The following is a 461373-nucleotide window of genomic DNA, read 5'->3' on the forward strand; positions in this document are numbered from 1 at the left end:
CAGAAACCATTGTTGATGCGGCTGCAGAGCATGGCGCTAAAATTATTGGACTTTCTGCCTTGATGACGACGACAATGGTTCGTATGGAAGACACTGTTTCACTGCTGAAAGAACGTGGCATGGATGATGTAAAGGTAATGATTGGCGGGGCGGTTGTAACTGCTGCTTTTGCTGATACTATCGGCGCTCATGGCTACTCTGAAGATGCAGTGTCTGCTGTGCGAGTTGCTCAATCTTTCATAGAGGAGAAGTAGTCAGCATGAAATCTATTAAATCCATAATGCGTATCGCGTTCTTGTGCACGGCATTTGCCGTTGTTCTTGGAGTACAGTCTGCTGTGGCAGAACCTCTAAAAAAAGCGGATACCGCAGAAGTTATTAAGCTCATAAACAGCGGCAAGGGCAAAGTTACCGTTGTGAATTTTTGGGCTTCATGGTGTCCGCCATGCCGTGAAGAACTGCCGGATTTAAAAAAGACTCGTGCTGCATTTTCCGGTGACGACTTGTTGTTGCTCGGCGTTTCTGTGGATGAAAACGCTGCGGCTGCTGAAAAGGCTGTAAAAGAATTCGGGCTGAATTACCCTGTGGTTCTTGCCGAATCTGATGTTTATGAGACGTTTGGAATTAAGTCTATTCCACGCCTTCTTATATACAATACAAAGGGAAAGCTTCTTGTTGATCACGTAGGTCCTGTTAGCTTCAAGGATTTAAAAGTGCTCATCGATCAAGTCTTAAAGGGAAAACAGAAATAATGTCTGAGCCGTTTATTCGCAAAGCACAGATGCGGGACGTGAAGGTGATTCATAACCTGCTGTTAACGTGCTCTAGTCAAGGTGTCCTTCTTCCTCGCTCATTAACTCAATTGTACAATTGCCTGCGAGAATTTAATGTCTTAGATCCTGGTGACGGGGGAGATATTATCGGGTGTTGTGCTCTTTCTATTGTTTGGGAAGGGTTAGCAGAAATCCGTTCCCTTATTGTAGACGAAAAAGCGCGTCGTGGTGGGTACGGTCGTGAGCTTGTAGATGAGTGTATAGACGAAGCTCGCAGATTAGGTATTTACAAAATCTTCACTCTCACCTATCAAGATGCCTTTTTTCAGAAGCTAGGCTTTGTTGAAGTGTCGAAGGAAGTACTGCCTCAAAAGATTTGGGCAGATTGTGTTAATTGTCCTAAATTCCCAGAGTGTGACGAAATCGCCATGCTCTTAGAGATACAACCAGAGAATTCTGGAGAGAGTTAATGGAAATCAAGGAACTTACAGTAGTTTATAGCGAAGAACAGATTCAGGAACGTGTAAAAGAGCTTGCAGAGCAGATCAATAATGACTTCGAGGGAAAAGACCTTGTTGTCGTTTGTGTGCTTAAAGGTGCTTTCATGTTTTTCTCTGATTTATTAAAGCATCTCACCGTTAAGCCCGAAATAGACTTTGTGCGTTGCGCAAGCTATGGCAACAGCACAAACAGTTCTAAAACAGTTTCTTTCACTAAAGACCTCGAAGTTTCTATTAAGGGAAAACATGTTCTCATCGTGGAAGACATTGTTGACACTGGTCATACTATTGCCTTCCTCATGTCTCAGCTTAAAGCTCGTGGTGCAGATTCTCTTAAACTTGCTTCTATTGTAGAAAAAGTTGAGCGTCGCGAAATTGATGTCGTTGTTGATTACCCGGGTTTTACTCTGGAAAAAGGGTTTATTGTCGGGTATGGAATGGACTACGCTGAAAAATATCGTGAGTTGGGAGCTATTTACGAAGCTACTGTAATCGAATAACGGTTTTTGAAAACGTAATTGGGAAGCGTTATGCACATTACCTGTCCAAATTGTTCTACCAAGTTTAGTCTTCCAGATGAAATGTTCAAAGACGGAGCACAAGCTCGTTGCACAGTGTGCGATGAAGTCTTTCCTCTTATTCAACCTGCTGAACATAATGTTGAAGTAGAATCTCAAGAAGAAATATCTTTCTCTGAATCGCCAGAAATGGAAGAAACCATTGCTCCAGATGGCAACATGGATGCACTTATTGGAGAGGAAGGTACATTTGGGCTTGGCGAACCTAAGAAAAAGAAAAAATCCGGTAAGGGTTGTCTTGTCTTTTTCTTGATTCTTCTTCTACTGGGTGGAGCTTGTGCTGGTGCGTGGTATTTTGCACCAGAACTTGTTAACCGGTTCCTGCCTATGAAGGAAAAAGCCCAGAGTGGCCCTGTAACCGTTGCGAATGATGTTTCCCGCATTTCACTCAAAAACATTAGCCAATACTACATTACAAATGAGAAAATTGGTCAGATTTTTGTTATCGAAGGTGATGCAGAAAACCGTTTTGGTGTTCCTAAGGAACTCATTAAGGTGGAGGCAACATTGTACGATGCAAATAATGTAGCGATTGTCGCTAAGCAACAGCTTGCTGGTTCCAGTGTTTCTTTGTTCCAGCTTCAGGTTTTAGCTAAAGAAGAGCTTGCTGATGCGCTGAATAACAAAGTTGAGATCTTGACTAACAACACCAACGTGATGCCTACAAAATCTGTTCATTTTATGGTGGTTTTTTATGATCCGCCTAAGGGTGTTGCAGAGTTTGGGGTGAAGGTTGTTGAAGCTAAGAATCCTCCTGTTCAGTAGTATACAGTGAAGACTCGCGAAATATATATTTGCTCCGCTTGTGGTGCTTCTTCAGCACAATGGCGTGGGCAATGTCCGAAATGTAAGGAGTGGAACACTCTTGAGGCCCGCACTGTTTCGAAAGAGCAGGCCAAAAGGCGTGGTTCCACTCCTTTAGTCTCTTCAGGGTCTGCCATTATTCCTCTTCGTGATGTGAAAGAAGATGACCATACCCCTTTTGGGACGGGCATGGCTGAGCTGGATCGCATCCTCGGTTCCGGTCTTGTGCCGGGAGCGGCTTTGTTGATCGGTGGCGAGCCGGGAATTGGTAAATCAACGTTGCTGCTGCAAGTGGCTGGGGGTGTTGCTGAGTCCGGTAAACAGGTGTTGTATGTTTCCGGTGAAGAGTCATTGGGGCAACTTCGCGCCCGTGCAGCCCGCCTTGACGCTCTGGACGAAAATCTTACCGCGATTTCTACTTCTAAGTTAGATGATGTTCTACCAGTGCTGGAATCATCGAACCCGCCGGACTTGCTGATTGTTGATTCAGTCCAGACTATTTCATCGCTTCGGGTGGAAGGACTGCCCGGTAGTGTAACGCAGGTTCGTGCGGTATCGATTGAACTTATTGAAACATGCAAGCGGGTAGGCATTTCTTTGTTGCTTGTGGGACATGTTACAAAAGATGGGCAGCTTGCGGGGCCAAAACTCCTTGAGCATATGGTAGATACTGTAATCTCCATTGAGGGTGATCGCAGGCAGATGTACCGCATGATGCGTGTCATAAAAAACCGTTTTGGTCCTAATCAGGAACTTATTGTTTTTGAAATGGTGCAGGACGGTATGCAGATTGTGGATGACCCTTCAACTTATTTTCTTGGTGCGCGCGACCCGCAGCTATCCGGCACAGCTGTTGTTATGGCTGTTGACGGGCAGCGTCCATTTGCCGTTGAAGTTCAGGCTCTGGTGAGTCGCAGCTATCTTTCTATCCCACGCCGTACTGGACTCGGTTTTGATGTGAATAGACTGCATCTGTTGCTTGCGGTGCTGGAGAAACGTCTGCGTCTAAATTTTGCAGAGGTCGATATATATGCGAAAGTTGGCGGCGGGATGAAGCTGCAAGACCCGGGGATGGATCTTGCTTTGATTGCTGCTGTGCTTTCTTCTTTTTATGATCTTCCACTTCCTTCTAAGTCGGTATTATGGGGTGAGGTAGATTTGAACGGTCAGGTACGTCCTGTGGCGTCACATGATATCAGACAGCGTCAGGCCGCTAGACTTGGGTACCGTCCTATATTATGTCCTGAATCAGAGCCGGAAACAGGACTGCGCACGATTGTTCAGTTGCAGGAAGCTCTTTTTAGTAAAAATGGGTAGCAGCGTACTCGTATACGTTGTCGTGTAGGGACGTTAAAAAGCAGCAGTACACCAAAATTTCCTTGTGGGTTTTGGTGTTTTTTTGCCGCCTTTTTTTCGTGGGTATGAGTGTGAAAAGCGTATTGTGTTACTTCTCTTAGAGAATAAAGGCAAAATGTAATGTTAGATGACACATGTGTGCAGCGTGGCAGCGTTGCTGATTACCAAAATCATTCAGGGCCGGCTCTTCATTCAGCTCAGGCCTCTTTTGATGCTCAACTGTACACAATGTCTTATGTGCGACTTAGATTGCAATCTGATCTTGCAAGTGAAACTCCGGCTTCTATTTTTGCCGCACAGGAAGAACAGGGAACAGTTTTTTATCTGCCAGAATTAACATTTCTGCCTACGCTCGATGAGTATACAGTCGGTGAGCGCTACCTGCAGTACCATGTTTTAGTAATTTCGCCGTTAGCATGCAGCGCTGAACCTAGCGGTTCAGTATTTGATTCTCTTGGCTCTGCTGAATTTGCCAAGCTGGGCACTACAGGGGATGATTGCTGCAAAAATGTTACGGATGTCTTTTCTCAATATTTTTTATCTGCAATAGGCCGTGGCCAGGCCGATTTCGCTGAAATATCAGAGGAGTTGCGAGAACTGTTGCAGCCTTTGTTTGTTGCACAGGATGTTTTGCAATCTTTCGATGTGCTTCCCAATTCGTCCTGTCAGTCTGAAGACGTTTATCGATCTGATGGTACCGTCCTACTACCGGTAGATGATGCTTCTGAGAAGGTTCCCGTTTCAACCGGCATGCGGGAAGAGGCTTTGGGCGTCGTTTCTGAACCGGAGGAGCATAACTCCGCGGTACCTATGTCCGATTTAGAATGTTCTAATGCACCTCGGGTTACGGACACCATGGACGTGGTTCCTTCCAGCATCTTGAACGAAAGTCGCTCCGGCTATCTTGCGAGTGTTTGCGACCAACGTATGCCTTTTGTGGAAAGTGGGTCTCTTCGTGATTCGGATCCTTCTTTATTTGCTGCGGGCAGTAAAAAGTCTTTCGAAGATAGCGCAGTGTTGTCAGCCTGCAGTTCAGTAAAACCTTTTTCATGTAGAAAAAGGTCCTGCCTTACCCCTCTGCAATCAACCCAGGATGAAGATAAGCTGGATCGATTAATCTCCCATGTAAGCGAATTGTCTCGGATACAGTCAAACTTATACGACTATGCGCTTGCGCATGACGATGATCGTTTGCGTAGTATGGCAGACGAATTTGACCGGCTATACTCAGTACTGCGTGACTCAGCGTTAGAGTTACGTATGGTTTCTCTGAATCCGCTGCTTTTCTCTGTTAAGGATTGGGTCGAGGACTTTGTTCAATCTATGGATAAGCAGTTATTATTCACGTTAGAGGGGGGGGATGTACAAGTTGATGCTGTTATTGCAGAACAAGTAACTGATGCGCTTGCTACATATTTTTCTACAGCTATCCTGCCTTTCTTTGATGATGAAATTCTTTCTATTTCGCTTTCAGTTGAGTATTCTGGCACAGATATTCTGTTAGTTATGGAACATTCTGAATGCGCAATTCAGGGTTCAGAAGAAAACGTGATTATTTCAGAAGCATTACTTCGGTTACAGGCAGAAATCTTAGCGCTTCATGGAGGACTGGCTGTTGAGTGCGGTGATCAGAGCCTTCGTATCATAAAAGTTTGTTTCCCTGTGACGCAGGCAATGATTGAGGGGCTGGTCGTACAGTGCGGCGAAGAGCAATACATTGTTCCTATGAATCAGGTTGCTGAGTGCATTGATTGCAGTCCACGCATGGGGGTTGAAATTAAAGAGGATAAGGTCGTACTTGGTGGTGAGACTGTTCCTTATGTTCGTCTTCGTGAGTATGTAGATATTGATGGTAAGACAGAGCACGAGCAGTGTGTTGTGATTCAGTCTCTTTCAGGCACGTTCGGTTTAATTGTCGATGGTGTCGTGGGGGAACTGCAGGCGGCCATAAAGCCCGTAGGTGCTCTCTATAAGCATGTCGAAATGATTTCAGGCGTATCGGTGAAGTCAGATGGTATTCCGTGCCTTGTGTTGAACCTTCAACATCTGCAAATGGTTGCGGATTGTTTGGTTATAACTTGAGAAAATATATAATTGAGCAATCAAACAACTTTGTAAAAAATTATTTTTTCATTTAATTTGGTGAAATTGTTTAAAAAGACAAATAGTTATCTATTTGTCTTTTTGTTTTATCTAAGAATGTTAAAGTGATGTTTACATAGTGATGTGCTAACTTATTAAAAGATAAGTATATTTTATGTACTTAATCTAAGTGTTAATCGCTTAACCAAGCACAAAGTTTAGTAAGCATGGACAGGAGCGCAGCTGTAGTGTAAAAATCCACAAAATTAAAAGCAAAAGTTCTTTTAAAGCACACCCATAATTATATTATAATAAAAATAACTATTAAGAAGGGCATGATATGACTACTCCAGATGGTGCAATTTTACAGCGCGACAAAAAAACTTATGCAATCGTTCCACGTACCCCGGCAGGTATGCTTACTCCAGATGTTCTTGAGACTATCGCATACGTTTGTCGTAAGTACGAAGTGCCAATTATCAAAATTACTTCCGGCCAGCGCATGGCCCTTGTCGGCATGAAAGAAGAGCAGGTTGAACCAATTTGGGAAGAGCTTAAATGGAAAGTGGGCCGTGCCACTGAACTTTGTGTTCATTACGTTCAGGCCTGCCCTGGTACCGCAGTATGTAAACTCGGCGTGCAAGATTCTCTTGGTTTCGGTCTTGAAATTGAAGAAGCTATGTACGGCAAGCCGTTTCCAGCAAAAGTTAAGTTCGGTATTTCCGGCTGTCCAATGTGCTGTGGCGAAAGTCGTGTTCGTGACATTGGTCTTATTGGCACGAAAAAAGGTTGGGAAGTTATTGTAGGCGGTAACTCTGGTCCTCGTCCTCGTATAGGTGACACTCTTGCAAAAGACCTTACTCAGGAAGAAGCTCAGGCTCTTGTTGAAAAATTCCTCGACTACTATCGTGAAAACTCAGGTAAACGAGTACGTATATCTAAGTTTGTAGAAAAAGAGGGCATTGATGCAATTAAAGAAGCTATTTTATAGTTTTTAGTAAAAATAAAAAGCTCAAAGATATGCAAGTGTTGCATGTCTTTGAGCTTTTTTTTATTCAGATTTTGACGCAGGTAATATTACTGTTACGTCTTCTTGTAAAATGAGTGCATCAGCAGCGAATTGTGCTAATTTAGGAATAAAGCTTTGAATGTTCTCTTTTGTGTCGATAATTTGTATAAGAAGAGGAAGGTCTTCAGAAATACGCAACACACCCATAGAGTGTATTTTTTTGTCTCTGCCATAGCTGTACAAACCTCGGAAAACAGAAACACCTGCAAGGTCTGAATTTTTTGCTTGTTCTATAATAACTTCGTAAAGACTTTGACCATTGAACTGATCTTTTTCACTAATATAAATACTTAGTCGCTGTGTGGGGCCTTGTAAGTTATGCATTGTATTCTCCTACAAAAGTCTACCAAGAGTGAGTCCGAATTTAAGAAGGATAACTCCAGTGATAATTTGTCCCGCAACATTTAAGAGAAAGTACGGCCATTGTGCAGAGTCTAGCAGGGCTGCTGATTCAAAAATGAATGTTGAGAAGGTAGTAAAGGCACCCATGAAGCCAGTAAGCACTATGACACGAAAGTCTGGAGAAAGGGAGAGTCTGTCTTGTGCGTATGCCCAGATAAGACCGAACAGGAAGCACCCGAAAATGTTGACTAGATATGTGCCTATAGGGAAGCTAATGTTTATTGCGCGTTGAAATACCCCTGAAAGTAAATAACGGCTCAAACTGCCCAGCCCGCCGGCACAAAACAGTAGGATGATTTTTGTCATGCTGTTTCCTTGGTTATTATAACAAAAAATCTGGAAGTTTCTATATGGCGTTCGAAATTGAACTGAAATTTATACATATTAACCCCTCATTGCTGCGCGAAAAACTATCAGCACTCGGTGGTTTGTGTAAAGGAAGACATCTGGAGCGCAACGTTGTTTTCGACTTGCCTGAACGGGATATGAAAGAAGCAGGCAAGCTTTTACGCTTACGGACAAAACAGTGGAAAGATCGACATGAGACGGTTCTAACATTGAAACTTCCGCCAAAAGGTGACATGCCTGTAGATGTAAAGATATACGATGAGCGTGAAACTAAAGTTGAGAGCTTTGACGGAACGTATGCTATCCTTGAAGGGCTTGGGTATGATGGAGCCTTTCGGTATGATAAGATGCGTGAAGAATGGGCACTTGATAATGTTGAGATTTGTCTTGATGAACTTTCATTTGATACGGTTGTTGAGTTGGAAGGCGAGCGGGATGATATTTTTGCGGTAGCGGACAAGCTTTGTCTACCGCGTGAAAATGCATCTACTGCCACCTATCATGAATTACACAGCTCCTACCGTGAAAGGGAAAATCTTGCTCCGCAGGATAGTTTTTATTTTACCGATGATGAATGCCAGAGGTTGCTGGAAAAATTGTAGATACGGCAGCAAAGGAGCGATTAATCCTGTGCGTAGGTTGTCACTACCTTAATCTGGCATTAACAATATTACATGTAATGGATTCATTATGGCTGAACATCATAGACCTGACTTTGATTCTGACATTCTGCTTGAAGAAGACCTGAAAGAGCCTCGCAAGTTTCGAGTGCTCATGCATAATGATGACTATACCACAATGGATTTTGTCATTTTAATTCTTGTTGAAGTGTTTCGAAAAACTACGCAGCAGGCAACACAGATTATGCTGAGTATTCATGAAAAAGGTGCCGGAGAATGCGGAGTGTACACCGCAGAAGTTGCAGAAACGAAAATTGCAATAGTCCGTGCCCGCGCAAAAGAAGCTGGCTATCCTCTCAAATGTTCAATGGAAGAGGTATAATATGCTGAGTATACATTTAGAACAAGCGATTGCTAACGCTGTTCACGAAGTACAGGAACGAAATCATGAATTTTTAACCCTTGAGCATCTTCTTTACGGTATCGCTCAGGATGACCAAGGGTACTATATTCTAGAGCAGGCCGGTGCAGATGTGCCGTCTCTGTTAAAACGTGTAGAGGTATTTTTTGCCTCGCATCTTGAACCGTTACCGGAAGATGTACCTACAGAGATTATCCGGACTATTAGTGTCCAGAGAGTGTTGCAGCGCGCGGCCATGCAGATGCAGTCATCCGGTCGTGATGTTGTAGAAATTGGTGATGTGCTCGCAGCTATCTTTGAAGAAGAAGATTCCTATGCCCTTTATTTCCTGCGTCATATGGAAGTCACTCGTTTAGATATTCTGGAAGTCGTTTCTCATGAGATGGACGGAAGTGAGTGGGTAATGATGGATGAAGCGGGCATGAACGAATCCCGTACAGACTCGCTTACCGAATTCTGCGTTAATCTTACCGAGAAAGCTAAGCAAGGTGGAATTGATCCGCTTATTGGCCGGAAGACAGAGCTTGAACGTACTATTCAGGTTCTTGCCCGCCGCCGCAAGAACAATCCGTTGTTTGTAGGTGAACCTGGGGTAGGTAAAACTGCGCTTGCTGAAGGGCTTGCTGTCCGTATTGTTGACGGTAATGTTCCTGAAAGTTTCCATGATGCACATATTTATGCATTGGACATGGGGCTGTTGCTTGCCGGCACTAAGTATCGCGGTGATTTTGAGTCTCGCCTTAAAGGGGTGATTCAGGATCTTAAAAAGATAGATGGTGCAATTCTCTTTATTGATGAAATCCATACTATTGTAGGCGCGGGTGCGACAACAGGCGGCTCAATGGATGCTTCCAATATCCTTAAACCTGTTCTTGCCAGTGGTGATATTAAATGTATTGGGTCAACGACCTATGAAGAGTACAAAAACCATTTTGAAAAAGACCGTGCCTTGTCCCGTCGTTTCCAGAAAATTGATGTTCCGGAACCTACTATTGAAGAGTGCATGTCTATTTTGAAAGGTCTTAAGCCATATTATGAAGAGCATCATGGTGTGCGTTATAGCCAGCCTGCAATTAAAGCATCGGTTGAGCTTTCCGCACGGTATATAACTGAGCGTTTTCTTCCTGATAAAGCTATTGATGTAATCGATGAAGCCGGTGCAGCATATCGCCTGCATGGTACACACCGTAAGAGTAATACTATTACGGCAAACGATATAGAGCGTGTTGTAGCAAAGATGGCGCGTATTCCAGAACAGCGCGTCTCTACAGGTGACAAGCAGAAGTTGTCCGGTTTGGTTGATGATTTAAAAGCACAGGTTTATGGGCAGGATAAGGCTGTTGATATCGTAGGAAAAGCCATTCTACGCAGTCGTGCAGGTTTGGGTAGAGATGATCGCCCCACTGGCTCATTCCTTTTTTATGGTCCTACAGGTGTGGGTAAAACAGAGCTTGCCCGTCAGCTCGCAACACAGCTTGGTGTGCAGTTCCTTAGATACGACATGAGTGAGTACATGGAGAAGCACGCGGTTTCCCGTCTTATCGGGGCACCTCCGGGCTATGTTGGTTTTGATCAGGGTGGGCAGCTCACAGATGCTGTTCGTAAACATCCGCACGCTGTAGTTCTGCTTGATGAAATTGAAAAAGCGCATCCAGATATCTTTAATATTCTTTTGCAGGTTATGGATTATGCGACCTTGACAGATAACTCCGGTCGTAAAGCAGACTTCCGCAATATTATTCTTATCATGACTTCCAACGCCGGTGCCCGTGAAATGGTAGCAAAATCCATTGGGTTTGGCACACAGGGGAAAGTTGATGTGGCGCAGCGCGGCTTGAAAGCTGTAGAACGTACTTTTAGTCCGGAATTTAGAAACCGCCTTGATGCAATGGTTCCATTCCACGGCCTTGGTGAGTCCATTATGGAACGCATTGTAGATAAGTTTGTGGCGGAACTGGAAGACATGCTTAAATCTAAGCGGGTGCAGATTGAATTAACAGAGGCAGCGCGGAAACGTCTTGCAGCTAAAGGCTATGATGATGCTTTTGGTGCACGACCAATGCGTAGAGTAGTCAGAACAGGGCTTGAAGATGCCATCGCACATGAAGTTCTTTTTGGTGACTTGCAAAAAGGCGGTATAGCTACTGTTGATGTTAAGGATGTAAAAGCACCACAGGATGCAGAAGATCTTGGCTTGAGTCTGACATTCCTGCCGTTGAGTTCTAAAAAGAAAAAGTAACTGCGGTTGTGTGAGGCTTAGGCAACGTTTTAAAATAGCAATTATGACAGTTTATTTACTTTCAGATGATGATGTCGCCTTCCCCAACCCTGCATTAGCAGATGGGGAAGGACTTCTTGCCGTTGGCGGTGATTTATGTATGGAGCGTCTTATCAATGGATATGCCAACGGTATTTTTCCTTGGTATGATGATGACTCTCCTATCCTTTGGTGGTCTCCGGATCCACGTTTTGTCCTTTATCCTAAAGAATTGCATATTCCACGCAGTTTACGTCGAGTTATAAATTCGCGTAAATTTACTATCAAAATTGATACTGCCTTTGAAAAAGTTATTCGGAATTGTGCTACGTCACAGCGCCCTGATGAAGAAGGCACATGGATTGTAGAAGAGATGATACAAGCTTACTGCGAGTTGAACGATGCAGGGTTAGCACACTCTATCGAAACATGGCGTGATGATGAACTTGTAGGTGGACTTTATGGAGTCTCTTTGGGGAAGGTCTTTTATGGTGAGTCCATGTTTTTCAAGGAGTCAGACGCGTCAAAAGTTGCTCTTGTATGGCTCGCCCGATTGCTTGTTGCGGCGGGGTTTGAGATGATAGACTGTCAACAGGTGACAGACAATCTTGAACGTTTTGGTGCAGTCGCTATCTCACGCGAAGAGTTCTTGAAGAAGCTTCATAACGCACTGGAAGCACAGACTATTCAAGGGCAATGGATGTTTCCTGAAGAGTTTTTTCCGTTATAATTTAAAAAATCCCTGTTCGTTAGAACAGGGATTTTTTAACATACACGGAAGCTTGATGTTTAAGGCTAAATGACATTCGGCTCATGCTGGTCCAGATCGTAGAACCCTCTAAAATTAAACGGTAAAGGGTATTCATGCACTTTATCGAACTTAATGAAGCCCATGCTTTTTCCTTCAGGTATGGAGGCAAGAGGCATGGTGCCTTGCGGAACAGGAAAAGAGAGTGGAGCTGCGAAAATACCTTCAAGTCTGGTCTGGTATCGCTCTTCAAGATAACTAATAATCATATCCCGTTCTTCTTTGGTAAAACTTTCGAGTATCATCTCTTTGGTGTCCTCAAGTGTACCGGTAAGGTCGGGGCTAAGTTTCTGTTTTTCATAATCTGTATCTATGCAGCGAAGTAGATTTGTGTCTTGTCGTTCTTCTTCAGGAATGTCAGAACGGAACAGATGTACTTCTACATGCTTGCGTCCCTTGAAGCTACGTATGACTATTGTCATGGCGTAGATTCTATCAATGGGGGTGTTACCGGGGGCAGAGACAATTTCTTTCTGCATATGGTTCCCTCCGCGGAAACTGATATTATCTATATTTCTGCATGTTATGTGATTGTTCACGTAGCTGCAACAGAGTGATTAATTTTTTGTTTTACTATAGTTCCGGTAGTGTTAAGTCGAAAGCTATGTGAGCATCCGTCTACCATTTCGTGATATTGTCGTTGAATATAATAAGAGGAAGTAATGCAGGATACGCTGTTTACATTAGAAACTTCATTCACCCCGCAAGGTGATCAGCCACAAGCTATTGAAGAGCTGACAACGAACTTGGAGCAAGGTGTGCAGGATCAGATCCTGCTCGGAGTTACCGGTTCCGGTAAAACCTTTTCAGTTGCACAGACCATTGCCCGTGTTCAACGTCCTGCGCTTATTCTTGCGCCAAACAAGACATTGGCGGCGCAGCTGTATAATGAATTTAAAGAATTATTCCCGCATAATGCGGTTGAATATTTTGTAAGTTATTATGACTATTATCAGCCGGAAGCCTATGTTCCGTCGTCTGATACGTATATTGAAAAAGATTCATCTATCAACGATAACATCGATAAATTACGCCATGCTGCGACGCATGCGTTGCTTACTCGTCGTGACGTAATCATTATTGCATCGGTGTCCTGCATTTATGGTCTTGGCTCTCCAGAATACTATGCAAAGTTGGTTATTCCTGTAGAGGTGGGGCAGGCTCTCTCTATGGATGAGATCATTACACGTCTTGTGGAAGTTCAGTATGAGCGCAATGACTATGACTTCCACCGCGGTACGTTCAGAGTGCGTGGGGATGTGTTGGAAATAATTCCGGCGTACCACCATGAAAAGGCGTTACGGATAGAATTTTTTGGTGATGATATCGATGCAATGCATGAGATTGATCCTATTACAGGTAATATTCTCGGAAGTATCGGAAAAACTGTCATTTATCCTGCAAGTCACTATGTATCAGACAAGGACAATTTAAAGCGTGCTGTTTCTGATATCCGTGAAGAGTTACAAGTTCGACTTGCAGAGTTCAAGGCTCAGAATAAACTTGTGGAAGCGCAGCGGTTGGAACAACGTACGATGCTTGATCTCGAAATGATCGAAGAAATGGGCTATTGTACAGGTATTGAAAATTACTCTCGCCATCTGGATTGCCGTAAAGAAGGTGATCCTCCAGCGTGTTTGCTTGATTACTTTCCTAAAGATTTTTTATTATTTATTGATGAAAGCCATATTACGGTTTCTCAGGTCGGGGCAATGTACAAAGGGGACCGCTCCCGTAAAAGTACTCTTGTTGACTTTGGTTTCCGTCTTCCTTCTGCTTTGGATAACCGTCCACTTGAATTTAATGAATTTCTGGAACGGATAGGGCAGACGGTATACGTTTCTGCAACTCCCGGTAAATGGGAGCTTGAGCGAACTCAGGGGCTTGTTGTCGAACAGATTATTCGTCCTACAGGGCTTGTTGATCCACAGCTTGAAGTTCGTCCAACAAAAGGTCAGATGGAGGATTTGTTAGGGGAGTGTAAGCAGCGTATTGCTAAGAATGAACGTGTACTTGTTACAACTCTTACAAAACGTATGGCTGAAGACCTAACCGAGTACTTTAAGAGTATGGGCGTGAGTACCCGTTATCTGCACTCTGACATTGATACTATGGAACGTATGGCAATTATTCAGGCATTGCGTAGAAAAGAGTGCGATGTGTTAGTTGGAATTAACTTGTTGCGAGAAGGTCTTGATATACCGGAAGTTTCTTTGGTAGCAATACTCGATGCGGACAAGGAAGGTTTCTTGCGTTCTGTAGGTTCACTTATTCAGACTTTTGGTCGTGCTGCACGTAATGCCAGTGGTAGGGTTATCATGTATGCTGATACTATTACCAAGAGTATGAAAGCGGCAATGGGTGAAACGGAACGCAGACGTGAAAAGCAGGAGGCTTTTAACATAGAGCACGGTATTGTTCCGCAAACAATTATGAAACGTATTGATACGCCGTTTGATTCAATTGCTCCTAATGCTGCTGAGGCAGATAAAGGCAAGAAAGGTAAAAAGGGCGTGGCTATTGCGCCGGAGATTGAACAGGATCCTAAAAAACTGGCTAAGATGATAGCTAAGCTTGAACGTGAAATGCGTGAAGCGGCAAAAGAGCTTGAGTTTGAAAAAGCTGCAGAATTAAGAGATCAAATTCATATCCTTCGGGAACGTCTGCTTGAAACTGGTTAATCTGGGGAAATGCATGAAGTTGTTTTCCAAGTCTTTTGTTGGCCGTCTTGTTCGTCTACGAAATCAGTTGGGAGTCTTCTGGCCTCTGATGGTCAGTCAGATTTCTATACTCGGTGTCGTTGCATTAGCTGTGTACGGCTATATGGAGCTTGAGGGATGGTCCATGGCTGACGCTGTCTACATGGTGGTCATTACGCTTTCCACAGTAGGCTTTGGTGAGGTTCAGCCTCTGTCCCCTGCAGGACGTATTTTAACTTCTTTCCTCATTCTGGCTGGTGTTGGTAACTTTGCTTTTATTCTGGGTGCATTTTCCCAATTATTGGTTGAAGGGAAGTTTTTTCACATTATCGGGAGCCGCAGGGTGCTTAAAACAATCAGCAAACTTAAAGATCATTGTGTCGTCTGTGGCTATGGCCGCATAGGCTCGGTTGTGGTGAAGGAAATTATCGCAGAGGGGCAAGACGTAGTTGTTATTGAAAACGATCCGGAAATGGTACAGCATCTTCAAGAAGAAGGTACGTTATACATAGATGGAGATGCCACCTCTGATGACGTGCTTGTCCAGTCCGGTATTGCGAATGCAAAAAGTCTTATTACTGCATTATCCGAAGATGCCGCGAATGTTTATGTTGTGCTGAGTGCGCGGGAGATGAATCAGGAACTGTATATTGTTTCAAGAGCCAGTTCTCATGAACGTGTAAGCAAGCTGAAGCAGGCAGGTGCAGATTCTGTAATTCTTCCAAACCATATCGGTGGGTTACGACTTGCGCAGTCTGTGCTTCGTCCGACTGTGACGAGCTTTATGGAACTGGCAAATAGAAGAAGCACAATAGATATCCAGATGGAAGAGCTTACTATACGCGAAGGCTCGTCCCTTGTAGGTAAAGATCTTATTGAATCGGAGCTTCGCCCTAAATTTAACCTCATTGTTATCGCCATTAAGAAACAGGGGCAGGATATGATTTTTAACCCTGATGGTAAAACCGTGTTGGACGCAGGGAATACAATTGTTGCTGTTGGTGCAAAGGAAAAACTAGATGAATTTGCACAGCTTTTATAAAAAGTATTGAGCATCAGTTGATAACGGGCTGAGATGTGCTGAAAATTTTGTGTGTTTATAAATATAAACACAGTGAGAGTTTAGTACCGTCGCGGACATATGTTTTTGATAATCCGTAATTATGAGTGTAGAAGATTGTGGTGTCTCACTGTATTCTGCACTCATTTTTTGTATGTAAAAAAGCGTCAAATCTGAGAGAATTCCCATTTGAACGGGGACAATACACTGGACAATAAAGAGTAAGAAAAGTATCCAGCGGTTCTAAAAAAAACTCAACGCAAGGGCCGTTATGTTGTACAAATGTACAGCACTTACTTAGCCTGAGTTTCTAAGATTTTGTAAATAAAGCTGCAAGTCTCCTTGCACAGATAAAATAAGGTGTCGCATGTCCGATTCTACCACGTTGTCTTTCAATGAAGCTCAAGAGAGAGTTTTCCACCTTCGTAAGGAACTCGAGCACCATAGCTATTTGTATTACGTTCAGGATGCTCCTGAAATAACAGATGCTGAATATGATGTTCTTTTTCTGGAACTGAAAGGGCTTGAAGAAGCATATCCCGAACTGCTTACTTCTGACTCTCCCACTATGAAGGTTGGTGGAGAAGTTCTTCCAAGTTTACAGTCTCAAGAACACACCTTACGCATGTATAGTCTTGATAACGCGTTCAGCGGGGAAGAATTTTTTGCGTTTGTGGACCGTATTAAACGCCAACAGGCTGATGCAGACCTGTCTTTTTGGATTGATCCTAAAATGGACGGACTCGCTATGGAGATCATTTATGAGAATGGCTCCTTTACCGCGGCACTGACTCGAGGCGATGGAACTGTCGGTGAAGTTGTAACCCACACGGTCCGTACCATTAAAAACGTTCCCTTGCGACTGCGTGGCGAGAATCCTCCGACCCGGCTGGAAGTTCGTGGTGAAGTCGTTATCAGACGCGATGCCTTTGCTAAGCTGAATGAGACTCAGCGCAAGTATGGTAAGAAGGTTTTTGCTAACCCGCGTAACGCTGCGGCGGGGTCTGTTCGTCAGCTGGATTCTTCGGTAGCGGCTGAACGTCCACTTATGTTTCTTGCTTACGGTGTAGGTGTGGTAGAGTGGGAGAATGAGGGACAGGAGTGGACTACCCAGAAAGCGATTATTAATGGCTTGTCCGACTTAGGTTTTACGGTACCACCGGAAGCACAGCTTTGCGGGAGTCCCGAGGACGTAAATGCCTTATTCGAACAGTTGCGAGAAAAGCGTGATACATTGCCGTTTGAAATTGACGGCATGGTAGCAAAACTGAACGATCTGGAGTTGCAAAGATCGCTCGGCTTTACTGCCAGATTTCCCCGCTGGGCAATTGCCTTCAAATTTCCTGCTCAGCAAGCAGTGACTAGGTTAGAAGAAATTACTATTCAGGTTGGCCGCACAGGAGTGTTAACACCGGTAGCCATTCTTGAGCCTGTAGAAGTCGGCGGTGTTGTTGTGTCCCGTGCAACTCTGCATAACGAAGACGAAATTCAGGCAAAAGGGCTTATGGAAGGGGATATGGTCATCGTTCAGCGCGCTGGAGATGTTATCCCTGAGGTTGTTCGTGCGTTGGTAGAAAAGCGTACCGGATCAGAAAGAGCGTTTACGTTTCCTAGAAAATGTCCTGTCTGTAATTCTGACGCCGTACGGGAAGAGGGTGAGGCTGCATGGCGTTGTATTAACGTAACTTGTCCCGCAGTTGTTAAACGTTCTATTGTGCACTTTGTATCTAAGGCTGGACTGGATATTCAAGGCGTCGGTAAAAGTTGGGTAGAGAAGCTTGTAGATAAAGGCATGGTTAACGATCCAGTTGACTTGTTTGAAGTGAAGCGGCTTGATTTAATGCAGTTTGAAGGAATGGGGCCTGTTTCTGCACAAAAATTTGTTACCGCACTTGCAGATGTTAAAAAGACAGCGCCTTTGTCCCGTTTTATCTGTGCATTAGGAATTCGCCATGTAGGTGAACAGACTGGCAAGGTTTTGGCAAAAACGTATAAAGATTTAGACGCGCTTGCTCATGCGAATGTTACAGAGCTTCAGGAGCTTCCAGACGTAGGTGCAGAGATTGCTGAATCTATAGTCGACTTTTTCGATAACGAAGCTAACAAGGCGATGCTGGAGCGTTTTAAAGCTATCGGGTTAGACCCTAAGCAGGAAGAATCTGTAGTCATCGATGAAGATCATCCTTTTGCAGGTAAGACAGTTGTTTTTACCGGCTCACTGACAACAAAGCGTGCTGATGCTAAGGAAATGGCAGAAAGTGTAGGCGCAAAGGTTGTGGGAAGTGTTTCTAAAAAACTCGATTACCTTATAGTTGGTGAAAACGCAGGGAGCAAGCTTGCAAAAGCAGAGCAACTCGGGATAACAATTTTAACGGAAGATGAGTTCTTAGCAATGTATAAGGGTAATTCTTCAACACAAAATGTGGACTCTGAAGCTGTGGCGGCAGCAGACGAAACGTCTTCAGGTATCGAAGAATTATTACAGGAAACTGCGGATATTTCTGTTACAAAAAATGAAGAGAGAAAAGATGTTGCGGCGGAGTCTGCTGCGCTAGATGACGCATCTATTGTAACGGAACAGAATATCGTAAAAGAGTCAGTGAAGGACGAATCTTCTCAAGAGATTAAAGATACTGAAAAAGAAAAAACTGCAAAAAAACAAAAGGTAAAGACGAGGAAGAATGAATCTCCTATCACTTTACCTGGTATTAAATAACGTACTCTCTTTTATCGGGATCAAGGGGGGAACCTCCCTTGCGGGTGCAGTGCAGAGCCTGCCCGCCGGAGGCAAAAAATTATCGGAGAAATAACATGAGTGTATCTATAGTTGTAATGGGTGCTAATGGTCGTATGGGTGCAACCATTGCGCGCATGGCGCAGGATAGCGATAAATATGAGCTTGCCGCAGTTGTAGGAAGAAAGGAACACGAAGAGCGTCTTAATATTTGGGGCTGCGAGGTTTCAAATGATCTTGATGTTGTTCTTGATAAAATTGACAATGCTGTTGTTATCGATTTTACCGTTCCTGCTGCAAGCTTGGCTAATGCTAAGATCGCGGCAAAACATAATACTCCGATTGTAATGGGAACCACTGGTTTTACTATTGAAGAGCGAGCACAGCTTGAAGAGTTGGCTAAAACATCTCCTATGTTTTGGGCACCAAACACAAGTGTAGGTATTTCTGCTCTTACCCAAATTTTGCCTGAACTTATTAAGATCCTCGGTGAAGATTACGATCTCGAAATGGTAGAATTGCACCATAACAAAAAGAAAGATTCTCCAAGCGGCACGGCAATGCGTCTTGCAGAATGCCTTGCGGAAGCTAAAAAATGGGATCTTGATAAAGTCGCCAACTATCATCGTGAAGGTATAATTGGCGAACGTCCTAAAGAAGAAATCGGTATACAGACTATTCGTGGTGGTGACGTTGTGGGTGTTCATACTGTATATGCAATGGGGCCGGGTGAGCGCATTGAAGTAACGCACCATGCGCATTCCCGTGAAACGTTTGCGGCTGGCGCCCTTCGGGCTGCATACTGGCTTGCAGGACGTGATGCAGGAAAACTTTATTCTATGTCGGATATTATCTAATGAAAGTAGCGCTTCTTCAGCTGAATCCTGTTGTGGGTGATGTTTCTGGCAATATCATTAAGATTGTCGAAGCAGTTAAAAAAGCTGCAAAAGACGGGGCACAACTGTGTGTGACTCCGGAATTGTCTGTGTGCGGATATCCTCCACGTGATTTGTTATTGCGTCAGGATTTTATTGATGGCTGTCAGAGCTCTCTCAAGGCATTGGCTGTAGAACTGAAAGATATGCCTCCCACCTTAGTTGGTGTGCCGATCAATAATTTGTCTAGCGTAGGTAAACCTGTGTTTAACGCTGCAGCCTTGGTGGCAAATGGAACCTATTCCATTGTAGCGCATAAAACACTGCTTCCTACCTATGATGTATTTGACGAAAACAGATATTTTGAACAAGGAAAATTACGTGGGCTTGTGACAATTAATGGACGCAAGGTCGGTGTAACCATTTGTGAAGATATTTGGAACGACAAGGCATACTGGAAGGATCGCAGGCAGTACGCGCAAAATCCGCTCGCGGCTCTTGTTGAAGATGGCGCAGAGCTCATTATCAACCTTTCAGCATCTCCCTTTACGCTTGGCAAGCAGTTTGTACGTGAGCAGATGCTTTCGTCAATGGTACATTCTTACGAACTTCCGTTCTTATATGCTAACCAGATAGGTGGAAACGACGACCTTATTTTTGCAGGTAAAAGCCTCGCTTATGCTGCAGACGGTACGCTGATAGGTAAAGGAAAATCCTTTGAAGAAGATGTACTGGTTGTAGATCTGGAAACAAAGGCTGGACGAGTTGAGCAGGAAGATGCCAGCGACGAAGCACAGGCATGGAATGCGCTGGTTCTTGGAACACGTGACTATGTGAGAAAATGTGGCTTTACAAAGGTGGTCCTCGGCCTTTCCGGCGGGGTTGATTCAGCCTTGACAGCTGCTGTTGCGGTGGAAGCTCTTGGTTCTGATAATGTAATCGGTGTGCTTATGCCGTCGCCTTACTCCAGTCAGGGTAGTGTTGACGACTCTCTTGATCTTGCAGATCGTCTTGGTATCCATACTGAGACAATTGAAATTGAGCCAATGCTTACAGCCTTCCTCAGCTCTCTTCATCCTGTCTTCAATGGTGAGGGCACAGATGTAACAGAAGAAAATCTTCAGGCGCGTATCCGTGGTAATCTGCTTATGGCAATGTCAAATAAATTTGGTGCATTGCTTTTAACCACAGGTAATAAATCCGAGTTGGCAGTAGGATATTGCACTATCTATGGTGACATGGCTGGCGGCTTGGCTGTTATTTCTGATGTGCCGAAAACTCTTGTTTGGAACGTTTGTCGTTGGGCAAACGAGCATTGCGGAAATAAAATTCCTATGGAGATTATCGAAAAAGCTCCGTCCGCAGAATTACGCCCTGATCAGAAAGATACTGACTCGTTACCGGAATACGAAGAGCTTGATGCTATTCTGCGAAAATATATTGACGAGCGGTTGAGTAAAGAAGCAATCATCTCACAGGGGCACGCTCCTGAAGATGTAGAACAAATACTAAAGCTTGTGAAGATTTCTGAGTTTAAACGCAGACAGGCTGCACCGGGACTGCGCATCACAGACAGAGCCTTTGGCACTGGTTGGAGAATGCCGGTTGCAAGTAGTGTACGTTTGCCTTAGCTATCATATTGAAAAACAATAAAAAAAGCGTGAGCCGTACAGCTCACGCTTTTTTTTATTGTTCAATGGGTTCTAACCGTACCCGCTGGCTGTAATAAGCTGCGTTCCAACCAATGTCGGTGACATGTGCTTCAATAATCGTGTTGGGGCATCGGTTGAACATCATCCAGCCTCCACGGCGCACAATGACGGCTTCAGGATGCACAGAGGTATCCGCTACGACCTGTACTTGTATTTTGCCGATTGGGGATACAATATATGCTTGGACATCTGGTTCGATGTTGCTTTGTGTAAGAGTCGCAGGGTATACGTATGCTTTTAGTTGCTCTTGTTGTTTGTCCGCAGGAATCTGGGAGTGCTCAAAATCTTTGTTGATGAGTGACAGTAGTGAGAGTGGAAAGTCTACGGCTGCTTTTAGCTCATCATGTAATATTGGGTCGGGGAAGCGATATTTACCATCTGGATGTTTGAACTGCATATCCTTGAACGCAACAGTTGGCCAGTCTGTAGGCAGAAAGCCTTGTCGGCGGATTTTTTCAAGCGGATTTTTTGTAAGATTTGTGATTGGCTTTGTATTAAGTGCAGTTGTTAAGATTTCATCTCGTTCGGGAAAGGGAATAGACAGACGGTTCGCAAGATCTTTTATGATGTCATAGTCAGCGCGTGCTTCGCCTCTGGGGGCAAAGACTTTTGCACTGTGTTGGATATAGTTGTGGAAATATGACCCGAGAATGTCTTCTCGCTCATAGATAAGCGCGCATGGTAGAATTATGTCTGCGCGTTTGGCTGTGTCATTCATAAAGGCATCTACTACGACAACCATATCGATTGTATTGAATGCCTTTGCCATCTTATTAGCTTCAGGTGTCTGGTTAACGGCGTTTGTTCCGTCACACCAGAGAAATTCAATGTCACCGGCATCAAGAATTTCGTCAGCAAGTTTTGGCGTTAATAATTTTCGGGCAGTTTTGCCTCCGGAGCGCCAAGTAGAGTCAAAGTTTCTACCAGTGCTGACACCGCCGTAACTCCCCGCTCCTTTTTTGCCTATATTGCCGGAAAGCATACTCAGGGCATTAATATAGCGGACATTCTCTCCACCATAGGTGTAGCGTTGTAATCCCCACCCAAGGATGCTGGAAACCGCACAATTTTCTTTGCCATAAATTTCAACAAGTGTGTTGAGTTCTTCAGAACGTATGCCACATGTATCCAACAGCTTTTTTTCATCAAGTTCTTTGATGAATGCGAGAAATTCTGAACCATTTGATGTGCGGTTTAGAATGGTGTCGGATATTCCTGCTTCGGAAAGACGTCTTATAATTGCAGCTGCAAGAAATCGATCTGTACCCGGCCTGATTTGGATGTGTGTGTCACTGACGTGAATCCGCATCCCTTCTTTAGGTGACACTGGTGAAATACTGATGAGTTGACAGCCGTTATTCTGTGCGTCTTTTAGCAGGGCAGCTGTATGAATAGAAGAACGAAGAACATCGCGGCCCCAGTTTACAATGCAGTCAGCATTAAGAAGCTCTGTATAGCTGTTTTGGTCAAGCTCACCGAAGTCAAGAATGCAGGAATCGATAATTGCATTGTTACACAGTGCGCCATGGGTACTGGAAGCTTCAAGTTGTCCAAAAAGATAACGGCTTGTATCTGCAAGCACACCGTGAAAACCGAAACCACGAACATGAAGCATGCGTTCGGGGGTAGTTCGCAATGTAGAAATTTTATTCGCAATGGTATTAAGAGCTTTTTCCCATGAGACAGGGACAAATGTCGTTCCGTCACGCATAAGCGGGGTTGTTATGCGGTCTGGTGCGTTGATTCGCGCGAGGGCGTGTTTCCCTTTTTTGCAGGTGTATCCTTGTGTGACGGGATGCGTAGGGTTGCCTTTTATCGACGTATTACCATGTTCATCAATTTTTACAATTGTTGAGCAACCGTCTGGACAGTCTAACGTACATGCAGAAATACGTTCCATTTGTGTTCTCCTAGGGGAGATCCCCTCTATGCGATACTTGTATTCCGCATTGTCCTTGTGCCTGCGGAAACAGGTATGTTTTGCCGTAAAATTTTTCCATTGGCATCTAATTTTTAGTCAATGTTATAGAAGGCAGACTTCACAGAGATACAAGGTGCACTATGAAAACAAAAGAAGCCGGAAAGATCCGGCTTCTTTTATCTGCTGCGATAACTAGTTATTGAGCGTGTAATTTTGTGCCCGGGATAATCGGAATGTTATTCTCAGATAAAACGTCTACGGCTTGATCTGTTTTGTCGAAACGGAAAATCAACGTAGCATTTGTGCTGCCGGGCATAACAAAAGCGTACATGTATTCAACGTTGATCCCATTGTTACCAAGCGTATCGAGAATATGGTTCAAGCCGCCCGGCTTATCTTCTACTTCCACTGCAACAACATTTGTTTTGCCGACCGTGAAGCCCTTATCTTTCAATACGGATTTTGCCTTTTCACTATTATCTACGATAAGGCGCAAAATTCCAAAGTCCGTTGTGTCTGCGAGGGAAAGGGCGCGAATGTTTATGCCATTCGCTGCCAGTGTATTAGTTACTTCTGCAAGGCGCCCAGCCTTGTTTTCTAGAAAAACGGATATTTGTTCTACTTTCATGAGGAGTGCCCCTTATTGTCTTCAGATACATAGAAATATACCCTATTTCTAGCATTTGAACCTTTGGTGGGCAATACGTAATACAACTTTGTTAAAAATTAGTATCGATATCAAACTTTTTAAAAGACAGCTTAGTTGTAAGGCATACTGGTTGTGCCTATTTTCACACAATTTCGTGCTTGCCAGCACACTACTGTGATGTATATTAAAGAATTCGTGAAGCAGGTTGAGTGTTCAATGAGTTATTGTGGCAGTTACTCCTTTGAATGAATTTAAGAATAGGGGTGTGTTAGTGTCTTCATCTTTACACGCTGGTATAATGAATTTCGGTTTCTTACAGACCCAAAATACACACGCAGTAAATAGAAGTGTTGGAATTATTGGCGCAGGCCCTTCTGGCCTTGCTGCTGCTGGGCTTTTAGCAAGTCGGGGCTACGAAGTGCATGTCTACGATAAGCTACCAAAGCCGGGTGGGCTTATGGTCTTTGGTATTCCAAGTCATAGAATACCTGTGGATCGTATTAACCGCGGGGTGCGTGACTTAGAACGCCGTCTTGGCGTCACCTTTAGAACAAATACAAAAATTTGCTGCAGTGCGCCTATGCACGAAGAAGAGGGTGACCATTTTGCGGCCGATGTTTTAGGTCTTTCTGACTTGACGGATAACCATGATGCCGTGGTTGTATGTTCCGGATCGTGGAAGTCTCGTAAATTGACTATTGAGGGAAGCACACTGGACGGCGTGTATTCCAGTCTGCAATTTTTATTTCCTATCCGTGCCATTAAGTATGCCCACAGCAACGTTTCAATGCCGGATGTTAACGGAAAAAAAATTATAGTTATTGGTGCAGGGCACTCTGCTGTCGATGTGGTTGACTCAGCCAGAAAGCTCGGTGCAGCAGAAATTACTCTTGTATATAGACGCACTGTAGCAGAGGCTCCGTGCGGCAAGTTCGAGATTGATCGTATTCAAGAAATGGGTGTTACATGGCTTGAGAAACGCTCTCCTGAGGCTATACGAGGCAATGAGCATGTTGAAACGCTTATAGTGCGTAATAGTGCAACTGATGAGCTGGAAGAATTGGACGCCGATATTATTGTAAGCGCAATTGGGGAAATTCCTACTCCTCCGTTTCAAAAAGAGCTTGGCTTGGAGAACGTACGCAAAGGTGATGTCCGCTGGTTGAATATGACAGCAATAGATAACGTTTTTGTTGCTGGTGATGTGCTTACAGGGCCAAGTAAGATTGGCAAAGCTGTCTACAGTGGTTTGCGTGCGGCCCGTTCATTGACAAACTGGCTTGATTTGAAAGCGCAGTCTCGTGAAGCAGAATATAATTTTGAAGCCGATAAAATTTCGCGGTAAGTGGCGGGAGCAAAAGTGAATAGTATGCAAGAACAGAAAACACTGTTTGTTGATTACTCCAAATGCATTGGCTGTGAAACTTGTGAAGCAGTATGCAGGTTTCTTTACGACACTCCGCGGATAGCAATGTCGCGCACTATTGAAGGTGAGATTGTTCCTTTATATTGTCAGCATTGTGAAAAGGCTGCATGCCAGCGCGTTTGTAAACGCGGGGCAATTTCTCGGGACGCTCAAGGAGCTGTATTGCATGATTCGATGAAATGTCGAGGATGTGAAACAAAGGATTGTCTGATTGCCTGCCCGTATGCTGCGTTTTTTGCAACCTGCAAAAGTGTGGCTGTGGCAAAGTGCGATTTATGTAAGAAACGTAGGGCAGAGGATATGCTTCCTGCTTGTGTAGAAATGTGTCCGTGCGATGCTATTAAATATGTCGATCGGGAAGAGATTGAATCGCTGAGAACTCCTGCATCTGAAGAGGCTTTTAAGCGTGTAATGTCACATATTCGTCCTAAAAAATTCGTTGATTAACGTGAGTTATTATAGGGCAGAGTAAGCTGTGCCCAAACGATGTAACTTACTAAAAGGTGGAGTGAATTGCTCCACCTTTTTTTATGCATGAGTATTAAGGTTTTCAAGCTTGGCTGTTCCGTACTTTTAATTTTGCTGCCTACTTGCTCTGTGTTCTTACATAAATTTTCCCCATAAACTTTTTTTTCTTCGTACCCCAACGCGTTGTGCAGCTTTATGTTTTTCAAATAGTTGTTTGTAGGCCCTTCTGAATTAAAAAAATTACAAGTTAACATAATGATGTAGGTCGGCTAGTTACCCAAATGTAATAATAGGATAATGAAAATATTTTACATCCCAAAAGAAAAGCGGAGTTGCGTACTTATAGTTAAAGGGAGTGCTGTTAGATGCCGTTTTTCAGCAGAAGGTGAAAAAAAAGCCCGTGTGAAATACTCACACGGGCTTTTTGAATATAATAGTATTTAGTCAAAATTAAGTTTGTCAGTAATGTTATATTGAATCCATCGAGGGTCGAACCATTCGATAGGTGTGACTGGAATACCTGATACAATGACACCAAAGTGGAGGTGGTCACCACCCGACATACCAGTAGAACCAGAACTTCCTATAATATCTCCCTGATTAACAACAGAACCTACGGTCGTTTTGATTTCTGTCATATGTGCGTACAGCGTCTGCAGACCAAGACCATGGTCTATTATAACGACGTTTCCGTAGATGCCGAGGTTGCCGCAAAATACAACAGTTCCTTTGTTTGCCGCTGGAATAGGGGAGCGCTTGCGGGAAGCAAGGTCAAGTCCAAGGTGGGTCTGTTCGTCGATGACTTTTCCATCGTACATGTAGCTTCTACGGTCGCCAAAACCTGCGCGAGTGGCTGAGTTAGGAAACCGAAGGAACTTACTTTTCCATAAAATAGACGATGATGTCTGCCGACCTATTTCTAGGAGTTTCGCACGGTTTGCTGCACGAATTTTCTGATTTACAATAAGAAAACGTTCCAGGTTTGTTTTTGCCTGAGGTGTATCTTTAGTAAAGGCAGGCATTTTACTATTTAAAAAGTGGTCGCTTAAATTAATTTTATCATGTCTGAATCTACGGGCAAGAGCATTAATGGAAAAAGGCTGGTTGTATATATTGCCCGCTATATCCATTGCAAACGCTGTAGGATTGAAATCCTTTTTGTCAATGTTCTGCGGGAAAGCAAAGAAGCTGATATAGCTACCGTCGGCTTGCTTGTACCCCGGAAAGAACATTTTCTTTACTTTTACGCCTGAAGTTTCAACAGGCTCTGAGACGGTGTATGCAATAACACCGGTGCCTCCCTGCCAGATGTTTGGCGGCAATGACTTGATGGTAATGCTTGGTGGAGTGTTGTCCATCCGCATGATAACAACTTTACGGGTAGTGTTCCCTTTACCAAATGCCGCGAGAGAGGTGTCTGTCGCAGTGATGATCATTTCGAATGAACCATCTGAAATGTTCGCACTTGCAAGAGGAATGCTAAGTGTGATCGATTTTTTTCCTGGTTCAAAAGCCGTTGAATACAACGGGATGGTTTTTGAGTTTTTGCGAACGGCAATAGAAAGATTTTTTAGCTCAGATGTTACATCGTGTAGTGAAAGAGTCGCTACGCTGCTTTTGTTAACTCGGGCGTTTTCTTTATCAATAGCAACGATCGGACCTTGCTGGTCTTTGAATAAAAGCCAGCCTGCAATCGCACCGCCGCAAATAAGAGATAGAAATATAATAAAGAAGAAAGTTTTTTTAAGGCTCGCCATGGGCAGTCCCTTGTACAACGTTAGTGTGATGGAATAGGGTAATATTTTGATATTACCTAAGACAGATGGTTGTTTGGTGCAATTACAGCTTTATAAGTATGAAAGCGTGCGCCGACATTACGATTATAGGTAACCATAGCGTAAAAAATCGATTATTTCATAATGGTTGTGATTATGCCGGTGGGTGCTGAGTGATAAAAGCACTCAGTGTTCCATAAAGTGAAAAGCACAGCAGCCGATGAGACTCTACCTAGATACATCGAATCTAACAAGTCTAAGTATCAGCTGCTATGCATATTGTAAGGTTTGACTTATGTATCTAATGCATCCATTAAATCAATTGTCAGACGCAAAAAGTCCGCTTCGGTGAGAATTCCTACAAGAATGTCTTTTTCTACAACGGGTAAGCAACCGTATTTGTGGTTGAGAAGAAGTTCAGCTGCATCCCTTAAGCTCGCATGGGGGGCGACAGCAAAGACATCGCTTCGCATTATTTCTGATACTGGAATAGATGCTTCAATCTCCTCCTGCACAGCGCGGTCTACATCTGCTAGTTTTGAAAGAGTAGCAGATAGAATGTCTCTGTGTGTTATAAGGCCGACAAAAATATTTCCATTTTCAACGACCGGGATGTGACGAATGCGGGCTAGTTCCATCAGCGATTTTGCAGCCATCAATGAGTCAGATTTTTTGAGCGTGAATAAATTGGTGGACATCAGATCTTGTACATGCAGCATAATTGTCTCCATTATTTCTAATTTACACAATGTTCATATGGTGTTGCAGAGTGTTAAACTAAGGGTTGTAGTTGACTTGTGCGAAAAAATCTGCTTCTCAAGCCATGCAGAGAATGTGTCGAGTGTAACTCTTGGTTGTTTTTCTGACTATGACTATTTCACATTAAAGGAATCTTATTTTGCCGTACGATTTGAAGCGTAATAGAGAGAGAATGGTCCGTGACCAGCTTGAAAGGCGGAATATCTCTGATCCGAACGTACTACGGGCAATGCGCGCCGTTCCTCGACATAAGTTTGTGCAGGATGCCATGAGGCTGAGTGCGTATGAAGATAATGCATTGCCCATAGGATACGGACAAACGATTTCTCAGCCGTATATTGTTGGGCTTATGTCGGAAGCGCTTGAAGCAACCGAGGGCATGAGTGTGCTTGAAATTGGCACAGGTTCCGGCTATCAAGCAGCAGTACTCTATGCAATGGGCTTGAAGGTCTATTCTGTGGAGCGGATTCAGGAACTGCACGTTGCTGCAGTAAAACTCTTTGCAGAGCTTGGTTATGTTTCTCCTCAATTCAAATTGGATGACGGGACTCTTGGTTGGCCGGAGAAAGCGCCGTTTGATCGAATTTTGGTTACTGCGGGAGGGCCTGAGATTCCTGAACCTCTAGTGGAACAATTGTCCGATCCCGGAGTTCTTGTTTTGCCTGTCGGACGCGCAAAACGTACGCAACAACTTGTGCGAATACGAAAAAATAATGGTGACATCACGATAGAAAAGCTGGCAAACGTTGCTTTTGTAGATCTGGTGGGTGCACACGGATGGTAATTTTATGAGGCTGATATCTCGGCTGATGGACTGGGTTTCCAGATCGGCACTTTCTTCAAAAGCGAAATGGATTCTGGCAATTGTTGCCTTTACGGAATCCATAATTTTTCCTCTTCCACCTGACTTACTTTTGATTCCGATGGCACTTACTCAGCGAAAAAAGGCATTTTATTTTGCCACGATTTGTACTGTCGGATCTGTACTGGGCGGAATGATTGGATACTATATCGGATATAATTTTATGGATTATGTAGGTATGCCTATTGTCCGTTTTTATAATCTGACAAACGAATATGTTGCCATCAAAGAATGGTACGACACCTATAATGCATGGGCTGTTGCTGTTGCTGGGCTTACACCTGTTCCGTATAAGTTATGCACACTTTCTGCCGGTGCTTTTAAAGTAAATTTTGGTATTTTCCTTTTTGCTTCAGTCGCAAGTCGTAGCCTACGTTTTTTTGCCATTGCAGGTCTTATCTATGTTTTTGGCGAACGGGCACGATACTTTTTGGAGAAGCGATTTGATCTGGTGCTAATTGGTGCGCTAGTGCTTGGCGTTGCCGGATTTTTAGCATTAAAATTTCTCTAATGACTATATTTGTCCGCCTGATAGCTTGACGGATTGGGCAGACTGCTTATGTAGCCATTAAATATAAGGAGTTGCATATATGTCTTCTTGCAGCGGTTGCTCCTCTTCCAAGGAAATTACTCCGGGGAAAGAGATTAAAGCGAGCCCAAAAAAGAATATTCAGGACGAAATGATTAACTGTACGTTGGACAAAATCCGTCACAAGTTATTCATTATGAGCGGTAAAGGTGGAGTCGGCAAAAGTTCTGTCACCGTTAATACCGCAGCAGCACTTGCTGCTAAAGGTTTTAAAGTGGGTATTCTGGATGTAGATATACATGGTCCAAGTATCCCAGGTCTTCTCGGCGTAAAAGACTCCGGTCTGGAAGCTGATCGCGGAGGGTTATTAACCCCTGCAAAGGTTAATGATAATTTATATATCGTTTCAATGGATTCTTTGTTGAAAGACAAAGATACTGCTGTATTGTGGCGAGGCCCTAAAAAAACAGCAGCAATCCGTCAGTTTGTTTCGGATGTAAATTGGGGAGAGCTTGATTTTCTGCTTATCGATTCCCCTCCGGGAACCGGTGATGAACATATGACAGTTCTTAAAACTATTCCGGACGCAACCTCCGTTGTTGTGACTACTCCGCAGGAAGTTTCTCTTGCAGACGTACGTAAGGCTGTGAACTTTCTTCAGTACGCAAAAGCGAATGTACTCGGTGTGGTTGAAAACATGAGCGGCCTTTCTTGTCCGCACTGTGGTGAGGAGATCGAGTTGTTTAAGAAAGGCGGCGGCAAAGAGCTTGCTGAAAAATACGGCCTTGAGTTTCTTGGCGCTATTCCGCTCGATCCTGCAACCGTAGTGGCTGCGGACAGAGGTATTCCAGTAGTTATGCTTGAAGAAGAAACTGCTGCAAAGCGTGGTTTCTTGAATCTGGCAGACAGTATTGTAAAAGCACTTAACTGCAGCCTTGAGTCTGTTTCTTCAGACAATTCTTAGGTTCTGAATCTAAAAAGAGGCGCACAGGGCAGTTGGTCTTGTGCCGTGTACAGAAAAACCATGGCGGCTTTCGTCATGGTTTTTCTGTGAAAATATAAAAAAATACTTCAAATAACTCTAGATGGTATCAATATATTATAATTTGGTGTCCTAGCAGTCTTTGCACCTTGTATGAACTGTGGTACACAGCGTTATCTTGAATAAACCAGCTAGAGGTAGAGCACACATGTTTAATTTGGCGAACAAGATTACCATGTTCAGAGTTTTATTGGTTCCATTTGTAGTTGTATTGTTATACTTCCCAAGTGAAACTACATGCTTACTTGCATTTTTTCTCTTTTTCCTTGCATCTCTTTCAGATCTTGTGGACGGCTTTGTTGCCCGTCGTGAAGGCATGGTGACAAGTTTTGGCAAATTCCTTGATCCGCTTGCAGACAAGCTTCTGATTTGTTCAGTACTTATTATGCTTGTCGAGCTTGGTTGGGCACCAGCTTGGGTTGTAATTACAATTATTTGTCGGGAACTTATTGTGACAGGGCTACGTGCAATGGCTGCTGATGAAGGGATTGTTATTGCAGCAGATAAATACGGAAAGATGAAAACTGTATTACAAATGTTTGCTCTTTCTCCTATGATTATTCATTATCCATTGTTTGGGTATGATGTCGCCGTTATTGGTGAAATACTTCTTTACATTGCGTTGATCCTGACGGTATTTTCTGGCGGCAACTACCTTTTCGGGTTTTACAAAAACTGGTTACAGCAGGACGAGCCCAAATAAGTTTTCTGCTGAGAGCTTCTTACGGAAGGTACATCCCTTTTATGTTAGACTCGCAAGGAAAATACATGAAAGAACTTAAAGAATTGAAAAGTAGGTTGCGCAATTGCCTGCATACAATTCTTGAGCTGGAACCTGATCTTGATGACATTGAGTTAAGTCATGATTTGCGGGATGAGTTTGGCATGTTAAAAATGCTAATTGAGCGAATCAATGAGATGGAGCTGGTTGAAGCGGATGTTGCACGTATTGAATCTGCAACAGCAAACTTCTTGGAAGAGCTGCAGCTTCCGATGTCACATGTTAAGTTTACAGCTGAAAAGCGACGTTTCTTACAATAATAATGTTAGTAAAAAAAATTTTGCTGGCTTTATCTGTTCTGCTTAACCTTACCCTTATTGCTTATTTACTAATGAGTGATAAAGGCGTGAGTAATTATCAGACACTTAAAGCTGATACGCATGCTTTTACTGAACAACAGGACGTGCTTGATGAAAAAGCGTATTTGCTGAGTCATGAAATACGACTTTTGCAAAACGACTCTGAATACGTAGAAAAAATTATAAGAAAACGTCTTGGGTTTGTTAAGTGTGGAGAAATATTGTATATTTTTCCAGATAGTAAAATAAAGGTCCCTGTTGGAGCTCGTGAATGATTCAAGCAAAGATTAAGTGGTATAAGGAAGTTTTGGAGCTCGATCCTGGTTCTAAGGTGTTCTTTCCACTTGCGCGACTTCTTGTAAAAGAGAACGATCTTATCGAAGCGGTTTCCGTTTTAAAGACAGGACTGGAAAGGCATCCTGAGCATTTTGAAGCTCGTTTGCTACTGCTTAATTGTCTTGAACGCGTAGAGGATTTTGATCAGATTGATGCAGAACTTGGGGCGCTTGGAGATATTTTGAAGCGCTATCCCAAATTTTGGAAAATCTGGGCAGGATTGCTTGCTGCTGAACCGGGCTCTCAAGATGCCGCTCTTGCGATGACATTTCTCGCGGCAGCTTTTGAAGAGACCCCTATCACTTGGCGTGATGTAATTGATAGAGGGCTTCAGGCTTGTCTGGAAGAGAGCGTAGATAAATTTCTTATAACTCGTCAGGCACCAGCACCTGTTTCAGAACCATTGCCGACTAGCGATAATGTGGGGTTGGTAAAAGATGTTCATGAAATTCTAGTGCCGACGACCTCGCCGAAAGATATTTCTCAGTTAAAAAGTTTGGCAGAACTAGAGGGTGAAATTCCGCTTATACGTAAACAGGAAGCTGTTTTTGGCGAAGCCATGGAAGGGGGAGAGTCCATTTCAGAACGTACGTTATCTATGGCGCAAATTCTTGCTGACCAAGGTGATCTGAAAGGTGCTCTCGAGATCTGTGATGAACTCACAGAGCAAGTAACAAGCAGGGAAGAGCTTGAGAATATTACTGAACTTCGAACAAAAATTCTGGCCAATAGAAATAGTTCTGTGCTGGATCAGGTTGAAGTTGTTACAAGTAAGGACAGGATTGTCCATACGCTTGAAGCACTTGCAGAACGTTTAGAAGCCAGAGCCTCGTAGGTCTTTCCTTTATATTTTCAGGAGATTGCATTGCATTATTCATTGAGATGTGGTGTTGCGTTATGCGCACTGCTAGTCTTATTAACTGGTTGTAAGCAGAGCGTTAACAACACATGGCGTGAGACTAAGGGGTACTACAATACGTATTTGAATACCCCTGCAGAACTTGAATTTGCTGAAGTTGATGTTGAGGCGGCTGAAGATAACTTAGCTGCTATGTATACCCCGATCGGGGAAGAGTTAGAAAAATTTGTTCGCGTTATTGATGCAAAAGATGTTTTTCCGGATTTAGCGTGGGTCGACGCTACGATGAAGCGCTTTCCTTGGCTTTCCGGCATCGCCGTTGTTAACCTTGAGGGTAACGTTTTAATGCAGCGTCCTTCGGTAAGTATGAAACCTTTGAATTTTGCTCCTCTTCTGGACGAAAATAAAGATTATGGTTTCCGTGCGTTGCGTGGGTATGTTGATGAAACACCGCTTGGTAACGAAGCATATGTAGCCATGCCGTTTTTTGTTGATAACGAAATGAAAGGGCTGGTTGTTGCGCATTTTGATGCCCGTAACCTTGTTGAGCTTTCCCCAAATCCTGAAGAGCTTGTTGTGCTTTCAGGAAAGAAGATGTTGTGGAGCGGAAAGTACAACTTTGAGAGTACGCCATTTGCACAGATCAACTGGGAAGAAATGCTTAGCGAAGAAAGTCATGGTGTTTTTGAAGAAAGTGGTAATTCTTACACGTGGCTTGTTCGGTATGTTGGAAATATCCCAATGATCTTTGGCACTGCTATAGTCGAAGCGTCTGCAAGCTAGTTTACATTAGCGCCATATTTTTATGTCTTTAAATAAACTGTTTGACTCTATAGGGCGTTATGCATAGAGCAAGCTTTCATCCTGTTTAACAATACGAAGGGTACCTGAATTGACGCTATCAATCAGGTACCCGTTTTGTGTCAGGAGAATCTTTGTCTCCCCCCTCATCTCGATGTAACGTAATCGAATTGTATTATTTTTTTCGGGTAATTGACAAATCCCAGTCCCATTGTAGTATGAATAAATTAATTTTTATTCATAGATAGTTAGGAGTAAACTCATGCGCCAAGTAACCGTCACTGAACATCTCTTATTGCATCAAACACAGACTCCCGATGCTTCAGGTAAATTTACTGCACTCTTTTATGATCTTATTTTGGCTGCTAAAACCATCTCGAAGACAATGAATAAAGCTGGTTTGCTTGATATTTTAGGAGCAACCGGTGAGATTAATGTTCAGGGCGAACAGGTTCAAAAGTTAGATGCATACGCCAACCGCGTACTTATTCATCGTATGGAGCGTACAGGCGTTTTGTGCGCGATTGCGTCTGAAGAGAATGCTGATTTTATTCGTATTCCAGAGCAGCTCCAGAAGGGCGAGTATATTCTCATTTTTGATCCTCTCGATGGTTCCTCCAATGTTGACGTGAATGTAAATGTTGGTACAATTTTCTCTATTTTGCGCCGTAAGTCTCCTTCAAATAATGATGTTACGTTGGGTGATATTCTACAAAGTGGTGTGGAGCAGGTCGCAGCCGGGTACTTCCTTTATGGCCCTTCAACCATGCTTGTGTACTCTACTGGTGACGGAGTTCACGGATTTACACTCGATCCGAGTGTTGGTGAATTTTTATTGTCCCATCCGGATCTTCGGATTCCTGAACAGGGAAAAGTTTATTCGGTAAATGAAGGTTACTATAAGTATTGGGATGATGCGACTCGAGAAGCCGTAGCGTACTTTAAAGGTGACGAAAACCCGTTGGGTAAGCCGTACTCTGCGCGCTATATAGGGTCTCTTGTGGCGGACTTTCATAGGGGCCTTCTTAACGGCGGCATCTATATGTATCCTGCAGATTGTCGTAATCCTGGTAAGGCTAAAGGTAAGCTACGCTATTTGTGTGAAGCATCTCCACTTGCATACCTTGCAGAACAGGCTGGTGGTGCTGCAACTGAAGGTACAACCCGTATTCTTGAGTTGCAGCCGGAAGAGTTGCATGAACGCGTCCCACTTTTCATCGGTTCAAAGAATGATGTAGAAGCTGTGGCAACTATTTATAAAAAACATCGTAAGACAGCTGAGTAGCTGTTGATGGAACCGACGTCGGAATATTTGTATGCTCACTTTAGGTATTGAATCTTCGTGTGATGAGACTGCTTTTGCTCTTGTTAAGGACGGGAAACTGCTAGATAGTGTAATTTCTACACAAATTGACATTCATGCATTGTTTGGCGGTGTTGTTCCTGAAATTGCATCCCGAGAACATTATCGGCTTATTGGATATTTATATGATTCTTTACTTGCAAAATCGGGTATCGATGCAGCACAAATTGAGAACGTCGCTGTATCTCGCGGGCCTGGCTTATTAGGAAGTTTGTTAGTAGGGGTCGGTTTTGCAAAAGGTCTTGTTGCTGGAACCAATAAGAAGCTTATAGGTGTTAACCACCTGCATGCCCATCTTCTTGCCGCGGGGCTGGAACAAGATATCAAACTTCCAGCTTTAGGTTTGCTTGTTTCCGGTGGACATACCCAGATTTTTCTTATTCGCGCGGCAGATGATTTTGTTGAATTGGGTAAAACCTTGGATGATGCCGCAGGTGAAGCTTTTGATAAGGTCGCTAAAATGTTGAATATGCCATATCCCGGTGGCAAATTCATTGATCAGTTAGGAAAGCTTGCTGCACCGGATAAAAAAAGATTTACAAGACCGTATCTTGACAATACAAATTTAAACTTTAGTTTCAGTGGGTTAAAAACTGCATTAAGCTTGTATATTGAAGCGCATCCGCATTTAAAGCTCCCTAGCCTTAATGATGTTGATGAACTCTTCAACGGTACACGTGAAGTTGCTGAACTTGCAGAGCTTTGTGCATCTTTTAACTTTACTGTTGCAGACACGTTACGTGTGAAAATGCAACGCGCTGTTGACCAGCGAAAAGAGCAGGGCGACGCTATCAATAGTATTATTGTAGCGGGTGGCGTTGCTGCTAACAGTGTGATCCGTGACACAATGGCAGAAGTTGCTAAGAACAATAAACTTACGCTTACACTGCCATCGTTAAGTTTGTGCACCGATAATGCATCTATGGTTGCATATATGGGAGAACAGCTTGTTCTCAAAGGCTACTCACACGGTTTGGATTTGGATGCAATTCCGCGTGGTAGAAAGATTCCGCAGGACTATCTGCATAGTTTGTGTTAAAAATTGAAAGGTGAGGGGAGAAAGCTTGCCTCACTCTTGACACTGTCTTACAGGCTTACTATTTGTAGTTTTCAGTAAATATAACCTCCTGTAGATATTTGCTGAGTTCAGAACACAATGGTCAATTGGCCAAGTTTTTAATGTTTAGTAAAAAAGGAGCGAACAATGGCTGCTCAAGTAACAGATAGCAATTTTGAAGCTGAAATTCTCGAATCTAAGATTCCTGCTCTGGTAGATTTTTGGGCACCCTGGTGTGGCCCGTGCCGTGCTATGGGGCCTGTAATCGACGAGCTTGCTGCTGAGTATGAAGGCCAGGTTCGTATCGTAAAAATGAATGTTGACGAAAACCCAGGTACTCCGAGTAAGTACGGTATCCGTGCTATTCCTACCATCATTCTTTTTAAAGATGGTGAAGTGCTCGAGCAAGTTACTGGCGCAGTTTCTAAGAGCAGCATTCAAGATATGATTACCAAGAAGGCTCTTGGCTAATGAAAAAATACGATTGCTTTGTAATCGGGGGCGGTCCGGCTGGAATGACGGCCGCCCTTTATCTTCTTAGGTCGGGGGTGACAGTGGCGATGGCCGAAAAGCTGACGCCTGGCGGACAAGTTCTGCAGACCGAGGAAGTAGAGAACTACCCAGGTTACCCAAAAGGTATAAAAGGGTACGAGCTCGCAGATGTCTTTGCAGAGCATCTTGAGGCGTATAACCTAGATCGTTATTCGGAACCGGTAACTTCTCTTCAGCATGCGTATGGTGCTAATAAACTTAAAGTGGGTGATCAAGAAATTATTGCTCGCTCCGTTATTATTTGTACCGGCGCACGTTACAAGAAACTTGGTCTCCCTAATGAGGAATTTTTGACAGGCAAGGGCGTATCTTATTGCGCCTTGTGTGACGGTAATTTTTTTAGAAACCAAACTGTCGCTGTAGTCGGTGGTGGTAACTCTGCTCTAGAAGAGTCTCTCTATCTGGCTAAGTTGGTAAAAAAACTGTATCTCATCCATCGTCGGGAAGGCTTCCGTGCTGCAAGGTACTATCAGGATAAGATAAAAGCCTCTCCAGTTATCGAAGTTGTAAAAAGCACCATTGTCAAAGAACTGCATGGTGAGAACGGCTTGACCGGGGTACTCATTAAGAACTTGAAAACAGAAGAAGAGCAAGTGCTGCCAGTAGATGGCCTGTTTATTTTTGTTGGTTATGAGCCAAACAAAGAATTGCTACCAGAGGGGTTGCAGACAGACGAAACAGGCTTCATTTTAACTGACATTGAAATGCGCACTAATTTGCCGGGGATTTTTGCTTCCGGCGATTGCAGGGCTAAACAATGTCGTCAGGTAACTACTGCGGTTGGTGATGGTGCAACTGCAGCAAACTCTGCTTTCCTTTACTTGGAACAACTCAATGCGTAGAACGCTGCTTCGCTTTTTAGCTATTCTCCCACTGTTAAGTGTTTTATCCGGTTGTGGTATTATTGACTATTTTTATCTGCCGCCTCCTGAAGATACCGCTCAGGAAATTTTTGAAGCAGGTAATGATGCTATGCGTGACCAAAACTACGCAAAGGCAAAAGAGTACTTCAACACCCTTAAAGATAAATATCCTTTTAGTCCGTACGCTGTGGAATCCGAACTTTCGCTGGCAGATGCGTACTTCCTTGATTCCGACTACTTGTTAGCAGTTGATTCATACAAGGAATTTGAGTCATTGCATCCACGCCATAAAGCTATTCCGTATGTTTTATTCCAGATTGGTAATGCAAACTTGGAAAGCTTTGTTTCGATTGACCGTCCTCAAGATAATATTGCGGAAGGTTACGAATACTTGATGCGTTTAAGAGAGTCTTATCCTGGTAGTGAATATGCAGAAAAGGCAAAACCTTTAATGCAGCGTGCCCGTAAGTTGATGGCAGCACATGAAGTATTTGTTGCTGACTTTTATTGGCGACGTGAAAATTATGGATCTGCATACGAACGCTATAAGTTCGTGATGGAGAACTTCCAAGATGTTCCAGACTATCAGGAATACGTAAAAGAGCGTGCCCGACTTTCTTATCTTAAGAAGACTGAGCAAGAAGCTGAACTTCTTCGCGAAAAAGATAACGGCTCTTGGAAAGATTATTTTGAGTGGTTGTAATTACACTCTTTGATTGTATAAAGCTCCTGCATGACATTTGTTATGCAGGAGCTTTTTTTATTACTATAATCCCATTTCAGCACATTCTTCGAGCATAATTCGGTTAAGAATATGTACAGTGCGTCCCTCTATCGCAATCATTCCTTTCTCACTCATTCGTTTTAATGTTCTGGAGAGAGCTTCGGGGGTTGCTCCGATAACTTTTGCTAACTCCTTATGCGAGATAGGCAAATGGACGGTGTGATCTTCTTTTTGTGAAGTAGCCGGAGAGTCAAGTTTTGCAATAAAGGTTGCAATGCGTTGTGGTAGTTCCTGTAATGAAAGAGTTCCTGCAAGTTCCATAGCATCTCTTAAGCGTTCTGAGACTTTTAGGAGCATTGAGAACAAGAAAGCGTTATCTTTCTCCGCCGCGGCGAAAAAGCTTTGCTTTGAAATAGAAACGACTTTACATGGTGTTAGAGCAGTGGCTGTAACGGGAAATGGTTTCTTGCGGAAGGTGGAACAAAGGCAGAACGGTTCACCATCTGTTAGAACAAAAAGTGTCTGTTCTTTCCCATCTAGAGAGCTTTTGTAGAGCTTTGCCGTACCACTGAGCAAAATATAGAGCCCTGAAGGGAGTTCTCCTTCGCCAATTATAATTTCCTTTGCCTTAAATGTCATTTCAACGGCGCCGTCCAGCAGTATAGGAAAAACTTCTGCAGGAACTTCAGTTAATAGCGGCAATTTTTGAAACGCTTGTTGCAATGTATCCATTCTTTATGACCTTTTGTTGTATAACGATACGCAATGAAATTATTAAGTATAGTATGATGGGTAAGTTTTTTAAAAGAGATTTCTCATCTATGGCTATATCAGTTAACACAGTTTGTTAGTTAGTATCTTTTGGCTGTGTTGCATAGAGTTCTATAACTGATATTGCAGGGTGCTAATGTCAACGGCAGGTAAAAACTGACAGCGTTGCCTTCTTTCAAAATCGCAATAATCTGAGGTTCAGTGAATCGTGATTTTTTATAGATATCTTCTGACTACGTTATGTCAGAAAAATTTATTTTTGACTTGTGTCTTTTTAAGTGAAGGTTGCAAGTTTGTTAGGTGTAAACTTGTTTCAGGACGAGATACAAAGACAAAAAAAGCCGCCGGTAAAACCGGCGGCTTTTTTTGTCTTGAATAACTCAAGATAAGATGTCTGTTGGCTGGGACGGCAGGACTTGAACCCGCGGATGTCGGGACCAAAACCCGATGCCTTACCAACTTGGCTACGTCCCAGCAGCAGCAACAAGAGCGTGTATAGTGAGGAGTTCAGTTTTCGTCAAGTAAAAAAGTAATTTTTTATATATTTGACGTACGTTAGACGAATATAAGCTTAACCTACGCAAAGTGATTTCAAGGTATTTTACTGTAATATCTTAAAATCACTATAGTTGTTTTTCTTTGGTGGTGCACTACTTATTTTAATTGAACATAGCGACTCTTCACTGATATTTTTAATAGCTTGGAAGGACTGCTTATTTTTCTAACGCAGTGCGTCTATGTGCAGCGGCTTATGACAATGTGGGCAAACAATATGTGGGCTGTACTTTGTCGCATCAAGTAACGTATATGTCCAATTTCCAGATTGTTTCACATAATCTACCAGAAGAACAAAACCACAAGTGCAGAATCTTTTTTGCATGACAACCTCATTGTTTATAAAAGTTAACAAGTGGTGTTAAATAAAAGCCAGCTAGACTGGCTTTAGAGTTACGATAAACCTGCATGGCGTTGCGTGCTGAAAAAAGCGAAGCTTTTTTTTGCGTAATAGCACTCTCTACTTCGTGATGCTTGATGGTTTGCTAACGAAGAAAATGTACACCACACAGGTTTTTCGTAATCTGAACAAATAAAAACAAAGTCACAACCGAGCTAAAAAAAGAATTAATAGTCCCTTGCAGACCATACCACTCGACCAATAACTCGGAAGGAAAGTAGCTCATCTCCCTGAATACTTATTGGAGAGTACGCTGGGTTATCGCTTAGAAGCGTAATTTTGTTGTGTTCCGCAGTAACGCGTTTTACCATAATCGAATCATCAACGCCTACGGCATAAATAATGTCTGCACGAAGAGTAGTCTGGGCTTGATCAACAAGTACGGTGTCACCTTGACAGATACATGGCTCCATACTGTCACCGATGACATCCATGAGCACCATCGCAGATGGTGTACCCTTTTGTGCCAGCCATGACTCTTTGAATATATGTTCCTCAATAGGGGTTGCTTCTACTTCGAAAGAGCCGTCACCAGCACAAAGCCGTGCAAACACTTTGGGGACAGCAAAGGTCGTAGTGCTTTCAAGTAGCGCGGGGTCGAGCAGTGCATCTGGTTTACCCACTCCGAATTCAAGCCAGTCAATCGAGAGCTGAAACGAGCGGGATAATGCTAATATCCATTTTTGAGGGATGGAATTTCTGCGTTTTGCCTGTGTAATGGCAGAGCGATTTACTCCAAGCGCTTTAGCAAGATCTTGCTGCGTAGATATGGAGGTGGCTTTTTGAACGCGTGTAAAAAAAGTATGGAAATCAATCATAGCTCTCTCAAAAGTCGTTTCGACATATAAATTGAATCATTAGTGGGCTTGTGTTAATATATATAAACATAGAGTGTTTTATTTGCAATTAGAAAAAAGTACAACGATGAAATGTGACAAAAAAGCTCCCCCGTTTTTCAACGGGGGAGCTTTTTGGGGTCACTTGGTAAATGTCGTCCTCAGTGATTTTTATTGGTGGAATGTACTGATAAGACTAGCACCATGACTGAGGGCGATACATTTAAACAGAGTTAAGGCATCTCAATAAAATGCTCTTTGCTTACTGCATTCGGCATACCGAAGTACCTGCTCTTAGCCGTTACTTTCATTCGGTAGAGTGTTGAAATTTGTGTCGGACAGATTGTGGTAGTAAATTGCCCATTATTGCTTAACAGGCCGAGTTCTCTCGGGGTTAAGGCAAAACTTTCGTCAGCTTTGAACGGACAACCCGGGCAATCAGCGTTGTCACCGGCCTTTTGTAGCTCAAAGAGAACTTCTTCAACATTGGATACATTGCCCGAAAGGTCGCCTGCGATATTAATACATGGACTTTGAACAGATGTCTTAATGGAATCCCATTCAAAAAGATCAGCAGAACTGGTTGGTGACGGGTCGCTTTTGAATCCACAACCTGTAGCAGTGATTATAAGTATACAGGCTGCCATCATAAATACAAGGCGCTTAGTTGGCGTCATTTCGTTCTCCCCACAAGAGCTTCCACTCTGTAAGTTGTTTTAATGCATCCATCGGAGTGATGTTGTCGGTATCCAAGTCTTTCAATGCGGTCACAAGAGGGTGGTTTACCGGCTCCGTATTCACAGGTGGTGTTTTAGCCGCTTTGGTTTTAGTTGGTGCTTCTGGTATCCCGGGTAGTACCCCGGACATAGTTGTAGTTGTTTGTACCTGATTTGACTTTTGTGAATTACTTTCGAGTGATGCAAGAATTTCTTTCGCTCTTTTTACAACATTTGCAGGTACTCCTGCAAGGTTGGCTACTTCAATACCGTAGCTTCTATCTGAAGGTCCCGGTACCAGTCTGCGTAAGAAAACAATTTCGCCTCCCCATTCTTTAATGGCGATGTTCATGTTGTGAACGCCAGCGATTTTGCCTTCAAGTGCTGTTAACTCATGGTAGTGTGTAGCAAATAGCGTGCGGATTCCGTTAGATTTTCTGCAAAGCTCTTCTACGACAGCCCAGGCGAGGGATAACCCGTCAAAGGTTGATGTTCCACGTCCAATTTCATCAAGAATGATCAGGCTGCGCTTTGTTGCTTGCCGCAGTATTCGCGCTGTTTCCATCATTTCAACCATAAAGGTTGATTGTCCCTGAGCAAGGTTGTCCGACGCTCCTACGCGAGAAAAGATTCTGTCTGCAACACCAATATTTGCTTCACGTGCCGGTACGTAGGAACCCATCTGAGCAAGAATACAAATGATTGCCATTTGTCTCAGCACCGTAGATTTACCAGCCATGTTTGGACCGGTAATAAGGAGTAGCTTTCGTTTGTTGTCTACACGCAGGTCGTTAGGAATAAAATTAGAACTTCCTTGAACCGCCTCTACAACGGGATGACGCCCATCTTTGATGGAAATATGTGCTTCATTATGTAGTGCAGGGCGAGCCCAGTTCCATTTGCGTGCAGCTTCTGCAAGGCTTTGCCAATAGTCCAGACCTGCAAGCAAATCTGCCATAAACAGCAGGCGGGAACGTGCTTCGGTCATGGTTTCACGCATTTTTTGGAACAGCTTGTATTCGAGACTCTTACGCTTATCCGTGGCTACAAGGAGCTTTTCTTCAAGATCTTTCAGCCTTGGTGTCGAGTAGCGTTCTGAATTGGCAAGAGTCTGGCGTCGTACAAAGTAGTCCGGTACGTCAGCCACAGAACCTTTTGGCACATCAAAGAAATAGCCGAATACGCGGTTGTACTTCAGTTTCATCTTTTGAATGCCGGTAGCTGCTTGTTCTTCCTGAAGCAATTCATCGAGCTTGGATTCTCCATGTTCGCTTAACTCAATAAGTTCATTAAGTTCGTCGTGGAATCCGTGTTTGAATAATCCACCCTCGGTAATGAGGTTTGGTGGATTGTCGACAAAAGCTTTATCTAGAAGCGTGTGGTAGTCAGCAAGGTCGTCCCAGTGCTTGAGCAGATTGGTGAGCCATTGTGGAAGCGTGAGCTTTTGCTCGTCATCCATAGTGGTGTATTGTTGAGTACCTGTTTGAACTTTTTCCAGCACGCTTCGTACAGTAGGTAAGGTGCTGATACTCTGGCGTAACGCGACAAAATCTTTTGGAGCGGCGCGGTTAAGCTGAATACGGGTGCTTAGACGTTCAAGGTCATACACAAGATCAAGAGCTGTGCGGATATCGTTTCGAAGAGTGTCGTTAGTAAAAAAGTACTCAACGGCATTTTGGGTTTCGATGATTGGAGCAATGTCTCGCCATGGGTGTCGCATGCGTTCTGCAAGCAGACGCCCGCCCATAGGGGTGAGTGTGTGATCTAAAACTTGCCAGAGAGTGCCGAGTCCTTTTCGGCCATCTAACGTTTTAAAAAGTTCAAGGTTGCGCTCTGTGATATCATCCAAGATGAGATGTTTCGAAAGATTCAGCGGCTTGAATCGGGAAAGATGTGTGAGCTCACTTTTCTGGGTTTGTTTCAGATAGGAGAGTAGGGCCCCGCATGACCTCACCAGCTCATTACTTTTTTCTAATCCAAGAGCCCCGAGCTCAACAATATTTTGAGATTCTAAAATTTTTTCTGTACTGCGTTTAAGATCAAAGAAGGCCTTTGTTGGCTTTTTGAGAACAATTGTCTCAGAAAGAGCAAACGATGGTGGCGGAGTAAGCTCATCGGGGATGATAAGTTCTCTTGGGCTCATTTTTTGTGCCCATTGCCATAGGTCAGCCTGCTTCTTCAATTGCATGCCGGACCAGTCTCCAGTTGAGTAGTCTACCCATGCAAGGCCGCCGCTGTTGCTTTTTGCATCCCAGCAGAGAGCCCCGAGAAAGTTGTGCCCCTTGGCTACAAGATTAACATCTTCGACAACAGTGCCCGGAGTCAAAATTCGTTTCACTTCGCGTTTAACAAGCCCTTTTGCTTCCCGTGGGTCTTCTACTTGTTCACAAATAGCGACGTTATGTCCTTTTGCAAGGAGTTTTGGAAGATAGGTCTCTACTGCATGGTATGGGACACCACACATCGGAATTTTGAATTCAGAATTCGCGCTGCTTCTGCTGGTAAGTGTAATTTGAAGGTCGCGTGCGGCAACTTCAGCATCTTCAAAGAACAGTTCATAAAAGTCTCCCATGCGGTAGAAAAGAAGACATTGCGGGTTCTGGTCTTTGATGTGGAGGTACTGCTCCATCATTGGAGTCAGTTTAGTGGGGCGGTTTGCAGTCATTTATATATTCGGATGTCAAATTGTTTTGTCTAAGAAAGTAACAAGATGCCGCTTTCTTAACTATATTGCCTGAAGGTAAAAAATGGCGCTGCCCAGAGACAACGCCATTTTCTGAAACAACGTACAAATCAGCTGACAGAATTAGTCTTGAAGATGAATTCTGAATGCCGCAGTGTGCCAGTTTCGGCATTTAGGACAAATGTAGAATGTTTCAAGGCGTCTGATGCCGCAATGGCTGCATACGAAGCGCTTAACATTACTAATTTGGTTTACAAAGAAACCAAGCTGATTTTTGAAAACAGGTGAAAGAGGTTGCTCGTTCATAGCAAGACCGAGCAGTTCCATACGCGCAGCCCAGAAGTTCGGATTAAGCACCATGGTCTTCGCAAGCCATGCGTTCGCTTCTTCAATGTTCCCATCATAAATATGGAAGCGAGCGCAGTAATACTGAATAATAATATCCGGTTCCTGCGTACCAAGAGCTTCTACCACAATTTTACATAGCTTTGTGGCAAAATCATTGCCGCATGAGTCAACATATCCATCAAGAGAAGTATAAATATGCTCAAGCATTAAGAAGCGCATGCTTGGAGTAATGTTCGTCAATCCATCTTTCAGGATAGAGTTACATTTGCGGAGGTCACACTTTTGTACAGCAAGCGCGAATTTGGCAATCCAAGCTTCAACAGAACCTTTGTAAATACGCAGTGCTTTGTTGAAATATTTTTTAGCATCGCCTTCGTTGCCTAAAGATAGAAGCTCTTCACCGTGGAGAACCATATAGTGAGATTGACCGATTCTGTGGCCGAGCTTTCCATATAGTTTGGATGCATCGAGGAAATTACCTACTTCTGCGTATAAAACAGCAAGTGACTGAAGGATTTCATCTGTATCCCCGGCAATTTTTCGTGCACGTTCAAAGGCTTGTAGTGCCCTGTCCATGAAGCCGCCACGACGGTAGTCGTAACCAAGTTCAAGAAAAGCTCGAACTCGGAATTTTTCATCAAGACCGGGACGTGCAATTAAATTTTTACGCAATTGCACGGCTCGTTCGATATCACCCTGAGCGCGGTAAAGGTTGCCAAGGGCAATATAAATTTCAACGGCATCAGGATCGTTGCGAACAGCTCGAGACAGTTCTGCAATGGTTTCCTTGGTGTCTCGCTCACTATGCGGTGTTTCAATCGTAGTTGGAACAGATTTCCGCTTACCAGAAATCAATCGACTCAGCATGGACATTGGCTGTCCTCCGTAAGTTGCGCTTACGCCTCAGTATCTTTTTCCGGAGTACCTTCAGATTCAGGCTCAATCTCAGGCAGTTTTGCTTTTTCATCAAGAGGGTTAGTACGAAGGGCAGTTACTTCTTTTTCAAGTTTTTTCAACTGCTTGCGTTCTTTGCGTATGGCGGAGCCAAGGCGAACGCGTTCGAGCAAGAAGAAAAAAGTAACAGCAAAGGCACCAAAAACAAAAGCACCGAGAATAAGAAAATAAATTGGAAGTGGAATGGTTTCCCAGGATTGGAACAGCAGGTCTACTTTCAGCGTGATAGTCTGAGAAAGTTCTGCTGTATTCTGCTGGAAGAACACCATACAGAGAAAAAATACAACAACAAGCAAAAGCACCTTAATAAAACGCATAGACTACTCCTTATTACACCCTATGGGAGGGCATCAAAGTTGAGTTTCAATTTGGCATAAGTACTCTGAAGATGCTCAGAGATTAGTCGGACATCGGCACACGTTGCTATAAAAGAAGAATCACCTTCCCATCGTGGAACGATGTGATAGTGAAGATGCTCATGTATGCCGGCCCCTGCGGAAGTGCCAAGATTGAGACCAATATTGATCCCAGAAGGGTTAAATGTTTTTTTAATGATCGTGGTGGATAGTTGCAGTAAGTCCATCAATTCGTGAGTCACATCAGCAGCAAGCTTTGTAATGCAGTCCGTATGTTCGTACGGCATTACCATAATGTGTCCCACGTTATATGGATATTTATTCATGATGATGAAGTTTTTTTTGCCTCTGTAAAGAATGAGGCGTTCTTCATCTTCGTCTGTATGGTCAGGAATGCAAAATACGCATGTATCAGGTTTGGGGCCAAGAATATAGTCAATGCGCCAAGGCGCCCACATATGTTGCATGATATGTCCTAATTTCTTTCTGAATGAAGCTGGAAAAGTTGTCCGGCTCTTTATGAAAATTTAATAACGCCGTACAAACCTGTCATTATTATCCCTTGCCGATTTACACGGGAAGCGCAGGAAGGGCAAGATTTAGGTTGCAAAAAGAGCATGCAGATTGCTGTGTTCGTTGCACAGAATCATAAGTTTTTAACAATAACTGTCTATTATTCCCTAGCTTTTAGCATGTGATATGCAAAGTCAAGCTGTTCTTGTCTTGTCTTTATTCTTTCATCGAGTTTAGCAAAAAGTGTGTGTTGGAGTACTTCTCCATAGGCAGGTCCGGGAGGAAACCCAAGTAATTGTAAATCTGCACCTGTTATATCGAGGGTTATGTTGCGTAGGTATGCAAGGAAATGCGAAATTTGCTTTTTTACTGTTTCTGATTTTGTTCGTGCCATCATATATAACACACCTTCAAGAGGTATCGGCACAAGCAGCTTGTACAGTTGACTGTAGGCATCTGGGCGGATTTGGCCGATGAGATGGATTACGGAGTTTACGGTTTCCCGTAATGTCATAAAGTCTGAATGTTGTTTAGGAGAAAAATGCAGTCGCTCCAGAATTTCTTCTACTGCGCCAGTCTTAGCTGCAGAGGCAAGTCCAAGCATGTAGATAATCCAAGGTTCCGGGGATGGCGTTGTGTATAGCATGCGATACCATTCAACTACTTTTTCAATTTCTTTGAGTACAGCTTTTGGGGGAGGAGTCAGCTTGAGCGCAGGGTGAATTGCTTCTAATACTGCAAATTCGTGCAATCTGTTAAGAGACTGATACGGGCTTACTTCGTTAAAAATAGATTGCAGTTCATGAAAAACTCGTGACCCGCTAAGCTTGGTAATCAGCTTAAGTTGCAACGCGTTTTTAATTAATTTCGTTGTCTGTGGCCCGATGGTAAAATCAAAACGGGTCTCAAATCTGATTGCACGCAAGATACGGGTCGGGTCTTCTACAAAACTTAAAGAATGAAGTACGCGGATAACTTTATCGCGAATATCTTTTTGAGCGCCAAAAAAGTCGATGAGCTTGCCGAATTTGTCGTGACTTAACTGAATGGCCAGCGCATTGATGGTAAAGTCCCTGCGGTATAAGTCCATTTTTATGGAGGAGAGCTCTACCGTCGGCAAAGAAGCTGGCTGCTCATAATATTCAAGGCGCGCTGTTGCCACATCTAGTCGTTCTTCTTCTCCTGCTGCATTAGTATATATAATGATAGCGGTCTTGAATTTTGTATGCTGCCGTACACGTCCACCAAGTTTGCTAGCAAGTTTTTTTGCAAAAGAAATGCCGTCACCTTCGACAACTAAGTCGAGATCAAGGTTCTTGCGTCCGAGTAGCAGGTCGCGCACAAAACCACCCACAACATATACTGAAACATTCAGAAGATTACCTAATTCTCCTGCCATGGTCAGTAATTCAAAGTGGTGTTTTGGCAGACGTTCTTTTAGCAGCGGAAGTACGTTGCGTTCTTTTGTTTTGTCCGTGAAGAGTTTGTCTGGCACTCGGGATGGTTCTTCAACAAGAGTGTTAATAAGGTCTGTTCGGGTAATAACTCCCATAAGACGTGTATCAATAACAACGGGGACCAGTCGCTGGCGTTTTCCAACAATAATTTCCATTACAGGATATAAGTCGTCATCCGGCTTCACTGTTTGGAATTTTCTGTTCATATAGGTACTGGCAGGGGCGTTCCCAAGCCCATGAGAGCAGGCGCGGACAGCCGTTTGGTATTCTAGGTAGCCGCTGACAATGGGGTTGCTGGTACTTTCGAGTAAAGGGATGGCCTTAAGTCCGAAACGGTTCATGATAGATTCTGCGTTGCGCATGGATATCGTTTCGTATTCATAGATAGCGGGAGCAGTCATGTGCTCACGTACGGTCTTCTCATGATGAATAGAAGAGTAGAGAAGTCCGAAAAGTTCATCCTTTACTTCAGATAATGGTTTGCTTTTTATAGAGGCCGATGCCGCAAAGTAGTGACCTCCACCTCCCATAGAATGACAAATTTGACCGACATTTACAGAATGAATTTTGCTTCTGGCGACAACCTGCACTCGGTCGTTCATCCGACATAAGGCAAAAAGAACTTTTATTTCCTGCATCTCAATCATTTTGTGTGCGAGTAACGCAAAGTCCCGCACATAATTGGATGTGGATGTTTCCGCAATAACAACCGGAATCCCATTGATATCGTGTGTTGTTGCAGATTCCAGCAGACTGTTAAGAATGGAAATTTGTTCAACAGTCAGTTCTCGGGTGGTAAGTTCTGAAATGGTATTAATATCCATTCCTTTTGATCTTAGCCAACCTCCTGCTTTAAAGTCCTGCTCTGTTGTAGAGTTGAAGGAAAAAGATCCGGTGTCCTCATAGATGCCAAGTCCTAGCAGGGTGGCTTCTTCTGGAGTGATAGAGAGTCCCTTTTCTTTGATCATCAGAGTGATAATTGTTGTGGTAGATCCCCAGGGTTTGACTATAGAGAGGGTTGCCGGAAGGTCGTCCTCTGAATCTGGGTGATGATCGTATAGATGAATTTCCAAGCCGGCATTCTCCAGTGCCGGGAGAACATGAGTGATGCGGCTGTGCTGTCTGGTGTCTACAACTACGAGAGTTTTTACCGTGGAAAAGTCAATTTCCTTGGCGTCCTTAAAGTTGAAGAGGTAGGTTGCACTTTCAATAAAAAAATTACGGAGATTTGCTTCTTGTGATCCCGGGAAAACTAAAACTGAATCCTCGTAGAGCTTGCTTGCGGCTACAATTGCCGCAAGGCAATCAAAGTCTGCATTCGCGTGACCAGTAATCAGAACGGGAGCCGGAATAAGGGGCTTAGATGTAGAATTCACGCTTACATCCTTGAACGTGGGTGGAACTGTTTATGGATTTGTCTGAGTCTGTCTGCCTGAACATGGGTGTATATTTCTGTGGCAGAAATATCCGTGTGACCAAGCAGCAACTGAACTGTGCGTAAATCGGCACCGCCGTCCAGTAAGTGGGTTGCAAACGAATGCCTAAAGGTGTGTGGAGATACATTTTTATGTACGTTCGCTTGTAGTACATAACGCTGTACCAGTTTCCAAATTGCCTGTCGGGTTAAACCCTTACCGGACCGATTAAGGAAAACAAAATTTTCAATAGGAGCAAAAAGTGGTCGCCAGTCCCGCATGTACAGTTGTAAAATTTGTATGGCTGCATTATGCATCGGAACGATTCGATCTTTGGAACCTTTGCCATGTACTCGTAACAAACCGCTTTGCAAATCAAGATCAATAGGTTTCAGCGTTACGCATTCTGTCACACGTAGACCGGAAGCATAGAGCAGTTCGAGAATTGCGCGGTCACGGAAGCCGAGCTTCTTCTTCATATCTGGTTGTTCAAGTATTACTTTAACTTCTTCTACTGATAATACATCTGGAAGAGTTTTGGGAAGTTTGGGGTTTTCGAGATATTGTACTGGATTGGCATTCAGATAATTTTCATCAAAACAGTACCGGAAAAATCCGCGAAGCGCGGATAAGTGGCGGGCGAGGCTGCGGCTGTTCAATCCTCCACGACGCAAATGCATAATGTAAAGAAAGATGGATTGATCTGTAACATCTTTAATGTCGTAGCTCTTTTCATCGAGAAACAGGAGAAACCCGCGCAGATCTGTTTCATATGAAGTAAGCGTATTTTCAGACAGTCCTCGCGTGACAAGTAAAAATTGTAGGTAGCTATCAACAAAAGGGTGAGAGACCTGAAGTGTTTCATGAGATTGCGTATTCATTGTGCTTGCCTGTAATTAAAAGAAATATTCAACAATATATTTGCCCGCTGTGAACAGAATAAATGTTGTGAGAATTAATTTAAGAATATTTGCAGAAACATATTTTTGACATAACGCGCCGAAGTACATTCCTCCCACACCGCCAATTCCGAAGAGTATGCCTAAAAGGTAATCTGGAGCAATTACTTGCGATGGATAGATATACGAAAGAGTTTGGTATATTCCAACACCGGCAATAGATGTTACAAATGTTCCCATAAGGCATGCTCCGGCAACGGTGTAAACAGGCAGCCCGAAGAACGTAATAAAGAACGGAGCAATAATAGCTCCTCCGCCTATACCGTAGATTCCACCTATAATTCCTACCATAAAGGTAAGAGAAAAAATACCGATAGTGGGGGCGGTGTACGTTTCGCCTTCAAAAGAATAAGAAATGCGTTTTAGAGAAAACTCAAGGGTCGTTGTGTTTCCCATTGCATGGGGTGAGACTTTTGGTTTTAATGGTCTTCTTTTTTTATGCTGGATCGATTTCAGGAGACGATAGCCTATGTAGAGTAATACTCCACCTACAAATAATTTAAAATCTGCTGCATTTGGGAGATACGCGATGCGAATTATAGCACCGATTATAACTCCCGGAAGAGTGCCGGCAATAACTGCCCACGTAAGTGGCCAGACCATTCTTCTTTCACGCACGTAGCGCAATACTCCGCTGGGAATAGCAACAATATTAAAAAGTTGGTTTGTTGCACTTACAGAGGGTGTGGTGTAGCCAAGGACTGACATTTGAAAGGGAAGCAGTAAAAAAGCTCCTGAAAGTCCACTCATAGACGTAAAAAACGAGATGACAAAAGCAACTGCTGGAGGAACCAGTGGGTGAATTTCAATGCCGGCAACAGGAAACAGCATATGTTCTCCGCTGTTATATAATAAGGTCGTAGACGTGGGTGAGCTTGTAAAGAATTTACACTATTCTCCGATAAGAGTGCAACCTGTAGCATCTGAGATAACGGTAAGCGTATTTGTATTATGGCGCAATCTGTGTCGAATGCAGCAGAAATGGATACATGTGTTATTCCAATGATGAAGTTATATGCAGATACTTTTCTGTATTAGTAATATTTTCAGTAATATGTGACTTGGCATCAGTTTTTAGTAAGGAAGAAATTGTATGTGGAATTTTAAAAAGATTCAATGTCTTGCAATGGGTGGGGTTCTAGTCCAATTTATATCCTGTCTTGTAGTGTATAATACAAGTGGTACAATTCCACTTTTCTTTCTTATCGCTACTCTGATGGCGGTTGCGTTATTTTTAGCAATGTATATTGCTGTGTCACACCTGCGATCTGATAATAAGAAATTACAAGAATATATTTCAGAAATCTTGAAAGATAATTTTGATGCTCCATATCCTAAAAGAACCTCACAGGATGAGATTTGTGGATTAGTAAAACAGCTCATTGACGAACTCAAACGCGAAAAAGGCGTACTTCTTGGCGTCATTAAGGGGTTGCCAGTTCCGTACCTTCTTGTTGATGTAGACGAAAAGGCGCTTTTTACTAACCAAGAATGCTTAGATATGCTTGAAATAGATGGAGCTCCAGAAGCCCAGTATGGGAATACTCTTGGTGAAATCTTCTATAATGACAGAACTCGCGAGACCGCTGTTGGTCAGTCTATCAAAAACGGAAAAGTTTTTAAAAACCTTGAAGTGACAATTAATGGGCATAAGGGGGGGCAGTGTCATGTTCTCGCAAACGTATACCCATTGTATAATATTGATGGAAGTTGCGTTGGTGGACTTTGTTTATACCTTGATATGACGCAGCTTAAAAAACATGAAGAAAGTTTGATGGCGCAGCATAAACTTATTGCTTCTTCAGCTGAAAAAATCTCCGTTATTACGGAAAGGCTTACTGCCTCTTGCTCTGAAATTTCTTCACAAGTTGATGAGTCCCTTAAGCTTTCTGTAACACAACAGAATGGAACGACCGATGTGGCGGCAGCTATGGAGCAAATGAATGCCTCGGTTGTGGATGTGGCTCGAAGCGCTAACGAAGCATCTGAATTGGCAGAGTCTACTCGGGGAAGTGCTACTCAGGGCGTCGAAGTTGTCCAGCAGTCTCGCAAGGTTATCACTCGAGTGCATGAACATGCCGTTGAACTGAAAAGTGATATGCACGAACTGGGGGGCCATGCTGAATCAATTGGGGATATTATCAGCGTTATTAATGACATTGCCGACCAAACCAACTTGTTGGCATTAAATGCTGCTATTGAAGCCGCCCGTGCTGGTGAAGCCGGTAGGGGCTTTGCTGTTGTTGCTGATGAAGTACGTAAACTTGCAGAAAAAACCATGCAGGCAACTACGGAAGTTAGCAGGACGGTCGATGCTATTCAAGTTAGTGCAGAAAAATCAATTGCTTCAACAGATGCTGCATCTGACGCGATTGATGAGAATACAAAACTTTCTGCCGATTCTGCGGAAGTTCTCGATACAATTGTTACCATGGCGAATACTACCGCGGACAGAGTTCGAGACATTGCTGCAGCGGCCGGAGAACAGTCTGCTGCAAGTGATCAGATTTCATCTGCCGCAACGCATATTAATGACCTTGCCAATGAAAATACCGCAGCCATGAACGAATCCGCAATAGCCGTAAACGATGTGGCGCGTCTTGCATCTGAATTAACAGTGCTTGTGGCTGAATTGCGCGACATTCGTTAGAAAGAATGAATTTCACTACAGGTCAGGACTTGTAGAGTATGGATAAATCGTGGCTTGAGTGGATTCTCATGTACTGGTTTGTTGACCGATAATGATTCTCAAGGTATACACACAGTAGCTTAAAAGCTATTTTATACGACATGTAAGGAACAGAGCTTATGGCAGAGCTCTTTTTTTCCCGACCGGTAACGGGATATATACCCTAAGGAGAATGCAAAGCTATGGCTGAGTTCAAGCTTGCTGACCGTTTGGCCGCAGTGCCACCGTATCTGTTCGCACAGATCGATAAAGTTAAGGCTGAAGTAGCCGCTCGTGGTGTTGATATTATTAGTCTCGGAATTGGCGATCCGGATACACCTACACCACAGTTTGTTCTTGATGCCATGCGCACAGCGCTGGATGACGCGGCAAACCACCAGTACCCATCATACGTTGGCATGAGAGAGTATCGTACCGCAGTTTCAGACTGGTACAAAACTCGTTTCAATGTTGACCTTGATCCGGATAATGAAGTGGTAAGCCTTATTGGCTCTAAAGAAGGTATTGCACATTTCCCGCTTGCTTTCGTTAACCCGGGCGATCTCGTCCTCGTATGTACTCCTAACTATCCGGTATATGGAATTGCAACCGAGTTTGCAGGTGGTCAGGTTCAGTATGTACCGCTTTTGGAAGACAATTCCTTCCTTCCGGATCTCGATGCTATTGATGAAGCCACTTGGGAAAAAGCCAAGGCAATCTTCATTAACTATCCGAATAACCCAACTGCAGCCACTGCAGATGAAGCGTTCTATAGAAAGCTGATTGATCTGGCGAAAGCATATAATGTCATTGTTATTGCTGACGCAGCGTACACTGAGATTTACTTCGATGAGAGCAAGAAGCCTCTTTCTATTCTTGAAGTAGAGGGTGGTAGAGATGTTGCGATTGAGTTTAACTCCTTGTCCAAACCATACAACATGACCGGTTGGCGTGTTGGTATGGCCTGCGGTAACGAACAGCTTGTTCGTGGCCTTGGTAAAATTAAAGAAAATGTGGACTCCGGTATTTTTCAGGCTGTACAGATTGCAGGTATTGCCGCACTGCGTCAGGGGGAGCCTTTTGTTGCAGGTCTTCGTGACATGTACAAAGGTCGCCGTGATATCGTGGTCAATGCGCTTCATAAAGCAGGCATTAAGTGCAAAGTACCGGATGCAACCTTTTATGTTTGGTCTCATGTGCCAGACGGGTATACCTCATCTGAATTTGTTACCAAAGTTCTGGAAGAGACCGGCGTTGTTCTTACACCGGGTAATGGCTTCGGTGCTCCTGGCGAAGGGTACTTCCGTATTTCTCTTACAGTAAATGATGAGCGTCTCGAGGAGGCGGTATCACGCATTCAGAAACTGTAGTTGCATTCGTCTGCCTTGGCTCAAACATGGGCGATACAGATGCAAACCTTGCAAACGCCATTGCTGCTATTGATTCGCTTGAAGGTGTTTCAGTATCGGAAACTTCTTCAATTTTTCGTACTGAACCGCAGGAGAAAAAAGATCAGTCATGGTTTGCAAATCAGGTTGTCTCTGTTATCTGTTCAGAGTATGTAACTGCGTATAATCTTTTGAATAACCTGCTGAAAATTGAAAATACACTTGGCAGAGTACGTGATGAACGTTTCGGCCCGCGTGTAATTGATTTGGACGTACTGTTATTCGGCAATAACGTAATTGAATCGGAAGACCTTATTGTGCCGCATCCGCGAATGACGGAAAGGGCCTTTGTGCTTGTTCCGTTACAAGAGATCGCACCACAGTTACAGTTTCCAGATGGTAGAGGGCTTGAAGACGTTCTTGCTAATCTGGAGTACAGGGTAGACGCTGATCAGATCTGGCAATAATTTATCGTAAGGGAGAGCTCGTGTGATTAAATGGGTAGTTCTTTTAGTTTGTGGCTGGCTGCTTTTTAAACTTGTTACGAATGACAGCAAGAAAAAATCAGATAAGAAACAGAAAGACATGGAAAAGAAAGTTGCAACTGGTGACATGGTAAAAGATCCAGTTTGTGGCGCATTTGTTTCGCTTGATCAGGATATTCGTATCCGTGACGGAGAAACTATCCATCGTTTTTGCAGCTACGAATGTAGAGACAAGTTTTTGGCCCGCCTTGAAGAATCAGGTCGAGCTATTTCTAAAGAACGTAAAGAAGAGCCAGCTGATTAGTTAGCTATAGAAATAAGAAAATGGAACGGAAGCCTTACTTAGAGGCTTCCGTTTTTTTTGTGGGTTAGCGAAGTGAGATGAGTAATTCGGATGATGGGCTGAAGAGCATAGCATTTTGAAAAATTAGATGAGAGATCAAAAACACGAATACATGTGAGACAGTTTTTAGGCAGAAAATGAATATACGGGGAGCGACGAAAAAGATTGCGTAAAATATTGGAGCGAAATGTTCGGGCAAGACGTTGTTATAAGGGAGGCTGGCATTGAGTCTTTTCACACCTTTTTTTATGTCTCATAATGTATATTATGTTAACTTTAATAAAAAAAGAAACAATTATTATAGAATGTTAGCTCTCTGTGGATAATTGTGAAACAATCGATAAATGCCCTTTTTAAAAAATGTCGCACAATGCCCTTTTTAAGGCTTGTTTATGAAAAATAGGGACATGGCTACGTCATTAAAAAAAAGACGCGTCTGACTGTGTTGCTGTGCTATTTTTTATCTCGAATAGAAAAAGGAACTCCTTGAATTGTTAGTTCAAGGAGTTCCTTTCTGTTGGTTGCTTACCCCCTGCAAATCTATTGTTTGTTGGGGAGCAGCGTTAGCATGAGGTCGGTGAGCTCGAAAACAAGGTGCTGTTATTGAGCACTGCTATCATTTCTTGGGAGGATAAAATCACCAGCCTTCGGCTGGGTTTTCCAGCGCTTATGCATCCAGAACCACTGCTCTGGGTATTTGCGCACGATTCGCTCTACAGCATCTGTGTAGAATCTCGTAATTTGCTGGATTTTTTCTTCACGTGTTCCTTGAAGGCTTTCTGTATCGAGAGGTTTTTCTAAAATAAATGTATATCCACCCTGTTCATTTCTGACGAGAAATGCTGGTAGAACAATGGCTTTTCCTCTAAGGGCTAAAAAAGCTGGGCCGGAGTTTACAGCAGCTGTTTCACCTAAGAAGTCTGTAAAGAGTGCTTCCTTTCGTTTGGTGTTATGATCGACCAAAAAGGCTGCGATTCCCTTTCTTTTGAGAGCTCTAAGTACTCCAAAGACTGCATTTCGGTGAGAAAGGACTACTGCCCCGCGTCCACCCCGGAGTTTGAAAATGAGCTCGTTAATGTTTTTGTTTTTATTGGTGCGAACGACAACTAATGGCTGCGCCCTGTGGGCTACAGAACCAATTTCACCTAAAAGACCTGCCATAATTTCCCAGGCGCCCATGTGGGCTGTGACAGCAATCATAGGAGAATTTGTTGCTACGCAGGTTGAAAATGCATTCTCTGGGTCTTGAACAACCAGTTCATTAATAAATTTCTGGTTTACCTTGGGAACAAGAAATAACTCTAAGAAAGACCGGCAGTTATGCATAAAACTTTTTTTGGCAATAACAACTGCTTCTTCATATTCAACATTTAAATGGCGTTGAATAGCTGTTATCGCAAGTTTTCTTCGTTTTGGTATGCTGTTCCACATTAGAGTGCCAAGGGCACACCCAAGCACCTTAGAACTGTGGACAGTCATTTTTGTACCCAAGGTATATATAGCTGAATATATTGGATTCACAATCTATCCTTAAAGTAAAGCTTTAAGTTTGTCTTCTAGGCGCTTACGCTCTTTCTCGAGATATTCATCGTTAAGGCTTCCTGCTTCTAGATCGTAAGGTTCACCAAAAATGATTTTTACCTTGGAAAAGGGTAATGGCACTTGAAATTGATCCCATGCTTTTTTGAAGATATACGTTTTGGACATGGCTATCCGTACAGGAACAATCTTAGCGTTGCTTCTGTGAGCAATAAAAACGGCACCTTCTTTAGCTACATGGCGTGGACCTCGTGGGCCATCGATCGTAATACAGCCTATATGACCGGATGTTTTCATGGTTCTAGCTACTCGCAGCAATGCTTTTACCCCGCCACGCGAACTGGATCCTCTGCTGGTAAGAAGGCCAAGTTTTTCTAAAACTTGTGCAAGAATTTCTCCGTCTGAACTCTGACTTACAACAGCAATGATTTCAAGCTGTCTTCGTGCATGCATAAGCGGAAATAATTCATCATGCCACAGGCAGGTAACCATTGGTGTCTTTGTATCCCAGAGCTCGTCCAGTCTTTCACGCCCTACTTCTTCATAACGAAGTGTTTTGCACCAGATCTTGTACAGATGAAAAAGCGTTGAAGAGATAAAGGGAATTGGTAAAGGAATCTTCACTAAGCGATCTCCTCATGCCTTTCAAATTGTAATGTGTAGAGTCGTTGATATAAAAGGCTATTAGCTAGCAAGGATTCGTGAGTTCCCTCGTCTACGACCTGACCGTTTTTCATGACCAGTATTCTATCCGCAGAGATGATGGTGGAAAGACGGTGTGCAATGACAAGGCTGGTTCGGTCTTTCATTAAGTTTTCCAGTGCTTGCTGGACTACTTTTTCGGACTCAGAATCAAGGGCGCTTGTTGCTTCATCAAGTATCAGCAACGGTGCATTCTTTAACAGAGCACGAGCGATGGTGAGGCGCTGTTTTTGTCCACCGGAAAGGCGAACTCCTCGTTCGCCGACAACGGTGTCGTACCCATCAGGAAATTCAGTAATAAATTCGTGCGCAAATGCGGCACGAGCTGCCTCTTCAATAGCTTCTCTTGAACTTCCTTCTGAAGAATATGCAATGTTATCAGCGATTGAGGTGTCAAACAGAAACGCATCTTGAGAAACAATTGCAACATTTTTTCGTAATGACTTGAGTGTCAGAGTTCGGGAATCAATACCGTTAATAAGAATGCGCCCTTCCTGCTGCTCATAAAAACGCGGCACAAGGTTTACAAACGTCGTTTTACCGGCACCACTTGGGCCAACGATTGCAACTTTTTCGCCTTCTTTTATGTTAATATTAATATTTTTGAGCGCAGGCTGACCGTTTTCGTCATAGCTGAAAGTTACATTCTCAAAGGAAACTTCATGTACTCCTTCAAGTATTTGAGTGCCATCCTGCTCTACCGTAATATCTGGAGAATCAAGAATTTCAAAAACGCGTTCAGCGCCTGCAAGTGCTTTCTGTAATGAATTGTTCGCCGAAGTGAGCTCTTTTACCGGATCATACAGCATGACAAGTGCTGCAACGAAGGAGAAAAATGTGCCTGCGGTCTGTTCGCCTGTAATTACCTGTGAACCACCGTACCAGATAACTAAACCTATACCGAGTGCACCAATTAGTTCCATAATCGGCGAAGACATTTGACCGACGATTGTCTGTTTAAGGGCAAGCTTAGCAATACGGCTGTTTTCAATACGGAAACCGGCTTTTTCACCCTCTTCATTTGCAAAGGCTTTAACTACACGAATCCCGCTAAACTTTTCTTGAAGGAATGTAGTCATGGCGGAGATAAGAACTTGGTTTTTCTTTCCGAGCTTACGGAGTTTTTTACCGAAATGGATAAACGGGAATAAGGCAAGCGGTAAAACAAGTACTGCCCAAGTTGCTAGGTAGGCATCCTGATAGAAAACAACAAAAAGCAAACCAACCATAGTCAAAAATTGACGTATTCCTTTTACAACAGCTGGAAGGCTGCCGCGAATTTCAGCCACGTCGTTAACAACGCGTGACATAAGCATGCCTACTTGTTGTTCTTCATAAAATTTGAGTGGAAGGCAGATAATTTTATCGAATAATTCGTTGCGTAGTTGTTCAAGCACCTTAAGGCCGCAGTAGGTCATAAAGTAATTCTGAGAATACCGCCCTGCCCCTTTTGCGAGGACAAGAAGGAAGTACAAAAAAGGAATAAGTAACAAATACTCACTGTTTTTATTGATAAAAATGTCATCAAGTGCTGGTTTGATAAGGTATGCGGATGCCCCAGTTGTCGCGGCCACTACTGCCATTGCAATAAGAGAGATAACTATTGATGCTTTGTAAGGAGCAAAGTATCGCAGTGTACGTTTAAGAAGTTTTGCGCTGTTTTTAGGCAGTTTTTTAAATTTTGCCATGGGTTAGTTTTCTCCACAAAAGGCTAGTATTTAAATATTCGATAGTTTTTTGAAACTATATTACTTTTTTCGATTTGACGGCTTGCATGACTGCGTATCTATTAGTAAGAGGAGGCTCGCAATGAGTAATACTGAATTAAATTGTCTTTCTTTGTCCTGCCCGCAGCCTGTCATCCAGTGCAAAAATTTGATTGAACAAGAAGCTCCGTCTGTATTTACTGTATTAGTAGATAATGATGCAGCAAAAGATAACGTGGTACGGTTCCTTTCTTCAAAGGGATACTCTGCTAAATCCGACCAAATTGAAGGTGGTTGGCGAATTTTGGCCACAGCTTCAAATGTTGAAGCATGTGAAGTTCTCACTGACGACGAACTGGCTTCGGTCGACAGTAGTATATGCGTTTTTATTTCTTCTGCCACTATTGGCAGAGGTGATGATGAACTTGGTGCTAAGTTGATGAAGAACTTCTTAGCTACGTTGCCAGAACTTGGCAAGTCTTTGTGGCGTATTGTAATGGTCAATGGTGCTGTTACCCTTGCGACTAAGGATAGTCATGTTTTGGAAGAATTAAAAGCCCTTGAAGCAGCTGGAGTAGATCTACTGGTTTGTGGAACATGTCTTGAACATTTTTCCATGCTGGATAAAAAAGCTGTGGGCGAAACCACAAATATGCTGGATATCGTAACCAGCATGCAGGTAGCTGCAAAAGTCATACGACCATAATATATGTCAGAACAAAATAGAAAATTTTCGTCTCAAGAGACTGAAGACCGACGCGGACGTCGGACTGGCTTTGGTGATCGTTCCGAACGTAACCAATCAGGCAACAACGCAGATCGTCGTGACGACGAGCGCACTCCCAAAAAGCGTAACGAACGCTCTTACTTCGATAGCAAAGGCAAATATCAGGGCCGGCCTATCGATGATGGTGAGGGTGAAGGTAGACGTAATACCTATAACGACTTGCCGGGGCGTGCTCCATCTGGTGGAGGAAACCCTCGCCATGATGACAGCCGTGGTAGTCGCAATAATCGTGGACAGTTTGAATCTCGTGGCCGTGGTGATAACCGTGGACGTAACGAGTCTGGAAGTCGTAATGCCCGTGACGAACAGTCCGGTTCAGAGCGACGTCCACAGCGAGGCGGATATAAAGGCCATCCGGTAGAACGTGACGCAAGTTCGCGTAACGATTTTAGTCGCCCAGAGCGCTCTGACTCCCGCCGTACAGGCGGCGGAGATCGCCAGCGTGATAACCGTCGTGAAGATTCCCGTGGTGGCCGCGATAATCGTGGTCGTTTTGAATCTCGTGAACGTGTTGAGAAACGTGGTCGCAGTGAGTCCTGGAACCATAATGATCGTGGCGAACAGGCCGGTTCAGAGCGTCGTCCTCAGCGTGATGGCTTTAAGGGGCGTCCAGTTGAACGTGACGAGAATCGCCGTACTGGCTTTACTCGTTCCGATCGTTCTGATTCCCGTCGTCCAGACCGTGATTTTCGTGGCGGAGACCGCCAGCGTGATAACCGTCATGAAGATTCTCGTGGTGGTCGTGACAACCGTGGCCGTTTTGAATCTTCTGATCGCCGAGGTCCCAGTCGTCCTTTATCTGATAGACATGACCGACGTGATTCTGCCAAGCGTGGCTTTGAAAATCGTGGGCGAAGTGACCGTCCTAGCCGACCTCAGGAAGGTAAGCGTGATGGAAGCGAAGCTTTTGGCAAGCGCCCTATGCGTTATGACGCAAGTTCAGAAGGCACTCCTCGCAACAACCGGACAGAGTCTCCGGTTAAAAAGGCAGAGACTCGACCTCCACGGCCTGCGAAAAAGCCGTTTGTACCTGCAAAGCCAAGCGTACCCAATTTGAATGAGCCTTTGCGTATAAATAAAGCTTTAGCTTTTGCCGGCATTTGTTCACGTCGCGCTGCTGACGACTTGATTACTCAGGGCGTAGTGTTTGTTAACGGCGTAAAAGTTGAAGAGCCGGGATTGAAAATTATCCCAACTTCAGATGTGCTGGAAGTAAACGCAGAACGTGTTATTTTTGATACCGAAAAAGTTGAACCTTTGTACGTTCTTCTTCATAAGCCAGTGCAGACTGTATGTACGGCGAATGATCCAGAAGGCCGCCCTACTGTTCTGGATATCCTTCCAGAAGAGTTTAAAGAAAAGCGTATCTTCCCAGTGGGCCGACTCGACTTCTTTTCTACCGGCTTATTGTTATTGACCAATGATGGTGAGTTAACTCATAGACTCACACATCCTAAGTGGCACCAGAATAAAGTATACCGTGTACGTGTGCGTGGCGATGTTCCGGAACAGGTTCTTGAAAAATTCCGTAGCGGTATGATACTGGAAGAAGGTGATAAGCTTGCTCCGGTTGAATGCAAAGTTCTTGCGCATGATGAAGGGAATACCCGTGTAGAGATGGTGCTAACTCAGGGGATTAATCGTCAGATTCGCCGCATGTTCCGTGATGTCGGGTTGACTATTCTTAACCTGCACCGCGTGAAGATTGGGCCAATTCAGATTGGTGAACTTGAAAAAGGCGAAAGCCGCGAGTTGACCCAAGAAGAACTTGCTCAATTGTATGAGGCGACTGGTCTTAGCAAATAGTTTAACTTAGTTAGTAAATGAAAAAGCGAGTGGAATTTCCACTCGCTTTTTTTTATTTTTTTGTATTGTCTTCAAGATCAACGCCGTTAGGCGGAGTAAAGTTGAAGACTAGATTATTAACGGGAGCATTTAATGTAACGTTTTTAAACGTGATGTCATTTATGTTTCCATAAAAATCGATAATGCGAAGTCGTGTTATGATACCAGATGATTCATCGACCCAAATTTTTGCTTCGGTGAGGTTGGCTGTCGGTTCTTTAGGAAAAAGAAGATAATTACCTTTTTCTTCGCCATCTTCTACATAAAAGTCGTTGTCGACTTTCGCATCTCCAAGCAAAAAACGTAATGCGTTTTGGCTTTCATCTGCAAGTTCTCGTGGATACTTGTACACGACCTCTTCATCTTTCAGATAATTCCAAACGGCATCTTTGTTTACGATAAGTAGTTCACTAAACGGTTTGTCTGTTACCCAGCGTACAAGTTGGGGGCGTTTGATAACAAAATTTCCAGTTCGAACGTCTTTTTCACCGCTGTCCTTATGAATAAGGGTTTGTACAAAGTCGGCCGCAACTGTTTGTGCTTTTCCGTAAGACTTTGTGAGACATTCGAGCCCCGCGTTTGCAATTCCTGCGGTGGTAAAAAAAAGACAAAAACTTAGCACAAATGTTATGAGACTACGATTCATATAGCGTCCTATTTCTATCCTGTTGGTTGCTCTTTTTTGGCAAGCACTGTTCGTGGCTTGCTCCCGTCAGCTGGTCCAACGATCCCGTCTTGCTCCATTTGTTCAACAAAACGGGCTGCTTTATTAAAGCCAATTCTGAATCGACGTTGGATAAGAGAAATAGATGCTTTGCCATTTTCAATAACAAAAGCAACACATTCTCCGTATAATGGGTCATCCGCTGTACTGTTGTTACCGTTTTCCACACCATTCATTGAACCGGATGTATTACCGGTTCCTGCTGTTGCCCATTCTACAAAATCAACCTTGTATGAAGGTGGAAGCTGTTTTTTCCAATGGGCAACAACTGAGATTACGTCATCATCACTTACAAATGCTCCATGCATTCGGGTGAGTCTTCCCCCGCCAGGTTTGAATAGCATGTCACCTTTGCCCAGCAAGTGCTCCGCACCGACTGTATCAAGAATCGTCCGCGAGTCATGTTTGCCTGTAACTTGAAAAGATATTCGACATGGGAAGTTAGCTTTAATCAGACCCGTCACAACATCAACACTTGGACGCTGCGTTGCAAGGATAAGGTGAATACCTGCTGCTCGGGCAAGCTGAGCAAGTCGAACAATACTGGTTTCAACTTCTTTTGCTGCGGTTAGCATAAGGTCTGCAAGTTCATCGATGATGATAACTAAGTATGGTATTGGCTGTAGGTCTATCAGATTTTCCGGTCTGTCATCACCCAATTGCTTTAATTTAGCATTATAACTCAAAACGTTACGAACACCCATGCGGGACATGGCTTCGTAACGTTTGTCCATTTCATGTACTGCCCAGTCCAGCGCATTCTTAGCCTGAGACATATCAGTCACAACAGGGTGCACTAAGTGCGGTAAATCCGCATAAACTGCAAGCTCAATACGTTTTGGGTCAATAAGCAGCAATTGAAGTGAGTCTGGTGTGGTTTTAAACAGTAAACTCATCAGCACTGAGTTGATAAAAACACTTTTACCCTGACCGGTTGCACCCGCAACAAGCAAGTGAGGCATTTTTGCCAAGTCTGATGTAAAGGGTATGCCGGAAATATCTTTACCGATAGCCAAAGTAAGCGGATCTTTTGAGTTGATAAACGTTTCTGACGCAAAAAGTTCTCGTAAAGAAACCAACTCTCTGATTTCATTTGGTATTTCGATACCGACTGTATCCTTTCCCGGAATCGGAGCTTGGATTCGTACAGAAACGGCACTCAATGCCATTGCTATATCGTTAGATAAATTTGCAATTTTGCTTACTTTAACTCCTGGTGCCGGTTTAACTTCAAACATGGTGACAACTGGGCCGGGAGTAATGCGTTGCAGTTCGCCTTGCACGTTGAAGTCTTCAAGGCACTCCATAACAAGACGCCCTTTCGTCTCCAATACTTCACGCGGAGTTTTTTCAATATCGTCATTACTGTTGGTGAAGAGGTCAAGCACGGGCAACGAAACTTTTTTGCTTTTCTTGGTAGTTCCCCTTTTTGCTTCGGGGAAATCAAGACCATCCTCAAAAGGATTACCCTCTCCAATTAATGATGTTTCTTCTTCGGTTGATTTTACAGGTTCATCAATAATGACGGAGCTGAATTCATTGGAGATTGCGCCCGTTGAAGCTATTTCATCCCAAATTTCTGGTTCATTGTTTTTCGATGGGACACAAATAGATGACGAGGCTGCATCAGGGGCTTCAGTTTTTTTGCCAAAGAGAGAGCGCCGAGCTTTTTTCTCATTGCTAACTTCAGATGTTTTTTTAATCTTTGTTTTCTTTTTGGTTGTAATCGTTTTTTTGAGTGATGGCTTTTTAATATTACCACTAAGTTTTGTGAGCCATGCAAACAGGCCAGCCCACGTGCCACCCATGATGAGTTGCACTGCACATAGTGTTATAAAAATCCAAAGTAATGTGCTGCCGATTGGCCGTAAATAATACCATGTAACACCAAACAGCACGTCACCCAGTAAACCTCCGCCTAGGATTTCTCCAATATTTAATGGTGCGGCAGAACTTAGTGAGCAAACACTGAGGCTGAATAAAAATAAGCCGAACCACCTCCACCACTCAATGCAAATTTTTGCAAAAAAACAGCGAATGCCGGATGCAAGAAATCCCAGAGCTAAAAGGTACGAGGTCAGCCCGAGCATATCGACCAGAAGTCCTGAAAGATATGCTCCAAAAAGACCAGCAGCGTTATGAATAGTTTTAGGCGAACTTACGATATGATTGAGGCTTGGGTCAGCCTGACTAAATGTCACGAGGCTGATAGTAAGTAAAATGCCCCAGAATGTGATGAATAAAGAAAAAAGTTCGCGAGTTATACGTTGCGTATTCGTAATACCATCCTCCAGTAGGAGTGCTACCAATTAATAACAGAAAATAATCAGATACAAATAGAAATGCTAACCAGTTAGTTCGCCACGAATCTGATAACCTTGGTGTACTGTAGTCATATTACGGAATGCAATCAACAGCATATTTTTCAATGTGTTTATATGAACAATATTTTGCATTTGTAAAATAGCATAAAAAAAACGCGTTTAAAATAAAACGCGTTTTTTTATACAGTTCGGGTGCGTAAACTTATGAGTTTTCGCGACCAAGGTACTCACGAGTACGAGTATCAATTTTGATTTTATCACCAATGTTGATGAACAGAGGAACGTTTACTTCCAGACCTGTTTCAATGGTAGCTGGTTTTGTAACGTTGGAAACCGTGTCACCTTTTGCACCTGGTTCGGTGTGGGTTACTTCGAATACAAGAGCTGCAGGAAGTTCCAGAATAAGTGGTTCACCATTGTAGAGCATTACTTTTACTTCCTGACCGTCTTTAAGGAAGTTTTCTGCACCATCAGATTTTTCGGTGCTCATGTAGTGCTGTTCGTAAGAACCGAGGTCCATCAGAACAAGGTTGTCACCTTCCATGTAGAGGTACTGCATTGCAGCATGTTCAATATCCGGACGACCAACTTTTTCACCGGAACGGAAGGTGTTATCAACTACGCGGCCTGTAAGAAGGTTGCGCAGCTTTGTGCGGATCATAGCACCGCCTTTGCCCGGTTTAAAGTGCTGAAATTCTACAATTTCGTATGGGGTGCCGTCTAAAAGGATTTTAAGACCACGTTTAAAATCAGTGGTTGAGAACATGTATTCCTCCAAGTAGTTCCGATGGGTAACCGGAAAATTAAATTCTAATTTTCAAGGTGCTGAAACAGTGCCTGCACGGCAAGTGCGTAACTCATCATGCCGAAACCTGCAATAACACCAATGACATGTCGACCAATAAAACTTTTTTGCCGCGTTGGTTCGGAGCGAGCAAGTACATTGCTTAAATGTACCTCCACCACGGGCAATTCAATCCAGGCAAGACAATCTGCTAAAGCAAGGCTAGTGTGGGTGTAGGCACCAGCATTAAGCACTATGCCGTCAATCCCTTCTTCTCTTGCTTGTTCAATGCGATCAATCAGTTTGCCTTCTGAATTATTTTGATAAAATTCAAGGGAAACGCGTTGGCTATTTTTTCCAAGCACCTGCAATACCAGTTCGGGTAAAATATCCATGGTGCTGCTACCATAGATTTCCGGCTGGCGTTTTCCTAGTGCTCCTAAGTTAGGACCATTAAGAACCAATATGTTGTAACCGGGCATGCGTACTCCCTTTGTCTTTACACATTGCTGTTATACCATTAGGAATGGTGGAAACAAACGGGTAATATTTTCCAAAGCGCTGCTTGTTGTCAAGCTTGGCGTTGCCTTTATTAACTATTACCAAAGGCCCCTCATGCAACCAAATCTTATTTTAGAAGACACAATATATACGCTCGAACAACTTCAAGAAATTGAGGTTCCGCAAATTGCTCTTGCAGGACGCTCCAATGTTGGTAAGTCTTCTCTTATCAATGCGTTAGCAGGACGAAAAAATCTCGCCCGCATTAGTTCTACACCTGGCAAAACCCAATCAATCAACTTTTATAAAGTTGAACCTTGGCAATACTATCTTGTAGATCTTCCAGGCTACGGTTACGCGAAGGTTTCTAAAGCAGATCGCCAGAAATGGGCTGAGCTTATTAATCAGTACCTCATTTCCACTCCGGGACTCAAAGCTCTCGCAGTTCTTATCGACAGTCGCGTTCCGCCACAGCAAATTGATATCGAGCTGACTAGCTATGCCCGGCAGATTGATCTGCCACTTATCCCAATTCTCACGAAATGTGATAAGTGTAAGCAGCGTGAGCGCGATGCAAAACAAAATGAATGGGCAAAACTCCTTGGCGGAATTAGACCCATTATGTCTTCAGCTTCATCCGGATTAGGCCTCGACAAGATCTGGCATGCATTTGCAGAACATGCGATGGATCCAGAAGAGTTTGCCCGAATTGATGCGGAAGTGAAAAAAGCCAGAGCTGAGAAAAAAGCACAACGCGTTGCTCGTGCTGAAAAACGTGAGAACGCTAGCCCTAAGGCAAAAACAAAAAAAGCTACTCCTTCTAATAAGAAAAAGAAGAAAAAGTAGCGGCTGTAAAGGCTTTTCTTTAATTTTGGTACGTTGCTTTCCCTCGGAATGCAAGAAATATTCAAGTGAGTTCGCATATTGCGGGCTCACTTTTTTTATGACCGTATGGTGAGATTGCGGTTAGATAGAGCTTTTATCAGAACAGAGATAGTAAAGGGGACATATGCTGTTGCATATGCCCCCCACTACACTTTAGTTAACCAATTGTTACTCTACCATTTTTTCTTGCGCTGTGCTTCAAGAGCAACAGCTTGCTCTTCAAAGCTAGCGAAGCCGGCTTGGTGGAGAGCGTCAAGAACCGTCTGTTCCCAGTTCCAGCCTGCATAAATTACAGGTTTGTGGAACTTCGCACGGAATTGTTCCAGTTCCTGACGGTAGAATTTTTCTTTAGGAGTTTCGATAGATTCGCGAAGCTGCTCATGTAAACGAGCAATTTCACCTTCATACCAATCGAGGATGTCCTGAGCGTTTTTGTACTTCTTGAGAATATGTCCGTATCCATTTTCATTTAACAGAACACGAATTTTCTGAAGGTACTTGTCACCAAGCCACTGACCGAGCTGTTCGGTTTTAATGTTCTCCTGCTCTATCTCAGCCATGTCCATTTTTGTCTGGAAGTATGTGTCTGGTACTACTGACGCAGATACAATTCCAGCAATGGCAACAAGACCACGAAGCACGGTGCTGTTTGAAACACCCTGACCGCAGAAGCCAACTTTTTTACCGTATTTCTGACCAGTGAAGATGGTACAAAGAATTGCCCAGATAACAGCAGGATCTTCTTCATCGTAGATGTGGGAAAGACTTGCATTATCTCGGTCAGTTGCCAGAACCATCTGAGTCATATCGTTGGAGCCGATGGAGAATCCGTCGAATTCCTGAATAAACTGTTTTGCAAGAATAGCGTTACTTGGGATCTCAGACATGAGGATGATTTTGAGACCATCTTCGCCACGCTTGAGTTTGTGCACCTGCTCGAGGTAGCGGCGCATTGCTCTACCTTCTTCAAGTGTACGGACAAATGGAAGCATAATCTGCAGATTGGTTCCGCCGTACACGCCACGAGCAAGTTTGAAAGCTTCGATTTCCCAATCGTGGATGTTACGGGAAACACCACGGTAGCCAAGCATTGGGTTATCTTCGAAGTGTTCAAACAAAGAACCGCCAAGCAAGTTGCGGTACTCATTGGATTTGAAGTCGGTGGTTCTGTAGATAATGTCTTTTCCATAGAATGCCATTGCGAACAGTGCGAGTCCCTGTGAGAGGGTCTGTACGTAATGTTCTTTACCAGAACGGTATCCGCGTGATTTAATAATGGTGCGGATATTTTCTGGAATACTGCGCATGTCACGGATTTCTTTTTCTAAGCCGGAAGTGAGAGCAACCTCTACACGAACCTGCTGTACTTTTTGGATTACGTCCATAACTACAGGATCTGTGGCTGCCTTGGCTGTAAGCGCTTTCACTGATGCATCAATTTCAGCCTTGCGTCGAGTGCTTTCCGGATCTGTTCCGGTGAGCTTCATCAGTTCATCAGAGAAGCCCATAACAGCAGAAATGTGGTCTTCAAGGTTTTCAGAAGTCTTGAGGACATCAAATCGACGTGTTGCCGTTTCCATGTATGCATCAAGCTTATGATCAAGTTCACGCATGCGACGGTGTACTGCAAGTACTTCGTCGGTGCCGCGTGGCTGTTCATTTTCGGTAAGCTTTTCAATTTCTTCGGAAAGACCGGTTAGGTGACCTACGTACTCACGAAGGTTGAAGTCTACACCAACAATACCCAGAGCAAGCTGTTCACGAAGCACTTTTGTAAGCTGACTTTCCAACTCGTGCACTTTGCTAGCAACTACTCGTTCTAGTTCTCCGGAATCGTAAGCTTCAAGTGCTTTCGGGTGGATGGATATGTTGCCGAGCATGAACTCTGCACGGAGCAGACCAACCTCGAAATCGGTTACATTTCTAAGTCTGGAAAGGAAAAGAGATTGACCTACGTCGGCGAGAATAAGGCCAACTTTGGTCTTGGTTTCAGGCAGCTTTGCAAGATTCATTTCGCCGCCAACCTCTTTTAGAGGAAGTAGACCGCGATATACTTTGCCACGAGTACCATCAACTGTAATCTCTTCGCCATCAAGGTTGCGAAGAACTTCAAGACGCTGGATACCAATGATTGCCGGAATACCAAGTTCTCGAGAGGTGATAGCAGCGTGACTGGTGTCACCACCGACGTCTGCAAGAATAGAAGAAGCAATACGCATGCCCGGAACCATGTCAGGGTCGGTACGTTCTGCTGCCAGAATATCACCTTTAATAATTTTGTTCAGTTCAAGTGCTGAACGGAGATATTTTACACGTCCTTGTCCTGCACCGCGAGATGCACCGTTACCTTCTAAGATAACTTCTGCATTTGCTGCTGCTTTTTCATCCACCTCAAGACGGCGCATGAAAATAGTATCTGGATGAAGTTCAAATTCTTCATTCCAGCGGGTTTCTGGACGAGCCTGAACAAACCAGAGTCTATCAGCGTCATCAATACAAAATTCTGTATCCATGATCATGCCGCCGTAAGCAATTGAAATGCCACGAACGCCACGCGCTACTTCTTCTGCCTGTGCAAGTGAAAGTGACCAACGGAATGCTTCGAGGTCAGGAACATCCACCATTTTGGTGCCACCCTTTGCTTCGTAGACAATTTTTTTGTCTTTGCAACCCATCTGACGAATAACAACTTCTTGTTTATCGTCGCGCTGGAACACGTAGAATTTATCAGGGGTTACCATACCGCCAACTACTGCCTCGCCGAGACCGTAACTAGCATCAATGGAAACAAGGTCTTTTCTGTCTGTGCCGCGACAACCTGTTGCAGTATCTGCGGAGAATGCAGTACCGGATATAACAGGGTTAATCATGCGCATAATACAAACAGAAAGTGATGTATTTTCAATGGCCCATTCTTCTTTTGCTTTAATCGCAATCGAATTGTCGCCGGTTGCTTCTGCACGCGCCATTGCATCCAGAATGGCTTCACGACGGTAGGTCATTGAGCGAAGGTTATACGCAGACGCGCAATCCCAATGGTACGCTTCAACACATCTGTTTTCGCTAACGATGTTCAGGTACGTATCCTGAAGACCTGCAAATGCTTTTTTGCGAGAATCTTCGCCAGCCGCGGATGATCGGACTGCTACAGGAACGTCTTCAAGCCCCGCTTCTTTGCAGATTGCGTTGTACGCATCTCGTACGCAACCGGTTACACTGTCAGGCAACACTACAGAGAGGATGCCGGCCTGAACCAGTACTGAACGTTTGCGAAGCTGGTCAATTCCTTCTGGAGAAGTAGCAAAACCCTCAACAACGTTGTTTACAAAGGTTCTAGTCTTAAGGGTGTTCTGAGTGCCTTCAGCTTCAGCTTCAGCGCGAATTTCTTTAGCGATGTTTCGTACAAACTTCTGCAAGAACTCAGGGTCTTTGTTAATTTCAGGGTCATTCCAGTCAATTCGGTTGTACTCTTTGTCAACCATGGAGCGAACAAGTGAAGCGTTCACTTTCGTTTCATCCATGAGCTGGTGGAAGGCTATGGAAGAGATTGCACGAAATTGCGGAGCCCGAATACCGTCAACCTGACTAATAATAGCGGTGTTGTAGTTTTTACCACCAACAAGAAGCTCTGCTTCTTCGCCAATGGCTACAATATCTGCACCTGTAAGAACTAATTTTTTTTGAAGTTCTACAATCTTAGTCGCTTGTGCTTTAACACTCTTGGAATCGTCAGCCTTTTTCTTGGCCATCAGTCTTTCCTCCTGGAAGGACTTATCACTTTAAAAAACCGGAAACTATAACTTATAGAGTAAATACTCTACGCCCATCGTTAGAATTAGATTTTGATAAACAACTTTTTTTATAGGCAATACCTACACGGTGGTTATTTAATGGAGAGTCCCACTCGGGACTCTCCATATTCTCTAATCCTTACTCATGCCGAAACATGAGACCCATCTACGCTTCCAGTTTTTCACCACAGAAGGGGCAGAATGCCATGCCTTCCATGGAGAGAGGCTTCTGGCAAGCCTCGTTGCTGCATCGGCGTGGGATTGGACCAAGCTCAATAAGCAGGTCGCCCTCTTTAACCGGAACCATCATTTTGGTATCTTTGTAGTCAGCAGTTTTGAGTACACGTTTAACCATAGCATCTGCTGGGCTTACGACTGCTTTTTCCTGTTTCATAATGGAAACGTTGAAGAGTTCTTCACCCTTTTTAACTACATCACCCGGATTAACATACATTATCCAGAGATCGCCATTTGATGGCGCAGCTATATGAAGAGGATTGTTTGGATCAGCTTTTTCGCTTCCAGCATGTTCCTCTTCTTGTGGTGTTGCCACCTGAACGTCGTAACTCATAATATCCGAGTCAAGAACATACCGCACAACGCACTTTCCGTTGTTAGCTGGTGCAGAAATGTGCAGAATGGTCATTGAATGCGGCTTTGCGTTATCATCAACAAAGTGCAGTTCTCTACCGGTTTCAAGCCCTTCAAACCAGACATCAAGCGGAATGTTGTTCGGGTTGCCAAAGTCTCGTTTAAATCGGACAGTCTTGAGAGCGTCAGCCGGATGGTTGAGGAACATAATAAATTCCTCGTCTGTTGGCTTACGACGGATCTGACTAATGAAATCTGTTTCCTCAGCCGCAAGGTTAAGGTCTTCCAACGTTGTTAATGGAGACGCTTCAGTGCGGGTTGCAATGGCATGTTTCCACTCTGCTGATCCAAAAGCACTCTGGTATACCCAGTCTGCAGGGAAGCCTAGTGGTAGTTTACCAAATTTACCAAGGAGCAGATCCCGGAATGCATCATTACTATCTTGATAGATAGCAAGACGCGCTTCTTTCATTTCGTCACTCAATTCACGTTCTTCGAACTTGGTAACGTATTCAAGCACTTCTAACAAGTAGCGAACTTCTTCTTCGCCACCGCGTTTATATGCGTTGGTTACAGCAAGGAAAGCGGTGTTCCATGTAATTTGGGAACCAGGTGTTACATCATGGTAACGTACAACTTTCCGGGTTCCGGCAAGGAATTTAAGCATGTAGGGAAGAAGGTGAATATATCCCTGCTTTAATGCGCCTTCCTGTGAAGAGGAAGTTGCACCACCAGGCATCGCATGATGTACAACATCATGATCAATTCCCTGAAAGAATGGTGCAGTATATTTGTCGTAATATGGCATGATCTGTTTGAGTGCGAAATTACACTCACGGATCATATCTTTATTAAGATTGGTCTTGAGTCCAAGCTCTTCCTCAATGTATGCCGCAGTGGAAAGCACTTCGCCCTGTCCATACCAGCGAACTGCAGCACCAATGCCAGTATCGACAATATGTGCGCCAGCTTTAGCAGCTGCGCCCACAGTCGGCACGAAAAGGCCGTCAGTGCAGTGTCTGTGGTAATGGGTAACAAGGGAAGGCCATTGCTTACGAATTGCAGTAATAAGCTCAGTCACAAAGCGTGGTGGGCATACACCCGCCATATCTTTAAGGCCGAGGATAATCATTTCGGAAGCTCTTCGTATGCTAACACCCGCTACGTCTGCAACCATTGAAAGAATTGCTTCTGTTACCAACAGGTAGTGCTTAACATCAAAGCCTTTCGCCCATGAAAGAGATATAGCTGGTTCAAAGACTACTTCGTTACGATTCAAAGCTACTTCTGCAAACGGACGCATGTTTTCTACATGGTTCAGGAAGTCGAAGCAGCGAATAACATCGTAATGATCACAAATCATCTCACCGGTTGCCCGCATAAGGTTCTGTGGCTGTGGTTTGTAGCCAAGAACGTTTGTTGAGCGGATAAGGATTTGTTTAAGAGTCTTAGGAGCAAACTGGTTCCACTCTTTTGCTTCGGTGAACGGGTACGTCATGTTGGCAAGCATTGCTACATGGAAATGTGCCCCACCACCGTTTTCGATAGAGAAGAATCCACAGTTATCAAGGTATGGGCCAATAATTCTGTCCTCTGCAAGACGGAATCGGTTGCCACTGTTAGACTGCGTGATATCGCGCGGAGTAGTGTCGCAGAAATGTACGTAGTCTGAGTCTCGTACAAAATCTAACAACGCGGTGCGGTCACCGCGAGGATAAGCAGGCGCAGCCTTTAATACAGGGAGCTTAATTTTTGGTAATACAGGTTTGAACTCACCGATACGTGGTGTATCCTTCGAACGGTATTCACCAAGCTGCACATGAGGGTTAAAACCCTTTGCAGAAATTCCTGCAATCAGTTTGGAGAGGCGTTCAGCTTCAGGAGCCAGATCTGTGTAACAGAGCAGTTCAGGTGTGTTACCAATAAAGTTGGTAGTAAAATCACCCTCTCTAAATTTAGGATGACGAATCACCTGCTTAAAGAACGGGATGGTTGTTTTAACACCACCAATGGAGTACTCGTTAAGAGCACGTTCCATAGTTCCCAGAACTTTTTTCCAACCACGGCCATGAGAGATGAGCAGTGCACCCGCAGAGTCGTAGTTAGACGGGAAGTCGTAGCCGGCAGATAAGTTGGAATCAATACGGATGCCAGGTCCACCAGGAGAAATGTATCGAGATATCACACCACAGTTAGGTGCAAAATCATCCTGAGGATCTTCGCAGTTGATACGTAATTGCATCGCCATCTGGGACGGTGGGAATTCTTCTTCATTAAGACGGAGTTCAGCACCGAATGCAACCGCAATTTGCTCTTCTACAAGGTCGATTCCGTAACGCACTTCAGTAATACCATGTTCAACCTGCAGACGAGTGTTGACCTCAATAAGATACGGTTCGCCGTTAGGAGTTACAAGGAATTCAACTGTAGCAAGAGAATCGTATCCAACAGCCTTAATAAGACTGCGTGAATATTCTTTGAGTCGAGCACGTAGTTCTGGAGTAATAAGTTCAGAAGGAGATGGAGTAATCTCTACCAGCTTCTGGTGGTTACGTTGAATACTGCAATCACGTTCGTCAAATGCAAATACGTTTCCGTGTTTGTCGCTGATTACCTGAATTTCGATATGGCGCGCGGATGCAAGGAATTTTTCGATATACAGACGTGGGTTACCGAAAGATGCTTGCGCCATTGTAGACGCTTTAACAAAAGCACTTTCAAGTTCATCTTGAGTCTGAATTAAGAAAATACCACGGCCTCCACCGCCACCTTCTGCTTTGAGCATAATCGGGAAGCCGATTTCATCGCAGAATTTACGTGCGGTTGGAATATCCACAGAACCTTCGGAACCCGGTACAACAGGTACACCAAGTTTTTGTGCAAGAGAACGAACCTGTACTTTGTTACCAAGCAGGTTCATTGACTCCGCTGTGGAACCAATAAAGATGATGCCTTCTTCGGCACATCTTGTCGGGAATTTGTGATCTTCAGAGGCAAAGCCCCAACCCGGGTGAATAGCAACTACGCCGCGTTTTTTTGCCAGACTAATAATTCTGTCAATATCAAGGTACGCTCGAGGGTCAGAACCAAGTAAAAGAAGTTCTTGAGCGGCTGATGCGGCAGGAGACGTTTTATCAATATCTGTAGCCGTCATTATAGCTACAGCATCAAAACGCTCGCGAATTGAGCGACAAATACGACGGGCAGGAATGCCCCTGTTAGCAACCAAAATTGGTTTGCCTTTCACTTCTTCCAAAATCTGTTTAAACGTCTTAATCGCCATTCAATCCTCGTTATGCAGCGTCGGTGACATTTTGCAAATAAATAACCCATCGGGTGAACTAATCACGGGTGGAGGGAAATACTACCGGAATGGATGATCTTCTCGCCGTTTTTTTGACGGATCCGAAGACCACCATCTTGAGAAATACCCATTATCCTGCCCGACCGATTGATTAGATCACTTCCATGGATCCATACATTTCGCCCCAGCCAAGCAAGTTGTTTTTCAACACTCGAAATTAATTTCGCGGTAGTATACTGAACAACCAGTGAGTTGTAGCAAAAATGCATGTAGTCTACAAGTGTCTGCCACAGCTGTAATACCGGCACTGGTTGTTCTTTTTTGCACAAACAGTCTGCAGGAACAGCCCATTCGTTCCGCAAACGTTCTGTTGGAGGGTGTGAATGGACGTTCAGCCCAATCCCGGCCACTAATACACCTGACCTCTCTTCCAACAGAATACCGCCAATTTTTTTATCATCTACTAAAATATCATTAGGCCACTTTATATGTGCATTATAATCTAATTTTTGCAATGCACTTGCTAACAGCAATCCAATAACCAATGAACCAAGCTCATTAGCGAAAAAACCTGTCGCGGGTAGCCGCATTGCAGCATAAATATTACCTTCCGGTGAATCCCACGCGCGCCGCAATTGTCCACGGCCACTCTGCTGCCGTAGTGCTAAAACGGAATCCCATTCTTCAAGTAGCTCTTTTTCATGTAAAATACGTGCCACATCTAATGCTGAACTGCATTCTCCACATAAATATATGTTTGCTGGGAAATATGGCAAGATGGAGCTGTGCATGGACAGGTTGCCAAAGCAAGATTTTTCCCACGATTGTTTTTTTAAGGACTCCCAGCAGATATGGGAATTCGCCATTTCTTCGGGGGTGATTCCGGAAACAACATCAGGAATTTCATTATGTAAAACAAAGCAGGTGTGCATAGATTGTCCGTACGTTCAATAACCGGATAGGTTTTTCTTGGAAACTTTCTTTGCATGCAGTATGACAAAGAGATGAAATTTTATTTAGTTGGTGGCGCTGTGCGAGATATGTTGCTTGGTATCTCTCCTAAAGAATATGACTTTGTATTCTCAGGAACCGTTAATGATTTTATAAGCTGCAATCCCACAGCGCGCAAGGCTGGAAATGATTTTGGCATCTGCATTCTTCACGGTATCGAGTACGCCCCCATACGAGGTAAAACAATTGAAGAAGATCTTACCTTTCGAGATCTTACGATCAATGCCTTAGCGTTGGATGATGCTGCGCGCCTCTACTCTTTGCCACAAACGTTGCATGATCTTGAAAAAAAAATACTTCGCCATGCATCAGAAACTGCATTTATTCAAGATCCGCTTCGTGTTTTTCGTGTAGCGCGCTTTGCAGCAGATTTACCAGATTTTACTGTGCACCCCGGTACTCTTGCACGGATGAGGTATGTGGCTGAACTGGGATTGTTAGAGCATTTAACTCCGGAACGTGTAGGTGCAGAACTTTTAAAAGCTCTGTCTTCCATTCAACCGGGGAGATTTTTACACATTTTGGATGAAGCAAAATGTCTAACTCCATGGTTTTCAGAGTTGAGCTGTATGTCTTCAGTACCTGCCGGACCTATACCCTACCATCATGGCGACTGCCTTGCACATATTGTGAACACCGTTAATTATTGCAAAAATGATGTAACTGCACGTTATATGGCGCTTTGTCATGATTTAGGAAAACAGGAAACTAAAAAAGAAATTCTTCCACGTCACATTGGCCATGAAAAAAGTGGTGAACAACTGGCGGTATGTTTAGGAAAACGTCTTAAGCTTTCGGCGCATCTAATTAGAGCAGGTGCAGTAGCGGCACGACAGCACATGAAGGGAGCTCGGTATTCCGTACTTCGGCCTGGTACGAAGGTTGACCTACTTTATTCGCTTCATAACCAGCGTATTTTTAAATCATTTTTTATGATGGTTGAGGCCGACTCTGGTGTAAATTACCTGCCTCAAGCACAGGAAGAGCTCAAAGTTTTACTTTCAGTTTCTTTACCTCCTGAACAGCAGAATTTAGGAGCCGAGTCTGGCAGGCGTTTGCGAGAGCTCCGGTGCATGGCATTGAGTTCAATGCAGCCTTAAATGTTTTTCCTTACTTCTAGGTTTATTCAAATAAAAAGCCCCGAAGAGTTACTCTTCGGGGCTTTGAAATCAAGGAAAGTTACCTACTATTTGAAAGCTTTTTCAAAGTTAGGAACAACCTGTTTTTTACGGCTCATTACGCCGTCAAGCCATACGGATTCGCTACCAGCTACACCGAAAGCTTTTTCAACTACGGAAGCATCATCAGAGCAGATGAGCATTTCGGAGCCTTCTTTCATGATGTCTGTGAGAAGAAGGAATACGGAATGACGACCGTCTGCTTTAACTTTAGCAATTTCTTCTTTAAGACCAGCTTTTACGCTGTCGAGAAGAGAAAGATCAACAACTTCGAGCTGGCCGATGCCAACTTTGTTGCCGTTCATGTCAAAGTCTTTGTAATCACGGAAAACAAGTTCTTCCATGGTTGCGCCATCTACTGCAGACTTAACTTTGAACATTTCCATACCGAGAGCTGTTGTGTCGGCAACGCCAGCCATTTTAGCGAGAGCTTCTACAGCCACTTTATCAGCTTCGGTGCAAGTTACAGACTTGAACATTACAGTATCAGAAAGAATAGCGCAAAGCATGCCGCCTGCAATGCCAGCAGGGATTTCAAGGCCGTAGTGGTCGTAGAAACCTTTGATTGCGGTACAACCACAACCTACAGGCCATACCCACATTTCAAGTGGATTTGAGGTGGTGATGTCACCCAGTTTGTGGTGATCAATTACGCCACAGATTTCTGCTTCGTCGATATCTGCTGGAAGCTGCGCTTTATCAGAGGTATCTACGAGCCATACTTGCTGACCTGCAACAGAAGTTACAACTTCTGGAGCGGTAAGGCCAAATTTTTCTAAAACAAAAGCAGATTCAGGGGTAACTTCGCCCTGCGCTACTGCTTTAGCTTCGATGCCACGTTTATTGAGTGCATCCGCAACAGCGATTGCAGAAATAATAGAGTCGGTGTCCGGGTTCATATGTCCCATTACGAGTACTGCCATGGTAATTTCCTCCAGAAATTGTTGTAACGCGTTGTTCACGCTTATTTCCAAACTGAGTTTGTGACAGATAGCACAAAGCAAATCCGCTGCCAAGTAGTACTGTGTGACTTAGTGCATTTTTTTTCTTACGTGGAATCTTACAAATTGGTAATAACTACCACGCTAAAGAGGAAAAAAAAGAAGGAATAATAGGCGCGCCGAACTCTGAGAGAAAGTACCCCACCAAGAGTTGCAAAGAACCATAAATAGCTCCATGAAAGACCTGAACATTCAATGATGGAGCCGTGGACGTCGTATGCGACGGAGATCGTGCCAATTAGCACAAGCAGGTAGATAAAGAAGAAAACAAAATTGATACTGACCGTTTGAAGCAAGGCTTTGCTTATAATTTTATGCAAAAAAAGTTCTTCATCAACGTCGAATTCTGTTTTTTTAAGTGCAAGCAGCTTATTATGATGCTTATTATGTCGTTGGCGAAGAGCCTGATCCAGATGTGGGCTGATCAAGGCGGCTGGCATGGACAGTACCATGGGAATTACGAGCTGAGATGGGAATTGCAAAGAAAAAAAGCTGGCTGTGGCTAGGGTTGCAACTAGTGATGCAGTTCCATTAGGTGGGATATATGTTCCAACTGGAAAAAGATCGAGCCAAAAAAGCTCGAAGAAAATAGCTGCAGGGAGCGCTAACTCCCATTCTCCTGTTATGATCGCCCAGAAAAAGCCGATAGCTAACGGGCGCTCAACAAAACCTAAATTAACATTGGTTCGCAGCAGAGCCAGAATGGCAAAAAAAAAGCGTAGCCACTAAGCCAAGGAATTGAGGAAGATTGAATAACAGGAAAAACAACATCCATTACTATAACCCCTTAATCTGTAATGGTTGGTTTGGCACGCAGCGAAAATCGAGAATAATCTCGTGATTAGCAAAAAATTTCAGACACTCTTGGTCGTGATCTGAAACTGCTATGTGGTCGCAGAGTTGTTTTTTACCCGGCGCATAGTGCAAATTTCCTATGTTAATTGAGTCAAAGGAAAAACCTTGATCATGGATACGCTTTGCATCGTCACAATCTGCGACGATGATAAGTGTGTCCTGAAGGTTGTTGCTTTGAGCGTAGCCCATAATTTCTGTAATATGGATGAAATCTACAGAAATTCGATCTGGAATCGCGAGTGTTGCAATTTGTTGACGCAATGCATCATCTGCAAAGTCATCGTTCACGACAAGCAGATTTTTGGCATTGGTATATGGAATCCAAGTTTCAATTACCTGCCCATGGATCAAACGGTTATCAATGCGAATCCAAGCCATAATTTACTCGTTAACCTTGCTTCGCAGGATTTCTCCGGCCATGACAATACCTTTACCACCAGCATCTTTTGCTTCAATAGCAAGACGGTCAAGAGCCATGCTCCGACAACCAAATACCTTGAGCAGCATAGGTAGGTTTACACCCGTCAGTACTTCTAAATGTCTGGTTCCGAGTAGTGACAGACTCAAGTTTGTCGGGGTTCCACCAAACATGTCTGTAAGAATGAGCACTCCGCGTCCTTGGTCTACGCTTTCAACCATTGCTTTAATAGTTGTGACAGTTTCTGAAACATCTTTTTCGCTATCAACGCTTACGGTTTCGCAGGAAGGTTGTTTGCCCATAATAACTTCAGCCGCACTTAACAGTGCCGCGCCGTAGTTTGTGTGGGTAACAATAACTACACCAATATTTGTTTCTTCAGGAAATGTGGTAGACATGAGATTATATGTATTGATTGTTATCTTAGGTGTTATGCCAAGTTGATATGACGATGCTCTTTTGAAACAGCAAAGTCAGATTTTTTCAAAAATTCGAATATGGCCTCAGTTACCGCAACAGAGCGATGTCGTCCACCAGTACAGCCGAAGCCAATGGTGATGCGGTAGCGCCCTTCTTTTTCCATTTGCAGAAGCGTGAAGTGTAATAAGTCTTCAAGCTTTCGTAAATAGGTCTGTCCCACACTGTTCTTAAGCACGTAGGAAACAACGGGGGCATCCTGTCCGCTGTATGGGCGTAGCTCTGGATCATGATGTGGATTTGGTAAAAAACGTAAGTCAAAAATCATGTCTGCTTCAGAAGGGGTATTATGCTTAAACCCAAAGCTCATAAGGTGAACTTTAAGGCCCTTCATATCATTTTCTTCTGACTGCCATCTGCGTTGCAGTACACGACGCAAATCATGAATAGAATACTCTGAAGTGTCAAAAATAAAATCTGCTTCTGCTCGTGCTGGTGCCATCAGAGCACGTTCGTTTGTCATTGCCTGTTCAAGGCCAATACCATTACCCTCGAAAGGATGCGGACGCCTGGTCTCTTTATAACGTCGAAGAATAACATCGGCGCGTGATTCGAGAAAAATGACAGTTGGTGAATATCCGTCTGCAACTAATTTATTAATTGCTGTTGTCCATTCACTTTTGAATGAGCATTGCCGGACATCTACTCCGAGAACAATCCCCTTATAGCTTTCAAGGCCACATTCTGTAAGAACATCCATGAATTCTGATGTCATGGACATCGGGAGTCCATCAATTGTGTAGTATGCCATGTCTTCAAAGACTTTTAGCGCACTACTTTTTCCGGCTCCAGAGAGTCCCGCGATGATGATTACAGGGATCACGTGTTGAGATGCAGAAATCATTGGATACTCATTTTACGCAGCAGCTAAAAGGTTCCATAAAGCGTCCTGAGTGTCAGATTCCATAAAGAGTTTTTTGAAATCCTCGTCTTTCAGGAGTCGTGAAATTTGAGCTAGGATGCGTAAATGTGTTCCTGCAACGTTTTCGGGTGCAAGTACCATAAAGAAAATTTTACATGGTTTTTGATCGAGAGCATCAAAGTCCAGACCGTCTAAGCTTCGCCCTGCAACTACGACTATTTTATCGAGTGAGGGGAGTTTTCCATGAGGAATGGCAATGCCATTACCAATGCCTGTGGTTCCGAGACTTTCTCGTTCCATAAGCACGTTAAAAATTTCTTCAGCATCAAGAGATGGATTTTTCTCAACAACAGGAGCCAAGAGCTCCGCCAGCGCCTCTTGCTTGGTGCTGGCGGTAAGCTCCGGCAGTACAAGTTCTTTTTCTAGGTATTCACCCAGCTTCATTACATTTCCTAGTAAACGGGATCGATCAAACCGAAGTTTTCATCTTTACGGCGGTAGATCACATTAACCCGTTCGGTTTCAGCATTAAGAAAAACAAGAAAATCATAATCCAGTGCATCAAGCTGCATAGCGGCTTCGTCAAGATCCATAGGTTTTGGTACAAAGTTGTCCATACCAATAATGGTTCGTTCAGAATCTACTACTTCTTCCGGAGGCAAAGTACCTTCGAGTACAAACTTTTCTGCACCCTTGCGTTTCGTTTGTAGTTTTTCCGTACGACGTATGATCTGTGCTTTGAGTTTATCACGAACAAGATCAACGGTTGCATACATGTCTTCAGATTCTTCTGTAGCGGATAGAGTTAAGTTGTCCGATACAAGTGAAATTTCTGCTTTGTGGCGGAAATTGTCAACAGAAAGTGAGACTTGCATTTCCAAGTGTTCAGGGTTCGGCAAGAATCTGCCAAGCTTGTTAAAGCGTCGTTTGGCATATGCTTTTAGGTGATTGGAAGGCTCAAAATTCTTGAATGTGAAAGCGATGTTCATGGTGCCTCCTAATTGGATACTTTTGAAACCCTGTGGGAGTTGGTTTCGCTTCTAGAATACCACCTTTCTCTTGGATGATGAAGGGATATTCATTGCGGTACGGTATTTAGCCACAGTCCTTCGTGCAATGTTAACCTGAAGTTTTTCCTTTAAAATCTCTCCGATTTTCTCATCACTTAACGGTTTCTTTGTATTTTCTTCACTAATAAGTTTTTTAATGAGAGCCTTTACGCTCTCAGACCCGACCATACTACCATCATCAAGGCCAATCGCACTGTTGAAGAAAAATTTTAATTCAAAAATGCCATGCGGGGTCGAAATATACTTATTTGTGGTGATACGGCTTACCGTTGATTCGTGCATGTCGATATCATCAGCAATATCTTTCAAAATAAGTGGCTTTAACGATGTGACACCGTTAATAAAGAATTCTTTTTGATATTTAACAATACTCTCAACTACTTTATACAAAGTTCGTTGTCGTTGGTACAGACTTTTAATGAGCCAGGATGCAGATCGCATCTTCTCCTGATAATAGTCTTTTTCTTTGGCATTAGATGTTTTCGGGAGTTGTTCTGTTAATTCGCTTAGCTGTAATTGTGGCAAACCGTCTTCATTAAGGACGATGATGAAGTCCCCTTCGTATTCATAGATGTAAACGTCTGGAGAAACATAGTGTGCTTCCCCACCGCTAAACCGTGCCCCCGGCATTGGGTCAAGGCTTTGAATGACATCAAGGTACTCTCTGAGATCTTCAAGAGAAATTTTATATTTGCGGGCAAGTGGTTTGTAGCGACGCTTTTCCAGGTCCTCAAGATGATTAGTAACAATATCTACAAGAATTGGATCCCGGTCATAGTTAAGGGCTTTAATTTGAACAAGCAGGCATTCCTGTGGCGTGCGTGCTGCAACCCCTATAGGATCAAATTGTTGAATAAGGGTAATCACCTGTTCGACAGTTTCTATGTCGCTTTGAGCAACTTCGGCAAGTTCTTCTGAAGATACGTGCAAATATCCATTAGAACTGATGCTGCCAATAATAATTTCTCCGACACGAATTTGTTCTTCGGTAAGTGGAGAAAGCATGAGTTGCCAGTTTAGGTGTCCATCGAGAGTTGGAGCCGGAGCAAGACGAGCCTCGAAAGAGCTCATTTCTTCTAGTGCTTCAGATTCCCGCATTGAAACCTGTTTGGTGGTGCTTGAAAAGTCACCCAGATAGTCTTCCCAGTCAGCGTTGTTGGAAAGCTCTTTATCATAAGCTTCCTGGTCATCTTTTCGTTGATCTGCGGTAGACGGTTTGTCTGGATTAGCACTTTCTTCCAAAGACTCTTCCAAGAAAGGGTTCTCCAGCAGTTCTTGTTGAACTGTTTCAGCAAGTTCCACGCGAGAAAGTTGCAGCAGTTTGATTGCCTGCTGCAATTGTGGTGTCATTACAAGCTGCTGGGTAAGCTTTAATTGTTGGCGAAGTTCAAGAGCCATATATAAGAATGTCCTATGTGGTTCGACTAGCTAAAAAGCTGAAATATAATGTGTGAATACTGCCTATCAAAAAACATTCCAAATTCGATAACTGAACTCTTTTTTGCCACATAGAAAAGTTATATGCAACCAAGAAAAAAGCCCGTAGAACGGGCTTTTTTTTATTACACATTTGCAGATTATATTTTTTTATCGATGTGCTAGAGGCTAAAATCTTCTCCAAGGTAGACACTGCGCGCCTTAGGGTTGTCTACAATTTCTTGCGGTGTGCCGGAAAGAATGATCTGCCCTTCATAAACAAGATTTGCTCTGTCACAAATTTTTAATGTTTCTCTAACATTATGGTCGGAAATGAGCACTCCCATTCCTTTATCACGCAATTTACGGATGATGTCCTGAATGTCGTCTACAGCAAGTGGATCGATGCCTGCAAATGGCTCATCAAGAAGGATAAATTTTGGATCCCGGATTAATGCGCGGGCTATCTCGAGACGGCGACGTTCACCACCAGAAATGTGCATAGCGTGAGTGTCTCGAATGTGTGCGATACCAAATTCTTCCATTAACTCTTCAGCCCGTTTTTTCTGGTCATTACGGGAGAGTTCTGTTTGTTCCAGAATAATCTGTAAGTTTTGCAAGACAGTTAATTTCTTGAAAACTGAACTTTCTTGTGGAAGATAGCTTAAACCTATTCGCGCACGTTCATGCAAGGGCCAGTCTGTCACTTCCATGTCATCTACACGCACGACGCCTGCATTGGGTTTGATAATGCCAATGAGCATGTAGAACGTGGTTGTTTTACCGGCACCATTCGGCCCGAGAAGTCCAACAATTTCCCCCTGCTCCATTCGCAGGTTAATATCACGAACAACCTCGCGCTTACCGTAAATCTTGCAAAGCCCTTCAGCTTGAATAACTGACATCTATTTTTTCGCCTTGCTTGGTGCTGAGAAAATTGCTTCAACAGGTTGGTTTGTAGAGCCGAGTACTTCGCTGCGGTTCTCTTTTACCCAAAATTTAATAATATTGCCGGCGATAGTATTTTTGCCTTCACTTAACTTTGGAGACCCAGTCATAACAAGCAGCTCATCATTAAGCGTGTATGTCGCTGTATCACAGGTGCCTCGTCTGCCCTTTTCCATTTTAATACGGACATTACCTTGGGCAACAATTCTTTCAATTTTACCTGGATTCATGCCTCCAACATTTTCAGACTTTGGAGCATTTTTATCATCCTGCAAATATACGGTAACTTTGTTGGCCCAGATATCTGCTTGCGGGTGTTTTACCACAACGTTCTTAATAAATACGACTGTTTGACCATCCGCACTGTATGTCATTTTTTCAGAAGTAACTTTTACGTCATCTTTAGCTGGGGCTGCAATAGCAACCGTACCAATTAACGTAATGAGACAAGAAGATAACACAAGAATTCGAAAAAGCGCTTTCATTATTTTTCTCCACCAGTCGCGTCGTCCAGCTTTTCAGCACGGAAGTTAACAACCACATTGCCGGTTGCTGTAATTAAATTGTCTTTTAAATTCCAATTTGCATTGTCGGAAGAACCATTAAAGCCATCGCCTGTAAAAATAACATTACCTGTCATAATGAGCAGTTTCTTTTTATCTTCAAAAGTAAGTTCACTGCTTGTTATGGTGCCCTTCTGATTAACTACTGTCACATCACCCCATAAACGGGCAACGCCCGTATTCTGGTTGATGGTACCGTTAGGCGCAACAATATGCACTTTATCACGGTTCGGTTGGACAAAATACATAATGTCCGGCTCAGCAAGATCAATAATGCTCTCATCTTTTTGATACCAACCGTTAGTAGCTTTCAGCGTCCACAGCTCTTTACCGGCTTCACCCTGCTTCAGCTCTATTCCTTTTAAAGAAAGGTCCACATTTGTTTTAGCATTATTGCCAATGGCTTCACTTACTTTGTCTGCAATCTGTTCTTCTACTGAACTGTGCAAGTAGTATATTCCACCACCGAGTAAAGCTAACAATGCTCCCCAAATCAGCCACTTTCTCATTTAACCACCTATGGAGTTAATTATACCCTCAAGTTTACCTTGAGCGTTTATAATAAAATTGAGCGCCTCGCGGACAGCACCGTTTCCACCAGTTGCTTCTGTCTGTAAAATTGCAACTTCTTTAACTTCCGGCACTGCGTTTGCTACCGCAATAGGCAACCCTACTTTGCGCATTGGTGCCAAATCAACCCAGTCATCACCGACAAAGGCAATTTGGTGCCATTCAAGATCATATTTCTGTCTGATTTCATCAATACAGGCCATTTTTTTTAAATGTCCTGCATAGTAGTCAGTAATACCAAGATCATTCATACGGGTTGCAACGGATTTTGCATCAAGACCCGTAATGACACCGATTATAAGGTCGCAAGCCTGAGCTGCTTTGATACCAAGACCATCCTGTACATTGAATCGTTTGATCACATTGCCTTCATTGTCATAGTATAGCCCACCATCTGTAAGCACGCCATCACAATCAAGGATGATGACTTTTATATCCTTGGCAAGATTCTCAGCTTTCATATTTCATGCTCCAGAGCGCAGAAAGGTCACGAAGAAGGTGCGGAAGTTTGGCAAGAGGCCAGCTGTTAGGACCGTCGCAAAGTGCGTTATCCGGATCTGGGTGTGTTTCAATGAACACGCCGTTAACGCCAGCGGCTACAGCAGCACGGGAAAGACGCGGTACGAATGAACGGTCACCGCCAGATGTTCCACCCTGCCCGCCTGGGAGTTGCACGGAGTGGGTTGCATCAAAAACTACGGGAACACCATAAGACTGCATTATAGGGAATGAACGAAAATCGACTACAAGATTGTTATATCCAAAAGATGCGCCGCGTTCTGTAAGCAAGATGTTTTTATTGCCAGTAGAGAATAATTTGTCCAGCGCAGGCTTCATATCCCATGGTGCGACAAATTGCCCTTTCTTGACGTTAATAACGCGGCCGGTAGCAGCCGCGGCAAGCAAAAGACTTGTCTGGCGGCATAAGAATGCCGGAATTTGCATGACATCAGCAACTTCAGCAACCGGTGCTGCCTGCTCCGGCTCGTGGATATCCGTTACAACAGGTAATCCTGTCTCTTCTTTAATGCGGGCGAGCCATTCAATACCCTTAGAAAGGCCAGGCCCTCTGAAGCTGGAAAGCGATGTGCGGTTTGCTTTGTCGTATGAACTTTTGAAGATTGCTTTCAGTCCAACGGCTTCTGCTGCTTCTTTTACTGCGTATGCTGTTTCCAAAGCCAACTCAAAACTTTCAAGTGCGCAAGGACCTGCAAATACAAAAGGTTTTGTTGTCAGTTCTGCGTATAATGCAGAACCGTTTTTGATATGTTTCATTTCGGTAATCCTGTTTGGGAATGTAAAGCGTAAAATTACTCGAATAAATGGGGGATTGAAAGAGAAAATCGGAACATGCTGTCGCATGCTCCGATTTTAAATCAATATAAACCCGCATATTGCGGTGCAAAGGTGAAAAATCCAACCACCATTATACATAGAGAGTTTGATTTTTCTGCGCGATACAATGCTGCGAACGTTATTTTTTATTCGTTATTGATGCTTTGATAAATTCGCGGAAAAGAGGATGCGGATTCATCGGGGTGGATTTGAACTCTGGATGGAATTGACAAGCGAGGAACCATGGATGTTCTTTTACTTCTACAATTTCAACGAGGGTTTCATCCGGAGAAACCCCGGAGAAGCTCATTCCTGCTTCTTCAAGGCGTGTATAGTACGCATTGTTAAATTCGTAACGATGACGGTGACGTTCAGAGATCATTTCCTCGCCATAGGCAACCTGAGCTTTGGTTTTAGGGCGAATTTTGCATGGATATGCGCCAAGACGGAGAGTGCCGCCCTTGTCCGTGTCTTCGTTACGCTTTTCAACGGCTTCTTTACGGAAATCGTACCATTCAGTCATGAGATAGATGATAGGCTCTTTTGCATTCTCATCAAATTCAACGGAAGTTGCTTCTTTGATGCCAACTACGTTGCGGGCGTATTCGATAACAGCAAGTTGCATACCGAGACAGATACCGAAGAAAGGTACTTTCTTTTCACGCGCATAGTGAATGGCAAGCATTTTGCCTTCAACACCTCGGTGTCCAAAGCCACCCGGAACAAGAATGCCATCCAGACCCTTGAGCTTGGAAGCTACGTTTTTAGCGTTAACTTCTTCGGAGTTAACGTATACGAAATCAACGGTAACACGGTTAGCAAGGCCGCCGTGCACCAATGCTTCATGAAGGCTTTTGTATGCTTCCTTAAGGTCAACGTATTTACCGACAATACCGATCGTCACGCTGCCTTTAGGGTTATTCATGTTATGAATCAGGTTTTGCCAAGGGGCAAGGTCTGCGTTTTTCGCTGGGAGGCGAAGCATAATTGCAATTTTCTGATCGAGCCCTTCGTCATAAAATGCGAGAGGAACTTCGTAAATATTTTTAACGTCTGCGCAAGAAAATACTGCGTCACGGTCTACGTTACAGAAAAGGGCAATTTTGTGTTTGAGGTGATCATCGATTGGTTTTTCACAACGACAGATGATCATATCTGGCTGGATACCGATAGAACGGAGTTCTTTAACGCTGTGCTGTGTTGGCTTGGTTTTATGTTCGCCAGCAGCTTTAAGATACGGAACCAGCGTCAGGTGGATGTACATGCATTGTTCACGACCAAGGTCTGTGCGCAGCTGGCGGATAGCTTCAAGGAAAGGAAGACCTTCAATATCGCCAACGGTACCGCCGATTTCGATGATTGCAACATCAAGATCATCACTGGCAAGGCTGAGAACGCATTTTTTAATTTCATCAGTAATATGCGGAATAACCTGTACGGTACCACCAAGGTAGTCTCCACGGCGTTCTTTTGTGATTACTGTATTGTAAATAGAACCGGAGGTGTAGTTGTTTTTCTGAGAAAGAGGAACGTTGAGGTAACGCTCGTAATGACCAAGGTCGAGGTCAGTTTCAGCACCGTCATCCGTTACATACACCTCACCATGCTGAAACGGGTTCATGGTGCCCGGATCAACGTTGATATAAGGGTCGAGTTTCTGAATGGTTACATTTAAACCTCTAGCTTTAAGAAGGACTCCAATGGATGCAGCTGAAAGGCCCTTCCCTAAAGAAGATAAAACCCCACCAGTAACGAATATAAACTTAGTTTTCATTCTTTCTCGCCTACAACAAGTTATTAAAAATTAGTTAATGACCAAAGTTACGTATATTTGTTTCGAACGTATCTCGTCCGTATACACTTTTTTTGAAGTTACGTCAGCCGTTGACTGTTATCTCCGACGCAACTATAACTATCAGTCCCGAATTATTAAAACGGTGACTTTTTTTGCTTTCAAAAACCGTGAGTCACTACCCGAACTGATCGGGTAAGTAAAGCGACTTTTTGTAAAGCCCCGTGTTAATCTTTTTTTAGGAGAAACTTGAGCAATGACCCAGGTTAATACTCTGGTAATTACCGGCTATGGGACGAACTGCGAGGTTGAATGCGCGCACGCTGCAAAGATTTCTGGAGCTGATCGTGTTGAAATTAAGCATTTTTCAGACCTCATTTCCGGTGACACTAGCTTAACAGATTTCAATTTTTTGATTCTGCCGGGTGGTTTTCTTGATGGCGACGATCTGGGTGCTGCTCAAGCTGCCGCAAACCGCTGGCGGCATGCAAAGACAGAGCAAGGCGAACCCCTTCTCGATCAACTTAAAACATTTTTTACCAATGGCGGCATTATATTCGGTATTTGTAACGGCTTCCAGCTGCTTGTAAAGCTTGGATTACTCCCTGCAATTGACGGATTATACTTTGAACGTCAGGTTTCCTTATCACATAACGATTCTGCCCGATATGAAGATAGATGGGTGCATCTTGCAGCTAATGCAAATAGCCCGTGTGTTTTTACAAAGGGTGTAAAAACGTTGTATATTCCTGTGCGTCACGGCGAAGGAAAAATTATCGCTAAAGATGAAGCAACTCTTACAGCTCTGCAAGAAAATAATTTGATAGCCTTGCAATATATTGATCCAGAATCTGGTGAAGTTACGCAGGAATACCCAATGAACCCGAATGGTTCTCCTCTGGGTATTGCAGGCTTGACCGACCCTTCCGGACGTATTTTAGGCATGATGCCGCATCCGGAAGCATACAACCACCCTACTAACCATCCGGGCTGGACTGCTGGTAAAACGGCGGAGCTCGGTACCGTGTTAATCAAAAACGGCATAGACTACTTAAAGAGTCTCTAGCAGCTTTGTGATATAATATCAGTTGGCTCCGACTCTGGTCGGAGCCACTATTTTATTTTTCAGGAGTGGAAATGATTCCTTGTTTTATTTGTAAAAAAGATTCTATTGGGGGCTTTACATATGGCCTCCCTACCACTCCTTTAACACAGCATGTCGGGTTATGCCCTGAACATAACACGCTGGAAAATAAAAAAGCAGCACTGCTACATTGGATTGAAACAACGCAAGCCAGTGTCAATGCATTTAATGAAGCTAACTTTGCGCGGTATGCAGATCCTGTAGAGTACGCCTTGACCGTATATTATCTTGCCGGTGGATCTGCCTCGTTCCGGTGCACGAAATGGAATGTTCCTGACAAAGCTACATTACAAATTTTGGGCATCGATGGGCGTAGTACATTTATTCCTCTCACCCATATTGAGCTTTTTGAAGTTGTTCCTGTTAACGATCCAAACAAATTTACTCCAACGACCTCTGCGAACGAGCGATACTCAATCGAAGACGGAGTGCCTACCTTACAACGGTAATCATATTTGTGTGGTAGTATACGATAGCAGACGATTACGAAGTACAAGGAACGCTCATTGATGCAGATATATTTTCCTAAGAAATTAATCACAATTGTTAACTGCATTCCTTCGGAATGTTAGCTTCTATTGAGATCGTATATTCTCCAGTTATTGAAATTGGAGAACATCACCGGTTGTAATTCGTTTGTTATTTGGCAGCCAAAGTTTTCCCCATTTCCCTGTACAGTGACAGGCATAGGATTCCTGTATTCCGACGCGTTGGAAAAAATTTCGAACTTCATACACATGGCCGATACTTGCGGCTCTCAGGTGTAGTCCGCCAACAATTGCAGCAATTTTTTTTTCGCCTGTAACGTCTTGTGCTCTTTCGACAATGTTACATATTCCTGAATGACTGCAGCCTGTTATGATTACCAGCCCCTCCTTACCTTTCCACACAATTCCTGTATCGTCGTAAAGGAAATCGTCGATATAGTTTTCACCCTGTTTGACTATACCGAATGCTCCGCCACCCTTGAATGATGGCTTTCTTGGGATTTCACCTAAGAATAGAAATTTTGAGCCAATATGTTGTGGTTCTTTGGAGTCACACATTACAAAATTAGCGCGTACGGTTGCTTCATCCAGTCCCGCATCGAGCTTTTTTATTAGAACAGGACGCCCACCAGTGAGCTTTCCAGAATAACGTTCAATAAAGCAGTCCGGATGGCAGGTGAGTGTCGGGCGTTGAGCACTGTTAGCAAACAAATCACAAAGCGCCGGAATACCCCCTGCATGGTCAAAATGGCCGTGTGAGAGTGCTACATGCTCAATATTTTCAAGCGGGATACCCAGTGTTTCGGCATTTTTCAAAAATGCCCCATCAGTTCCGGTATCAAAGAGTACCCTCTCGTCACCGTCTTCCAAAAGAATAGAAAGTCCTTTTGTAGAAAGTAGATCATCTCTATATGATGTATTTTCAATAAGGATAGTTAATGTAAGCATGTGTATTGTCCTTTAGATACGCAGATCCTAACGGGCGCTTTGAGGATTCTAAATATTATTGCTAGCTGCTGTATCTTTCATTTTGTAGCTAGAAGTTTTCTTGATAATAAAAAACTAAGAATAACAAAAGCCCTGCCTAATTTTTTTTGTTTCAGAGGTATCGCTGCACATTCGTAAACTTCCCTTGCAGGAAATGAACTTCTTCTGTATCCCATAGAAGAAATTAATATTTTTCACACAGGGGAAGTTTTTGTATGAAGGGTAATAGAATATACCTTATTTTTACTGCAGCCTGTATTGCAGGTGGCGTATATATGTTCCACCCAGAGTTTATAAGAAAATATTTAGATACAGTCGTAGTTGTTTTTGCTGCTCTGATGTATTTTTTATTTGTTCGTCCTTGGCTTAAGCAAAAGTTGGCAGTGAATAAAAAAGATGACGCGACTGAAGATAAAAAAAGCGAGTAGTGCTTCAGCACTACTCGCTTTTTTTATCTGACTGAGATTAGAAGGTAAATGCTACTTCGCTTGCCCGGTCACATCTTTATATTCTGGTTTTGAATTCCACATCGGGATAGTCAAAATTTGTTTCCCGTCATGTGGTAGTTTATCTAAATGTACTACGCGTACATCTTGATTGTCGTATGTCTTAAAATAGCATCTGCGACGTGTTAGATCGTATACTGCCGTCCATTGTGTATAATCAATGGACGGTTTTTTATCGTGCTGAATTGTTTTTACCAGACCTTTTGCAATGGATATATTACTGATAAGCATGAAGCTTTGATTTATGGCTTCGTCTGCAGTGCTTACAGGATCTGTTGCATTACTCAGTAAGGCAGCACGTACAAATCGCGAAGGTGGCGTAAAGTCACCTGGGAGGCCTAGCATACCAGATCCTTGACCAATTGATGTTGCTGTATAGCTATGAATTTTTTTTGGTTTGCAACTATTTGATGTCAGATTCATATAGTTTGATAGATTTTGCAGGTGCCATGAAAATTGTGGCGCATTTGTGAAAACACCTACTGGGTTTTCTGTAATGACAATCTCTCCGCTAATAGGCTCAATAACAAGGGCTTTTCCTGATTTGTCCATTGCATACCAGTGCAAAGGAGGTACCATGCCAAGTTTTGTATTGATAACACCGACAAGTTTTATTTGTGCAATTTTATTTCGCACATCATCCAGCGTGGCACATGTGCCAAGAAGTAACGCAGTGAATATACTTGGGGCAACAACCTTTGTTATTTCATCTTTGGTTGCTTCCTGATATTTAGCTAGTTTTGGGAACCAAAACGCTCCAATATATAGTCCTTTTTCATTTATTCCACCAAGAAGTAGCGGTTCATTCAATCCGTTTGGTCCAAGGAATGCATACTTGTTTTCCCATGTCATTCCTTTTTTTCCGTCAGGTGTCGGACTTGTCCATTGTTGTCTTCGAGGCGTAAAGAGTAGATTCGATTTAAGCGAGGTCGTAAATTCTAATGTTCGGGCAAATGTTACTGCTCCGTCTGTTGATTGAACTCTTACTCCTGTGCAAGCTTGCGCTATTGCAGTGTTTAGCAAGCAGATGGCACAACAGGTTACTATGAAAAAATGTGTAATCTTTTGCATATGTTCTCACCTTTATTATTCTGGAATTGAATATGGTGAAGGGAGCATAGCATAAAGCGTAGTTTAGACCGATGAGTAACAAAAAAGGCAGCACAAAGTGCTGCCTTGAGTGAGTAACAACTTAAATTTTTTTATGATGCTATGGCGTCTGCTGTGTGAATTTGTCTTTTTAGTCCATAGCACAGCATGTATACAATTGGAGTATCAATAACTGCAATTGCCAGTTTTACCAGCCATTGACCAAGAATGACTTCACCAACAGGTAAAATTCCCCAGAAGGCTATGGTCACAAATATTGTGGAATCAATGAGCTGGGAAATTACAGTTGATGCGTTATTACGCAACCACAGATGTTTTCCGTTCGTTCTTTTTTTTAGTAAATGGAAAAGCCAGATATCGTGTTTTTGACTGACAAGATAGGCAACCAGTGAGGCTGCAACAATACGCGGGGTGCTGCCGATAACAGCTGAAAAGCTCTCCTGCCCGTTCCAGAATGGTGCTGCAGGCCATGCAACAGCAATCCATGCAAGTGCTGATGTCATAACAAGTGTGATGAAGCCGCACTGTACAATGTCGTTTGCGCAGTCTTTTCCCCATACTTCACTTACAACGTCTGAAACGATAAAGGTCAGAGAATATGCCAGCACTCCGGCTGGTACTGCAAAACCAGCGACCATAATAATTTTGCTTGCAATAAGCGCTGCAACAACAAGCCCGCCAATAAACAGGCTGAACAGCAAAGCAAATGCCTTGCGATTAAAAGAATCCATACATTAACTCCATGGGATCAACAGTCCTAAGATGGGCATAACGCCCTTCGCGGTCGGGAAAACAGTCCCGGGCGAATAATTTATTAGCCATCCCTTGCCATTTGTGTTTTAGGAAGTCAAACTAACGTTGGTTACGTATATTACAAGGAGAATTTACTATGACTACAACTAAAAGTCAGGATAAAACTGACCACCTCCAAGCCCTCGGCAAAGGTGGTGAGACTACATATCAGTTAGAAGGTCCTCATTCCGGAATTCTTGAAACATTTCCGAACAACTATCCTAATCGTCCATATATTGTAAGCGTGGAGTTTCCCGAATACACTTCTCTTTGCCCAATGACTGGACAGCCAGATTTTGGAGTTATTGTTGTGGAGTACATTCCTAAGGAACGTATTGTAGAGTCCAAAAGTATCAAGTTGTACTTCTTTGCATATCGTAATCATCAGTCTTTTATGGAAACCATTGCGAACACAATGCTTGAAGATTTTGTAGAAGCGCTTGACCCTCTCTGGTGTCGTGTGAAGGGGCTTTTCAGCCCGCGTGGTGCTACTACTCTACACGTTTTTGCAGAACATTTTGATACTGAAGCTGAAAATATCGAAGAAGTTAAAACTATTGTTTCTGAATGGAAACAAGAAGCCAGCCGTCATTCTTCATAACTAATTTGCATGGGGTAAATCATTACCAGCGCGGCATTCTATGATTCTGTTATTGGTAACGCTTGTAACGTGCCTGTAAGTTTTGTGAGTGCTATCGTTAATTCAGGCAAAGCGACTTCATAATTCTTTGTCCGGAACAAGTCGTGTGTGTTATCTTGCTTTGATAACTGATGATTGAAATTCAGCAAGTGGTGAACGGAATTTATTCAGTGCTGCCTGCGGATAATGCATAGTTAGATGCAATGACATGAATTTATTGTTATAAATTTGCTTATAGCAATAGATATGGTGGCAAACAGAAATACATTTCTTCAACTTGTACCATTGCTCTATGGTTATGTTTATTTCCTAAAAAAGCTCTTGCATAATATGCTGGAGCTTTTTTTATTTGTAATAGTAGAATTTTTACCTACGTAAAAATATGTATACTCTGTGTTAACAATATATTTCTTTTTTAAACAACATTAAATAGTGTACGAAACAAAAGACCCTTTCTCCTGTTATGAATACAGGATGTTTTGTTTACTTTTCTTAGAAAACCCATTCGAGATCTTTACATTATCGCTACTTTTTCATAGACAATTCCTGCTAGTTTTTTGGGAGTTCAATAATGTTTCCAGTAAAAAATAGAATCTTACATCTATAGTGAGCATTTTTGTATTACCTTTTTATTCGAATTGTTATGATGTTATATGCGGAAAATTTGGCGAAAGCTAAACGTGGATTGCTATGATTCTTGCTTTAGCTTTTTTCTTACTGAATTTTCGTTGTCTTTTGCTGAGGATGGTTAGCGGTATTTGGTTTCGCGTCTCCTCACGTTATTTCAGCTTTAAAAGACCCAATCTAGACTTTCTGGAAGAACCTATTTGGTCGACACAGATTTCTTTCGATACAAAAACAACGCCGTATCTATTAGGTAGACGCACTTTTTTTATATTTAAATAGCTATAGTATAGCCTGCAATGTCGCAGGCTATACTCATCTTTTTAGTTTTTTCGGAGGGCAGGAAAGAATATGAGTAGTCCACGATTATCTGCGCTTATTACCGGAGCCAGTAAAGGCATTGGAGCTGCAATTGCGGTACAGCTCGCACAGGATGGATTTGATATTTTTCTTAACTACCGAAGTGACCATACTCAGGCAAAAAAAGTTGCTGAGCAGATAGAAGCTGCGGGCGTATCTTGTACGTTGCTTCCTTTTGACGTTGCTGATGGTGATGCGGTTGAAAAGCAACTTGCCCTCCTCCTTGATGCTCCTCCGTTTGTTCTTGTTAATAATGCAGGCTTTGCTGCGGATTCCCTGTTCGGTATGATGGATGATAATAGCTGGAAAAGTGTTATTGATGTTCATTTAAACGGATTTTTTAATGTTACTCGCACCCTTCTCCCCCGCATGATGCGCAAAAGAAAAGGTCGCATTGTTAACATTGCCTCCACAGCCGGGCAAACTGGTAACCCCGGGCAGGCTAATTACTCAGCCGCAAAGGCGGGGCTTATTGGTGCAACCCGATCATTGGCTGTTGAAGTGGCGAAGCGTAATATTCTTGTAAACGCCGTGGCTCCCGGTTTTATCGAAACAGAAATGCTCGATGGACTTCCTGTTGATGAAATTAAAAAACGAGTTCCACTTGGCAGATTTGGACGTCCCGAAGAAGTTGCCTACATGGTCTCTTTCCTATGCTCCGATAAAGCGCAGTATATTACCGGTCAGACGTTCTCTGTGAACGGAGGAATCTACGCGTCATGATGCATAGAGTTGCAATTACCGGCATCGGCATTGTGTCTTGTCTGGGTCTTGATTCGGACAGTGTGCAGGAGAGCTTACGTCTTGGTATAAGTGGTATCCAAGTCGTACCTAAGCGGGAAGAAATGGGATTTTTTAGTCCACTTTCCGGTGTTATTGAAGGCTTTGATTATGCAGGGTGCGGCCTTACGCGCCGTCAGCGTAAAACAATGCCTAATTTTACCATTCAAGCTTACTCTGCTGTGACTCAGGCTCTCGAAAAAGCCGGTTTGCAGTCTGACGATATTCAAAATGCCCGTACCGGGCTTATTTTCGGGAATGATTCAACTGCCAGAGCGCAAGCTGAACAGGCTAAGCTTACAGAGCAGGATGGTTCAACTGCTGGAATTAGTTCGGGCTACTGTTTTAAGGCAATGAACTCCACTATTACGCTTAACCTGAATGTACTGCTGGGGGTTCGCGGTGCTTCGTGGAGTATCAGTTCAGCATGTTCAAGCGGTGGCCATGCCATTGGTCAGGCTGCGGACTTAATCGCGTACGGTCGGCAAGATCGAGTCATTTGTGGTGGCGCTCAGGAAATTAACTGGGAATCATTATGCAGCTTTGATGCTCTTGAAGCATTTTCCCGTCGGGTCGACTCTCCGGCACAGGCCAGTCGTCCATTTGATGCAAAACGCGATGGATTGGTTCCATCCGGCGGTGCGGCAGCAGTTGTTCTTGAAAGGTATGACCTTGCTGTTGCACGAGGTGCAACGATTCTCGGTGAGATAGAAGCATACGGATTTTCTTCTGACGGGCACGATTTGTGCCGCCCAAATGGTTTAGGTTTACAGGCTGCGATGGAAGATGCATTGCAGCGAGCTAATCTTGCTCCGAAGGACATCGATTTAGTTAGTGCACATGCAACGTCTACCCCTGTGGGAGATAATGCTGAAGCCTTTGCCATCGGTAATTTATTTGGTGACAATCAAGTGCGTGTTACGGCTTTAAAGTCTATGACAGGACATGAATTGTGGATGTCCGGTGCGTCACAGGTCGTATATACTCTTTTGCAGGCACAGGGCGGTTTTACTGCACGGACAATAAATTTTGAAACTGCTGATGAAATGAGCTCCAAATTACGCATTGTTCTTGATAATAACTCTACCCCTCCGGGGCGTGTCATGCTTAACTCTGCTGGTTTTGGAGGTACAAACGCCTGCCTGATCGTGAATACGGTAGAACCTTAGTATGCAGTGTGTAATTATCGGATCGGGCTGCGCTGGATTGACATGCGCTCTTATTATGGCAAGACATGGTTACAACGTAACTGTTGTTGAAAAGAGTGTACGCCCTGCCCCGCTGCTGCAAGGTTTTGAGCGCAAAGGGTTCTATTTTGATACTGGAGTCCACTGTCTGAGCGGTATGGATGAAGGTGGTCCGTTACGGTCCTTGCTTGAGTACCTTAATGTATATCCTTTGCTTACGTACATGCCTTTCGAAAAGGACAACAGTTTTACCGTATATTTTCCTAACGGACTCGTTTGGCAGATGCCTCAAGGGTATGAGGCATTGGAGGCTTCTCTGATTGCTCTTTTTCCTATGGAAGAAAAAGGTATTCAGGGGTTTTTGAGCGAAGTTCGTGCCATAAGTCATGCCTTCCAGTATAACGCGGATTTTCAGGTGATTGAGACACATCCTCTGGCAAATAAGTCGTTTCAAGAGGTCATCGATCAGTATATTTTTGAACCACAGGCGAAAATTTGTCTCGGATTTTTGAGTAACCTGTTTTGCGGACTGCTTGCTTCTGAGATCTCTTTTCCTTTTTTCGCCAGTAGTGTTGGAACATATTTCCAAAGTAGTGGCACCCTCAAAGGTGGAGGCAAAGCTCTGTTCGAGGCCATGCAGACCGAACTTTCAAATTTTGGTGGGCGGATTATTTATAACAATGGTGTCGCTGAAGTGAACGTCAATGAGAATCGACAAGCAACAGGGGTTGTTTTGGAAGATGGATCATTCTTGCCAAGCGATAAACTAATTGCAACATGTCATCCTTCCTGCTTGACGGACATTGTTTCAGGAAAATCTCTGCGGAAAACCCGAAAAGCATACTATCGCGAGTTAGAGTCCACCACATCGCTCATTGGTGTTTATGGGTATATCACAAAGCCTATCGAAAAACTTTTGCAAAGCAATGCCGTAATTGTTTCTGATAGCTCTTGCACTGATAGCACTGTAAGCGCTGATATCCCGCTAGCCAAGCGCCAGATGCTTATTACAAGCAGCCACGCTGCGGAACATGGCACCAGTGTTTCTTTGCTTGTCCCTGCTACGTATGCAGAGTGGGAGCGATTTGTAGGGAAGAAACCACACCAGCGAATTAAAGGATATGTTGAGGAAAAGCATGCAGCTGCTAAAGAAGTTATTGCGGCTGCAATGAAATTTCTTCCTGAATTGGAAGATAACTTTTCCATGGTCAGCGTAAGCACTCCTCTTACTCTTAAAGATTATTGCTACGCTCCTCGTGGCACGGCCTATGGCGTGAAACGTTCTTTAAAACAGCTTACACCTACGGCGGCTCTTCCAATAAAAAATATGCTGTTATCAGGACAGGCAGTTGTTGGTCCCGGGATTTTGGGTGCTATGACTGCGGGGTTTGTAACCTGCGGAGAAATTTTAGGTCATACCCATCTTCAAAGTGAGATGAAAAAATGCAGTTGAATAGAGTTGTTGTTACCGGAATGGGTGCAGTCTCACCCTTTGGCGAAGGGGTCGACTCTTTGCATGCGGGCATTGCTGAAATGCGCAGTGCGATTACACATATGGAGCGGGCACAGGAAGTGCAGGATATGCGCTCTCATGTGGCCGGACTTGTTCCAGAGCTTGATATGAAGGCGATTCCCCGTAAAGATCGACGCACTATGACTGACATGGGAGTGTTTGCGCTTTTGTCTGCCAAAGAAGCCCTTTCAATGGCAGGAATTACAGAAGACCAGCTGACTTCCGGACGTTTAGGCATGGCTTTATCCTGCACAACAAACTGTGGAGAACTTATTGAAGAGTTCTTTACCCATTACCTTCCAGAAAAGACGCTCGATCATTGCAAGTCAACGACATTTTTCAAATTTATGGGACATGCTGCGGTTTCTTCTGTAGCCCAGACGCTCGGTGTTACAGGCCGCATTCTTGCTCCGGCAGCCGCATGCGCTACAAGCACCCAGTCGATCGGGCTTGGGTATGAGGCTATTTTGTTGGGGCAGCAAGATATGATGATTTGTGGTGGTACCGAGGAAATTCATCCCTTAAGTATCGCTTCATTTGATTTTATCAACGCAGCATCTACAAAATTTAACAATGCCCCTCAGGATACTCCACGTCCGTTTGATGTGGAACGTGATGGTGTTGTCTGTGCAGAGGGTGCAGGGCTGCTGCTTTTGGAATCGTATGATCACGCAATAAAACGCGGTGCAAAAATTCTTGCTGAAATTGTCGGGTTTTCAACGCTCTCTTCCCCTAAAAACCCTGCAAACCCAGATAGCCATGCGATTAAGCTTTGCATGGAAGAAGCTCTGCGGCAAGCAGGCCTTCTTCCCGAAGATATTGATTATTTGAACGCACATGCCACAGGTACGAGTGCAGGTGACATCGCAGAGTCAAAAGCCATCGAAGAACTTTTTGATACAAATTTACCGGTTTCCAGTTTTAAAGGCCACCTTGGGCATACTCTTGCAGCAAGTGGCGCACTGGAAACTATTGCTACTATTTCAGGACTACAGAACGATATGTTGTATCCGACAAGGAATTTAGAACAGATTGATCCCGAATGCGGTTCAATTAATCTGCTCACAAAAACTTGTAAGGCTTCTGTGACCTATTTTTTGAAAAATAGTTTTGCCCTTGGCGGCATAAATGCTTCTCTCATTTTAAGGAGATTATAACTGTGACTCTCGCCACTATGACTAAAGAAGAAATTATTGAGATCACCAATAACGCTATCAGTGATGAATTTGAATTTGATCTGGAGCAGATGGTTCCAACTGCGCACTTATATAAAGATCTTGGTCTGGATAGTCTTGATGCTGTCGACCTTGTGTTGTTACTGGAAAAATCTTTTGGTGTAAAATTACGTAACCAGCCGGAAGTAAAAGAAGTGCGTACGCTTGAAGATATTTACAAGCTGATTATGCAATTGCAGCAGGATGCTGCATAATAATAGTGACTATGAGCACAAGTAGAAAAAAGTCATCGCCGAAATTGTATACAGTGCTGTTGCTTTGCTTTTTATTGCTGCACACACTGGTGACCTCTCTGGCTGCGTTTATTGCCTCGCCCTACTATCTTTTTGTTAAGAAGATGCCGCTCGATAAAATGATTCGTTATTTTATCTGGCTGTATGGGAAGGGGTATGTGCGATGTACTCGCTTTTTCATACCTGCATCACTTAGTTGGGAAGGCGAAAATCCCTTTCCTTTGCAGGCACCGTCGATTGTTGTCATGAACCACTACTCTATCCTGGATTTGTATTACCTTGGGGTACTACTCCATGATGGTGATATTGTTTTTGTGACACAGCGAAGACCCTTTTTAATAAAGCTCTACGCTCCGTTCATGTCTATGGCGAAATATATTGATATGCGCACTGGAGATTTTTCTAGCTGTCTTGAGCAATGCAGAGAGCATCTCAATAATGGAAGCAAAATTCTCTTTTTTCCAGAGGCGGGGCGTAGTCGGGATGGTACGTTGCAGCCATTTAAAAGTGCCCCTTTTCTGGTTGCCACAGAATGCAATGTTCCTGTTATTCCGTTTTGCATTTCCGGTACAGAAATATTGCTCCCTGCCGGAGCAAAATACATTACACCTACAAATATTTCTTTACGTATATTGCAGCCGCTATATCCAGAACAGTATTCAGGCGACTTTCCGCACAGGGTGCTTAAAAAAATGGTGCACAAGCAAATGAAACGCGCCTTGGAAACACAAAAAAGAGTTTTAAGAGAGGCACAGTAATGAGAGAACCGGCGTCACTCTATGTTCCGCATTCTGGCTCTATGTTATTAGTTGATACGATCATCGATCATCATGACGACAACGGCGTCGTTGAAACTACTTTTACTGCCGGAAGTATGTTTGCTGATAGTAATGGTATTTTGCAGCCATTAGTATTTATTGAACTGCTTGCTCAAGGGTTTGCCTCATTGAATGGATACACTAACCATTTGAAAGATGCAGAAAAGCAAAAAGGCTTTCTTGTCGGTGTCAAGAATATACGATTTTACGATACTACTGCAGTTACAGTTGGCATGACCCTGACGGCAAAATTACAAGTAGATATTCGCTTTGATGATTTTACCATGGTTCATGGCTCTCTTTTGCACGAGAGTACGCTGCTTATGGATGGGACACTAAAACTATTTATTCCGGAAACAACGTAATGCGTACAATTTTTATGAGTTTTTTAATGCTGGTATGCTTAGCAGTACCTGCTACTTCTTTTAGTAAAGAGGCATCTCTTTTTGACCGTATTAAACTGGCCAACGCGAATGTTTCAGTTGTTAAAGCAGCCTTTGAGCAATCGTCCAAGTTGGCATTGTTTAACGATCCCTTAGTGGTTACGGGCGAGCTTGTTTTGCAAAAACCTCAAAATTTGCGATGGGAATACACTTCCCCCTCTGCATCAGGTTTTATTTTAAATAAAAATGGTGGGCTACAGTGGTGTAGCACAGGCAAGAACTGCTCTGTTGTTCGCTCTGAGTTGTCCCCTTCGTTGCGCGTAATGGCCAATCAAATGTTGTTGTGGGTAAATATTGATGAGGAAACTCTTACTGAAGATTTTCATATAAAGATTACTGAATCAAAAAATCCGACAATTTTGTTACAGCCTAAGGATGAAGATATGGCAAAGTTTATTAGAAGCATTGCTATTGAGCTACCTGAGTCCTTGCGTGGAGTTAAAGATATAACGGTAACAGAAGCAAATGACAGCGTAATTACGTTGAAATTTGGAAAGACACTCATCAACCCTGAGATTGCGCCTACTACTTTCAAAATGCCATGATCCGTTTCGTCTCAAATGCGTATATCTATCTTGCCCAGCGCAAGTGGCTTCTCCTGCTCGTCATGGGTGGCATGATGCTTTGCTGCGTCCTGTCTCTTTCCTCTATGAAGCTGGAAGAACGTATTTCGTATTTGTTGCCGGACGATAAAAGTGTCCTCAGTAATGACTTAGATCTTATACAGTCAGCTCCGTTGCAGCATCGGATTCTTATTACACTGCATGCTGTTAATGATGATCTGGTGGGTGCCCCCCTTGCAAAGCTGACAGATCAGCTTACACGAACTATGCAGTCCAGTTTTTTTACAAAAGTTGCATGCAAACCGGACTCACTTAACCCCAACTTTTTTATCGGGCTTCGGGACTTGGTTCCCAGTTTGTTTTCTAATGGTGTGCAAAACGCAGTGTCTCAGGCAATAACAGCTGACAATATTGCAAAGGCACTTACATCACAAAAACATACACTTGGGACTATGGAAGGTGTTCTCAAAGCCTCCACGATTGCTGCTGATCCGCTTAATCTGCATCGAACAGCATTGCAAAAGATTGCCTCTCTTGCATACATGAAAAATCTTCGCATATTGCATGGCGTGTATATGACTGAGGACGGCAAACATAGCTTGATTATGGCGACAACTCCGGTGATGACCACAGATTCAAGGGCTTCCGTCGCTCTTGAACAAGAGTTGGAAAGAATTTCAAATACGTTGCCGAAAGGTGTCACTTGGACAGTGCTTGGGGCCCAGCGCTATACTGCCGCCAACGCGTTGACCATTAAAAATGACATTAAAACCACCTCAGTTATTGCTTGCATCGCCTTACTTGGTATCGTGGTCTGCTTTTTGCGCACGAAGCAGGTATTTTTTTTATTACTGCTTCCACTGTTGTCCTATTGTGCGGGAGCAGCGGCTGTTGCTATAGGGTGGAAGCCCGCCTCGGCTATGACGTTCGGATTCGGTCCTATACTAGTTGGTATGACTATCGATTTCGGGCTGCATCTTTACTATGTACTTGGTTCCAACACTGCTCCTAAACGTGATTTGCTTCAAAAAGCGTCAGTGCCAATCGTCATTAGCGGTTTGACTACAATTGCCGCATTTGCACTGCTAATGTTTTCTCCGGTTCCAGGGCTGCGACAACTTTCTGTATTTATTACTATAGGTCTTTTGACGGCGGTAGTTCTAACGCTGTTCATTTTACCGCATGTCATTTCCGGGCATACGGGACATATCGCATCAAAACCTTTGCCGCAATTTTCTCACAATCATCGGGCAGCTGTATTAACGGTTACGGCTGTTGTTTTTATCCTCGGGTGTGTCGGCAGCAGCCAATTACATTTTCAAGATCATATTAGAGCTATGGGTGTACGCCCCGCAGCGTTGCTTCAGGCCGAAAAGGATATTCGTAACATATGGGGAATTAAGGGAGAAGAGGCTTTGCTTTTTGCTTCCGGCACATCAATTGATGAGATCGTACGCAACACTTCTGATAGCATTGCCTTGCTTAGTCCTGAAGATAAAAAGTCTGTTGTCAGCCTGACTCCACTTCTTCCTTCTCGACAGAGACAACAGGAGAACTGGCAGCATTGGAGAAAATTTTGGGAGGCTCATCCGTCTGTTGCTTCTACCGTTCAAGCAAAAGGTGTAGCTCTTGGCTTTTCTAAGCATGCTTTCACGCCGTTCTATGATTTTATCCACGCGTCACCTCAGGCTGTTACTGTAGGAAGTTTGCGCAATCTAGGTATTGGCTCATTGCTTGACTCTCTACTTGTTGAGCGTTCTGTGTCTCCGCAGACTGAAATTGATGTCGAAGGCACGTCCGGCCTACCCATGGCTGCCACCTCAACCGTAGGGTATTCAAATTTTTCTGGTGTGTTGGATACCTCTAATTTTTACACATTGATTTCGTATCTTCCTGATACCCACACGATCAATTCGGTATTTACGCCGGAAATTGAAAAAAAGTATGACGTGCGGCTTATCTCCGGTTCACGATTGGGTAAAGAGCTCGCGTCTGTGCTTACAGGCACTTTTGTTCGTTTTATAGCGTATGCTTTCGCTATTATTGTGGTTATCATTTTGCTTGTGCATCGTGTGGTGAAGCAGTGCATATGCGCCCTGCTTCCTGCTTGTTTTGGTTTATTAATGATGGGGGGGGTACTGGGATTGCTTAATAAACCATTAAGTATTTTCAGTGTTGCCGGAGCATTACTGGTTCTTGGCCATGGTGTGGATTATGGTGTTTATGCAACCCATGCCATTAAGAAAAATAGTCTTGGCACATCGCAGGCTATTTTCGTTTCCGGCTTGACCAGTCTTGCAGGTTTCGGCTCGCTTCTTTTTGCTGACCATCCGGCTTTGTTTGATATGGGACTGAGCGTGTTTTCAGGGTTGCTTGCTGCAATGCCTTGCGCGCTTCTTGTACTTCCAGCCCTCTTTTCAAAGGATACAATTAGCTCATGAAACATTTTTTGTGCATACTCATTATTCTGTTAACAGGATGTGCTAAACAACTCCCTCCGCCGATGCCCGTACTGCCAGACATGCAAGCAGAATTGCTTCAGCAGAACTGGCCTGTAGAAGAGGCTGCGTTTCGAGTAAGCGGGTCGTTATGTCTTTACTCCATCACTATTCCTGTTCAGGGTATAGTTTCCATGGAAAAAGGTGGAAATGTTGTTTCAATCGCATTCTTAACACAGATGGGGACTTCCATTTTTGAAGCCAGACTTACTCAGGACAGCTACAAAATGTTTACAGTATCCCCAATGATAAAAGAGCATCCGCAACTGGAGCCTATCCTTATCCGCATGGCGCGAGCTCTTTATCTTCCAGAGCCGGTATCTACTCTGTGCACATCCGAAGGAAAAGCCCATATAGCGCAGCTTCGTTGTCCTGAACAAAATATTTTGTACAGTTACTCTGTAGTGCCCCAGCGTTCGGATGTAATTCAACTTCGTCGTCGTATCAATGTTGAAAATGAAACTACTGTATATTTGAAAAATTGGCAGGATGACCATGGGACGTCCTACCCGACACGTCTTTTTTATAAAGATGACGGGTGCGGGTTTATTGGTAGGCTGACACAAAAGCCGTTGTCCTGTCCTCATAGTATTACAGCTGAGAAAGCCTCATGACCCCTATTGAACAAAGTCTAATGAATGCGCTTGTAGGAACTATTACCTGCACCGGTGAAAGCGCTGAAGCTTGCTATCATTTGCCTGAAGATTTTGAAGGCTTTAACGGGCACTTCCCCGGTCATCCTATCCTTCCTGCTATTTTGCAGTTTATGCTTGGCAGGCTGGTATGCAGCGCCCTTGCCGGAGAGTCGTTACGTGTTACTTCCATAAGCCGTGCAAAGTTCTCACATGAAATTCAGCCTGAAGTGGATATTTATGTGCAGGCAGTACGCAAAGATATATCTGCTGAAAATATCCATCGGTTTTCTGTGACATTAACAGTTGGCACTGCGCAAGCTTCTACCTTCTCACTTTTCTGTGTTGCAGAGCAGGAACATGCGTAAAGAATATTTTAAAATTGACCCAGGTGCTCCTGCGCCGTTGACTGTTGAAGTAAAGCGTGATGTGCGCTTTCAGGAAGTAGATCTGCTTGGCATTGTATGGCACGGGCATTATGCAAGTTATTTTGAAGATGCTAGAATGGCTTTAAGCCAAAAGTACGGAATATCTTATGACGATTTTTATCGTGAAAATATTTCTGCTCCGATTCGTAAATTGCATGCTGACTATTTTCGTCCGCTATCTTTAGGTAATGAATACAGCATTAAAGCTCGATTGCATTACGCTGATGCGGCAAAGATTAATTATGACTTCTTTATTTATGACAATGCAGGAGAACTTTGTACCTCCGGTTACTCTGTTCAGATGTTTGTGTGCACAGAAAGCCATGAGTTATTACTTGCCCCACCTCCTTTTTTTCAAGATTTTCTTGATAACTGGCGTGATGGGAACCTGTTAAAATGACAACGATGCTGTAGTTCTTTAAACGCATTTTTATGGTTGCCTGTGTTGTAAAGCCCGACTACCAATGTTCTGCGCCTGTTGAAGGCATAAAACTTAAAGTATTACTTTAGGTTTGTTCCGTAGAAGAAATAACACAATTTTTCCGCATCATAAGTTGAGAAATGAATAAGACACCTCGTAGCATAGGACATCCTGAATTCTTTGAGGCTAAGCTGTTCGCAATTTTTAAAGGGTGTCAGGAATGTTTTTATGTCGATAGAGGTTGTGATGTCTAATTTCGTCCGTCCACTTATTGTTATTCCTGTCTTCAATCACCGGGAAGAGCTCTCCCGCGTTGCTATAGAGGCACTTGAACATGGGGACGTTCTGATTGTTGATGATGGTTCAACTGATGGCGTAAGCGCAGATATTGCCTCCCTTGCTGTACAGTGTATCCGGCATAGTAAGAACAGGGGCAAAGGCGCTGCTATTCTTACAGCAGCAGCTTATGCAAGAGAGCACGGCTACACGCATATTGTAACTATTGATGCAGACGGTCAGCACCTTACTGCTGACCTTCCAAAATTTTTTGTGGCTATAGAGGCAAATCCAGACTCTGTTGCTGTTGGTGTACGCGATTTTTCAAATGCAAAAAATCGTAATATCCCCGGTTCTGCTACTTTTGGGCGGGCATTTTCAAATTTTTGGTTCCGCGTGCAAACCGGTGAAAAAGGTTTAGACACTCAAAGTGGCTTTAGAGCGTATCCGGTTGGGCTATTGCAGGAACTTTCTTTTAGTGAATCCCGTTACTCATTCGAGATAGAAGTGCTTGTAAAAGCAGTTTGGGCAGGATTGTCCATCCAATGGCTTCCTATCCATGTTCATTATCCAGAACCGGAAAAGCGTGTGAGTCATTTGCATCGGGTGAAAGATAATATTTTGATCTCATGGTTGAATACGCGCCTTACCATGCGCGCTGTGTTGCCTATTCCGCATCGCAAACTTGTTCGTGTGGAACAAAGTGTTGAAAACGCTTCAGAGCAATTTTATCTTACGCGTCCTGTAGATTCATTGCGTGATATGGTGCGGCAAGGTGCAAGTCCGGAGTATGTTGGATTTTCTGCTGGTCTTGGTGTGTTACTTGGTACATGGCCGCTTTTTGGTATTCACACTGTTGCGACACTGTTCGCTGCAAGTTTTTTACGACTGTCAAAAGTAATTTCCGTAGGAACCAGTCAATTCTGTATGCCTCCATTTGTGCCAGCCCTATGTATTGAAGTTGGCTATTTTATCCGGAACGGTGAATGGCTTACAGACGTTTCGTGGCAGACTCTTGGTGTAGAGTTTTTAGACAGGGCTTGGGAATGGATTCTGGGATCGTTAGTCTTAGCACCGATTTTGGCCGGTGTAACAGGACTCGTTTTCTACTTGGTGACCCGTTCAATTTATAAATTGAGACAAGAGATATGACCCGAAAGTCAAAATGTAACAGGTCGGAAAAATCTTGGAGCGGTAAAAGCCTTGCAGGCCGTTGGCAGCACGAATTTTTTTTCATACTTATTAAATATTGCGGTCGATGGCCTGCGTATATTTTTTCATGTTTTGTTGTTTTCTTTTATGTCCTTTTTGTGCCGGAAGTTCATAAGCGTTCTTCTTTTTACATTGCAAAACGTTTTCCGAAGGCTTCGAAATGTGCACGTTGGTATCATACTTGGCGTCTTTGCCAGAACCTTGCGTTTTCTCTCATAGATAAAGCGGCGGTCGGTATCAGAGGCACACAAGAATTTTCATATTCCCGGAATGGCATTGAACAGTTGCAGGAACTGCAAGAGCAAGGCAATGGTCTTATTTTGCTTACAGTCCATGTAGGTCCTTGGCAGGCGATGTTAGGCCCCCTTGATGAATTGAATACACCTGTGCATCTTATGGTGTACCGTGATTCCGGTGATGTAGATTTACAGTATTTTGACTTCAATCACTGTAAAAATATTAAGTTAGTGCATGCAGAGGACACAATGGGAAGTGTTATTGCAATGACTGCGGCACTGCGAAAAAATGAAATTATATCCATCATGGGGGACAGAATTGTTCCATCTACATCATATACTGCAAGTGTTGATTTTTTAGGTGGAAAAGCTTTGTTTCCTACCTCTGTGTACAAATTTGCTAAAGGCACGCAATCTCCTGTTGCTCTGCTCGTGACACGTAAAGTGGGTATTTCGCATATGGAACTTTCTGTAGCACATGTTCTCACTGTTCCTAAAGCAACGGGTAATGACTTTACGCCTTTTGCACAGGAGATAGCGTTCGCGCTGGAAAAATACGTACAAGAAACTCCGTATCAATTTTATAACTTCTTCGATCTCTGGAGAACAACGAATGAGTAATATGCATCAAAAATTAAAAGAACTCTTCATTGCAGAATTAAACCTTGAAGATATTTCTCTTGAAGAGTGGGAAAATGATATGCCGCTTTTCGGAGATGGACTTGGTCTTGATTCTCTCGATGCAGTTGAAATCGTAGTTTTTATTGAAAAGCATTACGGTGTTGTCATCGCGAATTTTGATGAAGACAAAAAAGCTATGCGTTCTATCAACACTCTTGTTGAATTTATTAAGGAAAAACAGGCTAATGACTAGCGTTTTCATTACCGGAACAGGTTGTATTACTGGTTCCGGTAGCACCCCGCAAAGTACGCTTGCCGCCATGTACGAAGGTACTGCGGATCCTTCCCCTTTTGTACGCCATAGGATGGACTGGGGCAAAGAGGCTCTGGTGTTTGCCGTTGATGATGCGCTGTTAGAAAGAGCATCGGGACGAACGGAACAGTACGGACTTACGGCCAGGCTAGGCCTTGGCGCAGCGTTTCAGGCCTTGGAAGATGCCGGAATTTCTCCTGCTGACTTGAAAGGTAAGCGTGTAGGCGTTGTGATGGGGACAACTGTAGGTTGCTCCATGAACCATATCGTTTTTTATGGTGAGTACCGAGATCCTGACATTGCGTTGCCATCTATGGAGCATATCCGATGTGTTTTGCGGAGTAATCCAGCAGAAGCCATTGCCCGGGAACTTGCGGTAGTCGGCCCTGCTCAGACTGTCGTCACCGCATGTGCTTCCGGCACAGATGCTATTGGAGTCGGGTTACAGTGGATTCAGTCCGGTATGTGCGACATGGTTATTGCGGGCGGCTGTGATGGTCTTTCTAGAGTGACCCTTAATGGATTTCATTCACTTATGGTGATGGACAGTGAACGTAGTAAGCCGTTTGATGTGGATCGCAAGGGCTTAAATCTTGGGGAAGGTTCCGGTGTACTGGTTCTTGAGTCTGAGCAGTCTGTGACACAACGTAACGTAACGCCGAAAGCACGCCTTGCCGGTTACGCAACTGCGTGTGATGCGTATCATCTCACGGCACCGCATCCGCAAGGGCGTGGACTCATTCGCGCTATAAAGCAACTTTTTGCCCACATAGAGTGCACTCCTGCAGACATCAGCTTTGTGAATGTCCATGGTACTGGTACCAAGGATAATGACAATGTTGAAGGGTATGTAATGAACGAGTTGTTGCCCCATGTTCCATTTTTTTCTTCCAAGGGCGCTACAGGGCATACTCTTGGCGCTGCGGGTGGTATTGAGGCTGCCTTATGCGTGCATTGTCTGAATCAGGGACGCATTCCACCCACAACAGGCTTAACAACGCCTGACCCGACTATTCCAGCTTCTCCGGTGCTTGAAGCTACTAACGTAACTGGCACAATTGCACTTTCGACCTCATTGGCCTTTGGTGGAATAGCCTCTGTGCTTGCTGTTTCTCACATTTAAGACACACAACAGGCAACGCTAATGGATTGTAACAAAAACTCTTTTTCAAAGCCGGATGTTATTCCTGTGCTCGATTTTGAGCTTTCGGAAATTATGCAGGCTCGTGATAAGGGTAATATTTTATCGCTTGATTTAGAAATTACCGAGGCATGCAACTGTGCATGTGTATACTGCTACCGGTATGAGAGTGAAGGAGCACAGCCCCCTGCTGCTGACGAACTCACAGCACAGGAGATTATTGAGCTTCTGACTGAAGCGAAAGAAAAGCATGATTTGCGCCGTATTTGCATCCTTGGTGGCGAGCCACTTATCCCTGTAATTCGTGAGAAGTACATCGCAACACTTGAATGTTGTAACAGACTTGGCATTGAGCATGTAACTTTTTCCAACGGTGTGGCGCTGGATAAAGAAACCGCGCAATTACTGTACGATTTAAATGCCTCTGTCTGTCTTAAATTAAATGGGATGAATGCGCAGACTCATGATGCTCTGGTCGCACGGGCAGGTGCTTTCGACAAAAGCATGTCCGCGTTTAATCATCTCATTGAATTAGGGTTTGGGAACAAGCGAAGCCTTTCATTTGAAACAGTTGTTACCAAAACTAACTACAATCAAATTACTGACATGTGGCGATGGGCGCGTGAGCGCAATATTGTGCCGTATGTAGAGACATTGACAGTGCAGGGGCGGAGTCAAGCTCATCCCAATGATCTTGTTGTTTCCAACGAAAAACTACATGCCCTATTTGTCCGGCTGAATGAAATTGATCATGCGGAATACGGTCTGGAATGGGAAATTTTACCGCCGATTGCTGGCGGTCATCGCTGCCTGCGCTACTACATGAGCATGTATGTCCGTGCTAACGGCATAGTTTGCCCATGTGTTGGCGTCGACCTTCAAATGGGATCACTGCGGACAGACTCGATTAAAGAGATTCTTAGTTCTGAAGTTGCTTGTCAAACACGCTACATTAATGAGCATATTACTGGAAAATGTAAAACCTGTGATCTTGCTAAGTCGTGTTACGGGTGCCGAGGTGCCGCGTATCAGCAAGGCGATCTTTTTGGTGAAGACCCTGTTTGCTGGCGTGAACAGAGTAACAGGTGACATTTGTATGCAGCCTATTCTTTCTATAGATGATATCAGCAGAATTCTCCTGAGTATCTGCCGCTCGGCAGTGCAGGAACATACTTCTATGCCTTTGCATAAACTTGAAGAGGATTCGAGCCGGTCTATTGTTTCCCTACTGGAAGGCACTACTATTTTACCGATGGCTATCGCAGCGCATGTTTCAACCATGTTTCAATGCCCTGCTCTTGCCGAAGTCCTTTGCGGTGATGACAGTATTGAGCATTGGGCGGGTGCTATTTATCACGAATGGTCACAGGATCCTGCTATAATTACATTTATAACATCAGGGTCAACAGGAAAGCCAACACAGCAGAAACTTGAATCTGTGTTATTATGGCAGGAGGCGCAGGAACTGCAACGCACCCTTCTTCATGAAAGAAAGCGCATTGTATCAACCGTTCCATGTCACCATGTCTATGGATTTTTATTCACCGTACTACTCCCCAAAGTTGCGGAAATTCCGTGTCTAATACCGGTTCCATTCCCTTCACGAGCTTTTATTGAAGAGTTGAAGGAAGGAGACTTTATAGTTTCTTTCCCACTCTTTTGGAACGGGTTGATTAAGCTCGGCATACCATTTCCTGCAAACATTCATGGTTCCACTTCTACTGCGCCGTGCTCACCTGAGACAATGCACCAACTGCTTTCTTTAGGGCTTGCACGCATCAGCAATATTTATGGCAGTTCTGAAACGGGTGGACTTGGTTTTCAGCACCACCCTGATGCACCGCTGACGTTATTTAATTTTTGGCAACGCGTTCGTTGCGATGATATTGAAAATTCGTGGATTGAACGTGTTCATCCTCTTGATATCCCTCAACCCCCTGTTGCTATCCCTGACTTTGTTGAATGGTTCTCTCACGAGTTATTTGCAGTGAGGGGACGTAAAGATAAAATCGTTCAGGTTGGTGGTATTAACGTTTCTTTACTGAAAACAGCTGCCTGTATAAAACAACACCCTGATGTTTTGGACTGTGCTGTGCGTTTAATGCGACCGGATGAAGGAAATCGTTTGAAGGCATTTATTCTCCCAAGAAGTTTTGAGCCGGATACGATCGCGTTGCGAGCAGAGTTATATCAGTGGTGCCGTAATCGTTTACGGCCTGCTGAACGTCCAAAAAAAATTACATTTGGAAATCAATTCCCAGTCAATGCAATGGGTAAAGCCAAGGATTGGAACTAGTCATGTCACAACATCGCGAAATATATATTCTTGGTACAGGAATAGTGACACCGCATGGTGAGCAGCAGAATGCTCTGCCTGTGGATTTGGTCGCTTCCAGTATTACTGATTCCAGCCAGCGGACTGATACTTCCGGATTGACAAAGTTTATTCCCAAACGTGCCCTTAGACGTATTGATCATTTTTCCCGTCTGGCACTTTATGCTTCTTTTCTTGCTCTTGAAGATGCCGGTTTGTTAGAAACGGACCATGAAAATATGGGAGTGGCATTAGCCAGTGGCTATGGTGCTGCGCAGACTTCATTTAGTTTTCTTGACTCTTTTTTTAATGACGGAGACAGGCTTGCGTCCCCTACCTACTTCTCAAGCGGGTTACATAATGCGGCATCCGCATACATTGCTATGCAGACTAAAGCCCAAGGACCAAACATTTGTACAAGTAATATCGGGCTTGGTCCTGCGTACTCACTCGCCACTGCCGTGCATTGGTTAAAAACCGGTATAGTGGATTACGTCCTTGTTGGTGGAGTGGATGAACATTGTCAGGTATTGGAACATTGCGTTAACCGTTTTCAGTCTGCTGAAGAAGGGGCATGCTTGCTTCCGGATGTCGTTGCAGGAGAAGGCGCCGCTTTTCTTGTTTTAGGAACCAAACCTGAAAGAACAACTTCCTGTGTACTTACAGACATCAAGATTGAACCATACTCTAAACAGACGCTTCAACACATGTGTCCGGTGTTTGTTGCTCCGCTGGGGTTAACTGATCAGCAGAGTATTGTTGCACGTATTACCGCCGGAGAGAACGTCACAAATATTTTGCCTGTGTTAGGAAGCCACCCTTCTGCGTTAGCTTTTTCCTCTGTGCAGGCAGTACAGAGTATCCTTTCCGGTGCCGTATCAGAAGCTCAGGCCTTTGCTTTAGACGGAGCAAGGAACAGCGCGGTTATTTCGTTCAGCAAGTAGCTTACCGAAATATTTTTTAGTTAAAGCAAAAGCGCGATGCCATCACATAAATGGTATCGCGCTTTTTTTATACTACCCTGCAATATAAGGAATAATAACAAAAAAACGTAATATATCCTCAGTATACTCTATTAATTGCAGTACGTTCATAGAGCATCCGCATTAAGGAGAGCTTATGGTACGCAGGATATGTTATGTTTTCGGTATGCTGTTCTGGATTACGCAAATCACATCGTGCAGCAGCTTTGTTCCCATTCAGCGATATTTGGCACAACCCGTAGAATGCACACCAATAGTACATGATAGTTCAGATGGATTGTTGCTGGATAATAGCCTGATGTGTTCATCTGCATCAATTCCATGTGCTTTTCCTGTTACAACCCGTTCTATTCCTAACTTAGAATACCCATTGTTTACCGTTGAACGTAGAAATATCGGTTTAGACAACCCAGTCTCTTTCTGGCGTAGCGGTTGTGCGGGGCTGTATCAAGTTTCATCCGCACCAGCAAAACTCGTTGTTGTGTATATCAACGGGTACAATGGTAGGCCAACGGGGTGGAAACCAATTTATAATGAGTTGCAGGGACTCCCTGTTACGCATATTTTTTTCAACTACCCCACGGGAGATTCGCTAGAAACCACGGCGATGGTGCTTTCAAGCCTGTTGTGCAGTAATGTCCGGCAACTGCGAGACAAGTATATTGTCCTTCTCGGTCACTCTCAAGGTGGCTTTATCGCAGTGCGTACTGCCCAGATACTGAGCCAACATTCTTTTTCTCCTGCGATACGCCAGATTGTTACCCTTGTTACACCTTGGGATGGTTGCAAATTGGCCAGATATGCAAAACTGGTAAATCCTGTCAGTCCTAAGGTCTTTGATGATATCGATACGGACAGTAAGTTTATCCATACAGTAAAATCATCTCCCCTTCCTCCTGAAACGGCTTATACCTTAATTTACGGTGCAACAGCAGAATCCAGTAAGACTGCTAATCCCAATGATGAGCTTTTTACTACGGAAAATCAGCTTGCTACTGGAAAAAACATCAAACCGACATCGACACATAATGTTCTAACTAGCCATGCTGAATCGTTACGGGACAACGAAGTGGTTATGTTGATCAAAGGATGCGTGGAGCAATGTCTGATGAATTTTAAAACTTCTTCATATACAAATCAGAGGTAAGCAGGCACTGGGTATAGAACTCTAATATTTACCAAGCCAATAGGTTGTTCTTGTTTGTATTATTTTTTTCAATTTGATTTTATCTTGTATAATTAGATAGTATTATATTTTATTATTATGATTCCTAACAACAAGGATTGCCGGATGAAAATCAGTCACAAATTTTTTGCACTTCTATTCATAGCAACGTTCTGTTTTTACACTCCTGCTTACGCCTCTGGTTTGGATGCTTTTGCAAACAAGTCTGGCACAATTGCCATTGCAGGAGGCACAGCGCATATACCTGTTATGAAAGCCGCTGCAAAACGTATTATGATGAAGAACCCTGATATTCGCATTACCATCGCAGGTGGTGGTTCCGGTGTGGGTATCCAGAAAGTCGGCGAAGGGCTCGTCGATATTGGTAATGCAGGTCGCGCTACCAGTGAAAAAGAAAAAGCCAAATATAATCTCACCTCCTTTCCATTTGCTATTGATGGTGTAGCCACCGTTCTTTCTGCTCAAAATCCTGTAAATGCGCTTACTACAAAGCAGATTCAGGATGTTTTTGCCGGAAAGATTACAAACTGGAAAGAATTAGGTGGTGCGGATGCCGCTATCCACATCTACACTCGTGATGAAGCAAGTGGAACCAGAAGCGTTTACTGGAAAAAGTTGCTTAAAAAGGGAAAAATTGTTGATTCCGCAAATGTTGTAGCATCTAATGGCGCGATGAAAGTAGCTATCGCTCAGGATCCTGACGGAATCGGCTTTATTGGCATCGGTACACTGGATAGTACTGTAAAAGCCCCTACTCTGGATGGCGTTAGTGTATCACAGGAAACAGCTAAGAATGGTACATACAAAATCGTTCGTAAGCTCTACATGAATACGAACGGTACACCTTCCGGTATTGTAAAATCATTTATTGACTATATTCTTTCAAATGAATGCACGGATATTATCGTTTCCAGTGGATATTTACCATTAGACTAGGGACGTGCCTTGCATAACGTCAGAACAAGTCGTTTAATAACTAGCGTTCTTTTTGTAGCAACCACTGCCTCTTGTATTGCAGTGGTTGCTATTTTCTGTTTCCTTCTCTACTTTTCCTTCCCTCTTTTTTCATTAACTAAACTACAGCATGTTTTTGCATGGTCATGGCAACCGTTTGAAGGTAATTTCGGCATATTGCCTATGGTTATGGGGAGTCTCCTGTTGTCGCTATTCGCCTTAGCGTTGAGCTATCCCCTAAGCTTAGGCCTCTGTTGCTATATTCACGGTTCCAGCCATTCTACACTGCGTAAGGCTATGCTGGTACTGGTGCAGTTTATGACGAGCATTCCGACGGTCATTTATGGTTTTGTCGCAGTGTTCTTGCTGGTGCCGTTTTTGCGTTCTTTTTTCCAACATGGCACAGGATTTTCCATACTCGCGGCTGGACTCATTTTGAGTCTGCTCATTTTACCGACTATCGTACTCATTTTGCATAGCCAGTTTTCACAGATTGAACCAAAAATTCGTCTGACAGCTAAAGCGTTAGGCATGTCAGAAGCTCAAAAATTTATATACATTGTGTTTCCGAATGCAAAGACAAGTTTACTGACAGCAGCTGTTCTCGGGTTTGGCCGAGCCGTTGGAGATACTCTTATTCCACTGATGCTTGCAGGGAATGCAGTAAGCCAGCCGGAATCTATTCTGGACTCTATCCGGACTCTAACGTCGCACATTGCTCTTGTCGTGGCGACGGATAGTCAGAGTGATGCGTACCTGTCGCTTTTCGCATGTGGTATGGTGCTGTTTTCTTCTACGGTAGCTGTTAATATCGCGCTTCGATGGATCGCTGGTAAATCTGAGGAAGGAAAGGCATGAGTAAGGTAAAAGAGCTTCTACTCTGCATAGTTACGTATACAGCTCCCATTATGACTGTTGGCGCTATCGTGCTTTTACTGGGATTTTTGTGTATCAAGGGCATCCCTGCACTTTCCTTATCTCTTCTTTTTGGCGATTCCTCTCCTGTAGATGTACTTTTTCATGGAATGCCTGTGTTTGATGGAATATGGCCGGCATGCGTAGGGACGTTATATCTCGTATTGTTATCATGCAGCATGTCCATTCCTATTGGGATAATGACAGGTATCTATCTGGCAGAATTTGCACCGGAAAATTTCAAGCGCCCTGTCACTTTTTTAACAGATTTGCTTGCCGGTATTCCATCAATTATTATGGGGCTTTTTGGTTTTGCACTTATCCTGCTTGCGCGGAACACTTTTTTCCCACACGCTGTTACCGGACTTTGGCTTTCAGCCTTATGTATTGCGGTACTTGTGCTGCCTTATTGTATTAATACTACAGTCATTGCCCTTTCCAGCTTGCCTGAGGAATTAAAGCTGACGGGCCCCTCTTTAGGGTTTAGCCCTGTACAAAGTACCTTTTACATACGCATTCCGTTAGCCCTGCGCGGCATTATGAGTGGTATTATTTTATCTATAGGTCGAGCGTCAGAAGATACTGCGGTTATTTTGCTCACCGGCGTCGTTGCAAATGCTGGGGTACCTCGAAACCTTTTTGATAAATATGAAGCATTGCCGTTTAAAGTGTACTACCTTGCTGCACAATTTCAGAGTCAGGCAGAGCTTACCCAAGGATTTGGAACAGCGTTAATTTTACTTTTACAAACAACGTGTCTCTTTTTAGTTGCTCACTATTTAAGACGAACAATGGAACGAAAATGGTTCTAACAGAAACTTTACCTCCTGCTATCCAAACAGAAGACGTAACCATTTCTTTTAACGGGCTGCCTATTGTTAAAAATCTGTCCGTTTCATTTCCTAAAAACAAACTCTCAGTTCTTATTGGACGTTCCGGTTCTGGAAAGACAACCTTGTTGCGCAGCTTCAACCGATTGAATGAGTGTCTTGAAGGAAGCAGCACTACAGGGAGAATCCTTGTTACGTTGAATAATTCTCAGCATGACATTTATTCCGGCACAATTTCTTGTGAGGAACTCCGGCGTCGTGTGGGTATGGTTTTTCAAACCCCAAACGTTCTGCCAAATTCTATACGGAACAATCTTATTATTCCGTTAAAGCTTGCGCTGCACATTCACGGTAGCGAAGCTGAAGCCCGTATGGAGCATGCGTTAAAACAAGCAGCTTTGTGGCGGGAGGTAAAAGACAGATTAAACAGACCTGCTACGCATCTTTCTGGAGGACAACAGCAACGCTTATGTATAGCCCGAGCTCTGGTGTTGCAGCCGGAAATCCTTTTATTAGACGAACCAAGTGCTTCCTTGGATTTTCATGCGACACGAACCATAGAAGAGTTGCTAGGCTCCCTTTCTTCAGATTACACGACCATTGTTGTTTCCCATAGTCTGGCGCAGGCGCAGCGCCTTGCTGATAGCCTTTATGTACTTTCTTCTGGTGAATTGGTTCAAACGCTTTCTAAAGAAGAAGTTCGAGATAGTGCTGTTATGCAGCAGACTATAGAAAACATACTGTAAACATTGAGTGTTTCACTTCTTTATAGAGTCTAGTGGCTAGTGAACGTTCTATCTGTGAGTATATGTCTTGCGTATTCTAACAACATTGTAATCAAATTTTTTGTGCCATACGGATAGGATTCGTGTATAGCCGACAACAGCATCCTTCCCTTTTTGTTTACAAAAAAAACATAGGGAAAGCACATATAGTAGCCGACAGGTGTATGTGCTTATCGTGTATACGATGTGTGAATGAAGCTATAAAACAGGGAAATATTGTATGACCAGCAATGCCACTAAACTCCTTTTAGTTGAGGATCAGGAAACAGCAGCTACCTATATTGCCAAGGGACTAAGAGAAGAAGGATTTGTTGTAGATGTTGCTTACAACGGTCCTGACGGTTTGCACTACTTACTGACAGAAGAATATTCATTGGCAATTCTTGATATCATGTTGCCGGGCATTGATGGGTTGACCATTCTTGAAACAGCAAAAAAGGCTGACAGAACCCCTGCTGTACTGTTCCTTACTGCCCGCGACGGTGTTGAAGATAGAGTGCGCGGATTAGAACTCGGCGCAGATGATTATCTTGTGAAACCATTTGCCTTTGCAGAACTGCTGGCGCGAATCAGGGCCTTATTACGGCGCTGCTCCCCTATTATTAGCGCTGAGACAGATTTAACCGTAGGCGATTTAACGCTCAACCTCTTAACGCATCAAGCTACAAGAGCTGACAAAGTTATTGACCTCACGCCTAAAGAGTTCGCCCTGCTCCAACTTTTTATGCGTCGGAAAGGCGAAGTACTCACCCGCACAGTGCTTGCTGAACAGCTATGGGGTATTAATTTTGACTGTGATACGAACGTCGTTGATGTAGCTGTAAGCAGATTACGTATTAAAATAGATGCTGACGCAACGCATAAGCTTATTCATACACAGCGGGGAGTCGGATATGTTCTCAAAGCCGAAGAATAAATTTGGCGTATTACGCACATGCTCCTTACAAGCACGTCTCGCTGTGGCATTTGCAGTTATAACAACACTTATTGTTTGTGCGACGTCATTTTCGATCTATTCTGGTCTAAAGACTCAGCTTCGAACGGAAGATAAACAGGAATTTATTGAAGCTGCAACGTTTATCCGTGATGCAGTTGAGACCCTTTCTATTACTACCGATTCTAAAAGCTGGCAGCTTATATGGGAATATGCTGTTAATGCACATGGCCGGTTGGGTGTACGCGTCTTTTCTACGAATAACGAGCTATATCTCTCCACGCCCAATATGAATATCCCTTCAGAAGTTTTTTCACTTTCAAACCCTCCTAAGTATGGGGTCTGGACTGATCCTAAGTCTAATATTGAATACCGAACCACTTCTTTTTTAATAAGCACAGCACCGGGACAGACATGGCGGGTTGATGCTTCTTATGACTTGAGTCCCACAAGTGAATTACTAAGCACGTATCGATGGAATCTTATGATTTTGCTTCTTGCCGGAATCTTGCTTTCCGTTGCCATAAGTTGGTTTGTCAGCGGGTATGGCCTGCGTCCATTACGGCATGTGACAACATCCATACAAGGAATTTCTTCGGAGCATCTCTCTGAACGCATTGGCGAACAACCTTGGCCTGAAGAGCTTGCAGGGCTCGCGAAGTCTTTTGATGCCATGCTTGAACGTCTGGAAGAGGCCTTTACGGAACTAAGTCAGTTTTCAGCGGATATCGCCCATGAAATGCGCACTCCAGTAAATAACATGCTTTCAGCTGCCAGTGTCATGCTTAACAGGAACAGAGATGTTGCAGAGTATAAACAGACTCTTGAGACAATCGAATTAGAAGCAACACACCTTTCCAGACTTATTGAAAACATGCTTTTTCTTACAAGAACTGAGCATATGCAGGCTCCTTTGAGCATTGAAGAATGCTCAATTCAGGAAGAATTTCAATTTCAGTATGCCTTATTGGAAGCCCTTGCAGAAGAAAAGCAGGTTGAGCTTAGGTTGCAAGGAGAAGGCGTTGTGACTGCAAACAAAGACTTATTGAGACGGGCACTGCTTAACCTAGTAGGAAATGCTTTACGATTTACTCCTACGGGCGGGCTTATACAGCTAGCTTCTGAGCATCTGGATGGCTTTGTGAAAATTACAGTATCCGATACCGGCTCTGGAATTGAAGCGCACCACCTCCCGCATATTTTTACGCGGTTTTACCGTGCTGACATAGCCCGTGCAGATCGTTCAAATACGGGGCTTGGTCTTGCCTTTGTGCAGACCATCATGGCAGCGCATGGAGGGAGTGTTTCTGTGGATACAGAGGTTGGGAAAGGGACCACGTTTACCCTGCTGTTTCCTGATAACTAACAAGACTGTAACGTTTCTGTTTGAGATTTGTGGAGTGCTTTTTTGTAAGGTGTTTCCATTGCATAAGCTGACTTGTTGAAAGGACCTTTTAGGTGCGTAACAGCGTCAGCTTTAGTTAAAAAGCTATGGAGAAACGTAATGAAAATAGCCTCCCAACTTTTAATAGTTGCTGTCTTTTGGGGTCTCAGCATAAGCGTTGTGTCGACTGCTTTTGCCAATGATAATGCTAAGTGGCCAGTAATAAACGGTCAGGTCGTTGCTGTTGATACTGAGCAATCTGTCGTTATTGTCAAAAATGATGCGGAACAACAGATGACATTTCAGGTGGTACCGACTTCTGAAATTACAATAAAAAGCAAGGGACTATTGAAATTCAATCGTAATGCAACCTTGAAAGATCTTACCGCTGGACAACGGGTTTTAGTAACATACTATGGTTCAGGCGAACTGAAGGTTGCTAGAGACATAAAGAGTTTTTTCGGCGAAAGGGCCGTGAATACTTCCCCTTAATGGTAGTACTCATGGCTCGAGCAAAGTTAGCATCTCATAGAAAATAAATGGTATTCAAAAAAGCCAGCAGGTATTCCTGCTGGTTTTTTTTGCTCCCTCTGCTTGGCTGACAACTTTGTCATGTTTCTGTTTGTTCTTTGATATGTGCCAATCGGTATATGTTCTTTTTATATGTGCTTATAGCAATAAGCCTGCGTACAATCCTATTGCGATATAACCGTTATGCAGGAACACCATTTTTTTGTTGGATAATCCCGAATGAGTATGCAAAAAATCTGTACATTTTTTGAAGAAAAGCTGTGCCATAAGTATGTCCCTTTATTTTTACTTGGACTGCTGATTGTAATTACGACAACTGCGTATTTAAATCAGCTTGATCCGGAGATAATGGAAGGACGTAACTTTATTACTGCAAGTGAAATTATTAAAACTGGGAACTGGGTTGTGCCAAGCCTTTTTGGAGAGCTGCGCATTGCTAAACCACCACTACCGACATGGATGACTTCGGCTGTAATGATGTTAGCAGGGACTGATACAAATCTGGTTGTAAACAGAATCCCTTCAGCTTTTGCCGGATTATTTTTGTCGCTGGCTTTTTTTGGTCTTACAAAATCTTTGACGAGGTCAACACGTATTTCCGTGATAAGCACAGCCGTGCTCGGAACCAGTTACCTATACATATTTATGGTACGTAGAGGCACGTGGGATATACACGCTATTGCCTATATGACAGCGATGATATGGGCGCTTGATGTGTTGCTCAAATCCAAAAAGTTTCGCCCTTGGGTGTGCTTGTCTGCAGGTCTATTCTTTGGTCTATCGTTTCTTAGTAAGGGACCGGTAGCTTTTTATGCCCTTCTGTTACCATTTCTTTTTTCAGAAATAGTCGTAAATGGCGCAAAAAAAATGACCAGCCAGTGGAAAAAGCTTCTGTTGGTTGGGGCATTGGGGCTGCTTATCTCCGTCAGCTGGTACGTTGTTATTATGATAATGCACCCGGAGGCAATGGCCGCAATGTTTTCTAAGGAAACAGCAGCATGGGCTGGGCGACATGTCCGGGGGTGGTGGTATTATCTGCCGCAGGTTCCTGCAATGCTGGGGCTTTGGGCCATCCCTGCCGCACTTGTCTGTATTCCGCAATATGCGCGTTCGCGTTTACAAGATACTATTCCATATAAGCAATTGCTACTTTGGACTGTGGGAATAGTTGTCCTTCTTTCAATTATTCCCGAAAAGAAAGTTCGCTATCTGCTTCCGGTCATTGTTCCGTTATCTATACTTGTCGGTGGGTATCTGGATTACTGTTTAAAACAAGGATTTTCTTTTTACGGAACGAAACGCGGATTCCAGCTGTATGCTGTCTTAGGTGTTATAATCCTTCTGGCAATCGTTGGTGTCATGTGGATTGCTGGAGAAATTTCCTCAACGCCTTTTTATACTGATCCATGGCAAGTCTTTGCGGCGTTATGCAGCCTACTGCTTGCAGCACTGCTTTGGACTACTGCTATGTACCATAAGCCCCAATTACTTCTCGGATGTTTGTTCAGCACAATGGCACTCTTACTGGTAACAATTCCGCCGCACATAAAAACCTTAATGCCCAACAGAGGCGCTCTTCCCATTCAGACTATTCGTAGTTTTGTAGGGAATGTTGAAGAGCAGGTGCATTCGCTCGCTTCATTAAAATTGCAGACCCAGTGGATCTTAGGCAAGCCGGCAATACGTATTGCAAAAGAGGATCTGATGACCCTTTCGCCGGGGGAACATATTGTTATCGCTTCATATCCAACTGATTTTCCTAATAATATTGTGGTAGAAAAAGAGTACCTTGCCAGATATGTTAAGCATAACCCATTGCTTATATATCGAGTCAATGTACAGAACTAGTTGGATGAACGTGGTAAAGCTCTCACAGCATATTGTGAGAGCTTTTTTTATGTTTTAAGCGCATACAAGCTTGGTGCGCCCCTTTTTTCCTTCTAGCTTCAAAGACAAAGAAAACACAAATATAATGCAACAAATAGTAACAAAATACTGCACACCTATCGTATCTATCAAGAACAGTGACGTGCTTTTTCACCCCACCCAATAGGTATAAAGTGGCTGTTCAGCCTATTTCAGGTTAATATTCACTCTGGTCTATTGTTATTGATGATTGATCTTTCTTCATGAACCAATTACGAATGCCATTTTCGTCCATTGTAATTGGAACTGGGCGTAACTATGAAGAAAAACCTCTTGGCTCTTCTTTTTGGTTTCTTCACGGTGAATCCTGCATTTGTATTAAGAGGCTACAATGAATTTGAAATTTTTCTTTGCCACGAAAGCGCGTAAAATTACGACAATTACGGTTGGAACCCTGCTTTCCATTTTTCTTCTATATGTACTTGTGGGATTTCTTGTTATTGCGCCTGTAGCCAAATGGCAGCTGGAAGAACAATTACCGCCATTACTCCAACGTAATGTTTCTATTGGAAACGTCAGTCTTAATCCACTTACGCTACATGTTGAGTTCAATGATATTGCCATTAAAAAGAAAGATGGAAATGGAGACCTATTTTCTGTTGCAACATTTGAAGCACAGTTATCGGTAAAATCCGTCCTCGCTCTGGCGCCGATTGTTGAGCATGTCCGAATTGTTAAGCCCAAGATTAACATTACACGGTACAAAAATGATAGCCTCTCCATTGATGACATTCTTGAACATCAGGCAAAATTAGCGGAAGAAGCCGTTGAAGAGCCTCATGAAAAAAAGAAAGACGAACGGATTTTCCCCTTTAAGATTCTAAATCTGATTCTGGAAGACGGCGATATTGTGTTTAATGATGAGAAAGTAAACGCAGTTCAGCATGTTAGCAAACTATCCCTTGCCGTTCCGCTCACGTCTTCATTTGAAAACGATCTTGAGCAAGCGGTTAAACCAAAGCTATCTATGCTTATTAACGGTACTCCGTTTAATCTTGATGGCTCAACTTTTCCGTTTTCAAACAGCTACTTAACCAAGTTTTCTTTTGTGGCGGATAATATTTCTCTTGCCAGATATTGGAGATACTTTCCTATAAAATCTCCTGTTGCTTTGACTTCCGGTACGATGAATGTAGCCATGAATCTTGGCTTCAGTCGTCCTGCTGGTCAGCCATTGAAATTGGATATAGACGGTACTGTGAAATTTAAAGACCTCGGTTTAACTAAAGAAGATAAAACTGAGGTGCTCGCTATCCCACAGCTTGTGGTGAATCTTAAAGATTTTTCTTTGACCGAAAAAAAACTCATTTTTCAAAACATTGAGATTGACTCACCGTATGTTGAAGTTCACAGGCAAAAGGACAATTTGATTAACTGGACAACATACTTTGTTCCCAAAAATGATAGCACTGTAACGCCAGATACCAAAAACAATGTGGTTTCGGACGTAAAAAAAGAAGCAAAGAAAGCAACTCCAGAGAAGAAGGACACTGCGGAAAAGAAATCTGTTCAAGACACAGCAAATGCACTTTCTGCAGAGCAAAAAAACAAACGTCCATTTACAATGGTTGTGGAATCGTTCTCGATAAAAAAAGGAAAAGTTCTTTTTAAAGACAGCACTGTTCCCGGGGAATTTGCAATAACGCTCACTCCAGTCGATATAGCTGTAAAAAACTTGAGTACAGAGCCGGCGAGCTCTGCTGATGTAATGATTACGGTTGGAGATAAGAAGCTGATTGAAATTGCGGGAGGAGTTGGGATTTCTCCTGTTACAGCTAAGTTAAAAGCAGATATCAACAAGCTGTCACTTTCTCAATTTATGCCATACCTTGCCGCAGCAACACCTGCCCAAATTAGCAGTGGTGCTCTTAATGCGACTGCTAATATTCAGGTAGCTACCGGTGCGTCTTCTCAGGTGCAGGTACGTATTGCTAACGGCAACATTCAGTTGCAGAATCTGGCTCTTACCGGAAAAAACTTTAAGAAAGCCCCTATTGCTCTACAAACACTTACGGTGGACGGAGCAACGATTGATTTGCAAAAACAGTCTGTGGAGATCGGAAATATCGGATTTATTGGGCCTGATATTACAATAACTAGAAATAAAGAGGGAATAGATATTATCTCCCTTCTGGTTGCCGAGCCAGTTGCCTCAAAGCCGAAAGCGCCTTTAGCTGCCTCAAAATCATCATCTTCCGCGAGCCCATGGAAACTGCTCATTCAGGGGGTAGCTGTTAAAAATGGAAAAATTACTCTCCATGACACCGCCCTTAAAAAGACTGTTATAACTAGCTTGAAAGACGTTGCCATAACAGCAAGCGACATTACGCTAGATAACAAGCCGTCTGCTTTTTCTGTTTCCACTGGAGTAAACAAAAAAAGTACTATTAGTGCAAAAGGTACCTTTGCTCACTCCCCTCTTGCTGTTGATGGTAATATAAATGTTAAAGACGTTAATCTTCCTGATTTTGCAGAGTATGTTAAAGAATATACAGAAGTTGCCATCACAAAAGGAACCGTCTCTGCCACTGCAAAAGCTAACGTTTCTGTTCCTAAAAATGGTGATCCCAAAATTAATGTAGCAGCGGATATCACCGTCAATAACCTCTCAGCTGATGGCAAAACAGCAAAGGAACACCTTGGCTCTGTAAAGCAGATTTCTGTCAAAAAGGCTGCGTTTGATTCCACAAAAAACAGTGCTGCAATTGAGTCGGTAACGATCGACAGGCCAGAGACTGAAGTCATTTTAGAAAGAAACGGTTCGGTGAACCTTGCTCGTGCAGTTCAAGGGAAGCCTGAAGGTACAAAAGCTCAACGTGCGTCTAAGCAAAGCAAACGCGCAGCTATTCAAGCTACAACTAAGCCGTTTGGTATCACCATAGGCAACATTACACTTAAAAACGGGGCAATTACATTTCAGGATGCCTCTATTACTCCTAAAGTTGTGCTTGATTTTGAAGATATTGCAGCATCATATAAACAATTTAGTTTGTCAGCTTCAAAACCATCTCCGGTTAATTTCTCTGCGACTCTACAGGGACGGAGGATTTCTGCTTCCGGTACTGTGAGCCCTATGGCCTCCCCGATTGCGCTTAATATGACGATGAAACTTGATGATATCGTACTGGATAAATTTAGTCCTTACACGGTAAAGTACATTGCTTATCCAGTTAAAACAGGGTCACTTGATGCTGATGTGAAATTGAAAATTTATCAAAATAAGCTCAATGCTGAGAACCAGCTCCTATTCGAAGATTTTACACTTGGAGAACGAAACTCACAGTCTAAGGCACCATCCGTGCCTATTAAGCTGGGTCTCTCTCTTATGCGACAACCGAACGGGGATATTCCATTAAATCTGCCTATTACAGGTAATCTGAACGATCCGAACTTCCACATTAATCAGATTATTGCAACGACTCTGGTAAACGTAGTTGTGAAGGCTGCTATTTCGCCTTTTACTTTACTGGGGTCACTACTTGGCGATGTTTCTCCTGAACAGGCCCAGTTTATTACTTTTAAGCCCGGTTCTGCTCAGTTACCTAAGACAGACCTTCAAATGCTCACCAAGCTGGCATCAGTTTTGAAAACTAAACCTACTATTACTCTTGAATGTCTTGGATACTACAATACAGATATTGATGTGAAAGGGTTGAAAGATCGTGCTCTTAGCATGGCAGTTAAGCAACAATGGTATGATAGTCTCTCAAGTGCTACACAAAAAAACATTGATCTGGAGGCAGCAGCTATACCTAAGTATAACTATGAAAAGTACTTGAAAGAAGCCTATGAGAGTTTTCCTGAACAAAAAGATGACCCTCGCCCTAGTGGATTATTTGGATACGAAGAACAGACGCAGGAACAGATGGAAGAATTTCTTAGAAATTCAGTAGACACCACTCACGAAGCGCTGCGCAAACTCGCTGTTGACAGAGCTAATGCTGTCCGTGACGTGATCATCAGTAAATATCCGGAGCTTAAAGACCGTGTGAAGGCTATCCAGGCTGGTTCAAGTAAAAAGGATTCACACGCAACGTCGGTACAGTTAAAACTAAAACAGTAGATACCGACAATGTCGGTCTGACTTTCTGTTAACAAAAGAACTGCACATATTCACTCTGCTATAACGCAGTAAGAATGTGTGCAGTTCTTTTGGCTTTGAGCATAAACTAGATAATATCATTCACTAAACAATAAAGGACACCTCCTTGCGAACGGGATAATTTTAAAGACAAGATCGTTACGTCTTGCCCTTAATTTACCTTTTAAGGAAGTGTATGAATTTGACAGAAGCTAACAGACTAATAGCAACTCTGAAAGAACAACTGGAAATCGAACAAGCTCTCAACAATGTAGCCTTTGAGGCAATAGGGCTATTCGATGAGAACCTGAAGTGCGTTGCGGCAAATGCTGAGGCTCTTAAAACTATGGGGTATACATTAGAAGAGCTTCCTACTCTTTCTGCTTTTGACTTCCTTGCTGAAGAATCGCTGGCTATTGCCCGAAAAAATGTTGAGAAAGGATTTGCAGAGCCATATTTTGCAACCTGTAAACGAAAAGATGGCACAACATTTCCTGCCGAAGTTAGAGGCAAGGCAGTAACTCTTCATGGCCATAGATATCGTGCCACAGCCATGCGTGATCTCACGTTTACTCGTGCTATTGAAATTGATTTAGCAGACACCATGTATGAACTGGAACTTATTTTCAATAACTGCAAAGTTGGCCTCATGCTCTTAAAGGGCGGAAGGTATTTAAAGCGAGCAAACCAAGCTTTTGCAGATATTTTAGGGTATGACTCTCCCGATGAGATGCTAGGTATCAGCATGAGGCAACTCCATCTCTCTGAAAAAGACTACAATGAATTCGGTGAAACTACGTATACTAGGCTCAAATCCGGTGAACCATTGAAGGTTGAATATCAGGCACGAAGAAAAGACGGTAATGCAATTTGGTGCCTATTTACAGGGCAGGCTGTAGATAGAAATGCTCCTGCCAATCTGTACAAAGGTGTTTTGTGGGTTGTTGATGATATTACGAAAAGAAAGGCTAAGGAAGAGTATTTATTGCAGATGGCCACCACGGATGACCTTACAGGAGCGCTGCATCGAAAAGAGTTTTTCCGTCGAATAAAGTTTCTTACAGATGGAGTAGGTCAGGACGCTCAGAGGTGTTCTGTTTTAATGATTGATTTTGATAACTTTAAAAAGATCAATGATACATTCGGGCACGAAGCCGGAGACGCTGTTTTGCGCGATTTTTCCATTCTGTGTAAAGAACATCTTAGAGATAACGACTTGTTTGCAAGAATCGGTGGAGAAGAATTTGTTGTTTTTTTACCGAAAACAACGAGGTATAAAGCTGTTCAAGTTGCAGAACGGTTGCGCAAAAATTTTGCAGAGAAGGATACTATCTGTTGTGGTAATATTATCCCCTGTACAATCAGTATTGGAGTTGCCGGAGCGACTTCAAAATACATAGCGACAGAAGAATTACTTCGCAGTGCTGACTCGCGTTTGTATAAAGCCAAGAATAGCGGACGAAATAGGGTCGTTTTTTTTGATGAATAAGAAGTAAGATAGATCAAGTGTGGATAGTTTTAACGAGAACGTTTTTCTACAGTTAATAAAAAAGGGCATTGTTCCAAACTGGATACAATCCCCTTTTTATTAGAGCTTAGGTCTTTGGTGTATCATAAAAAGAAAGGGCTATTTCTTACCGCCGCCTTTGCCGCCGCCTTTACCGCCGCCCTTGCCATTTCCACCACCTTTTCCATTTCCGTTGCTGCCGCTTTTACCGCCGCCTGCACTATTTCCACCGTTCCCACCGCCTTTGCCGGAATTACCGGAACTGGCACCGCGAGCACTGCTTTTAGATTGGCCAAGACCTACAGCTTTGCTTCCACCAGCCTTGCCGGCTTTTGCACCCGGAGCAGTGGAGTAGCCTTTTTTAACGTTACGGGCTGTCGCAACACTTCTATTTTTTTTCTGTCCACCAAATCCAGCATTCTTGCTTCTTTTCGTTTTGCCCAGAGCTTTACCGTTGAGAGCTCCTAAAACACTTGGGTGAACTCCAAGCTCGTGTGCAATTTGTCCCCAGCCCATCTCTGCTTCGCGCATATTTGCTATATCAGCAGTAGTAACAGAGGTCATGGATGCCATTGCGTCATCTGCTTCAGCTTGAGCGGCAGCCAAACTTGCTTCGGCAGCTGCTACAGCCTCTGCAGCAGCTGCAAGCGCTGCGTCATCTGCTTCAGCCGCGGCCAAGGCTGCTTCAGCTTCTTGAGCCGTTGCTACAGCTGCTTCGGCTTCGGCAACAGAAGCTAATGCAGCATCCACTTCTGCATCAGGTTGTGCGGCAACAGCCGCAGCTAGCGCATCCGCTTTGGCTGCTTGAGCTGGATTCGCAAAAGAAGGAGCTTCGTCAGTACCGGCCTCTGCTGCCGCATCGGCCCCTTCTTCTGTACCAGTATCTGTTGTGGCATCTGTACCTTCTTCTGCACCTGCTTCTGTTGCAGTATCTGTACTGGGAGCCGCGTCTGTTTCAACTCCCGTGCTGGTGGTTGCATCGGTTTCTGCAAAAGAAACAGCTGCAAAAGAACAAACCATCAGGCAGCATATTATGCCTAAGACTGCATATATCTTATTTACTTTCATCTAATCCTCCTCCTAGTTCACTTTTGTAATAAATCGTACAGATTCAGGCAGCTTCTGTGTTTTATTGCTTGAACCAACAATTTCTGACTGTCCGAACCAGCTAATAGGTAGCTGGTTTCTTTCAACATCAGGAACATAACCAGTTATATAATTTTTGATGGCAACAGCTCGTGATTTTGCAAGAGATTTATTCCCTTTTACATAAACAACAACATTGACAGAAAGATTAGGTGCATTTTTGAGCATTGCTCCTAACAATTTTAAAGATGCTGTTGTTTCTGTTTTTATTTCTGCTGTTTCTTTTTCAAATTTTACAGTCTCAAAGCTTACTTTTCGCTTACCAATATAAAAATTACGCCAAGAATAATCACCAAGCTTGTTAAGACTGGCAACTGCATTCAAAGCAAGGTGACCATCTGGGTAGTATTTAAGGTATCTTAATAATGCCTTATGCTCTCGCTTATAACGCTTCATCCCATGCAAAGCAGAAGCAGTGTTAAATAGCGCTTCAGGGTCATACTCGTCTTTTCGTAATACTATCTGATATTGGTCGTACGCTTTTTGCCACTCTCGTTTATCCAGATAATTGTGCCCAAGATACAAATGAGCATATGTTGAATCGGGATTAAGCTGTAATGCGCGTAGATATGCCTTGCGCTCATTTTTATAATCCATGACAGACCAGTAGTTAATTCCAAGCCAGAACTGGTAGTCATCGTCATTAGGTTCAAGTGCTACAGCCTTTTTTAGGTGCTTAAGCGCTGCTTCCGGCTTATCTTGTGCTAGGAGCATACGTCCAAGGAAGTAATGAGACATTGCGTCATCTGGATTTTCAGCTACAGCTTGTTCAAAATCTTTTTGACCTTGGCTATATTTTTCCATCCCAAGATAATATTGCCCTTTTACTCCGGTACAGCCGGCCACCATCACAACGAATATTCCAATCAAAGCAACTCGGGACACTATGTTAGATATGCTCATCTACTACTCTCAAAGTCTTTAACGTTGAACAGATATAAAACATCCAAGACATCTATTTTATTTTTCTTCTGAAACACCTAACAGGCGGGGGCGTAAAGAAAGTTCACGCGCAAACTTATGAGGAGAAGTTCCCTTTTTTACAGCCTGCGTTGCCTTCTCCATAAAATCATCCGGAGCCACACCACCTCTCGTAACAATTGCAAAAAGTTGCGGAAGTTCTTTCCATCGACTCATTACAGCATCATCTTTCATGACGAGAGTAATAAATTCATTCAACTGTGAGGAAGAAACACCAGACTGTTTCAACAGCGAATACAGGCTGAATGCTGCCAGTGCTGTCTTAATCTTTTTGCTGTGATGAGAAGAAAGAAACGCCTCAGCCTGAGCGTGTGTAGCTCCTTGTGAGAAGGCTTCGTGCATAGTTCGTATCTCTGATTCACTAGGAGTTTTATTTGTATACTGAGCTAACAGCTGTTTTGAAAACTCCATTTCTTTAAACAGGCTTTTCAATGCCATACAAATACGTTCACCTTGAATCCTTTTGGCACTCCCCTCACGGATTTTTTCTTCGAAGACAGATGCAGGTAACTTTGAGTTTTTGGCTGCAAGTGCAATATTGAGAATGCAGACAGCACTTTCTCCATCTAATTTTTTATCAAGAACTTCCTGAGTGACTAAAAGTAATACGTCTTGCTGTATGCCAGCTTCTTTAGCCATTTCAATCCGCTCTGAAAGCCTAGTTTGAACGGAGGCTATAGGGACGTCGCTCCCGTTTGCTATTATCGGAAAGCACAGCAAGCATATTGTGATGCAAACAATAAATTTTACATCCTTAACTTTTATGACTTCCCTTTCGGCACCTTTTGGTAACACGGTATTAGAGATCATGCAGAACTCCACCGACTTGAAGCAACGCGTTTTTATTTCCGAAGCTGTCGTGAACATAAAAAGCAGCCCTTGGGTCAGGCAACGGGGCATCACCATTAACGAGAAAAACGTACTCATAGTCCCCAGGGGGAAGCTCGTGTTCAAGTACCCATGCTTCCTTTTCTTCATTATAGCTCATTTCAAACCCCTGACTCTGCCATTTATTAAATGAACCGATAACTACTGCGGAAGAAAACTTTCGATCCGGATCTGGCAAGGCAAAAGAAACAGCTTTAAGCTGTAAAGCTACAGGCGTGGTTTGAACTGCATTAACCAATCTGCCCTGTTTTCTATACGGAGTATCGTACAAAAAGGAGATGCAACAAAAAATCAACGCGAAGCTGGCTGCAAGCTGTAAAGGGGATATATTTACAGTTATCGGGTTGGAAAATATCGACCAACAATTACGTATTCCTCTAGAAAACCTGTCGAAAGGAGACAATGTTGTTGGCACTTTATTCGGAAGATTTCCCATAACATTTTCTAGAAAGTTATCCGGAGGTTCTACATCAAGAAAGCCATCTTCATGGAAAAGCTTACGCAACCGTTCTTCTGTAGTTACAGTTTTATTCTTTTTCATTTGTCCCCTCCACTCTAGCTGAAACAATCTCTATTCCTCGTTTCAAACGCATTTTAGCTGCACTTGTTCCAATCCCCAGAGAGTCAGCCACTTCTTGTATTGACAAATCATCACGAAAACGCAGTAACAAGGCTTCACGATAGAGAACCGGAAGCTGCTGAATAACCTGCATAATGCTGCCATTTAAAACTTGCTCTTCAATCGTTGCATCAAAAGACTCATAATCCGTATCCAGTTCGTCAGTAAAAGAAGATTTCCGTCCATCCTTGCGCCAGTAATCCCGTAACGTGTTAATTGCGATGGCGTTTATCCAGGACGAAAAGCTTTTTTCAAAAGAAAATTGCGCTAATTTTTCAAAGGCTTTCAAAAAAACATCTTGGGCCAATTCTGCTGCTACGGCTTGAGAGCGGATAGAACGAGCAAAAATACTATAAATTTTAGCCTGATATTTTTTTACCAGAAAAGCATAAGCATTTGTGTCTCCGTTTAGAACAGAGACAACAATATCCCTGTCTGGAATAGTGCATTCCTTCTGGTAATTAGTGTTGTTCATCACTGTATACTACGTTCTTGAATAAGGTTTGGTCACAAAAAAAAATATTTCATATGTTTTTCATATGAAAACAGACGATAATGTATCGAAACAAAAAAAAGCAGCAGGTGTCTCTGCCGCTTTTTTATCTATTGACCGCTTAGTCTGCCAGCTTTTATTTCTCACTTTTACCTCGTTTCCTCGTCAGTACAAGACGAAAAACACAAATATAGTAAGTAATACAATAGATACCTCAGCAAACAATACTCTGTAATAATTGTGTACCACCACCTCAAGAATTTATAAGAATTCTTTACGGAAGTTTTAGCGTCTGCAACGCGTTCATATCTTGATGAAGATTTTTTATTAAAAACAAATGCAAAATGTTGAAGGCAGATGTTCACTCAGCTGACCTTATTATTTTATAAAGTCACAATGAATTCTTGCTGTAGCTACTCAGTTTTATATAGACATCATTATCGAAAAAGCATACATCTCCTTAGCTTTAAAAAATGCCTCTTGTTTTCATGTAAAAAACCTATAAGAACAATATGTTAGAAAAAGAAACACTTGGTTGGAAGGAATGGGTTTCTCTTCCGGATTTTGGTATTTCGTGCATTCTCTCCAAAGTGGATACCGGAGCCAGAACGTCTTCGCTTCATACAATAAATGAAGAAGCATTCATCAAGGACAATTCAGAGTGGGTTCGCTTTACCATTGCACTTGATTCTCGAGAAAATAGAACGATTACAGCTGAAGCTCCGATATCGGCAAGGCGCATCGTTACAAATTCCGGTGGGCAGACTGAAGAACGATTTGTTATTGAAACTCAGCTTTGCATTGGTAACTGGCGCAGTTTGGCTGAAGTTACCTTAACCCGCCGTAAGGGTATGAAGTGCCGTATGCTCATTGGCCGCACGGCTATGTCTGGAACAGCAATTGTTGATCCAGAACATGCTTTTTTACATCAAACTCCATTATGTGATTAAATTAATGAAGATAGCTATCCTTTCCAGAAAGGCTGAACTGTACTCCACCAATCGGCTTGTAGAAGCAGCGGAAGTACGTGGCCATGAGGTTGAAGTAATCAACCCGTTACGCTGTTACATGAACATTACTGCTCATAATCCTGCGGTATATTACCGGGGTGAAGAGTTGAAAAATATTGACGCAATCATCCCTCGTATTGGCGCTTCCATAACATTTTATGGAACAGCCGTTGTACGGCAATTTGAAATGATGGGGGTATATAGCGTAAACGAATCCGTTGCGATTACCCGCTCCAGAGATAAGTTACGCAGCTTGCAGCTCCTTGCAAGAAAAGGGATCGGGCTTCCGGTCACAGGCTTTGCCAATTCTACTGCTTACACACAGGATCTTATCGATCTGGTCGGAGGAGCACCGCTTGTTGTAAAGCTTCTTGAGGGTACACAAGGTGTGGGCGTTGTACTGGCAGAAACTCATTCTGCTGCCGAAAGCGTGATTGAAGCTTTTCGGGGGCTTAAAGCTAACTTTATTGTCCAAGAATATATTAAGGAAGCAAAAGGTAGCGATATCCGGTGCATTGTTGTCGGAGGAAAGGTCGTGGCTTCGATGATGCGCAAAGGGAAGGAAGGAGAATTCCGTTCTAACCTACACCGAGGTGGTTCTGCTTCTGTTGTTCGTATTACTCCTGAAGAACGCTCTACTGCCGTCAGGGCTGCAAAGATTATGGGACTGGGAGTAGCCGGCGTAGATTTATTACGTTCAAATCATGGCCCTGTTGTCATGGAAGTCAACTCTTCGCCGGGTTTGGAAGGAGTCGAGGGAGCCACGGGAAAAGATATTGCCGGTATAATCATCGATCATATCGCTAAGAACGCCTGCCCAGGAAATACCAGAACAAAAGGCAAAGGTTAGCCTTTTAAAAAATAAATCTGCAAATGCAAAAAGAGGAGCTCTTGGAACTCCTCTTTTTTTGGGTACTGAACCCATGTGTCTGGATACGTATTGGGCATAACCAACTGTCCGACTAGTAGTCCTTTTCCCGCATTCTACGCGGCTCTTTGCGGCCGGATGACCAGTCGGCATCAAATTCATCTTGCCACAAGTCGTCTTCAGTTACAGAGGCGGAACGAATAACGAGATAATCTAACTGACCGTCTCTACGAATGTAGCCTGAGACATCAAGCCACTCACCAATGTATGAAAGTAAATTTAAACCACTACGATTTTCTTCTACTACATATCCATCATTAGTTGTTGTAACTAACATTAAACCTTCAGGCTCGTCGCAATTCTTGATCCAAGGTTGTAATGTTCCGCTTAGTTGAACTGTTTTCTGTTCACGACTCATAACGTTCTCCAAACTTATGATCCTGACAAACAGGGTCCCTGCACCTCCAAACAACATGAAGAGAACTTCAGCTATTAGGCATGGGGCTTTTGGGATGTTAATTTGTTAGGGTGCCCCGACAAATTGCCGGAGCACCATCCAGTGCGGCACGCTGCTAATGTACATCCACAGCTGATAAAGTGTTGTATGTTTCAGTATAAATAAGTGTTAGCTCCCGAAGGATATGAGCAATATCGAGTGCTACAGATATTAGTTATTCGACCTACAACTAACTATAAAAGACTCTTTACACGTTGCTTCAAAGATATCTAAAGAGTTTGAGGAAATACATTTAACAGAAGATAGTTAGGATCCTTCTTTGCCGTCAGATTCGGTATCTACCTCTGACGGAAGATCTCCACCTTCATAAACATCTATACTGGTGACTTTGAATGCCGGTTTTTTATTTACGGTGACATAGTCACCGAACACTTCAACCTGCATACCTTCGAGCGAGATATCCTCAAAATTTAAAAGCAAAAATTCATACTCACCGTCATCGAGATAGAAATTTTGGCCCTTAACAGTGATGCTACCTGCAATGACTGCATTCGGTTCAACAACTTCATATTGTTCCGCCCTGCATTCGCCAATTACCAGCAGTGCCATAACTATGCTTAAGCATAGAGAAATCATTTTTCTCATATTGTGTTCCGACTGTTAAAAAAATCTGATTTAACAAAAGGAATTACTTTTTTTACGTTGATAGTCTCTGTTGTCCCATCACTGCTAATAAAACCCTTCAGCAACACCGGTTCTCGTAATAACTCCAACAGATTTGCGTGCTGTGAAAGATTTTCAATAACAATTTCACGCTCACCAGCGCAGGCAATTGAAACTTTCAATATATTAAATTGATCATCCCTTTCGTAAGGAACCAAAACACCAAGAACGTCTTGAAGTGTGCCACATTTTTTTTGTTTCAAGGTATCCATTTTGACACCTCACTGTGTTTACTTTGCTAAAGCATAGAAAGTGCCAAAGCGTTAAGTATCTGTTTTTATTTGTTTTCACTTTGTTTGTTTACAAAAAAAAGAACCACCAGTTCTTATTTCTAAAACGTGGTGATTCTTTTTTTGAATGAAGTTATCTTTTTTTATCTAATTAGCTAAGATTAAAGACTAATTGATAAATTAAAAAACGGAACTATAGATTCTTATTGTGTCAAAACAAGAACTTACAGTTCCTACTTAAAGTCATCTTTTGTTAACTCATGCTTTTGCATTAGCTTATGAATTTGACGTGTTGTAATGCCTGCCTGTTTTGCTGCTTTATTAATTTTCCCCTTAGTAGCCTGTAGCAACTCCGAAAGATATATATATTCGAATTGGTTAACAACGTTTTGCCGAGCTTCACCAAGTGGGACTGATATATCTGCCTGCGTATCAAGTGTAGCACTCGAAAGCGCTGAAATTTCGTTAGGTATGTTTTCCAACCGAATAAACTTGTCAGTTTCAAGGATGCAAGCACGCTCGATAATATTTTCCAATTCCCGCACGTTTCCCGGCCATGAATAACGTTTAAAGGCAGCCAGGACTTTAGGATGAAGGCCAACAATATCTTTACCAAGCATATGGTTGCAGTCCTGAATAAAAGTTTTGGCAAAAGAGGCAATATCTTCTTTTCGCTCCCTAAGGGATGGGATGCGGATAGGGAATACATTCAATCTATAGTACAAGTCCTTACGAAATGTCCCGAGTTCACACTGCCGCCACAAGTCATCATTAGTCGCCGCGATAATACGTACATCAACAAAATGCTCCTTATCGCTTCCCACACGTTGAATGGTACGTTCTTGAAGGACATGGAGAAGCTTTATCTGCATTGAGGGAGTAATTGTTCCGATTTCATCCAGAAAAAGCGTCCCTCCTTCAGCCGCACCAAACTTACCGATAGTGTCTTTTAAAGCTCCTGTAAAAGCTCCTCGAGTATGTCCGAACAGTTCACTTTCGATCAGAGAATCCGGTATAGCTCCGCAATGCAGGCTAACAAACGGTTTATCTCTTCTTGTACTATGAGAATGAATGAGCTTTGCAAGAACACTTTTTCCGATACCAGTCTCACCAGTTAAAAGAACCGTTGTTTTGGTTGCAGCCATCTGCCTGACCATGGAAAAAACTTCACGCATCAACGGGCTATTTGTTTTCACAAGCTGTAGCGCCTTCTCATTCCAGAAATCATCTTGGAGATAGCTCAGCTCATGTTTACGTGCTAGATCACGATCTAACCGCGAAAGTACCAGAGTTACCTCTGAATGCATAAGCGGGTATGCCAGATAATCCACTGCACCGGCATTAATGCCCTCAATTGCATATCTGATCTCAGTTGAATTGACCAAAATAACAACATCCGCACTAGAAGCTTCCTTCCATATATAATTCAGCCCCTCAGAAATATCGACTTTGTCCCCGAGCAGTAAGCTGTGGTCAACAAAAAAAACATCTATGTGGCTGTTTGTTGTGGCACTGACTAACTCACAGGCAGTATTGACTTTGATATCAGGTTGTATCGCAAGGATACTGCGCTTGAGCATTTCACTGGCTTCAACATGTGGGGTAACAATTTGGTATTGTAACATTGTAAATTCCTATTAATGAAATTTACGAAGTTACATATATCTTGGCAATAAAAAATAGTCTTATTCCCCTCCTCTCTTTCCTCGTGGTGACCAATTTAGTTTATATATTTAGCTGCCTCAGCCTATAAAAACATTTCCTTTTAGCCACATTGCAATTCGCTACTCAAAAAGATGCTTTGAACTAACATTCACTGTTATACCTACGAAAAGTTGTTAATTTGCCAAGATATACTGGTGAAATATCGATCAAAATATATAATTAGATAAGTACAGAAGAGGTCTCTACAGAACATGCATCGGTCGTGTGGTGGGACTAATCTATTTCTAACCCATCTCCTCAAAGCTAGATGCAGTATCATAATTGTTCATCTGCTCGTAACCAATGGAGAGATAAATGCGCGAATATATCCTTAAGCTTTCACCTGTTATTGTTGCCATAGGTATGGCTTTGTTTCCTGCTCCGGAGGGACTATCAATTGAAGGCTGGTACTTTCTGAGTATTTTTATTGGCGTTATTGTCGGGCTCATAATTGAGCCGGTCCCTGCGGCACTTGTGGGCTTTGTCGGGGTGTCGATAGTCGCCACATTAGGCTTGATCGGCAATCCTACCGCCAGTCGAAACTGGGCTCTCTCAGGCTTTTCCAATGGCGTTATATGGCTCGTTTTTTCTGCATTTATGTTTGCATTAGGGTATAAAAAGACAGGACTTGGGAGACGTATCAGTTTAGTCCTGATACGGTTCCTAGGTAAAAATACGCTTGGACTTGGTTATGCAATTGCTTTTTCTGACGCGATACTGGCTCCATTTATGCCTTCAAATACAGCAAGAAGCGCAGGCACAATTTATCCGATTGTGAGTAATATTCCACCGATGTTCAACTCTACTCCGGATCATGAACCACGCAAGATAGGTTCGTATTTAACGTGGGTTGGTATTGCCTCAACATGTGTCACCAGCTCTATGTTCTTAACAGCATTAGCTCCAAACTTACTGGCCATCGATATCATCGCCCAGACAACAAAAGTTCAGATCACCTGGGGACAATGGGCAAAAATAATGATTCCTGCCATGCTCCCTCTTTTTATCCTCACACCTTGGCTTGCTTATATAATTTACCCTCCAACTCAAAAAAGATCACCGGAGGCCCCTGCCTGGGCTGCAGAAGAACTTAATAAACTTGGAGCAATAAGCCGAAAAGAGCTTATGATGCTGGGTTATGCTATATTGGCACTCATTTTATGGATTTTTGGCAAAGAGCTTGGCATAAACAGTACCGTCGCAGCTATACTGGTTCTTTCTTTTATGGTTCTGAGCAATATACTCACGTGGGATGACGTCATAAGTAATAAAAGCGCATGGAACGTTCTGGTCTGGTTCGCAACTCTTGTTGCAATGGCCTCCGGATTAAAGAAAACTGGCGTGCTTCTTTGGATCGGCAAACTTGCTGCAAGTCATCTGCATGGCTTGCCTCCATCTTCCGTGGCGTTATTCCTCGTTCTCATGTTTTTCGTCCTTCATTACTTCTTTGCCAGCACTACGGCGCATACAACAGCCCTTATGCCCTTATTTATGGTAACCGCAGTCTCTCTTTTACCACCTGAAATGCTTCCACGAATTGCCCTTATGCTCGCAGCAAGCCTTGGTCTCATGGGTATTATTACACCATACGCAACTGGCCCATCTCCAATTTGGTATGGTTCCGGATTCATTAGTCAAGCTCGCTGGTGGTTTCTAGGCATCATTTTTGGCGGCCTTTATGTCGCTACAATGCTATTGCTTACCACCTTGTACGTATAGATAGACATAAAAAAGGACTTGCTGATATCAGCAAGTCCTTTTTTATGTCTTGTTCCCAGATGTCGTTTTTTATTAATATATTTAGAAGGTTATCTTTTTTTATTAATAACTATAAAAGGTAAGCAAAAAAGCAACAGCTTTCCTCCATAGAGACATAACCAGTCGCTTCTCAGACTATTCCAGCAGCAAATAGAAACAAAAAAAGAAATACTAGTATATCTAACATATTATCGTGGAATATACGTAGAGGGATAGTAAGTTGCAACGATATAAGCCAGCATTAATGAGACTAATGAAAGGATTACCTTATGCGTTTTTTGAAAAAATTCGGCTTGCGAGGAAAAATCTACCTCTCCTTTCTACTCATTGTCTTTATTATGCTTGCCTCGATCGCTTTAACCCTACCTCCGATTAAAAAAAGCTTTGAAAAAACCATAAAAAAAGAAATCCAAACGAACACATTGCTTGTTGGAAATATGGCAGGAAAACTCCTTAATGAATCTATTAAACAGTATCTTAAAGGAGTCACAGACGCGGATATGCGCATTGTTGAAAAAATTTACAACAAATACAGAAACAAAGAGTTGACATTAGAACAAGCGCAAAATTTTTCAAAATCTTTTATAAATGCGCAACAAATTGGAGAAGCAGGATTTACGTTTATTATTACTCCCGAAAACCGAATTACAAAAAGTTTAACAATGCAAATGGAACAATGTGCAAAAGAATTTTCTCCAGCATTTATTAACAAATTGTTAACTCAAAAAGAAGGATACCTGCGTTTAGCAAAAAGCAAAGAAAGCTTGTCAAAAGATGATATTGCTTACTTAAGCTATTTTGCGCCATGGAAATGGACTGTATGCGCTATTTCAAATCAAATAGGAATACACTCCATTATCGATTTGGCGAATTTTAGAAAAATAATTACAGATGCAGACCTTAGTCCGTCAGCAGGAAGCTATGTTGCAATTTTTGAATTAGATGGCCGTCTGCTACGTCATCCGTTTCTTACAAATGAAAACACGCTGGACTTACAAGATCCTAAAACAAAAAGATTCTTCCTTCGAGAAGTCGTTGACTCCATAAAAGCTAAGGGGCTTCAGCATCTACAATCAGGTTGGATTGAATATAATTTTACAATACGCGAAAATCCAGACACGTATGGTGCAAAAACTCTCTACTACGTGTATCAGCCTGAAAATAAATGGTGCGTTGTTACAGTTATTAATAAAAAGGATCTGCTACGACCATATACTAAGCTCTTTCTCGATTTAAGAATAGTTGTTGCCGTTATGCTGTTCTCAGTGATTTTACTCGCCTTCCTTTCATCTAATTCTCTGGTTAAACGTATTTTTGCGCTGAAAAATGCCGCTCGGAAGCTTTCAGAAAACGATTTTGATATTAGCCTTAAAAAGCATGCTAATGATGAGATTGGGGAACTTGAAGAGGCTTTTAGTGACGCCAGTGAAAAAATATCATCACTTACGTTAAGCCAGAAAAAACTAAATGAGAATCTTGAAAGGATTGTTGAAGAGCGAACAGATGCTTTGCACCTTGCGTTACAAAAAGCAGAGTCTGCAACTAAGGCTAAATCAGAATTTCTTGCAAATATGAGTCATGAGATACGCACCCCTATTAATGCCATAACAGGGTTAACGTATCTTATGCAGCAGCAGGATACTCCCCCAAAGCAAAAACGATACATCACCAAAATTGAAATAGCGACACAGTCTCTTTCAGGAATTATTGATGACATTTTAGACTATTCCAAAATCGAAGCAGGAAAACTTGATTTGGAAAACACGACATTTTACCTGCACGATGTAATGGAAAAAGTGTCAACGATTGTGGGGATGAAAGCAGCAGATAAGGAACTTGATTTCATAGTAAGCTATGAACCGGACGTGCCTATGGCCTATTCAGGAGACCCGCTTCGCCTTGCTCAAATCATAACCAACTTAACGAACAATGCCATAAAGTTTACTGAAAAAGGGGAAGTTGGAGTCTATATTACACGAGTGCAAAAAGATCACATACGTTTTGAAGTTAGAGACACAGGAATTGGACTGACAAAGGAAGAAGCGTCCAGACTTTTTAGGTCTTTTTCTCAAGCAGATACAAGTACGACTCGCAAATATGGCGGAACAGGACTTGGTCTTGCCATTTCAAAACAACTTGTCCAACTAATGGGTGGGTATATATGGGTTCAAAGTGAAAAAGATAAAGGCACTTCATTCTTTTTCACTGTAAGACTTAAAGAAATTTCATCCCGAAATAATGATCAAACAATGTTTACTAATAAACGAGTTTTGATAGTGGATGACAGTCCTTCCTGGCAGACTTCGCTTACAAATTTACTGTCCGTATATAATTTCGATATTGAAGTTGTCAGCAGCGGAGAAGAAGCTCTACAAAATATCAAAGAAAATCCACCGTATGATCTTATTTTAATGGACTGGAACATGCCAGGATTGAATGGCATTGAAACTACGGAAAAACTTAACGCAACATTGCCGTCGCCTGCGCACCCAATTATTATGATTTCTGGGTATGATGAAGAGTATTACAAAGAAGAAGCTGCTCGGCATGGAATTACTACATTTTTACACAAACCGGTTAATCCTTCAGAGCTGTACAATATAATCATTTCTTACTTTGGGTCAGAAGTAAAAGAAGATATTAGCACTAAGGTAAAAAAAGTAAGTTTGAAAGAAGAGCTCGTCACAAGGAAAGGCAGCCACATTCTATTAGTTGAAGACAATAATCTTAATCGAGAGATCATTAAAGACATACTCGTTCACTCTGGTATCATAATTGACGAAGCTCATGATGGTTTGGAGGCTGTCGAAAAGTTAGCACAGCATCCGGATCGGTACGAATTAATTTTTATGGATATTCAGATGCCTGTAATGGACGGATATACTGCTACAGCAAAAATACGAGCTACAGGCTCCAAAATTCCCATTGTAGCTCTTACTGCTAACGCGATGGCATCTGATGTAGCGCGATCAAAAGAGGCTGGGATGGATAGTCATCTTAATAAACCGATCGATGTCGAAAAGTTTTTTGCAACATTATTACGCTACTTATCTCCGAAAATTGATTTGAAAGAAGACGTATCAGATTATGTTGAGCCACAGGAGCAAGTTACGTTTAAATTTACCGCAATAGATGCTGAAACCGGTCTAAAATATATGAATGGCAATCTGGCTCTTTATTATAAAATTTTGCGTAACTTCCAATCTAATTACGAAGACGCGCATAATTCTCTCAAAAAGCTTCTTACAGAAAACAAAAAAGAAGCAAAAAGGTTACTGCATACTCTTAAAGGGGTAAGTGCAAGTATAGGTGCAAATGATCTTCACTCAGTGACCAAAAAGTTAGAAGCAAGTTTCGATAGCTCTCTTTTAAGTACCTTTGATCAGGAACTTGGAAAAGTACTCAAAGATATCTCAAACTGTCCGGAGCTTCAGCAAGAAGAAGTGCCTCATTCAGATCTCCCTTTGCTAGGTGGAAATATTCGTAAAAAATTATGGTTATCACTATATGAAGCTGTAAATAGCAAACGACCTAAAAATATTAAAAGAGTTTTAACTAAATTCACCCTCTACTCTCTCCAGCACGAAGATGAGCAACGTCTAAAAGAAATCCGGGCACTTTTGGATAAGTATAAGTACAATGATGCTCTGAACCTTTTAGGGGAAAGCAATGAATAACGAGATACAACAATCAACAATTCTTGTTGTCGATGATTCAGAGTCAAACATAGAGATTGTTCTTGCTATTTTAGACAATTATGATGTCATACCGGCCACATCAGGTAAGGATGCGCTAGAATTGTTAGCCAGTGAGAATGTCGACCTCATTTTGTTGGATATTTTAATGCCGGAGATGAGTGGTTTTGAAGTTTGTGAGGCACTTAAAAAATCCGAAGAGACAAAAAACATTCCCGTCATATTTTTAACGGCACAAAAGGATGAGGACAGCATAGAAGCTGCCTACCTTATTGGAGGTGTTGACTATGTGACAAAGCCCTTTAAACCGGTTGAATTACTTGCCAGAGTAAAGGTACATCTTGAATTGCAACATCTTATTCAAAAACTAGAATATCTTGCAACGAGAGATGGCTTAACTGGTATTTATAATCGAAGAAAATTTTTTGAATTAGCTGAAAAAATGTTTAACGAGTATGATGAACAGTTCTACGCAATAATGCTGGATATAGATTTTTTCAAAAAAATTAATGATCAATACGGTCATCATGCTGGTGACATTGTTTTAAAGAAAACAACTGATATTATTTCAAGCCTGTTACCGCCCGACTCTATATTTGGTCGCATAGGGGGAGAAGAATTTGCTGTTGTTCTAACAGCAAATTCAGACAAAGTGGTTATAAACTTGCTGAACAGCATTGTTTCAACATACTCTAAAACAAGTATTGCAATTAACCCGACACAAAAAGTAACGTGTACATTAAGTTGTGGAATGGCGCCCAAACATCAATTCACTACATCAATTGATGTACTACTCAGGGAGGCAGATGAAGCACTCTACGAAGCAAAACAAACAGGAAGAAACAAGAGTGTTGTTCGTGATGTAGTAAGGTGACAAGCAAGGTTAATGAACCAGTGTTTTATTCTCGCACACTCTATACATCTTACCATCGGATAGACTTCTCTGTGCGGTTATGCAGTAAAGGCACCTGAAATTGCACTGTTCAATTGGAATGTTGTGTAAATCTCTCGATGAGTAAAGAGAACTACTTGAATTAATTTCAAGTGCCTATTACTATTATCTTATTTCAATGTTAATTATGACATCGTCCTTGGTTGAAGCTCCTTGTTGTTTTTCATCCATAGCCTTTTGAACTTGCTGCGCAACATGTTTATTTATAATAACAACCTGCCCGCCATTAATTGTGATGTCTCCTCGCGTTACGCTTAGTCTTTCACTAGACATAATAACCTCCATTTACGTAGTAACTTATCTCTCACACATATGATTCAGAGTGTTTAGTATACCAAATTTTACAGACATAATGCCAATACAGAGGTTAATCTATAACATCATCACGCTGTAAATCGCCCTCTCCTACTTACAACAAGTGTTGCATCTTAGGATTACATAAAAATAACAAGAGTTAGGGAGATACCATATGCAATTACCGCTGTTCCAAGTTGATGCTTTTACAGATAGCGTTTTTGGAGGCAACCCTGCGGCCGTCTGTAAGCTTGAATATTGGCTACCCGATGAAGTTATGCAAAATATAGCGAAAGAAAACTCTGTTTCTGAAACGGCGTTTTTCATTACTGTAGATGATGGTTTCGAAATCCGATGGTTTACACCGGAACTTGAAATCGACCTATGCGGTCATGCTACACTTGCAACGGCACATGTTATTGCAAGACACCTTCAGCCTTCTTTAAATTCACTGAAATTTCATTCAAAAAGCGGAATCCTGACGGTTGCTGTTGAAGAAGATTTGCTGACATTAAATTTTCCGTCCCGAAAACCCATACCCAGTTCCGCTCCTCAAATAATTCTGGATTCATTTAAGGAAAAACCTATAGAAGTACTGAAATCTCGGGACTATGTTCTTGTGTTTGACAACGAAGAGACGGTTAAAAACATGGTTCCTAATCAAGAGCTTCTTAATCAAATCAATCTCGACATCGGCGGTATTGTCGTAACCGCCCGAGGTGATGTGGTAGATTTTGTTTCACGTTTCTTTACGCCTCAGTCCAGCATTTTTGAAGATCCAGTGACCGGTTCTGCCCATTGTTCATTAATCCCCTACTGGAGCGAAAAGCTTTCAAAAGAAGTGATGCTCGCTTTACAGTTATCACCAAGAGGTGGAACGCTTTTCTGCGAAAATCTGGACGAACGGGTTTTGATCTCGGGCAAAGCGGTAACGTATTTAGAGGGGCATATCACAATTTGATTACCCTCGGCATATAACTTGTCTGACCATGTTATCCACGCGGACATTGTTAATGTTGGTTGATATGATTTAGTAGAAGGTTATTTTACGTTTGTTATTTGTAACGTAATTTTAAACAGCAAAAAAAGCCCCGGATTTTCCGGGGCTTTTTACGTTGCCTAATCTTTTTCTATGCTAATCTTTTTGGATTCTGTGATTGCTTCAGCTTTTCGAGGTAGAGTAATCGTAATTACTCCATTGCTATATTGTGCTTTTATGTTTTCAGCATCAGCATCCTTTGGGACAGTCAATACACGTTGAAATGATCCATAATTTCGTTCCACGCGATAATAACCTTCGTCCTCAGATTTTTTTTCCTGCCGCTTCTCACCTTTTAAAATCAAGGAATCCCCTTTTAATTCAATGGAGATATCTTCTTCTGTCATGCCTGGAAGTTCTGCTGTAATTGTATACTCTTTTTCCGTTCCCGAAATATCAACATCAGGCTTCAAGATCCCTAACTGAGGGAAAGCATGTTTGTGAAAAAAAGGTGTTTTAAAATCAATACCCTGAAAAGTTTTATCGAAAAGTCTGTCAATTTCATCATGCAAGTTAAGCAAAGGACTACGATCTCGTCGGTGCCATCGACATAAATCATGCTGCTTTACTGGCAGGATTTTTTCCTCTTCATCTTCTTTTTTAAGCCAGTTCCAAGGATTTAATTTGGTAGTATCCATAATATCCTCCAAGAACCAAATGTAACAGATTTCTAAATTGGATTTTTGAATGCAAATTTTGATAGTATGAATAATAAGCGGATTCATTTTAGTGTCAATGCTAACTAGATGTATTATAACACCTACTCTAGCCAACTATTAATCCTAATAAAATAAACAGGAACATTGTAAAACAATTGTAATAAAATATAATTAGAATGAAAAATAAAATATCCATAGAGGATATAGATAATACTTTTTATGAAATGTACAGCCCGTGTTACGTACTGTCTCTCTTCCAACAAAGAGGCATCGGCTGGAACAGACCAGTTTTGCAAATGAGATTTAAATTACCAGCTATAAAAGAGGAACAATGGAAATAATCAACGGATGATCTCAAGCACTATTGGGACAATTTTAGTTAATGCCTTGCTTATATCTATCAGGAGATGGCACATGCGTTTGTCGAGCAAAGTAAACATACTGGTTGTATTGGCTTTCGTCGCCTCAGGCCTGCTTTGTCTTGGCATCCAATGGGTATTTATTATGCCGAGTTTTATCTCTTTGGAAAAAGAAACGGCAATCAAGAATGCAGAACGTGTCCTTGAGACTATTAACAATGAGCTTAACCAAGTTGCCCCATCAGCTTCAGATTGGGCCTTTTGGACAGATACCTACAACTATATGACAGGTAAAAATCAGAACTTTGTTAAAGAAAATCTTGAAGGAACCAGCGTTCTTGAAGCGTTAAAGGCTAATTACATGGGTTTTTATGATACGGAAGGTAATGCAGCCTGGAATCTCGCTATTGACTTGCCAACCAATGAGTTACTTCATCTCGGATGGCTTTCAGAAGCAAAGCTCCCACCAGATCATCCGCTACTACAGATTAAGACATTAACGGACGAGGTTCGTGGGATAATCGATACTCCCTATGCCCCTATGCTGGTAGTAGCCAAGCCTATTTTAACTAACTTGCGTAAGGGACCGATTGCCGGAACTTTTATCTTAGGACGCTTTTTGGATAATTCTACAATCAGCCACATAAGTAAATTGACCAAGCTTTCCATTATTCCGTCCCTCCCCAAAAAACAACAGATTGTCCCTTCGCATTTGTTACAGATAGGTCACCGGCATAAAGGAATAACGTATTCAGCGTTGCGGAAAGTTGAAACACAGACTAGTTGGCAAATTTATACTACGTTAGTTGACCTTACTCAAAAACCAGTTTTGGCGTTACAAATAGACACGTCCCGAGATATTTCTGATCAAGGTGCAAAGGCTGTAATGCAATCCTTATGGTCATTAGCTGCAACTGGGCTGTTAATGATGTTTGTATTTTGGAAGCTGCTCCGAATTACCGTTTTGGAGCCCCTGACAGAATTAACTGAACATGCCAAAAAAATCGGCAAGGCTGGTAACTTGCAGGAGCACATACAAATCAAACGAGATGATGAAATTGGCTTTTTGAGCAAAACGTTCAACCAAATGGTAGATCACCTTGAAGAAAGCAGACAAAAAGTTGTCGATCAATCATACCGATCCGGTGTTGCCGAAATGGCGGGCGGGGTTCTCCATAACATTAGAAATGCCATAACACCCTTGAATGTCAGGCTGTCAACATTGCAACAGAGTCTCCGGACTGCGCCACTTGAAGAAATTAAACAGGCGTCGGCTGAGTTAGCAAATTCCAATACGTTATCAGAGCGCCGTGCAGACCTACTACAATTCGTAGAGTTGGCTGCAGAAGAGCTGAGTAAGTTGGTAACAAAAAGTTATGAAGACGTGACACTTTCTATCCAGCAGATAGCTCAAATAGAAGGACTTTTAGCAGACCAACGACGACTAACCCGCTCTGAAAGGGTAATAGAGGCTGTCGATATGGTAAAAATTATAAATGATGTTGCGGCTGGATTACGGTCTGTATTCAAAGATGTAATGGAAGTTAAAATTACTGACAGTGTGGTTAGTTGTGGTAATGTTGTCGGAGCGCGAGCCGCCTTGCAACAAGTCGTAGCAAACGTGTTAATCAATGCTGCGGAATCGATTATAGAAGCTGGAGAGCATACTGGTTGCATTACAATTTCAGCAAGTAAAGAAAAGCTTATGGGGAGGGAAATGGTTGATTACCATTTTGATGACAACGGAATAGGAGTGGATCCTGAACATCTTGAGCACTTATTTGAACGGGACTTTTCAACAAAGCACAGAGAAGGTTCCGGTTACGGTCTCCATTGGAGTGCGATTACAATACAGTCTCTTGGTGGCAAAATGTTTGTAGAAAGCGCCGGATTAGGTCACGGAGCATCTATCCGCATACTATTACCGGTTGCCTGAACAGCGGTACACTTTAACTTCCAAAAAGGAGAACGCTGTGGACGCGGCAAACAATCCAGTTAGAATCTTAGTTGCAGATGATGAACGAGCAATTCTTGAATCTTATCGTATGATCCTTGAAGGAAACACTCAGTACTCCAATGCTGCTATCAATAATCTAAAAAGCAAACTGTTTGGCGACAAACGTGCTTCTGATGGCCGTTCTGCACCTCCGGAATTTGATGTCTTATACACTATGGGGGCTAACGAAGCAGTACAAGCAATAAAAGAGAGTCTGGAAAATAACAATCGGTTTGCGATGATATTTCTTGACATGCGCATGCCTCCAGGACCGGACGGTGCGTGGGCTGCGGCAGAGATTCGCGCCCTTGATCCAGATATTGAAATCGTTATTTCAACTGCTTATTCGGACGTTGAGCCAGGCGAGCTATCTTTACGAGTCCCGCCTGCGGGAAAGATGTTTTATATCCAAAAGCCATTTCATCCTCACGAAGTGCGTCAGCTTGCCGTTGCCTTAGGACAAAAATGGCAAGCTGAAAAAAAAATGCTTCAAATGGCTTATTATGATAGTTTAACAGGGCTGCCCAATCGTGCTTATTTTATAAACAGAATAAAGCAAGAGATCGTTTTTTCAGAAAAAAATGAACAATCTTTAGCTGTCTTGTTTATCGATCTTGACAACTTTAAACGAGTTAATGACGCACTGGGCCATAAAGTTGGCGACGACTTGTTACGTACTGTTGCTAAACGAATTAAACACAGCCTGCGTAGTAGTGATGCAGTTTCAAGATATCTGTTAAGCGACAATTCCAACATGCAAATAGCCAGGCTTGGAGGGGATGAATTTACGGTGTTACTTACAGACCTCCAGCAGCCGGATGATGCGTTAACCGTGGCGAAGCGAATTCAAGAAGAACTTTCAAAGCCGATAGAATTAAACGCACATAAGCTCATTGTTACGCCGAGTATTGGAATAAGTCTTTACCCAAACGATGGGGAAGATGATGTCGAGTTACTGAAAAGTGCGGATCTGGCTATGTATTTTGCAAAACGTAATGGGCGCAACAATGTTCAGTTTTATGACAAATCTATGAACGAACAAGCTCTGTTACGCATAAATCTTGAGAATGAACTGCGCCACGCCATTGAACGAAATGAAATGTCGCTTCACTATCAACCACAAGTTAATCTATCTACAGGAGCTGTGACCGGCCTTGAGGCATTGCTTAGATGGAATAATGTCAGTTTAGGTAATGTTGCCCCATATGATTTTATTCCTATAGCTGAGGAAAGTGGCCTTATCGCTCCAATTGGAGAATGGGTACTGCGTACTGCGTGTCAGCAAGCTAAATATTGGCAGGATGCCGGTCTAAATATAACACGCATGGCAGTTAATGTCGCAGCAATGCAGTTCTCAAGCTCTGATTTCCCAGACACTGTTGCTAGAGTACTTAAGGAAACAAATCTTGAGCCTTCGGTTCTGGAGTTAGAAATTGGTGAGTCTATTTTGGTGAAAAATGCGAATAGCGCGATTAATACATTTCTCAAGCTCAAAGAACTTGGTGTGAAACTTGCGATTAATGACTTTGGTACCGGATACTCAATCCTCGTTTATCTGGAACATTTTCCTATTGATCGACTCAAGATTGATAGCACCTTTATTAAGGCGATCACCACCGACATTGATGATATGGCAATAGCAAGCGCAATTATCGCCATGGGAGATAGCATGAAAGTAGACGTTCTTGCTAAGGGTGTCGAAACAGATGACCAATTGCAACTTTTGAAACACGAAAATTGTACAGAAGCACAAGGTTTTTATTTCTATCACCCTATGGATGTAAAAGACACAGAAGAATTTCTGCTGAAACAAGGAAAGGATAATAAATGATACCTGCTGGCCACGCATCACTATTAAACTGTAGCCACATCTTACCCCGACAATAAAAAGCTGGAATTCCTGTTACGCTACAATATCAGATTACTCATTACGATATTACATGAAAACCAACGGTTACTCTTATGGCATCGTCTTAAAGTGTAACATGTCCAGCAATTACATAACGACATAGCGAAACTGGACATTTTTTATAATAAACAAGCCCCTGTAAAACAAGGGCTTGTAAGTAAGACTACTAATACATTGATAAGCCATGTAACCTGAACTTGCCGTGCTTGGTTTTTTCCTAAACATGCTCACTTAATTACGACAGTTCTAGGTCAAAAAGCTTCTTACAGTCCGAGAGGTTGCACTACCCTATCCAACACTCCATGAACTTTCGAGATTGCAACTCCGTAGTTGGTGATTGGAACTTCACGGCGAGTGCATTCACGTATACGGCGCAACATTTCTGTTCTATTGCTCATACAACCGCCACAGTGCACGGCGAGAGCAAAGCATTCGAGGTCCTCTGGAAAATCGTGACCGGCGTATATGACAAACTCCAGTTCTTTACCAGTGTATTGAGTTATCCATTTCGGGAGCTTTACTCGGCCGATATCGTCCTCAACAGCATGATGTGAACACGCCTCACACATAAGTACCTTGTCGCCGTCCTTCAAGGAGTCTATGGCACGTGCGCCCTCGACCAGTGTTGGTAAGTCGCCTTTATAACGTGCAAATAAGGTAGAGAAGGTCGTAAGTGGCACGTTCTTCGGCACATCTGCCACGACTTCTGCGATAGCCTGCGAATCTGTTATTACTAACGCGGGGTCGTGTCGCAATGCTCCGAGCGCCTCTGGTAACTCATGTTCTTTAACCACTATTCCTAACGCATCGTTGTCCAACACATCACGCAGTACCTGAACCTGCGGTAGAATGATCCTCCCCTTCGGAGCAGCGCGATCAATAGGGACAACGCACAACACGGTCTCCCCATGTGAAATAAGGTCACTGACAAGAACAGGGTCTTCCACAAACTCTTTAGGCGCAGTAGCAATTAACGTTTTTTTGACGTCATTTACTCCTTGGCCGGATGCTGTGCAAACTGTCAGATGAGGGAGTCCGTTGTTCGCACAAAATGCGATATCGTCAGGCTTAGGAGTGGCAATGTCTGCTTTGTTGAACACAACGATAGTCGCGATATTCATCTTTTGCAGTGTATTTAAGATTTCGTGTTCTGCATCACCCATACCCTCTTCGCTCACCACAAGAATTGCCGTATCAGTGCGATAAAGCACCCTCTGAGCTGCCTTAATGCGAAGTTCGCCGAGGGTCCCGGTGTCATCGAGCCCTGCCGTATCGTAGAACGTTACAGGCCCCAATGGTAATAACTCATAGTGCTTTGCAACTGGGTCGGTGGTTGTGCCGGGGTGATCAGATACTATCGCGATATCTTGTCCGGCAAGCGCATTGATAAGTGAAGATTTTCCGGCATTGCGTCGACCAACAAGAGTAATGACCATGCGAATGCCTCTGGGAGCTTTTTCAGACATCATAAATCTCCTATGCTGTTTTCCGATATGCGGGTGATGCGCCGCGTGCGGATGATGGTTTATAGCCTGCGTTACAAAGGCGTTGTTGCAGTCTTTCAATAAGTTCCTGCACCGGTTCCGATGCATTGTTCTTTCCGGGATAAATATTATATCGGGCACGAACAAACTCTGGCGTGACGGAGGGCATGACGACGTTTGCACCAGCATGCAACCCCTTTTCTCGGCCATTAACATCCAGCGCATCCAGAGCGCTGGTTGCGGGTATGTTCGCCTTAGGGTTCATTATTCGTAACAATGCAGTAACACGCAGTGCTTCTTCCATTGATCCTGCAGAATAAGGGGCAAGCGGTGTATCCGGATGCGGGACGAACGGCCCTACGGCGATCATATCAAGAGACATATCAGACAACTTCAACAAATCATCAGCAAGCATTTCCTGCGTCATGTATGGTAGACCGGAAATAATGCCTGATCCTGTTTCAAAGCCAAGTCTGCATAACATGTTTACCCTTCTAAGCCGTTCTTTCATTGTTTGACCGGGGCGCATACGGGCATGCAGAGTTTCATCGAACGTTTCCATCTTCAAAAGATACCTATCAGCACCGCAGTCAAGCCAATATCTGTAGGTGTCCTCATCATGATCACCCAACGAGAGGGTGACGGATACGTCGCTAAGATTCTTTATCTTTTCAATTATTTTACCGACACGTCGGATATCCAGTTGTTCCTCGCCTGATTGAAGAACGACAGTGCCCATACCTGCTTCTATAGCGCAATGCGCTGCGGCAATGATTTCCTCGGTGCTTAATCTGAATCGCTTGAGAGCTACATTCGCGGCACGTAGTCCGCAATACTGACAGTTTTTTCGGCAATGGGTTGAAAATTCAACCACCCCTCGCTGAAAGACCTCCTGCCCAAAAGTGTCGTTACGGGTACGATAAGCAGTTTCGAACAATGAGCTTGCATCGGACGCGCGCAACGCGTCTAAGATCTCGTTCTTCTGCATAATTAATACTCCTGCATCGCTGAAATTGCGGAACCAGTCTTCACTTTGGCAATGGCACAGATGATCGTAAAGTACTGACCATAGCTGTACCAAAAACAACTAGCAAAAGAGTGAATGACTTAGTATCTTATGGGAAGTTATGCGCTGCGTGTTCCATGCAAAAAACATGTAGATATCCCCTGAGAGGGGTAGAAACTAAAGGAACCGGGTGGATGAACCCGGCCCTCCAGTTTTCTGCGGGTTTACTAATAGATATAAACCCGGTCTCGGCAGAGATATTTTTGAATAGCGGGACTACAGGTATAAGTCTCGTTCTCCCTCTTCAATGCGATGTAGCCGTGTTTCAACCAAATCACGGCGCTTTGCAGGGAAGTTATCCACCTCATTTTGAATCAGAGGAATACCGATAGAGCGCGTAGCTTCACCGGCGTAGTCATGCAAGTATTCTTTAAATGTAAACAGTGAGTTAGGATGGCAGAACTCTTGAATGAAGCCTTTTTTAGCTAACTCCATAAAGTGCTCACCGGTTCTACCCAGACGATAGCATGCAGTGCACCATGACGGAATATATCCGTTTTGTACGATTTCCTGAATAACGTCTTCAAGACTACGGTTATCACCTATACAGAACTGCTGGACATCAGGTCGGTCATAGTTCGGGTCAGTATAAGCTCCAGGATAAGTGCGTGAACCTGCACTTATCTGCGATACACCAAGATCAAGCAACTCACGTCGCATAATCCGGTCTTCTCGAGTACTGAGGATAAGACCTGTATATGGTACAGAAAGACGTAGTACAGCCACTAAACGTTTGAACTGCATATCTGAGATAGGGTACGGTGGATTGAATGCAATATCAGCATTAAGTGCAGGTTCCAAACGTGGGAAAGAAATTGTGTGTGGGCCTACGCCAAAACGTTTTTCCAGTTCCGCAGCATGTGCAAGACAACTGAGGATATCAAAACGATAGTCGTACAGACCAAGTAATGGTCCCATACCCACATCTTCGATCCCCGCCTCCATAGCTCTATGCAATGCATGCAGGCGCCACAAAAAGTGCTTTTTATGTCCGGTTGGGTGCAAAGCAGCATATGTTTTTGTATGGTAAGTTTCTTGGAAACACTGATAGGTTCCTATGCCCACGTCACTTAGCTTACGGAAACCTTCCACATCCAGCGGTGCACAGTTAATATTCACGCGCCGGATTTCACCGCTTTTTTCAGCGACTGTGTCATACACTGTTTGAACTGTTTCAGCGATCCAGTCCGCACCAAATTTTGGATGTTCTCCGTAAACAAGTAATAGACGCTTATGCCCCATATCTTCCAGGACTCTAACTTCACGCTGGAGTTCTTCAGGAGAGAGCGTGCGGCGATCTAATTCCGTGTTATCTGCCTTAAAACCACAATAAGTACAGTTATTCCCACATTCGTTAGTAACATAGAGAGGTGCAAAGAGAACTAACCGATTTCCGTAAATGGCCCGCTTAACAGCACGAGCAGTTTCAAATATCATTTCGTTTAATTCTGGGTCCTCCGCTTGTAGCAGGCAAGCGGTTTCCTCTAAGGTAAGGCCTTTAGCTTCGCGAGCTTTATCCAGAATATCGCGAACACGAGCTGATTCCGGCTGTGTTGTAGTGCGTATAATTTCATGAATAGCATTCTCGTCTATAAAATTTTCTAATCCTTCTGTATCTACTAACATATCCGCCTCCGTGGCTATACAAGTGAAGATTTAACTTTTACGCTAGAAAGGTTGCCAAGTTGACCGGTGAATGCACCAACCTCGTTCGTGGTTGCCTCAATGATAAGGGCAATGACACTAAGTCCCCTATCACGACACGGCAGGCCCATGCGGGCAAGAACGATGTTACTATGTTTGGTTATGATGTCATTCACACTGCCAGCCTCACGCTTTCTATCGCCAACAATGATACTTACAACGCCCATGCGCTTTTCCATGATCACATGCTCTCTTGTGTAGAACGTCGAAATTTGATCCATACGGGCAGGTCGGTTACGCGTTGAGTTCATTGCTCTTTTAGCCGACGGAAAAAAGGGCGGCCCTGAGGTTCAGACTATTCCTTCCCGCAGGCTGCCCGTAGGACTACGGTACTATTACAGTGCCAGTTTTACGCCTTTGGCTTTCAAAGCCTTAACGCCTGCACTTCGATCATTGTAGTGAGTGTGGAGTAAATGATGAGATTTATGCCCGCATGGACCTTCATGTAGAAAGCCATCCTTCGCATAAAGCTTCTTAATCATTGGGTTGTCCTGAGACTTGCGGATGGAATAAATCTTGCTGTCTGCATTGTACACGGACTGCTGACGCAAACCGACGAATTCCAAGGTCGCTGCGAACGCTTCACGGGTAACGTTAAAACCAAGAACTGAGTACCCGCAGGCGATACCAGCAACCTTGATGAAACCACGTCTGCTCATTAATCCTATTTTTTTCATAGTAATCTCCTAGCCTACACGTCGCTGATTGAAGCGGCGGTTGATCTTAGCAACAGTGCTATGGAAAAGCGAAGATTGGAGCATTTCAGGCTCAAGAGGTTGTCCGCCACCATTTACGCAACCACCGGGACAAGTCATGACTTCGATGAAGTGGTACGGTGATTTACCAGCGCGTACTTCGTCGCAGAGTTTTGCCGCATTTTGTAGGCCACTTACAACAGCAACCTTCACAGTACCGAAATTAGGTACAGGAATATCAGCTGTCTTGATGCCTTCATGGGCGCGGACTACTTTGATGTCCGGATTGGCAAGGGTGTTACCGGAAAGCACTTCGTAAGCAAGACGTAGTGCGGCTTCCATAACACCGCCACTGGTGCCGAAGATAGTCGCAGCACCTGTAGACATACCAAGAGCAGGATCCGGCTGTTCTTCAGGGAGCGAGGCAAAATCAATACCAGCCTGTTTGATCATCCATGCCAGTTCACGAGTATTGATGGTAGCATCAATATCACGGGAGCCACTTGCGTTCATTTCAGGACGGAGTCCCTCAAACTTTTTGGCAACACAAGGCATGATGGACACAGTGTACATCTTTTTGCTCTTAATGCCGGATTGTTCAGAACCATAGGTCTTAGCTAAAGGACCGAGCATACCAATAGGAGACCTACAGGTGGAAAGGTGAGCATTAAGATCTGGGTAAAAAGTTTCCGCAAACTTTACCCAGCCCGGGCAACATGAGGTGAATTGCGGCAATGGCTTATCACCTTTCTTAACCCTTTCGAGCAGCTCAGTGCCCTCTTCCATGATGGTAACGTCCGCAGTCCATTCGTTATCCCATACAAGGCCAAAGCCCAGACGGCGCAATGCTGCATGCATTTTGCCGCCGACGTACGTGCCTGTAGGCATACCAAAGCATTCGCCAAGGCCATAACGTACAGCCGGAGCAGGCATGGAAACAACAATGGTATCAGGGTCTTTGAGTTTTTCGAATATCTCACCAACATATGAGACCTGTTCACTGATTGCGCCAAAAGGACAGTTGGCAAGACACTGTCCACAGTTGACACATGCCGCAGGATCTACTACCCCGCGTTCACCATCCGGATGCATTTCCTGAATGGCTCCGGTAGGACAGTGGGTTTCACATTCGCCACATGCCTGACACTTGTCCTTGTCAACCTGAACAAAGAAGAGTGTGGAAGGATCAACACCCTGAGGGGCGGCAATTTTGTAGTTTACCCCCTCCATCTCCACATTGCTTCCCGTCGCCGGTAGCTTCAGGTTCGCTAAGTAGGCTGGCTTGGCAGTAGCCTGCTTTTCTTTTGCTCCAGACATAGACAACTCCTTTACTTTGTTACAATTATCCATTCCGGAATAACAACACTCCGTACGTGTTACGAAAATTAAAAAAATATTACAAGCAGAATAAAAAAATATTTTGCTTGCTACCTATCAATAGTGCTACTCGATTCACACTAACACGAGAGTGGTTCTAACTATCAAGATATATTGCTTTATTAAGAAAACATAAAAGCACAGAGTAACAGCGCTGTGGTTGAACAGAAATGTGATCGCAGAAGGACTGAAAAACAAACGCAGATATTGCAACAAAAAAGGGAGCCAAATGGCTCCCTTTTTTTACTGGTTCTAACATCTTTCAATCATTCATAATAAGAATTATAAGCTGTTAAACGTATTTTAAACATTGTGCTGGCGAACCGGACGGTTCGTCAGCACAAAACAATCAGTTGCCGATAACGGATATCGTAAGTAGCGCACAAGAAAAAAGAAGCTGTACGGCAAGTCTAAGGAGTTCTTTGGTTTATTTAATATGTCCGGTTTCAATTATCTCGTATGCACTGCTAAAAAGCGGTGAAGAGATAAGAAAATCCGCAGAGGACCGGTTACTTGCTGTGGGAATGTTGTAAAGGACAGCCAGACGAAGCAGCGCCTTAACATCGACATCATGAGGCTGAGGTTCCATTGGATCCCAGAAAAAAATAAGCACATCTATTTTTCCATCCGCTATTAACCCACCCAGCTGCTGGTCACCTCCAAGCGGGCCGGATTTCATTTTACTTACACCAGAGAACTGCTCCATTTCTGTGGCACTAGCCTTCTCCTGCAACAATTTCTCAACCATACTTCCTGTTGTCCCTGTCGCGAACAGATGATGATGGATTAATATGTCAAAGTTACAATCAACAAACTCCAACATAGTTTTTTTGCAGTTATCATGAGCGACAATAGCAATATTTTTTGTGAGTTCCATGAGCTTTCAATCCTATTAGTTAGTATGATTGTGAAACAAGTATCTGTTTTGGATGGTAGCATGGGTTGTTTTCGACAACAATATACTATGCGAAGCCTGTTACGTTTTTGTTAACAACCAATGTCAATGCAGTATAATACTGATTTCTGATTACCTCCATCCACGCTTGCATTATCTTTTCGTACGAATCTTCCTCAGATCAGTGCGCTCTCCATCTATTTTTGATATAGCTAATTGTGGTGCAAAATTCATAGTTGCTTCATTTTATCGTCTACATGTTGCGAGGACGTCATGACGGAACAACATAAGAGCGTTGATCAAGTTTTCTCAGAGCTATCATCATCAATGAACGGCCTGACCTCAGAAGAAGTCGAAAAACGGCTGGAAAAATACGGACAAAACGCTTTAATTGAAAAAAAGGCTAACCCGTTACTTAAACTTTTAGGTTTCTTCTGGGGGCCTATTCCATGGATGATCGAAGTAGCTGCCCTGCTATCCGCAATCGTGGGACGCTGGGCAGACTTTGTAATTATTGTAGTGCTGCTACTGTTTAATGCTGCTATCGGATTTTTTGAAGAGCATAAGGCATCCAATGCGCTGGATGCTTTGAAAAGTCAGCTGGCTCTCAAAGCTCGTGCATTGCGGGACAACACATGGGGAGAAGTTGAAGCAAATAATCTGGTACCCGGCGATATTGTACGCCTACGTCTGGGAGACGTCATTCCAGCAGATGTTGTTCTTGTAAATGGAGATTATATCAGCGTAGACCAAGCCGCCCTTACTGGAGAATCCCTGCCCGTCACAAAAGGGGTGGGTGACACAGCATATTCCGGTTCAGTTGCAAAACAGGGAGAAATGATTGCAGTGGTCTCCGGAACCGGATCCAACACCTTTTTTGGACGCACCGCAAAATTGGTAGAATCTGCAGGTGCAGTCTCACACTTCCAGAAGGCTGTACTCTCCATAGGTAATTACCTAATCTACCTGACTCTTGCTATGGTGGCCGTACTAATTCTTGTAGGTCTTGATCGTGGAGAACGCCCTCTTGAGCTTGTTCAATTTGCACTGATTTTAACTGTAGCCGCTATTCCTGTAGCTATGCCAGCAGTTCTTTCAGTAACTATGGCTGTAGGTGGTCTTGCTCTGTCTAAGATGGACGCCATTGTTTCCCGTCTGGAAGCTATTGAAGAAATGGCCGGAATGAATATTTTATGTTCGGATAAAACAGGCACTCTGACTCAGAACAAACTCACACTAGGAGACTCGGTTCTCTTTGGAGCCAAAAACGTCGAAGAGTTACTTCTAATAGGTTCTCTAGCCAGCAAAAGTGAAGATGGAGATTCTATTGATTTGGCGATCATGGCAAAACTTGAAAATCCAGATGCCCTTCAGCAATTTAACCAACTCAAATTTATCCCGTTTGACCCAGTCCATAAACGAACAGAAGCCGAAATCAAAGGGCCTGAGGAAACAACATTCAGAGTCACTAAAGGAGCCCCACAGACAATAATCAACTTAAGTGACTTGTCCGAAGCAGACAGAGCTAAGGCGTTAAAAGACGTGGATGATTTTGCAGCAAAAGGCTTCCGGACATTAGGTGTAGCTCGCTCCAGAAATAACAGTTCGTGGGAATATCTAGGCACGTTGTCTCTGTTTGATCCTCCTCGAGAGGACTCAATTGAAACTATATCGCAGGCCAATAAACACGGCATCGCAGTAAAGATGGTTACCGGAGACAATATAGCTATAGCCCGAGAGACAGCTAAAAAGTTAGGACTTAGTACTAACATAATTGAGGCTGAAGCTTTTTTTGATAAGGACGAGGATATACAAAGTCTTAGCTCAGATATTGAACGGCGCATTGAGAAAGCCGACGGATTTGCTCAAGTCTTTCCCGAGCACAAGTACGGTATTGTTAAGGCTTTTCAAGATCTAGGGCACCTTACAGCTATGACCGGTGACGGTGTTAATGACGCCCCTGCCTTAAAACAGGCTGACGTGGGGGTTGCCGTCTCTGGAGCCACTGACGCGGCTCGAGCTGCAGCGGATCTGGTTCTCACGGCACCCGGTCTATCCGTTATCATTCGCGCCGTTGAACATGCGCGTATGATCTTTGAACGCATGAATTCCTACGCCATCTACCGCATAACCGAAACCATCCGTATTATGCTCTTCGTGGTCATAGCCATTCTGGTATACAACTTCTATCCTATTACAGCCATAATGATCATCTTGCTGGCACTACTTAATGACATTCCTATCATGACCATAGCCTACGACAACACATGGCTGGATCCCAAACCTGTGCAATGGGATATGAAGCGTGTCTTGACCGTATCCACAGTGCTGGGGGTTATCGGAGTAGTAGAAACTTTCGGTCTACTAATTATTGCGAAAACCTGGCTTGGTCTGGACATAGCTCAGATTCAGTCCTTCATTTTCCTCAAACTTTCCGTGGCCGGACATCTTACCCTCTTTGTAGCTCGTTCCCGCAAACCTTTCTGGTGCAGGCCGTTTCCTGCCCCTTCCATGATCTGGTCCGCTCTGGCTACTAAGCTTCTTGCTACTCTCATAGTAGGAATGGGTTGGTTTATGGCTGCTGTTCCTTGGGAATACATCGGCCTTATCTGGGGCTATTGTATTCTTTGGATATTTATCGAGGATTGGACAAAACTGATCATTTACGACCACTTAAAATTGGAAAGTCCGCGTCACAAATGTTTCCTCAAGTGTCTGAATAAGTCCGTGCATCATCATACGCACTACGGAGTCAAATAGCCCTTTTTAGATATATATTTTCAAGCATCTTTGCTCGTGGCTGGTCTTATTCAATCCGGAGATTGTCAACGTATTAGCATAGCTTGTTTTAGCACATTACCAGTTTGACGGCGGTTAGCTGGCAGTCTCAAAAAAGGTTGGTTCACACTGGACTACTTCTTTATACGAGGCGTATTGGCGGATAGTACCATCACCCGTAATATGGATAATTGATTCAAAATGCTGAAGTAAACTCATATTGTGCACAATCATCAGGACGGTTTTTTCTTTAAGGGTAGTATGGAGCAGATCCAGCAATCTGTTTTCAGACTCTGTATCCATGTTGGATGTGGCTTCATCAAACAGGTACCAGCTGGTATTGCGTAGTAATGCTCGTGCCAGAAGAATTTTTTGACGTTGCCCACCGGACAACTGCTTGCCGTTTTCCCCCACTGAAGATGCCATCTGTAGCTCTTGTAGCCCACACTCTTTTATTCTCTCAATCAAATTGTTTTCAGAATATGAGACAGACATACAAAGATTATCGAGAACGGATCGATTGAACAAAAAACTGTCTTGCCCGATAGCAGAAAAAGATGCGCGATATTTTTGCAAGTCATACTCGCTGATATCTTTTCCATTTAGAGTAATTATGCCCTGATTCGGCTTAAAGAAACGTTCGATCAAAGAAAATACTGTGGATTTACCTGCACCATTTTGTCCGATGATGGCAATTTTCTCACCTTGTCCTACCGTTAAATTCGCATCTTTCAAAACATACTTATCACCATAGGCAAATGAGACATTCTTGAAAGCCAGCTCACAAAATTCAGGAACGGACTCACTGCCTCCCTGCTCACAATGTTCAGAACTGTGATCGAGTAAAAGAAAATAGCGCTCTGCGGAAGGGATAATGCCAGAAAGTAAAAATTTAATATTAAGAACGGCAGAAATGGGGTCAAGCACTTGTATGCTGTAGCTGATAAATGCAAACAAGCTCCCCATAGTAAGAGAATTATCCAAGATAAAATATGCACCTGTCAGCAGTAAAATTGCTTCCAAGCTGTGTATAAAAAAAACTTCAGAGCATAAATTCATGCTTTGCAGAATGGTTACCTTGCGTTGAGCATTAGCTACAGAAAAAACCTGCTTTGCAGCTTCATCCTGCATCTTATTTTGGATACCGAACAAACGGATATCCTTGATGCCATTCAAACTGTCTCCAAACCAATGTCCGAAGGACGTGATAAAATTTAATAGAACGTTAAACTGTTTTTTTTGTCTGTTGGAAAAGTAATGAACGCACAAGTATTTGACTGGAATAAAAAGAAAAACAAGCATAGCGAGTCGTTGGTCAATTACAAACAATCCGACAATTCCGCCACAAAAAGTAAGCAATTGTGTTACCACAAAAAAAACTGAGTTGTCGCAAATCTTATTAAGGTTACCAATGTCCGTAGTTAAATCATTGAGCATTTCCGCACTGTTTTTCTTTGTGAAATACGCGATATCTACGCGTAAGAAACTATCAAATGCATCTTTAACTAGTTTCTGATGTATTCCGGAGGCGATGTCCGCCCGCAAAAATTCCTTAAGCATCTCAGCCAGTGAACTGAGTATGATCGTGCCCAACATCATTGCAACAATGATACATACTGTCGTGAAATCTTGTTTTAGTACGCCGTCATCAATAAGCATTTTGTTCAAAAGCGGATATGCTATGGAAGCTGCGGTAAAAACTACAAGGCACAACAAAATCAACGCCAGTTTTCTTTTATAAAAAGAAAAAAGTGTAATGATGCGTGAAATAATCTGTTTATTTTGATTGAATGGCATTGGTCAGCAATCCAGTGTTGATAAAATGGTTTTGTATACCATGCTAATAAAGTTTTTTTCCGTGCAACCAGTGCTACTTGTTGCTGGAATATGATGTGATGATTGCCATTGATGTCGACCTTCGTCCAAGTTGCTATTCCAGCATATTGTCGCCCCATCAGTACTGCTGCAATAAATTGCGATATCAGCAAGTTTGTCCATATGGGACGCTGTCTGCTTATCAAACGCACCTTCTAAAAGCTGGACTCCACAAATATGCACATCTGCTTGTGCAGTTTCTTCCATTGCTCGAAAAAAGGAGTCATCTTGTAGTGTTTCGTACTGAATATAGTAAAAACGTTGCAGAGTTCCCGCAGGTACATTGGTCGCTATGCAAGCATGATATCCGTCCGTGGAGAAACTCTGTGCTAATTGTGCGCAAGTTCGCAACAATGTCTTTGAAGTGTGATCATAGACTATGATGAATGGAGCCTCTAAAGACTGCTGTTTCGGGAGAGGAAAATGCGGCAGACGCTTCTGTGAGCTCCAAAACTTATGTTGGAAACCTGCAGGGGGAAGTACAGAGAAGCTGTCAACAATCGCGACATGTTTTTCCATACTGCATACGTGGCGTATCATTTTTTGTTTCTCAGCCCGTGTCATAGTGTCATCAAAAGCCAAAACTATGGTGTCAAACTCACTACACCGTGTTGATGATGCACTATTACGCAATATACCATACTGGTTCAGAGGCACTTCCATGACCACATGAAAAAAGAAGAACTCTGTTAAGCCGCTCACATCGCCAATAACGAATGCATTAACAATCCAGTCAGGAAAACAAGGCGCATGCCTGAACAGTGGCATTTGAATATATGAAGCTAATGCTTCCAGTGTCTGTACAGGATGAAACCTGTACCCTTCATATAACATGGAGCATATACAGGCCGTTACATACGGTGCAGCAAAGCTATTCCCTGTGCCTGTTGAAATTCTTTCTAAGGTCTTGCATTGTAATGTATGATTGCCCCGTGCGGAGACCTCAATACCGTTAAAAGGACGATCGCAGAGTTTTAATTTCTGTTCGTCGGGCAATTCAGCTTCCTGCACACCGATAACATTCGAAAAAGATGCAGGATACGTCATATAGCCGATATTTGATTGAGCACAGACAACTATGGAACGCTTACTCAGCATGGAAATCAATGGTTGTAAGACATCAGCATCAGCAAAATTAACAGATCCAGCGCAAATTGTGACAATGTCAACAGAGTGATTAACGCACCATAAAAGGGCAGCACATAGAGCTTGAATATCGCCCTTTCCATTATGGTTATTGAGAACTTTTAAGCTACTGCACCGAAATAAATGGCAATATTTTTTTAAGATTGCCGCACACGTTGTTCCATGCGTCAGTTCTTTTACATCATGAACTGCACGTGGAACAAAGGTGTTTGTATCCGACGCAAATTCAAGATCATAACATAACGGTATATCGAAAATACTCCCGTTAATCCCGTCATCAATAAAAACAACATGTGCAGCAGCCATATGTGCTCCCGCAATGGGAGATATGTTCATGGGTTATTCCACTAGCCTATTTCCAATGATTTCAGTCAAACCATCAAGAGTATAGAAGCTAGGATCCTGAACATCTTTTTCTAAAGAAATAGAGAACTTTTTTTCCACTTCGAAAAAAACATATACCAAATCGCATGCATATATTTTTATGCGCTTCCCAAAAAAATTCTCCTTCCCTAAGCCTTTTTCAAGTAAATTGATATCAAACTTGTCCACAAAGAGTGCGTTCACAAATGCGCGTATCGTCTGAGTTTGAGCATTCACGTGAGTGTTCCTTTCGTTAAAACTGTTGCTAAGAGTGGCTAACACACTTCGACCTCAGCATTTGCAGCGAGCTGGTCAATGATCTTCATAAAAAAATGTTCCCGTTTCTGTCGGATTTCAATGGTGGTAGTCATATCCGTAAAGGGCTTGGAAGAAAGAACCTCAGGTTCAAGCATCAAAAGCGGAAAATGATCATCCTGTTCGTAGCCAGAAAACGTAGTCGTAATATTATCGAGAAGGAAACCGGAAACATCGATGCTGAATCTGTTCTCTAATAATTGAGTTAAGTTACTAAAATATTCTTTTGGATATTCATTATAAAGAGTGCAGATAATGGAAGCATCCGGCGAGATTCCCTGCGTCATCTCAAACGCAGTAATACCGAATCTGTTTGTAATTTTGGATGTTGCTGGGAGTAAACCTCCAGGTACGCCGATGATAATGACGTCAGGAGACTCAGTGACTTCGATATACTTTACGTAGTTACTGAAGAGAAGAATCTTCTCTTCCTCTGTAAAATCTTTGCTGAACATAAATCCGGGCACAGGGTTTCCTCCAACCAATTCTCCATATCCCCGGGAAGTAACCAGAGACACTTTGTAGCCTTGAGTTGTAAGAAAATCTTCCAGTGCAAGTTGTGTTTCAAATTTACTAACTTGTTCAATAAGTCCAAAGACCATTATAACAGGAGCATGGATGTCTTGCGCAATAATTTCATTACGCAATGCCTGCTTTGCTGTTTGGATGTGCTCAATGTTTTTATTGATATACTGAAATGTTACGCCATATTCAGAACATTTTTGTACAAGCCTATCACGTTCGGTTTCTGTCAGGTCAACTGTACAGGCAATGTTTTTCTTTCGTTCTATAGCAAGGTGCATACGTGGAATCAGACATTCATCCTTGCTCACGTGATTGTCAGATTGTGTGAAGAGAACTGTTTCACATTGTTCTAAGGCTTGTTCAAAATCATTTGTGACTGTCATTCCGAGGGGAGAACCTTTGTCGGCTACACCTGCATCCAGCCCGCACACTCCCCAACCGGAAGGAGAAACCAGCGCGGTAAAATCGAATTGTTTCACTTTGTCTGCATAGCGCAGTATTGGAAGAAACTGTCTGTCAAAAGGATATACAAGAGTTTTCTGTGCCATGCGCTTTTATCCCCATGCCTGTAATGTTGTTTTTTCATTTTCGAAAACATAGCCATGTTCAAGTAGCGTGCAGTAGTCGCGTAAAATTTCATGGGTTAAATATTTAACGCTGCTACATTCCTCAAGTCTCTTTTGTTTTGACAACGAATCAATATCATCCGCAACCGCAACACACTGATAGCAATGAATAAATGCCCAACATTTTTTGCATACATCTTCTGTAAGACGAGCAATGTTCAAAATTTTAGAAACTTGCTGCATATCAAAACCAGTGTCGATATGCCCGATACACGTGTTCTTTGATGTTTCACTTACCCGTTCACAGGGATAGAGTTCACCATCCACATTCATAAAAAGCTTTGTCGCTCCGGGAACGCATGGCCCACCCGGATGGCATTTCTCTGGTAACGATGAATAATGTTGACGCACTAAATACATTCGAGTCTGAATTTGTTGAAATTTTTCAGCCATGATTGCTGAAATGTACTTCCCATCGACCCGTTGTAATTTGTGAAGTAACAGTTTGAATTTATCTATTTCTTCATCAATAAAAAAGCTGTCTGGAACAATGACTTCATCTTTCTTATACTGCATTGAAACAAGGCTGGCTGTTACTTGTGCGCCTTCGAGTTCCTTGCTGGTTATAAAAAAGTTGTTTGTACACGCTTTACCTAGTGTCGGATCGATAACTGCATTAAAGATAATACGTTTATAAAATTCAGGGAAATGTGTTTTAATATGTTGAAGATTATGCATGATGGCATCGAACGTCCCCTTACCGGAGGCCGCAAAAACACGGTTTTTATCGTGTACTTCCTTTGAACCATCAAGACTGATCATAACTGAAAAGGCATTTTCGGATAAAAACCTAATATTTTCATCGGTAAAGAGTGTGCCGTTTGTCGTAACGTTAAAGAAAACCTTTTTACCTTCCGCACTTTTTTTTGCGTACGCGACTACCTTCTTCATTAAATCAAAAGCAAGCAGAGGCTCCCCGCCATAGAAATTGATTGCTACTGTCGGAATATCAACCGAACGCTGCAGAACAAAATCAATGCCTTTCTTTGCCATTTCAAAGGACATTTTTTTTCCGCTATGTTCCCTACTCTTATAACTTCCTGAGTAGATGCAGTATTTGCATCGCAGATTGCATTGCTGAGTAACCTGAAGTGTAATGCCTTCAACTCTTCGGCATAAAATTTCATTTAGAATTTGTTCGTATTGATGTTCAATTTGACAAACAGGGGAAGGATGAAGGTAACCTTCTCCGTACAATTTTTTTAAAAAAAGAGTATCGTCATTAGATAACTGCGTTTCTGTTTTTTTATCAAAAAGTGCATGAATATTCTTTGGAACTTTTATCACAGCATTTTTGTTGCCGTCGAAGAGGTAGTAATTACGTGGAGTGCAAAAAGGGTGCACTAGAGCTTTCGATAGTTCTTGCATATGAATCTGCTCATCTGTAAATGTTATACGCGTTTAAAAAATAGCCTTTACAATATGAGTATAGCTAAGACGTTATTACACCTTAGCTATACTCTGAATGCGTTACATACTAGTGAACAGAGTTGCTTCTTTTTATAGAATAAGTAATGCTGTAGCGGGTGTTACGTATGTAACAAGAGCAGTAAGAGCAGTAGCAAGAGCTGAATGCAGAAACTGTGTTAGTTGTATTTTGGTTTTTTTTAGCAAGTTTTTTCATTGTAATTTCCTTTTTTAGTAGTTTGTGAATCAGAAATCGATTTCTTCTTACAGGTTTCCCTATATCGAAATTAGATTATACTCTATTTTTTTATTTATAACAGTATTGCAGCAAAAAAATATATTAGTACTCAGTACATAGTACAAAAAAAGCCCCTACCATACGGTAAAAATTGAAAGTTACCATAATGCCCAATTATGAGTTAAAAAATAAGCCCCATAGGAACTACCTATGGAGCTTATTCTTACTTTTCAGTCAGATCGTTTTTGCTTACGTAAATTTCTATTTTCGGCTCCTAGAGCCGGAAGAATCTCATTTTTTACGTTTCACGGTTTGTTTATAATAGTCTCCCACGGCCTCATGCAAGGCGTTGGCTGCTAACCAAGCGCAATGCTGGTCATCAACAGGCAGACAGTCAGCCCCTCCCAAACCTTCAAGAACAGTCTCTCCCGTGATTGCAGCAAGGTCGTCACAAGGCTTGCCCACGGCCAGCTCCGCAGCCATGGACCCGCTGATCATGCTGGAACCGCAGCCGTCAGTAGCGAACCCGGCATCACAGACTCTGTCGTCGTCAATATACAGGAATATTCGTATAGTCTCACCGCACCCCCCAGTGGATGCGCCCTCATAGTTAGCCTTGGCGGGTTTTCCCCGATGCGGCGGGTTGCGCCAACGCTCAAACCCCGCCTGCCCAAAGGCCTCAATGGTTTCGTTATTAATTTTACCCTGAAGTTCATTCACAATTTCATCAAAACTGGGCACTTTCTCGTCCGTTTGTTAAAATGTTACACTCTGCCTCAAATTGAGTTCCTTGGCGAACTTTTAACACCCTGAGCTTTATTCTTCAATAACAATTGGTTATCAGGTTATAAAGTATACTATGACCGGAGGAAATGTCTGATCCTACAACAAAAATGTCGACACCAAGTTAAGCCACAAGGTCATACTGTTCATTGCGATACTTAAAGGTGGCAGGGAAAAGCCAGTCATTACTCGAATGTTGCCGCCTTAGATTATAGTACGCCTCGATATAGTTAAATAGAGCCAATTCGGCTTCATGCTTGGTTTTAAATCTCCTGTGACGGATCAGCTGATTTTTGATTGTTTGAAAAAAAGACTCTGCTACTGCGTTGTCCCGGAAGTTCCCTTTCCGGCTCATGCTCTGAATGTAGCCGTGCTTTTTCAAGCACCTGCGGAAATCCTTGCTTGCATACTGTACGCCTCGGTCACTGTGGATCAGAATACCGGAAGAGGGTTTCCGTCGTGCCACAGTCTTCTTTAAAGCATGGATAACGGAATGCCGTTCTAACGAATCACTAAAATCCCACCCAACTACCATTCGGGAATACAGGTCGATGAGCACGGTCAGATAATGCCACTTTCGTCCAACCTTGATGTACGTAATATCAGTAACCCAAGCCATATCGGGAGCTGACGTAGTAAAATTGCGATCGAGCAGATTAGGAGCAACAGGCTCCGTATATGCAGAATCTGTTGTAGGGATAAATTTCTTCGCATACTTACAGCGTAGTCTCAATGCTCGCATATGCTTGGCAACACGAGCCTGACTAACACTCTGGAATAAAGGCTCATCACGCAATTCAGAGGTGAGCATAGGGCTTCCGATCATCCCATTATGTTCGTTGTATATTGCTATGGTCCGCTTGCGAAGTAGCGCATTTACCTGTTTTCGTTGTGACTCTGGACGCTTACATCACGCATAATATCCGCTCATGGAAATTTGTAGGGTCTGGCACATCTTCTTCATCGGAAACGTAGAGCGTTTTGACTTGACGAATTTGAATCTCATTTCGATGTTCTGCTGAAGATGCCCAAAGCTTTTTTAAAATATCACGCTCCATTTCAGCATCTTGGAGCCGTTTTCGAAGCTCTTTTATCTCTCGTTGCTCTTCTGTTAAAGCCCTCTTTTCCACGATCTGGAAATGCGATTTCTTTGTGTGCTGTCAGCTCCCTACGCCAACGATAGAGCAGACCCTTAGGAATCTCCAAACTCTCTGCTACACCTGCGACAGTTCGACCTTCTTCATCACAGAGCAGAACAGTATTCTTTTTGAACTCAGCATCATATGATCTACGCATTCGGACACTCATCTCCATCTCCTCTTTAATTCAGGATAATGGCTTAACTATGTGTCCACAAGTTTGTAACAGGATCAGGCAGTACTCATAACGGCTCATTGTGCCGGCTATCGGCTCAACCTCACTCGTTCAGAACCCTTAGGCTTGTACAAAATAGTTTCTGAAGCACCTAGTCGCGGGGATTTAGCAAGCTTCTGCTTCTCTCCGGAGAATGAATACAAAGATCTTACAGCTGACCGTAATTACCTTGGCACAAGTCTACTTTGCCCTTCCGGCCAGAAGCCTCTTTTAAAGGAAGTTGTTGGCGTGGACGGCGATTCACTCACAGTCAAATTCAGCTCGATGAAGGTGAACGACACCATTTTCATACTGACGAGCCGGGCTCACGACAGCAACGGGCGCAAACTGCCACACGAATTACGCTCAGGCACCATTCCTGGAAGCAAAGCACTCCTACTTTCTACACATCACAAAAACAGTTTTGACAGCAGATATTTTGGACTTGTGGATGTAATGGCGCTCCGCAAAGTCATCCCCGTTTTCACCTTTAACTAACAGGAGTCAATCATGACCATTACCACCAAAGAGTACTTACAAGAAGCCGCGCTACAAGCCGACGCAGACGCAACTGAACTTGCTGAATTCAATGAAGGTGTTCCGGTTGATCCGGATGTAGCCGACCACATGAGTGCATTTGAAGAAGTCGCTTTGCGTTTCAAGGATCTTGATAAGCCGCTTAATCGCGAGTTGCTGGAAAAAACCCTCAAAGAAATGAGGTAAACACGTATGAAAGCCCAAAGGAAACCATTTCATCAGGAATTTGCAGAACAGATTATCGACGACTTGAAAAACGGCACAGCGCCTTGGCAAAAGCCGTGGAAGGCAGGCGAATTCCACCCACCGTTCAATCCAATCTCTGGCACCATCTACAGTGGCGTTAACTTCGTATCACTTGCTCGCGAGGGCATGGATGATCCGCGATTCGTTACCTTCAACCAAGCCAAAAAGGAAGATTGGCGTATCAAAAAAGGTTCTAAGTCCCGACCTGTGGTCTTCTGGCAGTTTACTAAAGAAGAAAATGTCCTCGATGACAACGGCAAGCCTGTTTTAGGCGACGACGGCAAACCTAAAAAAGAGGAACTCCGACTTGAGCGCCCTATTCTGCGCTTTGCCAGCGTATTCCACGCGACACAAGTTGAAGGAATGCCAGAATGGAAGGGACGGGATGTTAGCTGGAATCCACACGAACGCAGTGAAGCGATTCTCGAAGGCTCCGGCGCATCTATTACCCACGATCAGCGCGACCGCGCATTCTTTTCTTACACTTGGGATCAAATCAAACTCCCACCTAAAGACAAGTTCGAAGATCAGAACAAATACTACGCGACCGCGCTCCATGAACTTGGCCATTGGACCGGTCATGAAAAGCGTTGGAACGGCAACGAGCGCACCTTCGGCCCGAAAGGAACGCAGGAATACGCACGAGAAGAATTGAACGCCGAAATCGGAAGCTGGATGACCGCTATGGAACTCGGCCTCGAGTACGATCGTGGCCAACACCTCTCCTACGTAGACAGCTGGATTCAGGCCCTTGAGAAAGATCCATACGAGATTATGCGTGCTTGCCAGACCGCTGAGCGCATCAAAGGCCACATGCTCGGCTTTGAAAAAGGTATCAAGATGGAAGATCAGAAAGAAGAAAAGATAGCTAAGGAGAGGTCCAAAGGGGAGCGTGAGCACGATCGAACTCCAGCGCAGCCAGCTATAAATAAAACGTTCCTTGCCGTTCCATTTTCACAAAAAGACGCTGCCAAAAAACTCGGTGCAAAATGGGATGGTCGTAAGAAGAGTTGGTACGCTCCGGAAGGTGCTGACATGTCCGGCCTGAATCAATGGCTGCCGAAAGAAAACCATCAAGAGAGCAAGCCGCACATGGCTCCAGAGCAAGAGTTTGCTCAAGCACTGCGTGAGGCTGGCCTGATCGTGGAAGGCTTGCCCATTATGGACGGAAAGCTCCAACGTGTTCGAGTTGAAGGCGGCCGTCAGAACGCCAAGGACGGCACTTACACTGGCTATTTAGATGGTCGCCCTGCCGGATTTATCGAGAATCATAAAACAGGTTTTCGAACTAACTGGAAGGCTAACGGGCACAAGCTTTCTCCTGAAGCAATGGCCGAAATTAAAGCAAATGCTGCAATCCGGCATGAAGCTCGCGAGCTGGAACGAAAAGAAGAACAAGATCGTGCTGCTAGACGCGCCTATGTTAAATGGAAAAATGCCAAGGGTTGGGCACCGGATGATCAGCAATACCTTCAGAAAAAAGGTGTGAAGAGCCACGGAACCAAGATTGATATGCATGGAAATTTGCTTATCCCGGGACGCGACTCCGGCGGCCGCATACAAACCATGCAGACCATTACAACGGATGGAAAATTGTTCGAGTCCGGAGCCAAGAAACAAGGCGCGTTTCACCTCATTTCGCACTATTCAAGCACAAACTTGAAACAGCCAATTCTTATTGCTGAAGGCTACGCAACGGCTGCGAGCATTCATGAGGCAACACATAAGCCTGTAGCGGTCGCATTTGATGCTGGAAACCTTGAACCGGTGGCAAAAGAGCTGAAAAAAGTGTTTCCAGATGCTCCGTTTGTTTTTGTTGCTGACGATGATCACACCCAGAAAAACAATCCTGGCATCACAAAGGCCCACGCAGCAGCACGAGCCGTTGATGGCGCTGTCCTTGAGCCAAAGCTTACTGAGGCTGAAAAAGCAAAGGGGCTAACGGATTACAACGACATTCATCAAGAGCGCGGACTTGACGCACTCAAAGTTGAACTGAACGTCGGCATTCGCAAAGCGCTTAGCAAAAAACAAAGCCACGAGCTGGTTCCTCAGTAATAAACATGCGTCTCGTCTGCTTAGGCGGGACGCCCTTCCCACCAGCATCTTCCCATCAAATTTCATAGGACAAACATATGCGACTATTCATAGCTGAAAAACCGTCTTTAGGCCGCGCTATTGCAGAAGGACTCGGCAATGGCAAAAAGTACGAAGGCTACATCACGTGCGGAAACGACACCGTAACTTGGTGCTTTGGACATTTGCTCGAGCTGGCTAATCCAGACCACTACGACCCAGCTTTAAAGAAATGGGATGCTAAAGCGCTCCCGATCATTCCTGATGAATGGAAGCTCCTCCCCCGTAAGGGCGTTGCAAAACAGCTCAATGCCATCAAAAAACTGTTGAAGAAAGCTGACGTTGTAGTCAACGCCGGTGATCCGGATCGCGAAGGTCAGCTACTCGTTGATGAAGTGCTTAAACACTTTAATTACTCTGGCGACACGCAGCGCATATGGCTTGCATCCCTTGATGAAAAATCTGTTGCAACGGCGCTCAGCTCTCTGAAGAACAACAAAGACTATGCCACACTCTCACAAGCAGCACTTGCCCGTTCCAGAGCCGACTGGCTGACAGGAATCAACGCAACTCGTGCAATGACTTTGCTTGGCCGATCTAAAGGAATGCAAGGCGTGTTGTCTCTTGGCCGAGTGCAAACTCCGACGCTAAACTTAATCGTCACACGCGACAGAACGATCGCTAGTTTTAAGCCGCAAAAATACGCAGTCGTGCAAGCTGCGCTGAATCATGAAAAGGGATCTTTTAAAGCGCAACTCCAGCCCTCAGAAGACATGACAGGCCTAGATGAAGAAGGCCGTCTCATTGATACCGCAAAAGCTGAGGCAATTACAAAAGAGGCGACGAACCAGACAGGAACGATTGTTGAAGCTACTTCACAGAAAAAGACCATTCATCCCCCTCTGCCTCATTGCCTATCCTCTCTGCAGAAGGCAGCTTCGGCAAAGTTCGGCATGTCGGCCAAAGAAGTCTTAGACATCGCGCAGCGTCTCTACGAGAAAAAGCTGACAACTTACCCACGCTCAGATTGCCGTTACCTTCCGGAAGAACAATTCGACGATGCTACACGCATCCTAAAGGCGCTCTCTTCAACTCCAGTATTTAAAGCAGCAAATCCAGAGTTAAAATCAAAAGCCTGGAACACAAAAAAGATCACAGCCCACCACGGCATTATCCCGACTGGACAAACGCCAGCGAACCTTCCTGCAGAAGAAGCAAAGCTGTTCGAGCTGATCAGCACGACCTACGCCCTCCAGTTCCATCTGCCACGTACATATGAGGCAAAAAAGATTGTTTCCGAGATTGCTGGTTATCTCTGGTCAACAACCGGCCAAACAACACTTGAGACTGGCTGGATGAAGTTCGACAAGCAACCTGAAGAACAACCGTTGCCGGCCGTGGAAAAAGACGATGCTGTCTCCTGCGTTGAGTCAAAAGTGGAGCTTAAACAAACAAAGCCCCCTGCAAAATTCACAGAGGGCACACTGATCATGGCGATGGCCAGTATTCACCGTTTCATTGATGACGCTGAAGCAAAAAAAACTCTGAAAGAAAACGAAGGGATCGGCACCGAAGCCACACGCGCCGGCATCATCGAGACTCTAAAACAGCGTGGCTACATCAAAGCAGATAAGAAAAATCTTGTTTCGACCGAACTCGGCCAGAACATCATCGCCCTAACTCCGGAACAATTGAAGGACCCGATTACAACAGCGCTATGGGAATCTCGCCTAAGCGCGATCGCAGCCGGCACTGAACAGTTCGACACATTTATGTCCGATCAAGTGCACTTACTGCCAACCCTCATAACCCCAATCACTGAATCAGCCGGCACTGGCCTACAAGGTCACTCCTGCCCAGAATGCGGCAAAGCTCTGCGCCGACTTCCTTCAAAAAAGGATAAAGACAAATTCTTCTGGGCCTGCTTCGAACACGACAAACCTGTCTTTCTTCCAGACGTAAAAAGAAAGCCTGGAACAAAACAGCCAAAGCAACAACTACCTCAAGCCCCCTGCCCCGAAGAAGGCTGCGACAAAATGATGCGCCGTTTTGAATCAAAGAAACACAAAGGCAAGTTCTTCTGGGTCTGCGAAAACAAAGAGCACCCGCTAAGAAGCGACGATGGGGGAAGACCTGGTATGGATTTTAGGAGGTAGTTATGAAAAAGAATGAATATGTCATGGTTGAAGAATGGGATGCCAAAAATCAATCTCTTACCGAAGCATTTCAACAGTATTCACAAGAAATTGGTTTGATCAACACGAAATACATAATCAGCTCTCATCGAGCCGAAGATAAAAACCATATAGTTATTTATGGAAAATGCGATTCCAAACAGCCAGAAGGCACAGTCCACCTTTTTCTTTCAACAGCATTTACAGATGACGACGCCCCACCGGTTTTAGCGGATCTAGGGAAAAGTGGAATTGAACATGTTACGCTAAAAGAAGAAAGTGCAAAGAAATTTCATAGTGACCCGTTAGGGGTGGTGCAGGAACTTCAAAAAAACATAATTTCCCCCATCACGGAAGAATTTATTGCTTTTTGCAAACCTCTATTTAAAACAGTCTCTTTACGTTACACCAAGGGTGGTACTCACGACCTTCTGTTGTGGTCAAATGACTCAATAGACGAACCCACAGGATGCATAACTTTTGAAGAAAGTACACCAGAATGGAATTTTATCTGGTTTGAAGAAGATATTACACCATTAAATCGTGACTTAAATCTTGCTCAGAAAGTCATCTTGAATGGCCTAAAAAAGAGAGCACAAAACCGAAAAAAAGTGATTTCTTTTCTCACAAGATGTGCTGCTGAATGCTTTTATGAAGAAAGTCAGGGACAGTTCCTCGGACATAAGCAAAAATACCCAGATAACGCTTATGTCTTTAAAAATCCCAAAAAAGAAGCAGCAATTTTTTTAAATTTAGCTGTTGGTGTTCTTAGAAGGCACGGAACCAAGTCAACCATTAGATTTAAAAAAGACCCTAAAGACTTTCGTGAACTACTTAAGAGAGTTGAAGAAATTAATACTGCTGCGGAAAATCTTTATAAAAAGCAATGGTAACGACTATGAGAATTGAAATGATAGAACTTTCATGCGTTGGATTTCTCATATAGTTTCTCGAAGACCATCCAGATAATCATACTATAGAATTAGATGGTTCTGAGTCAGAAGGAGTTACACTAGAGGATCTCTTTTGCCTTGGTGTGGTAATAAAGCGAAAAAACTGTTATTTGCATTGGATCCATTCATTCTTAAGAGGCGTTATGGACCACATGATCAACAAGGGATACCGCAAGAGCTCGAATACTTGCGGTATCCATTCGGACATGCCAGTTAGTCTGTCCAATCGGTCCATCTTTTAGCTCAAACCCTTCAATATCATTTTGAGTCCCGTATGCTTCTATGTTGCAATGTGAAATTGCATTTCTAAACCGACGAAGAAATTGCCGGAGTGTTGCATTTGAGCCTTCCTCATCTTGCAGTGTATCAAAGGCAATATCTACATTGAAATCTTCTATTGTTCCCGAAGGAGCATGGCGCCCCTCTTTGATGAAGACAACCATACCAAGGCATGAATTAATGAGCTGAGTTACATTAAAGACACTGTCCTCCCCTCTACCCCTAGCAGCATCAATGAAAACAAGGTTAGCTTTCGTTCGTAGTGCAAAATCTCGATGAAGTTCGTTATAAAGTCCCATCTAATTCTCCCGAATCTGCTCGTAAGCATCTCAGTTATATCCTTCACATTAGCCAGCAACTTATTAACATCAAAAGATCACTCAAAAAAGGGATAGATTGTTGCTAATATGAATACAAATTAACCAACACCTGTGAACTTCATTTTTGCTACAAACACAATGTCCCTACCAATATTCGGAAGGGACATTGTGTTTAGTTCAATTTAATCAATTTCAACTAATATAGCTTCTTTCCAATACCTTTTGGAATTACTATCTAACCCAACTTTCTCAAATAAAAATTCAATAGCCTGCTGTACGGTATCGGGTGAAGAGCTCAACATATTGAAAATATTTTCAGTAAAACCTGCTTGAACATCCAATGTTATCAGTGCAGCTGATGAAGGATCTTGGTTTGCATTTTCTAGCAACTCTTCACCATTAATTACCTGCCACACACCACTACTTCTTAATCTCCAGAAGGGATATTCAGGATGATGAGCCTTGCGCTCTGGTCCTAATTTCTCCAAGAGCTTGGTTAAAGGAGCTTGAACAGCCTCAAACGCCATTAAACGCTCTTTACCAGCACGTATACGAAATAAAGTATACAATAGGACAAGGGGTTTATGAATTGCTTTTTCTTCGCCTTTTTTCCAAACAACTAAAGAAGATAAAGCTTTTTGGAGCTCTTTTGCGCCCATAAGTTGCCAAAAAGCCTTATCCAACATGTGACGCACGCTTACCCCGCCACCAACGAATAAGCTCTGATGTTTTTGAAGCGTTGCAACTTGCATTGCCAAGTCAGATTGAATATTCTTTTCTGAAGCACTAAATATCAAGCTTGCATGATTTTTTTCTACTTTTGCAATACGATGAATAATCCAGGTCGCCATATATTCAGCATAGTCATTATCTTTTGTCTTGAAATGGGCAAGACTTTGCGTTGACAAAATAGTTCCAACACCAAACTCCCGCCCCTCTTTCAAAACTTTACGAAATGACGGAAAATTCTGAGCCATAAAATTATCAGCCTCATCAACTAAAATAACTTTGGTCAATTGGCGATGTTCTCCTTGAATTTCTGGCTTACCCGCTTTTTGCATTTGAAGATAAAATAAGTCTAAAGTCAGCGCAACAATCAAGCTCTGAATATTACTCGGGTAATTGATTAGATTTAAAACAGTCACCCCTGAAAGAACTTCATAAAGAGAATTAACTTTTGTCGCATCTCTCTCAAAGATATCAAAAGAATCCAACCGGTACAGTGCCGCATAAAGCGAGTCCTCTACAGGATTTTCCTCTAAAAAAAGTTTATACACATCGTGTATGGTTGGAGCTGGTGCTGTCAAATCATCCAACACACCTGCACGGCGATAAGCTTCCATTATCAAGCGATGTAATTTCATCGTTTGTTTAACCCCAAACCCAAAAACACGTGTGATAGTATCAACAAGTCCTTCAGCTATCAGCATTGGATCTGCATCGCCATACAGGCTTAATGGATTATAAGGGAGCTTTTTAGGCTTAAGAACGGTTGCATTGGTTGCTGAAGCAAATTCTTCTCCTACGTAATCAGCTTTGTAATCAAAAATTAAAAATCCAACTTGTTGGCCATTAACATTGCAAGCCCTCTGCTGTACTAACTGGGTAATAAGAGACTTAGTAAATTGTGTTTTACCCGATCCCATAGTCCCAATAATACCGGTATTGGGATTCAAGAATTTTGATGTATTGGTTGGCTCCCAATAAACTGGTGATGCTGTTACACTTTCATGGCCACAAAGTACTTTAATGCACTCAAGTTTGTCTATTTTATCAAAAGCTACTGTTTCCTTTGAGCTAGTCTCTGGTTGGTCATCATCGATAATAGATGACACCTCATTACTGGCAACATTAACTTCAATACTCATACTGTGCTCATTGCTAACTACCTGCGACGAGGAAAAAAGCTCATCAACAACAGATGACTCCGCTTTCTCTAAACTAGTTTCATCCCCTTCTACAGACAGTGCATTCTGCCTCAGCTCTTCTTCTTTGGAAACAGAATTGACATTCTCAGAAGAAGCTAAATCTAACTTCCCTGGCTCAACTTTCGCACTATCACTTTGAGATGGATGGACCGAATTAAGGTAACTTTGGAGAGACATTGATGCTAAAGAGCATAACGTGAATTCACTCGGTATGCCAAAATGTTCTACCAAGCTTAATCTTGCCTTTCGCCCAATCAGATCACCATTCACCAAATACTCTAGTGAAGCCATTGGGAGCGTTATTTTCAAGACATTACTCTCAACTTGATACATTGGTCCTGAAAGTTTTTTTGAATTAGAGTGGGCTACTACAATTCCTTCAAAAAAATCATTCAATTGTTCAAGTTGATAGTCACCTCTAAGCCATTCTTCTCGTTGATCTAAAATTGGCTTGAAGTAATCTTCTTCAAAAATTCCATATAATTGATAATTTTCTATTTGCATGAAGACCTGACGTACAAACAGCGCTCGATACAGCTTGTGTGCAAGGATTTCTTTTCCCAACAAATCATCACCCATATATAGTAAAAGAGAGCGTGCCTGAGTAACAGCTTTGTCATAATTGGGTGGCGCTCCTGTTTTCACTTCAACAGGCAGTAAATACATTTTATTATCTTTAAACCCTACAAATAAAATGTCATCTGAAATTGCCCCATTTTTTACGCCATGCAACGCCCTAGCCAAATCTCCTTCTAATATGGACAAACCAATATTCCCTGACACACGAATCATTTCGGCAATCGAAATCGGTACCCAAGTAATTGAAGAATCAGAAAGCATAGCAGCAACAAATTTATACGCACCGATAATACCAACACGCTCACGTTGTATATTAGGCTTTGCGGTCAACATTCCTAACAACCACGTACCATTAAAGGCATTAAACTGACTAATGTCACCACCATCAATCGTAGCTAGAATATTGGAGAATAAGTTAGTTTGCTTGGTAACAGTAATTGCATCGTAATTGGTTGAAGGAGTATATTGATCTGAATAATGAATAAGCATCAAATCCCGTTCAGATCTAAAAAAATCTAAAGTAACTTTAGGATCAATAATTGTTGTCCAAATTGAACTATCATAGCAGTGCTGCAATGAGTTCCTAAAACTACCATCAACTGCTAAGGCCACCGCAGAAGAATTAGTATATTGTTCATTGGAACCGATAGCGGGTTTAATAAGTAAACCGTATAGGTTAGCCAACGGCAAAGCTGTCGAGACTGAACTGTCAACATTTCTTAAACCAAACGCTGTGAAATATGAGTCTTCTTTGCATTCAGAAGCATCGCCACAAAGTAAGCCATCGCAAGTGACGCCGCTCAAGTCATTTACAATCGTAGTTGGTTTCACTTGCGGCTTATTATTATTTCTAAAAAAAGAGACATGCGAATAGGCATGACAACCATCAGCCTCTTTATGGGTAAACTTGCTATGAGTAACACTCTTACGCATCATTTCTATTACAGAAGTTAGTAGCTCTTTTTCTGATTTTTTAAAGCGCCCTTCTTTGCTGATAAACTCTTCTGCTTTTCCGATGCTTTCTAAGCGTTTAAATTCATCAAATGAGTTTAAAACAGCATTATCATCATAGAAACTAATATGAATTGGGTTAGATACGCCTTTCCTTTTTTTCATAAAACGAACAATCCCCCAAAATAGTTCCGCTGCTGAGTGCATATTTACAGCGGTCACTAATAGCGGGCTCTCTGGACGTTCAAATAACGATTTATACCCAACCTGAAATTCTTCAAGCTTATCTGCGACTAATTTTCGAACAAAATTACGGCAACTGTCGTGCTGCGGAACAACCTTTAACCAAAATATATTTTCAGAAACAGGAGTCAATGAAGCATATTCTTCATCAGTGTGGAAAATATATGGCAACAGGCCACTTGGTGTTAATCTTTCCTTAGTAATTGCTGGAATTAATTTAAAGCTACCACTAGAGTCACTTGTCACCCTATCAAACAAATCCCAATAATACGCCAAAACTAAAGGGTGAAAACTCGAATAGTAAGTCTCACCATTTATCTCAGTCACCCCCAACGACAATATCTTTTTATGCTCTAATGTAAGCATTGCCCCCTGAGTTATCTCACGTAAGTAAGCAGTTGTGGAAGTCACCAAGTCATGAACAATAGTCCGATAAGACTCTCCCCAAGAGGTTAATGAAGGCGTTGTATTATTTGAGCGCAAGTATTCAAAGAGCCTTTTGTAAGCAGAAAAAACTGGGCCTGAAATTCCCTTAAGCTCTTCCAGAGTAATTTCGTTACCGTTATAAACGCCTAGCTTTTCACCATGCAACATTTCGCATTCGTGATTTAAAAGTACCCCACGAACACCAACAACTTTAGACTCACGATTATCTAAACTATATCTATCGCTATCTGTCAGGACAGTAGCGTGGTAAGAATCATCAAACAATCTTTCAAACCGCTGCTTACTAAAGGCTAGCGGAACATCAAGAGAATCAGTTGCAGGCACTCCTTCTAGAGCAACTTTCAGTTTCCCTTTTACACCTTTCAAAACAAACTCAAGAGAATCAGTATCATTCCAAGATGTTGAAACATCAATCTTTGAAAAAATAGAAACATCAACTTCAGGGGTGTTATCCAAGAGTACAAAAGTTTGGCCGGGTGCATTTGAAATAGGTAAAATGCATTTATCAGTTTCTACTCTCAAAATTTCTTTAGTGACATTTAATAAAAAATGATCCTTGATGTTACCTACTGAAATTATCCCTGCCGGAATTACTAAACAACAAAACTTATAGCTTTCTGACGTTTTTTCTCGCTTCACTTTTATTGTGAAAAAAGCAGGACTCACAGGAACTGGCGCAATAAAACTCACCAAACTGCGCCCAGAAGGACCTAACCGACAATCTGGTTTTATATTTTTTAATGACTGACATTTTGTTTTTAGACTAACCTCAGATTTTTCTAACGCAGCTCCATCAAATGTAATTTTAAATTTCATCTCTGATGCATCATCATTAGGAACAGCAATTAGGTGTAATTCCCGTTGCCCTGCCTTAGTTAAGCTCTTAGGTCGATCCCAAAGTAGTCCCCCTTCAAATTCTACCCGTTGAAAAACAACTCCCTGTTCCTTATTGCGTTCGATTTCTTCTCTATATTTGTCATAGCTAATTTGATTCCAAGTTGTTGGGTCATCAGCTATTTTTTTTCTAAATCTTCGACCTAAATCATAATTTTTCAAACGATCAGAAAGTCTATCAGGATAATTCTCTACCTCAAACCCTATATCCTCATATAGCGTTCTATTCTCTTCTATTCTTTTCTGGATTTGAGAAATATCGCTGCTCATAGTTAATATGTATGGATCATTAAACAAACCTAACTCAGAAAACTCTAATCTCCCATCATCTAATGCATCAAAAAGAGGCTTAAATCCAAACATTGTAGAGTTTTCATTTTGGATAACATCACATTGATATCCTAACAAACAGCGTGAGAGGTCTTTAAAGCGACCTTGCTCTTCAATTTTTTCTTTTAACGACTCACTTACACTTTCAACACTCCAGACATTCCCTTTTGAGCCAAGGTTAAGTGCAGAGTTTGTTATCGTATCAAGAGAACTATTATGGATCATTAACAGTGCAGCACCCTTAAATTTTCCACTTTGTCCAGCAACTTCGTCACGCAATTTGGAAATATAGCTATCGGTAAAGCCATTCCCCCCATTTGTTTTATGAAGTACGGGAATAAGATAACAATCTGCAATAGATATCGCCGGCAATGCAGTTTTGCCATCATTTATATACGGTTCCGCTCGTTCTAAAAATGCATTAAAAAGACGTTCACTATTATCTGTGCTAGGAGACTTAAACTGACAGCGGAAACCAGGACTAATAGATTCCTTTGCCCAACTAACAAACCTATCAACCTGAAACAACTCAAATTGTTTTTCCAACATATACAGCATCTCCACTATCACTTAAACGTTCCGAATTACCAATTCGCTCATAGAATTCAATTAACTCTTGCTGACTTTGCGTATCTAAGAACACTCCACGATCGTTAAGACCTTGAAGCAGATCACTAAATCGTAACTTTTCACTTTTCCCAACAATTAAATTAGTCAACAGCAGGATCATATCTTGCGATAAGACTAAAACCTTTCCTGCTCGCCCTCTTGTGGCAGTGAAGGACTTGGCAAAGTAATTTTCAGCACTCCTGCAATATTTATTGAGTGCGGCACTTCGAGTTCCTTCGAACTGAAGGATGAACAAAGAAGACAAATAATTAACCGCCTCTTCAACATCATTAAAATCTTCAACTTCTCCAGCGAGCTCTCTCTTGATCATAAAAGGGCTTAAAAAAGCTCTTAAAACCCTCAAAGCTTCTGTCTCATATAACTCTAACTCATTAATGAATTTCCAAAACGGCTTAACACTTTTGGATTTATACTGAAAACATTCGCACATAGCTAAGATAGGGAAAACTTGACGTAAATGTTCCTCAAATAATTTATATCCATATCTATGAATATACTTTCTTTCAAAACTTGCTTTTTCATTTTCTAATAAAAAGTATAAAGGCTTAACCCTAGGCTCTTCTTTTGAGTGCCAGCTAAGAATTGATAGACTAAGTTGCGAAGTATACAGAAAGCCATATAGGGTTAAAAAATTTTCTATTTCTCGAACAAACAACTGAGGATTATCTACTAAGAATTGAAAATCTTTTCTGAAATACTCAGAAATCATAGGAAAATATGGTTCTCTTTTGGGAACACGCGGCTCTGTATCTTGAAGGCTGTTGCGCAATAAATCTGATAGCTTTTGCTCGATAAAAGTTAATTTATCAAAACAAAAGTCTGGATGCTCAGCACTCAACAAATCAGCAAAGAAATCAGCAACTCGCCTCTCTGGTGATTTGGAATCTACTTCACTGCCATGAAAAACTAAAAATTCTGGAGCGACAGAATAAAGTTCATTATTACGAAAATATGTTTGCTCAAGAAGTTCCCATCCCTTCCCTTCTTTAATCCCTACGCTTTCAAACTCTTTTTTGGCATCTTCGCAAAAATGCTCAACAGAATATCGACTAACATCTTTTGCTAAAACAATTTCCAAAAAGGCACCCACGACTTTATTCCAGTCGATAGGAGTATCATGAGTTATGAATGGTAAAAATAATCCAGGCTTATTCTTAGCCTCTGCACGTTGTACAATCTGTTCGTCTGTCCAAGTTACAAATTCTATAGGATGCATATTACCCCTCCTGGACCCCAATATATTTGTCATGGTGTTTTTTAAACGTCGTGCACTCACCATTACGCCAAAAGACTAATGATGACTGTTTTCTTGCAACAGAAAGAATAAGCTCTACTACTTCGTCCAACAACAAAATTACTTCGTTATCATATCTTGTTGGTTGATATCCTTTAAGAACATCAAGAAGCAACTCAAGCATATTTAATGTAACTTCGATAACACCTATTTGTTCTCCCTCAGCAAGCAAGTACGCCTGAAAACACATCGTCTTCTTTTCTTTTCCCTTGCTAATACGTTCAAAATCAGGAGTAATATTTAGCTTTGCAGCTACAATGGTTTCGCCATATTCAGAAATCACAAACTCATCACTGGGCAACTGTGGTGCAGACCTATTAATATAGGTGTGAAGACTTGGAATTAATTTTTCAAAATAAAAATCAAATAAGTAATTTTCAGATAAACCTTCTCCAGTTATCCCGCTGTGCAGTAACCAAAGGCGTGCGAAAGTTCTAACGAGATCATCGTCACTTTTCTGAAAGAATGTTCTATGATAATTTGATGAAAATTCAATTCGATGAAGAAGATAGAATAACCGAACATGAGAATAGGCTGAGTCAACACGAATTACACCAAACTCATCTTCCAGCTCATCAGTAAAAGTCTTAAAATCTAAAACAGTAGCGTCTGTACTTTGTTCAACAATAAATTGATCAAGCTCTTTTGAGCGGACTAAAGCCGGATCATAACTTTGAAGATTGTCAAGCAGTTCATTATCCCCTCCCTCGAATAATGTATCAAATAAATACCCTTTCGAGCATAGCAGTTGATATAAAAAATCCAGTAAGGCTCGGGCAGTCATAAATTGATTTTTTGCTAGGCGTGCACAAAGTAAAAGTTCAATTAAAAGCTGTTGCACTTCCTTTCTTGCTAGCAACTTAAAATTAACGGCCAAATATGATGAAGTATCTCGATGAATTTCACTTTGGAGTAAACTGTAAAATGGATTCTCATCACTCAACTTTGTTAACTTTTTCATTATGCTTTGAGCAAATTCTGAATCAACACCTTCGCTGGAAAAAGAAAAACGCTGAAAATCTTCAAAACACAAAAATCTATAATCTGAGCTAGTTGTATCACTATCTACCGCTAAAAACTCTTTGATTATAGACTTAATATCATCGTGCTCAACGGCTCCCTCTTCAGCAAAGTTACCAAGCATTCCTACATTGATCCCTACCACTAGTGGTCGCTTACTCTGCTTGTATTTAGTAAACCGCTCATTAAGTGCTTCAACTGCGGTTTCTTGAGGAGAATTGCTATGTGTTCCATCTAAATGAAAATCGATTAACTGCTGATAAGAATTCTTATACCGTGTTAATATTTCAGACTTTCCATCACCACTACTCCCACACAAAAAGAGTATTCCCGCATTCTTATCTGCAAGCTTATTCAACTTGAGAGCAAACTGCTCTTCTATTTCACTTGGAACATACAAGTAGTCTTTTATTTGTCTTAACTCGTCCGTTCTTTCCACGTCAGTGCTCACAGCAAATGGTGATGACTTGGAAAGTACACTCAAAGCATCATACAACCTCATCACATTCTCCCTATTATTCCAGTGGTGAAGACAAATATTAGCTATATGATATTGAATGATTTAAATCCATACTGTTATTCGGAAGTCAATTAAGTTGACTTCCACTTCATATTTTGCAAATCACTACTTATGAAAAATACTTCCACAGAATTTAGTTATTCGTTTCCAGTAATTCGGGGGATACAAGCTGGTCGTGAATACTACACAACAATGTGTCCGCTGAAGCTTGTTCCACGACTTTTTAAGTTTGTTGAGGACGATCTTCCTGCCGATCTTCGCGCACAACGCACTCTCAACAAACAACGCATTCCTTCCCTTGCTCGGTATATTATCGATAACAAAAAAAGCTATGCATTTTCTGCTCTCACGGTATCTATTGATGGTGAAGTTTATTTTGAAGCAGCCAGTAACGACCCTATAGGAAAGAAGCTAGGTGTACTTTCAATCCCAATGGAAGCTCGATTTCTTATTAATGACGGGCAACACCGTAGGGCAGCAATTGAAGAAGCGTTACAAGCATGTCCTGAATTAGCTGATGAAACGATTTCTGTAGTATTTTTCGTTGATTCTGGTCTAAAACGCAGCCAGCAAATGTTTGCTGATTTAAATAGATATGCAGTCCGCACCACTCGTTCCCTTGGAATCCTCTATGACCACAGGGATCCACTCGCAGAACTTGCTAGAATGTTGGCAGATACAGTTCCAGTTTTTATCGGGATGACAGAAAAAGAAAAAACGACTATTTCCAACCGTTCTAGAAAACTGTTCACACTCAGTAGCATCTACCAAGCCACAAAGCAGCTTCTGCAAAAGGGCAAAAATACCAAATTTTCTAAGCAGGAAGAAAAATTGGCGATCGAATTTTGGACAGAAATTTCCAACAATATTCCAGATTGGCTTCTCTGTAAGCAAAAGAAAGTATCTGCATATGAATTACGTGCAGATTATGTTCATGCGCATGGCATTGCCCTTTCTGCACTTGCAACAGCAGGTTCTACTTTAATCACTACTCATCCAGAAGGTTGGAAAAAACACTTAGCAGCTTTAAAAGATCTTGATTGGAGTAGACACAACAGGGAAATATGGGAAGGTCGTGCGCTAATTGGTGGCAGGTTAAGTAAAGCAAAAACCAACGTCACACTTACTTCAAATTTATTAAAACAGACACTTTCACTTCCTTTAGAGCCAAGTGAAGAAGAAATAGAGACACACTATGCCCCAGGCAAAAAGTAACGTTACTGCTAAAAAGCTGGATGAACTCATCAACATAATTCAGCAAACATATCTTGCTGACGATCGCCCTTGGATCGTTGGTTACAGTGGTGGTAAAGATTCCACATGCACTCTGCAAATTGTATGGGAAGCTTTAGCGAGACTACCGAAAGAAAAACGCACAAAGAAAATTTACAGTATTTCTTCTGACACTTATGTAGAAATGCCTTTAATTGAACAATATCTTCTAGGGCAAATATCTACACTTAATCATGGCGCGACAGAGCAAGACTTACCAATAGAAGCATACACGGTTGAACCAGATGTTGATGAGACATTCTGGGTAAACATGATTGGGCGCGGCTACCCAGCGCCATACAGGAATTTCCGTTGGTGTACAGACCGCATGAAGATCAAGCCGACCAGTCGATTTATTAAAGACAAGATTGCAACACATGGTGAAGTGGTTATAGTTCTTGGCGTTCGCTATTCAGAAAGCTCAGCTCGCGCTGGAAGCATGCAAAGTGAACGCACAACTGAAAGCGGTAAAAAAGTTGGTCGCAAGATTCTTTCAAAATACCTTTCCCAACACAAAGACCTTGCTGGCGCTTTAATCTTCTCTCCTATTGAAGATTGGAGCACCGAAGATGTCTGGGAATACTTACGTGGCTACTGCCCACCGTGGGGCGGCGACCATAAAGAATTAGAGCGCCTTTACAGCAACGCTCAAAAAGCAGACGACGATGGTGAAGATGAGTTGGCATTAAAAACTTTTGGCAACAGCCGATTCGGCTGTTGGACCTGCACTGTTGTGCAGCGTGACCTTTCAATGGAAGCTTTCATTGAAAAAGGCGAAGAATGGTTGAAGCCGTTGCTAAAATTTCGCAACGATCTCATGCGTACATTCGAACAAGAGTTCAAATTTAAACACCGCAAGTATCGTAGACGTACAGGTCGTATCGAAACAAAAGATACAAACGATGGGCAGAAAAAACTCATTTGGGGGCCATTTACCCTCGAATATCGCCAACACTTGCTACGCAAACTGTTAAAAACACAGCTTGAAGTCTGTGAGCTCAAACAAGATCCTTCCATTGAATTAATTCGCAAGAATGAGCTCTACAGGATTAGACAACTGTGGTGTAACGATGAAGGCGACTGGGCTGATTCATTGCCTAAAATCTATGAAGAAATTTTAGGTGAAAAATTAGAAGTTCCACGTGATGACTGGTCAGGCATGGGAAAAGCTGAACACGAAATCCTTCAGGAAGTTTGTGCTCAAAACAATATTCCTAAAGGACTAGTTACAGAACTTTTCGATCTCGAACGCCGTCACCACGGCATGAGTAGACGTTCGAAAATTTTTGACAAAATTGATTCTATTTTTAAAAAAGACTGGCGTACTCGCGAAGAAGTCTTTGCTGAAATAGGATATGAAATGTCAATAGAAGATGATGGCGTTGGGGGTATCCATAATGTTCTTGAAAAAAATAACTCTCGATAACTATGGGCTGTATAGAGGGCAGGTTACTTTCAACCTATCACCCGAAACAGCTCCTGAAGACCAACCTATCGTACTTTTTGGTGGCCAAAATGGTGCTGGCAAAACAACGCTATTCGATGCAATCCGTCTCGCTTTCTACGGCAAGACAGCAATTGGGTCACGTTTAACTGACAACGAATACAAAACTTTTCTTGCAAGTAAAATCCACAGATCCACTTCTGCAGTCTTACATGCTAACTATGCGGCTATCTCAATAGAATTTCAGCACGTAATTCTAGGTGAACGTTCTGAGTATAAAATTTGTCGTTCTTGGGAATCATCTGAATCTGAAAAAATTACGGAAAAACTTTCCATATGGAAAGATGGCGAAACTCTAACTGGCGTTAACCAAGATTACTGGGCTGGTTTTATCGAAGAAGTTATTCCCGAAAGGTTATCTAGCCTTTTTTTCTTCGATGGTGAAAAGATCAAAAGCATTGCTGATGACACAAATGGCAATGCCGCTATGGCAGAATCTATTAGAACCCTTCTGGGACTGGACATCGTTGAAAAGCTCAAGTCTGACCTTGCAATATACCGCACCAAGCAAGCTAAACAACAGTCTAACAGCGATTATGCCTCACAAATCAACAGCCTTGAACTCGAAGTTGAAGAATTAGACGCTAACTTGTTGGCCTTAAAAGAAGAACTTGCCTCTAATAAGACTGGCATAGATGGAATCCAAAATACCATCAACAAAGTTGAGGGAAAACTTCGCAACGAAGGCTCAGTATTTGCGAACCAGCGTGACACTTTTATTGAGAGACGGGCACAAATCGAAACTTCAATCGAAGAGCAATCTAAAATAATTCACCACCAGTGCGAAACCATGTTTCCTTTCTCATTGTGTCCAACCCTGTGTGACAAGTTAACAAAACAACTTGCTGCAGAGGATGAGGGCACTAAAGCTCGGGTTGTAGTTAATGAACTAAATGGAATTCTTTCTGAGATTCAAAGTAAGCTATCTAGCGACGCCAACCTTGCTGATAAAATCTCAAAAGGCATTAACAACAGGCTAAACAAGTATAATGCTGCCTTAGATTTTACTTCATTACTCAAGCTATCGCCAAAAGAAGCGCTGACAATTTTAGGTTGGATTGAACACTCCGCAAATTCATCAAAGCCATCGGTAAACAGCGCACGTGATGAACGCGAAAACCTTACACTTCAGCTTCGCAAAGTTGAACAGGACATCCAAAAAGCTCCCGAAAGCACTGTGCTTGAACCAATCATTGAAGAACTTAACTCTCACAATCAACGATTAGGCGAATTGCAACAACAGCGTGTAGAATTGGAAGAAAAGCTTCGTAAAAATGAAAATATATTAGCAGATGCACAAAGACGCTTACATAAAGCAACCATTGCGGAAGTTAGTGACAAAGCTTGCGGAAAGCGCATTGAATTGACAACGAGAATTGATGATGCCCTTGAAGAGTATGCAGCAAAGCTTACCCAGAAGAAAATTGAAGGACTACGAATTACTGTTACAAAATGTTTCAACAGGTTAAGCCGCAAAGGCAATTTGATTAAAGACATCCAGATCGACCCAGATAACTTTTCAGTTACTCTCTTCGATCGATATGGACATATGTTGCCGAAAGAGGAACTAAGCGCTGGTGAGAAACAACTGTTTGCGGTTGCTCTACTTTGGGGACTTTCAATTACATCAGGCCGCCCACTACCTGTAATCATCGATACTCCGCTTGGTCGTTTGGATAATGCACACAGAAAAACGCTTATCCACAACTACTTTCCTAAAGCAGCCGCTCAGGTCATCATTCTATCAACGGATACTGAAATTGACGAACAATGGCATGCAGAACTAAAACCTTATGTGTCCAAATCGTTCATGCTTGCCCATGACACCGTCGAGAACTGCACTTCAGTAAAAGAAGAATACTTCTGGAGCTAACAATGAACGAACTTACTCTACAGCGCGTTCCTTTTACTAAAGACGCAGACAATAAGCTTAGGTCATTAAAGGCAAAGACAGGACTTACCCCAAATATCCTATGCCGCCTTGCCTTCTGCCTTTCAGTGGAACACAGCACGACACCACCTGAAGTTGACATGACAGAACGTGGGCGTGAAATTAACCGCTACACACTGTTTGGTGAATATGAAACATTGTTCACGTCTCTTTTAAAAGTGTGGCACCATGAACACTCGTCACCTCTTGAAATAAATGATCTTTGTATTCGCCACATCCACCGTGGGATATCATTGATCAATCCCAACAAGTTATAAAAAGAGCAGCCGAATGGCTGCTTCATATTGCTGACAAACCCCAGTTTCAAATCGAAGCTGGGGTTTTCTATACGTAAGCTTACGCCCCCATCCTGAGATTTGAAACCTTACAAACAACATAAAAGAAGTAAGCTCTCTACTAATAAATAAGCTTACTTCTATTTATTAAAATTATCTAAAACCATGTGTTATGGTGTGTTATTAGTCATGTTGAGACCTAATCTTGATTGCTTCCTCAACAGCGTTGGTAAGATGCTTCTTAATCCATGCATATTTTTCTTTACTAGTCGCCCCGACTGGATTGTAACATTTAACCAACGTTGATAATTTCTTTTTAGACGGGCTATGTATCACGTGATCAAAAGGGTTCCCCCCCATACGAGACGTCTTTCCGTCTAAATCCTTTAAGCCGTGAATTTTAATCCCAACGACCCCCATCCCCTTATCCCAAGCTTTTACGATTTCGTGAGTAATCCATTTACGACCTCCTGTATTCTCACCAACAAGAACAACTGCGCAGGACTTACCTTTCATTTGCCCCTCAATCCACTCCTTAATTGCTTTCTCCCCCCCCTTCTTTACCTTCTCCCAATCATTATCAGTAGCAGGACGACTTCCCTCTAGAACCCCAATGTTACGAACTTGTGAGGCTCGGCTAGCGTCAGGCTTATAATGAAAACTATAGAAAACTCTTCGTTTAGGCATATTTTAACCTCTCCATCTTGCATGTATGTTGAATTGCTTCAAGAAGTAATTCATTTAACTCTTTAATGTCACTTACTTTGTCTAACTGAATAAGGTAGTTCTTAAAGTCATTAGGTAACTCCTCCTTATCCAAGTATTCTTCAAGCAGTTCCTTTGTGATATAACCAGTTGCCCCAACTAAAATAATTGGAATTCCATGCTGAAGGCAAATTTCAAATTCTTCACTCATGCCATCCGACATAGCCAAGGTGCCATCCTTTAACTTCTTATTACCAAAAAGGAATACTGCTATTCCAGCATGCGAGATCATATCGCTGCGATATTGGGTATAGCATTGTTTAAGATTATCACTTTTAACCTCTTGGTATGGGAATGGTCTCAATATAAGCTGCTCTGCGGAATGCGAAGCCCCTCTCAAATATATTTCTTCCAATGCCCCTGAAATAATAGAACTCCCAACACCAAGCCCAAAACCTGAAACTATTTTAAAATTTTTTTTAATAAGATCTGAACTTAAGTTATTCAAAAAAAACAAAGCGTCTTCTTCTGACCAATCATTATACTCGTGGGCTGCTCCAGATATAAATACAGTTTTTCTTTTATATCGAGATTCAATTTCGCGTAATAGTTCTGTTATTTCAAAATATTCTTCAACCTTGATGGCCTTTATTCCAAATCTTTTTAGATCGTTTATAAATAATTCTTGCTTTCGCATGTTGTATTCATAATCAGCATTACTATTACATTCATATTCCTTCACAGACCTTACAAAACAATAATGCTGCCTCTGATTTTTTTCATAGGCAACTCTAACACGGCTTAAAATATAATCTAAATTCGGGTCAGTAAAACTAAAGCCTATAAAAATGAACGTCTTGGATATCAAATCACCTTTCAGTGCCGACAGATAATGTTCCATTTTTAAATGATACTGTTCATAGTCATCTTTTGTTAGAATTGCATTATTGGGATGGTCAACATCACCATGCATTTTATATACAACGGCATCGCGACCTCTTTTAGTAAGAGTCAGATGCTCGTTTGTATGTTTCACATCAACACACTTTCCACGTTCAGCTAGAGCTAATTCGATTAGTTTATCATAATTAGTTGTCCAATAAGTCGATATTGGCAATGAGCTCAACACAGAATGTGTTGGAGTCGTATCTTTTTTCTGTGAAAATTTATTTAGTATTATATCGTTTATTTTGCTTCTATTATCGCAATTTTCATTACAATGGTATTGAGCTAACGCAACTAAGTCAGTTACTTTAGAAATATCTAATGATAAATCTTCAGCAAGTGGTTCTAACAGCGTTTTCCAATCAACAAATCCAGCCCCTGCCGATAGTCCTGCCCCTGCAAAAATAGCTAAATTGTCATCTTCAAGCTCTGTTAAAATGGCTTTGACAAACACTTCTTTCTCACGACTCATCATATTACAACTCTAATCAGCTAAAATTATACTAACAAAATAAATTTGATCACCGGACATGCCACGTACAACTCTTTTTTTAAACCCATGCTCGAATGCTACTTCCTGTAGAACCTTAAAAAATCAAATTGAGAGCAATTCATTTTTTTACATAAATCAATTTTCAGACTGCGTTGGCTCAGTGTTGCTAAAATCCCCTTTAGCAACACTTAATGGTTCAAAACGAAAAGTTTCATCATCAACTATTCGTTTCAAAACTACATCTATAAGCATCGTTTGATTTGGCTTTAAAATGTCATGAACAGCATAGCCATTTGACCGAAATTCGATTGGAACATAACGGCAAAAGCCAACATCTGGTCTTGCGTTAATTCTAATTCCAAAATGGCTTTCCTCTCCCATCTGACTGTGATTTATATAATACACAAGCGCCCCAGACTGCTTATTATACTGTCGATCTTGAAAAAAGCCCTGAGGTAGCATGTCAGGGCGATAAGATTCTCCAGCAAGCAATAACATATCAAAATCTTCGATAATGTTGCCTCGGTCATCCCGTATGCGAAAAATTAACATCGAAAATTTATCTGTTGTTTCTTGATTCAACTGTAATTGCGCATTAAAATCATGTGTTATATTTTCATAGTCCTGACGAGAGGCTACTTTCAAGCAATCCAAAATACGTGAAACAACAGGTTCATTACGCTTAACATTACGCATAATACCAAAAGCTGTTCCAGAATGACTCGCCTCAGGAATAATGGCTAAAGGAGTTGAAGGACTTTGAACTATGCCACGAACGGGGCTAAGCAACGCAATTTTTTTTCCATCAAAACCAATCAGTTCAGGATCATTGTTTTGAATAAGCTCAACATACTGGTAATTCATATTCGCACTACAAATCCGAATAACACCATCTGACCCTGGCTCAACTAAATAGCTATTAATAAAATCATAAAAGCTATTATCAATTGTTTCCCCAGTCAGAACAAAAGAATAACAATCGCTGTTTTCTGGGGAATAATCTAACCAGGCCATATTTAACTCACGTTGTTCATTACTTCCAAGCTGAAGCCAACGTAACAGTTGAATGCCTTGCTCAACACCTTTAAATAACTCTTTTGCAAACCTAACTAATCTTTTTTTCCCTAAGGCAGCCAACGCGGAACCATGGTTAGCCGGTGCTAACATTACTAAGTGTTTTAAGGGACAATTAGAAAAACCATTACTTCCGTAATACAAATGCATCCATAAACGAATTACCGGCCCACCGGTAGAATGGGTAATACAAGAAAACTCTTCTTTCCCAACAACATCTAATCGAGCCTTGTTGAAAGCCCGAGCTACATCTTCTAAAGTTATTTCATCATCAAAGTTAATATACCGGCCTAAGAAAAGATCTTCTGTTTCAATAGATAGCTCAGGAGGGGCTGAGATCTTTAAGGCATCTGGAAGCTCACCATAGCTATCAAAACTCGTAACATTCCAACCATGAACAAATAGTAACTTCACTTTCATTCTCTCAAAAAGTAGTTGATTAAAAAATCTTAATAATCTTCAATCGATTCTCTTGCCCCTTCCCCTCCACACACAAAGAAATCATATGCACAAAGCAAGAATTTATAGTTGGTACTCTTGAGCTTGCCAGAATATTGCAACAAGTAACCTTTTAAATCCTCTGAACTAATATTTTCTTTGTAGTAATTCCAAAGTATTACTACTTCCTTTTGGCTTGCAGTAATCGCATCAGACTCAAAAATGTCACTTATTGAATGAAACTCCATTTGATGTCGCCTAGGTATACTATTAATTTTTGACTTTAATTTATTTTGTTGTTGTAACTGCAACTCATCTAATCTTTCAATTTCATGGCATATTTCACCAAAGGCATATATCGGGAAATATTGATTAGAATTAATACGTTGTTTATTGATTACCCTCAGCAGGGCTCGATTATCTTCTTCAATAATTTCAAAATAATTTGCCATCATTTCTGCTAAATTTTGATATTCATACGATATGGTCTTTTCCGAACCAACAGCCAACACTAAGTCCCCATTTTGCAAGGAATCTATGTCTTCTGTAATTTTTACAGAAATTGAACCACCTGTGACTATTTTTTTCCATACCTTTTGAACTTTTCTAATATCCATTGCTGACACTGGTAGCTCAAGGCTGGATACCGCATCATATACTGCGACATAGTTATCTGTTTTGATCTTATTGATCCTAACCGTAACATTTTCGTTTATCACGATATCATGGTCGACAATCTCAGTTGAGTCACTTCCTGTTTGATACTCAATAAGCAAAAACTGACTCCGAATAACCTCAGCTTGTTCAGAGTTATAATCAACGTAGTTGAAAATAGTTTGAAGCAACTCCTTAATATTTTGATCTCCCACACTATAACCAATAAAAATTATTGGATTATGAATAAAAAGGGATAGTAACTGCGCTCGAATAAGCTCATATTTCGCCTTAAAGTGCTCATAGTCATTTTCTGTTATGATAATATTAGTGGGATCTGTCACACAGCCATGAATTTTATATACAGAGCCATATTGATTACTAAGCAATAAATTATTACCCACAATGGGGGTAAACTGGAATAAATCTTCAATTAACAGATCATAATTAGTTGTAATTATGGAACCGATATTTTTGCGCATTCTTCTAAAAGCAGTTAATTCTTCTTGAATACCGTCTCTGTATTCAATATTTCGTAACACTTCAGATAAATAGATCTTTAACCTACTTAAAAAAATGTCTTTTTCAGCATTTTCATAAAATATATCATTTACATATTTAAACTTACCGTTACGCTCTGAAGTCGCAACTACCTCAAATTTATCGCTCAGCATGGTGGCAAGTTTATCAAACCTAGCACTCCCTTCCTCTCGACATTCCAATTTAAGGTCTAAGTAATCTTCATTATTACCTGTAAGCTCAAAAGCGATATGCTTAAGCAAACCGTCCCATGAATAGGACGATTCTAGATATCTCAAACTAACGCCAGTACCAATAAAGAGCACAGGATGATTACGATAATTGCTAACAAATTCAGAAATATTCATTATAGCATCCATAATTAAGCAAAATTAAAATAATATTTTCTTAAATGACAACCTGTTATGAAATATAATTAAAATTTACAATTGTAAACCTAACAACCTATTTCAACCGCTTTATTCATGTAAAAAAGGATGTTACATTTGCAACATCCTTTAAAAATAACACATCGTTCACTATCAATTCGATAGATCTATATTAATTATTTCGCTTGCGCATTGGGCGAGACATGTCATATTCACACTTCCCCTTATCATCGAAGGTTTTATTTATAAGAAATCGTAGTTTCTCTGGATCAGTACACACCATGTTCCAATCCGTAACAGAAATATGAACGTTCTCTTTAAGCAAATTATCGATTATACGCTCAGGAACATCTGGATATAGTTTATGATACTCTTCACGTTTACTGAATTTTTTCCATGAGTCCAAGTTTGGATATATAAACTCTTGTTCCCCTTCATGTGCAACCGTGCATCCATTACATTCTGCATCAGGCAAATGAATTACCACTATCCCAGATTGTTTATTTTTTACCCCATTATACATGCTTGAATAAAGTTCCCAATCAATGTGTTTTCGATTCTTTGTTTCTGTACCAACAAGTAAAATCGTTACAGTAGTATCCTTAAGATAGTTATCTCGTATTATCGTACGTATCTTTTCCGGTGGAAGATTATCTTTTACATTTCCAGTATCAACGGATCGATCGATAAAGATCTCATCTTTCTTATTCATATCAAGAAGCTTTTGCTTGTAATCTTGATCATTCTCGTGATGGTAACTAATAAAAACCTTATGCATATCTACCTCGCAATTTTTTCTAAAAATATAATTTACATTTTATATATTCCATTAGAAATTTTTTTGTACAATGCGCAACGAACTGCATTATCCATACAAAGGAACTACTAAAAATGGTAGATCTGGGTGCTATTAGAGCGCCACTGCTTATGCATTCAAATATTGTCATTGAGCTTCCTTATATTTTTCTCGAAACGATTCGTTCGACTGTTTACAAATTAAAAAACGGTCGTAACATTTTCGCCCGCCCTGACAATAGAAAAAAACTATTAGAACAGACCATTAAAACCCAGCACAGAGAACTTACACGCTGGAGTTTTTAAAAATACCAACAAAATCAATACAAAAAGAGCTCGCAACCAATCAGGCTGCGAGCTCTTTTTGAATACAATACCGTAAGGGATGGAGTCTCATTGGGGTACATAAAAATTCAAAATTGAAAATCCATTTCCCCACCATATTATAATGAAACTCATCGAAAAAACTGGAGTTTTGTTTCCAGTCATTTTTGCCAAGCTACCTCCAAAATAATGATACAACGTCAAAGACTACGAAGATTTTGTGTAAATTTACCTTCTGCAAAAAACATCCCCCATCCTCCAATAAATTTTTTTACCATTTCCAGACCTGAGTTGCTAAATAAAAAAATTAAGCTTAGCAATGCGTTACACACCCTAGAAGGAGTTATCATGCCAACTTGTTTTCTATCTCACAGTAGTAAAGACAAAGCTCATTTTGTATCTCTAGTTTCTGACAGGCTAAAAAGTCACTTCCATGTAGTGGATGAAAAGTCTTTTGAAGAAGGCGAAAAGTCTATTGACGAAATCATCAAGAATTTAGATCGAACTGACATTTTTGTTTTATTCATTTCAAATGATTCCCTTGAGTCAACATGGGTGCTTACAGAAATCACTGAAGCAAAAGACAGGTTGGATAAACACGAGCTTAAAAAATTCTATCCAATAATTATCGACACAAATGTAACCTACTATGACAAAAGGCTCCCAGACTGGCTACGGGAGTATAACTTAAAGCCTGTCTTAAAAGTTGCCGCTGTAGTACGCAGAATCGAAAAAAAAATTCGTGAAGTATCTTGGGAACAACATCCACAACTTAAAGCGCGAAAAAAAATTTTTATTGGCAGAAACGAACATATTCAAAAATTTGAAGAAAGATATGCTGATTATGATCAAGGTACCCCGATCTGCTTTATAGCTTCAGGAATAAAAAAAATTGGTAGAAAATCTTTTCTCACCCATTGTTTTGAAAAAGTGAGTTTCTTTGATGAAAGTTACAAGCCAGCACTAATCGAACTGCAACAAGATGAAAGCATAGAAGATTTTATTCTTAAAATTTATGACCTTGGTTTCACAGAGCACATTGAAACCAGAAATTTAATGAAAACCCCCATCGAAAAGAAAGTAAATATTGCATTTTCTCTTATGAAAGATGTCCAAAGAATAAAAGAAGTCGTTATGATTAACGACAATGGCTGCTTGGTTACTAGAGAAGGTCGTTTCACGGACTGGTTCGACTCCTTATTAACAAAACTCTCACAGCATACTGATCGGGCTACATTTATTATTGCCTCAAGAACTACAGTGAAAAATTTCTTCTATAGGACACGTGGTGAAATCTTTTCAATTTTTATCCCCGAACTTGAGCAAAAAGAACGTGCAGGTCTATTTAGACGTTATCTAGATTTATATAATTTGGAGCTCACTAGAGAAGATTTTAACTTATTTAGTTCACTACAAAAAGGCTACCCAGATCAAGTAGCCTTTACTGTAGACTTAATACGTGAATTAGGAGTCCCAAATCTTAAGCGTGATACAAAAAAAATTGTAGATTACAACTCAGAGCTAGTTAACATAACCATCCAGGAATATAATGAAAACAAGAAGGCAATAGGCTTATTAGCTTTCTTTTCTAAATTTGATTTTGTTAGCTACAAGCTTGCTGATGACATTATTGGTAAGGATGAAGAATCTTATCTGCTACTCAATGAGTTTACAAACACAGGTGCATGTGTCCAGATGGGTGTTAATGGGGAATTTTTTAGAATTAACGATATGCTTCGTGATTATGTTCAAAGAACAAGATACGAAATTCCTTCTCAATTTGAAAAAGCAATGAAGCAACACGTTGAAAACTCTTTGGCGAACTATGAAGATGACTTCGACCTTTCCGATCATTTAAGCACAATAAAAGAAGGGTTGATTCAAAAAAAGATTGCACCATCCGATAGCCGGATCATTCCTTCAATTTTAATTAAAACGATGCGAGACTTATATCATCACTCAAAAGCATACGGCGATGTTATTTCTTTCGCTAACAAGTTCTTAGAGAATGAACAGTATTTAGATCGAAATATCGTATATGAAGCAAAGTTTTTCTTATGCCTTTCATACTCCCGAACTAGAAATGATAAGGCACTAAAGATTGCACATCAGTTCCCTGCACCAGAATTAAACTTTCTTAAAGGCTTTTACTATAGAAATGCTGAAAGATACGCTGACGCACTAGAACAATATAAGAAAGCACTCGCAATTACCCCTTCATTTTCAAGAGCTCAAAGAGAACTTGTAAACGTTTATATTAAGCTTGAAGACTATGACCTTGCATTAAACTTAGCGAAACAAGGTTACAACAACAACAAAAAGAATATATACCTAGCACAAGCATATTTTAACTGCTTAGTTCGTAATTTAAATCCCACTCATCTGGCTAATAAAAAAGAGATCTTACTTGAAATAATTAGTTCCCTTGAGTCCAATGTTTCAGAAAAAGCAAAAGAAATGTCATATAGCGCGAGAGCATTATATAGCTTCTACATAGAGCAGGACTATACAAGGGCACTAAATACAGTAGCAGAGGCTATGATCCTTCTACCGCATAATATTTATCCTATAATGACAAAATTTGATCTTGCCGAAAAAAGTTCAGACCTTTCCACAATGGAAAAAGCTCTCAAGGAGCTTCAGTCGATAATAACGTCATCAAGTAGATTTGTTGCTCCTATCGCAAAGATGGAAGCTAGTATTGCTTATAAGAAAGGAGATTCTGAACTCGCACTTCATATTTTAAGTAAAAAACTCGGAAACTATCCTGCCGATAGTCTTGAAAGGATAAAACGTAGGCTTATGAATGGAACATTGTCTGGAGACAATGTGGGGCCAAAATAGATTTCGAAAATAAAAAAAGCCTTTACACGAAAACATTTTTTTCAAGTAAAGGCTTTTTTTATTCGGCACCCGGATCAGAAATTGAACCGGCACGGCCGTCAGGCCGAGAGATTTTAAGTGTAAGAGTTTCGACTTGATCTGACAGATGATCGGTCAAAAGGGCTATGTGTCAGATCAAGTATGAACCACTACATTTTAAGTTCATCGTAATTATTCACTCTCTTTTTCGTCCAAACCGTCTTGCTCTCAGCTTTTCAGCAAACTTGATAGCTTCAACATCATTGCTCACATAAATGTCCTTAAGGCAATCCCGCACCACACCGCCATTCTTAAGTTTATAGGAAATATTCCCCTCATTATCGACAGTGTAGGTCATACCTTCCAGCAGCTTCACCGCAGCATGTTCTTTAAAGGCAGTCTTCTCTTTCGGCTTTGCTGACTGAAGCACGGCCAGCGCTGCCGTGTTACCAGCTTCGGCCTGTTGACGAAGGAATTCGTTCCAGTTGCCGTATGGAATCTCTTCTTTGATCTTGGTACGCTGCTCTGCGTACTTTTTATTCAGCAGTTCTTCATGGCGTAGTTGTTCGGCCTTGGCCGCATTGACCAAGTATCGCTTTTCTTTCCAGCTCAAGGTGCTATCAATTTGATACTTTTTAATCTTAATCTTCCATTTAAGCTTCTGGTCTCGGGTCTCTTGTTCCCTTCGCTCCTTTTGTTCGTTGAACAAGCACTTACGCCTTTCAATACCGACTTTATATTTCTGATACAGCTCGCCACGCTCCGGATCACGGTGAAGAGGCTTGCTACTGTAGTGACGTTTCGGCTTAACCTGTCGCCCTCCTTCAAGTTTTTTAAACATGCCGAACTTTGCTTCTAACTTAGCCTTTGAGTACTCTCGCCCAAGGCTGCTAAGTTTAGCATGAGGCTGATTCTTGCCCCTAACAGTAAGGTCAGCAATTACTGCGCCCCTACCACGTTCTTTGAGTGTAACGTTCAGCTCGTCCTGTAGAGTATTCTGGAAGCTTTTCCACGAAAGCGCTGAATCACGCGCAGCGTCGATAACCCCTTTGTGCCGTTTCAGGTAGCCATCAAAGCTTTCTTGGCCAGTGTAGGCTTCCAGCGCTTCCGCTTTTTCGTTATTCTCCGACTTCGCTTGAGAACTCGGCTCGAAGGCTTCCATCGTTTGGTAGAAATTTTTCTTCGTCTCGAATGCGCCCAGACGCTCTTCTAAGGCTGTTTTACTCAGCGAGGTGTGAATCTCTACGCCAGCAACTCTGCATCCTCTACCAACCCCTTCAAAGGGAGTGAGCTGAACATCTTCCTTGCAAGTCATCTGCAAACCAAACAGAGCCATTGTTGCGTGAACATGCTCCCATGATTGAGCCGCGTTAACTGCCGGCAAAATCCTCTCTTTTCTATCTGTGAGGTAGCAATGCAGCTCCTTGCGTTGCTTCCTTCCCGGGTCGATGGCTATGTCATATTCTTTCTCAAGCTTCCGGCACAACTCATCGCGCTTCCAGTAGTCATAATACGGGGCATGGCGAGTTTTCTTTTCTGGGTGAATCATATTGTATGCAACGTGCATATGGGGGGTAGCTGTATTGTTATGTATCCCGCAATGGCGCTGGTGATCTTCAAACCCAAGCACTTCAGCAAAGCGCTCTTCAATCTCTTTGAAATCTTTCTCAGTAAGCTTTGCTTCGTCTTCCGGCCGGAAAGAAACAATGAGGTGGTAGGTCTTTTCTTTCTTCGTACGCGTATTGCAATCCTGGGTCGCCAACACTTCAGATATGCCTAATTGAAAATCATCCCCAGCCATGCAGCCGGCGCTCCACGCCATAAGGCACTTCTCACCTTCATGCGAAGCATCGGCAATGTAGTTGGCCAGACGTGCGTAGTTGTCGTTCCTCGGCTTAGGAGAAGGCTGTTTCGTTGATATCATCGCCTTCTCTCAGAGTCCCGCTTCAGCACGACGCGTTCAGTTGTACTGATGAGCTGTCGCAGCTCCTCTTGCCTATCCTCAATCTGATGTAAGATTCGGCGCACTTCCTTATGGCTCGCTATCTTGTTCACACCATCAGTTAACGCCAACTTAAAAAGACCGCCAAGACGACCTAGGTCAGCATTGACCTTCAGCAGATTCAGGAATGCTTCTTTATCCACCTTGGAGTTAACTTCCTGCCCCAACACAACACGGCGCATGAACTCAGATACAGAAAGACCGCATTGCTCGGCCAAGGCAACAATGCGGTCACGTTCTGATTCTGTCATGTATGATTTCATGCAGACCTTACGTTTCTTTTCTGGAGATTTTTGATTCATAGAACTGGCTCGCTATGCCACCTCTTTTAAGGCCAGTGCCGCGCTTAGCTTACCCCAAACAATAAGCAACACTTTGAGCACATCTTTTTCTGGAATAAACTCAGGCGAGCCAATTCCAGTCGTTCTTTCAAACTCTTTCATTACTTCTTCATAAGAGCGAGTCTCCGCATGATACACCCATAAATCCAGTGCGCCACGTAGCATGGAATAACTCTCATCTGAGCATAGCGTCTCTGTCTGAACATTTGGAATATGCGGCCGCTCTATTCCCATCCAGACGTACTCAAGGGCTATCTCATAGGATTCAAGCCCCAAGTCTTCCAGTCTTGCCAGTTTAAAATACGCGCACAACTCTGCGGAAGTTTCATCATAGGTCCTATTTTCTATGGCGGCATAAATTCGTAATGCACCTTTTAAGGCAAGCATTCTCCTGGCATCGATGCAGGGTTTAATCACGCGAGGCGTAACCTGCTTAACTGTATTCGTCGTGGCAACCAGCGGACGACATAACGCAAACTCTTCAGCAACATGGAGCATAAAATCTTTAACTCGCTTTCCAGAATAATGCTGCATCATCAGATTAAATCCGGCCTGTGTCATTGCCACGATAGAAATCCGCTCTCTTCCTTCAACAACTGCTTCACCAATGCGAAAATTATGCTCCATTACTTCGAGAGACTGCTCAAGAGCCCAAATATTAGCTACCACATAGCTGTGTTCAACTTGCAATTCCTCAGCAACTGTCAATGAAGTTATGACATCAAGTTCCAAATATTTTTGCAAATACCTTCTGCCCAGAGAAGAACTCTCGACCACTGGGGCTACCTCGCGGTTAAAGTAGGCATCTTCTAGCTTCTCGAAAACATCCCATGCAGCGTCAGTTTCAAGCATTTTTGCGTGACGAGCTGCGCCGCGTTCTGTCCAAAGAAGCACGGTTGGGGTTTGGGTAGAAATTTCCACTTGGCCTCTTTGAGAGGCTAAGCGCTTTATCTCTCGAAGTGCTTCTCCTTCTAGCTTGAAGTAGTGCTTCCCTTCGACAAACCGTGCCTCATTTCTTTTATAATTCTGCTTAATATTTTTTACGTTACATCCGTAAAATTGCGCTAGTAACTGCGTAGGAACGACCGGCATTTTTCTATAAACCAAGGGCTCACCAAGCTCGAACTCAACGGGAGCTGGTAGTTGAACAAGATGTTCTTCTTCGCCCTGCTTCTTCTGTTCTACCGGATCAATCCCACGCGCTATCAGTTCTTCTGCTGCCATACGCATACCGCGCGCGTCTTTTAGCCCCACATCTGGATAAGAACCAAATGACATTCTGTTGCTATGCCCGTTCAACTGGTACCTATAACGCCAATGTTTCCTTCCTTCGGGAGTAATTTCCAATTGCAGTCCATCTCCATCGGGCAATGCATATGTTTTTTCAGCCGGCTTTGCGTGTTTGATCTTTAGTGTATTCAATTTCATTGCAGGTTTCTCCCTGTGCATGTCTTCAGACTGTATTGTGTGTTTTCTTACGTTGAGCCGGTAGGCGAATAAGTTCTTCTCCACCTTTAGGTGGCAGGCTGTGATGTGGCACCATTCGAAGAATGGGACCACATCACATGTCCTGCCTACGGACTCCGAAAGAGGAAAACATACGAAGCAAGATTAATCGAGAAATTTTGGAATGTTATTGGTTCGGCTCGAATCGGCTTGAATCGACTCGATTGTTCTCGATTATTCTTGAATCCGCTCGACTCTGCTTGCATAAAATCGGCTGTAACCTATTGAAATTTATTTCGCTTATACGGTTGACCGCATAAACTTTTGCATATAATTATCAATGTACGTTACAGCTTCTCTTCCTTGCTGAGGAGCCAGATGGGCATAACGCATAGTCATTTTTATATCGCTGTGCCCCAAAAGGTGACTCACAACAGCAATAGGAGTTCCACCTTGTACAAGCCATGAGGCAAAGGTGTGACGTAACGTATGAAAAACAACGCGCTGGCGACGGTCTCGCATACCGTTGTTTAAGCCGCAGGAATTAACAACTCCTCGATAGAGCTTTCCAGCAAACTGAATTTTATTTCCGTGAATGGTAGTAAATAGATATGTTCCCGTATTACGGGCAAGGTAGGTTTTAGCAATCGCTTGTGCTGCATCATTGAGCGGCACAACCCTGTTATCTGACTTTGTATCTACGACAGCAACAGTCTTTGCTAAAAGATTGATATGTTCAGGAAGTAAATTGAAGATTTCTCCGGAGCGTAAACCGGTAGAAAGTGCGAAGAGAGTTATGTCATGCCATAACTCGGAACGCCGCTTCAGTTCATTAAGTAAGATCGCAGCTTCTTCTAATGTAAGAAACCGTGTTCTATCATTCTGAACCTTGGGCATTTCAAATATTGGCAGTGGTCCCTGATATAATTCCCACTGGACGGCCTTTCGAAGAATTCGGCGAAGTAAGCCTAAGACGTGGTGCACAGATTGTGGACTAAGTTGTTTTGCTTCGATTTGAGATCGAAGGCGGAGAACGTCGATACTTCTAACGGCATCCAATTCTTTGGCACCTAAGTAGGGAGCAATATGCATTTCCCACACTCGAATGTCAGTTTTTGGTTTGCGTACAGAAGGTAATTTTAATTCTTTATACAGGTCCCACGCGGATTCAACAGTAGGTCTCATAGTTTTTTCCCCCTCGTTTAAAGTTTTTACTTGAAACAAGCGGAAGCAAGAACTATGACTAGTACAGTTTTCATTAAACATAAAAAAAGTCCTTAAAGAATAAGAACTTTTGAACTCTTCAGATAAGAGATGGTGCGCCTGACAGGAGTCGAACCTGTGGCCTGCCGCTTAGGAGGCGGCCGCTCTATCCATCTGAGCTACAGGCGCGTTTGAGATGCGACTTTTACTCTCATTATTGGGTAAAGGTCAAGGAAAAGTCTGTAATGATTACTCTTACCTTTTTGCCTCTTGTATCTTTAAGAAATTATCTTTTAATTCCTTAAAGATAACCTATCAAAACACCCTGCCTTTATATCTCTTTAGTCTTTTTTCTTAATTTATTTCGTAACGTTTTTGTCCCATCCAGATTTTTTTGCCGCACCTTGTACAATTAGCTCTTATCACTATACGTAACTCCAGCATGTTGTACTCAATTGCACCTATCATTCTTATCTATTTTTTGTCTGTCTGCAGTCTTAGATTGTATTCTCTACTCTTTCCTGCTACTGCGCGATTTCAACTATCATATTTTTTTGATAGATGCTGGTGATTACTATTTACTTTTTCGAAGAACTCTATCGCACCGTGTTTGTATTCGCTACCTAGTTTAAATTTATACTAAATTTTACTCACTAAACTGCGAGTCACAGGCTGAGTGCGATATTTTTTCCTTCTATTTAATGTATTGTACAAATAACGAGTGTACCAATGCCTAGTTCTAATACGTCTTCAGCTCTACTGAGTGTTTTCGCAGGTGCCATTTGCATCAGCTTTTCAGCTATATTTGCAAAACTCGCCAGCACTAGCCCTGATGTCTCTGCTTTTTATCGCACATTCATTGGCGGATCGTGCCTACTTATTCTATCACTTTTTCAATGTCGTGAAGCCATCTTTATTTTACTGAAAAAGCATTTCGGCATGCTATGTCTGGGTGGAGTCCTTCTCACACTGGATTTAACAGCCTGGCACCGCTCAATCAACATCTTAGGCCCCGGAGTCGGGACAATCCTCGTTAATTTTCAGGTATTCTTCCTTGCTGTTGCCGGTTGGATTTTCTTTAAAGAACGCATCACAGTCCGTTTTGCCTTAGCCGTCCCTCTGGCGCTTGCAGGACTTTGCATGCTTATCGGCATCACACTCGACAACCTCCTAACAAGTGAATTCTCAGGCATTGGACTTGGACTTGCCGCAGCACTGTGGCTTGCATTTTACACCCTCATAGTACGCCATATTCAAGTACGTAGCCCGAAGATTTCACCAATCGCAGTAGTAGCGCTCGTATCACTTGCGTCTGCTGCCAGCATGGGCATTTTCTTTATATGGAACTCCACTTCAATAGTTATTCCAACTGCAACAGACGGCATATGGCTGTTCCTCTACGGACTTGTAAGTCAGGCCACAGGCTGGCTGCTCATTTCTCGCGGGCTGCCAAATATCTCAACCTCGCAGGCAGGATTAACAATTCTCATCATGCCTACACTCTCCTTCATCTGGGATATTCTCTTTTTTGCCCGACCAGCAGGTATTATGGAGCTTGCAGGTGGCATTCTCGCATTAACCGCTATCTGGCTCGGAACCTCTTCACAGGCAGGAGCTAAAGAATAAGGCTATTAACGCCCCGCGAAAATCGCCCCTGAAAGTTTTAGAAGGCAAATCAAAACTACTGCGTTCTGTGCCGAAACATAACAGCGGCGGCGGGCATAGTTACGGCAGAGATTATAAGCAACGGCCATATATAATGCCATATTGTGGATAGCTCCGCTCCCATGAGAAAGATATCTCGCAAAGCCTGCACTACGTATCTGAGAGGATTAACAAGCGTACCATTTTGCAACCACTGCGGCATGTTACTTATAGGTGTAGTAAACCCGCCAAGTAATACTGATGGCATAATAAAGACAAACGCACCGAGTAAACCTTGCTGCATTGTCACGGATATGGATGAAATAAACAGCCCCACTCCAACAACTGCTATCAAAAATGCTAAAAGTACGATGACAAGCGCAACAATTGAACCCCTGAACGGCACATCAAACCAGTAGGCTGCTGCGAGAGACAGTATTGTTGCGTCCATCAGTCCAAAAAATACACATGGCACGGCTTTACCAATTAAGATTTCTGCTGGTTGAAACGGTGAGACGAGAAGTTGATCAAATGTGCCAAACTCTCGCTCCCGTGCCACAGAAAGCGCAGACAAAAGCATAACAATAACCATGCTTATTATCCCACCCAAAGACGAAACAATATACCAACGCGTTTCCATATTTCTATTGAACCATGAACGCTGAATAAGCGAAATACGGGGGCTGGTGGAGACAAACCTGGCCTGTAGAGACTCGCCATACTGTTCTGTTATCTCTTGCACATAGCCAAGGGCAACAGACGCAACGTTGGAATTGCGTCCGTCAGCTATGACCTGTAGGACTGCCGGTTCATGATTACGAACCCTGTCTGCAAAATCAGTGGGAATATGAAGCACGAGCCGCACTGCTCTATTATTAATCAATTCTGGGACCTGTGCTGTTGTGTCCAGCATACCCACCAGTGAAAAATGTGGCGACCCGCTGAATCTACTCAATAATGAACGAGAGAGCACAGTATTCGACTCATCCAACACAGCATACTCCACATTTTGCAGATCAAACGTTGCAGAATAGCTGAAGACAAAAAACTGTATTAACGGCGGTACGATGATTACAAAACGACTTTTGGGATCAATCAGAATCAGTAAGAACTCTTTCACGATAAGTGTAGCAATCCGCTGGAGTATTTCGATCATTGCGGCAACCTTCGTCCTAATTTTTTACGGGCGGCTACGAGCAAAACAATACTCATTATAACCAGTACAAAGCTAGCGGGGAGCAGCACAGACCACACATTACCTGCCAAAAACAACGTTTGCGTAATGGTAACAAAGTACTTAGCGGGGATAATAGTACTTATATACTGAACAATCACAGGTGTGCTTTTTAAATCAAACATTAGTCCAGACAAAAAGAAAGCCGGAAGAAACGCAGACAAAACCGATCCCATTGCTGATACAAACTGAATTCTGGCGGCAGAGGAAATAAACAGCCCGAAACCCAGTGACGCGAGCAAAAAAACACTGCCCAGACAAATAAGAACAAACAACGACCCGCGAAGCGGTACATGGAATAAAAAAACACCAAGTGTAATGGAAAACCCCATACCGATCATACCAAGCGCATAGTACGGTAACAATTTACCTAAAAGAATCTCGTTCGCCGAAATCGGCGTACTCAGCAAAGCTTCCATAGTTCCACGTTCCCACTCCCGAGCTATGACAAGTGCGGTAAGCTGCGTGCCGATAAGGGTCATTATTAACGTCAACAAACCAGGGATAAGAGAATATGTACTATTTGCTGCGGCATTGAACCATATACGTGACTCTAGGATAATGGGAGGAGAGTTGTAACTTCTGCCGGACTGATTTGCGGCATGCTGCGCCCATAATCCGACGGTATTCCGAACATACCCTTCAACAATACGCGCCCTGTTTGCATCGATACCGTTAAGAATAAGTTGAATTGGTGCTTCTACCCCCGATTCCAGTAACGAAGAAAAATTAGAACGAACATGCACAATGCCGTCAACTTCGTCTGCTTGCATACGCTGAACGGCCTCCGCCATTGAACGCACTGTCACCGGAGAAAAATAACGGGATAATTGAAACCGCGCCTTTAACTCTTGCGTGACGGGAGTCTGTTCATCAACCACAAGCGCAATCGGTACATTCGTCGGTTCCAACGAGACGCCATAGCCAAAAATAAGCAACAACAAAACAGGCATCACAAGCCCCAACAACAAACTGCTTGGATCACGTTTTATTTGCAGCATTTCCTTACGGATAAAACCGCGAAGCCGTATATATGATATCCCTGTCATATGAGTTCCTTCCGGCGCTGTACTAACTTTCAGCAAGCTGTATAAAGGCATCCTCAATTGTTGGCTCCGGCGTTTTCTCGCTCACTGCATACTCTCTGATTTGTGCCGGTGTTCCCGCTGCAAGCTGCTGCCCTTGCGCCATAATCAACAAATGATCACAGTATTCTGCCTCTTCCATAAAATGCGTAGTAACAATGACCGTTACTCCCTCACGGGCAAATTTGTTTATCCGAGCCCAAAACTCACGACGCGCAAGCGGGTCAGCACCTGATGTGGGTTCATCCAGAAACAAAATCTCCGGCTCATGCAGCATGGCTGCCGCCATTGCCAGCCGCTGCTTGAATCCCGCAGGTAAGCTTTGCGTTATAACATCTTTCCGGTCTTCCATATCAAATTCGCGCAATGCCCAGTCTAACCGTTGTTGTAACTGCGCCCGATGCAATCCGTAGGCTTTGCCATAAAAACGCAAGTTCTGCTTCACTGTGAACTGCTGGTATAATGAAAATTTTTGCGCCATATACCCAATTCGCGAACGAGTTTTAGACGGCGTTTTACGCATATCATTTCCGGCAACGTGAATTTCGCCACCGGATGCTTTCAGCAACCCGCAAAGCATACGAAACGTTGTTGTTTTACCTGCCCCGTTCGCACCTAATAAACCAAAGATCTCACCACGATGAACAGTAAAAGAAATATCGCGTACAGCGGTGAACGTTCCAAATTGCTTTAACAGACTTGAAACAACAATAGCGGGAGCATTCTTCATTGCAACAGGTCTTGTTTGCTTAACGGTATCCTCATCTGGCGCAGCTAGAAGCGGTTTTTCTATGACAGTGCCGTCCTGCTGAAGCATATCCACAAAAACATCTTCAAACCTTGGGGTAACAGGAACAAGTGAATCTTTAGGAATTGTTCGAAGCGTCTTTTTCTCGGACTCCCCTTCGATAGGGCTACTGTGGGTTTCAGCTACATCATTTGTTAATACGGGGCTATTTTTCGAAAACACAGTGCGAACCATGCCGGATTGGATGGAAGCATCGACAACATCGCTTCTCTGAAGCACCTCTCCATGCAACATACGGGCTGTCTGAGGCGGCTGAGGCGCAACAACAAAGACACGCCCTGATACTCTGCTATAAAAACTTTTTGGCGTTCCTTCAGCCAGCTTCGAACCGTTGTGCATTACCACCACATTATTACAGCGTTCCGCTTCATCCAAATAGGCTGTGGACACAACTACGCCCAAACCTTTTTCATCAACAAGCTGATACACTATCCGCCAGATATCGCGCCGCGAAACCGGATCTACTCCTACAGTCGGTTCGTCCAAAATAAGCAACTCAGGCACTTTTACCAGACAGCATGCTAGCCCTAACTTCTGCTTCATCCCACCGGAAAGCTGGCCGGAGCGTCTATCGGTGAACTTTTCAAGATCCGTCATATCAAGTAGACGAGCAAACTGATCTTTACGTAACGCCATTGGAACGCCTTGCAAGTCTGCGTACAAATTTAGGTTCTCCTGCACGGTCAAATCTTCATACAGTCCAAATTGCTGTGGCATATAGCCGACTCTTGGACGTATGAGGTCTGCCTCGTGCACAACGTCATGTCCAAGCACATGCATACTGCCAGACTGTGGGACAAGCAGCCCTGCCGCAAGGCGCAGGCAAGTTGTTTTACCCGCACCGTCCGGCCCCACAAGCCCAGTGACGCTTCTGGCCTCAACGCGCAGATTTAAGTTGTTCAACGCAACAACCGGATGGTCACTCTTGGGTTTGAACACAACACGCAAATCCACAGCCTGCAACAACGGCCGCCCTTCCTGATCTTCATGCATCGTCATACAGTTACTGCTTCCGTAAGTCGCTGCTTAAGTTCGCGAACCTATCTTTTTCTATATTTAATTCCGAAATATTTTCTAAATCAGAATTGATGTTCTTACTAGCCACTGTATCCAGTTTAACAGTCACGGGCATCCCCAATTTGAGCTTGTTATCAGGATCATCCACCCATACCCGCACCTCATATACAAGCTGGGTCCGCAACTCTGTGGTTTCAACCCGCTTCGGTGTAAATTCTGCCTGAGGGGAAATAAACCCCACCCAGCCTTCAAACGGTTCAGCAAATGAGTCAGAATACACAGCTGCAATCATACCTTCTGAAACACATCCAAGCTCCGGCTCCGGCAAGTATGCGCGCACCCATTTAGGCTCCGTAACAGCGAGGGTAAATGCCACACGAGCTGGCGATGCCAGCTCACCTGCTTCTGCAATCCGGTTTTGAATAATGCCGTCAACAGGCGCAGTCAGTTGCAGTTCTCCCATACGAACCTGTAATAACTCTACAGCAGCCTGAAGCCCTTTTAGCGTTGCCTCAGATTCTGCAATATTTTCTTTGCGGTACCCTTCCTCTGCGAGGCTCAATCCATTTTTTTCAATAGCCAGTTCCGCCCGAGCTAAGTCAACCGCCGTTACAGCATCATCAAGGCTTTTTCGGGTGCTTGCGCCGGATGGCGTTGTTGTCTTCACACGACGTAACAGCGAATTAGCATTTTTCAATCGAATCTGCGCTGCATTAACCTTTGCCCGTGCCTGCGATACTTCCTCCGGGCGCAGCCCTGTTGTCAGTCGCTGTACCACTTTTCTCTGAGCATCCACGCGGGCGACAGCCTCCTTATACTGCGCCGCAAGCCGATCTTTTTTGAGCACAGCCAGCACCTGTCCACTCTGAACCACATCCCCCTCATCCACATACATTTCTTCAATGTACTCCTGCTCACTGAACGTTAATTGCACAGTTCGCAGATCAATCTGACCGTACAACGTTATTTCGCTGGTATCCTCCATTATTCTCGAAGGAGAAAAGTACCACCAGAACACAAGTCCTACACAGAAGATAAGTAGAATTAACAGCATCTTTCTTTTATTCATGCCCCAGCTCCTTGCCGACACTCCTAACTGTGTCCATATCTGCTTTCCCTGTAGTAGATGTGCCATTTCTCCTATCAGTCACGGTTTTCCCTGCATGTTCTGCCACACTCCAACCACCGCCCAAGGCCCGGTACAGGTGGATAACTTCACCCAGTTCCTGCTGATGTGCGATTACAAGAGAATCTTCCAAATCCACTTGTTCCAACTCTCTCTGAACAACTGTATCCTTATTCGCAAGTCCACTTGCAAACAATTGCTCTGCAAGAACAGTCGCCTGTGACAATTTTTGCAGGGCCCATGCAACATCTTGAACTTGCCGACCTTTTTCTACTACCCCGACTGCACTATCTTCAATCTCTGCCACAGCCTCAACTACGGTCTGCTGCAACTGAAACTTGCGTTGTTCTGCCTGCGAGGCCTGCACTGCAATCTGGGCATCAATACGTCCTCCGGTAAACACCGGAACCAAAAGTCCGCTACCGAACGTATAGACAAGAGTGTCTGCATGAAACAGCTTATCCACATCAGTTGATTGAAAACTCAGCATGCCGCCCAAAACAATTTTAGGATAACGCTCCCCTTCTGCTGCCCCCACCAGCGCCACAGCCCCTGCATATTCCTGCTCTGCTTTGCGGACATCCGGTCTGCGTGAAATCAAACTTGCAGGAACACTTATCCCCATCACAGCAGGAACCGTAAGCTGACAACCTCTGGCACACGAAAATTCACTGGGTGGAATCCCTAACAGTACGGCAATACTGTTTTCTGCAACAGCCTTTGCCTGACTCAGCACCCGCTGCTGTGCCTTTTCATTTCGAACCATCGCTTGCGACTGTAAGTATTCCTGCCGTGTTCCTGTCCCCGCGTTCAGCCGCGCACACGTAAGTCTAGCCCGCTGCTCTAATAACAACAGTTTTCGTTCTGAAATCCGAATGCGTGATTCCACAGCCCGCAAATCAACATAGGCAAGTGCCAACTCTGCCACCAGTGAAACAGCCACATCACCGTACGCAGCACGGTTTGCCTCTATGGTACTGTCAGCCGCTTCTACAAGCCGTTGCACACGTCCCCATAAATCCAGTTCCCACCCCGCAAGAGCTGCACCTGCAAAAAGATTGGTCTGTACTCCTCCCGGCACACCCACAATTCCTTGTGCATCATCAGCGGCACGAGTGTGTGCACCATATCCACCAAGATACGCCCGTGGTAGCAAGTCTGCCCGCGTAACGCCGCGTTGTGATCGGGCCTCAACTATCCGTTCGCGCGCTATCTTCAACGATAAATTCTGCATAAATAGCGTTTCGACCAGTCTGTTCAGTTCATTGTCGTTAAACTGCGTCCACCAAAGTGCAGCAACACTCTCATGCTGTAACATTGGGGCGCGCACCTTCCATTCTTTGCCATGGAACTCCGTAAGATCTGGTGCAACATAGTCTGCACCAACTTTCCAACAGCCGCACAACGCAGCAACAGTAAACAACAAACTGGTGACCAGCCCAACAATCTTATGCTTTTTCATGCACGACCTAACCATGCTGCAGATTATAAAAAATAATTCTTATATTCAGCCATACCTTGTTTTTTATTTTTTATTAACTAGTTAGATACTTTTTTCTTTAAAAAGAGGTCATGACAAATCTGCAACGCTTTTCCCTTTGCCCTCAGCCCCCGCGTAAAGCTTCTATTAGCGGGGTGCTGACATGATTTCTAGAATCGTACACAACTTCATACCTCACTGACGTAAACAAACAAAAAAGGCTGCCCTAACTAAATAGGACAGCCTGAAAAATTTTCAGAAAAAGTAGGTGATGAATATAAGCCGTAAGGTTCTGAGAAAAGTAGCTTAGAACAACTCCTTAAATTACAGTTGCTGCATACAGATGCTAAGGTTCTGTTTGCAAGCTTTAGCTAATTCAGAATCATCCTGACCTATTCGTTCACAACACTTGATAGCTTCTTCAAGGCTGTTCTTTGCTTCTTGGAACTGCTGAAGAAGCATGTATGCGAGCCCCTTGTTCATAATTGAGAAGGCAGTCTGCTCGTGATCACCGAACACCTGCTTTTTAATCTCGATTGCCTGCTGATGCAGTTCTAAAGCTTCTTCCGGTTTGCCTTGTTCTTCACGCAGCCGTCCTAAATTGCTGAGACAGTCTGCGACTTCTGCACAGTCGTGACCTTTTTCATGAGTCCAGATAGTAATAGATTCCATAAGGACAAGTGCTGCGTTGTCGAAGTCTTCCTTCGCATAAAGAATAGAAGAAAGATTGAGAAACGCCTGCGCCATATCGTCTGCGGTAGTGCCCTGCGCGGTTTGCATAATGGCAATACCTTCGTTAGCAATGGCTTCTGCTTGTTCCATGTCTCCACTATATAATAAAATACGGCTTGCATTCTGAATGAGCTTTGCTTTCAAAAGCATATTCTCAGGTGCAACTTCTTCCTGTAATCCAATACAGACCATTGCCGCCTCTAATGCTTCTTCCATCATGCCAGATTCAGCAAATTCAACGGCGCGTTGCTGCAGCTGAGCAATCTGTAGCAAGCCATCATGTTCAGTAGTTGTTTCTGTGTTAGTCATAACATTCTCCTGAATCAGAAGTTGCAAAAATCACGCCACAGCTTTGTACTTTTTACGTATGAGTTTTCAGAATTTTTTAGATGAAAGCACCTATTTTATCTGACTTTTTTGTTTTTCAGTTCATTATTGAATGCAGCTTTGTTGCAGCAAGGCAACACAAAGAATTGCACAGCTGCAACATATAACAACTAATCACTGGTAGCACGTATCCTTCATTTTTTATGAGACTAGAAATAAACGTCGAGAGCTCATTCATAACACATCAAAGAAGTACATTTTCACCTGAGGTTCTAACAACCGACCTTTTTAACTGATACTCTTCACTGTTGCGTAAGCTTTTATTCTCAAGCACAAACAAGCTGTCAGCAAGTTCCTCTATCGCCACTAAGAGTGACGCCATAAAACACTCACAACATGCAGCACAATACACATGTATTTGCTTCATCTTACTCATTCAAAAACCGTCACATTTCTGCTTGTACTGGACAAATTTGTAAATTTCGGTACAAATGTCTTCCACATTTTTCACTAGCGTATGCAAAGAGCCACATTCTCTGCAAACGGCGTCATTCGCCATTCCCGCAATCTTTGAGCGGCCTTTTAATACGCTGCAATCTTGTATAATAGTAAGTCCTGTGTAATGACTAAACAAACGTAAGTTTACACTGTTTGTGATTAGCAGACACTTTCATATAATTATGTTGCCGTGTTGGACCTTTTTCTTTGCTGCCGTAAGGAAAGTGCACCACACAGCACAATTCTTTATTTCAATTACGAGCGAGTAAACCATGAATGCTATGAAGAAGTTATGTACTGAGGAAAATGGACACAAAACAGTCCTGCAGGGGAACATTGCCTTTGCTGCTGGATGCGTACGCAATGGCATCCATGCAGTCGACGGTTACCCTGGTACTCCAAGTTCTGAAGTTATCGACAAAGGGTTGTCGCAGGTTCAGGAGATGATCACTGTTGGCTGGTCCGTTAGCGAATCGGTTGCACTCGGCGTTGGACACGGGCACACACTTGCCGGTCGCGACTGTGTTGTAACCATGAAGATTCCGGGATTATTTCAGGCAGGTGACGTGTTTACCAGTCTTGCGACTTTTTCCGTTCCTCGCGGTGGTCTTGTTCTTTATGTAGCAACAGACTTTACCCCAAGTTCTACTCAGCACGTAATTGATCCACACCTTTTATACAAAAGCACCTTTGTGCCTGTTTTTGAACCTCGTAGCCATCAGGAACTATACGAGGCCTCCAAAATTGCAGCAGACCTCGCGCGCAAATTCAACACCGCAGTTGTTATTCAGCCAAGCGGAGTACTCTGCCACAGTGAAGGTTTGGTAACACTGACAGAAACAACAACACGTGAGCTTGCTGAAGTTGCACCAATGAAGCAGCTTAACGCTCTGCCAAACCTTGCACGCATGAACTACGATCGCGTTATGGACGAAAGAATGCCTGCGCTCACCAAATACATCGAAGAAAGTCCTCTCAACATACATATCAAAGGTAACGGCAAACGCGGCGTTATAGCATACGGTGTAAATGCTCTGTACATGGAAGAATACAAGGATCTGTACGATAATGATATTGACGTACTGTCCCTCGGGTTCACTAACCCGCTTCCAATACAGAAAATCAAAGATTTCTGTGCATCTATCGAAGGCGACGTATACGTTTTGGACGATGGCTACCGCTACTTGCAGGACGAATGTGCAGCAGCCGGCCTTACAGTTATCGGCAAACCTGATTTCAGCAAGGTAACCGAATGGACACCGGCAAGCATTGCTGCTTTCCTCGGCGAAGAAATCACCGTCAAGACTGTTGCAGCACAACCTGTACCGCGTCCGCCAATGATCTGTGCGGGCTGTCCTTACCGTCTCTTCGCACAGGTTGCATCACGTATGAAAAAGAGCGGCCAACTTGAGGCCATCTTCGGCGACATCGGCTGCAACACTCTGCTCTACTTTATGAACGCACTGGATACCGGCCTTGCCATGGGTGCAAGTGAGAGCAAACGCACAGGCTATGTTCTCTCCAAACCAGAATCTGCAAGTAAGTGTATCAGCCTCATCGGTGACGGAACTGAATGCCACAGCGGCATGGACGCAACCCGTAACGCTGTGTTCAGGCACGTTGCCGGTGTAAAAGTCGTTCTCGATAACGAATGGACTGCAATGACCGGCGGCCAGCCAAGCCCAAGTTCCCCTGTTAACCTTGCTGGAGACGAAAACCGCTTTGTAATGACAGAAGCACTTCGCTCACAGGGAACCGACGTGGTTGAAGTAGATGCCTACAACTACAAAGACATCAGAAAAAGTTTGCGCAAAGCACTTGCAGATGCAGATGAAGGCAAATTCACCACTCTCGTTGTTCAAGGCACATGTATCCGTAAGGTACCGAAATCGGCATACGGTCAAAAACTCGCCGTTGACCACGAAAAATGTATCAGCTGTGGAGCTTGTAATATCTGCTCCGGCCTAAGCCTTGACGAAAATGGTCAGCCAGTATGGAACAACATCTGTTCCGGTTGCGTATCTCAGACTCCGGCATGTATGCAGATGTGTCCCAAAGGCGCTATCTCCGTTATTGGTCCAAGCGATATAAAAATTGAAAAATCCTCCGTGGTGCTTCCAGAGCCTCCACAGGAAATTACAGTACCGACACTGTCCGATGAAGAACGTCCGGAACGTCTATCTCTCTCCATCCGTGGTGTCGGAGGTCAGGGCAACCTATTCTTCGGTAAAGTTCTCGCACAGCTTGCATTTGCAGCAGGCTACGGTGATAAAAATATCATTAAAGGTGAAACACACGGAATGGCCCAAATGGGCGGGCCAGTTGTCTCAACCTTTGCATGCGGCAATGTTCGCAGCCCGCAAATTATTCCGGGAACCGCTGACTCGCTTATCGTAATGGAAAAAAGTGAACTCCTGCGTCCCGGCTTCCTCGGAATGCTTAAAGACGGCGGCACAATTCTCTTTGCCGACACTGCAATTATCCCACAAGGATTTGATGCAGAACAGTACCCTTCTGACGAAGTCATTGCCGAGCTTGTTGACGGCTATAACGTAATTAAACTCGACATCCTCAGCGAAGCAATCAAGCTTGGTGATACAACAGGCCGTTGTGCTAACGTCGTAATGCTCGGGGCTCTCAGCACCGTGGCACCGTTCAATGCACTGCCAGAAGAATGCTGGTTAAGCGCTCTTAAAAACGTTACTCCAGCCAAAATGTGGGCTGGGAACTACGCCGCCTTCATGGCCGGTAAAAATCTTATGAAGTAGAAAAATAGCTGAAAGGCTATTTTCAAACTGAGTGGAACTCCCCATCGTCATCATGACGCTGGGGAGTTTTTTATATGGATATAAAATTCGGGATACCTTTTTGACTTCGACAAACAAGGAGATCGCCCATAATACGCCCACGAGAAAAAATTCTCTGGCCTGCAAGGATTGGGAAGTCTTTTAGAACAATGCAGATTAATTTACTCAAAAACAAAAATCCTACATTTACCCCGCCTCTAGGAATCAACGTCAGTAACATGCTGTTACAATATGTTATGTTCACGGTCTCGTTCAGCCTATATGATTATGTCAACTTGTAAATAATCAGAAACCATTCTACTGCTGCCTTTCTTTTGAATTATTAATTGCCCGACCAAGTGCTTTGCCGTACGGTTAACAATGATCAGGAATCCAAAACATTTCATCTTGTACTAAAAATATAGGTAGTTAGTTTGGCACATAACTGTTCAACATAACCGCAGACACCTGTCCGCAGGTAATCTGTATTATGGAGGGAATACAATGTACTACGAAATCACACCTGACGGCGCGGGATTTCTCCCTGCCGAAACGGCTAGAATGGATGTCGACGGACTATACATTCGAACTCTTGCTATTGCCTATCATCTTACAGGCAGTGCCGGTCATCTGCTTATAAATGGTACAGCAGCCCTTTCACCGTTAAGTATTCTCAAACAAGCTCCTCTTCTCGGAACGCCGCAAACGCTACACATCATCCAGCGACATGAAGAAGAAACTATCGCAGGCGAAACCGTAAAGGCGCTATTTGAACGCGACTTTCCTTCTATAAAGATAACCTATGAAAGCTCGGCAGCCGATGCTCTTCTACTTTTGGCAAATGGTACAACCACAACTGATCCAAACCAGATAGTGCAAGCTGAATTTTCTATAATTACCCCTCCGAATCGAGAAAAACGAATCGCTATAAACTGTCTTAACAATTTATTTCTGCCGCTGAAACTGTACGATGTACATGTAGATCTTCAATTCAATGGAGAAATATATTTAGGAATACCAGCCCTTCAGCTTTCACAGGAAGAAATGAAGGCATTGGCAAAGGCACAACCACGTCCGGAACCATACAAAACAGCATTAGATCTGGGGCTGTGTGTAGGACTTTTTGATATTGCACCGCGTTTTTCAAATCTTACATCCGAACCAGCCAAGTAAAGAACAGGCATAAAAGACTTACCCACGTGAAACGTAGAACAGCTCATGTCACAACTGAGGATCCTATGGAAATATTAAAAAAATTATGGCGTGGCGAGTTGCCGCTATATATCACTTTTTGGTTTTTCGGCATGGTCATAGGCACGTTTGTCAGCTTTTTTGTAAACAAATACGCACTGCAAGTGCAGAAATTATCAGACGCATCGCGCGTCAGCTGTCTCATGGCAGCCCTGTTTTATACAGGATTTTTGTGTGTTGCCCTGTGGCGTAGCGCAGAGAACTATCAGGGTGCTCCTCTATGGTCCATAGGAGCCCGTTTCTACTCAGCAATTTTACTCATGTCGTTTGTCAGTTTTGCTGTGGAAATAGTCAAAATCACCTACAATACCTAACTTTTCATTCTTACCAAAACCAAGCATCTTCTGTATCCACTACTGACTATTCATTTTTTTTGTAAAAAATGAATATTTTTCTTGCCAAATATTGCTTCCATCCGTAAATAGATCCCCGTTGTCAAAAATACTTATTTAGACAACAAACATAACAGGTGGGGTTCCCGAGTGGCCAAAGGGAACAGACTGTAAATCTGTCGGCGTACGCCTTCGGAGGTTCAAATCCTCCCCCCACCACCACGTTGCTAACTAGCACGCTGTAAGAGAAGCGGGAATAGCTCAATTGGTAGAGCATCAGCCTTCCAAGCTGAGGGTTGCGAGTTCGAGTCTCGTTTCCCGCTCCAACAGTCAAGATGAAGCCAGTTGCAACCACTATACTCAAAGTGAAGAAAATTTATTCGTAAAAAGGAGCCTCAGGTGACAATCTGAAGCTCCTTTTTTTTTAATTTGTAGACCTAGAAATGCCGCTTCCTGTCGTAATAATAGTATAATGAGACGCCCAATTCATCATGCCATCAGCACGTTGGCATACAAAATGTCATTTTTTTATTTTTTTGCTTGCCAAATTTTTTAGATATCTATAAACAATTTTCTCGCTGCTGGCGTAGCTCAATTGGTAGAGCAGCTGATTTGTAATCAGCAGGTTGCGGGTTCAAGTCCCATCGCCAGCTCCAGCAAAGGTGGGGTTCCCGAGTGGCCAAAGGGAACAGACTGTAAATCTGTCGGCGTACGCCTTCGGAGGTTCAAATCCTCCCCCCACCACCACGCAATTAAAGCCAGTCATATGACTGGCTTTTTTTATGTCCAAATGTAAGCTGACACCCAAAATGAGAATTTTGTACTCTCAAAATGAGAAAAGTACCGCACACAAAAAGGAGCTTCAGAGAAATCTGAAGCTCCTTTTTCTTTATGTTATATTGCTCAACATTTTTCTTGTTAGAGATGGTTCCCATGTAGCGAAAATTTCATCTTGTTTTTTCGCTTCAAATTGACCTGTTGAAGCTAATTTCTGAACAACACTCGTTAACAGGTGAACACCCATTGGAGCTAAGGCTCTACGCCAAAGAAGTTGAGGAGTATCATTCGCAGCAACGTGACACCAATCTTGAATTATGATCCCGCCTGTATCTGCGCCATCATCCATTTTGTATACAGTTCCACCTGCAATGGGATCTTTCATTGCGAGTGTCCAGTGAATTGCATCTCTACCTCGATGCCGAGGAAGTAATGACGGATGGTAGGCAAGCACACCATGCGTTGCTTTACTCCGTATAGCCTTTGATACAAAGCAGTGACAATGTGCGGCTAAAACCACGTCACATTCTGGTAGTTCTTCCAGTGCTGCGACTACCATCACACCGAGTTCATTTGCTAATTTCTCAAAATGATCATTTCTCTTTTCAGGTGAAATCGCAATGACCTGCACGCCATCAAGCTTATTAACCTTCTTTAGAACTTCTGCAGCAAGCCAACCTTGGCCTATGATTATTACTCGCATGAGGTATCCCCCATATAACGAAAACCTTGCACCGCTCGGAAATGGCCACCGTAGCCCGACATTGCTGTTTTCTTTTTCCCGCGCCTTTCTGCACTCTGTGCCAAACTCTTCGCGCAACGCACTTTGTTAGCGCCATAAAGTTTAGTACTTACCTGACACCATTTAGGTTGTCGTCTGAGTGCTGCAGCCAGCCCAGGATGTGATGTATGGAAGAGTACGGGCATCGGTCTTTCATATCTATTCTCCCCTCTCCGCCACAAATCACAAACAGCATTCAAGAACCGGAGTCCCACACCTGCGCCCTGCCATTCTGGCATCACAACAAGTCTACACGCCCTTGCCTCGTTTCTTGAACGGGTGCTTACAGCCAAATGTGCTACTGGCTCCCCATTCACGAATCCAACATAACAGGTGGCAGCGATCATGTGCGGAAGCTTTAAATAATGATGCGGCGCAAAGTACTCCCACCATTCCCAGCCTGTCTGTCTGATTTCCAATTCAATTGGTGGTCGTTGAAGACACCTCCGAGAAAGTTTACCTGTAGCAGTATCAAACACCCAGTCTGGTTGTAACCACTCTACAATGTCATAATGGCAAGAAAGCAACACGGCCTTGCCTGATGTCCTGCGCCACGCCTTAGCAAAAGCGTGTGCTCCGACTTTAGCAATCTGACGGTCTACCACGGAAGTAAATTCATCAATTACTATTCGCTCAGGCTTTTCACTTACAATTCGTGCAAGCTCTGCTCTGAATTTTTCACCTGTTGAGAGCACCCTGTATGGGCGAAGCCATGAGGGGACATCACCAAGCCCCACAGCAGACAACGCCCTGTTACCGCCTGCCAATCACCATCTGGTGCAATAACATCTATAATAGGTGCGCTATCTGGCCATGCTCGTTCCTGATGCATCGTGAAACCTTCTGCAGCAAGCGCATTGCCTATTGAAGACTTACCGGAACCTGATGGACCGATAACAAGACCGACTCGCCATCCATCTTCCTCAATTGGCAGGTCTGCTTTAAGTGAAAAGCTATTCCCTGCATCTACATTAAATAGGGATTTCACACAGGCAGCTCGGTATGAAGAATAGTCCGGGCATGAATGAGTAATGTCTATTCTCATGTCCGCACCGCCCTGCATTTGTAGCCTTTTGAATACAAGCGTTCATACACTTGCTTGTGCTCTGCTTCTGTTTTGCAAATCACAATTACCCCAAACTGTTCTTTGTACCGGGTATCTTTTGGCCTTCCCGGAGCCTCTGGCGCTAACGCTGGAAGCTCTGTTTTATTTTCCATGTAATGTCCTTACGGACGGTCACGCCGTTCCTGTCCGGTGCTCTTGTCACTCACATGGTTATATGTCCCACAACGAGGACATTTTATTTCAAGTATTGTTGCTGTGCCTTTAGCCAACAGACGGTTACAGTTACCGCATCGAATTTCTTTTCTCATTTTGAGTTGCCAAATGGTAAGCCCTTTAGATACAAGGCTACTTAGTCTGATCAGACGACTGGAGCAGCGGTGTATCTTCACGAATGGCTATCACCAATCATGAGGCCGTGATGCAGTGTGCTACCACTGCATTGGTGGGGGCAGGTTACGCCCTCGCCTGTTCCTCTCAAAACTAAGAGGAGAATTTATGTACTATTCTTACACCTTTAATAATGGTCCAACTTTTGAAATTCATCCTGAACTTAATAGGTTCTGGGGAATTTATGGTAATGACCAACACATCATCAACTGCAATGACACCTATACGTGCATAGAAATGGTTGCTCGGCACAATGCCATTCCCGACGACTTTCCTGAAGAAATACACCAATACGGTCAGCACCTTCCTCCATTAGGACAATGGGAAACAGTAACAGACTAATCTATCGTAATTATTTCACGCCTCACACTAGACAGTGAGGCTTTCTTTTTCTTCCCTATCAATTGTCAAAAAAAACTTTAGTCAGTCAGTAGCGCGGCTAGTTCTGTACGTAGTTTCTGCGCTTGTTCTTCTAGCTCGTTAAGCCGTAACTCATCTACTTCCTTTGCTGTTCCCGCGGTCTTTGCCCGTAATGGACGTACAGAGGCAAGATCATTACTAACAAGTTCTTGTTGAATTTCCGCAATACGTTTCTGTGCCTTCTCTGCTTCTGTAGGCTCCGGTGGCACAATCGCTTCAAGCCGCACTTTTTCCGCCTTCCACGCTTCCAGATATGGCTGCACTTCTAATTCAGAAACTGGCGCAGTAGTTACACCTCCGTCCGGTGTTTCAAATTCAATATGCCCTTTCTGTCCATCAAATTGGATAGCGTGAAGAGTTTCATCAAAATCAAAGTTAGGTAACTCAAGAGCGTTGCCATCAACTAGAACCAATTTATCTGGAGCTATAACTGTTACGTGCATAAACTCTCCTACAAATATTTAATATAGAACACGCCTATATATGGTGGACGGTTTTCATGTGCCTGAGAGCCACCCGTATGCCTTGTTCCATCGTCATAATCACCTGTATTACGGCTGTTGAAGTTGTGATAAGTAGAACCCGACAAATCATTACCCGTTTCATACGCAATTACGTGATGATGTGACGCAGTCGTGCTTATAGTCGGAGATACTTTATCAGCACCACCTTTACTTCCAACAGAATATTTTCCGCCTGCACCAACGGTAAATCGGTCTCTCATATTGGGCGTGCTTACATTTCTGCCATCTGGAGATGCATATGTGCGACCATCACACACGCCGTATCGCAAATCAGGCTGTCCTGTTTTTTCATCAATAGGTCGTCCAGAGCTATTTACAGAACCACTAAACAATTCAATACCACCATGAATTTTAGAGTCTGCAATACGCGATCTGACTTCGCTTTCTGTGTAATAACGTGAATCATGATTGTGATTCGATGCAGCTTTGGTATTTGCGGCATTTAATGCCTGCGTTGCTCTATCGTATGCAGTCTTAGTGGCCTTGCTAGTCGACAGAGCATTTTCACTAGTTGACGAAACACTACTACTTTTAGAGTTAGGCAGGTTGCCAAGTCCCACCTGTGCAGGCGTATGCGTATGTGTTTTGGTAGCATATACGCTATTATGATTATGATTAGATGCTGCCTTTTGACCAGCCAGATCAAGAGCTTGTTTTCCTTTATCGTAAGCGACTTTTACGGCCTTACTCGTGGCAAGGCTGTTGCCACTGGTGGACGTTACGCTATCACTTTTTGCATTAGGTAAATTACCTAAACCTACCTGACTAGGTGTGTGCGTATGTCCAGCTGGTGGAAAAACTGAAGGCTTGCCAGTAATGACACTCCACGCATGGGTATGCTCGTTTAACAATTTTTTTAGATGCGGATGGGCACCTTGTGAGCCATTATGCTCTGCTAGCTGCTCATTCACGAACTCCTGACTCGCAAGAACCACCGTCGGATCAACAATCAGCGAAACAGCACCAGTATTACCGAACGTCACAGGAGCTTTAATTACATGCTCCATCTTTGTCGGTTCTTCTGGCGCAGGCTTCCACATAACTGGATGTGTGCCGATTGCTAGCAGGACATCTCCTGCATACAAAGCGGCTTCTCTGATATACCAGCCGCCCGCGTTGATAGGCACATGTGCTTCAAATACAACTTGCTTACCTGCGTCACTATCCCCCTGTTCATTAATAGTGATAGACTGCAATGCACCACGCCATACTTCATTAATGAGGGACGACGAACTCGTTGTGTGTTCCGGCACTGAGCCGTTACCATCGCCCAAGGCCATGTGGGTTGCCTGTAGCTTTGTGCCGCTTTCTTCAGCTTCAACTAATGCGGCAAGCCCTGCTTTTGTGAGAATGAGTGCCATAATGTTATCCAAGACTTGTTGTTGTGATTGTATGCAGGCCGCAGCCTGAAGAAATAGTCACGGTCAAAAGAGCTTCTTTCGGCTTTTCTGGCTCCAAGGTAACAACAGAGCAAAGAAGTAATGTGCCTGAAGCATTTGCTGCGCCCTGCACTGCTGAATGCGTCTGCAAGGCAGCAAGCTTTGAACGGGCAGGCTTTGTTTCCTGAACTGCCCAAGTGACCAGCGAGTAGTCATTAACCTCAAGCCCGTGTTTCGGGACAGGGATTTGCACTTTAAACTCTGCCCAGCGCACTGCATCGTCATTTCGGCAATTGTGGAATGTACAGCCGTCGTATCCATAATGCTGCAATATCTGCGGCATCCCTTCGGCCTTACCGCCTTGACGATGCCACGCATACGCTTTCACGACACGTTTTCTATACTGGTCAGTTGATTCCAGCGGGTATTGAAGTATTCCACGAGTTGCGCCGTGTGTTGGAAGATATTGTTCCTCACAAGTCAGCGGGTTGAGCTGATCCCGAAGCCAGAAAATATCTTCTCGGATATCATCAAAAACCAGAGCAACACCTTTCGCGATGACTGAAATAAGACCCGGTGAATGGATAAGTGCCCACCCAAGTACATCCTTAAAGAATTTCCAGAAGGTACTTTTCACGCTGCTAGCTTTCCGACGCGGCTGTTGCCGTTAGGATTATGCTGGATAATACAGCAAGTCCGTCTTGCATGACGGGAAAATCTGCCGTTCCATTCCAAGTAATTTTTTTAATACCGGGTACTGCCATAATAGCGGCAACTAGCCTGTCTTTTGTGAGGTCTTCCCCAATCTGTAACGGAGTGATCCCGACAACCTTAGTCGGGTCTGTAAACAATGCCCGAACACGTTCCTCAACTTTGACCTTAGCCTCTTCCCGCTGTGTACCGGGATGACACTGAAGCGCTGCATTCAATGTAACGAGCACGTGTTGTGGAGCACGTACTTCCCAGTCGTCATTTACAGGATAGTTTCCAGTGATGGATTTACGCACTGCCTGAAGCAGCTCATCCGTAGGTATTCCGGCAGTGCCTTTGATAATGACGTCGACCGTACCCTGCCCCCGTGGGTGCTGATCAAGAATACGACAGGCAACCACGCCAGTAATTTGCATTGCCCAACGTTCATAAGCGTGTTTGGTAACTCCATTATTACCAAGCCATGCAAGAGGAATACGCGGTGCAAGCTTATGATCAGCTTCAATATCCGCGCCTTCCTGCGTAAGCCAATTTGCCTTTACCGTGATGCTACTAATGCCAGAGACAGGCGTCACAAGCTCAAGGTACTGTCCTGCGGTCAAGTTGCTTGCGCATCCATACTCTTCGGCTTCGACCGGAATCAGCACGTTACTTGCTCCATCTGGTAGAACCACATCGCTCATTGTCACATAACGGTATACCTGCCCTGCCCCGTCTGGTTTTGTCCGCAAAATACGGCCATTCGGAATAACAATATTGCCTTGGCGACCTTCCCGACCGAACTCTATATTGCCTTTCGCTTTAGTTGCCTGCTTACGTGACTGCTCCACCTGATCCGCATGAAGGTCAAGCCACGATGCGTCCGCATGTTTCGCAAACCCCTGCCGGACTGTTGCCTCTACTAGCTGATAAAGTTGGTAGAGACCCCAAGCAAACAACTCTATAAGACCACGCACCACGCCCTTGTTTAAATTCAATCTGCGAGGGAGCCAGCCTTTAGACTGATACTCTTCCTGCACTTCCTCAATTCGGGTAAAAAGCATCTGGCGGCAGTCGTCCAGCGATTTAGAAAGACGCGGTATTGGCATCGGGTTTGGCATCAGCAAGTACCTGCTTCATTTTTCCGGTTTCATTTACAGCAAATGTAAGATTGTATTCGTGATCTTCATCAATAAACTGCCATGCGGCCTCTGCGGTAATACCCGCCTCATCCCAAGCAACCACCTTGCAACGTTCCGAGCCGATAACCACGCGAGGGTCTGTACGAATGGTGCGTTGCACTTCCAATGCAAACGCTAACCTGCTAGAAGAATTCGACTCTTCTTTTATCCAGTCCGGCACAAGAGAACCGAACTCTTTGTGATAAAACAGGGTGCCAAGGTATGTGCGCAGTGCAAGCCAGATGTCTTGAATTCCGGTGTCCACACCGTCAGTCAAAACTAGCGTTCCGTCTGCCGCCACCTTGGCCTGTAAGGTATCGTCTAAGGCTATGTCTTGGGAAAAAATATTCAACAACTTAGCAGACTCCATAGGAAATCATGATGAGTAAAATAAATAAGGCATTCCAAAAAGACATCTTAACGACCTGCTGCAACTTTTCGAGAATTGCTGTAGCTGAGCACGTGTATCGTCCTATATACGATGAGTACTTCCCTTCCCAAAAACAAACTATCGATCAGGTGGTAACTGAACTCTACGAAGATAAACTTTTTTTTAACCTTAATGACCTTGAGCAGCGTGACCTGATTGAATTTATAAATTTTGACAAGAATCAAATAGCTAACCTCGGCTATTCTTGCCCCTTGCCTAAAATTCAAATCACCTCAAAAGGTCGCGACTATCTTCAAGCTCAACGACTTATTAACAAAATAAGAAATCTACTTTTTCCATCAAAAAGGTTTGCGGACTTCCTGTGGGGCGTCTTCACAGGGGCTGGTGCTGCCATGTTAGGACAATACCTTATTAACTGTTTGAAACTAGCCCCTAAATAGCCGCTATACAGATCCACCACTCCGGCTCCCCGCGTGGCAGTTGCCGCCAACATCTACGTTTCCTGCTACGCTGAGGGAAGAACACTGCACATGCCCTAAAACTGTTAGGCTGCCTTCCTGCTCTGTATGGGCTTTAACTGTTGTTGTGCCTATTCCACCGTCTGTGCCTGTTGCCTGCACATTGCCCTCTTGAATTATCTTGGGGGCTTTAATCGTCCAAACACCGCCGATAGTTTCATCTTTGTTGCCACCGATCTCTGTGCTGGCGTTGGCGGGTGTTACTTCAATTAAATTTTTCTCAGCATCAATTTTTATATACGTTGAAGGGTCAGCCTGAATGATGAACGCTCCTACCTCGCAAGCAGGTGCACCGTTATTCTGCCAACGGAAATTACTAATACGTGGGTAGTTCGGGTCTCCATCGTAGTAGCTCAAGTCACACAGCGTCCCCACCATTGGCGGGCACACAACGCCTCTGTCTTTTCCGCCCCATAGAATGGGGATTTCTACTTTCGACACGACAGGTTCGTTTGTATCTTCTGATTCATCGTTCTTCAAAGGTTGCACGTCAGCCCAATAGCGCCCGTCGCTGGCGTAGGTTTGTACAACTTTCGCTTTGCGTGTGATGCGGTAGTAGACACGAAGGTTAGGCATTGCTATTTCTATAGCTCTTTTAATCAACTGAATTAGATCAATATTTCTCACAACAAATAACCTTCTGGACTACTTTATGCTTTACGAAAAAATAATTTTTAACGGCGATGAAATCAAAGTTATGGACTACTGTTTGTTCGAAACCTTTTTTAAAAACTCATTTGATAGTTCAAAAGACTCTACAAACAAACATCTCTCTTTAATTACGGACAATAAGAATTGGTTTGACACGTTAACGAAAGGAGATGCCTATTCCATCGGGTATCAAAACATTACACGGGAGTGGGTATTAAAAGAAAAACACGAAGAAAAAAAATTAGAACTGGAATTCAGTGAAATTACGCCCTCCAGCTAAATACACTCCTAATCCTATTCGGCTCAACGCTATGCGTTACCCGTAACGCCCTAAAGGTTCCTGCAATTCCCTTGCGGGAATCTTTTAGCGTGAACCGCATTCCCGCCCGCATTGTCGGCAGTAGAAAGGTTTCAACCTCGCTGTGCCCGTATACTGTTTTTGCTGGAGTGTACCGGATAAGTCCTGCGCCTGTTGCAATGACTGGCGTTGTCTCCTGCCAATGATCACAAGGGGCAAAATGAACAAGCTTTGCTTCGCCCACCCACAAAGCATGGTCTTTCATATTACAGCCGTGCCCCTGTTGCAGTGTGTTTGAAAGCTGCTGTATGGCCTGCCAAACTGGCACGGTTGCCAAAGTCATACGCGGGATAATTTCTTGCGGCACATCCACAACACCTACGGTCAAACCGCTTGCTTCCAGAATACGTTTTGCAATGGCTGGTGCGGCTTCATTCACCCACATTTCGCATATAGTCTTTTGCGCTAATGGCAATTCAACACCTGCAGCATAAATAACGAGCTGGTCACGTTTCTTGCCTTGGCCTTGCTTCCAGCCATCAACCGTGCCCTTCCATTTGTGCGGCTTTTGGTTACGATAGCCTACTGCAATAGAAACTTCCGGAAACTGGGATAAGCTAGACAACATATTTTTCGCCGCACCAAAAACATGGTTAGGAATATGAATTTCTGCACGGCTTAATACCGTATGGCGGTCATAGGTGATGATGCAACGCGGCGCACGATGAATAAGGTAATTTCCAATCTGAATTGAAAGCTCTATGCCGTAAATGTGAGACATCATCGGCCACCTAAAATGTGATCAGATAGCCCGGGGTCTACGTTTGCTGTTGTGTCAGGTGTAGTGCTTGATACTGAGCGCTTCTCTACAAGCTGGATAGGCGGGTTGTGTTCCACGAAACGTAGATTCACCGTAATAGAATCAGACTGATTGTTTTCTGAGCTGTTCAGACCATCAAAGACAATTTCATCAATATTCCGTGCTGCAAGATGTGCGTTTGTCGTGCGGTACACCATAGGGTTACCGCCAGAGTCATGTCCCTTGTAGAGACGTGAAAGGGAGATAAGCTTGTCGTAGCAGGTAGAGCCTTCATCAGTCAGCAACTCCATCGTTACAGAGACCGCCGCGTCCTCCCACCCCATAGGCACTTTGACCTTGCCGGAAAGGCCATCCTGTTCTGCCTCATCAAAACGCACTTTTCCATCTACTGACAGGCGGGAGAGTACGCCGGGGACAAGCGTGTCCCCTAGCCGCAACTCACCGTGCTCAAATGTAATATAGCCATCCATTAAAACGCTCCCTGAGGCGTCTGGCCGTCAAACTCTGATACTAGTTGCTGAAGGGCTGAAACAAAGTCCTGCGCATTACTTACGTCCGGCAAGGAAACAGTTAAATTCTGAATTACCACACCACCGGAAGAGCGCTCCTGTGGTCTTGGAGGCTGTTGCTTCTTAGCCTGCTTCGGTCTACCCAGTTCAGGCTGCTGGACTGGAACCACCACCTCTTGAGCTAATTTTGTCTCTGGAAAAGTTGGAATTTCCGGTAAAGTCACGCCTCCGCCTACAGGCTGCTCTACCACATTGGATATTGTTTCGATGGTAGTATTTTTACTGACTTCAACAGCTGCCAAATCAGGCACAGCCTGTTGCATAATGCCTGCGTCTGATTCCTGCTGAAGGACAGGAAGCTTTACACCTTCTTCAAGAACTTCTGGTACTACTTCTGCCACAGTAGACATGACTAAATCTGGAGTTTCAATACCCGCCAGTGCGTTGTTAACAACGCCATGAAGGTCTGGCGCGGCCTTGGTCACACCTTCGCCAATGGTATCCATAACTTTTTGCCCGTTAAGGGTAAGAGCAGAAAGAGGACCTTCCTTAGCGTCTGAAAACGGCAGCAAATTACGGACACTGGTTAAAGCCGACTTTACAGCATCAAACGGCGCTGTTGCCATCGACTTCACACCTTCCACGAGGCTGCCTAAAATTCTTTTGCCAGCCTCAAACAACGAGATATCACCCTGCAGAAAATCAAAAATATGACCTACTGATGAAACCAAAACTCGAAGTGGCGTAAACATAAGCTTTATCCCATCAACAAAGCTTGTAAGAAGCTTTCGGCCAGAATCTGACAAGTCAATATCAAATAGTCCCAAGACCGCTTCAACAACCCCTGTCAGGCCATCCATATGGAATGCACCGGCAATACGGTTCCATGCGTATTCCACCTCATCCGCAAAAGCGGTCACCGGCTCCCATAACGAAACAAAGAAATTCTTAATATCATCCCAGTACGTCATAATGAGAATAGCACCCGCAACCAAAGCAGCAGCCACAAGAACAATAGGGTTAGCAAGAATCATAAGGTTCATAGCACCAACCGCAGCGGTTGCCGCCCATGACGCTGCTGAAAACAACGTAACGGCAAGCGTAACCGCGGCTACGCCACCTACTAAGGCTAAAATAGCCTTTCCAACAGGATGGGACGCAAGCGCATTCAGCCACCCCACAACTCCTGTCACAGCATCCACCAAGACCTTAAGCGCTGGTGTGAATACGCTACCAACTGAAATAGAAAGGCCCTCAACACCTGAATCTAAAATAGTAAGGGAGCCTTTCAAATTATCGAGTTGTTTTCCAGCCATTGCCGAGGCCGTTCCGGTGCTGTTAGAAAGCGTGTCGTGATATTCACGCAAAGAATTAACGCCCTGCCCAAGCAAAGCCGTAACCGACCCAACGGCCTCCTCACCAAAGACACGCTTTAAGAGTTCTGCCTGTTCAGCTGTACCCTTGCCTTGCATGGCGGTTTCCAAGCTGCCCATAATATCCAAAAACGGCAGCATGTTTCCCTGAGCATCACGGGTCACGATACCAAGACCACTTAACGCCTTTGCTGCGTCTCCAGTAGGAGCTGCCAAACGGTTAAACATAATCTTAGTTGCGGTACCAGCAACAGATGCGTTGATGTTTGCATCCGCTAGCTTGCCCGTAATGGCTGCAAGGAGCGCAAAATCACCACCTACACCAGCCACAACTGCGCCAGCGTTTTGCAATGCCATACCTAAGCCGTCCACGTCCGTTGCGCTTGTTGTGGAAGCCGCCGCGATAATATCCGCAACCTCCGCGGCCTGCGCTGCTTCCATATGGAACGAGTTAAGCGCACCAGAAGTAACACCCGCGGCATTAGCAAGGCTTGTTTGTGCCGCAGCAGCCAAATCAAGCAAACCCGGCATGGAGCCAACAACCTGATTTGCAGTAAATCCTTTCTTTGCAAGTTCTGTCTGTGCTTCAACAACCTGTGCGGCACTAAAAGCGGTGCTTGCCCCAAGGTCTAACGCTGATTGCTCCATGACATTCATATCCGCAGCGCTGGCGTTACTAATAGCCCCAAGACCGGACAACGCAGCCTCAAATTCCATCGCGACGCCAATCGTTGGCGCAAAGGCACCAAGCACAATCCCCGCAGCCAGCGCTAGAGGCAGAAGCCTTTTAGTAAGGCCGCCCATCATGCTTGATAGGCGGCCTCCTTCAACGTCTGTAGAGCGGAATGACTGGCGAATCCTGTTCAGGGGACCAGAAAGGTTGTCGAGCAAACTGAATGTTGCGAAAACTTCAAATAGTTCCATTGACTTCACCCTTACAGTGTCTATCTATGCTTCAGATAAGGAGAATATTAATTTGACAAAGAAAGAAATTAAAACATTACTGGTTACTTTACTCAAAAATAAAAAAAGCCAGACTGTAACGAACCTAGAGCTTAACAGTTACCTTTCAGCCGATGATGCAGACATTCTATCTGAATGCGTCGTAGAGTTATCTGAAGAAAAAATCATACGGGTAAATCCCGGTTCGCTCTGCAAAGGTCATAACTTTGCTTCGTTCTCCTAACAAACCTTTCACACCGTGTTGTTGATACTGCTTATGACAGCCGCAGCTTGCTGCTGCATAAACCGCTCTTCCATCACCATTGCTCTGGCGACTTCCTCTCCGAACTCGTCCATATCTTCGGAAGGCTCTATGCGCAGCCAGTAGCGGACTAAATCTGCATAAACCAGAACGGCGTTGTTTTTCACCGCCGTTCTGGCTTTTTCTAGTTTCCCGCTTCAACCACTCCTGAGCCGCATTTTTTAAAAACAGTATCCACAAAGCTCATGGCAAGCACAGGCTCATTTTTGATGATGTCTTTCATCTGCACAGCATCGTCGGGATGGGCAATCTGCGTAATGATGTTGCACATCACATCAAACTGTTTTGCTTTGGAAGCCTTAGCAATGGTGGTCAATTCCTTTCTCCCCGGACGACGAAAACGAATGGTATACTTACGCTCTTTACCATCAAAGTCTTCATAGTCAGCAGTGAATGGAGAGTACATTACGTCTTTTTTAACTTCTGTCTGTTCAGCCATTTATTCTGTCCTTACTTGTTTTCGTAATCAGCCTTACCATCACGAGTGATCATAAGTGCTGTACCAGATAGTTTTACGGTTGCTTCTTCATCACCCTGTTTTGCTGATTCATCCAGATCATCAACCATGATCTGCTTGATAACGACTTCGTGCTTTGTTGCGCCTTCCGGCTCAAAGACCACAGCAACATCAAACGGCGTACGGTAAATGCCTTTAGCTAAGGCTTTCGCCAAATCCTGATATTCGCTTACAAGCAGCGTCATACTGGTTGTTGCTTCATAATTACCGCGAGTTGCACCAATGCTGGTTGCCCCCTTACCGTAAACACGCTTTTTCTTTTGGCTGGATTTCCAGTTTACTTCTGAAATCCCGATAAACACACCCTGTGGACCTGTGATGGTGACACTTTCCCAGTCATGAGTTTTGCCGTTAATTGTTACACTGTCAGCCATATTGCCACCTACCCTTGTAATCGCGGATCAAACTTGCTGCCCGCATAAATGTACGAAGAATACAGATTAATTTTGTCGATGATTGGGATACCGATCAGCTTGGTTTCTACCGCCACACCGTTGTTCACGAAGTCCTGATCAAGTGGAATCACAATGGCGTATCCCGCTAGTTCTTTCGGCTTGGCTTTAACCATCGTATCCAACGCGTTTTCAAGATTTGAACGAAGGTAGGCAAGACCGCTTGCATCTGCACCTTGTACTGGATCACCGAGCTCATCTTTCAATGCCTTCAGAGCTTGCAGGCGCATCAATCGAATAGCCTTGAACGTAGTACGGATAACTTCCAGTCGCTGATAGTCACTTGTGGTATCAGCCATTGTTCTGGCTGTTCCCCAGTAAGTTCCGCGAAGGCCAGCGTAACGTGTCAGCGTAATGTATCCGGCATCTTCTAAAGCAAGCTGCATGGATTCTGTATATTCATCAGAAACCGTAATTCCTGTGATGGACTGATCACGCACACGCCCGATATCGCGCTGCACTGGAATGCTAAGAATACGCCCGCTAAGCAGGCCGCCAGCATTTCGCACCTTACGTTGACCTGTTCGATCGGCAATTTCTCCGAATCCACAACAGACACTCACAAAGCGATGTGCAAAGGTTGCCCGTTCTTCCTTAAGCGCACTCACCCAGTCGTCTAAATCTTCACCTGCTGAAGGGAGACGCGATTCACAAAGAAAGAATGTAGGACGGTGCTTATTCCATAAATCGTCTGCCAGTGCGCCAAGAGACGCCCACGCTACGGAATCGGACGCACCGACAACATAAACATACTCTGGATCAACAATTTCAAGCGGCTTTTTAAGTGCTGCGATAACGGCTGATACGGTAGGAACTGGTGCAAGCAAACTACATGAATATGTAGTACCCAAGGTAAACTCATCATCAGGGCAAACAATGGTTGTTCCTGTATCAGCGGCGGAAATCCGCCCATCTACCGGAATGGTTCGGTACCCGCTAAAGTTATCGCCACCGTCAACACTAAGACGGTATTGCCCAACATTGCGTCCACCGGATTTGACGACCTGCAACGCAAGCTGCGCACCTACTTTAACTGCGCCCTCAACTGAAACAGAGGCACCCTTGCCCGTCTGCTGAATAGCCCCAATGGCACCACGGACAATATAACTATACGTGTCACCTACAACCAGATTACCCGACTCCAAAACCAAAGTTGTTCCAGAGCCCCCAATTGCAATTTGTCCATTTGCAGCAACAGCTGAGGCCGAACCAAAACTAGCACCGGCATCCGTACTTACTTTCGCTGTAGCTGTTCCCAAAGAGCCACCATTCACGATCTCAACAAGTACATCCGCATTGGCCGCAGGAAGTCCAGAAACAGAAGCAGAAACGCCTGTGCCTACATGCTTTACCCGACTAATTGTACCTGAAGGATTACCGGAAACTGGTACAGCAAGCACGGTGGCATCCTGCCCTGCAGCAGCAAATATATCGTTCAAACGATCCACAAGAGGACCTGCCCCAAGCAGCTTGGTTAAATCGCTGCGTTTACCAAGATAGTAGACTTTGCCCACTTCACCTTGGCTGCAAACACCGACAACCAGCGCTTTGCCTGTAACGTCACCCGGAACGAGACCGCTGACGCCATCAACAATGTGTTCAAATACGTCCTTACGCCCCATTACTGACCTCCAAGGCCGATTGCTCTGTTCTGGAAGCGGGTATAGGCTGCGTTAAAATCGGCTTCTGTCACGGCCTTATCTTCTGTCCAACCTTCAGCACGCACCAAACCAGCCAGCTCCCATTTTTCCAACTTTTGTGCTGCAGCAAGCTCGTGCACCGAAATTTGTGGTTTGTTATCTGTTTTTTTATCCTTAACCACGGCTATTCTCCTGCCTGCTTACGCTTGGTGAAACGTCCTTCATCCAAGGATGCGCTACCTCTTTGGTAAGGAGGCTTGTAAAAGTTATGTGGTATGCCTTTGACCAAGTTTTCAAAACTTCCACTAATTCGGAACTGAACCCGCCCCATTCTGCCTGATGCACTTTGCTGGTTACTAAATTCCCTTGTGGATCTGAACTTGTCTTAGGTAGAGCAAGAAGAAATTGCTTACTCATTTCATCCAACGAATCTTTGTCATCAGTAATAATCGAAACGGTAGCGGCCTGTTCAGCACTATAAATTGCGGCCTTAACCCTGCGGTTTTCTGAATCACCGTTCACGGCTATCTTTTTGCCTATGCGAGTGTTTTTCTCCTTTAGCCAGGTAACATCAATACGAGGCAAAGGAAGCGCCAAGTCGGACGGGTCTTCAGGATTAATAAGAACTGTAGAAAGCCCTGCTGCAAAAGCAGCTTTTTCTATTCTCGACTGGTAGAAATTTCTCATTTTGACTGTCCTACTGCGGTCTGCATGTAACTTTTAATAAGCTCTGCGGCCTCTTCTTTATCCTCGTCGCTAATTCCCAAAAATTCCCGCTGTGGCACTGTCACTTTGTCCACTTGTACAAACTGTCCATTGGGTAGCCGAAACTTAAGCTTTCCCTTTTTGCCTTTGATTTCTCCACCGAGCTGGTGAATTGCAGCATAGACTTTATTTGAACCGACGCTAACGCCCTCTGAACTAGCCATGTAGCCAATAGAGTTCTTCAGTTCACTTGTGCTTGTCAGGGTTACCCCGCCCATCTCTTTAGCGCGCATGGATGGTTTCCAACTTGAACCGTCTGGTGCTTTCTGATCTTCAAATCTCTGTTGTGTACGGCTGACCAGCATTTCACCGATATCTATTGCAAGCCGTCTTTGCTGCTGCTCCCCGGTTATTTCTTTGTCAGCCCAGCTCAGCACCTTGCACATGTCCATTTTGAAAGATGCACCAGCCATATTTACCAGCCCTTAAAATCAAAACGACGCTTGCGACTCACAACAGCCATGCCACCAGTGGGTGTATCCACCACGGCCTCACCCGAAAATACTAATTTCATTTTCCACGATCGGATTGCCGCTAGGTCTGCCCGTGCCTGCTTATAAAGGTCTTGCAGCACAAGAAGCTTGTTGTCGTTTCCGCCCTCTTTCTTGACTGCCGTAATACCGCCAACCGCCTCATACGCCGCCATGACAATCGCCATCTGCTTAATAGTTTCGGGCACGTCCTGAAGCGGAAGCACATAATGTTGGCGCAGCGTGTCATCAATGACTCGGCTCACACTCCCCATCTTTCTTTCCACAATTCCCGGCGTAACCTTGTCTGCCGCGTCAAGATAGCCCTTCGGGATAACGTCGTATAAGTCGGCTAATTCACAGTATGGCATCACGGTTTCTCGCGTTTTGAACTAGTTTTAAACTAGTGTTTATGCATTAGTACGCCCAACGCTTCGACAGGCTTGGTAAAGCCCGCCGAGAAGCGATATGGGCTTTACGTCAACACGGTAGCTTTAATTGTAGCTTTAGGAGCGACAGCGGGGAGGGGTTTGGATTCACCGATAAGCATATACTTGCTTGGGTTATCCATTTTAAGCGGTTTCACAAACATCGGCATAGCTTGCAGATTAGAATCTAGATCATCAATAGGACCGTAGAATAAGGCGGTATTGCCCGTTGCAATCATGCGAATTTCTTTAGGCGCAAGCTTGGCCTTTACGGTATCGTTTTCTGGATCAGGATATGTTTCTGCCATCTTTTTAATTTTGTGGCCGCCCAAGTTGATAGAGCCATCATCCATAATTTTCACAGGAATTTTCGGCTTATCTGTAGCTTCAATGAGCGTGAGAATAGTGGTAAATGCAAGCACACCAGCAAACGTAATTTTTTCTCCACCATGCCCGGCCTTGTCGAGCTTGCTACTCATTTCTTCCAAAGTCTTGTAGATAGACATCATGCTTGCATCAGCATGGTTCCATTTTTCCTGTGCGGTAGTGTTGTACGTAAGCACATCACCATATTGCACCGTATAGGTTGCATAACTTCCGTTAGATTCAAGCAATGGGTAGCTAATACTTCCATCAAACACAGCTTGTGCACAAAGCACCGCAGCAGTAAGGCGTGCAGTTCTACGAAGAGCAAGCTGCTTACGTTCTGCCCACTGTTCCAACGTGGTAGAGTTGGCCAGCTTTAAATTGTTAAGCGTCACGCCATCAATATCGTCATGAATACGGACGGGAAGCGGTTCTACGTAGGTATTAAGCGTAACATCACCACGTAGCGGAATAGAGGCCGCGCCGCGATGTACTACCGGAACAGCTCCGACAACCTGCTGGATATCTGACACCGGAATTACTGGGGACTCTACAGTCTGCCGTACTTCTGGCGGAAAGAGCGTATCCATGACTACGTCTTTAATTATTGGCGCATTCTGGAAACGCTTAGCGATTCGTACCGCTGTAAAATATGGTTTTAAATCAAACATAATTGTCCTTCTTACTTAGTGCTGCTTACTCGCAGTAAATATGACGTTCTTCGAGCTTCACTGTAATTGCAGCATCAAGGGCAGCATTATCTTTAACCGTAACCAACTCACGCTTAACGCCACCCAAAACACAAAGGGTGACACTTATGTCGTCTGCGGCTGCAGGCTTTATTGCAATGCCTTTCACAGCTAAATCGCCTGACGGGTCAAATTCAATTGCCTCGGCACTGTTCATTGCAGCAATGCCGCCAAAAGGAATCACTACCCCTGCCTTTTTAGGATAAGTGCGCACCACATGCGGTCCGCTGCCAGAAATTACAATTTCTACAGTGTATGAATGCTGTACTGATGCATTATGCTTTCCCATAACAGCCTCCTAAAACTTTCCGGCAAGACCGCTTAGGTCTGCGGTTTCGCCACCCTGCTGTGGATTGGTATCAGCTGCAGAGAACTCAAAAAGACCATGCTCTTTGCGGCCTTCAACCCATGACCAAAAATGATCGGCCAGCGGCTTTTTACCTTCACCTGCGCTAAAACTGATTTCCTCACCACCTTCCAAAGCCTTGGCGAACTCAGCTATCTGCTCTTTTTCTGCGGGCAACACTTTGCCTTCGGTAATCAGCTTTTCCACTTTGGCGGTACGAGATGCAGAAGCCTGTTCTTCAGCTGTCTTTGCAAGCTTCCCTTCTGCTTCAGCTCGGGCTTGGGTTTCCTTTTCCCGTGCGGATTCAGCCGCTGTCTTCGCGTCCTGCTCCGCTTTAAGTTTTGCTTCAAGATCAGCAATCTTTTTGTCTTTTTCGTCCATTGTTGCCTGTTCCTCAGTTTGAAAATTTGCAAACATGAGCGCCCCGTCTTCGCCCTCTGAAAGTTGAATGCCTCCAAGGCCGTCTATGGCTGGTGCAGCAGCACCAAGCAGCCCTACGTGTTTAAGCTTCCAAGGCTCTCCAGATTTAGGAGGAAAAACGGAAATACTCTTGCTCAAGTAGCGTCCACTATAGACCTCATTTTTCAACTCGTCGGGAACTGAGGCATATAGGGCAAACAAAATGTCACCTTCCCGTTTAAGCTCTGCAACATGCCCAAACGCTGGGTCTTCCACTTTAGGATGGCCTTTAACCACAGGGGGTTTGTAGGTTTCCGGGACAAAGCTTTTAACCAGCTCGTCCAGTTTTGATTTTGTGATCGTCACCTGCTTTCCGGACATGGCGGTAAACGTGCCAGTGCGTGCAATCTTGTCCCATTTCTTCATAAGTACTCCTCAAGTATTATCTCGTAGTAAAAGAAATGCGCGCCAACACACCGTGTTAACGCGCTTAAAATCATGACTCACGATAAAGCAGTATCCCTTCTCGCTGCCTCTCTAGCGATTCCAGCATTATCGTTTTGTTTCCGATATTCGGCGTAAAAGAAGCTACACCTGACCACTTGCGCCCATTTACCAGATTAAAAATAGCGAATCCGCCAGCTTTGCCATCTTCCCCGGCAAACACACGTAGCATCCGCAATACATGCGCAGGCTTTCCTGCAAGCATTGACGGCACTTTCCAGACTTCAAACGGCCTTTTGATGGTTCTGGCCAATAGCTTCAGGTACTGCTCGTGCCCGAAGCCTTTTACTTTCCACTTACCTGTCTTTTTATCGAGAAACAGGTGCTTGCTGATAACAAGAGGATGCCCACACGGAAGTGTATGCAGGATTGAACCATCAACATCGGGCAAGCCAAATTCGTTTAGGAATGCTTTTGCGTATTGCTCTGAAGCTAGCCCTTCGGAAAGTATATCAGCATCTACCACGGGCAAAACATGACGGTCACCAAGCTCATGTAATGGCAATTTACACGCGTCTCCTTTATGCACAGTAAACTCAACAGGAGTGCGGCACATTGTTGTTCGCACTCCTGTTGATACCAACTGAGATTCATCTTTAAGCTCAGAAGCTGTAAGCCCTGCGTGCCATTCCTTTCCTACATTGGTTGAAAACCCTGCATCCGGCTTTGGTCGTACTGGAGGAAGTGGCTCACCTGTAGTCGGATGGGTGGCGTGTACAATGTCCGGCATATCCTTTTCTACTTTCAGACCACGCTTACGCATCTGGAACTCGGACAAAGTCTGCACTGAACAACGACAAGCGAAGCCATTAGGCGGATAAAATGTATTCCAAAATTCATGGTCATGCGGATAGACTTTTCCGTGTAACGCCAAATGATCAAGACGACTGCGCTCGTCACCCACGGCAACATATCGCCAATACGGGCGACTAGTAGCTGCTCGTTTCATCTGAGAATAGCGACCTGACATATAAGCGCTCTGAATATTGGTGCGGTAAATGTTTGCAAGTTGCCACGGGCGCAGCGTTGCTTCTTTGGCTACATCCGCAACACGTTTTTTGAAGTCATTAAAGGTCTCGCCATCTTCAATGGCCTTGCCTATCGCGGCCTGCATAGTTGCCACCTGATCAGCACGTGCAAGACTACTCACTGCGAAGGCACGAGAACGAGCTTCATCACCCATCCGTTTAAATTCACCACTTGAAACAGGAACTTTAGTTTTCCAATAAGTAATGGCCTCGGCAGGAGCTAGTGCAACTGGTTTAATCATCGCTATTACCTGCTGCATATTGCCCAAACATAGCAGCACCATTTAGCACTTTGGACATAAACGCGGCCTGCTCGTCCTCCGTCATGTCTTGCGGAACAAGCTCTTCCAACAGGAGCTGCATATCTTCCCATGACTCCGCGTTTTCAGCTGCCGCCTGAACTTGCCGCATAAATTTCTCATTTTGGGTGACAACATCTGGCAGCACACTTTCAACAAATGTATCTATCTGCTGCTGAATTGCGTCCGGTTTTTCTTCTTCAGGAGCTGCAAAATTTTCTTCTTTCTCTTCAGGTTGCTTTTCATTGTCTGACGTACCTTTTTTCTTGTTCTCGCCGTGAAGGTTGCCCGCCCCGGAGTCCTCTTCTCCTTTCAGCGTAAACTCTTCTTCGGCCAACGCGTACTTTTGTACAAAATGCTGCTTTTTAAACGTCACTCCAAGTGAGGACAGCCCCTTATCCAGTTCAACACGTTCCTTGTAATCTTCCGGTTCTATGTAGCTAAATATAGGGCTAAATGCGGAACGAAGTCGTTTGTTCACGGCGTCAGGCGTATTGACCTTAGTGTACGTCCACGCGATGTTGTTCATTGCAGTTACAACTAGTTGCGCGTCAGCCGCCGCGTAGTCTTCCAGAACGCCATAGTGTGTTTGAGCTGCTGCATTTGAATGCCCGCTGCCCATATCACTAGTGAGCGTCTGCCCCTTGAGGACTTTATTTATTGCCTTGTCCCAATGCTGTACGTAGCTGCTGTGTGCTTCGCCCTTTCCTGAAAACTGAAGCGCCTCAACCTTTGCACCACTTGGAACAACCGCCACGGCATCCTGCACCATTGATGCAAGGTTAGCCGCCATCGTATTCATTTCTGCCTGAGTTGCATTTTGCCCGGCTGTTCCCAGCATCCAAGGTTGTCCAAACTTCTCACAGAACCGAGTCCAGAATTCTATCCCGCCACGTTTAAACGCCACAGGCCACAAGCAGCGCGACAACAAGCGTAGGCCATACGGGTTCTTGTATGTAGAGAAATGTCGTACCAGTACAAACTTATATGGATGAACTGGCGCAGGATTAGAGAAGAATTCACCACGAAATTGTAGTTGATTGGTATCGTTAAAAGTGAACCACTCCACGGGCTTTGGTTCTACTTGCACCAACTTCAGACGACCACCATCCGGCGCAAAGGTAAGTTCTATTGGCGTCATACCGTAATACGGCGCATCAAGAATGCCGCTGAACAACACATCCATATCGATATCTTCAAAATCACGAACAAGGCTGTCGCACAGCTTCACGGCCTCTGCTTCAGGCTCTGCTCCTGCAGGTGCACCCGGAACAAACTGATACTGCCGTTTGTTCAGCGTCATGAGCTTACGTCCCTGCACGGCCTGTGTAACTTCATCGTCTGCCATCAGGTCATCAAGCACAGCAACACCGTCACCGCGCTTGCGTAAAACCAGATCAGGGTCAGGAAGGCTGCCTAACGCCATAGCGGGAGAGTAGCCGCCCGCCCGTTGGCGAGTAGCAAGTTCTGCCGTTAGTGCTCCACGCTCATTAGATTTTGAAAACTCGACAAATTCTCCGGAGGAGAGATATAGACCGTTCATAATTAACCTTGGAGATGTTATGAGATATTACAAAAGCATATGGCATCGTATAGAAATGTTTTTTTGCGACCTGCTTCCAGAAAAATTTTGGTATTGGTGGGCATTCATAGGTAAACATAAGACTGTCACTGTTCTAAGCACCATCGCTATTTTTCTAGGCATCTTCTGCTATGACATAGGAAAAGAAGTAATTAGTACGCTCTTAATTGATTATATTAAAAACTAGTCATCATCCGTCTAGCAGCTCCACCACCTGCTGTGGCGAAACGCCATTCCACATCCACCTCAATGGTATTACGGGCAAACAATGCCAATGCGATTGATACAGCGCTATCGCAGTGACGTTGCCCGTCTTTACCTTTAGTGCTGGACTCTGGTGGCTTGGGAATGCCTTTCTGCATTTTGATACCACGTAAGTCTTCCAGCACGGCACTTGTCTTCGGGATCAGTAAGGTGCGATCTTCAAATTGCGCTTTGAGTGGTGGCATCTGTTCGCGGTACCACGTTTGAGAAAGCATCACTTCTGCGATAAAATCTGCGCCGTATCTCTGGCGTGCAAACTCAGCCAGTGACTGACCGTTACCGCGTGCATCAAGTGCCCCACCTGAAAAGTTAGGGAGTCTATCCACCATATAGGCCAGAATCTGCTCTTGTGTTCTGAACGGCGCGTTGCGTAGCTCAACGAGAAACGGGGTTACTAACGACAAGTCGTCATTTTCAATCAAAGGAGTGAATACGGACAAGTCACCAGTACGCCCAAAGTCTTCACCAAAATAGTGGCGACAGCCTTGCGACAAACGCATAAGAAGCGGCGCAAGTTCTGCCTCGCACCAGTCCTCAACCTCGCTGTGAGCTATATCCAAAGGCCAATCTACAAAATCAACCGCAGGCGGTTCCCACGTAATGACCGGAAGTTCTGGCGACATACACGATTCAATAAGATTACGAGTAAGCCATGCGCCACCAGACTTTGACGGGACACAAAACAACTCTTCGCTTGCTCCATCGCCATAACGAGCAATTGTTTTCTCTCGCCACGCAGATTCAGCAGCCTGTTCCCACGCATCTCCTTTCACACCACAAATGGCTTTGAACAATCCGGCATGAAGGGCTTCGTCAAAATCAGTACGGTGCAAGGTGTAATCAAGCTTTCCAGCTCGAATATCTTGTATGTATTGGTTGAACTCTGACTCTTCGCCATTATGCGTGGAGATTACGGCCACATCGCCACCCCACATAGTGAGCGCCAATGCGGCCTTAAGGAGTTCGCCCAAGTCTTCAACGAACGCGGCCTCGTCAATTCGCACTCGCCCTTGCTTTGAACGTAAGTTGGAAGGATTAGAAGAAAGCCCCTGCACCACAAAGCCGGAAGCAAAACGTACCTGATAAATAGTCACATCTCTTTCAGCATCAGCCAAAACGATCTCTTCCACTTCACCAGCAACAAGGTTGTATTTCTTTGCCCAGTCTGCGGTATCCGCCACATACTGCTTGGTCATATCCTTGTTGTACGAAAGGTAATACGTGGACATACCGCCCTCTTCCTTACTGAGAGCCGCCACAAGAGCGCTGTCCGCTGCATCTGCCCATGAGGCACCGATACGACGAGACTTTTCCCAGAACTTCACAGGCGATTTGTCTTCTATCCATTCTTTCTGATATGGAAGCAGCCTTGCCATTACATCAGCTCCCGAATCTTCGCCGCAAGATCAGCAGTCATGCCTTTATTCGGCGCATCTTCTTGATTCACGTTGTGTGCTGCTTCCATCTCTGCAAGCAGCTTCAGTGCTTTTTGAATGTCCGCAATGGCTTTAAAGTTTACATCGTCAGGACTGGCCAGCAGTAAGCCCAACTTTTTCTCTACAGCTTCACGCAAGGCCAAAACCGCATCTTTGACAGAGCCTATCGGGCGTTTCTCATATTGAGTGGCAACATCAGCGATAATGCCTGCCCGTTGAAATTCAGCCTGTTTTATTGCCAAGTTTTCCAACGATGCCACAGCAAATCCAGTTTGAGCGTCCTTGCTTTTCATCAAAGATTTGATCATCTCCGATCGCGCAAGAACCAGATCAGCTCGAATGTCACATTCGGCACGAGCGATTCGCTCCCGCTTGTCGCGCCATTCATGCTTGACCGCCCAGCGCTTCACCGTAGACTCTGCAACACCTGACTGTTTCGCGACTTCACGAAACGTCAGACGCGCCACACAATATAGTTCCTGCGCCTTCCAAACCGTTTCTGGTGCGTGTTCTCTGCCTTTACGTTTCATAGGTACGCCTAGTGTAAACTTGGGCGCTTAACGCCCGGAACAATAGTCCGGCACTTTGCCACGTCTTCACCACGAACAGTCAGTCCAGCCACAAGACATGAGTCACCCTTTAATTCCACTAGTCCTTGTTCTTTGAGCCAAAATAGTTCTGTACGCACCTTGTCACGGCTTGGCGCAAAGCCATACTCACCTACGGCATCAATAAGCACGCTTTCGTTAGATTTCATGCTGGGGGATTCATCAAGTAATCGAAGAATTGTAATTCGTAGATGTTCAGTTACGTAATCGGCATAGCTCATTTGGCAGCTCCATTCAGCAAGAACTCTTCCTGTCGGTTCGTCATGGTTTCTAATTTTTCAACGGCTGCCTGCATTCCTTTAAGATCGCCCTGAAGGTCTTTCATTGTCAGGGCTAGATCATGCAATTCTGTTTTACTTGGCAGCTCTCTAATTGATGACTCAACGGCTGTCTGGCGGCTCTGCATTTCCATAACTGCACCCTCCAGATGTTTACGGCACTTTTTGCATTCCTCTGTGCTTACGAATCGTTTTGAAAGCGACCAAAGCCCCCATGCAAACAAGCCCTGAACGATACATAGCGCCAACGGGATAAGGCGCAGAATGGTATCAAATTCTTTCACCTACTTTCTCCCGAGCAATGCTAACGGATTAGGTATTTTCGCCCCCTTCTTATCCAACGCGGAACGACTGATGAAGTAGTAGCCAAAGGTCCACGTACAAAGCTCAGTTAAGAACTTGTACTTATCTGGTGGGACATATGCGACAGGAACAAAGGTAGCGACAAAAACCGCCAAAGTGACACCAATCAGCACCAAGGGGCGTACGTTTTTAGAAAGCCATGAATCAGACTTCATGTCTGCCTCATGGCGCTTGGTAAGTTCTTTTTCCAAGCCGAGCTCGTAGCTCTGCCATGCCTGTTGAAACTGGAGGGCAAGCTCTGGATTCTGCTGCAAAGCGGCAAGCGCCGCATCGTCGGAATCCGCCCCTGTAATTGCCTTTGCCATGCCCACAACCTGCGTTGTGACTTTTTCCGCGCTGTCGCCACCAATCCATTTGGCAATAGTCGGGGCAAAGGCACACAAACCGGAGATGATAGATAGTATCGCCATATGCTACGCCTGCACCACGTTATGCAATCCGGCCTTAACGCAACGCTGCTCGCCATTGTGCGAAAACGTAAGCGCTTGCCGTAGCGGCTCCTCTCCGACCGGAGGGACTGCTACGTGCGTCCACGAACCATATTCATTGATTACTTGTTGGAATGGCAGGTTCAGCCGCTCAATAGCTTGAGCTACCTGTAAAGGCGGGATGCCCGGTACAACGAGATCAGCAGCCAGTCCAAACAAATGATGGCTCGTCTGGCTACCGCCGATATGATCATTCAGCCACTTAGGACGATAACCACTCGTAATGGTGATGCTAACACCAAGCTCGTCACGCAAAGGCTGCAATACCGTAACGCACAACTGCTTCAGATTCTGAATAATCTCTGAGGCCTGATCTACGATAATGGGACGCCCTAACCGCTCCGCCGTTTGACTGCGGCAAAATTCGTCTAAATAGAAGTTAGGAGATAATAAAAAACGCTGCATACCAACCTTCCTTTATTGAAGTATTGGTATGCAGCGTACTGCGTATTATGTGGGATGTCGGGAAATTAGGGGTGTTGGGGCAGAGAAAGCAATAACATGAAGTTATTGACCTAACTCACTACCCTTTTTACAAATGGAAACACAAATCGATCATATTTTACAATCACATATACGTTAAGGGGTACACCATGAATTCTCGCGGCTCCGAATGGCATAAATGGGATCTCCATGTTCACACGCCAGCCTCAACAATCTGTTATGAAAATAAAAATGTTACCAACGAGGACATTATTACCAGCATGATTGAACATGGTATTTCAGTCTTTGCTGTTACAGACCATCATGTAATTGACATTGAACGTTACAGGGAACTTTCAAAACTCGGAAAAGCAAAAGGAATAACAGTGCTTCCCGGAATCGAATTTCTATCTGATTCGAGAGGTAAAGAACCTATCCACTTTATTGGAATATTTTCCGAAACTGATGACCTCGAATACATTTGGGGAGAAATAAAACATAATACTGCAATAAAGCAAATTGATGGTCCCCAGAAAAAAAAGCCTGATGAAGTATATTGCGATCTAGTTAACACCATAAAACTTGTAAAAAAACTGCAGGGGGTCGTAACTATTCATGCGGGAGGCAAGTCACACAGTGTCGAAAACATCTCCCACTCATTCCCCCATCTAGCAGCCCAAAAAATTGATATTGGAAACAATATAGACATCTTTGAATTTGGACAAAATTCACACAAAAAAGACCAACTAGCGTATAATAAATTTGTTTTCAAAGAAATGAAGCGCTCTGTCCCAATGATTATATGCTCTGACAATCATAATGCTCTTGATTATACGGTAGAACAATACTGCTGGATTAAAGGAAGTCTTGATTTCGAAGGATTAAAATATGCTCTAAACGAACCTGAAGAAAGGTTCTACATAGGCGCTCAACCTGATATCCTTTCGAGACTCAAAACTGATTCCACAAAATTTCTTAATGAGATCGTCATCGAACGGATTGGAAGCGATGATCAACAACATCGCTGGTTCGAACAAGTTAGAATCCCCCTAAATCCAGAACTTATTACTATTATTGGTAATAAAGGAAGCGGGAAAAGTGCACTCGCTGATATAATTGGACTATGCACTGATGGAGAGCATTCACCTGATTACACTTTTCTCAATAAAGATCGTTTCAAGCAAAACGGTTTAGCCGAACGCTTTGCAGCCGAAGTCACTTTTCAAAGCAATATAAAGACAGAACGCCGCAAGCTGAGTCATGAAATTGACCCTTCAGATGTCTCACGAGCACACTACTTACCACAGCGCTATTTTGAAAAAGTTTGCAACGAGATAGGTGAAATTAATAAATTCAGAGCAGAAATTGAAAAGGTCGTATTTCAATATATCCCTGAACACGAACGACTAGAGACAAGCTCGTTTTCAGAATTGGTTAAAATCAAAAAACAATCTGTTGAAAGCGAACTTAAAACCCTCAGGGATAGCCTTACCAAGCTCAATGAAAAAATCATTACCTATGAAAACTCCTTAACACCCTCTTATCAAAAGAAAGTTCAAAACCTCTTAGAACTTAAAAAAGAAGAGAGGATCGCGCATATAAAGAAGCGTCCAAAAGAGGTCCTTATTCCCAATACAAACAACACCAAATATGAACAAGAACAATTAGATCATTGGGATAATCAAAAAAAAGAGCTTATTGAACAAAAAGAGCAAGTTATTCGCGACGTCACACAAAAAAAAATATGGAAAGAAGAACTCATAACCTATAAAAAGACCATTCAGGACCACCTAAAATCTATAGAAAAAATCAATACTCAATATAGCTCAATTCTTGAAGCGACTCAAATTAACCCAACTGATCTTCTTTCAATAACATTTATTAGTTCTCAGATTGACACACGAATTAACGAATTGGGAATGGAAATTACGACATATGAAAAAGAACTTACTGCGACTAGGCCCGACTCAGAGAGAAATAAGGACTATGCAGGTCGAACTATTGTAGAAAAAATTGCATACTGCGATCAAAAAATTACGCAATATGCATCAGCCCTTGGAACTTTAGAAAAATTAAACAGAACTTTCCAAAAAGAACTACTTGAATGGGAACTAAAGAAAACTAGAATAACACAAGAAAGTAAAACGCAATCAGAACACGTTGAAGAAATAAAAAACAATTTTCCCAAAAAATTAAGTACACTAAGGCAAGAGCGGTTAGACCTTGCCCACAAAATTTATCAAAAATTAGAAGAAGTAAAATCTATTTATGATCAAGTTAAACTATCTATTGATAACCAATTAAAAAAAACAAACAACACTGGAAATCATCCCATTGATCTTACTATTTCTAGTGAATTTTCAACAACAACAAACTTTTCCAAAATCTTATTAGAGCATATTTATAGAAATAAGTCTGGCTCATTCCATGGTAAAAGGGACAGTGAAAAAACTTTAAACGAAAAAATACTAAATTCGACCGACTGGAATAAAAAGGAAAGTATTAAGACTTTTCTTTCAGCTACCATAAATGCCCTAGAAGTTAATATTAATTCTGCCAAGGGTGATATGGATCAAAGGACTTGCATCACAGAGCTTGTAAAAGACAGAAAAACTTTTTACAATTTTCTTTTTGGACTAGACTATCTTAATCTTCACTACGAGTTACGACAAAATGAAAAAGAGCTAGCACAACTATCTCCTGGAGAAAAAGGGGCTTTACTTCTTGTCTTCTATCTTGTTCTAGACAAAGAAGATATCCCTCTCATTATTGATCAGCCCGAAGACAACTTAGACAATAAGAGCGTTGCTGAGGTCTTAGTACCATTCATAAAAGAAGCCAAAAAGCGACGTCAGATAATTATGGTGACCCACAACCCAAACCTAGCGGTTGTAGCGGACTCTGAACAAGTTATAAGAGTCTCAATCGAAAAAGAAAATGGGAATAAATTTTCGCATGTTTCGGGGGGGATTGAAAAGCGCATAATTAATGATGCGGTAGTTGACGTTCTGGAGGGAACCCTTCCTGCCTTCACTAAACGCAAAGATAAATATAGTTCGGTTATTACAAGATAACCCCTTGTGGTATTTAAGCTAAAAAAAACTGCATACCATCTTCCTTTATTAAAGTAATGGTATGCAGCTTTTTTTATACTGTATGTCAGGAAGCTTTAAGGATTTGCGAGAAAAAGACTAGTTACCACCACAACATTTTTTATATTTTTTGCCACTGCCGCATGGACATGGTTGGTTTCGTCCTATCTTTTTTGAGGAGCGCTGGACTGTGGAAAAATTCATCTTTTTCCTACCCGTTGAAAGAACTCCTGTTGCCTCCTCGAACTTCTCATCATATTTCCATTTCCCCTTAAACTCGACTCCACCTTCAACCTGAAGAGAAATAGGGTTAAGCGATATTCCAAGCCACTGCTCAGCCTTTTCCTTATATTTCCGTAGGGCGCAATGTCCTTCCAACTTCTTGGCTGCAGACTCATCAAATCTGAAATTACAATGTACTGTAAACCCAGTAGAAGCTTCACTTACTCCAGCTGTAAAATCATGAGAACTACTATCTGATTTAGATAATTTTATTGCATTAGCAACTCCCACATTAATTGCAGAAATTGTTTCCTCATTCAAAAGCATCAACATGCGGCTTAAATTAACTGCAAAAGGTTCTTCAGACTTTTGAAGTTGCTCAATTATTACACCATATATCGTACCATCAAATTTAGTTAATATTCCTTCAGGTGTTTTTATCCCCGGCACCCCCTCCCTTCTAGCCATCATTGCTAAATCTAAGTCAGCTGTAATATCATCCTCAAACATCATCAGGTTGTACTGAGGGTCAAGCCATAAGTTGGATTTCAAATGATAAGAAAGTAGCGTCAATTCATGTTGAGCCATCGTAGATTCAGTGTAACCAACTCGACGATGAAGATAATTTAAAAAATATAGCGGGGAATCTAACATTTCTGTTAATGCATCAAGGAAAAATACATCCATTACAAACGGCGACAATATTTTCTCATTACTTTCATACGTAAGAAAATTACGAGCCTGAAAACTTAATGCTGGATAATGATCAGCAACTATACATATTGGAAAAATTTCTGATATGTCTCGATTCACTTCTAGTTTTTGACCATCTGCTAATACTAAGTCATATTTCGAATCTGACAAAACAGCAGCACATGAATATGCCTGATTGTATGACTCTTGAATTGCCCCCTGAAAATCTTTCTTAAGGCATTTATCGCTTCCTTTTCGTGCTTCAATTGTTAATTTTTTTGACTTCGCCTGTAAAACGATTGCTCTATCAGCATATATAGCCAAGACATCTATCTCTCCATATTTATCTCCTCGTGCATTTTTTATGTCTACATTTTGATAGACATTACTACCCCCCAAAACTTTTCCTAAAAACTCTGCTGCAATTTCTTCAGTGTAAGCTCCACGATTTTTACTTGCGGTCTCCTTATAGTCGGCATCTGCTAAGAACCAATAAAACGGTGACTCATAAATAGATTCTGAAAAACTATAGCTTAAAAATAATAAATAACTGTCATTTTCTGTTTTTATAAAAGGGCAAGCATTAGATATGTTAAAATCATTCAAACATGTAAAACCAGAGTTCTGCGCCTTAGGTAATACAGAAAATTCTTCTAAAATATTTTTTATTATATCTACATCAAGATCTACATACTGAGTCAGCTCACTAACTTTGAATTCAAAAGCTGGTAAACAACTCCAATCTTCTATTTCTATTTTTTTATCTTTAAACGATAAGAAATAATCTGTTAATTTTTCATTTTGAAATGTAGAAATTGATTTATGGAGTTTAGCCGCATCTGCAATCGAAAACCCTTTGTTTTTTAGTATCCAAGCGCTATCTTTTTCATACCGAATAGGGGCAAGATCTCTATATTGAAAGTTATATGCCGTCTCACCACCATAGAAAATTGGTTCACGCATTACACTTGCTCGCCTAAAAGGATTTTCCTTTTCTTCAATTGCCCCTTTCAAAGCTGTTGGTGGCAACATCATTGCATAATGTAGCTCATGCAAAAGTCTTTCTGTTTCCGCTCCCATTTTACTGAAGGCATCATAGCTTGGCTTTGTAAAATCAATATTTTCCTTTAACATTAAACCTAACAAGACAGATTGCTCATTCCTAATCAAACGACTTTGAGAAAACTGATCTAGAATATCTTCTGCTGACACTTCTTTATCAAAACCAATCACATTATCCCGTACGCAAAGGTAAGCAAACACATGAATAAAACCAGATTGCGTACAAACCGTAGCCAGATCTTTAAAAATATCTTCTTCGGCTCGAGTCTCTTTAACAACTTCTTGTAAAGATTCTAATGAATTCTCAGCGCTCATATTGACCTACCTGTTTTCTTTTAACAAACGATAATGCCCCTGCTATACTTAGCAGAGGCATTAAGTGCTTTTACTGACTTTCCATCATAAATTTTCAAATATCCACAAAGCATTACATAACAAAGCAAGGTTACGCCTCATTAAAAAAAAAGAAAAGGTTAGCCAATATGCAAAGTTCAAATATGACAATTAAATATTCTACCAATCAACCCTTTCCATCTCCTCCTGCACACTCTCTGCGGTTATTCGAATAGGCAATCGCAGATGCCGAACAAGCACACCGTCATCTACTAGCTTACGAACAGTGCGCTCTGAGATGTTTAAGCAGTAGGCGGCTTCATCTACTCTAAGAAATTTTTTGGCTTGTAGCATTTCTTCAGGAAGCATGGAGAACTTACTTTGTGTCTGCGATGCCGGGAACTGCATGGGCACTTGAAAGCCTTCTGTATTCTTTGGGGTACAGCGCTTATTACAACCAAGGCAGTGCAAGATAGGCCAGCGATGTAGCCAATAGGCACGAGAGGCGTCTTTGCAGCCAAACTTTGAATAGACGTCCTCAGCTATTTCCCCTCCGAAGGGGCGAAAGCCTTCAATCATCATTTGCGCCATTACGCGGCATAGCTTGCTATTCATACCACCTCCAACACGGCCTTAGCCTGTGCCGTAAAAAGCTTATCGCATCTCTTGCAATGCATTGATGTAACAGAGCAGCGGCTACACGCGACTTGCTTGATTGCTGTAAAAATTTGCTCTTCTGGCCTACGCTCATTCAATGCGTTTTCTATACGCTCAACTTGCCGCGCTGAGTTTCCAGCGTAAACGCCGCGCAGCACCATGTAGACGGTGGAACGGTTCAGCTGGAATTCATGCAGCTTGCAAAAGTTATGGATAGTGCCAAACCGTTCTTGTATTTGCGCTGCAAGCTCTGCATGTTCGGGACTGATCTGCATCTAGTCGGTGTCGATTCCGCGAGCTTGGCAACGGCTCACTAAATCCTTAGTAATAGTCTGCAATGCGGCCTGATCGTTAAGCCAGATGAAGCTTTCAACACCGAACTGCTTTTTCATACGAGTATCTACTCCGCTCATCTTCCAGCCAAGCTTCTTCCATAACGCAAGTATGTAGCGCTTCTGCTGAACATGCGGTGCATTATCAGGAATGACATAGAAATCTTCTGTGGGCTTGGCAGTTGGCTTGCTCTTGGTGGCGAACACTGCCCCACGTTCTTCCATGTGACGCATCAACCTATATCGTTGCTTAAAATTAAGCTTTGCGGCAGTGGCTACGCCAAACATGTCGTCCAGCATGGCGCGATATGTTTCATCATCAAGGCCAAGCTGTTTCTTGCCCATATGAATTTTGGCTAGTTCTGCATTTCTACTCATATCAATTCTCTCTGGCTGCTCATCAGGTTGAAGCCGCCACGCTTCAACGACTGTCCGCTGGTTGCTTCGGACAGTTTCGCACTGTTACAACGCTGCGATATCCAGCGGAATAGCCGCCATCTTTCCGTTTGCGTTGCGTTCGTAGATTCGGAAGTATGCCTTTGTGCCTGTCACACGGATAGAATCTGAAATAGCTTCCATTGCACGCTTCCAGCGTTCGTCCATAATCTGAAGGCGGCGCAAGCCAAGAATACGACCTACATTAATCTTGCCTTCCTTATCCACTTGAAACGCATCATTCACCACGGCACGCAATTCACCGGGACTGCCTTCTGTCCAATCCTTCAAGCATTCATCAACAAGAGATTTTGCGGCCTGAAGGCGTTCATCAAAGTCAAGGTGCTCGCTGATCTGACGCTTAATCTGATATTGCCCATCGTAAGAAACAAGAGACACATTACCCTTTTGGCCACCAATCTTCACACCGTATTGTTCAGCAGAAAGAGAAACGAAGGTTTCAACATCATTCATGATTTCGCCTTTCAACGCCGCGAGCTCATCCTGCATGGCCTTGGCCTTATCAACCTTCTCCATAACCAGCTCATGCCGCGCTAAATCGACAGGCTTAATCTGTTCCACTGGAACGAGATGTCCCTGTGCATTCTCCATGTATCCGTCCATACTATCTCCCTAGCTTGTTACTGTTGCGTATTTTTCGAGTTCTGCCACACGTTCTACTTCTGCCAATGCACCTTTGTATGCGATATTTGCCGCCTCAAACTCTTCACCGGGTAACGCCTGCATCTGAGCTGCAAGCTCAATCAAGTAGCTCTGCAACGCGCCGGAAATCGGACCGTATGATTTCGAACTTCCTTGTGCATATTCCATATCTTCTCCTACTGTTTCGCAGTTGTTGCAGGTGCGGTTCGTTCAAACTCAGCCTGCGCGGTCACCTCATCAAGCAACTTCATTGCAACATTATATACTGAGGGCTGTAGATTCTTAGGCAATGCTTCAATCACCTCCGCTAGCTCTGCCAACAGGCCATATAGCTTTTCAGAGGGATAACTCATCCGTGCTTCGTTACTCATTTCGCACTCGCTCCCGCAGTTTCTTAGCGCTTATTGTTTTTCTAAAACCACAGCCGAACACATCAACTTGAAACGCATTGCGGCTTGTCTGGCGTATGGCCTTTACCATCACATCCTTTAATTGATACTGCCCACCGATTTTCACCCACAGCAGGTACCTATTGTTCACTGCAATTGTTTGCAGATCAGGACATTTTAGAGCATACAATTCTAAATCAGCAGACATCTGCGTTCTGCTCTTCAAAGCGATTCAGGATAGTTTTGCACTGCTCAACTACCTGCTGCTTAACCCTAGGTTGGTGCAAGTCATGCTGCATGAACAGCCCGACCAGTTCGTGCAGGCAAGCCTTTTCCTTTTGAAACGGATCAATAAAAAGACTTGGTGGCTGGAAGGCGTGATGTTGTTCACGCACTTTATTTGTAATCTGGTACAAGGCTGTTTGCTTTTGCTGCCCACAGCGACGCACATAACCGCCCTCTTCTAATGCCCTAAGATACTTTAAAGCGTATGAATAACCCGCGCCTGATACGCGTGCCAGCTCTTGCACTGTAAACCCCGGCTTTGAGGTTTTGAGAGTACGCCACATACGGGTTACAACTGCTGCATTTTCCGCAGGAGCTGCTCTTAGATTGTATGAGTACTGCCCACGAGAGACACGCACGAACTCGCCCGTCTCAACCAGTTTATTTGCGCGTCTGCGTATCCGATCCTGCTCATTTTTCCCACTCGCATGTAAGGCTAGATAAAGCATTTTGTTAGAAAAAATGCGCCCGTCCTTCCCTAGCACTTGTGCGGCCTCGCGTAGCAACGGCATCTTACGTTCACTCATTATCGCCTCCAGCTTGCCACTTGCTTGGCAACTTTTGCCACAAGCGGGGTATCTACTTCTTGTGTTTCATGCGCCTTTGCCGCCTGCTCAAGGTGGCTAATAAAACTCCATACAAGTCGAAAATCACCATCAGCTTGTCGTACTATCTGTGCACATGCGTCTGGGGTAATATCCAGCCCTGCTGCTTCATCTCCAAGAATCGCCACATCTTCCTCAGAAACCGAACCAAACTCGACCACCTGCTTTACGCGGCTCCAGATACGACGACGAGCACCAAGCAGCCCACGTAACTCCAGCTCTCCAATCAGGACAATTGGCGACCCAGTAATGTCGAATATGTCGCGTAAATCTTCGATTCGATCGACGTGTAAGCGGTCTGCCTCATCCACAAAAATCGTCTGCGGCAATGCCTCCAACGCCTCGATAATCTTATTTTTACAGGCAGCAACACCATGAGGACGCAAACCACAAACATGATAACAAAGCTCCTGTAAAAAGGCGTACTGCGTCCAACCTTGCATGACACGTAAGAATATTCCGCCAGTCATCGCATGATAGTTACGGGTAGTTTCTGTTTTGCCGCGTCCCGCTTGCCCAAAAATCAGGGCAAAGCCCGGCTCTCCATGCTGATCATCTTCCAATGCGCGCACCTTCTGACGGAACTCAAGCACATTACGAGTTTCAATAAATACATCACGTCTCATAGCAGTTTCCTTCTAGTTCGCCTGCGCCACGCACTGGCGGGTTTTTCCGTAGTATTTCCGAAGCCGCTCGTAGCGCGGTGCGGCATCCTGAACATATTCTTCTGTGCTTTCATACTGTTCCATCCACTCGCTATCCGGCTCCCGCAGAACAACACCGTCCTTTACGGACAGGCCAAACAGGTAGTCATACTTATCCAGCTCAGTAACAATCTCAGGCTTCTGTACTGGGGGAACATAAGATGGGGCTTTGCTGCGCTGTGTTTGCGCCTTCTTCTTAGCTGATTCAATGCTGAGAACCTTTGATTGCGAAAGCGGCGTATCTGCGACCTTCTTCGGTTCAATTTTCTCATTTTGAATGGCAACCATTCGATCACGCTGTGCGGCAAGTGAATCTTCAAGAACCTGTCGCGCAATGCTTGATGCGTCACGCTCCTGATCTTTCTTCAAAGTAATTGCTTGCTGAAGTTCTTCACGGTGTTGATCCGTTCCGAGCAAACTCGCAGCAGGGTGAATTGCATTCTGGCGCTGCGCCTTGCAAATGAACTCGCTACCGTCTTCACTGAACACCAAAATTGAAGAACGATCGTGTAAGTCATACTTAATTTGAACTGCATGTGTTCTGCCGTGCATCAGGCCGTCGTAGTAGCGTTCACCAAGAAAGCGGATACCTTCTCGACGTATCTGACGTACTGCTTTTGCCATCATAAGGTGGCGCAATTTGCTTTCATCAACGCCAGCACCTCGCCCTTGCATAAATACTTCTGCAGGAGTTTTGCCGTTCAGATGCCCACGCTGTGGTCGCTGGATATATTCATCTATCCACTGAGCCACTACGTAATGAGTTTCCTCAAGGGTCAAGGGGCGGCCTCCAGCAGCATCATATGCTTTGCGATGCAATGGCTCACCACGATTTAAACGTGCTGGCTTTGCAGCAATGTTATTGCCCACGTATGACGGCACCCACTGCTCTAGCTCGTGCAACGTTCCAAAAAATCGTTCGATTGTTTTTGACTGACCATGATACGGCCATGCAAAAATTGTATGAATACCAAGATCTTGAAACAACCCTGCTATTCCTGTCTGGCGGAAGTCTACCCCGTTAAAATACTTGGAGCGAAACGCCCTGCCGTTATCGAGGTAGGCAATAAGAGGGAACTTACCGAGTGTCATAACAGCACGCCGGAAGGCTGCGGCAATGCCCTGCGTATTTTCTGTGGGCATGATCTCCCAACCCATTGGGCAGTTAGACTTCATGTCATACCACATAATAAGTTCCATGCGCTGCGGTTTGCCCGTCCAAGGATTAAGCGTTTCAAAGTTCAAAACGTGTCCATCAGCAACAAGGATGTCACCAACTTCAATCAGATTGTAGTCACGCTCAATGTAGAATGCGGCTTTATCATTCCACGCTTTCTTACCTTCACGCGTATAGACCCACGTTCCAAAATTTGTTTCTTTCCAAATAGAAAGGAAACGACGCATTGTGCGCTCTGCGGGGATTGGTAACTTCTGAGCAGTCATTGCAGAAGTTGCCATGCGAATGGCGGTACTAATAGTTGGGTGGTTAGGTTGAAGCACTGCATTAAGAAGTAACTTTGCATGCTCTTCTGTCATCTTTGCGCGCTGCTCGTTTCCTGCACCGCGTCTATCAACCAACGCCACAACCGTTCCATTCTTACGAAGCTCCAGCTTCCAACGTTCAATGGATTTCCACGAAGCCTTTACGCCAAGAGTTTCCAATAAATGAGGCCATGCTCCACCCTTGTAAGCTTGAATAAAGGAATCGCGCGCCACGGCTTTGCTGCCGAATTCGGCCTTAGCAATCCATTCCGAATACAGCACAACAAGATCCGCACGGGCTAGCGCTTTCTTACGTTTTGCATCACTTACACCAGCAGTTGCTAACGTAGGCACTGTCGGCTGCACAGCCTGTTGATCTACAAGTCTAGCTTCAGCAGAGACAAGAGCTGTGCGGGTTGCTTCAGGCATAGTCGAAACCAGCCACTCATTGCCACCGCCACGTCCAACACGAGGGCGTGCTTGCCATGATTCACGGTTTGCTCTTACAAGCACCCCTTTAGGCTGCGAAAAACCTAAAATACTTGCTAGCTCTCTGGTTGTGTAAGCTTCTTTCAACATAAGCGTCCTACGTATCGTTTTTTAAAGCGGCGCAGGCCAGCCAAGCCTGCGCCTAACGCATTATCCAGTGCCATCACCATGTATCTACTAAATTTGGCAATTTATTATTGAGTCACACGGCCTGTTTCATTTTCATTGAGTCCGGCAGACTCAAAAACTTTTGCGGGCACCCCAAATCAACCAAGGCCGTCAAGACTCTTTGGCTATCGTCGTCCCCAATAATGGTTTTTCTAACCTGAACTGCTGACACACCGATTTTTTTTGCAACTGATGCCATCGTATGTCCCTGCCCATGTAAATATTCGCGTATTGCCCACGGCTTCCTGTTCCTCCCTGCAATTGTGGCCATTACAACTGTGCCTCCAACTGTTTCTTACGCTTCTTTGCATCCCGCTCTGATAAGACCGCCTGAGCGTAGTCACGTAATTTTTTATCTTCCTCACTCATTATCTCGCACCCTACGGCCTGAAGAATCGGCAATAGGGGCGAGATGTCTCCTGTGGCCATGCAGAACGCAACAACCGCAAGAATAGGTGGGGGATGTTCCCGTGCTGCTGGTTGCAACCATTTATCCAACATAGCTCTAGAAACACACTTGGCATTTCTAGTACTAAGTAGAATCCCAGCAGCACGAGAAATTTCAGTCAGTTCATCTGCTAGCTGATCACGGGAAAGATTTGGCCGCTCTTTCATAACGCTATTCATGTTGGCGCGAACCTGCGGCATAACACCAGCCAGCTTCGCCACCTGTTCGTCTTGTGTTGCGTATTGAAAGAGTTTGATTTGCTGCATCTATTTTACCGTCCAATCTAAGCAAGCTTTTCGTCCAAACTGAATTGTTGACCTCTGGTTGGGGGCAGGTTAAAAATTGAATTAAGAAAAGAATTAATTTTTTAACCTGCCCATGCCTAGTTTTTAGGCTAAAATTCTGTCCGTTTCAAGCAGAATTTTGGGTAAAACTTAAATTTCTGCCCATACAGATTTATTTTCTTACTTTTCAGCCGGTTACGTAATTGCACCTGTGTAAAAGTTAAAGTAAATCTTTGGTAGATGGACTTTTACCTATGAATACGCTTGGTTCTAGGATTAAAATAGCGCGAGGAAAACTATCTCAAGATGCTTTTTCTAAGCAAATTGGAGTTAGCAAAGGGTCTTTAGGCTTCTACGAACGGGATGAAAATCTGCCCAATACTGAAGTTGCACTAAAAATCTGTTCAGAGACAGGAGTTAGCATTGCATGGCTTCTGTCTGGTGAAGAATCAGAGGAACCTGCAAGTACTTTAGATAACGCGGATCAAATGACATATTCCCAGTGTCCAAAGTGTGACAAGATAGAGGCTGATTTACGCAAAGAGCGTGAAGAGGTTCGCGAGCTCACAAAAGAATTGCGCGAAATAAACGCAGAAAACAGGACATTATTGAAAGAGAACGGAGATCTTAGAACTCGTTTGGCTACTCTTGAAGCAAGAGCTGCCCCTACAGATAAGTCTCCTACAGATAGCCCAGCAGACGCCGCCAGCTCGCGCAAGCATGCATAAAAAAGAAAGCGGGAAGAGTGATACCACTCTTCCCGCTTTTCCTATAATCTAACACTACGCACATAAAATATATTGTCAATAATGGCAGTATACTAGTTTATAACACCGTCACTCTATCTTGACTTGTCGAATATAATAGCCCATTGGACGACAAAACGCATTCTTGCGCCATGGAAATTCTCATTTTGAAAGTCAAAACACACTTAAAGTTTAAACTTTTCTCATTTAGAGTTTCTCTCTAAAAAAACATTTTACGCTAAGCATACGCCCGCATCAGTCCTACCTTTAGCCCATATTCGTACTATGTTATCTAGGCTATCCGGTATTTCTCAAGTCGGGTGTCCCCCTACACCAAAAGTTCTCAAAAAACACACCCCAAACAGTACTCACCCAAGTCCTGTCACACTTTTAGATGCCGCATAAAAAAGTGCCCCTAGCAACTAGATTAAGGACACTTTCTCCATCTACTTCAAATAGAACTTGATTGTCGAAACTACACGTATTGTTTTGTAGCGAGCAAATTTTTCCAGATACATTTCATCTGAATGTCTTGGAAGCATTTGAAACACGCCCTGATTGGCTTGCTTGATCGCTCCTACTTCTGCTCCTGAATCTTTTGCGAATTGCTCGGCGCTGCTTCGGGCATTGATAGTTGCGGCATGAATCATCTCAGGCTTAATTTCATTTAACCGCGTAAAGATATAAATAGGATTACCCGAGCCCTCCTGCCCCTCTTTGACAATGCTCACACCTTTTTTAATCAGTTCGCCTACATCCTGATAAGCACCCTCTACAGCATCAAGTTTATCTGTTTGCACTGTAATTGTCTCAGAAACAATATACCTTTGGTCTACAGGAGCTTCTTGGCCATAGGTAAGAGCAAAACGATCCTGCACATCAACCGTTTTAAAAAACTTTGTATCCTTAGGTACACCGTGATTTAGCAAAAATTGCTCAATTAAGCCCGAATTCGCTTCAATAGTAACCTGCAACGCTGAAAGATCGTTACCAGTAACAACATGCTTTATGGACCACGAGGCGATGTTAGCTTCAACATCTTTCATTGCAAGGCCCTTAACAGTTACATAGCGCTCTGATCCCCTAAAATTTACAAGCCCCTGCATAATAACAGCAGCAGCCGCGACAATTCCTACTGCCAAAATACATGCACTTATAGGTGAAAGAACTTTTATGTTTTTTTTATTTTCGCTTATCATTTTTACACCGGTCCTTTTATTCCCGATTATGGAGAACTAGACTATATACTTATTTATATATCATTATATAATGTCCTGCGCACATTTTTTTGTCATGCCTAATGCTACTCCACCAGCTAAGCGAATCCAAGCACTAAGGGCTCCGTAATTTTTTGAAAAACTACGCGTTCCACGCCATACCTATCGGAAAAATCGTCTCACAAATTCTTACCCCCGGAGACAAGAGAACGCTCCACACCAACCGTCCTATCTATCAGGTCTCAGTATGTAACGAACTGCGCTTGAATACGAGAAAGCACACGAGCCCTGGCAACTCATTCGTTCAATCCGTAACGATATGGTTCTCCGTTGCGCGCCCAGCTCCTTCAGTTATTAAAGATGCTCTCTTACCAGCTAGTACAATTCCTTAATCAAAGCTGTTCCAATGCCCGCAATTTTCACAAGAGAAAGAAGATAAAATATACGTATCGCCTTCCTTAGTAACATCTACTTGATTAAGATGCCCACAATTTTCACACGGAATTAAGGCTACAGATCTCTCAGGATCAAAATCAAAAATTTCCCCTTCAATAGTGATGCTGTCACTAAACTGATCCATATTCATCATCAACTCCTTACACTACATATTTTTTAGAGTATCAGTTTCAATATATCGCATGTAACCATGCACAGCAACGGTAAGAGAAAACTCAATACCAATATCGAAAAATCGAGAAATTTCCCCTCCAAACAATCCATATCTACTTCAACGTACCAAAAAATTAAAAAATATATTTTTTCGCTTGCCAAACTCAACTGACATGCGTAGAACCCGTTTCCGTTGTCAGGGAATTTATTCTACAGACAACGCACACAATCAGGTGGGGTTCCCGAGTGGCCAAAGGGAACAGACTGTAAATCTGTCGGCGTACGCCTTCGGAGGTTCAAATCCTCCCCCCACCACCACGTCATTAAAGTCAGTCGTAAGACTGACTTTTTTGCGTTTAAGGCATACTGGACTGGACAACCGGCATAGGTTGCGAAACTAGAACTATTCCACGACAGCAACAAGATATTTTCTACACAGAATTAATAGTAAAAAAGCCAGTCATAAGACTGGCTTTTTTTGTGTGATCTCGTAACTCTCATGTCTGAATTCTCACAAAGTTAAGCTAGATGCATTCCTTCTCCCCAAAGTCGGAAATGCCTTAACTGTTGTACTCATACCCTAGCGCTTCTCTGAACTGATGTTCGAGCCTTTCAGTCCGTATTAGATTAGCTCAGGAACCTTGAAGGTAATTCAAGCCGTTTCAAAAGCACTTATAGCGACGTTTGCGGCCAATCTCCCATCTCAAACAAGTTTAACTGATTGATTTTCATAAAAAAAAGTTTGTTACCAATCTTCTACCACTATTGCGGGCGTTGCGTGGCAGGAACTGAACGTTCAAATTTGGCCTGACTATAAACTTCACTTAACAGTTGATCCGCCACGCCGTTTAATCGTTTCTGTAAACCAGATGGCAGTGCTTCAATCTCTTCTGCAAGCTCAGCCATCAGGCTAAATAAATTATCTGAAAAATATCTGCTTTTTGGGTCGGTCTTGGGTGCTGCTTTAGGCATTTTCCCCTCCGTAGATTGCGTTTTCTCCCATCGTTCCACTTTCAATTTAAAAAACATGCGTAGGGTCTGTTTCAAAAAGAATTGGCGCATTCAATTTGATGCATGGTTACCATTAGGAAACGATAGAAGTGTGTTGCTTATTTATAGTACGTCTAGTCTCTATTTTAATTGATCTAAATCACATAATGAAAAAATCTAACGTGTTGGCTAAAGTTTCTTGACAGAATTTGCAAACATTATTTTGCTTTTTGACCATTTTTTTGTTGTAGTTATTGATTAACTTTAGAAAAAACGCCCCAAAAACGTGACTTTTAGCTTGCCAAAATCATTTAGTCTGCGTAGAACCCTTTTCGTTGTCAAGGAACACGGATTCCTAGCAAAACCATATATGGTGGGGTTCCCGAGTGGCCAAAGGGAACAGACTGTAAATCTGTCGGCGTACGCCTTCGGAGGTTCAAATCCTCCCCCCACCACCATGGAACACGTTTGCGGTTAGTTTTTTTAAACTAACCGCTTTTTTTTGGGCCTTCATACTTTTCTTTAACTCGTCGCATACTGTGTGCCTGAAAAATAAAAAAAATCTCGAATAACATAGCACCATTTCTATACATTATAATAAAAAAAATGTTACAGTTGTGGCATATGCAACAATTGGAGATTTTTTATGCAACAACCCACACGCTCACCGGAAGCAGCTAAAAAGCTTGTTTGCCCATTTCAGCTAGGGAATGCCGACTTTGCGTTTCGTTTTAAGGACGAAAACTCAGACCACGGAAAATGCATGGCAGAAAAATGCATGGCGTGGAGCGACGGCCGCTGCTTGCTGATTCCCTCCTCCCCCAAATAAAGCACCAAACCATGTTACCAGACTCAGGATCGCATCAGGCATGATGCATACCTGAGTTTTTTCTGTCCTGTCTCCATTTCTCCACACCACACTTGTCCCCAACGCACACTAACCTACCGTAACTTAAAATCTTATTTTTATACAATTGCAGTAGATATTAGTTAGTTCATTTCAAGTGCTTTTTACTCATATTTTATTGCAGTAATCAGTTTAACGACTGTAGTTAATTATGAAGAATCGAAGTACGATACAGTGCTATTCTATACTTTTCTTGTAGAGTTTATATTTCACCATTTACTCAAAATATTACGTAGCTATTACATAATATTTTGTAATGAATGTGCATTATGTTTTATAAATCAAAATTCTTTTAGCCCATATTTAATACCATACTACTCTACTTTATTTATTTACTTTCAAAAAAAGATGTAGATCGAATTATGGTTATAGTTACCTACCTGAACAGTATAGTTATAATAACAATCATATATTGTGTAACACCCTGTTTTAAAGAATATTATAAAGCATGGTTCATAGAAAATAGATTTCCGACCACGCTTGTTATGTATTAATTTAATTTTTTTATGCCCGTTTTTTATATGTCTGTGCTACATTCTTAAAGAAATAGGAAAATATGGTATGCAACTATATTTTTCCCTTTTGCCGTATGTGTTGGCAAAAGGAACGTCTGTTAACTCTTGGATGGCCAGGGAGGCCAGCATGTATAAAACGGAAACGTGGGATTGGGAGACCGGTCAACGCACCATTGCTGACATGACACCCGACAATGACCACAAATGGCAGGAAGAAATTTTTATTTCTCCTGATGGGGAGAAGGCTTCTGCTGTTGTATGTCTAGATGATGCTGAGTTCTCAATACGGACGAATGACAATGTTTCTGAGAACACATTCGAAAAATTGTGGGAACTTACGTATGCTACCAATGGTAATCTCTGCTGCTATGCAATGCAGGATGAAGAGTGGACCATGATGGTAGATAACAAACCGTGGGAAGAAACCTACGGTTTTGTCTGGTCCCCATTGCTCAGTGCTGATGGCAAGAACGTTGCTACGGCAGTTCAGCAGGACATGGAATACGGCATGTCCGTAAACGGAACAATCTGGGAAAACCTTTTTGAAAACGCAAACAACTTTGCGTTTAGTCCTGACGGCTCGAAATCAGCTGCAGTTGTTCAGGTTAAATCTATGGGGCAAGCCGATCTAAAAACATTCCGCAGCGGTATTTTCTCCATCGCAGTAGATGGCGTTGCATGGGATAACAATCTCATGAACGCATGGACACCTGTGTTTGATAACAATGCATACCGCGTTGCTGCACAGGTACGGCTCACACTCTACGATTACACTATTATTGCTGACAACATCCTTTGGGATAATACGTATCAGGGTGTGTGGAACCCAAGTTTTACACCGGATGGCAAGCATGTTGTTGCGCCTGTTCGTCAAGGTGGAAAATGGGGAATGGCTAAGGATGGACAACTGATATGGCAGGCTACCTACGCTAACTGTTGGCACCAGCAGTTCAGTGAAGATGGTGAAAATCTCTACGCAATTGTTGCTCCTGAATTCGGGAAGTTTACTGTTGCAGCTAATGACAAGCCCTGGAAGATGCGTTCTCCGGTTGTGACAGATCTTGCTGTTTCCCCTGACGGCAAGAATGCTGCTGCGTTGGCAAACACACTAAATAAAAATTGGCGTGTTTGTGTAAACGGTTCCGTTTGGGATGGCTCATACGATATGGCGTGGAAACCTGTGTTCTGTCCGAACAGCGATGCGGTTGCTGCTAAAGTACGCAAAAAGGGAAAATACACAGTACTTGTTAACGGAAAAACCGTTGGCGGTGAGTTTGATATGTGCTTCGACCCTATTTTTAATACAGATGGCAGTAAAATTCTTGTCCGTGGCCTACACGATGGAAAAGCTCTACGTGTTGTTGCTAATGTGCCTAAATAACTGACCGGAGATTTTGCTATGAACAGTCTCTACAATTTTGCTGTAGGACCGTTAGCATGGGCAGCCTTTATCATTCTGGCTGTAACCGCAGTATGGCGCCTGTGGTCCATGCACTCCCTTGCTAAACAAAAAGACGCGTCATCAGTAGCCTATATGAGCTGGAAATTCAGCCTCCGCTCAATTTTTAACTGGCTTATTCCTTACAAATCACTCGGCTGGAAAGCGAATCCAGTTCTTACTGCAGTTACTTATGTGTTCCATATTTGTTTTATTGTCCTAGTTATTTTTGTAACTCCTCATCAGATTCTTTTGGAAAATGCGTTTGGTATTACCTACCCGACGCTCTCTTCCGATGCTGCTGATGTGCTTACTCTTATTGTCATTGCCTGTTGCTGTTACTTTGTGTACCGCCGCGTTACCAACGTCACTGTCCGCTATGTTACCCGTACTAACGACTGGGTCAGCCTTGGTCTTGTTGCTGTTCCTTTTCTTACGGCAATACTCGGTTCATGGAGCGTAGGCGGAGAAATCATGCCGCTGCTGCACGTACTCACAGCAGAAGCTCTTATTGTGGCCATCCCGTTCACCCGTCTTGCTCATATCCTGTTCGCTCTGTTCACCAGAGCCTATATGGGATCTGAATTCGGCGGCGTTCGCCACTGTAAAGACTGGTAACGGGACTGGAGGAAATAATGAGTATTCAAGACAGAAAAATTGAGGATGAAGGTCTCTCATACGGTGTAAGTAAACTTACGACTGATAAGATCCAGCAGACATTCAAAGCTCTCATTGATAATGAAACCGGTGCCAAGCTAAAAGCCTTCTCCGAAAGCTGTGTGCGTTGCGGAATGTGCGCGGAGGCTTGCCACTTCTTCGTGTCTCACGGCAACGATCCTTCCTACTCCCCTGTGGGTAAAGTCTCCCAGACTATGACCAAGCTCCTTGCAAACGACGGCAAGGTGACTCCTGACGATATCTACGGAATGGCACAGGTCGCATATACTGAATGTAATTTGTGCCGCCGTTGTGTTCACTACTGTCCTATCGGTATTGACGTGGCCTACATTATGACCACTATTCGCCGTTTCTGTCACAAGCTTGGCGTAACACCACAGTATATTCAGGACACCGCGCACTCCCACTCCGCCACCATGAACCAGATGTGGGTAAAGGATGACGAGTGGATAGACAGCTTGTTCTGGCAGGAAGACGAAGCGCGGGAAGAGTTCCCGACTCTTCGAATCCCAATGGATAAAGAAGGCGCGGACTTCTACTACTCCGTTATTGCACCGGAACCAAAGTTCCGGACTCAGCTTATTTATCAAGCTGCCGCAATCATGAATCAAGCTGGTTGTGACTGGACTATGCCGTCCATGCCGGGCTGGGATAACAGCGATATGTGCATGTATTCCGGTGACTTTGAAATGATGGGACGATTAAAACGCCAACACTTCGAACTGGCGCAAAAGCTAAAAGTAAGCCGAATTGTCATGGGTGAATGTGGTCACGCATTCCGTTCCATTTACGACAATGGTAACCGCTGGCTTGGCTGGAAAGATTATCCAGTACCAGTAGTGCACTCCATTGAGTTCTTTGCAGAGCTTTTTGAGCAAGGACGCATCAAGCTCACCCACAAGATTCAAGAACCGGTAACCATCCATGACCCTTGTAACATCGTACGCGGCTACGGTCTTATGGATAAACTACGCTACGTAGCTCACCAGCTATGTGACAATATAGTTGAAATGTATCCTAACCGCGAACATAACTTCTGCTGTTCCGCAGGTGGCGGTGTTATCAACTGTGGTCCTCCATTCAAAAAAGTACGTGTAGAAGGCAACCTTGCTAAAGCCAACCAGCTTAAAGCAACCGGCGCTAAAATATGCATTGCGCCGTGCCATAACTGCCACGGCGGTCTTGAGGATGTTATCCACCATTACGACCTTGGAATCGAACTTAAATTCCTTGGCGACCTCATTTATGAGTTAATGGAAAAACCGGAATAACTGGAGAGCATCATGAACAAAGTATTAACTTCGATACTGATGGTCTTTGCCTTCATGCTCACCGTTCCGGTAGCATCCGCAGTTGCTGAAGGCATGCCTGAAGGACAAATGGACGTACCGGAGCTTGCTCCGTTTAAATACGCACCAGCCTCTTTCGACCACGATCCGCATAACGAAAAAGCAGGGTTGGAAGACGACTGCACCGCCTGTCACCACGGTAGCCAAGACGGCATGAAGGTTCAGGAATATGATGAAGAACTTCCATGTGCAGACTGTCACACCGTAAAAAAGAAAAAAGGCGTAACGCCATTGCGCAGAGCATTCCACCTGCAGTGCATTACATGCCATGAAAAACAGAACAAAGGCCCAGTGCAGTGTAAATCCTGCCACCAACCTGAAAAATAGCATGTTAACAGGAGAAGCAGCATGGAAGGACTCATCCTCGCACATGATGGAACACTCCGGCTAAACGATACCGCCGCTGCGGACGTAATCAGCTGCCTTAGACATAAGGTTGTGTTTGAGGATGGAGTAACACTGCGCTCAGTTTTTTCCTTGTTTTCTACGTATCCAGAGACACTTCGCCTGAATCCATTTTTGCAGGGAGCCTGCGATGATGCAGCTGCCTGCAAAAATTCAGGATGCACGACAGAGGAATTCACGCATTTGGAACTCTATAGACAACTGGAGATGACAGGTGCTCCCGGTACGCCGGAAATGAACATCCATACTCTGGTACGCGGCATAAACGACACAGGTAGGCATGAGTTGCGGTTTTTCCGTCTCGACACCCTGTTAGACATGCCTTTATTGCTCGGCCAAATGCGTCATGTACTATTCGGAGATAGAACAAGTGAGCTTTACTGCAACACAACGTTCTCTCTCTTTGAAGTAATCGAAGGGATTGCCTGGGAACTAAGTTTCCAAGGAGGATCCCTTACATGCAGCCTTAGGAGGTAGCATATGTTTAAGAAAATTCTGTTCGCTACATCAGCTTCTCCCGCTTGTGACAACGCAGCCAAAGTTTCTTTTGACCTCGCACAAAAAAACAATGCTAAACTGTATGCCCTGCATGTTCTAGGAGTTCCATCCCGGGGCTTCAGTACTACAGTGACAGACCTTCGCACTGGCGAAGAAGAAACCGTAGACGCTGATTACCGAGACTGGGTAATGGAAGAATTAACCACAACCTATGCAACTCAACTGACTGAATACAAAGACACAGCACTGGAACTTGCCGTTGGCGTTCCTGCTACAGAAATCCTGCGCTTTGCACGCAAGGAAGGGGTTGATCTTATTGTTATGGGTGCAAACACTCGTGATGATGACCCAGAATCTGCCCGTTCCCGCTCTATTGTTGGTCGCACCATGGAAAAAGTAGCGCGTCTTGCCAAGTGTCCTGTGCTCATTGTGAACAGACCATGCACAACCTGCTGGAAACTTTTCTCTAACATCGTGTACTGCACGGACTTCTCCCCTGCAGCAGACAACGCATTCGAGTTTGCCCACGCAACAGCTAAAGAGATTGGTGCAAAGCTCAATATCTTCCACGCATTCGATATTACCAGTTCAAAAATGGGCCTTTTCCCATCTCAGAACGATATTGAACGCCAGCTAGAATTGGCGCAGAAGAAAATTGACGAACGCTATGTTTCCAAACTGAAAGACTATGACAACTATGATGTAGAAATTTGGGAAGGCACCCCGTACGTTGAAATTCTTAAATTTGCACGGGAAAAACAAGCCGACCTAATCATCATGGCACACCATACTGCTGAAGTTCCAGCAGAAGACGCAGAACTTGGCAGCACGGTTGAACAGGTTGTTGTCCGTTCCGCCTGCCCTGTCGCCAGTGTGTCGCGTGCATAAAGACACATGCTGGTTAGAGGTGAAACATGAATACACCGCGCGTACTTGTAGTAGATGACGAACTCAGTTTCAGGCTGTTCTTAAAAACGCTGTTCGAAACAAGTGGCATGCGGGTAGAAAGTGCCCGTAACGGCAATGAAGGTTACGATAAAGCGCGCGCTAATAAGCCTTCTTTAATCGTACTTGATGTGATGATGCCCGAATGGGGCGGAATCAATATGTATCGGAAAATTAGAACAACGCCGGAACTGGCAGATATACCGGTAGTAATGCTTTCTGCGGTGGCTCCGGAGGGTTTTACCCATGCTCTTAACATGATAGGCATATCAGAAAAGGAACTTCCTCCACCTGAAGCCTATGTGGAAAAACCCCCGAGTCCTGAAAAATTACTTACAACGGTTCGTAGTCTGCTAAAAAAGAGTGTTTCCGAATAACCTGCTACTACCAAGGAGTGACGATAATGCCACATAAAGTCCTTGTAATTGATGACGATCCATATATTGTTAAATACCTCATCGATATTTTAACTGACAATGGCTATGCAACATGCTCAGCTTCAAACGGTGCCGAAGGTATCGAAGTGCTGAAACGCGAAAAGCCGGATCTCGTGACACTTGATCTGGAAATGCCGGAGGAATGGGGGCCTCGCTTTTATCGCAAAATGGTAAAAGAACCGGGCTTCGAAAAAACTCCGGTTATTGTAATCAGCGGCCTTCCTGGTATCCATCTGGCTATCAAAAATGCTGTTGCTTCACTGAAAAAACCTTTTGACCCCAACGCACTCCTTGAAATTATCAAGGATGCTTTGGCTAAATAAACAAAAGCTTAGTTATACATTTACACCTCCGGCGGTTAGAAAAAGTTATTTCTATCCGAGATCAAGAAGGCGTCCCCCTTACGGGTGCAGGGCAAAGACCTTGCCCCCTCGGAGAGCCGCCGGAGGCATTAAAAAACAAAGAAACGCCGAAAGCAAAAAAAGTCCTCGTAGAACCGCTGGAGGAATAATGTTGCACACGATTCTGCTTGTGGATGATGAGGAAGGCATTCGAAAAATCTTAGGTTTGTCGCTGCGGGACCTAGGATATACTGTATATACAGCTGCCAGCGGCGAAGAAGGTATTGAGCTGTTTAACAAGTACGAACCGGAAATTGTGCTTACGGACATTAAAATGCCCGGCATTACCGGCCTTGACCTGCTCGAAAAATTCAAATTTCAGGCTCCGGATACAGAAGTTATCATGATTACCGGTCATGGCGATATGAACTTAGCTATCCAGAGCATCAAACGCAACGCTACCGATTTTATCACCAAGCCTATCAACGAAGATGCTCTGGAAATTGCACTCAAACGTGCACACGAACGCATAGACATGCGTCGTCAACTCAACCAGTACACCTGCGACCTTGAACGCCTTGTTGACGAACAGGCAACCCAGATTGTAGAACAAGAACGGCAGCTTGCTGCACTGCAAATTGCAGAAGGCTTTGCAGATGGGTTGCGCACTATCGTAAATCTTATCGATGGTGGAGCCTCCATGTTCAACCAACTGCCATGCTTTGTTTCTGTACACAACGCTAACAGCGAAATCATTTCCACCAATCCGCTCTTCACCGAACGCATAGGCCCTTCCACGGGCAAACCCAGCTGGTGGGCATACAAAGGTGATACCATTCGACGGCCTGACAGTTCTCCTGTTGAGCGCGTTCTTCTTTCTGGGGATGCTCAATCCTCACAGGAAATTATTACAGATAAAAAAGGCAACAAACTTCCGGTACAGGTGAACGCGGTACCTATTCTAGCCAATGATGGCACTATTGAACTAGTGTTGGAACTAGCCGCAGATATGACGGAAATACAAAGCATGCAGGAAGAGTTGCGTATCACCCGCCATCGTTACCAACAGCTTTTTGAAGAATCTCCCTGCTACATCAGCGTACAAAACCGAGAGCTTAAGATTATCGCGAATAACAGACGGTTCCGTGAAGACTTCGGCAGCTCTCTCGGCAAAAGTTGTCATAAACTGTACGCCCATAGGGACACGCCCTGCAACCAGTGCCCAGTGATGAAAACATTTGAAGATGGCAAAACACATCAATACGAAACGGTTATCACCACTCAAGCAGGTGAACAACGCAATGTTCTGATCTGGACAGCCCCCATCTGTGATGTCGAAGGAAATATTGCCGAGGTGATGGAGATGTCTACAGACATCACCCAGCTTCGCGCCTTACAGGACAGACTCTCAACCCTTGGTCTACTGCTAGGTTCCACAGCACATGGCATTAAAGGTCTGCTCACAGCACTTGATGGCGGCATCTACCGTCTTGGTTCAGGCATTAAAATGGGCAAACAGGAACGTATTGAAGACAGCTACAATGATCTTTCCCACCTTATCTACCGTTTACGCAATATGGTTCTGGATATTTTGCACTATGCCAAAGAACGCTCGTTAAACTGGGAAGTAATTCTCCTACCGAACTTTGTTCATGAAATCGAAAATATTATCCGTCCTAAAGCCGAGGCCAAAGGGGTAAGTTTTAAGTGCGTCGCGCCGGAAGAAGGCACTATTGAGGCAGACTACGGAGGTCTTTCCTCCGCTATAGTAAATATTTTGGAAAATGCTGTTGATTCCTGCGAAGCTGCACATTCCACAGCCGAGTATTGTGTTGTGTTCACAGTCTGTACGGATGGCAAAGCTGTTGATTTTACCATCACCGACAATGGTTCAGGCATGTCTCAAGAAACACGGGAAAAATTGTTTACACTGTTTTTCTCTTCCAAGGGCTCTGCCGGAACCGGTATTGGACTATTTGTAGCAAACCAAACCGTACAACAGCATGGCGGAACAATTTCCGTTTCGTCAGAGCAGGGAGAAGGCAGCAGCTTCGCTATACGTATGCACACAGAACTTCCCCAGCATCTTAAAAAAGAACTTTCAGAAAAGCATAGCTAAGGGTCATTTTTAAAGAAGCCACGTAAAAGACATTCAGTATTTTGCGCATGACTCCTTTAGAAATAGCCCATAGCCCACACACTCTGCAAAACAGAGAGCCTGCTTGAGGCGGTGTGAAGCCCGCGCCGCCTCATCTGAAACACTCTGTCACCCTACCTTCAAGTAAAAAACATCTGCCCATTCTTACTTTTTGCCTTAGCAATGCCCTTTTTCATCAGCAATGCCCTTTTTTACCTTTGTTTATATATATAAACAACAATGAAAACAAAACTTTCACAGTCCGGTCTTAAACGACTCACTCTCAAAAGCAGTAGTTTTGACAAAAATTCAATCAAAAAGCCCCGTTATCAATTCCGGTTACAACTGGAATCGATAACGGAGCTTTGTAAAAGGGACATGTCAAATGCATGGCAGATAATTTATTAAGAAAGGTTAGACAGTAACACTTCTTAATAAAGGACTTTCATTCAACAAAGCTGAAGAAAGGTAACGTCCAAAACCACCAGCATTCTACACTGTTACACGGATGCTCGATTGCGCAGTTGAAGCAACCGCGCGGGAACTCATGGGTTTGTATCCCACAGCCCCCGAAGTACGGGGAACAGCTTGTACAGTCGACACAGACTGAACACTCTGTACAGTTTGTACATCAAGCGCTGCTTGCGGAGTTGTAACACCCATCTGTGCAGCTATAGCTGCATGTTTCGCTGCTCCAGCCTGCTGATCGCCACGGAAGAATGCCTCATTGGATGCGCGGGACATCCTGCGCATTATGATTTCCTTCACATCCTCCACTGTTGGAGAATCAGGCATCGCGTTCATACGCGCTTCAGCATAACTATTGCTTACGTCAACATAGGTGGGCTTTGCTCCGGCAGTACTCATGATTCCCGCATGCTTGTTTGCATCAAACTGCACACCGACAACTTCTCCCGTCATCAACGCCTGATATTCATCAGACAACTCGACAGAATCAACCATTTCCGGCTGAAACATCTCGTTACGTTGCGCAGAGGAAATTGGCAGTTGCTCATCCTGCCTCGAAACCAATTGCGCGTTAACCTGCGCCAAAGGCTTCGCCAGTTGATTTTCTGCATTCAGTGCTGCGGTAATCATAGTGAACCTCACATGTATCACGTCTTGTCCTATCCAACTGATCGGCAAGAGGCACAAATAATTTATAGAAAAAAACGATACATGCAACAAATAACTATGTAGAAAAGCAAATAGTTACGTACGAAAATGCGCTAACCCTCATCCACCTAAAGGAATTTTAAACGCACTCTTCGAAATTATTTTTTTAACAATTCATAAAAAAGTTAAAGTTTTTTCAATTTCAACCTGTGATAACGATACTCTTTTAACTAAAATCAACACCAAAATAAAAAAGAGCGGCACACCCCCGTGCCGCTCTTTCATATTCTGTACAAATTTTCCTAACCTGAGGTATATCCTTACAGCTGAAACTTTCCCCCTCATTCAACAGAAACCTTATTCCGGTGATACAAACGGAAGAAGAATAACAGCACGCACACCGCCCTCTATTCCATGTTCCAAAATAAGTTCACCGCCCATTTCACGCACAGCTTTACGGGTTGCCATAAGGCCGAAACCCGAACCACGATCTTTGGTAGTAACAAGTCCTTCTTCAATCTGCTCGAACAATTCTGATGAAAGGCCGCGTCCGTTGTCTTCAACGAGATATCGTACATGCTGGGCATCACATTCCGTATGCAACATAACCTTACCGTCGCCAAATTCTTTACGCCCCGATTGAATGGCCTCTTCTACAGCCTCTACTGCATTTGTCGCAAGATTCATCAAACAGGTATGAATGGCCTGTTCGTCCAGCAAAGCGGATTTTAGGGGGACACAGGAGTGGATAATCTTCCCCCCTGCTTCGTGCATTCGTGCTGTAAGCAACTCTGCAATTTCACACATGGGCGCCCCTGGGTCGATACTTCTGGGACGTAATGACAATGGACGCGAAAGCTGCAACAGGTTCATTGTTAAGTCTCGAACCCGCGTCACATCGCGTTTAACCATGCCCCAGCCCTGTTCCAAGTAATCTTTGCGGTCAAGCTCCAACCCTTTTTCTAAAACAAACAATGCCCCTTCAAGACCGCCTGCAATATTCTTAATAGCATGCGCCAATCCGGCGACAGTTTCCCCCATAACGGCAAAACGCTCAGCGCGAACCAAGTCCCGAGTCCGCTGCTCAACAAGTGATTCCAAATTCATAGTGTATTCAACGAGCTGCCTGCGCATAATTACACGCTCCACAGCCCTCCGCAACGCAAACTCTAATAATTCCATATTAACCGGCTTGGTAATGAAATCCGCAGCTCCAAGCCGCAAGCAGTCCACCGCAACAGAAAGATCTGCATGCCCCGTTGTAATAATTACTGCGGTCTCCGGCCACTGTTTCTTAACCGCCTTCAACAACGCAACACCATCCATACCCGGCATACGCACATCCGTGACGACCACCTCATACGCCTTTTGATTCAGCTTCTCCAAAGCTTCATCACCACTGTGTGCAGTTTCGACCACGTATCCCAAGTCTGTAATGTATGCTCCCAGTACAACGGTGATGCCTTTCTCGTCGTCTACTAACAATACTGATGATCTTGATGCTATGCTCATATAACGCTTGCCTCCGGCGGATCTCCGAGGGGCAAAGGCCTGCCCACCTGAAGTAAAAAGTATAAAAACAAAGCTCCCTAGCTGCTGCTTCTAGGAAACATAAGCGTAAACCGCGCGCCGCCTTCTTTTTTATTCTTAACACGGATAGTTCCGCCAAAGTCTTTTATCAAACCATAGGTGATAGAAAGTCCAAGCCCTGTTCCCTTACCCACTTTTTTGGTTGTAAAAAACGGCTCGAAAATTTTATCTGCCAGCCCCGGAGGAACACCTGTGCCAGTGTCTTCCACAACCGCAACAACGGCCCGTGGAGTGGAATATGTACGCAGGCTAATAATTTTATCTTCACTTTTCCCCTCAGCTTCAGCCTCTTCAATAGCATCACGAGCATTAAGAAGTAGATTAATAAAAACCTGCTCCAAACGATTTGCAACGCCCAGAATTTCCGGCAAGTTCTCTTTAAACTTCTTGTCAACAGTAATGCCCCGGAGCGTAAGCTGGGAGATAAACATTCCTACCGAACTCTCGATAACTGAATTCAGGTTTACCCGTTCAAGTACAAGGTCGGACTGCCTGCCAAATGCGCGCATGTGATCAATGATCTGACTAGCCCTGTCCACATGTGAATCAATTTCTTCCGCCATTGTCTTCAGAATATCAGGCTCAATCGGCTGCGAACGGCTAATTTTACGTATCATGAATCCGCTCGCTGCCTTAATCACGGTTAAAGGCTGATTAAGTTCGTGCGCTACACCGGTTGCCATTTCACCCAGCGTCGCCATTTTACCGGTCTGAATCAGCTTCTGTTCTGTTTCAAGTCTGTCCGTCACGTCTGTTGCGGAAACCAACAGCACGTTACGATCATTATAGACAGCAGGTGAAAGCCTAAAATCTACATAAAAAGTCGTCGCATCTTTTCGCTTCTGTCGCACACGGTTGAGTGCAGTAAAGGCTTTTACATATGATCTGGCCTTTTCTTGTTCTTCTTCAGGGAACAGACTAATGAACGATGTGTTATACATTTCACCTGATTCATAACCATAGCTACGCTCCGCCATGCCATTACAGTCAATAATAGTATAATCTTCCACATCCAACACAAATACAGCGTTAGGAATATGGTTAAAAATGGCATGATACTTAGCCTCGGAAGTGAGAAGCCGCTCTTCCACACGCTTACGGCCGGAAATGTCTATCCCCATCTCCATTGCCGCTACTACTTCCCCTTTGTCATCAAACACAGGAGTAACATGTACAAGCCAATGCGCCTTGCTCCCGTCAGGGTTTGTCCGGCTTTCTTCTGAACAGTACGGGCGCCCCGTTTGAAATGTTTTATCCAACGGACAGTTTGGGCACTTGTCCGTTAATCCCTTATACGCTTCATAACAAAAAGCACCGGGCTTTGGAGAAAACCGCTCTGCAAATTCCTTATTATATTTCAGGATACGCATATTCGCATCCTGAACGGTAATACTGCATGGGACCTGCTCAAATAGATCCTGATATTCCTTACGCTTTCTATCCAGCTCATCTTGTTTCTTAGCTATAGACTGTTCCATAGCCATTACTGAATCCACAAGGTGTCCCAGCTCACCAGTACAAAGAATTGCTTCTAACTCTGACGGCTTTCCTTCGCTTATACGTTTTGTAGAATGAATAACTTTTTTAATTGGACTTGTGATATACCGCCGCAACCCGAATACCAGAAGAGATACAGCCAGAACATAAATTATTACTGTAAGCGCAAGCAGCTTCCTCTGCACAGCAGCAAGCCCCAGCACGGCCTGATTTGTATGCAAAGTAAGCTCCAGTTCACCTAACACTGTATTGCCAGCATTATGCGCGTGACAACTCGCCTTGGAGCAACTTGTCTCGTTCATTATCGGAGTAATAGTTCCAAGCAGGATGGAATCGTCCACCGAAAAGGTTCGGGTTCGTTCTTGAAGTGTTAACGTTACCTTCGGCGGCTCTGTAATATGGCAGACGGAACAGGAGGGAGTATCCATAGAAACCTGCGTTCCTACTTCATCCTGATAATTAGAAAAACGGATAACCCCCTGTTTGTCATAAATTCTAACAGAGGCGATATCCGGATGTTTTGCTATATCAGAAACAATCTGATTTATCTCACTACGGGCATTTGCCATCATGGCATAGCGGGCAGAAAGCAATATTGTCTTACTGAGCCTGTCTGCTTCAATAGAAAGCTTCGATGCAGTATGTTTGCTTAAAAAGTGCATCGTACCCCATGAATGCAAACCAAGACAAAGAGTAAGTACAACAGCGATAAGCAGAAGGACTTTAACAGCCAACGAATTACGGAAACGGGAAAGCCAAAACGCCATGCGCACCCCCCACTCAGGCTGGTATACTCGAAACAAATTCTACGACATAACAATTAAGACGATCAATGTATTCACGACATATATACGCTAACTATACATAAGATGCATGGTACAAACTGACGCACTCTTTAAGCGTTACTCCAGCTGGCTCCTGTCTATCACGCATGTATCTTGAACGCCCAAAAAGGAAGTGCGCTATACGATTTGACTGCAACGGACTAAAACGAGTCTTCAAGACCAGTCAGTGAGTACTCACGTAGTAAGTTGAGCCGTTTTTGCTCATCATCCATTGGAGCAGTGTTTGCATTTTGTACAGTACGAACGCAGTAGTCTCCAAATTTAACACCTTTTTCAACATAGCCGACGAGCTCAGCAAAGGTAAATTTGTCCAAATGAGAATACATGGCATTGCTTGCCTCTTTCCACAACAGCCTTGTAAGGCACCCCGGCGCATCACAACATGTTGCAGCATCCTGTCCACACCCGACTATGTCAGTTCCACCTTCTAATACTCGGACAACCTCACCCACGGTAATTGAAGCCGGATCAACCGCAAGCCTATGCCCGCCACTAGGGCCACGTCGCGTTTTTAAATATCCACCAGAACGCAATTGTCTGGCAATTTTCTCAAGATACTTCTGAGAAATGCCAAGCCGTGCAGCTGACTCTTTCATGAGTACCGGCTTTTCTTGACCATGGGTTGCAATATCGAGCAATAATCTCGTTCCGTATCTACTATTGGTTAATAGTCGCATAGCAAACTCCTTATGGTAATACCCTATAAAAAATATAGATACACATTACTATATCCGACAATATCAATCGGCTAAGTAACTTCATTGCTATCTATACCCTACCGGAGAATTTCTAACAACTAATGAATTTTTCATACTATTTTAATCAACAATAAATTTTTTCAACGTTCCTTTTCAGTTAAACTGTGAGCCGGTTGAGTAAATATATTTTCTAATTTTTCACCTTGAGAATTCGCTTATACCTGCTACGTTAATAAGTGGTAACTTGTTCTCGGAGGAATAATGGCACTTTCAGACAGCAACGATTGTAACTGTTGTGTATATCATAGAGGCATTTGCACACTAGGCATTACAACAACGTCACGAAAAAGTTGTAGTAACTACCTCCCTCTCTGTGTTTCATGCCCGTATCCTGATTCATTTTGCCCGACATGCCGTCTGCGACCGTTCAAGGATTTAAAAAGTGAGATCTATCAGGACAAAGAATTGGGAAATCATATGTACGGGTGTATGTGGCATGAACCTTAGCCTCATGCACTCGCGTTCATACCAATAGTTACATACAAGTCATCCACAAAAAAAGAGCTGCCCACATATGTAGACGGCTCTTTTTTTAAGCTCTAAAAAGCTTGCAGATAAGGACATACTCCCTGCGGTTACCTGTTTATCCATTCCTCCACGTTAGTAAAAAGAATAAACCAGACCGAGCAAATATACCTTACCTGCACTTACTGTTCTACAAGCTTATCAAGATGCTGCACAAGTCCCTCAAGCATTTTCTTCAGACACTCTTTCTGTTCTCCAGAAACCTTTGTCCATGCTTCTGCATAGTTCATTGTACATTGCTTGCCGGATTCAACGTCAATGTAAAGTAAACCATGTTTGTCTACATTTACCTCTATTCGCTCTCCGCAAGATTTTTTTAACACTATTTCTACGCAATTAACTTCATCAACAACTTTGCCACTGTTGCCCATAACTCACTCGCTCCGTTTGATGTGCCCGAATTCATCCGGTTGGTAAGTAACTCTTGAAATTTGATGTATTCTTTATCTAATGGCACAACAACAAGACTCTTTGCAAAACAAAAAAATACTTTGTACATTCAACCAGTTTCATACCATCATCTTGAAATAAAAAAAATACTAATATTTAAACGCATTAACACAGCAACCCACCACAACTCATAAAAAAAGATGTCATCCTTAATTTAGCATGACATCTTTTTGTAGGACTGTTTTTTTTAATTCATGGTCTCTGACAAGCGTTACCACACAAAACTTATAGCGCTATCAATCACAAAGAGAACCAAACAGGTAGATACCTATCGTTAAGCACTCCTGCCAGTTCAGGAACAAAACTAGTCTTCATCATTTTCCGACTGCTGATCCTCGTTGGCATTGTTGTTACTTTTGCCAAAGTCACGCAAACCTTCAGCAAGAGATACAAGACGTGCATCCACAAGGCCATATAACGTATTTTCAGGATATTTTCCGTCAGTACCTCGTACACCGGCAGACATTCCGGTTAAAACTTCAATACCGTCATGGACATTCTTTACAGCCCATATAGAGAAGTTGCCCTCTTTTACAGCGTCAACCACTTCCTGTTTCAGCATCAGATCTTTTACGTTGGCATGAGGAATCATAACCCCCTGATCACCTGTAAGCCCTTTTGCCTTACAAACAGTAAAGAAGCCTTCTATTTTTTCGTTTACGCCACCGATTGGCTGCACTTCGCCATTCTGGTTCACAGAGCCAGTAACAGCGATAGATTGCTTAATAGGCACCTCTGACAAACTGGACAAAAGAGCATACAGCTCAGTTGAGGATGCAGAATCACCATCTACGCCGCCGTAGGACTGTTCAAAGGCAATTGAGGCCGCAAGCGAAAGCGGTTTATTCTGTGCAAAGTTCTTACGCAGGTACCCACTTAGAATAAGCATGCCTTTGTTATGAGTAGGCCCGGACATCTTTGCATCGCGTTCAATATTAATTATGCCCTCTTTCCCCATTGCCGTAGTACAGGTAATTCGTGTCGGCTTACCAAACAGCATATCGCCTGTAGAGTAGACAGCAAGGCCATTGATCTGCCCAGTAACGTCACCTTCCGTATCAATAAAAATACTACCACGGTCGATCATTTCCTGAATTTTCTCTTCCACAAGGCCGTCACGGTATATTCTCGAATCCAGAGCTTGTTGTACATGTTCCAGATCAACAAGTTCAGACTTGGCACTCTTAGCAAAGTAGTCTGCTTCTGCCATAATATCACCGAGGACAGGGAAAGCGGTACTTAGTTTTTCCTGCCTACCACTTTTACGGACACTATGCTCAAGTAAAGCTGCCACAGCTCCATTGCTGAACGGCTTCAGTTCTCGTTTTTGAGCATACGTGGCAACAAGGCGGCAGACCTCTTTTACACCTTCTTCAGTGTTGTTCATGCTGGAATCAAAATCTGCACGAACTTTAAAAATCATCTCTACTTCCGGATCATAAAATTTAAGCAGGTGATACAGTTGCGTACTTGCCAATACAACAACCTTTACATCCATGGAAATGGATTCCGGCTTAATACCGGTTGTAGCCATAAATGAGTAAGGATCAAAAGTCTGGATTTCAAGCTCAGACGTTTTCAGAGCGCGTTTCAGTGTCTGCCAAACACCAGGCTCTGCTATAGCGTCCAAAAGGTTAAGTACAAGAAACCCGCCATTAGCTTTAATGAATGAACCGGCAGTGATCTTTTTGAAGTCCGTCCGCCATAGACCGGATCTATCCATAGCACGTTCAATGGAGCCGAACAGGTTACGATAGTTTGGAAAAGATTCTACAATTACCGGAGGACCATCGCTTTCTGCATTATCGACCAGTAAATTTACGCCATATGGATGCAATACAGCTTCTGTATTAACAGCAGGAAGGTGCATACCGGGCATTGGCCCTGTTTGTGGCTGACCAATCAATCTAATTATATCAAGATGCTCAGCCATGTTGGTCAGCATGTCATTAATATGCTTGGCTGCTTTTTCGTGCTCTTTCCAGGTGTTAATCAAGTTTAAGGCAAGCTCACGGGCAGTGTTCATAAACATCAAGCGGTCAACTTCTTCGCTTTTTGTTTTCACATCCTTCTGCAACCGCCGAACATCCATAAAGATGGTATCAATTTCCTCTTTAAGTTCCTTGTACTTTGCCTGAAGCGTAATAAATTCGTCTTTAGGGAAACGACCTTTTTCTACAAGTTCTTCCAACTTGAGAAGGTGAGTAGGTTCCCCATCCACAACCGGAACAATATCCGGACGCTGCACTTGTCCCATCTGCATATTAACAAGCACAAATCCTGCCTCTTTAACACGTTCTTCAAGCCCCTTAAAGAAGTCGCGGGTCTTTTTGTCATGCTCTTCCAGCAAAGCGTTCTTGCTGTTTATGTATTCCTGACTTTCAAAAAGTTGCGGTATTTCACGTTTGATGTCTTCTAAAAAAGTTTCAATCTCTTTCTTAAACAGCTGGCCCTTACCTGCGTCAAAGGTAAGTAGAATAGGCTCTTCCGGTGTTTTAAAGTTATTTACGTAACACAGATCGTTAGGGGTACACTGCTTATGCGAAGATTTTTCAAGCAATTGCCGCACCATACCCAGTTTTCCGACATCAGCCTCACCGGTTACAAAAATATTGTACCCTTTAGCATCAATACCCACACCAAAGCGGAAAGCTTCCACACCGCGTCGCTGACCGATAATATCATCAAGCTGTTCCAAATCTGTAGTGTTGGAAAACGGGAGCGCTGTCGGGTCAAATTTCCACCGCAGCTTATCAATAGGAACCAAATTGCGTTCTACAACATCTGCCATGTGAGCCTCCTATTCTTTTTTATCGCCGCGGGTAATTGGAATGGTACGTCTCTGTGGAATATTGCAGCTTGGCAAATTAATGATCAGTTTTCCATCTTCCAAACTGGCGTCCACATCCTCAAGCCTCACTTTGCAAGGCAGACGCAACTGGCTTTCAAAAGAACCACTGGACTCTGTCCCTTCGCATTTTTCAGAATACACACATCGCAATGTTAAGTATGCACCATCAATACTTAATTCGAGATTCTCTTCTGTTACACCGGGAAGCTCTGCCTCGAGACGATATCCTTCATCTGTTTCAATCAGCCGCAATTCAGTATCCATAAGTGGTTGGCACACAGAAGGTAGGCCGAATTCAGAGCAAATTTGATTGAACATACGATCGCTATCGAGTTTGAGCCGTTGCAGTTGCTGATTTCTCCATGATTTTAGATTGGGCATAGACAGACCTCCTGCGCGTACGCGCTTTCATCAATTACTAGTCGCTCCTTTTCTTTGTATCGTAACAGCCATCATCTTGATATGATTCTAGTTTGTTATATGACATAATAAACGCAAAATTACTAACTCATTCTTTTAAAAGCTTGTTATGTCACACCATGCATAAAGGATATGCCAAGAGGTATTGGCATATCCTTTATTGATTAGCAGAGTTGCTTAGCCATATGCAAAATGGATGATAAACGAACAGCTAAATTTCAGCCCTCTTAAATCCGCTCGTATTCTGTTTTGAATACTCCCGCACAACTAGTCTCCCGAAATATTCCCATCAAAAAGCCCCGTCTTGTTGCAGCAACAAAACGGGGCCCAAATTCACAAGATAATCTCAATAAGATATCCTGCTTCGTGTGATGCAGCGAGCATCACTTGCTTTTTTAATAACAGCGACTAATCCTGGCGTTCAGTAACTTCCACAAGATGGTAGCCAAACTGAGTCTGAACTGGACCATGAACAACACCTACAGCTTCGTTGAAGCATACGGTGTCAAATTCTGGAACCATTTGGCCAGGGAAGAATTCTCCGAGTTCTCCGCCACGGCGACCGGATGGGCACTTTGAGTACTCTTTTGCGATCGCGGCAAAATCTTCTCCGCCAATGATACGTGCCTTAAGTTCGTTACAAGTATCCTCAGAATCAACGAGGATATGACGTGCTTTAGCTTTTGCCATGGTAAAACTCCTAATGTATGATATAAGAAGACATATAATGCCAGATGATACAAAATGAATCAACTTAGTAAATACACACTGTCAAAATGTGCAGTACCACATAAAAAAATTTTGGGGTTATGCGGACTTGCCGATATTTGTTTTGTCCGCATAAAATGAATGTTTTCAGCATAAAAACGATGTGCGTTTTTTTTTGGAGGTCTTATTTAAGTGGCGCTCTTTACGTTTTCGCACTTGTATATAAAACAAATGAACGATATAGCGCCCAAAGCGTATTGTGCATCAACCATCTAACCCCCTCTTTCAAGGAGAACTGGATGACCGGTTCCGAAGATAGCCGTCAGAACGGCACAATGGAAAATTTTGAAGAAATGCTGGAAGCCTACACAGGTGCTGACAAAGCTCTGTCTGTTGGCGATAAAGTTTCCGGCCCAATCATCGGCATGTCCGGTGATAACCTTTTTGTCGACGTTGGAGCCAAAATCGACGGCATTGCTGATCGTGCTGAGTTCCTCGGCGAAGAAGGTGAACTTACCGTTGCTGAAGGTGATACCGTAGAACTCTACGTTACTGCTGTTAAAGCTGACGCAATCCATCTTTCTAAAGCTATCAGCGGCCCTGCTGGCGCAGCTATGCTCGAAGAAGCATTCAACGCAAAACTTCCTGTTGAAGGTAAAGTACTTGCTACCCGTAAGGGCGGCTTTGATGTTGAGGTTTCTAAACGTCGCGTATTCTGTCCAGTTAGCCAGATCGACACCAAATTTGTTGAAAATGCTGAAGAGTATGTTGGCAAAACATTCTCCTTCGCTATTATCAAATTTGAGCAGCGCGGTCGTAACATTGTTGTTTCCCGTCGAGCACTGCTCGAAGAGGAACAGCAGGCTGCTCGTGATGAGTTCCTCAAAAACGTTAAAGAAGGCGATCTCATTGATGTTACCATCACCCGCCTTACTAACTTTGGCGCATTTGCAGAACTCGCAACTGGCGTTGAAGGTCTCATTCACGTTTCTGAACTGTCCTGGACTCGCATTGCTCAGGCTGACGAAGCCGTCTCCGTTGGTGACAAACTGCGCGTTAAACTGCTTGGCGTAGACACCGACAAAAAAGGCCAGCTCCGCATTTCCCTTTCTGCTAAACAGGTTCAGGAAAACCCTTGGAACCGCGTTGAGTCAGAACTTACCGCTGGTGAAGTACGCGAAGGCAAAGTTGTTCGCCTCACTCCATTCGGTGCATTTGTTGAAGTGCTTCCTGGCATTGACGGTTTGGTGCACATTTCTGAAATGTCCTACACTAAACGCGTTCACAAAGCAGAAGATGTTGTCTCTGTTGGCGACATTATTTCTGTTAAAGTTAAGTCCATAGACTTAGCATCCCGTCGTATTTCCCTCAGCATGCGTGATGCTGAAGGCGATCCTTGGGCAGACATTGAAGAACGTTTCCCAGCCGGCGCTGAAGTTGAAGGCACCGTAGAGTCTTCCTCTGATTTCGGTCTGTTTATTAACATTGCTCCGGGCATTACCGGTCTTATGCCGAAGTCTCTGATGGCTAAAGCTGACAAAGCAGCAAACCTTGATGCTCTCAAATCAGGCGACAAGGTTGAAGTAACCATTTCACAGCTCCGCGCAGCAGAGCGTAAAGTTACTCTTGCTCCTAAAGGCGTTACAGCCTCTGAAGACAATTCCTGGAAAGCGCATCGTAAAACACAGACTGCTAAAGCAGAACCACAGAGCAACTTCGGTTCCTTAGGTTCCCTGCTGCAGGACGCGCTCAACAAGAAAAAATAATCTGTTGATGCACATGCGAATTAAAAGGATCAGTTTTAACTGATCCTTTTTTTTGCCCTGATTTTGTCGGGCTCAAGGTCTTCCACTATAAAAAATAACAATCTCTTCTACTTTTTTTCGTTTACAATGGCGAAATAAATATTATTTATATGGTCGGTATGACCTAATCATACCACACGGATAGAGTGCCCACCTGAGCATTTAGGAGATTTTGAATAATGACTTTTCGTAACAGACTATTTTTACTTCCTATTTTTGTACTAGTTTTTACACTAACCACTCTCCCTGCTATGGCGGATTTACCTAACTTTACCAAGTTAGCAAAAGAAGCAGGTCCCGCAGTTGTTAACATCAGCACCCAAAAAACAATTACAGTCCCCCGGAAAAACCAACCGGAGATACCAAATTTTTTCGAAAATGATCCACGCTCCCCGCTGAATGACTTCTTTAAACAATTTGAACGTTACTTCCGCAATGGTCGTCCTCGTCCCGAAACAGAGCGCTCACTCGGCTCTGGATTTATCATCTCTTCAGACGGTTTCATCGCAACTAACAACCATGTTGTAGAAGGTGCTGATGAAATCAAAGTCAATATTCTTGATGAAAACGGAGACTATGAATCATACGATGCTAAAGTCATCGGCACAGACAAATTAACCGACCTTGCCCTCTTAAAAATTGATGCTAAGCGGGAACTCCCTACGCTTAAGCTTGCTGACTTTTCTGAAGTTGAAGTCGGGCAATGGGTGCTGGCAATCGGCAACCCGTTCGGGTTAGACCATACCGTCACCAGCGGTATTGTCAGTGCTCTTGGTCGTAACATCAGCAACAATCCGTACGATAACTTCCTCCAGACCGATGCCTCCATTAACCCCGGCAACTCCGGCGGCCCGCTTCTTAACCTCAAGGGGGAAGTAATCGCCATCAACACCGCCATCATCGCCCGTGGTCAGGGTATCGGTTTTGCCATCCCGAGCTCTATTGTTAAGGACATCATCAACAAGCTGAAAACCGACAAAAAAATCCGTCGCGGCTGGCTTGGTGTTTCCATCACTAATGTAGACCCTAACATGGCGCAGGCACTTGGACTTGACGAATCAGAAGGCGCATTCATTGCACAGGTCGTACAGGGACAGCCCGCCGCAGCGGCAGGCCTGCTCGAAGGCGATATCATTTTAAAAGTAAACGGTGACAAGGTTGCAGACGCGTCAGAACTTATCCGCATTGTATCCTCCCTTACACCGGGCAGTACTGCCAAATTTACAGTGTACCGCAAAGACAAGACCATTACAGTGAAGGTGAAGCTTGGCGAACGCGACTCTGAAGATCAGCAGCAAGCTCCACAAAAGGGTTCAAAACCAACAAATAGTGACATCAAAGAACTGGGGCTCACTTTAGCTCCTCTTGATGTAAAGACCGCACAAGCTCTCGGAATTAAAGACATTAAAGGTCTGTTAATTACCGATATTGCACAAGATAGCGTTGCAGCACGCGCAGAACTGCGCGCTGGTGATGTAATTCTTGAAGCAAACCTGACTCCGGTGAATTCCGTCAAAGAGTTCCTGAACATTCTCAAAACACAAGGCGAAAAACGCGGAGCTATGCTCCTCAAAGTTGTCCGCCAACAGCAAGTCATGTTTAGAACTATGACTCTGGAAAAATAATTCCCTTACAGAAAAGGGCACCTTCCGGTGCCCTTTTCTGCTTTATTTATCTGTAAGCTTTTCCCCCTTCCCATGTTCAGAGATAGTATGCTGCATACTCACCAGAAACAAAACAAACAGCTTCCAATTTGATATTGGCAATCAAACAGCGGCTTGGTAATATAGGCCGTTATTGTACACATACTTATCAGGAGATTATAAACGTGCTTACACCACGTGAAATTGTATCCGAACTGGATAAATACATTATCGGACAGAATGGTGCTAAACGCATGGTCGCAGTTGCCATGCGCAACCGCTGGCGTCGTCAGCAAATTGATCCGTCTTTACGTGACGAGATCGCACCTAAAAATATTATCATGATGGGCCCTACCGGCGTCGGAAAAACAGAAATCGCCCGCCGTCTTGCCAAACTTTCTGCTTCTCCGTTTGTAAAAGTAGAAGCCACTAAGTTCACAGAAGTCGGGTATGTTGGACGTGACGTTGAGTCTATGGTTCGAGACCTGATGGAACTGAGTGTTGCCCTTGTTCGTGACGAGGAAGCAACCCGCGTTCGTGCACAGGCAGAAACCAACGCAGAAGAACGCCTTCTCGACCTGCTTCTTCCGGGTTCTGCTCCAAAGCCAATGCAGGAGCCGATTACCACATTTGATACACCTGCTGCTGAAACAGATAAAGCAAGCTCAACCCGTGAGAAGATGCGGAAAATGTTCCGCGATGGTAAGCTTGACGACCGTGAAGTGGAAATGGAACTTGAAATAGCTCCTCAGGGCATTGAAGTAATGGCTATGCCGGGTATGGAAGATATGGGCGGCCAATTTAAGGATCTTTTCAGCAAAGCGTTTCCTTCCAAGAAGAAGAAAAAACGCATGAGAATTGGTGATGCATTGCCTATTCTGGTTGAAGAAGAGGCAGCCCGCCTTATAGATGAAGAAAAAGTCACAGAACTGGCAAAAGAACGTGTTGAACAATCCGGTATTATCTTCATCGACGAAATAGACAAAGTCGCCAGCTCACAACATGGGGGCAAGGCTGCGGATATTTCCCGCGAAGGCGTACAACGAGATCTGCTTCCGATTGTTGAAGGTAGCGTTGTTAACACTAAATACGGTATGATCAAAACAGACCATATTCTGTTTATTGCCGCGGGTGCATTCCATCACTCCAAACCGGCAGATCTTATTCCGGAACTACAGGGCCGTTTCCCGCTGCGTGCGGAATTGACTGCTCTGGGCAAAGACGAGTTCTTGCGCATTCTTAAAGAGCCTCGCAACGCCCTTACAGTTCAATACATGGCACTTCTTGCAACAGAAGGTGTAACCATCACATTTGCAGAAGACGGTCTGGACGAAATTGCAGCCTTTGCAGAAATGACCAATCAGGAAACTGAAAATATCGGCGCACGTCGTCTTTACACTATAATGGAAAAGATTCTGAGCGATATCTCTTTTGAAGCGCCAGATCGTTCCGGTGAAGAAATTGTTATCGACCGTGCATTTGTAGAACAGCATTTAGAAGATGTTCGCGAGGATAGAGACTTAAGTCGCTACATCCTCTAATATACCCGCGGGGCGCCACTCCGCAGCACAGGAACTACGTACATGAAAGACTACGCTAAAGCACAGCTTACATCACGCATTCTAATTGAATCTCTTCCGTACATTAAAAAGTTTCATGGTGAAATTGTGGTCATCAAATATGGTGGTCACGCAATGAAAGACGAAGAGCTTGGTCGTGCATTTGCCCAGAACATTGCTCTTTTAAAATACGTGGGATTGAAACCGGTAATCGTACACGGCGGCGGTCCTCAAATTGGCAAAATGCTTGACGCTCTCAACATCACCAGCCAGTTCCGCGAAGGACACCGAGTTACTGACGACGAGACCATGGACGTTGTAGAAATGGTGCTCGTTGGCAAAGTAAACAAAGAGATTGTAAACAAACTGAACCTCGCTGACTGCAAAGCTGTCGGGCTTTCCGGCAAAGACGGTACTCTTCTTCGCGCCCGCAAATACAAAATGCAAGTAAACAGCCACAACAAGACACCTGAGATCATTGATCTTGGCAAAGTGGGTGAAGTAATCGGTGTAGAAGCAGGACTGTTAACCGGTCTGCTTTCAGAAGGGTACACACCGGTTATCGCGCCAGTGGGTGTAGATACAGAAGGTAATACTTACAACATCAACGCAGACTCCGTAGCAGGTGCGGTTGCAGGCGCATTGCGCGCGAAAAGACTTCTGCTGCTTACTGACGTTGCAGGTATCCTCGATGCAGATAAAAAACTTCTCGAAGAATTGACCATTAAAGAAACTCTCGAGCTCTTCGATGATGGAACTCTTCAGGGCGGCATGATTCCGAAAGTTAAGTGTTGCCTTGACGCCATTGGGAATGGCGTGGGACGAGCGACTATCCTTGATGGCCGTGTAGAAAACTCCGTGCTGCTGGAGCTCTTTACAAACAGCGGCATCGGTACACAGATTCTCGGAAACAACTAAAAAACAGTCCTTTACAAGTACGCAAACAGATGGAGTTCGGCCAATAGAGACCGAACCTCTATCAGGTAATCTCAGCCGGCTAAGGGCATCCCTTGCATCTTCGCAAGACAGCTTCCCTTTTCCAGCAATTACCGAGATTGCCATGCGCTCTAAAAATAGGTTTCGAACAACCTAACTATTTATTACTAAACAAAAAGCGTGGACTAACAAGCCCACGCTTTTTGTTTTTGAATCCCTCTGTAATTCTATACTACAGCGATGTTACTCGCTCATATTACATTTTCCTTTTTTCTCAACCAGTTCACGGGCTTTTTCAAGAATATCCCGCGTACCTTTTTCACTTTCAAAATTAAATTGAAGACTGCTTACCTTCCAGCCGTCCGCAGTATAGCGGCAACCGAAGATATAGCGTCCTTTTCCTTCCCAGATATGCTCATGCAAAAAATATGTTGCCGTAGCATCGGCTTTTACAGTGGCGTCCTGTCCTTTCAACTCCACCATAATATTCTCCAGTTTATGCCGAGTTGCGTCAAACCCGCACAACGATTCTTTCCAGTGATGAATAAGCTCCTTAGGCGTTGCATCATACGGCTCCCCGCCAAGCAGTGATGTGTAATCCACTGCTACTTTCTCCGTAAAAAGCGTCTCAAGCGAACTGAATAATCTCAAATCCGGCAGCACTCCCATACTTTCTACAAGAGTCTCAATGAGTGCTTTATCCGTCTTTTCCCTGCGCTCTATATACGTAAGCATACGCACCTTTCCTTACTTTATGTACTATGACTGTTCAGCATTTGAATAAAGGTCACGTCCAGTATAGCCAAAATGAAACCGGAAAGGATGGATATCTTAGCCGCAATAACGACCTTATGCCCCCTCATAAAAGCTTCACACAATAAAATAGCTGCCTATCCAGTACGGAGGGCAGCTATTTTATTATCAGAATTATGAACATCCCGCAGCAATCGCGGAGGGATAGACTTAGGAGTATTTTTTTACGACCGACTCGAATGCGGCACTGTCAACTTCCCCTGTACCGATCGGGTACACAAGTTTTTTCGCCAGATGACCACCGTAGGCTGGACGGTTATTGGTATACAGCACTCCTATAGGGATCTGTTCATCAAGCTCATTGGCTTTTTGAATTGCAGCATTCCAGTTTGTGGAATCATAATCTTCACCAAGTTCGTAACAACGCTTTTTGTACCAACCGAACGTGTTCACCTTATTAAAAGAAACACACGGCTGGAACACATCTACAAGGGCAAACCCCGGATGCGCAATGGCAGCTTTCAGTGTTTCTACAAGATGCGGAACATTGCCGGAGAAAGAACGGGCTACAAAGTTTGCACGCATGGCAATGGCAACTTCTACCGGATTAAACGGCGCATTTGTTACACCGAAAGGTTGTGCCTTTGTAATTTGGCCTTCCTTCGTTGTCGGGCTTGCCTGCCCTTTTGTGAGCCCGTACACCTGATTATCATGAACGAGGGCTACCATGTCCACGTTTCGCCTGATAGCAGCAAGGAAATGATTACCACCCTCACCATATGTACATCCGTCACCGCTCGTTGCAATGACTGTCAACTCCGGATTAATAATCTTTATCGCCTGCGCCGAAGATAAAGCCCTACCGTGCAGCCCGTTAAATCCGTTGGCAGTTATGTAGTGCGGCACCTTTGCAGCCTGACCTATTCCAGATACAATTGCAGCCTGATACGGTGCAATATCCAGTTCAGCCAAAGTCTGTTTCAAGGCTTTTAAAATATCAAAATTGCCACAGCCGGGACACCATGCTTCGCTATACTGACCATATTCATTAATATCGCGCATAATGCCTTACTCCTCGTACATCTTATGGACAATATAGCCAGCGGTTAAAGGTCGCCCGTCGTACCGGCTGATATTTTTTTCAATAGGGATGCATGTAAGACCTTTTAACAGCCATGCAAACTGACCAAATGCGTTACCTTCAATACACACGCGTTCTTTGGCGTTCTCCAAATAATGTATAAACTGTGTCACATCCAGCGGGTATACTTGCGAGAAACAAAGCACTGCGACATTTTCACCGTGTTCTATTCTGCTCTCTGCCGCTTCACGCACTGCCCCTTCAGAAGACCCCCAGCATATAAGTAATTTATCCGGCTTGCTGTTTCCATAATAACGAGGCGGAATAACGTCCTTACGGATGCTGGATTCTTTCAGCAACATTTTTTTAACCATCGAATTACGCAGAGCCTTATCTTCTGTAATATTGCCACGTTCGTTGTGCGCGTGGCTGTCTGCCAGAACAGTTGTTTTACCAATTCCCGGAATTCGCCGTGGAGAAATACCGTCAGGAGTTAACGCGTACCGCTGATACGATGCGGGTTCTGTGTCTGAGTAATCAGGTCTATGTACCTGCCCCAAACTATGTAAGTCGTATGTCTCCAAACTCTGCAACGCATCTGCAAGGAACTGATCCGTTAAGAGAATCACTGGAGTCTGATACCGTTCTGCAAAACTGACAGCGCGGTGCCCCATTTCAAAACATTCTTCAATAGTGCTTGGAGCCAAAACTATACGCGGAAACTCTCCATGCCCGCCGAACATAGAAAATAACAAGTCTCCCTGTTCAGTACGGGTAGGCAGACCCGTTGCAGGCCCGGGACGCTGAGCCAGAACAATCACAACGGGCTGTTCCATAACACCTGCAAGACTTATAGCTTCCGTCATAAGAGCGAACCCGCCGCCCGATGTTGGAACCAGAGAGGCTGCCCCCGCATACGACGCACCGAGTGCCATATTAATTGCGGCGATTTCATCTTCAACCTGTTCAACAACCACACCCATTTCTTCTGAATGATTAATAAGAGTCTGGGCTACGGATGAACCCGGGGTCATTGGATAAAATGCACAAAATTTAACTCCGGCGGCCATTGCACCCAGCGCAATACTGTTATTGCCGTTAACAAGAATGCGTTCCGGATGTGCATACATTTTAGGCAATTGTGAACACTTGTCAGAGTGCGCCACACTCCATTCATATGCACTAGTAAGCACTGCAATGTTCTCTTGAACAATTTCCTCACCTTTTGACGCAAAACGCTCGGACAACAGCTGTTCAGGTAATGCCCGTTCCAACCCAAGCAAAGAACATAATACGCCTAAGGCAACTATATTTTCATATCGAGGGTTAGAAGAAAGTTTGTCGAAAGGAATCCTCACACACTGCTTGTGCACAGCATCCAGCTTATCACTTAAAATAATGGTTCCACCCTCATGCAGCATATCGGAATGCAGGGTGGTGGCATCCTGATCAAATGCAAACAAAATATCATAATTATCTGCAGACGCATAACGGGGCAGATCACTTATGCGAAGCCTGAAGGAATTATGACCGCCACGAATACGGGACATATAATGCTGTGTTGCAAATATTTCATATCCCGCACGGGTTAAAATTTTACTCAGCAACTCGCCAACAGTCACCAGCCCTTGACCAGCTGCCCCAGCGATTATTATCGTTCTATCTAATGTGGGCACAGAACCTCCAATACAGAAACAAACTGAGATTGTAGAGAATGTAAATTACACGATAACAGAGAACTCTATTTGTTAAAAGATACATTTTCTTTAATCACTTAGTTCAGGCATAAAAAAATCCCCGCATATCAGAAGTGATATGCGGGGATCATATATTATTGTTCACTTATTTTGCTACAGGCGGAGTAAACACGCGCTGGCCAAGCTCAGCATCAAGCATAAGCATCCCCTGTCCTTCACCGCCGATCATTTTGAGTTTGCCGAGAACATCATTAACGGTATCTTCTTCTTCAACCTGCTCAGAAACAAACCACTGCAAGAAAATGTTGGTAGCGTGGTCCCGTTCATCGATAGCAAGGTTAACAAGATCGTTAATACGGGATGTAACATGCTGTTCGTGTTTAAGAGTTTCTTCAAACACATTGATGGTATTAGCCCAATCATGTTCCGGGGCTTCAATTGGCTGAAGAACTACACGACCGCCACGTTCGTTGATGTAATCATAAAATTTGGTAGCATGAAAAAGTTCTTCCTGAGCCTGTGCACGCATCCACTGTGCAAAACCACCCATGCCTTTATCTGCAAAGTATGCGGACATGGAGAGGTACAGGTAGCTGGAGAACATTTCCCATTTCACTTGATCATTTAAAGCTTGATTCATTTTTTCAGACAACATCAGAATTCTCCTTATCGTAACTGGAAGTACAGAATATCATGTTTTGATGAATCAGTCTTGTTGTGCAATGCAGATCTGTCATCAAAATTATTAAAAGAACTAGTTGGCATGTTGCGTTACAAAAAGCAACAAACGAAGCATATTGTAGTTACATTCACAATAAGCCACCACATAAGTCAATTGCAGTTGAAAAAATTATGCGTTATCAGCGTGGTTCGCAAACAACAATTAATTATTCAGACTAAGGTACACCTTGAGTCTGATAAGGAGTAAATATGTGGGGTTCTAGCTGGAAGCGAAGTGCAGAGACAACTATTCCATGCAAAAAATGCAAAAAGCCGCTTACCGTAAAACGCAGCTGCCAGCATGTATACATGGAATGCCCCCATTGTGGCGAAAAAAGCGACATTGCAGCCTACCTGCGGGAAATGGATGACGCTTTAGAAGCTTTTATGGAAGGCGTATACTGCGATAGGATCTAAAAATATCCAAGGCTTCGCAACAGTTCCATTTTAGCCTCTTTTTCACCATCCCGTCCGGCACGTTCACCAGCCTGACTGCCAAGCCCGCTACACGGTTTGGTACACGGCACACAACCCAAAGAACGGTAGCCGGAATCGTACAGCGGACAGTACGGCAAATTGTACTGCATGGTGTACGCCCAGATATCCATTTCGCTAAAATCCAAGACTGGATGCATCATAAGGCAGTTGGGCCGTTCTCTTTGCTCCCGCATTGGTCGGTCCCTGTCAGGATGCTCATCTTTACGGATACCCGTCAGCAACACTTCGATGTCCTGTTCTTTCACACCCCGACTTAACGGTTCGACTTTCAGCTCAGCACAACAGCTAATTTTGTCCTGCGCTACCGGATATTGTGAGATATCCACTTCCGGACGTACGATGGTGAGATCAATTCCCCAATGCAGCGCGAGCGTATCGCGCTGGTGCAATACTTCCGGAAACTTACAGCCAGTGTCGATATTCAACGCTGTCACGCGCTCCACACCCATTTCAGCTAAAATGTCCTTCCACATATGCAAGGCAACGGTAGAATCCTTACCGCCAGTCCATGCTACGGAAATATTATCTGCGCCGTATTCAGCAACAATTTGCCTAAGCTCGTTTCGAGCTGCTTCTATTTTTCTCTCGAGCATAATATTCTCTAGTTCAAACTCATAATGATTAAATACCGCGCTACACTGTAACACAAGAGATCATATAATCAATATGAGATGTCTGATTGATAATAAGCCGACTTTACCAAACGGGCTATCTCGCTAGATGCACCAATACAGATAGTGCGGAATGCGTAGTATGCATTTAAGTATGCACCCTATAGTCAGCTGTGTTTTACGCATTGAGAAAATACCCGATTGAAAGGCCGCTGGTCTGGAAAACACAGCAAACGCAAAGCTCCCCTACCCACTTCTGACGCAGTAGGCAATAGACAAAAAACGCAAAAAGAGAACTGCACATACAAAAATAGAATACCCTTTCTTCAACCCTTCAGTTTTTTATCATTATATGTTCCCATTGATGTCACCCACCATTCAGAGAACATTTATTTTTTTTAAATTTCGTCTTGACTGGTTGCACGATGCTGCATATAACCCTCCTCACGTTGTTAGCAACGCACCATTGCGGGGATGTAGCTCAGTTGGATAGAGTAGCTGGCTACGAACCAGTTGGTCGGGAGTTCGAATCTTCCCATCCCCGCCACTTGTTTATAATGCCTGTCAGCTTATTCTGACAGGCGTTTTTCTTCCAAAAAAACAAGTACAGCTAACACCCAGAGGCAGCCATCTTTTTTAATTTTTTTTTAAAAGAGCTTGACCTCGCTGAGGGTTGAACATATACACCCTCTCGCTGTGACGAAAGTCACTTCACAAATTTTAGTTTGAGTCTAATTCAGTCATTAGGTAATGAAGGGATTAGGTATCAACACCTTGCGGGGATGTAGCTCAGTTGGATAGAGTAGCTGGCTACGAACCAGTTGGTCGGGAGTTCGAATCTTCCCATCCCCGCCATTAAGAATATATACGGCTGCCTATGCAGACGTTTTATATCGAGGGTTATCACCCTCACCAAGTGATGAAATTCATCACACATATATATATGATTCTAGTTGGTTCGCGCAGTGCAACGTAGAAAAGATGTCAACTTTGATGTTTTTTGATGTAGCATACGCTAATGACTATGAATCGATGCGGGGATGTAGCTCAGTTGGATAGAGTAGCTGGCTACGAACCAGTTGGTCGGGAGTTCGAATCTTCCCATCCCCGCCATTAAGAATATACGCGACTGTTTATGCAGACGTTTTATATTGAGGGTTATCACCCTCACCAAGTGATGAAATTCATCACACATATATATTAGATTCTTGTTGGTTCGCGCAGTGCAACGTATAAAAGATGTCAGTTTTGATGTTTTTTTTGATGCAGCAATCGCGAAAAACGATGAATCGATGCGGGGATGTAGCTCAGTTGGATAGAGTAGCTGGCTACGAACCAGTTGGTCGGGAGTTCGAATCTTCCCATCCCCGCCATTAAGTATATACGCGACTGCCTATGCAGACGTTTCATATTGAGGGTTATCACCCTCCCCAAGTGATGAAATTCATCACACATATATATTAGATTCTAGTTGGTTCGCGCAATGCAACGTATAAAAGATGTCAGTTTTGATGTTTTTTCATGTAGCAATCGCGAAGAACGACGAATCGATGCGGGGATGTAGCTCAGTTGGATAGAGTAGCTGGCTACGAACCAGTTGGTCGGGAGTTCGAATCTTCCCATCCCCGCCATTGAGAATATAAGCTGCTAACTTTTGGTTAGCAGCTTTTTTTTATACCTGAACGTTTCTAGAGAACAGACGGCCTTCTGCCTCCTCATGATCGCTCACGCTACATATCTTTCAGACTAGCGACGTAAGGTACCCCACTCCAAATGATAAAACTCTCCTTCACAGAAAAACACTACTCTCTCCTGCTCATACAACTTTGCCTCTCTTTATTCTACGCACAACTCAGCATGCTGTGACTTTTAAGAAACCTTATTGCTAACCAACACGGTTTCAAAAATAAGTTCCACTTTTTTGCACTGGTTGCATATCAATTTTAAGCAAATAAAAAAAATAAATAGTCATCTAGCCTGCGTTTAATGACTTTTCTCATTACATACGTTGTTATTAAGCGTAAAATACAAATTGAGATTTTACGCCAAAAATGCTGGCTAATCAGCTCCACCTAACTTCAACGCTCCGACCCAATACAGCATGCCACCATCACTGCCTACTTGCTGATTACAATTTCCCAACGCCCTGAGACCAAAAAAAGCTTCAATGCGCTTTGAACTGCATTCAAATGGCTCCCCCTCCAAAAAACTGAAGGACGCATTGAGAATGCAAAAAAACTAGATATCATTCCCTGCCGCAACAACCAGATGATGCTTGAACCTTCTTAACAAAATTAAAGGATCCTCTACCGGCAAACAGGTAATCATTAAGGAATTACGAGCACCACGGCGTACTTTATGGTGAAGCCGCCTAACATAAAGAAACTGTCTGCTTTTTTCATAAAGAGCTTGACGATTTCAGCTTACAGACATATATATCTTTCCGCGCTGAGGAGATCAGCGCAACACTGCGGGGATGTAGCTCAGTTGGATAGAGTAGCTGGCTACGAACCAGTTGGTCGGGAGTTCGAATCTTCCCATCCCCGCCATTGAGTATACAGGCTGCTAACTTCTCGTTAGCAGCCTTTTTTTTATAGCTTTTCATTTCCTTCATGCCACTTGTCACCACACCAGCGCCCCCGCCCCCACTTTTTCAACGTATCTGCCTGCACACAACAAAGCCTATTATGGAGAATCCATAATAGGCTTTGATCATATACCAAACTTGTTCAGGTAAAGGTAGACGACGTGCGTACCCCCTTGCCCATTTAATTGTGACAGAACCTTGCTCATGCCGACCAGTTGCATCCAGCAGATTATCTCTGGTTCCTCAGCAAAATTTAAATTACACCGAAAGCTTTTTTTGCTCAAAATAACTCATGGCTTGCAAAAGGAATGTTGCCACAACTGAAAGAAAAATGCCGAACAAAATAGTATTGGAAAGCATGCGCCCGTTAACAGCATAGTCAAGCACGGCAACACATGCCGGACTCAAATAAATATACGCAGTAACGTTGTTCGGGGTCAGTGTAACTGAAGCTTTCTGGAAAAGGTACGATGTTACCAACGTAGTACCTATTGCGAGATACAACATACTTGCATAGTCGCCAGTCGTCAGTAAATCCCACTGGAGCGGAATTCCAAATATCAACATCGCGATTGCCATCCAAATGGTTCCTCCCACCAACGTACAACATGTCAGCACTGTTACGCTGTCCTGCCGGTATAAGAGCTTCAAAGCAAGTGTATACCCGCACATGGAAAGGATGCCCAACATAAAGAGCAAGTCACCAGAATTAAAAGAAAGACTTTGGATGGCGTCAATATTTCCTTTGAACACGACCCACAAAGTTCCCACCGCCCCGAGCATATATACCAAAGTACGCTTGACACCGATAGCATGTTTCAACAACACAGCACTCAACAGGGCTGTTATAAACGGGGTAAGAGTATACAACGTGCCAGTGTTAAGCACTGTTGTAGTTAACAACGCTGCAAACAGACAGACAAAATAACCGCAGTAAAAAAAGCTGATTATAAATGACCTCGGAAACACCGAAGGTATTTGCCTGCGGTATTGCTTATTCAAAAGCACAGTAGGCAAAGAACATACGCTGGCTATCACAAAGCGAAGCAAATTTAATGAGACAGGATGTACCTGCCCTGTAACATTCGCAGATGCGATAAATGACCCTGCAATCAAAAAAGTGGCAAGCAGAATCAGACCATGAGCCTTTAAAATCTCCATTATATAGAGTCCTTCAGCGGGAGCGTAGTGTAGGTTGATCAAGATCTAACAGCCAACGGAAGCATTTAAATTCTATCCGCACCGTCAGACACTTCCTCGAATAAGGAATCAATGCATTCCCCCTGCTGATACTTATAAATTGTGCTTAGGTAAACCACAGTTATCAGGGTAAAAAGCACAAAAAAAAGGCTGCCCATTCGAGCAGCCTTTACAAAAAACTACAGAACTATAAGCCTTCTGGACGGAAGCGATCCCAGTTATGGATGCTTTCAAGATAACGGATGGATCCACTATGGCCCTTAATAACCATGGAATGGGTAACAGCACCGTTACCGGTGTACTGGACACCGCGAAGGAACGTCCCACCAGAAATACCGGTTGCAGCAAAGTATACTTCGTCACTACGAACGAGAGAATTTACGGTATGAATTTCGCGAAGGTCGATACCTGCTTCGAGGATCGCTTCTTTTTCTACGTAAGACTGTGGATCGAGGCGAGCAAAAATCTGACCACCTACACCTTTGATTGCGCATGCAGCGATAACGCCTTCAGGAGTACCGCCTGTACCCATCATTACGTCAACTTCGCTGCGCGGATCAACTGCCATAAGTGCGCCTGCAACGTCACCGTCGGTATGTAGCTGAATACGCGCGCCAGCTTCACGGATTTTAGAAATAAGCTGCTCGTGACGTGGCTTATCAAGAACAAACACAACAAGGTCATCGACATCTTTGCCGAGAGCTTTTGCGATTTTAATCAGATTTTCTTTAACAGGAGCATCAATGTCTACAACATCTTTTGCTGCTGGCGGCACAACAAGCTTTTGCATGTAGTAGCTTGGGCCCGGGTTGTACATAGTGCCTGCCGGAGCAGTGCCTACTACAGAAATAGCGTTAGGACGACCATATGCAAGAAGATTAGTGCCTTCAACAGGGTCAACCGCAACATCAACCTGCGGTCCTTTACCCATGCCAAGCTTTTCACCATTGAAGAGCATAGGCGCGTCATCTTTTTCACCTTCACCGATAATTACTTTGCCGGAAAGGTACAGATTATTAAAGGCGTAACGCATTGCATCAACGGCTGCACCGTCGCCCTCGTTCTTCTTCCCCTTGCCGAGCCAGCGGCCGGATGCCAATGCTGCTGCCTCTGTAACGCGAACAAGGTCTAAAGCAAGGTTTTTATGGGCGGCTTCCATCAGGTCTCCTCCAAATATAAGTTGCGGATACACATCATAAATATGTGTGGCGGATTATTAGCTAAGCCTGTGAAACATCACAGAACTCCAAACTGCAAAAAAGTACAAACCAACGCAGCGTGCCTGCAACCAATGGTCTGTCAGCGGTTTCTTTACCCTAGGTAGCACGCTCCATCAAGCTTTTACCGCTGGAACAAAAAAGGGAGACCGCTTTATTGCGATCTCCCAGTCGTATACTATTAACCTACTGTAAATACCAGTACGGTTTTAGCCTAATATTGTTACTTTTTTGCATCCTTTACGTCAGGAGCATCGACGGGTGCAGCTTCTTGCTTTTCTTCCGTCTGCTTTGTAACTTCCTGTTTCATTTCGTCAGCCTGTTCTTGAGGCTTCATTTCATCAGTGCCCGCAGCAGACTCCGGTGCCACCTGTTCATTAGCAGTATTCTTCTCTACAGCTGTTGCAACCGGAGATTCAAATGTAACAGTTTCTTTATTCATAATAGCCACAACAGCAGCGGTTGCATCAGCAGACTTATCGTAGCTTAGAGCCTGTTCAATCGGGATAACCACGGCGACACCGTTTTCTTTGCGGTATTGTTCCAGCACCTTTTGAAACAGATCATTCAGCTTGGTAACAACCATCTGCTGCTCAGCAGATACGCGCGCCTGAATCTTGGACACCTGCGCCTGAATATCTGTTACAGTTTCAGCGTTCTGGCCTTTTTTCTTTGCAGCTTCTTCTTGCAACGCTTTAAACTGCTGCTGCACTTCGACGCTTACTTTTTCCAAATATGCCATACCGTCTTTACCGGGCTGACAATCTTGGAAAACTTTTGCAGGATCTACGACAGCGACTTTAGGGGAAGATCCCGCATTCATGTCCTGATTACATCCCACAAGCGCTAAACAAAAAATAGCAACACACAGCAAAACTAACTTTTTCATTGATATCTCCGAATGTTATTGAAGCCACATTTTTTCGCGAGGAACACACCAAGCACCACCTTCTTCGGCGATGCGGTAAAAATAGTGCAACTTTAATTTTTTCCCAAGGATTAATTTCATTATGGCGGTTAGTTAGCGAAAAAATAATGCGACAACGGTTTTTCGACGTTTTTTACTCTGCAAAAATAAACGTACCAAGTTTCTTTAAATATTCCTCAACGGTATATTTCCGGATATTTTTTAACTGCTCTTCTCCCATATCACACCTAACCAATGACTTTCCAAAGGTCTTACGAAGATATTCGTAGGGAACAGCATCCATTTTTTCTAACTGCCTACCGTCCATTGAGACGGTGTAATGCAGATCGAAATCTGCTGAAATCTTATTGTGCCCGTCTTCCTGTATAATGGTAATTATTGGTATTTCCCGCCAAAAAACTCCATCATCTGTGACACGTAAATCAGAACGCTTTGCCGGTATGTGCTGACGCAGCATCTGTTGAACATATTTCTTATCAAGCGCCGTTACGATTTCTGCATGATACTTTTCCACTCTCTTGAACCGCACACTTCTATTAAAAAAGTATCGGGACTCCCTATCAAAAAGGGACAGCACTTTTTCATCCTGCTCTTTACCGGAAGGAGGCCACAACCACGTATCATGGTGCCGATCAAAAACCTGCTCAGGTTCTTTGGTTGCAGATTCCACAACCATATCGTTTACAATACAGCGCACTTCATACAGGCTTTTTTCGATGTTATGTGTATAGTCTAATGTAAAAAAGTATGTTGTTTTTAGTGAATCTATCACTTTATCATTTTTATATAGCGATTGAATAAGACTTATTGCCGCACTGGTGTCACCAGCCCATGTCACTTTCATCTCTTTAAATATTGAATAGTCTTTATAATGAACAACACCAAGACCATTTTTGTACTTCCATGCCATCATTTCTGCAAAAGCATGTTTAAGATGTTCCTTTGTAACAGGAGATTTATCTTTATATGCATCTACTGACAAAAAAGTTGTAGCGAGAGGATTACTATATAATTTTCTGTAATATGTTAAATCCTTTTGAGTCGGTGCCGCATTAGCGACTGACTGCATAACAAGATTGCAACAAATTGCAAGGAAAAGCAGAATGAGTATATTTTTCTTCATAGTTATTCCCATTTACTATTAATGTAAAAAAGAGCTGCAATCACTACAGAGCGTCTACATATTTTTTTGTCAAAACAAGAATAGTCCATTCTGCAACATGCTCACTACGTTTCACTTCTGTGAGTCCCACTTCTTCCTGCAACGCTATATCCCACATAAAAGTCACACCATCGACTGAGTCGACAATCTGTACAAGCTGTTTGTCCGCAAAAAATACACCGTCTTTATTCACAACAGCACCTTCCCTTTCATCTGCCAGGTATGCGGCAAATTTTTCACGAATAAAGTGCGGATTCCCTGAAACATGTTTATTGTACGAACTGTTAGCAAGGCGTGGATAATAAACACCATTTTTATTTTCATCCACAAAGTCCTGCAATGTTCCTTTAAGCGCAGTTGCAACAGCGACATCGTATTTTCCCCACGGGGCAGGAAAAACGTTAGTCAAGTTACATTTGGAAGGTACGTACTCATCATCCGGCATGTACTGGTAATATTCCGGAGAAGCTGTCTCACAAACAATGCGATTCGGAGTAATGCGTACCTCGTATTTTTTATCTTTCATATCATGATGAAGCTGAACATCAGCAGTGTATGTACGCACCAACCACTGAACTTCCTGTCCATTTTCACGCAGCGATTTTTTCACTTCAATCTGCAGGGTATTATTATCTTTCCAGTGCACACCGGCATGGGTGAACACGTACCAGTCATCCATGTCATCGACTCTGCTCAATGGATTAATTTTAATCGCCAAACTACGGATGATTGCATCGTTAATAAGCTGTTCTGTCACGGGGGTCTTATCACAGAACACATCTGCGAACCGCACCACATATGTTTTAGAAGCTTCTTCAGAAACCCGAGTTGTTTCGAAAAGTGTCGGTGTTGTTGTCTTATGTACTGCGCTACACCCCGTCCCTAAAAACAAGAGTATAACAAAAAATAGAGTAGTAAATTTGCGCATACATTCCTCTATGAATAGATAGTTAACGTTGTATAAATCAGTTTCCCACCACAAAAAGACATGAGCGTCAACATATTTACAATAACTACATGTTATTACATTGCATAACAAAATGAACACAGCACAAAAAAAGGATGAAGTTACACACTTCACCCTTTTTACGATTGCATTACAAGTAGTCTCCAGATGTTGACGCACTCCCCTAATGTCCCCATACGAGATCAAGGATCGGTACCCCTTGTAGGGCACGGGACACAACCCCCGTCGGCGGAGGCAACCTTTATTCAGCTAAAAAACGGGAAACTTCACGGTTCATAGTTTCAAAATCTTTTGGCTTCACCCAAATAATTTCTTTATCTTTTCTGAACCATGTGAGCTGGCGTTTTGCATAAGCACGGGTGTTTTTCAACCACAAGGCCTTGCAATCATCCAGCGACATTGCTCCGGTGATGTACTGGTATAGTTCTGCACAGCCGATGCCGGACCATCCAGTGGAGTTCGGATTATCGTTATGTTTCAACGCCTCGCGGGCTTCTTCAATGGCTCCGGCTTCAATCATGAGATCGATACGTTTGCCAAGCAGCGGAGTCAGCTCATCGAGTGTTACATCAATGCCAAGACGCACACCGCGAAATGGTGTCGGTGTCATTGGCTGGGCATGCCACCATGAGAAGGTCTTACCGGTGGCTCTATACACAGCAAGCGCACGACAGATTCGCTGGCTATCGTTGAAGTGAATCTTAGCAGCGTAATCCGGATCAATTTTAGTCAGGTCTTCATGCATAGGCGCAGAGCCGCGCTCTGCCATTTCTGCTTCTGCCACATCCGTATACGACTGGTCGATACGCGGGATCTGTGCCAAGCCTTCCAGCAAGGCTTTTAAGTAGAAGCCGGTTCCACCAACAAGCAAAGGCAACAAGCCTTCCTCGCGAGTTTGATGGATTGCCGCTGTTGCCATATCCATAAATTTGCCCACATCTATTTTGTCTTCAGTTTTCAAAAAACCATAGAGCTTATGCGGACACACCTGCTGTTCTTCTGCTGTCGGCTGCGCGGTGATTATAGGAAAATCACGAAACACTTGACGGGAGTCCAGATTAATCACACCACCGTTAAAAGTGCGACACAGGTTGAAAGACGCAGCAGTCTTACCCGCTCCGGTAGGGCCGACCAGACAGACAATAGGAATTTTTTTAGACATATATTTTAGTTCAGCGGGTACGGATACCCGTATTTTTCGCGAAGCTTACGGTAGACGTTATCCGGAACAAGCCCTTTGATATCACCACCCAGTTTGCCTGCCGCTTTAATGATGGTCGAACTGATATACAGCCATTGGTAATCCGTCATTAAAAAGACAGTCTGAATATGCTTTTTAAGCTTACGGTTCATCAATGCAAGCTGGAACTCGTATTCAAAGTCAGAGACTGCTCGTAACCCACGCAAAATCACATGCGCACCACGACGTTCCGCATATTCCACAAGTAGACCGGAAAAAGGCTCTACAGTTACCTGCGGGACATCCTTGAAGACTTCTTCTGCCATTGCCACGCGCTCTGTAATTGAAAACAGCGGCGACTTCGGGGTGTCGTTGGCCACCGCAACAATCACACGATCAAAAATTTCGCAGCCGCGTTTAATAAGACTCACATGCCCCATTGTCATAGGGTCAAATGTGCCGGGATAAACGGCTACTCGCTCTCCTCTGTTGTCCATAGCAGAATCCTTGTCTGGCCATACGCTCTGTTGGCAATGAGTTCGAGATCAGAATGGTCAGCTTCAGGCGGTAAGGCGAGTTTAGATTCAACCTCAGCACAAATAATGCCGCCTTCTGCAAGCCAACCATTTTTAAGCACCGCTTTCATGGCAGGGGTTAAAAAGTTTTTTCCATAGGGCGGATCAATAAAAATTACATCAAACGGCTCTGCTGCACGGCGTGAGATAATTTTAAACAAATCTTCTGCCATCACACTGTAACGCTTAGATGAAATACCAATCTTCTGCGCGTTTTCAGTAATCAACTTAGCAGCTGTTTTGTTCATTTCAACCAACCATGCTTCTTCTGCGCCACGGCTCAATGCTTCAAACGCTAAAGAACCGCTGCCGGCAAATAAGTCCAGAATACGACATTCAGGCCAGTACACTCCGCGTGCTTCAAGCATAGAAAATATTGCCTGACGCACTTTTGAAGTTGCTGGACGGTATCCCGGAGCACTTGTGGTTTTGAGTACTCGACCTCGGTACTCACCTGCGATAATGCGCATAACTATATAATATCCTTACAATACCCTAAATTTTAAGCAGAAGGGTATATTTACTTTATCTTTCTTGCCATACTATAAACAACAAATACGAACCGATACAGAACCGGTTGCGCGTATTCACATAGACTACACGTTGCGAAAACAATTTCCAAGTCTGACGAATAGACATTCCCCAGACCTACTACGGAGCTACAATGAGCACAGCAAAACAATATGTAATTGATTCTCTATCTACGCAAGAGTCATGGCGACTTTTTCGCATCATGTCTGAGATTGTGGACGGAATCGAAAACTTAAACGACATACCAGCCAGCGTGTCTATCTTCGGATCTGCACGTACCCCGTCAGATCACCCTATGTATCAGGAAGCCGAAGAAATTGCACGACTCCTTTGCGAAGCGGGTTTCGGTGTCATCACCGGCGGCGGGCCCGGCATTATGGAAGCAGGTAACAAAGGCGCGCAAGAAGCGGGCGGCACTTCCGTCGGTTTATGCATCCACCTGCCAATGGAGCAGGGTTCCAATCCATTTATAGATGTTAAGTGTAATTTCAAGTACTTTTTTGTCCGCAAACTCATGTTTATTAAATATGCCATGGCATACGTTGTAATGCCGGGCGGATTCGGTACTCTGGATGAACTTTCAGAAGCCTTTGTCCTGCGCCAGACAAACAAAATCAAGCCGTTCCCTATTATTCTGTACAAGAGCACATTTTGGAATGGTCTGTTAGACTGGACGCGCGAACAGATGGTCTCCGCAGGATATATTGGCGAGGATGAACTGGACGCCATGGTCGTGTTGGATACCCCTGAAGAGGTCGTTCAGTACATCATGAGTCATTCACCGAACCTATAAGGGAAAATATGACGACCAGACGTGAACTTGAGCATTGTTACAACGCCCTGACCGCCCTGCCCGAAGGCTGGAACAGTTGGGACGATTTAATGCGTATAGCGATGGAGGAAGCACGCAAAGCCGAAGCCATTGAGGAAGTACCTGTTGGAGCACTGCTGGTCGCGCCGGACGGAACCATTGTTGCCAAGGCATACAATCGAACCATCACCAACAATGATCCCACAGCGCACGCGGAAATTCTGGCCCTACGGAAGGCAGGCGAACAATTACAGAATTACCGCACAGAAGATTTAGTACTGGTGGTAACACTTGAGCCCTGCCTCATGTGCAGCGGAGCAATGGTTCATGCGCGCATCAGAGGCGTAGTATACGGCGCACCGGATCATAAAACTGGCGCGATAGATTCTCAGCTGAACAGCTTTGAACTACCATTGCACAACCACGCTATCTGGCACACTTCCGGAGTTCTGCTGGAAGAATGCAGCAGCATGCTTTCTACCTTCTTCAAAAAACGCAGAAATCAAATAAAAGCCGCCAAGGCAGGCCAAAAAGTATAAAGAATATCGCAATATTCGTATTTCTACGGGCAACAACTTGCAATGCTGTATAAAATTGCATAAACAATCCCCAACGGAGAGGTAGCGAAGTCCGGCCGTAACGCACACGACTCGAAATCGTGCTTAGGCTTAACAGTCTAACGAGGGTTCGAATCCCTCCCTCTCCGCCATATAACACCATGAATAAAGGGCTTTATCCGATTGGATGAAGCCCTTGTTTTTTGTACGCCGTTTACGATGTGTGAATTTTGTGCGATTTTTTGAAAAATGTACTTTTTATTTGAAAGCTTTTTTTCTTATGGATCGTCAAAGTCATTTACGATGTCTCTATCCGTTCCAGTTTGTGCAGATATGTTTAGTTCATGCCGAAGCTGCCTAACCCAAAAATCCCCCTATCATAAGGTAGGGGGATTTTCTTTTAATTCTATGGCTATTAATTAACCCGTCATTCCATTCCGGCGAAGAGGATGGAATAACGTAGAGATTCATTACATAACCCACTTGAGATGTTGCCTGACTAGACTGTCATTCTCCGCTCTACCGTGTTGGCGAGTTGAATGAGCTTGTCTGCAATACCAGCCAACGCAAGACTATTTTCTTTTGTCGAAGTGTCTCTACGGATCTTTTGCAGCATTGCAGCTGCGTTACGCAACTCATCCATACTTGGAAGCATTCCGGTTGGAGTAGTTTTTGTCTGTTTCATAAAGCCCCCCTTATTCATTAGACAACGAATCTTTCCAATAAGATAATCGTACGTTGTATTATATCCCTTAGAGCTAACGCTATTTCTTTACAAACATCCACGTTTAACTCGAAGGAAAAAACTTCACGACTAATTCCGTCTAAAAACTATCAACATTCAAGCATTATTACAAATAAAGAATAGTACACTCAAAATAAAAGTTCCCACTAGACAGAAAGTTTATCATTACGCGAAAGATTGAAGCCTGCTTCTATGGCACAGAGTTAAGCCCCCCCTGCTCGGACGGAAAACAGGAATGACTCAAGACGTTGCACATTTGATTTGAAATTCAACCGGAAGGGATTTTTACTAAATAAAAGCTCCCGACCGTGTAAGGTTTTAAGCTGGAGATCAACGGTCGTCACTCTTCCACGAACCGAACTTGGAAAGATCAAAGGATACCCCCATGGATAGAATGTCGCTTAGAGAGCTAGCGGTTCCAATTATCAAGGCTATCGATAGCTTTAACTATTTGCTGAAATCGCATCATAGGCGAACTGCCGTAGCAGCGTACCATATCGCTAACAAAATGGGATTAGGCAATGAGGACATGTTCGAACTTGTTGTTGCGGCCGGGATTCATGACATCGGGGCATTATCTATTCAGGAACGAGATATGCTTGTACAAGTGGATGTAGCCAACCCTGCGCCGCATTGCACCATGGGGCACCGCATGTTGGCGTCCTTCTACCCCTTTAAAAATATAGCACAAATTATTAAACACCATCATATAAGCTATCAAGATTCGCTGCATTTGAACGCTGGAGAAGTGCTGTTCCAAAGTCATATAATCCATCTTGCAGATAGAGTGGATGTGCTTATCAACCCAGATAGTTTTATTCTTAACCAAAAAAAGCAAGTAGTTGAAACAATCAATGCAAAGACGGGAATGACCTTTCATCCCAAAGTTGTCGAAGCTTTTAATGAAGTTTCCAAAGCAGATATTTTTTGGATTGAAATCAACAATCTGGATATTGACCAACTGTTTCGCAGGCTTGACGTTTCCGTAGATTTTGAGCTGACGATAGACAACATTATTGATTTTGCCTTGACCCTATCCAGAATAATTGATTTCAGAAGTCGCTTTACCGCCTCGCACTCTTACACTGTTGCGCATTTATCCAGCCTATTTGGAGAGTATTTTGGATTCTCCGAAGAAAAATGTAAAAAACTGTTAGTTAGTGGCTATCTGCATGATATTGGGAAGATAGGAATTGATCCCGGCTTAATAGAAAAAAAAGAGCCACTTTCTAATGAAGAGTATAACCTTATCAAATTGCATGCATATTACACTGGACAAATTCTCAAAGAGCTTAGCCTGTCTCCTTGGTTTGGTGAAATTGTGGAATGGGCGGAAAAGCATCATGAGAAGATTGATGGAATGGGGTATCCATATGCGTTGAAAGAACTCGACATTGATAATGGCTCAAAGATAATCGCTTTTTCAGATGTTATCTCCGCTTTATTGGAAGAGCGTCCTTATCGAAAGGCTATGCCTATTGATGTGGCATTTAATATAATCCGGGAAAAAATAGCCCCATCAATTTCTTGCTCTATGTTTCAAGTAATCGAGCAGCATAAAAAAGAAATAAATAATCTAGTTAAGCAATGCCACAATCATACTTTTGAAGAATATCGGCTAGATAATGAGCTTGGTACAAACTTGTGGGCTCCTAGCTAAGCCTATGAGTAATGGCTGACTTTCCCCTGCTTTTTTTGAGTATCACAATAAACAACAATACCTTATGGTATAACTTGAACTCTGCGTCGTTGTTGTGACTCCACAAACGCTTCGTTTTCCATTGTGAGATATTTTCTGCAATTTATGTACGCTACATATTCGCATCCCCCTCCACACTTAGTGTTTCTACATTGAGCGCCCTTAGTTTATCCGTCTATTTATATAGAAGGATTTCTTTTTATCTCCCTTACTGGTAACTTTTAGTAATCTACCCATTAATTGCATTTAAACCAGTTAGGAGAAGTCATTATGCCAAGTACCGATTCTGAATCCATTCGACTCTGCATGAAAAATCTTAGTCTGGAATTTAAGCTAGCTTACTATCTGACTCTTTCAGAAGCTAAAGCAGGTACTCCAGCCAGCAACACTGACCCTGATTATATCAGTCTTGCGTTTGAGAAAAATTATGAAAAGATTAAGGAACTTATAAAAAGAGATCGTAAAACAGATTAACAGGTTACTAAAGACAGCCGAACAAACTTCGTCCTCAGAAACACCACACTTTCTGAGGACGTTCGCGATCCTTCGTACCAAAGGGCTGCGGTGAATTGTACATTCTGGCCTGTAGTCAATTGCTATAACACCCTAACTACAAATGTTAAGTTACGTTAAGTTTCTCTAAAAACTTGACGAAATAAGTAAAGACTTATTAAAGACTGCAAGCCCTAATTGGTAGGGTTTATACCCAGAATGAGGGAGAAGGAATTAAGAGACTTTTTCTACGCCGAAAAACTCTTGTTTCCCCTCCCTATTACTCATACTCCACGACCATTTCACGACCTACATAGTATTGTGAAGAGAAACACTGCCCGCCAAGCTACTCCAGAGCAACACAGTACTTACCGCCCCCTTTTGTGCCCATCGCTTTATGCCTGTAAAAAATTATGCTCTCAATCTTGCGAGCCTGTTACTTCAGAATATCTAAAGCACGAGATGACGTGGTCATTTACCATCCCTACGGCTTGCATATATGCATAGCAAATGGTTGGGCCAACAAATTTAAATCCTTTTTTCTTCAAACTCTTACTCATTGCGTCCGACTCGGGTGAACTGGCAGGAATGTCGGATAGTGTTTCCCACTTATTGATGATCGGCTTGCCACCCACAAAAGACCAAATATAATGATCAAAGCTCCCGTATTTTTTTTGAATCTCTAGAAAGCATTTTGCATTTACGACCGTTGCGTTAATTTTGAGCTTATGCCGGACAATTCCCGAATTTGTTAGTAATTGTTCTATTTTTGTATCTGAATATTGTACAATTTTCTCAGCATTAAAATTATCAAATGCTTCCCGATAGGCTTCCCGCTTTTTAAGAATCGTTGTCCAACTTAAACCGGCCTGTGCTCCTTCGAGGATTAGCATTTCAAAAAGAAGGCGGTCGTCATGAACAGGAACGCCCCATTCCTCGTCATGATACTTCATGTCTAACGAACCTATATTCGCCCATTCACATCGATTCATAATATGTGCTCCCTTAATATGACCCCATGCTCCACAATACGTTCCTGCTACCCATTACAAAACAAATAAAATTTGTACATAGCCGATTCTACAACATAGAGAAATGCACAAAAAACTCCCCCAAACCTATCGAAGGATCGGGGGAGTTTTTTTATTCTGCCAAACTAGCAAACAACTTTTTTCTATGCTGACTCACACGCATCAAGAATTTCTTCTATTCTTTCAGCGACTAAAGCTATTACCTCTTCAGGATCAACTTCATACTCATCAGATTCTGCTTCTACAGCAGCCTTAAGAATCGCCTTTGCTACTTCCTCAGGTTTTTTCCCGGCCTCCAATGCTTCGCTTTTTGCTCTATCTTTGGCCAGTTCAACTGCATCTTCCCTTTCAACCTCAATTTCTTCCTCAATAATCGTCTCTTCATAAGCTTGGATTATAAAAGATAAAACAGTTTCAGCAACCCGGCTGGTAGTTACGAGCCAATCATCTATCTTAACTGCATAGGATACATTATTTTCTTCAGGTAAAATGCTGATTGAATGTTCCTCAAACGAACCTTCAAGCGCTCGCCCTGAACGCATAAAACAGTCCATTCTCTCAATCCATTCATTATGACTAGGAGCATAATCAAACATTGCTTTATCCTTTGTAATTAGTTGATGAATGCTCGCCTTCGCTAAGGACGAGAACCACCTACCATGTATAAAAAAGCATAACAACAACGAATAAATAGTTCGACATTTAAACTACAAATAGTTGTATTGAGATAGCTGAGTCAAAAGCAAACAGTGTTTACTATATTTTTAACAGTTTTTTTCAATTCAATATTAATTATCTAGCCACCTTCTCCGATAGTTCTTTATAGAGAGACTAATAACAATGTATCTAAGCTGAGAAGAGTCTCAGCTTAGTCCATACAACAGACAGGAAACATAAGCTTACCCTAACATTATCCTCGGGTACTGTGTAACACATATTCTCCCTTCGCTTTTGATACAGTTTACGTATTTTTTAATTATAAAACCGTATTCCATTACCTGCTTAATCCTAATGGGATAAAAATCTCATGCAACAAAGTGAAATTTTTTTGCACTTCAGATTCCACAACTAGGGGCCTGTATTTAACCATTAAGGAAAGGGGGTACGTAGATGTCTTTTAAATCCATTAAGACAAAAATTGTTATCATGTCAGCATGCTGTATTATAGTGACAGCCGTTGCATTAATCTTTTTGCAAATCAGAGAGCAAAATAAAACACAACACTTCGTAACAGATGAAGTAGATAAACTGATTAAAGATTCAACAACGCAAGGCTTGGCAGGCATAGCAAAAGCTGAGGCCGGAATAATTCGGGTTGAGCTAGAAAGAAATATTGATACTGCACGTACAATTGCCAGTGCTTTTAAGACAATTAGATCGAATAATGAATATTCTGCCACTATAAGGGAGATGTTCAATGGCATACTTCTCACTGTTTTAAAAGATAACGAAGATTTTTTGGGCGCCTATAGTGCATGGGAACCTAATGCCATAGATGGAAATGATGATTTTTATCGCAATAAAACCGATCAGGGATACGACGCAAGTGGCCGGTTTGTTTCCTACTGGAACAGAGACATCAATGGAAAGATAGCACGGCAGGCTCTTGTGGGATACGAAGATGCAAGCCTCCACCCGAATGGCGTTCGAAAAGGTGGCTGGTACCTTTCACCAAAAGAAACAGGGCGAGAAAATATTCTTGATCCATTTCCGTATATTGTTCAAGGCAAACAGGAATGGCTTACGACCATGTCCGTACCGGTTAAGCTTCAAGGACAATTTCTTGGGGTCGCCGGAACAGACTTACGGCTTAAATTTGTTCAAAAACTAAGCGAAAAAGTTTCTGCCGATATTTATGACGGCAAGAGCACTGTTAAAGTTATCAGTAATCTCGGAATAATCGTTGCGGACAGTTCCAATTCTAACAATGTCGGCAAGCCTCTTGACCGGGTAAGCCCCAAAGATTCCAATAAAATCAAGCAGAACGTAAAAGATGGAAAGCCATATATTAATCTAGGCGAACAAGATGGTACCGTTCAGGTTATGGCACCAATAACACTCGCTAAAACAGGAACCCCATGGGCTGTATTGATCGAAGTTGACAGAGCTATTGTTTTTGCCAAGGCCATACAGCTAGAAAACGTCATGGCTGAAAACTCCAACACGAGTTCTTTTGTTGCAATGCTAACAGGAGCTGGTGTTACGGTTCTAGCCTGCATCATACTTTGGTTATTAATCAGTAACATTGTGGCTCCTATAAAAAAATCAGTTGCTTATGCTGAATGTGTTGCCGATGGCGACTTCGATCAAGACTTGGATATTGATCAGGTTGATGAAATCGGTGTCTTAGCAGATGCGTTAAAAAAGATGGTCGAAAATCTTAAAAAGATGATTCAAGAGGCTGAAGAGAAAAGCCAACAAGCTGCGGAAGAAGCCGCTCGAGCAAACATTGCTGTTGAAGAAGCTAATAAGGCTAAAGAACAAGCCTCACGTGCTGAAAGGGAAGGTAAAATCCAAGCAGCGCAAGAGCTTGAAGATATCGTTAATATTGTAACCTCGGCTTCCGAAGAGTTGGCTGCCCAAATCGAACAGTCCCGCCGAGGAGCAGACGATCAGTCAATGCAAGTAACGGAAACCGCAACGGCTATGGAAGAAATGAATCTTACAGTGCTTGAAGTTGCGAAAAATGCCTCAAACTCTTCTGAAACGGCAAGCATGGCTAAAGATAAGGCTCAAGCAGGTTCAGAGATTGTGTCTGAAGTTCTGCGCAGCATGGAAGAGCTTCAGTCCGTCGCATTACAACTTAAAGACAATGTCACAGTACTTGGCTCAAATGCAGAAGGAATCGGGCAGGTGATGGATGTCATATCTGACATTGCTGACCAAACAAACCTTCTCGCACTGAATGCTGCTATTGAAGCAGCTAGAGCCGGTGAAGCCGGCAGAGGGTTTGCTGTTGTAGCTGACGAAGTACGAAAACTGGCTGAAAAAACCATGACTGCGACAATGGAAGTTGGAAAAGCTATCACTGACATTCAGCAAGGCACAAAGATAAATATTGAAAATGTCGACCGAGCCGTTGAAAAAATAAATGATACTACAAAACTCTCCGGAGAATCCGGTGCAGCCCTTGATTCAATAGTTAGTTTTGTCGATGAAACTTCAAATCAGGTTCAAAACATTGCAACTGCAGCAGAACAGCAATCTGCAGCAAGTGAAGAGATTAATCAGTCACTTACCAAAGTTTCAGAGATTTCGAATGAAACCGCCACAGCAATGGGTGAATCAGCCACAGCTATTGAAGAAGTTGCAAGACAAACACAGGTTCTACAGAAACTTATTAACCATATGAAAGCATAGTAATTTTATCATAAACCCAAAAGCAACCGCGGCAGACTGTTACCCAAATGACACCTGCCCGTAAAGAAAAGGCTGGAACGATGAGTAGTTAACCCTATGAACGTTTCAGCCTTTTTGCATGAGACAACGATCATGCCTGCAACGGACCCTACCGCGCAAATTTTAGTGAGTATTCGGGCTTCATATCTATAGTTTAAATCTATAACAAAGCCACCTTTATATTGATAAAGCCTATTTCTCCGCGCGTTATAATTGTGATAATTGTCGGTGCACTTTGTTTTGTTCTCTTAACAGGATGCACTTATGAACACCTCTTCTTTGTCTTCAGCATGTTCCTTCAGCGGAGTTGCTTTGGATAGCTGCGGCACACAGCACGCGCCACACTGCACAGCTCCTCCGGCGCAAAAAGCTGGATCTGCCCAACTCCCTTTTCACCCATGTTTTAATGAAAAAGCACATGGGCGGATCGCCCGCATCCATGTACCAATTGCTCCACGCTGTAACTTGGCCTGTGGATACTGCGAACGTGTAATTTCACCTTCTCCAGATCTGACCGGCCCGGGGTCTGCGTCTGAAGTGCTCTCCCCTGAACAAGGCATTGAAAGAACAATGAAGTTCCTCCAGCAATACGGAGACAAATCTATTGTCGGCATTGCAGGCCCGGGAGACCCGCTGGCGAATCCGGAAACAATGACATTTCTGGAACAAATGCAAGAAGAAGCTCCCCACATTGCAACCTGCCTGTGCACCAACGGGTTAGCACTGCCTCAATACGCAGAAAAACTTATCGAACTGAGAATCAACACGCTAACCGTCACTGTTAACGGCGTTACGCCTTCTGTTATTGCACAAATGCAGCCTCGTGTTCTTGATTCCGGCACTTGGCTCACCGGGGAAGAAGCCGGTCATCTACTTATTTCACGCCAGATGGAAGGGTTACGAAAAGTTGCCGGTCATATGACACTCAAAATCAACATGGTTATCGCTCCTGAAATTAATATGAGCGAGGTAGAAGCTGTCATGCAGCTCGCCGTAGACTCCAAGGTGCAGGTATTTAACCCTATGCCTCTGATTCCACGACATGCTCTGCGATTTACACGCAAGCCAACCCACGATGAGATAAAACACATTTACTCACTCTGCCCCCCTTCGCTTTCACTCTTCACAAAATGCAAACAATGCCGCGCTGATGCGGCAGGAATTCACGGTAAGGAGCACTCCAAATGTCCGACGATCGTTTAGTAGTAAATCGCCGAAAATTTTTAACCGCTGGCGGCACAGCTCTGGCTGCGACTATGGTACCTCGCATCGCAGATGCCGCCGCAACGGTTGCAACCACCTCTCCTTACGAGGGACAGTCTCTTCAAGTATGGTCATGTGGTGGACTGGCAGAAGCCTTTATGCCTGCAAATGCCATGTATGAACAGCAAAGCAAAGCAAGTATCAGCTACACAGGCGCCTTTGCAGGTGCACTTGGTAAATCGCTTCTTGGCAGCGCACAGACAGAAGTATTTGCACCGCGCGTTCTCGGTCTTGCAAAAAAGCTCAAAGCACAAGGCAAAATGCTTGCTTTTCAGCCACTGTGCTTCACTAAGTATGTGCTCATCACACCAAAAGGAAACCCTGCAGGAATTGAATCGATTCAGGATTTGAAGCGGGATGGCATTAAAACGCTCTGCTCGCCGGAATCATCTCCTCCGGGCGGTAAAGCTGCCATGGGCGTTCTCAAAAAAAGCGGTGTACTACAAGAGGCAAAAGAAAAATCCATCTACATGGGTTCCTGTGTACAGCATGATGTTGCCGATATTGCAGCAGGAAAGGCCGATGCGGCAGTTGTGGAACTTCGCATTACTCGTCTTCCACGTTATAAAGATAAATTCGACATCATTGAAATTCCGGAAAAGTACTTCCCTGCACCTCCTATCCCATTCAGCATTGGGGTTATGAAGTGGGCGAAAGATCGAGATTTTGCACATAATTTTGTATCGTTCATCACATCTGAGGCCGGGCAAGCACACTTTGCGGCTGCCGGATTCATCCCTGCTCTTTCTGAAGAAGGCGAAAGACTGGCCGCAAAATATGGAGTAGTCGATGCCTAATTCCAGCTCATCAACACTCAGTCGTTTATGGCCTCGAAGAGTAATACAGGCTGTATCATTCTTCATGCTGGCAGAATTTTCATACTACGGCATTTTTAGATGCCCCTTTGCAGTGCCGTACGTAAGCTGTGCAAACTGTCCTGTTGTGCAATGTCCGGGGAAAAAACTCTGGTATATTGTTCTTGGGGGCATTGCAGTCTCAGCGCTATTTTTTGGTAGAGCTTTTTGCGGGTACGCCTGTCCTGTGGGAACGATTTCCGATCTCTTCAGTTCCGTTGCGCTTATGAAACGGAAAATTTCTCCAGCTATCAAGACCGTTCTCCAAAAGGGAAAATATATTGTTGCTATCGGTGCCGCATACCTTTTCTTTGCTATGCAAAACCCACGCTGGGCTGTCCCGATTCGCACCGGTGAATTCATAAATTCCACCATGCTTACGTTTGAACATGCAAGCTGGCTCTGGCTTTCCAGAACGATAATAGTCGCTGGAGCCATCGCGCTCGGTCTTGTTATCCCTTACTTCTTTTGCCGGTTCATATGCCCGACAGGTGGAGTGCTTGAATTATTCAGCCGCTTCTCATTTTTCAAGTATACCATGACATCATCATGTTTTGATTGCGGAAAATGTGACAAAGCCTGCAAGCAGGATACACGTCCCGCGCAAGCAAACTGTACAAACTGCGGAGCCTGCAAAGACACCTGCCCCGTAGATGCAATTTCAATAACGCATCCGTTCGATAAAAAAGATTAACCCCTGCTTCTAAAAAACTTCAAAGGCTTTTGCGATTCTTCGCAAAAGCCTTTTTTAATAAACAACTATCTATTTCCATTAGATTTGATTTTGATTATAGAAACTCCCAGCTTATATTACAGACTATCAGGAGAACACATGGGATTTTTTGACGCTATATTAGGCAATGCATCAGAAGTTAATGCAGACCAATTGCAAGAGGAATTATCTCCGATTATGTTCGAAGGTGAAATGATCGAGCGCGCATTTAAAGTAATTCGGGACATGTATGTATTTACAAGTGCCCGCCTTATTTTAATTGATAAGCAAGGGGTAACCGGTAAGAAAATTGACTACCTTACCATCCCCTACAAAGCCATCAGCACCTTTTCCGTTGAAACAGCGGGACATTTTGATATGGATTCAGAGCTAACACTTTGGGTTTCCGGACGACATGAGCCGATCAAAAAAGAGCTTAAAAAAGGCAGCGACGTTGTCGGCATTCAAAAGCTTCTTGCAACTAAGCTATTAGCCTAAAAGATAGAAAAACCCCGTTGTTAGCGGGGTTTTTCTATCTTTCATAAATAAACGCTTTAGGCAAAGCCAATAGCTAGAATGTCAATGCACACTTAACCATGGCTCCGCGATACGTGCTGTGTTCAGAAATATTTCCATTCAAATCAAGCATAAACGTCACAGGCCCTTTTTCAACGGCCATTCCGACCTGCAGATTTCCTGTCACAGGATCTGCTATATCTGTTGTAAGTGATATATCATTACTAAAAGACGAATCAACCAGTTTGGCATCTGTTCTAAGGTCGGTTTCACCAAAGGCAAACGTCACACCTGCATCAATATTCGCATTAAACCGCCAGCCGGAATCCGTATCGAACTTTTTGGTCAAGGTCATACCTAACGGGAGTAGGCAAGTAGACATGTCTGCACTGTCGACTTTAAAGAGCTTACCATCTGAATTGCTGGAGCTATAGCTGTCTTGTCTGTAGTAGGCATAGTCTAAGCCCATATACGGGGTAAGAATGACAGATTTGTATTCAATCGGTCGGGAACACTCCAGTCCCACGGAATAGACACTACCGTCAGCATCGCCAGAAAAATCTTGAGAACTGATATCTGACTCCAGATTTACATAGATCAACTCACCTTTAAGCTGAAAATCTTCTGGCAAAATATAGGCTCCATAGACAAGAACGCTGACATAATCATTATTAGTAAAAAAACCTGAGCTGGCTTTACTGCCGTCTGTATCTGCTTTACCAAAATTGACAGCAGCGCCGAGCAAATATTCTTCACTGGCAGTTTCCGCGCCAATGGCAAGACCATAGATGTTTGTTGAAAAACTATTTGAAAAGTGCCCTGTTTTTATGCTTTTCACTCTGGAATATTGGTAAAGCGGGGTAACATAAATATCATTCTGCTGTTCCTTCAAATCTTTTGCCCGATAAAGCAACGATGAACCGGATGCGGGGATGCGTCGGGAAGTAAGACTTCTACTCGTCTTTGTTATGTCATACGCGATGTGGCCAACGCCACCAAATCCGGCAAGGTTGGCAGCTTTTTCTACATTATATGCGGCATCAGAATCAGCACTGGTTAACAAAGAGTCCATAAAACGCTCACTGGCAGAGGTCAGACTCCCCGTCATTCCAGCGATTGTATAGTCGTCAAGGAATTTCGCTGTTGAGCCTTCTGCACCAAACACTGCAGCTGAGCCATATAGTCCTAACGTTACCGTAAAGGAATGCAATAAACTGCTACTTTCTGGATAAAGAAGAACATTGCGCATATAAATATTACTCAAAGACCAACCACTGGTAAGATTTGGAGCAAATTCAGCAACCTTAATGGTACCGGGAGCTGCCCGTAAAATTTGTAAATAAGCACCGGGATCGACTGTAAGTCTGGCTGTAGAGGTGGATGTTATTGCAGCTCCCCCCTCCGGGATTGTTTTTGCATTAATAATAAGTAATGAGTTCGCACCAAAAGTTGCATCTGGATTTGTCGGAGTAGCTGGAGTTGAAGTTAGAGTCCCATCAACATGTAAACTCGACCCGGCTGTAAGAGTATATGGTTTGCCAATATACAATACCGCTGAAGCCCCACTTGCTCCCCACAGTCCCGTATCATTTATTGCTGTAATAGCATCCTGAGAGCTGGAAGTTCCCAAGCTGAGAATGGCATTTTTTCCTGCTACAAGATGTCCATCAATTTGGTTAGAAGTGGCAAAGGAAGCGATATTAACAATATTTGCATCTTCAGGATGTTCTGCAACTGTTGAAGATGGTAAAGGGCTGCGCAACAGAGGACTACTTAAATTCATATTTATTGTAGATCCATGCAAACTCAATTTTCCTATTGCCAGCTGACTGCCACTATCTGTATTTTTGTCATTTCTTACTGTAATAATACTATCATTCTGTGCATTCAGTTCGGAAAGAGTCCACTTGCCATTGCTTACGCGCAAGGTTCCGTTATCCAACTCGACATCGCCAGAAATACTATTTGTAGATGAGCCAGACAAAACAAACTCGCCTCCCGAGTCGACGTTACACGCTGTTGCTCCATTACTGGTAATAATTGAGCCGCTATGCGTGGCAACTCCACCATGAACCCAAATAGCGGTAGAACTTGCACCATCTGCTTTAATTGTTCCAGTATTTGTCAATGTGGAGCCCGAATCTTTGACATAGACCCCGACGGCATTTTTCCCAGTTACTATAATGGTACCGTCATTTGTCACATCACCATTTACCCATGTTCCCAACGTATATGAAAGCGCAGAATTACCTGTATTTGTAAGTGTTGCTCCTTTCTCCAATCGCAACGAGCTAGAGTCCCCCATTAAAACGACTTGCCCTGTTGTCTTAGATCCATTTAAAAGCGTTACATCCCCAACATTTCCAGCAAAAATTGCGTACGCCTTTGAGGATCGTGGAGCTATGGCCTCTATAACGCCACTTGACGTTAACGTTAAATTACCTTTTGTTGGTGTAGCACTTTCGTCGTAAGCATCTATTGCATATACAGTTGTTGTTGAATCTTCAGCAAACACTGTATCGCCAATGGCTCTAACTGTTCCTGACATGTTTAAAATCGTTAAGTCACCTTCCCGGGCGCATATCCCTTTTACAGTAGCAACGGTGCTCGTATTCGATCTGGCACTCGTATTAATTGTTCCATCCAGCTGGTTAATGTTAATATCCCCGTGCCATGTTTCAAGGCCATAAGAAGTAAGATTTCTAAAGGACGTGGAGCCCTCAAGGGAATTCAGAGTATCTGAATATGCTGTTGCTGTGATAGTTGAAGACGCATCCAAGGTCTCAATGCTAATTCCAGTTGCTCCATATATACCAAATGCTGCTATAGCCTCTGATGCAACCCCTGCTGCGTTATGACTTTGTGCAATGGATGTTATATCGCCGAAAATTGTTCCAAAGGTACCTGTAGTTCTACAATCAATTGCAGAAACATTTGCATCTTTATTTTCCGATGTAGCCCGGGCCTCAATATCCCCTACAAGATTGGTTAGCTCTACTATCCCGCTCCTAAGTCCTTTTGCATATGCAGCTTCGTTCCCATTGGATGTTGCGTAAACATTTATATTGAATGAGCTACCAATCAACTTGCTGGTATAATCCCTTCTCTTCCCCCCAAAGCCCTGCACATAAGTTTGATCAGTACCAGCAGTTTTAGTTCCTGTTGCTGTTACAGTTCCAGTTGCAGTACCGTCTACTCGAATGGTCACACCGGCAGTGTTATTAAGAATACCACATGCGTTACCATCTGTATTCGTGGCAGTTATGGTGCCGACATTTTCAAATCGCACCTCTCCTGTCGCAGAATCAACAACAACTGCTACAGGAGAGGTTACACCTTCAAATAAATAACTGTCCTCTTCAGCAGTAATGGATCCTAAGTCATCAAGATGATTACCGGCACCAAGCGTAAAATTTGCAATCGTTCCCGCAGTAACAGTAGCGGTCTCCCCCTCCGCTATATCAATATCTGTACCTGCAACAAGAACAAACGGGCAAAATAAAAGGCTCACACAAAACAAACTGGCACTGGCAAGAAAAAGACCGGCATAGTTTCTCATGGGTTACTTCCCCTAATAAAATACAGCTCCCCCCATAGGACCATGTGAAAACTATGCATAAATTTTTTAACATTTCTTTTATAATCAACACGCATTACGTGCTACTTTTTTAAAAAAAGTATGATATTTTTTTAGTTTATCCAAAATTTGCCACACTACAAGGCAAGTTCCAAAGATACATCAACACTATGGTATAATTGAAAAAAATCACCAGAATACTCAATCTACACCGCAAGTATTCATGCTGACGAATGCCTACCAAAATTCAATAAGATGTTTGTTCAACAGGTATGCTGTAACACCACGCATAAAAAAAGACTGCAACATATAGTCACAGTCCTCTCATCATTCAATTTCCCGAATAACTTCTGGTCACTCATTTTTTATAACTGTATTATTCAACTCTCATCTATAACTACTCCCTGCCTCTGTATCTCGTACCAGATGAAAGGGGCATAGCGTGCAATCTGTGCATTTGTGAGAGCATCTTCGCGGGTTCTGTCTTTGTATCGTGCATAGTACTCCGCACGTTCTGCGTCATAGACTTCTTTATCCAACCCAAGTGCATCCAGAATTTCATAGGCTTTCTCTTCCTGCTCCGGAGTCAGGTCTTCGGAAACGGCAATCATTCCGGTTTCCAGCATTAGCTCAAAAGGATAGAAATCCAAATCGTACGGACACGTCAGCGGTTCCTGTCCTCTGGTAGAGTTTACGCGCCTGTCAGCAAGAAGATAATTCTTCCACTCGTACGCCATCCATGCATCCTGTGCTTTGGGAATAAAATGCTCCACACTGCCTTCACGGTTTCCTGTTCCATCAATATCCGGATCGAGGTACACAGCAAGGTACGCGCAAATGTCATTATAGCTTTTATGAAGCATCGGTAATGCCCTGCTCCAATATCTTCTCCAAGCAAAATTTGCAGGCGGCGGATCCCCCTGTTTCACATGATGACGCTTTAAAAATCTTCTGCCCGGCTGTCGTACTTTTTTATTGAACTTGGAAGGCTCCGGAGCACGAGTCACTGGAATCATAAATTCCAGCCCCGTTTTTCTGCACGGGTACGCCAGAATGACCAGAACGGATCGGCCTGATGCAGCGCAGCGACCAATTTTTTATGAATAACTTGTGCTTCTGCTTCACTCACACGATTACGCACAGCAAGCTTGGCTTCTTTTATCGCCTCTTCACGCTGCTCTGAAGAGTCCGTTTCCAACCCGAATACCGGGCTTGTGAGCCATGCTGCAGAAGACCCGCGCCTTACCCACTCTTCTTTTTTAAGTTCAACGTCAGACGTTTCTTTGTTCAGATCAAATGTGTATAGCACGTCTCGGGTTTCATCAAAAATGGGATCCAACGACGCCAGAACCAACGGAGAATGTGTAGTGCAAATAAGCTGTGTGGAAACATCGTGCCCTGTAAGCAGACTGCCCATTACTGACTCAAGCGATTTCAAAATACTGCGCTGCCACTGAGGATGCAGGTGTGCCTCTACTTCATCAACCATAAGAATAATTTTCGAAGCAGCTCCCATTTTAAATTTATCGCATAACTCAATATGTTCATGCCATGCCCATGTCAGAGCATACAAAAGAGAGAGAATCTTGCGAATGCCTGCAGAAGCGTAAATAAGAGGCGTTTCTTTGCCATACTCTGTTTTAATAGTAGGGAATTTACGGCTGTCGTCTGCCTTAACCCTACGCAATCTGCCTATGGAAAAAGCCTCACCCTTTGGGGATAAATGATGCACTCCCCTTTTCAAACAGGCGTAGGCAAAGCTATCCTCCCGCTGCCAGTCGCCCCAGTCTGAAATAAGACCGTTAAATTCTTGCCGGTGGCGCTTTTGAACACCATCCCACAGCTCAGTCTGAGAATAGATGCGGGTAGTCTGATGTCGCATTGAACTTGTTACATGATCATAGTGATGCGCCCGTTCGTGAATAAATGCGCGTGCAAATTCATCTGCCTGCGCCTTAACAGGATCATACATAGCCACGGTTCCATCACATTTCATGTACAGCACAATAGAATCACTTGGGGAATTGGCTTCAATAATTCTCTCCTCACTCTGAGAATTACAGTTCCATACCTGTCCCAACCGCTGAAAAACATACTGTTGAATTGAATCCATTCTATTTATGGAATCAAGTCGACCTCGGATAACCGAATCCGGCTGTTCCCTGCCTTCATACGCATTTGTAATAAAAGATTCGGGCATGGCCATCTCGCCTGCCCACTCTTTTGTAAGCATCCACCATGCAACATCAAGAACAAAACTCTTTCCAAGGCCGTTGTCACCCGTGAAAACGGTGAGTCTATCCCCGAACTCTATTTCAAGATGTTCAGAGGGCCCCACGTTATTAAGCTCAAGAGTTTTGATCATTATCTTCTCCGGAAGAATATTTACGGCGCAATGCGCTAATAAACTAATTTGATATGACTAATATAGTCCACTTCGCTATTTTGTCTAGTCAACTCACCCCATACCTGCATTACAGATAACGCCTGTATCCTGTCGGTCGTCACAATTTCACACAAAACCACCCCGAGCTCCAACACTTGAGTTTGTTTTCCATTTGTTCATCTTATCGGAAAAACAAAACACACCCTCTAAGGACCCACCAGGGAGCATTATATATTGTTTCTTATCATCTGGCTTATGAAGCTTACCTTTCTACCGTCTCAAGAATTCAATTTAAAGCGTCTGAAAGCGTTCCTTGCACCTATTGTTACAAAAGTTGCGGGAAATAAAAGTATTGCCGCTGTTATCCTCCCCCTTAAATACAGGTTCTCCAAAACAACAAAGCCCCCGAAGAATTTTCTTCAGGGGCTCTCATTCGTTATCTCAACGACATAACAACCGAATTATGCACAACGAGATATTAACCGCCGACCCTTTCGATTTGCCTTGGTAGACCTGCACGGTCGCCACGGTTGCTAATTACAGAAATCGCCTTTTCATAGCGGGCATGATATCCGATATCAAAATGGAACCACGACATACCGCCGAAAGCTTCAATGCGCTGCATATACTCGAACTGCGGTGCTCTAGCGTCCGCGAGCATCTCATCCCATATTTCATCCGGTGTTGTTTTACTGAACTTGCAATCCATGGCGCGAAACAGCTTATGTTCAGACAAAGCCGCTCCCTCACCGCAATCCACTGGTCTCCAACCGGAAAAACGAAACATCTCAGCAGCCCCGTTTTTCCATTCTGTTTCAGAAAACCAATGCCAATTGTTCACTAAACACGGGCCATATCGATCGCGCAGCCTATCCAACGTTAACAGAATACGATAATCGAACAGGCGGAACAATGCAGATTTATCTTTACAATATGCAGCCTTGAACGGCGCAGGAAGCAACACAGGCGGTGGCAACAGCTCTTCAATGCTGAAATGTTGCGGAATATAACTACTACTCATCAACGGCCTCCACTGCGAATTTCTTACCAATACAGCCTGCCGGCACAGCAATCAGGGTCACTTGTTTTTTTTACTCCGCCTAAGGACATTATCTGTGTTTTTTTCGGGTTACCTATCAGCGCACCGTTTCCTCTCATCCCTTGATTTCCACCCGCCCAAAAAATTTTTGATGCTCCAGTACAAAATATCGTTCCCACCATGCCAGATTTTTCCTTTCTAAACCAGTGTTCCATACAGATTTTCTAGAACTTCCGTTGAAGTGTTATTTCTCTGCACTGCGACATATGGGTTACGTACTCCGTATGCTACCAATACATAGCCCAATCGAATGACAGTCTGAAATAACATCCTTTCAAGCAACGAGATATACACTAACGGAAGGTATTAGGTAAGGTGCGCCACACAATGCTGGTACCACTGTATCATCATCTTCTGGCTATCCCCAAAGCTAGGTACACTGTATTAACGTCATCGAACCAACATACCGTTTATGTCTGCCGCGATCAGACATAATATTTAATTCTTTTTAATCTGATATTGAATTTTTGCGCATGAATCATTAAAGTCGCATGCGAGGTGAACATGCTAAATAGATTTTTATTACTGCTCAGCAACTATGTCCTGTCGTTTACTCTTTTTATAACAATGCTATTTTTCTTAAGTTCTTCCCTATATATGCGATAAAAGCACCACAATGCTAACCCTGTATATAAGTTGCATAAGTACCGCTGCCGTCTACTCATAGACATGGAAGTGGTGCTCTTTTCTTATGTTTAATAATAAAAAGCCGCTTCTATCTGGTAGAAGCGGCTTTTTATTACCCATATGCAAGATCTATTAATCGCAGCCAATAAGCATCCCTTAGGAACATACTATAATCTTTGTAAAATTTGCTATGCCGTCCCAACCATAAATGTTGTACACCTGTTGGGAAATGACTTCCCGCTGGAGCTTAGTCATGGAATTTTTCAGCCGGACAACTCACGCGTATGCGCCATCATAAACTGATACAAACAAAAGTAACTAGTTGTAATGCAAGCGCAACCCGCAGACGGTCTCCATCAGTTCATCCAGTGGAATAACCTTATACATCGGCAACTTCAGGTGTGATGCCAACGTCGTAATATCTATCGCCCGTTCTTCCTTACTGCTTCTGTCCAGCCCTTGCAGGTACACATTACCGCTTCCATCCTGAATAACTGATTTCAATGTAAACTTAATATTTTCTGCATTCTCACGCTTGCGTGTGTAGGAAAAATCCATGGGAAATCCTTCATCCGTTGTCCACAATACGTTTACTTCAGAATCCCAGTCCCGGTTATTTGCATATTTTTTACGCTTACGCGCTGCAACATACACGTCCTTAACTGCGCCGGAACGTTTTTCAACAATCTCTGCAATCAATTCTCTATAGTTACGTGCAATACTCCGACGCCACCAGCTATTTACCCCCAACGCAACAACCGCAATAAGCCCAATGAACCAATACATGCAACACTCCTGTATCATACGATAATGCAGTAACGTTTTGCTTAACATTAAATGAATTCAGAAAAATAGGAAACAAGAGTAGTTACCCTCGCGGAAATACTACGTGCCGCACCGGTAATTCACCCCCCGTAAAAAAAAGCGCCGCAGGAATTAGCTCCCGAAGCGCTAAAATTTTAGCTTCCAATTGGCTTAACCCACATACGTGTTTGCAGGTTGTAAATACCATATAACATTATTCCGCTTGAAGAGGTCTGCTTCCCGACTTTCAGCAACCCATCATCGTTAAGCGTAAACAGTGTATATTCACAGGGTAAAATTGTATTTCCTGAAAAATCCAATACTCCGACCCCATTATCATCAGTTACCACATAACCAAACGTATCAACATACAAGCTGCAATACTTAGGTGGTACAACGACAGTTCCGTCAGCCAACAAAACACCGCCCTCCCCGTTATTATTCCAGACAATATAGGCATTTTTAACACCGTAGTTGTTGATGCTGTATGCCTTTATAAATGTATCTGAGGGAGCGCAGTGTTGCGGATTCAATGTTCGAAGCAATGAATAAGCATGCAGAATTTCTTTGATACCACCTGCTCGAACTTGTCCCCGACGACATCTGCTATGGACGGTTACAGATGTACTGCTGGCGGACGCAATCATTGAAGCTGAATCTGGGGGCATATCTGGCTCAGTAGAGAGACCCGAACCGACACTTGTGATTTTCTGAGAGTTCATGCGCCCCGACGAAATGGCCTTGTTACTACCTTTGACAATGCCTTCTTTCCCATGGGGATCTAAAGCACATTTTTTTGTAAAACCTTCTACGTATCCGTCTGAGGTTCGAACAGATGAATTACGCTCCGCGCATGTAATACCGGAAACTATCGATTTCCCCACAAGATGCACACCTGTTATCGCTTTGTACTGATGATACACGGCGACAAGGGTGTTCTCATTAGAATCATAGTATATTACGCCATTCGGCTCACGGAAAAGAACATCTTCGGGAGACCGTACTGAAGTGGTCAAAAAATGCTCCCACTGAACAGCGTCCTGACTGCCGGGAATAACGGCCACTACAGCAGCACCCTGATCTACGTCATAAAACGATACGCCAGCACTTTTGCTTGTGACCTTCAACCCATCAAATTGCAACCCGCAAGGAGTGTGAACAAAAGGAACAATAGTGTCACCCAACGGGAGTTTGATGGTAAATTCTTTATAGGAATGCAACGCGCCCGCAAAACTCTGCAAGCCGAGAGTTGCAATCTTGTTGCGCAGCCGAACAAGGCGTGCCTTGTCGCCTGTGAGTTGTTTTTGTAAAGAGGAAACAAAACCTGTGGAAATATCACATTCACCCTGTAGAGCATCACTCGCACAAGCTCCCTGAGCTACCGCGACCAGTAGAAGCAGGTACAATAAAGTAATTCTCAATACAGTAGGCAACGTTAAAAACACCATTAAACACCTTTTTTTATCATTATAAACGATGCAAAAGTATTCCCCAAATCATTTTGCATAGAGATCCTTAATATATCGTAAAATAACACATAAATAGTGCTGATATCTTTTGTCCCCGCACAAAAAATAACACATACCCACCAACAGAAATATTTACAGCAAGTCAAGCAAAAAATGTATATAGGGGATAAGATTGATTATCAAATATACCAAAATTACATTTTTTTTATAATAGCCGAATACTACAACGTAAAGTGACGCAAGCGACATCAATGTTAAGAAGAAAAAAAGAGCTGTGACAAACAGCTCTTTTCAACCTCTACACATATACACATAGCCTAGTTATAACGGGACAATTTGTTACTTATACAGAGCTTCGCCTTGTTCCTTTTGCACTAGAAAGTTAAACCCTTTTCGCATTGACGATAAATATACCTCTATAGATACTTCTTTGTGTCCGCATTGCTTACAAACACGTTGACGCACAATACAATTGTCATCAGACACGTTCGATCGCGGAACATGCGTCTTTGCTCCGCAAACAGGACATAACAACATCCTTAATCTCCTATGGGATAGGCTACCATCTGTGTTCAAAGCACGTCACTATCCGCATCTAGTGCAGCAACCTGACCACAACTCCACGTTTCACAAAAAAAGACGTGGAATTTCCCCTCTTACAGATCGTTTTTTCTCATGAAAGCCTCAGTTCAAACGCGACACAACAACAAAACAAATGCCAAGGCGACATTTACTTTTATTTTATAAATAACAATAGAACTATAAAACTAAATTCAAATACACATTAAAACTGCTATGTAATATATATTCTTTACTTTTATACAACTAATGCATACTTTTTTATGTAAAAGTTATATTTTTAATATTATTATAAAGTAATTACTTATGTTAATTAAAATTTTAAACAAAAAAATACATGAACATGCTTTCACAAAGCATTTTGACACAGCTCTTTGCAGTGTGATATCAATTCTCACTAGCAACTATTAATACAAGTCCGCTAGATAACCGCTCAACTACATTGTCACACACCAATGATGTGTCAGCACAACAAAAAAAGTCAAGCCCTATGCTCAGACAACACAACAAAAATCGCGTACTCCCTACCACCGCAGCCAAACATGACCCAGAAAATGCTCAGGCATGGGCGGTCATTATGACTAAAATTCTTGCCTTACGAGCACAAGGCAAAACTATGCAGCAAATCGGAGACATGTTCGGTGTCGGACGAGACACCGTCTCTCGCTGGATCAGTAAAGAATTTGGCGGAGAAAAAACAACTTTCGGAGATATGCTCCGGTATGCAAAAGCGTTGAATATTCCATTTGAAGAGCTTGTCGAAAAAGACCACCCCGCATACATTTCTAAATACAACCGGATCGTTGGTGAGATTTTACAGGAGTTTACACAAGACAGCGCAATGTCCATCACTGACATTGCGTCTGCATCCAACCTTTCGAAAACCGAAATCTGTGCTGTATTCTCAGGTCAAGCTGCCGCTACCCCTGAACAATTATATAAAATATGTTCCGCCATTGAGGTGAATGCCTCCGTCGTACTCAAACAGGCGGCGAAACATATACACACCGCAATCTAACACTGCGGGAACCAACCATTCCTACAAAAAACAGGGCACCCCACGCCGGAGTGCCCTGACCTCATTTTTTTTCCTTAGCCAGCTTCAAGCTGATCTCAGCAAAACACATGATGCATCAACCCAACACGCATCCCACATGCCTTCTCAGAAGTTAATCGTCACTACAACAAACTTTCACCTGTACAAAAACAACTTACGTTACGTATTATCAAATTTAAGGTCATTCTTTCCGACAGCCTCAATGGAAGCATTCACTATACGGAGAAATAAACATGCTAACGACATTTTCCTGCTCCAACTGTGACGCCATCGTTTCATTTACTGCGAAGGACATTAAACACCATGCCGTGCACAGCGTTACTTGCCCGCACTGTCACGCGGCTAATCGTAATGACGCCATCAACAATCTTGCAAACACAGTAGGCAACAGGTTTCGGCGCAAGTTTACCGGAGATAACGAAAACATGCACATCCTCATCCGCAATGAACCTGTAGAGGATGTAAATCATGCCATGGAAACCAGTTTTGTCTGCTCAACATGTAAAAAAGAGGTGTGCTTCAGTCCCATAAAAATACTGAGTCATGTTGAACACACGATCACTTGTCCCATCTGCTCCACCCGCAACGGCAATGCTTCTGTCGATGCACAGGGAATATCACTATGCAACAGTTTTATTGTCATTAACACAGAAGGAAAGCTGTTACCGAAGACCTAGATCAGCCAGATAGACACAAACAACACCTTACCCAGCTGATCAACAATCATATTCGACCGATAAAAGCACCCTACAGCCACTTTTTCCTACAACATTTGCGAGACAACTCCCTCCCACAGAACATAGAACACTACTGCTGATATTACAGATAGAGCACCAAAAAACAGCTTCTACCACAAAACACATAATAAACTAATATGCTTATATTTTTCTATTCGTTAATTAACAATAATCTAAATTCCATCATTAACGAACGTCAAGCGAGCGTTGTCATGCAGTACTATAACAACCATGCCGTTGAATATGTAAAAAAGACCTTACCCATCAGTATGACTGAGCAGTACGAAAAATTTTTACGCAATATACCGAACAACGGATCTATTCTGGATGCAGGCTGCGGCTCAGGCCGTGACGCCCTTTATTTCCTCAAAAACGGCTATAAAGTTGATGCCTTTGACGCATCAACAGAGCTAGTGAAACTAGCAGAAGAACTGACCGGCCTGAACATTAGCTGCCTACGGTTTCAGGAATTCTCCCCTCACACCATCTATGACGGAATATGGGCCAACGCTTCACTGCTCCATGTTCCACAAAAACAACTACACGACGTGCTCAAAACATTTAAGGCATCGCTTAAGTCAGGTGGAATCTTGTTCTGTTCCTTTAAATACGGAAAGAAAGACGCTATCGACGAACTTGGAAGAAGTTTTACCAATAAGACATGCGAAATGTTGGATAAAGATTTATCCAACGCAGGATTTACATCACGACGTTCCATAGCTCTGCAGCAAAGCACAACACCTGAAGGCTCTCCGCAAGCCTGGGTTACAGGGTTGGCCGTTGCACCATAACTACGCCCCCCCCATAAAACAGATTTACTATTTTTTATACAGCATCATGTAGTATGCATATAAAAAAGCCCCCGCAGCCACTGCAGGGGCTTTTTTTATATTGAAACGCATACCACATATCTTCCCGCTATTATTCAAAATTGTTAATTTCGACAGCGTATTCCATACTCTATAAAAACTGTAGGCTTGTACATGATTTTTGGTATACATCATGTGTTATAATTCAGCGTGTTATATGCATTATTACAATTATAGGCCATAAAAAAGCCCAACACTTCTATACATATTTTTACGTAGAACAGTACGAGTTTATACTTGTTAAACGTGCACAATTTACAACAGATAATAATTCAATAATTAACACGATGTACAATTATTCCGAGTTTTATAAAACACTTTCAACAATGAGACGGCATTTTTAGTTACGCAGTAACTCCTACAGTACTGCACACAATCTGTATAAAATATTTGCTGCTTGCACATACAAGAACGTTTTGCTGCAAAATATATTTCTCAAAACATTCAGATAGAAAAATGCCACCTGTTACTCACTCTCTAAAGAGCATGTTGAGGATAGCCACCTTTACACTTTAGCCTGTGAGTATTTTTTGGGAGTCTCGGTATAAAATTTTGAACGGCTTTTGTTTTTGAGTCTTTAATGAATTCAAGAAGGAATTATCATGAAACGTTTTATTACTCTTGCACTTGCATTGTGCATGGTATTCGGCGCAGCGCTTAACGCTTCTGCAGCTGAAATCAAAGCTTCCGGTAACATGTGGGTTGGTTACGATTACCTCAACGTTGATAACGAAGGTAAAACAACTGACTTTAAACAGCGTTTCCGTACTCAGATCGACATCGTTGCTTCTGAAGCTCTCTCCGGTACTGTATTCTTCGAAATCAACAATACTTGGGGTCAGACTAACGCTACCAACACTGGTAACGGTTCCGGTGGCGCTCTCGGCGCTGATGGTGTAAACATTCAGACCCGTCGTGCTTACCTCGACTTCCTCATCCCAAGCACCCCTGTTAAAGTTCGCGCTGGTATCCAGGGCGTAGCTCTTCCAGGTGCTGTATCCGGTAACGTTGTTCTCAACGACGACCTCGGTGCAATCGTTGCTTCTGCAAGCTACTCTAACGTAGACTTCACCGCTTTCTACGGTCGCCCTTACGATGCAAAAGATAACGGCTACGATGATTCCGAATCTTCTGTTGACGTTTACGGTCTTATCGCTGCTCTCAACTTTGACACCATCACTGTTACTCCATACTTTGTAGCAGCAAACGTTGGTGAAGATGTTAACCTTCCTGCAACATTAGTTGCAGATAAAGGCCTCACCGGCGACACTCAGTGGTACGGTGTAGCTCTCGAAGCAACCCCTATCGAAAACCTCGTACTGTCCTTCGACGGCGTATTCGGTAAAGCATCTGATGATGATGGTGGCTTCCTCGTAGCTGGTAAAGCTGCTTACACTACTCAGTACTGCGTACCTGCATTCATGGCTTGGTACGGTTCTGGTAACGATGACGACAACGAAGGCCGTATGCCTATCCTCGACAACGGTGGCGACTTTGTAGCTACCACCCTCGTAGGTGAAGGCGCAGTTGGTCCTATGTCTGACAGCGTTCTCGGCGATGCTCGCGGTAAATGGGGTGTTGCACTCGAAGCTAGCGAAATCACCTTCATCGACAAAGTATCTCACGTTGCACGTATTGCTTACGTTCGTGGTACTAACGATGATGACGCCGCTGGCCTTGACATTGAAAACTGGAGCGACGACGACAGCGCTGTTGAAATCGACTTCACTACTACATACAACATGTACGACAACCTCGATCTCGTTGCTGACCTCGCTTTTGCAGCAACAGACTTCGACAATGACAACGCTAACGAAAACGTAGACCACGTATTCAAAGCTGCTATCCTCGCCGTATACAGCTTCTAGCACCAAATATACTCAAAAACTAAAAGCCTAGTGAAGGGGGTTGCTGTAAAAGCAACCCCCTTTTTCTATATGCTACCCAAAGCATTTGGAGATACTTATAGGGCACATACTTGGATGTTCATCGAGCACTCACTTTCTTCCTATTTGAATAGATACAAAAAAGCTCCATACCCTTCTTTTTCCATATCGTCTTTAGAGATAAAACGCAGGGCTGCAGAGTTTATACAATAACGGAGACGTGTCGGCAGGGGACCATCCGTAAACCTGTCACCCAAATGAGAATCGGACGTCTTGCTGCGCACTTCGAACACTTCTCCAAAAAAAGAAAATTTCTTACGCAGAGTAATATATTTCATATCAATAGGCTCAGTAAATGCTGGCCAGCCGGAACCGGAGTCATATTGAGTTGTGGTACTGAATAACGGCGCTCCCGACAGCAGATCAACATAGATGCCCTGTTTTGTGTAAAACTTGAAATACGGATTATCAAACGGGCTTTCTGTACCGTCTTTCTGTGTAATTTTATACTGCAACGGAGTAAGAAGCTTTCGAACCTCTACGTCATCCGGCTTTTTATATGAATCCCAAGGTGCACTATCAGCCATACCCGCACCGGCTGCGAAACAACAAACAGTGCATACTAAGAAAATGAACGTTACCATATGCATCATTTTCATTATTCCCCCGAACACCACTCTACTGCATAAGCAATCAACCTCAGCAGTAAGTTCGTTACGTTTAATTGTGGTTACTGCCCTCTATACCGCATTGTAACACCTCGCTCTAGTATTTATCATTACCCCCCTTTCCCATCACCAAGTTGGATATAAAAAATACGACAAGCCATTATTTACTGTCGTAAATATTAGACAGTGTATATCGCCCTGCAAATAAACGTTATTTTCACGGGTATGCAGTTGAAAGTGTGCACTCAATCCAGTATTCCCCATATGTTTCTTAACTTTAAATCGGGGGATATATGAAGCTAAGGCTTTGCTTATTACTAGCAACAGCAACGCTGTTATGTGGTTGTGCAACAATGCAGCAGCAAGACCAAAAGGCACTACTGCAACCGTACTACCTGGGTGACACAACAGCTACATCAACCATTCTTGATACTGACTTTGACCACGCACTGCCTTTTCTGCTCGATGCAGGTATGGTTCGTTTTAATCAGGGAAGGTTTGAAGATGCATACACTCTGCTTAATGAATCTGAAGCAGAGGTAAAAAACGACGAAACGGAAAATGATGCCTACGCCGCATCAAAAGTCGTTGGCGAAGTTCTCTTTAACAGAGAATTCATGAACTACGAACCAAGAACAAGCGACACTGTCCTTATCAACATGTACAAAGGGATGTCCCTGCTTGCGCTCAATAAAACCAGCAAAGCACGTGTAGAATTCAACCGCACACTGGAACGCCAGCGTCGGGCGGTAGAAGAATATAAGGAAGAGATCAAAGACTTACAGAAAGAAGCAAAAGAGCAACGCTCAAAGCAAAAAAAACAAGCTGCGACGCAAAAAAAAGACAACGCGCCAGTACTCGACTTACTTCGTATACAGGATGTTGCAACAAAATCCGTATATGAATCTATGCCTGAAATTAATAAATGGAAAAGCTACGGTGATTTTGTCAACCCATATGCAACGTACCTTTCCGGCTTATTCTTTTGCGTAAACGGCGAGATGAAAAGCGACTACAACAAGTGTAATACTATGTTGAAGCGCGTTAAAGGCATGGTTCCGAACAACTCGTATGTTAAGCAAGACGCAAACATGTCCAAAGATTTTGCACGGGGAAGAAAGACCAGCAAATACCGTAAGCCTTCCGTGTGGGTTGTGTTCGAAAACGGCCTTGCGCCGGAAGTGGACGAATTCCGTCTCGACATCCCGCTCTTTATTGCTGGTAAACGAGCCGGTGTCTCTATGGTTTCCTTTGCTATGCCAAAACTGAAAACTCGCGATGCAGCGATGCCGTTTCTTCAGGTTACAGCAGGATCAAAAAAATACGCTTCCAAAACCCTTTGCAACTTTGACAGAGTTATGCAGGCCGAATACAAGGCGCACCTCACATCAACAATATCAAAGGCTGTTGCGTCCACTGCCACCAAGACTTTTGTACAGTATCTGGCACAGGAAAGCGGGGGGCAACTTGTAGGGCTTGCAACCGGTCTTTTCACTTCTGCAATGACACGGGCAGACACGCGTTCATGGCTTTCACTGCCTAAAAATGTCCAGCTTATACGTGTACCTAAACCTAAAGATAAAAAACTGTGTCTTCAGGCTCCAAATGGTACAACACTGGCAACCGTGACACTTCCAGACAGCAAATACTCCATTGTCCATGTACGTATGCCTCAGGCGAACAGTGTACCATATGTGCAGACTATTGCCCTTGGAAAGTAACTAGTACTGAACCCAATATCTATTCACTCATTTTTTACAACGGAGCCACAAATGAAAAAACTGCTCATACTTACCTTACTCGTACTTATTGCCCTTACAACAGGTTGTAACAAAAAGAACGTGGCAACCATGATTGACCCATACAACGACACCAATGCGCGTATTATGGGCCTCGGTTACAGAGACTTTGAACAGGCAGCATCTACCGCTGTTAACGAAATGCTCTCCTCCGGCGCAGTATCCAAGCCGGGTGGCGGTCGTTACGTTATGGTTGTATCCCGTGTTATTAACGACACAATGCAGAACATCGATACTGACCAGCTCATCAAAAAAATTCGTATTGACCTGCTTCGCAGCGGCAAAGTTGTTACTACCACCGCCATCGGCATCAACGGCGCTGAAGACCCGATGGTTGCAGCAGCACGCAAGCTGAGAAAATCCAAAGAAGTTAACCAGAAAAACGTGGCACGAAAAGGCCAGATTGTCGCTCCGGACTTAAGCTTATCCGGCAAAATCATCCAGCGTAACCACAGTATTGATTCTGATACAGACCAGATTGAATACTTTTTCATGCTTACCCTTACCGATATCAATACCGGCCTTGCCTTCTGGGAAGGTGAAACTCCAATCATCAAACGCGGTGATTCCGGCACAGTTTCCTGGTAGTTTTCTCTTTTTCACGGGGCTGATTCAGCCCCTTTCTTACTTCTTAGGAGATCCCACATGCAGACTCAGTTCTCACGCTCCGCAAAGCGTTATATTGCAGCATTCATAGCCATATTCCTTCTGCCGTCCCTATCTTTTGCACAAGGCTCAACCAATCTTGAAGCACCTGCTCCTGCCACACAGGAACAAGCGGCCGTCATTGAAGAGGCCGTGGCTGAGGCTGCTGTGCCTCAGGTTCTCGATCCAAGGGCAGAGCTTGATGAACTTATCTCTATCTACAACGGAGAAGGCAAGGGTGCCCTCTTCCTCGAGAAACAAGATCAAGGTCAGATTTTCTACACGGTAAGCAGAGCACGCGTAAAAGTTTCCGCAGACCATCCGGACTGGGCAAACTTCCGCACAATGGCATTTGAGGAAGCCTATTTAAAGGCGCAGGCTGAATACATGAAGTTTCTTGGTGTTTCCGTGCGTGCTGCAGCATTGCAGAGCATCAAAGAAGACCCGACAATGCCGGAATTCACCCGCGAAGAACTTGGCAGCACCAATAAATTTGAAGAAATTTTAGAGAAAGCTGTTGCCGTTGTCGGCAGCAAACTGGACAACATGCTGTCAGAAAACGGTATTGATCCTGAAAAATTCAAAGCACTCCCGCGTGAAAAGAAAAAAGAACTGCTCCGCAACACCATTGAAAAACGCACTGTTACTACTGCCAGCGCAGAACTTTCCGGCATGATTCCAGTGCAGACGTTTGAAGCCAACAACTCCGAAGGCAGACATGAAGTTGCTGTCGCTGTTGTGGCATCTCCAAAATTCAAAAGCTGGATTTCTTCCATCATCGCCAACAAAGGCGACCTGCGCCCAAATCCTCGTAAAGTAGGCGGACCGTCTGTTCGCAGCATCGTCGGCAACAAGCCTGCCGCACTTTTCCAACAGTTCGGCATACGCCGCATCTACAATCAGGACGGCTATCCTGTGCTTGTATCCTACGGTCAGGCTGGCAACGCGTATACTGGTACAGATTATGATGAACGCGCTGAAGGCCGCGAAATGGCTATGCGCCATGCAGATGCTCAGGCATACGCTAATTTTGCATTCCTGTTCAAATCCCACGGAATGTTCAGTCAGGATGCAGGCCGAAAAGAGGTTGAAAAAACCGTCGGGACAGTTGAGCAGCAGGCAGACGGCAGCATCTTCAGCAGCAAAGAGCGCTCCAAAGAATTCATCAGCACCCTGAACCAAACCATCAACGCAAAAGGTTGCATCAAAAACCTGCCAGGTGTGCGCAAGCTCACCTCATGGACATATAAACACCCTGAATACAATCAGGAGATTGTAGGCGTTATCTACACATGGTCACCACAGTCCAGCAAGCTTGCAACAGACTTGAAAAAGACTGTGACTGCAAAGAAGACAGCTGCTGCTCCACATGCTAAAAAGCAAGTTTCACCAAACGCAGTTATGGGTCAGGAGATGATGGATGTTGACGACTTCTAAAAAAACACCGTTTCAGCTTGTCCTGCGCATGCTCATCATTATCTGCATGCTGCTCCTCACATTTTCTGTAGAAAGCCATGCTAAGGTTGTGTCCGCTACAACAACAGGCATGGCAGCATCTCGAGATGCTGCTATTGAAGATGCGCTTATTCAGGCAGTTCGTCAGATCAAAGGGGTAAGCCTGCAATCTGCCTCTGTTGCCGTGCGTGCCGGTGCAACTGAAACAACAAATGGTACGCGCAACACTAAGTTCAAAGCAGAAAACGCCTCTGTCACCGGAATGAAGACTTCCGGTGTCATAGCAGGTTATGACATTATAGACGAGACTAACGACAACGGATTGTGGAATGTAACCCTTGAAGCTCAGATCAACGTCTACGAGACTCCTGGTCTGGCACCGAATAACCGCCGCAAACTTGCCATTGTGGGCTTCAAAGCTTCCACTGCAAACCGCAAGCGCGGAGTTCCGCAGGTATTCCAACAAAAACTCACTGACAGCCTTGTACAAAGCAGACGCTTTACCGTGCTCGACCGCGAAGAGGATGCTCTTTACCAACGTGAAAAAGCGAACTGGAAGAGCGATGATTTTGCTATTGCTGAACAGGCAAAACTTGGGATGCGCCTTGGTGCAGACTACATTGTAACGGGGAAAATTCTTTCCTACACCACAAGCTGCACAAAAAAAACAATCGACCTTACTGGTGAAAGTTACTTTATAGAACGTATTGCCGCGCAGGTTTCCTACAAAGTAATCGTTCCGGCCACTATGCAAGTTAAGTGGTCATCCACCGTTACCGTAGACAAAACATACGAAAGGGATACTGCAAGATCCTCCGGCGCCCTCTCTGCAAAACTCTCCAGCATGGTCTCACAGAAGATCAGCACTGAACTGTTGCAAGCAATCTATCCAATTAAGGTTATCAAAGTTGCAGGTAGCAGCGTATATTTGAACATGGGCGGAGTTAACGTCAAAGCCGGACAGCGTTACAACGTGTACCATCTTGGAGAACGGCTTATCGACCCGTACACAAAGGAATCGCTTGGACGGACTGAAACAAAAATCGCAACAGTGCAGGTGCAGGACATAAAAACAAAATTCACTGTAGCGAAAGTTCTTAGCCAATCAGGCAACATTGCTACCGGTGATATCTGCAGACCTGCATCGCATAGTGGCAAAAACAAACACAGACAACCTGCGCCAAAAAAGAAGGCCTCCATCAAATACACAGATGACGGCGGCGTGAAGTTACCGTTTGATTAAATCAAGGTTTATGTCTGCGGTGCTTATCTTTGCATCCGGCAGGTCTCGAGAAGGCATGGGAAAATCCCACATCTTGCACTACGGCAAGACAATGCGCCCCTTTGACTGCGCCTAGCAAAAGAAGCATGCTACCAAATGATATTCACAAAGGAATTCACCTCATAAAAAAAGCAGAGTCATTGGCTCTGCTTTTTTATTTTTCAAAGTTACTTTTCTGCGCAACCGCCTTAATAGCATTACAGAACACTCCTTAAAAAACTCAAACATATTCCAACAAATCACAGCTGCCCTATGGTAATGTAATTCGATCATGCAACCGTTATTTATGGAGCAGCGCCATGGAACTTTCAAAGAAAACGAAAATCGGTGGGTTGATTAAAAAATATCCCTTTCTGTTGGACTACTTCGTGGACAAGTCCCCTAAATTTTCTAAACTAAAAAACCCTCTCATGCGTAAAACCATTGGTAGCATTGCCACACTGGAACAGGCGGCAGGCATGGGAAATATTGACATAGGCGAGCTACTACTAGAAATAACCACCCAAATTTACCATCACACAACTGACAACATAACCATCATAAACTCCAATCAAGCACCGCCAGATGCTCCCCTTGCCCGTGAAGAACGAATAGAACTGCTGAAAAATATTGTTCTACAGTTACATAACGGTGCACCTATAGACGAAGTGCGCAAAGAATTCTTAACCCTGTTTCATAATGTATCCCCTGCGGAAATTGGACAAATGGAGCAAAAGCTCGTCGCAGAGGGCATACCGGAAACAGAAATCAAAAAACTGTGTGAGCTGCATGTTGAGCTATTTGAAAACTCTGTTGCCCAAAGCGAACGCCCTGAACTCCCGAAAGGGCATCCATTGCACTCCTTTCAGGAAGAAAACAAGCTTGCAGACATAAAATGCAGGGAACTGCTCGATGTAATTAAGGGTGCAAACGAACCCTTGGAATTTTTCGCAGCAAAACCCGGTCTTATTGAAAGCGTAGAAGACCTTGCAAAAATCATCAGGCATTATGAGCGTAAGGAGAATCAACTTTTCCCGGTTATGGAACGCCACGGGCTCACGGCACCACCGCAAGTCATGTGGGAACTGCATGACGACATCCGTGCATTGCTCAAAACGGCACGCAAAGCATTTGCAACAGATGATACAAAGGGCACAATCGACGCAGTGCAAAACCTTGTCGTTAGCATCTGCGACATGATTTACAAAGAAGAAAACATTCTCTTTCCTATGGTGTTTGAAACGTTCTCCGAAGATGACTGGGCGCAAGTTTACTCCGGTGAAAAAGAGATAGGTTACGCATGGATCACCCCCGGTACTGAGTGGAAAACAGCAGAATATCCCGCCGCGACACAAGCAACACAGACTGGAAAAATTACACTGGACAAAGGCAAACTGGAACCTCTCGTTATCAACGCCATTCTCAAGTCTCTTCCAGTCGACCTCACATTCGTCAACGCAGACAATAAAGTTGCATACTTTTCACAGACACAAGAACGAATATTCCCGCGCAGTGCCGGAATCATCGGGCGAGACGTTGACAACTGCCACCCGCCGAAAAGTGTCCATGTTGTAGAAAAAATCCTTAAAGCGTTCAAATCCGGTGCCCACGACACCGCCGAGTTCTGGCTAGAACTCAACGGAGTCTTCATCCATATCCGCTACTATGCAGTGCGTGATACCAACGGCTCCTATCTGGGATGTCTGGAAGTTTCTCAGGATGTGACCGGCATTCGTGCCCTCACAGGCGAGCAACGCCTACTCAGTTGGGAATAGATGCACTATTCCTTGAATGCAGCGGAATTAAACATCAACACTGATGCAGTATATGTGCATAACTGATGGACATTCGGTTTTGTGCAAAAAAGTTTACACTTCTCCGCCGTGCTGTGTACAGACCATACCTCAGCAATATATTCACCGCATCAAATTACAAAAAAAGGGTGGAGTTATTACTCCACCCTTTTTTTTTATGAAACACTCAAACGCAGTACTGTCGCTACAAAATCATGTGTCAGACTTAAGAGCTTAACGCTACATCATGTGATATGTTGCGCAAATTATGTACAGTTTAGACATTCAATACTAGCTGCAAACAGTCTGCAACACATTTGAGGCAAAAATATTAGGCTTACTATCTGAAAAAGCAGCAGACTGAGACACAAACGCATTCCACAGTCCCACCACTTTTTATTCTTTATTATTCCATTTAAACATATGCCATCCACCTTGTGAATTAAGCATATGTTTACCTGCGGCAACGAGGGCATTGTTAATTTGTTTCAATAAGTGCGAAGGAGCATATGTCACACCGCTTTGAGCGTCTGTAATAGCAACCCCTTGTTGATTTAATGCAAAGATATGGTTGTCAGCATCCACCCAAAAAATAGCCTGATCGGCCTTTACAAGTACACCATCGCCCACAGATTCCTCAGACCATACATCGAGTTTATCTCTTTGAGTCGGCAATACAATGGAATATACAAGTTTACTATAGGCTCCATCCGGTGCAGAATCCCCACAGCCAGCAAGCAGCATACAACAAAGAAAACTTATTAGTATGTATTGAACACGAAGCATACTCCCTCCATCAATAAAAAGATGCGTAAGCCTATCACATCATACAACATATGCAAAGCTCGATATTAGCTATCGCATTAGATTTTGGAATTACTTCACGCAAAAATGACACAATGCTACTCCTTCCATCAACAATCTTATGTTTACCAGCAATGCAACAGTCACACTCTGCAAGAAAAGTTAACATCTCATCAGATACATCCAGCCGTAGACTCCGCAGTTTTTATGACGTATATAACACCAATGGAACAAGTTCATCAGCAAAAAGCGGCTAAATTGCCGCCGTTTACAAAATACACATATTCTCGTGAAGGCATAGATTGCGTCCTCTTTTTTGACGAAAGAAAAAGATGGCGCATGACCATTAACGACATCACCTCAGATGCCAAATTCAAAAAGCCGGAATCTTGTCTGGAAGAACTGGTAGGCAACGAAATCATGACTGCCTGGGGTGTGGACTCTTCGATTCTCGCTCTAATACCAATTGATCTGGATCTTTGGAAACGCCACAAAGCATAACATTTTCTCTTTAACGCTACTGCTTCGCGCAGTGTTGTTGCAGGCAGACCGGTCCCTGACAAAAAACGTCAGGGACTTTTTTTGGGATAAATAAAAACCCCGCCCAGACTCCAAATGGAGACCGAACGGGGCACTTTTAGTAACTAAACACAATAGAGCACAACATCTGTGCTCCTACGCTGCTTATCTTATGTATTCTTTGTGGTCACACCACATGAAACACCCGTGCATAACGGGGTTTTATTCCACGGCATCAGCATCAACAAACGCGCCATACCACAGCTACCAGTAATCCCTGCAAAGATCATAGCTGCACCGAAGAATCCTACAAGTACGAGAAATGTTTTCGATACAGTAAAAGCAAGCAACAGCGTTACCAGCAATAACGAGCCGACAGCAATAAGAACCTGACGATTCAGCGGAATACGTTTAACGCCCTGCTTTACCGGCCATCCGTTTCTACCCCATTCCACAATCCCGCCATCAAGCACGGCTGAATCGACAGAACCTGCAACCGCTTCAGCGGCCTGCAGAGCCCTACTTCCAGAATGGCAAACAAAGACAACCTTCTTCTCCGCACCAACCGTCTTCTTAACACGTTCCGCGGAAACCAGATCAAACGGCATTAATATAGCATCAGGAATTTCCTGTTCCAGAATCTCCGTAGGAGTTCGTACATCTAACAACACGGCCTTATCTTCATGAAGCAACTTCGCAACCGAGGCTGCATTCATTTTTTCTACTGTACTCATTTCAGCACTCCTTGTTTAAATAACAAGCCTTATTATTAGGAATAATATCTAGTAAGAAAAATTTGTCAACTAAATACAACTCACCCTAACGACTCACGCCAACGGCAAAAAACGTATTGAAAATCATACCTCGCAGGAGAAAGAAATTGTGTTTCAGGCTAAAAAGAATTATAGCCGCGCGGAGCTATAGATTTAGAAATCATTCTGGAGAAAAAAGTTATGGCACTGAGCATCGGTATCGTTGGGCTTCCCAACGTGGGTAAGTCTACCCTTTTTAACGCCCTCACAAAGGCACAGAACGCAGAGTCTGCGAACTATCCTTTCTGTACTATTGAACCCAACAAAGCGACTGTTCCTGTGCCGGACAAGCGCATCGAAACTCTTACAGAGATTGCAAATCCACAGCGCACACTGCACGCGACTGTAGACTTTATTGATATTGCGGGTCTTGTCCGTGGCGCAAGTCAGGGCGAGGGTCTTGGCAACCAATTCCTTGGTAACATCCGTGAAGCAGCTGCAATCTTACAGGTTGTCCGTTGTTTTGATGACGAAAATATTACGCACGTAGACGGTTCTGTTAATCCGATCCGTGACATTGAAACCATTGAAACTGAATTGCTGCTTGCAGATGTACAGTCTGTTGAAAAACGGCATGACAAATTGGTTCGTTCCACTCGTGGTAACAAAGCAATGATCCCTGTTGTGAACGGCATTAAAGAGCTGCTTGACCACCTGAATGAAGGTAATCCGGCGTCTACTTTTGCCAAACGCGACAGTGACGTTTTGGCAGACCAGCTCAAAGAGCTGTCACTGCTTACAGATAAGAAAATTATTTATTGCGCCAACGTTGATGAAGACGGCCTTGCAGAAGACAACGAACATGTGAACAAACTGCGTGAATTCGCAGCAGGTCGCGGTTGTCAGCTGGTAAAAATCTGCGCAAAGGTTGAAGAAGAACTGCAGGGTCTCGAAGATGAAGAGGCACAGGAACTTCTTGAGTCTTACGGTATCAACGAAAGCGGCCTCGTACAGGTCATTCAGACCAGCTACAAAACACTCGGACTTATCTGCTACTTTACAGTAGGCGTTAAAGAAGTTCGTGCATGGACTATCGTTGACGGATACACTGCCCCTCAGGCAGCAGGCGTTATCCATACCGACTTTGAACGTGGATTCATTCGCGCAGAAGTAATCGCGTATGATGCTTTTGTAGAAAATAAAACCGAAGCAGCTTGCCGTTCCATCGGCGCTCTGCGCTCTGAAGGTAAAGAATATATCGTTAAAGATGGGGATGTTGTTCACTTCCTCTTTAATGTATAGTACACAGTTTCCAAGCTGATAAGGTTACCCTGTTATTGCAGGGTAACCTGTTTGGGAGGAACTTGTGAACAAACGCCATGCAGGACTCATCTCTGTTATATTCTGTTTCTTATCCACTATTCTTTTCTACTCTACAGTCCACAGCGTTACACTCGCAGAGATTCGTGCCCGTGGGGAACTGTATCATCTAGGTGTTCCTTACGCACGCTTTGCAAACACCAACGCAGACGGGCTTGATTGCGCCCTTATCCGCCGTTTTGCGCATCGCATTGGTGTCCGATACAAATTCGTCCCCACCAGCTGGGAAAATGCCATCCCTGATCTCACTGGAATACGCCCGGCGCTGCCCGGTTCCAGCCAATCTGTTACCCCGATACGCGGGGACATCCTTGCAAACGGCCTGAGCATAATTCCGGAACGCAAGCGTTACGTATTATTTTCCAAGCCGACATTTACCGCACAAGTCTGGTTACTTGCAAAACCGGACGCCGATATCGACCCAATCCACCCCACCGGTTCTGTTGAAAGAGACATCAAAAGCACACTTGAAAAAACTGCCGGAAAAACGGTCTACGGCATTAAAAATCTTTGTATTGATGTCAGACTGTTCCCCGACTTGCTCCACACTGCCGGTTCTGCGGAAAATGTGCCGCTTGGCACACTTCCGCAACCTATTTCTTTTGTAAAATCTCCGTATTCAATCTTTCTCATGGAATCTCCAAGTGCTTTAATGGCATTAGGGATCTGGCCATACTCTTTTAAGATCATTGGCCCCGTAGCAAAGCAGCAAAATATGGGCGCAGCATTTGCTCCAACGTCTGTGGAACTCAAAGAAGAGTTCGATCGATTTTTAACTGAAGTATGGACAAGTGGTGAATACCAAAAACTTGTCGCCAGCTACTATCCAAACTCATTCTCGTATTTCAAAACGTTTTTCACGAAGAGTTCGCCGTAATGAAGAAGCCGCTAGAGCAACTTTTTGAGAGTAAAAAACCGCTCAATCTAATACTAATACTCTGTGCCATTATCGTATGCGCATTTTTAGCACTGGGTATCCTGTTACACCGCTCTCAATTCTCATTACAACAGATTAAACAGGAACAGTTTAATAACGATTCACAAAAAGTTGCCAGCGCATTCAAAGACTATTTTACTGAACGCAACAGAGATTTGCAGACCCTTACAACTACGCAGGTTTTCTCCAGCTACTATCACAACAAGGCTCTTGGCATATCACTTGATTACGGTATGCGCGCCATCATTTCTGATATAGAACTGGTGCTGCAACGCTTTATTATGGAATGCAAGGTTCAGGGAGAATATATTTTCCCCGAAGTTAATTTTATTGATTACAAATACAATCTTCGTATCCGTGCAACAGCGCCACTCAAAAATGGCTCACCCGTCCATATTGAAACAATTACAGAAAAACATCCCTTTTCCCCCGGCGCCACACTTCAGTTTGAGCAGCACAATCAACAGAAGTTACTACGCATGAACATTCCCTATTTCATTATGGGTAAACACGTTGGTGAAATCACAGCAACACTGTCCTCCGAGGCCATCAAAAGATATTTACTCCTGCTCCAAAATTCTGAAAAATTTAACATCATCCTACTCTACGACAATATTCCTTTCACACGGATCATTACAACGCCCAACCTTACGTATGACGTTGAAAAACTTTCTGCAGGTCCTCCAAACACCTCGTACCAGCTAAACGAGGCCGCATATTTAAACAACATTCCCGTTCCTATGAAAGTACGCCTCGTTCCTGTAATGAATCGTAAAGTCATGGCAATATCGTTCATAGAGGTAGCCAACCTCAAACGCGGACAGTTTTCTAACAACATTCTTCTCATTTTTTACGCAGTGTTTCTTGCAGCTGCGACAAGCATAGCGATTGCTGCCCACGTTATAATAAAAAACATGTCCCTTTCCAGAAGCCTTAAGGAAGTCGCAGCCAGCAAAAAAGTAACAGCAGATAACCTTCTCAAACTGCAATCAGAAATCGTGGTTCGACGCAGGGCAGAAATACGCGCACTAACAGCACGGCAAAAAGCCGAACAGCTAACGCACGTGGTACCAAGCGCCGTTTTCACCGTTACCATGGACAGACGAATTGACAGTTGGAACAAGCGTGCAGAGGAACTCACAGGATATAGAGCGATTGAGATTATAGGCCGTTCGTGCTCAGAGCTCTTTCTGGACACATGCAAAGACGAGTGCGCACTCTATCCCCACACGCAAAGCCCCACCTGCGGAAGGCAACACTCATTAAGACAGAAACACGGCGGGCTGCGGAGCATCATCAAAAATACAGAACCGATGCTTGACGGCTTCGGGCAAATTATCGGTCTGATAGAGTGTTTTGAAGACATCACCGATCAGCAAAAAACCCTTGCGGCACTGGCAAAGACAGAAGCAAACTACCGCGACATTATCCAGAACGCGCAGGATGGCATTTTCCAAAGTACCCTTTCCGGAGAAATTCTAAACGCCAACCCAGCATTTTTGAATATTTTTGAATTCTCTTCTGTAGAGGAAATGCGCAGCTCTTTTCGCGGGTTTGAGAATCATTTTTATGTAAATAAGACCAGACGGGCAGAATTCGTCAACACGATGCTCAAAAAACGGTTTGTGTCCAACTTTGAGTCACAAATACGGACTAACAACGGACGAACACTCTGGATAATGGAAAGTGCCCGACTACGCACATCTCCCGACGGTTCCATACGTTTCGAAGGATTCGTACGCGACATTACTTTGCAAAAAGAAGCCGAACATAACCTTATCGCTGCCAAAGAAGCAGCAGAATCCGCCAACGTAGCAAAAAACAACTTTCTCGCTAACATCAGTCACGAGCTGCGAACACCGATGAACGCAATTATCGGTATTTCCGAACTTAGTCTGCGATCTGAAAAAGATCCCGAACGCAAGCGGAACATGGAAGTTCTCTACAGGGCTTCAAGTTCACTGCTCAACCTGCTGAATGACCTTCTCGACTTCTCCGCCATCGAATCCAACGCCCTTTCACTCAAATTTGCTCCGTTCTCTGTAAGGAATATGCTGCAAAACATTCGAGATCTTATGCGAGGAGAAGCGAGTAAAAAAAATCTCAACTTTCTCGTCACAGCAGACGACTCCATTCCGTCATTACTTACAGGTGACAAAGAACGTATTAAGCAAATACTTGTTAACCTCATCTGGAACGCACTCAAGTTCACCAACCACGGGAACGTAAGCGTTACCTGTGCTGCCCGGCCCATCGATAATACTACCAATGACAAAGATGAAACTGACAAAAGCACACTGCCTCTGAATAATCAGACAGGGCAAAAAAAAGTTATGCTCACCTGCGCTGTCACCGACACCGGCATCGGCATCCCGTCGGAAAGCCTTGAAGAAATTTTTGAGAGCTTCGCACAATTACAAGCCTTCGACGTCGCACCACATGGCGGCGTCGGCCTCGGGCTTGCTATATCGCAACGCCTTGCAGTGCGTATGGGCGGCACCATTACAGTGGAAAGCACTGTTGAAGTTGGGTCTACATTCACAGTTAAAATTCCATGTCTTATTTCTGAAGACAAAGCCGAGTCTGCCCATATCATTTACGAAGAATCACAACATGATGTTGCTCCAATGCAATCACTCAATGTCCTTGTGGCAGAAGATAACGAATTCAGTCAGGAAGTGTTGACCAAAATGCTTAAGGAAGACGGGCACACGGTATTCCTTGCTGAAAACGGCAAGCAAGTACTCGAAATGCTCACCAGCATTACTGTGGACATAATTCTCATGGATGTCCAAATGCCAATACTTGACGGTCTGGAGACTATTAAACGGATCCGCGCGGGTGAAGTGCCGGACCTTGACGTTACTATCCCTATCATAACTATCAGTGCGCACGATTCCATTACATCAAAAGACAACTTCCACGATGGTGAAGTAACAGAATGGCTGCAAAAGCCAATCACGCTCTATGCACTGCAACAGGTGCTGCGTTCCGTTTTCAAAAACAACCAGCCTGCAGAAAGAACAACCTTCACACACAATTCTGCATTGCCAAATACAGAGTATTCTACTACTCCAATGCTCGTAAATATCGAGACTATTTCTACAATGGTGAATGGTAAACAGAATATTATTCAGACAGTATTGAACACGTATCTAACATCACTGCCCGTCTCTCTTGAACTGCTTAAAAATGCGTTTGCAGAAGCGAATGAAGACGAAATATTGCGTCTTACACATAGCCTCAAAGCAACTATGGGCTCCGTAGGCGCATTGCCACTCGCTGAGGCAGCCAAAAAAATGGAACAGCTCACACGTGAAAACGCTCTGCCGGAAGCACAGCAGTTGCTCGACAACTTTATTGCCAATGCAGAAGAGTCTCTTGAAGAAATAAGCATCTACCTTGCACAACAACAGCGTGAAAAACACGTTTCCTAACGTTTTTTCATTTTCGTTTTCTGCTTTTGGCACCCCTAAAAGATATCAAAAGCTCGCCAAAGCGTGCTTCCAAAAGCAACGATAATACGTCAATTATCCTTCAGATTCGGTGTACACCGTGATAAAATTTCGCACTGAACTGGCTAGAATATAAAGAAAACAATACGAGGAAGCACATAATGGCAATCAGTCCAAATGCTGGTAAGAAGGCACTTTCATCCAACCTTATCAATATCCAGAAACTGGTGACAGCATACTACACCGTTCTCCCTGATCCCGACAATCCGCTGCAACGTGTTGCTTTCGGAACATCTGGTCACCGTGGTTCAGCATTTGGCGGCAGCTTTAATGAGCCCCACATTGCAGCGGTTACGCAGGCCATTTGCGAATACCGCAAGAAGGAAGGCTATACCGGCCCGTTATTCATGGGCAAAGATACCCATGCCCTTTCAGAGCCTGCACATCAGACAGCGCTTGAGGTTCTGGCAGCTAACGAAGTAACCGTGCACATCGAGCAAGAAGACGGATATGTTCCGACGCCGGTAATTTCTCATGCAATCCTCACATATAACCGCGATCATGATACTATCGCGGATGGCATTGTCGTAACGCCCTCACACAATCCGCCACAAGATGGCGGCTTCAAGTATAACCCACCGAACGGTGGCCCTGCCGACAAGGACACAACCAAGTGGGTTGAAGACCGCGCTAACGAGCTTATCAGACAGGGCAACAAAGACGTTAAGCGTGTGCCGCTGGCAGAAGCACTGGCAGCACCGACGACGTTGCTCTACGACTACCGAACTCCGTATATAAACGACCTTAAGAACATTATCGACGTGGAAGCCATCAAAAAGGCCGGCATCCGTATCGGCATAGACCCTCTGGGCGGCGCCGGTGAATCCTACTGGGAGCCTATTGCGGAACAGTATGAACTGAATATTGAAGTCGTAAACAAGGAAATTGATCCTACATTCCGATTTATGCCTATGGACAGTGACGGAGTTATCCGTATGGACTGCTCTTCCCCCTGGGCAATGACAGATTTGATTCGTTTACATCCGCATTTTGACATTGCGTGCGGTAATGATCCTGATGCGGACAGACACGGCATTGTATGCAGCAAAGGGCTTATGAACCCTAACCATTATCTTGCTGTTGCTATTGAATATTTGTTTACGCACCGCCCGCAGTGGAAAAATGACGCGGTTGTAGGCAAAACTCTTGTGTCCAGCCAGATGATTGATCTTGTTGTAGAATCACTTGGTAGAAAGGTTGCTGAAGTACCTGTCGGCTTTAAATGGTTTGTGCCGGGTCTTCTTAACGGCAGTTATGGCTTTGGCGGTGAAGAAAGTGCAGGCGCAAGCTTCTTGCGCAAAGACGGCACGGTATGGACTACCGACAAGGACGGCATCATCATGAACCTGCTCGCAGCGGAAATCCTTGCTGTAACCGGCAAAGATCCTCAGCAGCATTATGATGCCATGACAGAGAAGTTCGGCACTCCAATCTACGAGCGTTTGCAGGCGCCTGCCTCACCGGACCAGAAAGCTGCACTGAAAAAACTTTCTCCTGACATGGTGAAATCAGACACCCTTGCTGGCGAACCGATAATTGCAAAGCTGACACAGGCACCAGCCAATGGAGCGTCTATTGAAGGCTTAAAAATTGTCACTAAATCCGGCTGGTTTGCAGCACGGCCTTCCGGAACAGAAGATATTTATAAAATTTATACAGAAAGTTTTAAAGGCAAAAACCATCTCGCGCTCTTACAAAAAGAAGCACAGGCTATGGTTTCTGAAGCATTCAAAGCGGCGAATGTATAGCCATTTCATCCAGTTACCCCCGTATTGTATCCCTTGCCTTATGGCTCCTGAACTGTAACTATGCTGTTTGCCTTAAGTTATAACTTACAGGCGCTTTGCAAAAAGAGGGTGTAATGGTATAGCGATAGTCCTATATGGAGGTTTCCCAAATGAAGTTTCTGATTGTTGATGACGATTTCGACAGCCGCCGGCTCGTACAAAAAATCCTTCATCCATACGGATATTCCGATCTTGCAGCAGACGGAGAAGAAGGCGTGGAAGCCTTTCGGCAGGCGTTGCAGGCTGGAGAGCCGTATGATGTTGTTACACTCGATATTATGATGCCGAACATCGACGGGCAGGACGCTCTGCGCGAAATTCGTGATCTTGAGAAGGAACATGGGATTATGCCTGAACATGGTGCAAAAGTGATCATGATATCCGGACTTGATGACAGTCAGGAAGTACACGACGCATTTTTTCTTGGCAATGCAACGAGTTTCATCGTTAAACCTATCAGAAAACGAGCTCTTCTCGAGGAAATCCAGAACCTCGGCCTCCAACTCGAGTCCTGATAGGGCGAACAATCCATCAAATTTTGATAAAAAAAAGGCCAGATCCTACATTTTGTGCGATCTGGCCATTGTTTTTCCTTCAAATTAGACTTATGACCCAAGTAGCTGTTAGACAAATTTTATTCATGTCATAACGGTAAAAAAAACCATATCTACACAACAACACAAACTTTTTCAGGAGGAATCCAATGGCCTACCCAGAAAATCTTCTTTACAGCAAAAGCCACGAATGGACCAAAATTGAAGGTGAAGAAGCTATCATCGGTATTACCAGCTTTGCACAGGAACAGCTTGGCGACATCACTTTTGTTGAGCTTCCTGAAGTTGGTGACACTCTTGAAGTCGGCGACGAAATGGGCTCCATCGAATCCGTTAAAGCTGCAAGCGAGCTCTACATTCCTGTTAGCGGCGAAGTAATCGCTATAAACGAAGATCTCGAAGACGCACCGGAAAAAGTAAACGAATCTCCTTTTGAAGGCGGCTGGCTTATCAAAGTTAAGCTTTCCGAAGAGCCAAAAGGCCTCCTTTCTGCATCTGAATATGCAGAACTGGTAGCTAACGAAGCACACTAGTAAAAAAAGGAGGCATTATGCCGTATACTCCGCACACAGCTGAAGAAACTCAAGCAATGCTTGACGTTATCGGTGTTAGAACCATTGAGGACCTGTTTGCAGATATCCCTGCGGACATGCGTCCTAAAAGCTTTGACCTGCCACAGGGGTTGAGCGAAATGGAAACCTGTGCCTACTTTGAACAGCTTGCCGGTAAAAACAAAACCGGTCTTGTAAGCTTCCTTGGCGCCGGTTTCTACAACCACTATATTCCTAAAGCCATCGACAATATCGTTGGCCGTGGCGAATTCTACACTGCGTACACACCGTACCAGCCTGAATCCTCTCAAGGCACCCTTCAGGCTATTTTTGAATTCCAGACTGCTGTCTGCAATCTCCTCGAAATGGACGTTGCAAACGCTTCTGTTTATGATGGCGGAACCGCTATCTTCGAAGCAATGATGATGGCAGTACGCGCCGGCCGTAAACGCAAGAAAATCGTTATCGATGAAAGCGTTAACCCGATCTACCGCGTGATGCTCGACACCTACACCGACAATATTGATATTGATATCGTAGTAGTGCCGCATACCGAAGGCTTATCCAATGTTGATGCCCTTAAAGCTGCCATTGATGCTGATTGCGCCGCAGTTGTAGTGCAAAACCCTAACTTCTTCGGAAACGTTCAGGACTTCACTGACCTGTTCGAACACGCACATGCCAACAAAGCACTGGGCATCATCTCCGTATATCCTGTTATGCAGTCTGTCATGAAAACTCCTGGTGAAATGGGAGCAGACATCGCAGTTGCAGAAGCTCAGAGCCTTGGCCAACCTCTCTCTTTCGGTGGCCCGTACCTTGGCGTAATGTCCTGTACAAAAAAAATGATCCGCCAGATCCCTGGTCGTATCGTCGGTCGCACCGAAGACGTTGACGGCAAAACAGGCTACGTACTCACACTACAGGCCCGTGAACAGCATATCCGCCGTGCAAAAGCTACCTCCAACATTTGCTCAAACCAGGCATTGTGTGCGCTGCGCGCCCTTATCCATATGTCCCTGCTTGGGCCAGAAGGCCTTATCCGCACTGCTGAACTAAGCATGGAGCGTGCACATTACCTCGCAGACCGCCTCACCATGATTGATGGTGTTGAGCTGCTTAACGATGCACCATTCGGTAACGAATTTGCTATCCGTCTGCCTATCAATGCTGAAGAAGCTATTGAAGCGCTTATGGACAAAGGTTTTGTTACCGGCTTCCCTGCCGGTCGCTACTACGAAGGCATGGACAACGTTCTTCTCGTTGCCTGTACTGAGCTGCATTCATTCGAACAGATTGGTGTATTCACCGAACTGTTGGGAGGTATTCTCTAATGAAAACCATTTTTTCCCAATCCGTTGCGGGTCGTACTGCTTGCCTGCCGCCAATGCCGGAAGAACGCGCAGAGCGTTTTCTTCCAAAAGAACTTATGCGTGCAAAGCGTCCAGCACTGCCAGAAGTTAGCGAACTCGATGTGGTACGTCATTTCACCAAATTGAGCACTTTCAACTACGGTGTTGATTCCAACTTCTACCCGCTTGGCTCCTGCACAATGAAATATAATCCGAAATATACGGAGTACATTGCTGCACTGCCGGGCTACACGACCCCCCATCCTGCTCTTGCACAGCTTCCTAAAGGTGCCCAGTACACTCAGGGCTCTTTAGAAACCATGTACGAAGCAGAACAGATGCTTTGTGAACTTACCGGCATGGATGCATTCACATCCCAGCCAATGGCAGGTGCTAACGGCGAGCTTACCGGCGCGCTTGTTATCGCTGCGTATCACAAAGACAAGGGTAACAAAAAAACCAAGATCATCTGTCCGGATGCAGCACACGGCACAAACCCAGCTTCTGCTGTGCTCGCAGGTTTTGAAGTTGTTAACATTGAATCCAAAGACGGCATGGTAGACCCAGAAGCTCTTGAAGCCGTTCTTGATGACGATGTAGCAGCAGTTATGATGACCTGTCCGAACACCCTTGGTCTTTTCGAAAATCACCTCCCTGCAATTGTAGAAAAGCTGCGTAAAGTTGATGCCCTCCTCTACTACGATGGTGCTAACTTCAACGCTATTATGGGTAAAATGCGTATCGGCGACGTAGGTTTTGATGTAGTTCACCTGAACGTACACAAAACTCTCGGTACCCCGCACGGCGGCGGTGGCCCTGGTGCCGGCCCTGTTGGTGTATGTTCCCGTCTTGAGCCATACCTGCCGAACCATCGTCCGGCTAAAGCTGACGACGGCACATTCTACCTTGATACAGACAACCCAAAATCCATCGGTCACATGTCACCATTCTACGGCAGCTTTGCGGTAATGCTCAAAGCATTCGCCTACATGGTTCGCCTTGGTGGTGAAGGCCTTACCCGGGCAACAGAACGTGCAGTTCTAAACGCTAACTACATGCGTAAACGTTTAGAGAACCATCTCTACATTCCATACGACCGCATCTGCATGCACGAATTCGTTGCATCAGCCAGCAAACTGCATGACGAATGCGGAGTGCGGGCACTCGACATCGCGAAGGGGCTGTTAGAAAAAGGACACCACGCTCCTACTATCTACTTCCCGCTTATCGTAAAAGAATGCTTGATGTTTGAGCCGACTGAAACTGAAAGCAAAGAAACCCTCGACGGTTTCCTCGACGATCTTATTGAAATCATCGAAGCTGGTAAAAAAGATCCGGAATCCCTTTTCTCTGCACCTCACAACACTCCAGTTCGCCGCCTCGACGAAACTAAGGCTGCGCGTGAAATGGTGTTGACCGATGAAGTATAATTTAGTCGTTGTTGGTTCCGGTCCCGGCGGACTTAAAGCAGCCACACGTGCTGCGTCTTCCGGACTGAAAACCGCTCTTATTGAAAAAGCCGATATTGGTGGAACCTGCCTCAACTGGGGGTGTATTCCTACCAAAATGTACCTTGGTGCAACTGCATCCAGTCCGCTGCTGCATACTCAGGAAAAAGCGAAAACAGCCTCAGGAAGTCTTAGTTTTGATCTGCCGACTCTCATGCAGAAAAAAGACCGCTTCATCAAAGGCACCCGCTCCGCTGCAGAAAAGCAACTGGGTAGCCTCGGTGTAGACATACTCAAAGGCACTGCCTCGTTCAGCAACCCGACCACCCTCACCGTTACCAACGATGAAGGCTCTACCGAAGTTGCATTTGATAAGCTGATCATTGCCACAGGTTCCATGCCAACCGCATTTCCGGGGTTGGAACCAGACGGGGACTGTGTCCTCAACTCTTCCCATGTCCTCACGCTTACAGAGGCTCCTGAGTCTCTCATTATTGTAGGCGCAGGTGCAATCGGGCTTGAAATGGGTGATTTCTTCAGCCGGCTCGGCACAAAGATCACCATTGTAGAAGCACTTCCAAGCCTTGCTCCTACTGAAGATCCAGACGTCGGGGAAACCTTCCGTAAGATCCTCAAGCGTGAAAAATGGGGAATTCGTACAGGTGAAAAAGTGCAGAGCCTTAAAACCGTTAACGGTGAAGCTGTGCTTACTTTCGAATCCGGCGAGACTCTCACTGCAGATAAAGCACTTATGGCCGCTGGTAGAAAACCTGCATCCGAATCACTCAACCCTGCCGCAGCAGGTATTGAATGCATCGGCGCAGGCTGGATTGCCACAGACGACAACCTGCTCGCAGCAGAGAACATATACGCCATTGGTGACATCAATGGTCGTACCCTGCTCGCTCACGCAGCAGATCATCAGGCTTGCTATGCCGTAGACCACGCAGCAGGTAAAATTACCGCAGCGTACGATTCCGGCCCAATGCCTGCATGTATCTACGGGCATACAGAAGTTATGCGCGTCGGCCCTAACACTGCTGATTTGCAGAAGGCAGGCCACACCGTGGAAACTTCTACCTCCATGCTTGTTGCAAACCCTATTGCGCAGTCCTATGGCTCTACGCAAGGTTTCGTAAAAGCTCTGTGGGTAGATAATAAAGTGCACGGCATCGTAGCAGTAGGCCACGGGGTATCGCACCTCGTTGCCGCAGCAACCATCATTGTTAAACAACAATGGACTCAGGATGATGTACATTCCATCATCTGGGCACATCCGACGCTCGACGAAGCGCTGGAAATGGCGCTGCTCGCTCCGCGTAAGCCTGCATAGAAAAACACACGTAAAAAAGACCGTCTCTCTGAGGCGGTCTTTTTTTTTGCCTATACTTTTCAGATTTTTTTTGACCTCCGGAAGCATCCATCTCTATCAGCGGGACACCTCAAGCAGTGGAAAAAGCCTCTAGAAGCAAATAACATACCATCACTATTAAAAAAAAGAGTACACATAGCTGAGGACTTTGTTATACAGGATACAGACTGGAACGTTTCCTACGGCGTATTTGAGTTACCCGGAGTTCCTCTTTTTATGCTGAAAGCGGCATATACAGAAGACATTCTGGCATTCAAACACAGTGGAAATCTGTTCTACCGGCGATACAGAGGACACTATGGATATGAATTCTATGTGATGCAGACGCCCTAAAAAGGCTTGTAGCGCAATGCGCCGCATTCGCGCTCACAAGACTACCTCTGCTACTCTTTATAATAGAGCTGAAAAACTGGAAAAAAAGTTACCGAAATATAACAAGCTCTAACGTAGCAATATTTGTAACCTTATACTGTGTATACAGAAAAAAATCTGCACAGAATCATTGTTTTTTGCAGGGCGTTACTCTCGTTACTCGAATTATTCTTTTGAAAATAAGCACATAGTTTCATAAACATCCTTGTCGCACTCCTCTGGTTGCCATATATTACATCTTGACCACGCATAATTTGACCTAAACCAGAAAAACTATACTAGCCGGAGGGGACCAGTATGACGATTAAGAGAACATTGCTTATCGCGCTTTCTCTTGTGTTGTTTGCTACATCCGTAGTCCAGGCGCAAGAGTTCATCCTTCAACCTAAAGTTGCCAGTTTCAACTTCCTTATTGACGACTCTGGCTCCATGATGATGCACGATGCGCAGACAGGAATGAAAAAGATTGTTCTTGCCAAAAAAGTGGTACAGATGATCAATGAAGCAATGCCGCCATTACCTTACATGGCAGCAGCTCAAACTTTCACTCCTTTCCAACCTATTGTCGGGTACGGACCATTCGACCCTGCAGTAATGGCAAACGCAGTTAACTCCATTACTACAGACAAAGAAATCCGTGCACGTTGGACCAAAATGGGTGAAGCATTTGAAATGCTCACACCTATGGCAACCAAAATGGCACCTAAAGGTGCAGTAGTTATCGCAACTGACGGCGTTAGCAACATGGGCCCAGACCCTGTTGAAGCCCTTATGGGATTCTACAACGCTAACCCACAGATGTGCGTACACTTCATCTCTTTTGCAGACACCGCACAAGGTAGCAAAACTTTGATGGAACTCTTTAACCTTAACACTTGTTCTGTAATGGCAGACGGTAAGAAATTACTTAATGATCCAGTTGCATTTAACGAGTTTATGGTTGACGTATTCTACACTCCAGTCGAAGTTGTTGACGAAGTTATCGTAATTGATAACGTACTCTTCCATTTTGACTCCTCTGCTATCCTTCCTGCAGCACGTCCGATCTTGAATGAAGCAGCACAGCTCATCTTATCAAGTGGCGACAGCACCACTGTTATCGGTCATACCGATTCCGTTGGTACCGCTCAGTACAATATGGGTCTGTCACTTCGCCGTGCAATGTCCGTACGTAACTACCTTATGAAACAAGGTGTACCGGGCGATCTCATCGAAGTAGTTGGTAAAGGTGAATTTGATCCTGAGTTCACAAACGAAACAGCCGAAGGCCGCCGACTCAACCGTCGTGTAACCATCGTGCTTGATTAGTACATACAACCAAGTGCCCGGCAGGAGCTTCCTGCCGGGCCTTCTGATTGCTAAGTTCATATTGTGCCTTATTGCCACGACAAACAACGTATAAAATAAATACGACACACTGACTGACACACTACTTCGTCCATTACCTTCAGCGCCGGAAATTCTCTTTCTACCACCGCAACGGAATTTCATGTGACATTGCCTTCGTATTCCCTCCCGATCCCTCGGGATTTCTGCTCAAGGCTAACGGCACTGCACAACATTATCCTAATGAGAGATATTACAATGGACCAATGACAACACCCTCAAGCAATTAGCCCCTGCAAATTCATTCGCAGCATCGACCGTTGGTATTGTCATCCAATATTCAGGAGATTCTCATGAAAAAGGTTCTGGTTTTGTTCGTCATGGCGTGCGCCACGTGCCTGCTCACGACACCATCCAGCGCTGTTTCCCAACAGGAACTCGAAAACACTCTTCGCCAGCATGCAACACAACATATTGATACAATGTGTAGGCAAATGCCTGATTGCGGCGGGAAAATTGAAACGTGTAAACTGCCTAATGGAAAATGGGTTCGTTCCTATTGCGACTTAAAGAAAGATACTATCAAAGTTGTAGTACATGAAGTTGAAAACACAGGAACATATGTTGGAGTAATCAAGTACATAAAAGTAACTTACGAAGCAATCGGGCGAACGAAACAAGAGGCAATGCAGCAGCCTTTCCGGGTTGTTGAAAAAAACCGCGTTACTAAAATTCGCCAGTACAAAAACGGACATTGGGAATAACAACAAAACACGCATTCAGGCGCAACGACACTGATATGGCCCTCCTCTCACTTGCAACCAGCACCACCGCCTGATGATGCGCTTTGTTAAACCCCAATTACTCATATCGGCAAAAAAAAGGCCTGACACAAACATGTGTCAGGCCTTTTTAAATCAGGACAGTAATTCTAGATAGCGCGACGTAACATCTTGATGTCATTGCCAACGATGGCTTCAAGATTATGAGTAATTTTCTCTTTTGACCACTCCCACCACGCTATATCCTCAAGCTCCTCAATCACAGTTTCATCAAAGCGGAATTTGAGTATTGTGGCTGGATTTCCACCGACTATCGCATATGGTGGAACATCCTTAGTGACAACAGCTTTGCTGGCGATAATTGCACCATTTCCGACAGTCACTCCGGGCATAATAGTTGCTTCGTAACCAATCCACACGTCATTACCGATGACAGTGTCGCCTTTAAACGGCAACTCACCGCTTTCTGGCATCACCTTTTCCCAGCCATTCCCGAAAATCTGAAAAGGATAGGTGGATAAACCGGAAACTTTGTGGTTTGCCCCGTTCATAATAAAGGTAACACCACGGGCAATTGCGCAAAATTTTCCGATGATTAATTTGTCACCTATGAAGGGGAAGTGATAAAGCACATTCTTTTCGAAATTCTCAACACCATCGGGATCATCGTAATAAGTGTAATCCCCGACAATAATATTTTCAGAGGTAATAAAATTTTTAAGATACCCAACTTGCGGAAACCCTTTCATAGGTTCTTTGTCATCCGGATCTGGTCCAAACAAGGGGCTCTCCTTGATAATTTGTTGATATACTGAAGAGGCACAGGGATAAAAAAGTTTATCTCGCTCTCCATCTCCTGTTTTCCTAAAGAAAAGTAATTAGCTTCTCTTGGTCAAACCGTACTTACGCAACTTGTACTGAAGCGTACGTCTGCTGATGCCAAGGGCGTCTGCCGTACGTTCCCTGTGCCCGCCGTTGGCGTTAAGCGCTTCAATAAGCGCCTGCCGCTCTGCATCATCAAGAGTTTTCGGACGCGAAATACTGCGGTTATCGTTCTGCGGAGGCATCGGCTGCTGCCCGTTATACCCTTGCTGGCCACTATAAGCTGCTTGATTATTATAGCCGCTATGGCTGCTGAAGTCGGTTCGGGTAAAATCTGTAGGAGCAAAATCTGGCTGCATACCCCCGTTCTGTCTACCCGTCTGAACTGTTTTCTGATCAGAAAACTCTACACTCGACGGCACGTGAAAATTAGATTGTCCATAGCCTTGCGATGCATCCTGCTGTACAAACTGCGGCTGCATTGCAGGCGTAGGCTTTGGCGGGTTAGTAAATAATGGCGGCAGGGAGTCCACATTAAGAATCTCTGAACGTGAAAGAATAAGCGCACGTTCAAGCACATTTTCAAGTTCGCGCACGTTCCCCGGCCATGAGTGGGTTGTGAGCTTCTGCATGAAATCAGGACTTACGCCGCGCACACTTTTGCGGTTCTTGCGCCCGAGCTTATCAAGAAGACGGCTGACGAGTACTGGAAGGTCATCAAAACGTTCGCGCAATGGCGGCGAAATAAGCTCCAGCACGTTAAGGCGGAAATATAAATCTTCGCGGAACTCGCCTTTCGCAACGGCTTCGCGGAGATTACGGTTTGTTGCCGCAATAATGCGTACATCAACTTCAATTGGCTTAACCGCACCAAGCGGCTCCACCACACGCTCTTGCAGGGCACGAAGGAGCTTTGCTTGCAGCTCAATCGGCATTTCACCGATCTCATCAAGAAAGAGTGTGCCCCCTTTGGCAAGCTGGAACCGACCCGGCTTGTCTTTGACTGCTCCGGTAAAGGCTCCACGTACGTACCCGAACAGTTCACTTTCAAGCAAGTTTCCCGGTAAGGCGGCGCAGTTTACTTTAACCATCGGGAATGCAGAACGGTTGCTGCTTTCGTGTAAAGCTTCTGCGATAAGCTCTTTACCGGTACCGGACTCACCCATGACAAGCACGGTTGCTTCTGTCGGGCCGACCTGACGGATAAGCTCGAGCATATCCAGCATGGCATCACACCCGCCGATGATTTTTTCGGAAGGATCGTTACCGATAAATTTTTTGCGTAGATTGTCGTTTTCTGCGAGTAGCCTGCCATGCGTATAGGCTTTTTCCAGCACGGCTATAAGCTCATCGTTGTCAGCAGGCTTACTGAGGTAATCAAAAGCACCGCGCTTCATAGCTTCAACCGCAGAACCGACAGTGCCGAAAGCGGTGAGCATAATAACAGGCAGATGAGGGTACTTTTCCTGAATAATCGCGAGCGTCTCGCTTCCGTCGATACCTGTCATCCGCATATCCAAAAGAACAACGTTAACGTTATGTGATGCAAGATGCTCAATGCCGGCCTCACCGGAGCTTGCCTCCGCAACGCTCCAGCCTGCATCTTCTACAACAGCCCGCACCATCATACGCAACGCAGGTTCATCATCTATAACTAACAGTCGTTTATTATAAGACATAGTTTCCCTCATCTTCCACGTCGGGGAAAAAGAGTGCAATGGTGCATCCGCGACCGGCACTGGATTCAATCAATACCTTTCCTTCATGCTCCATCATAGTTTTGTTAACTAGCGCAAGTCCAAGGCCAGTGCCTTTTGATTTGGTAGTAAAGAACGGTTCCAGCGCCTGATCTATCTGCTGTTTCTCCATACCGGGGCCGTTATCCCTAACAAAAATCCAGACTCCGTCTTCGCCATATGCTGAGGCAATATGAATCTGCTTTTTGTCAATTCCTGCAGACTCAAGTGCATCCAGACTATTGAGCATCAGGTTGATCAACGTCTGTTTAAGCAAATCAGCATCTGCCTGCACATAGGATGACTCAAGGCTGACATCCAGCTGTACTTCTTTGCCTTCCAGATCAAGCTGCAGCAAGTTGCTGATTCCTTCTGCAAGTTCAACCAGATCCACCTCTTCCTTTTGCACAGCACGCGGGCGGGAAAGGTACAACAAATCTGTAATTACACGGTTAAGTCTGTCAGCTTCGCTAATCATAGTCCGTGCGTAAGTTTCATCTGGTTCCTTGCCTTTGAACTTCTTAGCAAAATATTGAGCAAACCCTCGTAACGCACTAAGCGGGTTACGAATTTCATGTGCCATGCCTGCAGCAATGGCACCGAGTGCTGCCATCTTTTCAGCATCCTGAAGACTTTTTTCAAGTTCGCGGAACCGTGTCCTGTCACGGACTAATACGAGACGCGATCCAGCCTCTTTATGCTCTTTGAGCGGTACGGATAAAATTTCGAGATGCGTCCCTTGAACAGTTACCTGTTCCCAGTCAGCTTTGGAGTCTTCCGGTAACTTTTTGAGGCAGTTTGCCAAATCTTCCGGCAATGCAGAGACGGACAGCCCGGCAAGCCCGCTGCCCTTAGCCTTGAACACTTCATGTGCAGCAGGGTTTGCAGCACGAATAACATTGTCAGGACTTACGATCAGAAGCCCGTCCGGCAGGTTATCCAGCAATCGAGCCTGAAAACGTTCAAGCTGCAACGCCTTGCCCGCAAGTTCACGGCGTTTAAGCAGCCCCATGGCAAGTGCCCATGTAAAAATTGCAGCGATAAGAATATACGCCGCCTGAAACATCGCGTTCTGCTTAAAACCTTTGTACACAGCGAAGTGTTTGGTCATATCAAGACCAACCACCAGAAACGTATCTTTACGCGGAGCATCCGGCTCCAAGGGCGAAGCATCCAGTCCCTGACTATGCTTGGCATACACAAACACGCGGTGCTGACCAAACTGTGCGATACCATCCCATGTGCCAGTCTGCACCATGGTTGGAATAGCCTGTTGTGGAAAAAGAATGGTGCTGGAAGCACCGCCTTCAAGAGAAGAAAGAATTTGCCCGCCCTTTTCATCCAACAGACCCACAAACATAACTTCACCGCTTCGCTGCAATTCACGAAAGAACTTTGCAGTGCTTGGCAACCCCGCCACTTGTCCATTCTGTGTAAGAATACCTGTACGGAGCGAGATATCTACAGACTGAAGTACAGAGCGCGCAGTAAGTTTAAGGTGCTGTAAACGTGCTTCCTCCTGCTGCCGCAGGGTTTGTCCTGTTGAAACAATGAGCGAAAGTCCAATTGTAACAAGGGTAACAATTGCGATAATAATCGTGCTTCGTTCTTTACTTAAATCTGCAATTTCCATGTATATCCTAATCTCATCAAATTGATGAAAAGCAGCGTAATCAATTTATATATTGGCTATTCCACCGATGATATATGAAAAAGTCATGCCAAAGTGAATTTTTCTGCACATCAGCAGTCATTCCTGCAAGTTATTACACATATAGCGTATAAAAAAAGGTCTTCAACCGTAAGGGTTGAAGACCAATGTGCATTTTTTCTCACGCTTGCACAAGTTTTTTGTGCAATTTATTGCACTATTCAAACTGCACTTATCTGAGGGACGGAAGTAAATCCACAGCCCTGAACGGAATGAGCACGGCATCTTTTAAGATAGAGAATACGCCGCCACCAATCTTGCCGAACGTGCGCGGAACTACGCTTAACCCATCCACAGTGACTTTAGGATCATCCCAGCTGCCGACAATGGTTACCGGCACCGTCGGGATGCGGGCGTAGGTTACGTTTACTTTATAATCAATCTTCCTGTCCGGCAGATCAATTTTACCGCCACCGCGCATATCCACGAACGGAGAAGTTACAGCAGTATTATCGCTGCTCATAATTCCCTGCTTAATATCACCGTCACTTATAGCAGAGGCAAAGGTAGTTTTTTCCACCTCGCCTTTTTTGTTCTTACTGAACCCGAAGAAACCGTCTTTAACAGAAATACCCCAAATGCCATCAAGACTGGCAAGGATATCATAGCTGGAAGCAAGCTGGCCGGTTGCCTCTATATACCCTGTTCCAAGCCCGCCAAGGTAATCATCGCCTGCAGCGCCTTTTGACGCCAGCGCCAAATCTACACCGTTGACATTGGCAACAAGACGGCTTTCCAACTTATCCTTTAATACACCCTTAAATTCGCCGGAGAACGTGCCGTTGTACAACTTTGCTTCCAGCGGCCCTACTTGTATTTCTCCACCACCAATGACGATCGGTGTAACCAGTTCCTGTGCATCAACAGGATCCAGCCGCACAGAAGCTATCTTCAGACTGCCTTTAACATCCACTTCCTTCAGCCATTCCAGCTTCCATGGTTTTTTATTAAAAATCTTTGCACGTACATCCACATCTTCCGGCGGGAAGTAGCGCGTAAGCATAATATCACCAAGCTCTGCGTCTGCACGGACAGTTGGAACCGCGCCGTTCAAATTTACCAGAACAGAACCTTTAAGCGCGGAATCATCCACGTACCCTACAACATTGTAAAGAGCATAGCGCCCTTTACGCAGATCAAATTCCCCACGCAGACTTGCACGGCTGAACGCCGTGTTATCGCGAGGCTGCCAGCGCAATAAATTAAGAGAAGTCAGCAACGGGTGCAGATCAAACTCATCCCCCACAAAGCTGCCCTTAATTTCCGGCGCAGAAATGAACTGTTTGCCGTCACCCTGCACTTTAAAACTCTGGCTATCAAACGTAAACAGACCATCGCGAATAGACAGGTCTTCTGTTTCCATATTGTATGTGCATTTGCTCACCAGATGCGCTGTTAGAGGAACAGCCTTGGTGTTCACATTCATTGTGCCTTTCCAAGTCATGTCCAGATCGATATTTTCACCACGCACAGGCAGTACCCGCTTGGCGCTCATAACAATCGGCCCTTTAATCTTGGTCAGATACGAGTCGTCGGAATCCTTTTTATCAAACAGAACAGATAGATCCCAATTGTAAAGCAAGTCATTTCCGGCTTTGTCCGGCTCTTTCATTAAACTTTTGCCGGACAGGTCAATTTTCAGTTCATCAAAAAAGTTCTGACTGGATGCCAAAGTGCCGTCCGGCTGCTTTGTGGCTAACGATTTTACGTACCCGTTTTTAAAGACAGCATTTATTTTGCCGCCAAGCCCTGCAACCAGACCAAATACTGTATGAGCCTTTGCCCGCACATCCGCAGTGCCATTAGCAATGCCGGTAATTACAGAATCACCGGTAAGAATACGGCTGATTTCTGTTGTTTCTACATTGGTAATAGTTGCCTGCAAACGTAAATCGTCCGCAATTGTCATTACAGAATCCACGCTGCCGCCATACGCTTTCCCTATCTTATATGAAGTAAGCGTATCAAGATTCGGTGCAGGCCAGCACCGGAATGCAAGATCATTAATGGCAAAACCATAGGCCGTTGCCCGCTTTGCACCAACGCGGATATCGTATCCTACGGAAAGCTCATCAGTTGCCTCGTCAGTTGCCTCGTCACCAGCTTTAGCCGGAGCTTTTGCTTCCTGTACAGGTTCATCGTCGGTATACCGGAAAATAGGCGGTGCATCGTCCGAAGGTTTCGGAAGCACGTCCGGCGGAGTCATGCTGATTTCCGGAAAAATTCTATTCACATCAATGTCTTCACCAGCGACATCAATAAACACAACCGGATTAGAAAAATCTTTCACACCGCCAACGCCCTCTAACGGCATGCCCAGCACTTCAGCTTTCAAACTGTCAGACCACACATGATCTTTGGTCATTTCAATGGCAATAACACCGTCGATACTATCGAGCGCATGGTTAAGGCTGGTTGGCAGGTTTTCTGTAAATCCAAACCAGTACGGAAGGCTGAAATCCTGCACAATGGCTTGTCCGGCCAGCTTCCAGTCAGAATTGCTGATATCTGTCATCGTTCCGTCAAAAGTCAGTTTGCCCTTGGCAACTTCTGCCTTAACTTCTGAGAAACGTAACTCGCGTTCAGGCCAGTTAAGGGAACACACTACGCTTATTGCAGTCGGAACGTTACGTCCTTCCAGTTCAACATCGCCTTTCCAGTCTACACTGCCGTGCACTTCTTCCGCGGTAAGTTTTTCAGAATTGAAATCACTTTCACCCATCAACTGCAGGTGCCCGTGCGCGGGCACAACAGTACCTTCAATGTCACAGGAAAGATCAAAAAGTGTCTTTTTATCAAAATCTATTTGAAGGTTCACACCTGTCGCCGCAACAAACTTTTTGCCGCTGTCCGTCTCGTGTTCCCATACAATGCGGCCGCGCTGAATATCGATGCCCTGCAAATCAAACCCACCGGCCATCTTGCCCAGAGAAAACTCAATATCAACGTTGGCGACGTCAGGTTTTGTATCTTTTTGTTTCAGAAGTTGGTCAGAAAGCGTTACGTCCAAATCCTGCAACCTAAGGTAATTTATAAAAACTTTTCCACCGAGTAAGGTAGGGATATCGACGCGGGACTGAACTCCACCAACAGTAAGAAAGGCTTTTTCTGTTTCAGGATCAACTACCTGTACGTCCGAGACCTTAATTGCCAACGGCACAATAGAAAGATGCAAGTCACCGTTAATATGCCAATTAAAGCCTGTCGCCTCTGTCAGATTCCGTTCAATCAGTTCAGGGAAATTGGAGGACTGTATATACCATCCCGCATACACAAAAAGACCACCGAGACATACGGCTAACGAAAGAAGAAAATAAAGTACAATACGTATTACTGGACGCACTATTAACCTCAATACAAAAATATGGTTCAATGCTTTTCAATATGACATTTTACTATACACAGACCATAAAGAAAACATGTGCCGGACAAATGGCAAAAGAAATACCTTTTACCGCCTCCCAAGGCTTGCATACAATAAAACGGCTAATCTAACCGCAGTATTAATAAAAATGAACACAGAAATGTATTTCTAAATAATTACAGAGGGCTTGAAAACTACGTTCTCTACCCTTATAAGGGATACTAACATAATGGAGTAACGAACAATGAAAACAGTAATTCTTGACGGTCAAACACTAAATCCCGGTGATAACCCGTGGGCTCCAATAGAAGGTATTCATCCCGTTACGGTTTACGAAAAAACGCAAGATGAAGACATTATTCCGCGCAGTAAAGAAGCAGATATTTTACTTACAAACAAGACTCCGCTTACAAGAGAAACACTCAAACAGCTGCCGAATCTCAAATATATTGGAGTACTCGCCACAGGCTACGACGTAGTCGATATAAAAGCCGCTGCTGAACTCGGTATTCCTGTAACGAACACCCCCGGCTATGCAAACAATGCAGTGCCGGAGCACGTCTTCGCGCTTATCTTCGAGTGTTATCGACAAATAAGCTTACATTCCGAGCAAGTAAAGCAAGGAGAATGGGGGAAAAACGGCCAATTCTGCTTCTGGAACACTCCACAGCGAGAACTCGGCGGTAAAACCCTTGGTATCATTGGCTTCGGAAATACAGGCAACAATGTTGCGCGCATCGCAAATGCGTTCGGCATGAACATCCTTGCCTACGCCCCACGCCCTAAGCCACTGCCAGAATACGACAATTTTTCTTTCGCAGAGCTCAACGAAGTTCTTGAAAAGTCAGACATCATCACCCTGCACTGCCCGCTCACGGCAGATACAAAGCACATTATCAACGAGCAGTCTCTTGCACTCATGAAGCACGACGCAGTGCTCATCAATACTGCCCGCGGCCCGCTTATTGATGAAGCAGCGGTAGCAAAGGCTCTCAACGAAGGCACACTCGGCGGGCTCGCCGTAGATGTCGTAAGTGATGAGCCAATAGCAAAAGATCACCCGTTCCTTTCAACGCCTAACACATTCATAACCCCGCACCTCGCATGGGCTACAATTGAAGCCCGTAAGGCGCTGATGCAAATCGCCGCCGACAACATCACAGCTTTCCTCAACGGAACTCCACAAAACGTTGTGAACGGTGTTACTGGCAAGTAACGCTGCAACGGTTATTCTCTCAGGAGATGATAGCGGCTTACGAACGTTAAGGAATCATTGTTTTTATCCAAACTGAACTACTATATATTTCAGTTTACTTGCTGGAGAACAAAAAAAGACCTGATTCACAATGTGTATCAGGTCTTTTAATTTGCGAGATTAGTTAGAACACTGAGGATCTTCTTCGATCATCTTGTACGCACAGAACTTGCCACACATGGCGCATTCGCGTTTATCTTTATGTTCTTCTCTACGCTTTTCAACCATATCCGGATCGAGAGCGAGGGTTTTCATGCCTTCCCAATCGAGAGCTTTACGCGCACGGGAGATGCCCAGTTCGCGTTCTACAGCTGCCGGTCTGCCCATGCAGGCTTCAGCAGCCTGAGCTGCAATACGGGACGCCATAACACCTGCGTGAACATCTTCGACGCTTGGCAGGGTAAGGTGTTCCGCCGGAGTCAGGTAGCAAAGGAAGTCAACGCCAGCTTTAACAGCGATTGCTCCACCGATGGCACCTGCGATGTGGTCGTAGCCCGGGCTGCTGTCGATAACAAGCGGTCCGAGAACGTACAGCGGTGCGCCATGGGTGAGCTTTTTAATGCTGATAATCTGTGCTTCAACTTCGCTCAAAGGAACGTGTCCCGGTCCTTCGATCATGCACTGAACGCCAGCTTCGAGGCCACGTTTAGCCAGCTGACCAAGTACCATAACTTCTTCCCACTGTGCTGCGTCACCGGCATCAGTGCCAGCACCAGGGCGAAGACCATCGCCGAGAGAAAGAGTTACGTTGTACTTGCGTGCAATCTCAAGAATACGATCGTATCCAGTAAGAAGCGGGTTTTCCTTGCCGTTTTTCAACATCCAACGAGCAAGGATGGAACCGCCACGGGAAACAATGCCCATGGTACGGCTACCGTCAGTAGCAAATTCAGCGCCGCGCATAGTCAAACCGCAGTGAACGGTCATGTAGTCTACGCCCTGCTTTGCCTGCTTTTCAATTTCTTCAAACAGTTCATCCGGCTGAATGTCAGCAGGATCACGGTCACTATCAAGATATTTTTGTGCAACCGCGTACATTGGAACAGTGCCCAATGGAAGTCTGGTAGAAGAAAGCATCTTCTGTCTGATTTCATCAAGGTCACCACCGATGGATAAGTCCATCACGGTATCCGCACCAGCGTTAATGGCAGTTTGCAGCTTCACCATTTCGCACTGGAAATCGTTTTTCAACGGTGAGGTACCGATGTTGGCGTTAACTTTAACAGACGCCGGTTGACCGACCAGCGTCGGAATCACATCAGGGTGTTCAGGGTTACCGAGCAGTACCATTGTACCGTTCTCGAGAGCCTGTTTGATAACATCAGCTTCCAACCGCTCTTTTTTAACTAACTCATCAATATGTGCTTCAAACAACCCGGCAAGCGCCGCGTTCTGTGTCAAAATAGACATGTTGTCACTTCCTAATGGGTACGTAGAAAGAGCTATGGAACAAACAACAACGGTGCGCATTACAAACGAATGTTGTATAATATGCAAGCGGCGCAGACGATTTTTATGTAAAAAAATCATCTACGCCGCATTACATTCTATTTCATATACTACTACTGACCAGTAACGGCACGAAATTCTTCTCGATATTGCTTCATGCTTTCAGCAGGGATACGGTTAAAGAGCACAAGAACCTCAGGCACGCCCATGGAACTGATATTCTTCTTTTTGTACGCTTCCGCCTTAGCAACATCTTCATTATTGATGAGCCCTTTCGTCAGCAGATACTCCACAAATGACATGTACTTATAGCGTTCTCTTTCGAGAATCCGTTCATTCTCTACCTGCCTGGACTCAGCAAGTGCCCGTTCCAGCAGCATATATTCTTTTGTATATTCAGCAATGCGCTCACTCAATAAACCTATTTCAGATTCATACGCACTTTTTCTCATTTCCATACTACTGTTTTCTGTTTCAAGTCTTGCAAGTATGTCACGCAATTCATTGTACTTTTTCAGCAAAGACAATAGAATCAGAATCAAGGTAACACCACACGCAAGAACAATAAAAAACATAGATTCCATACCAAGTGGCTCCATTCAAAAAAAACAACTCTTACACGCTTACCGCACGCCCCTCAAAGAGCCATGGGCTACCGTAGATACATTCCAACTGCGGCACCTGATTCTGTTATGTTTAGGAAAAGACACCTGAAAACAGCCTCACACCCCAGATGATAACCAGTCAACACCAAGCAGCTACTTGCAATTATAACAGTAGTCAAAAGCTGGACACACTCAACCTGAAATTCCTATCGGGTCCTTTTTTGCTATCTTAAGGTCATATATTTTTTTTATTTTTTGTGCAAAAAATGGAACGCGACCCAAAAAGTACTTTTTGCCAGCATGTACACTTTTATGTATGACACAACCACCTCAAACAAATTCACTACACAGGCGACAGCGTCTGTTCTTTAATAGAGAGATACCATGGCTTCTTCAAAAATTCGCCCCAAGCTTCTTGTGGCAGACAAAGACGGTAATATTTACGATCATCCAGAATTACTTATGCTGTGCCGCCGGGGTAACGATCTTGCGCAGCCGCGTCCGGATGAGTTGATGCCGCTTCCTGAAGGCAGTGATATTTTTATGTTGCCGGGTCGCCGTGCGCTTGGACTTGATCCGGAAGACGGCCAAGTTGAGCAAATGGAAGAATTTGCAGTGGCAGCATTTGTTGCACCTGCCCACACCCTCACTGCCCATGCTGCATACCAGAGCGATGATGATGCGCCGACTTTGCCGTTGTTCGCATACGGTGCAGTAGGATTTGCCAACGGTAAATTCTATGTAGCAGCAAAAAAAGTCGATCAGGACGTACGACAGGTTTTCCGCGGGTTCTCCGGTAAAAAAATCAACCGCTTCGCCAACACTCTTTTAGAGAAATACAAAGAAAACCGTCTTATGCAGCACATCATGAACAAATGTGTGCTCAAATATTCCTGTCCAGCAGCGAAAAACCTTGCAATAGGTCGTTACGAGGCTCCACTGCCTACCTCCCGTACCTGCAATGCCCGCTGCATCGGCTGTATTTCTTTTCAGGAAAACTCTTCTCAAATCTGTGCTTCCCCGCAGGATCGTCTGGACTTTACCCCGACAGCGGAAGAAGTATGCGGCGTAATGCGCCACCATGCAGCAAACGAAAAAGAAAAGCCGATTTTCTCATTCGGTCAGGGCTGCGAAGGTGAACCGCTGACACAGGCAGATATGATTACCGAAGCAATCACTATGTTTCGTGCGGAAGGCGGACGCGGTACCATTAACATGAATACCAACGCCTCCTTGCCAAACAAAGTGGCACAGCTTGCAGATGCAGGGTTGTCATCTATCCGTGTAAGCCTTAACTCTGCCCGAGAAGAAGTATACAATCGCTACTACCGTCCTAACGGCTACTGTTTTGCTGACGTAAAACAGTCCATTCTGGAAGCAAAAGCACGCAACAAGTGGGTTTCTCTGAACTTACTCTATTTCCCGGGTGTTACAGACTCTGAGCCGGAATTTGAAGCACTGGTGAATCTTGTTACGGACACGAAGCTCGACTTTATCCAGCTGCGTAACTTGAATATTGATCCGGAAATGTACTTGGAACTGCTAAGCGATATAGACTTCGGTGCAAGTATGGGCTTTACCTTCTTCCGAAAAAGGCTCAAAAAAGCATGCCCTTGGATTGATTTCGGGTACTTTAACCCGTTTGTTGACGAAAAGTAGAATCACTACGACTACAAGCAAGTCTGCATCCAAGTTACCGGATGCAGACTTTTTTATTTTGCGGGAGCAAAAAAACATGACCACTACGACAGAATCTTTAAACGAACATGCCTACAGGAATGCTCCTGCAAAAACGTTTGCAAGCATGTCGGTTCCAGTTCTGTTATCACTCATTGCAGAGCCGCTTACCGGTCTTGTTGACACTGCATTTGTTGCAAAACTCGGCACAGAACCACTTGCAGCGCTCGGCATTGGCACCATGGTGCTTACCTCTGCGTTCTGGATTTTCAATTTTCTCGGAATAGGAACACAGACAGAAATTGCACACAGCATCGGTGCTGAAAACAAAACAGAAACAGCAACCATCGCCAGCACATCACTTCTGCTGGCACTTGGCATCGGCCTTGTCTCAGCCCTGCTGCCTCTGTTATTCCTGCCGCAAATTTCACAGTTCATGGGCGCAGAAGGCGTCATGCAGAGTCTGTCCATCGACTACATGACATGCAGACTCGCAGGGGGGCCAGCCGTGCTCTTTACCATGGCAGCCTTCGGTATTTTTCGCGGGTTACAGGACATGCGCACACCGCTCGTCGTCACAACCGTCGTTAACGCGCTCAACGTACTGCTCGACTGGCTGCTCATCTTCGGTCACGGCCCGTTTCCGGAACTCGGCGTAACCGGTGCGGCACTGGCAACAACTATCAGCCAGTACATAGGCATGGCCATCACCCTCTACGCGCTGCACAGAAAGCTCGGTCTGACACCAAAATTTGATATCCCGCGCTGCAAACGTCTGCTCTCCATCGGCTGGGATATGACAGTCCGTACAGGACTTGTCATAGCCTTTCTGCTCTACTGCACACGCACTGCAACTCAGGCAGGCGCCATCGAAGGCGCAGCACATCAGGGTATTCGGCAGTTTGTTGTATTCAACACCATGTTGCTGGATACCTTCGCCATCACAGGCCAAAGCCTTTCCGGCTATTTCAAGGGCAAAAACGACAACCTGATGATCAAGCAAGTCGTCCGCCAAACCTTCGGATACAGCTTCATAACAGGCATCATAATCGGCGTGCTCATGATAGCAGGAGCCGATATTTTTGCCGGGCTTCTTATTCCGCTGGAATCATATGCCGCTTTCATCCCTGCATGGACAGTAGTTGCTATTTTTCAGCCAACGAACTCACTTTCCTACGCAACAGACGGTATCCTCTGGGGCATCGGTGATTTTGCGTTTACCCGAAATGCCATGTGCATTTCCTGCCTCATCGGCATAGGATTCATTGCACTCATAACCATGTTCCAGCCACCACACCCCCTTGTGTGGATCTGGCTCGCAACCGGTGGCATGATGCTTATCCGCTCCGCGCTTGGTTGTTACCGATGCTGGCAGCTTACCAAGGTCTAATTTTTCGACATAGTTCCGGCATTTCGTCTGCGACAACTAGAAAAACTTTCCATAAAAAAGGGCTGTTCTTACGTAAGAACAGCCCTTTTCAATAGTATTTAGAAAATCTGCCTACTCATGGCATCTCTTCGTACGTTGAATGTAGCAGATAGTGCCAACACACTGCGGCTCTCTGTTGTTACTCTGAGCTCACATTGAAAGCATCATGCGCAATGATTTCGCCTTGTGGCGCCTTGTCAGAAAAAGACAAGCCAAGAACAAACTGGTCCGGTACTCCAGCATACGTCAGACCGGCTATGCCTTTAAAACCAAAACGCGTATAGAATTCTGGATCACCAACCAGAACTACACCCTTTGCACCCTTTTTCCGCATCTGCTGCAAAGCCTCACGAACGAGGGAAGAACCGATTCCGGCACCCTGCCGGCTTGGTATAACCCCCACAGGGCCAAGGAGATACCACCCCTGTCTGACTTCGCCAACTGTTGCAGGTGACATGGCAATATGCCCAACCGCTTCCCCGTTTTCTTCTGCCAGAAGCGAAAGACTCAGGGAGTTCGAGGCGCGCAGGCGTTCAACAATTCGATGCTCTGTAGGTTCAGCACCGGGCTTATGCATAGGATGCCCTTTAAAGGCTGCATATTGTATCTGCGAAATACGATCAACATCGTTAGGTAGTTCGTCTTTAAGTAGCATTAGTCCACTCCTTGTGTGCGACAATGTTTGTGTGGTCGGAAGACCAACAAATAAATGTAGTCGACACATGCAGCGTTCGCTGCACATGTAAACCGATAATACGCGCAAATAAGTGGTTGCTAGACGAGAACACAAAAAGCATACCCCACACACTCGGGGGTTGGCTTAAAAATAAGTGTAACTACTCGCTTTCGCGAGATAAGAGTAGAGTTCGCACTATACGAATAACGTCCTAAATAAAAAACACTTACTGGTTGCGACTCTCGCTAACAACCAGCTTCACAAGATCCATTCGTTTTCTAATCAAAAAAACCTCTTTACGTTTAGTTAAGATTCATATTTTTTACATCTTACAACTTTCTATGTCAACAATACCAAATAGATAGCCACCATCCCTTCAAACAGCATATTTCAGATAAGATTAAAAAAGGGCTCTCCTACGTATTAAGGACAGCCCTTTGGAATGAAAAGGTAGTAAACCGCGAGGCTGCCATATAAGACGTGCTGTCCTCGCAGGTAAAAGTCCGCCGCAACCTCTACAGATCGGCAGTCGCAGCTACACGCTCTTCCTGAGACATAGACGCAAGCCGCTCCACGAGTCCGAGATCAAGCTGTAGCCCTTTCGCGACCCGTTCTCCGTAGTCTTTATCAGCCAGATAAAAGATGGCACATTGACGCAGTTTGATGCGTAGCGGCACCTCTGCCATATTCCCAAGAATATTTGTTATGAGGCTGTCACGGTCTGCCATGGTCATAACGTTACGGTAAAGATTACCTGCTTGTACGTAGTCGTCGTTTGGATGTGTAAATTCATAACGGGAGGCAGCGCTATGCAGTGGAATTTCCGGTTCTTCATTTTTTCCCTCAGGCTGAATCGTGCTGAAGCTGTTCGGCCAATAGTTTGGCCTTCCAAGCCCATTTTCGTCTACACGCATGGCACCATCACGCTGATGGTTTAACTGCTGAGAATTTTTAGGTTGATTCACAGGAATAAGATTGTAGTTAGGGCCTAAACGATGCAGATGCGTGTCGTGGTAAGAGAAAAGACGCCCCTGCAACATTTTGTCGGGCGATACGCCGATGCCGGGTACAAGGTTGCTTGGGTTGAATGCTGCCTGTTCCACTTCCGCAAAATAGTTTTCAGGATTGCGATTAAACACAAGCTTGCCAACAGTGATTGGCGGAACTTGGCTATGCGGCCAAACTTTCGTGATATCAAAAATGTCCCACTCAAAGGTTTCGGCCTGCTCAGGGGTAAGAATTTGCATTTCGAGCGTCCACGACGGAAAGTCGCCGTTTGCGATAGAATTGTAAAGATCACGCGTAGCATGGTCAGGGTCTTTCCCGCACATGTCCTTAGCTTCGGCACCGTTAAAGTTTTTAATGCCTTGATCTGTTTTAAAATGATACTGCACCCAGAAATATTCACCTTTGTCATTGTACCACTTGTACGTATGGCTGGAATAACCGTTCATATTACGATACGTGGCAGGCGTGCCCCTGTCTGAAAACAGGATGGTTACCTGATGGATGGACTCCGGTGTAAGTGACCAGAAATCCCAAGCCATGGTTGGGCTTTTCAAGTTTGTTGAAGGATCACGCTTCTGAGTATGGATAAAATCAGGAAATTTGAGTGGATCACGGATAAAAAACACAGGCGTATTGTTGCCTGTCATGTCGTAGTTACCTTCTTCGGTATAAAATTTTAAGGCAAATCCGCGAGGGTCACGTTCCGCATCGGCACTGCCCTTTTCTCCACCAACCGTAGAAAAACGGGCGAATACATCGGTCTTTTTACCTACAGAAGACAAAAAAGCAGCCTTTGTGTACTTGGTGACGTCTGCTGTCACCTCAAAGTATCCATACGCCCCCGCACCCTTGGCATGTACAACGCGCTCGGGAATACGCTCGCGATCAAAATGCCCCAGCTTTTCCAATAAATGAACATCCTGCATAAGCAACGGGCCACGTTCCCCAGCAGTCAATGAATTCAAATCGTTCCCGACAGGACGCCCGAAGGCTGTTTTCATAGTATCTTTTTTAGCCATACAACTATTCCTCTCTATCTATTGTGCGAGTTATGTTAATTTCAACAAAACTATTTTGCGCAGAGTGAGACAAAGTTACTACATCCCCACCGCAACACCATTGATAAACCCACATGAATAGACAAATTAGAATTGATGAGACCGACTTCTTAAGCTTATTCTCTTTCTAGTATCAGAAATCAGACCAGCATGACATGCATACTTATCTACTACACCATTAGAACAAACTATCTTATGCATACCTTTTTTATTTTTTATATAACATGACGTGCAGTCATATATCATACTGAGAAAAATATGTTTAGCATGTATGAAAAACTCCCGGAATGGTTACGCTGGATACTTTTCCTCCCCCTTTTCTTCGGGATAATGTTCGCATTCAGTTTTATTTTTCGGATGGCGAGCAGCAACATTGTGGGCACCTTCTTTTATGGCAGAATCCTTGCTCCTTTCGTCGGTGGTGCTGCACTTGTATACTTTGCAAGCCGACTTATCCCGAGAGCTAAGATCATTACATCCTATCTTATCTGCAGCATCTGGATCCCGCTTGTTTCACTTGGCATACTCTCCTTTATTGCTGTCCCCCCAAATCAGGGTGGATTCACACAAGGAGAACTCATCCAAGCCTCCTGCGCGTTCATCGGCTCACTCTTCTTTACTCTTCAGGCACATAAAAAATATCGTAAACGCTAAAAGCATCTTCAGGTAGTAAGGCAAAAAAAAGCCCTCGCAAAGTGCGAGGGCTTATTTGTCTTCATGTTGCTATAATAACTTATCTGCCTGAGACGGCGGAAGAGATTTTGGTTCGATAACGGTGCCACCTTCGACAGCGTTTTCTGGACTGATATCAATTGGGCCTCTGCCATCAATACTTGAATCAGCAATAAGCATTCTACCGTCGGAGGTAATAGCAGTTTTCTGATCAATGATGGCTATGCCGGTGCGTTCAAGAACTTCGCGTCTAAACGCGTATTCTTCAGCGACTCGACGAGTACGGTACATAAAATACATTTTGCAGACATAACTTACTATCCATGCTGCAACCAGACCAACACTGATCCAGATGGCGAGTTCTGCCGCAACTTCGCCAAGTTTTAGGATAAAACCTATAATAACATCCATATTATACAACAACATACCCACAAACAAGAACCCTGCAAGCAGAATTGTTGTAGGCATACCATTGATAAGATGAATCCAGTTTCGCATTCTTTCAGGAATATGTTCGTTGTCGACTTCAGACATTACAGGATCACCGTTGATAAAGCGGTTGAATCCCATCCCAATGATCTGGATGATGAACATAACTGCAATTGGAGCGAGCAATACAGCGACAAGGTACGCTTTCCAAGGGAACAGGTACTCCATATTCCCATCAGCGGTTGGGTGCAGATTAGTAACACCGTGAAGTATAGCAACAACCGTTACTACACATTCAACAATGATGATACCGAGTGCAATGTATGTAAGAAGAGACTTTTTTTCTTTCTCGTTGAGGACAGCCCCCAAGCTGCCGGGCGCAAAAGAATGAGTGCTCTTTTTCTGGGTATCGTTTTCGGTTTCGCTCATTATCCTATCTTCCTCCTACAGCAACAAGTGCTGATTTCTATACAGTCAAGGACTTGCTACAGGACTGAACTGTTTTTTTCAAGCATGTAAAAAAGAAAAAAAACTTTCTATGCTGTTCAATATCCTGATTATTATAGGTGAAACGCAGGTTTCAGCACTTTATAGAAAACTCTGTATAGGATGTTCCGCTAAATAGTCCTGTACTTCGTTCGGCAACAAATCTTTTTCTATTGGTGCGAACCGCTTAACACGTGTTCCGTCTGCCAACTCTTTTTCCCCGTAAAATTCCGCCGCTGGCCGCGTAAACCATGCGTAATCACTTGCGTAAAGTGTCCGATAGATAACAACCACTTCCTCTGTTGTTGTATCAAACGCTTCTGAGACTGTCTGATAGAACTTCCCCTTAAAATGCCTGTAGTACATGTAGCCTCACTCTATTCGACAATCACCGAAACGCTATTCATCTGCTATAATTACACTTTCAGAGAAACCGTCACAGTTTTGACAAGAAAAAAAAGAATACGGTTGATGTTCAAAGGCAATATATCCCCCTAGCACACCAAACCGTTGACTTAGAATAGCCTCGCAGTCTGCTTCTTGTAAAGTCTGCAAGTAAAACTTACCTGACATTACTCCTCTATCCCTATCCGTTAATATTCTTTGCTTTCAGGCGGGTTACGAAGCAATCCCCCGAAAAGAGGGCGTAAGAAAAGTCAAATCACCACAACATAATATGCTGTGATGATTTGACTTTTCTACATCACCCGATGTCGAGTGATTTCTTTACTCTGTAATGAAGACTATAAGGTCTGTAGGCCCGTGCACTCCAAATTGGAGAATCAATTCAATATCCGCAGTTTTTGAAGGGCCTGAAATAAGTAACGCATTCGTCGGAATATCCTTATTCCATTTCAGTTTTTTAATGGCTTCCTGAAACGATGTGTATATCGTATCTGCCTCAACCACCACTACATGCAACGGCGGAACAATAGACATAAGCCGTGGTTCTTCTACCGTAGGCCACAGGATAACGGCTGCAGATTCCGCGATACCGCCAAGACTTCCTGTTACTGCACCGTCACAGGTAAACAGCTCTTCTTTAAATTGTTCGATAGTTTCTTTCCATGTAATGAGCTTACAAGAACTATCCTTTGCCCAGTTTGCGGCCAGAGCCTTTCCTACAGGAGTGTTCGGTGCATGGAGCAACGTCTTCTGTCCACGCTCCTCCACCAGTTTTTGCAGGGCTGGAACCCATTCTGTTCCCTTGGTACGGAACACTTCCGTCCGCACGGCACTCATACGTTCTGTAAATTCTGCAATATTTTTATCTTTTGACTGACTTTTGATGTTCCAGACCTTTTTCTGCGGAATATAGGCGTCACGTCCATATTGCTGCGCATTGTACAGGCGGCTCAAGATGCGTTCTCTGCTTTCAGCACTGCTACTCATGACGCACCCCCTCTTTCTTTACTAAATCTTTAAGGCTGTTTTTCCCGAATTTTGGTTTACTGCGGACACTCATCCACGATTTCAGAGGCCCGACAGCAGGAAGCCACTTACCAAACAGAGCAAGCCCCTTAAGCATCATTTTGTTCATTGTCGGGCAAGTCTGTGACCGACGCCAGCCGCGCCACACCATGCTTTCCAGACAATTCTTTTTATAACCATGCCCAGCCACACTGGCGCCGTCACTGTTTCCGTAACTTTCATCGCGCATACGGCGGATAATTTCAGGAATAGGGATTCGTACCGGACACGCCTCTGCACAGGCATCACAAAGAGAAGATGCTGTTGCAATAGCACCTTTAGGATTCAGCCCTTCAAGCTGCGGAACAAGGATTTCACCAATCGGCCCCGGATAGGTAGAACCGTAGGCATGACCGCCAATGCGTGTAAATACAGGACAATGATTCAAGCACGTTCCGCAGCGGATGCATTTAAGCACATCGCCAAGCTGCGGGTCGTTCATTATCTGTGAGCGCCCGTTGTCCAACAGCACAAGATGCACTTCTTTAGGGCCGTCACGCTCATCTTTCTTACGAGGGCCTGATATCATATTAAAATAGGTGGTAACGCGCTGCCCCGTGGCAGAACCGCATAGCAGCCGGTAGATTGCCGGAATGTCTTCCACGTTCTCCACAAGCTTTTCGATACCCATTAAAGCAATATGCAGCGGCGGCACGGTAGTGCACATGCGTCCGTTACCTTCGTTTTCGACAAGACACAGGGTTCCGGTCTCAGCAATACCGAAGTTTACGCCCGAAATCCCAGCATCCGCTGTTTTAAAATGCTCACGTAATGTACTGCGGACGTTTGCCAGCATTACATCGACGTCTTCCGTGTACTCCATACCTTCAACATGTTCAGCCAGCACTTCCGCAATCTGTTTTCTGTTTTTATGCACGGCAGGAACAATAATGTGGGACGGTGGCTCATGGCACAGTTGAATAATGAATTCACCAAAATCTGTTTCAATTACTTCCTTTCCATGCTTTTCAAGGTAGGAATTCAGATGAATTTCTTCCGATGCCATGGATTTGCCTTTGACCACCTTCTTCGCAGAGTGATCTTCAAGAATAGAAAGAATAAGTTCGTTGGCATCCTTGGCAGTTTCTGCCCAATGGACAATGATGCCGTTTTTTATACATTGTGCTTCGAACCGTTCCAGCAGATCCGGCAGGTTTGCCAGCACGTCTTTTTTCATGGAACTGCCCACGTCACGCAGAAAGTCAGTCTCCTCCGGCGATGCAAACACGGTACTGCGCCGCTGAATAAGTGTATCCGTAGCGAAACGGAAGTTTGCCCGTAGCTGGCTGTCCGCCAGCGCCTCTGCCACGTTTTGCGCAAAATTAAACTTCTCGTTACTAGCCATTGATACGCTCCCAGATAAACTCCGCTATATGCTGACCCTTCACATTAATATTTTCTTTTTCCATGTGCCCTGTAATATTCATCAGACACCCGCAGTCACCGCTAAGCACCACTGATGCACCGGTTGCTACCACATCAGCAACTTTATCTGACACCATGGCTCCGGATATTTCAGGCTGTTTGATGGAGAATGTGCCGCCAAATCCGCAACATTCACGCTCACGCTCCAGTTCTATCAGCTCGACATTGCTCAACTGCTTCAGCAACGCCTTGGAATCTGCAATACAGTTTGCCTCACGCATAGCATGACACGACGAATGCCATGTGGCCTTAATCGGCGTTCCCTTATCCTGATATACTGCGTGCGCGTGCTGGTGTAAGAATGTGGTCAACTCAATTACTCTTTCACTAAAACGTTTCACTGTGAAAAGATCAGGCGAATCTTTGAAAAGTTTCGGGTAATGCACTTGCATCATGCCCGCGCAGGAACCTGACGGCACAACAATCGGATAATCATGTTTTGCAAAAAGCTGCACTTGTTTCCACGCGACTTCTTTCGCTTCTTCAGGGAATCCGGAGTTATATGCAGGCTGCCCGCAACAGCTTTGCTCCATGGGGTACACAACCTCATACCCTTCCCGCTCTATGAGCCGAATTGCAGCCATTGCAGAATCTGCATACATCATATCCGCAAGACAAGTTCCAAAAAAATATACCGGTGTTTTCGCCGCGCTGACTTTCTTCATGTTCCACCCTTTAATCACAAGCTTAATTGACTGTAAAAACTATCTTTTTACAACTTTAAAAAACGCTTGATTAGTTACACGAACAAGCATACAAGCGTCCTCACGCTTTCGACTAATTATCAATTTTTAACGTACCACCCAGCAATATTATTGTCTTTTATAGCAGGAAAACCATGCCAACAATCATGATGCTTAATTCGTTTACTGAAACCTACGTCAAATTTTTCTTCATACTGACCCCGTTCTTCGTGATCAGTATGTTTTTGGCGCTTACCGTTGACATGCCTAAAGAAAAACAGCGTAAAACAGCAATCCGTACAACATTTGCCGTTATCATTGCAGCATTCACGCTGTTTTATTTTGGCAATACCCTTTTTGCTATCTTCGGAATTACGCTTGATGCATTCCGAATCGGCTCTGGTGCGCTGCTGTTCCTGTCCGCAGTACATCTTATTCAAGGAACTAAAGCGCCTATAAAAAATCCGGGCGATATCGAAGAAGATGCCGATATCAGCGTTGTTCCGCTTGCTATCCCTGTTGTTATCGGCCCTGCGACTATTGGTACCCTGCTCATCATGGGTGCACAGATCACGGATACCCCAACCCGCATTGCAAGCAGCTTCGGACTCCTCGCTGCTATCCTCTCTGTAGGATTCCTGCTCTACGTAGCTCCGCACATCCAGAGGGTCATCGGCACAATCGGTCTCTCCATCATGAGTAAGATCAGCGGCCTTATCCTCTCCGCAATCTCTGCACAGATTGTGTTTACAGGTATTAAAAATTTCCTGTTCTAGTCTAATCCATATCATAAAAAACTCAAAAAGCCAGAACAGTTATTCTGGCTTTTTGAGTTTTTCTCCGGCGACTCTCAGAAGTACAAGAACTACTTATCGTCTCCGGCAGGAGCTGACAGACTCTGTCCCCATTTAATTTTTTTGATGCGCAATAATCCCTCTCTCCAACGAGATATCTTTTTCTTCATCCCAATAATGCTTCCCATTCTAACCTTTTCTTATTATTAGTAGATCATGATACTACTCTGTACCTTGCTACTTTTATTTATACTGGGATGCTACGTATTCGCAGTTGTGACGTACCTGCTCTACTGGTACGAACACCAGTCACGAATTGAGAGCCTGTTTGACTCACGCGAAAATGCGCTCCGCGCTGTGCACCGTGGTGTTTTTTCAGCGTTCAAAGCACAGATTTTTGTTTTCAGCATGTATTTCGGAGGCACGATTGTTCAGCGCTGGAAAAACAGAAATTCACTGCCACTCGCAGCAACTGAATATCCAATAATTATGGTTCATGGTTTATTCCATAACTGTTCTGCCTGGTTTTTATACCGCCGCTGGTTCAAAAAATACGGTCTGACCAACTGTGCAACATTTACCTATTCGAGCCGTAAAGCGTTTGACGTAGTAAGCGCTGAGTTGACCAGCTATCTGGAAACAGTTCTGGAACAAGAGCCGGCAATAAGGCCAGTGCTTATCGGTCATAGTCTCGGTGGGCTGCTGCTGCGCGACTGGCTGGCACGCTCTGAATATGCTGACAGGGTTGCAGGAGTAATCACGCTGGGCGCCCCCATGCAGGGAAGCAAGCTGGCAACATTTGCAGCAACATCACTTGGAAGACAGCTGGATTTCAAGGGGCAGGTAATTCAACAAATAGAAAAACAAGAGCAAGCTCACGCTGCTCATAATGTACCGTGCTACATGTTCTATTCCCCTGTAGACAACATGGTGCTACCTCAGAATAGCGTGGCAACACCTTTAAAAAACTGGAGAGCGATCAAAACAAGACCTGTAAGCCACCTCGCGATGCTCTTCGACAAAACAATTGCGAATCAGGTTGCGGAAACAACAAAAACTATTTTTAAAAAATAATTTTTTCTTTCTGCACAACTTTCATTTCCCGCCTGTTAGTCTTTTTATGTTCGATAGTAAGAGTACAAGAGCTCACGTAATATTAGGATAAAACAAGCGATAGCCCTTACCAAATGGGGGCTTTTTGCTTGTCCATCTCTGCGTGATATTGTATTGAACAAACACACAATGTTTCTAGTCATGATTTTGACACACACCTCTCCTCCACTATCTTCCCTTCCCGTTTCACCTAGAGTTCCAAGATCACAGCTGATTCGGCACACATTTTGCTCAAACAGAGCATACGCCACTATTATCATTTTGATCGGCAAATCTTGCCGCATTTTTTGGAGGATACCGTGATCGGCCAAACTAAGAAGCTCATGTGGGGACTGGGCATCAATGATGAAGATGCAGAAGTCATTCAGCACGCCGCTGGAGATCGATTCGCACTTAGTTGCTTTCCCATCGGTGTTACTCCAACGATTGACCAGCTGGAAACAGAAGAGCCGTGCCTTCTCTGGATCTCAAAACAGGGGTGGGATACTCTCAAGACGCTTCCAGCAAGCAGTATTGCACATCTAGAAGTAATGTCACGCATCCTTATTATGGGTGGTGACTACGATCTTGCAGAGCTTGAATCATTACTTGAATGTGGTTTTACCGAAATCATCAAGCCGCCTATTACAGAATCACGAGCCCGTGAAGTCTTGCTTTCCGCAGTTGAAACACAGAATCTGTATCAGGACATCATGCACATGACGCGCGAGATTTGTCTGGATCGCGAAATTCTGGAACGCAAGAACGACATGCTCAGCTTCATCATATCCTTTCTGGAAAAGGTCACACAGCATCTTGACCCGACAGAAATTTTACGCGCAGCTCAGACAGAGCTTAAAACCCTGCTGCCAGTTTCAGCCATTAATGCTATCTGCTGGTCCCCGCAGGACACAACAAACATCCACGCATCCGTGTATGTTGCCAGCAGCAAAAAAGACAGCATTGCAAATAGATGGACAGAAAAACTTAAAGCGCATGCAGAGGGTTTGCTCGGCGAAGCAGTTGTCAGCACAGACATGAACTACATGGGCACTGTTACCACAGACATTTTGCCTTCTTCCGACTCACTGCTTGCAGTTAACCTTGAGCACAGCGGTGTAACTTTTGGTGTAGTCATGATCCAGTGTCATGAACAGCCACAGCTCGGCAAAGATCAAATACAAATTTTACAGTCTGCACTTTCACATCTCACGCTGGGGCTTAACAATGCCATGCTGTATACGTCCGCACAGCACGATGCAGACATTGACGGTTTGACGCAGCTGTACAACAGACGCCACTTCGAGACGCGCCTTCAGGAAGAAGACTTCAGACACAGAAGGTACGGCCACTCGTTATGTCTGATGATTGCAGACATCGATAACTTCAAACGGATTAATGATTCACACGGTCACCTTGCCGGTGATGCTGTATTAAGAGACTTCAGCAAAATCCTTGAGACTTCGCTCCGCACTTCCGACTATATTGCACGGTTCGGTGGCGAAGAGTTTGCGGTAATACTTCCATGCACTCCTGCCAGCCACGCAGCGTTATTGGCAGAACGAATCCGTATTCAAATTGAACAGCATGATTTTGTTACGGACAAAGGAATACTTAACGCTACTGCCAGCTTTGGCGTAGCCTGTATTGATCTTACCCGTGAGGAGCCTCCTGTGGAGATGATCCGTCGGGCAGACGCCGCGCTCTATTGTGCTAAAGATGAAGGCAAGAATCAGGTAAGCATTCTATATCCGGACAATAGCCTTTTGGTTGCCGGAGGTTATGCAACTTGACCTCATAACGAATAGAGCCTATTTACGTTGCCGAAAAATCGGGCTGTTTTCCCGGTTTTAATCGCTTCAAGGAGTATTCGTCGTGAACGAAGTATTATGGATTAGCTTCGCAATTACAGACCTCTGTATTGCACTGATGCTCTATAGGTTCTTTGGCAGGATCGGCCTGTTTGCCGTTATTGTCTTCAACCTTCTTCTTTGTAACCTTCAGGTTCTTAAAACTGTAGAGTTATTCGGGCTTACTACAACGCTCGGTAATATTCTCTATGCCGGAGTGTTCCTGGCAACGGACATGCTCAGTGAATTCTACGGAAAGCGCGAGGCACAAAAAGGCGTCCTGCTTGGTTTTGTCACCCTCGTCCTTATGACTGTATACATGCAAATTGCTCTGCATTTTGCACCTGCTGCAGACGATTTTGCACAACCGCATCTGGAAGCCATTTTCGGATTCCTTCCACGCATCGCGGTTGCGTCCATGCTCGCCTACCTTACATCACAAATGCACGATGTATGGGCGTTCCATTTCTGGAAAGAAAAAACGAACGGCAGAATGCTGTGGCTGCGCAACAACGCATCAACGCTTGTTTCGCAATTTCTCGATTCCACTATCTTCTGCCTTATCGCCTTCTACGGCGTATTCCCCACAGCAGTTCTTGTGGAGATTCTTATCACTACAATAATCTTTAAAGCTGTTGTGTCTCTTTTGGACACACCGTTTATCTATCTTGCAAGACGGGTGCACGCCGCACTTCCAGAACATGCGCACTAAGTAACACACATTTAGTTAACAAAATTCCCTAGGTCATATTACCTAGGGCGCGCAAGATAACTGTTAAAAACAGCCCAAGTCCTCTCAGGTGCTTGGGCTGTTTTTTTGTTTTTTATCTAAGGTCATATATTGTTAGTATTAGAACTAACATCTCCCCCGCTACATCATAACTATGCCCCCTCATTTGGCGCTAATCTCAGACGAATGAAGAAAGACACGAGAAAAAGCGTTTATTCATCTAAGACAGCCCCGCATACAAAACACCTTAATTTTCGATAAATCCATTAAATAATATCATTTTTTCTCTTACACCCTGTACTGAACTAAGTACTTTTGTTCAAAGTTAGCAACAAGAATAGTTAGTAGTTTTTAATAGTGTTGGAGAACCTTAAGAGAGGGATCCGTATGGAACACGATATTACCATATTGAAGATGAAGGCGAGGACAATAGGGAGCATCTGTTTAGTTATAGCACTCATAATCAGTTGTACCCTTAAGGCAAAAGCTGAAATTATTGATCCGCAACACATCACAACCCCATCCACTCCTCAGGCATATGCAGAACATATTACGACACCGTATATTGAATCATCAACATCCAGTAAAAATTACTGGGGGCTATTCTTTGAAAACCTAGGGGCTGAGTCTCCAGAGTCATACACCATTGCGTCATCCATTGAGTATGACGAGCTATCGCTCGATTGGGATAATATTGCCCTGTATGGCATCCAAAACAATTTTTCCACCATGTCTCTTTATGTCAATAAATACATAGATATTAATGCGTCAGGCGCAGACAACGTCACCACTAGCGGAGTTGTGAGGCTAGTAGGAATCGACTCTCTTGGCAACATTACTACATCTTCAGACGCATCGATAAGCATCATTAGCGAAGGTGCAGGTGCACAGGGCGCTGGAGATATCACAATACCTGATGTCTGGGCTGTTGCGACAGGCGTACAAACAACTGGTAATGGCACTGTGCTCACTATAAATGGTGATGTAACTGTAGAAGCACATGGCGGGTGCACCCAAGCCGAGGCAACTGGACACACCATGGCATCTGCCAACGGAATTCTACACAGCGGTGCCACAGGCGAAATTGAGAACAACGGAACGCTTAAGGTTATTGCTCGTAGTGGAGCCATATCAAATCAAAGTGCAGGGGTAATGGCATATGGGATACAATCTTCCGGTACTACACGCATTACCAACACAGGGAAAATAACCGTTGAAGGATGGGCCGGAGAAACCACCTCTTCTAATCTGTCGTATGCTAAAGCCGGAGTCTCGACGTATGGCATTAAAGGAGCTGGTGAGGTCATCAACTCTGGTGAGATCTCAGTCAATGCGCAATCTGGCACAGGCATGCAATCCGGCATTAATGCATTTGGTATATATGGAGCTGATGTTACGAACGACGGAACCGTCATTGTTGAGAGCGTAGGCGGAGTAAGTTCTAGTTATAACTCATCAGGGAGTACTTACGGACTGTATAGCAAGGGAAATCTTGATAACAGCGGGGATGTAACTGTTACCTCCAAAGGCGGCACGCTTTTAAAAAGCGGCGTAGCGGTGCCCTTAACTGTGTCTGCAACTGGTATTCTGTCCGGTACGGGCAGTGTTAAAAACACAGGAGACATTTACGTTCGTGTTGAAGGTGCCAGCTGTAACACGGAAACCAGCGCCACCAGCAACTATGCACTGGGGTATGGCTTGGACACAAAGGCATCAACAATTTCTAACACAGGCAATATCGATCTCCATGTGGTTGGTGGTGCATATGATACGAATAATGGTGGCGTTCCTACTCCCGTCTATGCCTATGGTCTTGTAGTCAGAAACGATGCAACACTGCATTCATCTGGTCTGATTCATGTCACCGCTGAAATGAATCCATCAATCACAGCATCTCTTGCCCCTGAAGAACGAAACCTGCACACATATCAGGTTATCACAGTAGGAAATTTACGTATTACGGGGTATGCCATGGAACTTGGGCATGAACAGGGTGAATTTAACCGCATGTATCAAGGAGTAATCGGTTCAGTAGACGAAGCAACTGTGACCTTTGATAATACAAAACTGTTCGTGCATCTAACAGATGATTATAAAAATGGCTTATACGACATCCCAAGACTGTGGAAACAGGAAACAGCAGAACAGAAAGCGGCAAACCCTAACCAGTTTGCATCGCTTGAATCAGTTAATGTTCCTCCGGGTGTTAAGATTGAACTATTCCCCGGAAACGTTTCAACACCACAGCGAATTGGACTGAATTATGAGCCTGAGGTTTCAACGCCTCTTAAACAGGCTTTGATAAGCATGAAGCTGGAAAGCCATATTCATGCGATCATACAAAATAACCTTGCTGGGCGCATGATGTTCCGTGTTCTCCCTGACGCAAACCCGCAACAAAGTGATACCCTTGATGGGTACGGTGTTTCAAGCGCCTCCTCCACTATGGTTGCTTCTCTTTCAAATCCAAACATTCTGCCCGTAATGACTGCCAAGCAAACTAATCGACACTCGCTATTTATGCGCCCTGTCTATGTTAACTCCAACGACTCAGCCAGCTCCGGTTACAACAGCAATACCTATGGCTTTGTATTGGGGTACAACTATAATATGAACGAGGAGCTTAATGACTGTTACGTAGGTTTCCATGCAGGATACACACGGGGCGATATCCGATACACCGGAGAGGATTACGGAAAACGAAAAGAGTTTGTGGATACCTATTATGGCGGTGTTCACGGCATTAAACGTTTCAATAGCAACGTACTACTTTCAGGCGAGGCTTCCTTCTTCTACGTTGATAGCGAGATGACAGACGACAATCCAACCAACCGTGAAACCGCCCGCTATGACTCCGTGAGCATCCGTGCCGAAGCTGATCTGGGATACCTTTGGACGGTAAGCGGACATAACATCATTCCTGAAGTGGGATTGCAATACGTATGGCAGCACCGCGATCCGTTCACCACAGACAATAAGGATTCAGCAGACATTACATATGGCACCATGGATAATCATGAACTCTATGGTAATGCGCGCGTGAAGTGGACAAAACAGTTTGTTGCAGTTGAAAATTGGCGTATTACCCCGCTGGTTGGTGTAGGTATCACACAAGTCCTCACAGATGGTGAAATCTCCAACACTATGCGACTTGGCAATGAAACCCAACTTGTGGTCGATCAGGATGAAAATACAACCTTTACACCGGAAGCAAACATCACAGTAGCCAAAGATAACTACTACGCCGCAGCAGGCTACACCGGCGGATTTGGTGGAACAACAAAAAACAACCTGTTCTGGCTCCAGCTTGGCGTAAACTTTTAGGATGTAGCAGGTTAATATGAATAGTTTTATTATTACAGTACAGAAAAACGAACGAGGCGGTGGCTAAGTTCACTCTTGCTTATTGCAATTGCCAAATCAGCTATTGGACATCCGTATACTAAAAGATGCACACAGCACCTCCCCTTCCACGATGATTCAGACCTTAGGAATAGACACGTTCCAAATCTCGCTATATTCTATATTTTTACAACATATATAAAGAGTTAAAGGTTCACGCGGCATGACAGCCTACTTTAAAGACGACGAATACGAAGACAAAGAATTTACAGGACTGGATTTTGCCGAAGAAAGTATCCGCGATATTTCGTTCTTCAGCTGCACCTTTGAAAGATGCTCATTTCAATACGCGGATCTGAGCCTTAGTTCTTTCGACAACTGCGACTTCAGCAACTGCAATCTATCGCTGGCAAAATTAGGGGCAACCCATATCTTTGATGCCAGATTTACAGGTTGCAAGCTTATGGGCATCAACTGGGGAAATGTTAAAGGCCTTTTCAAGGCAGAGTTCACAGATTGCATTCTGGACAATGCGGTGTTCCCTGATCTCAATCTGCAACAATTCTCTTTCGACGATTGTTCTTTTACCGGAGCTTCCTTTGTCGGCACCAACCTTTCCCATGCGACCTTTGAGTCCTGCGATCTGAAAGACTGCCTTTTCGATTCTGCAAACCTGACACAAGCGGATTTTTCCACCGCGTATGGCTACACGATTGATGTTTCCAAGAACATCATCACCCGCGCCAAGTTCTCGCTGCCGGAAGCAGTATCGCTACTGCAAAATTTTGATATTGAGATTGTATAAATTGAGCAACGGTTAGCCGGAACCATACATATTTTTACAGCTCTGGATGACTAACGTATCAAGGCTGTCTGGTCATGGTATATGTATTAGAATCATTTTTTGGATTGTCTTCTGTACGCAAATAATAAAGCGATAAACATAGAAATATGTATGAAATAACCCAAAAAATCCATCCGGGTGAAAAGTCTAAGGTAATCGGTTCTTTGTTATTTATCAGAGAAATAGCTCCAAATACCATTGGATGCATCACTGTGATGTATAATGCGACAATAAATAACACGGCAGGACGTTGAACGGTCTTCCCCATAACCAGACAATTTGCGGTATAGATTATCGAACCTATTGTGTACAAAAAACACGACAACCCAGCAATTATCAGAATTAAAAAAACAAAAAACAAAACTGAAGATTTTTCTACTGCTACAAACGGCACCAGTTCTGCGGCAAGCAAAAAGGGCGCAAGCATGTTGTAACTTCGTAAATCGTAAAGATATTCGTCTGAGGCCATAAAAAGCGCGAGAATAAATGTTATTATACTCAGCACGAAGAGTACGACACGCCAGTCCGTCATCAGGCTTAAAGGCGTCCTATGGTGACAAAACGGACAAAAGATATTGCTGTATTCAAATGGCTCATCGCAGTAATGGCACGATTTAAGCCTGACACCTTGTACTTGCGATGCATGCTGAAGATCTTCATTCATTTTCAAATTCCGGGCATGCCAAACAGGTACCAGTGCAGCAATAGGTATTATAATAGCAGAAACTAGATATCGTACCTCTCCTGATAACAACACTAAAACAAACGTAGCGATGACAGGCAAAAACATAAACGAATAGAAGAAATATACAAACGATACGAAGCGATATCCCTTTTCTTTCGCAATCAGTGACGAGACTGTGGAGGGACCTACAAGCACTATCACATAGAATAACGCTATCAAAATGAGTGTCGTATTGTTGTATATCAATTTCAATTCCATGCTACCGAATTCCTTTTACGGCTTACTCTCGCACATCCTCATTACATAGCAACACCTTGGCAACATAACTCAAGCGTGCAACCTTTTCAGTCCAAATTGCTTCACCAACCAAACTTTTTATCTGAAGTTCTACCGTAACACATTTTCCCCTGATTGAGTTCATTTGGTGTTGTCTTTGCCCCCCCGTTGCAAAGGGGTGTCTTCATTCTTTCAAAGAACAACTATCTCTTGCGACAAAGCATAAATCGAAACCGTTATGGAAAATAGAGCCCGACTTAGTCTTTCCGCAAGACGGCACACATGCATTTAATCAGAATGACGGATAGTTCCCCTGATACACGCGTTATCCGCACCAGAAATCGCACATGAATCTCCCTTCCTCCCGCTAGTCGTTAAAAAAATTACAATTGTAAGCATTTATTTACATTATTCCCTAAGTAAACATACAAATCGGTCGAAGAGATACCTATGTGCATCCTAATTCCCTATTAAATTGAGATGTTGCATTTTTTTTTGGAAAGCTTGTAAAAAACTATAGAGAGGGGGGAGAAGTATTACTTCATATATAAAATCTGACTTTCTTTATTGCTCACTGCAAAAAAGGCATTGAGTAATACGAAAGCTAAACTGTGTCCGTTTTCAGTACACCTTAACTTACAAACGACTTGAGAGAAGGCATGCAGTTTTTAAAAAACTTACGTGTTACTGTAAAAATATGGGGTGGGTTCTCCCTTGTTCTTATTGCAATGACGTTTTTATCTACAGAGTCTATTGTCAACCTTCAGCATAATAAAGACGGTTTCTCTTCATATCGAGAACTTGCACTTGATACAAACCTGGCAGGAAAACTTCAGGCAAATATACTGCTCATGAACATTGCGGCCAATGAATACATAAAAAGCAACACACAGACTGCGTTGGACGAATACAAGATCCGCGAAACAAATATTTTACAATATCTTAATGCTGCTAAAGAGAACATAAAAGATCAAGAACGTTCTGCGCTTATTCTTTCTATAGAAGAAGATGCTAAAAAGATCATTGAAGACTTTATAGCTTATCAGGAACAAAACACCATTGTCATGGAGCAACGGTCGGAAGGAGATAAGATAACCACTCAATTAGACAAGATACTGAAAGATGCCATGGATTTTTCCAGTAGAACAAACCCGCAGTTTGTACAGGCTCTCTCAAGCAGCGGAACGGCATTTACAAAAGCTCGTATGAATATTTTAGCAGCACTGTATGACCCTACAGTCCCCCTTGATAAAGAGCATCTCAACTCATTAATGAAACGAACCAAGCGAGAACTTAGAGTTGCTGATAATTTTACATACACAACAAATGAGAGTAGCTGGTACAGTAATTGTGACGCATTAATCACCCAATATACGGGAATCGTAGAGAAGCTCTACACCAGTGTTACAACATTACAAAAATTAAACGCGGACATCAGCCGTCACGGGCAGCAGGCTGCAACCAAAGCAGAAAAAATCAAACTCTCCGTCATGGAGGGACAAACGACTCTCGGTTCACAGATGCTGGCTCACAATGCATCATCACTCAATAACCTGCTCATTATTTCCGCAATAACTCTGCTCATTACTCTGCTACTCTCTTTCTTCACATCACGTTCCATCACCAAGCCACTGAATCGTATTAATGCCTTTGCAAATTCATTAAGCAAAGGCGACCTCTCCGCCCAGCTTGTTATTACAGAAAAAAATGAAATCGGTGCCATCGCATCTTCTCTCACCCGAATGGGCAACGCTGTTTCCGGTATGGAACATGAACTTGACAAGCTTGTCTCCGCGGTTGCTTCCGGTGATATTACGGAACGAAGTACGATGAGCGAATTTTGCGGCGATTTCCAACGTGTACTGGACAATGCAAACAGTATGGCAGACATGTTCACCCACTTTACGGATGCACTGCCGCTTCCTGTTCTTATGCTCGATTCCTCACTCAGGGTTCTATACGCCAACACCATGGCCCTATCCATTGCGAACTCATCACTACAAGAATGCAAAGGCAAACCATCTTCTGCGCTGTTTACTGCAGAAGACTATCAATCCGATGAATGCGCATGTTCCAACGCTATTAAAACAAAATCAATGCAAAGAGCCTCAACCCTTGTACAGGCTCACGACCAGACTCTCGATGTTGATTACATCGCTGTTCCGATCATGCAGGATGATCAGGCAGTAGGGGTAATGCAGGTTCTACTCGACCAGACAGAAATCCGCAGTGCCCAGCGCAGGATTACGTCCGCCGCACAGGAAATTCAAAAAATCTCTGAACGGCTGCAGGCAAACAGCAACGACCTTGCCGGTCATTTCAAGGAAGTAAGCGACGGAGTCGAAGTTCAAAGCCAGCGCACGACAGAAACCTCCACGGCTATGGAAGAAATGAACGTATCTGTTTCCGAGGTTGCCATGAACGCATCCAAAGCACATACCAATGCACAGGAAGCAAAACAGGAGTCCGAAAACTGCTCCACGGTTGTATTCAACGCTGTTCAGTCCATCACTGAAGTAAGCAATACGACCAGAGAATTACAGCAGAATACATCTGAACTTAGCGAACAAGTCGATGCCATCGGCTCTATTATGAATGTGATTTCAGATATTGCAGACCAGACAAACCTGCTGGCACTGAATGCTGCTATTGAGGCAGCGCGCGCGGGTGATGCGGGCAGAGGATTTGCTGTAGTTGCAGACGAAGTACGCAAGCTTGCGGAAAAAACCATGCAGGCAACGGAACAGGTAACACAAAGCGTGAGCACTATCCAAACCGCTGCACAACGCAACTTTGAAACAGTAAGCAACGCAGCACGAACCGTTGAAGAAGCCAACGCTCTTGCCAATGAGTCCGAAGACTCATTGCGTACAATCATGAATCTTATCGATCAGAACTCAACGCAGGTAGGCGAAATCGCCACAGCTTCAGAAGAACAGTCCGCAGTCTCTGAACAAATTGCCCGCACTGTTGAGGAAGTGGCAACTATTGTTCAGAAGTCTGCTGAAGAAATTACCGTGTCAGCAACTTCCATTCAGGAAATTGCGGCTATGTCTAATGAACTGCATAACCTTGTGGGTGAAATGACAGCGTCCTAATAACCAACAATACTGTAGACATAAAAAATGCCCCGATGAATACATTCATCGGGGCATTTTTATATGTTACTACATTATAAAATAAACATCGTTGCCAGACCGAGGAAGATAAGGAATCCAAAGCCGTCGGTAAGCGTTGTTAAGAATATGCTTGAAGCCTGTGCCGGATCACGCCCGAGCTCTTTAAGAATAAGCGGTATAGACGCACCGGCAAGTGCGCCCAGCAACATATCAAGTGCCAGAGCGCTGGCCATTACTTGGGCTAACAGTACATTCTGCGTAAACAGGAATACCCCGATCATAACCAGCAGACTGACAATGAGTCCTGTCAGTGCACCAACCTTTGCTTCACGCAGTACTGCTTTCCAACTTTTACCACGGTCAAACCGCTCAACTGCAAGTTGACGAATCATAACAGCAAGCGCCTGCTGTCCGGTATTTCCTGCCTGGTTTGCTACAATCGGCATGAGTACAGCAAGGATTGCCATTTGAGCGATGGAACCTTCAAACAAGAAAACCACATACGCAGATATGCTGGAGTTCATCATATTAATAAACAGCCACGGCAGGCGAACCTTTACAGATTCCAGCCACGGGGTGTCGACAGTTTCGTCCTGACCAGCACCTACCATGCCGAGCATATCTTCGGATGCTTCTTCGTGGATAATATCAATAACGTCGTCATAGGTAACGACGCCAAGCAATCGGCCTTCGTAGTCCACAACAGGCATTGCCATAAAATTGTAGCGGGACAATAGATGCGCTACATTTTCTTTATCTTCATCAAAGACTACAGAAATAAGGCTTTGATCAGAAAGCTTTTCTTCGAGAACTGTACCGGGACGGCACAGCAGCAAGTTACGCAGAGAAAGAACACCTACAAGCCGCTCCTCACTATCCACAATATATGCATAGTACGGGATCTCTTTATCTTCCATCTCGCGGCGGATGTGCATAATGGCCTGATCTGCGGTAAGATCCTGACTGAGAATAATAATCTCAGTGTTCATAATACCACCCGCAGTATCCGGATCAAAAGCGAGCAGATTACGAATTTCTTCCGCATCGTCGGCTTCTAACCGTTCAAGCAGGACATCTCTGTGTTCTTCATCCAACTCATCAAGAACGTCTGTCGCATCATCCGGAGACATCTCCGAAAGAATTCGTACAGCAACATCAACATCAAGGTTCTCGATAATATCCGTCTGGGCGCGCTCTTCCATTTCGGCAAGTGCTTCCGCAGCATCTTCACTGGAAAGATGCTCCATCATACAAACCTGCTTTTCAATGGAGAGATTTTCTATATGATCAGCGGCGTCTGCCGGGTGGGCAAACTCGCCGGTATAAATAGAATTAACTTCATCACGGCAGTTATTTTGAGGTGTAACTACCTTATTTTCCTCAGAAGCTTTTCCTACTTTATCTTGTTTGTTATGCTGCTTTTTTGTGTCAGTCATGCTCTACCACCTGAGACCCACGAGCGTGTGAAATTTATCATTTGTCAAGACCGCTTGACGAAACTGTCGCAGCCACCTAAACACCGCCTAAGAGGGTTGGAACGACCCCCACTCTCTTGGCTTTGTGCCTCTACCATTAAGAGGGTCAATAACACAATCCATGCACACAGAAAAATTTGACTCATTTTTTCAAGGTAACGCCAGAATCTACCTGAATAACGCGATTGAACTGGCGTTAGAAGAAGATGGTCCGGATCTTACTTCGGAAGGAATTTTCCCTTCCGGGCACAAGTTATCTGCGAAAATTATCAGCAAAGAAGACACGTTAGTCGTCGGATTACCGCTTATTCCGCTTATCATGGACGCATGTGCTGATACAGAATGGTCATGGAGTGCCCTAGCCAATGAGGGTGATTTTGTTCCAGACCGAACCGTAGTAGCAACTATTGAGGCTGACGCAAGTCATTTGCTAAAAGCAGAACGTGTTATACTTAATTTTATAACACACCTTTCCGGCATTGCGAACCTGACAAAACTATATGTCGACCAGCTGGCGAGTTCCGGCACTGCGTTACTGGATACGCGTAAAACGCTGCCTTGTCTTCGTTATCCTGAAAAATATGCTGTTATTATGGGTGGCGGGCAAAACCACCGTAAAGACTTAACAGAAATTCTCATGTTAAAGGACAATCATATTGACCTTGCAGGCAATATGACAGAAGCCGTTAAGAAGCTCCGCGCCACCTATTTCCCATGTCCGCCAATTGAAGTAGAGTGCCGCAATATGGCAGAAGTGCGCGAAGCTGTTGCTTGTCATGCAGACAGAATCATGCTGGACAATATGGATATCCCTGCTATTCAGGAAGCACTTAAACTTATTCCTGAATCCATTGAAACCGAAGTAAGCGGCGGAGTAACACTTGACACAATTCGCAGTATTGCTCTTGCTTCTGACTCAGGACCGACTTACATATCGGTAGGGAGATTAACTCACTCTGCCCCTATTGCAGATTTCAGCATGCTTGTAAGTGAATAAGCCCTCATTATACAGATTGAGACAGAACCGTACAGTGCAACATGCGAGATAAATTAGTATTTATAAATAGTTAACGCCATGTGTTTTTTTTAAACGCGTGCTGCACTACATTGTCAGCAATCTGAATCTGGAGAATAAATAATGAACCAGTATCAAAAAAGAATTACCGAGCTTCGTGAAAAACTTGGTGATGATCTTGTCATTATGGGTCATCATTACCAGAACGATGCTGTAATACGCCATGTTGATTTAACTGGCGACTCCCTTGAACTTGCTCGTAAAGTGACAACTATTGATGCCAAGCACATTGTTTTTTGCGGTGTGTATTTCATGGGCGAATCAGCAGCGCTGCTCGCAAATGAAGGGCAGAATGTTTACTTACCGGAAGACGATGCAAACTGTGTTATGTCTCAAATGGCACCTTACACCCTTGTAGACAAAGTACTCACCCGCATCAAAGAATCCGGACGCAATATTGTTCCGCTTACATACGTTAACTCTTCCGTTGCTGTTAAAGCAGTATGCGGAAAGCATGGCGGTTCTGTTTGCACTTCTGCTAACGCAGAAAAAATGGTGCGCTGGGCTATGGAGCGCGGCGACAGTGTTCTCTTCCTGCCTGATAAAAACCTTGCACGTAACACTGCAAAGATTATAGGTATTCCTGAAGAGAAGTGGCACATACTGAATATCAAAGGCAACGGCACCCTGATTGATATGGACGCCGTTAGCAAATCTGAACTCATTATGTGGCCTGGCTGTTGCGCAATCCACGCCCGTTTCAACGAACGTCAGATTGAAGCTGCACGCACTAAATACCCAGATGTGAAGATTGTTATCCATCCGGAAGCTGCTCCAAACGTTATCGACAAAGCAGACGCTGCCGGTTCTACATCCTTTATTATTAAGTATGTTGAAGCTGCACCGGAAGGTTCTAACATCGCCATCGGTACCGAGCTTAACCTCGTTGAGCGCCTTGCCGACCAGTACGAAGGGTCAAAGAACATCTTCCCATTGCTGGAATCCACCTGTTCCCACATGGCACGAGTGACCGAGCCTAAGCTGCTCAACTTACTCGAAGCCATTGAGAATGGTACAGCTAAGCCTGTTACGATTCCGGCGGGTCTTGTAGAGGACGCAAAAATCGCATTAGAACGTATGCTGATCGCCTGCGCTTAGTTATTTTTTCTTAAGCTTAACAGGATGTTGTAATGAGTGATATCCGTCATTACACAACAGTGCTCGTCATCGGTTCCGGCATTGCCGGTTGTACCGCTGCCCTGCGCCTTGCTGACGAAGGTGTACATTGTACACTTATTACAAGTAGTTCTTGTCTGGATCACGGCAACTCTCCCCTTGCTCAAGGTGGAATCGTTTTTAAATCAGATGATAACGACCACAAGCAGCTTGAAAAGGACATCTTAACTGCCGGACATAATTATAACTCTTTAAAAGCCGTTCACAACATTGCAACCTTAGGGCCGCATGCTGTGGAAAACATTCTGGTTAAACGCCTCGGTATTCCTTTTGCCAGACAAAAGGCACCTTCCGAGTGCGAATGGGATTTAACCAGGGAAGGCGGACACGAAACCCCGCGTATTCTGCACTGTGCAGACTACACAGGCCGCGCGATTATGGATGGTTTGATTCGTGAAATCATGATTCATCCAAACATAACCGTCATGAAAAAAAGAACAGCTATCGACCTGCTCACCAGTCACCACCACACTGACAATCCTCAGTTCAAATACGAACTGGAGAACGAATGTCTCGGTGCGTACGTCTATAATGAAGACGAAGAGCGCGTTGAAACCATGTTTGCAGACTACACCATTGTTGCCACCGGCGGCATCGGTCAGATTTACCTGCACACGACTAACCCTCACGGATCCATCGGTTCCGGTGTAGCAATGGGTTTCCGTGCCGGTGCAACCGTGCATAACATGGAGTTTGTTCAATTCCACCCTACAGCTTTCCACCACCATTCCGGGCAAAAATTCCTGATTACGGAAGCAATGCGCGGCGAAGGTGCCAAGCTTATGAACTCCAAGGGTGAGTATTTCATGCCTAAGTACGATAAACGTGCAGATTTAGCACCGCGTGATATTGTTGCGCGCTCTATCGTAGACGAAATGCTCAAAAACGACGATGACTGCGTCTACCTTGATACTTCAGCAATGAAGCACGACCTTGCAAAACGCTTCCCTACCATCTTCAAGCGTTGCCTTGAACTCGGTATCGACATCCTCAAAGATCCTGTACCGGTTGTTCCGGCAGCGCACTACAGCTGTGGTGGTATTCTGGTTAACGAACATGGTAGAACCACTGTTGCGCGTCTCTACGCTGTGGGTGAATGCAGCTGCACAGGTGTGCATGGCGCCAACCGCCTTGCTTCCACCTCTCTGCTCGAGGCTCTTGTATGGGCAGATACTGCAGCTAGCCATATCAAAAAAAGTGCACACGTTCCTGCAAGTCAAGACTTGCGTAACGCCGTTCCAGACTGGAAGCCGCTCGGTCATGACCATAACGACGATCCTGCCCTTATTGCACAGGATTGGAACAGAATCCGCAACACTATGTGGAACTATGTAGGGATCACCCGTACTTCCCAGCGCCTTGCACGCGCTCACGAAGACATGCGGGATCTGTCCAAGCACCTGCATAACTTCTACAAGAGCACGCCGCTCTCAAAAAGGCTTATTGATCTTTTCCACGGCTGCCTTACCGCGTATATCATTACCATGGCAGCGAAAAGAAATACTAACAGCATAGGCTGCCATTACAGGGCAGACTAAGACTAAATAGTATATCGATTTTATTTAGACTGTCTTACATACTAAAAAAGCAACATCTTTTTGATGTTGCTTTTTTTTTTGATCTTTTTATTACGAAACTACGCTTACCAAAGAAATAACGACAAAACCTGAACACCCGTAACTATCTGAAGAAAAACAAGAATACAAAGAAGAACCCCCAACAGGCCGTGGGTTACAGACAGATACACGCGTTTCTTTTTAAAAAGCTCCATCCAGTATCCGGTGAGAAAAGTGCCGAGCACGAACAGAAAAGCAATTACACCCAACGTATAATGTGCCCCTGTGATCCGACAATACTGCCACTCCTCCCGAGTGAAATACACCCCGAAAGCAAGGCCGACAAGCCATAGTGAAGTTGCAATTTTTCCATACAAGACATGCTGCTTCCACGGAAAAACAAGCTTCATCTTACCATGAGCAATTAAGAAACGCTTGAGCCCCCAGAGTAGAGCAAAATACCCAAAAATGGTGCCCAGCAATTGAATGACCGGATGAATATACAGATATAACTTTGCTTCCTGAATCATAGAATAGCCCCCGAAGCGACTAAAGTTGTACGATAACCGCCCCCATCAATAAGCATGCTGAGGCAATATCAAAAAGATAAACGGTGATAAGCCGCGTTAACGGAACCATACTCCCAAGTAAAAAAACACTCCCCAATATTGTTCCAACAAGAGAAGGGACACCAAGCCCCCGGGTACATACAAGAGCAAAGAGCATTACACTGCATACATACGCAAAGTACCAGACACGCATAAGCATTTTTTGATGCGTAATAACGAAGTAACTGACAGGGATAGGACTGAAACGTGATAAGTACTCTTCTTTGTGTTCGTAGATGCGCAGCCAAGCATGCGGGATCTGCACAAGGTACCAGATAATAAAATTGGTAAGGATAAGCGGGTCAAACATACTTCCACCAGCGGCAACCCACCCCATAAGCGGCGGCATTGCGCCAGCCACGCTGCCGATCAGCAGCGCAAACGGAGTTCGACGCTTCATAGCGGTATACAGCCCGTTATAAATTACAAGTACCATGAAAGTGAGAAGCAGTGTCCGGCTGGACAGGGTCATGGCATAAAAACTTACAGCCAGTGCAATCCACAGCACAGCGATCATAAGGGCCGTCCGTGAGCTTATATAGCCTTGTGGAAGAGGCCGCGACATCGTGCGGGAAAAGTACCCGTCTGTGCGTTTTTCCTGCACCTGATTAAGAGCGGAACAACCGGCGCAGAGAAAAAAGCTCCCAAAACCTGCTGCAAACAGAGCGCATGAAAACTCCGGTGAATAAAGAAGATAGCCGAGCATAGATATAGCAGCCACCGCAACTGAAACAGGGATGCGTGCCAACACTTGCAGGTTGGAAATAAATCTGCGCATATCCGTCTTAGCTTCTAAGCGATAGACATTCATCTTCCCTCCCCTGTTTATATTTTTTGCGTCATGGACTCACTGGACTGCTCGGAATCATTATGCATAAGGTTAAAAGTGCATCATCTAACGCGTAAATGATATATAATTTGGTTCAACGGATAAAAAGAGTCATACAAATAACATTGTGTTTCAGTGCGCTGACTCGAGGTCTGCGCTGACTCATTTCCACATACTAAGAGCTACAGCAAGAGCAATGCGCAATACACGCACTACGCCGAGTTGTTGAACTACAGGCGGCCCCACCCGATCTTGTTTGCTACTCAAATGTACTAATATACTCCGCCACTTTCACACGATCTTCTTCTTTCAAACGCTTTGCAATAGACATCATGACACCTTTTTTATTTCCACCAAATGTGCCTGCTGCGTAGCCATTGAGTTTTTCAAGAACCTGATCTGCGGTCTGGCCTTTAAGCGGCTTACTTACCCCAAGAGCCATGGTTTCACCGTTTACGCCATGACAACCAACGCATGTTGCATAAATTTTTTTGCCACCGGTATCCTCTGCCATTCCCAAGGAGACACCAGCCAGAAGAAGGCTGAAGATTGCAAAACAGACTGCCGCTTTTTTCATTGTAACCCTCCATTACGTTCGAAACTACAGATTTAATACATAACATACCATCAAGAATGAAAAAAGATCAATAGCACAACCATTGATAACTCTTTGTCTCTTCCAGAAGCCCAAAAAAAAGACGCCCCCAAAGGGGCGTCTTTATATCAACATAGCGAAAGGAAGTTACACACTACCGTCTGCGTGGTTATGAGATTCCACTACTGGCTCCGGTATTTCGTCCGGGCTGAATGCGTAAAGCACCGGGCTCGCAACGAAGATGGAGGAATAGGTACCTACGGTCACACCGACAAGAAGAGTCAGTGCGAAGTCGTGGATAATTCCGCCGCCGAAGAAGAAAAGAGAAACCAGTACCAGCAACGTAGTACAGGAAGTCAGCAAAGTACGACTTAAAGTCTGGTTAACAGCTTTGTTGATTACTTCACCGTAGGTTGGTGCAGAACGCTGGAAGATATTTTCACGGATACGGTCAAATACAATGATGGTATCGTTCAATGAGTAACCAACGATGGTCAGCAATGCTGCCACGATGGTTAAGTCAAACTCTTTACCGAGAATAGAAAGAACACCGATTGTAATAAGAACGTCGTGAATAAGCGCAACAACCGCACCAAGTGCATAGTTGAGCTTAAGCTTCCAGCAGATGCCGAGAGTAAGCAGCATGGCGATAAGAACCTGCATCTGCTTTGGTGCACCGACCAGATCAAGGACGTACATACCGGTTGCAAGCCCTGCAGCCATGATACCGGCAGTAAACCAGCGCTGCTCGAATCGACCGGAGATGTAGATAGCAATAAGGAGTACTGCAAAGTACAATGCTTCTAACGCTGCGGAACGCAGATCAGCACCAATTTTTGGGCCAACCATATCGAGACGTTCGATAGAAAACACATTGTTTGGCATATTCTGGCCAAACTGCTTCTTCAAAATTTGCGGAAGTCTTGTATCGGCTTTTCCAACAGAAGAAATACGCAAAAGGTAGTCTGTGTCGCCTTCACCAAAACGCTGTACGGAAAGGCCCTGAAGGTTAGCACCTGCGAGGCTGTCCTTAATATCCTGAGGAGCTACAGCCTGCTCAAAGTTAACCTGCGCAAGCACACCACCGGAGAAGTCGATGCCGTACTTTGGACCGCCCTGAAGAATAAGAGAACCGATGCCAAGCAACATAATCACAAGAGACAGCGCAATAGTAAATTTACGCAATCCGATGAAATCAATCTTGCTATCTGGCTTAATAATGCTCAGACCCATAATCTATCTCCTTATATGCTGAGCTTTCTGCCCGGCTTACCGTTGATCCAGAGACCAAAGATGATACGTGCGCAGAAGATAGCTGTGAACATTGAAGCCAAGATACCGAGGCTAAGCGTTACCGCAAAACCACGAATTGGGCCTGTGCCGAACTGGTAAAGAATGATTGCCGCAAGCAATGTAGTCACGTTTGCGTCAAAAATTGTCAGAGTAGCACTGGAGAAACCTTGCTCAACGGCTTTGAACGGAGTAAGTCCGCGGCGAACTTCTTCGCGGATACGTTCAAAGATAATAACGTTAGCATCAACAGCCATACCAAGGGTAAGGATGATGCCGGCGATACCGGGTAATGTAAGGGTCGCACCAAATGCAGCAAGACCAGCAACAATGAATATGATGTTCATAAGGAGAACAACGTTAGCAATAACGCCGCTGAAACCGTAGTAGATCATCATAAAGACCATTACGAGCGCGCCACCTACGAGTGTAGCAGTAATACCCTGATCGATAGATTCCTGACCAAGGGATGGCCCTACGGAACGTTCTTCAAGGATTTTAACCGGTGCAGGCAAGGAGCCAGCCCGAAGAACGATAGCAAGATCGTGTGCTTCTTCAGTAGTAAAACTACCGGAAATGGACGCGCGGCCGCCGCGGATTTTTTCCTGAATTACAGGAGCGGAGTACACTTTATCATCAAGAACAATAGCCATACGTTTTTTAACGTTCTGACCGGTAATTTCTTCAAAACGACGTGCGCCACTGCTGTTGAATGTAATCGCAACATACGGCTTGTTGAACTTATCGTACGCAACACGAGCGTCAGAAATAGTGTCGCCTGTAAGAGCTGCACTTGTGTTCACAACAATAAAAGACTCAGAATAGGTGCCGTCAGGGTTGCGATGCATCTGCTTCATAGCTTCTGTGCCCGGAGGAACAATGCCTTTAGCAGCTTTCGCAGGGTCTACCCCTTCACGAACCATTTTAAATTCAAGGTGCGCGGTTTTACCGATAATCTTAATTGCACGCTCGGTATCACTAAGACCAGGGAGCTGTACCTGAATACGGTAGCCCTGCTGCTTACGGATATCCGGCTCGGCAACGCCGAACTGGTCAACACGGTTACGGATAGTTTTTACAGCCTGATCCAAGGTAAGGTCAGACACGTATTTTTTGTATTCCGATGTGTACGTCAGTGTGTAACGAACTTTATTGTTATCAAGAACGGTAGATTCCGCATTTAAGCGGTTAAAGCTTTTCTCGAGCAACGCATCAAGGGCATCTTTCTGTGAAGACTTGAGAAGTACAAACTCAAGCTTATCGTTCTGCACAAGACGCGGCTGTAAAATAAAAATCTTATCTTCGCGTGCTACGGTACGAATATCCTGCCCCATAAGGGAAAGATTATTGGAAAGAGCCTTATCAACATCTACACCAAGAACAAGGTGGACACCACCCTGCAGGTCAAGGCCAAGGCTGACCTTTTCTTCCGGTAAGAACTTTTTGATTGGGGATGTTCCGATCGCCGGAATGCTAGGCAGTGCATATACAACACCAACCATGAGCACAAAAATCGCGACCAGTAATCTCCATCGCAACCCCTCTCTCATTATAACTCCTTGATACTATTCAAACAGCAAAACCCGACACGAGAATCGTTCGGGGACAACAACAGCGTTGTGCTGAACAAGCAGAAAACCGAATAAATCCAGCTTTCTGCTCCATAAATTATTTCTTTTTGCCGTCTTTTGCTTTTTTTGCAGCACCAGCAGAAGGCTTGAGACCGGAGATGTACTGACGACCAACCTGAACGGTAGTGTCGCCAAGATCAACAGAAATGATGTCTTCTTTAATCGCTACGATAGTACCAATAAGACCACCGGCGGTTACAACAGACTGACCTTTCTGAAGGTTATCAAGCAGAGCTTTGTGCTCTTTAGCTCTTTTTTGCTGAGGACGGATGAGAAGGAAGTAAAAGATAACAAACATCAAAGCGAGGGGTACGAAGGCTGCGATAGGGCTGCCTTCCTGACCTGCCTGACCGCCTACTGCGCCCATTGCCCATGCTGCTTCTGGAAAGAACATAAAAACTCCTTAACGGTTATCAAAAAAACGTAATGTCGCACTAAAATATTCTCTGAGTTTGCCATTAAATCAAATGATTATCGATGCACCCTTAAAAAATAATGCGACCCGTAAACATTAATGCCAATTTGGCCTTTGTTTTTACTCGTACAGAGAAAAAGCTATAAACCTGAATCACGTACCTTTTCGTCAGAAAACATGCAAGATTTTTAACTGATAGTGTTTCTAACAAAAGAAAAGAACACGCATTTACAATGCAAGCCAGCTTTAATTTGTACTGTTACCTACACCACAATTGTTACGGTATAGTTTCAACATACCTGCATGCAGTTACTACCTTGTACGCCATACGTACTTAACAGATACCACGCCGCAACCCAACAGGCTTCACCTCGCGATATCGTACTACCTATTATCACACCCGGAAAAACTATGAACTATGCATGAACGCACCATGCTCATGTCGATGAAAAATGCTGCACAGCCTGAAGGAAACTGAAGCCGCCGCGTTGCAGAGCAGAACAAAAACAGCACACTTGGCTCCAAATCTGCATCTACACCCCCAAGACACTCACAAGAGGAAAAAACTTCCACAGCAACCACACAACACACGTTCTAATTCGACAATTATGAATAGTTACAGAGTATAACAAACTAACATTTTACATAGCACCGCTCGATACAATTCCAAACATAACACCGAAGAGGACTCCCCCTGCGACGAATGGACGTAACGCTATCTGACCATTTTCCAGCCACCACACACATAAACATTGAGTGAGGCTTTACCAGCTTGTTGTCCTCAACCAGCCCATCCAACTTTTTTTACGACCTATATAGAAATATAAATAAAAAACGTATTATCTTTAGTTTTTCTTAACTTTTTATTAGATACACCGAAGAGTAAGTAATCACACACCACTGGAGGAAACTTATGGATATTACCGGACTACTCGACCAGACACAGAAATCCATGCAAGACCAAATGAAAGAGATGCTCAAAAAACAACAAGAGTCACTGCTTAAAGAGCAGCAAGGCTCAATTGCAAAAGCATCCCTTTCCGCAACATCTGCCTCTGAACGTCTGGCGGAAATGAAAAAAGAAGACGCATCGTCTGTTTCTAACTTATTCTCAAAGGACGCGGTAACTATGTCCGATGGCGTTGCCGCAATGATGAAACGCCACCAGAGCCAACAAGAATTACAACTAAGCAAACTTGACGGACTAGCAAGTGTTCTTGCAGTCGATGCTGCTAGAAGCGACATGGAAGCTCAGATTCAGGAACGCAGATCTCTTATCGGTCAAGTCTCTGCTGACGCTGGAGTAAAAAGTGTTGAGGAGATAAAACAAGAAGCTGACAACCAAATGGTCGAACAGCAGCACAACATGAGCCAGAAAGAAAGAGCACAGGCAGCAGCTAATGGCGAAACTATCTCAACTGAAGTTTCTGTCAAAACTGGAGCTGCGGTACCTCACGTAAGTACTCCAAAGGTTAGCGCTCCTGACATAAAAATTAAAGCTGTTAAGGCTCCGCATGTAAACATTAAAATTTAACCCCTTGCTGATATCCATCCTATCTGCAGCCGACCCTCACTACTTTGTACATAAAGAAGCCTCCATGCAAATCATGGAGGCTTCTTTATGTATTCACTGTATATACAAAACTGCTGAAACGACCCGCAACATCTTTTGAAAAATAATCAAGTAAAATTAAAATATTATATACAACAGAGCATTACCCTTACAGACACCAAGCCCTAAAGACATCATAACGTCGTTTATCTGGAGCTGATAATATGAACAAATTACTCTTTGCATTTGCTATAGTACTTGCTCTCTGTTGCAACGCTCATGCCGCAAAAATAACACCTGAAACAATTTATACATCATTTAATATGCGGACGATATCCAGCTCACTGGGGAACAATTTAGGCTACTACTGCGCAGACTATCTCTCAGAAATATTTTCACAGGAAACAGTTTCGTTTAATGAGAACACCCTCGTTATAGACAGTAACAAGCGATATCTACGATTTGTCATTGTTGAAGATGATACACTGATGCTTTATGAAAAAATAAAAGGCGGGTCGTACAACGCGCAATCCATAATCACAGTTTCTTACGACAAACAACACCGCGACTTTCGAGGTGACGAAACCTATATCGACATGCCATCTATCTGCAAACCTTACCCGTTGCAAAAATAGCTATACATCTATCCGTGCATCCCAAAAAACAGAAAAGCCCCCATGCCAATCATGGAGGCTTTCCGAATTACGGTAGTTTATCAGTCAAGCTTAGGAGAAATTTCCTCAGTTTGAAGAAACTATCTGAGCCGTATACGTTCTAAGGTATGCAGATAATTATCTGATAACCTAGTTTGTTCCCACATACATGTTACCGTATGGACGATGGGAAAACGGCGTTATTTTTTTAAACTCACCCTGCATTACTTCTTCCACATCCTTATCGAATGCTTCAGCCCAGTCTACGACATGGGAACGAATGAAGGTAGCGTCTTCTTCATTAATAGCTTCGAGCTGTAAACCAGGCCCAAGCTGGTATTCTGGAACAGTACCACGAATGTAAATAACACCCGCGTGCATTCCGGTACCAAGGCTTCTGCCGGTGATCGGTGCGCTTTCATCCATGGTAGAATCCATACCGAGAAGGATAATTGCTCCGCCCGCCATGTATTCACCAAGGAAGTCACCAGCTTTACCGCCAGCTACGATTACAGGCTTTTTGTCCATGTACGACTTCATGTGGATACCTACACGGTAGCCTACGTCCTGTTTTATAAGGATACGGCCGCCACGCATTGCATAGCCGAGAACATCGCCAGCCATACCGTTGATCTGGATTTCTCCGTCATCCATGGTATTGCCTACGCCGTCCTGTGCATTGCCTTCTACGCGGATAGTTGCACCGCGCATGAACATTGCAAGATCCTGTCCCGGAACACCGTGAATAAGAAAGTGAACAGGGCTTTTGATGGAGTTGCCAATGTATCGCTGACCGCAGATATTTTCTAACTCAATCTCAGTTGCACCGTTGCGCACAGCTTCACGAATTTGCTCGTTCAATTGTCGATAGTACACGCCTTTGGCGTCGATGGTACACTTTTTAGCCATGCCTAGACCTCCAACTTCACAATCACCGGCTCGCCGGCTTTTGGTGCCCATACTCTGTCGAGATCTCGACAAACTTCACGGATGGAGCTCTCTTCACTGGACATAAATACCATATCGTCCTTTTCACCGATAACGAGCGGACGAAGCTTAACGCGGTCGTTAAGTCCCATCATGCCTTCGCTGTCGGTTACGAGGATTGCAAACGGGCCGTTGAGCATCGCCGGGCCGTAGACCATACGCAACGCTTCGTACGCTTCGCGCTGTTCTTCCGGCATACGCTCAATTTCATCCCAGAATGGCGGAGCAAAAACTTTACATGCCATTTCGTGGGAAAGACCGTGCTTACGAATAAGAAGGTCAATCAAGTATGCAACAACTTCAGTATCCGTCATCATGTTACATTCATAATCATGCTGACACAGGTAGCGTCTGTTAATACCGTAGGAGGAAATCTCTCCGTTATGAACAATCGCCCAGTCTAACAGGGTAAACGGATGTGCTCCGCCCCACCAGCCCGGAGTGTTAGTCGGGAAACGGTTATGACCAGTCCACATATAGCCGCTGTATTCATCTAATTTAAAGAAGTCAGCGATGTCTTCCGGATACCCGACACCCTTGAATGCTCCCATGTTTTTGCCACTGGAGAATACAAAAGCACCCTGCACTCTGTTGTTAATGTGCATAACGATGTTTACCACGTAATCATCTTCGCTCAGATCCTGCCACTTTGGACGATCAACCTTAGGAGAAAGGAAGTAGCGCCACATAAGTGGAGATTCTTTAATGGCTAGCACCTTACGGGTAGGAATCGGCTCAGAAATCTTAATATCAAAGTACATTTTGATGATCTCTTCAGCGCGGTCAAGGCCTGCCTGATCATCACACATAAGGTGGAAGGCATACAAATCTGCATGCTCAGGATAAATACCATATGCAGCAAAACCACCACCAAGGCCGTTACCGCGGTCGTGCATAGTGCACATTGCGTCAATCGGCATAGTACCCGGTATCAGTTTTTTCTTTTTATCAAGTACCCCAAAGACACCACAACCTGAGATGTCTTTATCAAAATGCCAAAAATCATTGGGAGCTTTCATACTATATCTCCAAAGCCCTCTACTCAGCAGCAGGGGTCCACTTTGTGTCAAATTCTTCTTCCGGCCAGAGCAATGCAGACGGTTGGCCTGCAATAAGCTCTTCCTTCACGTCCGGAGTTATATCCAGACCGAAGCGAACGAAGCCGGTGTATAACCCTGCAAAATCGACCTCTCCCACAAGCACATAGCCTATCAGCTTTTCATCACGGAAAATCAGTTTACGATATGTTCCGTTTTCTTCGTCAAGTTCGGCAAAAACTTCACAAGGCTCGTCTTCCGCCGGATTTACATGACCAAGAGATGCTGTAGGCAGCCCGTAGAAAGAAATTGCGTTCATCGGTAAGCCACCAGGGTGCGGAGATGCATTCTCACTCGCCATATTAAGGCCAGCATGATAGCCCTGACTGAATGCGTTAGGCCAGATTGGTGTAACTCTGGCTTCCTGTGCAATCATATCCGGTGCTTCAGCAACATCACCTGCGGCATACACACCGTCTGCGCTGGAACACATATTGTCATCAACTTTGATGCCTCTGTTCACAGCAATTCCGGCCTCTTTAGCAAGAGCAAGACTTGGCACAACACCAATGGCAACAACGACAGCTTCACAAGCCAGCTTCTGGCCATTGGCAAGACGTACGCCAATAACATCGCCCTGCTCAGTACGCAGAATTTCTTCCACTGTGGTACCGCAACGGATTGCAATACCCTTTTCTTCGAGCCTTTTTGCTACAAGGTTGCCAGCCACATCGTCGAATGCTGCGGAAAGCACACGGCTTCCAAGTTCGACAATAGCAGTGGAAAGACCGTTGTAACGCAGTGCTTCTGCAGCTTTAAGCCCAATAAGACCACCACCGATAACCACAACTCTGTGAATCTTTTTCGAAAGATCAAGCAGCATATGAGCGTGATTCAACGTAGTAAAGTTGTATACTCCGCTGCCTTCAATGCCTTTAAGTGGAGGCATAAAAGGTACACCGCCTGTTGCCAGTAAGAGCTGAGTATATTCAATCTGCTCTCCGGCTTCAGTGGTAATAATCTTCGCTTCGTTATCAATGGCAGCTACACGGGTGTTGAGCTTAACTTCAACATTGTTCTTTTCGTAGAATTCATCAGGCCGAAGACGTACTCTTTCAAGACCGATTTTTCCTGCAAGAAAATATGAAATCAGCGGACGTCCATATGTTGGAGTATCTTCTTCGCTTACTACGAGAATCGGAGTTGTTGTATCAACCTTACGAATCCCTTCGATAGCGCCGACAGAGGCAACACCGTTTCCAACTATTACATACGACATGGGCGAGCTCCTGCTATCAGCGAGATTCGTAAACAAGTGCGCCGTTAGGACAGGCTTCCACGCATGCTGGCATGTCGCGGCCTTCGCACAGGTCACATTTAATAATCTTACCCTTAGTAACATTGCGGCGAACCGCACCGTAAGGGCACGCCATCAGACATGACCAGCAGCCGACACACTGTTCTTCATTATAACAAGTGCGGCCTGTTTCCTGATCTTTGTATAACGCGCCGGATATACAGGCGGATACACAAGATGGGTTGTCACAATGACGACAACTGAGGGCTACAGAGATCTGCCCTTTGTCATATACGGCCTTGCAAGGCTGTAAGCCTGTTGCCACCTCTTCTTTAGCGGCAATAACAACATCCTTACTGGCAGAATGTACGGTTAGGCAGGCAACTTCACAAATGTGGCAGCCGATACAGACATCTTTATTCGGATAAACTCTACGCATATCTACCGTCCTGCGTGTTTAACGCCGAGAATGTCCAGCTCAGTTTTATTAAGACCAAGTCCACGCAGCTTATCGCGGTTACCACGCAAGCTTTCAATGGAGTTAAGTCCCATACCGCCGAGCATTTCCTGAATCTCGTGTCCCCATGCGCGGATGAGGTTAGCAAGACGCTTAGCAGCAACTTCAGGATTCTGACGTTTTTTAAGACGTGCTTCGTTGGTAGCAATACCCCAAGGACATTTACCTGTGTAGCAACGTCCACAAAGAGTACAGCCAACAGAAACCAAGGCAGCAGTCGCGATGTAAACAGCATCCGCACCAAGTGCAATTGCTTTAATAGCATCCGCAGAACAGCGTACACCACCGGCAACAACCAGAGATGCGTGGTTACGAATCCCCTCGTCACGCAAACGGTCATCAACCGCAGCAAGAGCAAGTTCCATCGGAATGCCTACGTTATCGCGGATCATGGTAGGTGCAGCACCTGTACCACCTCTGAAGCCGTCAATAACAACAATATCTGCACCTGCGCGTACAATACCGGAAGCAATCGCCGGAGCATTATGTACAGCAGCAATCTTTACAGACACTGGGACCTTATATTCTGTTGATTCCTTAATTGCGTAGATAAGCTGAAGCAAATCTTCAATAGAATAAATATCGTGGTGTGGTGCAGGAGAAATTGCATCTGAACCGACCGGACACATACGGGTTTTGGAAACCTCTTCGTCGATCTTTTCACCCGGTAAGTGGCCGCCGATACCCGGCTTAGCACCCTGACCGATCTTAATTTCTACAGCACGACCAGCATTCAAATAATCTGTGTGTACACCAAAGCGGCCTGATGCAACCTGTACGATGGTATTGTCTCCATACTTGTACAGATCAGGGTGCAAACCACCCTCACCGGTATTATAAGCAATACCAAGCTCAGTTGCTGCCATTGCCATTGCCTTATGCAGGTTCAAGTTAATTGAACCGAAGGACATAGCGGAGAACATAAGCGGGTAATTAAGCTTAAGCTGCGGTGCCATTTTGGTAATAAGTTTCGGCCCGTGAGGGGTTTCCTCAAAGCTCACTTTATCAGGCTTAGCGCCCAGGAAAGTGGTCAGTTCCATTGGCTCGCGAAGCGGGTCAATAGACGGGTTGGTTACCTGACTGGCATCAAGTTGAAGGTTGTCCCAGTAGATCGGCTTTTTGGCAGGAGATCCCATGCCGGAAAGCAAAATACCACCAGTATCGCCCTGCTTGTACACGTGCTTCATGTAAGTAGGAGTCCAAAGAGCATTGTCTCTGAAATCTGCCGGATTTTTCTTAATAGTAAGGCAACCGGTAGGACAGAATGCTTCACAACGATGACAGCCTACACATTTAGTGTTGTCATGGCTTACGCACTGACGAGCATCATCCCAGTAATGGGCTTCATACGAACACTGACGCACACAAACTTCGCAATTGATACAGCGATCTTTATCACGATCGATAACAAAGTCGTTAAAATTCTGGCTTATTGGCTTAAACAGCAAAATATCTCTCCTCGTACACAAGGCGCCCGAGCGCGTCATTCGTATTTTTTTCTGAGCAAAATCTCCAACAGGAGCCGGCTACCACTAGCTGGCAGCTGCCGTTGATTATATTTACAAAAAAAGTCTCAAATTTGTCAAGATTGTAATTTTTAGTTTTTATATTTATTATTTTTACGCTATTATCACCAATTAAACTAATATGTTACGGTGCGTTTATACAAAATTGTCATAAAGAATATTACTTCATAATATTACATTTTTGTAGAAACTTGCTCTTTCACAAAACCTCGCACCAGCTCTACCACCCTCTTGGAAGTTTCAATATGTGTCGTAACCACGTGATGTCCTGTAACTTTTTCTTCTATCCGTAACAATTTTACCGTCACTTCCTTCGAAGACACACTTTTTGCGATTAAAAAAATATTTCCTAAAGGAACACTCTTGTCTGTAGGGGCTTGTATCGCTAATATCGGGGCATTAATCGCAGTTATCTCACCACGCACTTTTTTTGCCCCTTTCATAAGCTCATGCAATTGCTGCATACTTACAAATTCGTCATAACCCACCCACGGGGAAATCCGTAAGTGCTCATCATCGCGTCTCCGTAAAGGGAAAACAGGCTTAAAATTCTTCACGATCGGTGTAAAAGGAATACGCCAGTCTTTCATCTGCCACGGAAAAAACGAATACAGGTACAACGGGGCCGCCAGCGAGACCACACCTGCAACAGGATACTTTGAAGCTAAGTGTAACGCCAATGTCCCCCCCATGGAAAGACCTATCACGAAAACTGCATCAACTTTCGCTGCCAGCTCCTGATACTCCTTTTCCGCGGCCCATTCCCAATCTGTCCAGCCCGTCGTCTGGAAATCTTCAAACGACGTTCCATGACCGGGTAACATTATATTACGAACCTCGTACCCCTCTGACTCCAATGGTGCCACCAACGGCTCCATCTCGAACGGACTCCCTGTCCACCCGTGAATCAACAAGCAGCCTACTTTCATACGTTATCCTTTTATTGAATCTCTTTTCTTTCTGTTGTCTCAAACGGAGCTTATCAAAAATCAACCAACCTGCCTGACTTGTTTAACTAGTAACAATACACTACAGTGTCGCACTCACAATATAGGATGCTAATAAGGAGTTTTTGAATGCAGTCTTGTGACACATTACTATTCGCAGAGATTATCGTCACTCAAGACGAGTCCCGTTCCATCATACACAACGGCGGCGTTGCTGTTTCCCAAGGCAGGATTGTGTGTATAGACACGGCAGATGCCGTGCGTTCACAGTACGCTTCCAAGAACGTTATGGAACTAAAAAACTCCTTGCTTATGCCGGGTCTTATCAATAGCCACACACACGCTGCAATGACGTTGCTGCGCGGCGTTGCTGACGATTTGCCGCTTATGGACTGGCTCAACAACCACATTTTCCCTGTAGAGCAAAATTTAACTGCGGAAAAGGTAGAACTGGGTGCATTGCTGGCATGTGCAGAAATGACACGGTACGGCACTACCTCCTTCTGTGATATGTATCTTATTGAAGATGCAACATATAAAGCTGTAGATCAATCGGGATTACGCGTCCTTGGCGGCGAGGGATTGTTTGTATTCCCGTCCCCTGCGTATCCGGACTTTACTACGGGTATAAAACTTGTACGAGACATGGACGCAAAATGGCGCAGCAAGCCGCTTATCCGCCAAGCTGTAATGCCCCATGCAGTGTACACCACTACACCGGAAATTCTTACAACTTGCAGAGAAGTTGCTGAAGAACTTGATCTGCCGATCCATATTCATCTTGCAGAAACTCCTGCCGAAACCAAAGCCTGCATAGACAGCTTTGGCAAACGCCCTGTGGAGTATGTGCACAGCTTAGGATTACTGAGCAACCGCACGACGATAGCCCATGCAGTTGACCTTACAGACGATGAAATTTCCTTGCTTGCAGAAACCGGCACCAGCGTTGCGCACAACCCTGAAAGCAACATGAAGCTGGCCTCCGGCATCGCTTCAATTGAAAAGATGCTCGCTAAGGGCGTCAATGTATCCTTAGGAACAGACGGCGCTGCTTCAAACAACGCCCTGAACATGTTTACTGAAATGGCTTCATGCGCGTTTCTGCAAAAAGTTCAGCTTCTTGATCCTACTGCGGCAACTGCCCAGACAGTGCTGGATATGGCGACCCGCAACGGTGCACGCAGCATGGGACAGACAGATATCGGTTCTCTTGCAGTGGGCAATCAGGCAGATATAATTGCAATTGACCTCACACAGCCTAATCTGCTGCCGATGCATAATCCAGTTTCCCATCTGGTGTATGCTTCAAACGGAGCCGAGGTTCACATGTCTATGGTGGCGGGTGAAGTCCTGTATCAGGACGGCAAATATTTAAAAATTGACTACCCTGCCCTAATTGATGCTGCAAAAGATGTTGCTAAATGGGTACAAAAGAAGATACAGAAGCGCAGCTAACTGATTGAAACAACTCCGCACATTGCGGCCTTATTTCGAAAGAGACAAAGCAGTGCATACCATAACCATGCTTTTACATTGTCTTTTTTGTATATTTTGCGCTTAAAAAACTTGTTTCAATTTTTGCAGAAAATACGTGTGGTACACGTCATAAGTGTAAGGCCTTGTGCGTTATCAACACATATTGACGATTTGTTTTTTAGTTGACTTTTTGTCAAAAAAATATAATTGGACATCGCTTCAAAGATAATATGCGCGCGTAGCCCGCGCGACCTCAGGAGGAAATTAATATGAGTGCTAAAGCTGTAAGCTTCGCCGATGCAAAAATGACTGAAGAAGGCATGCTCTTTAACGGGTTTGTATGCCAGCCAGTGGTCGAACAGTGTCAGGGCTGCGAGCGCACCGATGAGTTCGAAGGCCAGACCTACTGTAAAAGTTACGCACAGCCAGAAGCCAAATGGGCTCTTGGTGCATGCAACTTCGCTACCCACGTTAAAGCAACCGTGGATAAGTCTGGTGAAGTAAAACTTAACCCACTTAAAGCTTCCAAACGTGCCGCTCGCGGTCGTTAATCAGCTATATTTTGGTTAGAGAGGGGGAAGGTTGGCTTACAACCTTCCCTTTTTCTTTTTCAGGAAGAAAGAACTCAGCGCAATGACGCGTTGCTTCTAAAAATTCCAACTCACATGTAGGCAGCTACACCCCGAGCTGAAATTTTTCACGCTTCGCCGTCTCCCCATTTTTCATCAGGTTCAAAGACTTGCTGAAGATACGCCTTTTGCACTCAATTCTTTCTTCCTGAAAATGTATTGTCAGGCAAGTTAACCAACGTATCCACCCCGATTCTCTGACGGAGAACTTCCATGAGCGAACAACTTCTCGAATTTCTTGATGACCAGCATGATCTCGTAATTGAACTACAAAAAGAGATGACCGCGCGGCCTGCACTTTGCCCTTCCAGTGGCGGACAGGGCGAGAAAGACAAGGCTGACTACCTTCTCGACTGGCTTAAGGTAAACAACATTACAGATGTTGAGGAAATGCGCGCTCCGGATTCCCGCGTTGATTGCGGCTACCGCCCGACAATTATCGCACGTATTCCGGGTAAATCCGAAAAAACTCTCTGGATCATCGGCCACACCGACGTTGTACCGACCGGCGACCATGATCTGTGGGAAAGCGACCCTTGGACACTGCGCGTAGACGGCGACTACATTTACGGCCGTGGCGTGGAAGATAACCAGCAGGCTATCGTTTCCGGCCTTCTCGTTGCAAAGGGTCTGGTAGATACCAACATGACGCCGGAATACACCCTCGGCCTCATCCTTACTGCTGACGAAGAGACCGGCAGCAAGTTCGGTCTTGAGTACGTCCTGAAAGAGCGTCCTGAAATCTTCAAAAAAGACGACCTGATCATGGTTCCAGATATCGGCGATGCTGACGGAACCATGATTGAAGTTGCTGAAAAGTCCATCTTTTGGCAAAAAATTTCCGTAATCGGTAAGCAGTGCCACGGTTCTACACCGGCAGAAGGAGTCAACTCCCTCGAGGCTGCATCCGCTTTCATTCTCAAGATTAAGAAATTGCACGAAATCTTCGATCGCGTCGACAACCTCTTCGATCCTCCGATTTCCACTTTCACACCGACCAAAAAAGAAGCAAACGTACCAAACATCAACACCGTACCGGGTCTTGATGTATTCTACGTAGATTGCCGCATCCTTCCGGGGTACGATCTGGATGATGTCCGCAAAGAAATGAAAAAGATCGGCGACGAAGTAATCGCTGAATACGGCGTGCAAATCACCTATGAAGAAGATCAGGCGAACCAGTCCACTGCACAGACTCCTATAGACTGCGAAGTGGTAACTCTGCTCGACCGTGCGATTAAGAAAGTTTACAATGTAACTCCACAGCCGAAAGGTGTTGGCGGCGGCACCGTAGCAGCACACCTGCGCGAAGAAGGGCTTCCGGTAGCATGCTGGAGCAAGCTCGTACCGAACCCGCACGTGCCTAACGAAAAAAGCCGTATCTCATGCAACATCGGTGATGCCAAAGTTATCGCCGCCATGCTGTTTGATACAACTAAATAAGTACGTTTTATTTTGCCTCCGGCGGCTGTAGTCGCCGGAGGCATATGCAGTAGAAATTACGAAGAAAAAATATGATAAAAACACCCCCTCCAGCTATTTTTGATGTCATTGTTGTAGGCGCAGGTCACGCCGGTGCCGAGGCTGCCATGGCAGCCAGCAACCTTGGAATGACCACGTTATTGCTGACGATCAACTTGGATCACATTGGCGCGCTTTCTTGCAATCCGGCTATTGGCGGCCTTGCTAAAGGTCACATGGTTCGTGAGATCGACGCACTTGGCGGCATGATGGGGGTCTGGGCAGACCAGTCCGGCATTCAGTTCCGCACACTGAACACCAGTAAAGGCCCTGCCGTACATGCAACCCGTGCACAGATTGACCGCGAAGAGTACATGCGCGTTGTTAAACGCGACGTGTTTGCACAGGAAAATTTATGGATATGGCAGGATACAGCACATACCCTACTGACTGAAAACGGACGATGCACCGGTGTCCGTACCCAGCTGGGACAAGAGTTTGCTGCTAAGACTGTTATCATTACTACAGGAACATTCATGCGCGGTCTTATCCATGTCGGCCTGAACAACTTTTCCGGAGGGCGTCTTGGAGATCCGGCAAACAGCGGATTGTCAGAATCCCTGAAGGACGTCGGTCTGGAACTTGGCCGTCTGAAAACAGGTACTGTTCCGCGCATTCTGAAAGACAGCATCGATTTTTCTGCGATGGAAGTGCAGCACGGTGACACCCCGCCGCCTCCGTTCAGCTTCCGAACAAAAGAAATTCCTCTGCCGCAGCTGCCTTGTTACCAGACTTGGACGAACGAAAAGACACACGAAATCATCAGAACAGGTTTCGACCGCTCCCCGTTGTTTACGGGTGTAATTGACGGAACCGGCGCGCGCTACTGTCCTTCTATTGAAGATAAGATTGCGCGTTTCCCTGAAAAAATCCGACACCATATTTTTATAGAACCTGAAGGATTACACAGTCCTGAATGCTATCCGAACGGTATTTCTACCAGCTTGCCTCTGGATATTCAAAAAGCAATGCTCAAGACTGTTCCGGGTCTGGAGAACGCTCAGATTATCCGTCCGGGCTACGCTATTGAGTATGACTACGCGAACCCGACCCAGTTACGCCCGACGTTGGAAACCAAAGTACTGCCGGGTCTGTACCTTGCAGGTCAGGTTAACGGCACATCAGGCTACGAAGAAGCTGCGGCACAAGGTCTGTGGGCAGCAATTAACGCATTCTGCGCACTTACAGGACGCGCCCCGTTCATTCTTGGTCGCGATCAGGCATACATCGGCGTTCTTATTGATGACCTTGTCACCAAGGGCACTAACGAGCCGTACCGCATGTTTACCTCCCGCGCGGAACACCGCCTGCTGCTGAGAGAAAGTAACGCTGACATGCGCCTTACCGAAATCGGCCGCGAAATCGGTCTGGTAAAAGATGACCAGTGGGTAATGTTCGACGCAAAACGCACGGCACTGTCTACCCTTCTTGATGAACTGGAAGAACGACGCATTAAACCTGACTCAAAAATTCGTGCTATTTTTGATAGCCTCGGTGAAGCACATCCTGTTAAAAGCCTTACACTCGCGGAAGTACTGCGTCGTCCTGCATTAACTATTGACGACTTGAAACTATTCTGGCCTGAAATTACAGATTTCCAAGAAGATGCGAAGATGGAAGCACAGGTTGTTGTTAAGTATGCGGGGTACCTGAAGCGCCAAAGCGAGCTTGTTCAACGTTTCAGCCGTATGGAAAGCGTTCCTCTTCCTCAAGACCTCGACTACACCGAGGTTGCGGGACTCACCCGCGAGGTAGAGGAAAAACTTGCAGCCGTGCAGCCGCTCAACCTTGGGCAGGCGTCACGTATTTCAGGGGTTACCCCGGCAGCAATTTCCTGTCTGGAAATTCACTTGAAGAAGCTTGGTAAAATTTAGTTTCTCAGTAAAAAAAACAGCTGCCGTCTCCGGTAGCTGTTTTTTTTACTCTTTTTTTGTCCGACACACAAAATACGTAGGACAGGCACTGCACTTCATGGGAGAGCATTCTATTTTGGCGTCATTCTTGCTTAAAAAAATATATTTCCGCCTTTGACATGCAGTGTTTAATCCAGCTGTTGTGCCATTTTTTACATGCACAACAAACCTGTTCACTTTATTATATTTTCAGTATATTTTTTTAAACCTGCATCAACATCATTTTATGTTTAACAGTACAAAAAGCAGAGTATTACGTGCACGACTTCATATTCAGCGCCTCTACCTCAAGTAATAACTTCTTTTCCCAGATCGGAAAGAGCTTTTCTGCATCGTCTTTTCGCACAGAAACAGCTCTTTTTACTGTCTATGCTTTGCTTTTAATCGTTGCCATACTGATTGCTGTCATCATATTTATGTGGTTCAAAAACCGCAAAAACAATAAATATATCCCGCAGGACTGGGTATTACACCCTTCCCATATTGCTAACACATTGCGCATAGCACGCGATGAACACGAAAAATTTGAAGTACAGTTCCATTCTAACGGCGAAAAGCGACGCTCCACATCCTGCCTGCTGACAGATGTATCCAAAGATGTGCTTACTATTGAATGCAGCGGACTTACCAACTTGCAAAGCTCCTGGGTAGGGAAAGACGTGGACTGCTACTTCCAAGTGCACAAAGTAAGCACTGGCAGCACGTTTTTCATGTTCACCACACAAATCCTAGGCGTTCGAGGCTACGCAAACGGCACTGCAATACTCACGTTGCAGACTCCTGTTAAGCTGGAACAACGACAGAAGCGCGCATCATTACGTATTTCGCCGCCGCAACAGTATATTATGGGACTTGCTGCATGGATCGCACCTGATGGAATTTCCACCAAAGGGACATTGGATATCCGCCAATGGGGACGCCCTGTATTAACGTATCTTCCTGAAAAAAGTTCCCAGATTATATTGGATAACATTTCCGCAGGGGGCACCAAAGTCCGTATTCCGCGAGCTGAAATGCGCAAATGCGATTTAGATTTTAAAATCGGCGATAAGCTTTTTCTGCTGATTGACCTATGGGATCCTGACACAGGTCAGCGTGTCCGCTACTGGTTACTATGCAGAGTTCAGAATCCTTTTATCGACTTTGTAACGCATGACGCTGAACTTGGCCTGCAATTCCTTTTCACCGCGCAACCTGACAAAAAAAATACAGCAGAACTGCGCTGGATCGAAGAGCCAATCGGCACAGGACTGGACAGTATAGGTAACTGGGTAATGCGCAGACATCTGGAACTGTACCGCGAAAAAGGTATTTAAGCACCGCAGGCAGACACGCAAAACGAACAAGTGTGTATCCAATGCTTGCACTACACTAAACTCATCGGTACAGTAATATCTTATGTATTGTACCCCATTTTATAATAACCTTAAAAAGGAGACCCACCTTGGACGGAGGTTCTGAGAGTCGATTGTGGAACGTACTTGGAAATCTCTTCAGTAAAACGACAGAAGAGGACGTTGAAAAAGCCATTATCGATGCCCGTGAGGAAGGCGAGCTTGAAGCCGAAGAAGGTTCAATGCTCCTCAATGTACTCTCACTTGACGAAACTCAGGTCCATGAGATTATGGTTCCTCGAACAGACATAGTCTGCACAGAGACAACCACATCCACTGGCGACCTTGTTAAACTCATTGTTGAATCTGGACACTCGCGAATCCCACTATACGAAGAAAACAGGGACAATATTGTCGGTCTTATCTACGCAAAAGACCTGCTTATTCACCTGCACGACCCAACCCTGCGTGATTCTCCGCTTGTAAGCTTTATGCGTAAGCCGTTTTTTGTTCCGGAAACCAAAATAGTAACAGATCTGTTACAGGAATTCCGCACAAGAAAACAGCATATCGCCATTGCTGTAGACGAATACGGTGGCACTTCCGGCCTTATTACCATTGAAGACATTCTCGAAGAGATTGTCGGCGAAATTGAGGACGAATACGACACTCCGAAGCTTGAAGATATTCGCTCCACAGACGATGGGAACTACATCATTACAGGTCGTGCAGCCCTTGAAGATGTCAGTGAAGAACTTTCTATCACGCTGGAATCTGAACAGGTGGAAACACTTGGTGGATACCTAAGTGAACTGGCGGGTCATGTTCCACAATCCGGTGAGACGTTCCACGTTTCCGGCTTTGATTTCACTATTGAGGATGCAGACGCCAAACAAATTCGACTTATAAAGGCTGCGAAACCTGAAGACGCACCCCAAAAACAATAAGTTCTTTATCTAAAAAAACGACATACACCCTGCTTTTGCAGGGTGTTTTCTTTTCTCAGCGGTTAATTTCTCTAAACGTGCAACGCATGTACAACCATTTGAGAATCTTGACCGGAACACAAAAAAAAGTCAGTGTGCAACAATGCTACAATTTGCCCCATTACTTGCTATGAGTACTGCCGGACTAGCACTTGGCTCAGCCAATACTATCTATCAGTTACCTCCCCTTGTCTTGCTCTATCCGGCTTGTCTGTATCTTCTCGGCCTTCAGGCAGAGTCGGGGGTAATAGCGTTCCGAAGAGGCCTGTTGGCAGGTACTGTCGCGTTTAGCGCATGCCTGTATTGGATTGCCGTCCCTTTTGCAGAACAAACCGCCATGCCATGGTACCTTGCTATCAGCGGGCCAGTCGGCGTTTCCTTTTTACTGGGTATCTACAGCGCAGTCTTCTCATGGTGCTGCTATAAACTTCTTCGTAACGCTACCCCGTTATATGTGGGAATAAGCACATTTTTCCTCTGGGGCACGTTGGAACTCGCTCGCGGAACTTTATTCAGCGGTTTTCCATGGGCCTCCCTCGCAGCTGCGTTTTCTGACTGGCCAGCATATGTACAACCGGTAAGTGTTCTTGGAGCAGAAGGCTACTCCGCCCTGCTCGCGGCTCTGGCCTGTTATATTACCGCAGCCTTGATCACCAGTTCTGTCAAACACTCTGTTGCTGCGCTTATGTCTCTCGCACTGCTCTTTACCTCGAGCTATTACTCTTGGATTCAACCGGCAGATGCCGACGCCAATATAAAAATAGCTATGGTTCAGGGTAATATTGATCAGGGCGCAAAATGGAACAAGCGCTATATGCGCGGCACGGTCGACCGCTACATTACCCTTAGCAAACAGGTGCTCGACCACCCTGTTGATCTTGTTATCTGGCCGGAAACATCTATGCCGTTCTATCTTCAGAGCAGCAGAGAGTACCTTCCGCTCATACGAAGTCTTGCCATCGCCAGTAAAGCACCGTATCTCATCGGCACGCCGGGCTATGCCACGGGCACCGGAGGGCGTAAGTTTGATATTTTTAACAGAGCATATTTAATCGACTCCGAAGGGCTTATGCTTTCGTGGTACGATAAGGTGCATCTTGTTCCGTTCGGTGAATATGTTCCATTTTACATACCGTTTGCAGAAGACCTGCTTCAGGGCACCGGCACCTTTGAGCCGGGAACAAAGCATGATCCTATTTCAGTTGGAAATCTTGCAATGGGTGTACTGATTTGCTATGAAGCAACATTCACTGAACTTGTGCAGGATCGTGTTGAGAGGGGGGCGAATTTACTGGTGAATATTAGTAACGACGCATGGTTCGGAAAAACAGCCGCCCCCGAACAGCATCTGGATATGACCATCCTGCGGGCTGTTGAACAAGGCCGATACTTGGCCCGGGCAACAAATACCGGCATCACTGCTATTATTGACCCCAAAGGCAACATTACAACCAAAGGGAAATCATTCCGTGCGGATGTAGTTTTTGGATCAGTAGGAACACGAACCGGCTTTACATTCTACCACCGGTTCTTTTCTTTAATCCGCGCACTTATCATTGCGGGAGCTATAGCGGTACTGGCCTACTCCATTTATACAAATAAAAAGAAAGAAATATAACATGCTTCAATTAGCGGATTTAAGAACTAAAAGTAACGCTTTAACCGAACAGTTCAACTCCTTATGGAGGAGGCTTTGACCTAAAAGGCAGTAAAGACCGCCTTGATGAAATTGAGAAACAACTCTCCAGTCCCGGTGCATGGGACAATCCTGACAAGCTTACCCCTGTGTTGCAGGAAAAAAGCCAGCTTGAAACACAAGTTGACCGTCTGGAAACCCTCATGCAGGTTAAAGATGATTTAGCTGAATGGCTTACACTGGCTGAAGAGGATCAAAGCACAGAGGTACTGGATACGCTCAATGAGCAGACCACACTTCTGGAAGAACTATTAGAGCAGACTGAACTTAATTTACTGCTAAGCGCACCGGAAGATCAAAACAGCGCAATTCTGGAAATTCACCCCGGTGCAGGTGGCACAGAGGCTCAAGACTGGGCACAAATGCTCCTCCGCATGTATGTGCGTTGGGCTGACAGACATAAATTTAAAGTCGAATATCTCGACTTACTTGATGGCGACGAGGCGGGCATTAAAAGTGTCACGCTGCGTATTAAGGGTGAAAACGCTTATGGATTCCTTAAAGGGGAACGAGGTATCCACAGGCTAATACGCATCTCACCATTTGACTCCTCAGGACGAAGGCACACTTCATTTGCGTCGATTGATGTCATTCCGGATGCCGGTAAGGACATTACGGTAGACATTAAAGAGGGTGATCTACGCATTGACGTGTTCCGCTCCAGCGGCCCGGGTGGCCAGAGCGTTAACACAACCAGTTCCGCTGTACGTATTACGCATGTTCCAACAGGCGTAACCGCACAGTGTCAAAACGAGAAATCGCAGCATGCAAACAAAGATACTGCGTTACAAATTCTTAAATCCCGACTGTATGAAATTGAACTGCGCAAAGTGCAGGACGAACGTCAGGCAGAATATGCTGGTAAAATGGATATCAGTTTCGGTAGTCAAATACGGACTTATACGCTTCAGCCATACCGCCTTGTGAAAGATCACAGGACAAACTCGGAGATCGGGGATGTTGATTCAGTTTTAGATGGAAAACTGGACCAGTTCTTGCGTGATTTCCTGCTTTATTTACATGCAGAAAAGACAACATAACTTATGCCCGGAAAGTCTTGAGAACTTGACGGCCGAACTGGACAAGCTGCGCCAGCTTATTTTGACGCATGCTCAATCCGATCCGGTTATTCAAGTTGATCAACAGCTAGCGCTTACTCGACTTATACCCGGTCTGACCATGGAAGATTGGAACAACCTGTCTGAAAAGTACGGGTTTTCCGAATGGTTCGCACTTGATCTGGACAACTCGACCTATTTCAACATTGCGAACCTGCAAAGGGTTATCAACGACCTTACGCACAAGTCAGAACGTGACGCATTAACTGGACTATATAATAAGCAGGCCTTTGAGCATAAGCTCTCTATGGAGCTACAAAGGGTTGAACGCAGTAACGGTCAGTTAAGCTTAGCTATGATTGACCTAGATGATTTTAAAAGCATTAATGACACCTTTGGCCATAGCTGCGGTGATGAAGTCATCAGAACACTCGCTGATATGCTGGACGCATCTACTCGTGGATACGACCATGCGGCACGCGTAGGTGGCGAGGAATTTGCACTCCTATTACCAGGCGCCGGCCCTCTCAGGGCAAAAGCTCTGATGGATCGACTCTGTTCGATGTTCGCTGACACGTTGATAAAATGCAAGGGAGCCACTATCCAGTGCACTTTCTCTGCCGGTGTTGCATCTCTTAAGGGACGTAACAAAGCAAAAGGGCAAGACCTTTTTGATGTGGCAGACAAGGCTCTCTATCGGGCAAAAAATGCCGGTAAGAATCAAGTTCATGTGACCAGACAACTCATTGAATTCGAATATGATCGCTCCACTATGGTGCAAACAATTCCTTTTTTCCGGATCTAAATAAGGCAGTTACCCCGAATGAAAGCCAACAATACTCTCACAATTTCTATTCTTAGCGGCAAGGGCGGCGTGGGGAAAACCAACATCGCTCTTAATCTTGGCTACTGCATGTACAGAGGCGGGTTCCCCGTCATGCTCATGGACTGTGATTTAGGTCTTGCCAACCTTGATGTTCTGCTTGGTGTTACACCAGACACTAATATGCAGAGCCTGTTAGACACTGACACCCCCGCAGCTGAAGTTGCGTTCCCTATTGAACCTGACGGGTTCGATTTTTTACCGGCAGCCTCCGGCGTACCGGAACTCGTAGAAATGGACAGCGACCTGCGAAGCTTACTCTTCCAGCGTCTTAATCCATTGTTTAGTAAGTATGAATACCTGTTAATGGATCTTGGTGCAGGCATTACTCCTACAGTACTCGCCTTTGCTGCAATGACACGTATACGTGTTGTAGTTGTAACACCAGAACCAACATCCCTTACAGACAGCTACGCTCTTATGAAAGTCCTCTCGACACAGCATAACGTAAAAGACTTTTATATCATCGTGAATCAGGCAGAAGATAAATCCGAAGAAACAGGAACTTACAACAGACTCGCAACAGCCTGTGAACGTTTCCTCGGTTTTACTCCTGAGTTCCTCGGCGGTATTCGTCAGGATAAAATGGTTCCCGAATCTGTCCGAAAACAGACTCCATTAATGAAGCACGCGCCCAACAGCCGCGCCGCAAAAGACATCTTTGCTATTGCAGTCAAATTGCAAAAAATTAAAAAGAGCATGTTAGAAGACATTTCAAAGTCAATTTTTAGAGAAAGTACGAGTGATATCAGCAATTAACTCTTGAACAATTAAACAGTTTGCGTCATAATGAAGTATATCACATAGCTAGAAAGCACATACTTACATAAACATAAATCCAGAACATCTACGCTGTATCGTACAGTGGGAGTTGAGAATGAACAAAAGCGAACTGATTAAAACTTTGTCTGAAGAAAATAACATTGCTATCGAAGAAGCAACCATGATGGTTAACGTCTTTGTTGATAGCATGAAAGATGCCCTTGCTGAAGGCAACCGCGTTGAAATTCGTGGCTTTGGCAGCTTTAAAATGAAAGAGTACGAAGGCTACACTGGTCGTAATCCAAAAACCGGTGAAGTTGTAACCGTAAACCCTAAGCATCTTCCGTTCTTCCGCGCAGGTAAAGAGCTTAAAGAGTTTTTAAACAGCTAGACTGTTTTCTATATCTCTGTAAAAGCGCAGGCTACGGCCTGCGCTTTTCTTTTGTCACCTGAACACTGTTCACAAAATATTGCTAGTACGCGTTACCAGCCTATTGTCTTTGACAATAAGCAAAACAAGAGCACCACCAGAACATTCCCCGCATGCCTTCACGGTTCAGTTACGGTTGGCTGGCGCCCGCAGACTCCCCCCACTTGACCGCTTAGAGGGTTAGGATTATATTTTCTGCGTCAGAGTATTTCTTTCTCGCCCTGCCCAGCACACTTGTTCTCATCGAAAACCGACAATATAATTTGTCTGCCTAACACCTGCCCTCTTCTTTTCTAATCAATGGTAGTGGCGCCCACGTGTGAATACAAAGAGCTATCTGCCAACTCTTGATGACCGATTAGAGACTTTGATTAATATGTTATGTGATAAAACATTTTTGATCTCAGGCAGGTAACAGGGTTGACCTTCTCCCTGTTGTACAGCAGAATCATAGGGTGTATGTACACTAAGCTACGTAACACTGCACACTGTTAGGTAGTCTTACACACACGTTATTAATTTGATGATGAAATTTTTCATCCTTTTTTCTGTAGCCGTATTTGCTTTACGGAAACAGAAAAGTACACGTAATGCTTTTATTTTGAGTGACGCGGTAGAAACGGGCACGCTCTACCCGCATCAGGAGTTCACATGAATCCTACCACAAAACACGTAGCCATTTACAAAATGCAGGGCTGCGGCAATGACTTTGTTTTCATTGATAACCGAGAATACAATGTGCCTGTTTCGCATATGAGTGAGTGGGCTCAGAAAATATGCCGCCGCGCCTTCGGTGTCGGTGCTGACGGTCTTGTTTTCTTAGAAGAATCTGACGACACCACTCTTGATTACCGTTGGCATTTTTACAATGCGGATGGTTCCCGAGCAGAAATGTGCGGCAACGCATCGCGTTGTGCCGCCAAGCTTGCAGTCCAGATCGGCCTTGCGGCTCCTGTTCACACATTTGGAACAGATGCAGGCCCGATCCGCGCAGAATTTTGTGACGATGGTGAGATCAAAGTTGAACTCACTCCACCTCAGGGATTGGAATTACAGAAACCAATTACGTTGAAAGACGGTGACGACGAAATTCATTTTGTTAACACCGGCGTTCCGCATGCTGTATACGTTGCAGAAAATGCATCCGCGTTGAACGTAAAAGAGCTTGGCGCTCTTATCCGTTACCACGATATGTTTTCTCCTGCCGGTACCAATGCGAACTTTATGAGCGTTATTGACCGCGAAAACGTACATCTTCGCACGTACGAACGCGGCGTTGAAGATGAAACTTTTGCCTGCGGTACTGGTGCCGTTGCTGGTGTTGTCGTAGCACACGCCCTTGGGTTAACCGGCACTAATGTACGTGTAAAATCTTCCGGTGGAGAAATTCTAAGCATATCTATCGAGGGTGATAGCGTTTTCTTAAAAGGTAAGGCGCTTGTTATTTACTCTGGCAATGCAATGCTTGAATCACTCGGACTGACACTAGATTAACACGACAAACCCGCTGCGGGCAGCACTTTTGCCCACATGAGGAGGCTATATGAATTTTTCCGGAGCCTATACTGCACTGGTAACTCCGTTTCAAGATGGCAAAATTGATGAAGAACGCTTTCGAAAGCATATTGAATGGCAGATCACTGAAGGTATCAACGGCTTAGTACCATGCGGTACAACTGGTGAATCTGCAACACTCACACATGATGAGCACAAAGAAGCCATCCGAATCTGTGTTGAACAGGCAAATAAACGTGTGCCAGTTCTCGCCGGTGCCGGTTCCAACAATACGAAGGAAGCTATCCACCTTACCCAGTTCGCTAAAGATGCGGGTGCGGACGGCGTTCTTCTCATAAGCCCTTACTACAATAAACCAACTCAAGAAGGCATTTACCAGCACTTCAAGCATATTGCTGACACAATCACTATCCCTATGGTGCTCTATAACGTACCGGGTAGAACCGGTAGCAACATTCTGCCTTCAACTGTTGCACGGTTACATAAAGATATTCCTCAGATCACTGGTATCAAAGAAGCGACCGGCAATCTTGTTCAGGTTTCTGACCTTATTGAACAGTGCGGAACATCCCTTAATGTACTCTCCGGTGATGACTTCACCCTGCTGCCACTGCTCTCTCTCGGCGGCGCCGGAGTTATCTCCGTAGTATCCAACCTCCTGCCTAAAAAAATGGCAGCTCTGTGCAGTGCATGGAACGAGGGTGATATTACAACAGCACGTAAACTGCATTTTGAAATGCAGCCACTTAACCGTGCCATGTTTATGGAGTCCAACCCTATCCCTGTCAAAACGGCTCTCGCACTTCAGGGAAAAATGGATACAGACTTCAGACTGCCGATGGTGCCACTTGCTGAAGAAAACTTGAAAAAGCTTAAATCCATCATGGCAGACGCTGGTCTGCTGTAATCGATATCATTCTATAGTTATTAGTAAAGCCCGCAATTGCGGGCTTTACTTTTTCATAAGGCATCCCTTTCGCATCCGGGGGTTGCACTATCGGGGTTCACGGGGTACTACTCTGTATCAAAAATGACGACTGACCTCATATCAACCTTAGCAATATTAATACGATATGAACGAACAGGATTTACCATTCGAACGCCCGTGGCTGGACAACTACGATCCGGATGTACCGGCGAAAATAGCGTACAAGAATATTTCTATTCCTAACATTCTTGACGAAGCGGCAAAAAATACGCCGAAACGCAATGCCGTAGTCTTTAAAAACTACAAACTTACATACAAGCAGCTCCACACGCTTGCAGAACGCTTTGCGGCGAATCTGCGCGAACAAGGTGTTAATCCCGGTGATCGCGTATCAATCATGATGCCGAACTTGCCTCAGACCATGATAGCCTTTTGGGGAACGCTCAAGGCTGGTGGCATAGTTGTGATGACCAATCCTCTCTATATGGAGAAGGAACTGGTTCACCAAATCAATGATTGCGGCGCAAAGCACATGATTACGCTTGATCTTGTGTGGCCGAAACTTGCAAAACTGCGCAAAAAGTTACCTATTGAGAAATACTTTGTCAGCCGTATTTCCGATGCATTGAGTTTTCCGCTGAACACTGTTTTTACGTTAAAAAACAAATGGCAGAAAACACAAATCGATGTCCCGTACGACAACAAATCTGTCTTTCCATGGAAAACGCTTTTCGCATCTAAAGAACAATTAAGCGTCCCTACCAAGGACCCTAAAAACTCTATTGCTCTGTTACAGTATACTGGCGGAACTACAGGCATTTCCAAAGGTGTCATGCTTTCCCATGCCAACCTTACAGCTAACGTCGAGCAGTGCCGCGCCATGCTGGCCGGCATATCTGAAGAACATCACACGTTCCTCGGATTGCTTCCGTATTTCCATGTATTTGGACTTACCGTAAGCATGCTGTTCCCTTGCACTATGGGAGCAACAGTTATTCCTTTCCCTCGATACGTTCCAAAAGACGTTCTCGATGGAATTCAAAAATACAAGCCGACCATCTTCCCGGGTGCGCCGTCTGTATACATTTCACTTATGCAGCAAAAAGGTCTTTCTAAATATGACCTAAGCTGTATCAAGTACTGTATCTCCGGTTCTTCACCGATGCCGGTTGAACAGATGCACCAATTCAAAAAAATTACCGGTGCCCAGCTGCTTGAAGGTTTCGGCCTTACAGAAGCCTCTCCGGTTACACATTTGAATCCGCTTCTTGGCGTTGCCAAAAACGGATCTATAGGTCTGCCGTTTCCGGATACTGATGCACGCATTGTAGATATGGAAGTAGGCAGTATTCCTCTCCCAACCGGAAAAATAGGTGAACTTATACTCCGTGGCCCTCAGGTCATGATGGGTTACTGGAACCGACCGGATGAAACAGCTTCTACGTTGCGTAACGGCTGGTTGTATACAGGCGATATCGCCACGATGGATGAGGAAGGCTACTTCTATATTGTTGACCGCAAGAAGGACATGATCATCGTAGCCGGATACAATGTGTACCCGCGCGAAATTGATGAAGTACTCTACGAACATCCAAAAGTTCAAGAAGCGGTAACTGTGGGTGTTCCGCACAAAACCCGTGGTGAAATTATCAAGGTGTACATTGTGCCTAAGGTGGGCGAAGAATTGACCAAGTCGGAAATTCTTTCTCACTGCCGCGAAAAACTTGCGAACTACAAAGTTCCTAAGCAAGTTGAATTCCGTGACGAACTGCCGAAAACCATTGTCGGTAAAGTTCTGCGTCGTGCTCTTAGAGTTGAAGAAGAAAAAAAACAGGACACCAAAAGAGCTGCAGGCAACAGCCCTGAAAATGCAAGAAAAGCAGCTGCGCCTGTTGCGCCTGTTGCTTCTGATGCATCTGACGAAGCACAGAATACTGTTGTAAAACAGCAGGAAGAGATTACCCCGGCTGAAGGAACAGAAGCTATGACGAAAGTCACCACAGACACTGCAGTTGAAGCAACTGCTGAAACAAAAACAGTCCAGTAACTATGAAGTTATTACTACAACGAGTAAAAAACGGCTCTGTCCACATTGCAGGCCAGCCCGTGGCTTCCATAGATAATGGCCTTGTTGTTCTTGTGGGCTTTGGCGCACAGGATACAGAAGATATGCCATTAAAAACTGTATGGAATACCATGCTGCAAAAGATGATAGGCCTACGCATCTTCTCTGATGAACACGGCAAAATGAACCTGAGCCTGAAAGACACAGGCAACAGCTTACTCCTTGTTCCTCAGTTTACGTTATATGCAGACTGCAAGCGTGGACGCAGACCATCTTTTACATCGGCATGTCCGCCTGCTATCGCTTCAAAGCTGTTTGATACCTTTGCAGAACATTGCAAAGCTGAACTGCCGAACTTAGTCCAGTGCGGCGTTTTCGGTGCAGATATGGATGTATCACTCACAAACTGGGGGCCTGTTACGATTATGCTCTCATCAGATGACTTTATATAACAACACAATAAACGATGTTACGGAAGGCTGAGTACTAATGTACTCAGCCTTTTTATTAACACTCAAATATAGAAACACTTATTATCAAGTACACAACACACAATGTACATAAAACGCTTCAACACTCAAGAGTACATCACTGCATTCAGATAGACTTTACCATTTTTTTTTAAGCAAAGCTTAAATTGCAGTTAGCTTTTTTTTATATTAGAAAAAGCATACGCATCTTTAGGCAATGGGAAAAAGACCGATATGGTTCATAATGGGGATATCACAAGTACTGCTGCTATTATTTGCCACAGCTCCCGTACTGATTCTACTCCGGCATCACAATATCGAGAACAATATGAATCCAGCTAGCACGTCCAGATTAGGCTCTGCATTAATACTCCTGTACAAGAAAGATCTGACACATGAATTATGCCAGCCTCTTAAGGAGCATTTTGAAACGCTTATTGCTGTGCAGGACTATCAACATGTTGTGCTGGATTTATCTGAGTTGGGTGCCGTTGACGAATCGGGGTTGCATCTGCTTGTGTACTTAAACTCACGAGTACGTGGCCACGGGAAGATTTTACATATCCTGTCTCCACCACGGCACTTTCTTGAACTTTTGCAGAAAAAACAGTTGTTACGTTTTTTTAATCTTTTTCGGAATGAAGACGATATGCTCTCCAGTCTTCCTCTCTAGTGGGATGCTTTCGTATGACATATTATTTGCGCCACTACTTCGACCCCTTTTTCAATCACACAAAGCTCTCACCAGCTGCCGTATCGCACGGTCGTGTTGATCACCACTGCCTTGGATACGTGCAAAATATTATTGCCGGCCAAATCCTTGCTGAACTTGTGCCGGCACCGGAAGACACAGAATTCCTTGATCCACAATTTATCTTAGATTCACCCGTACTCCCGGCAGGCCCCAATACGATTGTGAATCCAGAAAACAGTCACCAGCTCCTTGCTACAAAAAACGGATACGTTTTTTACCATGAAGACCTTATCTCGGTAAAAAAACTGTTGAATATTCATGGTGACGTGAACTTCAGCACCGGAAACGTTATTTACGTAAACGACCTATGCGTCCATGGTACGGTTCGCACAGGTTTTGAGCTGCTTGCACGTAATATTCTGGTAAAAGATATTGTGGAAGGTGCAACAATTCGTGCATTGGACGCGTTCACCGCACAAAGCGGGATCAAGGGAGCCAAATCTTGTGTCATAGATGCTGGTAGTAATATTCGTGCCGCTTTTTGCGAAAATTGCGACCTACAGGCTGGCAATGACATCTATATTGAAGGATCCTCCCTTCATACTCAAATGTCACTCAATGGAACACTTATCGTCAAAGAGAGACTACAAGGCGGTAAGATCTATGCCAACAACATGGTATATGTTGGTGAACAGCTTGGTGGAGGTATCAATACCCCCACATCTATCATTATGGGCTATCCCCCTGCTCTAATGAAAAAGCTGGAAGGCATTGAGGATAAAATTACGGCTGTAGACGAAAACATTAAGCAGTTGCTGAAAACCAGTGCAAAAAGTGATCTCCACCGTGCTGAGAACCGGGCTAATCTTGAGTTTGAAGAAAAACGAATGGGATCACTTCGCAGAGAACAACGGCGTATTATGAAATTAATGAAAAAAAACGCAAACTCAGAACTTTGCCGTGTCATTGTACCAGGCACAATCCGTCCGGGTGTAGAAATAAGTATCGGCGGATATTACACAAAAATTAACGATTATCTGGAAAATGTAGCTGTCAGTTTACAAGACGGCGAATTACGCTTCAACTCCCCAGCAATTAAGAAGTAACTACCTCATGGATATAGCAACGCTTATTGGCCTGTTTGGCTCATTAGCACTTATCATCGGTGCTATTGCTGTCGGCGGAAGTCCCGCAGGGTTCATTGATATGCCTTCGATTCTCGTTGTATTCGGTGGCACGATTGCTGTAGCTTTCATTATGTTCCCGCTTGGCACAGTACTGGGCTCAATGAAAGTCGGCATGAAGGCTTTTTTCTCCAAGCCGCCAGACCCACTGGACTCTATCGACATTGTTATCAACCTTGCAGATCGTGCACGCAAGGAAAGCCTTGTTGCGCTTGAAAAAGTCAGTATTGAAAACGAATTTTTAAAACGCGGTGTTCTCCTTGTTGCGGACGGCACAGAGGAATCTCTCATCCGTTCCGTCATGGAAATTGACGTTGAAATAATGAAAAAGCGTCACCGCACCGGTCAGGAAGTATTTAAAGGGATGGGCAACATGGCTCCGGCATTCGGCATGATCGGTACGCTTATCGGTCTGGTACGAATGCTTCAGGCTCTTGATGACCCTTCTGCCATTGGCCCTGCAATGGCGGTTGCACTGCTCACCACCTTCTATGGTGCTATTCTGGCTAACTGCATCTTCCTGCCGCTCGCAAAAAAACTGGAAGAACGTTCTAACGAAGAAGCCACAAACATGGAGCTCATGACCGAAGGCGTACTTTCAATTTTAAACGGCGAACATCCGAATATCGTAAGAGAGAAATTAAACTCATTCCTCCCGCCGTCAAAACGTCAGGAACGATAGTATGGCTGACCCTCGAAAGCGCGGTGGGGATGAACCACCAGTTGAAGAAGGGCTGCCGCTTTGGATGGCAACCTTTGCAGATCTGGTAACACTGCTTCTCTGCTTCTTCGTTCTTCTGCTCTCGTTTGCCCAGCAGGATGCCAACAAGTTTAAAACACTTGCAGGCTCCGTCAAAGATGCATTCGGCATTCAGGTCAAACGTAAAACGGCAAATTTTGCAGCATTTTCACCCTCAAAATTTGAACGCTCCGACGTAAAGCTGAAGGAAGAAGACCAAATGATTCTGGGCATGTTACTCGAAATTAAGAGCTACATGCTTGAAGACCCGTCCTTACAAAAAGTTGCAACTGTGACGGCGGACAATAAGGGACTTATTCTCCGCATTCCGGTAACAAACTTTTTTGCTCCCGGTTCTGCAACACTGAAAACAGGCAGTGAAAAACTGCTGGACGGCGCCATCAATATACTAAAACAGCACACCGTTAACATGGTAGTACGTGGGCATACAGCCAATACAATTGAAAAAACAGAAGCATACCCTACAAACTGGGAACTTTCATCCGCCCGTGCTGCTGCGTTACTGCGTGCAATTATGTCTCGTTCCAAGATTCCGGCATCACGACTTAAAGCTGTCGGCTACGCAGATTCACGTCCGTTATTGCCAAACACGACAGAAGAGAACCGAAAGCTTAATGACAGGATGGAATTTTATATTCATCGTCCTGAAGACAAGAGCTGGTAACAACAATGCGGGCGACCTGATTCGACTTGCGGTACGTTCCGAACTATACATTTGAAAGGGTGACTTCAACATGAAGCCGCCCTTTTTTTATGACTCGATATTCATTCTGCACTAAGAAATTTTGAAAAAGAAAAGCACGCTCTCATGAGCCTGAAGTTGCCTGCGGCATTTTTTTCCCACAACATTACAACTCAACATATCGACTTCATTATATTTTTTTATGGAACGCTTCTTGCTTTCATCTCGACAAGGAGTCTCATTATGCACATTTCGCCTACTGCATACTTAAAAAAACAAGCTAGTAGTATCACGACAAACAGTTCCACTGGAACTGGCTTCAATGCTATCTTTGAATCCATTCAAAAAAATAGCGAGAAAAGTCATGCCGAGTGCAAGCAAGCCACAAAAAAGGCAATGCAGTCGGTTCATAAAAATCTCAGCTCGCTTAAAAAACTTTCCATCAGCTCGGATGATTTTAGCGACATTGAAAAAAAGCTGGAAAAAGCCGGAGTTCAAAAAGAGACGCTTAAGCGTTTACAGGAACAAGCTGAGAACAGCTCCCTAACCTGGGACAACCTCATCGGCATTCTTGAGCAAACAGCTCAGTTTGACGTAACACCTGAGGCGATCTCTCTTTCTCCTGATGAGCAAAACCAAATTTCCTCATTCTTGCAGCAAATCGGAATTGATCCTGCAAAGTCACATGACATTCTTGCAGACCTTCAGTCCGGCGATACTGAGAAAGCTTGGAACAGCATCACTGACCTCTTAAAGAATGCCGATGCAACGACAGAGCTTTCCATTACACAGGAAGAATTACTTGCCCTCGGCAAGGGGCTTCAACTTGACAGCAATACGCTTGCCAAGCTCAAAGCTATGATCACAGATGCTGACAGCACAATGGACAGTACAGATCTTAAACAGCTTGCTGCCCTTCTCGACTCTTCCGTAGAAGCACAAAACACATCGGGCGGGGATTTATTAAAAGAGATTAAGCAGCAGCTTAACCCTCTGATTGCAAAAGCTATTCAGGGCAATGAAGTGTCTTCAGCGGACATGCATGCTTCGACTGAAGAGAACGCCACACAAATTTTACGTACCGATCAGGCAACCGAAAAAGGCCTTGGCTTTATGTCGAGTGTTAACAGTAAAGAAGGTACAACGCAGACTCAGTCTGCAACAAATATTGCTGAAGAACAAAACGGACAGAACACTACAACGGCAGCTGCAGTGGCAAGCACTGACGGAACAGATACAAATGATTCTGATGCAGGTTCCTTACCGAATAATACCCAGAGTGGTTCTGGTAACTCGTGGATGAACTTCTTGAATAATGTTGCAGTAGCGGACACCTCTTCATTAGGACAGTCCACCACCGCAACAATGACGGATTTCCTGAACCAGAATGCTTCGCTGAAACAGACTAGCACAACAATTCTGGATCAGATCCAGAGCGGTGTGTTCAAGTCTCTGCGCAGCGGTATCAGTCAACTGTCTTTAAAACTTGATGCTGCCGATCTTGGCCCTGTAAACGTCTTGGTTTCCACCAAAAGCGGTGAAGTAGCTGCGAGCATCCGTACTGAAAATCCTGAAGCTGCAAAGGCACTACAGGAAAACATGCATGTTCTTCGCGCTTCTCTGGAAGCACAGGGTCTGAAAGTTGAGAAACTGGATGTGCAGACCGGCCCTGATAACCATCTTAATGATCAGGGATGGAATGACGCCGAGCAGCATAACGCACAGCAGGAAGCACAGCAACGCTTCCTGGCAAAACAGCACTTCCGTCAACTTAAAGATACAAAACAAGATCTCATTAACGGAACGGCACTCCCGCAACAATCAGCCAGCTTGCAAAGCGGATTAAATCTTGTTGCATAGCATAGACGAAATTAAAAACGGCAGACTGCAAAGTCTGCCGTTTTTTTTATTTACTATCACAGCGTTAGCCCCCCAGAAACGCATATCCTATAAAGCTCTCCTTTCTGCCCGCCGTCACCTGTTCTATCTGTAGCCACTAACATTCACTATACTCACTCAGAACATCATTCCGGCTACATCAAGCACTGAACAGACAACGTTTGGCAAAGATTGCCTAAAAATAAGCTGACAACTTCTAAACACCTACCACCCTGCAAATCCTGCCCGCCTCATTATAATCTATGCATACCACGCACTCATTATAAGGAAAAAATGACCTGAATTCTTTATCAAGAATGGCTTAATCTTCCTTCACAAAACATTAAAATACTGTTTTCATTAATCTTTCTAAAGTTGGCACCGCCATTGCTTTATACATAGCAGTAAAACATGGAGGTTATACAATATGTCTTTAGTTATTAATCACAATATGATGGCAATGAACGCAACCCGCAACCTGAACGAATCTTACGGTAAACTCGCAACATCTACCCGTAGACTCTCTTCAGGTCTTCGCGTTGGCACCGCAGCTGATGATGCTGCCGGCCTCGCAATGCGTGAACTTATGCGTGCAGATATTAAAACCCTTGGTCAGGGTCTGCGTAACGCAAACGACGGTATTTCAATGATCCAGACTGCAGACGGCGCTCTCGGCGTTATCGATGCTAAGCTCATCCGTATGAAAGAGCTTGCAGAACAGGCATCAACCGATACATACACTGATGTACAGCGTAAGATGATAGATCAGGAATACCAGCTCATGGCTAAAGAAATCACCCGTATCGCAGAAGATACTGATTTCAACAGCAGAAAATTACTCGCCGGCACTGGTCTTCCTATTTATAATCAGGAAAGTCAGGCTGTCGACACAGCCCCTTCTATAATCAACCGCGGTGATGTTGAAGGAAACGTTGAGACTTGGGAAGCATCAAATAACGGTATTACGACTAACAGCGTAGTTTCAACTGCAGCTACAGGTACTACCTATTCTGTATCCGGAGATATCGAATCATACGGTAACGCCGCAGGTTCCGCTGGTGCTGTCACCTTTACTCAAACAAATAGAAGCGGATTAGCGATTGCCAACGCAGTAACATTAGCAACAGACCCTACTGCTGACACAAACGCAATTACGCACAACACTGTTACAGGTGCAATAGCTACAACAGCTGGTGCAGCTACTATTGCATCAAGCATTCCTGCTTTCACCTATGGCTCCGCTACAAACCAAATTACATCATACACGGTGGAATCTCTTACTCCACCTGCCACGACATGGACTGATATAACACCAGCTCCGGCCGGTAATGTGAGCACTGCAGCTGGTGACAGTCTCCGCATTACCGCAACTCTTGCAGATGGCAGCACCGTTCGTGACACCATTACAAATGTTACCGGCGGCGTGCTTAGAGCTACCGATAACAATAACGGTACGGTTACATTAGACTCAACAACTGGTTCCTCAACCCAGTTTAGCGTTCAAAGTGAAATTATTGGCACGAAAACATTCAATTTCACAACAAAAACAGGAACTCAGGTTTCTAACACAGTAACCACCGGTTACGATGACCCTACGACACCTGCTAATGAAAACATTACTTCTTCAACATTCACTCATAACACCAAAAGCGGTGAGATTGAACTTGAAAAAGAAGCTACAATTGAATCTACGGCTTCTGCAACCTTTGGTGATGTTAACAACATTCCTGAATCAATTAAAGTTGAAGTATTTGATGAAGCTACAAAGAGTTGGGTTGAACAGCCTCTTGTTCAGGGTGCCAACTACAAATCATTAGATATTGACCCTAGTGTTAAATCATTCCGTGTTACTACCGACTACGGTGATGGTAAAAAGACCAGAGACACCATCTCTAACAACACTAATGGTACCTTCACCATTAAAGAGCAGACCGACCCTGCCACCAACTTGGCAAACGGTGTAGGCTTTGAACTGGTTCAGACTACCGGCGGTGAGGCATCTTCAACACAGCTTGACGTTAAATCTGATGACCTTGTTGTAGTTAATATTCACTTCGGCTCCGGTAATACTGATGCCGACAGCTACGACACCGCTATCAATCAGGTAACTGCAAAAGCACTTGGTGTTGGTAATGATGCCGGAGATTCCGTAGCCACTAGAGACGAAGCCAAACAAGCTCTTGAGAATCTTACAGAAGCTATCCGCAGAAAAGACGAAGTTCGTGCAGAAATTGGTTCTACCCAGAACCGCCTCTCTGCAACAATCGAAAACGTGTCTATTCAGCAAGAAAACCTGCAGGCTTCTGAGTCCCGTATCTCTGACGTGGACGTAGCTACTGAAATGACTGAATTCAACAAAACTCAGATCATGACTAACGCTGCTGTATCCATGCTTGCACAGGCTAACTCCCTGCCGCAGATGGCTCAGAAACTCATCGACGGACGCTAGAATCAACTGTCCCCCTAGAACACATAAAAGCCGGGGATTTTTCCCCGGCTTTTTTTCCAACACTTTTGCATAGAGCTGTTTTTTAACAGCCCCATCACTGCTGTAGAGAGCTTTGTAGAACACGGAGGTTATACAATATGTCTTTAGCCATTAACCACAATATGCTGGCAATAAATTCCAGATACAGTCTTAATCAGAGCTACGACGCTCTGGGTACATCGACCCGTCGTCTTTCTTCCGGTCTTCGTGTTGGAACAGCAGCAGATGATGCAGCCGGCCTTGCCATTCGCGAGCTTATGCGTGCGGATATAAAAACGCTCGGTCAGGGATTGCGTAACGCAAACGACGGCATCTCCATGATTCAGACAGCAGATGGTGCTCTTAACGTAATTGATACGCAGCTTATCCGCATGAAAGAGCTGGCAGAACAAGCCGCTACCGGAACGTATACAGACGACCAGCGAGTACTGATCAATCAGGAATACCAGAAATTAGCTCTTGAGATTAGCCGCATCGCCGAATCTAGCGAATTTAACACCAGAAAATTGCTTGATGGCTACGAACACAATTTCATTGTATCCAATGAAACTCCTGTTGCTACCGGCGCAGCCACTGTGGATACTGCAAACAACGCACTCTCAACTGTAGCAGCTGGTGACACAGCGACGTTCACCAACCGGAATGAAGATGGATTTACCGTTACCACCACTGCAACCTTCTCATACAAAGGCACTGGTGGCACAGTTCCTACCAATGCCACATACTCTTACAATACAGATGGTACCACAACTATCACTCCTGAGCCACAGGCAACGGCTGGCGATCAGGAACTCATAAGTACTGAAGTCTACACTCTGAGTAAGCAGTATGAGCCAAGCGAAGCCACTAGCGTTCGCTACGAAATTTCTACAGACGGCGGCGAAACTTGGAATGATTTGCCGACCACCGGTACCGTAACAACCAACGCCGGAGAACAGCTTCGCGTTACAGCAAACTATCCTAAAGGTGAAATCACCGAAACGTTTGTTGACCCGAGCAGTACCGACCCTGCACTTGCTGCCGACGATGCAAATATTGCCTTTGAATACGATGCGGCAACCCATACGGTCAGCTACAAAACCGTTCCTGTAAACACCGCACCCCCTGCACTTACCGAGGCACAGATTGATGAAAATGGCGCTCAGGCCAAAGCAGATCTTTCAACGGTACAAAAAAGTATTCAAACAGATTCCGCGACAACTATTAAATTCACCTTTGGTGCCCGTAATGAGGCTCATGATAACTACGGCATTAAGATAGCTAAAGTTAACGCAAAAGCACTCGGTATAGGCAACGGCGCAGGTGATACCCTTTTAACACGGAAAAGTGCACTCAAGGCGCTCGACAACATTTCAAAAGCGATCATTAAAAAAGATAAAATTCGAGCACGCATTGGTGCAACACAAAACCGCCTCGAAGCATCCATTGATAATATTTCAATCCAGCGCGAAAACGCGCAGGCATCCGAGTCTCAAATTTCTGATGTAGATGTTGCGAGCGAAATGGTAGACTTTACCCGCAGACAACTTATGGCCAACACAGCCATGTCTATACTGGTTCAGGCAAACTCGTTGCCGGAAACAGCACGCAGACTCCTTGAAGGCTCTTAGCCGGTCACTGAGCACTTTGGATGTAATCCTGCTTCAGGAAGAGACATACCAATAAAAAAAGCCGGAGAAATTCTCCGGCTTTTTTTATTGGCTCATATACAGTCAGTTATACATCAAGCCGCTCAAGTGCAATGCTGGCAGCATACTGCTCTGCACGTTTTACGCTGGGACCTTCAGCGATAATTATCGCTCCGTCCGGCAGTCTCAGTTCAACCTCAAACACCTTTGCATGTTCAGGGCCTTTACTGTTTTTAAGCGTATAAGATGGACGGTCTTTAAATTTTTTCTGTGTCAGTTCTTGTAAACGGCTCTTGTAGTCTTTTGACTTGGAGTTTTCCGGTTCGTTAGGCCACTTGCCCTCAAACATGTTATCGATGTACTTCAAGGCACTATCATAGCCGCCGTCAAGAAATACTGCACCAAGTACAGCCTCAAACGCGTCACTCAATAAAGAGTGTCTGTCCCGGCCGCCTTGCGCCTCTTCCCCTTTGCCAAGCTTCAAATATTTATCAAGCTGCATTTCTATTGCTAAGGCTGCAAGAGATGGCTTACTCACCAACTTTGCGCGCATACGGGTTAACACACCCTCTCTAGCTTTTGGAAATTTGGCAAATAGCCGTTCAGAAACACAGATTTCAAGAACTGCGTCACCTAAAAATTCTAATCGTTCGTTATGTTCTATCGCCCCGCCATGCTCATTCGCGAATGAACTGTGGGTTAATGCTGTCTCAAGCAAAGAAATCTGAGTAAATGTATAACGAATGTGTTCTTGCAATCTTTCGAGCATACTATCCTTCTCGCACACAACGGTGCTTTTCTGCCGACAAGTGCCTGGGTAAAAAAGGAAATGGCTGCCTTTTGTACACAAGTCTTATCAACAGCATACTGTGATCGTATAAGTTTGCATTGGCGGTTATCTTTTTTTTCACCATATGTAAACACAGATACCATTTATTCTACCAATTACGCCTCAACCGGTTTTATAAACATCACATTTATGCAACATACACGACACATGCATGGCATGCACTCAATTAAATACACAAACCAAAGACATTACAAGCCCCTTAAACTCAAAAACAGTAAATATCTTCCTTGATTTTCTCTGTTATAATACGGCAAAGTGTAAATCGCATTTTAGCTCAAGCTGTTCTGCATGTTTCATTATACTTTTTTAGCCTGTCATCTATTCACGGCTGGCTACTTTTTATGATATTGTTCCAAAGCTGGGTTAGCATGTTCTGCTCAATTGCGCATGTGTAACTCAATATTTTTATATAGTTTTTTGACAGGAGGACGCAATGGCTGCAGGAATCTACATTGGCTCTACGTCCGGATATTCCGGTAAAAACATGGTTGTTATGGGCATTGGTCTGCGTCTTCAAAAAGAAGGGTTTGATGTAGGCTACATGAAACCAGTCGGTGCTGTACCGGAAGAGCGTGACGGTGTGCTCGGTGATCAGGACGCATTTTTTGTTCAAGATATTCTCGGACAGGATGCACCACCGGAGCTCGTCAGTCCGGTGGTCGTAACACAGGACTTCAAAGTACGCGCATTCAGCGGACAGTTTGACGATCTCATGCCGTCAATCAAGCATGGGTATGAACAGCTTGCAAAAGGCAAAGACGCTATGGTCGTTGCCGGTTCAGGCTCCATGTACTCCGGCCGCTACTGCAACATTGACGGAATGCGCGTTGCCAAAGCACTTGGTCTGCAAATCATTGTTATAGACCGGCTCGATAAAGAATTGAATTACGACTACCTTGTCGTACTCAAAGATGTTCTGGGAGACAGCCTTGCCGGCGTTATCTTGAATGACATTCCTTCCAGCTTTATGAATGAAGTGGATGGACTCATTAAGCCTTTCCTCGAACGTAATGATATTAAAGTGCTCGGTGTTATCCCGAAAGATCCGCTCATGGGTGCCATTAAAGTAAGCGACCTTGCAGAACGCCTTGGCGGCAGAGTTATCTCCTGCGCGTCCAAATCTGAGAAAGTTGTAGAAAACTTCCTCATCGGCACCATGCAGGTTGAAAACTTTATGACGCACTTTAGAAAGAATAAAAACTCTGCCGTTATCGTAGGTGGTGACCGTTCCGACGTACAGCTTGTTGCCCTTGAAGGCAGCTGCCCGTGCCTCGTACTTACCGGTAACCTCTACCCTAACGATATTATTCTCACCCGCTCAGAGGTGCTGAATATTCCTATCGTCGTTGTTCGCGACGATACCTACACCGTAGCAAAGAAAATGGAAGCTATTCTTTCCAGACACAAATTGCGCGATGTGATCAAAATTCGTCAGGGCGCTCAGCTTGTGAGCTCCTCCATCGATTTTGACTACATCAAAGAACGCATGGGGCTGAGCAACAGATAACTCGATTTAGTATTTCTGTTGCCTCCGGCGGCTGAGAGGGAACCCCGTTTTTTTTCAAAAAATTAGGTTCCCTCTCAAGCTCTCCCTTCTGAAAAAGACTTCGGCATACTCTCTTCCCTTATTATCCACACAAACTGAGACCCCCACGCCCTATCGGCAACGCCCGTATTTCCTCAACATCACGTACAAGAATAATAAATGCCTAGAACTACTATACAACATAGCGCGCTGCCTTTTCGGTCTGCTTTTCCATATCTTTGCTTTCTTGCGCTCATTTTCTACGTAAACAGTGTAGAACGTGCGCTTTTATCACCACTGCTCGTTTCTATTCAGGAAGAATTTCACTTCTCATACACGCTTACCACCAGCCTGCTTGTTATTCGCTCTCTTGGATTCAGCCTGAGCCTTTTTGCCAACAGCTTTCTTGCCACACACTTTACGCACCGGCGCATTATCACAGCATCCATATTTTTTGTCGGAGCAAGTTTCACCCTGCTTTCCACTACGACAACCTACCTTCAACTACAGTTAGGACTGCTGTTTTTTGGGCTTTCTGCGGGATTGTACTTTCCATCCGGCATGGCAATGCTAGCCTCTCTTGTAAAAAAAGAAGATATAAGCAAAGCATTTTCAATTCACGAACTTGCGCCGAATCTTGGTTTCATCACTGCCCCGTTTATCGTTGAAATAATGCTCTCATTCACAGACTGGCGCGGCACCATGCGTTACATGGGTATAGCAGCTATGTTGCTTGCCATTCTCTTTGCACTTACGAGTAAAGGTGGATACACCCACGGAGCACCACCGCGCTTTTCCACCGTCAAACGAATTCTGACAAAGCGTAACACATGGATTTTCTTTACCCTTGTGGGCATTGCTCTGACACTGGAAACCGCTCCATATTATGTGTTACCGTTGTTTCTGGTTGATCAGCAAAACATGACAAGCGCCGAGGCTAACAACCTGCTTGCCATGTCCAGACTGGCAACGCCGTTGATGGCTCTTTCTGCAGGCTTTATCTCGACCATAACAGGCGTCAAACCGCTGCTTTTCAGCGGATTGCTGTTAAGCGCCGTATCCCTTGCGCTTATGGCGACAGCGCACGGAACGCTGCTCTCGGCAGCAATCATTGCACAACCACTGTTTCCAGCTATTCTATTTCCTGTAATTTTTATGGTTTTTTCAGATTTCTTTCCACCGGAAGAACAATCTCTCGTACTCGCAATCACCATGCCTTTTGTGGGATTTATCGGTTCCGGAATCATGCCGAACTTTTTGGGATACTGTGGAGACATATTCTCTTTTGAAACTGGATTTGGCATACTAAGCGCTCTAACAATCGCAAGCATTGCAGCACTGTTTATTACGCCTGCATCAGATTAGCACACTGAATACTTGACAGTTGCAGAACGAATACCTACCTAAAGCCGGAACTTACTTTAAGGAGCAGAACATGGCTTATGAAATTAAATTAGTTAAATTAGTGAGTGGCGACATGCTCATTGGCAAAGCAAACGTTGAAGAAGGTATGCTTACCGACGTAGCTGTTTTGCAGACTGTCCCAACTCAGCAAGGCGTACAGATGATGCTCCTGCCTTTCGGTTACCCGTTTGAGCAAGATTTCGACGCTAAAATTTCTACCGCACACGTAATCTACGAATACAAAGAGTGTCCGGAAGATCTTAAAACAAAATATCTGGAAGCTACTTCAAACCTTACCGTTTCCACCGGAGGTCTTGGCAACTTGAACCTTCAGGGTGGCGCAGGCGGTAATGTAACTGATATCTCCCAGCTTCTGAAAAAATAATCACTCGCTTTTATTACGTTTTTTAAGAGGCGGCATTAGTGTCGCCTCTTACCTATTTTTGCACGACATAACTTTTTACTCACGCCTCCCTGCCACAAGAGGCATCCGTATAAGGACATTCCATGCGTGAATTGCTGCAACTGGTTCCCAAACCAAGCCGTTACCTCGGCATCGAAGAAGGAACCGTTCATAAACAAGGCAAAGACATTTCCATCCACACCGCACTTGCATTTCCAGATATGTACGAAGTGGGCATGTCATACCTTGGTCAAAAGATTCTTTACGGAATCCTCAACGAGCGTGAAAACTGGTGGGCAGAACGTGTTTTCACCCCGTGCGTAGAAACCGCACAGGTTCTGCGTGACCACAACACACCGCTGGCAACGCTGGAATCCGACACTCCACTTGGCGATCTCGACATGGTCGGCTTTCATGTCACGCACGAGCTTTGCTACACTAACATTCTGTACATGCTCGACCTGAGCGGCATTCCGTACCGCACCGCAGATCGTGGTGACACGCTGGATATCCCGATCATCATGGCTGGTGGCGGCTGCACATTATCTGCCGAACCGCTTGCACCGTTCATGGATCTCATGACCCTTGGTGAAGGCGAATTCATGATGGTTGAATTGCTCGAAACTCTTGAACAGTGCAAAAAAGAAAACACGTCACGACACGAATTTCTTCTTCGGGCAGCAAAAATTCCGGGCGTCTACGTTCCATCCTTCTTTGAAGAAAAAGAAGCAGGAACAATGCTCGTGCCGACCGAAGACATTACCGCGCGTCCAACACGCCGCGTAGTACCGCAAATGGATGATGCAACATTCCCGACCAGCCAGCCGATTCCGTTCGGCGCAGTGCACAGCCGTCTTGCGCTGGAAATCGCACGTGGCTGTACCCGCGGCTGTCGCTTCTGTCAGGCAGGTATGACCTACCGCCCTGCCCGTGAGCGTTCCGTAACAAACGTAGAAAAAATTGTGCAGGAAAGCCTCACAACCACAGGGTACGACGATCTTTCTTTCCTCTCTCTGTCCACCGGTGATTTCTCAGCTCTCAAAGAGTTGTTCATGAACACCGTAGACCGTTGTACACAGGAACAGGTTTCCGTATCATTACCGTCCTTGCGCGTCGGCTCCATTGATGACGACATCATGGAAAAAATGGCTTCCATCCGCCGTACAGGTGCAACCCTTGCTCCGGAAGCAGGCAGCCAGCGTCTACGTGATGTAATCAACAAAGGCATTACGGAAGAAGCCATCATCACCCACGTACGGAAACTCTACCAGCATGGCTGGCAGCAGGTTAAACTGTACTTTATGATCGGCTTGCCAACAGAAACTTACGAAGACCTCGATGAAATTATTGAGCTCTGCCGCAAAGTACGTGGTGCAGCAGGCAAGCGCATTCAGGTAACCGCAGGTATCTCTCCGTTTGTTCCTAAGCCGAACACCCCGTTCCAGTGGGAACCGCAAATTTCTTACGATGAAATCCGCAACCGCATTTTCTACCTGCGCGACAAGTTCAAGCAAGAAAAAAACATGCGTATGCGCTGGCACGAGCCGGAATCCAGCCTTCTTGAAGGTATTTTCTCCCGTGGTGACCGCCGCCTTGCGGACGTTGTGGAAACTGCCTACGCCAAAGGCGCTGTCTTCAGCAGCTGGGTTGAGCATTTCTCCATCGAACCGTACCTTGAAGCGCTCGAAGAGCACGGCCTCACCGTTGATGAATACACCGGAGCACGCGACACCGAAGCTGCGCTTCCGTGGGATCATCTCAATAACGGCGTAACCAAAGAATTTCTCCTTCGCGAACTCAAACGCGCGAAAGAAGAAAAAGTGACTGACGATTGTCGCTACGGCGCATGCCGCGTATGTGGCGCCTGTGATAAAGGTGCAAAAGAGTCTGAACTGGAACGTCTTACCGAAGATACAAAATACCAGAACATTCTCAACAACGAAGCACGGGATCAGGAAGCACACGAGATCGAACTGGACGAAAACGGCCGTATTGTCATCAAGTCCGCAGTATCCAACAAGCCGCCAAAGCTTGCAGAGCACCTTACTGTAAAGGCAGCGCACATGCGCGTCTGGTACAGTAAAGAAGGTGCATCCGTATTCCTTTCGCAGCTGGAACTCCAATCCATTTTCGAACGCATCTTCCGTCGCGTAGATCTGCCGCTCACCTTCTCTCAGGGCTTCCACCCGCTGCCGCTCATTTCATTCGGCCGCGCCCTGCCGATCGGTGTGGCAAGTAAAAAAGAATGGGTGAACATCTTCATTCGCGAACCATTCACACCGGAAGAAGTGTTCAAAAAACTCATCTCTGCGCTGCCGACCGGTATGCATCCGGTAGCAGTAGAAAAGCTCTCCATGTCAAAAAAACAGCCGCAGCCGTACGCAGAGACCTTCAAAGTGGAATACGTGGGCGACAAAACACGCGAAGCCGACTTCATTCAGGCATTCAAAGATATGCTTGAAGAAGATTCCATAATGTGGACACGCTCTACCAAAAAAGGCGACCGCACCATGGACGTACGACCAGTGTTCGCAAAAGTTATCTTCAACGAAGACGACATCACCATTACCCTCGACTGGACAGACATCTACGTGTCACCAGTCAACATCGTCAAAGCAATTACACCGGGCTTCGATGTACTCGACTTTAAAATGACCAAACTCGATCAGCACATGCCTTAGTTGCTGATTCGTTCATAGAACTAAGAAAACAAAAGCCCGTCACAATGTGACGGGCTTTTGTTTTTGTTTTTGTTTTTGTTTTTTTGCCTGCGGCGCTTTTTTGAGTTTGTATGCCTCCGGCGGGCAAGGGCTCTGCCCTGCACCCGCAAGAGGGACGCCCTCTTGACTGCGAATTGCGAGAACAGCCTACTATCTCAAACAATTCCGGCTTATCCCCACTCTTTTTACCATAATACATTGTATTGTATGAGTTGCACCTCTGGCACAGGCAGGTCGTATCCTCGCAGCCTATCCGCCATGACCTTTATCTAACAACAATCTTTCTATAGCTAACCCGAAAAAAAACTTTAAAAGAATAGAAAACATTCCCCTAAAAGGGTCAAGGGGCGCGCCCCTTGCGGGTGCAGGGCAGAGCCCTTGCCCGTCGGAGACCCGCCGGAGGCTCGTCGAAGACCTTCCAAAGACGTAACAAAGAAAAAGCTTATCTTTTCCCGCCCGGATGCGCTTTGTCGTACACTTCGACAAGCTTGGCGATGGTAAGGTGTGTGTACCGTTGCGTTGTTGTGAGTCGAGCGTGCCCGAGCAGCTCTTGCACGCTGCGCATGTCGGCTCCCGCTTCGAGAAGATGTGTTGCGAAGGAATGGCGCAGGCTGTGTGGTGACACTGCTTGCGGCAGCCCTACGCGCTTGCAGAGGTCTTCAATGATCCGTACAGCTTGGCGTCGATTCAGTCTACCGCCACGGGCACCGAGAAACAGTGCCGGCTCCTGCCCTGTTGAATCGAGTTTGTTCCGTACAGAAGTCCATGCGGTTATGGCTTCTTTAGCGGTATCTGAAAGTGGGACAACACGTTCTTTTTCCCCCTTCCCTGTCACGCGTACGATACCGGAATTGGTATTAATGTCGTGAAGATTGAGACGCAATGCTTCGGAAATACGTAGTCCGGAACCGTAAAGAAGTTCCGCCAGAGCAAGGTCGCGTAGCAGTTGCTCTTTACCGTAGGCACGCTTACGGGTGGATTCTGCTTTGAGTTGCTTCCTCTTATTCAGTACTTCAAAAGTTTGGTCTACATTAAGTGCTGTCGGGTGTTTCTGCGGCGCTTTCGGATTCCGCACCCCGTCTGTCGGGATATTTTGAATGAGCTTACGCTTTGCCATGTATTTAAAGAAACCGCGCAAAGCAGATAGCTTACGTCCCATGGACGTTTTTCCAATCTGCACACGATGCAACTCTGCTAAAAAGCCGCGAATATGCTCCCGCTTAACCTTTTCGGGTGTATCCAGCGTATTCTGTGTCCGGTGCAGGTATGTTTCAAACTGATATAGATCACGCGCGTACGCTTCCACCGTGGCGCCGGAGTATCCTTTTTCAATACTCAAGTGCCCAATGTACATTTCCGCCATATCAGGAAGTTCGGGGAGTTCACCGTCAAAGTTATCGTCCGCAAACATGTTCTTCTCCATCTGAACAACGACTATTTTCAAAATTCTTTTTAGGCAAATCAAACACTGTACAGAGCACATAGGACGAAAACGCGTTTTTTAAAAATGCAGAACGGACAGCAAGCTACACTTTTGCATACTTCATCCCCGGCAGCTTTCTTACCTGACCGGAAACCTCAAGCATCAGCAAAGCAGTACTTATCTGCGAGACAGGAACGGAAGTCATTCTGCTGAGCACATCAATGTGTACCGACTCCTCACCTGTAAGCAGCAGCACAATCTGTTCATCAAGCGGAGCATTGGGGTCGATGACTTTTTCTTCTAACGGCAAAATATCGGCGTGCACCCGTAATGTAGGTTTCGGTAGCACCACCCCGTCCTCATCAGCCTTATTTATCGCAAAAGCAGATCCACGCTCGTGATGATCTGACCCCGGTTCACCTGAAACAAGCCCGCTTGCGCTAGAAGCACCGTCAACGGAATTCGTCAACGGGATCTCAATCACCTCAGGAATCGCCTGAAGCTGCTCTTCAATACTCAGTTCGTGTTCTGCGGCTGTTTCTTCCGGTTCTACATCACTTGAATGAACGGCTGAATTGACCAGTTCAACAGTATCGTCTGAAACTCCGTGTTCAGTCGAAAATTCGTCCGGAATGTTTTCCGATTCAGCAAAGGTCGCGCTATCATGACGTGTTGAAGATGCAGAGTTCGTTGGCTGTTCTGTTTCAACAGGGGCATTTACTGAGTCAGTCTCAGCGCCTACAGCAGCTACTCCCGTTGTTGTGACCGATTCTGGAAAATCCGGCATTGGAGCCACCGCCGAAGGCTGCACTGACGACCTTACAGACGCGACATTCCCTGTTCTGGTGAAGTTATCTAGCGAAATTCCGAGCAACGGTGCAATAGATACAAGAATATCGTCGCAGGAGAACACTGCGGTTGCCCCCTGACGGATAAGATCATGACAGCCGGATGAAGCACGCGATTGCATACGCCCCGGTACAGCAAAGACCTCGCGCCCCTGTTCAAGCGCATGACGGGCAGTAATCAGGCTGCCGCTTTTAGGCATTGCCTCAATGACAAGTACTCCCAGCGACAACCCGCTAATAATGCGGTTTCGTAAAGGAAAATTACGTCCTTCAGGCGGCATATTAGGGGGAAATTCAGTAACAAGAATGCCGCGTTCTGCAATACCGAAAAATAAGTCACTATTTTCCGGCGGGTAGATATGCGAAATACCGGTACCAAGCACCGCAACAGTGCTTCCCCATCCAGAAAGCGCATGAGTATGGGCAACAGCATCAATACCACGCGCAAGACCGGAAATCGTGGTTACGCCGCAAGCAGACAACGTTCTGCTGAGCACTTCTGCGGTACGGATACCGTCCTTTGAGCAGCGTCTGGAGCCTACGACCCCGATGGCCGGATTCTTCAGTAGTGAAAGATCGCCTTTGTAGTACAGAAAAAGTGGAGGGTCAGGAATTTCGCGAAGCAGTTCAGGATACGCAGGGTCAGACCATAGAAGCACCTCGCAGGCAACCTGCGCAGCGTTTTCCCACTCTTTTTTCGCCTGTTCCCGCCAGCGGTTGCTCAATACAGCTTCCACCACTTTGGCAGAAATAGAAGCCCGTGCAGACCAGCCTTTAATATCATTCATAGCGGCATTGGCGGAACCATACTCGACCAATAATCGTTTGGCAGTTCTGAACCCGATACCGGCAGTATAGCGGAGAGCCAGAGAAGCCCAAAAATCTTCGCGTCTGTCTTCCGACAACGTCGCAAGACAGCTTACAGGAGTTGCATTCATATCAATTTTCTAAATACCGGAAAGCATTTTACGGGCAAGACGCGCCTCGTTCGATTTTGGATATTTCTCAACTACTTTTAAAAGATATCGACGCGCTTCAGATAATTCATTCATCCGCTCAAAGGAATACCCAATTTTTAACATTGCTGATTTTGCCTTGCTGCTTTCGGGAAAACGATTCAGCACTTCGCGGAACACATCCACAGCAATGAGATAATCTTTTTGCGAATAGTACGCCTCACCCACCCAATACACAGCATTCGGTGTAAGCGGATCCCGCGGAAATTCTGTTAAAAATTCTTCAAGACGTTCACGTCCTTCTACGTAGCGCCCTTTTTCAAGCAACTCTAGCCCGTGCTTATACATGGAGGTCGAACCTGTTTTCTTTGCAGGAGGCCGCACTGTTTTTTTAGGAACCGGAACATCAGAATGCTGAGCAACAACGCGCGGCGCAGAGCTTGGCTGCGCATCTTTTGCCGTTGGGGAAGGTGTGGAAACCTCTTGCGATGAAGAAGGCACGGATGCTGCCGCTGCCTGAGGAGAAGACGCCTCGGACGGCTGGGCAGAAGAACTTGCCTTTTCGTCTACTTGTGGCTGGGCAGAAGACTTTGTGAAAGGGTGTACAGGGCTGTCCGCATTAGTAGGAGCAGGAGGTGTTGCTGCTTCCGCTACTGAAGGCTTGGCCGATGTTTCATCTTCAAGTTGCTGTTCGTCTGCAACAGCCTGCGAGTCTGCTTCATCCGCATTTTTTGTTGCAGGTTGTGCAGATTCATTTGCAGACGGTTCAGGATCGCCGTCATTGTCAACGCTTGTAGCGGCCGCTGTATTTGCGCCATCTGTTGGCGAAAAGACATGCACCTCCGGTGTAAGTTGAACAGATTCAGCTATCATTTCTTCTTGCGTTGGGACAGGAAGACCAAGTTGCTTTTCTAATTTTGCTATGCGTGTCGAAAGACCGGCTTCGCGTAATGCGGCTCTTTCTCTAAAATCCAAAAAGCGTTGTTCCAGATTTTCCATCCGCCATTTCGTGCTTGCTACTTCCGTATGCATAGAGGCGGTACTACACCCGCAACATACTAAAATAATACTACCTACAAACAACCGCCTTTTCATTGCCGCTCCTCTATACCTGCCTGTTGCTATCAGGCTGTTTTCTCAATTCAGCCCCGTGCAACTGCATTTCAACCAAATTCAGCGTACAGCATACCTGCAATTTGTTTTCAACTGAAGTTATTTTTTCAGGAAAACACAGCTGTTACACCATTTTTAGTGCATAGTAGTAGTGCAGGAAAACTTGCTTTTCGCGTATAAATGGTGCAATAAACCTGTGCTCGGCATAGAAGCCGTGCAAATGCACCCAAAGGAGTTCTTGTAGCATGAATGGGCTACTCAACGATCCTCAGTATTTAGGACTTAGACTTGCAGGCTTCCTAGTCATCATGGCTATCCTTGCCGCACCGTCTCTTCCTCTGATTTCTGCTATCAGCCAAGGCATCGCTAAATCTCAAAAAAAGAGTTTTTACGATAAATTCGGCAAGCAGTTTACCCGTATGTGCCTCATTTACGGAGGCACGGCACTGGCAGTGCTCACCCTTGGATTTGCCCGTTACCTGACAATTGATCCGGTAATGTTGCAAGGCCCGTATCAATTACCACTTATTCTCTCGACGGGTGTTACCATACTCGCCGTAATAGTGTTAACCGTCTATTTCAAGGCTTGGAAGACAATGCGCAAACAAAAAGGTGCGCATATCCTCCTCGGGCTGTTAAGTTCCGTGTTGCTTTTCGCAGCAGTTCTCTGCGTCGCAATGGTAGCAAACGTCTTACAGTCTCTGGAATACTTTCTTCCTTCCATGGGAACGCCGCTTGAAATCCTGACGGCACTAATTTCGGCTGCAAGCTCTAAAGCATTCATCACCTATATGAGTCTTGGTATCATCACAGGCTTTGCCCTGTGCGGTACTTTCGGGCAAATGTACCTGCTCGCACGCAGAGACAAAGACGATTTTGGTCGTGATTACTATAAGTTTGCCATGCCATACGCAGCAAAATGGGCTATTGGCGGTACGATACTTCAGATTGCAGCATCCATCGTAATGCTTGTATCAACCCAGTTGCCTATACTTATTGAACAAATCACTTCGAGTGCGCCGAAAGACCTGTTGCAGAATCCAATTGTAATGACTTGGGGCTTTGCCCTTCTTCTGCCTGTCTTTGCCTGCATTCTCTGGACATTTATTGTATTGAGCGCAACACCGATGCGTAGAAAAGTCAGCGTATACTGTGCTGGAATTATTATGATAGTTACTGATATCAGCCTGCTGTTTGCAGCCTACGTTGGTATCATGATGACTGTCGCACAGCCTGTAGTCAGCTAGCTTTCAACTCACTGCGAGCTTAAAAAAGCCCGACACCATGCAGGTGTCGGGCTTTTTTACTGCATCATAGATAATACATACGTTATATTAGTAATCCTTGAAGCATTTTTGCACTCCCTTATACTTAATCCGTCCTTGGCCCGACATTAAGTCTGCCCCCCAAAAAAAGGGAACCACCTTAAAGAACTTACACTTTTGTACAAAAGTCGTTGACAATATATATCGAACTGTTCAAATATTCTTCAGATTGAGTGAATATTGGTGAACCACCAATTTGAATTATAAACGGTATGCAACCGGACAGAAGAGGATTCTGGAATGGACTTTAAACTTGATTTACTCCCTGAGGAAAAACGAAATTACAACTGCTTGTCAGAGCTTGAAACTCTCTCATTCGGTCAGCTGCGCAGTGATCATATGTTCGTTGCTGAGTACGAAGACGGCGAGTGGAAAAACGCGCGCATAGTTCCTTATCAGAACTTCTCTATTGCCCCTGGCGCAATGGTACTCCATTACGGTCAGGCTCTTTTTGAAGGCGCAAAAGCATTTCAGCGCGATGGTGAACTCTACACATGGCGCTTTGACAAAAATGCAGAACGTTTGAACGAATCTGCACGAATTCTCTGCATGCCTGAAATTCCAGTCGATTTTCAGATTGAAGCACTCAACCGCCTACTCGATATTGAACGCAACTGGTGTCCAAAAGTTGAGGAATCTTCTCTGTACATTCGTCCGTTCATGTTCGCTACACAGGACTCCCTTGGTGTGCATCCTAGCTCTAAGTACATATACTGCATCATGCTTTCCCCAAGTGGCCCTTACTACGCAGGCGGCTTCAGCAATACTGTTACCCTGCTCGTAACCGAAAAATTCCACCGCGCAACCCCGGGTGGTACCGGTGCTGCTAAAGCATGCGGTAACTACGCTGCTTCACTGCGTGCGCAGGAATTTGCAAAATCAAAAAATTGTGCTCAGGTACTCTATCTTGATACCACCAATACCTATCTTGAAGAAGTTGGTGCAATGAACCACTTCCATATCATGAAGGACGGATCTATCATCATTCCAGAATTTACCGACACAATCCTTAAGTCCATCACATCTCAATCCGTGTTGGAACTTTTCCCGAATGCTCGTCAGGAACGCATCAAAATTGCTGACTTCCTCGAGCAGATTGAGAATGGCGAAATCATCGAAGCCGGCGGTTTCGGTACCGCAGCAGTAATTACCCCAGTTGGTAAATACGTAACCGACGACGGCAAAGAATACGTAGTAGGTGACGGCGAAATCGGTAAACACACCCGCGCCATCTACGAAAAATACGTAAGCATGCAGCGCGGCGATATTGAAGCTCCAGAAGGATGGCTCGTTCAAGTTCCTCACTACTAGCAGCTGCACTCCTTGGTCATACAAAGGCGCCCTTTCGAGCGCCTTTTTTTATGCCGGAAGATCACATTTTGTCTCTGTCATGTCCGAGCCGTGTTGCCTCCGGCGGCTGGGGGAAACCCTTTTTCAAAAGGGTTCTCCCCCAGACCCCCTTCCTAAAACTTTTACTTGCGAGACCAGCCCGTTTCATACAATTGCATGCGGCTTATGCGAACTACTTTAAGAGAATAACGCAGTGTTTTTTCTAGCACCGGCTACCCCTCTGTGCAGAGTTGATCAGCGCGGCATCTCGACTCCCTGATTCATTATCAGTGTAAAAGAACACAAAAAAGTCCCTGCCTTGTGGAAGGCAGGGACTTTTACACACCGAAATTTGTTGTAACAGCTAAAAAACGGTTATGAGCGACGCGGCTCGCGTGCTTTAGCTTCGGAAAGAGTTGCTGGACGACCCATCAAGTTTTTACCATTGAGGGTTTCGATTGCAGCATCAGCTTCATCGGCATCCATATCTACAAATGCAAACCCGCGGGAACGACCAGTTTCCTGATCTTTCATAATGCGCACACGGATAACCGTGCCACATTCTGCAAAGAAATTGCGTAAATCATCGTCTTCAGCGGACCATGCAAGGTTACCGACAAAAATACTTTTTACCATCTAGATTCTCCATAAAATTTCACGGTTCTCCCGTGGTTCTGCTGCAATATACCCAATTCAGCCATGGTCGCAACGAAAATATGTGCCTCCCAAAATATCCCGCCGCAACGGTCAGGCCAAAAAAATTTCATTACTACGCCTACAGCACCGGAACGAAACCAGCAGGAATTAATAAAAAATACCACACTATGGTCATACATTTAGGAACTCAATATATCCGATACGTAAGGTAGTGGGACATAAGCCGCGAGGTTCCGCAAAAAAAGTGCTGACCTCGCAAGTAAAAGTTTTAGGAAAGGGGTCTGGGGGAGAACCCTTTTGCAAAAGGGTTTCCCCCAGCCGCCGGAGGCAAAAAAAGGCTGTTATTCAAACGGCACAAAAAAAGGGACAGCAAATGCTGTCCCTTTTAGATTCTATATTGTTCGACTTAGCTGAGCCAGCCGTTCAATTCTGCTATTTGTGCACGCACAGCATCGGGGCCGGTACCGCCCTGAGTTTTGCGTCGGGCAACAGCATTCTTGTAGGAGAGTACTTCGTACACATCGTCTGAGATAAGATCAGAAACAGTATTGAACTCTTCGATACTGAGATCTTCGAGTCCCTTGTTTTTGTCTTCAGCAAGCGCCACCGCAGCGCCTGTGATGTGGTGAGCTTCACGGAACGGAACACCTTTGCCTACAAGGTAGTCAGCGAGTTCTGTTGCGTTAAGGAAGCCCTGCTTGAGCACTTCTTCCATGCGTTTTGTATTAAAACGCAATTCAGAGAGCATACCTGCCATAATAGCGAGGGATGTTGATACTGTTTTATCAGTATCAATAAACGGCTCTTTATCTTCCTGCATGTCACGGTTGTAGGTCATTGGAAGACCTTTAACTGTGGCGAGCAGGTTCATGAGTGCACCGAAGGTACGCCCCACTTTACCGCGCATGATCTCCGAAACATCCGGATTTTTCTTCTGCGGCATGATGCTTGAGCCGGTGGCGTAGGCATCTGGCAGATAGATGTACCCGAAGTTAGGGTTTGCCCAGTATACAAGCTCTTCGTTAAGACGAGAAAGATGCGTCATAACGAGTGAACCGGCGAATAAGGATTCCAGAACAAAATCTCTGTCGGACACCGCATCCATAGAGTTTTTGAAGGTTCCGTACATGCCGAGTTCTTCTGCTACTGAGGCAGGATCAAGCGGATATGTAGTGCCTGCAAGTGCTGCTGCACCAAGCGGACACACACGAGCGCGTTTATCGCAGTCTACAAGGCGATCGAAATCGCGTGTAAGCATCCATGCGTAGGCAAGAAGATGATGTGCAAGGGATACAGGCTGTGCTGGCTGCATGTGAGTGCAACCCGGAAGCAAGGTATCCACGTGCTCTTCAGCCTGTTTTACAAGCTCAGCAACTACGCCTTTAATAAGCTCCTGCCATTCACGGATAGAATCAGAAACATACAGACGGAAATCAAGTGCCACCTGATCGTTTCTGGAACGTCCGGTGTGCAGGCGTTTGCCGGCATCACCAATGAGTTCGGAAAGACGGCTTTCAATGTTCATGTGAACATCTTCGTACTCAGTTTTCCACTGAAACGTACCGTCTTCAATTTCCTTTAGAATAGCATCAAGGCCGGATACAATAGAATCTGCATCTTCCTGAGAAATAACCTGCTGACGGGCAAGCATACGCGCATGGGCTTTAGACCCTGCGATATCCTGCCTGTAGAGGTTTCTGTCGTAGGAAACGGATTCTGTATATTCTTCTACGAGCGCAGCGGTTTTCTGACGAAAACGTCCGCCCCACATCTTTTTTTCTGCCATGATGAGAACCTATTTTTTGTAGCCGAGAAGACGTAAGCCCTGAAGCTTAATAAAACCGGCTGCGTCTGCCTGATCGTAAACATCATCCTCTTCAAAAGTAGCGAGGTCTTCGCGGTAGAGAGAGTAAGGAGACTTACGGCCAACAGGAATAACGTTACCTTTGTACAGTTTAATACGGACAGTACCGGAAACGTTTTTCTGGGTTTCATCAATAAGTTTCTGCATTGCTTCACGCTCAGGAGCGAACCAGAAACCATTATAGATGCATTCTGCATACTTAGGAATCATGGAATCGCGCAGGTGCATGGTATCACGGTCAAGGCAGATGCCTTCGAGATCGCGATGCGCAACATGCAGGATGGTGCCGCCCGGAGTTTCGTACACGCCGCGTGACTTCATGCCAACGAAACGGTTTTCAACCATATCGAGACGACCGACGCCGTGTTTACCACCAACAGTGTTAAGCGCTTTAACCATTTCGGCAGGGCTTAATTTTTCACCGTTAAGAGCAACAGGGTCACCGTTGATAAATTCGAGTTCAATGTATTCAGCTTCGTCCGGAGCTTCTTCTACAGGAACAGCCATGATGTAGGAACCCGGGCCCGGCTCAAGCCAAGGAGATTCAAGCTCGCCACCTTCAAAAGAGCAGTGAAGCATGTTTCTGTCCATGGAGTAAAGCTTACGGGATGCTGCAACAGGAAGCGGAATACCGTGCTGTTCTGCAAAGTTGTTAAGATCTGTACGGGAACGGAAGTTCCATTCGCGCCAAGGTGCAATAACTTTGATGGATGGATCAAGAGCCATTGCAGAAAGTTCGAAACGAACCTGATCGTTACCTTTACCGGTTGCACCGTGTGCTACGGCCTGTGCACCTTCTTCGTGTGCAATTTCGATAAGGCGTTTAGTGATAAGAGGACGCGCAATGGAAGTACCGAGCAGGTAGCGGCCTTCGTAGATTGCGTTAGCGCGCATCATCGGGAAGATGTAGTCGCGTGCGAACTCTTCACGGAGATCTTCAACGTATGCGCGAGTAGCACCGGTTGCCAATGCTTTTTCATCTACGCCGTCGAGATCTTCTTCCTGACCTAAATCAGCAGTAAGGGTAACAACTTCACAATTGTAAGTAAGTGCAATCCATTTAAGGATTACGGAAGTATCGAGCCCGCCGGAGTATGCGAGCACTACTTTTTTAATATCATTAGCCATTTCGTACCTTCCATTCTTTTATTGAAAAGCGGGACACATTACATGCCCCGCATCATATCTAACAACAAATCCCGATCACCCAGCAACCTGATGTAGCTGGCTGCATTGAATACTCATCCGCAGCAACAACACAGCATGGTTTCTGTTTGTCTTAATCTGCTTTGAATACCCATTCGAGAATTGCTTTTTGCATGTGCAGGCGGTTTTCTGCCTGATCCCATACAATAGACGCCGGACCTTCAAAAACTTCTTCGCTCACTTCTTCACCGCGATGCGCAGGCAAACAATGCATGAACTTTGCGTCAGGATGAGCAAGAGCCATCATCTTCTCATCAATCATGTATCCTGCAAATGCTTTTTCGCGACGTTTCTGCTCTTCTTCCTGTCCCATAGATGCCCATACGTCTGTATTTACGTAGTGTGCACCCTCAAGAGCCAGCTTTGGATCATGGGTACAGAAGATTTTAGCTCCAGCCTGCAGCGCAAAAGAAAGCAGTTCTTTATCCGGCTCGTAGCCTTCCGGAAACGCCATAAACAGCTCAAACGGAAAGTACATTGCAGCTTCAATCCATGAATTAGCCATGTTGTTGCCATCGCCAACCCATGCAACCCGTACTGCGTCAAAGTTAGGAGTGCGTTCATGAATAGTCAGGAGGTCACTCATAATCTGACATGGGTGCCCTTGGTCAGTCAGCGCATTAACAACAGGGATATCACCGTAATGTACCAGCTGTTCAATGTTTTCCTGACCGAAGGTTCGAACAATCATACAGTCATTGTATCGGGAGAGCACTCGAGCAGTATCTTTTAGCGGTTCACTTCGACCCAACTGGCTTTCAGCCGGAGTCATAAAAATAGTTTTACCGCCAAGGTGGTATACAGCTGTTTCAAAAGAAACACGTGTACGGGTGGATGCCTTTTCAAAAAGCATAATCGCTGTTTTGCCAGCCATAAGGTCACAACGGTAGTCTGTGTCCTTCATCTCTTTAGCGCGGGCAATAAGGTCATGCGCAGCTTGGCAACCCAAATCTCTGATACGTGTAAAGTGCTTGGTCATCATGACCCCCTGTAAGTGTGTGCTTTCCCAATAATGTCCTTAAAAAATGGTCTCAGAATTTCAGCAGATGAAACAGCGGGAACGCTCTTTCATCAGATTGAACAACCCTTGTGCAGTGCACGATGCTAAAAAAAGCCAAGATCGAAGCATACATAGATGTATGTGGGAATTTGGCTTTTTTGCAGCAACACCAGCTCGCCTTAACGGAGCTTCAACCTCTTGGAAACAAAGCCCCTTAAGATGTGTTGCAATATGCGGGTTTATTTTCAATCTGGAGATCCTTGCCGAAAATAACCTGAAGCCGGCAGTTTAGGCTTATTAGCCAATATTGTAAACCCAATGAGTGCGGATTTCTCATGGAATATCCACGGAAAATGCTGTTTACAGCACAGCCCGACGCTACATTAACCGGAACGCGCACAAACGCTGAACATTGAGCACAGATATATGCTTCAATACGCCTCTATCCTTCATCACTCCTTATGCAACCGTTTCCATTACAGTGTAGAGTTGCAAAATAGTGACTGCACCGGTATAGAATAACAATGAGCACAAAAGCATACAGCAATCCTTTACGACACTATCGGCAACAGTATACTCGGCACGACGATGAGCTGGCCTTTCAGGTTCTTGTCGAAGAGACAGATCTGCATGTAACCGCATGCAAGAACCTGTCTCTGGAGATAGCCGCGTATGTATCTGAACTACGCGGTATACTGAAATCCTACATCACGTTTCACCCCGAGTTTTTAGAAAGTTATTCGCCTGTTGAAGTTCCGGCACACGCAGCACTCATCATTAAGCGCATGGCAGAATCTGCCAGCATTGCTAATGTTGGGCCTATGGCAGCGGTGGCGGGCACTATCTCACAAATGGTGTGCGAAAAATTTGCATACCAAAGTACCGAGCTCATTGTTGAGAACGGGGGCGATGTGTACATGCTTTCTTCCAAACCAAGAATTGCAGGTCTCTTACCAGACCCGAACAGCGATGCCACGATCGGCATTAAACTGGATGATACAGACTTCCCTGTGGGCATCTGTGCCTCATCCGCAACCATCGGTCATTCTGTCAGCTTAGGTTCCGGTGAACTGGTTGCAGTCCGATCCAAAAATGGAAGTCTTGCAGACGCCTGTGCAACATCACTTTGCAATATGCTCAAACTTCCCGGCGATGTTGAGCGTGTGACAGAAGAAGCCGCACGATTGCAGCAGTATGGCATCGAAGGCGTTTTTGCCCAATGCGGTGACAAAGTCAGCGTATGGGGAAAAATGGAGCTAGCCGTTGTTTAATATTGATTAAACACAACCAACCAACGCAATTGCTGAATCTCGCATATCAACAAATCCCCGTCATAATGGAAGTAAAATAGAAGACCTGCTACACTGCTTCCATGAGGTGTTGATATGCGAGAAGCAGCAGTTATCTTTCCCCACCAGCTTTTTTTGAACCATCCTGCAGTGACGCAGAACCGTCCTGTCTTTTTGCTGGAAGAACAACTTATGTTCGGCGACTACCGCTGGCAAAAGAACTTCCACAGACAAAAGCTGATGCTTCATCGAGCCAGCCTGAAAGCCTATGAACACCATCTGCAACAGGCAGGGCATACCACCACATATATCCCCCACTCTCCCTCACCGGATATGCACAACCTGTTTGTGGCACTGGCAGATGCAAACATTACCCGCATATACATAGCCGCCCCTTCCGACTACTTACTGGAAAAACGACTTACACGCGGATGCAGCGCAAACAACATTACGCTGACTATAGAACCTACCCCTGCATTCTTTCTGCAAAAGAAGGAAGCCGAAGAACTTTTGGGAGACAAGCCGCGTCAATCATCATTCTATACAGCCCAACGCAAGGCACTGCAGGTTCTCTTAAAAGAAAACGGCAAGCCCGAAGGCGGAAAGTGGTCAATGGATGCCCAGAACCGCTATGCGTATGACGGAGTTGTTCCTGTTCCTCCACCGCCGCCTGATGTGACGTCCGAGTTTGCCATGGAGGCACAGGCGCATGTTGCAGCTACCTACGCGGAGGCATTCGGAGCAGACGCGCCGCTGCTCTACCCCCATACACACGAACAGGCTCAGCAATGGCTTCATGATTTCATCAAGCACAAGCTGCCCCATTTCGGCATCTATCAGGATGCCATACTGCACGACTACGACTTTCTCTTCCACTCCCTGATCTCTCCAGCACTGAACATAGGACTGCTCAGTCCGCAACAGGTACTCAACGCTGTACTGGACAAATGGAAAGAGGGAGATATTCCCCTGAATTCTATAGAAGGATTTGTGAGGCAGATCATCGGCTGGCGGGAATTTATGCACGCCACCTACTGCAAACTGGGGGTACAACAGCGGAATGCAAATTTTTTCAAACACACACGCCCCATCCCGCAATCATTCTACACAGGAACCACAGGCATCGTCCCGGTAGATACCGTCATCAACAGAGTGTTGAAACACGGGTATTGCCATCATATTGAACGGCTTATGATTCTGGGAAATTTCATGCTGCTCTGCGAATTCGACCCCACGCAGGTGCACTTATGGTTTCTGGAGCTGTTTATAGACGCCTACGACTGGGTGATGGTTCCCAATGTATACGGCATGAGCCAGTATGCAGACGGAGGACTCATAACGACCAAACCCTATATAAGCAGCAGCAATTACGTGCGCAAAATGAGCGATTTTCCTCAAGGGGACTGGTGTACCATATGGGACGGACTGTACTGGCGGTTTATTTATACGCACTATGAGCTGTTTGAAAACAACAATCGCACACGCCCTATGATCTGGGGATTGCAACGCATGGAAGAAGCGACGCTGCAAAAGCACCTTTCCGTGGCTGAAACCTATCTCGCCTCGCTACCGCCCGCTACTGACGGTTCGCGATAAAAATACCGCACACAATCAGGAGGCCGGAAACCCCGTGCACCCATGTGACAGCCTCACCTAAAATAAGCCATGCCTCAAGACCACAGAAAAGCGGTAAACTGTAATACACTATCCCCGCCTTAGACGGGCCTATGCTGGCAATGGCGTAGTTCCAGAACAGATAGGACAGAAGTGATGCACCGACACCGATATACAGGATCGCCCCCATAACGTGTGGTGCGGGCATGACTGGCGGTGCGTATGTCCATTCCCACAATACCCACGGAAGAAGCATAATCCAGCCGAGAATAAAGTTTGCACCAAGATATGCTGTAGGCAACAGCGCCACCGGCTTGCGTCGGACTAGTATTGTGTAGACTGCAAAAATAAGCGTGGCGAACAGCATCAACAGATCGCCTTCATTAAACTGCAATTGCAGTAATAAACCAAGATCACCGCGGGTTGTGAGCAGCACAACACCGCATATAGAAAGCACAACACCACACAGACGGGCGAGCGTAATTCGATCCTTTAAAAAAATATGCGCGAGAATGATAATGAAAACCGGAGAAAAAATGGCAATCAACGACAGGTTCAATGCGGTTGTCTTATGCCCTGCAATATAAATTAATGTGTTAAAGACTGTAACACCAAGAAATGCAGTAGGGACTAAGTGACGCAAACTTGCAAGCAACTCTGCACGCTGGCGGTACAATGCAGTCATTGCAAACGGCAGCAACACAACCGTTGCGGTTGTCCAGCGACAAAAAGCAAGAGTAACAGGAGCGATCTCACTTGATAATCCACGAGCAACAATAAAGTTGCCGGACCAGATAACAGTCGCCATCAACGCAAACAGGCATCCACCATAACGGGCAAGCTGAGAAGGCAAATTCATTCTATTCTCATTTTTAAAGCAGGTTAACAGGTACAAGAATTACTCAGTAAGGTAGTGAGTTACATAAAGCAAGCTCATTCCATAGCGGCTACCCATACGAATTGAATCACCTAATCAGATCATTCGATTTGTTCTCTCTACACAGATACGCTATCAGGGAAAAATCTATCTCAGGAAACTACTGAATGCAGTATTACGTCATCAACGCTGCATTCTGAAAAAAAAGATGACTCCGGACAATGAAGTTCTTTTTTCTGCAAAACGGGTTGCTGAACCAATAAGGCTTTGTTGTATGTTCAGGCTATAAGATTCTCCAAAACAAATTTTCTGACAAAGGTTGGCATATCTGGCGTAGTAATACCGATCCCCGCATCTTACTTACCCCCCCTGTAAGATCGAGGCCAACCACACGCACCTTGTGGTGTCAAACGGCCCCACCGTATCGACCATACTTGACAGCACAAGATGCTTCAGAAGCCAGAATCACACAAGCCGAACCGCAGGTGAAATTCTGGCTTTTGTTATATACCTATGCAAAGGAAATTCTAAACCCAAACGCTGCCCACCTTTTTTCTAAAGAAAAAAGTATTGAATATACAGCTTGTTAAAAAAGCTAACAATCGTTCCCAGATATACATTCAATTCAATTTACCAAAAAATTAAAAACATTAAACTATACTACATTTTAAATTATTCCTATAAGGCCTCACACATTCACTACAAAAGAGGTCGCAATGAACCACCCTAAATCTATTATTCGAGTCGCTGATATTCCTACTCCTACTGCCGGTCTTGCTCTGGGTATTGCCAGCCTTGGTTGGTGTTGGGAAAACGCAGCACCGTTTCACGGATACGCACAGTCAACAGGCGCAGCTATTGCTGCCGTATTGCTCATCGCGCTTCTTGCCCGTTTTGTTTTTTACCCTAAAACGTTGCTTAGCGATCTTTCTCACCATGTTCTTGGTAGCGTTGCACCAACGTTTGCCATGGCAACTATGGTTATTTCCAACACCGTTTCAAAAGTTGCTCCGTTAGCCGGCGAAACCCTTTGGGTTGCTGCTGTCGGAATTCACCTTATATTCCTTGCGATATTTATTTTCCACCAGATCAACGACTTTTCCTTGCATAAAATGGTTCCAAGCTGGTTTGTGCCACCTGTAGGTATTATCGTAGCAAACGTAAGTTTTGCAGGAACTCACTTTTACACCTTTGCAACATTATTGCTGTACTTCGGAATGATTGCATACGCCATCATGCTGCCGGTCATGATCTATCGCTTCATGTTCTGCAACGAAATTGCAGACGCAGCGAAACCGACTATTGCAATTATGGCAGCACCTGCAAGCCTCTCTCTTGCTGGCTACCTGTCTATGACACGCACCCCTTCAGCTCTTATTATTGCGCTGTTGCTCGGCATTGCGGTACTCATGACGTTTGTACTCTATGTCGCATTTACAAAGCTTCTTCGGCTTCCATTCAGTCCGGCCTACGCATCCTTCACATTTCCACTCGTAATCGGGTCAACAGCACTATATAAAGTCAGTGCATGGATGAACACTCAAGGATGGCAGCAGGAAGTAGTAAAACAGGTTTCAACCCTTGCAACGTTTGAACTGTACATCGCAACAATAATTGTTAGCTATGTCGCTATCCGCTTTATGCTCTTTTTCTTTCCGATGGGAGCAATTATGCCCCTCTTCAATAAAGAACATTTCGTTTTCAAAACTGTTTCTACCTTGCAAACACGACGCAGAGTTGCTTAGCAACGCTGCACACAAACACAAAATTGCAACACCAAAAAAGCCAACCCCGATATATGCACTGCATGTTAGGAATTGGCTTTTTTTATAGATTAGAAACAATACAGGCCATGTTAGTGACACTTTAAAAGATAAGTTCTAGTAAAATTTTTCTATATACAACGATTTGTCATAGCAGATTTTATTAAAACGGCTCACTTTGTCTATATCTGCCTACGTCCCCTTTACATTCTCACTTCATATCATTACAAATTTTGCAAACACAACCTCTTAGGAAAAGGTATTTACTTTATGCGTATCCTTAGCAAATGTGAACAGACTATTAAAAATGTATTAAAAGACAGCCCATACTGTGAAAAATACGTATGGGAAGAAGAAACTGCCGTTCCTAGAGAACAAAGTGCGGAATTAAACCGTGCCGACGGTATGGCTATGACTGTATTTATTGCTGAAATTCTGCAGGATAACAACGCCCCGTGCGTTGAAGAAGTCATCGGACTGTTGGAAGATTTTGTTCACGAATGCACCGCAACCGAAAAAAATGCCCTGCTGGTTGAATTAAGCAACGCGCTCAACAACGCCTGCTAACACCACAAAGGCTGTGGGCGGCGCATCGCGGCTGCTCGTCATTACATATGAGTCTGAACAGGATGCAGTGCAAGCCTCGCTGTAGTACCCGTTGACTTGCATTTTTCATCCCCCTATTAGGAACGTTCACGTTTATACAAACAAGCCACAAGGCTCTTACCATAAAGCGAGAATATTCATGAACGGATGCCGTAGATGTAATGATAATAAAATGTTAAACTACTACTGCGAAAAATGTGGCATGCTCGGATTTTCCAAAGGCCCTAACGGAGCATGGGTTGCCAACACTGGCGACGTAGTAAAAGTTGTTCAAGCTGGCGGAATTAAAAACGGCTGCCCTACATGCAGCAGTACAGTAACCGAACGCGAAGAAAACTTCTGCGTATGGTGTAAGCCGGAAGAAACCAACTAGGATTGCTATACAATAAAAGCCCCGCACAGTTCGCTGTACGGGGCTTTTATTATGCTGTTTACTAGGCTTTTTGATGCTTTTTACGCAGAAAGAACAACGCCACAAGAGGGATCATAGCGGAAGCAATACCCATTTCCCCTATGACTAACGGTTTGCTGGCCCAGTCAAAGGAAATAAACTGCATCGCGAGTGCCCCGAGGATGAAGTACGTAAACGTGAGAAGGGACGAAGCGGTTCCCACGTCGGTATCTACGGTTTCCAAGATCATATGGTTACTCACCGGACGACTAACCCCCATGGAAAACGTCATCATGAACATCGTAACAGCAAAGCCCGTAATCGTATTACAGAAAAAGCACAGGGCAATACTCGACAACAGGATGCCGGTAAGGGAACTCCGTAAAATCTCCATAGATGTCATATCGACACACAAACGGGAACAAAGCAACGATCCCAGCATAAAGCCGAAGGCGTTGCCCCCGAACAGCAACGCGTACTGCTGTTCGGTAAGTCCGAATGACACAATATAAATATCTGCGGAACCTGCAAGAAATGCATAGAAGCCTATTCCCATAAAGGAAAAGGTGAAGCAACTTAACGAGAACTGCATATTCGACAACACAGCGGCATAGCGGGAAATTACCTTCCACACAGAACCACGTATTTTCTCAAACTCAGGCTCTTTAAAGGTAAGTGTTCCGTACATTGCCAGCGTTGCAAGCACCGCCTGACATATAAAAATCCAGTTCCATGAAGTATATTTCAAAACGACACTACCAAACAATGGAGCCAGCATCGGGCACAGCGGAATAATAACCCCGATGTATGCCAATACCTTCTGACGTTCAACGCCCGTATAGACATCCTTTGCCAGAGCCATGGCAAGTGCTGAAGCTGACGCCGCTCCTGCTGCCTGAACAATACGGGCAGCCACAAGCAGCCAGATGCTCTGAGCCAAAGCACACAGAATACATCCGACAATATAGAGGGTAATGCCCCCCAGTAAGACTGGCCGTCTACCTACGCGGTCTGACAACGGCCCGTAGACCAACAGGAAAAAACTGAAAAACACAAAGAAAAGTACCAGCGACAAGTTTGCGGTAGCTAACGGGATCCCCATCTGTTCCTGAATAATAGGCAACGCAGGAAGATACATATCCGTAGAAAGCGCTGGAAACGCTGCAAGCAACGTAATAAAAACAAAATTAGACATATCTTTCCATGTACCCAAAGTTCAAATTACTACTAACCCACATGCAGGTCTTATTGCTGACGCTGCAAAAAAAATATGTCCTGCACAATAAGTACAGGACCACTAAACATATCTTACCGCACTCGCCCCCGGAAAAAAGAGGGCTTGCGACTATAAGCCGTTCTTAACACAATACACAAAGATACCAATACCTGCAGCAACGCCGGAAAGCATAATTACCCAGGCAAGCTTAGTGTAAAAAGGATCATTTTCTTTCATTGTGATGTTTATACCTTTTAGTAAAGAGCGCCGCCAATATAAACTGACTTTTTACGTATACTTTCGTACACCATTCTGATGAGGCACTCATACCCGCCACTGTGCATTATGTACACTGCAAAGGCTGCCGCAAACCAAATTATCAGCGTATTATTGTTAGACCACTCCTATCTGACATCAGGCACAATCAAAAAGCCTTCTTCCGCATTCCCCAAAGCTTCATATCTACCGCAAAGATAAAACAGTCCCACTATGGCAGAGGTGATGGCATCCAGCTCATCATGAGTGATCTTTGCACGCTTGCTCTGTTGCAACCTGTAGTGATGAAGGAAGTTCTGCCGTGCTTCCAATTCCTGCGGGGAAGTCAGGCGATCTTCTGACGTCCGATTGCCTGCGTAATTAGCCCAACTCTCTTTTGCGC

The 461373-nt window shown here is 44.2% G+C and carries 407 protein-coding genes, 15 tRNA genes, 1 other RNA gene and 3 pseudogenes (2 of these 426 cut by a window edge); 213 read left to right on the top strand and 213 right to left on the bottom strand.

The features are described from left to right. The 8 genes from F461_RS0113810 to F461_RS0113845 form a co-directional block, all read left to right on the top strand. Positions 1-254, top strand: partial view of a homocysteine S-methyltransferase family protein gene (locus tag F461_RS0113810; protein ID WP_020001750.1) — the 3' portion only. Its footprint begins 2161 nt before the window's first position; 254 of the gene's 2415 nt are visible here — the last part of the coding sequence; the start codon falls outside the window, past its left edge; the stop codon is at positions 252-254. Positions 255-259: 5 nt separating this feature from the next. Then, entirely contained in the window at positions 260-751 is a 492-nt protein-coding gene (locus F461_RS18760) for a TlpA family protein disulfide reductase (protein WP_020001751.1), read from the top strand. After that, positions 751-1242: an N-acetyltransferase gene (locus F461_RS0113820; protein WP_020001752.1), complete on the top strand. Its 492-nt coding sequence runs from the start codon at positions 751-753 to the stop codon at positions 1240-1242. The genes F461_RS18760 and F461_RS0113820 overlap by 1 nt, the downstream gene beginning before the upstream one ends. Then, a complete protein-coding gene (gene hpt / locus F461_RS0113825; protein ID WP_020001753.1) occupies positions 1242-1772 on the top strand; it encodes a hypoxanthine phosphoribosyltransferase in 531 nt (176 codons plus the stop codon). The genes F461_RS0113820 and hpt overlap by 1 nt, the downstream gene beginning before the upstream one ends. Before the next feature lie 30 nt (positions 1773-1802). After that, a complete protein-coding gene (locus tag F461_RS0113830; protein WP_020001754.1) occupies positions 1803-2615 on the top strand; it encodes a DUF3426 domain-containing protein in 813 nt (270 codons plus the stop codon). 6 nt (positions 2616-2621) lie between these two features. Then, on the top strand, positions 2622-3971 hold the full coding sequence (radA, locus tag F461_RS0113835) for a DNA repair protein RadA (RefSeq protein ID WP_020001755.1): 1350 nt from the start codon (positions 2622-2624) through the stop codon (positions 3969-3971). Between the two features lie 159 nt (positions 3972-4130). Beyond that, complete coding sequence (locus F461_RS0113840) at positions 4131-6092, top strand: chemotaxis protein CheW (RefSeq protein WP_020001756.1); 1962 nt, start codon at positions 4131-4133, stop codon at positions 6090-6092. A 340-nt stretch (positions 6093-6432) separates the two neighbouring features. Then, positions 6433-7083, top strand: coding sequence for a nitrite/sulfite reductase domain-containing protein (locus F461_RS0113845; protein ID WP_020001757.1), 651 nt, complete (start codon positions 6433-6435; stop codon positions 7081-7083). A gap of 60 nt (positions 7084-7143) precedes the next feature. Here F461_RS0113845 and F461_RS0113850 read toward each other — a convergent pair whose 3' ends face one another. Then, complete coding sequence (locus F461_RS0113850; RefSeq protein ID WP_020001758.1) at positions 7144-7485, bottom strand: DUF190 domain-containing protein; 342 nt, start codon at positions 7483-7485, stop codon at positions 7144-7146. Positions 7486-7494: 9 nt separating this feature from the next. Beyond that, a complete protein-coding gene (gene crcB, locus F461_RS0113855; protein WP_020001759.1) occupies positions 7495-7869 on the bottom strand; it encodes a fluoride efflux transporter CrcB in 375 nt (124 codons plus the stop codon). A gap of 44 nt (positions 7870-7913) precedes the next feature. Between crcB and F461_RS0113860 the strand changes: the two genes are divergently transcribed. The 4 genes from F461_RS0113860 (at position 7914) to aat (ending at position 11939) form a co-directional block, all read left to right on the top strand. Further along, entirely contained in the window at positions 7914-8513 is a 600-nt protein-coding gene (locus F461_RS0113860; RefSeq protein ID WP_020001760.1) for a class IV adenylate cyclase, read from the top strand. An 88-nt stretch (positions 8514-8601) separates the two neighbouring features. Further along, positions 8602-8913, top strand: a complete 312-nt coding sequence (locus F461_RS0113865) for an ATP-dependent Clp protease adaptor ClpS (protein ID WP_020001761.1) — start codon at positions 8602-8604, stop codon at positions 8911-8913. 1 nt (position 8914) lies between these two features. Further along, positions 8915-11191, top strand: a complete 2277-nt coding sequence (clpA, locus tag F461_RS0113870; protein ID WP_020001762.1) for an ATP-dependent Clp protease ATP-binding subunit ClpA — start codon at positions 8915-8917, stop codon at positions 11189-11191. A 43-nt stretch (positions 11192-11234) separates the two neighbouring features. After that, positions 11235-11939 carry a leucyl/phenylalanyl-tRNA--protein transferase gene (gene aat, locus F461_RS0113875; RefSeq protein ID WP_020001763.1) on the top strand — a complete coding sequence of 235 codons (705 nt, stop codon included), beginning with the start codon at positions 11235-11237 and terminating at the stop codon, positions 11937-11939. A 65-nt stretch (positions 11940-12004) separates the two neighbouring features. Here the strand turns inward: aat and F461_RS0113880 are convergent, their stop codons facing one another. Continuing rightward, positions 12005-12496: a hypothetical protein gene (locus tag F461_RS0113880; RefSeq protein ID WP_020001764.1), complete on the bottom strand. Its 492-nt coding sequence runs from the start codon at positions 12494-12496 to the stop codon at positions 12005-12007. Positions 12497-12679: 183 nt separating this feature from the next. On the opposite strand from F461_RS0113880, the gene uvrB reads away from it, so the two are divergent. From uvrB to F461_RS0113905, 5 genes are all read left to right on the top strand, one after another. Then, on the top strand, positions 12680-14698 hold the full coding sequence (uvrB, locus tag F461_RS0113885; RefSeq protein ID WP_020001765.1) for an excinuclease ABC subunit UvrB: 2019 nt from the start codon (positions 12680-12682) through the stop codon (positions 14696-14698). Between the two features lie 13 nt (positions 14699-14711). Next, a complete protein-coding gene (locus tag F461_RS0113890) occupies positions 14712-15758 on the top strand; it encodes a potassium channel family protein (protein ID WP_020001766.1) in 1047 nt (348 codons plus the stop codon). Positions 15759-16143: 385 nt separating this feature from the next. Next, positions 16144-18492: an NAD-dependent DNA ligase LigA gene (gene ligA / locus F461_RS0113895; RefSeq protein WP_020001767.1), complete on the top strand. Its 2349-nt coding sequence runs from the start codon at positions 16144-16146 to the stop codon at positions 18490-18492. A 95-nt stretch (positions 18493-18587) separates the two neighbouring features. Beyond that, entirely contained in the window at positions 18588-19367 is a 780-nt protein-coding gene (dapB, locus tag F461_RS0113900) for a 4-hydroxy-tetrahydrodipicolinate reductase (RefSeq protein WP_020001768.1), read from the top strand. Continuing rightward, positions 19367-21016: an NAD+ synthase gene (locus tag F461_RS0113905; RefSeq protein WP_020001769.1), complete on the top strand. Its 1650-nt coding sequence runs from the start codon at positions 19367-19369 to the stop codon at positions 21014-21016. Before dapB ends, F461_RS0113905 begins: the two co-directional genes overlap by 1 nt. Positions 21017-21071: 55 nt before the next feature. On the opposite strand, the gene F461_RS0113910 is transcribed toward F461_RS0113905, so the two are convergent. Beyond that, positions 21072-22997, bottom strand: a complete 1926-nt coding sequence (locus tag F461_RS0113910; protein ID WP_020001770.1) for a molybdopterin-dependent oxidoreductase — start codon at positions 22995-22997, stop codon at positions 21072-21074. Between the two features lie 217 nt (positions 22998-23214). Continuing rightward, entirely contained in the window at positions 23215-23646 is a 432-nt protein-coding gene (locus F461_RS0113915; protein WP_020001771.1) for an ACT domain-containing protein, read from the bottom strand. Between the two features lie 319 nt (positions 23647-23965). Here F461_RS0113915 and F461_RS0113920 point away from each other — a divergent pair, with 319 nt between their 5' ends. Together F461_RS0113920 and F461_RS0113925 are read left to right on the top strand one after the other, a co-directional pair. Continuing rightward, the gene (locus F461_RS0113920; protein WP_020001772.1) at positions 23966-25012 is read left to right on the top strand and encodes an FAD-dependent oxidoreductase; all 1047 of its coding nucleotides are present in this window, start codon (positions 23966-23968) and stop codon (positions 25010-25012) included. A gap of 24 nt (positions 25013-25036) precedes the next feature. Further along, positions 25037-25540: a 4Fe-4S dicluster domain-containing protein gene (locus tag F461_RS0113925; protein WP_026364776.1), complete on the top strand. Its 504-nt coding sequence runs from the start codon at positions 25037-25039 to the stop codon at positions 25538-25540. Between the two features lie 461 nt (positions 25541-26001). On the opposite strand, the gene F461_RS0113935 is transcribed toward F461_RS0113925, so the two are convergent. Together F461_RS0113935 and F461_RS0113940 are read right to left on the bottom strand one after the other, a co-directional pair. Next, a complete protein-coding gene (locus F461_RS0113935; protein ID WP_020001775.1) occupies positions 26002-27318 on the bottom strand; it encodes a M23 family metallopeptidase in 1317 nt (438 codons plus the stop codon). A gap of 311 nt (positions 27319-27629) precedes the next feature. Then, on the bottom strand, positions 27630-28055 hold the full coding sequence (locus F461_RS0113940; RefSeq protein WP_020001776.1) for a CBS domain-containing protein: 426 nt from the start codon (positions 28053-28055) through the stop codon (positions 27630-27632). Between the two features lie 179 nt (positions 28056-28234). Between F461_RS0113940 and F461_RS0113945 the strand changes: the two genes are divergently transcribed. The 13 genes from F461_RS0113945 to F461_RS0114005 all read left to right on the top strand — a co-directional run bounded on the left by F461_RS0113945 (position 28235) and on the right by F461_RS0114005 (position 38142). Further along, the gene (locus tag F461_RS0113945; RefSeq protein ID WP_020001777.1) at positions 28235-28879 is read left to right on the top strand and encodes a protein-L-isoaspartate(D-aspartate) O-methyltransferase; all 645 of its coding nucleotides are present in this window, start codon (positions 28235-28237) and stop codon (positions 28877-28879) included. A gap of 4 nt (positions 28880-28883) precedes the next feature. Next, entirely contained in the window at positions 28884-29468 is a 585-nt protein-coding gene (locus F461_RS0113950; protein WP_026364778.1) for a YqaA family protein, read from the top strand. 79 nt (positions 29469-29547) lie between these two features. Then, positions 29548-30450 carry an Mrp/NBP35 family ATP-binding protein gene (locus tag F461_RS0113955; protein ID WP_020001779.1) on the top strand — a complete coding sequence of 301 codons (903 nt, stop codon included), beginning with the start codon at positions 29548-29550 and terminating at the stop codon, positions 30448-30450. 226 nt (positions 30451-30676) lie between these two features. Continuing rightward, positions 30677-31231, top strand: a complete 555-nt coding sequence (gene pgsA, locus F461_RS0113960) for a CDP-diacylglycerol--glycerol-3-phosphate 3-phosphatidyltransferase (protein ID WP_020001780.1) — start codon at positions 30677-30679, stop codon at positions 31229-31231. A gap of 65 nt (positions 31232-31296) precedes the next feature. Further along, the gene (locus tag F461_RS0113965) at positions 31297-31569 is read left to right on the top strand and encodes a hypothetical protein (RefSeq protein WP_020001781.1); all 273 of its coding nucleotides are present in this window, start codon (positions 31297-31299) and stop codon (positions 31567-31569) included. Positions 31570-31571: 2 nt separating this feature from the next. Next, positions 31572-31883 carry an FtsB family cell division protein gene (locus F461_RS0113970; protein ID WP_020001782.1) on the top strand — a complete coding sequence of 104 codons (312 nt, stop codon included), beginning with the start codon at positions 31572-31574 and terminating at the stop codon, positions 31881-31883. Continuing rightward, positions 31880-32779: a tetratricopeptide repeat protein gene (locus tag F461_RS0113975; RefSeq protein ID WP_020001783.1), complete on the top strand. Its 900-nt coding sequence runs from the start codon at positions 31880-31882 to the stop codon at positions 32777-32779. The genes F461_RS0113970 and F461_RS0113975 overlap by 4 nt, the downstream gene beginning before the upstream one ends. 30 nt (positions 32780-32809) lie before the next feature. Further along, the gene (locus F461_RS17980; protein WP_020001784.1) at positions 32810-33586 is read left to right on the top strand and encodes a hypothetical protein; all 777 of its coding nucleotides are present in this window, start codon (positions 32810-32812) and stop codon (positions 33584-33586) included. 280 nt (positions 33587-33866) lie between these two features. Continuing rightward, entirely contained in the window at positions 33867-34889 is a 1023-nt protein-coding gene (fbp, locus tag F461_RS0113985) for a class 1 fructose-bisphosphatase (protein ID WP_020001785.1), read from the top strand. A gap of 31 nt (positions 34890-34920) precedes the next feature. Beyond that, positions 34921-36006 (top strand): tRNA (adenosine(37)-N6)-threonylcarbamoyltransferase complex transferase subunit TsaD, encoded by a 1086-nt coding sequence (gene tsaD / locus F461_RS0113990; RefSeq protein WP_020001786.1) that lies wholly within the window; start codon positions 34921-34923, stop codon positions 36004-36006. 165 nt (positions 36007-36171) lie between these two features. Beyond that, positions 36172-36495 (top strand): thioredoxin, encoded by a 324-nt coding sequence (gene trxA, locus F461_RS0113995; RefSeq protein WP_020001787.1) that lies wholly within the window; start codon positions 36172-36174, stop codon positions 36493-36495. Beyond that, positions 36495-37418, top strand: a complete 924-nt coding sequence (gene trxB, locus F461_RS0114000) for a thioredoxin-disulfide reductase (protein WP_020001788.1) — start codon at positions 36495-36497, stop codon at positions 37416-37418. Before trxA ends, trxB begins: the two co-directional genes overlap by 1 nt. Continuing rightward, a complete protein-coding gene (locus tag F461_RS0114005; RefSeq protein ID WP_020001789.1) occupies positions 37411-38142 on the top strand; it encodes an outer membrane protein assembly factor BamD in 732 nt (243 codons plus the stop codon). The genes trxB and F461_RS0114005 overlap by 8 nt, the downstream gene beginning before the upstream one ends. A gap of 63 nt (positions 38143-38205) precedes the next feature. Here F461_RS0114005 and F461_RS17985 read toward each other — a convergent pair whose 3' ends face one another. The 11 genes from F461_RS17985 to F461_RS0114060 all read right to left on the bottom strand — a co-directional run bounded on the left by F461_RS17985 (position 38206) and on the right by F461_RS0114060 (position 50957). Continuing rightward, positions 38206-38895: a Crp/Fnr family transcriptional regulator gene (locus F461_RS17985; RefSeq protein ID WP_020001790.1), complete on the bottom strand. Its 690-nt coding sequence runs from the start codon at positions 38893-38895 to the stop codon at positions 38206-38208. 437 nt (positions 38896-39332) lie between these two features. Next, positions 39333-39408, bottom strand: a tRNA-Gln gene (locus F461_RS0114015). 648 nt (positions 39409-40056) lie between these two features. Then, a complete protein-coding gene (locus F461_RS0114020; protein WP_020001791.1) occupies positions 40057-40707 on the bottom strand; it encodes a LexA family transcriptional regulator in 651 nt (216 codons plus the stop codon). Between the two features lie 251 nt (positions 40708-40958). Then, positions 40959-41402 carry a hypothetical protein gene (locus tag F461_RS0114025; RefSeq protein WP_020001792.1) on the bottom strand — a complete coding sequence of 148 codons (444 nt, stop codon included), beginning with the start codon at positions 41400-41402 and terminating at the stop codon, positions 40959-40961. Further along, a complete protein-coding gene (gene mutS / locus F461_RS0114030; protein ID WP_020001793.1) occupies positions 41389-44106 on the bottom strand; it encodes a DNA mismatch repair protein MutS in 2718 nt (905 codons plus the stop codon). The genes F461_RS0114025 and mutS overlap by 14 nt, the downstream gene beginning before the upstream one ends. A 141-nt stretch (positions 44107-44247) precedes the next feature. Continuing rightward, entirely contained in the window at positions 44248-45345 is a 1098-nt protein-coding gene (locus F461_RS0114035) for a tetratricopeptide repeat protein (RefSeq protein ID WP_020001794.1), read from the bottom strand. A gap of 23 nt (positions 45346-45368) precedes the next feature. Beyond that, the gene (locus tag F461_RS0114040; protein WP_020001795.1) at positions 45369-45743 is read right to left on the bottom strand and encodes a LapA family protein; all 375 of its coding nucleotides are present in this window, start codon (positions 45741-45743) and stop codon (positions 45369-45371) included. Between the two features lie 20 nt (positions 45744-45763). Continuing rightward, the gene (locus F461_RS0114045) at positions 45764-46249 is read right to left on the bottom strand and encodes an HIT family protein (protein WP_020001796.1); all 486 of its coding nucleotides are present in this window, start codon (positions 46247-46249) and stop codon (positions 45764-45766) included. Positions 46250-46455: 206 nt separating this feature from the next. Next, positions 46456-49128 carry a DHH family phosphoesterase gene (locus tag F461_RS0114050; RefSeq protein WP_020001797.1) on the bottom strand — a complete coding sequence of 891 codons (2673 nt, stop codon included), beginning with the start codon at positions 49126-49128 and terminating at the stop codon, positions 46456-46458. A gap of 2 nt (positions 49129-49130) precedes the next feature. Then, entirely contained in the window at positions 49131-50048 is a 918-nt protein-coding gene (gene xerD, locus F461_RS0114055; RefSeq protein WP_020001798.1) for a site-specific tyrosine recombinase XerD, read from the bottom strand. Between the two features lie 15 nt (positions 50049-50063). After that, positions 50064-50957 carry a sulfite exporter TauE/SafE family protein gene (locus F461_RS0114060; RefSeq protein WP_020001799.1) on the bottom strand — a complete coding sequence of 298 codons (894 nt, stop codon included), beginning with the start codon at positions 50955-50957 and terminating at the stop codon, positions 50064-50066. Between the two features lie 262 nt (positions 50958-51219). On the opposite strand from F461_RS0114060, the gene F461_RS0114065 reads away from it, so the two are divergent. The 4 genes from F461_RS0114065 (at position 51220) to F461_RS0114080 (ending at position 54971) form a co-directional block, all read left to right on the top strand. Further along, positions 51220-52776: a methyl-accepting chemotaxis protein gene (locus F461_RS0114065; protein ID WP_020001800.1), complete on the top strand. Its 1557-nt coding sequence runs from the start codon at positions 51220-51222 to the stop codon at positions 52774-52776. Between the two features lie 221 nt (positions 52777-52997). Continuing rightward, complete coding sequence (locus F461_RS0114070; protein WP_020001801.1) at positions 52998-54164, top strand: LL-diaminopimelate aminotransferase; 1167 nt, start codon at positions 52998-53000, stop codon at positions 54162-54164. Beyond that, positions 54143-54649, top strand: a complete 507-nt coding sequence (folK, locus tag F461_RS0114075; protein ID WP_268874346.1) for a 2-amino-4-hydroxy-6-hydroxymethyldihydropteridine diphosphokinase — start codon at positions 54143-54145, stop codon at positions 54647-54649. Before F461_RS0114070 ends, folK begins: the two co-directional genes overlap by 22 nt. A 22-nt stretch (positions 54650-54671) precedes the next feature. Further along, positions 54672-54971, top strand: a complete 300-nt coding sequence (locus F461_RS0114080) for a TRASH domain-containing protein (protein WP_020001803.1) — start codon at positions 54672-54674, stop codon at positions 54969-54971. A gap of 639 nt (positions 54972-55610) precedes the next feature. On the opposite strand, the gene F461_RS17990 is transcribed toward F461_RS0114080, so the two are convergent. Genes F461_RS17990 through F461_RS0114095 form a run of 3 tightly spaced genes read right to left on the bottom strand, consistent with a single transcriptional unit; the run spans position 55611 to position 58939 of the window. Continuing rightward, positions 55611-56489: a lysophospholipid acyltransferase family protein gene (locus tag F461_RS17990; protein WP_020001804.1), complete on the bottom strand. Its 879-nt coding sequence runs from the start codon at positions 56487-56489 to the stop codon at positions 55611-55613. A 51-nt stretch (positions 56490-56540) separates the two neighbouring features. Further along, entirely contained in the window at positions 56541-57173 is a 633-nt protein-coding gene (locus F461_RS0114090) for a lysophospholipid acyltransferase family protein (RefSeq protein WP_020001805.1), read from the bottom strand. Beyond that, positions 57173-58939: an ABC transporter ATP-binding protein gene (locus F461_RS0114095; protein ID WP_020001806.1), complete on the bottom strand. Its 1767-nt coding sequence runs from the start codon at positions 58937-58939 to the stop codon at positions 57173-57175. Before F461_RS0114095 ends, F461_RS0114090 begins: the two co-directional genes overlap by 1 nt. Before the next feature lie 121 nt (positions 58940-59060). Between F461_RS0114095 and yedF the strand changes: the two genes are divergently transcribed. Next, complete coding sequence (gene yedF / locus F461_RS0114100; RefSeq protein WP_020001807.1) at positions 59061-59663, top strand: sulfurtransferase-like selenium metabolism protein YedF; 603 nt, start codon at positions 59061-59063, stop codon at positions 59661-59663. A 3-nt stretch (positions 59664-59666) separates the two neighbouring features. Further along, positions 59667-61550: a pseudouridine synthase gene (locus F461_RS19595; RefSeq protein WP_020001808.1), complete on the top strand. Its 1884-nt coding sequence runs from the start codon at positions 59667-59669 to the stop codon at positions 61548-61550. Between the two features lie 52 nt (positions 61551-61602). Here F461_RS19595 and lolA read toward each other — a convergent pair whose 3' ends face one another. The 4 genes from lolA to F461_RS0114125 form a co-directional block, all read right to left on the bottom strand. Further along, positions 61603-62235, bottom strand: coding sequence for an outer membrane lipoprotein periplasmic chaperone LolA (gene lolA / locus F461_RS17995; protein WP_020001809.1), 633 nt, complete (start codon positions 62233-62235; stop codon positions 61603-61605). Between the two features lie 14 nt (positions 62236-62249). Then, complete coding sequence (locus F461_RS0114115; protein ID WP_020001810.1) at positions 62250-64622, bottom strand: DNA translocase FtsK; 2373 nt, start codon at positions 64620-64622, stop codon at positions 62250-62252. A 217-nt stretch (positions 64623-64839) separates the two neighbouring features. Beyond that, positions 64840-65403 (bottom strand): elongation factor P, encoded by a 564-nt coding sequence (gene efp / locus F461_RS0114120; protein ID WP_020001811.1) that lies wholly within the window; start codon positions 65401-65403, stop codon positions 64840-64842. Between the two features lie 44 nt (positions 65404-65447). Continuing rightward, positions 65448-65903 (bottom strand): type II 3-dehydroquinate dehydratase, encoded by a 456-nt coding sequence (locus F461_RS0114125; protein ID WP_020001812.1) that lies wholly within the window; start codon positions 65901-65903, stop codon positions 65448-65450. Positions 65904-66036: 133 nt separating this feature from the next. Between F461_RS0114125 and yihA the strand changes: the two genes are divergently transcribed. Further along, a complete protein-coding gene (gene yihA, locus F461_RS18000) occupies positions 66037-66768 on the top strand; it encodes a ribosome biogenesis GTP-binding protein YihA/YsxC (protein WP_081662873.1) in 732 nt (243 codons plus the stop codon). Between the two features lie 212 nt (positions 66769-66980). Here the strand turns inward: yihA and F461_RS0114135 are convergent, their stop codons facing one another. The 3 genes from F461_RS0114135 to F461_RS18005 form a co-directional block, all read right to left on the bottom strand. Then, entirely contained in the window at positions 66981-70556 is a 3576-nt protein-coding gene (locus tag F461_RS0114135) for a PEP/pyruvate-binding domain-containing protein (RefSeq protein WP_020001814.1), read from the bottom strand. 208 nt (positions 70557-70764) lie between these two features. Further along, on the bottom strand, positions 70765-74472 hold the full coding sequence (locus F461_RS0114140) for a pyruvate carboxylase (protein ID WP_020001815.1): 3708 nt from the start codon (positions 74470-74472) through the stop codon (positions 70765-70767). A gap of 62 nt (positions 74473-74534) precedes the next feature. Then, positions 74535-75425 carry a biotin--[acetyl-CoA-carboxylase] ligase gene (locus tag F461_RS18005; protein WP_020001816.1) on the bottom strand — a complete coding sequence of 297 codons (891 nt, stop codon included), beginning with the start codon at positions 75423-75425 and terminating at the stop codon, positions 74535-74537. Between the two features lie 72 nt (positions 75426-75497). Here F461_RS18005 and F461_RS0114150 point away from each other — a divergent pair, with 72 nt between their 5' ends. Next, positions 75498-76604 (top strand): tRNA nucleotidyltransferase/poly(A) polymerase-related protein, encoded by a 1107-nt coding sequence (locus tag F461_RS0114150; RefSeq protein ID WP_026364784.1) that lies wholly within the window; start codon positions 75498-75500, stop codon positions 76602-76604. Between the two features lie 86 nt (positions 76605-76690). Here F461_RS0114150 and F461_RS0114155 read toward each other — a convergent pair whose 3' ends face one another. From F461_RS0114155 to pyrG, 14 genes are all read right to left on the bottom strand, one after another. Further along, positions 76691-77605 carry a manganese-dependent inorganic pyrophosphatase gene (locus F461_RS0114155; protein ID WP_020001818.1) on the bottom strand — a complete coding sequence of 305 codons (915 nt, stop codon included), beginning with the start codon at positions 77603-77605 and terminating at the stop codon, positions 76691-76693. Between the two features lie 137 nt (positions 77606-77742). Continuing rightward, a complete protein-coding gene (locus tag F461_RS18765) occupies positions 77743-78123 on the bottom strand; it encodes a hypothetical protein (RefSeq protein ID WP_020001819.1) in 381 nt (126 codons plus the stop codon). A gap of 337 nt (positions 78124-78460) precedes the next feature. Further along, complete coding sequence (locus F461_RS0114165; RefSeq protein WP_020001820.1) at positions 78461-78916, bottom strand: PTS sugar transporter subunit IIB; 456 nt, start codon at positions 78914-78916, stop codon at positions 78461-78463. A 3-nt stretch (positions 78917-78919) separates the two neighbouring features. Next, positions 78920-79354 (bottom strand): PTS sugar transporter subunit IIA, encoded by a 435-nt coding sequence (locus F461_RS0114170; protein WP_020001821.1) that lies wholly within the window; start codon positions 79352-79354, stop codon positions 78920-78922. 32 nt (positions 79355-79386) lie between these two features. Then, positions 79387-80277, bottom strand: coding sequence for an RNase adapter RapZ (gene rapZ / locus F461_RS0114175; protein WP_020001822.1), 891 nt, complete (start codon positions 80275-80277; stop codon positions 79387-79389). Between the two features lie 12 nt (positions 80278-80289). Beyond that, complete coding sequence (locus F461_RS0114180) at positions 80290-80739, bottom strand: PTS sugar transporter subunit IIA (protein ID WP_020001823.1); 450 nt, start codon at positions 80737-80739, stop codon at positions 80290-80292. A gap of 8 nt (positions 80740-80747) precedes the next feature. Further along, on the bottom strand, positions 80748-81284 hold the full coding sequence (gene hpf / locus F461_RS0114185; protein ID WP_020001824.1) for a ribosome hibernation-promoting factor, HPF/YfiA family: 537 nt from the start codon (positions 81282-81284) through the stop codon (positions 80748-80750). 51 nt (positions 81285-81335) lie between these two features. Then, on the bottom strand, positions 81336-82763 hold the full coding sequence (gene rpoN, locus F461_RS0114190) for an RNA polymerase factor sigma-54 (protein WP_020001825.1): 1428 nt from the start codon (positions 82761-82763) through the stop codon (positions 81336-81338). Positions 82764-82963: 200 nt separating this feature from the next. Further along, positions 82964-83686: an LPS export ABC transporter ATP-binding protein gene (gene lptB, locus F461_RS0114195; RefSeq protein WP_020001826.1), complete on the bottom strand. Its 723-nt coding sequence runs from the start codon at positions 83684-83686 to the stop codon at positions 82964-82966. Then, positions 83687-84214, bottom strand: a complete 528-nt coding sequence (locus tag F461_RS0114200; protein ID WP_020001827.1) for an LptA/OstA family protein — start codon at positions 84212-84214, stop codon at positions 83687-83689. Beyond that, the gene (gene lptC / locus F461_RS0114205) at positions 84214-84801 is read right to left on the bottom strand and encodes an LPS export ABC transporter periplasmic protein LptC (protein ID WP_020001828.1); all 588 of its coding nucleotides are present in this window, start codon (positions 84799-84801) and stop codon (positions 84214-84216) included. The genes F461_RS0114200 and lptC overlap by 1 nt, the downstream gene beginning before the upstream one ends. Further along, entirely contained in the window at positions 84802-85323 is a 522-nt protein-coding gene (locus F461_RS0114210; protein ID WP_020001829.1) for a KdsC family phosphatase, read from the bottom strand. After that, a complete protein-coding gene (gene kdsA / locus F461_RS0114215) occupies positions 85313-86137 on the bottom strand; it encodes a 3-deoxy-8-phosphooctulonate synthase (protein ID WP_020001830.1) in 825 nt (274 codons plus the stop codon). Before kdsA ends, F461_RS0114210 begins: the two co-directional genes overlap by 11 nt. A 199-nt stretch (positions 86138-86336) precedes the next feature. Next, entirely contained in the window at positions 86337-87971 is a 1635-nt protein-coding gene (gene pyrG, locus F461_RS0114220; protein WP_020001831.1) for a CTP synthase, read from the bottom strand. A 274-nt stretch (positions 87972-88245) separates the two neighbouring features. Here pyrG and F461_RS0114225 point away from each other — a divergent pair, with 274 nt between their 5' ends. Next, positions 88246-89055, top strand: coding sequence for a phosphoribosylformylglycinamidine synthase subunit PurQ (locus tag F461_RS0114225; protein ID WP_020001832.1), 810 nt, complete (start codon positions 88246-88248; stop codon positions 89053-89055). Positions 89056-89126: 71 nt separating this feature from the next. After that, the gene (locus F461_RS0114230; protein ID WP_020001833.1) at positions 89127-89582 is read left to right on the top strand and encodes a hypothetical protein; all 456 of its coding nucleotides are present in this window, start codon (positions 89127-89129) and stop codon (positions 89580-89582) included. Positions 89583-89732: 150 nt separating this feature from the next. Here F461_RS0114230 and F461_RS0114235 read toward each other — a convergent pair whose 3' ends face one another. After that, entirely contained in the window at positions 89733-90569 is an 837-nt protein-coding gene (locus F461_RS0114235; protein ID WP_020001834.1) for an MBL fold metallo-hydrolase, read from the bottom strand. A gap of 254 nt (positions 90570-90823) precedes the next feature. On the opposite strand from F461_RS0114235, the gene F461_RS0114240 reads away from it, so the two are divergent. Further along, positions 90824-91036: a hypothetical protein gene (locus F461_RS0114240; protein ID WP_020001835.1), complete on the top strand. Its 213-nt coding sequence runs from the start codon at positions 90824-90826 to the stop codon at positions 91034-91036. A gap of 51 nt (positions 91037-91087) precedes the next feature. On the opposite strand, the gene F461_RS0114245 is transcribed toward F461_RS0114240, so the two are convergent. Next, positions 91088-92185, bottom strand: a complete 1098-nt coding sequence (locus tag F461_RS0114245) for a linear amide C-N hydrolase (protein ID WP_071161790.1) — start codon at positions 92183-92185, stop codon at positions 91088-91090. 131 nt (positions 92186-92316) lie between these two features. Then, entirely contained in the window at positions 92317-92955 is a 639-nt protein-coding gene (locus F461_RS0114250) for a queuosine precursor transporter (protein WP_020001837.1), read from the bottom strand. Between the two features lie 158 nt (positions 92956-93113). Here F461_RS0114250 and queF point away from each other — a divergent pair, with 158 nt between their 5' ends. The 31 genes from queF (at position 93114) to F461_RS0114405 (ending at position 127502) form a co-directional block, all read left to right on the top strand. Then, entirely contained in the window at positions 93114-93617 is a 504-nt protein-coding gene (gene queF / locus F461_RS0114255; RefSeq protein ID WP_020001838.1) for a preQ(1) synthase, read from the top strand. A 1014-nt stretch (positions 93618-94631) separates the two neighbouring features. Then, a complete protein-coding gene (gene fabG, locus F461_RS0114260) occupies positions 94632-95363 on the top strand; it encodes a 3-oxoacyl-ACP reductase FabG (protein WP_020001839.1) in 732 nt (243 codons plus the stop codon). Next, positions 95360-96589, top strand: a complete 1230-nt coding sequence (locus F461_RS0114265) for a beta-ketoacyl-[acyl-carrier-protein] synthase family protein (protein ID WP_020001840.1) — start codon at positions 95360-95362, stop codon at positions 96587-96589. Before fabG ends, F461_RS0114265 begins: the two co-directional genes overlap by 4 nt. A 1-nt stretch (position 96590) precedes the next feature. Then, on the top strand, positions 96591-98060 hold the full coding sequence (locus tag F461_RS0114270) for a phytoene desaturase family protein (RefSeq protein WP_020001841.1): 1470 nt from the start codon (positions 96591-96593) through the stop codon (positions 98058-98060). After that, entirely contained in the window at positions 98051-99277 is a 1227-nt protein-coding gene (locus F461_RS0114275; RefSeq protein WP_020001842.1) for a beta-ketoacyl-[acyl-carrier-protein] synthase family protein, read from the top strand. Before F461_RS0114270 ends, F461_RS0114275 begins: the two co-directional genes overlap by 10 nt. Before the next feature lie 2 nt (positions 99278-99279). Next, positions 99280-99549 (top strand): acyl carrier protein, encoded by a 270-nt coding sequence (locus tag F461_RS0114280; protein WP_234702086.1) that lies wholly within the window; start codon positions 99280-99282, stop codon positions 99547-99549. Between the two features lie 11 nt (positions 99550-99560). Then, a complete protein-coding gene (locus tag F461_RS18770) occupies positions 99561-100346 on the top strand; it encodes a lysophospholipid acyltransferase family protein (RefSeq protein ID WP_020001844.1) in 786 nt (261 codons plus the stop codon). Further along, a complete protein-coding gene (locus F461_RS0114290; RefSeq protein ID WP_020001845.1) occupies positions 100346-100771 on the top strand; it encodes a hotdog family protein in 426 nt (141 codons plus the stop codon). Before F461_RS18770 ends, F461_RS0114290 begins: the two co-directional genes overlap by 1 nt. Then, complete coding sequence (locus tag F461_RS0114295; protein ID WP_020001846.1) at positions 100771-101394, top strand: LolA family protein; 624 nt, start codon at positions 100771-100773, stop codon at positions 101392-101394. Before F461_RS0114290 ends, F461_RS0114295 begins: the two co-directional genes overlap by 1 nt. Further along, on the top strand, positions 101391-103853 hold the full coding sequence (locus F461_RS0114300; protein WP_020001847.1) for an MMPL family transporter: 2463 nt from the start codon (positions 101391-101393) through the stop codon (positions 103851-103853). The genes F461_RS0114295 and F461_RS0114300 overlap by 4 nt, the downstream gene beginning before the upstream one ends. Continuing rightward, positions 103850-104524, top strand: coding sequence for a hypothetical protein (locus tag F461_RS0114305; protein ID WP_020001848.1), 675 nt, complete (start codon positions 103850-103852; stop codon positions 104522-104524). The genes F461_RS0114300 and F461_RS0114305 overlap by 4 nt, the downstream gene beginning before the upstream one ends. Then, the gene (locus F461_RS0114310; RefSeq protein ID WP_020001849.1) at positions 104521-104910 is read left to right on the top strand and encodes an ApeI family dehydratase; all 390 of its coding nucleotides are present in this window, start codon (positions 104521-104523) and stop codon (positions 104908-104910) included. The genes F461_RS0114305 and F461_RS0114310 overlap by 4 nt, the downstream gene beginning before the upstream one ends. After that, positions 104903-105370 (top strand): acyl-CoA thioesterase, encoded by a 468-nt coding sequence (locus F461_RS0114315; RefSeq protein ID WP_020001850.1) that lies wholly within the window; start codon positions 104903-104905, stop codon positions 105368-105370. The genes F461_RS0114310 and F461_RS0114315 overlap by 8 nt, the downstream gene beginning before the upstream one ends. Positions 105371-105637: 267 nt before the next feature. Further along, positions 105638-106819, top strand: a complete 1182-nt coding sequence (locus F461_RS0114320; RefSeq protein WP_020001851.1) for a DUF2062 domain-containing protein — start codon at positions 105638-105640, stop codon at positions 106817-106819. Continuing rightward, on the top strand, positions 106816-107736 hold the full coding sequence (locus tag F461_RS0114325; RefSeq protein WP_020001852.1) for a lysophospholipid acyltransferase family protein: 921 nt from the start codon (positions 106816-106818) through the stop codon (positions 107734-107736). Before F461_RS0114320 ends, F461_RS0114325 begins: the two co-directional genes overlap by 4 nt. Continuing rightward, on the top strand, positions 107729-107989 hold the full coding sequence (locus tag F461_RS0114330) for a phosphopantetheine-binding protein (RefSeq protein ID WP_020001853.1): 261 nt from the start codon (positions 107729-107731) through the stop codon (positions 107987-107989). Before F461_RS0114325 ends, F461_RS0114330 begins: the two co-directional genes overlap by 8 nt. Beyond that, the gene (locus tag F461_RS0114335; protein ID WP_020001854.1) at positions 107982-109172 is read left to right on the top strand and encodes a beta-ketoacyl-[acyl-carrier-protein] synthase family protein; all 1191 of its coding nucleotides are present in this window, start codon (positions 107982-107984) and stop codon (positions 109170-109172) included. The genes F461_RS0114330 and F461_RS0114335 overlap by 8 nt, the downstream gene beginning before the upstream one ends. 21 nt (positions 109173-109193) lie before the next feature. Continuing rightward, the gene (locus F461_RS0114340) at positions 109194-110279 is read left to right on the top strand and encodes a radical SAM protein (RefSeq protein WP_020001855.1); all 1086 of its coding nucleotides are present in this window, start codon (positions 109194-109196) and stop codon (positions 110277-110279) included. 7 nt (positions 110280-110286) lie between these two features. Next, a complete protein-coding gene (locus F461_RS18015; protein WP_020001856.1) occupies positions 110287-111486 on the top strand; it encodes an AMP-binding protein in 1200 nt (399 codons plus the stop codon). 2 nt (positions 111487-111488) lie between these two features. Beyond that, the gene (locus F461_RS18775; RefSeq protein ID WP_020001857.1) at positions 111489-112448 is read left to right on the top strand and encodes a beta-ketoacyl synthase N-terminal-like domain-containing protein; all 960 of its coding nucleotides are present in this window, start codon (positions 111489-111491) and stop codon (positions 112446-112448) included. Positions 112449-112623: 175 nt separating this feature from the next. Then, positions 112624-113634 (top strand): esterase/lipase family protein, encoded by a 1011-nt coding sequence (locus tag F461_RS0114355; protein ID WP_020001858.1) that lies wholly within the window; start codon positions 112624-112626, stop codon positions 113632-113634. A 144-nt stretch (positions 113635-113778) separates the two neighbouring features. Then, on the top strand, positions 113779-114609 hold the full coding sequence (locus tag F461_RS0114360) for a phosphate ABC transporter substrate-binding protein (protein ID WP_020001859.1): 831 nt from the start codon (positions 113779-113781) through the stop codon (positions 114607-114609). Between the two features lie 207 nt (positions 114610-114816). Then, positions 114817-115485 carry a PstC family ABC transporter permease gene (locus F461_RS19540; RefSeq protein WP_268874347.1) on the top strand — a complete coding sequence of 223 codons (669 nt, stop codon included), beginning with the start codon at positions 114817-114819 and terminating at the stop codon, positions 115483-115485. Further along, on the top strand, positions 115482-116354 hold the full coding sequence (locus F461_RS0114370; protein ID WP_020001861.1) for a PstA family ABC transporter permease: 873 nt from the start codon (positions 115482-115484) through the stop codon (positions 116352-116354). Before F461_RS19540 ends, F461_RS0114370 begins: the two co-directional genes overlap by 4 nt. Next, on the top strand, positions 116345-117118 hold the full coding sequence (locus tag F461_RS0114375; protein WP_020001862.1) for a phosphate ABC transporter ATP-binding protein: 774 nt from the start codon (positions 116345-116347) through the stop codon (positions 117116-117118). Before F461_RS0114370 ends, F461_RS0114375 begins: the two co-directional genes overlap by 10 nt. A gap of 259 nt (positions 117119-117377) precedes the next feature. Then, entirely contained in the window at positions 117378-118073 is a 696-nt protein-coding gene (locus tag F461_RS0114380) for a heavy metal response regulator transcription factor (protein WP_020001863.1), read from the top strand. Beyond that, complete coding sequence (locus F461_RS18780) at positions 118051-119457, top strand: heavy metal sensor histidine kinase (protein ID WP_020001864.1); 1407 nt, start codon at positions 118051-118053, stop codon at positions 119455-119457. The genes F461_RS0114380 and F461_RS18780 overlap by 23 nt, the downstream gene beginning before the upstream one ends. A 138-nt stretch (positions 119458-119595) precedes the next feature. Beyond that, positions 119596-119967 (top strand): hypothetical protein, encoded by a 372-nt coding sequence (locus F461_RS0114390; RefSeq protein WP_020001865.1) that lies wholly within the window; start codon positions 119596-119598, stop codon positions 119965-119967. Positions 119968-120225: 258 nt separating this feature from the next. Further along, on the top strand, positions 120226-121854 hold the full coding sequence (locus tag F461_RS18785; RefSeq protein WP_020001866.1) for an ArnT family glycosyltransferase: 1629 nt from the start codon (positions 120226-120228) through the stop codon (positions 121852-121854). Positions 121855-122263: 409 nt separating this feature from the next. Further along, positions 122264-125995, top strand: coding sequence for a DUF748 domain-containing protein (locus F461_RS0114400; RefSeq protein WP_020001867.1), 3732 nt, complete (start codon positions 122264-122266; stop codon positions 125993-125995). A gap of 214 nt (positions 125996-126209) precedes the next feature. After that, the gene (locus F461_RS0114405; RefSeq protein ID WP_020001868.1) at positions 126210-127502 is read left to right on the top strand and encodes a sensor domain-containing diguanylate cyclase; all 1293 of its coding nucleotides are present in this window, start codon (positions 126210-126212) and stop codon (positions 127500-127502) included. 138 nt (positions 127503-127640) lie between these two features. On the opposite strand, the gene F461_RS18790 is transcribed toward F461_RS0114405, so the two are convergent. The 5 genes from F461_RS18790 to F461_RS0114430 form a co-directional block, all read right to left on the bottom strand. After that, positions 127641-128588: a hypothetical protein gene (locus F461_RS18790; RefSeq protein WP_020001869.1), complete on the bottom strand. Its 948-nt coding sequence runs from the start codon at positions 128586-128588 to the stop codon at positions 127641-127643. A gap of 12 nt (positions 128589-128600) precedes the next feature. After that, positions 128601-129569, bottom strand: coding sequence for a tetratricopeptide repeat protein (locus F461_RS0114415; RefSeq protein ID WP_020001870.1), 969 nt, complete (start codon positions 129567-129569; stop codon positions 128601-128603). A 57-nt stretch (positions 129570-129626) separates the two neighbouring features. Continuing rightward, complete coding sequence (locus F461_RS0114420; RefSeq protein WP_143154747.1) at positions 129627-130286, bottom strand: hypothetical protein; 660 nt, start codon at positions 130284-130286, stop codon at positions 129627-129629. A 160-nt stretch (positions 130287-130446) separates the two neighbouring features. After that, positions 130447-131076: an early set domain-containing protein gene (locus tag F461_RS18795; protein WP_020001872.1), complete on the bottom strand. Its 630-nt coding sequence runs from the start codon at positions 131074-131076 to the stop codon at positions 130447-130449. Continuing rightward, positions 131063-131629, bottom strand: a complete 567-nt coding sequence (locus F461_RS0114430) for an RNA polymerase sigma factor (protein ID WP_020001873.1) — start codon at positions 131627-131629, stop codon at positions 131063-131065. Before F461_RS0114430 ends, F461_RS18795 begins: the two co-directional genes overlap by 14 nt. Positions 131630-132159: 530 nt before the next feature. On the opposite strand from F461_RS0114430, the gene F461_RS0114435 reads away from it, so the two are divergent. Further along, positions 132160-132597, top strand: a complete 438-nt coding sequence (locus tag F461_RS0114435; protein ID WP_020001874.1) for an ATP-dependent zinc protease family protein — start codon at positions 132160-132162, stop codon at positions 132595-132597. A 4-nt stretch (positions 132598-132601) separates the two neighbouring features. Next, entirely contained in the window at positions 132602-133507 is a 906-nt protein-coding gene (gene rimK, locus F461_RS0114440; RefSeq protein WP_026364791.1) for a 30S ribosomal protein S6--L-glutamate ligase, read from the top strand. Between the two features lie 112 nt (positions 133508-133619). Here rimK and F461_RS0114445 read toward each other — a convergent pair whose 3' ends face one another. From F461_RS0114445 to F461_RS0114460, 4 genes are all read right to left on the bottom strand, one after another. Then, positions 133620-133943, bottom strand: a complete 324-nt coding sequence (locus F461_RS0114445) for a hypothetical protein (protein WP_020001876.1) — start codon at positions 133941-133943, stop codon at positions 133620-133622. A 345-nt stretch (positions 133944-134288) separates the two neighbouring features. Beyond that, the gene (locus tag F461_RS0114450; RefSeq protein WP_020001877.1) at positions 134289-134627 is read right to left on the bottom strand and encodes a hypothetical protein; all 339 of its coding nucleotides are present in this window, start codon (positions 134625-134627) and stop codon (positions 134289-134291) included. Beyond that, positions 134624-134917, bottom strand: coding sequence for a hypothetical protein (locus tag F461_RS18045; protein ID WP_020001878.1), 294 nt, complete (start codon positions 134915-134917; stop codon positions 134624-134626). Before F461_RS18045 ends, F461_RS0114450 begins: the two co-directional genes overlap by 4 nt. A gap of 251 nt (positions 134918-135168) precedes the next feature. After that, positions 135169-136560, bottom strand: coding sequence for a sigma-54-dependent transcriptional regulator (locus F461_RS0114460; protein ID WP_020001879.1), 1392 nt, complete (start codon positions 136558-136560; stop codon positions 135169-135171). A 394-nt stretch (positions 136561-136954) separates the two neighbouring features. On the opposite strand from F461_RS0114460, the gene F461_RS0114465 reads away from it, so the two are divergent. The 3 genes from F461_RS0114465 to F461_RS0114475 all read left to right on the top strand — a co-directional run bounded on the left by F461_RS0114465 (position 136955) and on the right by F461_RS0114475 (position 142966). Beyond that, positions 136955-138358: a DASS family sodium-coupled anion symporter gene (locus F461_RS0114465; protein ID WP_020001880.1), complete on the top strand. Its 1404-nt coding sequence runs from the start codon at positions 136955-136957 to the stop codon at positions 138356-138358. Positions 138359-138666: 308 nt separating this feature from the next. After that, entirely contained in the window at positions 138667-142074 is a 3408-nt protein-coding gene (locus tag F461_RS18800) for a response regulator (RefSeq protein WP_020001881.1), read from the top strand. Continuing rightward, complete coding sequence (locus F461_RS0114475) at positions 142067-142966, top strand: GGDEF domain-containing response regulator (RefSeq protein WP_020001882.1); 900 nt, start codon at positions 142067-142069, stop codon at positions 142964-142966. Before F461_RS18800 ends, F461_RS0114475 begins: the two co-directional genes overlap by 8 nt. A gap of 183 nt (positions 142967-143149) precedes the next feature. Here F461_RS0114475 and F461_RS19220 read toward each other — a convergent pair whose 3' ends face one another. Next, the gene (locus F461_RS19220) at positions 143150-143317 is read right to left on the bottom strand and encodes a hypothetical protein (RefSeq protein ID WP_020001883.1); all 168 of its coding nucleotides are present in this window, start codon (positions 143315-143317) and stop codon (positions 143150-143152) included. A gap of 196 nt (positions 143318-143513) precedes the next feature. Here F461_RS19220 and F461_RS0114485 point away from each other — a divergent pair, with 196 nt between their 5' ends. After that, positions 143514-144299, top strand: coding sequence for a PhzF family phenazine biosynthesis protein (locus F461_RS0114485; RefSeq protein ID WP_020001884.1), 786 nt, complete (start codon positions 143514-143516; stop codon positions 144297-144299). A 158-nt stretch (positions 144300-144457) separates the two neighbouring features. Here the strand turns inward: F461_RS0114485 and F461_RS0114490 are convergent, their stop codons facing one another. Next, positions 144458-145015, bottom strand: coding sequence for an Hsp20/alpha crystallin family protein (locus F461_RS0114490; RefSeq protein WP_020001885.1), 558 nt, complete (start codon positions 145013-145015; stop codon positions 144458-144460). Between the two features lie 435 nt (positions 145016-145450). Between F461_RS0114490 and F461_RS0114500 the strand changes: the two genes are divergently transcribed. Beyond that, positions 145451-147331 carry a sensor histidine kinase gene (locus F461_RS0114500; protein ID WP_020001887.1) on the top strand — a complete coding sequence of 627 codons (1881 nt, stop codon included), beginning with the start codon at positions 145451-145453 and terminating at the stop codon, positions 147329-147331. Between the two features lie 37 nt (positions 147332-147368). Beyond that, positions 147369-149222, top strand: coding sequence for a putative bifunctional diguanylate cyclase/phosphodiesterase (locus F461_RS0114505; RefSeq protein ID WP_020001888.1), 1854 nt, complete (start codon positions 147369-147371; stop codon positions 149220-149222). Between the two features lie 341 nt (positions 149223-149563). Here F461_RS0114505 and hydF read toward each other — a convergent pair whose 3' ends face one another. From hydF to F461_RS0114540, 7 genes are all read right to left on the bottom strand, one after another. After that, a complete protein-coding gene (hydF, locus tag F461_RS0114510; RefSeq protein WP_020001889.1) occupies positions 149564-150766 on the bottom strand; it encodes a [FeFe] hydrogenase H-cluster maturation GTPase HydF in 1203 nt (400 codons plus the stop codon). 10 nt (positions 150767-150776) lie between these two features. Then, positions 150777-151772, bottom strand: a complete 996-nt coding sequence (hydE, locus tag F461_RS0114515) for a [FeFe] hydrogenase H-cluster radical SAM maturase HydE (protein WP_020001890.1) — start codon at positions 151770-151772, stop codon at positions 150777-150779. Positions 151773-152066: 294 nt separating this feature from the next. Beyond that, on the bottom strand, positions 152067-153476 hold the full coding sequence (gene hydG / locus F461_RS0114520) for a [FeFe] hydrogenase H-cluster radical SAM maturase HydG (RefSeq protein ID WP_020001891.1): 1410 nt from the start codon (positions 153474-153476) through the stop codon (positions 152067-152069). Between the two features lie 14 nt (positions 153477-153490). Then, the gene (locus F461_RS0114525; RefSeq protein WP_234702120.1) at positions 153491-153805 is read right to left on the bottom strand and encodes a TM1266 family iron-only hydrogenase system putative regulator; all 315 of its coding nucleotides are present in this window, start codon (positions 153803-153805) and stop codon (positions 153491-153493) included. A gap of 84 nt (positions 153806-153889) precedes the next feature. Further along, positions 153890-154231, bottom strand: a complete 342-nt coding sequence (locus F461_RS0114530) for an iron hydrogenase small subunit (protein WP_020001893.1) — start codon at positions 154229-154231, stop codon at positions 153890-153892. 9 nt (positions 154232-154240) lie between these two features. Beyond that, positions 154241-155566: a [FeFe] hydrogenase, group A gene (locus F461_RS0114535; RefSeq protein ID WP_020001894.1), complete on the bottom strand. Its 1326-nt coding sequence runs from the start codon at positions 155564-155566 to the stop codon at positions 154241-154243. A gap of 487 nt (positions 155567-156053) precedes the next feature. Next, entirely contained in the window at positions 156054-156503 is a 450-nt protein-coding gene (locus F461_RS0114540) for a methylglyoxal synthase (RefSeq protein WP_020001895.1), read from the bottom strand. A gap of 291 nt (positions 156504-156794) precedes the next feature. Between F461_RS0114540 and F461_RS0114545 the strand changes: the two genes are divergently transcribed. Continuing rightward, entirely contained in the window at positions 156795-159281 is a 2487-nt protein-coding gene (locus F461_RS0114545; RefSeq protein ID WP_026364792.1) for a plasma-membrane proton-efflux P-type ATPase, read from the top strand. Between the two features lie 114 nt (positions 159282-159395). Here F461_RS0114545 and F461_RS0114550 read toward each other — a convergent pair whose 3' ends face one another. The 8 genes and pseudogenes from F461_RS0114550 to F461_RS18060 form a co-directional block, all read right to left on the bottom strand. Next, positions 159396-161096: an ABC transporter ATP-binding protein gene (locus tag F461_RS0114550; RefSeq protein ID WP_020001897.1), complete on the bottom strand. Its 1701-nt coding sequence runs from the start codon at positions 161094-161096 to the stop codon at positions 159396-159398. A gap of 3 nt (positions 161097-161099) precedes the next feature. After that, on the bottom strand, positions 161100-162626 hold the full coding sequence (locus tag F461_RS0114555) for a S8 family serine peptidase (protein ID WP_026364793.1): 1527 nt from the start codon (positions 162624-162626) through the stop codon (positions 161100-161102). Between the two features lie 33 nt (positions 162627-162659). Further along, positions 162660-162920 carry a hypothetical protein gene (locus tag F461_RS0114560; protein ID WP_020001899.1) on the bottom strand — a complete coding sequence of 87 codons (261 nt, stop codon included), beginning with the start codon at positions 162918-162920 and terminating at the stop codon, positions 162660-162662. A 38-nt stretch (positions 162921-162958) separates the two neighbouring features. Further along, positions 162959-164071 carry a TIGR04066 family peptide maturation system protein gene (locus F461_RS18055; RefSeq protein ID WP_020001900.1) on the bottom strand — a complete coding sequence of 371 codons (1113 nt, stop codon included), beginning with the start codon at positions 164069-164071 and terminating at the stop codon, positions 162959-162961. Between the two features lie 6 nt (positions 164072-164077). After that, a complete protein-coding gene (gene ccpM, locus F461_RS0114570) occupies positions 164078-165517 on the bottom strand; it encodes a Cys-rich peptide radical SAM maturase CcpM (RefSeq protein WP_020001901.1) in 1440 nt (479 codons plus the stop codon). A gap of 109 nt (positions 165518-165626) precedes the next feature. Continuing rightward, the gene (locus F461_RS19665) at positions 165627-165773 is read right to left on the bottom strand and encodes a CLI_3235 family bacteriocin precursor (protein WP_073020908.1); all 147 of its coding nucleotides are present in this window, start codon (positions 165771-165773) and stop codon (positions 165627-165629) included. 312 nt (positions 165774-166085) lie between these two features. Then, positions 166086-166535: an iron-sulfur cluster assembly scaffold protein gene (locus tag F461_RS0114575; protein ID WP_020001902.1), complete on the bottom strand. Its 450-nt coding sequence runs from the start codon at positions 166533-166535 to the stop codon at positions 166086-166088. Between the two features lie 166 nt (positions 166536-166701). After that, positions 166702-167885 (bottom strand): annotated as a pseudogene (locus F461_RS18060) (IS3 family transposase). 75 nt (positions 167886-167960) lie between these two features. Between F461_RS18060 and traF the strand changes: the two are divergent. The 5 genes from traF (at position 167961) to F461_RS0114610 (ending at position 173856) form a co-directional block, all read left to right on the top strand. Next, a complete protein-coding gene (gene traF, locus F461_RS18070) occupies positions 167961-168428 on the top strand; it encodes a conjugative transfer signal peptidase TraF (protein ID WP_073020911.1) in 468 nt (155 codons plus the stop codon). A gap of 12 nt (positions 168429-168440) precedes the next feature. After that, positions 168441-168653, top strand: a complete 213-nt coding sequence (locus F461_RS18075) for a hypothetical protein (RefSeq protein WP_020001906.1) — start codon at positions 168441-168443, stop codon at positions 168651-168653. A 6-nt stretch (positions 168654-168659) separates the two neighbouring features. Further along, positions 168660-170771: a zincin-like metallopeptidase domain-containing protein gene (locus tag F461_RS0114600; protein WP_020001907.1), complete on the top strand. Its 2112-nt coding sequence runs from the start codon at positions 168660-168662 to the stop codon at positions 170769-170771. A gap of 77 nt (positions 170772-170848) precedes the next feature. Then, complete coding sequence (locus tag F461_RS0114605; protein WP_020001908.1) at positions 170849-172945, top strand: DNA topoisomerase III; 2097 nt, start codon at positions 170849-170851, stop codon at positions 172943-172945. Between the two features lie 2 nt (positions 172946-172947). Continuing rightward, a complete protein-coding gene (locus F461_RS0114610; RefSeq protein ID WP_020001909.1) occupies positions 172948-173856 on the top strand; it encodes a hypothetical protein in 909 nt (302 codons plus the stop codon). Between the two features lie 191 nt (positions 173857-174047). Here F461_RS0114610 and F461_RS0114615 read toward each other — a convergent pair whose 3' ends face one another. From F461_RS0114615 to dptF, 4 genes are all read right to left on the bottom strand, one after another. Beyond that, complete coding sequence (locus tag F461_RS0114615; RefSeq protein ID WP_020001910.1) at positions 174048-174494, bottom strand: HEPN family nuclease; 447 nt, start codon at positions 174492-174494, stop codon at positions 174048-174050. Between the two features lie 203 nt (positions 174495-174697). After that, on the bottom strand, positions 174698-180436 hold the full coding sequence (dptH, locus tag F461_RS18080; protein ID WP_020001911.1) for a DNA phosphorothioation-dependent restriction protein DptH: 5739 nt from the start codon (positions 180434-180436) through the stop codon (positions 174698-174700). Next, complete coding sequence (gene dptG, locus F461_RS18085; RefSeq protein WP_020001912.1) at positions 180417-181733, bottom strand: DNA phosphorothioation-dependent restriction protein DptG; 1317 nt, start codon at positions 181731-181733, stop codon at positions 180417-180419. The genes dptH and dptG overlap by 20 nt, the downstream gene beginning before the upstream one ends. A gap of 1 nt (position 181734) precedes the next feature. Next, positions 181735-183333, bottom strand: coding sequence for a DNA phosphorothioation-dependent restriction protein DptF (dptF, locus tag F461_RS18090; protein WP_020001913.1), 1599 nt, complete (start codon positions 183331-183333; stop codon positions 181735-181737). A gap of 129 nt (positions 183334-183462) precedes the next feature. Between dptF and dndB the strand changes: the two genes are divergently transcribed. The 4 genes from dndB to dndE are packed head-to-tail and all read left to right on the top strand — an operon-like array spanning position 183463 to position 188335. Next, entirely contained in the window at positions 183463-184566 is a 1104-nt protein-coding gene (gene dndB, locus F461_RS0114635; protein ID WP_026364795.1) for a DNA sulfur modification protein DndB, read from the top strand. Beyond that, the gene (dndC, locus tag F461_RS18095) at positions 184547-186049 is read left to right on the top strand and encodes a DNA phosphorothioation system sulfurtransferase DndC (RefSeq protein WP_020001915.1); all 1503 of its coding nucleotides are present in this window, start codon (positions 184547-184549) and stop codon (positions 186047-186049) included. The genes dndB and dndC overlap by 20 nt, the downstream gene beginning before the upstream one ends. Further along, the gene (gene dndD, locus F461_RS0114645) at positions 186021-188000 is read left to right on the top strand and encodes a DNA sulfur modification protein DndD (RefSeq protein ID WP_020001916.1); all 1980 of its coding nucleotides are present in this window, start codon (positions 186021-186023) and stop codon (positions 187998-188000) included. The genes dndC and dndD overlap by 29 nt, the downstream gene beginning before the upstream one ends. A gap of 2 nt (positions 188001-188002) precedes the next feature. Beyond that, on the top strand, positions 188003-188335 hold the full coding sequence (gene dndE / locus F461_RS18100) for a DNA sulfur modification protein DndE (RefSeq protein ID WP_020001917.1): 333 nt from the start codon (positions 188003-188005) through the stop codon (positions 188333-188335). A 201-nt stretch (positions 188336-188536) separates the two neighbouring features. Here dndE and F461_RS0114655 read toward each other — a convergent pair whose 3' ends face one another. The 5 genes from F461_RS0114655 to F461_RS0114675 form a co-directional block, all read right to left on the bottom strand. Beyond that, positions 188537-189040 (bottom strand): TIR domain-containing protein, encoded by a 504-nt coding sequence (locus tag F461_RS0114655; RefSeq protein ID WP_020001918.1) that lies wholly within the window; start codon positions 189038-189040, stop codon positions 188537-188539. Then, positions 189033-190478 carry an SIR2 family protein gene (locus F461_RS0114660; protein ID WP_020001919.1) on the bottom strand — a complete coding sequence of 482 codons (1446 nt, stop codon included), beginning with the start codon at positions 190476-190478 and terminating at the stop codon, positions 189033-189035. The genes F461_RS0114655 and F461_RS0114660 overlap by 8 nt, the downstream gene beginning before the upstream one ends. A 153-nt stretch (positions 190479-190631) precedes the next feature. After that, a complete protein-coding gene (locus F461_RS0114665) occupies positions 190632-191984 on the bottom strand; it encodes an esterase/lipase family protein (RefSeq protein WP_020001920.1) in 1353 nt (450 codons plus the stop codon). Positions 191985-192019: 35 nt separating this feature from the next. Next, positions 192020-193549: an SIR2 family protein gene (locus F461_RS0114670; protein WP_020001921.1), complete on the bottom strand. Its 1530-nt coding sequence runs from the start codon at positions 193547-193549 to the stop codon at positions 192020-192022. 193 nt (positions 193550-193742) lie between these two features. Next, positions 193743-194348: a TIR domain-containing protein gene (locus tag F461_RS0114675; protein ID WP_020001922.1), complete on the bottom strand. Its 606-nt coding sequence runs from the start codon at positions 194346-194348 to the stop codon at positions 193743-193745. A gap of 113 nt (positions 194349-194461) precedes the next feature. On the opposite strand from F461_RS0114675, the gene F461_RS0114680 reads away from it, so the two are divergent. Then, positions 194462-194671: a hypothetical protein gene (locus tag F461_RS0114680; RefSeq protein WP_020001923.1), complete on the top strand. Its 210-nt coding sequence runs from the start codon at positions 194462-194464 to the stop codon at positions 194669-194671. 366 nt (positions 194672-195037) lie between these two features. Then, entirely contained in the window at positions 195038-197533 is a 2496-nt protein-coding gene (locus F461_RS18105) for a toll/interleukin-1 receptor domain-containing protein (protein ID WP_020001924.1), read from the top strand. 214 nt (positions 197534-197747) lie between these two features. Here F461_RS18105 and F461_RS18805 read toward each other — a convergent pair whose 3' ends face one another. The 5 genes from F461_RS18805 to F461_RS0114710 all read right to left on the bottom strand — a co-directional run bounded on the left by F461_RS18805 (position 197748) and on the right by F461_RS0114710 (position 202732). Next, a complete protein-coding gene (locus F461_RS18805; protein ID WP_020001925.1) occupies positions 197748-199475 on the bottom strand; it encodes a relaxase/mobilization nuclease domain-containing protein in 1728 nt (575 codons plus the stop codon). Beyond that, complete coding sequence (locus F461_RS18115; protein WP_020001926.1) at positions 199472-199855, bottom strand: plasmid mobilization protein; 384 nt, start codon at positions 199853-199855, stop codon at positions 199472-199474. The genes F461_RS18805 and F461_RS18115 overlap by 4 nt, the downstream gene beginning before the upstream one ends. Before the next feature lie 12 nt (positions 199856-199867). After that, on the bottom strand, positions 199868-201322 hold the full coding sequence (locus F461_RS18810) for an integrase arm-type DNA-binding domain-containing protein (protein WP_211211864.1): 1455 nt from the start codon (positions 201320-201322) through the stop codon (positions 199868-199870). 318 nt (positions 201323-201640) lie between these two features. Further along, positions 201641-202525, bottom strand: a complete 885-nt coding sequence (locus F461_RS0114705; RefSeq protein ID WP_020001928.1) for a tyrosine-type recombinase/integrase — start codon at positions 202523-202525, stop codon at positions 201641-201643. 130 nt (positions 202526-202655) lie between these two features. Next, positions 202656-202732, bottom strand: a tRNA-Arg gene (locus F461_RS0114710). 540 nt (positions 202733-203272) lie between these two features. Here F461_RS0114710 and F461_RS0114715 point away from each other — a divergent pair. Next, a complete protein-coding gene (locus F461_RS0114715) occupies positions 203273-204169 on the top strand; it encodes a DMT family transporter (RefSeq protein ID WP_020001929.1) in 897 nt (298 codons plus the stop codon). A 55-nt stretch (positions 204170-204224) separates the two neighbouring features. Here F461_RS0114715 and F461_RS0114720 read toward each other — a convergent pair whose 3' ends face one another. From F461_RS0114720 to F461_RS0114745, 6 genes are all read right to left on the bottom strand, one after another. Beyond that, on the bottom strand, positions 204225-205343 hold the full coding sequence (locus F461_RS0114720) for an ABC transporter permease (RefSeq protein WP_020001930.1): 1119 nt from the start codon (positions 205341-205343) through the stop codon (positions 204225-204227). Further along, a complete protein-coding gene (locus F461_RS0114725; RefSeq protein ID WP_020001931.1) occupies positions 205340-206470 on the bottom strand; it encodes an ABC transporter permease in 1131 nt (376 codons plus the stop codon). The genes F461_RS0114720 and F461_RS0114725 overlap by 4 nt, the downstream gene beginning before the upstream one ends. Positions 206471-206492: 22 nt before the next feature. Then, positions 206493-208313, bottom strand: a complete 1821-nt coding sequence (locus tag F461_RS0114730) for an ATP-binding cassette domain-containing protein (RefSeq protein ID WP_020001932.1) — start codon at positions 208311-208313, stop codon at positions 206493-206495. Between the two features lie 4 nt (positions 208314-208317). Further along, entirely contained in the window at positions 208318-209400 is a 1083-nt protein-coding gene (locus tag F461_RS0114735; protein ID WP_020001933.1) for an HlyD family secretion protein, read from the bottom strand. Beyond that, positions 209393-210919: an efflux transporter outer membrane subunit gene (locus F461_RS0114740; RefSeq protein ID WP_020001934.1), complete on the bottom strand. Its 1527-nt coding sequence runs from the start codon at positions 210917-210919 to the stop codon at positions 209393-209395. The genes F461_RS0114735 and F461_RS0114740 overlap by 8 nt, the downstream gene beginning before the upstream one ends. 342 nt (positions 210920-211261) lie before the next feature. Then, complete coding sequence (locus F461_RS0114745; protein WP_020001935.1) at positions 211262-211978, bottom strand: tetratricopeptide repeat protein; 717 nt, start codon at positions 211976-211978, stop codon at positions 211262-211264. A gap of 788 nt (positions 211979-212766) precedes the next feature. Between F461_RS0114745 and F461_RS0114750 the strand changes: the two genes are divergently transcribed. From F461_RS0114750 to F461_RS0114780, 7 genes are all read left to right on the top strand, one after another. Continuing rightward, positions 212767-215262: a 2-oxoacid:acceptor oxidoreductase family protein gene (locus tag F461_RS0114750; protein WP_020001936.1), complete on the top strand. Its 2496-nt coding sequence runs from the start codon at positions 212767-212769 to the stop codon at positions 215260-215262. 522 nt (positions 215263-215784) lie between these two features. Next, positions 215785-216453: a hypothetical protein gene (locus F461_RS0114755; RefSeq protein WP_020001937.1), complete on the top strand. Its 669-nt coding sequence runs from the start codon at positions 215785-215787 to the stop codon at positions 216451-216453. Between the two features lie 65 nt (positions 216454-216518). Beyond that, on the top strand, positions 216519-216845 hold the full coding sequence (locus tag F461_RS0114760) for a hypothetical protein (RefSeq protein WP_020001938.1): 327 nt from the start codon (positions 216519-216521) through the stop codon (positions 216843-216845). Between the two features lie 154 nt (positions 216846-216999). Further along, positions 217000-217085, top strand: a tRNA-Tyr gene (locus F461_RS0114765). Between the two features lie 28 nt (positions 217086-217113). Then, positions 217114-217189, top strand: a tRNA-Gly gene (locus F461_RS0114770). Positions 217190-217443: 254 nt separating this feature from the next. Beyond that, positions 217444-217519: transfer RNA gene (locus F461_RS0114775), tRNA-Thr, on the top strand. Positions 217520-217524: 5 nt separating this feature from the next. Next, positions 217525-217610: transfer RNA gene (locus F461_RS0114780), tRNA-Tyr, on the top strand. A 142-nt stretch (positions 217611-217752) separates the two neighbouring features. Here F461_RS0114780 and F461_RS0114785 read toward each other — a convergent pair. From F461_RS0114785 to F461_RS19110, 5 genes are read right to left on the bottom strand one after another with little or no spacing between them, the layout of a single operon-like run. Continuing rightward, on the bottom strand, positions 217753-218343 hold the full coding sequence (locus tag F461_RS0114785) for a formyltransferase family protein (RefSeq protein WP_020001939.1): 591 nt from the start codon (positions 218341-218343) through the stop codon (positions 217753-217755). Next, positions 218334-219158 (bottom strand): GNAT family N-acetyltransferase, encoded by an 825-nt coding sequence (locus F461_RS18125; protein WP_235633750.1) that lies wholly within the window; start codon positions 219156-219158, stop codon positions 218334-218336. The genes F461_RS0114785 and F461_RS18125 overlap by 10 nt, the downstream gene beginning before the upstream one ends. Continuing rightward, the gene (locus F461_RS19545; protein ID WP_235633751.1) at positions 219068-219466 is read right to left on the bottom strand and encodes a P-loop NTPase family protein; all 399 of its coding nucleotides are present in this window, start codon (positions 219464-219466) and stop codon (positions 219068-219070) included. Before F461_RS19545 ends, F461_RS18125 begins: the two co-directional genes overlap by 91 nt. After that, complete coding sequence (locus F461_RS19340) at positions 219463-219639, bottom strand: hypothetical protein (protein ID WP_020001940.1); 177 nt, start codon at positions 219637-219639, stop codon at positions 219463-219465. Before F461_RS19340 ends, F461_RS19545 begins: the two co-directional genes overlap by 4 nt. A gap of 9 nt (positions 219640-219648) precedes the next feature. Next, complete coding sequence (locus tag F461_RS19110) at positions 219649-219795, bottom strand: Com family DNA-binding transcriptional regulator (RefSeq protein ID WP_073020918.1); 147 nt, start codon at positions 219793-219795, stop codon at positions 219649-219651. Positions 219796-219982: 187 nt separating this feature from the next. Between F461_RS19110 and F461_RS0114800 the strand changes: the two genes are divergently transcribed. Next, positions 219983-220216: a hypothetical protein gene (locus F461_RS0114800; protein ID WP_020001941.1), complete on the top strand. Its 234-nt coding sequence runs from the start codon at positions 219983-219985 to the stop codon at positions 220214-220216. 77 nt (positions 220217-220293) lie between these two features. Here the strand turns inward: F461_RS0114800 and F461_RS19550 are convergent, their stop codons facing one another. From F461_RS19550 to F461_RS0114825, 5 genes are read right to left on the bottom strand one after another with little or no spacing between them, the layout of a single operon-like run. Continuing rightward, the gene (locus tag F461_RS19550) at positions 220294-220737 is read right to left on the bottom strand and encodes a hypothetical protein (protein ID WP_020001942.1); all 444 of its coding nucleotides are present in this window, start codon (positions 220735-220737) and stop codon (positions 220294-220296) included. Between the two features lie 8 nt (positions 220738-220745). After that, on the bottom strand, positions 220746-222179 hold the full coding sequence (locus tag F461_RS0114810; protein WP_020001943.1) for a phage tail-collar fiber domain-containing protein: 1434 nt from the start codon (positions 222177-222179) through the stop codon (positions 220746-220748). A 4-nt stretch (positions 222180-222183) separates the two neighbouring features. Beyond that, the gene (locus tag F461_RS0114815; protein WP_020001944.1) at positions 222184-222834 is read right to left on the bottom strand and encodes a phage tail protein; all 651 of its coding nucleotides are present in this window, start codon (positions 222832-222834) and stop codon (positions 222184-222186) included. Between the two features lie 4 nt (positions 222835-222838). Next, entirely contained in the window at positions 222839-224008 is a 1170-nt protein-coding gene (locus F461_RS0114820) for a baseplate J/gp47 family protein (protein ID WP_020001945.1), read from the bottom strand. Then, complete coding sequence (locus F461_RS0114825; RefSeq protein ID WP_020001946.1) at positions 223974-224438, bottom strand: Clp protease/crotonase-like domain-containing protein; 465 nt, start codon at positions 224436-224438, stop codon at positions 223974-223976. Before F461_RS0114825 ends, F461_RS0114820 begins: the two co-directional genes overlap by 35 nt. A gap of 11 nt (positions 224439-224449) precedes the next feature. Between F461_RS0114825 and F461_RS0114830 the strand changes: the two genes are divergently transcribed. Continuing rightward, a complete protein-coding gene (locus tag F461_RS0114830) occupies positions 224450-224899 on the top strand; it encodes a hypothetical protein (protein WP_020001947.1) in 450 nt (149 codons plus the stop codon). Positions 224900-224902: 3 nt separating this feature from the next. Here F461_RS0114830 and F461_RS0114835 read toward each other — a convergent pair whose 3' ends face one another. After that, the gene (locus F461_RS0114835; RefSeq protein WP_020001948.1) at positions 224903-225553 is read right to left on the bottom strand and encodes a hypothetical protein; all 651 of its coding nucleotides are present in this window, start codon (positions 225551-225553) and stop codon (positions 224903-224905) included. A 76-nt stretch (positions 225554-225629) separates the two neighbouring features. Here F461_RS0114835 and F461_RS0114840 point away from each other — a divergent pair, with 76 nt between their 5' ends. After that, complete coding sequence (locus F461_RS0114840) at positions 225630-225908, top strand: hypothetical protein (protein ID WP_020001949.1); 279 nt, start codon at positions 225630-225632, stop codon at positions 225906-225908. On the opposite strand, the gene F461_RS0114845 is transcribed toward F461_RS0114840, so the two are convergent. The 3 genes from F461_RS0114845 to F461_RS0114855 are packed head-to-tail and all read right to left on the bottom strand — an operon-like array spanning position 225892 to position 229552. Then, complete coding sequence (locus F461_RS0114845) at positions 225892-226707, bottom strand: hypothetical protein (protein ID WP_020001950.1); 816 nt, start codon at positions 226705-226707, stop codon at positions 225892-225894. The genes F461_RS0114840 and F461_RS0114845 overlap by 17 nt on opposite strands. After that, on the bottom strand, positions 226707-227216 hold the full coding sequence (locus F461_RS0114850; protein ID WP_020001951.1) for a hypothetical protein: 510 nt from the start codon (positions 227214-227216) through the stop codon (positions 226707-226709). The genes F461_RS0114845 and F461_RS0114850 overlap by 1 nt, the downstream gene beginning before the upstream one ends. Beyond that, positions 227216-229552: a phage tail tape measure protein gene (locus tag F461_RS0114855; protein WP_020001952.1), complete on the bottom strand. Its 2337-nt coding sequence runs from the start codon at positions 229550-229552 to the stop codon at positions 227216-227218. Before F461_RS0114855 ends, F461_RS0114850 begins: the two co-directional genes overlap by 1 nt. A gap of 52 nt (positions 229553-229604) precedes the next feature. Between F461_RS0114855 and F461_RS0114860 the strand changes: the two genes are divergently transcribed. Continuing rightward, a complete protein-coding gene (locus F461_RS0114860) occupies positions 229605-229814 on the top strand; it encodes a hypothetical protein (RefSeq protein ID WP_020001953.1) in 210 nt (69 codons plus the stop codon). Positions 229815-229822: 8 nt separating this feature from the next. On the opposite strand, the gene F461_RS19345 is transcribed toward F461_RS0114860, so the two are convergent. The 19 genes from F461_RS19345 to F461_RS0114960 form a co-directional block, all read right to left on the bottom strand. Beyond that, the gene (locus tag F461_RS19345) at positions 229823-229999 is read right to left on the bottom strand and encodes a hypothetical protein (protein WP_020001954.1); all 177 of its coding nucleotides are present in this window, start codon (positions 229997-229999) and stop codon (positions 229823-229825) included. Between the two features lie 17 nt (positions 230000-230016). After that, on the bottom strand, positions 230017-230331 hold the full coding sequence (locus F461_RS0114870) for a hypothetical protein (protein WP_020001955.1): 315 nt from the start codon (positions 230329-230331) through the stop codon (positions 230017-230019). 11 nt (positions 230332-230342) lie between these two features. Beyond that, positions 230343-230783, bottom strand: a complete 441-nt coding sequence (locus tag F461_RS0114875) for a hypothetical protein (RefSeq protein ID WP_020001956.1) — start codon at positions 230781-230783, stop codon at positions 230343-230345. Between the two features lie 8 nt (positions 230784-230791). Then, the gene (locus F461_RS0114880; RefSeq protein WP_020001957.1) at positions 230792-232483 is read right to left on the bottom strand and encodes a DUF2586 domain-containing protein; all 1692 of its coding nucleotides are present in this window, start codon (positions 232481-232483) and stop codon (positions 230792-230794) included. Beyond that, entirely contained in the window at positions 232483-232683 is a 201-nt protein-coding gene (locus F461_RS0114885) for a hypothetical protein (RefSeq protein WP_020001958.1), read from the bottom strand. The genes F461_RS0114880 and F461_RS0114885 overlap by 1 nt, the downstream gene beginning before the upstream one ends. After that, positions 232676-233188, bottom strand: a complete 513-nt coding sequence (locus tag F461_RS0114890) for a hypothetical protein (protein ID WP_020001959.1) — start codon at positions 233186-233188, stop codon at positions 232676-232678. Before F461_RS0114890 ends, F461_RS0114885 begins: the two co-directional genes overlap by 8 nt. Beyond that, positions 233185-233679 (bottom strand): phage virion morphogenesis protein, encoded by a 495-nt coding sequence (locus tag F461_RS0114895; protein ID WP_020001960.1) that lies wholly within the window; start codon positions 233677-233679, stop codon positions 233185-233187. Before F461_RS0114895 ends, F461_RS0114890 begins: the two co-directional genes overlap by 4 nt. Positions 233680-233681: 2 nt before the next feature. Further along, entirely contained in the window at positions 233682-234107 is a 426-nt protein-coding gene (locus F461_RS0114900; protein WP_020001961.1) for a phage protein Gp36 family protein, read from the bottom strand. A gap of 104 nt (positions 234108-234211) precedes the next feature. Beyond that, the gene (locus F461_RS0114905) at positions 234212-235201 is read right to left on the bottom strand and encodes a major capsid protein (RefSeq protein ID WP_020001962.1); all 990 of its coding nucleotides are present in this window, start codon (positions 235199-235201) and stop codon (positions 234212-234214) included. Positions 235202-235226: 25 nt separating this feature from the next. Next, positions 235227-235568: a hypothetical protein gene (locus F461_RS0114910; protein WP_020001963.1), complete on the bottom strand. Its 342-nt coding sequence runs from the start codon at positions 235566-235568 to the stop codon at positions 235227-235229. A gap of 9 nt (positions 235569-235577) precedes the next feature. After that, a complete protein-coding gene (locus F461_RS0114915; protein WP_020001964.1) occupies positions 235578-236450 on the bottom strand; it encodes a hypothetical protein in 873 nt (290 codons plus the stop codon). A gap of 70 nt (positions 236451-236520) precedes the next feature. Next, positions 236521-237798 carry a phage minor head protein gene (locus F461_RS0114920; protein WP_020001965.1) on the bottom strand — a complete coding sequence of 426 codons (1278 nt, stop codon included), beginning with the start codon at positions 237796-237798 and terminating at the stop codon, positions 236521-236523. Further along, positions 237791-239398 (bottom strand): phage portal protein family protein, encoded by a 1608-nt coding sequence (locus tag F461_RS0114925; protein WP_020001966.1) that lies wholly within the window; start codon positions 239396-239398, stop codon positions 237791-237793. The genes F461_RS0114920 and F461_RS0114925 overlap by 8 nt, the downstream gene beginning before the upstream one ends. 215 nt (positions 239399-239613) lie before the next feature. Beyond that, positions 239614-241077 (bottom strand): hypothetical protein, encoded by a 1464-nt coding sequence (locus F461_RS0114935; RefSeq protein WP_020001968.1) that lies wholly within the window; start codon positions 241075-241077, stop codon positions 239614-239616. Next, entirely contained in the window at positions 241077-241667 is a 591-nt protein-coding gene (locus tag F461_RS0114940) for a hypothetical protein (protein WP_020001969.1), read from the bottom strand. Before F461_RS0114940 ends, F461_RS0114935 begins: the two co-directional genes overlap by 1 nt. Positions 241668-241675: 8 nt before the next feature. Beyond that, positions 241676-241966, bottom strand: coding sequence for a VpaChn25_0724 family phage protein (locus F461_RS0114945; protein WP_020001970.1), 291 nt, complete (start codon positions 241964-241966; stop codon positions 241676-241678). Next, the gene (locus F461_RS0114950) at positions 241963-242307 is read right to left on the bottom strand and encodes a DUF2730 family protein (RefSeq protein WP_020001971.1); all 345 of its coding nucleotides are present in this window, start codon (positions 242305-242307) and stop codon (positions 241963-241965) included. Before F461_RS0114950 ends, F461_RS0114945 begins: the two co-directional genes overlap by 4 nt. Next, the gene (locus tag F461_RS0114955; RefSeq protein WP_020001972.1) at positions 242308-242796 is read right to left on the bottom strand and encodes a hypothetical protein; all 489 of its coding nucleotides are present in this window, start codon (positions 242794-242796) and stop codon (positions 242308-242310) included. It abuts the gene before it with no gap. 3 nt (positions 242797-242799) lie between these two features. Further along, a complete protein-coding gene (locus F461_RS0114960) occupies positions 242800-243279 on the bottom strand; it encodes a D-Ala-D-Ala carboxypeptidase family metallohydrolase (RefSeq protein WP_020001973.1) in 480 nt (159 codons plus the stop codon). Positions 243280-243467: 188 nt separating this feature from the next. On the opposite strand from F461_RS0114960, the gene F461_RS0114965 reads away from it, so the two are divergent. Continuing rightward, positions 243468-246371: a TrlF family AAA-like ATPase gene (locus F461_RS0114965; protein ID WP_020001974.1), complete on the top strand. Its 2904-nt coding sequence runs from the start codon at positions 243468-243470 to the stop codon at positions 246369-246371. 117 nt (positions 246372-246488) lie between these two features. Here F461_RS0114965 and F461_RS18135 read toward each other — a convergent pair whose 3' ends face one another. The 14 genes from F461_RS18135 to F461_RS0115030 form a co-directional block, all read right to left on the bottom strand. Continuing rightward, positions 246489-248681, bottom strand: coding sequence for an SEC-C metal-binding domain-containing protein (locus F461_RS18135; RefSeq protein WP_020001975.1), 2193 nt, complete (start codon positions 248679-248681; stop codon positions 246489-246491). A 198-nt stretch (positions 248682-248879) separates the two neighbouring features. Next, on the bottom strand, positions 248880-249314 hold the full coding sequence (locus F461_RS0114975) for a helix-turn-helix domain-containing protein (RefSeq protein WP_020001976.1): 435 nt from the start codon (positions 249312-249314) through the stop codon (positions 248880-248882). Continuing rightward, positions 249311-249631: a hypothetical protein gene (locus F461_RS0114980; RefSeq protein WP_020001977.1), complete on the bottom strand. Its 321-nt coding sequence runs from the start codon at positions 249629-249631 to the stop codon at positions 249311-249313. Before F461_RS0114980 ends, F461_RS0114975 begins: the two co-directional genes overlap by 4 nt. Then, positions 249632-250066: a regulatory protein GemA gene (locus F461_RS0114985; protein WP_020001978.1), complete on the bottom strand. Its 435-nt coding sequence runs from the start codon at positions 250064-250066 to the stop codon at positions 249632-249634. A gap of 9 nt (positions 250067-250075) precedes the next feature. Beyond that, an RNA gene (locus F461_RS18955) (hammerhead ribozyme type II) lies at positions 250076-250148 on the bottom strand. Positions 250149-250150: 2 nt separating this feature from the next. Beyond that, complete coding sequence (locus F461_RS0114990) at positions 250151-250747, bottom strand: DUF3164 family protein (protein ID WP_020001979.1); 597 nt, start codon at positions 250745-250747, stop codon at positions 250151-250153. Positions 250748-250756: 9 nt separating this feature from the next. Then, positions 250757-250954 (bottom strand): hypothetical protein, encoded by a 198-nt coding sequence (locus F461_RS0114995; RefSeq protein ID WP_020001980.1) that lies wholly within the window; start codon positions 250952-250954, stop codon positions 250757-250759. A gap of 8 nt (positions 250955-250962) precedes the next feature. Continuing rightward, positions 250963-251157 carry a hypothetical protein gene (locus F461_RS0115000; protein ID WP_020001981.1) on the bottom strand — a complete coding sequence of 65 codons (195 nt, stop codon included), beginning with the start codon at positions 251155-251157 and terminating at the stop codon, positions 250963-250965. Next, complete coding sequence (locus F461_RS0115005) at positions 251150-251383, bottom strand: hypothetical protein (protein ID WP_020001982.1); 234 nt, start codon at positions 251381-251383, stop codon at positions 251150-251152. The genes F461_RS0115000 and F461_RS0115005 overlap by 8 nt, the downstream gene beginning before the upstream one ends. Further along, a complete protein-coding gene (locus F461_RS0115010) occupies positions 251373-251987 on the bottom strand; it encodes a hypothetical protein (RefSeq protein ID WP_020001983.1) in 615 nt (204 codons plus the stop codon). The genes F461_RS0115005 and F461_RS0115010 overlap by 11 nt, the downstream gene beginning before the upstream one ends. After that, positions 251987-252691: an AAA family ATPase gene (locus F461_RS0115015; protein ID WP_020001984.1), complete on the bottom strand. Its 705-nt coding sequence runs from the start codon at positions 252689-252691 to the stop codon at positions 251987-251989. Before F461_RS0115015 ends, F461_RS0115010 begins: the two co-directional genes overlap by 1 nt. Before the next feature lie 12 nt (positions 252692-252703). Next, the gene (locus F461_RS0115020) at positions 252704-254830 is read right to left on the bottom strand and encodes a Mu transposase C-terminal domain-containing protein (protein ID WP_020001985.1); all 2127 of its coding nucleotides are present in this window, start codon (positions 254828-254830) and stop codon (positions 252704-252706) included. Between the two features lie 112 nt (positions 254831-254942). After that, entirely contained in the window at positions 254943-255179 is a 237-nt protein-coding gene (locus tag F461_RS0115025; RefSeq protein WP_020001986.1) for a hypothetical protein, read from the bottom strand. Continuing rightward, a complete protein-coding gene (locus tag F461_RS0115030; RefSeq protein WP_020001987.1) occupies positions 255179-255622 on the bottom strand; it encodes a hypothetical protein in 444 nt (147 codons plus the stop codon). The genes F461_RS0115025 and F461_RS0115030 overlap by 1 nt, the downstream gene beginning before the upstream one ends. 272 nt (positions 255623-255894) lie before the next feature. Here F461_RS0115030 and F461_RS0115035 point away from each other — a divergent pair, with 272 nt between their 5' ends. After that, positions 255895-256368 (top strand): helix-turn-helix transcriptional regulator, encoded by a 474-nt coding sequence (locus F461_RS0115035; protein WP_020001988.1) that lies wholly within the window; start codon positions 255895-255897, stop codon positions 256366-256368. A 464-nt stretch (positions 256369-256832) separates the two neighbouring features. On the opposite strand, the gene F461_RS0115040 is transcribed toward F461_RS0115035, so the two are convergent. Next, on the bottom strand, positions 256833-257585 hold the full coding sequence (locus tag F461_RS0115040; RefSeq protein ID WP_020001989.1) for an SIMPL domain-containing protein: 753 nt from the start codon (positions 257583-257585) through the stop codon (positions 256833-256835). A gap of 406 nt (positions 257586-257991) precedes the next feature. After that, entirely contained in the window at positions 257992-258189 is a 198-nt protein-coding gene (locus tag F461_RS0115045) for a hypothetical protein (RefSeq protein ID WP_020001990.1), read from the bottom strand. Between the two features lie 255 nt (positions 258190-258444). Between F461_RS0115045 and F461_RS0115050 the strand changes: the two genes are divergently transcribed. Continuing rightward, positions 258445-258530: transfer RNA gene (locus F461_RS0115050), tRNA-Tyr, on the top strand. A 444-nt stretch (positions 258531-258974) separates the two neighbouring features. On the opposite strand, the gene F461_RS0115055 is transcribed toward F461_RS0115050, so the two are convergent. Then, entirely contained in the window at positions 258975-259184 is a 210-nt protein-coding gene (locus F461_RS0115055; RefSeq protein ID WP_020001991.1) for a hypothetical protein, read from the bottom strand. A gap of 390 nt (positions 259185-259574) precedes the next feature. On the opposite strand from F461_RS0115055, the gene F461_RS0115060 reads away from it, so the two are divergent. The 11 genes from F461_RS0115060 (at position 259575) to F461_RS0115110 (ending at position 268834) form a co-directional block, all read left to right on the top strand. Then, a tRNA-Tyr gene (locus F461_RS0115060) sits at positions 259575-259660 on the top strand. A gap of 188 nt (positions 259661-259848) precedes the next feature. Beyond that, the gene (locus F461_RS0115065) at positions 259849-260031 is read left to right on the top strand and encodes a hypothetical protein (RefSeq protein ID WP_020001992.1); all 183 of its coding nucleotides are present in this window, start codon (positions 259849-259851) and stop codon (positions 260029-260031) included. A 720-nt stretch (positions 260032-260751) separates the two neighbouring features. Then, complete coding sequence (tmcD, locus tag F461_RS0115070; protein WP_026364802.1) at positions 260752-262005, top strand: electron transfer complex subunit TmcD; 1254 nt, start codon at positions 260752-260754, stop codon at positions 262003-262005. Between the two features lie 18 nt (positions 262006-262023). Beyond that, entirely contained in the window at positions 262024-262680 is a 657-nt protein-coding gene (gene tmcC / locus F461_RS0115075) for a TmcC family electron transfer complex membrane anchor subunit (protein WP_020001994.1), read from the top strand. A 17-nt stretch (positions 262681-262697) separates the two neighbouring features. After that, positions 262698-264011, top strand: coding sequence for an electron transfer complex ferredoxin TmcB (gene tmcB / locus F461_RS0115080; RefSeq protein WP_020001995.1), 1314 nt, complete (start codon positions 262698-262700; stop codon positions 264009-264011). Positions 264012-264023: 12 nt separating this feature from the next. Then, positions 264024-264416: an acidic tetraheme cytochrome c3 TmcA gene (gene tmcA / locus F461_RS0115085; RefSeq protein ID WP_020001996.1), complete on the top strand. Its 393-nt coding sequence runs from the start codon at positions 264024-264026 to the stop codon at positions 264414-264416. 21 nt (positions 264417-264437) lie between these two features. Further along, the gene (locus F461_RS0115090; RefSeq protein ID WP_020001997.1) at positions 264438-264971 is read left to right on the top strand and encodes a hypothetical protein; all 534 of its coding nucleotides are present in this window, start codon (positions 264438-264440) and stop codon (positions 264969-264971) included. A 3-nt stretch (positions 264972-264974) separates the two neighbouring features. Continuing rightward, positions 264975-265880 (top strand): universal stress protein, encoded by a 906-nt coding sequence (locus F461_RS0115095; RefSeq protein ID WP_020001998.1) that lies wholly within the window; start codon positions 264975-264977, stop codon positions 265878-265880. Positions 265881-265906: 26 nt separating this feature from the next. Then, positions 265907-266314 (top strand): response regulator, encoded by a 408-nt coding sequence (locus F461_RS0115100; protein WP_020001999.1) that lies wholly within the window; start codon positions 265907-265909, stop codon positions 266312-266314. A gap of 26 nt (positions 266315-266340) precedes the next feature. Then, positions 266341-266697, top strand: coding sequence for a DVU0259 family response regulator domain-containing protein (gene divK, locus F461_RS0115105; RefSeq protein ID WP_020002000.1), 357 nt, complete (start codon positions 266341-266343; stop codon positions 266695-266697). A gap of 187 nt (positions 266698-266884) precedes the next feature. After that, positions 266885-268834, top strand: coding sequence for a response regulator (locus tag F461_RS0115110; protein WP_020002001.1), 1950 nt, complete (start codon positions 266885-266887; stop codon positions 268832-268834). Positions 268835-269344: 510 nt separating this feature from the next. On the opposite strand, the gene F461_RS0115115 is transcribed toward F461_RS0115110, so the two are convergent. The 8 genes from F461_RS0115115 to F461_RS0115150 all read right to left on the bottom strand — a co-directional run bounded on the left by F461_RS0115115 (position 269345) and on the right by F461_RS0115150 (position 279594). Beyond that, complete coding sequence (locus F461_RS0115115) at positions 269345-269950, bottom strand: hypothetical protein (protein ID WP_020002002.1); 606 nt, start codon at positions 269948-269950, stop codon at positions 269345-269347. Positions 269951-270325: 375 nt separating this feature from the next. Further along, positions 270326-271480, bottom strand: coding sequence for an ATP-binding response regulator (locus F461_RS0115120; RefSeq protein WP_020002003.1), 1155 nt, complete (start codon positions 271478-271480; stop codon positions 270326-270328). 77 nt (positions 271481-271557) lie between these two features. After that, positions 271558-273822: a PAS domain-containing sensor histidine kinase gene (locus F461_RS0115125; protein ID WP_020002004.1), complete on the bottom strand. Its 2265-nt coding sequence runs from the start codon at positions 273820-273822 to the stop codon at positions 271558-271560. Positions 273823-274040: 218 nt separating this feature from the next. Further along, the gene (locus F461_RS0115130; protein ID WP_020002005.1) at positions 274041-274577 is read right to left on the bottom strand and encodes an RrF2 family transcriptional regulator; all 537 of its coding nucleotides are present in this window, start codon (positions 274575-274577) and stop codon (positions 274041-274043) included. A 728-nt stretch (positions 274578-275305) separates the two neighbouring features. After that, on the bottom strand, positions 275306-275554 hold the full coding sequence (locus F461_RS0115135; RefSeq protein ID WP_020002006.1) for a hypothetical protein: 249 nt from the start codon (positions 275552-275554) through the stop codon (positions 275306-275308). A gap of 383 nt (positions 275555-275937) precedes the next feature. After that, on the bottom strand, positions 275938-278424 hold the full coding sequence (locus F461_RS0115140; RefSeq protein WP_020002007.1) for a Lon protease family protein: 2487 nt from the start codon (positions 278422-278424) through the stop codon (positions 275938-275940). 9 nt (positions 278425-278433) lie between these two features. Beyond that, a complete protein-coding gene (locus F461_RS0115145) occupies positions 278434-278865 on the bottom strand; it encodes an Hsp20/alpha crystallin family protein (protein WP_020002008.1) in 432 nt (143 codons plus the stop codon). 447 nt (positions 278866-279312) lie between these two features. Next, positions 279313-279594, bottom strand: a complete 282-nt coding sequence (locus F461_RS0115150) for a peptidylprolyl isomerase (RefSeq protein ID WP_020002009.1) — start codon at positions 279592-279594, stop codon at positions 279313-279315. A 317-nt stretch (positions 279595-279911) separates the two neighbouring features. Between F461_RS0115150 and F461_RS0115155 the strand changes: the two genes are divergently transcribed. The 4 genes from F461_RS0115155 (at position 279912) to argB (ending at position 285537) form a co-directional block, all read left to right on the top strand. Beyond that, positions 279912-281378: a 30S ribosomal protein S1 gene (locus F461_RS0115155; RefSeq protein ID WP_020002010.1), complete on the top strand. Its 1467-nt coding sequence runs from the start codon at positions 279912-279914 to the stop codon at positions 281376-281378. 218 nt (positions 281379-281596) lie between these two features. Then, entirely contained in the window at positions 281597-283042 is a 1446-nt protein-coding gene (locus F461_RS0115160; protein ID WP_020002011.1) for a DegQ family serine endoprotease, read from the top strand. A gap of 197 nt (positions 283043-283239) precedes the next feature. After that, the gene (gene hslU / locus F461_RS0115165) at positions 283240-284601 is read left to right on the top strand and encodes an ATP-dependent protease ATPase subunit HslU (RefSeq protein ID WP_026364803.1); all 1362 of its coding nucleotides are present in this window, start codon (positions 283240-283242) and stop codon (positions 284599-284601) included. A gap of 42 nt (positions 284602-284643) precedes the next feature. Next, entirely contained in the window at positions 284644-285537 is an 894-nt protein-coding gene (gene argB / locus F461_RS0115170; RefSeq protein WP_020002013.1) for an acetylglutamate kinase, read from the top strand. A 261-nt stretch (positions 285538-285798) separates the two neighbouring features. Here argB and F461_RS18140 read toward each other — a convergent pair whose 3' ends face one another. The 4 genes from F461_RS18140 to F461_RS0115190 all read right to left on the bottom strand — a co-directional run bounded on the left by F461_RS18140 (position 285799) and on the right by F461_RS0115190 (position 289741). Beyond that, positions 285799-286290: a nuclear transport factor 2 family protein gene (locus F461_RS18140; RefSeq protein ID WP_020002014.1), complete on the bottom strand. Its 492-nt coding sequence runs from the start codon at positions 286288-286290 to the stop codon at positions 285799-285801. Positions 286291-286518: 228 nt separating this feature from the next. Next, on the bottom strand, positions 286519-287370 hold the full coding sequence (locus tag F461_RS0115180; RefSeq protein WP_020002015.1) for a 2-oxoacid:ferredoxin oxidoreductase subunit beta: 852 nt from the start codon (positions 287368-287370) through the stop codon (positions 286519-286521). A gap of 6 nt (positions 287371-287376) precedes the next feature. Beyond that, the gene (locus F461_RS0115185; RefSeq protein ID WP_020002016.1) at positions 287377-289065 is read right to left on the bottom strand and encodes a 2-oxoacid:acceptor oxidoreductase subunit alpha; all 1689 of its coding nucleotides are present in this window, start codon (positions 289063-289065) and stop codon (positions 287377-287379) included. Between the two features lie 166 nt (positions 289066-289231). After that, entirely contained in the window at positions 289232-289741 is a 510-nt protein-coding gene (locus F461_RS0115190; protein WP_020002017.1) for a ferritin, read from the bottom strand. Positions 289742-290016: 275 nt separating this feature from the next. Here F461_RS0115190 and F461_RS0115195 point away from each other — a divergent pair, with 275 nt between their 5' ends. After that, positions 290017-290223, top strand: coding sequence for a dual CXXC motif small (seleno)protein (locus F461_RS0115195; RefSeq protein ID WP_020002018.1), 207 nt, complete (start codon positions 290017-290019; stop codon positions 290221-290223). Here the strand turns inward: F461_RS0115195 and F461_RS0115200 are convergent. After that, positions 290220-290897, bottom strand: a complete 678-nt coding sequence (locus tag F461_RS0115200) for a phosphoadenosine phosphosulfate reductase family protein (protein ID WP_020002019.1) — start codon at positions 290895-290897, stop codon at positions 290220-290222. The genes F461_RS0115195 and F461_RS0115200 overlap by 4 nt on opposite strands. Before the next feature lie 488 nt (positions 290898-291385). Between F461_RS0115200 and F461_RS0115205 the strand changes: the two genes are divergently transcribed. The 6 genes from F461_RS0115205 (at position 291386) to F461_RS0115230 (ending at position 293464) form a co-directional block, all read left to right on the top strand. Then, positions 291386-291462: transfer RNA gene (locus tag F461_RS0115205), tRNA-Arg, on the top strand. A gap of 231 nt (positions 291463-291693) precedes the next feature. Next, positions 291694-291770 (top strand) — tRNA-Arg (locus tag F461_RS0115210). A gap of 181 nt (positions 291771-291951) precedes the next feature. Then, positions 291952-292028 (top strand) — tRNA-Arg (locus F461_RS0115215). Between the two features lie 183 nt (positions 292029-292211). After that, positions 292212-292288: transfer RNA gene (locus F461_RS0115220), tRNA-Arg, on the top strand. Between the two features lie 181 nt (positions 292289-292469). Beyond that, a tRNA-Arg gene (locus F461_RS0115225) sits at positions 292470-292546 on the top strand. Between the two features lie 841 nt (positions 292547-293387). After that, positions 293388-293464 (top strand) — tRNA-Arg (locus tag F461_RS0115230). Positions 293465-293760: 296 nt separating this feature from the next. On the opposite strand, the gene F461_RS0115235 is transcribed toward F461_RS0115230, so the two are convergent. From F461_RS0115235 to rsmD, 8 genes are all read right to left on the bottom strand, one after another. Continuing rightward, positions 293761-294663 (bottom strand): DMT family transporter, encoded by a 903-nt coding sequence (locus F461_RS0115235; protein WP_020002020.1) that lies wholly within the window; start codon positions 294661-294663, stop codon positions 293761-293763. Between the two features lie 226 nt (positions 294664-294889). After that, positions 294890-295861 carry a class II fructose-bisphosphatase gene (gene glpX / locus F461_RS0115240; RefSeq protein ID WP_020002021.1) on the bottom strand — a complete coding sequence of 324 codons (972 nt, stop codon included), beginning with the start codon at positions 295859-295861 and terminating at the stop codon, positions 294890-294892. Positions 295862-296142: 281 nt separating this feature from the next. Continuing rightward, the gene (locus tag F461_RS0115245; RefSeq protein ID WP_020002022.1) at positions 296143-296808 is read right to left on the bottom strand and encodes an OmpH/Skp family outer membrane protein; all 666 of its coding nucleotides are present in this window, start codon (positions 296806-296808) and stop codon (positions 296143-296145) included. A 172-nt stretch (positions 296809-296980) separates the two neighbouring features. Then, positions 296981-297970 carry a hypothetical protein gene (locus tag F461_RS0115250; RefSeq protein ID WP_020002023.1) on the bottom strand — a complete coding sequence of 330 codons (990 nt, stop codon included), beginning with the start codon at positions 297968-297970 and terminating at the stop codon, positions 296981-296983. A 43-nt stretch (positions 297971-298013) separates the two neighbouring features. Continuing rightward, positions 298014-298937, bottom strand: a complete 924-nt coding sequence (locus F461_RS0115255; protein ID WP_020002024.1) for a hypothetical protein — start codon at positions 298935-298937, stop codon at positions 298014-298016. A gap of 280 nt (positions 298938-299217) precedes the next feature. Beyond that, complete coding sequence (gene miaA / locus F461_RS0115260; protein WP_020002025.1) at positions 299218-300138, bottom strand: tRNA (adenosine(37)-N6)-dimethylallyltransferase MiaA; 921 nt, start codon at positions 300136-300138, stop codon at positions 299218-299220. Positions 300139-300143: 5 nt separating this feature from the next. Beyond that, a complete protein-coding gene (coaD, locus tag F461_RS0115265) occupies positions 300144-300653 on the bottom strand; it encodes a pantetheine-phosphate adenylyltransferase (RefSeq protein ID WP_020002026.1) in 510 nt (169 codons plus the stop codon). Continuing rightward, positions 300629-301201 (bottom strand): 16S rRNA (guanine(966)-N(2))-methyltransferase RsmD, encoded by a 573-nt coding sequence (gene rsmD / locus F461_RS0115270; RefSeq protein ID WP_020002027.1) that lies wholly within the window; start codon positions 301199-301201, stop codon positions 300629-300631. The genes coaD and rsmD overlap by 25 nt, the downstream gene beginning before the upstream one ends. Positions 301202-301395: 194 nt before the next feature. On the opposite strand from rsmD, the gene F461_RS0115275 reads away from it, so the two are divergent. From F461_RS0115275 to F461_RS0115285, 3 genes are all read left to right on the top strand, one after another. Continuing rightward, complete coding sequence (locus tag F461_RS0115275) at positions 301396-302055, top strand: LOG family protein (RefSeq protein ID WP_020002028.1); 660 nt, start codon at positions 301396-301398, stop codon at positions 302053-302055. A gap of 8 nt (positions 302056-302063) precedes the next feature. Continuing rightward, positions 302064-302612 carry a tRNA adenosine(34) deaminase TadA gene (gene tadA, locus F461_RS0115280; RefSeq protein WP_020002029.1) on the top strand — a complete coding sequence of 183 codons (549 nt, stop codon included), beginning with the start codon at positions 302064-302066 and terminating at the stop codon, positions 302610-302612. 75 nt (positions 302613-302687) lie between these two features. Beyond that, a tRNA-Ser gene (locus F461_RS0115285) sits at positions 302688-302782 on the top strand. Between the two features lie 347 nt (positions 302783-303129). On the opposite strand, the gene F461_RS0115290 is transcribed toward F461_RS0115285, so the two are convergent. Continuing rightward, a complete protein-coding gene (locus tag F461_RS0115290) occupies positions 303130-303315 on the bottom strand; it encodes a hypothetical protein (RefSeq protein ID WP_020002030.1) in 186 nt (61 codons plus the stop codon). A gap of 445 nt (positions 303316-303760) precedes the next feature. Here F461_RS0115290 and F461_RS0115295 point away from each other — a divergent pair, with 445 nt between their 5' ends. Beyond that, positions 303761-305035, top strand: a complete 1275-nt coding sequence (locus F461_RS0115295) for an HD-GYP domain-containing protein (protein ID WP_020002031.1) — start codon at positions 303761-303763, stop codon at positions 305033-305035. Positions 305036-305344: 309 nt separating this feature from the next. Further along, complete coding sequence (locus tag F461_RS0115300; protein ID WP_020002032.1) at positions 305345-305548, top strand: hypothetical protein; 204 nt, start codon at positions 305345-305347, stop codon at positions 305546-305548. 437 nt (positions 305549-305985) lie between these two features. On the opposite strand, the gene F461_RS0115305 is transcribed toward F461_RS0115300, so the two are convergent. Both F461_RS0115305 and F461_RS0115310 read right to left on the bottom strand, forming a co-directional pair. Next, positions 305986-306558, bottom strand: coding sequence for a DNA-3-methyladenine glycosylase I (locus tag F461_RS0115305; protein ID WP_020002033.1), 573 nt, complete (start codon positions 306556-306558; stop codon positions 305986-305988). Positions 306559-306740: 182 nt separating this feature from the next. Beyond that, entirely contained in the window at positions 306741-307193 is a 453-nt protein-coding gene (locus tag F461_RS0115310; RefSeq protein ID WP_020002034.1) for a hypothetical protein, read from the bottom strand. A 514-nt stretch (positions 307194-307707) separates the two neighbouring features. Between F461_RS0115310 and F461_RS0115315 the strand changes: the two genes are divergently transcribed. The 5 genes from F461_RS0115315 to F461_RS0115335 all read left to right on the top strand — a co-directional run bounded on the left by F461_RS0115315 (position 307708) and on the right by F461_RS0115335 (position 313323). Next, positions 307708-309957, top strand: a complete 2250-nt coding sequence (locus tag F461_RS0115315) for a methyl-accepting chemotaxis protein (RefSeq protein ID WP_020002035.1) — start codon at positions 307708-307710, stop codon at positions 309955-309957. Positions 309958-310260: 303 nt separating this feature from the next. Further along, positions 310261-311199 carry a radical SAM protein gene (locus F461_RS18145; protein ID WP_020002036.1) on the top strand — a complete coding sequence of 313 codons (939 nt, stop codon included), beginning with the start codon at positions 310261-310263 and terminating at the stop codon, positions 311197-311199. After that, on the top strand, positions 311181-312056 hold the full coding sequence (locus F461_RS0115325; RefSeq protein WP_020002037.1) for a substrate-binding domain-containing protein: 876 nt from the start codon (positions 311181-311183) through the stop codon (positions 312054-312056). Before F461_RS18145 ends, F461_RS0115325 begins: the two co-directional genes overlap by 19 nt. After that, a complete protein-coding gene (locus F461_RS0115330) occupies positions 312049-312807 on the top strand; it encodes a 4Fe-4S binding protein (RefSeq protein WP_020002038.1) in 759 nt (252 codons plus the stop codon). Before F461_RS0115325 ends, F461_RS0115330 begins: the two co-directional genes overlap by 8 nt. Before the next feature lie 138 nt (positions 312808-312945). Continuing rightward, positions 312946-313323, top strand: coding sequence for a PH domain-containing protein (locus F461_RS0115335; protein ID WP_020002039.1), 378 nt, complete (start codon positions 312946-312948; stop codon positions 313321-313323). A gap of 73 nt (positions 313324-313396) precedes the next feature. Here F461_RS0115335 and F461_RS0115340 read toward each other — a convergent pair whose 3' ends face one another. The 7 genes from F461_RS0115340 to F461_RS0115375 all read right to left on the bottom strand — a co-directional run bounded on the left by F461_RS0115340 (position 313397) and on the right by F461_RS0115375 (position 323282). Continuing rightward, a complete protein-coding gene (locus tag F461_RS0115340; RefSeq protein ID WP_020002040.1) occupies positions 313397-316900 on the bottom strand; it encodes an autotransporter outer membrane beta-barrel domain-containing protein in 3504 nt (1167 codons plus the stop codon). Between the two features lie 398 nt (positions 316901-317298). Then, positions 317299-317934 carry an HNH endonuclease family protein gene (locus F461_RS18820; protein WP_020002041.1) on the bottom strand — a complete coding sequence of 212 codons (636 nt, stop codon included), beginning with the start codon at positions 317932-317934 and terminating at the stop codon, positions 317299-317301. Continuing rightward, positions 317931-319283, bottom strand: a complete 1353-nt coding sequence (locus tag F461_RS0115350) for an AAA family ATPase (protein WP_020002042.1) — start codon at positions 319281-319283, stop codon at positions 317931-317933. Before F461_RS0115350 ends, F461_RS18820 begins: the two co-directional genes overlap by 4 nt. Positions 319284-319782: 499 nt before the next feature. Further along, entirely contained in the window at positions 319783-320325 is a 543-nt protein-coding gene (locus F461_RS18825) for a hypothetical protein (RefSeq protein WP_020002044.1), read from the bottom strand. A gap of 23 nt (positions 320326-320348) precedes the next feature. Continuing rightward, a complete protein-coding gene (locus tag F461_RS18160; protein WP_020002045.1) occupies positions 320349-320558 on the bottom strand; it encodes a hypothetical protein in 210 nt (69 codons plus the stop codon). Positions 320559-321348: 790 nt separating this feature from the next. Then, positions 321349-321816: a hypothetical protein gene (locus F461_RS0115370; protein ID WP_020002046.1), complete on the bottom strand. Its 468-nt coding sequence runs from the start codon at positions 321814-321816 to the stop codon at positions 321349-321351. 173 nt (positions 321817-321989) lie between these two features. Continuing rightward, positions 321990-323282: a hypothetical protein gene (locus F461_RS0115375; protein ID WP_020002047.1), complete on the bottom strand. Its 1293-nt coding sequence runs from the start codon at positions 323280-323282 to the stop codon at positions 321990-321992. A 1090-nt stretch (positions 323283-324372) separates the two neighbouring features. Here F461_RS0115375 and F461_RS0115380 point away from each other — a divergent pair. The 4 genes from F461_RS0115380 (at position 324373) to F461_RS0115395 (ending at position 328413) form a co-directional block, all read left to right on the top strand. Then, positions 324373-324900 carry a helix-turn-helix domain-containing protein gene (locus tag F461_RS0115380; RefSeq protein WP_020002050.1) on the top strand — a complete coding sequence of 176 codons (528 nt, stop codon included), beginning with the start codon at positions 324373-324375 and terminating at the stop codon, positions 324898-324900. 272 nt (positions 324901-325172) lie between these two features. Next, positions 325173-325616, top strand: coding sequence for a hypothetical protein (locus F461_RS0115385; RefSeq protein WP_020002051.1), 444 nt, complete (start codon positions 325173-325175; stop codon positions 325614-325616). Positions 325617-325888: 272 nt separating this feature from the next. Continuing rightward, positions 325889-326467: a class I SAM-dependent methyltransferase gene (locus tag F461_RS18170; protein ID WP_020002052.1), complete on the top strand. Its 579-nt coding sequence runs from the start codon at positions 325889-325891 to the stop codon at positions 326465-326467. Positions 326468-327147: 680 nt separating this feature from the next. After that, positions 327148-328413 carry an outer membrane homotrimeric porin gene (locus tag F461_RS0115395; protein ID WP_020002053.1) on the top strand — a complete coding sequence of 422 codons (1266 nt, stop codon included), beginning with the start codon at positions 327148-327150 and terminating at the stop codon, positions 328411-328413. Positions 328414-328553: 140 nt separating this feature from the next. Here F461_RS0115395 and msrB read toward each other — a convergent pair whose 3' ends face one another. Next, positions 328554-329018 carry a peptide-methionine (R)-S-oxide reductase MsrB gene (msrB, locus tag F461_RS0115400; protein WP_211211865.1) on the bottom strand — a complete coding sequence of 155 codons (465 nt, stop codon included), beginning with the start codon at positions 329016-329018 and terminating at the stop codon, positions 328554-328556. Between the two features lie 374 nt (positions 329019-329392). Between msrB and F461_RS0115405 the strand changes: the two genes are divergently transcribed. The 5 genes from F461_RS0115405 to F461_RS0115425 all read left to right on the top strand — a co-directional run bounded on the left by F461_RS0115405 (position 329393) and on the right by F461_RS0115425 (position 336034). Then, positions 329393-330820 (top strand): COG3014 family protein, encoded by a 1428-nt coding sequence (locus tag F461_RS0115405; protein ID WP_020002055.1) that lies wholly within the window; start codon positions 329393-329395, stop codon positions 330818-330820. 51 nt (positions 330821-330871) lie between these two features. Further along, entirely contained in the window at positions 330872-331486 is a 615-nt protein-coding gene (gene lpoB, locus F461_RS0115410) for a penicillin-binding protein activator LpoB (RefSeq protein ID WP_020002056.1), read from the top strand. 57 nt (positions 331487-331543) lie between these two features. Then, entirely contained in the window at positions 331544-332980 is a 1437-nt protein-coding gene (locus tag F461_RS0115415) for a DUF6844 domain-containing protein (RefSeq protein WP_020002057.1), read from the top strand. After that, positions 332964-334241, top strand: a complete 1278-nt coding sequence (locus tag F461_RS0115420; RefSeq protein ID WP_020002058.1) for a CsgG/HfaB family protein — start codon at positions 332964-332966, stop codon at positions 334239-334241. Before F461_RS0115415 ends, F461_RS0115420 begins: the two co-directional genes overlap by 17 nt. Positions 334242-334579: 338 nt before the next feature. Then, positions 334580-336034 (top strand): DUF438 domain-containing protein, encoded by a 1455-nt coding sequence (locus F461_RS0115425; protein ID WP_020002059.1) that lies wholly within the window; start codon positions 334580-334582, stop codon positions 336032-336034. Positions 336035-336448: 414 nt separating this feature from the next. Here the strand turns inward: F461_RS0115425 and F461_RS0115430 are convergent, their stop codons facing one another. Continuing rightward, entirely contained in the window at positions 336449-336838 is a 390-nt protein-coding gene (locus F461_RS0115430; protein ID WP_020002060.1) for a hypothetical protein, read from the bottom strand. Between the two features lie 225 nt (positions 336839-337063). Here F461_RS0115430 and F461_RS0115435 point away from each other — a divergent pair, with 225 nt between their 5' ends. Then, entirely contained in the window at positions 337064-337357 is a 294-nt protein-coding gene (locus F461_RS0115435) for a hypothetical protein (protein WP_020002061.1), read from the top strand. Positions 337358-337545: 188 nt separating this feature from the next. Here the strand turns inward: F461_RS0115435 and F461_RS18175 are convergent, their stop codons facing one another. After that, complete coding sequence (locus F461_RS18175) at positions 337546-338109, bottom strand: rhodanese-like domain-containing protein (protein ID WP_020002062.1); 564 nt, start codon at positions 338107-338109, stop codon at positions 337546-337548. A 219-nt stretch (positions 338110-338328) separates the two neighbouring features. Here F461_RS18175 and ychF point away from each other — a divergent pair, with 219 nt between their 5' ends. The 11 genes from ychF (at position 338329) to F461_RS0115495 (ending at position 353485) form a co-directional block, all read left to right on the top strand. Next, positions 338329-339429 (top strand): redox-regulated ATPase YchF, encoded by a 1101-nt coding sequence (gene ychF, locus F461_RS0115445; RefSeq protein ID WP_020002063.1) that lies wholly within the window; start codon positions 338329-338331, stop codon positions 339427-339429. 64 nt (positions 339430-339493) lie between these two features. Beyond that, on the top strand, positions 339494-340384 hold the full coding sequence (locus tag F461_RS0115450) for a substrate-binding periplasmic protein (RefSeq protein WP_020002064.1): 891 nt from the start codon (positions 339494-339496) through the stop codon (positions 340382-340384). Then, a complete protein-coding gene (locus F461_RS0115455; RefSeq protein WP_020002065.1) occupies positions 340384-343881 on the top strand; it encodes a PAS domain-containing hybrid sensor histidine kinase/response regulator in 3498 nt (1165 codons plus the stop codon). Before F461_RS0115450 ends, F461_RS0115455 begins: the two co-directional genes overlap by 1 nt. 179 nt (positions 343882-344060) lie before the next feature. Then, positions 344061-345707 (top strand): phosphoglucomutase (alpha-D-glucose-1,6-bisphosphate-dependent), encoded by a 1647-nt coding sequence (pgm, locus tag F461_RS0115460; RefSeq protein ID WP_020002066.1) that lies wholly within the window; start codon positions 344061-344063, stop codon positions 345705-345707. Positions 345708-345856: 149 nt separating this feature from the next. Then, a complete protein-coding gene (locus tag F461_RS0115465; RefSeq protein ID WP_020002067.1) occupies positions 345857-346261 on the top strand; it encodes a response regulator in 405 nt (134 codons plus the stop codon). Positions 346262-346449: 188 nt separating this feature from the next. Continuing rightward, positions 346450-346833, top strand: coding sequence for a glycine cleavage system protein GcvH (gene gcvH / locus F461_RS0115470; protein ID WP_020002068.1), 384 nt, complete (start codon positions 346450-346452; stop codon positions 346831-346833). A 17-nt stretch (positions 346834-346850) separates the two neighbouring features. Beyond that, on the top strand, positions 346851-348185 hold the full coding sequence (gene gcvPA / locus F461_RS0115475) for an aminomethyl-transferring glycine dehydrogenase subunit GcvPA (RefSeq protein ID WP_020002069.1): 1335 nt from the start codon (positions 346851-346853) through the stop codon (positions 348183-348185). Next, the gene (gene gcvPB, locus F461_RS0115480) at positions 348185-349633 is read left to right on the top strand and encodes an aminomethyl-transferring glycine dehydrogenase subunit GcvPB (RefSeq protein WP_020002070.1); all 1449 of its coding nucleotides are present in this window, start codon (positions 348185-348187) and stop codon (positions 349631-349633) included. Before gcvPA ends, gcvPB begins: the two co-directional genes overlap by 1 nt. Then, complete coding sequence (locus F461_RS0115485) at positions 349623-350984, top strand: dihydrolipoyl dehydrogenase family protein (protein ID WP_020002071.1); 1362 nt, start codon at positions 349623-349625, stop codon at positions 350982-350984. The genes gcvPB and F461_RS0115485 overlap by 11 nt, the downstream gene beginning before the upstream one ends. Positions 350985-351692: 708 nt before the next feature. After that, on the top strand, positions 351693-352703 hold the full coding sequence (locus F461_RS0115490) for an OmpA family protein (protein WP_020002072.1): 1011 nt from the start codon (positions 351693-351695) through the stop codon (positions 352701-352703). Positions 352704-353074: 371 nt separating this feature from the next. Then, positions 353075-353485 carry a hypothetical protein gene (locus tag F461_RS0115495; protein ID WP_020002073.1) on the top strand — a complete coding sequence of 137 codons (411 nt, stop codon included), beginning with the start codon at positions 353075-353077 and terminating at the stop codon, positions 353483-353485. Between the two features lie 167 nt (positions 353486-353652). Here F461_RS0115495 and F461_RS0115500 read toward each other — a convergent pair whose 3' ends face one another. The 4 genes from F461_RS0115500 to F461_RS0115515 all read right to left on the bottom strand — a co-directional run bounded on the left by F461_RS0115500 (position 353653) and on the right by F461_RS0115515 (position 361115). Next, entirely contained in the window at positions 353653-354300 is a 648-nt protein-coding gene (locus F461_RS0115500) for a Vat family streptogramin A O-acetyltransferase (RefSeq protein ID WP_034604270.1), read from the bottom strand. Between the two features lie 81 nt (positions 354301-354381). After that, positions 354382-356004 carry a sigma-54-dependent transcriptional regulator gene (locus F461_RS0115505; RefSeq protein ID WP_020002075.1) on the bottom strand — a complete coding sequence of 541 codons (1623 nt, stop codon included), beginning with the start codon at positions 356002-356004 and terminating at the stop codon, positions 354382-354384. After that, positions 355994-357694 (bottom strand): two-component system sensor histidine kinase NtrB, encoded by a 1701-nt coding sequence (locus tag F461_RS0115510; protein WP_020002076.1) that lies wholly within the window; start codon positions 357692-357694, stop codon positions 355994-355996. Before F461_RS0115510 ends, F461_RS0115505 begins: the two co-directional genes overlap by 11 nt. 250 nt (positions 357695-357944) lie before the next feature. Next, positions 357945-361115, bottom strand: coding sequence for an AsmA family protein (locus tag F461_RS0115515; RefSeq protein ID WP_020002077.1), 3171 nt, complete (start codon positions 361113-361115; stop codon positions 357945-357947). Positions 361116-361380: 265 nt separating this feature from the next. Between F461_RS0115515 and F461_RS0115520 the strand changes: the two genes are divergently transcribed. After that, entirely contained in the window at positions 361381-362352 is a 972-nt protein-coding gene (locus tag F461_RS0115520) for a D-2-hydroxyacid dehydrogenase (protein ID WP_020002078.1), read from the top strand. A 159-nt stretch (positions 362353-362511) separates the two neighbouring features. Here the strand turns inward: F461_RS0115520 and thiC are convergent, their stop codons facing one another. Further along, positions 362512-363801, bottom strand: a complete 1290-nt coding sequence (gene thiC / locus F461_RS0115525; protein ID WP_020002079.1) for a phosphomethylpyrimidine synthase ThiC — start codon at positions 363799-363801, stop codon at positions 362512-362514. A 152-nt stretch (positions 363802-363953) separates the two neighbouring features. Further along, complete coding sequence (locus tag F461_RS0115530; protein ID WP_020002080.1) at positions 363954-364424, bottom strand: hypothetical protein; 471 nt, start codon at positions 364422-364424, stop codon at positions 363954-363956. Positions 364425-364829: 405 nt separating this feature from the next. On the opposite strand from F461_RS0115530, the gene F461_RS0115535 reads away from it, so the two are divergent. Together F461_RS0115535 and F461_RS0115540 are read left to right on the top strand one after the other, a co-directional pair. After that, the gene (locus F461_RS0115535; protein ID WP_020002081.1) at positions 364830-366104 is read left to right on the top strand and encodes a radical SAM family protein; all 1275 of its coding nucleotides are present in this window, start codon (positions 364830-364832) and stop codon (positions 366102-366104) included. Between the two features lie 76 nt (positions 366105-366180). Then, a complete protein-coding gene (locus F461_RS0115540; protein ID WP_020002082.1) occupies positions 366181-367512 on the top strand; it encodes an MATE family efflux transporter in 1332 nt (443 codons plus the stop codon). Positions 367513-367690: 178 nt separating this feature from the next. Here F461_RS0115540 and F461_RS0115545 read toward each other — a convergent pair whose 3' ends face one another. Together F461_RS0115545 and F461_RS0115550 are read right to left on the bottom strand one after the other, a co-directional pair. Further along, positions 367691-368206 carry a GNAT family N-acetyltransferase gene (locus F461_RS0115545; protein WP_020002083.1) on the bottom strand — a complete coding sequence of 172 codons (516 nt, stop codon included), beginning with the start codon at positions 368204-368206 and terminating at the stop codon, positions 367691-367693. Between the two features lie 536 nt (positions 368207-368742). Next, on the bottom strand, positions 368743-370254 hold the full coding sequence (locus F461_RS0115550) for a catalase (RefSeq protein ID WP_020002084.1): 1512 nt from the start codon (positions 370252-370254) through the stop codon (positions 368743-368745). A gap of 297 nt (positions 370255-370551) precedes the next feature. Here F461_RS0115550 and F461_RS0115555 point away from each other — a divergent pair, with 297 nt between their 5' ends. Next, complete coding sequence (locus tag F461_RS0115555) at positions 370552-370947, top strand: hypothetical protein (protein WP_020002085.1); 396 nt, start codon at positions 370552-370554, stop codon at positions 370945-370947. A gap of 69 nt (positions 370948-371016) precedes the next feature. Here F461_RS0115555 and F461_RS0115560 read toward each other — a convergent pair whose 3' ends face one another. The 5 genes from F461_RS0115560 to F461_RS0115585 all read right to left on the bottom strand — a co-directional run bounded on the left by F461_RS0115560 (position 371017) and on the right by F461_RS0115585 (position 375440). Continuing rightward, complete coding sequence (locus F461_RS0115560; protein ID WP_020002086.1) at positions 371017-371823, bottom strand: hypothetical protein; 807 nt, start codon at positions 371821-371823, stop codon at positions 371017-371019. Positions 371824-371982: 159 nt separating this feature from the next. Continuing rightward, positions 371983-372246 (bottom strand): DUF1653 domain-containing protein, encoded by a 264-nt coding sequence (locus tag F461_RS0115565; RefSeq protein WP_020002087.1) that lies wholly within the window; start codon positions 372244-372246, stop codon positions 371983-371985. Positions 372247-372606: 360 nt separating this feature from the next. After that, the gene (locus F461_RS0115575) at positions 372607-373272 is read right to left on the bottom strand and encodes a LutC/YkgG family protein (protein WP_020002089.1); all 666 of its coding nucleotides are present in this window, start codon (positions 373270-373272) and stop codon (positions 372607-372609) included. Beyond that, the gene (locus F461_RS0115580) at positions 373265-374695 is read right to left on the bottom strand and encodes a LutB/LldF family L-lactate oxidation iron-sulfur protein (protein WP_020002090.1); all 1431 of its coding nucleotides are present in this window, start codon (positions 374693-374695) and stop codon (positions 373265-373267) included. Before F461_RS0115580 ends, F461_RS0115575 begins: the two co-directional genes overlap by 8 nt. Beyond that, a complete protein-coding gene (locus F461_RS0115585) occupies positions 374688-375440 on the bottom strand; it encodes a (Fe-S)-binding protein (RefSeq protein WP_020002091.1) in 753 nt (250 codons plus the stop codon). Before F461_RS0115585 ends, F461_RS0115580 begins: the two co-directional genes overlap by 8 nt. A gap of 173 nt (positions 375441-375613) precedes the next feature. Here F461_RS0115585 and F461_RS0115590 point away from each other — a divergent pair, with 173 nt between their 5' ends. The 6 genes from F461_RS0115590 (at position 375614) to F461_RS0115620 (ending at position 384071) form a co-directional block, all read left to right on the top strand. Next, positions 375614-376234: a MarC family protein gene (locus tag F461_RS0115590; RefSeq protein ID WP_020002092.1), complete on the top strand. Its 621-nt coding sequence runs from the start codon at positions 375614-375616 to the stop codon at positions 376232-376234. A 234-nt stretch (positions 376235-376468) separates the two neighbouring features. Further along, complete coding sequence (locus F461_RS18180; RefSeq protein WP_143154749.1) at positions 376469-377326, top strand: alpha/beta fold hydrolase; 858 nt, start codon at positions 376469-376471, stop codon at positions 377324-377326. 338 nt (positions 377327-377664) lie between these two features. Then, a complete protein-coding gene (locus F461_RS18185) occupies positions 377665-379137 on the top strand; it encodes a GGDEF domain-containing protein (protein ID WP_020002095.1) in 1473 nt (490 codons plus the stop codon). A gap of 82 nt (positions 379138-379219) precedes the next feature. Continuing rightward, on the top strand, positions 379220-379906 hold the full coding sequence (locus F461_RS0115610) for a queuosine precursor transporter (RefSeq protein ID WP_020002096.1): 687 nt from the start codon (positions 379220-379222) through the stop codon (positions 379904-379906). A gap of 405 nt (positions 379907-380311) precedes the next feature. Further along, a complete protein-coding gene (locus F461_RS0115615) occupies positions 380312-383248 on the top strand; it encodes an autotransporter outer membrane beta-barrel domain-containing protein (RefSeq protein ID WP_020002097.1) in 2937 nt (978 codons plus the stop codon). A gap of 241 nt (positions 383249-383489) precedes the next feature. Continuing rightward, positions 383490-384071 (top strand): pentapeptide repeat-containing protein, encoded by a 582-nt coding sequence (locus tag F461_RS0115620; protein ID WP_020002098.1) that lies wholly within the window; start codon positions 383490-383492, stop codon positions 384069-384071. A 58-nt stretch (positions 384072-384129) separates the two neighbouring features. Here F461_RS0115620 and F461_RS0115625 read toward each other — a convergent pair whose 3' ends face one another. After that, the gene (locus tag F461_RS0115625; RefSeq protein ID WP_020002099.1) at positions 384130-385053 is read right to left on the bottom strand and encodes a hypothetical protein; all 924 of its coding nucleotides are present in this window, start codon (positions 385051-385053) and stop codon (positions 384130-384132) included. Between the two features lie 677 nt (positions 385054-385730). Here F461_RS0115625 and F461_RS18830 point away from each other — a divergent pair. Further along, positions 385731-388169, top strand: a complete 2439-nt coding sequence (locus F461_RS18830; protein ID WP_020002100.1) for a methyl-accepting chemotaxis protein — start codon at positions 385731-385733, stop codon at positions 388167-388169. Positions 388170-388243: 74 nt separating this feature from the next. On the opposite strand, the gene mgtE is transcribed toward F461_RS18830, so the two are convergent. Continuing rightward, a complete protein-coding gene (gene mgtE / locus F461_RS0115635; protein WP_020002101.1) occupies positions 388244-389626 on the bottom strand; it encodes a magnesium transporter in 1383 nt (460 codons plus the stop codon). Positions 389627-389786: 160 nt separating this feature from the next. Between mgtE and nadC the strand changes: the two genes are divergently transcribed. The 3 genes from nadC to nadB all read left to right on the top strand — a co-directional run bounded on the left by nadC (position 389787) and on the right by nadB (position 393454). Next, complete coding sequence (gene nadC, locus F461_RS0115640; RefSeq protein WP_020002102.1) at positions 389787-390662, top strand: carboxylating nicotinate-nucleotide diphosphorylase; 876 nt, start codon at positions 389787-389789, stop codon at positions 390660-390662. A gap of 141 nt (positions 390663-390803) precedes the next feature. Continuing rightward, positions 390804-391838 (top strand): quinolinate synthase NadA, encoded by a 1035-nt coding sequence (gene nadA, locus F461_RS0115645; protein WP_020002103.1) that lies wholly within the window; start codon positions 390804-390806, stop codon positions 391836-391838. Between the two features lie 32 nt (positions 391839-391870). Further along, complete coding sequence (gene nadB / locus F461_RS0115650; RefSeq protein ID WP_020002104.1) at positions 391871-393454, top strand: L-aspartate oxidase; 1584 nt, start codon at positions 391871-391873, stop codon at positions 393452-393454. Positions 393455-393558: 104 nt separating this feature from the next. On the opposite strand, the gene F461_RS0115655 is transcribed toward nadB, so the two are convergent. The 6 genes from F461_RS0115655 to yajC all read right to left on the bottom strand — a co-directional run bounded on the left by F461_RS0115655 (position 393559) and on the right by yajC (position 398819). Continuing rightward, positions 393559-394002, bottom strand: a complete 444-nt coding sequence (locus F461_RS0115655; RefSeq protein WP_020002105.1) for a hypothetical protein — start codon at positions 394000-394002, stop codon at positions 393559-393561. Between the two features lie 19 nt (positions 394003-394021). Then, positions 394022-394891 carry a UbiA family prenyltransferase gene (locus tag F461_RS18835; RefSeq protein ID WP_020002106.1) on the bottom strand — a complete coding sequence of 290 codons (870 nt, stop codon included), beginning with the start codon at positions 394889-394891 and terminating at the stop codon, positions 394022-394024. 277 nt (positions 394892-395168) lie between these two features. Continuing rightward, positions 395169-395486, bottom strand: coding sequence for a c-type cytochrome (locus F461_RS0115665; RefSeq protein WP_020002107.1), 318 nt, complete (start codon positions 395484-395486; stop codon positions 395169-395171). 165 nt (positions 395487-395651) lie between these two features. After that, complete coding sequence (gene secF / locus F461_RS0115670; RefSeq protein WP_020002108.1) at positions 395652-396737, bottom strand: protein translocase subunit SecF; 1086 nt, start codon at positions 396735-396737, stop codon at positions 395652-395654. 11 nt (positions 396738-396748) lie between these two features. After that, complete coding sequence (gene secD, locus F461_RS0115675) at positions 396749-398344, bottom strand: protein translocase subunit SecD (RefSeq protein ID WP_020002109.1); 1596 nt, start codon at positions 398342-398344, stop codon at positions 396749-396751. A 118-nt stretch (positions 398345-398462) separates the two neighbouring features. Then, positions 398463-398819: a preprotein translocase subunit YajC gene (gene yajC, locus F461_RS0115680; protein ID WP_020002110.1), complete on the bottom strand. Its 357-nt coding sequence runs from the start codon at positions 398817-398819 to the stop codon at positions 398463-398465. A gap of 934 nt (positions 398820-399753) precedes the next feature. Here yajC and F461_RS0115685 point away from each other — a divergent pair. Then, the gene (locus F461_RS0115685; protein ID WP_020002111.1) at positions 399754-400374 is read left to right on the top strand and encodes a hypothetical protein; all 621 of its coding nucleotides are present in this window, start codon (positions 399754-399756) and stop codon (positions 400372-400374) included. A gap of 242 nt (positions 400375-400616) precedes the next feature. Further along, the gene (locus tag F461_RS0115690) at positions 400617-401027 is read left to right on the top strand and encodes a hypothetical protein (RefSeq protein ID WP_020002112.1); all 411 of its coding nucleotides are present in this window, start codon (positions 400617-400619) and stop codon (positions 401025-401027) included. Positions 401028-401195: 168 nt separating this feature from the next. Here F461_RS0115690 and F461_RS0115695 read toward each other — a convergent pair whose 3' ends face one another. The 6 genes from F461_RS0115695 to F461_RS0115720 form a co-directional block, all read right to left on the bottom strand. Continuing rightward, positions 401196-401954, bottom strand: coding sequence for a GltB/FmdC/FwdC-like GXGXG domain-containing protein (locus F461_RS0115695; protein ID WP_020002113.1), 759 nt, complete (start codon positions 401952-401954; stop codon positions 401196-401198). 2 nt (positions 401955-401956) lie between these two features. Further along, a complete protein-coding gene (locus tag F461_RS0115700) occupies positions 401957-403051 on the bottom strand; it encodes a class II glutamine amidotransferase (protein ID WP_020002114.1) in 1095 nt (364 codons plus the stop codon). 19 nt (positions 403052-403070) lie between these two features. Continuing rightward, positions 403071-404348 (bottom strand): NAD(P)/FAD-dependent oxidoreductase, encoded by a 1278-nt coding sequence (locus F461_RS0115705; protein ID WP_020002115.1) that lies wholly within the window; start codon positions 404346-404348, stop codon positions 403071-403073. 16 nt (positions 404349-404364) lie between these two features. Further along, on the bottom strand, positions 404365-404805 hold the full coding sequence (locus F461_RS0115710; RefSeq protein WP_020002116.1) for a 4Fe-4S dicluster domain-containing protein: 441 nt from the start codon (positions 404803-404805) through the stop codon (positions 404365-404367). 2 nt (positions 404806-404807) lie between these two features. Beyond that, on the bottom strand, positions 404808-406331 hold the full coding sequence (locus F461_RS0115715; RefSeq protein ID WP_020002117.1) for a glutamate synthase-related protein: 1524 nt from the start codon (positions 406329-406331) through the stop codon (positions 404808-404810). Positions 406332-406582: 251 nt separating this feature from the next. Beyond that, positions 406583-407338, bottom strand: a complete 756-nt coding sequence (locus F461_RS0115720) for an alpha/beta hydrolase (protein WP_020002118.1) — start codon at positions 407336-407338, stop codon at positions 406583-406585. 147 nt (positions 407339-407485) lie between these two features. On the opposite strand from F461_RS0115720, the gene F461_RS0115725 reads away from it, so the two are divergent. The 24 genes and pseudogenes from F461_RS0115725 (at position 407486) to F461_RS19280 (ending at position 434318) form a co-directional block, all read left to right on the top strand. Then, entirely contained in the window at positions 407486-408811 is a 1326-nt protein-coding gene (locus tag F461_RS0115725; protein ID WP_020002119.1) for an amidohydrolase, read from the top strand. Positions 408812-409101: 290 nt separating this feature from the next. Beyond that, positions 409102-409383, top strand: coding sequence for a PxxKW family cysteine-rich protein (locus tag F461_RS0115730; protein ID WP_020002120.1), 282 nt, complete (start codon positions 409102-409104; stop codon positions 409381-409383). Between the two features lie 291 nt (positions 409384-409674). Further along, on the top strand, positions 409675-410904 hold the full coding sequence (locus F461_RS0115735; protein WP_020002121.1) for a M20 family metallo-hydrolase: 1230 nt from the start codon (positions 409675-409677) through the stop codon (positions 410902-410904). Between the two features lie 71 nt (positions 410905-410975). Beyond that, positions 410976-412856 (top strand): tRNA uridine-5-carboxymethylaminomethyl(34) synthesis enzyme MnmG, encoded by a 1881-nt coding sequence (gene mnmG / locus F461_RS0115740; RefSeq protein ID WP_020002122.1) that lies wholly within the window; start codon positions 410976-410978, stop codon positions 412854-412856. 296 nt (positions 412857-413152) lie between these two features. Beyond that, the gene (locus tag F461_RS0115745) at positions 413153-414211 is read left to right on the top strand and encodes a hypothetical protein (RefSeq protein ID WP_020002123.1); all 1059 of its coding nucleotides are present in this window, start codon (positions 413153-413155) and stop codon (positions 414209-414211) included. A 128-nt stretch (positions 414212-414339) separates the two neighbouring features. Next, on the top strand, positions 414340-415176 hold the full coding sequence (locus F461_RS0115750) for a hemolysin family protein (protein ID WP_020002124.1): 837 nt from the start codon (positions 414340-414342) through the stop codon (positions 415174-415176). Between the two features lie 142 nt (positions 415177-415318). Next, positions 415319-416833, top strand: coding sequence for an apolipoprotein N-acyltransferase (gene lnt, locus F461_RS18200; RefSeq protein ID WP_020002125.1), 1515 nt, complete (start codon positions 415319-415321; stop codon positions 416831-416833). Position 416834: 1 nt separating this feature from the next. Beyond that, a protein-coding gene (gene prfB / locus F461_RS0115760; RefSeq protein ID WP_178337370.1) for a peptide chain release factor 2 occupies positions 416835-417951 on the top strand; the annotation gives its coding sequence in 2 pieces (ribosomal slippage) (positions 416835-416909 and positions 416911-417951; 1116 coding nt in all). Beyond that, positions 417932-418774 (top strand): GGDEF domain-containing protein, encoded by an 843-nt coding sequence (locus tag F461_RS18205; protein ID WP_051089217.1) that lies wholly within the window; start codon positions 417932-417934, stop codon positions 418772-418774. The genes prfB and F461_RS18205 overlap by 20 nt, the downstream gene beginning before the upstream one ends. 18 nt (positions 418775-418792) lie before the next feature. Then, on the top strand, positions 418793-419611 hold the full coding sequence (locus F461_RS0115770) for a MinD/ParA family protein (protein WP_020002126.1): 819 nt from the start codon (positions 418793-418795) through the stop codon (positions 419609-419611). A 73-nt stretch (positions 419612-419684) separates the two neighbouring features. Then, the gene (locus tag F461_RS0115775; RefSeq protein ID WP_487042751.1) at positions 419685-420005 is read left to right on the top strand and encodes an HU family DNA-binding protein; all 321 of its coding nucleotides are present in this window, start codon (positions 419685-419687) and stop codon (positions 420003-420005) included. A 690-nt stretch (positions 420006-420695) separates the two neighbouring features. After that, positions 420696-421538, top strand: a complete 843-nt coding sequence (gene dapF / locus F461_RS0115780; protein ID WP_020002128.1) for a diaminopimelate epimerase — start codon at positions 420696-420698, stop codon at positions 421536-421538. A gap of 49 nt (positions 421539-421587) precedes the next feature. Next, positions 421588-422466: a 4-hydroxy-tetrahydrodipicolinate synthase gene (gene dapA / locus F461_RS0115785; protein WP_020002129.1), complete on the top strand. Its 879-nt coding sequence runs from the start codon at positions 421588-421590 to the stop codon at positions 422464-422466. Between the two features lie 166 nt (positions 422467-422632). After that, positions 422633-424534, top strand: coding sequence for a long-chain-fatty-acid--CoA ligase (locus F461_RS0115790; protein ID WP_020002130.1), 1902 nt, complete (start codon positions 422633-422635; stop codon positions 424532-424534). Positions 424535-424536: 2 nt separating this feature from the next. Continuing rightward, positions 424537-425004 (top strand): D-aminoacyl-tRNA deacylase, encoded by a 468-nt coding sequence (gene dtd / locus F461_RS0115795; RefSeq protein ID WP_020002131.1) that lies wholly within the window; start codon positions 424537-424539, stop codon positions 425002-425004. Between the two features lie 346 nt (positions 425005-425350). Beyond that, positions 425351-425695 carry an STAS domain-containing protein gene (locus tag F461_RS18840; protein ID WP_020002132.1) on the top strand — a complete coding sequence of 115 codons (345 nt, stop codon included), beginning with the start codon at positions 425351-425353 and terminating at the stop codon, positions 425693-425695. 14 nt (positions 425696-425709) lie between these two features. After that, complete coding sequence (locus tag F461_RS0115805; RefSeq protein ID WP_020002133.1) at positions 425710-426822, top strand: FapA family protein; 1113 nt, start codon at positions 425710-425712, stop codon at positions 426820-426822. Positions 426823-426829: 7 nt separating this feature from the next. Next, positions 426830-427582 carry a motility protein A gene (locus F461_RS0115810; RefSeq protein ID WP_020002134.1) on the top strand — a complete coding sequence of 251 codons (753 nt, stop codon included), beginning with the start codon at positions 426830-426832 and terminating at the stop codon, positions 427580-427582. 1 nt (position 427583) lies between these two features. Then, positions 427584-428324, top strand: a complete 741-nt coding sequence (locus F461_RS0115815; RefSeq protein ID WP_020002135.1) for a flagellar motor protein MotB — start codon at positions 427584-427586, stop codon at positions 428322-428324. A gap of 261 nt (positions 428325-428585) precedes the next feature. Then, the gene (locus tag F461_RS0115820) at positions 428586-430202 is read left to right on the top strand and encodes a flagellar hook-length control protein FliK (RefSeq protein ID WP_020002136.1); all 1617 of its coding nucleotides are present in this window, start codon (positions 428586-428588) and stop codon (positions 430200-430202) included. 445 nt (positions 430203-430647) lie between these two features. Then, positions 430648-431068, top strand: a pseudogene (locus F461_RS19420) (flagellin N-terminal helical domain-containing protein); the annotation flags it as partial. Between the two features lie 575 nt (positions 431069-431643). Beyond that, a complete protein-coding gene (locus tag F461_RS19425; RefSeq protein ID WP_235633755.1) occupies positions 431644-432669 on the top strand; it encodes a flagellin in 1026 nt (341 codons plus the stop codon). Between the two features lie 137 nt (positions 432670-432806). Further along, a pseudogene (locus tag F461_RS19555) lies at positions 432807-433226 on the top strand (flagellin N-terminal helical domain-containing protein); the annotation flags it as partial. Between the two features lie 57 nt (positions 433227-433283). Further along, the gene (locus F461_RS19280) at positions 433284-434318 is read left to right on the top strand and encodes a flagellin (RefSeq protein WP_235633756.1); all 1035 of its coding nucleotides are present in this window, start codon (positions 433284-433286) and stop codon (positions 434316-434318) included. 106 nt (positions 434319-434424) lie between these two features. Here the strand turns inward: F461_RS19280 and rnc are convergent, their stop codons facing one another. Further along, the gene (gene rnc / locus F461_RS0115845; protein ID WP_020002139.1) at positions 434425-435105 is read right to left on the bottom strand and encodes a ribonuclease III; all 681 of its coding nucleotides are present in this window, start codon (positions 435103-435105) and stop codon (positions 434425-434427) included. A gap of 514 nt (positions 435106-435619) precedes the next feature. Here rnc and F461_RS0115850 point away from each other — a divergent pair. The 4 genes from F461_RS0115850 (at position 435620) to F461_RS0115865 (ending at position 441199) form a co-directional block, all read left to right on the top strand. Beyond that, positions 435620-436693, top strand: a complete 1074-nt coding sequence (locus F461_RS0115850; RefSeq protein ID WP_020002140.1) for a phosphotransacetylase family protein — start codon at positions 435620-435622, stop codon at positions 436691-436693. A 198-nt stretch (positions 436694-436891) separates the two neighbouring features. Next, a complete protein-coding gene (locus F461_RS0115855; RefSeq protein WP_020002141.1) occupies positions 436892-438076 on the top strand; it encodes an MFS transporter in 1185 nt (394 codons plus the stop codon). A gap of 70 nt (positions 438077-438146) precedes the next feature. After that, positions 438147-438500 (top strand): hypothetical protein, encoded by a 354-nt coding sequence (locus F461_RS0115860; RefSeq protein ID WP_020002142.1) that lies wholly within the window; start codon positions 438147-438149, stop codon positions 438498-438500. Between the two features lie 122 nt (positions 438501-438622). Next, positions 438623-441199, top strand: coding sequence for a TIGR03960 family B12-binding radical SAM protein (locus F461_RS0115865; RefSeq protein WP_020002143.1), 2577 nt, complete (start codon positions 438623-438625; stop codon positions 441197-441199). A gap of 481 nt (positions 441200-441680) precedes the next feature. Here the strand turns inward: F461_RS0115865 and F461_RS0115870 are convergent, their stop codons facing one another. From F461_RS0115870 to ybgF, 3 genes are all read right to left on the bottom strand, one after another. Further along, a complete protein-coding gene (locus F461_RS0115870; protein ID WP_020002144.1) occupies positions 441681-442649 on the bottom strand; it encodes a tyrosine recombinase XerC in 969 nt (322 codons plus the stop codon). Between the two features lie 115 nt (positions 442650-442764). Then, positions 442765-444447 carry a DNA-processing protein DprA gene (gene dprA / locus F461_RS18850; RefSeq protein WP_020002145.1) on the bottom strand — a complete coding sequence of 561 codons (1683 nt, stop codon included), beginning with the start codon at positions 444445-444447 and terminating at the stop codon, positions 442765-442767. 9 nt (positions 444448-444456) lie between these two features. Further along, positions 444457-445560, bottom strand: a complete 1104-nt coding sequence (gene ybgF, locus F461_RS18855; RefSeq protein WP_020002146.1) for a tol-pal system protein YbgF — start codon at positions 445558-445560, stop codon at positions 444457-444459. Positions 445561-445823: 263 nt separating this feature from the next. Between ybgF and F461_RS0115885 the strand changes: the two genes are divergently transcribed. Further along, positions 445824-446825, top strand: a complete 1002-nt coding sequence (locus F461_RS0115885; RefSeq protein ID WP_020002147.1) for a hypothetical protein — start codon at positions 445824-445826, stop codon at positions 446823-446825. A 318-nt stretch (positions 446826-447143) separates the two neighbouring features. After that, positions 447144-448214 carry a branched-chain amino acid aminotransferase gene (locus tag F461_RS0115890; RefSeq protein ID WP_020002148.1) on the top strand — a complete coding sequence of 357 codons (1071 nt, stop codon included), beginning with the start codon at positions 447144-447146 and terminating at the stop codon, positions 448212-448214. 393 nt (positions 448215-448607) lie between these two features. Here the strand turns inward: F461_RS0115890 and F461_RS0115895 are convergent, their stop codons facing one another. From F461_RS0115895 to argF, 4 genes are all read right to left on the bottom strand, one after another. Further along, positions 448608-448868 (bottom strand): RNA recognition motif domain-containing protein, encoded by a 261-nt coding sequence (locus F461_RS0115895; RefSeq protein WP_020002149.1) that lies wholly within the window; start codon positions 448866-448868, stop codon positions 448608-448610. 427 nt (positions 448869-449295) lie between these two features. Then, complete coding sequence (gene argH / locus F461_RS0115905; RefSeq protein ID WP_020002151.1) at positions 449296-450675, bottom strand: argininosuccinate lyase; 1380 nt, start codon at positions 450673-450675, stop codon at positions 449296-449298. 9 nt (positions 450676-450684) lie between these two features. Further along, entirely contained in the window at positions 450685-451881 is a 1197-nt protein-coding gene (locus F461_RS0115910; protein WP_020002152.1) for an argininosuccinate synthase, read from the bottom strand. 151 nt (positions 451882-452032) lie between these two features. After that, positions 452033-452938: an ornithine carbamoyltransferase gene (gene argF / locus F461_RS0115915; RefSeq protein WP_020002153.1), complete on the bottom strand. Its 906-nt coding sequence runs from the start codon at positions 452936-452938 to the stop codon at positions 452033-452035. Positions 452939-453483: 545 nt separating this feature from the next. Here argF and F461_RS0115925 point away from each other — a divergent pair. Both F461_RS0115925 and F461_RS0115930 read left to right on the top strand, forming a co-directional pair. After that, on the top strand, positions 453484-454230 hold the full coding sequence (locus F461_RS0115925; RefSeq protein ID WP_020002155.1) for a UPF0280 family protein: 747 nt from the start codon (positions 453484-453486) through the stop codon (positions 454228-454230). Between the two features lie 114 nt (positions 454231-454344). Then, the gene (locus tag F461_RS0115930; protein WP_020002156.1) at positions 454345-455844 is read left to right on the top strand and encodes a cryptochrome/photolyase family protein; all 1500 of its coding nucleotides are present in this window, start codon (positions 454345-454347) and stop codon (positions 455842-455844) included. Here F461_RS0115930 and F461_RS0115935 read toward each other — a convergent pair. Next, positions 455825-456721 (bottom strand): DMT family transporter, encoded by an 897-nt coding sequence (locus F461_RS0115935; protein ID WP_020002157.1) that lies wholly within the window; start codon positions 456719-456721, stop codon positions 455825-455827. The genes F461_RS0115930 and F461_RS0115935 overlap by 20 nt on opposite strands. A gap of 734 nt (positions 456722-457455) precedes the next feature. Between F461_RS0115935 and F461_RS0115945 the strand changes: the two genes are divergently transcribed. From F461_RS0115945 to F461_RS0115955, 3 genes are all read left to right on the top strand, one after another. Next, positions 457456-458484, top strand: a complete 1029-nt coding sequence (locus tag F461_RS0115945) for a TDT family transporter (RefSeq protein ID WP_020002158.1) — start codon at positions 457456-457458, stop codon at positions 458482-458484. 288 nt (positions 458485-458772) lie between these two features. Continuing rightward, positions 458773-459069 (top strand): hypothetical protein, encoded by a 297-nt coding sequence (locus tag F461_RS0115950; protein ID WP_020002159.1) that lies wholly within the window; start codon positions 458773-458775, stop codon positions 459067-459069. Between the two features lie 211 nt (positions 459070-459280). After that, positions 459281-459481, top strand: a complete 201-nt coding sequence (locus F461_RS0115955) for a hypothetical protein (RefSeq protein ID WP_020002160.1) — start codon at positions 459281-459283, stop codon at positions 459479-459481. Between the two features lie 61 nt (positions 459482-459542). Here F461_RS0115955 and F461_RS0115960 read toward each other — a convergent pair whose 3' ends face one another. Beyond that, positions 459543-460694: a Bcr/CflA family efflux MFS transporter gene (locus tag F461_RS0115960; protein WP_020002161.1), complete on the bottom strand. Its 1152-nt coding sequence runs from the start codon at positions 460692-460694 to the stop codon at positions 459543-459545. A 425-nt stretch (positions 460695-461119) separates the two neighbouring features. Beyond that, positions 461120-461373, bottom strand: the end of a protein-coding gene (locus F461_RS0115970; protein WP_020002163.1) for a ribonuclease H-like domain-containing protein. The gene runs 1420 nt beyond the window's last position; 254 of the gene's 1674 nt are visible here — the last part of the coding sequence; its start codon lies beyond the right edge, outside the window — the gene reads right to left on this strand; the stop codon is at positions 461120-461122.

The organism is Halodesulfovibrio aestuarii DSM 17919 = ATCC 29578 (assembly GCF_000384815.1).
Taxonomy (GTDB): Bacteria; Desulfobacterota; Desulfovibrionia; order Desulfovibrionales; family Desulfovibrionaceae; genus Halodesulfovibrio; species Halodesulfovibrio aestuarii.

Excerpts from the sequence above, each read along its gene's own strand:
- F461_RS0113915 (WP_020001771.1), bottom strand. The coding sequence starts at position 23,646 with ATGAAAGTAGAACAAATATCCGTTTTTCTAGAAAACAAGGCTGGGCGC.
- F461_RS0115300 (WP_020002032.1), top strand. The coding sequence starts at position 305,345 with ATGCCAAGTACCGATTCTGAATCCATTCGACTCTGCATGAAAAATCTT.
- F461_RS0115530 (WP_020002080.1), bottom strand. The coding sequence starts at position 364,424 with ATGGAATCTATGTTTTTTATTGTTCTTGCGTGTGGTGTTACCTTGATT.
- F461_RS18115 (WP_020001926.1), bottom strand. The coding sequence starts at position 199,855 with ATGAATCAAAAATCTCCAGAAAAGAAACGTAAGGTCTGCATGAAATCA.
- pgm (WP_020002066.1), top strand. The coding sequence starts at position 344,061 with ATGGCAATCAGTCCAAATGCTGGTAAGAAGGCACTTTCATCCAACCTT.
- F461_RS0114435 (WP_020001874.1), top strand. The coding sequence starts at position 132,160 with ATGTTAGAAAAAGAAACACTTGGTTGGAAGGAATGGGTTTCTCTTCCG.
- F461_RS0115055 (WP_020001991.1), bottom strand. The coding sequence starts at position 259,184 with ATGCCTAAAGCAGCACCCAAGACCGACCCAAAAAGCAGATATTTTTCA.
- F461_RS0114730 (WP_020001932.1), bottom strand. The coding sequence starts at position 208,313 with ATGACGATGCATGAAGATCAGGAAGGGCGGCCGTTGTTGCAGGCTGTG.
- F461_RS0113925 (WP_026364776.1), top strand. The coding sequence starts at position 25,037 with ATGCAAGAACAGAAAACACTGTTTGTTGATTACTCCAAATGCATTGGC.
- F461_RS18105 (WP_020001924.1), top strand. The coding sequence starts at position 195,038 with ATGCCAACTTGTTTTCTATCTCACAGTAGTAAAGACAAAGCTCATTTT.
- F461_RS0114270 (WP_020001841.1), top strand. The coding sequence starts at position 96,591 with ATGCAGTGTGTAATTATCGGATCGGGCTGCGCTGGATTGACATGCGCT.
- F461_RS0114325 (WP_020001852.1), top strand. The coding sequence starts at position 106,816 with ATGACCCGAAAGTCAAAATGTAACAGGTCGGAAAAATCTTGGAGCGGT.
- F461_RS0114360 (WP_020001859.1), top strand. The coding sequence starts at position 113,779 with ATGAAAATCAGTCACAAATTTTTTGCACTTCTATTCATAGCAACGTTC.
- F461_RS18180 (WP_143154749.1), top strand. The coding sequence starts at position 376,469 with ATGATACTACTCTGTACCTTGCTACTTTTATTTATACTGGGATGCTAC.
- F461_RS0114290 (WP_020001845.1), top strand. The coding sequence starts at position 100,346 with ATGAGAGAACCGGCGTCACTCTATGTTCCGCATTCTGGCTCTATGTTA.
- F461_RS0114740 (WP_020001934.1), bottom strand. The coding sequence starts at position 210,919 with ATGAAAAAGCATAAGATTGTTGGGCTGGTCACCAGTTTGTTGTTTACT.
- F461_RS0115960 (WP_020002161.1), bottom strand. The coding sequence starts at position 460,694 with ATGTCTAATTTTGTTTTTATTACGTTGCTTGCAGCGTTTCCAGCGCTT.
- F461_RS0114375 (WP_020001862.1), top strand. The coding sequence starts at position 116,345 with ATGGTTCTAACAGAAACTTTACCTCCTGCTATCCAAACAGAAGACGTA.
- F461_RS0114530 (WP_020001893.1), bottom strand. The coding sequence starts at position 154,231 with ATGAAAAAAATAGGATTAATGAGCAGACGTGGTTTCATCAAGGTTGCT.
- F461_RS0114670 (WP_020001921.1), bottom strand. The coding sequence starts at position 193,549 with ATGAATATTTCTGAATTTGTTAGCAATTATCGTAATCATCCTGTGCTC.
- secD (WP_020002109.1), bottom strand. The coding sequence starts at position 398,344 with ATGAGAGAGGGGTTGCGATGGAGATTACTGGTCGCGATTTTTGTGCTC.
- F461_RS0115100 (WP_020001999.1), top strand. The coding sequence starts at position 265,907 with ATGAATACACCGCGCGTACTTGTAGTAGATGACGAACTCAGTTTCAGG.
- F461_RS0115245 (WP_020002022.1), bottom strand. The coding sequence starts at position 296,808 with ATGAAAAAGTTAGTTTTGCTGTGTGTTGCTATTTTTTGTTTAGCGCTT.
- hydF (WP_020001889.1), bottom strand. The coding sequence starts at position 150,766 with ATGTCTGAAAAAGCTCCCAGAGGCATTCGCATGGTCATTACTCTTGTT.
- F461_RS18175 (WP_020002062.1), bottom strand. The coding sequence starts at position 338,109 with ATGAGTACAGTAGAAAAAATGAATGCAGCCTCGGTTGCGAAGTTGCTT.
- dtd (WP_020002131.1), top strand. The coding sequence starts at position 424,537 with ATGAAGTTATTACTACAACGAGTAAAAAACGGCTCTGTCCACATTGCA.
- F461_RS0115335 (WP_020002039.1), top strand. The coding sequence starts at position 312,946 with ATGGGATTTTTTGACGCTATATTAGGCAATGCATCAGAAGTTAATGCA.
- nadC (WP_020002102.1), top strand. The coding sequence starts at position 389,787 with ATGCACACAGAAAAATTTGACTCATTTTTTCAAGGTAACGCCAGAATC.
- F461_RS0113940 (WP_020001776.1), bottom strand. The coding sequence starts at position 28,055 with ATGCTGCATGTACAAGATCTGATGTCCACCAATTTATTCACGCTCAAA.
- ccpM (WP_020001901.1), bottom strand. The coding sequence starts at position 165,517 with ATGCAAGAACTATCGAAAGCTCTAGTGCACCCTTTTTGCACTCCACGT.
- ychF (WP_020002063.1), top strand. The coding sequence starts at position 338,329 with ATGGCACTGAGCATCGGTATCGTTGGGCTTCCCAACGTGGGTAAGTCT.
- F461_RS0114920 (WP_020001965.1), bottom strand. The coding sequence starts at position 237,798 with ATGATTAAACCAGTTGCACTAGCTCCTGCCGAGGCCATTACTTATTGG.
- F461_RS0115735 (WP_020002121.1), top strand. The coding sequence starts at position 409,675 with ATGAGCGAACAACTTCTCGAATTTCTTGATGACCAGCATGATCTCGTA.
- rpoN (WP_020001825.1), bottom strand. The coding sequence starts at position 82,763 with ATGGCTCTTGAACTTCGCCAACAATTAAAGCTTACCCAGCAGCTTGTA.
- F461_RS0115465 (WP_020002067.1), top strand. The coding sequence starts at position 345,857 with ATGAAGTTTCTGATTGTTGATGACGATTTCGACAGCCGCCGGCTCGTA.
- F461_RS18760 (WP_020001751.1), top strand. The coding sequence starts at position 260 with ATGAAATCTATTAAATCCATAATGCGTATCGCGTTCTTGTGCACGGCA.
- F461_RS18045 (WP_020001878.1), bottom strand. The coding sequence starts at position 134,917 with ATGGATACCTTGAAACAAAAAAAATGTGGCACACTTCAAGACGTTCTT.
- F461_RS0114660 (WP_020001919.1), bottom strand. The coding sequence starts at position 190,478 with ATGATGAGTCGTGAGAAAGAAGTGTTTGTCAAAGCCATTTTAACAGAG.
- F461_RS17985 (WP_020001790.1), bottom strand. The coding sequence starts at position 38,895 with ATGGATACATTGCAACAAGCGTTTCAAAAATTGCCGCTATTAACTGAA.
- F461_RS0114895 (WP_020001960.1), bottom strand. The coding sequence starts at position 233,679 with ATGGCTGGTGCATCTTTCAAAATGGACATGTGCAAGGTGCTGAGCTGG.
- hpt (WP_020001753.1), top strand. The coding sequence starts at position 1,242 with ATGGAAATCAAGGAACTTACAGTAGTTTATAGCGAAGAACAGATTCAG.
- dptG (WP_020001912.1), bottom strand. The coding sequence starts at position 181,733 with ATGCATCCTATAGAATTTGTAACTTGGACAGACGAACAGATTGTACAA.
- F461_RS0115485 (WP_020002071.1), top strand. The coding sequence starts at position 349,623 with ATGAAGTATAATTTAGTCGTTGTTGGTTCCGGTCCCGGCGGACTTAAA.
- F461_RS0114935 (WP_020001968.1), bottom strand. The coding sequence starts at position 241,077 with ATGGCAAGGCTGCTTCCATATCAGAAAGAATGGATAGAAGACAAATCG.
- F461_RS0113920 (WP_020001772.1), top strand. The coding sequence starts at position 23,966 with ATGAATTTCGGTTTCTTACAGACCCAAAATACACACGCAGTAAATAGA.
- F461_RS0114995 (WP_020001980.1), bottom strand. The coding sequence starts at position 250,954 with ATGGAATATGCACAAGGAAGTTCGAAATCATACGGTCCGATTTCCGGC.
- F461_RS0115575 (WP_020002089.1), bottom strand. The coding sequence starts at position 373,272 with ATGAGTAGCAGTGCTGAAAGCAGAGAACGCATCTTGAGCCGCCTGTAC.
- F461_RS0114245 (WP_071161790.1), bottom strand. The coding sequence starts at position 92,185 with ATGCAAAAGATTACACATTTTTTCATAGTAACCTGTTGTGCCATCTGC.
- F461_RS0114550 (WP_020001897.1), bottom strand. The coding sequence starts at position 161,096 with ATGCCATTCAATCAAAATAAACAGATTATTTCACGCATCATTACACTT.
- F461_RS0115325 (WP_020002037.1), top strand. The coding sequence starts at position 311,181 with ATGTCCGACGATCGTTTAGTAGTAAATCGCCGAAAATTTTTAACCGCT.
- F461_RS0115035 (WP_020001988.1), top strand. The coding sequence starts at position 255,895 with ATGAATACGCTTGGTTCTAGGATTAAAATAGCGCGAGGAAAACTATCT.
- F461_RS0114295 (WP_020001846.1), top strand. The coding sequence starts at position 100,771 with ATGCGTACAATTTTTATGAGTTTTTTAATGCTGGTATGCTTAGCAGTA.
- F461_RS0114275 (WP_020001842.1), top strand. The coding sequence starts at position 98,051 with ATGCAGTTGAATAGAGTTGTTGTTACCGGAATGGGTGCAGTCTCACCC.
- F461_RS0114210 (WP_020001829.1), bottom strand. The coding sequence starts at position 85,323 with ATGAAAGCTGAGAATCTTGCCAAGGATATAAAAGTCATCATCCTTGAT.
- F461_RS0114355 (WP_020001858.1), top strand. The coding sequence starts at position 112,624 with ATGGTACGCAGGATATGTTATGTTTTCGGTATGCTGTTCTGGATTACG.
- argF (WP_020002153.1), bottom strand. The coding sequence starts at position 452,938 with ATGACCAAGCACTTTACACGTATCAGAGATTTGGGTTGCCAAGCTGCG.
- F461_RS0115030 (WP_020001987.1), bottom strand. The coding sequence starts at position 255,622 with ATGCAGCAAATCAAACTCTTTCAATACGCAACACAAGACGAACAGGTG.
- F461_RS0115865 (WP_020002143.1), top strand. The coding sequence starts at position 438,623 with ATGCGTGAATTGCTGCAACTGGTTCCCAAACCAAGCCGTTACCTCGGC.
- F461_RS0114320 (WP_020001851.1), top strand. The coding sequence starts at position 105,638 with ATGTCTAATTTCGTCCGTCCACTTATTGTTATTCCTGTCTTCAATCAC.
- F461_RS0115120 (WP_020002003.1), bottom strand. The coding sequence starts at position 271,480 with ATGAGCATAGCATCAAGATCATCAGTATTGTTAGTAGACGACGAGAAA.
- F461_RS0115405 (WP_020002055.1), top strand. The coding sequence starts at position 329,393 with ATGAAGCTAAGGCTTTGCTTATTACTAGCAACAGCAACGCTGTTATGT.
- dptH (WP_020001911.1), bottom strand. The coding sequence starts at position 180,436 with ATGTTGGAAAAACAATTTGAGTTGTTTCAGGTTGATAGGTTTGTTAGT.
- F461_RS0114705 (WP_020001928.1), bottom strand. The coding sequence starts at position 202,525 with ATGAGACCTACTGTTGAATCCGCGTGGGACCTGTATAAAGAATTAAAA.
- F461_RS0115620 (WP_020002098.1), top strand. The coding sequence starts at position 383,490 with ATGACAGCCTACTTTAAAGACGACGAATACGAAGACAAAGAATTTACA.
- lolA (WP_020001809.1), bottom strand. The coding sequence starts at position 62,235 with ATGAATCGTAGTCTCATAACATTTGTGCTAAGTTTTTGTCTTTTTTTT.
- F461_RS0114680 (WP_020001923.1), top strand. The coding sequence starts at position 194,462 with ATGGTAGATCTGGGTGCTATTAGAGCGCCACTGCTTATGCATTCAAAT.
- F461_RS0114820 (WP_020001945.1), bottom strand. The coding sequence starts at position 224,008 with ATGCCAAACCCGATGCCAATACCGCGTCTTTCTAAATCGCTGGACGAC.
- divK (WP_020002000.1), top strand. The coding sequence starts at position 266,341 with ATGCCACATAAAGTCCTTGTAATTGATGACGATCCATATATTGTTAAA.
- F461_RS0114315 (WP_020001850.1), top strand. The coding sequence starts at position 104,903 with ATGCGTAAAGAATATTTTAAAATTGACCCAGGTGCTCCTGCGCCGTTG.
- F461_RS0115535 (WP_020002081.1), top strand. The coding sequence starts at position 364,830 with ATGGCTTCTTCAAAAATTCGCCCCAAGCTTCTTGTGGCAGACAAAGAC.
- F461_RS0114485 (WP_020001884.1), top strand. The coding sequence starts at position 143,514 with ATGCAATTACCGCTGTTCCAAGTTGATGCTTTTACAGATAGCGTTTTT.
- tmcB (WP_020001995.1), top strand. The coding sequence starts at position 262,698 with ATGAGTATTCAAGACAGAAAAATTGAGGATGAAGGTCTCTCATACGGT.
- F461_RS0114975 (WP_020001976.1), bottom strand. The coding sequence starts at position 249,314 with ATGAATAGCAAGCTATGCCGCGTAATGGCGCAAATGATGATTGAAGGC.
- F461_RS0114525 (WP_234702120.1), bottom strand. The coding sequence starts at position 153,805 with ATGAACTCAACGCGTAACCGACCTGCCCGTATGGATCAAATTTCGACG.
- F461_RS0115710 (WP_020002116.1), bottom strand. The coding sequence starts at position 404,805 with ATGCGTAGAGTTTATCCGAATAAAGATGTCTGTATCGGCTGCCACATT.
- lnt (WP_020002125.1), top strand. The coding sequence starts at position 415,319 with ATGCTACAATTTGCCCCATTACTTGCTATGAGTACTGCCGGACTAGCA.
- F461_RS0114610 (WP_020001909.1), top strand. The coding sequence starts at position 172,948 with ATGAAAAAGAATGAATATGTCATGGTTGAAGAATGGGATGCCAAAAAT.
- F461_RS0114430 (WP_020001873.1), bottom strand. The coding sequence starts at position 131,629 with ATGAACAACACTAATTACCAGAAGGAATGCACTATTCCAGACAGGGAT.
- F461_RS0114915 (WP_020001964.1), bottom strand. The coding sequence starts at position 236,450 with ATGAAGAAATGGGACAAGATTGCACGCACTGGCACGTTTACCGCCATG.
- F461_RS0114540 (WP_020001895.1), bottom strand. The coding sequence starts at position 156,503 with ATGGAACTCACAAAAAATATTGCTATTGTCGCTCATGATAACTGCAAA.
- hpf (WP_020001824.1), bottom strand. The coding sequence starts at position 81,284 with ATGAACATCGCTTTCACATTCAAGAATTTTGAGCCTTCCAATCACCTA.
- F461_RS0114945 (WP_020001970.1), bottom strand. The coding sequence starts at position 241,966 with ATGAGCTATGCCGATTACGTAACTGAACATCTACGAATTACAATTCTT.
- F461_RS0114940 (WP_020001969.1), bottom strand. The coding sequence starts at position 241,667 with ATGAAACGTAAAGGCAGAGAACACGCACCAGAAACGGTTTGGAAGGCG.
- F461_RS0115560 (WP_020002086.1), bottom strand. The coding sequence starts at position 371,823 with ATGAGCGAAACCGAAAACGATACCCAGAAAAAGAGCACTCATTCTTTT.
- F461_RS0114655 (WP_020001918.1), bottom strand. The coding sequence starts at position 189,040 with ATGCCTAAACGAAGAGTTTTCTATAGTTTTCATTATAAGCCTGACGCT.
- F461_RS0114305 (WP_020001848.1), top strand. The coding sequence starts at position 103,850 with ATGAAACATTTTTTGTGCATACTCATTATTCTGTTAACAGGATGTGCT.
- F461_RS18770 (WP_020001844.1), top strand. The coding sequence starts at position 99,561 with ATGAGCACAAGTAGAAAAAAGTCATCGCCGAAATTGTATACAGTGCTG.
- miaA (WP_020002025.1), bottom strand. The coding sequence starts at position 300,138 with ATGTCTAAAAAAATTCCTATTGTCTGTCTGGTCGGCCCTACCGGAGCG.
- F461_RS19545 (WP_235633751.1), bottom strand. The coding sequence starts at position 219,466 with ATGAGAATAGACATTACTCATTCATGCCCGGACTATTCTTCATACCGA.
- F461_RS0115330 (WP_020002038.1), top strand. The coding sequence starts at position 312,049 with ATGCCTAATTCCAGCTCATCAACACTCAGTCGTTTATGGCCTCGAAGA.
- F461_RS0114460 (WP_020001879.1), bottom strand. The coding sequence starts at position 136,560 with ATGTTACAATACCAAATTGTTACCCCACATGTTGAAGCCAGTGAAATG.
- F461_RS0113910 (WP_020001770.1), bottom strand. The coding sequence starts at position 22,997 with ATGGAACGTATTTCTGCATGTACGTTAGACTGTCCAGACGGTTGCTCA.
- F461_RS0115415 (WP_020002057.1), top strand. The coding sequence starts at position 331,544 with ATGCAGACTCAGTTCTCACGCTCCGCAAAGCGTTATATTGCAGCATTC.
- F461_RS0115250 (WP_020002023.1), bottom strand. The coding sequence starts at position 297,970 with ATGAAGAAAAATATACTCATTCTGCTTTTCCTTGCAATTTGTTGCAAT.
- F461_RS0113850 (WP_020001758.1), bottom strand. The coding sequence starts at position 7,485 with ATGCATAACTTACAAGGCCCCACACAGCGACTAAGTATTTATATTAGT.
- F461_RS18800 (WP_020001881.1), top strand. The coding sequence starts at position 138,667 with ATGCGTTTTTTGAAAAAATTCGGCTTGCGAGGAAAAATCTACCTCTCC.
- F461_RS0114370 (WP_020001861.1), top strand. The coding sequence starts at position 115,482 with ATGAGTAAGGTAAAAGAGCTTCTACTCTGCATAGTTACGTATACAGCT.
- F461_RS0115810 (WP_020002134.1), top strand. The coding sequence starts at position 426,830 with ATGGATATAGCAACGCTTATTGGCCTGTTTGGCTCATTAGCACTTATC.
- F461_RS0115935 (WP_020002157.1), bottom strand. The coding sequence starts at position 456,721 with ATGAATTTGCCTTCTCAGCTTGCCCGTTATGGTGGATGCCTGTTTGCG.
- F461_RS0114170 (WP_020001821.1), bottom strand. The coding sequence starts at position 79,354 with ATGTCTACCACATTTCCTGAAGAAACAAATATTGGTGTAGTTATTGTT.
- F461_RS17990 (WP_020001804.1), bottom strand. The coding sequence starts at position 56,489 with ATGACTGTCCACAGTTCTAAGGTGCTTGGGTGTGCCCTTGGCACTCTA.
- F461_RS18015 (WP_020001856.1), top strand. The coding sequence starts at position 110,287 with ATGCAGCCTATTCTTTCTATAGATGATATCAGCAGAATTCTCCTGAGT.
- F461_RS18820 (WP_020002041.1), bottom strand. The coding sequence starts at position 317,934 with ATGATTCCAGTGACTCGTGCTCCGGAGCCTTCCAAGTTCAATAAAAAA.
- F461_RS0114830 (WP_020001947.1), top strand. The coding sequence starts at position 224,450 with ATGAGTAAAATAAATAAGGCATTCCAAAAAGACATCTTAACGACCTGC.
- F461_RS0114465 (WP_020001880.1), top strand. The coding sequence starts at position 136,955 with ATGCGCGAATATATCCTTAAGCTTTCACCTGTTATTGTTGCCATAGGT.
- hydE (WP_020001890.1), bottom strand. The coding sequence starts at position 151,772 with ATGCAGAAGAACGAGATCTTAGACGCGTTGCGCGCGTCCGATGCAAGC.
- mnmG (WP_020002122.1), top strand. The coding sequence starts at position 410,976 with ATGATAAAAACACCCCCTCCAGCTATTTTTGATGTCATTGTTGTAGGC.
- F461_RS0115195 (WP_020002018.1), top strand. The coding sequence starts at position 290,017 with ATGTGGGGTTCTAGCTGGAAGCGAAGTGCAGAGACAACTATTCCATGC.
- F461_RS0114330 (WP_020001853.1), top strand. The coding sequence starts at position 107,729 with ATGAGTAATATGCATCAAAAATTAAAAGAACTCTTCATTGCAGAATTA.
- crcB (WP_020001759.1), bottom strand. The coding sequence starts at position 7,869 with ATGACAAAAATCATCCTACTGTTTTGTGCCGGCGGGCTGGGCAGTTTG.
- F461_RS0114045 (WP_020001796.1), bottom strand. The coding sequence starts at position 46,249 with ATGCAACATATGTGGGCGCCTTGGCGCATTGACTATATTCTTGGCCCC.
- F461_RS0113890 (WP_020001766.1), top strand. The coding sequence starts at position 14,712 with ATGAAGTTGTTTTCCAAGTCTTTTGTTGGCCGTCTTGTTCGTCTACGA.
- dapB (WP_020001768.1), top strand. The coding sequence starts at position 18,588 with ATGAGTGTATCTATAGTTGTAATGGGTGCTAATGGTCGTATGGGTGCA.
- F461_RS19550 (WP_020001942.1), bottom strand. The coding sequence starts at position 220,737 with ATGCACGTAACAGTTATAGCTCCAGATAAATTGGTTCTAGTTGATGGC.
- F461_RS0114450 (WP_020001877.1), bottom strand. The coding sequence starts at position 134,627 with ATGAGAAAAATGATTTCTCTATGCTTAAGCATAGTTATGGCACTGCTG.
- F461_RS0114880 (WP_020001957.1), bottom strand. The coding sequence starts at position 232,483 with ATGGGGCGTAAGGACGTATTTGAACACATTGTTGATGGCGTCAGCGGT.
- F461_RS0114180 (WP_020001823.1), bottom strand. The coding sequence starts at position 80,739 with ATGAAGCTGGGTGAATACCTAGAAAAAGAACTTGTACTGCCGGAGCTT.
- F461_RS0114250 (WP_020001837.1), bottom strand. The coding sequence starts at position 92,955 with ATGGATTCTTTTAATCGCAAGGCATTTGCTTTGCTGTTCAGCCTGTTT.
- F461_RS0115005 (WP_020001982.1), bottom strand. The coding sequence starts at position 251,383 with ATGTCTGCTGATTTAGAATTGTATGCTCTAAAATGTCCTGATCTGCAA.
- F461_RS19340 (WP_020001940.1), bottom strand. The coding sequence starts at position 219,639 with ATGGAAAATAAAACAGAGCTTCCAGCGTTAGCGCCAGAGGCTCCGGGA.
- F461_RS19110 (WP_073020918.1), bottom strand. The coding sequence starts at position 219,795 with ATGAGAAAAGAAATTCGATGCGGTAACTGTAACCGTCTGTTGGCTAAA.
- F461_RS0115885 (WP_020002147.1), top strand. The coding sequence starts at position 445,824 with ATGAATGGGCTACTCAACGATCCTCAGTATTTAGGACTTAGACTTGCA.
- F461_RS0113905 (WP_020001769.1), top strand. The coding sequence starts at position 19,367 with ATGAAAGTAGCGCTTCTTCAGCTGAATCCTGTTGTGGGTGATGTTTCT.
- F461_RS0115385 (WP_020002051.1), top strand. The coding sequence starts at position 325,173 with ATGCTAACGACATTTTCCTGCTCCAACTGTGACGCCATCGTTTCATTT.
- F461_RS0114165 (WP_020001820.1), bottom strand. The coding sequence starts at position 78,916 with ATGGCTTGGATTCGCATTGATAACCGTTTGATCCATGGGCAGGTAATT.
- F461_RS0114715 (WP_020001929.1), top strand. The coding sequence starts at position 203,273 with ATGCCTAGTTCTAATACGTCTTCAGCTCTACTGAGTGTTTTCGCAGGT.
- F461_RS18835 (WP_020002106.1), bottom strand. The coding sequence starts at position 394,891 with ATGAATGTCTATCGCTTAGAAGCTAAGACGGATATGCGCAGATTTATT.
- F461_RS0115305 (WP_020002033.1), bottom strand. The coding sequence starts at position 306,558 with ATGAATCGATGTGAATGGGCGAATATAGGTTCGTTAGACATGAAGTAT.
- lpoB (WP_020002056.1), top strand. The coding sequence starts at position 330,872 with ATGAAAAAACTGCTCATACTTACCTTACTCGTACTTATTGCCCTTACA.
- yihA (WP_081662873.1), top strand. The coding sequence starts at position 66,037 with ATGCAACCAAATCTTATTTTAGAAGACACAATATATACGCTCGAACAA.
- F461_RS0115955 (WP_020002160.1), top strand. The coding sequence starts at position 459,281 with ATGTTAAACTACTACTGCGAAAAATGTGGCATGCTCGGATTTTCCAAA.
- F461_RS0114025 (WP_020001792.1), bottom strand. The coding sequence starts at position 41,402 with ATGACGCCAACTAAGCGCCTTGTATTTATGATGGCAGCCTGTATACTT.
- F461_RS0114840 (WP_020001949.1), top strand. The coding sequence starts at position 225,630 with ATGCTTTACGAAAAAATAATTTTTAACGGCGATGAAATCAAAGTTATG.
- argH (WP_020002151.1), bottom strand. The coding sequence starts at position 450,675 with ATGGCAGAAAAAAAGATGTGGGGCGGACGTTTTCGTCAGAAAACCGCT.
- F461_RS0115020 (WP_020001985.1), bottom strand. The coding sequence starts at position 254,830 with ATGTTGAAAGAAGCTTACACAACCAGAGAGCTAGCAAGTATTTTAGGT.
- F461_RS0115160 (WP_020002011.1), top strand. The coding sequence starts at position 281,597 with ATGACTTTTCGTAACAGACTATTTTTACTTCCTATTTTTGTACTAGTT.
- rnc (WP_020002139.1), bottom strand. The coding sequence starts at position 435,105 with ATGCTCGAAAGATTGCAAGAACACATTCGTTATACATTTACTCAGATT.
- hydG (WP_020001891.1), bottom strand. The coding sequence starts at position 153,476 with ATGTTAGTAGATACAGAAGGATTAGAAAATTTTATAGACGAGAATGCT.
- F461_RS0114835 (WP_020001948.1), bottom strand. The coding sequence starts at position 225,553 with ATGCCTAACCTTCGTGTCTACTACCGCATCACACGCAAAGCGAAAGTT.
- F461_RS0114755 (WP_020001937.1), top strand. The coding sequence starts at position 215,785 with ATGTACTACGAAATCACACCTGACGGCGCGGGATTTCTCCCTGCCGAA.
- F461_RS0114150 (WP_026364784.1), top strand. The coding sequence starts at position 75,498 with ATGAAATTTTATTTAGTTGGTGGCGCTGTGCGAGATATGTTGCTTGGT.
- F461_RS0114825 (WP_020001946.1), bottom strand. The coding sequence starts at position 224,438 with ATGGAGTCTGCTAAGTTGTTGAATATTTTTTCCCAAGACATAGCCTTA.
- F461_RS19540 (WP_268874347.1), top strand. The coding sequence starts at position 114,817 with ATGGGGAGTCTCCTGTTGTCGCTATTCGCCTTAGCGTTGAGCTATCCC.
- F461_RS0114545 (WP_026364792.1), top strand. The coding sequence starts at position 156,795 with ATGACGGAACAACATAAGAGCGTTGATCAAGTTTTCTCAGAGCTATCA.
- F461_RS0113950 (WP_026364778.1), top strand. The coding sequence starts at position 28,884 with ATGAGGCTGATATCTCGGCTGATGGACTGGGTTTCCAGATCGGCACTT.
- F461_RS18795 (WP_020001872.1), bottom strand. The coding sequence starts at position 131,076 with ATGAAAAAGAATAAAACTGTAACTACAGAAGAACGGTTGCGTAAGCTT.
- F461_RS0115255 (WP_020002024.1), bottom strand. The coding sequence starts at position 298,937 with ATGCGCAAATTTACTACTCTATTTTTTGTTATACTCTTGTTTTTAGGG.
- glpX (WP_020002021.1), bottom strand. The coding sequence starts at position 295,861 with ATGGAAGCCGCCCATAAAAACCTTGCTTTAGACCTTGTTCGCGTTACA.
- F461_RS0114040 (WP_020001795.1), bottom strand. The coding sequence starts at position 45,743 with ATGCGTTTTATTAAGGTGCTTTTGCTTGTTGTTGTATTTTTTCTCTGT.
- F461_RS0115495 (WP_020002073.1), top strand. The coding sequence starts at position 353,075 with ATGAAAAAGGTTCTGGTTTTGTTCGTCATGGCGTGCGCCACGTGCCTG.
- xerD (WP_020001798.1), bottom strand. The coding sequence starts at position 50,048 with ATGAATACGCAATCTCATGAAACACTTCAGGTCTCTCACCCTTTTGTT.
- F461_RS0115625 (WP_020002099.1), bottom strand. The coding sequence starts at position 385,053 with ATGGAATTGAAATTGATATACAACAATACGACACTCATTTTGATAGCG.
- F461_RS18810 (WP_211211864.1), bottom strand. The coding sequence starts at position 201,322 with ATGAAATTGAATACACTAAAGATCAAACACGCAAAGCCGGCTGAAAAA.
- F461_RS18765 (WP_020001819.1), bottom strand. The coding sequence starts at position 78,123 with ATGCCAGCCGCCTTGATCAGCCCACATCTGGATCAGGCTCTTCGCCAA.
- F461_RS0115200 (WP_020002019.1), bottom strand. The coding sequence starts at position 290,897 with ATGCTCGAGAGAAAAATAGAAGCAGCTCGAAACGAGCTTAGGCAAATT.
- F461_RS0115000 (WP_020001981.1), bottom strand. The coding sequence starts at position 251,157 with ATGAGTAACGAAGCACGGATGAGTTATCCCTCTGAAAAGCTATATGGC.
- F461_RS0115130 (WP_020002005.1), bottom strand. The coding sequence starts at position 274,577 with ATGCGACTATTAACCAATAGTAGATACGGAACGAGATTATTGCTCGAT.
- F461_RS0114240 (WP_020001835.1), top strand. The coding sequence starts at position 90,824 with ATGAAGGGTAATAGAATATACCTTATTTTTACTGCAGCCTGTATTGCA.
- F461_RS0114310 (WP_020001849.1), top strand. The coding sequence starts at position 104,521 with ATGACCCCTATTGAACAAAGTCTAATGAATGCGCTTGTAGGAACTATT.
- F461_RS0114340 (WP_020001855.1), top strand. The coding sequence starts at position 109,194 with ATGGATTGTAACAAAAACTCTTTTTCAAAGCCGGATGTTATTCCTGTG.
- F461_RS18830 (WP_020002100.1), top strand. The coding sequence starts at position 385,731 with ATGCAGTTTTTAAAAAACTTACGTGTTACTGTAAAAATATGGGGTGGG.
- F461_RS0113970 (WP_020001782.1), top strand. The coding sequence starts at position 31,572 with ATGTTAGTAAAAAAAATTTTGCTGGCTTTATCTGTTCTGCTTAACCTT.
- dndC (WP_020001915.1), top strand. The coding sequence starts at position 184,547 with ATGCCCCAGGCAAAAAGTAACGTTACTGCTAAAAAGCTGGATGAACTC.
- F461_RS0115395 (WP_020002053.1), top strand. The coding sequence starts at position 327,148 with ATGAAACGTTTTATTACTCTTGCACTTGCATTGTGCATGGTATTCGGC.
- F461_RS0114845 (WP_020001950.1), bottom strand. The coding sequence starts at position 226,707 with ATGTCTCACATTTACGGCATAGAGCTTTCAATTCAGATTGGAAATTAC.
- F461_RS0113820 (WP_020001752.1), top strand. The coding sequence starts at position 751 with ATGTCTGAGCCGTTTATTCGCAAAGCACAGATGCGGGACGTGAAGGTG.
- F461_RS19665 (WP_073020908.1), bottom strand. The coding sequence starts at position 165,773 with ATGAAAAAACTTGCTAAAAAAAACCAAAATACAACTAACACAGTTTCT.
- F461_RS0114490 (WP_020001885.1), bottom strand. The coding sequence starts at position 145,015 with ATGGATACTACCAAATTAAATCCTTGGAACTGGCTTAAAAAAGAAGAT.
- F461_RS0115590 (WP_020002092.1), top strand. The coding sequence starts at position 375,614 with ATGCCAACAATCATGATGCTTAATTCGTTTACTGAAACCTACGTCAAA.
- argB (WP_020002013.1), top strand. The coding sequence starts at position 284,644 with ATGAAAGACTACGCTAAAGCACAGCTTACATCACGCATTCTAATTGAA.
- F461_RS0115855 (WP_020002141.1), top strand. The coding sequence starts at position 436,892 with ATGCCTAGAACTACTATACAACATAGCGCGCTGCCTTTTCGGTCTGCT.
- F461_RS0115665 (WP_020002107.1), bottom strand. The coding sequence starts at position 395,486 with ATGAAAAAAGCGGCAGTCTGTTTTGCAATCTTCAGCCTTCTTCTGGCT.
- F461_RS0115510 (WP_020002076.1), bottom strand. The coding sequence starts at position 357,694 with ATGGAAATTGCAGATTTAAGTAAAGAACGAAGCACGATTATTATCGCA.
- rapZ (WP_020001822.1), bottom strand. The coding sequence starts at position 80,277 with ATGATTTCTGCATCTCAACACGTGATCCCTGTAATCATCATCGCGGGA.
- dprA (WP_020002145.1), bottom strand. The coding sequence starts at position 444,447 with ATGAATGCAACTCCTGTAAGCTGTCTTGCGACGTTGTCGGAAGACAGA.
- dndB (WP_026364795.1), top strand. The coding sequence starts at position 183,463 with ATGAAAAATACTTCCACAGAATTTAGTTATTCGTTTCCAGTAATTCGG.
- F461_RS0115545 (WP_020002083.1), bottom strand. The coding sequence starts at position 368,206 with ATGCTACTTAAAGACGAACTACCTAACGATGTTGATCGTATTTCGCAG.
- F461_RS0115815 (WP_020002135.1), top strand. The coding sequence starts at position 427,584 with ATGGCTGACCCTCGAAAGCGCGGTGGGGATGAACCACCAGTTGAAGAA.
- F461_RS0115235 (WP_020002020.1), bottom strand. The coding sequence starts at position 294,663 with ATGGAGATTTTAAAGGCTCATGGTCTGATTCTGCTTGCCACTTTTTTG.
- F461_RS0115040 (WP_020001989.1), bottom strand. The coding sequence starts at position 257,585 with ATGATAAGCGAAAATAAAAAAAACATAAAAGTTCTTTCACCTATAAGT.
- F461_RS0115180 (WP_020002015.1), bottom strand. The coding sequence starts at position 287,370 with ATGCGCGATATTAATGAATATGGTCAGTATAGCGAAGCATGGTGTCCC.
- F461_RS0114535 (WP_020001894.1), bottom strand. The coding sequence starts at position 155,566 with ATGTCTGGAGCAAAAGAAAAGCAGGCTACTGCCAAGCCAGCCTACTTA.
- F461_RS0114335 (WP_020001854.1), top strand. The coding sequence starts at position 107,982 with ATGACTAGCGTTTTCATTACCGGAACAGGTTGTATTACTGGTTCCGGT.
- F461_RS0115275 (WP_020002028.1), top strand. The coding sequence starts at position 301,396 with ATGAGCACAGCAAAACAATATGTAATTGATTCTCTATCTACGCAAGAG.
- tmcA (WP_020001996.1), top strand. The coding sequence starts at position 264,024 with ATGAACAAAGTATTAACTTCGATACTGATGGTCTTTGCCTTCATGCTC.
- F461_RS0113830 (WP_020001754.1), top strand. The coding sequence starts at position 1,803 with ATGCACATTACCTGTCCAAATTGTTCTACCAAGTTTAGTCTTCCAGAT.
- F461_RS18055 (WP_020001900.1), bottom strand. The coding sequence starts at position 164,071 with ATGGCACAGAAAACTCTTGTATATCCTTTTGACAGACAGTTTCTTCCA.
- queF (WP_020001838.1), top strand. The coding sequence starts at position 93,114 with ATGACTACAACTAAAAGTCAGGATAAAACTGACCACCTCCAAGCCCTC.
- F461_RS0114675 (WP_020001922.1), bottom strand. The coding sequence starts at position 194,348 with ATGCATAAGGTTTTTATTAGTTACCATCACGAGAATGATCAAGATTAC.
- F461_RS0115705 (WP_020002115.1), bottom strand. The coding sequence starts at position 404,348 with ATGTCGTATGTAATAGTTGGAAACGGTGTTGCCTCTGTCGGCGCTATC.
- dndD (WP_020001916.1), top strand. The coding sequence starts at position 186,021 with ATGTTCTTGAAAAAAATAACTCTCGATAACTATGGGCTGTATAGAGGG.
- F461_RS0114065 (WP_020001800.1), top strand. The coding sequence starts at position 51,220 with ATGTGGAATTTTAAAAAGATTCAATGTCTTGCAATGGGTGGGGTTCTA.
- F461_RS0115555 (WP_020002085.1), top strand. The coding sequence starts at position 370,552 with ATGTTTAGCATGTATGAAAAACTCCCGGAATGGTTACGCTGGATACTT.
- kdsA (WP_020001830.1), bottom strand. The coding sequence starts at position 86,137 with ATGAAACATATCAAAAACGGTTCTGCATTATACGCAGAACTGACAACA.
- F461_RS0115870 (WP_020002144.1), bottom strand. The coding sequence starts at position 442,649 with ATGTTTGCGGACGATAACTTTGACGGTGAACTCCCCGAACTTCCTGAT.
- secF (WP_020002108.1), bottom strand. The coding sequence starts at position 396,737 with ATGGGTCTGAGCATTATTAAGCCAGATAGCAAGATTGATTTCATCGGA.
- F461_RS0114500 (WP_020001887.1), top strand. The coding sequence starts at position 145,451 with ATGCGTTTGTCGAGCAAAGTAAACATACTGGTTGTATTGGCTTTCGTC.
- F461_RS18140 (WP_020002014.1), bottom strand. The coding sequence starts at position 286,290 with ATGCTTACGTATATAGAGCGCAGGGAAAAGACGGATAAAGCACTCATT.
- F461_RS0115770 (WP_020002126.1), top strand. The coding sequence starts at position 418,793 with ATGAAAGCCAACAATACTCTCACAATTTCTATTCTTAGCGGCAAGGGC.
- F461_RS0115350 (WP_020002042.1), bottom strand. The coding sequence starts at position 319,283 with ATGATCAAAACTCTTGAGCTTAATAACGTGGGGCCCTCTGAACATCTT.
- F461_RS0113935 (WP_020001775.1), bottom strand. The coding sequence starts at position 27,318 with ATGGCGAGCCTTAAAAAAACTTTCTTCTTTATTATATTTCTATCTCTT.
- F461_RS0115925 (WP_020002155.1), top strand. The coding sequence starts at position 453,484 with ATGAGCACAAAAGCATACAGCAATCCTTTACGACACTATCGGCAACAG.
- F461_RS0115860 (WP_020002142.1), top strand. The coding sequence starts at position 438,147 with ATGGCTTATGAAATTAAATTAGTTAAATTAGTGAGTGGCGACATGCTC.
- tadA (WP_020002029.1), top strand. The coding sequence starts at position 302,064 with ATGACGACCAGACGTGAACTTGAGCATTGTTACAACGCCCTGACCGCC.
- F461_RS0113955 (WP_020001779.1), top strand. The coding sequence starts at position 29,548 with ATGTCTTCTTGCAGCGGTTGCTCCTCTTCCAAGGAAATTACTCCGGGG.
- trxB (WP_020001788.1), top strand. The coding sequence starts at position 36,495 with ATGAAAAAATACGATTGCTTTGTAATCGGGGGCGGTCCGGCTGGAATG.
- pgsA (WP_020001780.1), top strand. The coding sequence starts at position 30,677 with ATGTTTAATTTGGCGAACAAGATTACCATGTTCAGAGTTTTATTGGTT.
- F461_RS0114785 (WP_020001939.1), bottom strand. The coding sequence starts at position 218,343 with ATGCGAGTAATAATCATAGGCCAAGGTTGGCTTGCTGCAGAAGTTCTA.
- F461_RS0114870 (WP_020001955.1), bottom strand. The coding sequence starts at position 230,331 with ATGGCTGAACAGACAGAAGTTAAAAAAGACGTAATGTACTCTCCATTC.
- F461_RS0114850 (WP_020001951.1), bottom strand. The coding sequence starts at position 227,216 with ATGGATGGCTATATTACATTTGAGCACGGTGAGTTGCGGCTAGGGGAC.
- F461_RS0115805 (WP_020002133.1), top strand. The coding sequence starts at position 425,710 with ATGACATATTATTTGCGCCACTACTTCGACCCCTTTTTCAATCACACA.
- tmcD (WP_026364802.1), top strand. The coding sequence starts at position 260,752 with ATGTATAAAACGGAAACGTGGGATTGGGAGACCGGTCAACGCACCATT.
- F461_RS0114965 (WP_020001974.1), top strand. The coding sequence starts at position 243,468 with ATGAATTCTCGCGGCTCCGAATGGCATAAATGGGATCTCCATGTTCAC.
- F461_RS0115425 (WP_020002059.1), top strand. The coding sequence starts at position 334,580 with ATGGAACTTTCAAAGAAAACGAAAATCGGTGGGTTGATTAAAAAATAT.
- F461_RS0115890 (WP_020002148.1), top strand. The coding sequence starts at position 447,144 with ATGGACTTTAAACTTGATTTACTCCCTGAGGAAAAACGAAATTACAAC.
- F461_RS0115435 (WP_020002061.1), top strand. The coding sequence starts at position 337,064 with ATGACGTATATAACACCAATGGAACAAGTTCATCAGCAAAAAGCGGCT.
- lptC (WP_020001828.1), bottom strand. The coding sequence starts at position 84,801 with ATGAGAAAGTGGCTGATTTGGGGAGCATTGTTAGCTTTACTCGGTGGT.
- gcvPA (WP_020002069.1), top strand. The coding sequence starts at position 346,851 with ATGCCGTATACTCCGCACACAGCTGAAGAAACTCAAGCAATGCTTGAC.
- dndE (WP_020001917.1), top strand. The coding sequence starts at position 188,003 with ATGAACGAACTTACTCTACAGCGCGTTCCTTTTACTAAAGACGCAGAC.
- F461_RS0115505 (WP_020002075.1), bottom strand. The coding sequence starts at position 356,004 with ATGTCTTATAATAAACGACTGTTAGTTATAGATGATGAACCTGCGTTG.
- F461_RS0114200 (WP_020001827.1), bottom strand. The coding sequence starts at position 84,214 with ATGAAAGCGCTTTTTCGAATTCTTGTGTTATCTTCTTGTCTCATTACG.
- F461_RS18775 (WP_020001857.1), top strand. The coding sequence starts at position 111,489 with ATGTCACAACATCGCGAAATATATATTCTTGGTACAGGAATAGTGACA.
- F461_RS0113860 (WP_020001760.1), top strand. The coding sequence starts at position 7,914 with ATGGCGTTCGAAATTGAACTGAAATTTATACATATTAACCCCTCATTG.
- F461_RS18145 (WP_020002036.1), top strand. The coding sequence starts at position 310,261 with ATGAACACCTCTTCTTTGTCTTCAGCATGTTCCTTCAGCGGAGTTGCT.
- F461_RS0114985 (WP_020001978.1), bottom strand. The coding sequence starts at position 250,066 with ATGAGTAGAAATGCAGAACTAGCCAAAATTCATATGGGCAAGAAACAG.
- F461_RS0114400 (WP_020001867.1), top strand. The coding sequence starts at position 122,264 with ATGAATTTGAAATTTTTCTTTGCCACGAAAGCGCGTAAAATTACGACA.
- F461_RS0114750 (WP_020001936.1), top strand. The coding sequence starts at position 212,767 with ATGAATGCTATGAAGAAGTTATGTACTGAGGAAAATGGACACAAAACA.
- F461_RS0113880 (WP_020001764.1), bottom strand. The coding sequence starts at position 12,496 with ATGCAGAAAGAAATTGTCTCTGCCCCCGGTAACACCCCCATTGATAGA.
- F461_RS0114760 (WP_020001938.1), top strand. The coding sequence starts at position 216,519 with ATGGAAATATTAAAAAAATTATGGCGTGGCGAGTTGCCGCTATATATC.
- efp (WP_020001811.1), bottom strand. The coding sequence starts at position 65,403 with ATGTTCTCAACCACTGATTTTAAACGTGGTCTTAAAATCCTTTTAGAC.
- F461_RS0114910 (WP_020001963.1), bottom strand. The coding sequence starts at position 235,568 with ATGGGAAAGCATAATGCATCAGTACAGCATTCATACACTGTAGAAATT.
- F461_RS0115010 (WP_020001983.1), bottom strand. The coding sequence starts at position 251,987 with ATGAGTGAACGTAAGATGCCGTTGCTACGCGAGGCCGCACAAGTGCTA.
- F461_RS0115790 (WP_020002130.1), top strand. The coding sequence starts at position 422,633 with ATGAACGAACAGGATTTACCATTCGAACGCCCGTGGCTGGACAACTAC.
- F461_RS0114900 (WP_020001961.1), bottom strand. The coding sequence starts at position 234,107 with ATGCCATACTGTGAATTAGCCGACTTATACGACGTTATCCCGAAGGGC.
- F461_RS0115375 (WP_020002047.1), bottom strand. The coding sequence starts at position 323,282 with ATGGTGTTTTTAACGTTGCCTACTGTATTGAGAATTACTTTATTGTAC.
- F461_RS0115820 (WP_020002136.1), top strand. The coding sequence starts at position 428,586 with ATGCACATTTCGCCTACTGCATACTTAAAAAAACAAGCTAGTAGTATC.
- nadB (WP_020002104.1), top strand. The coding sequence starts at position 391,871 with ATGAGTGATATCCGTCATTACACAACAGTGCTCGTCATCGGTTCCGGC.
- F461_RS0115340 (WP_020002040.1), bottom strand. The coding sequence starts at position 316,900 with ATGAGAAACTATGCCGGTCTTTTTCTTGCCAGTGCCAGTTTGTTTTGT.
- F461_RS18825 (WP_020002044.1), bottom strand. The coding sequence starts at position 320,325 with ATGAGTAGTAGTTATATTCCGCAACATTTCAGCATTGAAGAGCTGTTG.
- F461_RS0115150 (WP_020002009.1), bottom strand. The coding sequence starts at position 279,594 with ATGGCAAAAGCTAAAGCACGTCATATCCTCGTTGATTCTGAGGATACT.
- F461_RS18780 (WP_020001864.1), top strand. The coding sequence starts at position 118,051 with ATGTTCTCAAAGCCGAAGAATAAATTTGGCGTATTACGCACATGCTCC.
- F461_RS0115290 (WP_020002030.1), bottom strand. The coding sequence starts at position 303,315 with ATGAAACAGACAAAAACTACTCCAACCGGAATGCTTCCAAGTATGGAT.
- thiC (WP_020002079.1), bottom strand. The coding sequence starts at position 363,801 with ATGTCTATTTTGACACAGAACGCGGCGCTTGCCGGGTTGTTTGAAGCA.
- dapA (WP_020002129.1), top strand. The coding sequence starts at position 421,588 with ATGAATTTTTCCGGAGCCTATACTGCACTGGTAACTCCGTTTCAAGAT.
- F461_RS0115110 (WP_020002001.1), top strand. The coding sequence starts at position 266,885 with ATGTTGCACACGATTCTGCTTGTGGATGATGAGGAAGGCATTCGAAAA.
- F461_RS0115115 (WP_020002002.1), bottom strand. The coding sequence starts at position 269,950 with ATGATTACCGCAGCACTGAATGCAGAAAATCAACTGGCGAAGCCTTTG.
- rimK (WP_026364791.1), top strand. The coding sequence starts at position 132,602 with ATGAAGATAGCTATCCTTTCCAGAAAGGCTGAACTGTACTCCACCAAT.
- F461_RS0115045 (WP_020001990.1), bottom strand. The coding sequence starts at position 258,189 with ATGAATATGGATCAGTTTAGTGACAGCATCACTATTGAAGGGGAAATT.
- F461_RS0115725 (WP_020002119.1), top strand. The coding sequence starts at position 407,486 with ATGCAGTCTTGTGACACATTACTATTCGCAGAGATTATCGTCACTCAA.
- F461_RS0115370 (WP_020002046.1), bottom strand. The coding sequence starts at position 321,816 with ATGTATTGGTTCATTGGGCTTATTGCGGTTGTTGCGTTGGGGGTAAAT.
- F461_RS18805 (WP_020001925.1), bottom strand. The coding sequence starts at position 199,475 with ATGATATCAACGAAACAGCCTTCTCCTAAGCCGAGGAACGACAACTAC.
- F461_RS0115720 (WP_020002118.1), bottom strand. The coding sequence starts at position 407,338 with ATGAAAGTAGGCTGCTTGTTGATTCACGGGTGGACAGGGAGTCCGTTC.
- F461_RS0115430 (WP_020002060.1), bottom strand. The coding sequence starts at position 336,838 with ATGCTTCGTGTTCAATACATACTAATAAGTTTTCTTTGTTGTATGCTG.
- F461_RS18785 (WP_020001866.1), top strand. The coding sequence starts at position 120,226 with ATGAGTATGCAAAAAATCTGTACATTTTTTGAAGAAAAGCTGTGCCAT.
- F461_RS0115950 (WP_020002159.1), top strand. The coding sequence starts at position 458,773 with ATGCGTATCCTTAGCAAATGTGAACAGACTATTAAAAATGTATTAAAA.
- F461_RS0114155 (WP_020001818.1), bottom strand. The coding sequence starts at position 77,605 with ATGGCAGTACTCGTAATGGGACATATGAACCCGGACACCGACTCTATT.
- F461_RS0114855 (WP_020001952.1), bottom strand. The coding sequence starts at position 229,552 with ATGGAACTATTTGAAGTTTTCGCAACATTCAGTTTGCTCGACAACCTT.
- F461_RS0115685 (WP_020002111.1), top strand. The coding sequence starts at position 399,754 with ATGGATATTACCGGACTACTCGACCAGACACAGAAATCCATGCAAGAC.
- F461_RS0115155 (WP_020002010.1), top strand. The coding sequence starts at position 279,912 with ATGACCGGTTCCGAAGATAGCCGTCAGAACGGCACAATGGAAAATTTT.
- mgtE (WP_020002101.1), bottom strand. The coding sequence starts at position 389,626 with ATGACTGACACAAAAAAGCAGCATAACAAACAAGATAAAGTAGGAAAA.
- F461_RS0114265 (WP_020001840.1), top strand. The coding sequence starts at position 95,360 with ATGATGCATAGAGTTGCAATTACCGGCATCGGCATTGTGTCTTGTCTG.
- dapF (WP_020002128.1), top strand. The coding sequence starts at position 420,696 with ATGAATCCTACCACAAAACACGTAGCCATTTACAAAATGCAGGGCTGC.
- F461_RS0114875 (WP_020001956.1), bottom strand. The coding sequence starts at position 230,783 with ATGGCTGACAGTGTAACAATTAACGGCAAAACTCATGACTGGGAAAGT.
- F461_RS0115580 (WP_020002090.1), bottom strand. The coding sequence starts at position 374,695 with ATGGCTAGTAACGAGAAGTTTAATTTTGCGCAAAACGTGGCAGAGGCG.
- F461_RS0115125 (WP_020002004.1), bottom strand. The coding sequence starts at position 273,822 with ATGGCGTTTTGGCTTTCCCGTTTCCGTAATTCGTTGGCTGTTAAAGTC.
- gcvH (WP_020002068.1), top strand. The coding sequence starts at position 346,450 with ATGGCCTACCCAGAAAATCTTCTTTACAGCAAAAGCCACGAATGGACC.
- trxA (WP_020001787.1), top strand. The coding sequence starts at position 36,172 with ATGGCTGCTCAAGTAACAGATAGCAATTTTGAAGCTGAAATTCTCGAA.
- F461_RS0114800 (WP_020001941.1), top strand. The coding sequence starts at position 219,983 with ATGTACTATTCTTACACCTTTAATAATGGTCCAACTTTTGAAATTCAT.
- F461_RS0114600 (WP_020001907.1), top strand. The coding sequence starts at position 168,660 with ATGAAAGCCCAAAGGAAACCATTTCATCAGGAATTTGCAGAACAGATT.
- aat (WP_020001763.1), top strand. The coding sequence starts at position 11,235 with ATGACAGTTTATTTACTTTCAGATGATGATGTCGCCTTCCCCAACCCT.
- F461_RS18205 (WP_051089217.1), top strand. The coding sequence starts at position 417,932 with ATGCAGAAAAGACAACATAACTTATGCCCGGAAAGTCTTGAGAACTTG.
- F461_RS18840 (WP_020002132.1), top strand. The coding sequence starts at position 425,351 with ATGAATCCAGCTAGCACGTCCAGATTAGGCTCTGCATTAATACTCCTG.
- F461_RS0114140 (WP_020001815.1), bottom strand. The coding sequence starts at position 74,472 with ATGGCGATTAAGACGTTTAAACAGATTTTGGAAGAAGTGAAAGGCAAA.
- F461_RS0115700 (WP_020002114.1), bottom strand. The coding sequence starts at position 403,051 with ATGAAAGCTCCCAATGATTTTTGGCATTTTGATAAAGACATCTCAGGT.
- F461_RS18005 (WP_020001816.1), bottom strand. The coding sequence starts at position 75,425 with ATGCACACCTGCTTTGTTTTACATAATGAAATTCCTGATGTTGTTTCC.
- F461_RS0115565 (WP_020002087.1), bottom strand. The coding sequence starts at position 372,246 with ATGTACTACAGGCATTTTAAGGGGAAGTTCTATCAGACAGTCTCAGAA.
- F461_RS0115585 (WP_020002091.1), bottom strand. The coding sequence starts at position 375,440 with ATGAAGAAAGTCAGCGCGGCGAAAACACCGGTATATTTTTTTGGAACT.
- F461_RS0115380 (WP_020002050.1), top strand. The coding sequence starts at position 324,373 with ATGCTCAGACAACACAACAAAAATCGCGTACTCCCTACCACCGCAGCC.
- F461_RS0115190 (WP_020002017.1), bottom strand. The coding sequence starts at position 289,741 with ATGTTGTCTGAAAAAATGAATCAAGCTTTAAATGATCAAGTGAAATGG.
- F461_RS0115315 (WP_020002035.1), top strand. The coding sequence starts at position 307,708 with ATGTCTTTTAAATCCATTAAGACAAAAATTGTTATCATGTCAGCATGC.
- F461_RS0115695 (WP_020002113.1), bottom strand. The coding sequence starts at position 401,954 with ATGGCTAAAAAGTGTACCATCGACGCCAAAGGCGTGTACTATCGACAA.
- F461_RS0114390 (WP_020001865.1), top strand. The coding sequence starts at position 119,596 with ATGAAAATAGCCTCCCAACTTTTAATAGTTGCTGTCTTTTGGGGTCTC.
- F461_RS0114925 (WP_020001966.1), bottom strand. The coding sequence starts at position 239,398 with ATGAACGGTCTATATCTCTCCTCCGGAGAATTTGTCGAGTTTTCAAAA.
- nadA (WP_020002103.1), top strand. The coding sequence starts at position 390,804 with ATGAACCAGTATCAAAAAAGAATTACCGAGCTTCGTGAAAAACTTGGT.
- F461_RS0114745 (WP_020001935.1), bottom strand. The coding sequence starts at position 211,978 with ATGACTAACACAGAAACAACTACTGAACATGATGGCTTGCTACAGATT.
- F461_RS0114445 (WP_020001876.1), bottom strand. The coding sequence starts at position 133,943 with ATGAGTCGTGAACAGAAAACAGTTCAACTAAGCGGAACATTACAACCT.
- F461_RS0115090 (WP_020001997.1), top strand. The coding sequence starts at position 264,438 with ATGGAAGGACTCATCCTCGCACATGATGGAACACTCCGGCTAAACGAT.
- F461_RS0115145 (WP_020002008.1), bottom strand. The coding sequence starts at position 278,865 with ATGCCCAATCTAAAATCATGGAGAAATCAGCAACTGCAACGGCTCAAA.
- lptB (WP_020001826.1), bottom strand. The coding sequence starts at position 83,686 with ATGTCAGTTATTCAAGCTGAAGGGCTTTGCAAGATTTACGGTAAGCGC.
- F461_RS18135 (WP_020001975.1), bottom strand. The coding sequence starts at position 248,681 with ATGAGCGCTGAGAATTCATTAGAATCTTTACAAGAAGTTGTTAAAGAG.
- F461_RS0115895 (WP_020002149.1), bottom strand. The coding sequence starts at position 448,868 with ATGGTAAAAAGTATTTTTGTCGGTAACCTTGCATGGTCCGCTGAAGAC.
- ybgF (WP_020002146.1), bottom strand. The coding sequence starts at position 445,560 with ATGAAAAGGCGGTTGTTTGTAGGTAGTATTATTTTAGTATGTTGCGGG.
- F461_RS0114300 (WP_020001847.1), top strand. The coding sequence starts at position 101,391 with ATGATCCGTTTCGTCTCAAATGCGTATATCTATCTTGCCCAGCGCAAG.
- F461_RS0115065 (WP_020001992.1), top strand. The coding sequence starts at position 259,849 with ATGCAACAACCCACACGCTCACCGGAAGCAGCTAAAAAGCTTGTTTGC.
- F461_RS18075 (WP_020001906.1), top strand. The coding sequence starts at position 168,441 with ATGACCATTACCACCAAAGAGTACTTACAAGAAGCCGCGCTACAAGCC.
- F461_RS0115910 (WP_020002152.1), bottom strand. The coding sequence starts at position 451,881 with ATGGCTAATGATATTAAAAAAGTAGTGCTCGCATACTCCGGCGGGCTC.
- F461_RS0114405 (WP_020001868.1), top strand. The coding sequence starts at position 126,210 with ATGAATTTGACAGAAGCTAACAGACTAATAGCAACTCTGAAAGAACAA.
- F461_RS0114905 (WP_020001962.1), bottom strand. The coding sequence starts at position 235,201 with ATGTTTGATTTAAAACCATATTTTACAGCGGTACGAATCGCTAAGCGT.
- F461_RS0114555 (WP_026364793.1), bottom strand. The coding sequence starts at position 162,626 with ATGGCTGCTGCACATGTTGTTTTTATTGATGACGGGATTAACGGGAGT.
- F461_RS0115850 (WP_020002140.1), top strand. The coding sequence starts at position 435,620 with ATGGCTGCAGGAATCTACATTGGCTCTACGTCCGGATATTCCGGTAAA.
- yajC (WP_020002110.1), bottom strand. The coding sequence starts at position 398,819 with ATGTTCTTTCCAGAAGCAGCATGGGCAATGGGCGCAGTAGGCGGTCAG.
- F461_RS0114475 (WP_020001882.1), top strand. The coding sequence starts at position 142,067 with ATGAATAACGAGATACAACAATCAACAATTCTTGTTGTCGATGATTCA.
- F461_RS0115015 (WP_020001984.1), bottom strand. The coding sequence starts at position 252,691 with ATGAGACGTGATGTATTTATTGAAACTCGTAATGTGCTTGAGTTCCGT.
- F461_RS18160 (WP_020002045.1), bottom strand. The coding sequence starts at position 320,558 with ATGGAACACTGGTTTAGAAAGGAAAAATCTGGCATGGTGGGAACGATA.
- F461_RS0114955 (WP_020001972.1), bottom strand. The coding sequence starts at position 242,796 with ATGGCGATACTATCTATCATCTCCGGTTTGTGTGCCTTTGCCCCGACT.
- F461_RS19595 (WP_020001808.1), top strand. The coding sequence starts at position 59,667 with ATGTCAGAACAAAATAGAAAATTTTCGTCTCAAGAGACTGAAGACCGA.
- F461_RS0115420 (WP_020002058.1), top strand. The coding sequence starts at position 332,964 with ATGTTGACGACTTCTAAAAAAACACCGTTTCAGCTTGTCCTGCGCATG.
- F461_RS0115655 (WP_020002105.1), bottom strand. The coding sequence starts at position 394,002 with ATGATTCAGGAAGCAAAGTTATATCTGTATATTCATCCGGTCATTCAA.
- F461_RS0114230 (WP_020001833.1), top strand. The coding sequence starts at position 89,127 with ATGATTCCTTGTTTTATTTGTAAAAAAGATTCTATTGGGGGCTTTACA.
- F461_RS0115455 (WP_020002065.1), top strand. The coding sequence starts at position 340,384 with ATGAAGAAGCCGCTAGAGCAACTTTTTGAGAGTAAAAAACCGCTCAAT.
- F461_RS0114095 (WP_020001806.1), bottom strand. The coding sequence starts at position 58,939 with ATGGCAAAATTTAAAAAACTGCCTAAAAACAGCGCAAAACTTCTTAAA.
- clpA (WP_020001762.1), top strand. The coding sequence starts at position 8,915 with ATGCTGAGTATACATTTAGAACAAGCGATTGCTAACGCTGTTCACGAA.
- F461_RS0115140 (WP_020002007.1), bottom strand. The coding sequence starts at position 278,424 with ATGGCAGATGTTGTAGAACGCAATTTGGTTCCTATTGATAAGCTGCGG.
- F461_RS0114980 (WP_020001977.1), bottom strand. The coding sequence starts at position 249,631 with ATGCAGATCAGTCCCGAACATGCAGAGCTTGCAGCGCAAATACAAGAA.
- rsmD (WP_020002027.1), bottom strand. The coding sequence starts at position 301,201 with ATGCGCATTATCGCAGGTGAGTACCGAGGTCGAGTACTCAAAACCACA.
- F461_RS19220 (WP_020001883.1), bottom strand. The coding sequence starts at position 143,317 with ATGTCTAGTGAAAGACTAAGCGTAACGCGAGGAGACATCACAATTAAT.
- F461_RS0115295 (WP_020002031.1), top strand. The coding sequence starts at position 303,761 with ATGGATAGAATGTCGCTTAGAGAGCTAGCGGTTCCAATTATCAAGGCT.
- F461_RS0114020 (WP_020001791.1), bottom strand. The coding sequence starts at position 40,707 with ATGATTGATTTCCATACTTTTTTTACACGCGTTCAAAAAGCCACCTCC.
- msrB (WP_211211865.1), bottom strand. The coding sequence starts at position 329,018 with ATGGCTGATAGTGCACCTTGGGATTCATATAAAAAGCCGGATGACGTA.
- F461_RS0114615 (WP_020001910.1), bottom strand. The coding sequence starts at position 174,494 with ATGGGACTTTATAACGAACTTCATCGAGATTTTGCACTACGAACGAAA.
- F461_RS0114990 (WP_020001979.1), bottom strand. The coding sequence starts at position 250,747 with ATGGACGGATACATGGAGAATGCACAGGGACATCTCGTTCCAGTGGAA.
- dptF (WP_020001913.1), bottom strand. The coding sequence starts at position 183,333 with ATGAGGTTGTATGATGCTTTGAGTGTACTTTCCAAGTCATCACCATTT.
- tsaD (WP_020001786.1), top strand. The coding sequence starts at position 34,921 with ATGCTCACTTTAGGTATTGAATCTTCGTGTGATGAGACTGCTTTTGCT.
- F461_RS0114720 (WP_020001930.1), bottom strand. The coding sequence starts at position 205,343 with ATGATCGAAATACTCCAGCGGATTGCTACACTTATCGTGAAAGAGTTC.
- F461_RS0115310 (WP_020002034.1), bottom strand. The coding sequence starts at position 307,193 with ATGTTTGATTATGCTCCTAGTCATAATGAATGGATTGAGAGAATGGAC.
- F461_RS18790 (WP_020001869.1), bottom strand. The coding sequence starts at position 128,588 with ATGAAAGTAAATAAGATATATGCAGTCTTAGGCATAATATGCTGCCTG.
- tmcC (WP_020001994.1), top strand. The coding sequence starts at position 262,024 with ATGAACAGTCTCTACAATTTTGCTGTAGGACCGTTAGCATGGGCAGCC.
- F461_RS0115930 (WP_020002156.1), top strand. The coding sequence starts at position 454,345 with ATGCGAGAAGCAGCAGTTATCTTTCCCCACCAGCTTTTTTTGAACCAT.
- F461_RS0114125 (WP_020001812.1), bottom strand. The coding sequence starts at position 65,903 with ATGCCCGGTTACAACATATTGGTTCTTAATGGTCCTAACTTAGGAGCA.
- F461_RS0115945 (WP_020002158.1), top strand. The coding sequence starts at position 457,456 with ATGAACCACCCTAAATCTATTATTCGAGTCGCTGATATTCCTACTCCT.
- F461_RS0115550 (WP_020002084.1), bottom strand. The coding sequence starts at position 370,254 with ATGGCTAAAAAAGATACTATGAAAACAGCCTTCGGGCGTCCTGTCGGG.
- F461_RS0115095 (WP_020001998.1), top strand. The coding sequence starts at position 264,975 with ATGTTTAAGAAAATTCTGTTCGCTACATCAGCTTCTCCCGCTTGTGAC.
- F461_RS0114420 (WP_143154747.1), bottom strand. The coding sequence starts at position 130,286 with ATGGCTAAAGAAGCTGGCATACAGCAAGACGTATTACTTTTAGTCACT.
- F461_RS0114735 (WP_020001933.1), bottom strand. The coding sequence starts at position 209,400 with ATGAATAAAAGAAAGATGCTGTTAATTCTACTTATCTTCTGTGTAGGA.
- F461_RS0113975 (WP_020001783.1), top strand. The coding sequence starts at position 31,880 with ATGATTCAAGCAAAGATTAAGTGGTATAAGGAAGTTTTGGAGCTCGAT.
- F461_RS0114810 (WP_020001943.1), bottom strand. The coding sequence starts at position 222,179 with ATGGCACTCATTCTCACAAAAGCAGGGCTTGCCGCATTAGTTGAAGCT.
- F461_RS0114135 (WP_020001814.1), bottom strand. The coding sequence starts at position 70,556 with ATGGCCAAGAAAAAGGCTGACGATTCCAAGAGTGTTAAAGCACAAGCG.
- F461_RS0113865 (WP_020001761.1), top strand. The coding sequence starts at position 8,602 with ATGGCTGAACATCATAGACCTGACTTTGATTCTGACATTCTGCTTGAA.
- F461_RS0115540 (WP_020002082.1), top strand. The coding sequence starts at position 366,181 with ATGACCACTACGACAGAATCTTTAAACGAACATGCCTACAGGAATGCT.
- pyrG (WP_020001831.1), bottom strand. The coding sequence starts at position 87,971 with ATGAAAACTAAGTTTATATTCGTTACTGGTGGGGTTTTATCTTCTTTA.
- F461_RS0114605 (WP_020001908.1), top strand. The coding sequence starts at position 170,849 with ATGCGACTATTCATAGCTGAAAAACCGTCTTTAGGCCGCGCTATTGCA.
- mutS (WP_020001793.1), bottom strand. The coding sequence starts at position 44,106 with ATGACTGCAAACCGCCCCACTAAACTGACTCCAATGATGGAGCAGTAC.
- F461_RS0114415 (WP_020001870.1), bottom strand. The coding sequence starts at position 129,569 with ATGAGCATATCTAACATAGTGTCCCGAGTTGCTTTGATTGGAATATTC.
- F461_RS0114005 (WP_020001789.1), top strand. The coding sequence starts at position 37,411 with ATGCGTAGAACGCTGCTTCGCTTTTTAGCTATTCTCCCACTGTTAAGT.
- fbp (WP_020001785.1), top strand. The coding sequence starts at position 33,867 with ATGCGCCAAGTAACCGTCACTGAACATCTCTTATTGCATCAAACACAG.
- F461_RS0115690 (WP_020002112.1), top strand. The coding sequence starts at position 400,617 with ATGAACAAATTACTCTTTGCATTTGCTATAGTACTTGCTCTCTGTTGC.
- F461_RS0115520 (WP_020002078.1), top strand. The coding sequence starts at position 361,381 with ATGAAAACAGTAATTCTTGACGGTCAAACACTAAATCCCGGTGATAAC.
- ligA (WP_020001767.1), top strand. The coding sequence starts at position 16,144 with ATGTCCGATTCTACCACGTTGTCTTTCAATGAAGCTCAAGAGAGAGTT.
- F461_RS0113965 (WP_020001781.1), top strand. The coding sequence starts at position 31,297 with ATGAAAGAACTTAAAGAATTGAAAAGTAGGTTGCGCAATTGCCTGCAT.
- F461_RS0115025 (WP_020001986.1), bottom strand. The coding sequence starts at position 255,179 with ATGGCCACAATTGCAGGGAGGAACAGGAAGCCGTGGGCAATACGCGAA.
- F461_RS0114225 (WP_020001832.1), top strand. The coding sequence starts at position 88,246 with ATGACCCAGGTTAATACTCTGGTAATTACCGGCTATGGGACGAACTGC.
- F461_RS0114235 (WP_020001834.1), bottom strand. The coding sequence starts at position 90,569 with ATGCTTACATTAACTATCCTTATTGAAAATACATCATATAGAGATGAT.
- F461_RS0114890 (WP_020001959.1), bottom strand. The coding sequence starts at position 233,188 with ATGAGAAATTTCTACCAGTCGAGAATAGAAAAAGCTGCTTTTGCAGCA.
- F461_RS0114035 (WP_020001794.1), bottom strand. The coding sequence starts at position 45,345 with ATGTCCATGCTGAGTCGATTGATTTCTGGTAAGCGGAAATCTGTTCCA.
- F461_RS0114060 (WP_020001799.1), bottom strand. The coding sequence starts at position 50,957 with ATGCTGTTTCCTGTTGCCGGCATTGAAATTCACCCACTGGTTCCTCCA.
- F461_RS0114380 (WP_020001863.1), top strand. The coding sequence starts at position 117,378 with ATGACCAGCAATGCCACTAAACTCCTTTTAGTTGAGGATCAGGAAACA.
- F461_RS0114070 (WP_020001801.1), top strand. The coding sequence starts at position 52,998 with ATGGCTGAGTTCAAGCTTGCTGACCGTTTGGCCGCAGTGCCACCGTAT.
- F461_RS0114725 (WP_020001931.1), bottom strand. The coding sequence starts at position 206,470 with ATGACAGGGATATCATATATACGGCTTCGCGGTTTTATCCGTAAGGAA.
- F461_RS0115615 (WP_020002097.1), top strand. The coding sequence starts at position 380,312 with ATGGAACACGATATTACCATATTGAAGATGAAGGCGAGGACAATAGGG.
- coaD (WP_020002026.1), bottom strand. The coding sequence starts at position 300,653 with ATGGACAACAGAGGAGAGCGAGTAGCCGTTTATCCCGGCACATTTGAC.
- F461_RS0115490 (WP_020002072.1), top strand. The coding sequence starts at position 351,693 with ATGACGATTAAGAGAACATTGCTTATCGCGCTTTCTCTTGTGTTGTTT.
- F461_RS18170 (WP_020002052.1), top strand. The coding sequence starts at position 325,889 with ATGCAGTACTATAACAACCATGCCGTTGAATATGTAAAAAAGACCTTA.
- uvrB (WP_020001765.1), top strand. The coding sequence starts at position 12,680 with ATGCAGGATACGCTGTTTACATTAGAAACTTCATTCACCCCGCAAGGT.
- F461_RS0113845 (WP_020001757.1), top strand. The coding sequence starts at position 6,433 with ATGACTACTCCAGATGGTGCAATTTTACAGCGCGACAAAAAAACTTAT.
- F461_RS0115135 (WP_020002006.1), bottom strand. The coding sequence starts at position 275,554 with ATGGGCAACAGTGGCAAAGTTGTTGATGAAGTTAATTGCGTAGAAATA.
- yedF (WP_020001807.1), top strand. The coding sequence starts at position 59,061 with ATGAGTAATACTGAATTAAATTGTCTTTCTTTGTCCTGCCCGCAGCCT.
- fabG (WP_020001839.1), top strand. The coding sequence starts at position 94,632 with ATGAGTAGTCCACGATTATCTGCGCTTATTACCGGAGCCAGTAAAGGC.
- gcvPB (WP_020002070.1), top strand. The coding sequence starts at position 348,185 with ATGAAAACCATTTTTTCCCAATCCGTTGCGGGTCGTACTGCTTGCCTG.
- F461_RS0113840 (WP_020001756.1), top strand. The coding sequence starts at position 4,131 with ATGTTAGATGACACATGTGTGCAGCGTGGCAGCGTTGCTGATTACCAA.
- F461_RS0115730 (WP_020002120.1), top strand. The coding sequence starts at position 409,102 with ATGAGTGCTAAAGCTGTAAGCTTCGCCGATGCAAAAATGACTGAAGAA.
- F461_RS0114960 (WP_020001973.1), bottom strand. The coding sequence starts at position 243,279 with ATGCAGCGTTTTTTATTATCTCCTAACTTCTATTTAGACGAATTTTGC.